We start from the raw sequence: 461,373 nt of genomic DNA, 5'->3' as shown, positions 1-461,373 counted from the left end.
CATGAGAATGAAGTTACAGCCATTATCGGTCCAAGTGGCTGTGGTAAATCAACGTACTTAAAAACGTTAAATCGCATGGTAGAGTTAGTACCGATCGTTCGAACTACAGGTGTAATTGAATATAGAGAACGCAATATATTTGATAAATCATATCCAGTTGAAGAATTAAGAACACATGTAGGAATGGTGTTCCAAAAGCCAAATCCATTTCCAAAATCTATTTATGAGAATGTAGCATACGGTCCAAAAATCCATGGTATTCGTGACAAAAAGACATTAGATGAAATTGTTGAAAAAAGTTTACGTGGAGCAGCGATTTGGGATGAATTAAAAGATCGTTTGCACGATAATGCATACGGTTTATCTGGTGGACAGCAACAGCGTCTATGCATCGCACGCTGCTTAGCTATTGAGCCAGACGTTATTTTAATGGATGAGCCAACATCGGCATTAGATCCAATTTCAACATTAAAAGTAGAAGAATTAATTCAAGAGTTAAAGAAAGACTTTAGTATTGTTATCGTAACGCATAATATGCAACAAGCAGCGCGTATTTCAGACAAAACTGCTTTCTTCTTAAGCGGGGAAGTTGTGGAGTATACAGATACAAACAAATTATTTACGACTCCTTCAGATAAGCGTACAGAAGATTATATTACAGGTCGCTTTGGCTGATATCGTCGCAAAGCTAAGAGAAAATGCCCTCTTAACAGAGGGCATTTCTTATTTTTATCTCACTTTAATAGGGAAGTAATACTTCCCTTATTTTAAGTTTTATTACAAGCGTAAGAGGCTATGTAGGAGATTTATCCCGCTATTTGCGGGCAGTAAGACCGGATTTCAAAATTCAACAAAAGCAAAGAAGTTAGATGGCGGGCCGCCTGTAAAAGCCCGATTGATGAGGGTTGATTAAAGTTTCACTTTATATATAATGGCACATAATATTGAGGGGGAAGAAAAAATGGTAAGAGAACAGTTTCAAGGTGATTTAAAAGTGTTACAGCAAAAGGTAATCGAGCTTGGAGAATTAGCAAATGCGGCTTTATTGATTGCTATGGAAGGTCTGCATACAAGGGATGTAGAGAAAGCGTTAGAGGTCATTGATGGTGATTACCGCATGGATAATTTAGAAGAGGAAATAAACGATCTTGCACTTATGCTTATTACGAAGCAGCAACCTGTAGCAAGTGACTTAAGAAGGATTTTTATTTCAATTAAAACAGCGACAGATTTAGAGCGTATTGCAGATCATGCTGTTAATATTGCAAAGGCTACAATTCGTCTTGGGGAAAAAGAAGTGGCTGTTAGTTTGCACAACCTGGATGAAATGTTTGCGATTGCAAATGAAATGTTGCATTTAGCGTTAGAAGCATATGAACAAGAAAATTTAACTTTTGCGAAACAAATCGCTGAAATGGATGATTCTGTTGATGAAATATATGGAAAATCAATTCGTGAGTTTATATCTTCAGTTCCGGAACAACCAGAAGCAATTACGCAAATTACACAATTATCATTTGTGGCGAGATATATTGAGCGTGTAGCAGATCATATTACAAATATTGCTGAAAATGTCTTTTATTTAGTAAAAGGAAAGCATTATTTATTGAATGAGTAGGAATTAAAGCAGGTGATGAGAAATCACCTGCTTTTTTTAGTCAAAACATGACAAAAAAAGCTCGTTGTTTCCTTTAGTTTATGATGATAAGATGTATCATAATGTAATGGGAAAATTAGTATATATGTTGTTCGTTAATAAGTATTATTTATCAATTAATAGTAAGCGCTTTCTTTGAGTTTGAACCGTACGTTTTTATAGGTGGGACATTTAATTATAGGGTCTTTTAAATGAGGATTCGTTTAACTAATCAAGTTTATGCTGCTAGTTCATGTGGGATAGAGAATATACATATGGTATATGGAGCTACTGAACATTATATAAGTGGAGGCTGAAGTATATGAAGGGGGTTATTTTAGCTGGAGGAAAAGGAAGACGCCTTAGACCATTAACATGTAATACTCCAAAGCCGATGTTACCATTATTAGAAAAACCAGTTTTAGAATACAATATTGAGTTATTACGCCAGCATGGTATTCGTGAAATTGCAATTACTGTTCAATATATGAGTACGACCATTAAGCAATATTTTGGTGATGGTAGTAAATGGGGAGTTAACTTGTATTATTTTGAAGACTCTCCTCCGCTTGGTACAGCAGGGAGTATTAAACAAGCAGAACAATTTTTAGATGAAACATTTGTTGTGATAAGTGGGGATGCATTAACTGACTTTCAATTATCAGAAGGAATTAGGTTTCATGAACAAAAGAAAAGAATAGTAACAATGTTTGTGAAAGAAGTAGAAAATCCACTCTCATTTGGATTGGTTGTAATGAATAAAGACCAGGAGGTTACACGATATATAGAAAAGCCGGGCTGGAATGAGGTAGTCTCTAATGTTGTGAATACAGGCATATATATTATGGAGCCAGAAATCTTTTCTTACATACCGCCTAGGCAATTTTTTGATTTTAGTCATGATGTGTTTCCGTTATTGGCAAATAAAAATGTGTTATTCGCATATTTGTCAGAAGGTTATTGGTTAGATATCGGCACATTTAATCAATATCGACAAGCACAATTTGATTTGTTAACGAAAAAGTTACAAGTACCTATTCCTTATACGGAAGTATTACCGATGGTATGGATGGGAGAAGGGGTGACGATTGGCAAAGGGACGAAAATTCATGGCCCCTCTTTTATTGGAGAAGGAGCAAAGATTGGTACAGGAGCTGTAATTGAGCCATATTCTATTATTGGGAAAAATAGTATCGTTTCAAATTATTCTCATCTTCAAAAAAGTATTGTTTTTGCAAATGCCCACATTGGGAAGTATTGTGAACTATTAGAAACGACAATAGGAGAGCGTACAATAGTTGAAGATGACGTTACACTGTTTCAAAAAAGCGTTGTAGCAGATCACTGTCATATTGGGAGAAGCACGGTAATTAAGCAAAAAGGAAAACTATGGCCTTATAAGGCCATTGATAGTCATTCGATAGTAGGAGCAGCTGGTATTCAAGAGAGTGAAATGAGTGCAGGTTGGTTACAAAAAAGCCGCATTGTAGGAAGAGGGAATGTTGAAATTACTCCCCAGTTTATCGTGAAGATTGCGATGGCGTATGGATCTCTTTTTACAAAAGGAGAGAGTATATTAATTGGAAGTCAAGAAAATATAGAAACAACCTCTTATAAAAATTTATTTTTACATGCTATTCATGGTATAGGGATTCATACGATGGAATGTAAAGAAATGAACGAGTCACTTTTTCAATATAGTGTTCATCATTTGCAATGTGCAGGTGGTGTTTTCATTCAAGTGGAGAATGAGAATGAGATTGTTATAAAGTTATACAGTCAAGCTGGCATGCCGTTAACGTATAAGCAGCAAAAAGAGATAGAACAAGTATATATGTCCGAATTGTTTTATTACGTACATGAGAAAGAAATGGGGCGTAATGAGCTGGTTCATGTTTCTATGAATGAGTATATAGAAGTTATATTGGAGCATATTGATATCGAGAAAATACAGATGCAGAAGTTTCATCTTCTTATTAATAAGAGAAATGATACGTTGCAACATTTACTTATGCTCTTTCTGCAAAGACTTGGTTGTACAGTTACATGGATTTATGCAAGCGAACAAAAAGATCATGTGAAAGCTTTGATGAAATCAAGTAAAGCGAATATGGCTCTTATGTTTTCTGAGCAAGGAAATCATTTCGAGTTATACGATAAACATAGTAATATTTACCAGGGTACAGATTTGGAAGAGGTAGATATTCCGGATTTCTTACTCGAATCGACAGGAAATATTTACCCGATGTCTTTGAAGTTAGGAGAATGTTATCTTCTATTTTATACGCAGGATGAAAGAAAGTCGTTTCAAGTAAGGTGGAAGCGAGATATTTTATATCGAATTGGAAAATTATTCGAGCTAATAGCATTGCAAGGAAAAACGTTTCTCAGCATAGTAGAGCAATCACCGCCGCTCTATTTACTTTATGATGAAGTGGTATGTTCATGGAATGAAAAAGGGGAAATTATGAGGAGATTATTGGATGATATAGAAAGGAAGGGAGAAGGTATATTTGAAGGAGTACAGTTCAAATATACTGAAAAAGAGTGGTCTTATATCGTTTCTGACACAAAACAACCAAAATTTTTAGTGTATTCACATGCTAGAAACCCAGTAATAGCAAGGGAAAACATGAAAAATCTTATAGAAAAAATTAGACAATATCAAAAGGTGTAGAATTTTTATTTTAAAAGTGGTATTATAGTATAGTCTGATTTAAGTTATTAGTACTGGAGGGAAATAAGAATGCGTGTGAATATTACTCTAGCATGTACAGAATGCGGAGATCGTAACTATATCTCAAAGAAAAATAAACGTAACAACGCTGAGCGTATCGAGCTTAAAAAGTATTGCAAGCGTGACAAGAAGTCTACGTTACACCGTGAAACAAAGTAAGCAGTAGGAATATTTTCCTACTGTTTCTTTTTTTATTCGATTCCTATGTTAAAAGTGATACACTATCATCATAGAGAAAAGTGTCACTGTAGGGGGGAAATGTGTGAAAGAAGAGAAAGTGCGTTTGCGTAAACAAATAATAGAACACATGAATTCTTTATCAGAAGAACAGTATACAACTTTATCAGAACAGATTGCATTTTTGCTGTATGCGCAAAAAGAGTGGGTTGAAGCTAAAACAATTGGAATTACTCTTTCAATGGAAAATGAAGTGAATACATATCCTATTATTGAAAAAGCTTGGGAAGAAGGAAAGAAAGTTGTAGTTCCTAAGTGTAATAAAGGAACAAGAACGATGTCCTTCCGGCAAATTAATAATTTTGATCAATTAGAAACGGTGTATATGAATTTACGCGAACCGATTCCCGGGCTTACGGAAGAAGTGAATGTGGATGGAATTGATCTTCAAATTGTGCCGGGCGTAGCTTATACAGAACGAGGAGAGCGAATTGGGTACGGCGGTGGCTATTATGATCGTTATCTCGTGCATTATAAAGGGAAAACGCTATCATTAGCGTATGGTTTTCAAATGGTAAAACACATTCCGGTAGAGCCATTTGATAAAAATATAGAAAAAATTATTACAGAAAAAGGAACAATGCTCATAAATGAGCTTGTCTAGACAAATAAAAATTGACGAGACTTTTTCTTCTTGATTATAATAAAATATGTGAACGTTTTCTTATTATAATTTTTTATAGTAAGCGAGCATAGAGGGTGATGAAATGGTATCTATTTATGATATTCAGCAATTGCTAAAGAAATTTGGTACGATTATTTATACGGGAGATCGAATTGCAGATTTACAATTAATGCAAGATGAATTGCGTGAATTAAATCAATCACAGCTAATCGATCCACAAGACTATCAAACAGCTTTATTTTTATTGAAGCAAGAAATTCAAAAAGAGCTAAATAAGAATTAGATAAAGGTAGGTAAGCAACATGGAAGAGAAATGGTTAGTTGGTGTTGACCTTGGTGGTACAACGATTAAATTAGCATTTATTAATGTATACGGTGAAATTTTACATAAGTGGGAAATCCCTACGAATACAGGTGAGCAAGGAAAACATATTACACTTGATGTTGCGAAAGCAATTGATAAAAAGCTAGAAGAATTAGGCGAATTGAAGAGCAAGTTAATTGGTATTGGTATGGGAGCTCCTGGCCCTGTACATGTGGCATCTGGAATGATTTATGAAGCGGTTAATTTAGGGTGGAAAAACTATCCGCTAAAAGATTTATTAGAAGTAGAAACAGGATTACCTGTTGTTATTGATAATGATGCAAACTTAGCAGCGCTTGGTGAAATGTGGAAAGGTGCTGGTGAAGGTGCAAAAGATTTAATCTGCATGACACTTGGTACGGGCGTTGGTGGTGGTGTAATCGCCAATGGTGAGATTGTACACGGCGTGAGTGGTGCTGCTGGTGAGATTGGACATATTACAGTAGTTACAGAAAATGCTTTCCCATGTAATTGCGGGAAGTCTGGTTGCTTAGAAACAGTAGCATCTGCAACAGGTATTGTACGTGTTGCTATGCAAAAAATACAAGAGACTAATAAAGAAAGCATGTTGCGTTCTATGTTAGCTGAAGAAGGACGTATTACATCAAAAGATGTCTTTGAAGCACTTGGACAAGGTGATGAATTAGCAGGCGAAGTAGTAGAAAAAGTAGCTTCTTATTTAGGATTAGCTGTAGCGAACCTTTCTAGTACGTTGAACCCAGAGAAAATTGTTATTGGTGGAGGCGTGTCTAAAGCTGGAGATGCGCTATTAGAACCAATTCAACGCTATTTCGAGCAATACGCTTTCTCACGTGCTGTAAAGAGCACGAAGTTAGCTATTGCAACACTTGGTAATGATGCAGGTGTTATCGGAGGAGCTTGGCTTGTAAAAAAGCACAAATACGAAGCGAAGATGATATAAGATGTGAAATATGAAAAGAGGAAGGGGGAACCCTTCCTCTTTTTGTGTGAAATCTCGATGAAGAATAAAGTGTAAACGAATTAAGCTGCTGGTGGATACCCGTTATATAGAACAGTCATGATCGTAAACCATCCGAAAACGAGTACAGTTGCAATTGCAAAGCCGCTCGCGAAAAAGTTTTTTTCACGAAGTGTTCTAAGCGTAGCAAATACAGCTAACAGAGTGACAAGTGTAAAAATAATAACAAGGCCCATACAATATCCTCCTCTGTCTACCCATTTCTTATTATGAGTTTTTGGAATATTTACTCTTTTATATTGTACATGTTTTAAAAATGATTGTCGAGATAGCATCCTTTCTTTTCCTCAGAGAAAGAAATGTTGTATCATTAAAAGTAAGTTTAATAACTGGAGGAGATTTCATATGAAATGGATACAAATGCCGTTAGGCCCATTGCAAACCAATGCTTATATTTTAATGAACGATCAAAAAGAGTGCATTATCTTTGACCCTGGTCATGAAGGTGAAAAGCTCGTTACATATTTACAAGAAGAACAATTAAAACCATTGGCGGTTTTATTAACACATGCTCACTTTGATCATATCGGTGCTGTTGATGCGGTAAGAGACGCTTTTTATATTCCTGTATACGTACATAAAGAAGAAGCAGATTGGTTAGGAGATGCAACTGTAAACGGCTCTCAAATTTTTATGATGAACCGCAGTATTACAGCAAAACCAGCGGATCATATTATTGATGCAGAAGGTACATTAACAATTGGATCATTTAATTTTGAAATTTTTGAGACGCCGGGACATTCTCCAGGAAGTATTTCTTATTATAGTAAAGAGGCGAATGCTGTATTCTCAGGAGATGTATTGTTCCAAATGAGCATTGGAAGAACAGATTTGCCTGGTGGAAGTTTTGCTGAATTAATTGGAAGTATTGAAGAGAAATTATTTGTATTACCAGATGAAACAGCGGTGTTATGTGGACATGGTCCAGAAACAAGCATTGGCTTTGAAAAAGAAAATAATCCGTTTTTACAATAAGGAGTCATTATGGGAATGGAGCTCATTTTAAGAGAATGGATGGGGAAAGAAAAGGATTATTCAATTTCATATAGTACGTATATGAACCTTGTATTGTATACAGAAGGTCATGGATATTATATGAAAGAACGTGAAAAGATTGGAAGAAAAGGGGATTTTTTTACAAGTAGCAATGTATCCTCTGTTTTTGCAAAAACTTTTGCTAAACTTTTTATTCGTCTTGTTGAAAATGGTGAAGTTGCTTCGAATATTTGTGAGGTTGGTGGGGGAACTGGAAAGTTTGCCTATGATGTTTTACAAGAATGGAAGCAATTATCTCCGAAAACCTTTATTGATTTAAACTATTCAATGATTGAAGTGAGCCCTTTTCATAGGAAATTACAGCAGGAGCAACTTGGCTCATTTTCTAATGTATCGTACTATACCTCCTATAGTGAAATGGGAGATTCTTTCGAGGGAATTCTTTTTTCGAATGAGTTGTTTGATGCATTTCCTGTTGAAATAATTGAGAAAAGAAATGGTATGTTGTATGAAGTACGTATTACATATACAGAGGAAGGAAACCTTTCAGAAGTATGTAGGCCGTTAGATAAAAGAATTGGTCGATATTTATTGAAATATAATATTCATATTGCTGAAGGGCAACGTTTTGAAGTACCAATTGTGATGGAGGAGTATATAAAAGAAATTGCGAAATGGTTTCAAAAAGGTATATGTATTACAGTTGATTACGGATACACAAAAGAAGAATGGATGCATCCAGCACACCGTGAAGGAAGTTTGCGAGGGTATTATCAGCATAAGCTAATACGAAACCCACTAGCGTATCCAGGTGAAATGGATCTTACTACTCATATTCATTGGGACGAGCTAACTGAGATGTTTAGTCTGCAGGGAATGAGTGCAGTATGGCATAAGAAACAATCTGAGTTCTTGTTAGCTGCAGGAATATTAGAACAGCTTACGAGCCATCAAGATACGAATCCTTTTTCTGAAACGCAAAAAAAAAATCGAGCAGTTCGTTCTATGATTTTGAATGGAGGAGTAGGGAGTGCGTTTGATGTTGTTATACATACAAAAGATATGCAACATTTGCATTTGGAGCAGTATGTAACAATATAAAAAAACAAGACACAGTATATACTGTGTCTTGTTTTTTAATACGACTTATGTAGTATTATATATTTCCTCTCATGATATATATTTATATTAAAGATATGAGATGAAAAATATAGAATACGTTCTTTTTCTTCGATTATTAGTCCCTAACCTAATAATACGCGAACGAGTTGAATTATTGTTTCGTTCTCTACTTTGTAATAAATTTCTAATCCTTTTCTTTCACTAGAAACGATTTTAGCGCTTTTTAATTTTGCTAAATGCTGTGAAATTGTAGATTGTGGCATGTTTAAGCCAGTATACATTGTAGAAACGTTGCTTGGACCGCGCTCAATTAATCCTTTTACGATACATAAACGAACAGGATGAGCTAGTACTTTTAATAATTCTGCATTACTTTCATATAGTTCTAATTCTTTTTGAAAGGTTTCTAACATGTTCTTTTCCACCTCCGTGTGAGCTATTATACCATACTATACATACCAAAAATTTAAAGAAAAGAAAATAGTTGTTGCAGAAAAAAAGTCCTAAAGTAAAGAAATTGTAAGAAAAGAGACCCTGATGTAAATAAAATAGGTAAATTAGCACGTTTTTGTAAAATAAAATTTTTGGGTGAAAATTTCGATGCGTTTTAAAAATTGAAAGATATAGATATATTTGTAACACAATTTTATCATGATTTTCTTATTCTTTCAAATGAATATACAAAATTTTTAAAATAATATGACAAAGGAATTGTAATGATATATATAGAATATAAAACAGTTTAAAAGAAAAGAAGCTGAATGTAATTCGCTTCTTTATGATGATAACGAAATATTTGATTACAGCTGATAAATCTTAGGATAATCAAGTCATTAGTCATTTATTCTAAAATTCATCTTTTAGCAACGTTAAAAACCTGTGATTCCATATGTTCTCGTAAAAATCAATCGTCTCTTTTGCGGACATAAAAGGATTCTTCAACGTAGAGGTTGTTTTCTGTGCCATAAAGTTTTCGTATCCCAGTCCGTGGGCAAACTTAATCGTAGCATCCATACAGTACTCTGTTTGGGCACCACAAAATTCAATGCGCTTTACAGATAATTGATCTAAAATTTCTTTTAAGTTTGTTTTATAAAATGAATTTGCATGTGTTTTTCTTACAAAAAAATCTTGTTCTTGAACATCTAGATCGGTATGAATAGCCCAATTTTCTTTCTCGGGTACTAAATCATCATCACAATGTTGAACAAAAAGGATTGGTTTATTTAATTTTCTGTATGAAGAAATTCTTTGATTTACTTTTGTTAGTAAGTTCTGTAAATCAAATAAATGCTCTCCGCTATAACATACTCCATTTTGTAAATCGATAACGATTAAAATATCTGTACAAGTATCCATTATTTTTGCTCCTTTTTTATTTCTTAATATATCAATTAATAAATTACTTGGAAATAGATAAAAATTTTATTTTTTAATGAACTATATAGACAGAAAAGCACTAAAACGAGTATGGTAGACAGCATAAAAAAAGATATGAAAACTTAATTTCATATCTTCTATTCATTCTATACATTTACAGGTTCTTCTACATAAGAAAGGGCATTTTCAAAATCGGATATTAAATCGTCAACATTTTCAAGGCCAACTGATAACCGAAGTAATGAATTAGAGATCCCTCTTTCATCACGAGCTTCTTGCGACAGTGCTGCATGTGACATTTTTGCTGGGTAAGAAAGAATTGACTCTACCGCTCCTAAACTAACTGCAAAAACGGGTAATTTTACTTTTGACAAAAATTGGCGGAGTGCATCTTCTGACTGCAAAGTAAACGATAAGACCGCTCCAGCTGATGTTGCTTGAGATTGTTGAATATCAAATCCGAGATGCGTTTGTAATCCAGGATAATAGACATTTTGTACTTTAGTGTGCTCTTGTAAATAATGTGCAATTTTATTGGCATTTTTAGCTGAATGCTCGAGGCGTACATGCAATGTTTTTAGGCCACGAAGTACGAGAGAACAATCTTGAGGCCCTAAAATAGCACCGAATGCATTTTGTAAAAATCCAAGCTTTTGAGCGAGTTCTGCATCTTTTACTACTGCTAATCCGGCAGTAACATCACTATGACCAGCAATAAATTTTGTAGCACTATGAAGAACGACATCAGCTCCAAGTTCAAGTGGTTTCTGGAATAGTGGTGTCAAAAAAGTATTATCAACAAAAGTAAGAGCGCCAATAGATTTTGCAAGTTTAGAAACTTCGCGGATATCTGTCACTTTTAAAAGTGGGTTAGAAGGTGTTTCTACATAAAAGAGCTTTGTATTTGGTTTAATGTTTTGTTTTATTTCTTCTAAATTGGTCATATCAACAAATGTATGTGAAACACCGTAACGGGAGAGTACCTCAGTTATCACTCTGTAAGTGCCTCCGTATACATCTTCTGAAATGAGTACGTGATCACCTTGTGAAAGAAGGAGGAATGCAGTGGAAATCGCTGCAATGCCTGATGCAAAGGCGAATCCCTTTGTTCCACCTTCTAATAAAGCAATGATATCTTCAAGAGCTTCACGAGTTGGATTTCCTGACCTGCTATAGTCATATTTTCCGAACGTATCTACATCAAACTGGTGAAAAGTTGATGTGTTATAAATGGGAACGTTCACAGCGCCCGTTTGTGAGTCATGTTTATATTGGTTGTGTAGTAAGAGTGTATCTATAGAATAGCTCATATTTTTACACCTTCTTTTACGAGTTTAATGGCTTGCTTTAAGTCTTGAATTAAATCGTTACTATTTTCAATGCCAACGGAGAATCGAAGAAGACGATTGCATACACCGTTTGCTGTTCTAATATCTTCAGGAATATCAGCATGTGTTTGCGTTGCTGGATAAGTCATTAAACTTTCTACACCACCAAGACTTTCTGCAAATGTAATTAAGGATAAAGATTGTAAGAATGGATTAATCCAAGCTTCATCTTTAAGGCGGAATGAAATCATGCCGCCTCTTCCTGGATAAAATACATCTGTCACCCCGTTTTCATCATTTAAATATGCAACAACTGCTTTCGCATTTTCTTCATGTTGTCTCATGCGAAGCGCTAACGTTTTCATACCGCGAATTAATAACCATGAGTCAAATGGGCTTAAAACCGCGCCTGATGCATTATGATAATGAGCGATTTCCTCGCAAAGTTCCATTCCTTTTGCAACGACAAGTCCGCTTAGTACATCGTTATGTCCCCCTAAATATTTCGTTGCGCTATGGAGTACAATGTCAGCACCTTCTGTTAATGGTTGCTGTATATAAGGTGTGTAGAATGTGTTGTCTACAATAAGAAGTAGTCCGTGCCTTTTCGCTACAGTTGCGACAGCAGCAATATCAGTAACTTGCATTAATGGATTAGTTGGAGTTTCTATGAAAATAGCCTTCGTTTCAGTTGTGATAGCTTGCTCAATTTGTTTAATAGATTGTGTATTTACGTATCTACATCGAACATTCCACTTTTTTTCGTGCTCAGAAAATAATCGATACGTTCCTCCGTATAAATCTTCAGATACAATAAGTTCGTCTCCAGAGTGGAATAGAGAAAGGACGAGGAGAACAGCCGCCATCCCTGAACTACAGGCATAACCTTGTTCGCCATATTCTAAGTCTGCGATCGCCTGTTCTAAAAGACCGCGAGTTGGATTGCCAGTTCGTGAATAGTCAAAGCCAGTAGATTTACCAATTCCTTCGTGACGATAAGCGGTTGAGAAATAAACCGGTGGATTAACCGTTCCTGTTGTAGTTTCACTGCGATTTCCGATTTGTGCTAGTTTCGTTTCGATTGTTGACATGTGAAAATTCCTCCTTTTTAAATTGAAACATTAAGTGAATATAAAATAAAAAAAGCCTTCTAAGAAGAAGGCTTTCGGTTTGAATAGAGTCTTCTTCTCATCTGTCAAATCTTTCACAATTTGCTGGAATTAGCACCTTATTAACAAACTGTTAATGGTTGCTGAGGCGTCATAGGGCCAGTCCCTCTACCTCTCTAGATAAGAATGTTCGTATGAAATTTTTATTATGTTTTTAACTTTACAACAAAAGATAATTGAATTGCAAGTTTATTTTAAATAATTTTTATTTTTCCGCAAGTATCATTGACTTTTACTTTTGTGCATGCTAAATTTATTAAAAAATTAACAAACATTGTTAAAAGGGGAACGCATTTCCTTTTAGCTACATAAATAAAATAATAAAGACAACTCTTATTGAGAGCGGTGGAGGGAAAGGCCCTGTGAAACCCGGCAACCTTCAAACGAAATGTTTGAAACGGTGCTAATACCTGCAAAACGAATGTTTTGCATAATAAGAGGAGGAACGATTATGTCCCCCTCTTCAAAGTGAAGAGGGGGTTTTTATATTGATAGAAATGAGGGAGATTCGTGAAATTACTAGATTTATTATCAAAAGGAATTGTAATAGGTGATGGTGCGGTTGGGACGTTATTGCATTCACATGGTTTGCAAAGTAGCTTTGAAGAATTGAATGTATCTGATCCAGACTTAATTATATCGATTCATAAACAATATGTAGCTGCTGGAGCAGATGTAATTCAAACGAATACGTATGGGGCAAATGAGACGAAATTACGTATGTATGGTTTAGAAAATCAAGTTACAGAAATTAATAGAGCGGCAGTAAAACTGGCGAAAGCATCTGTTACAGACAGAAATGCAATTTTAGGAACAATTGGTGGTATGAAACACATCGGAGCCGTTACAACGACTGATATGGAAAGGGAGTTTATGCTACTTGAACAGGCAGGGGCTTTACTAGAAGAACAGGTTGATGGATTACTATTAGAAACTTTTTACGATGAATTTGAATTACTTCATGCCGTTAAAGTATTGCGTAAGCAAACGAATATTCCAATTGTTGCTCAATTAGCGTTACATGAAGCAGGTACGACTCAAAATGGAAATGATGTCAATGAAATATTAAAGCAACTTATAGATTGCGGTGCAAATGTTGTTGGATTGAATTGTCAACTAGGGCCGCTTCATATGACGGAAGCTTTCAAAATGATATCGATTCCGCAAAATGGCTATTTATCAGCATACCCAAATGCAGGTCTCCCGAATTATGTGGAGGGACGTTATGTATATGAGGGAAGCCCAGCTTATTTTGAAGCGATGACACCGAGATTTATTGAGCAAGGTATTCGATTATTGGGTGGTTGTTGTGGTACGACTCCAGAACATATTCAAAGTATGAAGCGCGCTGTTGCGAATATTACCCCTGTAATAGAAAAAGACACGATTCAAAGGCCGAAAGTCGTTCATACGCATGAGAAACGTTCGAAGGCTCACGTCACTCTAGCAGAGAAAGCGAAAAAACAAACGACAGTTGTAGTGGAATTAGATCCACCGAAAACGTTAGATACACAGCGTTTTTTTGAAGGAGCAAGAGCGTTAAAAAGAGCGGGAGCAGATGCTATTACTCTAGCAGATAATTCATTAGCATCGCCTCGCATCTCGAATATGGCAATGGGTGCGTTATTAACCAAGCATGATATCCCAGTATTGACACATTTAACGTGTAGAGATCATAACGTCATTGGACTACAATCTCATTTGTTAGGTTTATCGGCGTTAGGGATGGAAGAAGTGCTAGCTTTAACTGGTGATCCAGCGCGCGTTGGTGATTTTCCCGGTGCAACTTCTGTATATGATTTATCCTCTATTGAGCTCATTAAAATGATTAAAGAAATGAACGATGGACGTTCAATTTTAGGGAAATCAATTGGACCGGCGACAAGGTTTTCTGTAGGCGGCGCATTTAATCCTCACGTGAGGCACTTAAAAGCAGCGGTTAAGCGAATGGAACGAAAAATAGATGCTGGAGCGGAGTATTTTTTAACTCAGCCAATTTACGATATCGCGCTAATTGAAGAAGTGTATGAAGCGACAAAGCATTTGGAACAACCTATTTTTATTGGAATTATGCCGTTAGTAAGTAAGCGGAATGCAGATTTTCTTCATTTTGAGGTGCCGGGTATTACTCTTCCTGAAGAAATAAGAGAGAGAATGGATGGACACGAAACGAAAGAGGCAGCAATTGAGGAAGGGATTCGCATTTCGCAAGAATTAATCGACATAGCGATGAAATATTTTAATGGTATTTATCTTATTACACCATTTTTAAAGTATGAAATTACAGAACATCTTGTTAAATATGTAAGAGAAAAGCAAGAAGTGAAAGAAGGTATTAATTGATGAAGTGTATAGAAGAAAAATTACAGAATAGCATTTTAATATTAGATGGGGCAATGGGGACAATGATTCAGCAAGAGGATTTAACTGCTGAAGATTTCGGAGGAGAAGAGTACGAGGGCTGTAATGAATATTTAGTAGAAACAAGACCAGACGTTATTTTAAAAATTCATAAAGCTTATATTGAAGCTGGAGCGGATATTATTGAAACAAATACATTTGGGGCAACGAATATTGTACTAAGTGATTATGAGCTGTCTCATTTAGATGAAGAACTAAATGAAAAGGCAGCACTTTTGGCGAAGCAAGCTGTTAAAGAAAGCGGGAAGGAAGTATATGTTGCGGGAGCAATGGGACCAACAACGAAAGCAATTAGTGTTACAGGTGGTGTGACTTTTGAAGAATTGATTGAGGCTTATACAAGGCAGGCACGAGGATTGTTAAAAGGAGAAGTTGATGTATTACTCGTTGAGACGAGTCAAGATATACGTAACGTGAAAGCAGCTTATATTGGAATTCAAGCTGCTTTTGAAGAAATGAAAAAAACGGTTCCTATTATGATTTCAGGAACGATTGAGCCAATGGGAACGACTCTGGCTGGGCAAACAATTGAAGCTTTTTATTTATCAGTAGAACATATGAAACCATTATCTGTTGGATTAAACTGTGCGACTGGTCCGGAGTTTATGAGGGACCATATTCGTTCACTATCTGATTTATCGGAGTGTTACATTTCTTGTTATCCAAATGCAGGTCTTCCTGATGAAGATGGACATTACCATGAATCTCCATCTTCTCTTGCTGAAAAGGTGAAGCGATTTGCTGAAGAAGGATGGGTTAATATTATCGGTGGTTGTTGTGGCACGACACCAGAACATATAAAAGCAATGAAATCCGCGCTAGCATCTCTTAAGCCTCGTGACCATCATGAGAGAGAAGGACATGGAATTAGTGGATTGGAGGCACTGCAATACGATGAGTCTATGAGACCGTTATTTGTAGGTGAAAGAACGAATGTTATTGGATCACGTAAATTTAAACGGTTAGTAGCAGAAGGGAAATTTGAAGAGGCTGCTGAAGTGGCAAGGGCGCAAGTGAAGAAAAATGCTCATATTATTGATATTTGTATGGCAGATCCTGATCGTGATGAAATAGAAGATATGGAGAAATTTTTGACAGAAGTTACGAAAGTGTTAAAAGTACCGATTATGATTGATTCAACGGATGAAAATGTTATGGCAAGAGCACTTACTTATATTCAAGGAAAAGCTGTTATCAACTCTATTAATTTAGAAGATGGAGAAGAGCGTTTTGAAAAGGTAACACCGCTTCTTCGTAAGTATGGTGCTGCAATTGTAGTTGGTACAATCGATGAAGATGGTATGGCAGTAAGTGCTGAAAGAAAATTAGAAATTGCAAAAAGAAGTTACGAATTATTAACGACGAAATATGGAATACGTCCGTCAGATATTATTTTTGATGCACTTGTGTTTCCAGTAGGGACAGGTGATGAAGAATATATTGGTTCAGCGGCAGCGACTATAGAAGGAATTCGTCTTATTAAAGAAGCGTTACCAGAGTGTTTAACGATTTTAGGTGTAAGTAACATATCATTTGGTTTACCACCAGCTGGACGTGAAGTATTGAATTCCGTCTTTTTATATCATGCTACGAAGGCTGGATTAGATTACGCGATTGTTAATACGGAAAAATTAGAACGCTATGCGTCGATTCCAGAGGAAGAAAAACACCTTGCAGATGCATTACTGTTTGAAACGACTAAAGAGACGTTAGAAGAATTTACAAACTTTTACCGAGTCGCTAAAAAGAAAGATGTCGTTGTGCAAGAAACGTTAACGCTTGATGAAAGACTAGCAAATTATATTGTAGAAGGTACGAAACAAGGATTACACGAGGATTTAAGTCTTGCACTTGAAGAAGGAAGAAAACCTCTTGATATTATTAACGGTCCGCTTATGACAGGGATGGACGAGGTAGGACGACTATTTAATAATAATGAACTTATTGTTGCTGAAGTATTGCAAAGTGCCGAAAGTATGAAAGCTGCTGTAAGTTATTTAGAGCCATATATGGAATCTAGTGATAGTGCGAAAAAAGGGAAAGTATTATTAGCAACTGTAAAAGGTGACGTGCATGATATTGGGAAAAATCTCGTTGAAATTATTTTAGCGAATAACGGATATGAGATTATTAATTTAGGAATTAATGTACGTTCAGATCGAATTGTTCAAGAAGTACAAGAAAAGAATCCGGACATTATAGGACTTTCAGGTTTATTAGTAAAATCAGCGCAACAAATGGTAACGACTGCTGAAGATTTAAACGCTGCAAATATTGATGTTCCCATTGTTGTAGGTGGTGCAGCATTAACGAGAAAGTTTACAGATAATCGGATTTCACCATCATATAAAGGGCTCGTTTGTTATGCGAGTGATGCGATGACGGGGCTCGATATTATTAATAAGCTTCAAAAAGAAGAAGAGCGTGAGAAGATGAAACAGGATAAGAAAGAACGGCATCTTCATATCGTAAAAAAAGAGGAGAAGAAAGTAGAAATTCCAGCAGTAATTGAGCCATTACCAAAGGCTGAGGTTATCGTGCCTGATTCAACAAAACGAATTGTATTACGCGATATTCCCGCCCTTCATCTCGCTCCATTTTTAAATAGACAAATGCTACTTGGGCATCACCTTGGATTAAAAGGAAATGTGAAGAAGCTTTTGAAAGAGGGAGATAAGAGAGCGCATGAATTAAATGATTTAATAGATGAATTATTGCAAGAAGGACAATCTTGGTTAAAGCCAAAAGCAGTGTATCAATTTTTCCCAGCGCAAAGCGATGGACAAAACATTGTAATATATGATCCAGAAGATCATACGCGTGTTATAGAGCGTTTCACGTTCCCTAGACAAGGAAAGGCCCCCTATCGTACTTTAGGCGATTATTTGCGCCCAATTGGAGATGAGATGGACTATGTTGCTTTCTTATCTGTTACGGTTGGGGAAGGAGTTCGGGACATTGCTGAAGAGTGGAAGGCGAAAGGTGATTACTTACGTAGTCATGCCATTCAATCGTTAGCGCTTGAATTAGCAGAAGGACTTGCTGAAAAAACACATATGCTCATTCGTGACCGCTGGGGCATTCCAGACTCACCTGAACTGACGATGGAAGAACGTTTCCGTACGAAATATAGAGGAATACGCGTGTCATTTGGTTATCCGGCGTGTCCAGAACTTGCAGATCAAGAAAAGCTATTTCGCTTAATTCATCCAGAGGAAATAGGTATTTCATTAACAGAAGGATTCATGATGGAGCCAGAAGCGTCCGTAACGGCTATGGTATTTTCTCACCCTGAGGCAAGATATTTTAGTGTATTATAGTCTAGAAGGGGGAGACGTATGAAGAAAATAGTCTTTACAGGTGGCGGTTCGGCAGGACATGTAACACCTAATTTAGCCATTATCCCACATTTACAGGAAGACAACTGGGATATCTCTTATATTGGTTCTCATCAAGGTATTGAGAAAACGATTATAGAAAAGGAAGGCATTCCCTACTATAGTATTTCGAGTGGAAAGCTACGTCGTTATTTTGATTTGAAAAATATAAAAGATCCTTTTCTTGTAATGAAGGGTGTTATGGATGCGTATGTAAGGATTCGAAAACTAAAACCAGATGTGATTTTTTCAAAAGGCGGTTTCGTATCTGTACCAGTCGTAATTGGAGGATGGCTAAATAGAGTACCAGTTTTATTACATGAATCTGATATGACGCCAGGACTAGCAAATAAAATTGCGCTTCGTTTTGCTTCGAAAATATTTGTTACATTTGAAGAAGCAGCGAAGCATTTACCGAAAGGAAAAGTAATATATACGGGATCTCCTGTACGTGAAGAAGTGCTGAAGGGAAATCCTGAAACAGGTTTAGCATTTTTAGGTTTTTCACGTAAAAAGCCAGTTATTACGATTATGGGAGGCAGCTTGGGCGCGAAGAAAATTAATGATACGGCTCGAGAAGCATTACCAGAACTTCTTAAAAAGTATCAAATTGTTCACCTTTGCGGAAAAGGTAACCTTGATGAAAGTTTACAAAATAAAGAAGGATATAGACAATTTGAATATGTACATGGAGAACTGCCGGATATATTAGCGGTAACAGATTTTGTTATTTCACGCGCGGGCTCCAACGCAATTTTTGAATTTTTAACATTACAAAAGCCGATGGTTTTAATTCCATTATCGAAATTTGCAAGCCGTGGAGATCAAATATTAAATGCAGAGTCCTTTGAAAGGCAAGGGTATGCCTCCGTATTATATGAAGAAGATGTAACTGTAAAATCTCTGATAAAGTATGTCGAAGAATTGAATCAAAATAATGAGAAGTATAAAACAGCACTAAAAAAATATAATGGAAAAGAAGCAATTCAAACAATCATTCAAAATATTTCAGAGGCATGATGAAACAATCATGCCTCTTTTAGTAGGGTGAAAGATTCCAAGAATTGATATTTTTATGTTACAATAAAGTGAAACTTTAATCAGTTGGGTGCATCCCACATCTAACTTCTTTACTTTTACTGAAATTTGAGGAGGGAGTCTTACTGCCCTCAAATAGCGGGATAATAACTGGGTTAATAGAGAAATTCCAATTAATGAGGCGTGAAAATACGAATGGATTAGGAGTGACTGTGTTGGAGCTAAGTCTCTATGAAAATACTGCACTTATTATATGCTTTGTGTTGTACGTTGGTAGTGTTATTGTTTATATTTCAAGGAAATTTTCGCAAGAAAGAGAGCTTGAAAAGTCAGAGATAACAGCTGAACTAGAAATGTTAGCTGATGAAAGTTATAAAAAACAAAAAATAAAAGAAGACCATGAAGCATCCCATCATTTAAACGCAAATAAGTTTTAAAGATGGGGATTTTTTTTGAAGTTGTTCTTTATTATAGCTATAACAAATAACGCTAAAAAGGAGTTTCCCCATACATAATGAAGGAGTGTATATAAATGAATTTTTATATCGCCTCAGGTTTCCAAAATAAACATCTTGTACGTTCCGTAGCAAATGAACTGAAACATGCAGGATGGCACCATACATATGATTGGGCCAAAAACGAAAGAGCAGCGAATCAAGAACAATTAAGAGAAATTGGTCAGGCAGAACAAAATGCTGTAAAAGAAGCGGATGTGTTTTTACTTATATTAGATGGCGGAAACGGGAGCCATACAGAGTTTGGAATGGCGATTGCGCTAGAGAAAACGATATATGTATATCATGCAGGAAATCCGCTCCAAACAACGTTCTATCACTTGCCAGAAATAAATATTTTTGAAGGAGATGTAGCTGAGTTTGCATCTTATGTTATGAATCATGTGAAATAATGTAACTACCTAAAAGGTTATAAAAGTGATCTTTTGGGTACAGTGATGATAAGAAACGTATATAAAGGAGTACATAATATGAAATTAGAAAATGGATGGGAAACGAGCTTTTTAGAAGTCGTACAAAATAGTGAATTTAAGAAAGAGGCACTTCTTAGTCAATTGCTTTGTCAGGATAGTGAAGAAGTAGAAGAGCTTGTGGATGATTACGGCTACGAAGAACTTGTTGAACGTGAACATGATGATGAGTTAGCTGAAATCTTAGGAGAAGAACTTTTTAGTGAGATGGAACGCCAAGTATTCTTATCTTCAAACCCAGAAGAAAAACTTATTGCATTCGTCAATGGATTAGGTTTTCATGTGTTAGATTGGATCGTTCTTCTTGAAACAGAATTTGGAATTGATAGTGCAAACTTTACATCAGATGCTGTAAAGGTGTTAGAAAAGCGTTTCAGACAGTTTCCGTACATAGAGGACAATACAATTTTTGATATGACATTTGGAGAATCGATGGATGTATTAGAATCTGTTACAGGATTACAACTAAAGGAAAAGATGAACATATAATGAAAAAAGAACGTGATTGGATCACGTTCTTTTTTTACATAATAATAATTTTATCATCTAGTTTTGTCTGCCCGGTAAGAAGTGCGTTTAAATATTCCACTTTTCTTATACAAGCTTGTATATGTCTTTCAACCTCTTGTAACTCTGCTTGGTGATGTGTTTCAATTGGATGAATTTGTACGTTGAATTTTTCAAATTGACTACTATATGTTATTTCTGCATAGCCGCTCATAATATCGGTTTCGTTATGAAATAAAAATTGCCTCGTTTTGTCACAGAATGATACATCCTGAAAGCCATATACTTTTAATGCTTCAATTACTTTTTTTATCATTTTTGTATTCATTTTTTTAACCCTCTTTACGAAGTTCTACTTTTATATTATAACATAAAAAATTACATAGAAAGCGCTTCCAAGTGTATTTTATTATAAACTTTACGTTTCAATCACAAAAATGAAACAAAGAAAAAATAATTGTAAAGAAGGAAGGACTCTTTTATTGTTTCGTCATATATATAGAGAAATAGTGCAATGAAAGGAAATTTTCCGAGGTGGAGATCGTATTTCCAATTTGAGCGCAGTAAAAGAGGTGAAAATCTTGAACTTTGATATTGTAGGACAAAAAGCATATATAAAAGATGGACCGCATCGGAACCGAATTGGAATTGTAAAGAAAAACGAGACAAAATTAGCATCGCAGTTTGCTATTGTAATTGGAGAACAAATCATTGATGTAGAGCTAAAGGATATCGTGTTAGTTGGGGTGGACGTAGGACAATTTCATAAATGGTGCGAACAAAATGGTTATTTGTGAAAAGGACGGGCTGTGAGATAATGAAATATATTTGAGAGAAGAGAATATGTTATTATATTCTCTTTTTCTATGTGTAAGGAGACGAAGATGAAGTATACAGAACGAGATTTTACACTGGAATTGAAAGAGAAAATTCAATGCATGGAGAAGGAAATAGAACGGATATCACTTAAACTTTATAAAGAGTATTCGCATTTATACATAGAAAAAAACATGGAATTAGATATGGGACTTGTTAAAGATAAAGAGCATCCTTTTGAGGTGGGATATGGTTCATCAGTTGCTATAGCTATATTAGATGAAGAAAAAGAGATGATTGGATTTTACAATATACCAATTTGGAAATGCGAAAGAATCTTTTTAGGAATGCCAATTCAATCAAACATTTTGGGTAGTAAGAAAGTAGGGGAACTCGCTGATGAATCTTGTTATGAGATTGAGGAAGAGTTAAAAGAGCAATTAAAAGAATACTTGGAGTGATAATTCTCAAGATAAGATCTATAAAGAGGGAACGGAATAAAAAAGACGCTAACAATTGTATGTTAGCGTCTTTCTTTCATTATGAAGCAATTTCACCAGTTTTTGTATCGTCTTGATTGTACGTATCTTGATCTAATTCACCAAGCCATTTACTTGAAATAAGACCTGCTGTCATAGAACCACTTACGTTAAGAGCTGTACGACCCATATCGATTAATGGCTCAACTGAGATAACTAGAGCAACAATACCGATTGGTAAGTTCATTGTAGATAGTACGATTAAAGCTGCGAATGTTGCACCGCCACCAACTCCGGCAACACCGAATGAGCTAATAGCAACAACAGCGATTAAAGTTAAAATAAATTGTGGTTGTAATGGATCAATTCCTACAGTTGGAGCGACCATCATTGCAAGCATTGCTGGATAAATACCTGCGCAACCGTTTTGTCCGATAGATACCCCAAATGAAGCTGCGAAGTTTGCAATTCCTTCGGAGATACCAAGCTTTTCTTTTTGAGCTTCAATATTTAATGGCATCGCACCAGCACTAGAGCGAGATGTGAATGCAAAAGTTAGTACAGGGAACACTTTTTTCAAATATTGAATTGGATTTAAACCAGACAATGCAATTAATAATAAGTGAATGATAAACATTACGATAAGTGCTACATAAGAGGCTAACACGAAGTTACCAAGCTTTAAAATAGCATTTATATCGCTACCAGCAACTGTTTTTGCCATAAGAGCTAATACGCCGTATGGAGTAAGGCGTAAAATTAATGTTACCATACGCATTACGATTGCATATACAGCATCAAGCATTTTCTTAAATAGCTCTGCTTGTTCTGGATATTTTCGTTTTACACCTATAAAGGCAATGCCGATAAAGGCTGCAAATATTACGACAGAAATTGTTGATGTTGGACGAGCGCCTGTTAAATCAAGAAACGGATTTGTAGGCAATAGCTCTAATAATTTATCTGGAATTGTTGTCTTTTCAATAGAAGTAAATCTTTCTTCAACTAGTTTCAGACGAGCAGATTCTGCATCACCTTGTTGCAAGCCTGTTGCAGATACATCAAATCCTGCACTTGCAGCGATACCGACAGCTGCAGCGATTCCTGTAGTAAGAATTAAAATTCCGATAATAAGACCACTAATTTTACCAAGGTTTTTCGTTAACTGTAATTTTGTAAATGCTGAAATAATAGATACTAAAATAAGTGGCATAACGATCATTTGAAGTAATTTCACATAACCGTTACCAATTAAGCCAAACCAAGTATTTGATTCAATAATTACTTTAGAAGTTGGCTCATAAATGAATTGTAATATAAGACCGAATAAAATTCCGACTCCTAAAGCGGTAAATACACGTTTATTAAAAGATACATGCTTACGTTGCATATAATATAATACGCCAACTAAGATGAGCATGACTGCAACGTTAATTCCGACAAGCAGTGTATTCATGTTGATTCCCCCTAATTCCAATCTGTTATATAGAATATAAGGTAATAAAACCTATAAGTCAACTAGGAAATTCCGGGATTAAAAAAAAGATGGCAAAATGCCATCTTTTAATGTCCAGCCCCAGGGACAAGTAAAAATGTCGTGTAGTATGTAAATCCTATGAAGAAAACAGTTAAATATGCCCCGAATACGTATATATACATACGCTCTGTTAATTTTAAATAGCTTAAAAGTACGAAGAAACCTGTTTGTCCTAAAAATAGTAGTGCAGCCTGTTGCATATCTCCTACGTAAAACATAACCGAGAAAATTCCAGTCCAAAAGCCGAGAACGCGAAACATGCGATCCATGCTATTTCCCTCCTTTTCTAGAAAAAGTAAAACCTCTTTTCATTATAGTTTATTTTTCTTACTATTGTAAATATTCATTCATATAAAAAGAAGCCAATTATTATTGGCTTCTTTTTATATGAGAAATTAAATTGTTAGTTTATAATTACAAGATTTACATCCATCTAATAGACTATCATTTCGAGTTAATTCCATGTTAGGGAATAGGATTTCAAAAATTCCTTTCATCATATCTCCGTGCATGTTACAAATTTCAGTTGGATGATGAACAGCCACTTCTTTAAATGGACAATTGTGTACATCATAGAAAATTTTTGTTCCATCTGCACTTAATTCAAATGCAGGTGATAAGCCGGCTGTTGAGAAAGCTTCTTTTGCAATTTGAACTTTTTGTTCTACTGTTAAAGCACCTTCACTCACATTTAAACGTTGCATATGTTGTTGCATTAATTCGGCCCCCAATTGTTTTCCTGTTTCGTATAGCGCTTTCTCACCAGCAGCGCCAAGGCTAAGTAAAGAATTAAATGCTATTCTTGCTAACAATTGATAATCACGGAATGGAAATTGCAATTGAATAACATCTTCAGATAAGACATATAATCTGCTTGGTCTTCCGCCTTTTCCAGTTTTCTTTGTTTCCGATTTAAGCATATGAACATCTTCTAATTTAGATAAATGTAAACGTGCTACGTTTGGATGAATATCGAATTCATCTGCAATTTCTTGTACAGTTACGTAACTATGTTTTTGCGAAATATATTTATAAATGTAATAACGAGTTGGGTCAGCTAAAACACCTGTAATTTTTAAAGCTTGTTCCATGAGGATCTCCACCTTTATCACTTTATCCAAGATAATAACATTATAATACAGATAAACATGAGTATAGGTAATTTCAGACAATAATTCGGAAATTGTTCATAATTTCACAAACATATTTTTCCTTTTTCCTCTATTGAAAATACAAAAATCCAAATTTTTATTGTGCATGTTTTCATGCTATATACATAGTGAGGAGGGAAAAGTGATGAATGGGATTGAAATTTTTGCGAATACAATTTTAAAAGAAGCGTGTAGGGTACAAGCGTCAGATTTACATATTGTGCCCCGGCAGAAGGATGTAGCGGTGCAACTACGTATAGGAAAAGATTTAATGACGAGACAATGTATTGAAAAGGAGTTTGGAGAAAAACTTGTCTCACATTTTAAATTTTTAGCATCTATGGATATAGGAGAGAAACGGAAGCCACAGAATGGTTCGTTGTATTTGCAAATTGATGGACAAGAAGTGTATTTACGCCTTTCAACACTTCCAACAGTATATCAAGAAAGTCTCGTTATTCGCCTTCATTTACAAGCATCTGTTCAGCCCTTATCACATCTTTCGTTATTTCCAAGTACGGCAGCAAAACTACTCTCGTTTTTACGCTATTCACAGGGGCTACTCGTGTTTACTGGACCGACTGGTTCTGGGAAGACAACGACAATGTATGCATTATTAGAGGTAATTAGAAAAAAGAAAACACGTCGTATCATTACACTTGAAGATCCGGTTGAAAAAAGAAGTGACGATGTATTACAAATTCAAATAAATGAAAAAGCGGGTCTTACATATGAAACAGGATTAAAGGCTATTTTACGTCATGATCCAGATATTATTTTAGTCGGTGAAATCCGTGATGAAGAAACAGCAAAAATAGCTATAAGAGCAAGTTTGACAGGACATTTAGTAATGACAACGCTGCATACGAATGATGCGAAAGGAGCAATCATTCGTTTCATGGATTATGGTATAACGAGGCAAGAGATTGAACAGTCTTTATTGGCTGTAGCTGCACAGCGACTTGTCGAATTGAAATGTCCGTTTTGCAGAGGGAAGTGCTCAACTTTATGTAAATCAATGAGGCAAGTAAGGCAAGCAAGCATTTATGAGCTGCTATATGGGTATGAGTTAAAACAAGCGCTTAAAGAAGCGAATGGTGAATGTGTTACTTACAAACATGAGACTTTAGAATCGTCAATACGAAAAGGATATGCTTTAGGGTTTTTAGAAGATGATGTTTATGTTTAAGAAAACTTGGAGTTTAAGTAATCAAGTAGTATTGTTGAAACGTTTAGGAGAATTATTAGAAAAAGGCTACTCTCTTTTACAAGCATTAGAATTTTTACAGTTTCAATTACCTGTAGAAAAGAAAGTACAATTGCAACGCATGGTTGAGGGATTAAAAGATGGGAAAAGTCTACACGATTCTTTTCATCAGTTAAGGTTTCATCAGGACATGTTAAGTTATTTATTTTATGCCGAGCAACATGGTGATATTTCTTTCGCTTTGCAACAAGGAAGTGCACTTCTTTATAAGAAAGATAAGTATAGGAGAGACATGATGAAAATAATGCAGTATCCTATGTTTTTGGTGTTTTTTCTACTAATCATGCTTTTTATTTTCAACCTCATCTTATTACCTCAGGTTGAAATGGTTTATAGTTCGTTCGGTTCTAATACACCACTACTTACAGAACAAATTTTAAGTGCAATAAAAATGCTACCTTACATTATTTTAACCGCTATTGTAACTGTTATTATTGGATGTAGTTTATATATGTTGTATTTTAGGAAACTTCCACATATTAGACAGGTAAAAATCATGCATCGTATTCCCTTCATCAAAACATTTCTTATTTTAAAGCATTCACATTATTTTGCTACTCAGTTGAGTGGTTTATTAAATGGTGGACTATCAGTATGCGAAGCTTTAACAATAATGATGGAGCAAAGATATCATCCGTTCTTTCAATATGAAGCGAGCCGAATTGAAAGACAATTAATTGGAGGAGAACAGTTACAATCTATCATTGCTAAAAGTGGGTATTACGAGAAAGAACTTTCTTATGTTATTACGCATGGACAAGCAAACGGTAATTTAGCGATTGAATTAGGTGACTATAGCGATCTTATTATGGAAAAGATGGAACGGAAAATTAAACATATGGTAGTTATCATTCAGCCTATTTTATTTACATGTATTGGAGGAATCGTTGTCCTTATGTATTTAGCGATGATTATGCCGATGTTTCAAATGATGAATTCTATTTAGGAGGCATTTGTATGCAGAATGAGGAAGGATTTACTCTGTTAGAGATGCTATTAGTAATGGTTGTCATAACTATATTATTACTATTAATTATTCCGAATGTAGTTACACAGCGCTCATCGATCCAAGGAAAAGGGTGTGCAGCTTACGTGAAATCTATAGAAGCGCAAATACAAGTATATCAATTACAACATAATAAAATTCCATCGTTAAAAGAACTGATAGATGAAAAGTATATTACACTTGATAAGTGTCCGAATGGCGAATCTATTCATATTTCAGATGATGGCACAGTATCAATTAGGACATTGTGAAACAACAGGGGTTTACTTTTTTAGAGATGTTACTCGTTTTATTTGCTATTTCTGTATTGAGTATAGTTACGTATTTTAGTGTTCATTCCTTATACGAGCGACAAAAAGTTGAACAATTTTTGAGACAGTTTTCAAATGATGTTTTGTATATGCAGCAATTAGCGATAAACCGTCAAAAGCACTATACATTACGTTGGTATAAAGATAGAAATTTGTATGCTATAAAAGAGTTAGGTACAAAGTATTATATCGTCAAGCGGGAGTATGAAGAAGATATACAAATTGATTTGCATACGTTTCCAAACCCGATGACATATAATCCAAGTGGAAATATTAATAGAGGTGGTACGATTATAATTTCGTATCGAAATTATAAATATGAAATTGTATTTCAGCTTGGAAGAGGGAGATTTACGTATCGTGAAATGTCAAAAAGGGTCCATAATGGCTGAAATGATTGTGTCGTTAAGTGTTTTAATGATGGCTGTATCGTTACTACTACCGCAAACAGTATTAGTTATGCAAGAAAGAAAAAATATACAAATTCGTTATAAGGCATCTGGGTTATTAAAAAAAGAAGCAGCTATATATATGTATGGAAATGAAGAAAAGCGAATAATAGAAAAGAATATGAATGGAATTGTGTATTACACATATTGGGGAGGCAATGAAGTTTGTACCATGTGGAGAGATGTGAAAGAAAGAATGGTGGAACAATGCTTTTATGTAGGAGAAAAAGTAAATTAGAATTTGGTTTTTCATTAATAGAAATGATTGTATGTCTGTTTCTATTATCAATATTTTTTTTGCTCTTTCCCCGCCTACATTTCATTGAAATGGAAAATAAACAGTCAAAAGGATTAAATGATTGGGAGTGGGATGTGTTTTTAGGTCAAACGCAATTGGAGTTTCGTGAAGTATCATCTGGAGAACAGCTAGCATTTGAAAATGGAGAAAGTATTTTAAGATTCCGATCGCGTAATGGGAGTGAAGTATCATATGAAAAAGAGAATAGTCGTCTTATAAGAAAGGTAAATAGGCGTGGGAGAGAAGTTGTTTTACAAAATATTGGAACGGTTTCTTACAAACTAACACCTCATGTACTCATTATAAATGTGAAAGATACTAGTGGGAAAATATATGAAGGGGTAGTTATGCGATATAGTGAAATGGAAATGAATGTATGAGAGGGCAAAATGGGTTTACAATGCCTGGAACGATCATCTTTCTTATTTTATTAACTTCTTTTTTTATATACGAAACCAATATGCTGCTTACAGATAAAAATTTTTATATGGAAATAGAACAAAAGTTTTTACTGGATGAACTACTTAACCGATCTATTACAGATATAAAAAAAGACTTACAGCAAAAAGAAAAAGAAGGTGCATTTTTCTTTCAGTATGAAAAGGGAGAAGCGAGTGGGAATTATGTTTTTGAAAATGATTCAATTTTCGTTGCGTTGCAGTGCAAACTCAAACAGGAAGCTTTCTATACGGTGAGCTTTCGGTATAGAAAAAAGGATGGAAAAATAGTCGATTGGATAGAAGGATAATATGTGAAATATATGGAGATAAACCAGGGGTTTCTATTATAAATTGAATTGACTTTTTAGAAGAAATAGATAAATATAATGATTAAAAGTTTAAATTTTCTCAAAAAAGAGAAAGGTAGAAAGAATATGATATATTCATGCTATCCAATCATTATTTTTAGGGAGAATAGGGAAATGACAAATAACAATCAAATAGGTGAAAATAAGGAACAAACTATTTTTGATCATAAAGGAAATACGATTATGACAGAAGATAGAGAAATACACATTATTTCAAAATTCGAAGAACCTCTTATTGTCGTATTAGCAAATGTACTAAGTGATGAAGAGTGTGATGAATTGATTGAAATGTCTAAAAATAAAATGAAGCGTTCTAAAGTTGGTTCATCACGTGATGTAAATGATATTCGAACAAGTAGCGGTGCATTTTTGGAAGACAATGAACTTACTTCAAAGATTGAAAAACGAATTTCATCTATCATGAATGTTCCTGCGTCGCATGGAGAAGGGTTGCACATTTTAAATTATGAAGTGGATCAACAATATAAAGCACACTATGATTATTTTGCGGAACATAGTAGATCAGCTGTTAACAATCGTATTAGTACGCTTGTAATGTATTTAAATGATGTAGAAGAAGGCGGGGAAACGTACTTCCCGAAATTAAATCTTTCTGTACATCCTAGAAAGGGAATGGCAGTATACTTTGAGTATTTTTATCAAGATCAATCACTAAATGAGCTTACGTTACATGGAGGGGCACCTGTAACGAAAGGCGAGAAATGGATTGCAACGCAGTGGGTGAGAAGAGGTACTTATAAGTAAAAGCGAGTGTTACGTTTTGTTCTTCATAGTATAAGAACAAAACGTTTTTTTATTAAACAAAGTAGCATCTTTCGTTATAATAACAATTAATAAATGACGATTGAGAGGACAGAAAATGAAATCTATATACATAACCGGCTATATGGGAGCAGGGAAAACAACAATTGGAAAAGCATTAAGTCAAGAACTTCAAATGGATGTTGTAGATACTGATCAAAAAATCGAAGAGAAGCAAAAGAAGGCAATTCGTGATATTTTTGCCGAAGAAGGCGAAATGACTTTTCGGGAATATGAAAGCGAAATGTTACGTTCGCTACCAGTCCATAATGTCATTATTACAACTGGTGGGGGAATTATTGAACGAGCGGAAAATCGCAAGTGGATGAAAGAGAACGGAACTGTCGTGTATTTATATTGTGATCCAAATGTAATTGCAGAAAGGCTTCGTGAAGATACGACACGTCCACTATTTCAAAAGAAAGATATAGATGCATTCGTAAAGAAATTTGAATCACGCCGAACTTATTATGAAGAGGCTCATATTCATATCGATACGACAAATAAGTCTGTAAAGCAAATTATGAATGAATTAAAGGAAAAGATTAATGTATAAAAAAGTGGACATACTAATCAAGTAGAGGTGATGATAATATGTCTACTAATGATTATGTTCGCTTTGTGACGCAGCAGTTTGTGTCGTATATGGATGCTCCAAAAGAAGATCGAAAACAAAAGAAAGAACAACGCCGTGCTGAAAAAGAGCCATTTATGAATAAGTGGTTTGGTGTTATGCCGCTGAGTGCTGCTTTGTTTTATCGAAATGTAAAAAGTAAAAGAAAAAAATCAAGTTAAATTTTAGTCATATGTCTAGCAAAACAAAGATCCCCTAGTGTCGTAATACACTAGGGGATCTTTGTTTACTGCACGGATTCTTGTTCTTCCGTAACGGCATGTATTTTATTGTTCACCCATACGAACCCTATTCCGATACAAATAGAAATGCCCCAGCCGACAGCGGTCATAATCGCTCTCATTTCACCGTAGCCATCTACACCAAAAACAGAGATGAAATAAATTTTTAAAAAGCTTTTTAATATAAATTGCAGCCCGAAAAATAACGTTAAATATTGCAGTGCTGGATATATACGACTATCACGATAAAGCTCACGACTTTTATCGCGGTCATGGCCTTGCAGCGCTGCAATATCTGCTGCGAAATATAACATAAGTGGTTTTTTTATAAAAATTGTACATATGACGATAATACCGAGTACGATGTGATAATACGCATCGTTCCATAACATTCGTTCAGCTGACCCAGATAATAGATCTACCGTTGTATTAGAAATGAGTGTAATTAAAATAAAGAATCCTGTCACGTTAAACTGTTTTTCTTTTTTAAAGGTATACAGTGTATAAATAATCCCCGGAACAGAGGAAAGTAACATCGCGTAATAAGGATCGATATAAGGTTTTGCAAATTTCCAAATGAGGAATGGGATTACGAGATAAAAGACAAGATCTAATATAGCTTTTTTATTTTGATTCATACAAAGCCTCCTTAAGTCATACATATATTTTATAATATAATTTCTGAAAATTGTATAAGGTTTAATGGGAAAAGAAAAAATATATCAATTTTTGAGGGATTAGTAGATTGAAAAAAATTGCCCCTAGCGTAGTAAGTTTTTTTAGTATATAATAAAGGAAACGCTTTCATTTTTAGTTTGTTCACAAAATGGACGGAAAATCACATATTTACTATCGATATGTTGCTTTATAATGAAACTAATTAAATATACATGCATACAATATTGTGAAATAAATAACATAAATAATCTATATAAATGTAAACGTTATCAAAAGAGAGAGGTGGAGACAATGAGTAAATTTTTCTTCAATCATAATCCAGCAACAGTAGAGGATGGAAGGCTTGTTAAATATGCTGAAATTATTTATGGAGAAGGTGGCCGTTCTGTATTAGAAAATTTAATGGTGAAGGCATCTATCAGATTGCGTGATCGTTATCCGAATAAATCTGACGAGCAGATCTCGAACCTAGTAAATAAAGGCATCCATGATATGTTTCAAAAATATGTGAGCGAGTAAGAGTAGCCAATGGCTGCTCTTATTTTTTTGTATAAGGATTGAAACTCTAGCTGAAAATAAACATGTATTTTGAAAAACGCAAAAAGGAGTGGGAAAGATGAGCAATGGAATTGGACGTTCGAAAGAAAATCTTCCAACTGATGCAAATCATGTGAGCGCAAAGGATCGTGCACAGCAGAAACGTATGGCACAGAAAAAACAGCAAGAGCGTAGTGGCGATAGCGAGTAGGGTAGAAAATAGCTCAAAAGAGGCTCCTTCTAAAGCAGAAGGAGCTTCTTCAAGATAGAAAATGATTCGCGGTAACATAAAAAAGGCCACCGTTAATAATTTGCACTGTAATACGTGGTTCATACTGTTCTTGCAGAGCTTGTTTTTCAATTTCATAGCTCTCAGGAAGTTCGTCACTTTCTTCATAAAAACGGTTTAAAAGGTCTAGATCATGATTCCAACGCACTCTTGCTTCTTTTGCCCACGTATGGTCATCTTCTGCAATTATATTTTTTAAAGCGTCTTCTATGCGTTGTAAACCACTTTGAGGTTTAATGATGGGCGAGAGCGTAAAACAAAAATCAGGTATTTTTGGTGTAAGTTTAATGTTTGTTAATGTTTCATGAAAGTTTGCCATCATTGTCCCAGAAATGAGATGAATGCCAATCGAGTGAAGGATGTCTTTTTTTCGATCACATTGATAGGAAACTTTTATATTAATACCGAGCCAAGGGTGGAGCGGTGTATGTGTTGCCCCATTATGTCTTACATCCTCATATAAACGTATGTAAGAGCCTAATTCTTTTGTCGTTTGGAAAATTTGATGTAGACGTGGTGAACCGTAGTGAATAAGCTCACCATCATTTTCTTCATTTTCTTCATTTTCTGGATTTGTAATAAGAGTAAGGCGCATCGGATTCGGTACGCCTCCTGTTTTCTCAAGATAGTGCCAATAAAAAGGGCGATTCATTAATAATTTATCCATCTCAATTGTTAACTGTACATCTAATAAATGAGGAGAACGTTCTAAAATTTCACAGTTATTCGCCTCAAAGAAATTGTATAAGTAATTATGAATTTCATGTTGCTGCATAGCCTTGCACCTCAGCTTCATTTCGTTTCGCAAAGTCGATAATAGATGTTAAGTTTTCCATCTTAATTCTAATTTCACCTTCGCTTTTTGATTGCGCGAAAATTTCTTGAATGTGCGCGTCGATGTTTTTCATATTAATTCTCGTTAAAATTTCATCGAGTTCACCGATAACACGCTCGAATAAGTTGATTTTTTCATATAACAGTTTCAAAATATGTTCTTCAACAGTATGCTTTGTAGCTAAGTTATAAATATGAACATCATTCTTTTGACCGAGACGGTGAATACGTCCGATTCTTTGCTCAAGACGCATTGGATTCCATGGCAAATCATAATTGATCATATGGCTACAAAACTGTAAGTTAATGCCTTCTCCGCCAGCTTCCGTTGCAATTAACACTTGGGCACGATTTTGGAAAAGTTCTTTCATCCAATCTTTCTTCCCGCGTTTAAATCCGCCGCGGAATGGGACAGAAGAAATACCGTGTTGTTGTAAAAACCATTGTAAGTACATCTGTGATGCTCGGTATTCCGTGAAAATGACGACTTTATCGTCAATTTCTTTTATAAGCTCTAGAGCTTTAGTTGCTTTCGAGTTGAAAGGAATATGATTAATTTTGTCCATTAGCACATCGATATGTGGATCTTTTATATAATGTTCATTTTCTTTCTGTCTTTTTTCTACATGCTTTTTCAATGAATAGTAAACAGCCTCACGACTACTACACGCTTCCCGTTTTAAAGTTAACGATGAGAAAGCAGATGTGAAGGCGTCTTGTCCTCGCCAATTTTCGATATCATTATATAGAGCTTGTTCTTGTTCATTAAACTCAACAAAAATTGTACGTACATGTCTCTTCGGCCAATCGATACCGGTATTATGTCGTCTATTTCGCACCATTACTTTGTTAATGAGAGCTTTTAAGTCTTCATCTGATTCGGCTGAGCGATTTTTGGAAGCGTAATATTCTTCAAAGTTGGATTGATTGCCTAAATGTCCTGGCTTTAATAAAGAAACAAGGTTAAAAATTTCATCAATCTTATTTTGAACAGGAGTAGCGGTTAGTAATAAACAAAACTTCTTTTTTAATCGTTGTGCAAATTCATAGTTTTTTGTTTTATTATTTTTCAGTTTATGTGCTTCATCGATAATAATAAGGTCATATTCTAAGTTCAACACGATATCGCGATGTGGTGAACGTTTCGCAGTATCAATTGATGATACGATTACGTCAGCTTGTTCCCACGAGTAGCTTTTCTTTTGTGCTACAGCGGGAATGAAAAACTTTGTATTCAGCTCGTATGCCCATTGTGATACGAGAGAGGCTGGGACAAGTATAAGTACCTTTTTCACAAGCCCGCGGACCATGTATTCTTTCAAAATAAGTCCAGCTTCGATTGTTTTTCCAAGACCTACTTCATCTGCTAGAATCGCTTTACCATTCATTTGTTCAATCACATTTTGAGCGACTTCTAATTGATGCGGAAGCGGCGTGAAATGGGATAAATGTTTCGGTGCTTGTAGTCCATCAAAAGTAGGAACAAGTAACGATTTTTCTGTTTCATAAGCTAAGTGATATAAATCCCAGTTTGTCCAAGGACCATCTTCATCAATTCTATTTAAAAAATTGTTTTGCCACGTCCGATCTACGGAAATATCGACATTCATTACGACTCTCCCACCTTTTATAAACTAAAGTAATTATTTTTTAATGTATGATGATTTGCCTCAAAAGAAGGCATAATTATCGTTATTAAAGGCTATATGATAGACAATAATAAAGTATTAAATCTCAAAAGCTGTATTTATTGTGTTTTAACATAAAAAATTCTAAATTATTTTTTATGCTAGAATATTGATGAAATATAGCGAATGATGTTAGGATAATGGTGTGAAATGTGTGGAATCTTTCGTATTTTATCCAAGAAAGTGATTTTTTATTTACGCTTTCATAAAAAAATATAATGAGATTCCGTATATCCTATCTTTTCAGAATGAAAATGTTTAGAAAAAGGAAGCAACTTTTATTGATTTGTCAAAGCATAAGGGGGAGAGAGCATGATTACATTACAACGTACACCGTTATTTGATGTATACGCGAAGTATGGTGGGAAAACAATCGACTTCGGTGGTTGGGAATTACCAGTTCAATTTTCAAGCATTAAAGAAGAACACGAAGCTGTACGTACAGCTGCAGGTTTGTTCGACGTGTCTCATATGGGAGAAGTTGAAGTAAAAGGTGTAGATAGTTTAGCATTTTTACAACGTGTTGTTACAAATGACGTATCTACCTTAAAGGTAGGGGGCGCACAATATACAGCTATGTGCTACGAAAATGGTGGTACAGTAGATGATTTATTAATCTACAAACGTGGTGAAGAAGACTATTTATTAGTAATCAATGCATCAAATATAGAGAAAGATTACGAATGGTTAGCAAGTCATGTAATTGGCGATGCGACAGTAGTCAATGTTTCTAGTGAAGTTGCACAGCTTGCAATTCAAGGACCAAAAGCAGAAGGCATTTTACAAAAAGTTGTGTCAGAAGATTTGAAAGAAATTAAGTTCTTTAAATTTAAAAACAATATTCTTGTAGATGGAATTCCAGCACTTGTATCTCGTACAGGTTACACAGGTGAAGATGGATTCGAAATTTACTGTAAGAGTGAAGATGCTGCAAAACTTTGGGAGAAACTTCTTGAAGTTGGAGCAGAAGAGGGCTTAAAAGCATGTGGTTTAGGTGCTCGTGATACACTTCGATTCGAAGCAACATTACCACTTTATGGACAAGAATTATCAAAAGATATTACACCGATTGAGGCTGGAATTGGCTTTGCGGTAAAAACAAATAAAGAAGCAGACTTCTTTGGAAAAGCAACGTTAAAAGAGCAAAAAGAAAACGGTGCGCCTCGTAAATTAGTCGGCATCGAAGTAATCGAACGTGGAATTCCTCGTACGCATTACCCTGTATTTATTGGTGAAGAAAAAATTGGGGAAGTAACGAGTGGTACACAATCTCCAACGTTAAAGAAAAGCATTGGTTTAGCACTAATTGATGTAAAATACGCAGCAGTTGATACAGAAGTAGAAATTGAAATTCGTAATAAACGCGTCAAAGCAGTAGTTGTTCCAACACCATTTTACAAACGTTCAAAGTAACGGGGAGAGGGGTAGATTTCATGTTGCATCGTTATCTTCCAATGACAGAAGAAGACAAAAAAGAAATGTTACAAACGATCGGCGTTCAAACGATCGATGAATTATTCTCTGATATTCCAGAGAGTGTTCGTTTTAAAGGGGATTTAAAAATTAAAGAAGCAAAATCAGAGCCAGAACTTTTAAAAGAGCTATCTCAAATGGCTAGTAAAAATGCTAACTTAAAAGAATACGCTTCTTTCTTAGGAGCAGGCGTATACGATCATTATGCTCCAGTAATTGTAGATCATGTTATTTCTCGCTCAGAATTTTATACAGCTTACACACCATACCAACCGGAAATTTCACAAGGGGAATTACAAGCAATCTTTGAATTCCAAACAATGATTTGTGAATTAACAGGAATGGATGTAGCAAACTCTTCTATGTATGACGGGGGTACAGCTTTAGCTGAAGCGGCAATGTTAGCAGCTGGCCATACTCGCAAAAAGAAAATTCTTGTATCTAGCGCGGTTCATCCAGAATCAAGAGCAGTACTTGAAACGTATGCAAAAGGTCAAAATCTTGAAGTTGTTGAAATTAATCATAAAGATGGTGTAACAGATTTAGACGTATTACAAAGTGAAGTAGATGATACAGTTGCTTGTGTAATCGTTCAATATCCAAACTTCTTTGGACAAGTTGAAAAATTAGCTGATATTGAAAAAATCGTTCATCAACAAAAATCATTATTTATCGTTTCTTCAAATCCATTATCATTAGGCGCATTAACACCACCAGGGAAATTTGGTGCTGATATTGTAATCGGTGATGCACAACCATTTGGTATCCCAACGCAGTTTGGTGGACCGCATTGTGGTTACTTTGCAACAACGAAAGCATTTATGCGTAAAATTCCAGGACGTCTTGTTGGACAAACTGTAGATTCAGATGGTAAACGTGGATTTGTATTAACGTTACAAGCACGTGAACAGCATATTCGCCGTGATAAAGCGACATCTAACATTTGTTCAAACCAAGCGTTAAATGCATTAGCAGCTTCTGTTGCAATGACGGCACTTGGCAAACAAGGTGTGAAAGAAATGGCACGTCAAAACATTTCTAAAGCACAATATGCAAAACGTCAATTTGAAGCGAAAGGCTTTACTGTAACATTTGCTGGACCATTCTTCAATGAGTTTGTTGTAGATTGCAAACGTCCAGTGAAAGAAGTAAACGATGCATTATTACAAAAGAATATTATCGGCGGTTACGATCTAGGCCGTGATTATAAAGAGCATGAAAACCATATGCTTGTAGCGGTAACTGAGCTTCGTACGAAAGAGGAAATTGACACACTTGTAAACGAAATGGGGGCTATCCAATGAAGAACCAAGACCAAGCACTTATCTTTGAAGTGACTAAAGAAGGACGCGTAGGATATAGCTTACCCAAATTAGATGTAGAAGAAGTGAAACTAGAAGATGTGTTTGAGAGCGATTATATTCGAGTAGAAGATGCAGAGCTACCAGAAGTATCTGAACTTGATATTATGCGCCACTATACAGCACTTTCAAACCGTAACCACGGTGTTGATTCTGGATTCTATCCACTTGGATCTTGTACGATGAAATATAATCCGAAAATTAATGAGAGTGTAGCTCGTTTCGCAGGATTTGCAAATATTCATCCACTGCAAGATGAAAAGACAGTACAAGGTGCAATGGAATTAATGTACGACTTACAAGAGCATTTAATCGAAATTACAGGTATGGATACTGTTACTTTACAACCAGCAGCTGGTGCACACGGAGAATGGACAGGTTTAATGTTAATTCGTGCATACCATGAAGCAAATGGTGACTTTAACCGTACGAAAGTAATTGTGCCTGACTCTGCTCACGGAACGAATCCAGCATCTGCAACTGTAGCTGGTTTTGAAACAATTACAGTAAAATCAAATGAAAATGGCCTTGTTGATTTAGAAGACTTAAAACGTGTTGTCAATGAAGAAACAGCAGCACTTATGTTAACAAATCCTAATACATTAGGTCTATTTGAAGAAAATATTTTAGAAATGGCAGAAATCGTCCATAATGCAGGCGGTAAATTATACTATGATGGTGCAAACTTAAATGCGGTATTAAGCCAAGCGCGCCCAGGAGATATGGGATTTGACGTTGTGCATTTAAACCTTCATAAAACATTTACAGGTCCTCACGGCGGTGGTGGCCCAGGTTCTGGTCCAGTAGGTGTGAAAGCTGATTTAATTCCGTACTTACCAAAACCGATTTTAGAAAAAACGGAAAATGGTTATCACTTCAACTACGACCGTCCAGAAGCAATTGGTCGTGTGAAGCCATTCTATGGTAACTTCGGAATTAACGTTCGTGCATACACGTATATTCGCTCTATGGGTCCAGATGGCTTGCGTGCAGTAACTGAGTATGCTGTATTAAATGCGAACTATATGATGAGAAGATTAGCGCCATTCTACGATCTTCCATTCGATAGACATTGTAAGCATGAATTTGTATTATCAGGTCGTCGTCAAAAGAAACTTGGCGTACGTACATTAGATATTGCAAAACGTCTGCTTGATTTCGGTTACCATCCACCAACAATTTACTTCCCATTAAATGTGGAAGAATGTATTATGATTGAGCCGACAGAAACAGAATCAAAAGAAACATTAGATGGTTTCATTGATAAGATGATTCAAATCGCTAAAGAAGTAGAAGAAAATCCAGAAGTTGTACAAGAAGCACCGCATACGACAGTCATTAAACGTTTAGACGAAACGATGGCTGCACGTAAACCAGTTTTACGTTATGCAAAGCCAGCTCCTGTACAAGTTTGATTAGAATAACAAAAAAGAACTCGCTGCGGCGGGTTCTTTTTTTGTATGGAGAATTTGTGCAGAAATAGTGAAGAAAATGTTAAAAAATTATATTTTTTGTTTCCTAATGGTGTAAAGGTGTAGTTTTATAGGTAGTTTTGTTGAAAAAGTCGGTTTGATAAAAGTATTTATTTTTGTTAGAATTTTATTGAAATTAAGAAGATGTGATGAGGCAAAAATTACTCATTTTTATGTATATGTGAAAAAACGAGCAAGACGGGGGTGAAAGTGTGGGATATCGATGTTATAGAATGGTATACCATTTAGAAAATGGAGAAACAATTAAAGATGTAAAAGAATTTTGCTATCGAGACCAAGGGAAAGTGTTAGAAAGAGTAGCAAATCGTGTAATGGATAATAGAGAAGTGACGGCAATTGATAAACAAGGAACAATCATTTCAATAGCATGTGAGGACATTGTAAAGGTGGAACTTGATTACATAACAGAAAGTTAACCTTGAGTCATATCGAATTATTCGATAAAATAAACTGTTGAATGGTGAAGTGAGAAGAGAGGAGTTTATCATGGGTAGTACAAGACACTTTTATATGTTTATCTTAGCGTTTGTTCTTGTTGTGGCATTAACGATTTACTTAATCGTTGACAGCAGCTGGTACAACACAGTTCATCCGGCATTTCTTCTGTTTATGTATATAGGAATTGCAGTAGTAAGTTTCGGAATGAGAGACGAGATGTTAGATCGCTTTGAAAAGTGATACATATACGAAAGACCAACAGGGAAATGTTGGTCTTTTTTTCTTGGGGAAATTTCAAAAGGCACGTTCTTCAATAACGACAATACGAGAGCAGTAGTTTATAAAAAGAAACGCTATTTGGCACATCTTTTGGAGTATGTAATATAAAGCTGAAAACGATGATGAGAATAAGAAATAGGAAAAATAAAAATAGGATTTGTTTATGTATGGAATTTGGCATATTATTCACTCCTTTTTTAGGTAGTCTGTCCAAAAGAAAGGAGTGTATGAAAAATTTTAGGAGGGGAGAATGATGAACAAAAGAAAATGGTTATATAGAATAGGGGTACTTTTCGTTTCAATCGGTCTCATATTAGCAAATTTTTATTCAGACATACCATCACCGTTTCCTAATTTGCATAAAGGGATTGGTATAAGTATTGTCATAGTTGGTCTGTTTTGTCTTATTGCATCTAACTTTTATAGAAAATCTGAATGAATACAAAAAAGGACAGTTACTCTTTTTTAGAAGTACTGTCCTTTTTAAATAACTTATTCCATAGCTTGGCGATACTCCATATAATGACGATTGCAATGGAGGCGATAATGGACCAAACAATCGATATAATTTCAAGTGTCATGTTAGGAAGGAATGTGAGAATGGATAATACTTTATGAAACAATGATTCTATTATATGAAAACTTATTTGTAATAGAATGACAATCCCGAGTGTAATCCATGCTAACAGTTGATTCCCTTTTTCTTTCCACATGACATTCACCTCACGTTAGCTTAATAGTTTTAAGCCAACAGCGCCGCATAAAATGCAGCTTAAGAAAGCAAGACGACGCCAATCCGCTGATTCTCGGAAAATGAGAATGCCTAGAAGTGCACTTCCAGCAGTTCCGATTCCAGTCCAAATCGCGTAAGCAGTTCCCATCGGTAACGTGTTCATCGCAAGAGATAAGAAGAAGAAGCTTACGCCGAAGTTAGCGATTAAAATAACTTTTGGTGCCCAGCCTTTCTTTTCAGTGGCTACTTTCATAAAGAGTACACCAATAATTTCACAAATACCAGCTAGAATTAAAAATACCCAAGCCATTTTATGCAGCCTCCTTCGTTTCTTTTTCTTCTGTTACTCGTTTTAGACCAATTACTCCGAAGAAGATTAAACCGATTAATAAAACTTTTACAATAGAGAAAGGTTCTCCGAAGATGAAAATCTCTGTAAGAACGATTCCGCCAGCTCCGATTCCTGTGAAGACTGCATATACAGTGCCGACAGGTAAATCTTTATAAGCTCTAAATAATAAGACGAAACTAATTGTAATTAATAGAGCAACACCAGCCCACTCAAGTGGTGCCTCCGCTTTTTTTAGTCCAATCACCCAAAAGATTTCAATAATACCAGCGATGATTACATAAATCCATGCCATATGTCATTTCTCCTTCCTACCAGTCGTTAGGTAAAGTGCTTAAAAACGACGCATTGCAAAGGAGCAATCCGTCAGTTTGAAAGTCCACGCCAAAATACTTTCCAAGAAGCGTCTAAACGTGTCTCAAAACGATTTAAACCTGCGTATAATAGTTCAACCATAAGACCATCGAGTAAGCATAGAAAAGCCTCTAAGGCGTCTTTTACTTCAATGTTATGCAGCTCATCTTGTTCGCTTGCTCTTTTAAATACAGGGAATAAAAGTTTTCCGATGTTTTCAATGTGTACATTTGCTTTATCAATAATTTGTTCGCGAAATGCATCAGGCGGAAAATAAGAAGTTCGTAACCAAAACATTGATTCTTCACTTTCACCAAATCGTTTTGCATAGCCTTTTAATAATTTTAAAAGCAATTCTTCAGTGGACGAATTGGAAAAGCTTTCGATATCGCCTGTGAAGCTCTGCAAATCTTTTTGAAGAGCAGATTCTAAGCATATGAAATATAGCTCTTCTTTTCCTTTAAAGTGTGCGTAAATCGATGGTTTTTTAATCCCAACTTCTTGAGCAATATTTGCCAATGAAGTTCCTTCATAGCCGTAGCGTGCGAAATGAGAAAGTGCTACAGCTTTAATGCGGTTTGCTGTCATTTTCATCCCCTACCTACCGTTCGTTAGGTTAATTATATGAGATGAAAAATATAATGTCAATAGGTGAAGAGCTGAAAAAGAGCATTATAGGTAACGCTCTTTTTAGACAGTCTCTCGCTTAATTAAATGGAATGAAAGCTCTTTTGCACTGCCGACAATTTGCTCGCTTTGAATCTGCTTATGGAATAAAGAAAAAGCATGTGAGCCCATTGCGAGACCGGGATGTTCAATTGTGGAAATTTCTAATGCCTTTGAAATTTCATGATTATCAAATCCAAGGATAGCAATGTCTTCAGGTACTCGGATGCCATGTTTTCGAGCCTCTGTTAATAAACCAGCTGCAACTTGATCGTTCGCTGTGAAAATAGCAGTTGGACGATTTTTCATATTTAAAATACGATGGAGTATTTGTGCTCCGTCCTGCATTGTATAGCATTGGTGGAAAATCCATTCAGGATGCAACGTCTTCCCTTCGTTACAAAGTGTATCGGCGAACGCCTTTTCACGCTCCATGGAATTTACACTTGTTTTTCTCGCTAAACAAATTCCGATCTTTTCATGGCCTTTACTTAGTAAATAGGTAGTACCGAGACGAAAGCCTTCATAATGATCTACGTAGATGGATGAAATGAGGGGATGGTTCATTTTTTCACATGAAATAATAGGGGCAAATTTTGCGAAAGGTTCGATTTGTTCCCAAGAGCTCGTCCGGGAGCAAATAATCATCCCATCAAATTGTTTCATTTTCATCATTTCAAGAACACGAATTTCTTCAAGGCTATCGTAATTTGTTTGGCATAAATTAATGTGATACCCAGCTAATAATGCTTCGTTACCAATTCCTTCAATAATGGTACTGAAGTAGGGGAGGTTAATGAAAGGGAGCATAACGCCAATTGTATATGTTTTCCCTCTTATTAAATGGACAGCATTTATATTTTTTGCGTAGTTTAATTCTTCAACAGCATCTAGAACACGCTTACGCTTTTCTTCTTTTACGTAAGGGTGATTATTCAGGACACGAGAAACAGTTGATATCGATACACCAGCAGTTTTAGCAATTTGTTTTATATTGGCCATATGTATCACCTCTTTCTCTTATTATAAAGGGAAAATAATAAGAAAGAAAAAATCTTGACCTGAAAAGCTTTTCACAAACTATGGTATTAATAAGACTTCTTTTTATTCGCGTAACCTTTTCACTTGGGCGTAAGAATGATAGGGGTCTTTTTTGTTTGCAAAAAGTGTTGTCAAAATGTGTGAGAATAACGTGGAAAGTTTTCAAAGGTGTAGTTTGGTGACAAAGCGAATATGAAGAGCATATAAAGTGAAACTTTAATCAGTGGGCGCCATCCCCCACTGATTATTAGCCGGCACTAATCGGGCCGTTAGTGCGGGATCAACGCTTCGTTCGTTAAGAGAGCGGTATGAAAGGGCGGAAACAAATTGAAAAAAAGAATCATTTGTTTCGTGTTTTCTAGTTTTGTACTTAGTTCGTGTTCGTTTCAGCAAACGATGCAAGAAGAAAAACACTTTGTGGGAACAACAGGAGGAGCTATGGATCGTGTTACGGATCCTATTCCGCTAAAGGAAATTCCAAAATATTTTCCGGTGAAGTTTAAAGTTCCAACGTTTTTACCGTACGACATTATAAGTGATGTAAAGGGTGAAGTAAGAACGCTTGGGAAAAAGAAGGCTGTCTTAACGATTAAATATAAACAGCAGGAGCAAGGTAGAAATGAGTATATTGAGTTAAATGTCGCGAACTTTCCTTATAGTTTTCCGGATTTCGTGGAAGAGAAGCGATTTCAAGAACAAATGAAACTAAATAATGGAACGTCTGCTTATTTTAAAAATAAAGATGATTATGAACGTGGTGACGAATTTGCTACGCTTCTATGGAAAGAGAAAGGAATTGAATATCAGCTATTGTATCGGAATGTAGAAGAGAGCGATAAAGACACGATTAAGCAAAATTTATTATACATTGCGAATAAGATGAAATGAAAAAACTAGCTGATTTATTCAGCTAGTTTTTTGTATGTTATTATTTCTTTTTAATTTTGCCTGTCCAAGATTTAAATCCACCTTGTAATTGGTAGAAATCTTTGTAGCCTTGTTTTTTTAAGTATTGCGCTGCACGACCTGTACGGAATCCGCTTTGGCAATATAAGTAAACAGGTTGATCTTGACGAAGTTCTTTATGGCGAAGGCGAATTTGTGATAACGGAATGTTACGTGCACCTAAAATGTGCCCTGCGTTATATTCATCTGTTTCACGAATATCGATAAGCTGTGCTTTACGGTAGCCAGCGCGAAATTCTTCTTCTGTAAGAGTTTTAATTAATTTTTTCTGATAGAAGTACATCCATACAGTGTAGCCGATGAATGCTACGATTACGGCTAATAAAATAATCCAAGTTGTTGACACGATTCTATCGCTCCCTTTTTTCTTATCCTACTTTCAATATTATAATGCCCATATGTATTTATGCAACAGATTCATTTGCATATAAGAAGAAATTTCGTATTCTTTCACAAATTTTGTCGAATTTGGTAGACTAGAGAATGTGAAAAATACTTGGTTATATGAGGTGCAGGATGGGAAAAGAAAAATGGTGTTATATTAACTCTGGTCAATGTTCACCGGCATTTAATATGGCGTTAGATGAATGTTTATTAAATTGGCAAAGTGAAAAGAAAATGCCACCAACAATTCGTTTTTATGAATGGGAAGTACCAACATTAACAGTTGGATATTTTCAACGTGTTGAAAAAGATATTAATATGGATGTAGTTAACGAAAAGAAATATGGATTCGTTCGTCGTCAAACAGGCGGCAGGGGTGTACTACATGACAAAGAGTTAACGTATAGTGTTATTGTGTCTGAAGATCATCCGAATATGCCGAAAACAGTTACAGAAGCGTATCGTGTTATTTCGCAAGGCTTATTAGATGGTTTTAAGGCATTAGGGCTAGAAGCATATTATGCAGTTCCAAAAACAGAAGCAGATCGTGAAAATTTAAAAAATCCACGTTCAGGCGTATGTTTTGATGCACCATCTTGGTATGAAATTGTAGTGGAAGGAAGAAAAATTGCTGGTAGTGCTCAAACACGTCAAAAAGGTGTTATTTTACAGCATGGATCGATTCCATTAGAAATTGATTTAGATGAACTATATGATCTATTTTTATTCCCAAATGAACGTGTGAAGGAACGTATGAAAAGTATGTTTTCTTCTAAAGCGGTAGCAATTAATGAATTAACAGACCGTACATTTACGATAGAACAGTTAATTAAAGCGTTTGAAATTGGGTTTGAAAAAGGATTGGATGTAGAACTTGTTCCATATGAATTAACAGAAGAACAGTTACATGAAGTTCAAACGTTAGCGAAAGAGAAGTATGAAAGTAATGAGTGGAATTATAAAAAATAAGAGATGGCAATTGCCACCTCTTATTTTTTTATAGTAAATTAAGTACTTTTTCTACTTTGATTCCTTTATCTTGTAAAGAACGAAGGCGACTTACAACGTCCATAATTTCTTTGTCAAATGTAACGCTAATACCTTGGCTTTGTAGTTCTTCTTTTAAGCTTTCAATAGAATCATCTATGTCGATGCCAAGCTCGTAATCTTGACAAACTTCAATTGTCTTTTTCACGAGTTTAACATAATTTTCTTGTAGTTTTGAATTTGTTTCAGTCAAAGCAGGCTGCTTCGGTTTTGCAGGAGCAACCGGTGCTGTTTCTTGCTTTGTAACTGGAGTAGGGACTACTTTTTTCACAGGTGCTGGAGTAGTTAGTTCTACAGCCGCTTCTACACTTACTGGCTTCGGTGTCGGTACCGGAGTAGGCTTAGGTGCCATAGCAGGTGTTTCCACACGCGTAACAGGCTTAGGAGCGGGTGGAATTGCTTTTGGAGCTTCTACAACTACTTCTTTTTTCGGCGCTGCTTCTACCTGTGTTTCTTCTTGCTCGGCAGCGTCTTTATTTTCTTTACTCCACATAACGCGTTCAATTTCTAGAGAAACATTGTTTTTGTTCATCGCTGTTAATGTAACTTTACCAACTTCAGCGTTTCCAGTGAAATCAACAATTTTATAAATAACACTCTTGTTCCAATCCACGTTTCCGCTCAAAAATAATTCTTCGTTACATTTCGGCGTTAAGCCCTCGATTTTAATTTCTGCGTTTACACCGTTTTCACTATATACCATAATTAGCGAAGCATTTACATCTTCGTCTGCTAACATTAGTTCACGTACCATTTTGCCGGTGCGTACTTGCGTTTTCTTCTTAACTGACATCTAATTTCTCCTCTCAAAAATTCAGTAATAATAAAAAAATCGTATAACGAAAAATAATTGCTCACGAAGATTTATGATACCGATAATAAAAGCATCACGTCAACAATTAACTTTAATTATTTTGCATTTTTCTTATTTTCTTTATGAAATTTTTCAATTTGTAAAATTAGACAGAAGAAAAACAGCCTTTTGAAGGGCTGTTAAAAATTTGATTTTTTGTATAGTAATTTATATAAAATAAAAAATAAGATAGCAATTAAGGCACTTTGCCAAAAGTTTAGATGGTAAATGAGATAAGGTTGCTTTTGGAAATAAATATTTAAGAATACAGCGGAACAAAATGGAGTAGCAAATGCGAATCCAAATAGAATTCTTCTTTTCCAATTCATTTTCTGATCAAAGGAGTAACGCTTTAATAAATATAAAATAAATAGTATACCTAGTATAATTATTGAAACAGACAAAGTAGTTCCAAGGATGCTAAAAGGCGGACTTGATAATGTATTGTTTTTTTCAAAGAGAAACATAAAAAATGAAATAATTGCATTTATGCCAAACTGTATAGCAAGAAGTAAGCTAATAGAAAATCCAATTAAAGAAGTTTTTTCTAACTTTGTTTGAGTTGGTAAAGCTGATATAAGTTCATCGCAATAAGATTGTAAATTATCTCCAAAGATGTCATAAGCGTTTTTATTTTCTGCTTGTGCTTCGATGAGGTGATCTAATATTTCTAGTAACAGTTCCTCCATTTGTTGCTCGGGTACGTTTGATATTCGAAGATATACTAACATATCACCATAAGCAGCCTCGTTTTCGGAAGTTAGAAGCTCACGTTTTTTATTATTCAATTCAATCATGTCTTGTGCATTCATCCCTATCACTCCCCCTGTAATAAGTTATTTACCGTAGTAGAAACCATTCCCCAGCTTTGTTTAAATTCTTCAAGTTGTTCTAACCCTTTATCGGTTACGTGATAATATTTTCGCTTTGGACCGAGTGAGGAAGCTTTTAATGTTCCTTCAATCAATTTTTCTTTTTGCATACGTAACAATAACGGATATATGCTTCCTTCGCTTACGAATGTAAAGCCGTGCTTATTTAATTTTGTACTCAGTTCATATCCGTACACTTCTTCTTGTGAAATAATGTATAGGATGCAACCTTCGAGCACACCTTTTAACATTTGGCTGTGCATGATTTCACCACCTTTTATTTAGGTAACTTGCGTTGCAAGGTAGCTGTTATCCAAATTATAACATTCAGTAACTTGCAAAGCAAGTTACTGAAGTGGAAAACTTTAATGCGTGTTAATTTTTCAATGCTTCCCATACTAACGAGAGGAGGGAAGCATATGAAACCATTTATGCCAAAACTCGTTTACTTTGAACCAAAGGCACTTGAATATCCACTTGGAAAAGAGCTTTATGAGAAGTTTACGAAGATGGGATTAGAAATTCGTGAAACGACATCACATAATCAAATTAGAAATTTGCCAGGAGAAAATGATTTGCAAAAGTATCGTAATGCAAAGGCTACACTTGTCGTTGGAGTGAGGAAGACGCTAAAGTTTGATACGTCAAAACCGTCAGCTGAATATGCAATTCCGCTCGCAACAGGGTGTATGGGACATTGTCATTATTGCTATTTGCAAACGACACTTGGGAGTAAGCCTTACGTTCGTGTGTATGTCAATCTTGATGAAATATTTGAGAAGGCAAAGCAATATATGGATGAAAGGGCACCTGAAATAACAAGATTTGAAGCAGCGTGTACATCAGACATTGTTGGAATTGATCATTTAACACATGCATTAAAGCGGGCGATTGAATTCATTGGAGAAAGTGAATATGGGCGCTTACGTTTCGTCACGAAATATTCGCACGTTGATCATTTATTAGATGCAAAGCATAATGGGAAAACTCGTTTTCGATTTAGTATAAATTCACGATATGTAATTAAAAATTTTGAACCAGGGACATCGCCGTTTGAGGAGCGAATAGAGGCTGCACGTAAAGTAGCAGGTGCGGGTTATCCACTTGGATTTATAGTTGCGCCGCTTTATATGCATGAAGGGTGGGAAGAAGGATACCGTGAACTATTTGAGCGACTGTACAATGCACTAAAAGATTTATCAATACCAAATTTAACATTTGAATTAATTCAACATCGCTTTACAAAACCGGCAAAAAAGGTCATTCAAGAGCGTTATCCGAAGACGAAACTTGAAATGGATGAAGAGAAGCGTAAATATAAATGGGGACGATACGGCATCGGAAAATACGTATATAAAAAAGATGAAGCAGCAGTATTGGAAGAAACGATAAGAGGTTATATAAATGAGTTTTTTCCTAATGCAGAAATACAATACTTTACTTAAGGGGAGTCTGTATGCAAATACAGATTCTTTTTTGTTTTATATATTTAGGCTCGTTTCCACCTTGTCACGTTATTCTTTCTGGTGTATCATTTTATTGATTGCTTCGTACGGAATAAGCAAAATGAACTTGGATGGAGGAAACCGATGCCTACCCCTAGTATGGAAGATTATATTGAACAAATTTATTTGTTGATTGATGAAAAGGGTTATGCCCGCGTATCTGATATTGCTGAAGCGCTTAGTGTACATCCATCCTCTGTAACAAAAATGGTGCAAAAATTAGACAAAGATGAATATCTAATTTATGAAAAATATAGAGGGCTTGTATTAACAACAAAAGGTAAAAAAATCGGAGAACGTCTCGTATATCGTCATGACTTGCTAGAGCAATTTATGCGTATTATCGGTGTGGATGAAGGTAAAATTTACAATGATGTAGAAGGAATTGAGCATCATTTAAGTTGGGAAGCGATTGATCGCATTGGTGATTTAGTGGAATACTTTGAACAAGATGCAGTCCGAGTGGAAACACTTCGCGGTGTTCAAAGAGCAAATGAAGAGAAAAGTAATTAAGGGGAACGTATGGCGTTTCCTTTTTTATTTCAATTCGAAAAGGATGGGAGAATTATGAAAGCAATTATTTTTGATTTTGATGGATTAATTGTGGACACAGAAACGATATGGTTTCACTCTTTCAGAGATGCTGTTCGTGAATACGGCGAAGAACTACCTTTAGAGGAATTTGCGAAATGCATTGGAACAACAGATGAGGTACTTTATGCATATTTAAATGATCAATTAAAAGAGAAGTTTAACAAAAGTGCATTAAAAGAAAAAGTGGCAACTTTACATAAAGAGAAAATGAAAATACCAAAAGCTCGTGACGGGGTAAAAGAATATTTAGAAGAAGCGAAAGAAATGGGATTAAAAATCGCACTAGCTTCTAGTTCGTCTAGAGAATGGGTTATTCATTTTTTAGAAGAGCTACAGATTCGAGATTATTTTGAAGTTATTAAAACGAGAGAAGATGTTGAGAAGGTAAAACCAGATCCAGCTCTTTATCGAATTGCAATAGAAGAATTAGGAATTAAGCCGTCTGAAGCTGTTGTGTTTGAAGATTCATTAAATGGATTGAGAGCAGCAATTGCAGCGGGATTAACGTGCGTTGTGGTACCTAATGATGTGACACGGAATTTACCATTTGAAAATCATCATCTTCGAATTGAAAGTATGGGAGAGAAAAGTTTAAAAGAAGTGCTTCAAAGTATAAAAAAAGACCGTATTTCCTAAAAGGAAGCACGGTCTTTCTTTTTGCTTTTTTTGCCTTCAATGACAGTTAAATGAGACTGTTTTCTTTTTCGTTTCAAAGTGGAAGAATTCCCTTTTTTACTTTTGTCATTAGAAGTATTTGACTTAAAGAAAGAATTGCCTAGGGGTGCTACATTTTGTTTCCCATGTTTGCGGTTCGATTGTTTTGCCGCACGCTTATATGAGCTTTGCGAATTTGCAGAACCACTGGAATTTGTAAACATCTTGTATAGCAAGTAAAAGATACCGACAACAAGTAACATGTACCCGATATTTCTTAATACACCCATGGGATTTGTAATAACAGATGAAACAAGGCCGAATATTGCCAATCCGATAATAAGCACAAATATAGCGAAAGTAAACGAACGACCGTTCATAAGGGACACCTCCTAAAAACGTATATTAAAATTAGTATATTAACGATGAGGAAAGGAGTTGAACACCATTTTTAAATAATTATTGTTTGTTCTCTAAACGTAATAATTCTTCAAACGATGCAATTGCTACTTCCACTTGATCATCTGTTGGTTCTTTCGTTGTTAATAGTTGTAGCCATAATCCAGGATATCCAAGTACGCGTAATACGGGAATATCTCGTAATCGATTTGTAAATTGCAATACTTCAAAAGAAATACCAAGTACAACTGGAATTAATAAAATTCTGTTTATAACTCGTGCCCAAAGAGGATCTGTAGGGACTAGGAAATAAACGAACATTCCAATAATGACTGTAAATATAATAAAGCTACTGCCGCATCTATAATGGAGACGAGTTTGCTTTTGAACGTTTTCTACAGTCAGAGGAAGGTCATTCTCATAAGCATTGATTACCTTATGCTCTGCACCGTGATACTGAAATACCCGCTTAATAAGTGGGGTTAAAGAAATAAAGTATATATAGCTCAATAATAGCATGAGCTTAATGACACTTTCGACAATGATTTGCCCAGTATGAGATGGGAAAATCGGTCTTGTTAATTCAGCTAATAGTGCAGGAACTGCTGTGAAAATGACTTTACCGAATATGAAAGATAAAACGCCAACAGCTGCAACTCCTAATACCATCGTTAATTTTGATTGTTCTTCTTTTTTATTAGCAATTTGTTCATCATCTTCTGGGTGGACGTCAAATCGTTCAGAAGCGAAGTTTAAATGCTTTGCTCCATTCGCACTTGCATCCACAATAGCGGCAATCCCTCGTAAAAATGGAATTTTTTTTAGGATAGATAATACTTTATTACGAACGCGTGGTAATCGATAAAATTCAATCGATTTATCTTTACGACGAACCGCTGTAACAGTATATTCTCTACCGCCAAACATAACTCCTTCTATGACCGCTTGCCCGCCATATATTTGTTTTGACTCTTCTGCCATGTTAACACCAACCTGTATTTGTTTCTCTCTTATGTAGAAAAAGAGGCAATTGTCATACTGGGTTCTGTCGTTTTGAAATAAGACAATCACCGAGTTTCCTTTATTTTATCGGCAAATACAAGTAGATGACAAGGGAAAATATTATGAGAGTCGGACATTTCTTATTCTTTTTATAGACAAATTTCGCAGGATTTAAACATGCTTCAAAATAGTTTCGGGCATACTATTGAGCGGAGGTGTCGATGTGAGTCAAGAACAATTAGGAACAAGGAATTTTGTGCAGATCGGTTTGTTTGGTGGAATCTTTTGGGGCGGGATATGGTATTTCCTTCATATATTTTCATTCACGGAGGCGGGACCGAATTATTTCCTTTTACCATTTGCGTTTGGAAGTTGGAAAGAGGGGGTATGGGGCAATGTGTCCGGAATAGTGTGTATGGGACTTCTTTCAATTTTGATTGCCTTTTTATATAAAGCATTTTTTGCAAAGTTTGAAGGGATTATTGCGGGAATTATTTATGGGCTATTTTGGTGGGCATTACTGTTTTTGGGGATGGGTTTAATGGCTCCTGTTATTAAAAGTGCGCTCCATTTGCCAAAAGAGACAATTGTAACGACAATATGTATTTTTATATTATATGGTGTGTTTATAGCATATTCTGTTTCTTATGCAGTAAATAGCAATAAAGTAGAACAAGAAGGGCAAGAGAAGACGAACTATTCAAATAAGTAACTCCTATGTTAAAATATTGTATAGATATTAATATTAAGGAGTTTTAAGAATATGAAAAAGTTACTCCTCGTAAACGGTCCTAACCTAAATCGCCTCGGTGTTCGTGAGGTAAATGTATATGGAAAGGGCACGCTAGCGACACTTGAAGCAGATATGAAGCAAGAAGCAGAAACAATGGGAGTGGAGTTAGAATGTTTCCAATCGAATCATGAAGGTGCCATTATCGACATTATTCATGAAGCGGAAGATATATATGAAGGGATCATTTTAAATCCGGGAGCATTTACGCATTATAGCTATGCGATTCGTGATGCCATTGCGAGCATTTCGATTCCTGTTATTGAAGTACATATTTCTAACATTCATCAGCGTGAATCATTCCGTCATGAATCTGTGACGGCAGCTGTTTGTGCAGGTCAAATTGTAGGATTTGGTTTTTATGGCTATAAGTTAGCGTTATTTGCATTAATGGAGAAATTGAGGGGGGCATAGAGTAATGGAGAAAATTGAAGGATTACGAAGTGCATTTGATGAGGCTGGCATTGACGGTATTTTGTTAACAAATGAACATAGTCGTAGATATATGGCTAACTTCACAGGAACAGCAGGCGTTGTTCTTATTTCAAAAGATCGTGCTCAATTTATTACAGATTTCCGTTACGTCGAGCAGGCAAGTAAACAAGCGGTTGGATATGAGGTTGTACAGCACGCAGGATTGATCATTGATGAAGTGGCAAAGCAAGTGAAAGAGCTTGGAATTCAAAAACTTGGTTTTGAGCAAGATACTCTTACATATAGTTCTTATTCAGTGCATAAGGAAGCGATTGATGCTGAATTTATCCCGACTTCTGGACTTGTAGAAAAGTTACGCTTGATAAAGACTGATTCAGAGATTAAGATATTAAAGGAAGCTGCACAGATTGCAGATGCTGCCTTTGAGCATATTCTATCATTCATTCGCCCGGGAGTATCTGAAATTGAAGTGTCAAATGAACTTGAATTTTTCATGAGAAAACAAGGAGCAACATCTTCTTCGTTTGATATTATCGTTGCTTCAGGTCTTCGTTCGGCATTACCGCACGGCGTGGCATCTGAAAAAGTGATAGAAACAGGAGATTTCGTTACATTAGACTTCGGCGCTTATTACAAAGGATATTGCTCTGATATTACTCGTACGATTGCAGTCGGTGAACCATCTGATAAATTAAAAGAAATTTATAATATCGTTTTAGAAGCACAACTACGTGGTGTGAACGGTATTAAAGCTGGTTTAACAGGTCGCGAGGCTGATGCGCTAACGCGTGACTACATAACGGAAAAAGGATATGGTGAATACTTTGGACACACTACTGGTCATGGAATAGGTCTTGAACTCCATGAAGCACCAGGTTTAGCGTTCCGTTCTGATACAGTACTTGAACCAGGTATGGCTGTAACAGTAGAGCCAGGTATTTATATTCCAGGTATTGGCGGCGTACGTATTGAAGATGATATCATTGTGACAAGTGAAGGTAATGAAGTAATTACGAAATCACCAAAAGAACTTATTATTTTGTAATACACAGGAGGATTTTTTTACATGATTTCAGTAAACGATTTTCGTACAGGTTTAACAATTTCAGTGGACAATGCCCTTTGGCAAGTACTTGATTTCCAACACGTAAAGCCAGGTAAAGGTGCTGCATTCGTTCGTTCTAAACTACGTAACATTCGCACAGGTTCTGTTCAAGAGAAAACATTCCGTGCAGGTGAGAAAGTAGAAAAAGCACACATCGAAAACCGTCGTATGCAATACTTATACGCAAGCGGTGAGGCTCACGTATTTATGGATAACGGAACTTATGAGCAAATCGAACTTGGTGAAAAACAAATCGAGCGCGAGCTTAAATTCCTAAAAGAAAACATGGAAGTAGCAATTATGACTTACCAAGGCGAAGTACTTGGTGTTGAACTTCCAAACACAGTTGAATTACAAGTTACAGAAACAGAGCCTGGTATTAAAGGTGATACTGCTTCTAACGTAACAAAACCAGCTACATTAGAAACTGGTCTTGTTGTACAAGTACCAATCTTCATTAACGAAGGCGAAATGCTTATCATCAACACTGGTGAAGGTAAATACGTTTCTCGTGCATAGTAAAAAAGCACTCGTGATAATTCACGAGTGCTTTTTTTATAGGAAATAGGGTAGATAGTAAATAACTGTTATTATAAAACTGACTAAAACAAGTGAAAGAGTACCCATAATAGATGGAGTCAAAACAATTTGAAATGGTTTTATTTCGCCAGTCTCAACGCCAGTTAATGTTTTACTTATTGCGTGATCTGTAATGTTATTTCTATGGTTACTCATAATAATTAACCACATAATTGCAAATATTGCCAAACTACCAAGGAAAAAGGTCTCTATAAATGACCAACCGACCAATAATGAAAAAAGATAAATAAGAGCTAATTCTACTACAACGGTTAAACTAACTTTCAATACCTTCATATTTTGCCTCCTCATTCTGTAATTTCAACCAATTTAAAAAATTTTCACGTGACACGACATGCAGAGAGCAAGGTGACTTTACTTCTTTCTCTAGTGCAGCGTGTTCGTCTGGAAACTTGTTTTCCACATGCAATGAAATATAAGGTAGTTTTTCTTGTGCTTTTAAAGAGCGGATATTATTCGTTTTAGCACCAGCAAATACGTAGGAAAGTTGTAAGTCTAAAAAGGCGATTTTAAAGATTTCTTTTTTAGCAGCCTCGTTATAGCCTTTTCCCCAGTACGGATAGCCGAGCCAACTACCAATGTGAGATTGCTTTTTCTCATTATTAATATGTTTAAGTGTGGTGAGGCCAATTATTTCATTTTCTTCATTCACAATCATTCTCGATAAGGATTTCTTTTGACGCTCTTCTTCTATTGCGAAAAGAAGAAATGTTTTCGTGTCTTCGATGTTTTCTACCGTTATCCCCAATGCATTTTTTATATGTGGATCACTTGATAGCTCGAAAATCACATTTGTATAGCATAAATCTAGTGGTAATAAAGTGACGTGCTGCATGGTTTAAACCCCTTTTAAACTAAATATACCATAATATACCATGAAATAATATGAATATTCAGATTGTAATTCAGACTTTAGAGAAAAATTATGTTTTTACTTCTGAAATAGACAACCTCTGCATATGGTTGTACAAATATATTCTTTTTTAGAATACGAAGTTAGTAACTGTTACGGGAGAAGGTGGAAGAATGAAACAGTGGCTAGCGGCAATGGAAACATCCGTGCTTGTTATGGGGGCACTTCGATTATTTTCAGGTAGTGCGGAGATATTTGCTGCTTTGCTTATGCTTTATGTGAATGATGCGAAGAAAGCGTTGTTTATAAATGGTATGTTGGCGTTTGTTGGACCTACCGTATTAATTTTAACAATGACAATTGGGATAGCGAGTGTAGCAAGTGAAATTTCTTTCTTGAAGCTCTTTTTTCTAGCGCTTGGAATTTGCTGTATTTTTATCGCATTACTGAAATAGTAAGTCGAGTATAGTGGGGAGAAGCCGATGAAAGAGGTATTAGAAGTTTTACCAAAAACGATGAAGTACTTAATTGAAGAATGTGAGCAATACGATGCTTTAGAGGAAATTCGTGTTCGAATTGGAAGACCGCTAGAGTGTATTGCACACGGAAAGGTGTTTTTTTATGACTATATCACTACTGCAGAGGATGCTATTTACTTATTGAATAAGTTAAGTCAATTCTCAATTTATACGATGGAAGAGGAATTAAAACGTGGGTATGTGACGCTTCGCGGGGGGCATAGAATCGGGTTAGCGGGAAAAGTCATTACAGAAAAAAGCGCAGTGAAAATGATTCGTGATGTCTCTTCCTTTAATATTCGTATTGCTCGTCAAAAAATAGGGATTGCTGAACCGTTTTTGCCATATTTGTATGAAAAAAGATGGTTAAACACGATGGTAATTGGCCCTCCGCAAACGGGAAAAACGACGCTTTTAAGAGATGTAGCACGTTGCATGAGTCAAGGGGTAAGTGCTTCGGAAATTCCTTCCTGTAAAGTGGGGATCGTTGATGAACGGTCAGAAATTGCCGGCTGTGTGAAAGGGATCCCGCAATATGATTTTGGTACCCGAGTCGATGTGTTAGACGCATGTCCAAAGGCAGAAGGAATGATGATGATGATTCGTTCTATGAGTCCTGATATTTTGATCGTAGATGAAATTGGTCGTAAAGAAGATAGTGAAGCAATTATGGAGGCAGTGCATGCAGGTGTTCAGCTTTTTATAAGCGCACACGGATTTTCCTATGAGGATGTTGTGAGACGTCCATCGCTCAAGGCAGTGCTAGAGCTTCGTATATTTGATAGGTTTGTGGAGTTGTCAAAAGCGAGGGGTCCAGGAACGGTTATGCAGGTGAAAGATAAATATGGAAAACCAGTGTTATCAAATAGAAAGGCTGAGGGCGTATGGTGAAAATATTTGGTGCAGTGTTAATCGTTGCGGTCAGCACCTTTTTCGGGTTTTCATACGCTAAAAGATACAGTGAAAGGCCGAGGCAACTTAGATTATTAAAATCAGCACTTCAATCATTAGAGGCAGAAATTATGTATGGACACACACCTTTATCTGAGGCTGCCGAGCGATTAGTTAAACAAATGCCGAAGCCATTAAATTGGATCTTTCAAAGTTTCGCTAAAAAACTAGAAAGTGGAGAACAAACAGTAAGGGAAGCTTGGATAGATAGTTTGAAAGAGAATTGGAAGTTGACGGCGTTTCAACAAACCGAGTATGAAATACTGCAGCAATTTGGTGAAACGCTCGGGCAACATGATCGTGAATCACAACAAAAACATATTCGCTTATGTATTACACATTTGGAGAGAGAAGAAGAGGAAGCAAAAGCTTTACAACTGCAATACGAGGAAATGATCAAGAGCTTAGGGGTACTAGCAGGGCTACTTATTGTAATTTTACTGCTATAGGGGGGAGAAAGGCGATGTCCATTGATGTTGGATTAATATTTCAAATCGCCGGAATCGGCATTGTTTTAGCTTTCATTCATACTGTACTAAAAGAATTGAAGCGTGAGGATATTGCAAATTGGGTTATCCTTGTCGGTTTTGTCGTCATTTTATTTCATGTCGCATTTTTAATTAATACGCTATTCGACAAGATTAAAAGTGTCTTTCTCTTCCAGTAAAGGAGGCGGTTCGAATCGAAATTATACAAATTGTCGGATTAGGCCTCGTTGCTACGTTTTTAGCTGCTGTTTTGAACCAGCATAAATCTAGCATTACATCTTTATTTATTGTGTTCGTAGGTAGCGTGATGTTTCTTATTTTAATTGATCAAATTCATGCTATTTTACAAATGATTGAGAGAGTAGCGAGTGAAGCGAAAGTTAGTAACGTCTATGTGGAAACGTTACTAAAGATTATTGGAATTGCTTATATTGCTGAGTTTGGAGCCCAAATTACAAAAGATGCTGGTCAAGGTGCCATCGCTTCGAAAATTGAACTTGCTGGGAAAATCCTCATTCTCGTTATGGCAATTCCTATTTTGACGGTTGTAATTGAAACTATTCTCGGATTTTTACCGACGGGATAAGGGGGAGTGAATGTTGAGGAGGTTTGGAGCTAAGCTGCTATTTGCTTGCTTCCTTTTCTTTTCTTTACCGGTTGTTGTACAAGCTTCTCCTGTAGAAACAAACGTCGTTGATCAACAATTGGATAAGCTCGGAATTGAAGATGTGAAGCAATTTTGGGACGGGCTTGTTACAAAATATGGAGGCTATTTGCCAGAGAGTCAAAAAGGGAGCTTTATGGAGTTTGTAAAGGGAGAAAAAGAATTCTCTCTAAAAGAGTGGATGATAGGGTTATTAAAATATTTATTTCATGAGCTTGCAGCTAATGGAAAACTGCTTGGCACACTTATTATGCTCACAATCTTTAGTGCATTGTTGCAATCACTGCAATCCGCTTTTTCAAAAAGTAGCGTAAGTAAAATTGCTGATGCTGTTGTATATATGGTACTTATTATTTTTGCTTTAAATAGTTTTTATGTCGTTATGACATATGCAAGAGAAACGATACAAACAATGGTAGATTTTATATTAGCATTATTGCCAATTTTGCTGGCGCTTATAGCAACTGGCGGGGGGGGTGTATCTGTATCGTTTTTTCATCCGGTTATCATTTTCTTAATGAATACGAGTGGGCTTCTTATGAATTATATCGTTCTACCACTTTTATTACTGGCAACGATATTAAGTATTGTAAGTACAATGAGTGATCAATATAAAGTGACGAAATTGTCCAAGCTTCTGCAAAATGTTAGCGTTGGGATTATCGGTATTTTTTTAACGATTTTTTTAGGAGTATTATCTGTACAAGGAACAGCAACAGCTGTTGCTGATGGAATAGCTGTGAAAACTGCTAAATTTGTAACAGGAAACTTCATTCCAGTAGTTGGAAGGATGTTTACAGAAGCGGCAGATACTGTTATTAGCGCATCAGGATTATTGAAAAACACAGTCGGAATTATTGGGCTCGTCATTTTATGCTTAATTGTTGCCTTTCCAGCGATTCAAATTTTCTGTATCGCATTTATTTATAAATTCGCAGCAGCAGTATTGCAACCGGTTGGCAGCGGAGCAATTATTCAATGCTTAGACATTATTGGACGAAGCATCATTTACGTATTTGCTTGCTTAGCTATCGTATCATTTATGTTCTTTTTAAGTATTACAATTATTATTGCTGCGGGGAATATTACACTTATGATGCGGTAGGAGGTGAAGAGTATGCAATTTGTTACAGAGTGGATTAGAAATATTATCGTTTTTTTGCTCTTAGCGACAATGCTTCATCTTATTCTTCCAAATTCGAATTTGCAAAAATACGTTAAATTTGTTGTAAGTCTTTTGTTAGTTGTATTAATTTTAACGCCTCTTTTTAAATTATTGCAGACAGATGTAAATGAAGTAATTGCAAATTTTAATGAAGAAAAGTACGTAGCAGAAGGATCTGTAAAAAATTCAATAGATTCGAAGAAAAAAGAAATACAAGCTCTAACACGTGCATATAGTTTAGAAGAGATGGCTACCAAAATGAAAAAAGAAGTAGGAAAAGAGTTTGAGAAAAAGTATGGTATGACTGTCTCTGAAATACAAATAGTCGCAGCAGAAAATACAGAAGAAGTAAAGTCGGCGAAAGATATTCAATCTGTTGTTGTGACGTTGAAAGAAAAAGAACGCAGTAAAAATGATGCAATCGAAACAGTAAAGCCAATTGAAATTAATACGAAAGAGCCTCCAAAAAAAGTGGAAGAAACGAATGTGGAAATGAAAGATTTCTTTTCAAGCAGGTGGCAACTAGAGGGTAAACAAATCCAAGTTCAAATGGAAGGGAGGACAGGTAGAGTAAATGGACAATAAAGATAAAAATTCGAAGTTCTCATTTTTTCGAAACTTATTGAATGGGGATCAAAAAGAAAGCAACGAGAAGGGTAAAAAGGTAACACCTAAGTTTTTACTTGTCCTACTCATACTTGGAATTTTGCTTATGTTTTCTAGTAGTCTATTTTCAAGTAAAAAAGAAGAAGTACCTGTATTTAAAGAACAAAAAACTCAAAACCAAGAAAAAGACTTACCAACTTTCGGACAAAAAAATAATGATAGTATGTCAAATGTAGAAAAATATGAAAAAGCGTATGAACAAGAATTAAAAGCTGCTTTAGAAGAAATAGCAGGAGTAAAAGACGTAACGATTAAAGTGAATTTAGATTCATCTGAAGAAAAAATTTTAGAAAAAAATACAGTGAAACGCTCACAAACAACAGGTGAAACAGATAAAACAGGCGGTAAGAGAGAAGTAGAGGACGAGTCTCTTGATGAAAAGACTGTCATTATACGTGAAGGGGATAAAGAAACTCCTGTTGTTTTACGAACAGAGAAGCCGAAAGTACGTGGTGTTCTTGTCGTAGCAAAGGGAGTGGATAATATACAAGTTAAAGCAATGGTAAAAGAAGCTGTGATAAGGCTGCTAGATGTACCAGCCCATCGCGTTTCAGTTTCACCGAAAAATTGATAGGGAGGAAATAAAGTGTTAAAAAAACAAACAGTTTGGCTATTAACGATGTTAAGTTTAGTTGTTGTACTATCTGTGTATTACGTGACAACTCCTGACAAAATGAATACAGCATCGCCGGCAACAGGTGAAAAGATTGGACAAGAAAAACAAGGTACTGATAAAGCAGTAACAAACGAAGCACCTAAAGAAACCCCGAAAAAAGAAAATACAAGCAAGGAAACAACAAATAAAGAAACAGACAAAAAAGAAAATACTAAAAAAGAAACAAGTAAAAAAGAGGGTAATGTATCAGTTCAATCAAGTGATGAGAATTTCACAGCCTTACGTATGCAAATGGAAGATCAACGTAGTGAAGCGAAAGCAAAATTACAAGAAGTGATGAATTCTTCGAAATCTTCAGCAACAGAAAAGAGTAAAGCGAAAGATAACTTTGATGCAATCACTACAATGGAAACGAAGCAAGAATTACTTGAGACAGTAATTAAATCTCAAGGAGGATATCCAGATGCTCTTGTAAGAGCTGATGGTACAGATATTAGAGTAACGGTTAAAGCGGCAAAACATTCACAGAAAGAAGCAAATAAAATTATTCAACTTGTAAGAAGTGAAGGCGGATCAAAAGATGTAGGTGTGAAATTTGATCCACCAGCGAAATAAGTGAAACTTTAATCCGTAGGGGGTTTCCCTGCGGATTATTACCTTTTACTAAGCAAAGGGTATGCAAATAGTGGAATAGAGTATGTAAGTACGTGTGAATAGAAAAAAGCTATCATTTTCGATAGCTTTTTTCTATTTTGTCTTTGTAGTTATTTTTACTATGTTCAACTCGGAATGGAGAAACACGTTGTGAGTAAAAGATTAATGGTTCATGGTACTGATGATTACTTTTTCCGGATTTGACGTGGATGCAAAGAACACATGCCCAAACGATTACGGCAGGTAAAAAGAGGATGAGCCATATCATATTTCCACACCTCAGCACAATATATTTTCTACACTTTGAACATACTATTCTTATATGAAGGAATGATGAACGGCGTGTAAACAAAAATTAATATTTGGTAAAAATATGTTATTGAATATAGATGTGGTGAAGAGTGGAGAGGGAATGGCGTGTTTGCTATGTAACGTTTTGCAAAAGTAGTCAATGTTTTTTTTTGAAGTGGTCTTGCCAATTTCGTGTGAAACTTGGTATTATTACTAGGTAATAATTTTTTATTGGAATAATATTTTTTACAGGAGTTTCGATTTATTATAAAGAAATATAAATTGGAATGTTTAAAAAATTTATCGTAAGATGGAAATAGTAAATATTTCTATTAGTTAATGAAATATATTTTCTAATAGAATACATCGTATTTTTACAGTCAATCTAGTTTTGTGACGAGAATCTGTAAAAACGGGACAAACAAGAGTATGGGAGTGGATTTTACATGTTTAAAATTCAAGAAGTTCGTGAATTAATTAAATTAATTGATAGCTCTAATATTGATGAATTTGAATACAAAAAAGACGGTACAACAATCAAAATGAAAAAGCGTGGTAATGAAGTTGTTGCTGTGCAAGCACCTGCAGCAAAACAAGCTATGCAACCAGTAGCGCCTGTTGAAGTTGAAACGACAGTAGCAGCAGCGCAAGCAGAAGCACCGAAGCAAGAAGAGAAGAAAACTGTTCAAGATGAAAACCTACATAAGATTACCTCACCAATGGTAGGTACATTCTATTCTTCATCTTCACCTGATACACCTCCATATGTAAGTATTGGGGATAGAGTATCGAAAGATTCTATCGTATGTATTGTCGAGGCTATGAAGTTATTTAACGAAATTGATGCTGATGTAGAGGGCGAAATTGTTGAAATTCTTGTTAATAACGGACAGCTTGTTGAGTATGGACAACCGCTATTTCTTGTAAAAGCGTAATAAGGGAGTCTTTGTGATGATAAAAAAAGTATTAATAGCCAATCGTGGGGAAATTGCTGTACGAATTATTCGTGCTTGTAAAGAAATGGACATTGAAACAGTTGCAATTTATTCAGAAGCAGATAAAGAGTCACTTCACGTACAGATTGCAGATGAGGCGTATTGTGTAGGACCAACGATTTCGAAAGAAAGCTATTTAAATTTGACGAATATTATTAGCGTTGCGAAGTTAACAGGCTGCGATGCTATTCATCCGGGATACGGATTTTTAGCAGAGAATGCAGATTTCGCAGAGTTATGCCGTGAATGTAACTTGATTTTTATCGGTCCAAGTCCAGAAGCTATTTCAAAGATGGGCACAAAAGACGTTGCTCGTGATACAATGAAAGAAGCAGGGGTTCCGATTGTACCAGGTTCACAAGGGATTATTAAAAATACCGAAGAAGCGATCGAGCTTGCTAATCAAATTGGATATCCAGTCATTATTAAAGCGACTGCAGGTGGCGGCGGAAAAGGTATTCGTGTTGCACGCCATGAAGAAGAGCTTATAAAAGGAATTCAAATTACACAGCAAGAAGCTAGTACCGCTTTTGGGAACCCTGGTGTATACTTAGAAAAGTACGTTGAAGATTTCCGCCATGTTGAGATTCAAATAATGGCAGATACACACGGAAATGCCATTCATTTAGGAGAGCGTGATTGTACAATTCAGCGCCGTTTGCAAAAACTATTAGAAGAAAGTCCATCACCTGCACTTGATGAAGATATTCGCAAGCAGATGGGTGAAGCGGCAGTTAAAGCGGCGGTAGCGGTTGATTATACAGGTGCTGGTACGGTTGAGTTTATTTATGAATATAAAACGAAAACCTTTTATTTCATGGAGATGAATACGAGAATTCAGGTTGAGCATCCAGTTACTGAAATGGTAACGGGAATCGACTTAATTAAAGAACAAATTCTTGTTGCTTCAGGAGAAAAGTTATCGTTACAGCAAGAAGAAGTACAATTTAATGGTTGGGCAATTGAATGTCGAATTAATGCGGAAAACCCTGCCAAAAAATTCATGCCATCTCCAGGTAAAGTAGAAATGTACTTACCACCAGGAGGATTTGGTATTCGCGTCGATTCAGCTGTATATCCGGGATATTCAATCCCACCTTTCTATGATTCGATGGTTGCTAAATTAATTGTTCACGGAAAAACACGTGAAGAGGCAATTGCAAAAATGAAGCGCGCACTTAGTGAATTTGTCATTGAAGGCGTACATACAACAATCCCGTTCCATTTGCAATTGCTAGATCATCCTGATTTTGTAAAAGGTGAGTTTAATACGAAATTTTTGGAAGAGCATGAACTTGTGACGCAGTGATACATTAAAGGAGGTTTTTTTCATGGCTGAACATATGTTAGATATGGGTCAAGATACAACTCTTGGTAAAGTAGAAATTGCACCAGAAGTAATTGAAGTAATTGCAGGTATTGCAGCTGCTGAAGTAGAAGGTGTAGCGGCAATGCGCGGTAATTTTGCTACAGATGTTGTTGAGAAGTTAGGTAAGAAAAATCATGGTAAAGGTGTAAAGGTTGAATTAGCAAACGAAGATATTATCGTTGACCTTTATGTTGTAATGTATTTTGGTGTAGCAATTCCAGTTGTTGCTCAAAAGATTCAAGACAATATTCGCCAAGCGCTCTTTACAATGACAGGACTTGAGCCAAAAGAAGTGAATGTTCACATCGTTGGCGTAACATTCGAAACACAAAAAACAGAAATCGAACCAGTGTAAGAATGAAAAGGTGCCTAGTAACATAGGCATCTTTTTTATCGTTTCATTTCTTCACAAATTACAATCCTCTAATTATTATACTATTTCAAAAAATAAGAAATAAAAAAGAAAATGTGTCGTTTTTCCAAAAAACGTACATTGTGATAAGATATGGAACTTGAAGTTAATCTTTTTATTATTTTTCAGCCTTGTAACCCGTGTGTGAAACGATAAATTGTGTTATTATCATTGTATTATAAGGTTGGAAAATCAATGAAAACTGTAAGAGTAAGTGAATTGACGGCTTATAAATTATAATAATATAACAAAGTATAAGGAAAGACTTGAAGCATAAAGGAGAGTTACAATGAAACGTAGGACGGCTAGAGAAAGAGCAATGCAAGCATTATACCAAATGGATATTACAGGTGAATTAGAACCGAAAGTAGCAGTGGAAAACACGCTAGATGAAGGCGAAGAAACAAATGAGTTTCTAGAGTCACTTGTAGTGGGTTTTGTAGAAAATAAAGAAGCAATCGATGAAGCGATTCGTCAAAACTTAAAAAAGTGGAAGCTTGAGCGTATTAGTATTGTTGATCGCAGTATTTTACGTGTAGCTGTGTATGAAATGAAATACATGGAAGAAATTCCACACAACGTAACAATTAACGAAGCAATTGAAATTGCTAAAACATTTGGGGATGAGGAATCTCGTCGTTTTATTAACGGCGTTTTATCTAATATAAAAGATACACTGTAAATTCTTTAAGGGGGAATCTTAAAATGGTAGCAGTAATCATCAAAGGAAATGAAGTTGCGGAGAAAAAACGAGCACAATTAACAGAAGAAGTTGTGAAGTTGAAAGAGCAAGGGATTGTACCAGGATTAGCAGTTATTTTAGTTGGAGAAGATCCAGCATCTCGTTCTTATGTAAAAGGAAAAGAAAAAGGCTGTGAACAAGTAGGGATTTACTCAGAGCTAATTGAACTTCCTGAAACAATTACTGAGGAACGCTTGCTTGCTGAAATCGATCGCTTAAATGGCGATGACCGTATTAATGGCATATTAGTGCAATTACCTTTACCGAAACATATTGAAGAAAAAGCTATCATTGAAAGAATTTCACCAGAAAAGGATGTAGATGGATTTCACCCAATTAGCGTGGGACGTATGATGACGGGACAAGATACATTCCTTCCATGTACACCGCACGGTATTGTAGAATTAGTAAAAGAAACGAATCTTGATATTTCTGGAAAACATGTAGTAGTAATTGGAAGAAGTAATATTGTCGGTAAACCAGTGGGACAATTGTTCTTAAATGAAAATGCAACTGTCACATATTGTCATTCTAAGACGCAAAATATGAAAGAGTTATCGAAGTTAGCGGATATTTTAATCGTAGCTGTTGGACGACCTAAAATGATAACAGCGGATTATATTAAAGAAGGAGCGGTTGTAATTGACGTTGGTGTAAACCGTTTAGAAACAGGGAAACTTTGTGGTGATGTTGATTTTGACAACGTGTTAAATGTTGCGGGTTACATTACACCTGTGCCAAAGGGTGTTGGTCCAATGACAATCACAATGCTTCTTCATAATACTGTTGAATCTGCCAAACGTGCAGGTGTCGTTTGTAAATAATTTGAGTCGGCTATGAGGAGAGAGAAATGGAGAAGCAATATTTAACCGTTACAGCGTTAACACGCTATATAAAAACAAAAATAGAATATGATCCGCATTTGCAGTCTGTTTGGTTAAAAGGTGAAATTTCCAACTTTAAAAATCATAGCCGTGGCCACATGTATTTTACATTGAAAGATGAAAATGCAAGAATCGCAGCGGTTATGTTTGCGGGTCATAATCGTAATATTAAATTCAAACCTGAAAATGGGATGAAGGTACTCGTGAAAGGGAAAATCTCTGTTTACGAGGCGAGTGGTTCTTATCAAATTTATATTCAAGACATGCAGCCTGACGGAGTCGGAAATTTACATTTAGCGTACGAACAGTTAAAAGTTCGTTTAGAAGAAGAAGGACTTTTTTCTCAAGTTTATAAAAAAGCAATTCCTCCTTACGCTAAAACAATAGGTGTGATTACGTCGCCAACAGGAGCAGCGATTCGTGATATTATAACAACGATTAAACGTCGTTATCCAATTGGGAATGTTATTGTATTTCCGGTACTTGTACAAGGGGAGTCAGCGGCTCCCTCGATTGTACAAGCGATTCGTACAGCGAATGAAATGGGAGAGATAGATGTACTAATCGTTGGCCGTGGTGGAGGTTCTATTGAGGAATTATGGGCTTTCAATGAGGAAATGGTTGCAAGAGCAATCTTTAAGAGTGAAATTCCTATTATTTCGGCAGTAGGCCATGAAACGGATTTTACAATCGCAGATTTTGTTGCAGATTTACGCGCGCCAACACCGACTGCAGCAGCTGAGCTGGCAGCACCTAACATTATAGAGTTACAAGAAAAGGTATTGCAAAGAACTCTGAGATTGCAAAGAGCGATGAGAGAGTTAGTACATAAAAAAGAAGAAAAACTACAAGTGTTGCAAAAATCGTATGCGTTCCGTTATCCAAGACAAGTATATGAGCAAAAGGAAGAGCAATTAGATAGAGCGCTAGAACAGCTTGTTTTAGCGAAAGAGCGCTATATTGATAAAAAGGTGAATCAGTTAAAGCAACTTTCATTTTATTTAGAGAAGCACCACCCATCTCAAAAAATTATGCAAACAAAGGTAGCTGTTGAAACGTTGCAAAAGCAATTACAACGTGAAATGCAAACGTTACTTCAAACGAAAGAATTTGCCTTTGTAAGAGCTGCTCAAAAACTTGAAGCGTTAAGTCCGCTTAAAGTAATGATGAGAGGGTACGGGCTTGTATATGATGAAGAGAAGCAAGTGTTAAAAAGTGTGAAAGATGTAAGCCTTGGAGATGCTGTTTCAGTTCAATTACAAGATGGAATACTAGATTGTAGCGTATCAGGCATAGAGGAGCGTGAATTGAATAATGGAAAATAAATTAAGCTTTGAAGAGGCAATTTCGCAACTTGAGCATCTTGTTTCTAAGCTAGAACAAGGTGACGTACCGTTAGAAGAAGCGATTTCTTATTTTAAAGAGGGCATGGAATTATCTAAGCTTTGTGATGAGAAGTTGAAGAATGTACAAGAACAAATGGCAGTTATTCTTGGGGAAGATGGAGAGCTTGAACCGTTTACTGCTGTAGGAGATGAAGCATAGTGACGATTGCTTTTGATACTTTTTTGAAAGAAAGTAAAACTTTCGTAGAAGAGAAACTTGTAAGCTATGCAAATGAATTACAATGTCCAAATGTACTTCGTGAAGCGATGGCATATTCTTTGGAAGCGGGTGGAAAACGTCTCCGCCCGTTACTTTTGTTTGCAACATTACAAGCGTTTGGGAAAGAAAGAAATCTTGGAGTAGGTGCAGCTTGTGCTCTTGAAATGATTCATACATATTCTTTAGTTCATGATGATTTACCTTGTATGGATGATGATGATTTAAGAAGAGGAAAACCCACAAATCACAAAGTATTTGGTGAAGCGATGGCAGTTTTAGCAGGAGATGGCTTATTGACGTATGCTTTTCAAGTAATTATGGCATATGAGCAAAAAGAAATTTCTGCCGAAAAAAAAGTAAGACTTGTACTTGAACTTGCAAAAGCAGCAGGACCAGAAGGAATGGTTGGCGGACAAGTGGCAGATATGGAAGCTGAAGGGAAACGCCTTACGATTGATGAATTGGAGTACATCCATAAACATAAGACGGGAAAACTGCTTGAATTTGCTGTGCTTGCGGGTGCGATACTTTCTGATGCGACAGAAGAGCAAGAAGAAAAGTTGCTTACGTTTGCCAAATATATCGGTCTAGCTTTCCAAATTCGAGATGATATTTTAGATGTCGAAGGAACCGAAGAAGAGATTGGGAAACCGATTGGTAGTGATCTTTCTAACGAAAAGAGTACATATACGACGTTGTTTACTGTAGATAGAGCAAAGGATATTTTAGAAGAAACAATTGCAGAAGCAAAAGGTGCGATTAGCTCCTTGCAATTACAAGATGAATATTTACTATCTATTTGCGATTTAATTGCAAAACGTAATAACTAATATAACAGCGTTTTCATTTGTTGAGTCATTTATCATTTTATGATATAACTGTAGGAAAAGGTTTTTCTTTTCTTGTTATTGGCAAAAATATATGTAGATTACATTGCCGTTATCACTTCGTGTTAGCGGCTATTTTTTTCATCGCCTAAAGAAATATGGTTTATAATAGGATTAGGGCGCAATAGACTGGTTAATAGCGGGACAAGACGAAAAATAGAAAAGAGAATTTCTTGTTTTGTGTAAATGTTTTTTATAATATTTGACATGTTGACAGATTATGAAATGAAAGTGAGTGATCCATGTGGATCTAACGCAAATTCAAAACCCTAGTTTTTTGAAAGATATGTCTATCAGTGAACTAGAGGGATTGAGTGAGGATATTCGTAAGTTTTTAATTGAAGAGCTCTCTCAAACAGGTGGACATATTGCGCCTAATTTAGGTGTAGTAGAACTCACAATTGCTCTGCATAAATTATTTGATAGCCCGCAAGATAAATTTTTATGGGATGTAGGACATCAATCCTATGTACATAAAATTTTAACTGGACGCGCGAAAGAGTTTGGTACATTAAGGCAATATCAAGGCCTATGTGGTTTTCCGAAACGTTGTGAGAGTGAGCACGACGTATGGGAAACTGGTCATAGCTCGACATCGTTATCGGCTGCAATGGGAATGGCTCTGGCACGTGATTTAAAGAAAACGAAAGAATATGTTATACCAATTATTGGAGATGGTGCTTTAACAGGCGGAATGGCTTTAGAGGCATTGAACCATATTGGACATGAAAAGACAGATATGATTGTTATTTTGAATGATAATGAAATGTCAATTGCACCAAACGTTGGTGCGCTCCATAATGTACTTGGTCGTTTACGTACCGCAGGAAAATATCACTGGGTAAAAGATGAATTAGAGTATATATTAAAGAAAATCCCAGCAGTTGGCGGGAAAGTGGCTGCGACAGCAGAGAAAATAAAAGATAGTCTTAAATATTTACTAGTATCTGGTGTCTTTTTCGAAGAGTTAGGCTTTACATATTTAGGTCCAGTCGATGGGCATGATTATGAAAAGCTATTCGAAACGTTGCAATATGCAAAGAAAACAAAAGGCCCAGTGCTTGTTCACGTTATTACGAAAAAAGGAAAAGGTTATAAACCGGCCGAGAGTGACGTTATTGGAACTTGGCATGGAACAGGACCTTATAAAATTGAATCAGGTGACTTTGTTAAGCCGAAAGAAGTTGCACCAGCATGGAGTGCTGTTGTTAGTGAAACAGTACTTAAGCTAGCGAGAGCGGATGAGCGTATCGTAGCAATTACACCTGCAATGCCTGTTGGATCAAAACTTGAGAAATTCCAAAAAGAATTCCCAAATCGTATGATTGATGTAGGTATTGCAGAACAGCATGCTACAACGATGGCAGCAGGTATGGCAACGCAAGGAATGAAGCCATTCTTAGCAATTTATTCGACATTTCTACAAAGAGCATATGACCAAGTTGTTCATGATATATGCCGCCAAAATTTAAATGTTTTCATTGGAATAGATCGCTCAGGATTAGTAGGAGCAGATGGTGAAACGCATCAAGGCGTATTTGATATCTCATTCTTACGTCACTTGCCAAATATGGTGCTTATGATGCCGAAAGATGAAAATGAAGGGCAACATTTAGTTTATACGGCGATGCAATATGAAGATGGACCAATCGCATTGCGTTATGCGCGCGGTAATGGACTTGGCGTTCATATGGATGAAGAATTAAAGGCGATTCCGATCGGTACGTGGGAGACGTTAAAAGAGGGTACACAAGCAGCTATTTTAACGTTTGGTACGACAATACCAATGGCGATGGAAGCCGCTGAGCGTCTTGAAAAAGCTGGAGTTTCAGTGAAAGTAGTGAATGCTCGCTTTATTAAACCAATGGATGAAGCATATTTACATGATCTTCTAGGAAAGAATATACCGATTTTAACGATTGAAGAAGCTTGTTTAATTGGTGGTTTTGGAACAGGAGTAGTTGAATTTGCATCTGAAAATGGTTACCATAGTGCATTAGTTGAACGAATGGGTATTCCAGACCGCTTCATAGAGCACGGAAGTGTAACAAAATTATTAGAAGAAATTGGTTTAACGACAGATGCTGTCGTAGACCGTATTCATACAATGATTCCATCAAAACAAAAAAGGGCGTAACAAATGAGCGTAAAAAAAGAAAGAGTAGATGTACTATTAGTAGAGCGAGGACTTATAGAAACGCGTGAGAAAGCAAAGCGCGCCATTATGGCGGGACTCGTATATGCAAATGAAATGAGACTTGATAAGCCAGGAGAGAAAATCTCGCAAGATACTGAGATTACGGTGAAGGGACAAGTTATGCCGTATGTAAGTCGTGGTGGTTATAAACTTGAAAAGGCATTAGAGACATTTCATCTTGATTTACAAGATAAAGTTATGATAGATATTGGTTCATCAACTGGTGGCTTTACAGATTGTGCGCTTCAAAATGGAGCGAAATTATCTTATGCATTAGATGTAGGATACAATCAACTAGCGTGGAAATTACGTCAAGATGAGCGTGTTGTTGTAATGGAACGAACAAATTTCCGTTACGTGACACCAGCAGACTTAGAACGTGGTTTACCTCAATTTGCAAGTATTGATGTTTCATTTATATCATTAAAGCTTATACTGCCAGTTTTAAAAACAATGCTTATGCCTAACGGAGATGTAGCGGCGTTAATTAAACCACAGTTTGAAGCTGGAAGAGAGCAAGTTGGGAAAAAAGGTATCGTTCGTGATAGAAAAGTACATGAAGCTGTTGTAGAAATGATTGTCGAGTTTGCTTTAAAAGAAGGCTATGATGTGGAAGGTTTAACATTTTCACCAATTACGGGTGGAGACGGTAATATTGAATTTTTAATTCATCTGAAATGGCATGGTGAACGTGAGAATGGCGAAAATCATTCTCCGATTTCTATAGAGCAAGTTGTTACAGAAGCGCATGACGTTCTAAAACAAAAAGGGAAAGGGGAATAACATATGTTGTTCCTCTTTTTGCTGTAATTGTATAATGATTGTAAAAACAATTGTGTACAAGAAACGAATTATAAGTTAACATAAATAAGTGAAGTATACCAATGTTTAAACTATGGTAAGAGATAGTGTGAGGTGCAAATGTATGAATAAAGGTCAGCGCCATATTAAAATCAGGGAAATTATTGCAAACAAAGAAATTGAAACACAAGATGAATTAGTTGATATTTTACGTAATGAGGGATTTAATGTAACGCAAGCAACAGTATCGCGCGATATTAAAGAACTGCACTTAGTGAAGGTGCCATTACATGATGGGCGCTATAAATATAGCTTGCCAGCAGATCAACGATTTAACCCGTTACAAAAATTAAAACGAAATCTAGTGGATTCATTTGTAAAATTAGACACGGCAGGACATATGCTTGTGCTAAAAACATTGCCTGGTAACGCTCATTCACTTGGAGCACTTATTGATCGTTTAGAGTGGGATGAGATCATCGGAACCATCTGTGGTGATGATACTTGCTTAATTATTTGCCGTACACCTGACGATACAGGTGTTGTCTCTGATCGTTTCTTAAATATGTTGTAACAAAAAATCTTGTTTGCTTTCCATCGTAAAGTGGAAAGTGAACAAGATATTTTTATTGGTTAAAAATATGAATTTTCAATTGTAATATAATATTTTGTTTGCATAAAGTTAGAAAATAGATGGATTGACCCGTAAAACAAATGTTTGGTACAATGAAGCGGGTTAGAAGAGTATATACATACAAATATATAACATGATTATTTGAATGAAGAACTGAGAAAATCCTTTAGTAAGGGATTATTTTATAACGAGGTGAATGGGGCATTGTTATCGGAATTATCGATTAGAAACTTTGCTATTATTGAAGCATTAAATATTTCTTTTCAAAAAGGTTTAACGGTTTTAAGCGGTGAAACAGGGGCCGGAAAATCGATTATTATTGATGCGATTAGTTTACTTGTAGGTGGCCGTGGATCAGCAGAATTTGTTCGATATGGAACAGAAAAGGCTGAGATTGAAGGGCTATTTTATGTTGAAGATGAGAAGCATCCATGTATTGAAAAGGCAGAAGAGTTAGATATAGAAATAGAAGATGGCATGATTATTTTAAAGCGTGATATTGCTGCGAACGGAAAGAGTGTATGTCGTGTAAATGGGAAGCTTGTTACACTTAGCATATTAAAAGAAATTGGGAAATCACTTGTTGATATTCATGGACAGCACGAAACACAAGATTTAATGAATGAAGAACGACATCTGTTTATGCTTGATCACTTTGATGGGGATCGAATCGTTAAACAATTAGACATATATCAAAATGTATACGCTGACTATGAAAAATTAAAAAAACAATTGAAATCGTTAAGTGAAAATGAACAACAAATGGCACATCGCTTAGATTTAATTCAATTTCAGCATGAAGAAATTCGCAAGGCAGATTTAAAGATGGATGAAGAAAATGAATTAACTGAGGAACGATTGCAAATTTCTAATTTTGAAAAGATTTATAAAGCGTTAGGTGATGCATATCGTTCGTTAAGTGCCGACGGACAAGGGTTAGATAATGTAAGAAGTGCAATGGGACAAATGGAAAGTATTACACATTTAGATGAAATGTATCAAGAGAATTATGATTCAATTGCAAATAGCTATTACTTATTAGAAGAGGTTGCCTATCAACTGAGAGAAAAGCTCGATATGATGGAATATGATCCAAATCGTTTAGATGAAATCGAAACACGTTTGAATGAAATTCGTATGCTAAAGAGAAAATATGGAAATACTGTAGAAGAGATTTTAGCGTATGCAGATAAAATTGAACAGGAAATTTTTACAATTGAAAATAAAGACGTTCATATTGAAACGACGAAGAAACAGTTGAAGGAATTAGAGAGTGTTATTCTGAAAGAAGCAACGTTGTTAAGTAATATGCGTCATGAGCTTGCAGAACATCTTACAAATGCAATTCATCAGGAATTAAAAGAATTATATATGGAAAAAACGAAATTTGAAGTGCGAATTATGAAGAGAGCAGGAAATGCAGAAGAACCCCTTGTGGAAGGTGCACCGGTAAGACTTACGGTGGATGGTTACGATCATGTGGAATTTTATATTTCAACGAACCCAGGAGAGCCGCTAAAACCACTTTCAAAGGTTGCTTCTGGCGGAGAGTTATCTCGTATTATTTTAGCTTTAAAAAGCATTTTTTCTAAGCATCAAGGGGTTGCATCTGTTATTTTTGATGAAGTGGATACGGGTGTAAGTGGCCGAGTCGCACAGGCTATTGCGGAAAAAATTTATCGAGTATCAGTAAACTCGCAAGTACTTTGTATTACGCACTTACCTCAAGTAGCTTCAATGGCGGATTCACATTTATTTATTCGAAAACAAGTAGCGAATGATCGGACAATTACATCAGTTACTGTTTTAACTATGGAGGATAAAGTAACAGAAATAGCTCGAATGATTTCTGGTGTAGAAATCACAGATTTAACGACAGAGCATGCGAAAGAATTACTTACGCAAGCGCATCATTTTAAACAGACAGCAGAGGCTATCCAGTAATGGATAGCTTTTTTTCTCAAATGACGATTTCTTAATTCTTCCGGTTATAAATAATGCACTGCAAGGAGAGATTAAAAAGTGAAGCCAAGAGGCTGAATGTGGGGTAGGAGCGAGGAGAGTGAACAAGTTGAAATTAGAAAAATTTCGAAAAATAATAGGTCTTTGTCTCCTTGTTTCTTTAGTTTTTATTGGATGTTTTAAACCGCTTCGAACGTTTATTTCATCACCGAAACAACTTGTTGTTTTTGAAGGACAACAATCAGAAATATCATCATTACCAGTTTTCAAAGCTTCATCCACAAATCGTCATGTATTTACAGTGAGTTCGAATGAACAAAAACAAGGACTTATGGTAAATTCTCATCAAAATGGTGAAGCTGATATGGTATTTCAGCTTGCTGGTTTTCCAGTGAAAAAAGTAAATGTGAAAGTGTTAAAAGATTTTAAAGTAATTCCAGGTGGACAATCAATTGGTGTGAAATTAAATACAAAAGGTGTACTTGTTGTAGGCCATCATTTAATTCAAACTGAAAAGGGTAAAATATCTCCTGGTGAAACAGCAGGTGTACAAATTGGAGATATGATTACTGAAATTAATGGTAAAACAATTGAAAGAATGAGTGATGTAGCACCGTTTATTCATAATAGTGGAGAAACAGGTGAACCGCTTAATCTTGTATTGTTAAGAGATGGAAAATATATTCGTACGAAGCTAACTCCACAAAAAGACAACGGTGAATCGTCTTATCGAATTGGCTTGTATATCCGTGATTCGGCAGCTGGAATTGGAACGATGACATTTGTTCATCCAGATTCTATGAAATACGGGGCACTTGGTCATGTTATTTCTGATAATGATACGAAAAAGCCGATTCAAGTCGAAGATGGACAAATTATGCGCTCGACAGTCACATCAATTGAAAGAGGTAGTCATGGGAATCCAGGGGAGAAATTAGCAAGATTCTCACCAGATCGTGAAGTGATTGGCAATATTACAATTAATAGTCCATATGGTATTTTTGGCAAATTAAATACGAATATGAAAAACGGTATAATGGATAAAGCGATGCCTATCGCATTATCTCATCAAGTAAAAGAAGGACCGGCAAAAATATTAACAGTTATTGATCAAGATAAAGTAGAAGCGTTTGATATTGAAGTTGTTAGTACAGTGCAACAAAAATTCCCAGCCACAAAGGGTATGGTAATAAAAGTAACAGATAAACGTCTATTAGCGAAAACGGGCGGTATCGTACAAGGGATGAGCGGAAGTCCAATTGTACAAAATGGAAAAGTAATTGGTGCTGTTACGCATGTATTTGTAAATGATCCAACATCAGGATATGGTGTTCATATTGAATGGATGTTACATCAAGCTGGAATTAATATTTATGATCAAGAGAAAAAAGCGAGCTAATATATATATTAGCTCGCTTTTTCTGTTGAAAAATTCGTTGAAATTTTGTAAAAGCTCCGCAAGAGGTGTTTTTTGTTGTAAAATAAAAGAAAAGGGTTGAACGTTTCGTTGTATTTCTATGATGGAATGTGTTGCGAAAGGGAATAAATGAACGATAAACATATTTTTTTGTGATTTTATCGGAAAGTAAGAAACTTTAAAAGGGAATTTTCACACAATTGTCGAACAATTCATGTAGCCTAGAAGGATACACATGTCGGAGAATCGATTCGGTAAGGGAGGAAAAGCTGTGGAGAAAATTAAAGTATGTCTTGTGGATGATAATAAAGAACTAGTATCAATGTTAGAGAGCTATGTAGCTGCTCAAGATGATATGGAAGTAATCGGTACTGCTTATAATGGTCAAGAGTGTTTAAACTTATTAGCAGATAAGCAACCTGATGTACTCGTTTTAGACATTATTATGCCACACTTAGATGGTTTAGCTGTATTGGAAAAAATGCGACATATTGAAAGGTTAAAACAGCCTAGCGTAATTATGTTGACAGCATTCGGGCAAGAAGATGTGACGAAAAAAGCAGTTGACTTAGGTGCCTCATATTTCATATTAAAACCATTTGATATGGAGAATTTAACGAGTCATATTCGTCAAGTGAGTGGTAAAGCAAACGCTATGATTAAACGTCCACTACCATCATTCCGATCAGCAACAACAGTAGATGGAAAACCGAAAAACTTAGATGCGAGTATTACGAGTATCATTCATGAAATTGGTGTACCCGCTCATATTAAAGGATATATGTATTTACGAGAAGCAATCTCCATGGTATACAACGATATCGAATTATTAGGATCGATTACGAAAGTATTGTATCCAGATATCGCAAAGAAATATAATACAACAGCAAGCCGTGTGGAGCGCGCAATTCGTCACGCGATTGAAGTAGCGTGGAGCCGTGGGAATATTGATTCTATTTCGTCCTTATTCGGTTATACAGTGTCCATGTCAAAAGCAAAACCTACGAATTCTGAGTTTATCGCAATGGTTGCGGATAAGCTGAGACTTGAACATAAAGCTAGCTGAGAGTAGAAGTAGAAAAGGGTTTTTGTTTTAGTAAAACCGATGCATGCTGGAACTCTATACTCGACAGTAATTTTAAAACTAATAAACTTTTTAATGAAAGACCAATGAATGTTATAATTCGTTGGTTTTTTTATTTTGTTTAGAAAAAGAGATTATTTGATATTATGGAAAATAAAACCTATTTTTAGTAATATTACATGTAAGTGAGTTTTTTTATAAGACAATTAAATAGATATAGATAGGGGGAAGGGGAATGAAAAATAAAATTTCAACTTGGCTAGGAATAGTAGCAGCTATGGGAGTTCTTGCTATTGCAGTTACATTTGGGATGTTAGAACTTGCCGATAATCCAGTAGATAAAGAAGTGAGCGCTCAAATAGATAAAAAAGAAGACCAAACAATAGTAGGTAGAGAGGTAGATGGGGTCTTTGTTGATGTGTATGTTACTGAAAATTCTACTGAAAGAGAAGTCATTACAGCGATGCATCGCATGACTCATCAAAAAGTGGTGGCAGAACGAAAATCGGGCTCTATCCCAATGATTCAAAATAATGCTAAAAAATTAAAAGAAATCATAAATAAGAGTAGCTTTTCGAAGAAAAATGAGCTATTAGCAATTGCTAATAGATGGGCACAAAAAGATTTTAGTAAAATTGTAGAAGATCACAATTATTTCTCGGATGTTCAAGAAGATAACGTTTGTAAAGCAACTAGAGCGATGGATGCGGTAGAAGAGCAACATTATATTTTAACTACATTCGGGGAGGAAAAAGCGAAAGAACTATACGAATCAGGGGATGCTCCGCACGTTCAATAAAAAATAATATAAAGGGCTTCTAGTTTTTTATGATCGTGTTTAAGGACGCAATGGGGGCTTATAAATAAATAGTCTGCTTTCTTTATGATTTGTAACAAAAATAATAAAGGAACGGCTAAATCGCATCGTAGCACATCTGTTAAAGGATTTTAGCAGGGAAGTCATCCGTGATATAATAGAAAATAATAAAAAGCCCTGCAAAACAGGACTGTATTATTCTTCGTCTTTATTTTGTTTTTCTAATTCAACTAGCTTTTGAATTAAAATGTGTTGCGGCATATGCATGAGTTGTTCAAGTGGAACACCTAGTGCTTTTGATAAGCGGAATGCAGTATCTGGAGAAATTTGCAATGGTCTCATAGAAGTACCTCCTTTTTCGTATAGTATAGCATAAGATTGGGGGAGTGAGGATGACTCTTATATTTGCGCATCGTGGTGCGGCTGGAACGTACCCAGAAAATACAATGCTTTCATTTGAAGCGGCTGAGTCTTTTAGAGCGGATGGAATTGAACTTGATGTTCAATTAACGAAAGATGGAAAAGTTGTCGTCATTCATGATGAAACGGTGGACCGGACTACAAATGGAAAAGGTGCGGTTCGGAATTATGTATATGAGGACTTATGTAAGTTAGATGCAAGTTATAAATTTGGTGATAAAGTAGGTTTTTGTAAAATACCACTTTTAGAAGAGGTATTAGAGTGGCTTGAACAAACGAGTTTGCTACTTAATATTGAACTTAAAAATAATAAAATTCCATATAGAGGTTTAGAGGAAGAAGTTATAACGCTTGTACGGAAATTTAGTTTAGAGGATCGCGTTGTATTTTCTTCGTTTAATCACTACAGTATGAAACGGTGCCATATGATGGCTCCTGATATTCAAACTGCAATTTTATATCGCGAAGGTTTGCATAGTCCGTGGGCATACGCGAAAAAAATGGGGGCTACAGCAGTACATCCGAATTATCGTTACCTTCAAGATGCTATTGCTGAACTAACTATGGAAAGTGGTGTAGAGGTTCGTCCTTATACAATTAATGAAGAAACGCTTATGCGTAAATATTTTGATATGAATATATCGGCGATTATTACTGATTACCCTGAAACGGCAAGAACGTTATTGCCGATAAAAAAATGAGACCGCGTGTAACGGTCTCATTTTTTTATTTATAAATAGTGGGGCATTCCTATCTTCTGAAGCGAGCTTGTACTTTATTTCGTTTACGATCTCGGTGTACGACGAAGCCACCAAAAATATAAAACCCGAGCCCGAAGCAGAGAGCGCCGATTAAAAATTGTAACCACAGTATAGAGATTGGTGGAAATAGAATCCCGAATACAGTATCTCTCATTAACTTTATACCAAACACAGCTAATGAAATAGGGATGAGTGCTAATGATAGAGCAAGGTAACGCTGCATATAAACGCTCCTTTTCAGATTATTTTGTTTATTTTAATGATGTTATATGAAAAGGGGGTTTGTCAAGAGGGGGTTGAACGAGTAAGATAAGGGTGTGAAAAAATTTGCAGAGTTACTTCGAGAGGAAGTGTAATATATGAAACAAAAAGTATTAATTGTTGGTGCAGGTGAAGGCGGGAGCGCACTGCTGAATCTGTTATATAGTTCGAATATATTTCAAATTATAGGGATTATTGATATAAATCCGTTGGCAAAAGGATTACAAATTGCTAAGGAATATGGAATTGCAATTGGAGAAAGTGTAACTCCATTTCTTTCTATGCATATCGATGTAATATTTGATATGACAGGTGAAGATGATGTACATAAAGTTTTATTGGAAAAAAAGAAAAAAGACACTCTTCTTATACCAGGTGATATTGCAAAAATTGTTACAGGATTAGCGCATGAGAAGGAAGGGTTAATTGGGCGGTTAGAGGAACAAACGCAACAAGGAGAATTAATTTTAAATTCTACGCATGACGGCATGATCGTAATTGATCAAGAGGGACAAGTTCGTCTTTTTAATAAAAGTGCAGAGCGTATTATCGGATATAAAAAAGAAGAGGCGATAGGAAAATATATTTTAGAAGTTATTCCGACTAGTAAATTACTTCGCATTATACGTACGAAACAAATAGAAGTAAATTATGAACTAACATTAGAGAATGGAAAGAAAATTATTACAACGCGTATACCGATATTAAAAGAGGGCGGAGAGGTACAAGGGGCATTTGCAATTTTTAAAGATATAACAGAAGTTGTAGATTTAGCGGAAGAAGTTACAGACTTAAAAGAAATTCAAACACTATTAGAGGCGATTATTAACTCATCTGAAGAAGCGATTTCGGTTGTGGATGAAAAAGGAAGAGGTTTAGTCATTAACCCGGCATATACGAAATTAACGGGTTTAACAGAAGAAGATATTATTGGGAAGCCTGCTACAACTGATATTGTAGAAGGCGAAAGTATGCATATGAAAGTACTTCGAACGCGTCGTGCGGTGCGCGGAATACATATGAAGATTGGGCAAAAAAAGCGCGATGTAATTGTAAACGTAGCGCCAGTTATTGTGGATGGAATATTGAAAGGAAGCGTCGGCGTTATCCGTGACGTGTCGGAAATTCAAAAGTTAACAAATGAATTGAATAGAGCGAGGCAAATCATTCGCACATTAGAAGCGAAATATTCTTTTGATGATATTGTCGGAAATTCAGATGAAACAACTGCAGCTATCGAACAGGCGAAGCTAGGAGCGAATACACCGGCAACGGTACTGTTACGCGGTGAATCTGGGACTGGTAAAGAATTGTTTGCCCATGCAATCCATAATGGAAGTAATCGAAAATACAATAAGTTCGTCCGTGTAAACTGTGCGGCCATTTCGGAGACGTTGTTAGAAAGTGAATTATTTGGTTATGAGGAAGGGGCGTTTTCTGGAGCGAAAAGAGGCGGGAAACGTGGGTTCTTTGAGGAAGCGAATAACGGTAGTATTTTTTTAGATGAAATAGGGGAGTTATCTGCAAATACACAAGCGAAACTCCTTCGTGTATTGCAGGAAAAAGAAATTGTAAAAGTTGGTGGAACGAAAGCGATACCTATTAATGTTCGAGTAATTGCAGCGACACATGTGAATTTAGAAAAGGCTATTCTAGAAGGGAAGTTTAGGGAGGATTTATATTATCGATTAAATAAAATTCCAATTCAAATTCCATCTCTTCGTCAACGTAAAGGAGATATACCGAAAATTGCGGACAGGTTGATTCAAAAAATTAATCAAGATTATGGTCGTAATGTAGAAGGGCTCACTGATTCAGCTATTTTATATTTACAATCATACGAATGGCCAGGGAATGTGAGAGAACTTGAAAATATTTTAGGACGAGCGATTATTTTTATGAATTATAACGAGATATATATTGATGTACAACATTTACCACCATTACATAACGAAGAGCAGGTGGAGTCAAAGCAATCTCATTTATTACCTGAATTAGAAGAAAAGCCACTTGAACATTTAGTGACAGAGTTTGAAGGGAATATTATTCATGAATATTTGGAGAGATTTGATGGGAATAAAACACAAACTGCAAAAGCGTTAGGAATTTCCGTACGAAATTTATATTATAAGCTAGAAAAGTATGACCATGCAAAAAATAGCATGCAATAAATTGCGTACTGTGCAATTTATTGCATGGTATACAAAAAGCGACAAAATAAGACAGAATCTTTTGTTATTTTCCAAAGTATTGATTTTACTGCATTTTGAATGCGTTTTCATTATTGGTAAGACCACTTTTAAAAGTTGGCACGGTATTTGCTTTATAAATAGACGAGGGACGACGGAAAGGGTTGATTACAAAATATGAAGTTAGAATACTTAATTGATCAAGCAGCGGGACAGCCTAAAAAAACTGTAGCTGTAGCAGTAGCTGAAGATCATGAAGTAATTGAAGCTGTAGCGAAAGCAATTAAATTACAGCTAGCTCAATTTCGTCTATATGGAAATCAAGAAAAAATAATGGGGATGCTACAAGAACATGGTTTACAAACTTCAGAACATGTTGAAGTGATTGCAGCAATGTCTAATGCAGAGGCTGCAGAACTTTCTGTTAAAGCTGTGAGAAATGGTGAGGCAGACGTGCTTATGAAGGGGAACATCCCAACAGCGAATATTTTGAAGGCTGTGTTAAACAAAGAGTGGGGCCTACGTAAAGGTAGCGTACTTTCACATGTAGCAGCATTTGAAGTTCCAAATTATGATCGTCTTATTTTCGTTACAGATGCAGCGATGAACATCGCACCTGATGTAACACAAAAAGCTGCTATTATACAAAATACTGTAGAAGTTGCCCAGGCAATAGGAATCGACTTGCCAAAAGTGGCACCAATTGCAGCAGTAGAAGTTGTGAATCCAGCGATGCAGGCGACAATTGATGCAGCGATGTTAACACAAATGAATCGCCGCGGACAAATTAAAGATTGTATCGTTGATGGACCACTTGCTTTAGATAATGCAGTATCACAAATTGCAGCAGAGCATAAAGGCATAGTAAGTGATGTAGCAGGTAAGGCAGATATTTTACTCGTCCCAACGATTGAAGCTGGAAATGTGCTATATAAATCACTCGTATACTTTGCGGATGCAAAAGTAGGAGCAATGATTGCTGGCGCAAAAGCACCGATTGTTTTAACATCTCGTGCTGATTCAGCAGAAACAAAAGTATATTCATTAGCATTGGCAGTTGCGACTGCTTCAAAATAAACCAAAAAGGGTAAAACATTAGGGGGAAACGACAATGACATTAGAAATCTTCGAATACTTAGAAAAATATGATTATGAGCAAGTGGTATTTTGTCAAGATAAAGAATCTGGTTTAAAAGCAATTATTGCAATTCATGATACAACACTTGGACCGGCTCTTGGTGGAACAAGAATGTGGACATATGATTCTGAAGAAGCGGCGATTGAAGATGCATTGCGTCTTGCAAAAGGGATGACATACAAAAACGCAGCAGCTGGTTTAAACTTAGGTGGTGCGAAAACAGTAATTATCGGTGATCCTCGTAAAGATAAGAGTGAAGCAATGTTCCGTGCACTAGGACGTTATATCCAAGGACTAAACGGACGATACATTACAGCTGAAGATGTTGGTACAACAGTAGATGATATGGATATTATCCACGAAGAAACTGACTTTGTAACAGGTATCTCACCATCATTCGGTTCTTCTGGTAACCCATCTCCAGTAACTGCATACGGTGTTTATCGTGGTATGAAAGCAGCTGCAAAAGAAGCTTTCGGTACTGACAATTTAGAAGGAAAAGTAATTGCTGTTCAAGGCGTTGGTAACGTAGCATATCATCTATGCAAACATTTACACGCTGAAGGAGCAAAATTAATCGTTACAGATATTAATAAAGAAGCTGTACAACGTGCTGTAGAAGAATTCGGTGCATCAGCAGTTGAACCAAATGAAATTTACGGTGTTGAATGCGATATTTACGCACCATGTGCATTAGGCGCAACAGTTAATGATGAAACTATTCCACAACTTAAAGCAAAAGTAATCGCAGGTTCTGCAAATAACCAATTAAAAGAAGATCGTCACGGTGACATCATTCATGAAATGGGTATTGTATACGCACCAGATTATGTAATTAATGCAGGTGGCGTAATTAACGTAGCAGACGAATTATATGGATACAATAGAGAACGTGCACTAAAACGTGTTGAGTCTATTTATGACACGATTGCAAAAGTAATCGAAATTTCAAAACGCGATGGCATAGCAACTTATGTAGCGGCAGATCGTCTAGCTGAAGAGCGCATTGCAAGCTTGAAAAATTCTCGTAGCACTTACTTACGCAACGGTCACGATATTATTAGCCGTCGCTAATCATTCATATATAACTTTTACAAAAGGTGTGGTTACCTCTTATGAGGTTTCCGCTTCCTTTTGAATTTATTAGTGGAGGTAGCAACATTGTCTGTAAATCGAATTCTTGTTATTAACCCAGGTAGTACATCCACAAAAATTGGTGTTTTTGATAATGAAAGACCCGTTCTAGAAGAAACGATTCGTCATGACGTAGAACAGATTGGAAAATATAAGCGAATTATCGACCAATATGAGTTTCGAAAAGAAACGATTTTAGAAGTTCTACATTCTCATGGTATTAACATTTCAAAATTAAACGCTGTTTGTGGACGTGGTGGATTACTTCGTCCAATCGAAGGCGGTACTTATACAGTAAACGATGCGATGTTAGAAGATTTGAAAAATGGCTTTAGCGGTCATCACGCTTCAAACCTTGGAGGCATTTTGGCATATGAAATTGCTTCTGGATTAAATATCCCTGCATTCATTGTGGATCCTGTCGTTGTAGATGAGATGGAGCCGGTTGCTCGTATAAGTGGCATTGCTGGTATGGAACGCAAAAGTATCTTCCATGCATTAAATCAAAAAGCAGTTGCTCGTAAAGTAGCTGAACAGTTAAATCACAAATACGAGGATTTAAATTTATTAGTTACACATATGGGCGGTGGCATTACAGTTGGTGCTCATAAAAAAGGAAGAGTAGTCGATGTGAATAACGGTTTAAACGGAGAAGGACCATTTAGTCCAGAGCGCGCTGGTACAGTACCAGTAGGGCAACTAGTAGAAATGTGTTTCTCTGGTGAGTATTACCGTGATGAAATGATTAAAAAACTTGTCGGACAAGGTGGACTTGTAAGTTTAATCGGTACAAATGATGCGATTAAAGTAGAGAAAATGGTTGAAAAAGGTGATCCTGAAGCAACTCTTATTTATAAGGCAATGGCATATCAAGTTGCAAAAGAGATTGGCGGAGCTAGCGCTGTACTTCACGGGAAAATCGATGCAATCGTATTAACTGGTGGACTGGCATACAGTAAAATTCTTGTCGATGAAATAAAAGAGCGAGTGGACTGGATTGCAGATGTTATCGTACATCCAGGCGAAGATGAGTTAGAAGCGTTAGCAGAAGGAGCACTTCGTGTGTTACGTGAAGAAGAAGCTCCAAAAGAATACGTTGTACGTGAAAAAGAAACGGTAGCTAGGGGTTGAGATAATGGCAAAAGAATATGATTTAGTCATCGTTGGCGGCGGTACTGGTGGATATGTTGCTGCAATTCGTGCATCACAATTAGGATTAAAAACAGCACTAGTCGAAAAAGAAAATCTTGGTGGTACTTGTTTACACAAAGGATGTATTCCTAGTAAAGCTCTTTTACGTAGTGCGGAAGTATATGCAACTGCTAAAAAAAGCGAAGAGTTCGGAGTTATTGCAAGCAATGTAGAACTAAACTTTGCGAAAGTACAAGAGCGTAAAGAGAAGATTGTAACGCAGCTTCATAAAGGCGTTCAACATTTAATGAAACAAGGTAAAATTGATGTGTTTGAAGGTATTGGTCGTATTCTTGGCCCGTCTATTTTCTCTCCTATGCCAGGGACAATTTCAGTTGAACTTGCAAGTGGAGAAGAGAATGAAATGTTAATTCCAAAAAATGTACTTGTTGCAACAGGTTCTCGTCCAAATTCATTACCAGGTTTAGAATTAGATGGAGAATACGTAATGTCTTCGGATCATGCCCTAAAAATGGAAACGCTTCCTAGTTCGATTATTATCGTTGGTGGCGGTGTAATCGGTATTGAGTGGGCATCTATGCTTGCTGACTTCGGTGTAGAAGTTACAGTATTAGAGTATGCAAAAACGATATTACCACTAGAAGATCAAGACGTTTCAAAAGAAATGCAACGTCTATTCAAGAAAAAAGGTATTAAAGTGGTAACTGGTGCAAAAGTATTACCAGAAACATTGGTAAAAGATAATGGAGTAACAATCCAAGCTGAACATAACGGTGAGAATAAAGAATTTAAAGCTGAAAAAATGCTTGTATCTGTTGGAAGACAAGCGAATACGCAAAATATTGGCTTAGAGAACACAGATATCGTTGTGGAAAAAGGATACATTCAAACAAATGAGTTTTATCAAACGAAAGAATCGCATATTTACGCAATTGGAGATGTAATCGGTGGTTTGCAACTTGCTCACGTTGCTTCTCATGAAGGAATTGCTGCAGTAGAACATATTGCAGGGAAAGAAGTTACACCAATTGATTACTCTATGGTATCAAAATGCGTATATAGCAGTCCAGAAGTTGCTTCTGTTGGCTTAACAGAACAAGAAGCGAAAGAAAAAGGCTATAAGTTAAAAGTAGGTAAGTTCTCATTCCGCGCAATCGGAAAAGCACTTGTATACGGAGAATCAGATGGTTTCGTAAAACTTGTAGTTGATGAAGAGACAAATGACATTCTTGGTGTTCATATGATTGGACCACATGTAACAGATATGATTTCTGAAGCTGGTCTTGCAAGAGTACTTGATGCAACACCTTGGGAAGTAGCACATACAATTCATCCGCATCCATCATTATCTGAGGCGATTGGTGAAGCAGCACTTGCTGTAGATGGAAGAGCGTTACACGCATAAAAATGTGGATTTAGGAGGTTATGAAAAATGGCAGAAGTAAAAGAAAAGCGCCATGAAGAGCTTGGCTTAAGTGATGAGCAAGTATTAGAAATGTTCCGTACGATGTTACTTGCACGTAAAATCGACGAACGTATGTGGTTATTAAACCGCGCTGGTAAAATTCCATTCGTAATTTCTTGTCAAGGACAAGAGGCTGCACAAGTTGGAGCGGCGTTCGCTCTTGATAGAGAGAAAGATTATGCATTACCATACTATCGTGATATGGGTGTTGTACTAGCATTTGGTATGACAGCTAAAGAGCTTATGTTGTCTGCTTTCGCGAAAGCTGGAGATCCAAACTCTGGTGGTCGTCAAATGCCTGGTCACTTCGGTCAAAAGAAAAATCGTATTGTTACAGGTTCATCTCCAGTAACAACGCAAGTACCACATGCAGTTGGTATTGCACTAGCTGGAAAAATGGAGAAGAAAGATTTAGTAACGTTCGTTACATTTGGAGAAGGTTCTTCAAACCAAGGTGACTTCCATGAAGGGGCAAACTTTGCTGGTGTACACAAACTACCTGTTATTTTTATGTGTGAAAATAACAAATATGCAATCTCTATTCCGGTTGAAAAACAATTAGCATGTAAAAACGTATCAGATCGTGCAATTGGTTATGGTATGCCTGGATATACAATAGACGGAAACGATCCGCTTGCAGTATATAAAGCTGTAAAAGAAGCAGCAGATCGCGGTCGTCGTGGTGAAGGCCCAACTTTAATTGAAACAGTATCATATCGTTTAACAGCACATTCTAGTGACGATGATGATCGTGTTTATCGTGATAAAGAAGAAGTAGAAGAAGCAAAGAAAAAAGATTCAATTATAACATTCGCGGCTTATTTAAAAGAAGCTGGTGTGTTAACTGAGGAATCGGAAAAACAAATGTTAGACGAAATTATGCATATCGTAAATGAAGCAACAGAATATGCAGAAAATGCTCCGTATGCAGCACCTGAAGATGCATTGAAGCACGTATACGCAGAATAGGGGGGAACGTTTCATGGCTGTAATGTCTTATATTGATGCTATTACATTAGCAATGCGCGAAGAAATGGAACGCGATGAGAAAGTATTCGTTTTAGGAGAAGATGTTGGTAAAAAAGGTGGCGTGTTTAAAGCGACACACGGTTTGTATGATCAATTTGGTGAAGATCGTGCGCTTGATGCACCGCTTGCAGAATCTGCAATTGCTGGGGTAGCAATTGGTGCAGCAATGTATGGTATGCGTCCAATCGCTGAAATGCAGTTTGCTGATTTCATCATGCCAGCAGTAAACCAAATTGTTTCTGAGGCAGCAAAAATTCGTTATCGTTCTAATAATGATTGGACTTGTCCAGTTACAATCCGTGCACCATTTGGCGGGGGGGTTCACGGTGCATTGTATCATTCACAATCTGTAGAAGCGATGTTTGCAAACCAACCAGGTTTAAAAATCGTTATCCCTTCTACACCATATGATGCAAAAGGCTTATTAAAAGCAGCCATTCGTGATGAAGATCCAGTATTATTCTTCGAACATAAACGTGCATATCGTTTAATTAAAGGTGAAGTGCCGGAGGATGACTACGTATTACCAATCGGAAAAGCAGATGTAAAACGTGAAGGTGATGATATTACAGTTATCACGTACGGATTATGTGTTCATTTTGCTCTTCAAGCAGCTGAAAAGTTAGCACAAGATGGCATCTCTGCACACATTCTTGATTTACGTACTGTATATCCATTAGATAAAGAAGCAATCATTGAAGCAGCTTCTAAAACAGGTAAAGTTCTTCTTGTAACAGAAGACAATAAAGAAGGAAGCATTATGAGTGAAGTGGCAGCAATTATTGCTGAAAACTGTCTATTTGATTTAGATGCGCCAATCGCACGTCTTGCAGGTCCAGACGTTCCAGCAATGCCATATGCACCAACAATGGAAAAATTCTTTATGGTAAATCCAGATAAAGTTGAAAAAGCAATGCGTGAACTTGCGGAATTTTAATCGGGGGGACTATACATGGCTGTAGAAAATATTACAATGCCTCAGCTCGGGGAGAGCGTTACAGAGGGCACAATTAGTAAATGGCTCGTTAATGTTGGCGATCACGTAAACAAGTATGATCCGCTTGCAGAAGTAATGACTGATAAAGTAAATGCTGAAGTACCATCTTCTTTCACTGGTATTGTGAAAGAGTTAATCGCTGGTGAAGGTGATACGTTAGCTGTAGGTGAAGTAGTTTGTGTGATTCAAGTAGAAGGCGCAGACGAAGTAGCAGCAACAGCTGTTGAGGAAAAAACGAAAGAAGAACCAAAGGCAGCAGCAATTACGCCTGAAAAAGCACCGAAAGTAAAACAACCAACTGATGGAAAACCACGTTTTTCACCAGCTGTGTTAAAACTTGCGGGTGAGCATAACGTTGATTTAGATTTAGTAGAGGGTACGGGAGCAAACGGCCGTATCACTCGTAAAGATATTTTAAAGCTAGTGGAATCTGGAAATATTCCACAAGCAGGTGCGAAGAAAGAGGAAGCTGTAGCGGTAGTAGTAGAAGCTCGCCCAGAAGCACCAAAAGCAGCACCAGTAGCGCAAAAAGTAGAAGCTGCGAAACCAGTTTCTGTACCTACAATGCCTGGAGATATTGAAATTCCAGTAACAGGTGTGCGTAAAGCAATCGCAGCAAACATGTTACGCAGTAAACACGAAGCACCACACGCTTGGATGATGATTGAAGTAGATGTGACAAACCTTGTGTCATACCGTAACTCAATTAAAGGTGACTTTAAGAAGCGTGAAGGCTTTAACTTAACGTTCTTTGCTTTCTTCGTAAAAGCAGTGGCACAAGCGTTAAAAGAGTATCCTCAAATTAATTCAATGTGGGCTGGCGATAAAATTGTTCAGAAGAAAGATATTAACCTTTCTATCGCTGTTGCAACAGAGGAAGAATTATTTGTACCAGTAATTAAGCAAGCGGACGAGAAAACAATTAAAGGTATCGCTCGTGAAATTACAGAACTTGCAGGAAAAGTACGCACGAAATCGCTAAAAGCAGACGAAATGCAAGGTGGAACATTTACAATTAATAACACAGGATCATTCGGTTCTGTTCAATCTATGGGTATTATTAATTACCCACAAGCGGCTATTTTACAAGTTGAATCAATTGTAAAACGCCCAGTAATTATGGATAATGGTATGTTCGGTGCTCGTGACATGGTTAACTTATGTTTATCACTTGATCACCGCGTACTTGATGGTTTAATCTGTGGTAAGTTCTTAGGACGTGTTAAAGAAATTTTAGAAAACATGTCAGAAAACAATACATCTGTATATTAATAAAAAGCTCGCTTATGCGAGCTTTTTATCGTCTTATTTCTTCATCTACATCCTACTATATGTATAAATACCTTTCCCAGTAATCTTACAATAAACGATTATGTATTAGGAATTTACGAAAATACATTGCTGATATATGGTATATGGATATAAAATAAGAAAAGAATAATTTTTTTGGCAAATCTTACTGATGAAACTGTAGTATAATATATTGTATTGTATGAAAAAGAGAGTTATTCTATATAAGTGTTTTATAGATAATGTGTAATCAGTCGTCAAAACATGAAGAATGTTGACTCCTGGTTTTTTATTTTGCTGTAACAATGTTTCAGGAGGATGTCATGAAGAGAAGTACCGAGTTTCTAAAAAGTTTAGATGTAAAATTAATTTTAATTTTGTGTGCACTATGTGTGACGAGTATAGCTGCTATATATAGCAGTCAGCAAACGGGACAGTATGGAGCTGCAAACTTTGCTATGAAGCAGGGGATTAACTACATAATTGGGGTTGTATTGTTACTTCTTATTGCTAGCATTGACTTAGATCAGTTGCAAAAATTGTCTTGGCCGCTTTATATTGCTGGGTTTGCTTCACTTATTCTTTTGAAAGTATTACCACCATCAGGTTTTACACCTGAAAAATTAGGTGCAAAAAGATGGTTTGTTTTCCCAGTATTTGGACAAATTCAGCCGTCTGAGTTTTTCAAAATTGCATTGCTTCTTGTAGTAGCGAGTATAGCAGTGAAACATAATGCACAGTATATGGCAAGGACATTCCAAACAGATTTAAAGCTAGTAGGTAAAATTATGCTAGTGTCACTTCCGCCTATGGCGGTTGTATATAGTCAACCGGATACAGGTATGGTGTTCTTATATGCTGCTGCAATTGCATGTATTTTATTTATGTCAGGTATACAAAAGAAATTGATAGCATTATGTACAGTTATTCCGTTGACCATATTATCTGCTTTAATATTTATTTTCTTTAAGTATCAAGATTTTTTCTATAATAATTTAGTTACTTTACTAAAACCTCACCAACAGTCGCGTATTGTAGGTTGGTTAAATCCATTTGAAAATGCAGATCAAGGTTACCAAACGCAACAATCGATTTTAGCTGTAGGTAGTGGAGGAATGGAAGGTAAAGGGTTTGGGGGAGGAAGCGTCTATATCCCAGAGAAGCATACTGACTTTATTTTCGCTACAATTGCCGAAGAAGGTGGGTTTATCGTAGCAGCGTTAGTTGTCTTCTTGTTCCTATTACTACTATATCGAACAATTATTATTGGTTATTCCGCTGATAATTTATTTGGTACATTATTATGCGCTGGATCGATTGGTATATTAACAGTTCAAATATTCCAAAACATCGGTATGATCGTTGGATTAATGCCTGTAAAAGGTATTGCATTACCTTTCTTATCGTATGGGGGAAGTTCCTTATTCTCGAATATGATTATGATGGGGCTCATACTATCGGTACGGAAAACTTATAAAAAATATATGTTTTCAGTTAAGTAAAAAAAGCTGGTTCGTTTTTAAACGAATCAGCTTTTTTACATATATGCTCATAAACGTTGCAAACTAAAACAGGATAGCAGTTTGAGACGGGTAAGGAGTGCAAATTGATGCATATGCATATTTTTGAAGGAGCACGGCATCTTTCTACTAGTGAATGGGTTATTCGGGCTATTATAGCATACATATTTTTAATATTAGTTGCGAAAGCGATGGGGCAAAGGTCTATCGCACAACTTCGTTTTTTAGATGTTGTATTAGTGTTATTGCTTGGTGGGAATATTTCTAACGCATTGTCTGATGAAAAAGTAGGGTTACTGGGCTCGATGATTACAACGTTCATACTCGTTGTACTTCATATTATAAGCTCAGTTTTAATGCTGAAATGGGATAGATGGAGACGCTTTTTAGAGCCAGCACCTATCATTCTTATACACAATGGTTCCATTGATTTTAGCAATTTGAAAAAGGCGAGAATTACGGCGGAATATTTATTTTCGGAACTTCGCATGCGAAATGTGAGCGATATTCAAACGGTTAAATTAGCATTATGGGAAGCGAGTGGCGTTGTTTCTATATTTCAGTATCCAGAATATGAAGCAGCTTCACGGCGGGATCTAAAAGTGGCGGGGAGAAGGTCTCCAGTTTCTTTCATTTTAGTGAAAAATGGAAGGATTCAACAGGACGTTCTCGCTTTAATAGGAAAAACAGAAGAGTGGGCAAAAGAGTTTTTAGAGAAGAGTGCGGAAATTGAATCCATTATGTTAGCTACAGTAGATGAATCACATAAAATAAATATTTTGTTAAAAAAATGAAAAATATACGCATTTTGTCGTTTTGTACATATGATACAATAGTGTGGACAACGAAAAAGGAGGCGATACGGTGGGATATGTAGAAGAATTACGAAAAATAGTTGGTCATCGCCCTTTAATTTTAGTTGGTGCTGTTGTACTCGTTATAAATGAAAATGGTTATGTTTTATTGCAGCAGCGGACAGAGCCGTACGGAAAATGGGGGCTACCTGGCGGGCTAATGGAGCTTAGTGAATCACCAGAAGAAACAGCTTATCGTGAAGTATATGAAGAGACAGGAATAAAAGTGAAGAACTTGCGACTAATCAATGTATTTTCTGGAGCGAACTACTTTACAAAATTAGCAAACGGTGATGAATTTCAATCTGTAACAACCGCCTATTATACGGATGAATACGAGGGGGATTTTGTTATGAATAAAGAAGAAGCAGTTCAGCTTAAATTCTTTTCAGTAACAGAACTACCTGACTATATTGTAGGATCGCATAAAAAAATGATTGCTGAATATATGAAGATTATGGAAAAAAAGATATAATAATAGTGAAAGAAATACAAAAACACAGTTCTGGTTGGTAGTCCAGACGCATGATTTCATGTCAGTAACCTTCCCCTCCGGGATGTCCCGTATTTCTAATTTTTTAAAGGAGGGGCTGTCAATGGAGTTGACAGTATATCACGATGGCCAATTTTTTGTTGGAATCATTACATGTAAAGAACAAGGGAAATTGTATGGAGCGAGGTATATTTTTGGAGCGGAACCGTCAGATGAAGACGTGCTTATGTTTGTGAATAGTTCACTTTTAGAGCATTTTCAGCATTTTGCAAAATGTGGTGTAGAAGTTAAAGAAAAACAGCGTCCTAAAAATATAAAGCGTATCATACGACAAACAGCAAAAGAAACAAATGTTAAACGTTTTACTAAGGCGCAAGAGGCGATTAGTTTATCTTATGAATTGCATAAACAAGAAAAGAAAGTGCAGTCTAAGGAGAAGCGAGAAGCTGAAAAAGAAAGAAGACGTTTAATTAAAGTACAAAAAGCAAAGCAAAAACATCGTGGTCATTAAAGAAAAGGTGTTAGAGCAAGTGCTCTAACACCTTTTCTATACTTAAATACAAGTAAACTTACTTGTATTTCATAAACATTAACTGGTAAGATACAAATAGGTAGTTTTAGAGGAGGGAAAAGAGTGATTAATTTTAACTTTTTTATGAATGATGTTGTCCGCCAAGCGCGTGAAGAGATTGTCTCTGCTGGATATACAGAATTGACGACGCCAGAAGCGGTAGAAGAAGCGTTTAAAAGAAATGGAACAACACTTGTAATGGTAAACTCTGTATGTGGTTGTGCAGGTGGTATCGCTCGTCCTGCTGCTGCGCATTCCGTACATTATGATAAACGTCCTAACCACCTTGTAACGGTGTTTGCAGGTCAAGATAAAGAAGCGACAGCAAGAGCGCGTGAATATTTCGAAGGGTACCCACCTTCTTCTCCATCATTTGCTTTATTAAAAGATGGAAAAATTGTAACGATGGTAGAGCGTCATGAAATTGAAGGTCATGAACCGATGCAAGTTATTGCAAAACTACAATCGTATTTCGAAGAGAATTGTGAAGAACTATAAAAAATAATAAAAAAGGCGGCACGTCCACAATCAAGTGGATGTGCCGCCTTTTTTATTATTTTAATTTCTGAGATATGCATAGTTATGTTATTTTATGCATTATTTTATACACAACAAAAAGCGTTTATATTGTTATTTTATTTATTTTTATTTTATATATTGCATAAAAATAAAAGTGCTGATACAATACAAACATCGAATAAATATTCTATTAAACTTTTAAATATACATTATTAGGGGGAAGAAAGATGAAGAAGTTATTATCAATATCGTTTGCACTTATTTTAATTGTAAGTATATTCAGCGCTTGTAGTAATGGGGAATCGAAAGAAACAAAAGGAAATAAGAAAGTACTCGTAATGGGGACTTCAGCAGATTATAAACCATATGAATACGTGGAAGCTTCAAAAAGTGATGAAATTATTGGTTTTGATGTTGATGTTGCTAAATATATTGGAAAAGAACTTGGGTATGAAGTGAAAGTGAAAGATATGGATTTTGGTGGTTTATTAGCATCTCTTAGTTCAGGAAAAGTTGATTTCGTAATGGCAGGTATGACGCCAACTGCAGAGCGTAAAAATAATGTTGATTTTACAGATATTTATTTTGTTGCGAAAAATATGGTCGTTTCTAAAAAGGATTCTAATATTAAATCTGTAGAGGATTTAAAAGGGAAAAAAGTAGGAGTACAAACAGGATCTATTCAAGAAGAGAAAGCAGCAGAATTTAAAAAACAAGTAGATTTCCAAGTTGAGGGACGTGACCGTATACCAGAAATCGTACAAGAAATTAAAGCTGGTCGTTTTGACGCTGCAATTATAGAAGACACAGTTGCTAAAAATTATTTAGAGAAAATGAAAGATTTAAAAGGAATTGAAATTAAAGAAGCGCCAGAAGAAGTTGGAGCAGCAATTGCCCTTCCGAAAAATAGTGATAAAACAGCTGAATTTAATAAAGTAATTAAAAAAATGCAAGAAAATGGAGAAATGGATAAATTAGTGAAGAAATGGTTTGGCAGCGAAAAATAAGCTGCCTTTCACTTTTCTTTGAGGGGAATGAAAAGGATGAACTTAGATTTTTCGGCGATTACGCCTTCGATACCATATATACTAAAAGGTTTAGAAGTTACTTTGAAAATTGTAGCAGTATCAGCTTTAGCAGGATTTATTTTAGGAACATTATTAGCACTTTGTAAAATTGCTAGAATACGAGCGTTAAATATAGCAGCAGATTTTTATACATCAATTTTTCGTGGTACACCACTTGTATTGCAATTAATGATTATTTATTTCGGCGTCCCGCAAATAATTGGTTATGAAATACCAGCATTCTTAGCAGCTGTACTTGCATTTAGCTTGAATTCAGGTGCATACATGTCAGAAGTGATTCGTGCTGGTATTCAAGCAGTTGATAAAGGACAAACAGAAGCAGCGATGGCTTTAGGGATACCGTACGGAAAAATGATGAGAAATATTATTTTCCCTCAAGCATTAAAAAATATATTACCAGCTCTTGTGAACGAATTTGCGACACTTACGAAAGAATCGGCTGTAGTAACAGTAATAGGCGCGACTGATTTAATGCGTCGTGCTTACATCGTAGGCGGTGAGACATTTAAATATCTTGAACCATTACTTTTTGTTGGACTGATTTATTATATGTTAGTCATTATTCTTACATTAGTCGGGAAGGCAATTGAAGGGAGAATGAAGAAAAGTGATTAAAATTGAAAACCTTCATAAATCATTTGGTAAAAACGAAGTATTAAAAGGAATTACAACAACGATTGAAAAAGGGGAAGTAGTTGCAATTATAGGACCTTCTGGATCAGGAAAATCAACATTTTTACGTTGTATGAATATGTTAGAAGCACCAACGGATGGTCACATTTGGATTGGAACGGAAGAAGTAACGAATCCGAAAACGAATGTTATGCATGTTCGTGAAAATGTCGGTATGGTATTTCAGCATTTTCACTTATTTCCTCATATGACTGTATTAGAAAATATTACGTATGCTCCTATCAATGTAAAAGGGGTAACGAAGCAAGAAGCTGAAAAGAAAGCTGAGAAACTTTTAGAAAAGGTTGGATTAGTAGATAAAAAAAATACGTATCCGAATCGTTTGTCGGGAGGACAAAAGCAACGTGTAGCAATTGCAAGAGCGTTAGCGATGGAACCGGAAGTTATGTTATTTGATGAACCGACATCGGCGCTAGATCCAGAGATGGTGAAAGAAGTGTTAGAAGTTATGAAATCGTTAGTTACGACAGGAATGACGATGGCTATCGTTACACATGAAATGGGCTTTGCAAAAGAAGTGGCAGATCGTGTTCTTTTCTTGGACGGAGGAAAGCTTGTAGAAGATAGTGCGCCAGAAGAATTTTTTGCAGCGCCGAAAAGTGAACGTGCGCAACAATTTTTACAAAAAATATTGTAATATGAAAAGGTTATGTGAATAATAAGTAGAAAAGGATGACATTGTGTCATCCTTTTTTTATACTAGCTGTAAATACGTTTATACATATAGGAGCAATGATATGTTCAAAATTGGATACCGTACAGTAAAAACAGCAATTGGGACAGGCGCGGCAGTTTTTATTGCTCAGTTATTAGGATTAGAATTTTATAGTTCAGCGGGTATTTTAGTTATTTTATGTGTACAAAATACGAAGCGCAAATCGCTTCAAGTGTCGTTACATCGTTTTCTAGCGTGTGTATTATCAATGGTATTCGCGTTTTGTATTTTTGAAACGATCGGCTATACACCACTTGCAATTAGCATATTGTTACTTACATTTATTCCGACTGCAGTTATGCTCAAAATTCAAGAGGGTATTGTCACGAGCTCAGTTATTGTTATGCACCTGTATTCATTGAAGCAAATTACATGGCTTATAGTTGGAAATGAAATTGCTATATTAACGATAGGGATTAGCGTGGCTCTATTAGTGAATATGTATATGCCGAGTAGTGAAAATAAGCTAAAAGAGTATCAAGATAAAATAGAGAGTAATTTTAAAACGATTTTGTTTGAAATGGTTGTGTATTTACGAAATCGAGAAAGTAGTTGGAGTGGAGCAGAACTCATTGAAACCGAGAATATGTTAAATGAGGCAAGAGATTTATCGTTTAAAAAACTTGAGAATGCATTTATGCGAGAAGATGATTATTACTATCGTTATTTTAATATGCGTATGCAACAATTCGAAATTTTAGAGCGAATGATACCACTAGCAGCTTCTTTATCGTGGACATATGAACAAGCTGACATGATTGCAGATGTTGTTGAAAACATTGGTAATGCTATTAGCCCTGAGAGTACTGGCGTTATTTCCTTAAGGCAGCTTCAAGAAATGAGGGAATTATTTAGAGACATGCCATTGCCAGCTACACGCGAAGAATTTGAGATACGTGCGAAACTTGTTCAACTTGTGTATGAAATGGAACAATATTTACTCATTAAAAGTCGCTTTAAGGGAAAGGATAATATAAAAGAACTTATATAGAAGGTAGGAATTATCTATGCCGTATCTTCTCTCTATCATATTATGTCTTTCTTTATCGCCGCTTTGGCCTCTTGGGGATAATCCGCGTGCCGGAGATCCTTTTATTATTGTAAATAAAGCAACGAATAAATTAGCTTACATTGACGATGGAAAGATTCAAAAAGTTTTTCCAGTAGCGACAGGGAAAACGAATGAATTAACTCCAGAAGGAACTTTTGATGTTGTAATGAAAGCGAAGGACCCGTATTACATTGCGAAGAATATTCCGGGTGGATCGCCAAAAAATCCACTTGGGTCAAGGTGGATTGGGTTTAATGCAAGAGGAACTGATGGAAGTAAATATGGAATACATGGAACAAACCAACCGAGTTCAATTGGAAAGTATATTTCACAAGGATGTATAAGAATGAAGAAAAACGATGTGGAATATTTGTTTGATCGTATTCCAATTGGAACGAAAGTATGGATTGTGAAATCGAAAAAATCATTTCAGCAATTGGCAAAAGAAAAAGGAGCCGTTGCATATGAAAAAGCCAACGAAAAGGTTGGCTTTTTCTATTGTAATAAGTTGTCTTGACATGTGTACATAACCATGCGTTAATGAAAGTATAGAAAGATAAAATTAGATAAAGGGGTTGCTCATATGTACTTGAATCCAAAACTTTCGTATATGCAGTTTTTTATGGGATTTCTATTTGTTATTACATTCATATTGGCAACTTTTAATATATGTTCTTATCTTGTAGCGATTGTATGTATGGCATTACTTAATCTCACTTTTGTTATTGGAGCATTTCAGCAGAAACAATATACAAGTTTTGTAATAGCACTTGTAATGTCATTTTCCTTTAGTATTGTAGCGATTGTGTTTTATATAAAATAAACCATCTCGATGTCGAGATGGTTTATTTTTTCATGTGTAAAAAGTAAAAAAAGGACGAACACATCGCCCTTTTTACCAAAACATACTCGCGCCAGCAAGTAATGTTGTTACAAGCATAGAAATTAGCATCACATAAACCATAATTTTTTGAGCTTTTTTATGCATCGTTATACCTCCTTGCAAATCAGTACAATTTCATTGTAACGAGAAATGAAATTATGGACAAGGGGAGAGTGAGGACAAAATTCGGGAGGGGATTGCAAAATATAACAGGAAATTTGAGTGTGTATAGAGAATATAGTTAAAGGATATATTGTTAATTTTTAGTTGGGCAAGCTGAAGAATGGAGATACGATGATGAAAATATACGAAACAGATCGTTTATACTTAAGGGAAATAGATGAGTCGTATGCTGAAACAGTTCTTCAATATTACGACAGAAATCGTGAATTTTTAAAAGCTTGGGAAGAGTATAGACCGGATGATTTTTTTACGCTAGATTATCAAAAGAAAAAGTTGCAAAAGGATAGAAAAGAGTTCGAAGACGGGAAAATCATCAGACTATGGATTTTTAAAAAGGGTGATGATACAAAAATAATTGGGTGTATTTCATTTAATTTAATCGTTCGTGGCATTTATCAATCTTGTGTACTCGGTTATAAATTAGATAAAGCAGAGTTAAACAAAGGGTATACGACAGAAGCACTTAGAAAAGCAATTCAAGTTGCTTTTGAGGAATTTCAGTTACATCGTATAGAAGCTCCGATTATGCCTCGTAATTTAGCATCTATACAAGTGGTGACGAAGATAGGTTTTCAATATGAAGGCGTGTCTAGGAAGATGTTAATGGTAAATGGCGTGTGGGAGGATCATATGCGCTGGGTATTGTTAAATGAGTAATAGAAAGCAGATGGTTATCTAGACATGTAAACCATCTGTTTTTTGTCTTGTATTTCGAAACTTTTGCGAAATTCTGTTATAATTAGTAGTGTTACATACATAATGGTAGTGCAGGAGGCGCAGTCTTATGATTAATCAAGAACGTTTAGTAAATGAATTTATGGAATTAGTACAAGTAGATTCTGAAACGAAATTTGAAGCAGAAATCTGCAAAGTATTAACGAAGAAATTTACAGATTTAGGTGTAGAAGTATTTGAAGATGACACAATGGCTGTAACTGGTCATGGTGCAGGCAACTTAATTTGTACTTTACCAGCAACAAAAGATGGTGTTGATACAATTTACTTTACTTCTCATATGGATACAGTAGTTCCTGGTAATGGAATTAAGCCTTCTATTAAAGATGGATATATCGTATCAGATGGTACAACAATTTTAGGTGCGGATGATAAAGCTGGATTAGCATCAATGTTCGAAGCAATCCGTGTTTTAAAAGAGAAAAATATCCCTCACGGTAAAATTGAATTTATTATTACAGTCGGAGAAGAATCAGGTCTTGTTGGTGCAAAAGCTTTAGATCGTGAGCGTATTACAGCGAAATATGGCTACGCATTAGATAGCGATGGAAAAGTTGGTGAAATCGTTGTTGCAGCTCCAACACAAGCGAAAGTGAACGCAATTATTCGCGGGAAAACAGCTCACGCTGGTGTAGCGCCGGAGAAAGGTGTATCTGCAATTACTATCGCAGCGAAAGCAATTGCGAAGATGCCACTTGGTCGCATTGACTCTGAAACGACTGCAAATATTGGACGTTTTGAAGGTGGTACACAAACGAATATCGTTTGCGATCATGTACAAATCTTTGCAGAAGCTCGTTCGTTAATCAATGAGAAAATGGAAGCACAAGTTGCGAAAATGAAAGAAGCATTTGAAACAACTGCAAAAGAAATGGGCGGTCATGCAGACGTTGAAGTAAACGTTATGTACCCAGGATTTAAATTTGCTGATGGCGATCACGTTGTAGAAGTTGCAAAACGTGCAGCTGAAAAAATTGGTCGTACACCTTCTCTTCACCAAAGTGGTGGCGGAAGTGATGCAAACGTAATTGCAGGACACGGTATTCCAACAGTTAACTTGGCAGTTGGTTATGAAGAAATTCATACAACAAACGAGAAAATTCCTGTTGAAGAGTTAGCAAAAACAGCAGAATTAGTTGTTGCAATTATTGAAGAAGTAGCGAAGTAATGGAATAGAAAAAGCGTGTAAATCAATTGTGATTTACACGCTTTTTATTTTGACTCGATTGCTTTGACAAGACGTATAAGCCAATATAAGAAAAACTATGGAAGTATATACGTTGTTGCTATATGTACTAGACGAGGGAATAATCCTAACGTATTCATATTGAAAATCGGAAGTAGTAAATAATTAATTGCAATGATTAATATAACTACAAGGAATGTATAGTTGAGTTTGGCCCGCCATTTGCCGGGCAGTAAGCCCCCCACCTCAAAATTCAGCGAAAGCAAAGAAGTTAGGTGGGGATCGGGCTGCTTGTAAAAGTCCAATTGGTGAGGGCTAATAATCAGTGGGGGATGAATAACCCCCCACTGATTAAAGTTTCACTTTATTAGTTGATTTCATCATAATCAGCCCCTTTCACATATATATCCTCTTTATATCGATTATAAAAAAGAACAAGTAATTATTATAACTATTGTGCAAAATTTGATATAATAAAAGAACGAACGTTCTGATTAGGGAGTGAGTACTATGCGAGAAATGTATCCGAAAAATGGTCATGTAATTTTACATGTAGATATGAATTGCTTTTTCGCATCTGTTGAAATTGCTCATGATCCATCATTACAAGGAAAGCCATTAGCGGTTGCTGGAAATGAAAAAGAGAGAAAAGGAATTATCATAACATGTAGTTATGAGGCGAGAGAATACGGAATACGTACGACGATGCCCCTTTGGGAAGCGAAAAGGTTATGCCCGCAATTAGTTGTAAGGCGTCCTAATTTCACATTATATCGCGAAGCTTCATTTCAAATGTTTCAAGTCCTTTCCCGTTTTACAGAAAAGATACAACCAGTCTCAATAGATGAAGGATATTTAGATATTACAGATTGCTACGCACTTGGTTCTCCTCTTGAAATAGCAAAGATGATTCAACAAGCACTATTAACAGAGTTGCAGCTTCCGTGTAGTATTGGAATCGCTCCAAATCTTTTCCTAGCAAAGACCGCTTCAGATATGAAAAAACCACTTGGTATTACCGTGCTTCGAAAACGCGATATTCCAGAACTGATTTGGCCACGTCCAGTTGGAGCAATGCATGGAATTGGTGAGAAAACAGCTGAAAAATTAAATGATATTCATATACAGACAATTGAACAGTTGGCAAAGGGAGACGAGCATATCATTCGCGCTAAAATTGGCAAGCACGGTGTTGATTTGCAAAGGCGTGCAAAAGGTATGGATGATAGGGAAGTGGATCCGAGTCAAATGGGACAGCATAAAAGTGTCGGTAACTCGATGACTTTTTCAAAGGATATGGATGAAGAGAAAGAATTACTTGATATGTTAGAACGTTTATCAAAGTCAGTGAGTAAAAGGTTACAAAAGCGAACCCTTGTCAGCTATAATATTCAAATTATGATTAAATACCATGATAGGCGAACAGTAACACGGAGTAAGCAATTGAAAAATGCGATTTGGGAAGAACGCGATATTTTTCAAGCAGCATCCCGTTTATGGAAGCAACATTGGGATGGTGATTCCGTTCGTTTACTAGGTGTTACAGCTACTGAAATAGAGTGGAAGACAGAATCGGTGAAACAATTAGATTTGTTTTCATTTGAAGAGGATGCAAAAAAAGAACCGCTACTTGCTGTCATTGATCAAATTAATGATAAGTATGGAACACTGCTTTTACAACGAGGTAGTCAACTACTACGTAAGCAAGAGAAGTCGTTTCAACAAAAGTTAGAAAATAAATTTATGTAGAAGGTGTCATGAAGTAGTAAAAATCATGACACCTTTCCTATTTAACTCGCTTCTAAATCTAAAGAAGTCTTCCATCCAGCTCCAGTAACGCCAGATTCTAATAGCATTCTACTTACTATTTTTTCAATTAAGATAGCTGCATTTGTCTTGCAATGTAATATAGCCTGTATACAAACTTTTTGATTAGAATCTACATCTTCACTATACAACTCTTTTAAACTGAGCCCTTCTGTACTTACCATATGCATAAGTAAAAAACGAATATGTGCTTCAGTTTCTTCTGAACAAGTAAGGGAAAGTAAGTAGTTCGTTTGTTCAGGTGATTCTTCTTTTGATTTTTTATTCATAAAAAGAGCAATTGGGCGAAGAAGTATATTTGCTAGTAACACGCCGGCTGCACCTAATATAGCTGCAACGAGGAAACCGGCGCCTGTAAGAGTACCGACAGCAGCTGCACACCATAAAGTAGCTGCCGTATTTAGCCCTCTAATACTAAAACCATCGCGGATAATAACGCCACCCCCTAAAAAACTAATGCCACTAACGACTTGAGCAGCAATGCGGGATGGGCTAGCATCATGATCAAGCATGACGGATAATAAAACAAATATACAGGCACCAAGTGATACGAGAGCATTTGTCCGTAACCCAGCCATTCGATGTCTCCATTGTCTTTCCATTCCGATGCAAGCTCCTACAATAATTGCTATAACTAATCTGAATATAATGTCGTACCATACCATCATGGTCACCTCCATATATAAATATGTGTTATGTCTTTTAGAATGAGCGGGGAATACCCACTCATTCTTATTTTTACAACCAGCTATGAAACTTTTTAATATAAAGCTTTTTCAGGAATTGTGTTAAAAAAGCGTAGCCTAATAGTATTCCTACTAACCAAGGGAAGTAGCTAAGTGGCAATGCTTGTAAACCAACGGCTGCACCAAGTGGTGAGAATGGAATATAAATCCCGATTGCCATAATAAGAGCGGTTAATAAAACGACGGGTGTTGATGCAGTGCTTTGAATAAATGGAATCTTCTGTGTTCGTATCATGTGAACAATTAAAGTTTGAGTTAACAATCCAACCACAAACCAACCGGACTGGAATAATGATTGCTCGCTCGGTGTATTTGCGCCAAATACATTCCACATGACTACGTATGTGATAATATCAAATATGGAACTAATTGGGCCGATACAAATAATGAAGTTTCGTAAGTTTGCAGTATCCCATTTTCGGGGTTTTTCTAGAAACTCTTTATCCATTTTGTCCCATGGAATAGAAAGTTGTGAAATATCATAAAGTAAGTTTTGAATTAAAAGGTGAATGGCAAGCATCGGTAAAAAAGGAATGAAAGCACTCGCTACTAACACGCTAAACACATTACCGAAGTTAGAGCTAGCTGTCATCTTAATATATTTTAAAATATTTCCGAATGTAGTACGTCCTTCTACAATCCCGGCTTCTAATATAGTTAAACTTTTTTCGAGTAGAATAATATCAGAAGCTTCTTTCGCAATATCAGTAGCAGTATCAACAGATATTCCGACATCAGCTTCACGTAATGCTACAGCATCGTTAATGCCGTCTCCCATGTAACCTACAGTGTGTCTGTTTCCTTGTAATGCGTGTATAATGCGAGATTTTTGCATTGGATTAAGCTTCGCAAATACAGTCGTTTCTTCAGCAAGTTTTGCTAATGCTTTATCTGGTAAAGAATCAATCTCGTAACCGAGGATTGGTTCGCCGATATCTAATCCAACTTCTTTACAAACTTTTCGTGTAACAATTTCGTTATCGCCAGTTAAAATTTTTACTTGTACACCATGCTTTTGTAATGCTTGAATTGCAGCTGCTGCAGATGGTTTCGGTGGATCTAAAAAGCCGATATATCCAGCGAGAATCATATCAGTTTCGTCTTTTACTGCGTACTCTTTATCATTTATGTTTCTATCTTTTTTATAAGCCACAGCAATAACCCGCATACCTTCACTATTCAATGTCTCGCTTAGTTTTTTGACATTTGAGCGTATTTCCTCAGTGAGTGTAACGATTTTTTTATCCACTTCAGTGTAGTTGCAAATTGATAAAATTTCTTCTACGGCACCTTTACAAACCATTGTATGTTCACCTGAAATATCTTTTACGATGACTGACATACGCCGGCGGGCGAAATCGAATGGAATTTCATCTAGCTTTTGAAAAGCTGATGGGTCAAATGTATTGTTTTCCTCTGTATGCTTAATAACAGCTTTATCTATTAAGTTTTTCAATCCAGTTTGATAGAAACTATTTAAATAGGCAAATTGCAAGACACGATTGCATTTATTTCCATTAGAATCTAAGTGACGAACAAGGACAACTTTATCTTCTGTTAAAGTTCCGGTTTTATCTGTACAAAGAATGTTCATAGCACCTAAGTTTTGAATAGAATTTAGCTGTTTTACAATTACTTTTTGTTTAGACATGTTAACGGCACCTTTAGCTAAATTAGCAGTTACAATCATTGGTAACATTTCAGGTGTAAGACCAACAGCAACGGCAATAGCGAAGAAGAAAGCTTCTTGCCAATCTCCCTTTGTGAATCCGTTAATGAGAAGGACGATAGGCGCCATAATAAGCATGAATGTAATTAAGAGCCAGCTTACTTTGTTTACACCTTTATCAAAGCTTGTTTCTACACGCTTTCCGATTACCTTATTTGCTAAAGAGCCGAAATACGTATCGGTACTTGTTGAGATGACAACAGCTTTTGCGCTACCACTTACAATATTTGTTCCCATGAAGCAAAGGTTTTCCATATCGAGTGGATTGTAATTTTTTTTCATGTTTTTCGGTAAGATATGCTTATTTTCTGTATGGTAGCAGTGTTCGTATTTTTCTATAGGAAGTGCTTCCCCTGTCAAAGAAGATTGATTAACAAATAAATCTTTAGCGGATACAACACGCACATCAGCTGGAACGATATCACCAGCTGAAAGGGAAATAATATCGCCAGGTACAAGCTCTTCAATTGGAATTTCTGTTGTGTAATTTCGATTTAAATTCGTTACATTTTTTGTTTCATGTACAAATCCATTTATTCTAAATACGCTCGCAGTTGTTCGAACCATAGCCTTTAAATTATCGGCAGCTTTTTGAGAACGAAATTCTTGGGAAAACCGAATCGTTGCACTAAGTAGTACCATTGCAGATACGACAATTGTTCCTTGTATGTCATCTGTGAAAAAGGAGAGTGCCCCAAGAGCTAATAAAACGAAAATAAATGGATTTTTAAATGCCAGCAGAAATTGAATGTACCACGGCGCCATTTTATTATGAGCTATTTCGTTCGGACCGTATAAAGAAAGTCTACGAGCCACTTCTTGTTTAGATAATCCATCTTGTGTTGTTTCTAGAAGTTTTAACGCAGAGATTACATCTTGTGTTGCAACCTCCACTAATAATTCGTTATTTGTTTTCATGCTATCTTGCTCATAAGCATGCTTTGTTTCTTGTCTTTGTAAATTAAACATCGGTAGTTCCTCCTCTGTCATGAAGGAGGAAACAATCTGTTACCTAACTAACTATTTGAAATGGTGAGGAACAGTTTCTTTCCTACCTACATGATGAAATATGAATGTAAAACGTATGGGTATCTGGGCCGAATCATCAATTGCCAACTGTTCCTCACCTCCGTACAATTTAGTAGTTTCTGAATATGCTATGTTTGTTTCATAGTAAGGTGCATATAGACGTAAAAAGACCTTTACTCAAAACGAGTAAAGGTCTGAATTCGCAGTTAAAAGAGTCCACAACAAAGACTGCTAGTAGACATAAATAAAAACAGTTTTTGTGTATGACAAAATACATGCACCTCTCCCTCGTTGAGTTTTAGCACTGTATAGCATAGGTACTGAAACCAGCTACGTTAAAAAAGGCCTTCATTCCGACCTTTCCTGTTGACCCATTGGCGTCTCTCGACATTTTTGGGCAGCAGCGTTTCTCTATACAGGAGCCTCACCTAACAGAGACCATATTCAATTACATGTTGAATGTTAGCACTGTAAAATCGTAGTGTCAATATCTTTTTTATCTGTGTTTTTAAAATATTAAATGGATTTATAATAGATATATGGGATGAAATACATGATATTAATTATAAATAATGTGGAAAATAAATATTTTTATAAAAGGGGAATTTGTAATGGTACCACAAAATTTTATTATAAATATTGAGAATCAAAAGTGGTTGTTTAATGAGCAGGAAGATTTATGTTCTCACGGGGAAATTTATTTAAATGTGGATGGAACGATTATTACGCGGACAGGTATGGATGAGGAATGGGGAATAAGTGAATCAGCTTTAGCTCTGTTACGAACTTTAGATAAAGAATATATTTGTGATATTGAAAATGAAGAGGGGCTTATTTTGCACGGATGTGGCACTATGCTCATGTTAGGATGCCCAATTTCAATTCATTGGACTATAAACCATATAGGTGAAAATGTGGTTTTAAAGGATTTTGTCAAAGTTATTTCTACTGATCAAAAGGCTATATACTATGAAGGGCTTCATATAGAATTGAATGAAAATGAATATAGAAAACAAATTGTTTCTTTTGCACTACAAGCAAAAGAATTATTTAATAAATCAAGTGAAAAGATAATTTTAAATGAGCTTGAGCGAAGTATGTATACCGACTTTTGGACGGAATATGATCATTTGTTAAATAAGTATAAATAAAAAAGCACTGTAACCAGTGCTTTTTTATTATAGATTACGAGATTGTAGGGTTTTCAAAAATAACAATCTCTGAACTGTTTGTAGTTGAAACGCGTTGGGCGTAATATGTTAAAGCTGAAGAAATATATGCTGGTAACGTATCATTTGTATGTGATGTTGTATATTCATGGATTAATTCCTTTAAAGTTGTCCATTCTAATTGTGCTGGGTGATCAGACACGAAAGAACTTACCCAGCGATCAAATGAAGATGAAAAATCAGTTTGTAAACGAAATACTTCTTTCATAATAAAACGCTCCCTTAAAATGTAGTATAATTATTTTACCGCAAAACACGAACGATTGGTAAATTTTTTAAGTATAACGTTCGTGTTATATAGTTGTCTAGATGATTGGTTATGTAAATTCGATTTGCCATTTGAAATAACATTCCGTAAGATGAGAGATAGAGTATATTTAGAGCTGGAGGAAAGAAAGTGGAATTTGTATTTTTAGGAACTGGTGCAGGTGTTCCTTCAAAAGGAAGGAACGTTTCAGCAATTGCTTTACAATTGTTAGAAGAACGAGGACAGACTTGGTTATTTGATTGTGGCGAGGCCACGCAACATCAAATATTACATACATCGGTACGTCCGCGCCGCATTGAAAAAATATTTATTACGCATTTACATGGCGATCATATTTTTGGATTGCCTGGTTTATTAGGTAGCCGTTCATTTCAAGGAGGAACTACGCCTTTAACGGTGTATGGACCGAAAGGAATTAAACAATTTATTGAAGTGGCATTATCGGTAAGTACGACACATGTGAAATATCCACTTGAAGTTGTGGAGATAACAGAAGAAGGTACCGTATTTGAAGATAATGAATTTTATGTAGAAACGAAAAGATTGTCACACGGTATAGAATGTTTTGGATATCGTATTGTAGAGAAAGATATACAAGGTGCTCTTTTAGTTGATAAATTGCTTGAGATGGGTGTGAAACCAGGTCCAATCTTTAAACGTTTAAAAGATGGAGAAGTAGTTGAATTAGAGGATGGCACGATATTAAATGGAAATGAGTTTATCGGCCCACCTCAAAAAGGAAGAATTATTACTATCTTAGGTGATACGCGATATTGCGAAGCGAGTAGGGAGCTTGCGCAAGATGCAGATGTACTTGTCCATGAAGCGACTTTCGCAGCAGAAGATGAGCAACAAGCGCATGATTATTTTCATTCCACATCTAAGCAAGCTGCGAGCATTGCACTTCAGGCAAATGCGAAGCGATTAATCTTAACTCACATTAGTTCTCGCTATCAAGGAGATACATATAAGGAATTATTGAAAGAGGCAAGAGAGTTGTTTTCTAATACAGAAATAGCGACAGATTTGAAATCATTCCCAGTAGAAAAATGATAATTTTGTAAAAAATGGTAACGATGGGTTACCATTTTTTTATGTCTAAAAAAATTTAAAAATAAAACTGTTATTATTTTATGCTTATACTTGGATGATACAGAAAATTAGAATGGTTTGAATATATACGATAAAAATACGAAATAATGATTATTTAGAAAAACTGTTATATAAGTCAGATGACATACAAGTGATACAAATAGCAGGAATGGACTTTTATTCAGAACTTTTAAAATTCAACAAAAGTAAGCGTTTTATAAAAAACAAGCTATAATGAGGGCAGATTATAATTTATGATAAGTCACATGCTTTTTAGTTATTATCGTAACAAGTGAAGTTGACTAAACCATGAGAGAGTAACATGAGAATTATAATAGGAAAGATATCACTTGTTTATGCTATGCTTGCAATGGCTTCTGTGTTAAACTTTGGATTGCTACCAGACTTTATTGTGGATTATCTTATATCATTTTTTTAATGAAAATAATACTAAGATTCTTATGTATTATGATAACTGGTATTATTTCAGGTTATATTGGATTACTTTTATTCAAAAATTATCCAATTCATACAGCAGAACAAATTCGTGGTACAACTGGAAAAGCGACAGATGTAGCAGCTTAATAGAATAGTAGAATAAATTTTTTTCATAGAGGTTTAGGGGGAGTTATGATGAAGTATCGCTCAGTATTTGATATTATCGGTCCAGTTATGATTGGACCATCAAGTTCACATACAGCAGGCGCGGCAAGAATGGGGCAAGTTGCTCGCCAGCTGTTTCGTCATGAACCAGAAAGAGTAAGCATTTCGTTATATGGATCATTTGCAAAGACGTATCGAGGGCATGGTACCGATGTAGCACTAATCGGTGGAATATTGGGATTTGAAACAGATGACTTACGTATTCCAGAGGCGCTAGAAATAGCAAAAGAGCGCGGAATTGAAGTGGAATTCATTGAAGAAGATGCCAATGCACCTCACCCAAATACAGCAAGAATTCGTTTGTATAAAGGTGAAGAAGAAATTGAAGTTGTTGCTTGCTCAATTGGTGGCGGTAAAATTGAAGTTGTAGAATTAAACGGATTCGATCTTCAATTATCAGGCACAAGTCCAGCACTACTTATTGTAAATAACGATCGCTTTGGTGCTATTGCAGCGGTGGCTTCAATCCTTGCTACACACGAGATTAACATTAGTACAATGAGTGTTTCTCGTAAAGAAAAAGGAAGAAGAGCGCTTATGGTTATTGAAACAGATGAATTATTAGCAGATGAAGTGATTGAAGAAATAAAAGCGCAACAAAATATTTGTCAAGTAACTATTATGGATTAATTGCAGGGGGGACACACCATGTTTCGGAACGCAGCGGAACTAGTGGCGCAAGCTAAAGAACAAAATGTAAAAATCGCAGAAATTATGATTCAATGTGAAATGGAAACAAGACGTATTTCACGTGAAGAAGTAATTGCTGGTATGGAAAAGAACTTAGTCGTGATGGAACAAGCAGTAGAACGTGGTATTCGCGGCGTGAAATCACCAACTGGTTTAACTGGTGGAGATGCTGTAAAAGTTCAAGCGTATATGAAGAGTGGAAAAGGCTTATCTGGAGATACGATTTTGGATGCAGTAAGCAAAGCTGTTGCAACAAATGAAGTAAACGCAGCGATGGGAATTATTTGTGCAACACCAACAGCAGGGTCTGCTGGAACAGTGCCAGGTGTACTATTTGCACTAAGAGAAAAATTGCAGCCTACACGTGAAGAAATGATTGAGTTCTTATTTACAGCAGGAGCTTTCGGTATGGTTGTTGCGAATAATGCTTGTATTTCTGGTGCGGCAGGAGGATGCCAAGCTGAAGTTGGTTCAGCAAGTGGAATGGCGGCTGCAGCTGCAGTTGAGATGGCTGGTGGAACACAAGATCAAGCAGCTACAGCGATGGCAATTTCATTAAAGAACATGCTTGGTTTAGTGTGCGATCCTGTTGCAGGACTTGTAGAAGTGCCTTGTGTAAAACGTAATGCAGCAGGAGCTGCGAATGCGATGATTTCAGCAGATTTAGCATTAGCTGGTGTAACGAGTACAATTCCATGTGATGAAGTAATTGAGGCAATGTTTAGAATTGGACAAACGATGCCAGTAGCACTTCGTGAAACAGCAGAAGGTGGACTTGCAGCAACGCCGACTGGTCGTCGCCTGCAAGAAGAGATTTTTGGGAAGAACAATAACTAAGTGTAAAAATAGAAAAAGGAGCTCAAGTTTATTTGAGCTCCTTTTTCTATTTTTCTTTTGTTAGTTGTTCTAATGTTTTTCCAAGATTATGTGATCGTTCCGTTGCCTGTGTAATACAAGAAATAAGTGCTTGTTGAAATTCATGTTCTTGTAATACTTCAATACCTGCTTCGGTAGTTCCACCAGGAGAAGTAATTTCCTTTCGCAAAATAGAAGGGTGCTTGTCACTTGCTTTTAGCATTTCAGCAGCACCAATCATCGTTTGAAGAATAAGTGATTTTGCAACATCTTCTTTTAAACCAATTTTTTTTGCAGCTTCTTCCATAGCTTCCACTACGTAATAAATATAAGCAGGTCCACTTCCGGATAATGCAGTGACAGCATGCATATCATCTTCCTCTACAACAGAGACGAGACCGATCGTTTCAAATAAAGATGTTGCAGTGCGAATATGTTCCGCTGTTGCATGTTTTGAAGGGGAGATAGCGGTAGCTGATTTTAGAATGGCTGCGGATGTATTTGGCATTGCACGAATAATTGGAACGTCTTTTTGAAGTAGTTTTCTAATTGAGTGAGTAGAAACACCTGCTAGTAATGAAATAATAAGCACGTTATTATTTATGTATTCTTTAAAAGGGGTAAGCGCCTCTGCAACATCCTTTGGTTTCATTGCTAGAAAAAGAATATTTGCATCAGTAAGTAATTCTTTTTTATTATGAGTACCTTTGACACCGTATTTTTTATGTAGCTCTTGTAATCTCGTCTCGTTAGAACGATTACTTACAGTAATTTGTTCACCTTTAACAACATTTGCATGTAACAAGCCACCAATAATAGCTTCAGCAATAGAGCCTGCACCGAGAAAGGAAATGTTTTGAATAGACATGATGTTCCTCCTTTAATTTTGGTTAGAAATTCTTATAAATGTACATACATTCGTTTTCTTATAGGAAACACCTCTTTTTATCTGAAAATAATGACAAATATATATAGAAGTTGTAAACTGAAGAAGTATTCATTTTTGAACCGGAAAGAGACAGGGGGGCTAAGCATGACGGCGATTCACCGAATGGAGATTCCTGTACCATTTGCAGTGGAAACTGTGAATGTGTTTTTAGTTGAGGGGGAGACATTAACATTAATTGATACAGGGACGAATACAGAAGAGGCAAGGAATGCGTTAGAAAGTCAATTAGGTGCATTAGGATATACGATAGAAGATATTGAAACAGTAGTCATTACGCATCATCATGCAGATCATTGTGGACTTTTAAATATATTTTCTGAGAAGACGAATATTATTGGACATCCTTGGAATGAGCCTTGGATCACACAAAATCCAGAATTTTTAAAGCGGTATCATGAATTTTTTAGAGAGACGGCCTTACAGTTTGGTGTGCCAGCAGCATTTTTGAAAGACGAGTCGTTATTGACGACGAGGACACTTAAATATTCTTGTAATAGATCGTTAACGCATACTGTGAGAGAAGGAGATCGTATTAATTCTTTGCCTGGATTTACAGTGCTTGAAACACCAGGCCATGCTTCTACTCATATTTCTTTATATAGAGAATCTGATGGAATATTAATTGGTGGAGATGCTCTCATTAGTCATATTTCTTCGAATCCAATACTAGAACCACCATATGAAGGGCAAACAGAACGGGCACGCCCATTACTACAATATAATCAAACATTACAGCGTTTAAGCGAAATGAATATTTCACGCATTTTATCAGGGCATGGGGAAGATGTTCTAAATGTGAAACAACTTATTGAAACGAGATTACAAAAGCAAGAAACACGTGCTTTTAAAGTGCTTGAGTTATTAAAGGAAAAACCAATGACAGCATTTGAAGTATGTGTAAAACTATTTCCGGTATTATATAAAGAACAATTACCACTTACTATTTCAGAAACGGTTGGACAATTGGACTATTTAGCATATAATCAACAAGTGATGATTGATGAGTCATCGCAACAATTGATTTATTATGCAAAGTAGGTGACAGCAATGACAGGACGTTTACAAAATAAAGTAATCGTCATTACAGGTGCTTCTAGTGGGATTGGTGAGCAAGTTGCAATGCAAGTTGCAGCAAAGGGAGCGACTCCAGTATTAATGGCTCGAACAGAAGAGAAACTACAAGCGTTAGTAGACAAAATTAAAGAAACTTATAATACGCCTTGCTATTATTATGTATTAGATGTAAGTGAAGAGATGGAAGTACAGTCTGTTTTTTCAAAGGTATTACAAGAAGTGGGACGTATTGATATATTAGTAAACAATGCGGGATTTGGTATTTTTAAAACGTTTGAAGATGCGTCAATGGGTGAAGTAAAAGATATGTTCCAAGTAAATGTATTTGGATTAGTAGCATGTACGAAAGCGGTACTACCTTATATGGTAAACAAGAATGAAGGACATATTATTAATATTGCTTCACTTGCTGGAAAAATTGCAACTCCGAAATCGAGTGCTTATGCAGCAACGAAACATGCCGTATTAGGATTTACGAATAGTTTACGCATGGAATTAGCGAATACAGATATTTATGTTACAGCAATTAATCCAGGTCCGATAGATACAAACTTTTTTGAAATAGCGGATCAATCTGGTACATATGTAAAGAATATGGGACGTTACATGTTAAAACCAACATACGTAGCAGAACAAATCGTAAAGTCGATGCACACGAAAAAACGTGAAGTAAACTTACCGAAGTGGATGGGCATTGGTCCGAAACTTTATGCTTTATTCCCAGGTTTATTTGAGCGTGTTGCAGGTAAATCATTAAGTAAAAAATAGGAGATTTCCATATGGAAATCTCCTATTTTTTATTGTTTTCCAGTTACATAATCATAAACAATATCCTCAATTTCCTCGTATAAATCAATTTCAATATTTGAATGAGTCACCGTTTGAATATGTTTCACTAGCATTTCCTGATCTTCTTTTGATATTGGACTGCATTGATATTGTTGAAAACTTTTTATAATCATTTTCTCAATTAATTTTTCGTTCATATTTTTCCCCGCCTGTATGTACGTATGTATTGTTCTATTGTACTTGAAGTGAAATAAAAAAACTACTATGCACTATTTTTGTATAAAAATCCGGTTGAGTATATTGTTTTTCTAATAAAATTAAGTTTTTTTAGATTTAAAAATTTATAAATATTTAATTGACTCTATAAATATACAATATTATAATCATACTTAATTTAAAGAATCGATATGAGGAGGAACTTATGAAAGTCGCAATTATTGGAGCCACTGGATATGGGGGCATTGAGTTAATTCGTTTATTAGAACAACATCCATATTTTTCGATAGCATCTCTCCATTCTTTTTCACAAGTTGGTGAGTGTATAACAAATGTATATCCGCATCTTCGAAATGTCCTTTTTCATACGTTACAAGAGATTGATGTGGAGACGATAGGAAAAGAAGCAGAAATCGTATTTCTAGCAACCCCAGCAGGAGTATCGGCGGAGTTAACTCCCAAGTTATTAGCAGAAGGTTTAAAAGTAATTGACCTATCTGGAGACTTTCGTATGATAGATCCTTCGTCATATGAACTGTGGTATAAAAGGCCAGCAGCGAAAGAAGAAATTCTTAGAAAAGCAGTGTATGGGTTAAGTGAATGGAAAAGGACTGGGATTCAAAAGGCAAATTTAATTGCAAACCCAGGATGTTTTGCTACAGCCACATTGCTAGCGATAGCGCCGTTAGTACGTAGCGGCATGATTGAAGAAGATTCGATTATTATTGATGCGAAATCAGGGGTATCAGGAGCAGGTAAAACACCAACAACAATGACTCACTTTCCTGAGCTATATGATAACTTGCACATTTATAAAGTGAATGAGCATCAGCACGTTCCAGAGATTGAGCAAATGCTTACAGAATGGAATAGTGGATCACAGCCAATTACATTTAGCACACATTTAATACCGATATCACGAGGAATCATGATTACACTTTATGCAAAAGTAAAACAAAAGATGGAAATAAAGCAACTTCAAAAATTGTATGAAGAAACGTATGAACAATCGCCTTTCATCCGAATTTGTACGCAAGGGAAATTTCCAAGTCCAAAAGAAGTGAGAGGCTCAAATTATTGTGATATTGGCATAGCTTACGATGAAAGAGCTGAAAGAGTTACGGTCGTTTCTGTTATAGACAATATGATGAAAGGCGCGGCTGGGCAAGCGATTCAAAATGCAAACATAATAGCGGGACTAGAAGAGACAACAGGTTTACAACATATGCCGCTTTATGTATAAGGGGGACATGATGATTAAAGTAGCGTCTATTACAAAATTAGAAAATGGTTCAATTGTAACGCCGAAAGGCTTTTCGGCAATTGGTACTGCAAATGGTTTAAAAAAGGAGAAAAAGGATTTAGGTGCCATCGTTTGTGATGTACCAGCATCATGTGCCGCTGTGTATACAACGAATCAAATACAAGCAGCTCCTTTGCAAGTAACGAAGGATAGTATAACGGCAGAAGGGAAGTTACAAGCAATTATCGTTAATAGTGGAAATGCAAATGCTTGTACTGGAATGAAAGGATTACAAGACGCATACGAGATGCGCGCATTAGGGGCGGAACATTTTGGGATGAAAGAAAATTACGTTGCAGTAGCTTCAACAGGTGTAATTGGTGTTCCACTGCCGATGGATATAATCCGAAAGGGAGTTGCAACTCTTATACCGACGAAGGAAGAAAGTGAAGCATATTGTTTTTCTGAAGCAATTTTAACGACGGATCTTATAACGAAAGAAACTTGCTATGAAATGATTATTGATGGGAAGAAAGTGGCGATTGCGGGTGTTGCAAAAGGTTCAGGGATGATTCATCCGAATATGGCAACGATGCTTAGTTTTATTACGACAGATGCTCATATAGAGCATGACGTATTGCAAACAGCGTTATCACAAATAACGAATCATACATTTAATCAAATTACGGTAGATGGAGATACTTCTACGAATGATATGGTCATCGTTATGGCAAGTGGATTATCAGAAACAAGGCCGATAAATATGGAACATACAGATTGGGAAACTTTCGTAGGTGCTTTACAGAAGGTATGTGAAGATTTAGCGAAAAAAATTGCGCAAGATGGTGAAGGCGCTACGAAGTTAATAGAAGTAAATGTGCTAGGAGCTCAAACGAATGAAGAGGCAAAAAAAATTGCAAAGCAAATAGTCGGTTCGAGTCTTGTGAAAACAGCAATACATGGTGAAGACCCAAACTGGGGGCGAATTATTAGCAGTATTGGACAAAGTGAAGTAGTTATTAATCCGAACACAATTGACATTACTCTTCAATCTATATCGGTATTAAAAAATAGTGAGCCTCAAATATTTTCTGAAGAAGAAATGAAAGAGAGATTACAAGAAGATGAAATAGTGATTAATGTGTACTTACATTTAGGTGAAGAGACAGGATCAGCTTGGGGCTGTGACTTAAGCTATGAATATGTGAAAATAAATGCTTGTTATCGTACATAAGGAGAGAGAAGATGAGCGATTATATTGTAGTGAAATGCGGCGGTAGTATGTTGAATCAATTAAATGATGTGTTTTTTGATTGTATAAAGAAATTACAGCAGAAGTATAAAGTAGTGATTGTCCATGGTGGTGGGCCAGAAATTGATGCCAAATTAAAAGATTGTAACATCAACGTAGAAAAAAGAGATGGATTACGCGTAACACCAAAAGAAGTTATGGATGTTGTTCAAATGGTGCTATGCGGAAGTACGAATAAAAAACTCGTAATGAATTTACAAAAGCATAATTTACTTGCTGTAGGTTGTTCAGGGTGTGACGGCAATTTACTTCAAGTTCAACCTGTCAGCGAGGAGATAGGATATGTGGGAGAAGTAAGTTATGTCGAAACGTCCTTATTAAAAGGGCTAATGAATATGAATTATATTCCTGTTATTGTTCCAATCGGGATAAATGGTAATGAAATTTATAACATAAATGCGGACAATGCTGCAGCTGGGATTGCGGCCGCGTTAGGGGCAAAAGAGCTTATTTTTATTACGGATGTAGATGGAATATTACATGAAGGGAATTTGGTAAAGGAAACGGATGAATCTGAAATTGCAACTTTTATAGAAACAGGTGTTATTACAGGTGGGATGATTCCGAAAGTACAGGCGGCACTAGCATCATTAAAAATGGGAGTGCAAAAGATAAGTATTGTGAATGGTACAAAAGATTTTACTGAGGTTACGGGAGAGTGTATTGGAACGACGGTAACGAAAGGTGTGAGTATTGCATGACGAGTCATCTTTTTCAAACGTATGGCAGAAGAACTATTGAGTTTGTAAAGGGAACTGGAACGAAAGTTATTGATAATAAAGGTAAGCAATATTTAGATTTTACATCAGGAATTGGCGTATGTAATTTAGGACATTGTCACCCTACTGTTCTCAAAGGTGTACAAGAGCAACTTGATGATATATGGCATATATCTAACCTGTTTACAAACAGCTTACAAGAAGAAGTTGCGTCATTATTAACAGAAAATAGAGCATTAGATTATGTGTTTTTCTGTAATAGTGGGGCAGAGGCAAATGAAGCGGCTTTAAAGTTAGCACGTAAGCATACTGGAAAATCTCTCGTCGTAACATGCCAGCAGTCTTTTCACGGTAGAACATTTGGAACGATGAGTGCAACAGGCCAAGATAAGGTAAAAGAAGGATTTGGTCCATTACTTCCATCTTTTTTACATATCCCTTTTAACGATATTAAAGCATTAGAGGAAGTAATGAATGAAGAAGTTGCGGCGGTAATGGTAGAAGTAGTTCAAGGAGAGGGAGGAGTAATACCTGCTGATCTATCTTTTTTGAAAGAGATTGAAACATTATGTAATAAGTTCGGTTCCTTATTTATTATAGACGAAGTACAAACGGGGATAGGAAGAACTGGAACACTATTCGCTTATGAACAAGTGCGAATAGAGCCTGATATCGTTACCGTTGCAAAAGCACTTGGGAATGGGATTCCTGTCGGAGCAATGATTGGCCGGAAAGAGCTCGGAACGTCGTTTACTGCAGGATCACACGGTTCAACTTTTGGCGGGAATTACATCGCGATGGCTGCAGCGAAAGAAGTATTGCAAGTAAGTAAAAGACCATTGTTTTTAAAAGAAGTACAAGAAAAAGGCGAGTATGTATTAGAGAAGTTGCAAGAGGAATTACAGCATGTCGAATGTATTCAAAATATACGTGGTAAGGGGCTTATGATTGGGATTGAGTGTAAGCATGAAGTTGCAAGTTTTATAGAACAACTAGAAAACGAAGGACTTCTCGTATTACAAGCAGGCCCTAATGTTATAAGACTATTACCGCCACTCATTGTCACGAATGAAGAGTTAGAACAGGCAGTATATATAATAAAAAAAGTAGTTTGTACAAAAAACGTATCAATCATATAAGGGGGAAGTTTCATGTCAACTTTACAAGTACCGAAATTAAATACGAAAGATCTTTTAACACTAGAAGAATTAACGAAAGAAGAAGTTATTTCTTTAATTGAGTTCGCTATATATTTAAAAAAGAATAAGCAAGAGCCTTTATTACAAGGCAAAATATTAGGGCTTATTTTTGATAAGCATTCAACTCGTACTCGTGTATCTTTTGAAGCGGGAATGGTACAACTCGGGGGACATGGTATGTTTTTAAGTGGGAAAGAGATGCAAATGGGAAGAGGAGAAACCGTTTCAGATACTGCGAAAGTATTATCGCAGTATATTGACGGGATCATGATACGTACATTCTCACACGCGGATGTAGAAGAGCTTGCAAAAGAATCGAGTATTCCTGTTATTAATGGATTAACGGATGACCATCATCCTTGTCAAGCATTGGCAGACCTCATGACGATATATGAAGAAACAAATACATTTAAAGGAATAAAATTAGCTTACGTAGGTGACGGAAATAATGTATGTCATTCATTGTTGTTAGCTAGTGCAAAAGTTGGAATGCATATGACTGTTGCAACGCCTATAGGGTATGAACCGAATGAAGAGATTGTAAAAAAAGCGTTAGCAATTGCCAAGGAAACAGGAGCTGAAATTGAAGTTTTGCATGATCCTGAATTAGCGGTGAATGAAGCAGATTTCATTTATACTGACGTTTGGATGAGCATGGGGCAAGAGGGCGAAGAAGAGAAGTATACTTTATTTCAACCTTACCAAATCAATAACGAACTTGTTAAGCATGCGAAGCAAACATATCGTTTCTTACACTGTTTACCTGCCCATCGTGAAGAAGAAGTAACAGGAGAAATTATAGATGGACCGCAGTCTATCGTCTTTGAGCAAGCTGGTAATCGATTGCATGCTCAAAAAGCGTTATTAGTGAGTTTATTTAGAAATGTAGAAGAGCCTTCCTAAAAGGGAGGTTTTTTTATATTAAAATGTCGGATGTATATTTGGTTAACCATTTCGATATCATTTATAATAAAAGAGAAAACTAAATTTGTTTTTCAGAGTGTGTAAGGACATACTACATATAAAAATATAGTTAAAGAGATGATGAGGGTGAAAACAACTAAGAAAACATATTCGTTTTTTCAGCGGATGTGGAGAATATTAAAGTTTCAATATTATAAGTTGCTTCGATCGCCAGAAGGCGCAAAGAAAGTATCGTTAGGGTTTGCTATAGGATTCGGCTTAGAAATGTTAGTCATTTATACGGCATCGCTCGTATATGTAATATTTTATCCAATCGTCAGGTTAGCAAAGGGATCTTTTCCTGCGGCAGTTATTGGCAATATTATTGGGAAAATATCGTTTCTCCCAGTATTTTTATTTCCGCTTGCGTATGCGCTAGGAAAAATGATTTATCCATTTCATGTACAGAAAATTCATCATGAACCATTTAAGATATCGGACTTGTTTTCAAGTCACATTTTTACGATATTAAAGAGCTTATTACAAAGTGAAGTGTATGTATTAATTGGAATGACGATTTTAGGAGTTGTGTTTGGTCTCATTTCATATTTCGTTGTGCATTATTTATACGAAAAGAACCGTAAGTTACGCTTGAAGAAAAGGAAGAAACGAGTGAGAGAACCACTTGTACAATTATAAACAATGTCACATTCATTTTCTCCTTTGAATATGTTTAAGAAAAAGGAGGATAGGATAATGTATTATTATTACGTACCTCAAGTATATCCATATGTAAATTATTATCCGGTTTATGATACGAGTAGACAATACGAATTATATCGGCAACAACAATTACAGCAATTATCACAAATACCACAATTACCAACACAACAGCCTACACAGGAAAAAAAACCATATTTAACAACATGGCCATATTCCAATGTATACTATGGTAACTATTACGAATCATAAAGCTGCTTCTATTTAGAAGCAGCTTTATACGTTTGTTTTCAAAATTAAATTTTGAATGGTTTGAAGAGAATGAATGAGCTTTTCGCGCTCTTCCTCAGATAATGTTTGGAAATTTTCTTTTAGTTTGTCTAAAATGAATTGCTGATACTGATTTACTAATAATTTCCCTTCAGCTGTTAGGGAAATTAAAATGACCCGTCGATCTTTTTCGCTATAATGACGCTCTATTAGTTCTTCTTGAATAAGTTTGTTTAATAGAGGTGTCATGTTAGGCCGTGAAATCGCTAGCCGCTTGCCGATTTCGGAAACTGCTAATGTGCCGTTTTCATGCAAAAGCAGTAATACTTGTGTATGTGATGGCGGCATATGTCTTTGAGAAGAAAATTCTCCAGGAAGCATAAATTTGCGATAAAAAAGAGGCACTAGCGAAAGAAGATGATCAACAATACGTTCCCACTCGCGTGATTCCATATAAAGGCCCCCTTCCACTATCATTGTAACAAAAAAGACATGTTATAAAAATAGAATTGTTTCATGGTCGCTTTAATATTTGTAGGATAACACTTGCTTTGTAAATGTATTGGCAATAATTGCATAGCCGTTATCATTTGGGTGTACTTGGTCAAATAATAACTCTTTTTTATCATTCGATATTAATTTGCGAATTGGTAAAACGATAGATGGTTGATTTGCTTTGGAAATGGAATAAACAGATTCATTCCAGCCATCTAAAAACATATCTGCATAACTTGCGATGGAGTCATCGAGTTGTAACGGGTTATAGAGTTCTGAGAGAATGAGTAAAGCGTCCGGATTTTGATCTCGAACTGTCTTTACAATACTTTTTATATCCGCTTCAAAATGGGCTTTTTCTTTATTTAACATTTTTATACCATCTATAACACCAACATCACGATTTAAACGAAATAAATTATTTCCTCCAATATTAATTGTAATTATATTTGCTGCTCTAATTTTTTCCTTTACATCTTCTGATTGAACTTTTTTAGCGAGACGATCTGTTGTAAGACCGTTTACCCCAAGGTTTTCTACTGTAATTGGTTTATGAATTTGTGCTTCTATTTGCTTAGAAGCTAATTCGGCAAATCCACCTTGTGTCGATCCATATCCTTTAGCGAGTGAATCACCTAATACAAGATGATAAAAAGATTCGTTTGTTTGCTTATCAATCCAATTTGGGGCAGATGTTTTTTCTGTTTTTTCTTCAGATTCATTTTGTTTTGTCTCGTCGTTCTTTTCAAAATAAGAATAAGAAATGATCAGAAGGAGGAGACAAACAATTGTTAAGATGACTTTTTTCATAAATTCATCCTCCTTGTAATTGGTAATTGTATCATATTCAGCAGTATTAGCAATGTAAGGGCATATTATATGTTTATGAAAAGTTTATAATAACTTTACAGAAAATTTGTTGAAGTTTGTCAAAAAATATTGACGATAGGAAAGAACTTTATATATGATAATGTCAGATAAGGTGAAACTTTAATGAGTGGGAGCTTTATTTCCTATTAATTGTTAGTCTTCATCAATCGGGCGTTTAAGGGGACTACTCGTTAGCGCAGGGTGAAATGAAAATTGTGTCTCTAATAGAAGAAAAAAGGTATGTGGTTAGAGACAGATAGGGATTCATTTCATTATTTCTGGTAATTGTATAAGGGGGATTTTTTGTGAAAAAGTCAAAAAAAATGCTAGCTGGAGCAACTCTTGCGATTGGTGTTATAGCACCGCAAGTAATGCCAGCAACAGCTCATGCAGATGAGAACACTGGGGAGAGTACAGTTAAATTACGAATTCTAGAAACATCAGATATTCACGTTAACTTAATGAATTACGATTATTATCAAACGAAAACAGATAATAAAGTAGGTCTCGTACAAACGGCAACACTCGTTAATAAAGCACGTGAAGAAGTGAAGAACTCTGTCCTATTTGATGATGGGGATGCATTACAAGGGACACCGCTTGGGGATTACGTAGCGAATAAAATAAAAGATAAAGATCCGAAGAATCCTGTTGATCCTAACTATGTCCATCCATTATATCGTGTAATGAATTTAATGAAGTATGACGTCATCTCTCTTGGGAATCATGAATTTAACTATGGTTTAGATTATTTAAAGGAAGTGACTAGTAAAACAAAAATTCCGGTTATTAACTCGAATGTCTACATAGATGACCATGATGGTAATGATGAGAATGACGAGCATTACTTTGATAGACCATATCATATTTTAGAGAAAGAAGTAGTGGATGAAGCAGGCCAAAAACAAATAGTGAAAATTGGTGTAATGGGATTTGTTCCACCACAAATTATGAATTGGGATAAAGCGAATTTAGAAGGACAAGTTAAAGCGAAAGATATAGTTGAAACAGCGAAGAAAATGGTACCAAAAATGAAAGCAGAAGGTGCAGATGTTATCGTTGCACTAGCTCATTCCGGTGTTGATAAAAGTGGATACAACGTTGGTATGGAAAACGCGTCGTATTATTTAACAGAGGTTCCTGACGTAGATGCAGTATTAATGGGACATTCACATACTGAAGTGCAGGATATATTTAATGGTGTTCCAGTTGTAATGCCTGGCGTTTTTGGCAGTAACTTAGGTATTATTGATATGCAATTGAAAAAGGTAAACGGAAAATGGGAAGTACAAAAAAAGAATCAATCTAAGCCAGCACTTCGTAAGATTGCTGATAGTAAAGGTAATCCGTTAGTAGAATCTGATCAAAAATTAGTTAATGAAATTAAAGATGAACATGAAAAGACAATCGAATATGTAAATACACCTGTAGGTGAAACGAAAGCACCAATTAATAGTTATTTTTCATTAGTACAAGATGATCCTTCCGTACAAATTGTGACAAATGCGCAAAAATGGTATGTAGAACAAGAACTTAAAAAACCAGAGTACGAAAAGATTAAAGATATTCCGGTTTTATCTGCAGGTGCACCATTTAAAGCAGGTGGCCGAAACGGTGCTGCATATTATACTGATATTCCAGCTGGAACGTTAGCAATTAAAAACGTTGCAGATTTATACGTATATCCAAATACGTTATATGCTGTAAAAGTAAATGGGGCACAAGTGAAAGAATGGCTTGAAATGTCTGCAGGTCAGTTTAATCAAATTGATCCTAAACCAAAAGAAAAAATTGAACAGCAATTGGTGAATACAGGATATCCTACATATAACTTTGATATTATAGATGGTTTAAAATATGAAATTGATGTAACACAACCGCCGAAATACGATAAAGATGGAAAAGTTGTAAATGCAAATACGAATCGTATTGTAAATATGACATATGAAGGTAAACTAGTAGCTGATGATCAAGAGTTCATCGTCGCTACAAATAATTATCGTGGAAGTAGCCAGACGTTCCCGGGTGTAAGTAAAGGGGAAGTTGTATATCAATCGCAAGATGAAACACGTCAAATTATTGTAAAGTATATGCAAGAAACGCCAGTTATTAACCCGACAGCAGATCAAAATTGGACGTTTAAACCGATTGTTGCAGATAAATTAATTACAACATTTGATTCTTCACCAAAAGCAAAAGAGTATATAAAGAAAGATGGAAAGATTTCATATGTTGGACCATCTGAAAATGAATTTGCTAAATATGCAATTGATATAACGAAGAAGAATGATGATAAAGAAACTGGTGGAGAAAATCCAACGACACCGCCAACAGGTGGTGGAGAAAATCCGACGACACCGCCAACAGGTAATGGAGAAAACCCAACACCACCAACAGAAGAAGGTAATAATGGTAATGAACCAAAGCAAGATGGAAACAATACTGGATCTGGACAAACTACAACAGATGATCAAAATACAAAAGAAACAACAACTGTAAGTGAAAATAAAGAAGCTGAAAAAGATGAACGTGATTTACCGAAAACAGGTGCAAGTATTGCTTCTACAATTGGAGCTGGTCTTGCGTTTGTTGGAGCGGGATTACTTATGTTATTTAGAAGAAAGAAAGCGAATAGATAGTCGAGAAATATAAAAAGGATTACCGATTTGGTAATCCTTTTTGTTATATTATGAAACTGGTACTGCTTTTTCTTTTTTCCATGAAAGACCGAATCCAGTAAAGCCGACGATAATGGTTACGACTGGACACGCTAAACAGAAGATTGCGTATGGCAAGTAATCGAATGTTGGAACGCTAAGAACGTTTGTTAAGAATACGCCACTGACACCCCATGGTACGAGTGGATTAATTACTGTACCAGCATCTTCTAATACTCGTGATAAATTACGACGTTCTAAACCGACTTCATCGTATTTATTAGCGAATGCTTGTCCTGTTAAAACGATGGATAAGTACTGCTCACCAAGTAAGAAGTTTACACCAATTGCAGTTGAAGCAGTAGAAATAATTAAGCGTGTACTAGTTTTTACGAAGCTAGAGATAATATTCATCAGCTGCGCTATAATACCCATTCCTTGTAATAATCCTCCCATACAAAGAGCTAGGAAAATAAGAGCAATTGACATCATCATACTTTGCAGGCCACCGCGAGATAATAAGCTGTCAATGTCTTTGATACCAGTTTTAGAAACGTAACCGTCTTGCATAATTTTTATTAAATCAGCTAAAGAAGTGCTAGGTTTAAAAATAAAGAGAATAATAATCCCTACCACAATTCCTGCAAGTAATGTTGGAACTGCGGGTACCTTTTTAAATGCGAATAGGAACAGTAATAAAATAGGAATCAGTGTAACGATAGAAATCGTTGCATTTTTTTCTAGTGTGTTAATAAATGCTGAGAAATCAACGTTTCCACCAGATCCGCTTCCTAAAATGAAAAATGCGATAAATGCAATAATGAAAGCTGGCACTGTTGTCCAAAGCATGTTACGAATATGTTCAAATAAATCTACACCTGTTACAGCAGGCGCTAAGTTTGTTGTATCAGATAAAGGAGACATTTTATCTCCGAAGAATGCACCAGAAATAATTGCACCAGCAATAAGAGCTGGATCGTATCCAAGGGCAGTACCCATTCCCATAAAAGCAAGTCCTACAGTTGCAGCAGTTGTAAAAGCACTACCGATACTCGTTCCAACAATTGCACAAACAACAAAAACAGTTGGAACGAAAATTTTTGGAGATACAAGTTGGAAGCCGTATACCATTAAAGTAGGAATAGTTCCAGCTGCGATCCAAACGCTAATTAATACGCCTACAAGTAAGAAAATAAATATAGATGGAATACCAGCTGAAATACTACTAATCATCCCTTTCTCCATAGTAGACCAAGAGATTTTCTTCAAGAATCCAAATGCTAATAAAAGAACGATACCAAATAAAATTGGGATGTGTGGTGAAACTTCTAATTGAATAACACTAAAACCAATACAGAAAAAGATAAAAATTGTTAAAAGAACAGACTCAATTTTTGAAACCATTGTTTTCCCCTCCTAAGTAATATGAAATAGCTCTTTTTTATATAAAATTCGCCAATATTGTATATTTCCTTCTAAAATTTAGAATTTTGTGACGAATTACCGGTAATTGTTTGTTCTTCTATATGATACGGAAATGATTGGATAAAAAAACGTCCCTGCATATAATTATGCAGGGACGAAGAAATCGCGGTACCACCCTAGCTTGTGAAATGAATGTATCACAAAATAAAGGATCATATGATATGCGCTTATAAAATAAAAAACGCCCCTGCAATATATGCAGGGACGAAAAATTCGCGGTACCACCCTAAATTGTGAAACAGTGTCGTTTCACCACTCTTTAGACATAACGGTCTATAACCGTCTTTCACTACTCCTCACGTTTCGTAAAAGAAGCTCCAGGGGGTAATTCATAATTCGCTCTGTACTGGTTCGCACCGACCACCAGCTCTCTGAAATCAGAAATCGAAATACTACTAAATCCTATCAACGCCGATTCATATGATGTTAGTTAAATTTTTATCATATTTTCATCTTACATGTCAATAAAAATATTAAATGTTTTTTTAGGGAAATAAAGGATAATTGTTTTTAACGCTGTAAAAATGTACGTTATAATGAATTTGAAAGGGGGAGGAAAGAGTGAAGAAAAAAATAATTCTTTTTACCACTTTATTAGTTATTGGAGGAAGTGCTGGAATTTACACAGCTTTTGCGGCTGAATCAGAGCAGTTGAAACAAAAGCAAATACAACAGTCAGAAGTGAAGAAAGTAAAAGAAATAGAAGAGAAGAAATCAATGGAAAAAGCAGCAGAAAAACTAGGAGTTTCTACTGATGGGAAAACAAAAGAAGAGGTTACGAAAGAAGTAAATACCGCTAGATTTGAGAAGCGTCATGATTTATTAATTGAGCACGCTAAGCAACTTGGAATTGATACAGAGGGGAAAAAAGATGAAGAAATTATTTTAGAAATTGGAAAGATACAGCATGGAAAGTAGAACAACTTATCGTATGATAAGTTGTTCTTTTTTAAGAACTATTTGATTTTAAAATAATTGACAGTCATTCAGATTTAATGTTAACTATATTTATAAATAAGTTAACATTAGGGGTGACAATTGTGACAATAAATAGTAAAACGATTGAAAAATCATCTTATACATATGAAGAATTAGCAGAGAAAAATAAAGCTTACGTATGGCACCCATTTACACAAATGAAAGATTATTTAGAAGAAGATCCTGTCATTATTGAACGTGGAGAGGGAAGAAAGCTATACGATGTAAATGGTAATGAATATTGGGATGGTGTTTCATCTATATGGTTAAATGTTCACGGACATCAAGTACCGGAATTAGATGAAGCAATTCGTGAGCAATTAAATAAAATTGCTCATTCTACTATGTTAGGACTTGCTAACGTTCCATCTATTTTATTAGCAGAAAAAATTATTGAGGTTGTACCAGATGGATTGAAGAAGGTATTCTATTCTGATTCAGGTTCTACCGCTGTTGAAATTGCAATTAAGATGGCTTTCCAATATTGGCAGCATAAAGGGAAACGAAAGAAACAAAGATTCGTTACATTAAAAGAAGCATATCACGGTGATACAATTGGAGCTGTTTCGGTAGGAGCAATAGACTTGTTTCACCAAGTGTATAGTTCGCTCTTATTTGATGCGATTAAAATGCCGTATCCATATACGTATCGTTCTCCTTACGGAAATAATAAGGAGGAAATTGTAAAAAGCCATTTAGAAGAAATGGAAGAATTGTTGAAAGAAAAGCATGAAGAAGTAGCTGCCATCATTGTAGAGCCATTAATGCAAGGTGCTGGCGGGATGATTACAATGCCAAAAGGATATTTAAAAGGACTGCGCGATTTATGTACTAAGTACAATGTATTATTTATTACAGATGAGGTAGCGACTGGATTTGGGCGTACAGGGAAAATGTTTGCTTGTGAACATGAAAATGTGACGCCAGACATTTTAACTGCCGGGAAAGGTTTAACAGGTGGATATTTACCAATTGCAGTTACGGTAACGACAGATGAAATATATAATGCCTTCTTAGGAGAATATGAAGAACAAAAAACATTTTTCCATGGACATAGCTATACAGGCAATCCGTTAGGGTGTGCCGTAGCAATCGCGAATCTAGAACTATATGAAAAAACAAATTTAATAGAAGAAGTGGCACGTAAAACGGATTATGTGGCAGCGCAATTAGAAAAGCTCTTTGCGTATAAACATGTAGGTGATATTCGTCAGTGCGGATTAATGGTTGGTATCGAGCTTGTGAAGAATAAGGAAACGAAAGAAGCTTTTGACTGGACAGAAAGAGTCGGTGTTCAAGTATGTAAACGCTCAAGAGAGCTAGGTATGATTTTACGACCGCTAGGTAACACGATTGTATTTATGCCGCCACTTGCTTCTACTTTTGAAGAGATTGATGATATGTTACGCATCTTATATAAGGCAATCTCGGATGTTACGGAGGGAGAATAATGAGTGGTTTTTTCATAACAGCAACTGATACTGAAGTTGGAAAAACAGTAGTTGCAGGTGCTATAGCAGGTGTATTTAGAGAATTAGGATATAACGTAGGGGTATATAAACCGTTGCAAAGTGGGCATGTTGCATCAAACCCTGAGGGAGATGCGGCAAGGTTAAAAGTATTATCAGGTGTACCGACACAAGAAAATGAAATTTGCCCTTATTCTATTGAAGAACCACTTGCTCCGAGACTTGCCATGAAAAGAGCTGGAAGAGTAGTAAAGTTAAAAGAAATTACTGATTACTATAATGAACTATTAAAAGAGTTTAATAGCTTATTTGTAGAAGGAGCAGGTGGGCTTGCTGTCCCATATACAGAAGATGCTTTAGTAATTGATTTTGCAAAAGAATTACAGTTGCCTCTTATTGTAGTAGCTCGTCCTACATTAGGAACAGTAAATCATACAGTGTTAACGATTGCTTACGCAAAGGCGCATGGCTTAACCGTAGCGGGTGTCATTTTATCAGGTTGCAAAGAATGTGAAATGGAAAGAGTGCAAGAAAATAAAGAGATGATTGAAGAGTTGAGCGGGGTACCAGTTTTAGGATTATTACCATTCTTTGAAGGTGAGTTTACGAAAGAAGAAGTATTGGAATCTGCAAAAGAATATATTATGATTTCAAAATTAGAGGAGTTTATCCAAAATGAATCAAACGTGGCGGGCGCACCTTCAATCTAAATTACAACAATTACATAAGCAAGGGCAGTATCGAAATTTATATGTAACAGAGCAGGCAGAAGAGACTTGGCTTATTCGAGATAAAAAAAGGATGTTAAATTTAGCGTCAAATAATTATTTAGGGTTAGCTGGAGATGAAAGGTTAAAAGAAGCTGCTATTGCCTGTACAAAAAGATATGGAACTGGAGCGACTGCCTCTCGTCTCGTTGTAGGAAATCATCCATTATATGAAGAGGTTGAGAGAAGCATATGTGACTGGAAAGGTACTGAAAGAGCTTTAATTGTAAATAGTGGGTATACGGCAAATATAGGTGCCATATCTTCTTTAGCCTCTCGGCACGATATTGTTTTTAGTGATAAGTTAAATCACGCAAGTATTGTTGATGGAATCATATTAAGCGGGGCAGAGCATAAAAGGTATCGTCATAATGATTTGGATCATTTAGAGAAGCTTTTGAAAATGGCTTCGCCTGAAAAGAGGAAATTAATCGTAACAGATACCGTTTTTAGTATGGATGGTGATACTGCGTATTTGAGAGATTTAGTACAACTGAAAGAGAAATACGGAGCAATCATTATAGTCGATGAAGCACATGCGAGTGGAATATATGGAATCGGCGGAGCTGGATTATCTCACATAGAAAAAAATCTTTCTCAAAAAATTGATATACATATGGGGACGTTTAGCAAGGCTTTAGGGTGTTATGGTGCGTATTTGACAGGTGATGAAATTTATATAGAGTATTTACAAAATATGATGAGAAGCTTTATTTTTACTACAGCTTTACCACCAAGTACGTTAGGAGCGGTGCAAAAAGCAATTGAAATTGTAAAAGAAGATAACGAAAGAAGAGAGAACCTTATAGCAAATGGAGAATACTTCAGAACTAAATTAAGGGATGCTGGTTTTGATATTGGGAATAGTTCAACTCATATTGTACCGATTGTAGTCGGTTCAAATGAACATGCTTTACGGTTTAGTAAAAGGTTGCAAGAGGCAGGGATTGCGGCTATTGCAATTCGTCCGCCAACTGTGCCGGTTCATAGTTCTCGAATTCGCTTTGCAGTTACATCGCAACATACAATAGCTGATTTAAAATGGGCTATTGATCGAATTATTCACATTGCGAAAGAAGAGGAGATTTTCGTATGAACGAGCTAAAGATTATTTTTATTCCCGGATGGGGAATGGAAGAGAATATTTGGGATTTAGTAATTCCGTATTTTAAAGGATATCCTGTTCAATGCATAGATTGGCGTAATGTGAAAGAACGAAGTGAATTTGCGGAACGAATTATAGATGTAGCGCATAATGACAACGTAATTTTAGTTGGATGGTCACTAGGAGCGTTAGCAGCAGTTGAAGCTTATAAAAAGATTAAGGCAAAAGGCATCGTATTAATTGGTGGTACTGCTAAATTTACAAGTACGAGCGATTACAGTAACGGATGGAATGCTTTGCATGTAGAACGGCTGAAAAGAAATTTGGCGAGAAGGAAAGAAGATACGCTCAAGCGGTTTTATGAAAATATGTTTACGAAAGATGAGCTAAAAGAGAATAAAAACTTTGAAGACATTGTAGACCGTTTTAAAGGTGATTCTATTCAGTCTTTACAACTAGGTTTAGATTATTTAATAGAAACAGATATGAGAGAAGAACTAAAAGAAATTAAAGTACCTATACTACTTATTCACGGAGAACAGGATGTAATATGCCCATTGTCTGCGGCACGTAGTATGACGGAGAATAGCAGCAGCGAGCTGAAAGTAGTAAGTGAAGCAGGGCATGCATTATGTGTAACGAATTTTGAATATTGTGCAAATGAGATAATTCAATTTGTAGAGGGGATACGACATGATCAACAAAACGTTACTACAAAAACGGTTTAATGGGGCAGCCGTATCTTACGATCGATATGCAAATGTACAAAAAAAGATGGCACATTCATTACTTTCAATCTTAAAGGAACGATATAGTGAAACGGCATCAATACGTATTTTAGAACTGGGATGCGGGACGGGGTATGTAACAGAACAATTATCAAAGTTATTTCCGAAAGCACATATTACAGCAGTTGATTTTGCTGAAAGTATGATTGCGATTGCGCAAACTAGACAAAATGTAAAAAATGTAACGTTTCACTGTGAAGATATTGAGCGATTACGATTAGAAGAATCATATGATGTCATTATTTCAAATGCTACATTTCAATGGTTAAATAATTTACAACAAGTGTTAAGAAATTTATTTCAACATTTGTCTATAGATGGCATATTACTCTTTTCAACGTTTGGACATGAAACATTTCAAGAATTGCATGCTTCGTTCCAACGTGCGAAAGAAGAAAGAAATATAAAAAATGAAACATCGATTGGTCAACGTTTTTATTCAAAAGATCAGTTGCTTCATATATGTAAGATAGAAACAGGGGATGTGCATGTTTCTGAAACATGTTACATAGAGAGTTTTACAGAAGTTAAGGAGTTTTTGCATTCTATTCGAAAAGTAGGAGCAACTAATAGCAATGAAGGATCATATTGTCAAAGTCCCTCACTCTTTCGTGCGATGCTGCGCATATACGAAAGAGACTTCACGGGAAATGAAGGGATAATGGCAACGTATCATGCTTTATTTATGCATATAACAAAAGAGGGGAAGAGATGAAATGAAACAAGTACAAACAAAAAGGGATTGGAAAAAACTTGCATACGACGTAGTGGAAGAAAAGATGATTACGAAAGAAGATGCAATAGCGATATTAGAAGCTGATGATACAGAAGTTTTAGAAATTATGAATGCAGCTTACATTATTCGCCATCATCACTTTGGTAAGAAAGTAAAATTGAATATGATTATTAATACGAAATCTGGATTATGTCCTGAAGATTGTGGATATTGCTCACAGTCTATTATTTCAGAAGCACCAATTGATAAATATGCATGGTTAACGCAGGAGAAAATTGTAGAAGGGGCACATGAAGCAATACGCCGTAAAGCAGGTACATATTGTATTGTAGCGTCTGGTCGTCGTCCGACGGATAAAGAGGTAAATCACGTAATTGGAGCAGTTAAGGAAATTCGTGAAACGACAGACTTGAAGATTTGTTGTTGTTTAGGTTTCTTAAATGAAGATCAAGCAGGACGTTTAGCGGAAGCAGGCGTGCATCGTTATAACCACAACTTAAATACACATGCAAATAATTACGATAGTATTTGTTCAACGCATACGTATGATGATCGTGTTGATACAGTTCAAAAAGCGAAACAAGCTGGTATTTCACCATGCTCTGGAGCGATTTTTGGCATGGGAGAAACAATTGAAGAGCGTGCTGAAATTGCATTTGAATTACAACGTATAGATGCAGATTCTATCCCTTGTAATTTCCTTGTTGCTGTAAAGGGGACACCTCTTGAAGGGCAAAAAGAGTTAACGCCAGTAGAATGTTTAAAAGTACTGGCAATGATGCGTTTTGTAAACCCAACAAAAGAAATTCGTATTTCAGGAGGACGTGAAATCAATTTACGTTCTGTACAGCCAATCGGTTTATTTGCAGCAAATTCTATTTTTGTCGGGGACTACTTAACGACAGCTGGACAAGAGCCGACTGCGGACTGGGGTATGATTGCAGATTTAGGATTTGAGATTGAAGAATGTGCATTATAAGATAGATGAAAAAGCAAACTTGTAAAAGGGTTTGCTTTTTTTGTAAATAAAATGTAATAAATAGTTGTGAACGCTTGGTATTATTGGTTTTTGAGCGAAAAAAAGAATTTTTGTGGACGAATTTTCCAAGCCCTAGTTGTACATAGTAAATATGTAATTTATATTGGGTTGGAGGATTTTACATGTACAAATACATATTAGCGATTATGACTTGTTTAATTTTAATAAAAGCAATAAGTTCTGATCCAGTTAAGGCTGCTGAAAATCCTGAACAAAAAGAGATGCAACAAAGAATCGAACAACACTTTCGAACGAAAGCTGAACATTTTGGATTGAAAACGGAAGGAAAAGATTTAAAGGAAGTTAGAAAAGAAATTACTATTATAGAAGAAGCGAAAAAAAGAGAGAATGTATGGAGAACAGCACAAGCTCTTCATATAAAAACAGAAGGAAAAACGATGAATGAATTAATAAAAGATGTACAAAAAAAGGTGAAAAAATAAAAAGAGGCCGCCGCCTCTTTTTTTATGCCCATTGTTTTGATAAGTGAGCCATTTCAATTGCAGCAACAGCTGATTCATATCCTTTATTACCAGCTTTCGTACCTGCGCGTTCAATCGCTTGTTCAATTGTTTCTGTCGTTAATACGCCGAAAATAACTGGGATGTCCATTTGTAGTGATAAAGACGCAACACCTTTTGCTACTTCATTACAAACGTAATCGTAGTGAGTTGTAGCACCTCGGATTACAGTACCTAATGTAATAACAGCATCATACTTTCCGCTACTAGCCATCTTTTTAGCGATTAAAGGAATTTCAAATGCACCAGGAACCCAAGCAACATCAATATCATTTTCTTCTACACCGTGACGCTTTAATCCGTCTAAAGCGCCGCCAAGTAACTTACTTGTAATAAATTCATTAAAACGTCCAACAACAACTCCAACTTTTAATCCTGTACCAACCAAATGACCTTCGAATACCATAATAAATCTCTCCTTTAATTATAAGTTTAGTAAGTGTCCTAATTTGTTTACTTTCGTTTGTAAATACGATTTATTCTCTTCTTTTGCTGGCATTTGCAACGGTACACGCTCGACTACTTCTAAATCGTAACCTTGTAAGCCAGCAATTTTTCTTGGGTTATTCGTTAATAATCGTAAACTTTGTAAACCTAAATCTTTTAATATTTGTGCACCGATACCGTAATCACGAAGATCAGCAGGGAAGCCGAGTTTTTCATTTGCTTCTACAGTATCGAATCCTTCTTCTTGTAATTTATAAGCACGAAGCTTATTAAGAAGCCCAATGCCTCTTCCTTCTTGTCTCATATAAAGAAGAACACCTTTTCCTTCACGCTCAATTTGAGCAAGTGCTGCATGGAGTTGTGGTCCGCAATCGCAGCGATGTGAACCGAATACATCTCCTGTTAAGCATTCAGAATGAACACGCACAAGTACCGGTTCACCTATTGAAATATCACCTTTTACAAGTGCGATATGTTCTTTCGTATCTAATGAGTTAGAATAGCCAATTGCGTGGAAAGTACCGAAATCTGTAGGTAATGTAATTTCCACCTCTCTCGTCACAAGTGTTTCATGATGGCGGCGGTAAGCAATTAAATCTTCTATTGTAATCATTTTTATATCAAATTGTTTTGCGCATTCTATTAAATCAGGTACACGTGCCATCGTGCCGTCCTCATTTATAATCTCGCAAATAACTCCAGCTGGTTCGGCACCGCATAGCTTTGCTAAATCAACAGCAGCTTCTGTATGACCTGCACGACGCAGGACACCGCCTTCTTTCGCAATTAATGGAAAGATATGTCCAGGTCGATTGAAATCAGTGCCTTTTGATGCGGGATTTAACAATTCTTGTATCGTAGTTGCACGTTCGTGAGCGCTAATCCCTGTTGTTGTAGAAACATGGTCAATGCTCACTGTAAACGCAGTATGATGTGAATCTGTATTATGAGATACCATTGGTTCTAATTGTAGACGTTCTGCGTATCCTTCCGTAATCGGTACACAAACGAGACCACGACCATGTGTAATCATAAAATTAATTGTTTCCGGTGTAATGTACTCTGCTAAAGCAATAAAGTCGCCTTCATTTTCTCGGTTTTCATCATCACATACGATAACGACTTTACCTTGTTTTAAATCTTCTAGAGCTTCTTCAATACGATGAAACATTGTGCTTCCCCCTTATAGAAATCCGTTTTCTTGTAAAAAACTTTCGGTCATTGAACCTACTCGTTTTGCAGGTTTAGTAATAAAGCGTTCGATATATTTACCAATCATGTCACACTCAATATTTACGATATCTCCGGCATTTTTTTCTCCAATGACAGATTCGCTTACTGTGTGCGGGATGAGTGAAATCGTTATGGAAGCTTCGTCTATATCAAATATCGTTAAACTCGTTCCATCAACAGCAATGGACCCTTTATGCAAACAATAGTGTAGCAATTCATCAGAAATTGCTATTTTATAATAGACGGCATTGTAATGTTGTTTTTTAGTTAAAATCGTTCCGATGCCATCAATGTGTCCTGAAACGAAATGTCCACCGAATCTTCCATTTGCAGACATTGCCCGCTCTAAATTTACTTTAGAGTGGGGTTTAAGCATGCGAAGCGATGTCGACTGCATCGTTTCAGGCATTGCATCAACTGTAAATGAAGTAGTTGTAAAGTTTGTTACAGTTAAGCAAATACCGTTAACTGCGATACTATCACCTAAGTGAACATCTGATAAAATTTTCTTTGCATGAATCGTTAATTTCATCGCTTCTCCGCTTTGTTGCATGTTTGCTATCGTTCCTAATTCTTCTACAATTCCTGTAAACATTCCGTCACCTCGTTTCGGGCATTCGCAACGATTTTTATATCATCACCAATTTGTTTCATCTCTTGAATTTTCAAGGAAAGCGCATCTTGTAATTTTGAAAAACCATTTCCTCCAAATAAAGTAGGAGCATCTTTTCCACCAATTAATTTCGGGCTTATATAGGTTACAATTTCATTGAAATTGTTTGTTTTTAAGAAACTTGCATGAATTGATTGGCCACCTTCAACGAATAGAGAAAGAATTTGTTTCTCTCCAAGAAAGGAAAGAAGGTCCTCGATTTCTATATGCTTCGTTTCCATTTGGAATATAGCTATATTTTTAGAATTATAAGAAGATATCTTCTCTTTCTTTACATCCTTACCGACAATAATCCATGTCGGTGCTAAACCATCTGTTATAACATGAGAAGATGGTGGCGTTCGTAAATGGGTATCTAAAACAACGCGAATAGGATGTTTCCCACCATTTGGAATTCTTGTTGTTAAATGAGGATTATCAGCTATAACTGTATTCACTCCAACAAGAATTGCATCATGTGTATGGCGATATTGGTGAACATCAGCACGTGCTTCTTCACCTGTAATCCACTTACTTTCACCAGTTACAGTTGCTATTTTTCCATCTAAGCTCATCGCTGTTTTGATTGTTACAAAAGGGCGTTTCGTTTTCATGTAGTGAAAAAAGTAGCGATTTAATAAAATTGCTTCTGCTTCAAGAACACCGGTAGTTACTTCAATTCTAGCTTCCTCTAATCTTCTTTTTCCGTTACCAGAAACGAGCGGATTACAATCGAGAGTAGCAATTACCACACGCTTAACTCCTTTTTCGATGAGCAATTCACAACAAGGTGGTGTTTTTCCAAAGTGGCTACACGGTTCCAGTGTTACATAAACGGTAGCGTCTTTGGCGTTCTGACTAGCCATTTGAAGGGCATGAACTTCTGCGTGTTCTTCACCAGCTCGTAAATGAGCCCCCATACCAACGATGTTTCCATCTTTTACAACAACAGCACCAACCATAGGATTTGGACTTGTTTGTCCTGATGTTCCTTCTGCTAACTGCAGGGCAATCCTCATATATTCTTGATCTGTCATTTTCTTCACCTCTCCTAAAAAAATCAAAAAACCCCAAGGATTTAATATCCTTGGGGTTTGGGAGACGTGATTTCTAGAAATATAGTTTGAATACGAAAGCATAGGAAAGAAACCTAACGATAATTGATATTTCTGCATAAGGAAAAAACCTAGCAAAATATCGAATTTTTAAACGCTAGTTGTCTCTTTTTATTTCAGTATAAAAAATAAGTATAGAAAATTAAACATATATAAAGAATCAAAATGAATCTTTAAAAATATGCATACTGAAATAAAAGTGTATTCACTATATAAAAAACTAGAAACATATCCTTCTCCCATCCAGACTATACTGTCGGCCCTAGAGTTTCACTAGATCCACCGTTTTCGAGTTGAAAACGGGTCACGGACTTAGAAGTTTTCACTTCATCACCGCCGGTTGGGAATTTCACCCGACCCCGAAGGATGCTGTTTGCTCAAATTATAGCACAAAAAAAATAAAAGGCTAGTAAAAAATATTCGAATGTGAAGAATTGTGTGAAAATATATGTGGGCTGGAATGGAAATAAAAGTATTAGAAGTGTTGTAAGGAGAAGGGATATAACGGAGTTGCTAAAAAGAAAAAACATGCACAAAAAAATGTGCATGTCACATGTAAAATTATTCTGCCTCTGGTGCTCTAACAACAGACTCGAATTTACCTTTATGCGAAGCGTCGCAATAAGGCATATTTTTTGATAAACCACAACGGCATAAAGAAAATGCCGGTTTTGCTGGGAATACATTCCCTTGTGAGTCGACTAATTCCACGTCCCCTGTAACGCGAAAAGAGCCATTATCATTTACTTTAATTTGTACTTTTGCCAACGTTATCCCTCCTTCCCAAACGCTTAATTTCATCATATAATCAAGGGAAGTGCTTGACAATATAAAAAGAGCACTTTGTTTGAGAAAGAAGAGAGTGTTATAATAGTTTTCATAACTGACTAGAGTAAGGTGACGAGAGATGGATAAACAATTACATACATTACGAAACATTGCAAATGAGCGCACGTGGGCATCATTTTTGAATGATAATCATCCATATAGTTTGTTACATTGGTCCATTGCAGGTGTAGGGCAAGAGGCAAAGGATGTTTGGTTACTTCAAGATGAAGTAACATTTCAAACGACAGAATTCCCAACGTTAGATGATGCAATGCAATGGATTTCTGAAAATATGGAACAAGTTACAGACGTTTTAGCGCAATAAAAAAACAGGCTTATGCAAGCCTGTTTTTTGTTTCTTTCACATATGTGTTTAAAAATTGATCGATGGCTGCTTCGTACTCTTCTTTATTTTCGTTATAAGAGCAAGCGTGTGCACCACGTTCTGCAATATAAAGTTGTTTATTGTTTTCTTTTGCTTCATATAGTGATTTCGTCATATCAGCTAAAATATAATCATCATCTTTACTATGAATAAAGAGGACGGGATTGTTAATATTTTTTATACAATCAATTGGTGAAACTTCGCGAATCGTATAACCGTCACGCACTTTTAAAAAAGCATTTGCTAAAGGTAATAAAGGCCATTTTGGTAAATGGAATTCAACCTTTAAACGGTGCTGTAATTGTCCGTGAAAATCAGAGAAAGGACAATCTGCAATATAGAAATCAGCACCATCTTCTACAAGTCCTGCGTATTGAAGAAGTGTTGCAGCTCCCATAGATTCACCATGAATACCGAGTGTTATATTTGTTCCAAAGCGACTTTTTAGCCAGTCAACTACAGATTTTAAATCATGTTTTTCATAGTATCCATAGCTTGTTGTTTTTCCGCCAGTTTTACCATGACGACGATGATCATAAATAACGACATTATACCCTCTGTTTAAAAATAACCTTGCATATTTTACAGAGTTCATTTTATTTACAGTTACGCCGTGACAAAAAATCATAAACTTATTGGAATGACCAGCAGGAATGTAATAGCCGTGAAGATCATATCCGAATTGTGAAGGAATATGAATTTCTTCTTTATGAAGAGCATCAAAATCTTCTATACGAAAATGTTTTTTCGTTTCTCTTTCGAGTACTTCTTCCTCTGTTTTTTTCTTTAAATACATCACTTTATTTGTAAAGAAAATCCCAAGGGCTGTTATCGCACCTAGTACAGTAAACAATGCTGCAAAAAAACGTTTCATACTTTACCTCATCCTCCAAATACCGTTACATGTGATACACTTATATTGTATCACAATGATATAAAAGGGGAGAAATAGGAAATGGTGCATATACAAAAAATTACGCCAACGATGAAAGAAACAATTCGAATGTTTATGTGTGAGAACTGGGGAAGTTCATTGATGGTTTCACGTGGTAAGGGGCATCAATTAGAAGAGTTGCCAGGATTTGTTGCGTTTTCTAATGACAGAATAATCGGAATTATAACGTATGAAGTGACTGGAAATATGTGTGAAATTATATCGTTAGATAGTATTGAAGAAAGAAAAGGAATAGGGAAGAAGCTTGTGGATTGTGTATTGCAAGTTGCAGAAGAAGAACGGTGCAGGCAGGTTTGTCTTATTACAACAAATGATAATATGAATGCGTTACGATTTTACCAAAAACGTAATTTTGTAATGACTAATTTATATGTGAATGCGGTAGAGGAGGCACGAAAAATAAAGAAAGAAATTCCACGTATTGGATATGATAATATCCCAATTTTACATGAAATTCAGTTGGAGTATCGTTTAGTGAAATGATGTAACAATTTTCAGAAATATGAGTTATTAATCTTGACGGATAGTGTAATTTAGGTTACCGTAAAATTGTAATCTATTACCATATTAAGGGGTGACGATGTGGCAACTATACGTGATGTTGCAAAATTGGCAGGTGTTTCAGTCGCAACCGTTTCACGAGTTATTAATGAAAAAGGATATGTTCATGAGGACACAGTAAAACAAGTAAAGGAAGCAATTGAAGAATTACGTTATAGGCCAAACAGTGCAGCGAAGCCACTATTTAAAGAGAATTCAACGATAATTGCATTACTTGTAGATAATCTATATGACCCATCAAACATCACTTTGCTACATTGTATTGAGGAAATAGCATATAAAGAAGGATATCAAATCATTGTTTGTAATATAGAGAATAAAGATAGATACATATATATGTTGAAGGAGAATAACGTTGCAGGTGTTATTTTAACAAAATCCGTTTTTAAAAGTATAGGAGAAATTCCATTTCCGTTTGTTGTGATTGATGAGCAACAATCACATGGAAATTATTATGAAAGTGGACAGAGGGCTGTTTCTTTATTAAAAGAGAAAGGGTGTCACTTTCTTGCATATTTCGGTGAGGGAGAAGAAAGTGAAGAAATGGAAGATCATATAGCAGGTTTTTTAGATACTGTTTGGGATGAAGGAATCTCTTATCGAGAAGAATGTGTACAAGGGTATACAAATAAACAGTTTATTACATTATTGCGAAACAATCCGTATATAGATGGAATTGTAACCTCAAGTGATCAGATTGCTATTGAGTTAATTCGGTCAGCAAGATTTGTAAATATACATGTACCAGATAAATTAAAAATTGTTGGACCGAATGGGAGCATAGAGTGTGAATGGATAGGTTCATCACTACCGGCAATTGAAAGCTATGTCAAAGATAACGGAAAAGTAGCTTTTCAACAATTAAAAGGAAAAATAAAAAAGTAAAAGGTGCGTTTTATACGCACCTTTTTATAATGTAATTGCGGCAATAAAGCCAAATATAAGTAACGGTATATTGTAATGTAGAAAAGTGGGTACACATGTATCCCATATATGATGGTGCTGACCATCAGCATTTAAACCGGATGTTGGTCCGAGGGTACTATCTGATGCTGGAGATCCTGCGTCACCTAGCGCTCCGGCTGTACCAATAATTGCAATTGTAGCCATCGGACTAAATCCAAGCTGAATGCACAGAGGTACAAAAATTGTTGTTAAGATAGGGATGGTTGAAAAGGATGAACCAATTCCCATCGTAACGAGAAGTCCAATAACAAGCATAAGAAATGCAGCGAGTGGTTTGTTATTTCCGATTATATGTGCACTCGTTTGCACCAGAGATTCAACATGTCCTGTTTTTCGAAGAACAGCGCCGAATCCAGCGGCAGCAATCATAACAAAGCCAATAAAGGACATCATACGCATTCCGCTTGTTAATATCGCATCTGCTTCTTTAAGTGGTAGACTACCACTTACTGATAAGACGATAATACCTGCTAAAGCACCGAAAATCATTGATTCTGTTGTTAATTGAACAGTTAATGTAGCAATGATAGATAATAACCCGAAAGTAATGCTACGTTTTGTATAGGGAACGATCTCATTTTCGGTAGTATGAATTTGTTCTGTTTCATACGTACGAGGTTTTCGGTACGTAATGAATACCGCTACACATAATCCAATAATCATACCGAGTGCTGGAATAGTCATTGCTTTTGGAATAAGTGTGACATCAAATGTAAGACCGCTTTGCGCAGCGTTGGTTTGCAATACGTCATGATAAATTTTTCCGAACCCTGCAGGGATCCACATATAAGGAGTAATTAATCCAAATGTAATAATACACGTGACAAGTCTTCGATCCACTTTCAGCTCATTTAATACTTTTAAAAGTGCTGGAATTAAGATGGGGATGAAAGCAATGTGAACAGGAATCACATTTTGTGAGAAACAAGCCATCGTTAAAATAATGAATAAAATAAGTATTTTAGAATAAACTTGTTTTTTCGTGTCTTGTTCATTGCCAATCCATTTTAATGCAGTTTGAATCATAGCATCTGGAAGTCCTGTTTTGGAAAGGGAAATAGCGAAACCACCAAGCATTGCATAACTTAAAGCGATTGGAGCACTGTTTCCAAGACCAGTTGTAAAAGTGTTAATCGTTTCTGAAATACCGAGTCCGCCGATAATTCCGCCTGTTAAAGCTCCAACAATGATGGCGACAATGACCTGGACACGTAACAAACTAAGCAATAGCATAATTGCTACTGCGACGAGTACAGCGTTCATAATAAATGTAATCTCCCTAAATTTTTATTCTGTTAAGACAAGTAAATATGAAACATTTTGCTATGTTTATACATACTTGCGACATATTATTATAAAATGTTTTCTATGAAATGTAAAAGAGCCTTTTGTTACTAATGCTGAAAAGCTAGCTCTTGTTTAATTGATTGCAAAGAATTGGCGAATAATTCTGGTTCTTCTAGATCAGGAGAATGTGCTGAATTTGGGAACCAAATCATTTTTTTTATAGGCGCTTCAATAATATCGCAATATTCCTGAACGAGTGCATAAGGAGTTTGATAATCATAGCGACCAGAACAAAAATAAACTGGAATAGATAAACTTGAGATAGAAGAAAAGAAATCGATTGTCAGCATTTCTTCCCATAAAACGCCAGATTTTAAATTTCCTGCGAGAAACTTGAACCAATCTAATAGCGTATATTCAGGAGAAAAGAAACCTTTTCGTATGAAAGAAAAGGAAGATCCGTTTTGGATTGCTCCTCCGAATGTGCCAAGCCACTTTCTTTGAATAATAAGACGTCTCATATCTAAAAATGGTGGTTTTCCTAATTTTAAAAGGGAAGCTAATGCTTTTTTATGATCATGTTTTTTTGCAGAACTAATTAAATGTTGATATAGCAATTCTTCATTTTGTTTCATATGTACAATTTGCCCAATACCGATGTAAGCCTCGATATACTTTGGATATTGATGTGCTATGTTAAGCCCAATAATACTTCCCCAAGAATGACCAGCGAGAAATAGTTTTTGTTTGTTGAACCTTTTAAGTGCATATTGAATCACTTCTTTTGCATCGGAAACGAATTGTTCAATTGTAAAATTTGCTCCGAAATCTTTCATTGAAAAAGATTTACCCGCCCCGCGCTGATCCCAATTAATAACAATAAAGTGCTTCTCTAATTCTTTTTGAAAATGACGAATAAATCCGATTTGTGCCATGCCGGGTCCACCATGGCAGCATAATAAAATAGGCTGCTCTACGTTTTGCCCACGCATAAGGAGAGTTTGTTTTCGATTATTAATCATAACGCTTTCTATCGTAGCGATACTATTAGGAATGAGTTGTTTGTTTTCAGTATAGAACTGAGGGGTATAGCTACGCAAAAGCATATTGAAAACCTCCTTTTGTGAAATCGTATGAATCGCACAGGCTATTCATTTTGCATATACTGTTAGAAAATCATTGTAACATACCATACTAGTGTCATTTCAACACGGGAGGAGGGAAATTGTGACGATTGGAGAAATTATAGATGGTTTAAATAGGCGTGAATCCATCGCTATTATAGCAAAACGTCTTGAAATAAGCCCGTATACATTATCGAAGAAATTAAGATTGATTGGATACGAATATGATGGAGAGCAGAAGAAACGTATTTTTGTAGGAGATGGAGAAGAACCACGTCACTTACAACTCCAAGAAGCGACCGCCCTTCAATATGAGAAAACAGATTATCAATTATTAATTTATGAGCAATTACAAAGTATTTATGAATTATTAAGAAGAAGAGAAGAAGTAATTGCACCAATTATGAGTAAAAGTACAGAGAAAAAGAGACGCACCTTTTCTATTAATACAGAAATATTAGCAAGATTGGACCTTATATCAGAATCGAAAGGAATTCAAAAATCTAAAATTGTAGAAGAGGCGTTGCAACAATTTTTACAGCAATATGAATTTAACAAAACATCACATTTTGATAACTAAAGAAAAGGATACTATGTTCATTGGAAGAACGAGTATCCTTTTTATGATGCATATTACGTATAAATACAGGATTAGTGCAAATCTTTTATGGCGTGAAAAATGAAATTTCTTATTAGAGAAACACTTAATTTACTTTTTGGATTCTTCCATCAATAACTGGCTGAATTGGTTCTTTTAATTGTTTTACGTAATCGACTAACGCTTCAAAGTCGTTTGGACCAGTTTCTGCATTTTTACCATTTTTAAATGATACGAATCCGTCACCGCCAGAAGCTAAGAAGGCATTTGCAACTACGCTATACGTTGTAGATGGAGATAATTCTTCTCCGTTTGTTAAACGTATATTTGTAACTTTTTCACCGTTTGGTTTATTTACATCCCACGCATATTGAATACCTGAAATTTGAAGCATTCTTGTTGTTCCTTTTTGCCATTGCTGATTTAAAATATCGCGAATGTCTTGACCTGTTAAATCTACTTTAATCAATTGATTTCCAAAAGGTTGAATACCGTATAACTCACCCCACGTAATATCACCAGCATCTAAGTCATTACGAATGCCACCAGGATTCATGAGGGCGATTTGAGTTTGCATCGTTTGACGCTGAGCATCGGCAACTAAATTTCCAAGAGTGGACTCACCAGCATCATTTTGTTTACGGTCGATAGATGCTGTAGATTTTCCGACCACTTCATTTACAAGTGGTGCGATTTTTTCTTTATATTGATCTAGTTTTTTCTTTACTTGTTTATCAGGTTCTACACCTTCATGATACGTTGTAACAACTTCAGCTTTTTTCTTTATAATATCCTTTGTTTTACGATCAATTGTTACATCCACGTCTGAGAAAGCCGTGCCGTAAGAATTTGCTTGGACAATTAGCTTATTATTTACTGTACCATTTACATACGTATGACTATGTCCACCGAAAATAACATCAACTTCTGGGTCTGTTTCATTTGCAATTCGAGTAAGGTCGCCATTTGTTACCCCAGACTCATCGGTTGTTCCACCGACATGAGCAAGAACGACGATAGATTTAACGCCGAGGCGTTTTAATTGTTGTGTTGATTTATTAATTGCTTCTACTTCATCAGTAATTTGTACATTTTTAAGCATCGTAGGCATAACGACATTTGGTGTATCAGTTGTAACAACACCAATGAATCCTACAGGAACACCATCTACCATTTTTACAGTAAATGGTGGTAAAAATAAGCGGCCAGTTGATTTGTTATAGAAGTTAGCAGCTACATAGGGGAAGTTAGCCCCTTTGAAATTCCCTGTTTTTTCATGATATCCACCGTAAATGAGGCGTTTCATTTCATCAATGCCTTCATCAAATTCATGGTTTCCGATTGTACCAACATCAAATTTTAAATCATTTAAAAATTCAATCGTCGGTTCATCCTGTAATAATGCTGAAACTGGTGGACTAGCTCCGACGATATCACCAGCATGTACGAGAAGTGTATTAGGGTTTTGTTTTTTACGTTCTTTTAAATAAGTAGCTAAGTAATCAGCGCCACCAGCTTCTTTATTATTAATTTTTTTAACAGTATCTAGTTGTCCATGGAAATCATTAATACCAAGCATTTGTACGTCTATGTAGCGGTTTTGTTCAGCTGGATTCTGAGATGGGGGAGCGGCAAATACGCTTGAAAAAGTAATAGTGCTTAAAACAGCAACGGCAGGAATAATTTTTTTCCACATAGTTCATTTCTCCTTTTTTATAATCTGACATCATACGACATAATTTTAATAGATTCATAGGATTATAGCTACATAAAAATTTAGTCTTTTCGAAAAATTAACATATTTACAAAAAGTGGATAATAGAGTAAAGACCCTTTTTTATTGTCGATTGCATCGTGTATCTACTATAATGGAGAAAAAAGTAAAAGGTGAGTAGCATGAAGAAAAAGAAACAAAGACAAATGCAAAGACAATCGCAAGTGAATCCACCAAAGAAAGAAACACTTACATTAGGCGATCAATTAAATGATTCACTCATGCAACAATTAAAGAGTAAGAAGAAAGAGTTGCAAGTGAGAGAAGAGGAAAAAGAGGCAGCTGAACTGGAAAGAAAGCGCAAAGAACAAAAAGAACGTGAAAAGAATAAATCATTTGAAGAACTGCTAAGTGAAAGTAACCTTACTTGGAAAGACTTTAAATAATAAAAAAATGATCAGTGAAATTCACTGATCATTTTTTGACGAGCTTGTAAGAAAAGGGGAGTTATTATGAGGAAAATTGTAGTTGTTCCGCATGAAAATCATTGGAGTGAAAAATTTCAAATGGAGGCTGAAAGATTAAAAACAGCGATGCCAGAAACGGTGAAAATTCATCATATTGGAAGTACGTCAGTGCCAGGACTGGCAGCTAAACCTATTATTGATATGATCATGGAAGTAGAAAGTATTGAAAGGGTAGATAGGTGGAATGAACGATTTATAGAGCTTGGTTACATCGTAAAAGGGGAAAATGGTATTTCAGGACGCCGATTTTTTATCCATGGAACGGAAGAAAAACGTTTGTATCATTTACACGTGTTTGAAAAAGGAAATCCAGAGATAGTAAGGCATTTAGCATTTCGTGATTATATGATGGCTCATTGTGAAGAAGCAGAGGCATATGCAACCTTAAAGAAAGAATTGGCCGAAAAGTATACATATGATGGCACGTTATATACGGAAGGGAAAAATGAGTTTGTGCGCAATGTGGATGAAAAAGCGAAAGAATGGAGAGAAAATAACGTGAATAAATGAGTTCACGTTATTTTTTAGCTATATAAAAGTGTTATGTAAACTGTACGTATGTTTTGACTTTTGGGATGAATCTTGTTGAAATAAAGTTGTGGCTTATAAAAAAATGTAACAATGAAAGGGAGACGACTGTGTATATTCCAACAACTACACTTCATAATGGCGTGAAAATGCCGATGATTGGTCTAGGCGTTTATAAAGCAAAAGAAGGCGACGAAGTAAAACAAGCAGTAAAAACAGCGTTAGAAGTTGGATACCGTTCGATTGATACAGCAACTGTGTATGAAAATGAAAGCGGTGTCGGAGAAGCGATTCGTGAATCAGGAATTCCAAGAGAAGACCTATTTATTACAACAAAAGTTTGGAATGACGATCAAGGATACGAGGAGACACTCGAGGCGTTTGAAAAAAGCTTAAAGAAATTACAAATGGACTATGTAGATTTATATTTAATACATTGGCCAGTAAGAGGGAAGTATGTGGATACGTACCGAGCGTTAGAAAAATTATATGAAGAAGGTAAAGTGCGTGCGATTGGTGTTTCTAATTTTCATAAACATCATTTAGAATTGTTATTACCAAATTGCAAAGTGAAGCCGATGGTGAACCAAGTAGAACTTCATCCGATGTTAACGCAATTTGAATTGCGTAATCATTGTCAAGGTGAGCAAATCCAAATGGAAGCGTGGAGTCCGTTAATGAGGGGCGGAGAAGTATTTCAGCATCCAATCATTCAGGCTATTGCTAACAAATATGAAAAAACACCTGCGCAAGTTATATTAAGATGGGATATTCAAAGCGGGATTGTTACAATTCCTAAATCTGTTACACCATCTCGTATTAAAGAAAACTTTACTATTTTTGATTTCTCACTAACTGAAGAAGAGATAAATCAAATTAACACGTTGAATCGCGATTTACATGTAGGCACAAATCCTGATAAATATGATACGTTATAAAAAAGACTGTCTCCTAATAAAGGAGACAGTCTTCTGTTTATCGGTAATTCGATATTTTTAACGATGCAAAGCATATGTGTCATATTTAACAATTTTTTGAAGTTGTACATATTCTTCTTTAGTTAAAGGTAACTGTTGGCTAGCTCGTATATTTTCCTGCAATTGTTGAAGAGAGCTTGCGCCAGGTATAACAGCTGCAACAGTCTTATTATGTAAGCAATATTGAATAGCTGTTCCTGTTAAAGAGCTTTCTCCAATCGTTTCTTTTACACTCGCTAGAGTTGTATGTAATTCATCGTAAGAATAAGAGAGGTAATCCTTTTCCTTTACTCTTTCTATTTTTCTTGCATTGTTATCAGTTAAAATTCCTTTTGCAAGTGGTCCGCGAGCAATGATGCTAATTTGGTATTCATTCAGAAGCGGGAACCATTCTTCTGGACGACGATTTAAAAGGCTATATTCCATTAGTACACTAACGATGTTTGAGCGTTTTGCATATTCACGGATTACATTTGGACGTATAGAAGAAATACCGTAATGGCGGATAATACCTTCTTTTTTCAATTCTTCAAAAGCTTCAATTGTTTCATCTATTGGATCTTCAATCGTTCCGCCATGAAGTTGGTAAAGGTCAATATAATCAGTTTGAAGTCTACGTAAACTTTCTTTTACTTCAGCCTTTATGTAAGCTTTAGAAGGGTCCCAAGACCAGCCGTTTTTTTCTTCTGTCCAACGATTTCCAACCTTCGTTGTAAGAACAATTTTGTCTCGTTTCCCCTTCAAGGCTTTTCCAACAAATTCTTCATTTAATCCGTAATCATATAAATCTGCTGTATCAAAAAAATTAATTCCTAAATCGATTGCTTCATCGACAATACGCATAGCCTCTGTTTCAGATGTACCGAGAGACATACAGCCAAGGCCCATTTCTGTAACAAATAAATCTGAGTTTCCTAATTGACGTTTTTTCATAGGTCAACCTCCTTACCTTTATTGTACGAGAGGGAAAAGAGGTTGACAAACGTTTCCTTTTCGCTTTGCATTAACTGCCCGTAAAAGCATAATTAATGTGAGCTTAATGGATTAATGTTTCATTTTATTTGCTGTAATCCACTCTTGTACAGTTGTATACTCTTTGCTATATTGTTTTAGCTTATGGCGAATTTGCCATGCTTTTCCGACTAACGTGATGCGATTTGGTAAAATATAAACTTTCATTTCTATCACGCTCCTTTCAATGTGGTAAAATGTATGAAGAAAGAATAGGAAATAGAACAGGGAGATGAAGTAGTATGAGTAATCTTACAGAGAGAACAGTAAAAACTGAGCCGATTTTTGATGGTAGAGTTATAAAAGTTCGTGTTGATGATGTAGTATTACCAAATGGAGAAATGAGTAAACGTGAAATTGTAAATCACCCTGGTGCAGTTGCGATTATTGCTATTACAGATGAGGGGAAAATTGTGCTTGTTGAGCAGTATCGTAAAGCGCTTGAAAAGGCGATTATAGAAATTCCAGCCGGCAAGTTAGAGCCTGGTGAAAAACCAGAGGTAACAGCAGTTCGTGAATTAGAAGAGGAAACAGGATATGTATGTGAAAATATGGAGCTTATTACTTCTTTCTATACATCTCCAGGATTCGCAGATGAAATTTTATATGTATATAAAGCGACAGGTTTGACAAAAAAAGAAAATAAAGCTGAGTTAGATGAAGATGAGTTTGTGGAATTAATGGAAGTATCGTTAGAAGAAGCGATTACTCTTATGAAAAATCTTCGTATTCATGATGCGAAGACGATGTTTGCAGTACAATATTTACAACTACAAAAATAAACACTCGCCAAAGGCGAGTGTTTTTAATTGATTTTTGCATATACACGTGCATCACGTAAGCTACCGTCTGGTGCTAGGAAATCATTTTCCATTGTACCTTCTAGAATGAATTCTAAACGTTCTGCTAAGCTACATGCATTTATATTTGTTGCATCAGTACGAATTTCAATTCTTCTAGCGCCTAGTTTATCAAAGGCGAATTGGATAGCGCCTTTAACAGCTTCAGTCATATAGCCTTGTTTTGTATAATCGCTATGCAACCAGAAGTGAAGTGAAAACTTTGGAATATCCCAGTTTTCAGGTTTTAGTGTAATTGCTCCGATGAATGTACCAGATACTTTATCGTATAAGTGAAAATCAAGTGTTTCACGAAGTAAAAACTGTCCGTGAGCTTCGCGAACAATTTCTTCAGCACTCTCTTCTGTTTCAGCGTTAATTGGTACCCACGGTACTAAGTCTTCTAGAGAAGCTTGGATTGCTTCATATACTTCTGCACCATCACCTGGAAATGGTTTACGAACTTGTAAGCGTTCAGTTTGAAATAATGTTGGAAAATCTAATAATAATGGTTTCAAGAGAAATCCCTCCTATTCTCTACTTTTTAGTTTAGCAAAGTAGAGCGGAATTTCAATGTTAATTCGTCATACTTTTTTCTTTCTTTCATACATTTTTAATAAGAGTGTGAACGGAGGGAAGAAAAATGTGGCGAAAAAATTGGCAAGACCGTGTAATGTCTCACATACAGGAAAACTCTTCATTATATATATTTAACGCTGTTTTATTATTGATGGGAGTAATATTTGGAGCCATTCTTGTGAATAGTTTACAAATCAATCAAAAACAAGATTTATCATTTTATTTACAACGTTTTTTTGGACAAGTCTCTAAAGGAGAATTTGCCATTGCGGGCGAAATGTTTCGAGAAAGTTACTTTTCGCAATTAAAATACATCGGATTTATTTGGATTTTAGGGATTTCAATTATTGGATTACCACTTATTTTTATTTTATTATTTGTAAAAGGAGTTGTTGTTGGATTTACAGTTGGTTTTTTAGTAAGTCAGCATGGATGGAATGGACTATTATTAGCATTTGTATCTGTTTTGCCACAAAATTTAATTATCATTCCAGTCTTTCTCATTATGACAACCATTGCTGCAAGTTTTTCTTTACGGATGATTAGGCATCAATTTATTAGAAAAATAACCGAGCCACTATTACCATTATTAATCCGGTATACATGTTTCTTTCTTGTAATTGGAGCGGTATTAGCAATGGCTTGTAGTGTGGAGGCTTACGCATCACCAGTTTTAATGAAAGAAGTTGTTGAGGCTATTAATAAAAAATAAATATTTTTTGAGAATAATTATCAATTTGTTTTTATTGTTTTTCTTTTGACAGAAGCCCTTCTTCTGATATAATGGTGTAAGAGTGGCGAGGAGGGAGTAGTACCGAATGGAAGAAAGAATTGAACGAATTAAGAAGCAATTACATGCAGCGAGCTATAAATTAACACCGCAACGTGAAGCAACAGTTCGTGTGCTGCTAGAAAATGAAGAAGATCATTTAAGCGCAGAAGATGTTTACCTCCTTGTAAAAGAAAAGTCGCCAGAGATCGGATTAGCAACCGTCTATCGAACTTTAGAACTATTATCTGAGTTAAAAGTTGTCGATAAGATTAACTTCGGAGACGGTGTTTCACGCTATGACTTACGCCAAGAAGGTGCGCAGCGTTTTCACCATCATTTGATTTGTACACAATGTGGTGCTGTACAAGAAATACAAGAAGATTTACTTGGTGAAGTGGAAAGGAAAGTAGAACGAGACTGGAGCTTTAAGGTGAAAGATCATCGTTTAACATTCCATGGGATTTGTAAAAATTGTCAAGAAAATGAAACGGATGAAAAATAACCTTTTCCTATTTATCTAGGAAGAGGTTTTTTATTTGAATAAGGTATAAATTGGTGAAAGCTTGGCATATGTTGTAATAACTTATATTTTGGAGGAATTTACAATGCGCCGAGCTTTAAAATTAACTTTTGATGGAATAAAAGTATTTTTATTATTTACAAGTTGTACGATTTTGTTTTATTTCGCTATACTATGGATAAATGAAGAATATGAAAGCTATCATCGTTATGAAAAACCTAAAGAAGAGACTGTAGAAAAAGTATCAGGGAATGAAGAACCGGCAAAGGATGCTTTCGTAAATAGAATGATGTTTTTCTATGAAAATGGGGAGTAGTGTAGAGTGGAAGATCAATTAAAAGATTTTATTCATTATATGGTTGTCGAAAAAGGATTAGCAAAGAATACAGTAGTATCTTATGAACGGGATTTAAAAAGCTACGTAAAGTATTTGCAAAATGTGGAACAGACGAAAACTTTTCATGAAGTGACCCGTTTACACATTGTTAACTTTTTGCAGTATTTAAAAGAAAACGGAAAATCTTCGAAAACATTGGCGCGTCATATTGCATCAATTCGTTCGTTCCACCAATTTTTACTTCGTGAACGAGCGGTAGAGCACGATCCATCCGTACATATTGAAACGCCGCAAGGGGAACGGAAATTACCAAAAGTATTATCAGTTGATGAAGTAGAGGCGTTACTTCAAACACCAAAAATGACAAGTGCTTTTGGGATACGTGATAAGGCGATGCTAGAGTTACTGTATGCGACAGGACTTCGTGTTTCAGAATTGATTGCACTCAATTTAGAAGATGTACATTTAACGATGGGATTTGTTCGTTGCATAGGGAAAGGGAATAAAGAAAGAATTATTCCACTAGGAAGTTTAGCAACGGAAGCGATTCAAAAGTATATTGAAAAAGGAAGAAGAGAATTAATGGGGAAAAAAGTAGTAGATGCACTCTTTTTAAACCATCATGGTAATCGATTATCAAGACAAGGATTTTGGAAAATATTAAAACGATTAGCGAAAGAAGCAAATATTGAAAAAGAGCTTACACCTCATACGTTGCGTCACTCGTTTGCTACGCACTTATTAGAAAATGGAGCAGATTTACGTGCTGTACAAGAAATGCTTGGTCATGCAGATATTTCAACGACGCAAATCTATACGCACGTTTCAAAAACTAGATTAAAAGATGTATATAAACAGTTTCATCCAAGAGCATAGTTACTATGCTCTTTTTTCATAGATTCAGAAGGGAAGACCGTTTCACAGAAACTTCACAAACATTTCGTATATTGTTTTCAGCAGAAGACTGGAATATTACAATGTATTTCCTCTATACTAAATAAAGTATAAAGGAGGAAATGATGATGAAAAAACTGATTATAACTTTATTTATCGCGATGCTAGCGTTGGCTGGCTGTAATACAAACAAAGAAGAACCGAAAAAAGAACAGAAACTTGAAGCTGTAAAAGTAGCAGTCCAAACAAATCCGAAAGAAATTAAACCAGGTGAAAAAACAGAAGTACAAGCACTTGTTACACAAGGAAAAGAAAAAGTAACGGATGCCGATGATGTAAAGTTTGAAATTTGGAAAGATGGCGACGAAAAGCACGAGATGTTAGATGGTAAGCATAAAGGAAAAGGTGTTTATGCAGTAGAGAAAACATTCGAAACGGATGGAGTATACCATATTATCGCTCACACAAATGCACGTGAAATGCACGTTATGCCGGAAGTGAAAGTTGCTGTAGGAAATGCGAAAGTAGAAGATGCGAAAAAAGAAAATAGTGATCACAGTGCAGGACATGGAGATCATAAAAGTGACACAATGATCCATCTTATGGCTGGAGACATAAAGGCAAATGCTGAATCTACAATGAAAGTTCATTTAAAGCAAAAAGAAGAAGCATTAACTGGTGCTGAAGTACAACTAGAGATTTGGAAAGATGGTGTTGAAAAACACGAATTTATTCCAGCGAAAGAAGGGAATAAAGGAGAGTATGAAACGAAACATACTTTCAAAGAGAACGGTGCTTACAAAGTGAAAGTGCATGTAAGAAAAGGCGAATTGCATGAACATAAAGAAGAAACAATAGAAGTAAAATAAAAAGTAGCTCTTTAGAGCTACTTTTTATTTTTAATATGAAGAAATAAATCATAAAAAAATTAGCACTTCGTTGCAGAATGGATTACAATAGAAGTGTGAAGAAAATGAGAAATTCTACGAAAATGTATTAAAAAGAAAGCGTAAACATGTTATGATATCAGTATCAGATGTCTGACATCTGACTTAGAAAAAACTAGAAATGTTTTTGAGTCGTTTCAAGTAAAACGAAATAGGTTAGAGAATGGTTTAAAGAAGTACTGTTTGACAATGAGAATTCTTATGGATAACAGTTTCACTTTATAGCGTTTTGAACATACTACAAGAAGTAGAACTGAACTTATAGGAGGTCGCAGTTATGAATAAATATAAACGTATATTCCTAGTCGTAATGGACTCTGTGGGAATCGGTGAAGCACCAGATGCTGAGCAATTTGGTGATTTAGGATCTGACACAATTGGTCACATTGCTGAACATATGAATGGTTTACAAATGCCTAACATGGTGAAATTGGGTCTTGGTAACATTCGTGAAATGAAAGGTATCTCTAAAGTAGAGAAACCACTTGGATATTACACAAAAATGCAAGAGAAATCTACTGGTAAAGATACAATGACAGGTCACTGGGAAATCATGGGCCTTTACATTGATACACCATTCCAAGTGTTCCCGGAAGGATTCCCGAAAGAATTACTTGATGAATTAGAAGAAAAAACAGGCCGTAAAATTATCGGTAATAAGCCAGCTTCTGGAACTGAAATTCTTGATGAACTTGGCCAAGAGCAAATGGAAACCGGCTCTTTAATCGTTTATACTTCTGCTGATAGCGTATTGCAAATTGCAGCACACGAAGAAGTAGTGCCACTTGATGAGTTATATAAAATCTGTAAAATTGCACGTGAATTAACATTAGATGAGAAATACATGGTAGGTCGTGTTATTGCTCGTCCATTCGTTGGTGAACCTGGAAACTTTACACGTACACCAAACCGTCATGATTATGCATTAAAACCATTCGGCCGTACAGTAATGAATGAATTAAAAGATAGTGACTACGATGTAATTGCTATCGGTAAAATCTCTGACATCTATGATGGTGAAGGGGTAACGGAATCACTTCGTACGAAGTCTAACATGGATGGAATGGATAAGCTTGTAGATACATTAAATATGGACTTTACAGGTCTTAGCTTCTTAAACTTAGTTGACTTTGATGCATTATTCGGCCACCGCCGTGATCCACAAGGATACGGAGAGGCTCTGCAAGAATATGATGCACGTCTTCCAGAAGTATTCGCAAAACTACAAGAAGATGATCTATTATTAATTACAGCAGACCACGGTAATGATCCAATTCACCCTGGTACTGACCATACACGTGAATATGTACCATTATTAGCATATAGCCCAAGTATGAAAGAAGGCGGACAAGAGTTACCACTTCGTCAAACATTTGCTGATATTGGTGCAACAGTAGCAGAAAACTTCGGTGTGAAAATGCCAGAATACGGAACAAGCTTCTTAAACGAGCTAAAGAAATAGGGGGATAAACAAATGAATCGTGAACTTATTACAAAATCAGCTTCATACTTAAAAGAGAAATTTCAAGAGACACCACAAGTAGGACTAATCCTTGGATCAGGACTTGGTGTATTAGCAGACGAAATTGAGAACGCAGTAACAGTACCTTACAGTGAAATCCCTGAGTTCCCAGTATCAACTGTAGAAGGCCATGCAGGTCAACTAGTATTTGGCACACTTCAAGGTGTAACAGTAGTAGCAATGCAAGGACGTTTCCACTTCTATGAAGGATACGACATGCAAAAAGTAACATTCCCAGTTCGTGTTATGAAAGAACTAGGTGTAGAAACGGTTGTTGTAACAAACGCAGCTGGTGGTGTAAATACATCATTCGAGCCAGGCGATCTTATGTTAATTTCAGACCACATTAACTTCATGGGTACGAATCCATTAATCGGACCAAATGATTCTGAAATGGGCGTACGTTTCCCTGATATGTCTACATCATATACAGTAGAACTTCGTGAAATGGCGAAACAAGTTGCAGCAGACTTAAATATTAAAGTACAAGAAGGTGTATACGTTGGAATGACAGGTCCTGTATATGAAACACCTGCTGAAATTCGTATGCTTCGTACACTTGGCGGAGATGCAGTTGGTATGTCAACAGTACCTGAAGTAATTGTAGCACGTCATGCTGGAATGAAAGTATTAGGTATTTCTTGTATTTCAAATATGGCAGCTGGTATTTTAGATCAGCCACTTCATCACGATGAAGTAATTGAAACGACAGAACGTGTTAAAGCTAACTTCTTAGCATTAGTAAAAGCAATCGTAAAACAAATGAAGGGGTGACTTCACAATGAGAATGGTGGACCTAATTGCAAAAAAACGTGACGGACATGCATTAACGACAGAAGAAATTAACTTTATTGTTGAAGGATATACAAATGGTGATATTCCTGATTATCAAGTAAGTTCACTTGCAATGGCAATTTTCTTCCAAGATATGAACGATCAAGAGCGTGCTGATTTAACGATGGCAATGGTAAATAGCGGCGATACAATTGACTTATCAGCTATTGAAGGTGTAAAAGTAGATAAGCATTCGACAGGTGGTGTTGGTGATACAACGACACTTGTATTAGGTCCATTAGTAGCTGCTTTAGACGTACCAGTAGCGAAAATGTCTGGACGCGGTTTAGGACATACTGGTGGTACAATTGATAAATTAGAAGCAGTTCCAGGATTCCATGTGGAAATTGAAAACGATGAATTCATGCGACTTGTAAATGAAAACAAAATCGCTGTTATCGGCCAAAGTGGTAACTTAACACCTGCTGATAAAAAGTTATATGCACTTCGTGACGTAACAGCAACAGTAAACTCAATTCCGCTTATTGCAAGTTCGATTATGAGTAAAAAAATTGCTGCTGGTGCAGATGCAATTGTTCTTGATGTAAAAACTGGAGCAGGTGCATTTATGAAAACGGATGAAGATGCAAAACGTTTAGCAGAAGCAATGGTACGCATCGGTAATAACGTTGGTCGTAATACGATGGCAGTTATTTCTGATATGAGTCAACCACTCGGTGAAGCTATCGGTAACGCACTAGAAGTACAAGAAGCAATTGATACATTACAAGGTAAAGGGCCAAAAGATTTAGAAGAGCTATGTTTAACACTTGGAAGCCAAATGGTGTACCTTGCTGGACAAGCTTCATCTTTAGAAGATGCACGTGAAAAGCTAATTGAAGTAATGAACAACGGAAAAGCGCTAGAATCATTTAAAACGTTCTTATCAGCGCAAGGCGGCGACGCATCTGTTGTTGATGACCCTTCTAAATTGCCACAAGCACAATTTAAAATTGAAGTGGAAGCGAAAGAAGACGGATATGTATCAGAAATCGTTGCAGACGAAATCGGAACAGCAGCAATGCTTTTAGGAGCAGGACGTGCAACGAAAGAGTCAGAAATTGATTTAGCAGTTGGTCTAATGCTGCGCAAAAAAGTAGGCGATAGCGTGAAGCAAGGTGAATCCCTTGTTACAATTTACGCGAACCGCGAAAATGTTGAAGATGTAAAAGCGAAAATTTATGAGAACATGAAGATCTCTAAAGAACACGTAGATGCACCAACTTTAGTACACGGTATCGTAACGAAGTAATAAAAAAAAGCTGAGGAGATTTCTCCTTGGCTTTTTTTACTATTTTTTGTTTATAATAATAATGGGTGAAATTATGATTAGAATTTGTGCAGTAACAAAAACAGATGAAGTATTATATGATGTTTCTCTAGAAGAAACAAAGAAAGACCATATTGTATGGTATTGGCTAGATTTATATAAGCCAACGAAAGAAGAGTATACATATATTCTGCAAGACCATTTTAAGTTCCATCCCCTTGCAATTGAAGACTGTCTAGAATATGTACAGAGACCAAAAGTTGATTTTTATGATGGATATAACTTTTTAGTTCTTCACGCGTTTGGAGAAGATGGGCTAGAACCACATGAAATTGATTTGTTTGTTAGTGATCGCTATATTGTTTCTTTCCATTTTTCTCATAATAATGCAATTGAAAGAGTATGGAAAACACTTGGTGAGAAGAGGCGGATTAAGAAAGGACCTTTACATGTAGCACATACAATCACTGATCAAATTGTAGATGATTATTTCGCACCTGTATATTACATTGAAGATCATTTAAATGCGATTGATGATAATTTAACAGGTGAGACAGCAGGAGCCGTGCTAGAAGAAGTATTTGATATTAGGGCAGATTTATCTAAGTTAAGACGTACAATTATTCCAATGCGTGATTTATTGTATCGTATTTTGAATTCCACTCGTTTTTACGGTATAAGTGATCATGAGATTTATTTTAAAGATATACATGATCATTTACTTAAACTTACGGAAATGATTGAGGCAAGTCGAGAGTTAACGGCGGATATTCGGGATAGTTATTTTTCATTAAACTCACATCATATGAATAACATTATGAAAACATTAACTGTATTCTCGACTATTTTCATGCCATTAACATTTATTGCGGGAGTATATGGAATGAACTTTACGCATATGCCAGAGCTTGGTGGACAATATAGTTATTTTATTTGTCTTCTTCTAATGGCATTAATTGGCGGCGGAATGATGGCATGGTTTTATAAAAAAGGATGGTTTAAGTAAAAAACACCGAGGATTTCCTCGGTGTTTTTTCTTAACCAATAGCATGTAATACAAACATAGCTAAGAATAAGCATGTAATGATATACATAGATGGTGCGACTTCTTTACGCTTTCCAAGAGCAACTTTTAAGATAGGGTAAGCAATAAATCCGAACGCAATGCCATCAGCGATACTATATGTGAGCGGGATCATAACGATAATTAAGAATGCTGGAAATCCTTCTGAAAAGTCGTTCAGAGGAATTTGTTGAATGCTTGTAATCATCAGACCGCCAATAATAATTAAGATTGGTGCAATGGCACTATCAGGAATTAATTTGACAAATGGAAGAGCAAACAGTGATGCAAAGAATAGCAACCCAGTAACGATAGACGTCAGACCTGTCTTACCACCTGCAGTAATACCTGCGGCACTTTCTACTGTTGAAACGGTAGGGCTTGTGCCAAATAGACCACATGTCATTGCTGAAATTGCATTGGCTTGGTAAGCACGTGGGAATTTACGATCATCTTCTAATAAACCGTGCAGAAGTCCCATGTTCTCAAAAATAAGCACCATGCTTAAAGAGAATGTTGCAATCCAAAATGGTAAGGAAGAAAGTTTCCCAAATGACATAGCTCCAAACACATCACCGTAATTAGCGAATGAGAATGAACTATTTCCCATTTGACTCGTATCCACAAGACCAAATAACCATGAGATACCAGTTCCTATTGCAATCGTCCATAAAAAGTTTCCACGTACGTTACGAATAAATAATACAAGTGCAATGATAAGAGTAAGTAATGTCGCAAGAACGACAGGATTACTTAATTTCCCCATTGCCACAGCAGTATTTGGGTTCGAAACGACTAAACCACCTTTTTGCAATCCGATAAACGCTAAAAATAATCCAATGCCGACAGTAATCGCTTCCTTTAATGACTTTGGAATTGATACTGATAGCACGCGAGCGATTGGTGTAAAAGCGGCAATTGCAAAAATAATACCAGAGATAAAGACAGCAGCTAATGCTTCTTGCCAAGTTAGTCCAAGCGTATGCACAGCTGTGTACGTGAAGAATGCATTTACACCCATACCAGGGACAAGAATAGCAGGTGCATTTGCCCAAAATGCCATGAGTAGACATCCGACAAATGAACTAAAAACAGTTGCTAAAATTCCAGCTTCAAGAGGAATGCCAGCATCTGATAAGATGGACGCATTTACAATCATAATATATACGATTGTGAAAAATGACGTAACTCCAGCTAAAACTTCTTGTTTTGGTGATGTTTCGTGTAAACCTAATTTAAATGTTCTTTCAAGTATTCCTTTCATGTTAAACCTTCTTTTTCATATCCCTCTCCCACCCGTGATATCTCTTTTGTAAGAGCTCACCGTCCTTTATTATATCAGAACATCATGTTTTTACAACAAGTAAAATGATAACGTTTACTTGTAAAGAGAATTCGTTATAAATACGTAAAAATAGCCCGTATGGATGAAATGATTTCTAATTCACCAGATTGAATGGGCGGGGCTGCTTGTGCATGTAAAGTAGCATAAGACGTAACCTCCCGTGGTAATTGGGCAGATTCTTCAACGAATGAGAGGGGAACAGGATTAATATTTAGATTATATGTACTCGCAATAGCACGAGCTTTTTCTACTGCCTGGTGAAGAGCTTGAATGAGAGCCTTCTCATAATATTTATTTGGATGAGATACTCGGAAACGTAAACCTTTTGCTACATTTGCGCCATTTGATACGGCTATATCATATACTTCCCCAGCTTTTTGTACATTTAAAACGGTAATTTCATACAAATGCTCCACACGGTATCCTTGGAGCAATGCTTTATCATTTACATATTCGTATTGAGGAGTGATCGTATAAGAAATCGTTTCTATATCTTTATCGGCAATACCAAGCTGTTTAAGTGCATCCAGTAATTGTTTTGATTGTACTGCATTTTCTTCCTGCGCTTGTTTTACATTTTTACTATCAGTTCGAATGCCAAGCGTTAATATAACAACGTTTGGTTTTGCTTTGACAACGCCTTCGCCTTGTACAGTAATAGTAGCTTCTTTACCAGTATTAGCTGTGCGTACGTTGTGTAAATAAGGATTTATTCCACCCTGCATTTTCCATCACCATCCTTTTTATATGTATATGTGTGAACAAAAAAGAAATTTATATGAAAAAAGTTACATAAATGAGAATGTTGAGGAAAGAAATCATATACAATATAGGTATTTATAGATTATAATATGTGTAAATATGATAAAAAAGGGACGAGGCTATTGAACGAAAAAAGAGAAACGCTGATTTTAGATTTATCTGCATCATTTCGAAAAATGATACGTTTATTACAAAATGATATTAATACACGTTTTGCAGAACATATGCCATATAATGAATTTTCTGTATTACGTGCGTTATTTTTAAACAGTCCACAGATGGCTTCGCAAATTGCGAGTGAAGTAAACGTAACCTCCAGTCATATTACAGCTGTTACAGATCGACTTGTACGAAAAGGATTAGTAGAAAGAAAACGTTCTAATTCAGATCGTCGTATCGTGTACTTAGAAATTACAGAGCACGGAAGAGAAGTAACTGAAAAACTTGAAGCTGTGCGTAAAGAATATTATAAAGAGAGATTTAAAGGTTGGAGCGACCAAGAAATAGAAATGGTCTTAGAACTATTTGGCCGCGTATTATAATAAATGAGGATAGGAAGCGAAAGCATTCCTATCCTTTTTCTTTTGAATAAAAATATTTTGAAACTCCGATACTTTAATTAAAAGATCGGAGGAAAGATTATGAAATATATTGCTGCACTTACCATTTTATTTGGTAGTTTTTTCTATTTTAAAACATTCACGTACGCAGATACGCCTATCCAAGTGGTGCGAAAAGAAGTGAAGTACATTGAAACTGATAATACAGTTTTATATTCGAAATTATGGGTTCGTTCTATGCAAAACGCAGTATTATTTCACCATAGCGATAATATTCGTAATCGGGACACATTACGTAATGTAACAAGTTCATCGTTTGTTAAAGCGAAGCAACTATCTTTTCAGAAAGCAGCACTTTATATACCGAGACTATCGCAATACGTATCAAAAATAGGGAAAGAAAACATTCAAGTGTACTACATTGCGATTCACTATAATGTGAAAAAAGAAAATGCATATCAATTAGATGGTATGAACTATTTTCTACAAGTATTTGTAAAAGAGCGTGGGGAATGGAAAATTGCCGAAAGTGTAGTTGCACCGACAGAGCAAATTGTGCAAAATGGTGATGGATTTGGGATGAAAGAAGAGATGGTGTATGGGGATAGGAGAGAGAATGTGAAATAACCTCCTCTTTAAGAGGAGGTTATTTCACACGCCAAGAAAATTTAAATTTTAATAAGCGAGATAATAGTAGGTAGACTATCGTACTGGTTCCTATAAAACCAATATAATAATTTAAGATAGAATGACTTCCTCCCGTTGCCATTCCTCCAAACATTCCAATAAAGATTACACAACATATCATACATAGTGTTTTGAGTTTCGGATATAATAGAAAATTCCCATTTTGTTCATTAGGTGATCTTGTATATAAGTACATTCCTAAAGGTAATAGAATAAGTACATTTGCGATTGGGCCGATAAGTTTTGTTGCTGAGGGAATATACGTAAAATTAGGTTCATCATGACGTACGCCTTGTTCATCAGTATAAGCACGTTGAGGATCGTAATTAAAATTAATATTGAATCCGCGAACTGGCGCTAAAATACTCACTTTTTCTATTACTGAACCATAACGATCTACATTCTCCTCCGTATAGACGGGATGATTAGAAATAAGTCCAACCGTATGAATAGAAATAGCTCCGGCAATTAGAGTCGGCAAAATAAAAGGGAATCCAAGTATAGCAACACTGAAGAATCCTTGTGAAATCATATTACCAGCAATTGTTCCTATGCATAATGCAAGTGTATATATAGCAATTAAGATGATAACCATGTATAAGAAATAGGTATGAAATGGTGAAAATATTTGATACTTATTATGAAAAGTTGCCTTTTTCATAATAGCAAAAAGTCCCCAATTCAATATAACGATAGCTAAAATATTACACACACCAAAAAGCCATTTCGTCATGAAGAGATGTTTCCGTTTAAATGGCATAGACCATAGAATGTCACTTGATTGATTTTGACGCTCCCATCCAATAAGGATGCAGGCTAATGCAATAAGGAGTCCTCCTTGAACCATGATAGCATCGGGAAGTGAAAGTTGATAATAGTATCGGTATATATATTTCCATTCATTATGTTCATGAAAATATTTTAATTGCTCGGCAGATGCTAAGTAGTATTTATAGGATAGTACATAAAAACTTACTAACCAAAATAGCCAAACAATATATTTACTTTGCTTGTAGGTATGCATCCATAATACTTTTTGAAACATAGGATCTCTCCTTTAAAAAACTTTATAGTTTGTAAGACGTGATAATATAAAATAAGTGACGATTCCAAATAAAAAGAACCCAACATAGTAACTAAATAATAAATCAAAACGCTTCAACATTTGCCCACCTATTAATGCAAAATAAAAGGTAGTACACGACATCCAGAGTGAGTTGTATTTTGGAAAAAGGAAAATTTTCTTATTATGTTCATTAGGTGACCTTGCATAGAGAAACATCCCAATAAGCAAACTGAAAATTGTATAGAAGATAGGAACAAGTATTATTTTTGCAGAGTAATAACTATGAAAAGTAGGTCCCCTTTGTATTACTTTTCCATGATCTTCATCTGATTGGGCAGTAGGGTGGTAATTATAACTAATTGAAAAGTCTAATATAGCGCTTGAAAAGTAGGTCTTTTTATTGAATTCATAAATGTTTTCGAAATTCGTATAACTTTTATTCCCCTGTATTGCCTCAGCATGAGCTGTAAAGAATAGGAGTAAGAGTGAAAAGATTCCCATTCCCATGATGCAAAAAGTAATGCTAAAGATGCTTTGTGAAATAATACTGCCAGTAAATGTACCAATACATAAAGAGACAGTATAGATCGCTATATATGTGAAAATTGCATACAGGAAATATCGATGAAACGGTTCGAAAGATTGATATTCAAAGTGAATCGTAGATTTATAAATAAAATACATAAGACCCCAATTGATTAGAAGTGATAGTACAATGAAAAATCCACCGAAAACCCACTTCGATAAGAACATATCACGTCTTTTAAATGGAAATGTCATAAGTGAATCTCCACTTTGATTACTTCGCTCCCAACCAATCAATATACAGGATAGGATAATTGTAATAATACCTAACCAAAAGCTATTAGAAGAATAAAAAGAATAATGATAGTAGAACTTTTCTTCACCTATTTTTTCTGGATGGAGAAAGAGAGACTGTTGAGTTTCTGCTGCTTGATAGTATTCGAAAGATAAAAAATAAAGCGAACTAAAGAAAAACAGTAACGCAGCATATTTCCCGCGCTTCCAATTCCACATCCACAACGCTTTATGAAACATACCCATCCTCCTCCAGTGTCGTAACGAAGACATCTTCAAGTGACATTGTTAGTTCTTCAATGAGTATAGGTTGCTCTTTATAAAACTTCTCCAGTGTTGTAGCTACATTTCCCTCAATTAAGATTGTATATACTTTTCCCGTTTGGTTTAATATTTTAATATTGCTTAAGTTTTCTAGTTTTTGAGGTAATGAGCGTTCATAGGCTACTTGGATTTTAGCAAATTGTGATTTTGCATCGTCTAGTGATGTAATAGAAGATACAGTATGTCCTTTTAAAATAATGATTGTATCTGCAATTTGTTCAACTTCATCTAAATGATGGGTAGATATGAAAATGGTAATCTCTTTTTCTGCAACTTCTCCAACGAGAAACTGTAAAATCTGTCTTTTAACGATAGGATCAAGTCCGTTTGTTGGTTCATCTAAAATAATATATTCTGCCTGTGCAGCAACAGCTAAAATGATGGCAAGCAGTGCTTTCATTCCTTTTGAATAACTACGAATTCGTTTGTTTGGTAAATTGAAACGTTCTAGTAGTTCGTAGAAATATGGTTCATCAAATGCTGTATAAACTGCTTTATAAAACTTCACGATTTCTTTTACTGTATAACCGTTCAGTATGTTAGTAGAATCCGGAACATATACGATTTTTTGTTTCGTTTCAGGATTTTTATGAATGTCGATATCCTCATATGTAACAGTTCCCTCATCTGGGTCTAAAATACCGACTATCGTTCGTAATAAAGTTGTTTTCCCCGCACCATTTCTTCCAAGTAATCCGACGATACTACCTTTTTGTAATGTGAAAGAAACATCGTCTAAAATTGTTTGATTATCAATTGTTTTCTTCAAGCTTGTCACTTTCAACATCCGTATTTCCTCCAATCTCTTTATAGTATGAATCTATCCAATCATGAATTTTATCTTTCGTAATACCAAGATAAGAGGCTTCTAATAGTAATTGATGAAATTGCTTTTCAACCATAGCGATTTTCCTTTCGTCTAATGTTGGGGTAATCGATTGGGATACAAATGTTCCTTTTCCTCGTAACGTTTCAATAATTCCTTGTCGCTCTAACTCTTGATACGCTTTACTCACTGTATTTGGATTTATAACGAGTAAAGAAGCGAGCTCGCGTACAGAAGGAAGTTTATCACTTGGAGCCAACATGTTTTTCAATACGAGTTCTTTTATATTTTGAACAATTTGTTCCCATATCGGAGTGTTGCTTCTTGGGTCAAGTTGAATATGCAAGAGCAATGTCTCCTTCCTCATATGTATTAAGTGTACTACTGTGTGTAATACACTTAATACAATATAGGGGACGAATGTATTTGTCAAATGAAAATAATAGAAAAAATTGGTATTAAAAAAAGAGAAATTGGAAAAAATAGGTCTGATATAGAATGGAGGGTTAGTCATGAAGCGAGTTTTTGGAATACTTGTTTGTTTCATGTTATTGCTTTCTGGAACTTCAGTGAGTTTTGCGCAATCTGAGAAAACGAAGCAGGAGAAAACAGAAGAAACAACGCCGAAGTTAGCGGAACAAGCGTCGTCAGCAATCGTAATTGAGCAAGATACAGGTAAAGTTTTATTTGATAAAAACCCAAATGAAAAATTACCACCTGCTAGTATGACAAAGATTATGACAATGCTTTTAATTATGGAACAAGTTGAAAAAGGAAAACTAAAACTGACCGATAAAGTTAGAGCGAGCGAACATGCAGCTTCAATGGGTGGATCGCAAATCTTTTTAGAACCTGGGGAAGAGATGACTGTAAATGAGATGTTAAAGGGTATTGCAATTGCATCTGGAAATGACGCATCTGTTGCAGTAGCTGAGCATATCGCAGGTTCAGAAGAAGGATTTGTAAATATGATGAACAAAAAGGCGAAAGATCTAGGGTTGAAAAATACACATTTTCAAAACCCAACAGGTCTTCCGGCCAAAGACCATTATTCGACAGCAAATGATATGGCTATAATGGCGAGAGAATTGATGAAGTATCCACTTATTCGTAAATACACAGGTAAGTACGAAGATTATTTACGTGAAGATACGGATAAAAAGTTTTGGCTCGTTAATACGAATAAGCTAGTACGTTTTTATCCTGGCGTAGATGGAGTAAAAACAGGTTTTACGACAGAAGCGAAATATTGTTTAACAGCATCGGCTCAAAAAAATGGCATGCGTGTCATTTCAGTTGTCATGGGAGCACCAACATCAAAAGAACGGAACAACGAAGTGACGAAGCTTCTTGACTATGCATTTGGACAATATATGACAAAGAAATTGTATACGCGCGGCGAAAAAATTAAGACAGTTCAAGTAGGAAAAGGGAAAAAAGAAAAAATAGATTTAGTTGCGTCAGATAATGTTTCTCTTCTTATGAAGAAGGGCGAGAGTATGGACAAGGTAAAACAAGAAGTAATTGCTGAAAAGAAAGTAAAAGCACCGATTAAAAAAGGTGACGCGCTTGGCACACTTGTTATTAAAAAAGATAAAGATGTTTTATTAAAACAAACAATTGTAGCAAAAGAAGATGTTGCTGCAGCGAGCTGGTGGGAGTTATTTAAAAGAAGTTTTGGGATGTTTTCAACATCAAAATAGCGGCAAATAGTTTGCCGCTTTTCTATTCGTATGCCAGTGAATAATGCTGAAAGGTTTCACTTTATGACGAAATAGTTCTTCTTTTGTCAGCAGGAAGGATTCTTATTTTATATCACGAAAATCTTTATGTATGTGAATAAGTAAAGTTTGAGCATAAGGAGGAAATCGTGTGAGTCTTTCCATGCAATTAGAAGTAAAACGTGACGTCCTATGTGTGAGACTAGAGGGTGAATTAGATCATCATACGGCTGAAGAGTTGCGAACGAAAGTAACAGATATGATTGAGACACATGGTGTTCATCATATTGTTTTGAGCCTAGAGAACTTATCGTTTATGGATAGTTCTGGTCTAGGTGTTATATTAGGCCGATATAAACACGTAAAGGGATTAGGTGGAGAAATGGTTGTTTGTGCAATTTCACCGCCTGTTAAGCGTTTATTTGAAATGTCGGGCTTATTCAAAATCGTTCGCTTAGAAGAAAGTGAAGCGCACGCGCTCGCGACGTTGGGGGTGGCATAGATGAGAAATGAAATGAACCTTCAATTTTCAGCATTAAGTCAAAATGAATCATTCGCTCGCGTTACAGTGGCGGCTTTCATTGCACAACTAGATCCAACGATGGAAGAATTAACGGAGATCAAAACAGTTGTGTCAGAAGCGGTTACAAATGCAATTATTCATGGATACGAAGGAAATGCAGAAGGTATTGTTTATATTTCTGTAATTTTGGAAGAAGCAATGGTGAAACTCACGATTCGAGATGAAGGGATTGGAATCTTTAACTTAGATGAAGCGAGACAACCCCTTTTTACAACTAAACCTGAATTAGAGCGTTCCGGAATGGGATTTACTATCATGGAAAATTTTATGGATGAAGTAGAAGTTATTTCAAACGAATCTTTCGGGACAACAATCCATTTGACAAAATACTTATCAAATAGTAACGCTCTATGCAATTAAGGAGAATAGCCTATGGACATAGAGGTCAAAAATGAGAAGAAGAAACCTCAGTTAAAGGACCACGAGCTAAAAGCGTTAATTCAAAAAAGTCAAGATGGAGATCAACAGGCGAGAGATACAATCGTTCAAAGTAATATGCGTCTCGTTTGGTCGGTTGTACAGCGGTTTCTTAATCGAGGATACGAACCAGACGATCTATTTCAAATTGGATGTATTGGGCTCTTGAAATCGGTAGATAAATTTGATTTATCTTTCGACGTGAAATTTTCAACATATGCAGTTCCAATGATTATTGGAGAAATACAACGTTTTTTACGTGATGATGGATCAGTGAAAGTTAGTAGGTCTTTAAAAGAAACAGGGAACAAAATTCGAAAGATGAGAGATGAGCTTTCGAAAGAGTTCGGAAGGGCTCCAACGATTAATGAGGTGGCAGAGGCGCTAGAACTAACGCCAGAGGAAGTTGTTCTAGCACAAGAAGCGAGCCGGGCGCCTTCATCTATACATGAAACTGTATATGAAAACGACGGTGATCCAATCACTATTTTAGATCAAATTGCAGATCAATCTGAAACGAAATGGTTCGATAAAATTGCTTTAAAAGAAGCGATTAGAGAACTAGATGAACGAGAGCGCTTAATTGTATACTTGCGTTACTATAAAGATCAAACACAGTCAGAAGTAGCAGAGCGCATAGGTATTTCGCAAGTACAAGTTTCAAGACTTGAAAAGAAAATATTAAAACAGATGAAAGATCGAATAGACGAATAATTGTCTATTCGATTTTTTTATGAAGTTAATAGGAGAGAGATGTTAATTTTCGAAAAAATTAACAGAATTTATTGATAATTTAGTTAATTTAAAATATAATCCAAGTATGAACTTGTCATAAAGGGGGGAAGGAAACATGGAAACGAGGCAACAATGGGGAACGAGAGCTGGATTTATTTTCGCAGCGGTCGGATCTGCCGTTGGATTAGGAAACATATGGCGTTTTCCTTATACAGCGTATGAAAATGGCGGCGGGGCATTCTTTTTACCGTACTTATTTGCATTATTAACGACGGGTATTTCATTGTTAGCATTTGAGTTTGCTCTTGGTCATCGTCATCGTGGCTCAGCACCACTTACATTTTTCCGTATTAGCCCGCGTGCCGAATTTATTGGATGGTGGCAAATGTGCGTAACATTTATTGTTTCAACATATTATGCAGTGATTATTGCTTGGTCTATATCGTATACATACTTTGCAATTACTGGAGCATGGGGAAAAGACACGCAATCATTTTTATTTAAAGAGTACTTACATGTTGCAGATAAGCCAGGACAATTTGGAGGACTTGTACCGGAAGTATTAATTCCGTTAGCTCTCGTTTGGATTATTGTGCTTGGCGTTGCATTTAAAGGAGTTAAAAAAGGAATCGAAGTTGTTAACCGTATATTTATTCCTTTATTAGTTGTTATGTTCCTTATTATCGTCGTTCGTGCAGTGACGATGGAAGGTGCTATGCAAGGACTAGATGCATTCTTTAAACCAGATTGGAGTCGTATTTTTGATGGGAAAGTATGGCTTGCTGCTTATGGTCAAATATTCTTTAGTTTATCTTTAGCATTTGGAATTATGATTACGTATTCTAGTTATTTACCGAAAAACTCTGATACAACAAATAATGCCTTTATTACTGGATTCGCAAACTCAGGATTTGAATTATTAGCAGGTATTGGAGTCTTTGCAGCTCTTGGATTTATGGCAAATAATATGGGAGTACCGGTTGATAAAGTAGCAAGTGCTGGCGTTGGACTTGCGTTCGTAGTATTTCCGCAAATTATTAATGAGTTGCCGATGTCACCGTTGTTTGGTGTATTATTTTTCTTATCGTTAACGGTTGCTGGAATCACATCACTTATTTCACTTGCGGAAGTATGCTTTGCCGCTGTATCTGAAAAATTCAGTTTAAGTCGTGAAAAAACCATTGGAATTATGGGAACCCTTCTCGTGTTAGTTTCTCTTGTTTTTGCAACACGTGGTGGACTTATGTTCTTAGATGTTGTCGACTATTTCGCTAATAATTTCGGATTAATTACAATTGCACTTGCGGAAGTAGTTACGATAGGGCTCATTTTACGTCGTTTACCAGTTTATCAAAATCATGCAAACTTTGTATCTGATATTAAATTAGGAACGTTTTGGAGAGTGAGTTTACTCGTTATTACTCCGCTTATGTTAGGGTATATGCTAATTGATGGTACAATCCAAAATATTAAAAAGAACTATGGAGATTATCCGACTGAGTTTGTTGTAACGTATGGTTGGTCGATAGCAGCAGCATTCCTCATAGTTGCAATAATCATTGGTCTGAAAAAATGGGATGCACAAATTCATTCGGACTCTGCCAAACTTGAAAAAGAATGGAAAGATCGAGGTGTTTCATAATGAGTGGATCAGCGATTATGATGATGGTTATTGGAATCGTAGTCATTTGGGGAGGGCTTGCATTAAGTATTGCAAACTTATTTAAGAAAAAGGCATAAGTAAAAAACATCTGCACCAAAATGGTGCAGATGTTTTTTTATGAAAAAATTGTATTAGAAAAAAATTCAATAACCATACTACAACTACGAGGAAGAGTGAAGGGGTGAATGAAAGTTGGAACAAACGATTTATATTAAAATGCGCAATCGTTTAAAAGTTTCTCCTACTTATGAAGTAAAGCTGGGCGATGTTGCTCAACTTGCCGGAGATTCTTCTGTAGTTGAGTTGTTACAAAATGAGATAGTTTACAAAATAACAGCGCATGATAAGACGCATGTTGTAATTGATGTTATGAAAGTAATTGAGATTATTCAACAGAAAGCATCTCATGTACAAATTAATTTACTCGGTTCTGGACAAACTCTTGTTGAAATTATATACGAAAAAAAGAAGGCGCATCCAGTTTTTTTCGGGCTTGTATGGCTGTTACTTTTCATTGGAGCGGCCCTTGCGATCATTTATTTCCATGAAGATGTAAGTATGCAACAAGTACATCAACGGTTATATTACATGATTACTGGAGAATTTAATGCGCAACCACTTTTATTTCAAATTCCTTATTCTTTAGGTCTTGGCTTAGGGATGGTTTTATTCTTTAATCATGTATTTCAAAAGCGAATTAATGAAGAGCCAAGTCCGCTAGAAGTTGAGATGTTTCAATACCAACAGTCGCTTGATCAATATGTAATCGTTAATGAAAACAAGGATAATATGAAACAACTTGCCGATGATTGAGTCTGGATTTGTTATTTTAATTGGTTTAGCTGGAGGGATTGCGGTAGGTAGCGGGTATGTCGCATTTTTAGCTGTACTTGGTATAATCCCCCGTTTAGCTCAATTAACGAGAAGTGGAAAGCATATTCAATATTTTGAGTGGGCAGTCATTGCAGGTACTTTAACAGGGGCTTGGTGTAGTTTGAAAAACATTACATTTCAAACATCGCAATATTGGCTCGTTATATTAGGGATATTTTGTGGCACGTTCATTGGAATGCTTGCTGCGGCATTAACAGAGGTGTTAAATGTTCTACCTATTTTAGCGAAACGAGTAGGGGTAGAGGGGAAGATTGTTGTTTTACTCATTGCTATTGTACTTGGGAAAGTAATAGGATCGTTGTTTCACTGGATTTATTTCGTAAAGTAGGAGGCAGTATATAAATGACAAGTCAGAAATTGAAGGATGATTACATAAATAAAGTGAAGGAGTATCATCCAAAGCCAAACTATTTACTAAATTGTATCAAAGCATTTCTTGTAGGTGGACTCATTTGTACAGTTGGAGAAGTATTGATGAAATTTTATATACATTATTTTCACTTCAGTGAACAAGAGGCAGGAAACCCAACTGTTGCAACGCTTGTTTTATTATCCGCGATTTTAACAGGATGTGGTGTATATGATAAAATCGGTCAATTTGCTGGAGCAGGATCAGCGGTGCCGGTGACAGGATTTGCAAATTCTATGGCGAGCGCTGCCTTAGAGCATAAGAGTGAAGGGATTGTTCTAGGGATTGCTACAAATATGTTTAAACTGGCAGGAAGTGTAATTGTATTTGGGGTTGTTGGTGCATATATCATTGGGTTAATAAGGTATACCTTTAAAGTTTTTATGTCTTAAAGGAGGGGCTAGTATGAGGTTGACCGGAAAACAAACGTGGGTATTTCAAAATGATATATATGTGAATGCAACGGGTACTGCTGTCGGTCCGAAAGAAGCTGAGGGCCCTCTTGGAAAAGATTTTGATATTTCATACGATGACTTGCATTGTGGAGAGGAAAATTGGGAGCTCGCCGAACGAAGATTAATGTCAGACTCAATTCAACAAGCAGTGCAAAAAGGGAATATAAAAACATCGCAAATTGATTTCTTTTTAGCGGGAGATTTATTAAATCAAACAGTGACAGCAAATTATGTTGCGCGTAAGTGGGGCATTCCTTTTTTAGGAATGTTTAGCGCTTGTGCGACGTCTATGGAGACTTTAGCAGTTGGCTCATCTTTTATAGACGGTGGATTTGCAAATCGTGTCTTAGCTACAGTAAGTAGTCATAATGCAACGGCTGAAAGACAATTTCGCTATCCAACAGAGTATGGTGGGCAAAAGCCAGGGACAGCAAATTCAACTGTGACTGGTGCAGGATCTATATTAATTAGCAATGAAAAAAGTGCGATTAAAATTACGGCGGCTACAATCGGAAAAGTGCAAGATTTAGGAATCACAAATCCTTTGGATATGGGGGCAGCGATGGCTCCAGCAGCAGCTCATACAATTCAACAGCATTTTGAAGATTTAAGAAGAAGTGCCGATGATTATGATTTAATTGTTACGGGTGATTTATCAGCTGTTGGGACGCCGATTGCAAAACAACTTTTACTTGAGGAAGGTTACGATCTTGGGCATATATACAATGATTGCGGATTGATGATTTATGAATCAAGTCAAGAAGAAGTGTTTGCAGGTGGTAGTGGTTGCGCTTGTTCAGCAGTTGTCACATATGGCCATTTATTACACGAGATGCAAAAAGGGAATTTACAACGAATTTTTGTCGTTGCCACTGGCGCATTATTAAGCCCGATGATGATGCAACAGAAAGAAACGATTCCAACAATTGCACATGGTGTCGTATTTGAAAGAGTTAAAGGAGAGTGAATTGTGGATTTTATATATGCATTTCTTGTAGGTGGAGCTATTTGTGTAATTGGGCAACTATTGTTAGATTTCGCAAAGTTAACACCAGCTCATTTAATGGCAACTTTTGTAGTCATCGGAGCAATTTTAGATGGATTTGGATTGTACGATAAACTAATAAAGTTTGCAGGTGCTGGAGCAACAGTCCCTATTACAAGTTTTGGACATTCACTATTGCACGGAGCAATGCATGCAGCAGAAAAACATGGATATTTAGGAATTGGTATTGGCATGTTTAGTTTAACGTCTGCGGGCATTTCCGCAGCGATATTGTTTTCGTTTTTTATAGCACTTATATGTAAACCGAAAGGATAAATCAAATGAGACGAAGGGTTGTTTTGGTCACAGATGGAGATGAATATGCAAAGCGGACAATTGAGCTTTTAACAAAGGAATTTGGGGGAAGGTGTATTTCAGCATCACAAAGTAATCCAACCAAATTGACAGGGAAAAAAGTTGTTGAGCTTATTATGCAAACGCCATATGACCCTGTATTTGTCATGTTTGATGACAGTGGATTTATTGGAGAAGGATCTGGTGAGAAGGCTTTAAAATATGTGGCTACCCATAAACAAATTGATGTGCTCGGAATTTTAGCAGTAGCGTCTAATACGCATCATTGGGAATGGGCACGTGTAGATGTAAGTGTAGATCGGAATGGGAATTTAACCGAATACGGTGTTGATAAATTTGGACTTCCAGATGGTGAAATTGGCAGGATTAGTGGAGATACAATATATTGCTTAGACGATTTAAATGTTCCTGTCATTGTTGGAGTTGGTGATATTGGTAAAATGTGCGGGAATGATGAATGGGAGAGAGGGTCACCTATTACTAGAAAAGCGATTCAATTAATTTTGGAAAGGAGTGGTTTTTATGACGAAGCCTAAAAAGGTGGATATCCCTATATCAACTTTCATAAGTGACAATGAAAATTATTTAAAGCAGACAGTTGGACTAGGCGTTACATACGATGTTGGCATTCGTAAATTTCAAATTTTGAATAAAGAAATTGGTGTGTTATTTGTAAACGGACTTTGTGATACAAATTATATTATCCCTATTTTAGAAGAAGCGGTGGATACAAATGAGATAAGGGATGTAGAAGAAGATACAGTGAAGCTTTTAGAGAATCGCTTAATCCATCAACAAGTAAGCAAAGTGAAAACGATGGATGAGGTAATGCTCCAAGTATTATCAGGACTCATTGTGATATTTGTGGAAGGTGAAACGGAAGCGTTCGCGATCGATGTTCGTAGTTATCCAGGGCGAACACCGACAGAACCAGATACCGAAAAGGTAGTACGCGGTGCGAGGGATGGGTTTGTTGAAAATATCGTTGTAAATACAGCATTAATTCGTAGAAGAATTCGAGATCCACGTCTTCGAAATGAAATTATTCGAGTAGGAGATAGATCACAAACGGATATTTGTATTACATACGTTCAAGATGTTGCAAATCCAGACTTAGTAAAGATTATAAAACAAGAATTAAATAACATCGATGTAGATGGAATTACGATGGCGGATAAAACAGTAGAAGAATTTGTTGTAAAGCAAAGCTATAACCCATTCCCACTTATTCGATATACAGAAAGGCCAGATGTAGCAGCAAATCATCTACTAGAAGGGCATGTGTTAGTGCTCGTTGACACATCACCAAGTGCTATGATTACACCGACAACATATTTTCATCATTTACAGCATGCGGAAGAATTTAGACAAAATCCAGCTGTCGGTACATTTTTACGCTGGGTGCGCTTTTTAGGTGTTATATTCTCGTTATTTTTATTACCATTTTGGCTAGTGTTTGTATTTGATCCAACTCTTTTGCCAGCAAATCTTGCTTTTATTGGACCGACTAAGATGACGCATTTACCAATTTTATTACAGGTGTTAATGGCAGAGGTCGGACTTGAGTTTTTAAGGATGGCAGCCATTCATACTCCAACGCCGTTATCGTCTGCAGCAGGGTTGATTTCCGCTATATTAATTGGTCAAATTGCAATTGATGTAGGTTTGTTTGTGCCAGAAGTAATTTTGTATGTAGCGGTTTCGATGATTGGTGCATATGCAACACCGAGTTATGAATTAGGATTAGGGAATAAGGTTGGGAAATTGTTTGTTATTATTTTAACAGGTCTCTTCCATGAGATGGGATTTGTAATTGGTATGACGATATTAATTTTATTTTTAACGTCTATAAAAAGTTTACAAACACCTTATTTATGGCCGTTTTTACCATTTGATTGGGGCGCGTTAACAAAAATTTTACTCCGTCCAACAATGTCTAGTTTAAAAGTACGACCAAGTATTGTAAGACCTCAAAATGTAAAAAGACAAAAATAAACGGGATTATACACCCGTTTATTTTTTTTAGCAAAAATTTATTGTTTTTTAACAAAAATCACACATTTTTTGTGTACACTTAGAGTAGATATTGTGTATGGAAGGGGAAGAGGACATGATTAAATTATTTATAAGTGATTTAGATGACACGCTCGTTTACGATGTGAATCATATGCAAAAAGAAGATGAACGTGCGCTGTGTTGGTTAGCTGAGAAAGGGACAAATATTTGTTTTGCCTCTGGCCGCTTTACACATAGAATTGATGAAGTTGTAAAAAGGTTTTCATTCCCATATTACACAACAGGCTTAAATGGAGCGACAATGTTACTTCCGGATGGGGATTTATTCCATGAATCGAGTTTTGAAAATACGGTTGCCCAGGAAATATATCGATATATACATAAAAAAGGACTAGCGGATATTGTTTGTGCAAATGAGCAGCGATATACAAAAAGGAAAAATGAACAACACCATAATTTTGAAGCGTATATGGGTGTGCATATCGCTGAAATTGAAGCGTTAGAAGAAGAGTTTGGTAAGACTGTGCACCCTGCAAAATTGTTTGTTTTTGGAGAAGAAGAGAAAATTGTGACGTTAGATCAAGAGCTACGAGATACGTTTCAAGGCGAAGCGGAAGTTTTTATATCAGGTAAACGCTATGTTGATATTATGCCAAGAGGCGTGAGTAAGGGTAGTGCTCTAAAGCGACTAATGGACCATTTGCAAATTGAAGCAAATGAAGTTGCTTGTATTGGAGATTCTTTCAATGATATTTCTATGTTTGAAGTAACCCCGCATTCATTTACTCTTCATCATGCCCATCCATATGTAAAGGAGAAAGCAAATCATATAGTGCGTTCGGTTGAAGAGGCTGTTATGAAATTACCGTTACTTGTATAAAAAAGAAGCCCGTCACTGGCGGGCTTCTTTTTTACTTGAATAAAGATTTAACAAAATCAATGATACTTGAGAAGAAATCTTTCACTTTATCTAGAAAACTTTGTCCTTCTTCAGATCCTAAAAAGGCAGAAACGTGTTCTTTTGCTTTGTTTAATTGACTACCAACTTGATTCCAATCGATATTAAGATTTTTCATTTTATCAAATAACGATACTAAGTTATCTAACTGTTCATCTGTTAATGTAATGCCTAATTGATCAGCAATTTTTTTAATTAATGAACGTAAATCTTCTGTTGTTTTTGGCTGTTCTTTTGCAATTTCTTCTTTAATTTTTGCAACAAGTTGAACTGCTTTTTCTTCACCAATTTTATCACCAAGCTGGGCTGTTTGTACCATTTCTTCATTCGCTACTTTTTTAACTTCTTCAGGAATTTGTTTATTGGACGCAGTTTCATATGCTTTCATTAATCCAGTTAAAGCTGCAGTTCCTGAAACTTTAAAAGGTGCGTTAATTTGAATTTCTGCATCTTTTACACCTGCTGTAATCAAAGCGTTAGTGTACATTGCATCTGTTACCCAGTTAATGTTCTTTGATCGTACAATAAGACCAGATCCTGGTTTAGTGTATGTAATCATAGAAGAAGAAATTGCTCTCGTACCAATTTGTGCTTTTGGAACAATGCCTTCTAGAAATTTATGTTCTTCCGCATTAGATACAGTAATAATTGTAGCATCTTTCGGTGCTTTCATTTCTTTTAACAGATCTTGTTTTTGTTGTTCGGATAAGTTCTCTCCTAGTGTAACAATTGATTCTCCCTCGATGATGTCTGCAAATGAAGCTGTTGGCATCATAAATACCGTTACAGCTAATAGCAGAGCTAATAATTTCGTTCTCACGAAAAATCGCTCCCTTTCTCTTTCTAAAATTTTCGGGCAACAAAGTTATTATAGTATATATTTCTTATTTGTCACCTAGCTTTTTCCACATTTCAAAAAAGAAGTATCTAGATTGTCGGATTCTTTTTGTTTCTAGTCATGAATGTGGTAATATAGTGCTGAGATAGTTGAAAGGAGACATATACATATGAAAACTTTAGGATACATATTAATGGAAAACGGTGAAAAAATCGACTTGGAATTTTTCCCAGAAGAAGCACCGAAAACAGTAGAAAACTTTAAAAAATTAGCAGAGCAAGGATTTTATGATGGTGTTACATTCCACCGTGTTATTCCTGGCTTCGTAAGCCAAGGTGGAGACCCAACAGGTACAGGTGCAGGTGGCCCAGGTTACTCTATTCCATGTGAAACTGATGGAAACCCTCATAGACACCTTGTCGGATCACTTTCTATGGCTCATGCTGGCCGTAACACAGGCGGTAGCCAATTCTTTGTTGTTCATGAGCCACAGCCACATTTAGATGGCGTTCATACTGTATTTGGTAAAGCAACAAGCGGTATTGAAACAGTATTAAAAATGCGTCAAGGCGATGTAATGAAAGAAGTTAAAGTTTGGGAAGAATAAGGTAAGGGAAAAGAGAGCTTTTGCTCTCTTTTTTTACTTTTAAATGGGACGGGGTACTTCTTCTGCAGCTCATCATACAAGTAGTATTGTTGCTAAAATATATTGCTTGTGAGAACAAACCTTTAACAAATTACATAGAATACATTACATTATATGTTTCAATAAATATTTTTTGTTATATTAATTTTGCTAGAAGTGTGCTGCTTTAGGGTAACTATTAATGAAGTGATATTGAATGATATGTTTCTTTCCATTCCATATAAAATTTTCTTTTTTTAACTCTATTTATTAAAGGAATAGTGCTGAAACATAGATTTGACTTTCTTCTTTTCGCTTTGTATGATTATCAAGTTGTTTTAGGCTCTTCTCACTCTGTTGAAAATATTGTAAAATGAATATGATATGAAAAGAGTGATTGAGGGGATTACTAGTTTGTAACTTTTGTAAGAAGGGATAAGGGTTATGTTAATTCGTTTTAAAAAAAGTTATGAAAAAATTGCAATGGGGCTTCTTTCGTTTATGCCAACTGAAAAAGATGTGAAAACATTACAATTGACAATGAAAGAATATGAAGCAAAAGATGATTGGCAATTGTATTTGTGGAAAGAGAATGAAGATTTTGTTGGAATAATGGGGATTGTAAAAAAAGAGAATCAAGTATTAGAAATTCAGCATTTGAGTGTCAACCCATCTCACCGTCATGTAGGGATTGGGACAAAGATGGTTCAAGAGTTAAAGAGTAAATTTCTTGAGTTTACAATTTGCGGAAATGAGCAAACAGCAAGTTTTTGCGAAAAATGTAAAGGGCTAGAACAAAATATACATTCGTGAAAGCAGGGATAAGTAGTTTATTATCTCTGCTTTCTTTTTTGTAATTGTTCATTTCGTTCAGTAATGACTTCTGTGCGATCACGCATAGTATGCTTGTTTATAATATATTCACTTGGGATAGCATTCAAATCTTTCCAAGGGAGGTTTTGTTTTTGACATAACTCTGTGCACTGCTTCTCTAACGATGGATCTGATAAGGGTAAAAATAAAGGTACAAAACGTTCTTTTTTATGGATAGATTGCAATCTTTCATTGAGCAAGGAAAGAAGTTGTACTTGATTAATTCCTAAACGTTGTAAAGACACACCGCTTTTTTCTAAAATTGTGATTGCGCTTTTCATCATTTTTGTAGAACCATTCCAGTTATCACGTCTTTGGTGGTATAAAGAAACTGCAATTTGAATGAGACCAACTAAGTAATGATCACGATTTCCTCGTGGTTTTGTCTTCCAGTACTCTTCTAGTATTTCGTGGCATTCAAAATAGTCGTAATCTCCTTGGAAATGAATTAAAAATTGTATGTATTCGGTAGGATACATGTTTTCTCGCCCCTATCTAACGGTTATACATATAAGTGTATCATAGAAATATGAACAATAAACGACTAGGAGATTTCCCCCTAGCCGTTATTGTTCATATTAGCAGAAGCAAGCTGCTCCTACAATAATTAGTAAAATAAACAGTACAACAAGTAATGCGAACCCACCGCTAAAACCACAATCAACGTGACCCATAGTTTTTTGACCTCCTACATTGTTCTTACTACACTGTTATCATATGAAGTGGTGGGCATGATGACATAGGCATCGGTCTATTTTTAATTAAATTTCTTAAAAAGGTTGGATAGAACATGAGTATGCTCTATACTTATGTTGTTATAGAAAAAATGTGGTGGGATGCTTTGTGCAATATAATTTTAAAGTAGAGGCTTTTGAAGGGCCTTTAGATCTATTGTTACATTTAATACATCGTTATGAAATTGATATATATAATATTCCTGTAGCAGATATTACAGAGCAATATTTATCTTATGTGCATACGATGAAAGAACTTCAATTAGATGTTGCAAGTGAGTATTTAGTAATGGCCGCAACGTTATTACAAATTAAAAGTAAAATGTTGTTGCCGAAACATGAAGAAGATGTACTTGATAACGGTGATGATTTTATAGATGATCCTCGTCAAGAATTGATGGAGAGGTTAATTGAATATAAGAAATATAAGCAAGTTGCTACTGAGTTAAAAGAAAGAGAACAAGAAAGAGCACAGCTATATACACGTCCACCAATTGACTTTACATCGTTGCAACAAGAAGAGGAGACAAGCTTGCCTCTTGATGTTACGTTATATGATATGCTAGCGGCATTTCAAAAATTAATGCGCCGTAAAAAGGCAAAAAAACCTGTAACAACACGTATTACTCGTCAAGAAATACCAATTGAACAGCGAATGACTGATATTTTAAAGCAGTTAAAAATAAAGGGTGGTCGCCAAAGTTTTTATGATTTATTTGTTGATGATGAACGTGAAATAATGGTCGTAACATTTTTAGCAGTTCTGGAACTTATGAAAAATCAACAAATCATAATTGAGCAAGAACATAATTTTGATGAAATTTTCGTATCAAGCTCTAATAAATCTGCATAGGGCAAGTATGTAAAATTGGGATAAAAACACTTTATCTCATGCTATGTTTTAATGTATCGTTTGGAACAAGAGAAAAAATATTGAACCGAACGCATTGATTGTGATTCGGTTTTTTGATGTGTATTTTTATGGGAAAATAGAAGGAAGGAGCTCGTGAAATGGATAGGAAAGAACAAAAGTCAATTATTGAAGGCCTTTTATTTGTTTCTGGTGATGAAGGGATTTATCCAGAACAAATAGCGAAAGTTCTTGAAATTGAAATGAATGAAGTAATGAATATTTTAGAAGAAATGCAACAAGAATGTGAAGGTGCAAACCGTGGTTTGCAAATTGTACAGTATGCAAAAGTATATCGTTTTGCTACAAAGAAAGAACATGCTTCATATTATCAAAAACTAATAGATACACCAACAGCTGCTTCGCTCTCACAAGCTGCCCTTGAAACGTTAGCGATTGTTGCATATCGTCAACCAATCACAAGGACTGAAATGGAAGAGATTAGAGGAGTTAAAACCGATAAGGCGTTACAAACGTTGGTTTCCCATTTACTTATAAAAGAAATGGGAAGGGCGGAAGGACCAGGGCGTCCTATTTTATACGGAACAACAAAAGAATTTTTGGACACATTTGGATTGAAAACATTAGATGATTTACCCCCGCTTTCTGAAGAGAATGAACAAATGAATGAAGCAGATTTATTCTTCGGTTCCTTACAAGAGATATCGAAATAAAAGCTTAGCATTTTGCTAAGCTTTTTTTGTATATCAATTATTTACAGTGCCATACTAAATGAAAAAAGGAGACGAGTTATGAGAGGTATGCGGATTATTCTATTATTAGTTTCTGTTTTATTATGTTTTTCTTTAAATAGCGCATCAGCTAAAAGGTATATGATGTCCATTCATACTACGTCTCCTTTACATATGCATCGGCAACATCTTAGTAAAATGAAAGTGAGCTTTTTAAAAGTGGGGCAAGGTGATGCAACACTTATCATAATGCCAAACGGACAAACAATGTTAATTGATGGAGGACCTTATGAAGCAGGAGAGGTTATTATTCAGAAATTAATTGAGAAAGGGATTAATCATTTAGATGTAATTGTCAGTACGCATCCCGATATGGATCATATAGGGGGGCTAATTCCAATTGTAGAGCAAATGCCGGTATCGCTTATATTAGATAGCGGAAAAACATATAGTTCTCTTACTTATCATACATATCGGAATAATATTAAAAAAAGAGGGATACCTTTCGTTTCAGTAAAGGAAGGGCAATATATACCGCTGGATCCACATGTTTCTATACAAGTATTAAACAATGGGAAATCAAAAGATGAAAATAATGAATCCTCAATTGTTTTGAAGGTACGATATGGAAAAGCGGATTTTTTATTAATGGGTGACGCGGATGTACGGACAGAACATGAAATATTAAAACAATTTGATGTACATGCAGATGTTTTAAAAGTGGGGCATCACGGCTCGTATACTTCAACAAGTGAAACGTTTATAAAAAAAGTGGAACCGCAGTTTGCTATTCTGTCTTATGGGAGTAGTAATCCGTATGGACATCCTCACCAAAGTGTAGTAAAACGCTTAAAAAGGCACGGTATAATGGTATATAGAACGAATAAACGTACAGTAGAAATAGAAACAGATGGTGAACATGTTATGTTAGAGTCTAGTGGGTTAATGCCATTGTTGAAGTGACTTCTATATTAGGGGTGGATACTGTCCCTTTTTGGAAAAATGAATACTATATATTATAATTATAATGGACGTAAGAAATTTCCTTTTTTGTTGAATAAAAAGGAAATTTCATTAGAATGTATAGACAACTACTCGTGCATATATTAAGATGGAACTAGGCGAATAAGGTAATAATAACAAGTAGGTATTTCATGGGAAAGGATCGATGAAAATGAAAACGCAAATTGTCATCAATGCCAAAATTTACACAGGTCAAGAAATAGTGGAAAACGGATTTATTCGTTACGCAGAAACCATTAAAGAAATTGGTTTGATGGCTCAATATGTACCACAAGAAAATGAAACTGTTTTTGATGCTACAGGGAAGATTGTAATTCCAGGTATGATCGATGTTCATATTCATGGTGGATACGATATTGATGCGATGGATGCAAATAGCGATGGGTTAGTAACTCTAGGTAAAGAAATGTTAAAAGAAGGGGTTACAACTTACTTCCCAACAACAATGACACAAGCTCCAGAGGCAATTGAAGCAGCGCTAACTGCTGCGAAAGAAGCAAAAGAAAAAGGAGCACATTTCGAATATATTCACTTAGAAGGACCTTATGTTTCAAAGAAACGTGCAGGTGCACAACCACTTGAACATATCGTTCCTGCAAATATTGAGCAATTTAAACAATGGCAAGAAGCAAGTGGGAATTTAATTAAATTAGTAACATATGCACCAGAAGAAGAGGGAGCATTAGAGTTTGAACAATATCTTACTGAAACTGGTGTAGTTGGCACAATGGGGCATACAGATGCAATTGATGCGCAACTAAAAAATAGAAAGATTACACATGCGACACATTTATACAATCAAATGCGTGGATTACATCACCGTGAGCCAGGAGTTGTTGGTCATGTGTTATTAAATCCAGATGTAATGGTTGAAGTAATTACAGATGGTATTCATATTCACCCTGATATGGTGAAATTAGCATATAAGTTAAAAGGACCGAAAAAAGTAAGTGTTATTACTGACGCAATGCGCGCAAAAGGTCTTGAAGATGGATTATATGAGCTTGGCGGACAGCCAGTACATGTAAAAGATGGTAGTGCTCGATTAGAAGATGGAACGTTAGCTGGTAGTATTCTAAAAATGGATCAAGCTTTCCGAAATGTAATTGAATTTACAGGTTGTTCAATCGAAGATGCAGTACTGATGACATCAGTTAACCAAGCAGAAGAGTTTGGATTAAATAATAAAGGTGCATTAGCGGTAGGAAAAGATGCAGACTTTGTTGTGATGAATGAAGATTTACATGTATATGATACGGTTCGTTTAGGAATTCATATGAAGGAAGGGAAGTAATTAAATGAATATTCTTGTTGTAAAAACTCCAGAAGAACTAGCAGAAGTAGGTTATAAATTAATTGAAGAAGTTGTAAAAACAAAAGAAAATCCAACATTAGGAATGGCTACAGGAAGCTCTCCATTAGGTATTTATGCAGAAATGCGAAAAAATAAACTTGATACAAGCCGTGTAACCACTGTAAACTTAGATGAGTACGTAAATTTACCACATGAAGATAAAAACAGCTATCACTATTTCATGCAAGAACAGTTGTTTGATCATCTTCCATTTAAACAAACTTATGTACCAAACGGGATGGCAAGTGATTTAGAGGAAGAATGCAAACGTTACGAGGGCATTCTAGCTGCTAACCCAGTTGACCTACAGATTCTTGGAATCGGTGAAAACGGTCACATCGGATTTAACGAGCCAGGAACACCGTTTAATTCTCCAACGAACATTGTTGAATTAACAGAATCTACACGCCAAGCAAACCTTCGCTTCTTCGAAAAAGAAGAAGATGTGCCAACTCATGCGATTACAATGGGAATTGGAAGCATTATGAAAGCGAAACAAGTTCTACTTGTAGCTATGGGTGCTAAAAAGGCAGAAGCTGTTAAAGAATTATTGCAAGGTGAATATAGTGAAGAGTGTCCGGCTACAGTTTTACAACGTCATCCGAATGTAACCGTAATCGCAGATCAAGAAGCTCTATCTTTATGCAGTGAGGCGATTGCTGATGAACATCGACAAGTATTCACCATTTCCGATCTATTATCAGATTCAAGAGTGGGTGAAACAGCTAATTGAGGACGGCGAATGGAAGCCGGGAGATAAAATCCCATCTGAGAATGAACTTTGTGATAAGTTCGAAGTGAGTCGTATGACAATCAGACAGGCGATTAATAATTTAGTGGAACAAGGCTATTTATATCGGAAGCGTGGAATTGGAACATTTGTCCAACTTCCGAAAGTGGAACAAAAATTGCAAGGAATGACGGGATTCACAGAAGACATGATTTCTCGTGGGATGAACCCAAGTAGTCAATTACTTAGTTTCCGCCTAGTTCCAGCTACTGCTAAAATAGCAGACCGGTTGAGAATACAGGAGGGGGAATCGGTTTATGAAGTGAGGCGTATTCGCTTAGCTGATGATGAACCGATTGCTTTTGAGACGACATATTTGTCGCCAGCTCTTGTAAAAGATATTAACGAAGAGATATTGCAACAATCTTTATATGAACATTTAGAGAAAAAACTGGGCTTTAAACTTGTTAGCGCTACTCAGTCAATTGAAGCTTCTGTTGCAACGGAAAATGAAGCTGAACATCTGCATATTCCTAAAAAGGCGCCTGTACTTGTAATGCGTCAATGGTCATATTCAGAAGGTGAGATACCGCTAGAGTACGTGAAATGTATTTATCGTGGAGATCGTTATAAATTTATTACGAATATTGCACGTAACAAATAGTATATTTCAGTTTGTGAAGTACAGTGGAAATGAAAATGGATAACATGTAAAGAAATAAAAATACGACTCATCCTTATAAGGAATGAGTCGTATTTTTATTATGAGCAATTACGTGGTTAACAGCATCTTTGACGTGATTTACTACATAGTGAGCGTGTTTTTTCACTGCATCATCGGCTTGCGACATAGCAAAACTGTGAGGAGTTAAAGAAAACATAGGAATATCATTGTAAGAATCCCCTATACAAGCAATTTCCTCAGGTTTTATTTGAAACTCATTTAATAAAACAGAAATGGCAGAGCCTTTACTAACATTCGGTGGCATTACATCTAAACATTGTTCTGCTGAGATGAAAGTACTAACTTTCCCGTGGAATTTTTCATCAATTTTTTTCTGAAGGAGTTGTAAGCTCTCCTTTGTTCCACCGACAGAAATTTTATTTGGGAAAATTGTATCATCAATCTTCTGTAGTAAGTTTGGTTCTTCAACAGAAGTCATTGTTACTTGTTGTTCAAGTTCTTGAATAAAAGGTGTTTTCTCTTCAATGTAATAATTATGCTCATCACTTACATAACGGAAATAAGGATTTTCATTCGTCATAGCTAACAAATCGGGAAGTATGCTGGAATCAAAAGTTGCAGATAATAGTTGTTTATTTTCATGTGTATATACAAAAACACCATTTACACTAATACGATGAAAATTTGTATTTACAGCTTTCATTAAGTCTGCAATTTCATTATCAAGTCTTCCGGAAGCGAAGCAAAGAATAACATTTTGCTCGGCGAGGCTGCGTAGTGCCGCAACATCTTGCTCATCAATAAGACCTCCGTGTTGCATCATTGTACCATCGATATCACTTACAAACATTTTAATCATGTTGTTATCTCCTTTCTATGTACAGTTGCTCTTACATTATACGCATCATATATAAACATGTCTAAAAAATGAATTTTTATTAAATGGCAGATGTTTTACATTGACGACAAAGAAGAATATTCTGTAACATAAAAGTAGGCTATTTAAGTACGAGGGTGGTGTTATATGAATAATTATCTAGAAATTAAAAAAGTTTTAAATAATAATGTCATCATTGCTAGCCATCCTGAACACGAGGAAGTAGTAGTGATTGGTAAAGGAATTGGATTTGGGAAAAAAGCGAAAGATGTATTGGAGCAAGAACAAATCGAAAAAATGTTTGTCTTAAAAAATGAACGTGATCGTGAACAATATAAATTATTAGTGCCGCATGTTAGTGAAAAATTAATTGAATTGATGAACGATATTATGCTGTACATTCAAGAAAAAGCAAAATCTCCACTAAATGAACATATTCATATTGCGTTAACAGATCATATTTCATTTGCAATTAAAAGGTTAAAACAAGGACTTACAATTGATAATCCTTTTTTAGTTGAAACAAAAATGCTCTATCCAGAGGAATATGAAATTGCTGAAGGTGTTGTAGAACTTTTAAATTCTCGTTTGCAAATTACATTGCCAGAAGGAGAAATTGGTTTTATTGCACTTCACATTTACAGTTCGCTTACAAATTCTGATTTATCTTCAGTTAATCAAAACTCCCGTCTCATTGCACAACTTGTATCTTTAATTGAGACAAACTTACAAATTACATTAGATCAAGAGAGCATTCATTATTTACGCCTTATTCGTCATCTTCAATATGCTATTGAGAGGGTGAAAAAAGGAGAAAAAGTAGAGGAATCGCAAAGTTTTGCTGATTTATTAAAGGCGGAGTATCCAGTTTGCTATAACGTGGCTTGGAAGCTAGTTAAGGTCATGCAAAAAGAGTTGCAACTACCTGTATATGAAGCTGAAAGTATTTATTTAACGATGCACTTGCAACGCTTAGTAAAGGCAGAGCATGTGTAAAAAGTCATATATTTTTGTCTAAAATGAAAACGTTAAAAAAAATGATTGAATCGCTTACAATAGTTATGTATAATAACTATTGCAAAGTTATACAAATTTCGACAAACAGATTAAGGAGAGTAACGAAAACGTTTGCCTTAATTATAGTGAACTTATACGTAAACCTATTTTTGACACGTGTTACTGATTCGATCAGGCATGAGTGGAGAAAAGTAAGGAATGTAAGCTAGAGAAAGGGATATACTACCCTTTGTATAGCTATCGTTCTATCTTTTTTTCCTCATGTCTTTTTGGCGTTTGTCGGAAGGTATCAATATAGATAAGAGAGGAAGGGTTTCCATGTTTAAGAAGATCTTTGGTGTTCTTCAAAAAGTCGGAAAAGCGTTAATGCTTCCAGTAGCGATTTTACCGGCGGCAGGTATTTTACTTGGATTTGGTAATGCATTTCAAAATCCACAGTTAACAAATGTTATTCCTGCTTTAAAAGCAGATTGGTTCGTAATGGTTGCAAAAATTATGGAACAATCTGGTGATATTATTTTCGCTAACCTTGCATTATTATTCGCAGTTGGGGTAGCAATTGGTTTAGCTGGTGGAGACGGAGTAGCTGGTTTAGCAGCATTCGTCGGCTACTTAATTATGAACAAAACGATGAGTGTGTTCTTAGAAGTAGATAAGCTAGTGAAAGTAACAAGTTCTGGAGCAGACCCAGTAAAAATTGGATTTGCAGATCCAGCGTATGCAAACGTATTAGGTATTCCGACGCTACAAACAGGGGTATTTGGTGGTATTATCGTCGGTATAGTAGCGGCATATTGCTATAATAAATACTTCAACATTGAATTACCATCATACTTAGGTTTCTTTGCAGGTAAGCGTTTCGTACCGATCGCAACTGCAACATTCTCTTTAATAGTAGGTATTATCATGTGCTTCGTTTGGCCATACATTCAAGGTGGCTTAAACACGTTCTCACATCAAATGATTGATGCGAATAGAACAATCGCAGCATTTATATTCGGTTTAATTGAACGTTCATTAATTCCATTTGGACTACACCACATTTTTTATTCACCGTTCTGGTTCGAATTCGGTCAGTATACAAATGCAGCTGGCGAATTAATCCGTGGTGACCAAAAAATCTTTATGGCACAGTTAAAAGACGGTGTAGAATTAACGGCAGGTACATTTACAACTGGTAAGTATCCGTTCATGATGTTCGGTCTTCCAGCAGCAGCTTTAGCAATGTATCATGAAGCACGTCCAGAAAATAAAAAATTAGCAGCAGGTATTTTAGGTTCTGCAGCATTAACATCTTTCTTAACAGGTATTACAGAGCCACTTGAATTTTCATTCTTATTCGTAGCGCCAGTATTATTCGGAATTCATGCTGTATTTGCTGGTCTATCATTTATGACAATGCAAATTTTAGGTGTTAAAATTGGTATGACATTCTCTGGTGGTTTAATTGACTTCCTATTATTCGGTGTATTACCAGGCCGTACAGCATGGTGGTGGGTAATTATTGTTGGTCTTGTACTAGCAGTTATTTACTACTTCGGATTCCGCTTTGCAATCCGTAAATGGAATCTAAAAACACCTGGTCGTGAAGAGGCAAATGCGAATGACGGTGCAGGAAAAGCAGAAGCAGGCGAACTTCCTCGTGAAGTATTAGTAGCACTTGGTGGTAAAGAAAACATTGCTTCTTTAGATGCTTGTATTACTCGTTTACGTGTTCAAGTTAACGAACAAAAGAATGTAAACAAAGACCGCTTAAAAGAACTTGGAGCAGCTGGTGTACTTGAAGTTGGAAATAACATTCAAGCTATTTTCGGACCGAAATCTGACACGTTAAAATCACAAATTCATGATATTATGTCAGGTCGTACACCTCATGTTGAAAAAGAAGAACCTGTAAAAGTGGAAGAAACTCCTCAAAAAGTTGATGAAAATGAAACAATTGTATCACCAATTGAAGGGAAAATATTACCAATTACAGAAGTACCTGACCAAGTATTCTCAGGAAAAATGATGGGAGATGGATTTGCAATTGAGCCAACTGAAGGAACAGTAGTTTCTCCAGTTAACGGTGAGATCGTTAATGTATTCCCTACAAAACATGCGATTGGTATTCAATCTGAAGGCGGAAAAGAAATTTTGATCCACTTCGGTATTGATACTGTAAAATTAAATGGTGAAGGTTTTGAAGCGCTTGTAGCACAAGGCGACAAGGTGAAACAAGGCCAACCATTATTAAAAGTAGATCTTGCATTTGTAAAAGAAAATGCACCATCTATCATTACACCAATTGTCTTTACAAACTTACAACAAGGGCAACAAGTCGAATTGAAAAAAGATGGAAATGTTAAGAAGGGCGAAACCGCTATTATTGACATTCAGTAGGAATTTGACGCAAAATGTTTATAATTATAATAGGCGATGTGGTTGACCGAACATCGCCTATTATATACAATAGATGATGTAGTACTCACGTCTATACAACTAAAAAAATACTGTAATTTAAAGGAGATAAATTATCATGGAAAAAATCTTTAAAGTAACTAGCGACTCAGGAATTCATGCTCGTCCAGCAACTCTACTTGTAAACACTGCAAGCAAATTCGGTTCTGACATTAACTTAGAGTATAACGGAAAGAACGTTAACTTAAAATCAATCATGGGCGTAATGTCTTTAGGTATTCAACAAAACGCAGAAATTAAAATCACTGCAAATGGTGATGATGCAGCTCAAGCACTAGCAGCTATCGAAGAAACTATGAAAAACGAAGGATTAGGAGAATAATGACTCTTAACATTCAAGGGATCGCTGCATCAAGTGGGATTGCTATTGCAAAGGCTTTCAGACTTGAAAATCCTGAATTTAACATCGAAAAGAAATCAATTACAAACGAAGCTGCAGAAATTGCACGCTTAGACGCTGCGCTTGAGAAAGCAAAAACTGAATTAGAAGCTATTAAAGACCACGCATTTGCTGAGCTAGGTGCTGACAAAGCTGCGATCTTTGAAGCACATTTATTAGTGTTAAATGATCCAGAACTAGTAAACCCAGTAAAAGATAAAGTGAATAGCGAAAAAGTAAATGCTGAATTTGCAATGGATGAAGTTGCATCAATGTTTATTTCTATGTTTGAAAACATGGATAACGAATATATGAAAGAACGTGCTGCAGACATTCGTGACGTAACAAAACGCGTTCTTGCACATTTACTAGGAATTAACTTCTCAAATCCTGGTACAATTTCTGAAGAGGTAATCATCATTGCTGAAGATTTAACACCATCTGATACAGCTCAGTTAAACCGTAAGTATGCAAAAGGTTTCACTACTGATATCGGTGGACGTACATCTCACTCTGCAATTATGGCTCGTTCTATGGAAATTCCAGCTGTTGTTGGTACAAAAGTTGTTATGGAGAAAATCCAAAACGGCGATATCGTTATCATTGACGGTTTAGATGGAGAAGTAATTGTAAACCCATCAGAAGAAACTCTTCGTTCGTTTGAAGAAAAGAAAGCGAAATTTGAAGAGCAAAAAACTGAATGGGCAAAATTAAAAGACCAAGCTACTGTAACAAGTGATGGACATCACGTTGAGCTTGTTGCAAATATCGGAACACCAAATGATGTACAAGGTATTATCGATAATGGTGGAGAAGGCGTTGGTTTATACCGTACAGAATTCTTATACATGGGCCGTGACAATCTTCCAACAGAAGAAGAGCAGTTCGAAGCGTATAAAGCAGTTCTTGAAGGTGTAAAAGAAGGTCAACCAGTCGTTGTTCGTACACTTGACATCGGTGGAGATAAAGAGCTTCCATACTTACATTTACCAAAAGAAATGAACCCATTCTTAGGATACCGTGCAATTCGCTTATGTCTTGATGAGCAAGATGTGTTCCGTACACAACTTCGTGCATTACTTCGTGCTAGCGTATACGGCAACTTAAAAATTATGTTCCCAATGATTGCAACTCTTGATGAGTTCCGTCAAGCGAAAGCGATTTTATTAGAAGAGAAAGCGAAACTTGTAGAAGCGGGTACAACTGTTTCTGATTCTATTGAAGTTGGTATGATGGTTGAAATCCCAGCTTCAGCAGTATTAGCAGATCAATTCGCGAAAGAAGTTGATTTCTTCTCTATCGGAACGAATGATTTAATCCAATACACAATGGCTGCAGACCGTATGAACGAACAAGTATCATACTTATACCAACCATATAACCCATCTATTTTACGTCTTGTAAAAATGGTTATCGATGCTGCTCATAAAGAAGGCAAATGGGCTGGCATGTGTGGTGAGATGGCGGGAGATTCACTTGCTATCCCATTATTATTAGGATTAGGTTTAGATGAGTTCAGTATGAGTGCAACATCTATTCTTCCTGCAAGAACACAACTAAGCAAGTTGTCAAAAGCAGAAATGGAAACATTAGCAGAAAAAGCATTATTGATGTCAACTGCTGAAGAAGTTGTTGAACTAGTTAAAAGCATATAATTAATAAAAAAACCTGAGTCGATTTGAAATCGGTCTCAGGTTTTTTCTATGAGAAAAGTAAATCTTGTTTTCTTACTATAGAGGATAAGACACAGAACTAGATAGCGATAGCAACGATATCAGTTGGGCATACACGTAAAATACCATTAAAAGTATTACGTTGACGGTTCTTATCATCTTTGTTGTCGTCTTTATTATCTTTATCATTATTGTTACGAGCTAAAGCGGAGAAAAGAGCAACACCGTTAGCGAAACCTTCAAAAATTACATCGTTGAAAGATCCGATACCTTTAATGCTTAAAAGAGAAAGCTCTGTTCCAACTGAAATGCTAGCAAGTACGTTACATACAGCTGGTTGTTGTGGTTTTACCTCTCTCTCTTTCTCGCGATGGTCACGATGGTCGCACTCTCTTTCACGATGATGACAGTCTCTAAAGTTATCACAGCATCCAAATGATCCAAACATAATCCTCATCACCCCCTTCACACTTATAATCTATGTAAGTTCGGTAGTTAGTGACTGGACAGAGAGTGGAATTTTTTCTAGGGGATTTTCTCATTTTAAATGACTAGCTGGGTGTTTAGTATGGAATGATGTTTAAAATAGGGGTAATATAACAAAAAAATGTAAAAACCACCAAAATAAACGAAATGGGTAGCCTTTACACTTTTTTACTTTTATATAAAACGACGATATATACAGGAAGAGCTAGGAGTAGTGGTACGATGGATCGTGCAGTATGTTTTTCTGATTCTAATTGAAATGCTTCTTCTTTTGGGAATTGTAAAATGGAGATGTTTGCGGCATCACCAATAAAATATAGAAGCAGTACAGTTACTATGTAACATAAAAGTGCGATCAAGCTTCCGTATGAACTCAATGAAAATCCCTCTCTTGTTATCTATTTGTTATCATTGTATCACAATTGTAATAAAAACACACGGGTATATTTCAATACCTTAACAAAATTCGACACAAAACGTCACGTTTATTTATGATAAAGGAATAGAATATACTTTTCTATAAGTATAAATGTCGAATGATTTGTAGTAATATTACAAAAGTATGACAGGAAATAAAAAACGAAGGTAATGTAGTTACCTTCGTTTTTTATTATTTTGCCCACTCACTCACTTGCTCTACGCTCATACGTGGTGCAGGGTGACCTTTTAAAGTTGATTCACCAATTGTAATAAGCATAATTGGAACGTAACGAGATGAAACGTTAAATTCGTCTGTCAGTGCTTGTGGATTGAAGCCACCAATAGCACAAGTATCCCAACCAGTTGCTTTAGCTGCAAGCATAAGTTGCATTGCTGCTAAAGATGCATTTGAAAAGGCAGCATCTCTCGGGAATTGTTCACGAGCATATGCAGATTCAATATTTTTAGCTAAGCGTTCTTTTGCTTCTTCTTTCATAAATCCTTGTTCTACAATTGGACCATATACTGGCTCAACATTTTTATAAGCTTCTAAATCACCTAAAATAGCGACTACTGCAGAAGCATCAAGAATTTGTTGTTGGTTATAAGCTATTGGGTGTAATCGTTTTTGTACATCTTCACCTTGAAAAACAAGGAATTTCCAGTGTTGTAAGTTCCAAGCGGAAGGTGCTTGTGCTGCGGCTTTTAAAATCTCATGCAATTCTGTAGATGAGATTTCTTTATTTGGGTTGAATGCACGTGTAGATGTGCGTTCATATAAAACGTTAAAAAAGTTGTCGTTTGTCATTATATATCCTCCAAATTGTATGTAAAATTATCAAGAAAACGCAATGTATATTACTTACATTTTGTAAGTTGTCGAATTTAAGAATATAATATCTTTATTTTAATTGTCAAGTTTTAAGAAATAAGCTAGGGCATTCATACAAACGATATAATTCCTATAATCATACACTAAAAAAGGAATTTATAGAATGAAAAGGGAAGATAACATTCTCAATTAGCTTGTTAATATGTATCTCTCGCAAATTAAAGTTTATTAGAGAACAGTCTTTTAAAAATGTTTGTGAGGAATTCAGTAGAACAAGATATATGAAGTGAGTGAAGACTAGTGATGAACATACTACATTTTTTATTAGAGAATACGGTTTTCCAAAATGTGTTACAAGATTTGCAGTTAAATGTCCTTTATATAGAAAATGGATGTAAGCATCAACAAACGATAGAAAATATCCATCCAAAATGTATGTTTATAGCAAATAATTTTGAAGAGGGCGAACTATTATTTCAAAGAACGAAACCGCACATTATAATTATGTATGTAACAGATTATTCTCAAATCAAATATATAAAGAATATGTATACCCCGCAAAGTACATTCATTGTCATTTGGGATCAACAAATAACAAAAGAATTTACAGATGTACTTGCATTAGGAATACGTAATATTGTAATAGCCCCTGTAACTCCACAAGCAGTATTAGAAGAAGTGAATAAGAGTTTGTATCAACTTTCTTTAGTAAGGCAAGTTAGTTTGCAACAGGAACTGCTTCAAACGATGTTTGATTTTCAAAATGATTTATTATTTATAGTAGAAGATGATGAAATTGTTGATTGTAATACAAATTTTTTAACTTTTTTCGGATATGAAAATTTGTTTGCCTATCGTGAGCAACATTTAGTATTTGCTGAACATTTTATTAGAGAAAATGGATACTACTCGACGACGCATGATATAACATGGCTAGACGATACTTTATCAAGTGGTAGAAGAATTAAGATGTCAAATTATGAAGGGGAATTATCTACTTTTCTATTACGTGCGACACCATTGCCAGAAGATTTATCAAGATTTATTGTAAAATGTACGGAAATTACAGAATTAGATGAAATCTATCAAGAACAAGAAAGACTTGCTATGGTAGATTCATTGACAGAGATTTATAATCGTTTAAAGTTTCAACAAATACTAGAGGTAGAGTGGGAAAAGGTAATACGTAGTGATGAGAAAATAGCAATCATTTTATTTGATATAGATAATTTTAAAACAGTTAATGACACATATGGTCATGATTTTGGTGATTTGGCATTAATACAACTTGCAGAGCTTATGAAATCTAAAGTGGAGCAGCAACACGTATTTGCAAGATGGGGAGGAGAAGAATTCATTATATTAGTGACAAATACAGTAGAAAAGGAAGCATTTCAAGTTGCGGAGTCATTACGATTCTTCATTGAAACAAAGCAATTCACTGGAATTTCGAAGCTAACAGCTAGCTTTGGAGTTGCGTTATATGAACAAGGAACTACAAGAGAAGAATTAATGCAACGAGCGGACATTGCTTTATATGAAGCGAAAAAAAATGGAAAGAATCAAGTATGTGTGTACAGAAAAGAAAAAATGTAATTTTTCGCAACAAATTGTTGCGATTTTTTTTTATTGTTTGATAATAGAATAGGGGGACAATTTTTAGCGAAGGAATTATGGAGGATCGACATGATAAAAAAAGTAATGATAATGGCTTCACTGTCTGCTATAGTTGGCGGCGGAGTATACTATTTTCTTGTTAGCCCCAATATAAAGGAAAACACAGTATTAACAACTAAGGTGAATCCTACTATTGAACCAGAAGTGCAAGGGAATATAGAAGGAAAAGAAGAGCAACAAATTGATTATGCTAGCATATCTCAAAAATTAGATCAATATTTAGTCGGAAAGCAATTTAATGGAACAGTTTTGGTAACAGATAAAGAGCATGTTATATTGAATAAAGGATATGGGTATGCTGATGTTCAAAATAAAATAGAAAATACGCCTCAAACAAAATATCGTATCGGTTCTATTACGAAAACAGTTGTTGCCACATCTATTTTACAGTTGCAAGAACAAGGTAAATTGAATATTCAAGATAATGTAAATAAATATATTCCTTCATTTCCGGAGAATAAAAATATTACACTATATCATTTGTTAACCCATACCTCTGGTTTACCTGAACACGCAAAAGGCAATGTTAATGCTGCTTCCCGTTTACAGTTAATTAATTGGATCGGACGTCAAAATTTAGAATTTCCTGCAGGAACAGGTTGGAGATATACAGATTATAATTATATGGTTCTTGCTTATATAATAGAACATATCTCGAAAAAACCTTTAGGAGATTACATAAAAGAAAACATATTTGTAAAAGCAGATATGCATGAATCCGGTATGGGAAATATGGTACCTGGCGATAAAAATTTTACAAAGGGTTATGTGAAAAAAAATCAAGAGCTTGTACCAGCGCAGAAGTTAGGCATGGATTGGCTATATGGTTGTGGTGAGATGTATACGACAGTTGGAGATATGAAGAAGTTAGACGAAGCAATTATAAATGGAAAACTTCTTTCTGAACAAAGTATACAAGCAATGTTTTCACCTTCAGCAGAACGGAAATATGCATTTAGTTTTTATATATATGCAGATTATTTTCATAATCATGGTGTATTATCTGGTTGGAACACTTTCAATAATTTTAATAAAGAAAAAGGAATTTTTGTTATGTTATTTTCAAATGTAAAAAATAGTATGGATGATGACTTTAATAAAGAGTTCCGAAAGATGGTAAATGATTTATTAGAACAAAGGGGATGAGAAAATGGAACATAAAACTTTATCAATAGGTTTCATTGGTATTGGCGTAATGGGAAAAAGTATGGTTTATCACTTAATGCAAGATGGTCATAAAGTATATGTATATAATAGAACGAAAGCAAAAACAGATTCTTTAGTGCAAGATGGTGCACAATGGTGTGATACGCCAAAAGAGTTAGTGAAGCAAGTTGATATTGTAATGACAATGGTTGGATATCCACATGATGTAGAAGAAGTGTATTTTGGTATAGAAGGAATTATAGAACATGCAAAAGAAGGTACGATAGCAATTGACTTTACGACATCTACACCTACTTTAGCAAAACGTATTAATGAAGTTGCAAAAAGCAAAAATATATATACGTTAGATGCACCTGTCTCAGGAGGAGATGTTGGTGCGAAAGAAGCAAAACTCGCAATTATGGTAGGTGGAGAGAAAGAAATATATGATAGATGCTTACCTTTACTTGAAAAGTTAGGAACAAACATTCAATTACAAGGACCAGCTGGGAGTGGACAACATACAAAAATGTGCAATCAAATTGCGATTGCTTCCAATATGATTGGAGTATGTGAGGCTGTTGCTTACGCGAAGAAGGCTGGATTGAATCCAGATAAAGTGTTAGAGAGTATTTCAACAGGGGCAGCAGGTAGTTGGTCATTAAGTAATTTAGCTCCTCGAATGTTAAAAGGAGACTTTGAGCCAGGATTTTATGTAAAGCATTTTATGAAAGATATGAAGATTGCTTTAGAGGAAGCAGAAAAATTACAATTACCAGTCCCAGGCTTAAGTTTGGCGAAAGAATTGTATGAAGAGTTAATTAAGGATGGCGAAGAAAATAGTGGAACACAAGTATTATATAAAAAATATATAAGGGGGTAAACGAGGTGGACCTTCAAAAGTTTGATGAGATGATTGATACTGTACAGCGAGCTACTTGTATGCAAATTAATGAAAAACAAAAAGAAGCTTTTAAACAAAAATATGATTTTGAACCAGACTTTGAATATGGAAGAGATGAGAAGGGGCATTATGTAATTCGAACCTCTAAAAAGATGTTAGAAGAAATGGAGTTTTATTTGGCATTGAAATATGATCGTGATGGAGTGGATCTTTATATGCAAGCTGAGATTGACGGTATATTTCATGTATCTGTTAGCTATGGTGAAGATGCCCTACATCTACAAGAATTGTTTCAATTTCTAGAAGAAAATAAATAAAAGTCCTCATTTGAGGACTTTTATTTATTTAGTCATCTTTAATTTTTATAATTATAAGTTAGAAGCGCGGCGGCATCGTTCAACCGGGAATGGGATAATTTGTGCGATGTGATTAGGACCCAATTGTTTTGTACGAGCATGGCGTATTATATAAAAAGCACACAGAATTGAAACAGGAATAGCGCCGAATAAACCAAACAATAAAGCGCTTACACAAGATGCGACAAATCCTAAAACACCAATTTCTAACTCTTCCATAATAGCTCCTAAAATAACTGGAAATGCTCCACATGTAACCCCAAGTATAAGTGCGATAAGTAAGCTCATGATTATCCCCCTCTGTTTGCGATATTATTTTCCTTCTTAATTAATTGTAGTATATCATATATAAAACAGAATTTTCAGAAAAAATTCAATAAATATTCAAAAAATGTTCAAAAAATATACTTGAAAAATCAAGGTGTTAAATTTGTGATGAAGTGGTACTTTTGAGTAAATAAAAAATCAGGCTTATTTCAAAAATGAAATAAGCCTGTTCCATAGGAGGATGTATATATGTAGAGTGAATAAAAGTTTGGAAAAGGGGGTCCAAGTCCTTTTATTCAACTAACTACCTTAATAGATTGGAACCCAGCCTTCAGTTGTCACAAAAATACGAATAGCTACAACTTGACGATCATCTTGCAAGGTAAAATAATGTCTTGCATTTTCAGGAACAGATATGAGATCGCCTGGCTCAAGTTCAACATCAAAGAATTTCCCATCTTTGCCTTCAATAGCGAAAATGCCATGACCACTGACGATAAAGCGAACTTCGTCATCTGTATGATGATGTTCTTTTTGGAAATTAATTAATAATTCGTCAAGGTTAGGTGTGCTATTTGAAAGTGAAATTACATCATGTGCTTTATAACCTCGACTTGCTGAAACATCAGCGATTTCTTTTGAAAAAACAGCTAATATTTCAGCTTTGTTTTCATCTGTTAACGAATAATTTTCATTTAAATGAGTAGGAAGTTTAGAAATGTTCCATTTCTCATATAAAACGCCTTCCTCTTGTAGAAATTTAGATACTTCCACTTCATTTTCAATGCGAGTATTTACTTCATGAATACGAATTTGCGCCATTAGAAACGCCTCCTTGAATTGATAATAGTTTTATATGAAATTGGAATAAAAACTCATAAGCTTCTAATCTTTTCTTTGCATCAAAGCTATCTCGGCCCCATACGGTAATACCGTGGTTACGGATTAATACTGCTCCTGAATCACCTTTTATATGCTTTCGGAAGTTTTCTCCAAGCGTTGGGATATGGGCATGGTTTTCGATAATAGGAATGTGAATTGTTGCACCTTCTTCCCAAATATCGAGAGCTTTAATAATTTCTTGATTTTGAAGGGTAACTGCATCACTATATAAATTTGTGATGACATTATTATCAGTTGTATGAACATGAAGTACGCACCCGGCATTCGTATTGTTATAAATATGTGTATGCAATATTGTTTCTGCTGAAGGGCGTAATTCAGTCTCTAAAACAGGAACTCCTACATGATCTACTAATAGAAAATCATCTGGAGTGGTTTTTGTTTTATCTTTACCGCTTGCTGTAATGAGAAAAGTAAGTGGCTCATGACTAACTTTTATAGAAATATTACCACTTGTTGCTGGGAACCAATTTCGAGTTGTTAATTCTTTTTTTATCTCGCTTAAGTCATACCATTGACGAAAAAGTTGTTTCATGATTTCACCTCCAACAAATGTTTTAATTCATTTTGAATATCATGGAATGTTTCAAACGGTGTATAAGCAATATAATTCTCTGCACACTTTGTAATAAGGAAGTCACGAGCAAATACTTTATCTGCTTGTTTCGCAGCTTGTAAATCAGTAATTGAATCTCCAATCACAATATGGAAGTCATTCGTATCACTCAATTTACGGATGAGAGATGATTTACATAATCCGCAATGATTTTGACAATGATGATCACAAGGATGAGGCCAATTCACCGTAATGTATTCATTTGAAAAATCTGTTTCATTACAGTAAATTTGCTCTTTTGGAATGAGTCCTTGTAAGAGTGGATAGACGAAGAAATCCATTCCACCTGATATAACGTAAAAAGAAATGTTATTTTCATTTACAAATTGTATAAATTCATGAAAACCATTACGAAGTTCAGCAGTTTCTATTAAAAATTGAATAATTTCATCGTGCAGATGAGTAGGTATTAATCGAAATAATTGAGAAACACCTTCTTGAATAGATAGCTCTTGTGATAAAATTCTATTCTTTACTTCTTCAGCTTCTGGTGGTGCGAATTTTTCCATAATGGACATAATGTTATCATTATTTGTAATCGTGCCATCGAAATCACAAAATACTTGAATACTCATAATTTCACCTCATGAGAGGGATTTCCCCATATTTGTAGTGCACTATGCAAATTTATGTCATCTACTTCATGGAGTGGTTTATTTTGCAAAGTAGCCTCAATTGCAGTACGGAATGCTTTACCACCGCCTTGCGCTCCATTTGGATGTCCATGTATCCCGCCGCCAGCATTAATAACAACATCTTTACCGAAATCTCGTACAATAAAGGGAACGAAACCAGGGTGAATACCAGCAGATGGAACAGAAAAGCTCTTCTTGAAAAATGCATCGTCTTCAGTTAAATATTTTGAGATAGCAAGAGCTTCCTCTTTTTCTAGCGCAACACTTCCGTATGGAGATGGGAATAATGAAAAGTCAGCCCCAGCATAGCGTAGTAGCTTTCCGAGTAATAATGGAGATGAAATTCCATATAACTTAGATGCTGAATAAGCACCACTTACAGCAGGGTGTGCCATAATAGGAACTGGGATTTCATCATCTTCTGCAAGTGATTGTAGTACATCTAGTCCGTAAGCAAATACGTTAAATAATAGAATATCAGCTCCAGCTTGCACTGCACGTTTCGCATTTTCTTTTAAATCAAAAGTTCGTCCTGTTAAATTTACGGCATATAACGTTTTATGTCCGTATGTTTCATATACGGATTGTAAAACTTCTTTTCCAGATACAATGCGTTTCGTAAGTGGTGTTAATGCATTTTCAAATAATATTTCATCATCTTTTACTATATCTACACCACCAATTGCTTGATCGCGTAATTGCGTTTTTAAATACCCAATATTTCGTCCAATCATTCCTTTAAAAATACTCATTAAAAGGGGACGATCATGCACTTGTAAAAGATTTCGAATACCATCTATCCCGAATTTTGGCCCAGGAAAATGTTTTTTTAACTCGTCTGAAAAAGTTAAGTCAATTAATTTTACTTCGCCATCAAGGGATAGCTTTCCAAATGTAGTCGTTAAAATTGCTGGTAAATCTGGACTGAAGTTTAATAACGGATATTCGATTTTAATAATTCCGCGTTTTACTTTTTTACGTAAATACGAATTTGTATGTTCATGTTCAGCTAATTCCACAATATGAATGACGTTGCCTTTATGTTGCTTTAATTGTTCTTGCAATAATTGTGGCAAATGAGTCCAAGAGCCAATTGTTAAACCAAGTGCAATTTGCTCAGCCTTTTTTTCTAAGTTATGTGAATCATCATGGATTAAATACGTCGCTATAATTCCGCTCATTGTTATAACCTCCTAGTTAAATAAAAAAACCTCTCAGCTAAGGAGAGGTTTTTTTACAACCAGCTCCTTATCTGTCAGCGTAATGCTGCGAGAATTAGCACCGTGTCTACAATTGTAGATCGGTTGCCGGGTTTCGTCGGGCTCGTCCCTCCACCTGCTCTTGATAAGAAGTATTTAGAAATGTTTAAATTTTTAAGATAACTGAATTTTGTCAGATATTTTTCATGTTGTCAATTACTTTTTGAAAAAATTTAATTTATCAATTCGATTAATGGCTTCCCGTAATCTATCTTCTGTATGCAAGAGACCAACACGGATATACCCTTCGCCATGTTCACCAAATCCAACACCAGGAGCAACTGCAACATGTGCTTTTTCTAGTAAAATATCAGCAAATTGCTCAGAGGTATATCCTTTTGGAACAGGAAGCCATGCAAAGAATGACCCTGTTGGAATGTCTACATTCCAACCAATTGATTGACAAGCCGAAATAAGAGCGTTTCGTCGAGATTCGTAACTATTTACAAGGTCTATTACGCAAGACTGTGAACTTAATAGTGCTTCGCGGGCAGCATCTTGAACTGCACCAAAAATACTAACATACATATGATCTTGTAATAAGTTAATGGTTTCAATGACACTTTCATTCCCTACTGCAAAAGCAATACGCCAGCCAGCCATATTGAAAGTTTTCGATAGAGTGTAAATTTCAATACCTGTATTTTTAGCACCGTCTGCTTGCAAGAAACTAACAGGTTTTTGACCATCGAATCCAATCGCACCGTAAGCAAAATCATGAACCACTAATATATTATGTTTATTAGCAAAATGAATAGTTGCATCAAAAAAATCTTTTGATGCAGTAGCACCTGTAGGATTATTTGGATAGTTTAAAAACATTAATTTTGCACGCTCGGCAATAGAGTTATTAATTTTTGTGTAATCTGGTAAAAAGTTATTTTCTGCAATAAGCGGCATTGTTTCAAATTGTGCTTTTGCTAAAGCAACTCCTGATAAATAATCTGGATAGCCTGGATCTGGAACGAGAATCGAATCACCAGGGTTTGTAAAACAAACTGGTAATTCTACTAATCCAGCCTTTCCACCAAACAATATAGCAACTTCAGTTTTCGGATTTACTACTACATCATATTCACGTTGATAGAATGTTGCCACGGCTTCTTTTAAACTTTCATGTCCGCGAAATGGCGGATATTTATGATGAATGGTCTTTTCTGCAGCATCTTGTAAAGCTTTTACGATATGCTGCGGTGTTGGTTGATCTGGATTACCTTGACCTAGATTAATAACATCGTGACCAGCTGCAACGAATTTGTTAACTTTTGCAACAAGTGAAGCGAAAAATTGTGTTGGCAATGATGTTACTATCTCAGAAGGTTGAAATAATTTCATACTTTCCACCTCTTTTGAAAGTTGTTACAATTCTAGTGACAAATGATATAATCTTTCCAGTATTTTGTAAAGAGAAAAATAAGAATGGGGCTGAAAAAATGAAAGTCGCATGTATTCAAATGGATATTGTTTTTGGAGATGTAGAAAAAAATATTGAGAATGCTAAAAATAAAATAAGCGAAGCGATGAAGGAGAGACCGGATGTTATTGTCTTACCAGAATTATGGACAACAGGATATGATTTAGCAAGACTTTCTGAAATTGCAGATAGGGATGGATTGGAAACGAAAGAAAAGTTGAAAGAATGGTCGAAACAATATGGTGTACATATTGTTGGTGGTTCCATAGCGAAGCAAACAGAGCAAGGTGTTACAAATACAATGTATGTGGTAAACAAGGAAGGAGAACTAGTCAATGAATATAGTAAAGTGCATTTATTTCAGCTTATGGATGAACATAAATATTTAATCGCTGGAAATAGTACAGGTGAATTTAAGTTAGATGATGTAGAGTGCGCCGGCACAATTTGTTATGACATTCGTTTTCCAGAGTGGATGCGCGTTCATACTGCAAAAGGTTCAAAAGTTTTATTTGTTGTAGCAGAATGGCCATTAGTTCGTTTAGCACATTGGCGTTTGCTATTGCAAGCAAGAGCAGTTGAAAATCAATGTTATGTTGTTGCCTGTAATAGGGCAGGAAAGGATCCGAATAATGAGTTTGCCGGTCATTCTTTAATTGTCGATCCTTGGGGCGAGGTTGTTGTAGAAGCAAATGAAGAAGAATCAATTTTATTTGGAGAGCTTGTATTCGAGAAAATTAAAGAAGTACGTAAAGGAATTCCAGTTTTTGCGGATCGTCGTCCAGAATTATACAAATAAAATGTTGACAAGTGATTTTTATTCTTGGTATAGTCTTCAACATAAAGTTAAAAATTCAAAAAATTATACAACTCTTATCAAGAGCAGGTGGAGGGATTTGGCCCGATGAAGCCCAGCAACCGACCGTAATACCATTGTGAAATGGGGCGTTTATTACGCCCAAAGGCACGGTGCTAATTCCAGCAGAAAGTAAAACTTTCTGGCAGATAAGAGGGGAGAAGATAAACTTCAAACCTCTTTCTTAGTGGAAAGAGGTTTTTCTATGTTAGAAAAACCTCTGAATTTAAAAAGGGGGAGAAGACGATGGGATATTATTCATTAACAGAAATAACAGCTGTACAATATGCGAAAGATCATGGCTATTTTGAAGCGAAGGCAAATGTCGTTTGTCATGAAATTGGAGACGGAAACTTAAATTACGTGTTCAAATTAGATGATGAAGAGAAATCAATTATAATAAAACAAGCACTGCCCTATGCGAAAGTAGTTGGTGAAAGCTGGCCATTGTCTATAAAAAGAGCAACGATTGAAAGTAAGGCCTTACAAATTTTTGCGCAGTATGTACCGGATTATGTTCCAGCAGTGTACAGTCATGATGAAGAGTTAGCGATAACGGTAATAGAAGACTTATCAAGACTAACAATTACAAGAAAAGGATTAATAGGCGGAGAAGAATATCCGCTTTTATCCCAGCATATCGGCCGTTTTCTAGCACATGTTTTATTTTACACTTCAGATTTTGGTTTACAATCAGAAGAGAAGAGGGTACTAGAAGGTACCTTTGTAAATCCGGATCTTTGTAAAATTACAGAGGATTTAGTGTTTACAGATCCGTTTGGACATTATGATACAAATGATTATGAGCCAGATTTACAGCTCGTGGTTGATGAACTTTGGAGTGATAAAACTTTAAAACTAAAAGTAGCACAATATAAATATAAGTTCTTAACAAGAAAAGAAACTCTTATTCATGGTGATTTACATACTGGTAGTATTTTTTCGTCACCTTCTGAAACGAAAGTGATTGATCCAGAATTTGCGACCTATGGCCCATTTGGATTTGACATAGGTCAATTTATTGCAAATCTAGTATTAAATGCTTTATTTAGAGAAGAAGAAAAAAGAAGTGTACTATTTTTCCATATAGAAAAGACGTGGAGTTATTTTGTAGAGACTTTTACAAAGTTATGGATTGGAGAAGGTGTAGAAGCATATACGAAAGAAAAACAATGGTTACCAATTATTTTGCAAAATATCTTTACTGATGCTGTTGGATTTGCAGGATGTGAACTGGTTCGTAGAACAATTGGTTTAGCTCATGTAGCAGATTTAGATGAAATAGAAAATAAAGAAACAAGAATTCAAGCTAAGAAACAAGCGCTATCCTTAGGTAAAGAACTAATAAAATATGAATCTAAAAGTGCGGATATTCAACTGTTTCGAACATTATTTCAACAGACAGTTTCAGGGGGCGTAAAAGCGTGAGTACAATTGTTACTGTTCCGAGATCTGTAAGTTGGAAAGGTGATGCAATTGCGGTATTAAATCAAACGAAATTGCCGCATAGCACAGAATATAAAACATTGACGACTATTGAAGAGGTTTGGAAAAGCATCGTAATGTTAGAAGTACGAGGAGCGCCTGCAATTGGAATTGTAGCTGCATTTGGCTTGGCGCTTGCATCAAAAAAATATAACACTGTACATATTGAAGAATTTCAAAAGAAGTTTAATAGAGATTGTAATTATTTGGGGACGTCACGCCCGACAGCGGTCAATTTATTTTGGGCAATTGATCGTATGAGAGAATCTATTCGAGGGATTACTACAATAAAAGGAGCACAAAAAACATTAGAAGAAGAAGCGCTTCGCATTCAGCAGGAAGATGAAGAGGTGTGCCGAAATATTGGGGAATATGCGTTAACATGTTTTAAAGATGGCGATAATATTTTAACAATCTGTAACGCTGGAAGTATCGCAACTGCCAGATATGGAACTGCATTAGCTCCCTTTTATATTGGAAAAGAGAAAGGTGTGCGTTTACATGCATATGCGTGTGAAACGAGACCAGTTTTACAAGGTGGTCGCTTAACGACGTGGGAATTGAAGCAAGCAAATATTAATGTGACCCTTATTACAGATAATACTGCAGCTCATGCTATTCAAACGAAAGAAATAGATGCAATTATTGTAGGGGCGGATCGAATTGTCGCAAATGGAGATACGGCAAATAAAATAGGGACAATGAATTTAGCTATTTTAGCAAAGTACTTTGATATCCCATTTTATGTTGCTGCGCCACTGTCAACATTTGATGTTACGAAAGAAACTGGCACCGAAATAATTATTGAAGAAAGAGATGAAACAGAAGTTACGAAAATCTTTGGAAAACAAGTAGCACCAATCGGAACGAATGTTTATAACCCTGCATTTGACGTAACACCGAACGAATTAATTACAGGAATTATTACTGAGAAAGGTATTATAAGCGGGGATTATAAACGAGAAATTGCATCATTATTTGAAAAACAGGCTAATACATAATAGCTTGTTTTTTTATGCCTAAATGCATTGTTTTCTCTTACTTATATAATGAAAGGAGGGGAAGAGGATGGAAGAGTGGATCAAGATGATAGGTAATGTAGGGTTTCCAATTGTTGTAACATTATATTTACTCCACCGTATTGAAAGTAAATTAGAGGGGGTAATTGTTGCAATTGAGAAGCTCCCGCGGCAATTACTAAAGTACGAAGATCCTCGCGATAAAAAATAAAGTTTGCTCTTCTTGAGCAAACTTTATTTTTTATTGAGCAGTATAGCCACCATCGATAACGACAGCTTGACCAGTTATACCTTTCGCTTTTTCACTCGCTAAAAACATAGCATAATCAGCGATTTCTTGTACTTGTAGCAAACGCTTCTGTGGTACAAGTGGATAAATGACATCTTCTAAAACATTTTCAAGTGGTACATTTCGTGTAGTAGCTAAGTCTTGTAGTTGATTACGTACAAGAGGGGTATCGACATAACCAGGGCAAAGGGCATTAACAGTAATACCATGCGTAGCACCTTCTAAAGCGGCAACTTTTGTTAATCCAATTACGCCATGTTTTGCACTATTATAGGCAGCTTTTCCAGCAAACCCGACCAGGCCGTTAATAGAAGCGACATTAATAATACGACCATATTTTTGTTGTTTCATAATCGGAAAGGCATGCTTAATTGCGATAAACGGAGCAATTTGCATAATTTGAATTAGCAGCTCGAACTTTTCAGTTGGAAAGTCTTCAATGGGTGAAACGTGTTGCATTCCTGCGTTGTTAATTAATATATCTAATGAACCGAAATGATCAACTGTTTGAGAAATTGCTGCTGTAATTTCCTCTTCAGATGTAACGTCACATTTTAAACCGATAGCTTGAAAACCTTCATTTTGTAATTGTTCAGCAGCTTCTTTCGCACGTTCTTCAAGACGATCAGTAATCACAACTTTTGCACCTTCTTTTGCAAAAGTACTTCCCACTTCATATCCAATACCACTCGCAGCACCTGTTAAAAAGACAACTCGATTTGTAACCATGATGAAAAACATCCCTTCATAATAAAGTTTTCATAGTGCTCTATTTAGAGAGGTTATAATGAAATTCCTGCAAACATTTGGAAAAAATATCGTTAGCTATCTTGTTTTGCAAAATAGTCTTTGCTATACTATTTTGTAAAGCAAGATACTTACGCTTATCTATCTTGTAAAACAAGATAGTAGGAGGATTTGAATTATGTCGACAAGTCAAATGCTGAAAGGGATCTTAGAAGGATGCTTACTTGCTATTATTTCTGAAGGCGAAATATACGGTTATGAAATGAGTGAGAAGCTAGCAAAGTATGGTTTTACAATGGCGAGTGAGGGAAGTATTTATCCGTTATTAATACGAATGCAAAAAGAAGGATTAATAACAAGCGTAATGAAGGAATCTCCATCTGGTCCAAAGAGAAAATATTACACATTAACAGAAAAAGGCGAGGAAGCACTTGATGAATTTATGGATCGCTGGGAAGCGATGCAAAGTAGTGTAGAACGTTTACTTGAAGGGAAGGGAAGGAGAAAATAATGTTATCAAGTGAAGCACAAAAGTTTTTGTTAGATATGAGATTATTTTTGACGGCAAAGAGTGTGAAAGAAAGTGATATTGAAAACTTTTTAGAAGACGCAGAACTTCATTTAATAGAAGGTGAGAGTGAGGGGAAGAGTGTGGAAGATATTTTCGGAAGCTCACCGAAAGAATATGCAAATGAACTTGTAAAAGTGATGGAAAGAGATAGACAGGAAACGTGGAAGCAAATTGGTTTTACAGTAATGAATATCGTATCTTTTTGGATTATTGCTTCTATCTTAATAGTGAGTAATGGAATGTTACAGATTTCACTTATTCAGTGTATCGGTTACAGTTTTTCATTGATTTTAGTTGTTATGGGTCCTAATTTTCTACTTCGCAAAATGACTTTCGTCACAAGCTTTACAAAAACATGGTTTTCTATGTGGTCTTTAGTTATGATTGCTCCATTGTTTTTATTAGGAGCTGTTACGATATTAGATGTGATATATCCTACAAAAATGCTCACATTCACCGAAGTCCAAAGTTATATATTAGCTGGTGGGATTTTTATCATCACAGTAGCTATAAATATATATTTTGAAGGGTGGTTTAAAAACTTATATTTAATCATTCCGCTTTCTATTATGTTAATGTTTAAAACATTTACATCTGAAGATCTTATGCCAATGTTATTTCAAATTATATGTTTATACGGAAGTTTGTTTATTTTAATTTTCCTTGAAATTATGATGAAGACGAATAGAAGAGAAATGGTTAAATAAGGGAGTGATAAAAGTGCTATCGAATGAAGGGCAAAAGTTTTTAGATGATACTCAAGGGTATTTACGAACGAAGGGCATTAGAGAAGCTGATATTATTTCCTTTATAGAAGATGCGGAAGTTCATTTAATAGAAGGAGAAAAGAGAGGAAAGAGTGTAAATGATATATTCGGTCATGCTCCAAAAGAGTATGCAAATCAACTTGCCAAAGAGATGGAAGTTGATAAAAAAGGGAATTATAAATTATTGCTTTACTTTATTATAAATTTATTAGCATTCACGATGATGAAGAGTGTATTTTTTAGTGAAGCCGACCATCGTTTGTCTTATTCTTTAATTGAATTAATCGGATATCCGATTATGATTTTTGTAGGAATTAGTGTATTAATATGGGGCATGAAAACAGCCTCATTTAAGCGTAAAAGAACTGAATTTTTAATTATGTATATAACAGGTGCGATATGGTTTTTATCAATTTTCAGTATTGCATTATTAAATAATTTTTATGGTACAACATTTATTAAATTTACTGCGACAGAAAGCTTCATTCTTGTTGGAATAGTAGTTCTATTTGCAGCTATTGTAAATATTAAATTTGGTGGTTGGTTTACTTTGGCGTATTTACTAGTTCCAATTGCATTGGAATATGTATTCGTAATGATAGATTTATCAAGTATTATTGGAATGTATGTACAACAAATAATTCTTTTCATTGTTATTTATATGCTTTTGAAAATTCATATAAAATTAGAAAAAGGAAAGTATACGAATAAAAAGAGAGACAGTATTATTTATAGGTAAATTGAGTAGTAGTTTTCTAAGGTTAACCTAACAATAACTCTTTTATAAAAAGGATATATGTTGACTATTTTATTAATATATTAGATTACACATCAGGATATATTCTGTTTTTCGGTTTAATAGGAAAGCGGCTGCTCTGGATATGCAAAAAATTATTTCCAAAGAAATATTATATAGGGATTTTTAGAGGGATTACATTTAGTTGTCTATTTTTATTTCTAGCAGCCGGGATTTGGTTTGTTGATTGGAACAAGTTGTTTTAAACAGTAACATGAGGGTTACTGTTTTTTTCTTTGTAGTAAAGAGCTTTGTAAAGAGAGCGCTTTTTGTTCTGTTGTTAATAAGGAATGAATATGAACGTTTTCTGGACGAGGGACTATCGGATACATAAGATTTGTTGGAGAAGGGTGGTGCTCCGAGCCGGTTGGAGAATGAGGATCTGCATGAGTAAGTTTTCCATGAATACGTCTTGTAAATAAAATATGACCGATTTCGTGAGCGAGCGTATATATATTTTTCATAGGGGCAGCCGAATTTGTTAAAACGATATAGCCAGTAAGTTGCTGTTGTTTTGCTAAAGAATAAGCGCAGGCAATTACTGCTGTTTCTTTGAAATAATCACTGCCAATATAACAAATATAAAGGTCGCATTCAGGAGCTTCATTTACACATGTTTGGAAAAAGGATGCCAACTTTTCTTGACTTTGAATGGAATTTTTATAACTGATTTCACGGTCAAAAAAACGGAAAAGTTCATTTAATACAATTACTTCTTGAATTTGAAATGTAATGGGGTGCCAAATTGATTCTGCAACAGCTAAGTCTTTTGCGATACGGTCATCAGAAATATCGGCGCCGGGAGTAATGCAAATACATATATTGACGTATGGATCCATAAGGAACACCTCAAATGAAAAAAAGTTCTTCCTATAATATATGTGGGGAAAAGATGTCATGTATGGATAAACGCCTTCTTTATTGAATATATAGATGACAAGTCGAAAAAATTTCATAGTTCTATAACATGGTATGGTCGTCTTTTTGATATAGTAAAGGAAAGGGGGAGAATATATGTATACATTAAAAATCGTTTCAGACAGAGAAGCACTTTATCAATTTGCGAGTTATGTAAGAGTTGTACAAGGGGTTGAAGATGTATATGTAGAGGTGGGAGAACCTTTATATGAACATCCTTTAATGAAGTTTTATGTACATATTAAGCTGAAAGAAACATATGAGCAGCATAAAGCGTTACAGGAAATAGCAAGATTAGTAGAATTGGGTCGTTTTACATATGTCCATTATCGTAATGATGAAATTGAGGAAGCTTTTGAAGCTGTAAAATATGAAAGTTTTAAGAAATAAAGATGAAAAAATGGAGGCGAAAGCTTCCTTTTTTTCTTTAAAATTACATGAACAAAAAGAGAGAAATTTTGTTATGATAAGGGAGGTTAGGGAAAGGGGAATTTACATATGGGGTATATTGAAGAGTTACGAAAAGTCGTTGGTACAAGACCGCTTATTCTCGTAGGATCAGCAATCATTATATTAAATGATAAACAAGAAGTATTGCTTCAATATCGTTCAGATACATATGATTGGGGTGTACCTGGCGGGGCGATGGAACTAGGTGAAACGACAGAAGAAACGGCACGTAGAGAGTTATTTGAGGAAACGGGGTTAACTGCAAAAATAATGCAATTTCTTGGTGTTCTATCAGGAAAAGAAGTATATTTCCGTTATCCGAATGGCGATGAAATTTTCAATGTCATTCATCTGTATCAGGCACATCATGTGAGCGGGGAATTAAAGCTCGATCATGAAGGGTTGAAACTTCAATATTTTCCAGTAGATAAGTTGCCAAAATTGAATGAAACGACAGAGAAAATTTTGCAAAAGTTTTTATATGCACTGACAGAATAGAAGGTTAATTCCTTCTATTTTTATTATATGAAATATTTTGATTTTTTAGTATGTTTATAGTATGATAGTTATAGATATACATCTTATGGAATTTCACCTAAAAACTTACTAGGGTACATAAGAGAGGGGCAAGTACAAAATGCATAATGTTGTTATTACAGCTGCAGTTCGTTCGCCAATTGGAACTTTTGGAGGAGCGCTAAAAAATGTAACGCCAGTAGAATTAGCTGTTCCTGTACTTCAGGAAGCTGTAAAACGAGGCGGGGTAGAACCACATGAAGTTGATGAAGTAATTTTAGGTCATTGTATTCAAAGAACTGATGAAGCAAATACGGCGAGAACAGCTGCATTAGCGGCAGGATTTCCTGACACAGTTACGGGATATACAATCCAACGTCAATGTTCTTCAGGTATGCAAGCAATTATGTCAGCTGCAATGCAAATCCAATTAGGTGTAAGTGATGTTGTTGTTGCAGGTGGAGTAGAAGCGATGAGTTCGAGCCCTTATGCATTGAAACAGCACCGCTGGGGACAACGTCTACAGCACGGAGAAATTCGTGATACGGTGTGGGAAGTGTTAGAAGATCCGATTCACCATATTATGATGGGTGAAACAGCGGAAAATTTAGTTGAACAATATGAAATTACAAGAGAGGAACAAGATGAAGTTGCTCTTCGCAGTCATACATTGGCACTGAAGGCAATCGAGTCTGGACACTTTGACGATCAAATTGTTCCTATTACAATAAAAGAACGTAGAAAAGAAGTAGTATTTTCGAAGGATGAGCATCCACGTGCAGATATTACAGCGGAAAAATTAGCAGGGTTAAAACCAGCATTCCGTAAAGATGGGTCTGTAACTGCAGGTAATGCATCTGGCCTGAATGACGGAAGTGCAGTTCTAGTATTAATGAGCGAAGAAAAAGCAAAAGAAAAAGGCTTACAACCGTTAGCTAGAATTGTTGGATATTCAGTAGCTGGAGTAGACCCGAAAATTATGGGTATTGGACCAGCACCAGCAATCCGAAAAGGATTAGAGAAAGTAGATTGGTCATTAGAAGATGCAGATTTACTGGAAATTAATGAAGCTTTCGCGGCTCAATATTTAGCTGTAGAGAAAGAGTTAGGCTTAGACCGTGAAAAAGTGAACGTAAACGGTAGTGGCGTAGGACTTGGGCATCCAATTGGTTGTACAGGGGCTCGTATTACAGTAAGTTTAATTCACGAATTAAAAAGACGTGGTTTAGAAAAAGGAATTGCCTCTTTATGCGTTGGTGGCGGTATCGGGGTTGCCTTATTTATAGAAGCACTATAAAAAAGAAGCAGCTATTGCTGCTTCTTTTTTTATGACTCAAATAGATGATGGAATAATCGATCGCGATTTTCAAAGAAAAGTTTCGTCGTTTGATAATGCTCGGTTTCTTCTAATGTGGATTCGTGAATCCCCTCTTGTGTTAAAGAGTATATAGTAGATTCAGGGTAAGCCATTAAAATAGGAGAATGCGTCGCAATAACAAATTGTGAACCTTGTTCAGCTAGTTCGTGCATTCGAATGAGCATGGAAAGTTGTCTCATCGGTGATAGAGCTGCCTCAGGCTCATCTAAAATGTATAAACCTTGTCCTGAAAAACGATTCATAAATAAGGAAAAGAATGATTCACCATGTGATTGTTCGTGTAGTGAAACGCCGCCGTAAGATTTTATAGCATCTATTTCATCAATATAAGAAGCAACGTTATAAAATGATTCAGCGCGAAGAAAGAAACCGTCGTTTGGTGTATTGAAACTTTTTGAAATTCGAAGGTATTCATGTAAAGATGAATGTGAATCGTTTGTGCTAAAGCGGAAATTCTTCGTTCCACCTTCTGCATTAAAACCTAACGCAATTGCAATTCCTTCAAGTAATGTTGATTTACCCGTTCCGTTTTCTCCAATAATGAATGTTACATTTGGATGGAAAGCTAGTGATTGTAATGTTCGGATAGCGGGTAAGCAGTAAGGATATGCGGAAAAACTAGGGATATTTTCTTTTTTTAATGTGACATTTTGTAAAAAGGGTACGTCAATCAATATATAAACCTCAATTCATAACGGATTTTGAATCTAAAAAGGCAGCAAATACAAGTGTTAATAACACCTGAATCCCTTCTTGTTTTCTGAATATTTATGTGGATTATATCATTTAAACTATCATATTCCAATGTGAAAATAAATATTGCATGAAGTTCCATTCTCTCGTTATGATATATGGTATTCTACTGAAAATGTGAGAAGGAGTTAAAGTATGCCGTTTACATTTGCACATCCAGCAGCAGTTCTCCCTTTTACGAAAAAGTATTCTAAACATATTTCAGTAACGGCTCTTATATTAGGTAGTATGTCGCCTGACTTTGAATATTTCTTACACTTTAGACCGTATGGTGTAATTGGGCATACGTGGCTGGGGTTCTTATATTTAAATTTACCACTTGTCTTCTTATTAGCATACATATATCATTACATTTTAAAAAAGTCTTTTATAACACATTTACCTAAGCCATTTGCTGGCTACTATACATATGCAGTAGACAAGGGGTGGGGTCTTCATACATGGAAGGATCTTTTTGTATTTTGTTATTCAGCATTATTCGGTATGTTAACGCATGTTGTTTGGGATGCATTCACTCATAAGACAGGCTATTTTGTTATGAAAATACCATTATTGCAAAGAGAATGGTACGGTATCTCTGTTTATAAATATATGCAACATGGAAGTACATGTATTGGTTTTCTATTATTAGCATACGTTTTATGGAAGCATAGAAATGAAATGGGTAAAGACTTTATTTTAGCTTCGGAAAAAAGAAAGTATTGGATTTCAGTAATTGTTGTGGCAACTATTATATTTATCGTGTATGTGTTCCTAGATCCCTATTTTCATATTTTCCAAATTGGAGGTATAATAGTATCTGGACTGACAAGTTCATTTTGTGGACTTTTCATTGTTTCTATAGTTTACAAAGCAAGGGATTAATTTTATATTCATGAATGATAGCGTTAGGAGAAATGAAATGATGAAAGCATGGAAAAGTATTTTTGTTTTATGTAGTTTTCTTCTTATGTTAAGTGGTTGCTTCCATCAAGAAGAAAAGAAAGCTGAACCGAAGAAGAAAGAATCTATTCCTGAAACAAAAGAATATGGTGGGCGTGAGCTGAAAAAAGTAGGACAAAAAGTGAAAGAAACAGGCTGGGGTACTTTCATGTTAGAGCAGATGCATTCTGTGAATCAAACATTTGAAGTAGCGCCAATGAAAATTCACGTACAAGATGTGAAAGTAATCTCTTTATCACAGATGAGTGAAAAGGCAAAAAATACATTGAAAGTATACACGGCACTAACTCCTGAAGAAGTAAAACGTAGATTAGGGGATAAAGTAAGCCAAGAAGATGCAGAATTATATGCATCGCTAAGTGGAACAGAGATTAGTAATACAATTCGTTACGTTGAGATTACATATAAAGTGGAGAATAGCGGAAATAAAAATATGCAATTTTTCTCTATGAATGATGTTATAATTAATGGTAAGCAACATTTTAAAGTAGCGACTCAAAACTTTTTATATGACGAAGATACGTTAGTTGGTACAAAAAATGTATCAAGAGAAGACTATAAGCCTGGTGAAACAAGAGATGGGATTATTGGTTTAATACTTGACGATGGAAAAGACAAGGTAAAGGATATTCAGTTTATAACTGATGATTTACTTGCAGGAGATTCAGAAACACAAGATGTTGTAAAAGAGCCACAAACGTTTAATATCTCACTTTCGGAGTAATGTGTTTTTAAAATAATGTAAGACAAAACAGTCAGCACTCAAAAGATTATGCTGACTGTTTTTTTATTTCTTTTATGTATGAATCTACATTTTGAAAAGGTACCTTAATTTTAAACGCATCTTTTTGTTTATTAAATTGCTTTTCATTATAGGGACCGAAACGTTTATTGTGCTTTACGTCAATAATCCAATAATGTTCACTTTTTTTATTTGCAATTGCTGCGTCAGGGTTATTTGGATCTGATTTTTCCTCAGTTTGTTTTGCAATAATGTATTTATCATCCCAAGCAATGTCTGTAATTTTTGCAGGGATGTATTGTGTGGCATATACAGCATCTTGCGAGGGGAAAAGTTCAAATGCATTTCCAGAAGTACGTATGAGCTCGTATTCATCGTTAACCGTATAAGTTAAGTGACTTGTGTTTCCTGTACAACCAGTTAATAGGAAGGCGACGAATAGGATTATCCATTTTTTCAATATGGGAACCTCCTTTATAATGCTATTGTAACAAATTGTACAAGAAAAGTAAGAGAAACGCTAGTTTACAATGTTTTTTAGAAGTGGTACGATGAGACGGGTAAAGAAGGATATGAAGGAGTCGACATAAAATGAAGTTAAAGATGCATCGTCCAGCGCTTGTAATGAATCGCATAGGTGCTTCCCTAATTGACATGTTTTTAATCTCGGTTATGTATGGTGCAGTAGTAGCTATTATGACCGGAAACTATAGTGCTATGTTTAAGCGCTTTAATATAAGTTTAGGTGATTTTAGATATGATTTCGCAGTAGTTTTCATATTAATGGCGATATATTTTATTGTGTTACCCTTTATTTGGAACGGTGTTACACTTGGCAAAAAGGTAACGAGAATAAAATTAATTTCATTGAAGAGTGAAAAGCTAACGTTGCAAACATTAATTATAAGATTTTTTGTATTGTTATTGCCGAACGTATTGCTATTAGGAATTCCATTAATATGTAACGTATATATGATGTTGTTCCGCAAAGACAATTGCGGTTTTCAGGACTTAATTACAAAGACGAAAGTAATAAGTCTTGTATAATGAAAAAAGACCTTTTTATACATAAAATAAGAAGGTCTTTTTTTGTTATACTACAATTTATGTAATAATATCATTTCGGGTTTTAATAGATTGAAAATTAAGAAAATGTTATAATGATTAAAATAATATCTTTATATAATAAGGGGGAAATTGAAATGACTGGAGGTAGTGTAATCTTTTGGGGGATTTTAATTTTCATCGGTTTAGTTTTCGATCAGCGTAATAGTAGGAAAAAAGAAGGAGTAAAAAAGTAATCGCTTACAAACGAATGAGCAATTTTTCTTGCTTGCAGATTAATCTTATAAAGGAGTATACTGAATGACGGTAAGACTTATAGAAGGGGTAATGAAAATGAAGCTTGCAGGAAAAGTTGCTATCGTAACTGGCGGTGGCATCGGTATTGGACGTAATACAGCTCTTTTGTTGGCTAAACAAGGCGCAAAAGTTATTGTGACGGACATTGATCAAGAGAGTGGACAAGCAACAGTGGAGGAAATTATGAATCTAGGCGGAGAGGCACTTTTTGTATCCTATGATATGGGAAAGCAAGGAGATTGGCAACGCGTTATTAGCATTACTTTGAATGCATTCAGTCGCATTGATATGCTTTTTCAAAATGGTGGTTTATATAAAATAGATTCTATTTTTTCTCGCCAACAAGAGAACGATTCCAATGTACTTTGTATTAATGACGTTTGGATAGAGATAAAACAATTAACGTCATCTTTTATGAAACAGCAAGAAGAAGTGGTGCTTAGTGATTTACCGATTTTCGGTATTATTAGCACGAAAGGACAATCATTTCATACAGTAGAAGCCCTAGTATAATAATGAAAACCGCCCTCAATATATGTGGACGGTTTTTTTGTATGTTATATAGAAGGAAATTTCTTTAGCGAATACGTTGTTCTGTTTGGCTGTCAAAGAAATGCGCTTTATTTAAATCAAATGCCAATTTAATTTGATCTCCAGGTGAGAATATATGTCGTGCATCAACACGTGCTGCAAAATCTTGATTTCCAAGTTTCATATATAAAATAGATTCAGCACCTAACAATTCAGCAACTTCAATTTTTGTTGTGAAAGTAGTAGATTGTGAAGCTTCTAAAAATAGTAGTTCATCATGAATGTCCTCCGGGCGAATACCTAAAACAATTTCCTTATTTACATAGCCTTGTTCACGTAGCATCTTCATTTTTCCTTCAGATACTTTGATTTTTATGGTATTGTCTATAACGAAATCGGTTTCAGTCAATTTACCACGGAAGAAGTTCATCGCTGGTGACCCGATAAATCCACCCACGAAAATGTTTTCTGGTGTTTCATATACTTCTTTTGGAGTTCCAATTTGTTGAATCTTTCCATCCTTCATAACGACAAGACGCGAAGCCATAGTCATTGCTTCTGTTTGGTCATGTGTTACATAAATTGTTGTTGTTCCAAGGCGATGATGTAGCTTAGAAATTTCTGAGCGCATTGCAACACGGAGTTTAGCATCTAAGTTTGATAATGGTTCATCCATTAAGAAAACTTTTGCATCTCGAACGATTGCTCTACCTAACGCAACACGTTGGCGTTGTCCACCTGATAATGCTTTCGGTTTTCTATCTAAATATTGTTCAAGCCCTAAAATTTTTGCTGCATCTTTCACACGACGATCGATTTCATCTTTTGGTATTTTTCGAAGTTTTAATCCAAATGCCATATTATCATATACACTCATATGTGGATAAAGAGCGTAGTTTTGGAAGACCATTGCGATATCTCGATCTTTTGGAGGAACATCATTCATTAGTTTACCATCAATTGAAAACTCGCCTTTTGAAATATCTTCGAGTCCAGCTACCATTCGTAATGTTGTAGATTTTCCGCATCCAGAAGGACCGACAAATACGATAAATTCTTTATCTTGAATGTGTAAATTAAAATCGGTTACAGCTGTTACGTTATTATCATATATCTTATAAATATTTTCTAATTTAAGTTCTGCCATGGTATTTCCCCCTAGAAATAATTATGCAAACGTTTTCTTTGAGTTCATTATAAACGAATAGATTCAAAAAATAAATAAAAAAATAAAACGTTTTCATTTATTGAAGAGTTATTAGTAATTTTCGTATGTTTTCTTAGAAAAAGAACAATAAAAATTGTAAGCGCTATTTTAAATTGAGATAGAATCTGTTATCATTCATTAATGAAAACGTTTGCGCCTTAAAAAAGAGAAAAATGAATTATGAATGAAATGGGGTAGCATAATGGAAAAACAATGGTGGAAAGAAAGCGTAGTATATCAAATTTATCCTCGTAGCTTTATGGATAGTAACGGTGATGGTATAGGAGATCTTCAAGGGATTATTTCAAAGCTAGATTATTTAAAAGAGTTAGGGATTGATGTGATTTGGTTATCACCAGTCTATGAATCTCCAAATGATGATAATGGTTATGATATAAGCGATTATTGTAAGATTATGAACGAGTTCGGAACAATGGAAGATTGGGATGAGCTATTACATGAAATGCATGAACGTAATATGAAATTGATGATGGATTTAGTTGTTAATCATACATCTGATGAACATAAGTGGTTTATTGAATCACGTAAATCAAAAGATAATAAATATAGAGATTACTATATATGGCGTCCTGGAAAAGAAGGGAAAGAACCGAACAACTGGGGAGCTGCTTTTAGTGGGTCTGCATGGAAGTACGATGAAATGACGGATGAATATTATTTACATCTGTTTTCTAAAAAACAGCCGGATTTAAACTGGGATAATGAAAAGGTAAGACAAGATGTTTATGAGATGATGAAGTTTTGGTTAGAAAAAGGAATTGATGGATTCCGCATGGATGTGATCAATTTTATTTCTAAAGAAGAAGGATTACCAACTGTTGAAACAGATGAAGATGGCTATGTTTCAGGTCATAAACATTTTATGAACGGTCCAAACATTCATAAATATTTGCATGAAATGAATGAGGAAGTATTATCGCATTATGATATTATGACGGTTGGTGAGATGCCAGGTGTAACGACAGAAGAAGCCAAATTGTATACTGGAGAAGAACGAAAAGAGTTGCAAATGGTATTCCAATTTGAACATATGGATTTAGATTCAGGAGAAGGTGGAAAGTGGGATGTAAAACCATGCCCACTTCTTACTTTAAAAGAGAATTTGACAAAGTGGCAAAAAGCATTAGAGCATACCGGATGGAATAGCCTTTATTGGAATAACCATGATCAGCCTCGCGTTGTATCTCGTTTTGGTAACGATGGAATGTATCGCATTGAATCAGCAAAAATGTTAGCGACAGTTCTTCATATGATGAAGGGAACGCCATATATTTATCAAGGTGAAGAAATCGGAATGACGAACGTTCGATTCCAATCAATTGATGAATATCGAGATATTGAAACGTTAAATATGTATAAAGAAAAAGTGATAGACCATGGTGAAGATATAGAAAAAGTAATGGAGTCTATTTATATAAAGGGTCGTGATAATGCTAGAACTCCGATGCAGTGGGATGATCAGAATCACGCTGGATTTACAACAGGTGAACCTTGGATTACTGTAAATCCTAACTATAAAGAGATTAATGTGAAACAAGCAATCCAAGATGAAGGTTCAATTTTTTATTACTATAAGAAATTAATTGAGCTACGCAAAAATAATGAAATAGTTGTATATGGATCATATGATTTAATATTAGAGAATAATCCTTCTGTTTTTGCTTATGTAAGAACATATGGAGACGAAAAACTACTTGTTATTGCAAACTTTACTGCGGATGAAAGTGTATTTGAAATGCCTGAGGATATTAGTTATAGTGAATCAGAATTATTTATACACAATTACGATGTAGAAATCGGATCGATAGATAACATTACATTACGTCCGTATGAAGCGATAGTATTCAAATTGAAATAAGAAAAATCCTTATGCCACCTTGGCATAAGGATTTTTTGGATTACCATTTTAATATGGAGAATCCATATGGAGGAAGTGTAACTTGTAATACAATTGCTTCCGCTGAAAATTCTTCATTTGTATAAATGTTAATTATTTTCTTACCAGTAACATGAAGAGGGAGTGAAACTGTAACTTCACTATTAGTAGGGTTTAAAACGAAAAAGATAGTTTCATCCTCATATGTTTTCGTATAAGAAATATAATTATGTTCATCATTTGCTTCGATGAATTGAAAAGTACCATGTCCTCCAAAAGCTTCATGTTGTTTTCGTAATGAAATCAATGTTTGTATATGTGTAAATAATGCATGATCTTGTTCTTTAGTATCCCAAATCATACATTTACGGCAATCGGGGTCCATACCACCATCCATGCCGATTTCATCTCCGTAATAAATGCATGGAGAGCCGATGAAAGAAAGATGGAATACATAGAGCAATTTCAACTTATTTTTATCTCCGTTGCAAGTTGTTAAAATTCTTGGAGTATCATGGCTATCTAATAAATGAAAGGCTGCTTCATTTACATTCATAGAGTAGGAATGTAGAGATTCTGTAATTTGCTTCATGAACTCACTTGCTTTAATGGAATCGTTAGCAAAGTAAGAAAGTAGAGCGTTTGTAACAGGGTAGCTCATGACAGCATCAAATTGATCGCCTTGTAGCCATGGAAGGGCATCGTGCCAAATTTCTCCCAAAATATATACTTCAGGATTTAATGTCTTTATTTCAGTTCGGAATTCTCTCCAAAAATTGTGATCGACTTCATTTGCGACATCAAGGCGCCAGCCATCTATATTAAATTCTCGTACCCAATAACGTCCTACTTCAAGTAAGTATTCTTTTACATCTGGATGAGCTGTATTTAATTTAGGCATATACGGTGTAAAGGCGAAAGTATCATAATTTGGAAGTGGCTCGGTTATAATTGGGAATTCATGAATGTGGAACCACTCTTTATATGCGGACTTCTCACCGTTCTCTAGTACGTCTTGAAATTTCTCGAAAAAGTATCCACTATGATTAAACACAGCATCGAGCATTACTTTTATACCGTGCTTATGACATTCTTCAACGAGCTCTTTGAAAGTTTCTTTCGTCCCAAATTGTGGATCAATTTCCATATAGTCAATTGTGTCATATTTATGGTTTGAATGAGCTTTGAAAATAGGTGTGAAATATATTCCGGAAATGCCAAGCTTAACAAGGTAATCAAGGTTTTGAATAACACCAGCAAAATCTCCACCGAAAAAATTAGTTGGAGTTGGATTCGTACTTCCCCAGGGAAGAGTGTTTTCTGGATTCAGCGTACTATCGCCATTAGCGAATCGTTCAGGGAAAATCTGATACCAAATGGTGTCTTTAATCCAAGATGGTGCTTTGAATACATCATCTGCATGAATAAATGGAAAACAGAAAAAGTTACCAACATCATCATTTGGAATGTTAGAAAAGAATCCTCGCTCTGTATAAATAAGAGTGTCTGTTTCAGATTTTAATTCAAACCCATAACGTAAGCGCTTAAATTTGGGTTCGATTGAAATGGACCAATAATCAAATAATGCAGTAGAACCCGTTTTTTTCATGGGTGTACTTGATGATATCCATTTCCCGTCTTTCCATTCGTAAGGATCACCGTAAATAAGATCGGCGCTTTGAATATCATCTCTCTTAGTACGTACTCGGATGTGAATTGTTTGTTCATCATAAGCGTATGCATAATTATCTTTCGGCCTATGATAAATGGCTTCTTTAAACATATAGAAAATCCCCCTTCAATATCTCTATACATAGTATTCCCTTAAGTGTAATAATAAAGCCTATATTGCAAACGATTGCCTTTCTCGTAGCTTTAATATTGCTTATAAGAGTAGTATTCATTTCATATAAAGTCAATGTATAAAGAGTATAATGACATAATTTTTAAATTAATATTTGCAAAATGAATAAAAGAATGTATAATGATAGACAAATAGCGCAAACGTTTTCATAGACTTGAGATATTGTTTGCGCTTCAATTAAACTATTAAATGCAAACGTTTTCAGTTACTGAGGTACATAGACAATTTAGGGAGGTTTTTGGGATGAAGAAAGCATTATCATTATTAACGGTTTCAGCATTATCTATTGGTATGTTATCTGCATGTGGACCGAAAGATTCAGGGAAAAAAGAGGAAAGTAAAGCGAAAAAAGACTATGACCTTCTTGTTTGGGAAGATGAGAAAAAAGGTGTGGGTCTAGAGCCAGCGGTGAAAAGTTTTGAAAAGAAATATAATGTGAAAGTAAAAGTTGAAGAGGTTCAGATGACGAAACAAATAGAAAAACTTCGTCTCGACGGTCCAGCTGGCACAGGGCCAGATGTTGTAACATTGCCACATGATCATATTGGTAATGCGGTAACAGAAGGGCTACTTTCAGAAGTGAAAGTAGATGATACAGTAAAAAGTAAATTTACAGATTTATCAATAGAAGCACAAACATATAACGGAAAAATATACGGTTTACCAAAAGCGATTGAAACACCAATCTTTATTTATAATAAAAAAATGATGCAAAAAGCACCCGAAACGATGGATGAACTGTTTAACTTCTCAAAAGACTTTACGAAAGATGGAAAATACGGATTTTTAGCACTAGGAGATAACTTCTACTTCGCTAATGCATTTATGGCAGGTATGGGTGGTTATGTATTTGGTGAAAAAGATGGAAAGCCAAATGCAAATGATATTGGATTAAATAATAGCGGTGCGGTACAAGGTGCTGAATATATTCAAAAATGGTACAAAGAAAAGTTATTCCCGAAAGGTATTATCGGTGAATCTGGTGGTTCAGCTGCAGATGGATTGTTTAATGAAGGAAAAGCAGCATCTATTATGAATGGTCCATGGGCATTCCAAGCGATGGAAAAGGCTGGAATAGATTATGGTGTTGCTCCAATGCCGAAATTACCAAATGGTCAACCGATGAAAACGTTCGTTGGTGTAAAAGGATGGCATGTAACAAGCTTCTCTAAACAAAATGATTTAGCTACAAAATTTACTGAGTGGGTTACAAATGAAGAAAATGCTAAAATTCGCTTTGAGAAAACGAAAGAAATTCCACCAGTAAAATCAGTAATGGAAGATCCAATCATTAAAGAAAATGAGGCTGCAAAAGCGGTTGCGACGCAATCGGAAAATGGAATTCCAATGCCGAATATTCCAGAAATGCAGGAAGTTTGGAAACCAGCTGGGGATGCGCTTCAATTAGTTGTATCAGATAAAGAAGCACCAAAATCCGCACTTGATAGTGCAGTGAAACAAATTAAAGGTAATATTGAGGCAAATCATAGTAAGAAAAAATAAGGTGAAATTCGTGCCTCTAATATGAGGGGCACGAATTCTCTCCCTTCCATGTGGGAAGAAAAAAGGGGGAAGGAACATGCAAACATCTATGGAACCTGCAAAGGGGTTAAACCATTCAAAGCATAGGAAAATGGCAACCGTGTTATCAATCATTCCGGGCATGGGCCAAATATATAATAAACAATTTGTAAAAGGTCTTATTTTTCTAGTATTAACAGGTTCATTTATTGTAGCCTTTGCTGATTTATTAAATATGGGATTATGGGGCATTGTAACGCTCGGTACAGAAGTTCCACGTGACCATTCTGTCTTTCTATTAGTAGAAGGGATCTTGGCACTTATCGTTATCGCGTTTGGGCTCGGCATATATGCATTTAACTTATATGATGCATATCAAAATGGAAAGAAACGTGATATAGGAACACCGTTAAATTCTGTAAAAGAGCAATACCGTAATTTGTTAGATCAAGGCTTTCCTTATTTAATGGTTTCACCAGGTTTTCTACTACTTATCTTTGTTGTCGTATTTCCAATCATCTTCGTAATTTTAATTGGATTTACAAACTATGATTTATATCATTCTCCTCCAGCTAAATTAGTAGATTGGGTGGGTTTTAAAAACTTTATTGATATTTTCACATTACCGATGTGGAGAGATACATTTTTAAGTGTATTTTCTTGGACTGTCATTTGGACATTCGTTGCAACAACATTACAAGTTGCACTTGGTATTTTTTTAGCGATTATCGTAAATCAGCCTGGTATTAAAGGTAAGGCAATTATTCGAACAATCTTTATTTTACCGTGGGCTGTTCCAGCATTCGTATCTATTCTTGTATTTGCTGGTATGTTTAATGAAACATTTGGAGCAATTAATAACCAAGTATTAGCTTTATTCGGGATTGAAAAGATTGCTTGGATGACAGACCCGTTTTGGTCAAAGATTGCTTTAATTATGATTCAAACATGGCTTGGTTTCCCGTTCGTCTTTGCAATGACAACAGGTATATTGCAATCGATTCCAGGAGAATTATATGAAGCGGCTACAGTAGATGGAGCAACTGCTTGGCAACAGTTCCGTAAAATTACATTGCCACTTGTGTTATATGCAACAGCGCCAATATTAATTACGCAATATACGTTTAACTTTAATAATTTTAGTATTATTTATCTATTTAATAACGGAGGACCTGCTGTGTCTGGACAAAATGCAGGTGGAACGGATATTTTAATTTCATGGATCTATAAGTTAACGATGACTTCGGCTCAGTACGGAAAAGCAGCAGCTCTTACAATGATTTTATCGTTAATTGTTATTACAGTTGCGTTATGGCAATTTAAGAGAACAAAATCATTCCAAGAAGAGGATATGATGTAAATGAATATTAAACGACAAAAGATGCTACGTCTTTCATTAAGTTATTTAGTTATCTTCATAATGTGTGCGATTATTTTCTATCCATTACTATGGATAATTGGCTCATCGTTTAATCCAGGGGATAGTTTATCTGGGTCAAGTATTATTCCGAAAAATGCCACATTAGATCATTATCGCAAGCTACTTGATCTCGATTCAAGTAATTACTTACTTTGGTATAAAAATACTTTGAAAGTTAGCGTAATGACGATGATTTTCTCTGTACTAGCCATTAGTTTTACTGCTTATGCATTTTCGAGATATCGTTTTGTTGGAAGAAAGAATGGTTTATTAACATTTTTAATTTTGCAAATGATCCCGAATTTTGCAGCGTTAATCGCACTATATATATTAGCTCAGTTAACAGGATTACTTGATACACATCTTGCATTAATTTTAATTTATGTGGGCGGAGCAATTCCGATGAATACATGGCTTATGAAAGGGTATTTTGATACGATTCCGAAAGAGTTGGATGAATCAGCTCGAATGGATGGAGCAGGGCATTTCCGTATTTTCTGGCAAATCATTATGCCACTTGCAAAGCCAATCGTAGCGGTTGTAGCGTTATTTACTTTCATTGGTCCATTTACAGATTTCATTTTAGCGAGTATTATTTTGCGAACACCAGAAAATTATACTTTGGCAGTTGGATTATATGAAATGGTTGCGAAGAAATTCGGTAATGAATTTACAACGTTTGCAGCGGGTTCTGTGTTAATTGCGATCCCGATTTCAATTTTATTCCTATCACTACAAAAATATTTTGTTTCCGGTTTAACAGCTGGAGGTACGAAAGGATGAAAAATGGGACATTACGTCCCATTTTTCTTTTCATCTCCCCATAAATAACTTTATAGGGAGATGAAAAGAGATTTGACATCACATGCGAAAAGATGTCAAATAAATAGTATATTATAGTATAGGAAAAAATAGCTATATCCCTTACAATACATGAAGAGGGAGAATAGGATTAGTTTTGCAAGATATAAGAAATAAAAATTTATGACTTGCAATGAGTGCGAGATAAAATATATGAAAAATGGCAGAGAAATGAGAGGAGGGGGATTTTTATGACAGTTACAATTAAAGATGTGGCGAAGCAAGCGAATGTTGCACCATCAACAGTTTCTCGTGTAATTGCTGATAATCCAAGTATAAGTGAAAAGACAAAGCGCCGTGTTAGGAAAGTAATGAGTGAATTAGGGTATCATCCTAATTTAAATGCGAGAAATCTTGCGAACCAAACGACGAAAACACTTGGTCTTGTTATGCCAAGTTCTGCAAGTAAAGCTTTTCAAAATCCATTTTTCCCAGAAGTTATAAGAGGGATTAGTTCATTTGCACACGTAGAAGGTTATGCGCTTTACATGTCGACAGGTGAAACGGAAGAAGAAATTTTTAATGGTGTCGTAAAGATGGTACAGGGACGCCAAATTGGTGGCATTATTCTTTTATATTCAAGAGAGAATGATCGGATTATTCAATATTTACATGAACAAAATTTCCCGTTTGTTTTAATAGGAAAACCATATGATCGAAAAGATGAAATTACATATGTAGATAATGACAATTATACAGCTGCAAGAGAAGTGGCAGAATATTTAATTTCATTAGGGCATAAGCAAATCGCGTTCATTGGTGGTGGATCAGATTTACTTGTAACGAGAGATCGTTTAGCTGGTATGAGTGATGCCTTGAAATTAGCAGACATTGTATTACCAAAAGAATATATTTTACATTTTGATTTTTCGAGGGAAAGTGGTCAACAAGCGGTTGAGGAATTAATGGGACTGCAGCAACCGCCGACGGCAATTATGGCAACGGATGACTTAATTGGACTTGGTGTGTTAAGTGCTCTTTCTAAAAAAGGATTCGTTGTACCGAAGGATGTTTCTATTGTAAGCTTTAATAATGCTTTATTATCAGAAATTGCGAGCCCTCCACTTTCGACAGTTGATGTGAATATTTATCAGCTGGGATATGAGGGAGCAAAAGCTTTAGTTGATAAAGTAGAGAATGCAGAATCCACTGCAAAGTGTATCATTATTCCTCATAAATTACTAAAACGTCAAACTTGTGATCATTATGCATAAAAAAAAGCTAAGAGTTTAACTCTTAGCTTTTTTCTTTAGAAAGGCTTCTAATCGGTCGCAGCCTTCTTTTAAAGTTTCAATACTATACGCATAGGACAAGCGAAGGTAGCCTTCACCGTATTCAGAGAATGCTGTTCCAGGAACTACAGCTAGTCCAGCTTCTTTGACAAGATCAAGTGCAAAATCAAATGATGAAGATGTCAAATGACCAACATATGGGAATAAGTAAAATGCACCTGTTGGCTTTTCAACTGTTAATCCCATTTGAGTGAGTCTATTATATACGTAATCACGGCGTTTTTTATATTGGTGGCGCATCATTTTGGGTGCGTCTTTAGCTGCTGTTAATGCTTCAATTGCAGCGTATTGAGCGATTGAAGTAGCACACGTTACATTGTATTGATGAACTTTTAATATGTGTCCAGCTAAATAGCTTGGTGCAAATAAAAGTCCAACACGCCAGCCAGTCATAGAATGTGATTTAGATAAACCGTTAATGACAATTGTCTTTTCACGCATTTCTGGGAAATGAGCGATAGATGTGTGCTTTTGTTCATATACCAGCTCGCTATAAATTTCATCTGAAAGGACGAAAATATTTTTGTCTTTTAAAACATCTACAATATCTTTTAGTTCTTCTGTTGATAAAGTTACACCGGTCGGGTTAGAAGGATACGGTAGTACGATACATCTTGTTTTTTCTGTAATAGCATTTTTAAGCGCTTCAGCTGTTAAACGGAATCCAGTTTTACGAACATCTACAAAAATAGGTGTTGCACCGCATAATCGAATAATAGGTTCGTAACCTGGATAAATAGGAGCAGGTAAAATTACTTCTGTTCCTGGCTCTAAAATCGTTCGAAATGTAACATCAATTGCTTCGCTAGCACCGATTGTAACGATGGTTTCGTTTTCAGGTGAGTAATGTAAATCGTAGTTATCTTTTACGAAGTTACAAGCTGCCTTGCGTAATTCTAGTAAACCAGCGTTATGTGTATAGCTTGTATAGTTTTCTGTAATAGCCCGTTTTGCAGCTTCTTTTACGAGAGAAGGTGTAGGGAAATCGGGTTGTCCGATTGTTAAAGAAATCAAATTATCATAGTTTTGAATCATGTTAGAGAATTGACGGATTCCAGAAATTTGGATGTCCTTCACTCTAGGGTTAATGAATTGTTCCATTGTATCTCCCTTTCTTCCGTTTGAAAATTAAGTTCATTTTATCATATTTTCTATGATCGCGCTTTGTATATGTAATTTAGAAAGAGAGAGAAAAGAGAAAAAAGCCGCTATAAGCGACTTTTTAATATCCGTATTCCCAATCTATTTCATCTTCATTCCAGAGTACAGAGGATACCTTGCCAAGGTGAACAACTGATTCGTTCACAGCACATGTGCAATTTTCATCTCCTGCTTTATGCTGTAATTCTTCATATACTGATTTTTCAACATTTTCTAGAACAACCAAATTTTCTTCTTTTAAAACAAGCGTAGTACCCGCCATATTTATCTTCCTCCTACTAAAGTAATGATCACTTATTTGTAAACATAGATAGTATGGATTATATGCTGTATTTTGCTATAGTTGTCCGTCTAAAAAAGTATTTTTATATTTTCTTTGTAATCCGTATTCATTGTATACTGCACGAAGGAAATTTGGTACAGGGTTTACAATCATTTCGAAAATCTGTAACAATTATGATGAGTTGTTAACAAAGAATTAACAAATATGTTAAGAAAAATCAAAATTTTAAAACAAATACACCTATAAAATGATATAATCATATCAAAATACATATAGGGGATGAGAGGTTATGGAGCTTATCCGTGATTTATTGATTCAAATTGCCATCATAATTTTGCCACTATTTTTATATGAAGCGATTCGTTTAAATCGCTATCAAGAAATGCCTCCGAAGCCAAATCGTTACTTTATTATGTTTTTATCTAGCGTTACGCTCGTTCTCTCCATGACATACTCTATTTGTTTTGGCAATGTGTGTGGGTATAACTTTCACCCCATTCCAATTGTCAGTGGTTTTTTATATGGTGGGATTGTTGGTTTAATCCCAGCGGTTATTTTTGTTGCATATGAATGGTTACTAAAGGGAATGAGCTTTCTTCCAGTTTTAGAAGTAATATTTCTATTGATAGTTCCGCTGTTTTTATCAAAGAAATGGTCTCTTTTTTCAAGGGATAAGAAATTAATTTTAGCATTTATGATTTCATCATTTTATGTGCTTGTTTCTTTAGTATTAGGCATGATTAATGTTCTTTTGGAAACAGGATTTACACCGTATATTTCGCAAATATATAGCGGATTTATATTTGCCTCGCTTATCATGGTCATGACAATGGTATTTCAGGTGTATTTAACTGAATATTTAAACGAAAATGCATTGCTACGTACAGAGATGCAAAAATCAGAAAAGCTTAATATTGTAAGTGAGTTAGCAGCAAGTGTGGCACATGAAGTTCGAAATCCACTTACTGTTGTTCGTGGATTTATCCAATTGTTAGAAAGTACGGAAGATGTGAAGAATAAGGATTATATGCGCCTCGTATTAGCTGAATTGGATCGGGCGGAACAAATTATTTCAGATTACTTGAATTTAGCAAGGCCGCAAATTGAGAAAAAAGAACACATTTGTTTATCAGCCCAATTAATAGAAATGACCACTCTCATGTCGTCATTTGCAGCGATGCAAGGTGTATATTTACAAGTTGAAATTTCAGAAAGTCTTTATACGATTGGTGATAAGACAAAGTTGAAGCAAGCTATTATGAATGTTGTTAAAAATGGTATTGAAGCAATTCAAGGAAATAAAGGATATTTAAAAGTAACAGCCATTCAAAAAGACGAAACAATCATAATAAGAGTTAAAGATAGTGGTGTTGGTATGACGAAAGAACAGTTAGCAAGGCTGGGGCAACCATATTATTCTTTAAAAGAAAAAGGGACAGGATTAGGGCTTATGGTAACATTTAGTATTTTGCAAGCGCATAATGGTACATTGGAATATAAGAGTGAAAGTGGAAAAGGCACTGAAGCAATTATTATATTACCAGCTGTACAAAATAAGGAATAAAAGTTACCGATGGAAGGTAACTTTTTATTTTATATTGCTTATTCATTTGTTTTTTCTTGTTTTGCTCGGCTAAATAAACTTTTAAATGTTTGAAAGAAACTTTGCTCTTTTGAGGCAGCAACCATTCTTTTTGTTTCTTGAATTTCTCGAATAACTTGCATAAGCTGTGCATCACGATTACTGTCCTTGTTATAAATTTGACTAACAAGTTTATTCATTTTTTCTTCCTGTTTGGATTCTCGTTTATACATATGATTCATTAATAAGTCCATCTTTTCTTTTTGTAATGCATCTGTTTGAGCGGCGTGCTCGACTAACTCTTGAAGCATTTTTTCTTGAGAGCCTTCTTTTACATAAACTTGTTGCATCAATTCATCTAGTTTCTCATCCTTTAAACGATTTTGTGTAATTAGAGTAGAATTTTGATGAATAATTGCTTCATTTAATTGAGCTAGCATTTCAAGTTTCAACATGAATTCCTCAAAGTTACGTCCATCTTCCTTTTCTTTCGGTTGTATCTCTTGCTTATCTTGTATAACTGGTACAGGTGGGGCCTCTTTTTCTTTTAAAATAATCGGTATCGTTTCTGAAATATCTTCTTGTAATGTAGCAGCTCTTTCATGTATAGATTTCAATAGTTTTAAATCATCAAGTTTATAAATACGAGCATCAGCTGTTTTAGAAATCATATAGCCATGTTCCTCTAACAGTTGACTATATTTGCGGACTATATGTTTTGGGATGCCTGTTTTATTCGTGACATCTTTCGTTTTATAGGTAGCTTCCATGATATTTCCTCCCCAAAAAGTATCGTATATATCATTTCAATCTTTTATGAGGACTTCCTTTGAAAAAGAATGTCGGAAGGCTATTAGTTTTCTACAGCATTAGTGAAAAAATGAAAGTTTTTGGCGGAATGGCAAGGAATAACTAAAATAATGTCTGAAAACATATACAGGAGAAGTTTGTTATAATAACGGAGGAAAAAAGAAACTGGTAGAAACATGGAGGTATACATGAAGCAATTAAAAGGTATTATCATTTCAATTATCGCAATTCTGTCTATTTTAGTAGCAGTTTATGAAGTACTTGTGCCAGAGGAAACAAGTGTAAAGAAAACGAATACGTATGATCAAGTGTTAGAATTTCCGAAAGAACGTTATCCAGAGACAGGAAAACATATTACGGATGCTATAAAAGAAGGGCATTCAGAAGTTTGTACAATCGATCGTGGTGGTGCTGCAGATAGAAGGAAATTGTCGTTAGCACCATATCCTTCAAAAAAAGGGTATGATCGTGATGAATGGCCAATGGCGATGTGCAAGGAAGGCGGAAAAGGAGCACATATTGAATATATAAGTCCGGCGGATAACCGCGGAGCAGGCTCTTGGGTAGGGAATAAGTTAGATAAATATCCAGATGGTACGCGTGTGAAATTTGAAGTGAAGTAGTAGTTGTACATTTCATAATGAAGGAGAACGGGAACTATGGAGTTAACAATTTCTTATTCGCAATTAATGTTGATGAACTATGACGGTGAGCAGCCTTATGTAGACTGGACGGATGAAGATTTTGAAAGAGGTTATGCTGAGGCAGAGGGAACTGTTATTTTTGAAGCACTTTCTGATTATACTTGTGAAGTGAAAGTGACCCCAGGGAAACATATTGAAAAAGAAGAAGTGATTAGAACGATTACGGTTCCTTTTACAGTTGAAAATGAAAGTATCGTTATAACGAGTATTCTTTCAAATAAATTTCAAATACCTATTCCAAATGGTGAGTATACAGTGGTCTTACAAGCAATTCCTCTTGAAGAGCCAACGGATGATGAATTATATAAAATACAATACGAATTCTTTTTTGAAAGTAAAGAATAAAAAATGGGTTATCCTCAATAAGGATAACCCATTTTCGTTATGCGTTTGTTTTTAGCAGGGAGCGAGCATCTTTTGCTGCTTGCACCATGTGCTCTAAAGCTGGAATAACTTCTTCTGTTCTTCTCGTTTTTAAACCACAATCAGGATTAATCCAGAAATATTTAGGATCGCATACTTCTAAAGATTGTTCTACGATTTTATACATTTCATCTTTACTCGGTACACGTGGGCTATGAATATCATATACACCTAGACCGATGCCTTTTTCATATGTTGTATGTTTTAATGTATCAATAAATTCACCGTGACTTCTTGATGTTTCGATAGAAATCACATCTGCATCTAATGCGCGAATCGCATCAACAATATCTTCGAAGTTACTGTAACACATATGAGTATGAATTTGTGTTTCATTTGCTACAGAAGAAGTTGCTAAAAGGAAGGATTGAACTGCCCATGTAATATAAGCGTCCCAATCTTTTTCTTTTAGTGGCATTCCTTCACGAAGTGCTGGCTCATCGACTTGGATTACTCGAATTCCGGAAGATTCAAGTAGTTCAATTTCGTGACGAAGAGCTAATGCAATTTGATACGAAACTTCTTTTCTTGGAATGTCATTTCGAACGAAGGACCAATTTAAAATTGTAACAGGTCCAGTTAACATTCCTTTTACAACTTTCTCTGTTAAGCTTTGTGCATAAACAGTTTCCTTAATAGTCATTCCGTTAATAAAGGCTACATCACCATAAATAACAGGTGGTTTTACGCAGCGGGAACCGTATGATTGTACCCAACCGTTTTTAGTGAATGAGAAACCAGCAAGACGCTCACCGAAATATTCGACCATGTCAGTTCTTTCAAACTCACCATGTACAAGGACATCAAGACCAATTTCTTCTTGGTAACGAATCCATTTTTCTGTCTCTTTTTCAATAAATTTTTCATATTGTTCATTTGAAATAACACCGTTACGCCATTCTTTTCGCGTTTGACGAACTTCAGTTGTTTGCGGGAAGCTACCGATAGTTGTTGTTGGTAACAATGGTAACTCTAGGGCAACTTGTTGTAATTCGTATCGCTTTTCAAATGGAAGAGGACGTGAAAAATCTTCTTCTTTTAGTGCTGTTCGTGCTGCTTTGACATCTTCACGGTTACGTACAGCAGATGAACGAATTGTATGATGTACATTTCGATATGTTTCCAGCTCATTACTAATACTTTCTGTACCTTTAGTGAGAGCAGAATGAATAAGAACTAACTCTTCTAATTTTTGATTTGCAAATGCTAACGCATCAAATAGCTCAGTCGATAAGTGAGTTTCTTCTGTTTTATCGATTGGTGTATGCAATAAGCTACTAGAAGGCTGAACAATGAAGTCTTTCGTTTGGACTTGTTTTTGTAGCGTTGTAAATAACGTAAGAACTTCATCAAGGTCAGCTCTCCAAATGTTACGGCCATCTATACAACCGACAGCTAAAGTTTTATCAGCTGGGAATCCATATTTTGAAATAGCATGTAGATTACCTTCTTTACCATGAACGAAATCTAATCCAATACCGGATACAGGGAATGTAATAATTTCTTCATAGTTTTCTTCTACACTATCAAAATATGTTTGTAAAAGAAGGTTCGCATTTGGAACTTCTTTACGAATAGCTTCATAAATTTCTTTTGCTTGTTGAACTTCTTCTTTCGTTAAAGAAGCGAAAATCGGTTCATCAACTTGAATGACTTGTGCACCAGCTGCATGTAGTTCTGAAAGCAGTTGTACGTATGGTGCAACTAATTGTTTTAAAATCGTAGCGAATTGTTCTTGTGTATAACCTTTAGCTAATTTTAAGAAAGTATATGGTCCTAAAATAACAGGTTTTCCATCTACTCCTAATTCTTGTTTTGCCTCTTCGTATAAGCGAAGTGGACGATTATCTTTTAAAGAGATTTGTAATCCCTCTTCATATTCAGGAACGATATAATGATAGTTTGTGTTAAACCATTTTGTCATTTCAGAAGCTACGTGATCTTTAGAGCCACGCGCCATTGCGAAATATACATCAAGGTAAGATGTAAACTCAGAAAAACGTGATGGGATAAATCCTAGCATATAAGCAGTATCCAAAACGTGATCATAATATGTAAAGTCGCCAATTGGAATGAGTTCAATCCCTTTTTCTTGCTGTACTTTTACGTGTTGAAGGCGAATTTCTTTCATTGTTGTTAAAAATTGTTCTTCATCGATTTTATTGGACCAAAAAGCTTCCAATGTTTTTTTCCACTCTCGTTGTAGTCCGATACGTGGATAACCTAAGTTACTTGTTTGAATTGCCATTTTAAATTCCTCCCTAATTGAAAGTAAGCATTTCCGTTTACTAGGAAATACCTATAACAAAAAGTACAAAGACATAGAAAATAAGCCTTCCTTTTTGTTTTAACACCTCATCATCATCCGTGAATCTATCAGTGTTGTTAAAACAGGCAGGTCTCCTGACTTATGCTTCATATAATTTCTTTCACCTTCCCGTTTTCACAGTGGCACTAAAAAGAAATCTCAGCATTTACAGTGGCGGGACCGTGTTGGAGTTTCACCAAGCTTCCCTTTTAAACACGAAACGAAACTTTCGTGTACCTATTTTCCTTTTGAAAGGAATTTAACAAGCGATATGATATTGAAACAAATTCTAACACAATTTTTGGAATTTTGTCTACTGTTTTAAAATAAGAAAATTCCAAAGTTTTTATTTCTTATTATTCTGACTTTTACATTCTGAAGTAACTAATAATATTACATTATAAAAAGAGAAATTGAGCTATGAAAGAAGTAGGGATGTCTTCTTTCATAGCTCAATTTTCATCTATAGCAACTTCTGAAAGCCGGCCTGCTATAGCATCTTTAAGGAGGGTGTTTAGCCATTGTAGTTCAACTGTAATATGCTCAATTACACTTTGTAAAATATATAGTTGTGCACGTGGAACTTTTCCTTTATTACAATCATATATCGTTTGCATAGTATATAAATATTGAAGAGTATCGTTTTTCTTTTTTTCTAAAATAGGAACTAATTCGTGATCATTGCTAAAGTGAGCGAAAGATAAGGCTGAATAAATAGGTTTATATATTTGGTTTTTTGCTTCGAATTGTTTTAATAGTAAAGTGTGGAATAGTTTTTTGCCTTCTTCTGTTATATGAAAAATCGTTTTGTCAGGTCGATTTGTGTCTCTAATTACATTTGTAATATGAATTGCGCCTTGCTTTTCTAATTGCTCGAAGGCGTAATAAAGTGATCCTTTAGCATATTTAATGTAACAATCCATTTGTCGTTCTTTCATAATATGCTGCACTTCATATGGATGTTTATCTCCTTCGAGTAGCAAGCCGAGAATGACTAATTTCATGCTCATGCTGTCTCAACTCCTGTATATAAAAACTTTATCCGGCATTAACGGGCAGTAAGACACCCATCCAAAAATTCAGCGGAACCAAAGAAGTTAGGTGGGGGGCGGGCTGTCCGTAAAAGCCCGATTGGTTCAATTAATAATCAGTGGGGGATGAACAAAACCGCCACTGATTAAAGATTAACTTTATACATATTATAAACGGCATATCCTTTTTCATAAAGGGATATGCCGCTTCTTTTTTATATTAACTGACTTGCTTTTGTTTTTCTTTCTTTTTAGGGCCTGTAAAGAGGCGTTCATTTCCCATAAGTAAAATACAAATAATACTTAGTACAGCCGGAATAAGTGCCCAGAAGAATGTGTTCGCAATAGATGTAGCGAGAGCTTCTTTAATACCCGCTAATATTTCAGCAGGAATTTTTGCGGTAGCGCCTGGCGATAATAAGAAACTTGTGTCTCCACCTTTTGGAGCTAATTTTGCTAGTTCAGGGGGGAACACAGAGTTTAGTTTATCTGTAAAAATATGATTTTGAATTGTACCGAAAATCGTTACACCAAGAGTCATACCGAGTGATCGGAAGAATGAGTTTGTTGATGTTGCCGAACCACGGTCTCGCATTTCTAATTTGTGAATAGAAGACATACTTAATACTGAGAATGAGAAGCCAACACCAAGCCCAGCGAGAATCATAAATAGTGTTACGAGTAAACGAGGTGTATCCATTGTTAAAGTACTTAATAAATAAATACCAAGAACGAAGAAGACGCCAGATACCATCATAATGTTACGATAGCTTGTTCGAGAAGCTAATTGTCCTCCTGTTTGACTTCCAATTACAGAACCAACCATCATTGGTGTTAAAATTAATCCGGCATTAGAGGCGGAACCTCCAAGAACGCCTTGAATGAAGATTGGAATATAAACTGTACAGATAATAAAAGCGGCACCATAGAAAAAGGCAACTCCTTGACTAGCTGCGAATAAAGGTTTTTTAAATAGATGGAACGAAATAATAGGCTCGGTTGCTTTTCGTTCTACAAAGAAGAAAATAATAAGCGTAATAACTACTGTTGTAAATAAGCCAATAATTACAGTGGAATTCCAGGCATATTCCTTACCACCAAGTTCTAATGCGAACATTAAGCAAACGATACTTATGACAAGTGTAATAGCACCAGCCCAATCAATTTTTTGTTTTCTAAATTCTAGAGACTCACTGTAGTATTTAGTAATGAAGAAAAAGGAGATAAGTCCTAATGGAATATTGATATAGAAGACCCAATGCCAACTTATATAGTCTGTAATATAAGCGCCTAATAAAGGACCGAATACACTAGAGGTCCCGAAAACAGCACCGAATAGTCCTGTCATCTTCCCACGTTTTTCTGGTGGGAAGATATCGTACATAATTGTGAAGGCGATAGGCATAAGGGCACCACCACCGATACCTTGAATAGCTCTATAAATACTTAATTGCTCAATACTTGAAGCTGTTCCGCAGAGCGCAGAACCGAATAAGAAAAGAATGAGGCCACCAATATAAAAACGTTTCCGCCCGTACATATCAGAAAGTTTCCCGAAGATAGGCATCCCTGCCATTGTTGCTACCATATAAGCTGATGTGACCCAAACAAACTTATCAAATCCTCCTAAGTCTCCAACAATTGTTGCCATTGCGGTTGCAACGATTGTATTGTCCATTGCGGCCATTAATATACCAAGCAGTAAACCAGCAACAACAAATTTTGTCTTGTTGGCGTCTTTTTTTAATGGTTGAGTTTCCAAATATAACCCTCCTTTAGAAATAAGTAAACTATATTAAGTTTTGAGTGCAGTGGATAAAAAATTTAAATGTATAGGTGATTTTAATTTCTTTTCCATAAGTGCACTGATATGCCATAAAGAATATTATAGTCAAATTTGACTATAAGGCAAACTTTTTCTTCCGTCAAAATATTCTTTCGTATGAGTAGAGAACGAGTGAGCCATATTGAATATTGCCATAAAGTAAATTGTAAAAAAATTTCATTAAGAACACCTTCTGTTAATAGATGAAAAATGGTTTTTTCTTCATATTGTCGAATAGGATAAAAGGAAGAGAAATATTAAACATTGCTTGTAGTAAGCTTTAGTAATTTGGGGAATTCATTGTGTGTATGATACATCTGAAATGAGGTGAATATATATTATGAAAATATGGGGACGAATTTCGGATACAGGAAAGTATTCAATACCGCTACAACCAGTATTGTGGATTGACGGATCGAAAAAGGAAAATGAATTTCCTCAAGTAGCCGTTACATTAAAAATTGGTAGTATGTATACAGAACAATTTTCGTATGAATTGACCTACGATGTAAACGACATACTTATTATGAGAATTGAAGTGGAAAATAAAGGGGTAGAAATGATTTCGAGAGTTATTGTAAGTCATATGATTCGAGATTACTTTGCTTATATTCCTAATTCTTTAAAAGTTGATAAGGGGATAAGTGAGTTTTTATTCCAGCTTGTAAGGTGGCGAATTGATGATTTGTTACCGAATGAAAAGGTGGAACTACGTTGTAAAATAAAAGCTAATAAAGATAAAGCTCTTAAACAAGCATTCTTTCAGGCTACATATACATTTCAAGATAAAGAGATATCATATGGTCCACTGCAAACAAATGAAGTTGTTGTGCGTCAATAATAAAAAGGAACCTGTACAAAAGGTTCCTTTTTTTAGTGAAGGTTGTGTTTTTTGAGTATTTTCTTTTGCTCTATTCCTTTTTTTCCTACATAGTTATTTTTGTAGCCAAAGTATAGAATAAATAAAAATGAAACAACATTAACAATAGCGTCAATTTGATCGTTTGTAATAAAGTGTATGCCGAAAGAGGTAAATAATAATTTTAATGATAATAGAAAACCAGCTAGTAACCGCATAGCATCTGATAGATTCTCTTTTTGTAGCATATAGATTACTCCTTTCTATAAAAGTTATATATTATATATATGAAATAGAGTAGAAAAGGTATACAAGCTTAAGCAGAAATGTACATTGGATATGTACATTTTTTATTTGGTAGAAAAACATTATTGATATAGAAACATATATTGGTATAAAAGGGGGAGAAGTATGAAACATAAAGGGAAAATTAGTGGATTATTATTTGGAAATACAGTGGCAGTTACAGAATGGATTGCACTTCAGGATGTAATTGCAAAACTGGATTCACGATCATTTTATACCGTCTTTATTATTTATATATTGCAAATGATACTAAGTTATTATTTTGGACATTGGTACGATAAAAGAGCGAACAAGCGTATGAATGAAGAAGTAGGAGGAATGGCAAGCAACGATTTTGTTGTTGATTTTTTTGGGAAAGTAGCCGCTTTATCTGAAAGAGCTTCCCGTAATATTACAGTTTACATTCTTTCTGTAAAAGAATGGGAAGGATTAAAAGACACGTTGCAAGAAAAAAAATTGGGAGTGTTAGTACAAAAATTAGAGAGTACCATTGTAAAGTCAATTCGGAAGGGAGATGTTGTTACAAAGTGGGATGAAAATAAGTATGTTATTGTAGCAATTGATAATGGTCATGAAACATCAACAATAACAAACAGATTAATGAAAAATATTGAAAGTGAAATAGAAGGTGATTTACTCAGTGTCACTCTTTTATTTGGAGCAGCTAGCTATCCAGTAGAAGGAAAAACGTTTGAAGAACTGTTGAGAAAGTCGCAAAATCAATTGTACCAGTATAGAAATTTGCAAGAAAATGAGTGAAGCTTTGATTTGAAGATATTTGATAGGAAGAAGTTTTATTTGTAACATTTTTTTTGACTTTTATTACAAAAAAACGCTGCGTTTGTAATAAAAGTCTTTAAAAATATATGAAATAAGCATATAATTATGATGGTAGTGTCAATGTAATTTGCACAATGTGTTTTATTTTAAAAGTGTAGAGGAAAGCAAGCTCTACACTTTTCCTTTTTAGGAAATGAAAAGAATATTTGTAAGTTGTTGCGAGATATTGATTGTACTGTGTAAAATGAACAAAGAGATTATTTGATAGAAAGCTGGAAAGGGAATGATAGACGTGAGAGCGGAACGATCACCTTTTATCAGGTGAACTATTATAGTCTTATTAAGACTGAGGTGAAATTCTGTGGCCATTAAGGTAATACATAGTGTGAACAGATTTTAAAGAACACGAAGTACTATACTTAAAGATGGATATGGAACTGCTAAATACTTCAAAAAGAATAATGTAATATTAAGTAATAATTTGTACAAACAATATTAATGATCTTCGTAAAAAAGATGCGAGTGTATAGAACAATTACATATTTTATAACTTTTTTATATTACACGATGGTCGTTTATAAGTAGGAGGAAGAGATGTTGAAATATAGTAAATTAGCAATTATAACTGCATTATCAATGACTTTATTAGCCGGTTGTTTTGGACCGAAACCAGAAGAAGAATTATATGTAGCGTTTGAAAACGCTGCTAAACAAGAAAAAACAATGTTTGAAGATGCAAAAAAACTTGAGACTTTAGAGAAAGAAGGACAAGAATTATATAACCAGATTGTGCAAGAAGGAAAAGATAATAATCAAACTGTTAAAGAAAAACTGAATCAAGCAGCAAAGAATACAACTGAACGAGAAAAAGTACTTACAAAAGAAAAAGAGGCCTTAAATAAAGCGCAAGAAGAAGTGAAGTCAGCTGATAAGTATGTGAAGAAAATTGAAGATAATAAGTTGAAAGATCAAGCTGATAAAGTGAAAAGCATGTATGAGAAACGACACGATTCATTTAATAAAATGTATGACAGCTATAATAAATCTTTAAAACAAGAAAAAGAGTTATATACAATGTTACAAGATAAAGGTACTAAATTAAAAGATATTAGTGAAAAAGTAAAAGTAGTAAATCAATCTTATAAGGATATTGAGTCAGAAAAAGATAAATTTAATGAATTCACAAAGTCTTATAATACAGAAAAAGTAGCTTTTTATAAACAAGCAAATATTAAAATTAAAGAAGAGAAAAAATAAAACAGTTTGGCCTACACTTGGCCAAACTGTTTTATTTTTTTGTATAAGTACGACTATACCATGGAACCGGTTCACTTAATTTTTTTTCTTGTTTCAATGCTTCAGGCCCAATATAATCTTGAAGTGTTTTTTTTGCTACTGTTAAAGATAAGGTTGTTTTCGGATTTCGATAGGAGGATTCAAGATGACCAAGATGCGGTAGAATTCGAAAATCTTCTTTCGTAGGAGGGATGTGGAAAAAATAATCGCCTAAACGTATAAGGACATCAGATTGTTGTTGGCTAAAACGTGGGTTTCTAGAAAAATGTAATCCTTCTTTAATTGCTTTTTTTTCAGCAATCAAACGCTCTAAAGCTGTCTTTTTTAACCAGTATAAATATTTAGGATTAGTAGCTGCTTTAGCATGACGATTCACAACGAAAATAGATTGGGCTAGTCGATTAATAGAATGTTGGTTTTGTAATTGAGATTGTGGTTGTGAAGGTTTCATATTGAATCTCCTTTCAATTTTTCATTATTATAGCATAAATAAAATAGGTTTTTATTATATGCAAAAAGTGATTGTATATATTTTCAATATTAAAGCAATATTGTTACAAAAAACAACTATTTTGTATAATAGTAATAGAATATGTTTTTGAAATTTGATAATGAAAGAGTGAGAAGTTTGAAAGAAATATTAAAACAACAGTATGCCATTATAGATATTGGATCTAATACAATGCGTTTAGTTATTTATGAAAAGCAAAATGGAGGTTTTTATAAAGAGATTGAAAATACGAAAGTGGTTGCTAGGTTAAGGAATTACTTAATTGATGGTGTGTTGAATGAAGAGGGAATAGAAGTATTATTACAGACATTATTTCAATTTCAAGAAAGTACAAGGTTCCATCAGTTGCATCATGTACTTTGTGTTGCAACAGCAACAATTAGACAGTCTGAGAATCAAGAGGAAATTAAAAAGCTTATTGAAGGACAAACGGACTTTACTCTTAGAGTATTATCAGAATATGAGGAAGCGCGTTACGGATACTTGGCGGTTATGAATTCTACATCGTTTTCAGAAGGAATAACGGTAGATATTGGTGGGGGAAGTACGGAAGTTACATACTTTAGAAATAGAGAGATTTTAGAGTACCATAGTTTTCCTTTTGGGGCACTTTCTTTAAAGCAACAATTTATTAAAGGTGATATTCCTACTAAAGATGAGTTAGAGGGAATGCAACAGTATTTAGAATTTCAATTTCAAACGTTACCATGGTTCATCAATAAGAAATTGCTTCTTATTGCAATTGGTGGTAGTGCGAGGAACTTAGTAAAAATCCATCAAAATTTAATATGTTATCCTATAGCAGGATTACATTTATACAAGATGAAAGAAGAAGATATTGAAAATGTAAAAGATGAGTTGGAAAAATTGTCGTTCATAGAACTTCAGAAATTGGAAGGATTGGCAAAAGATCGAGCGGATACGATTATTCCAGCGGTTGAAGTATTTCATACACTTGTTAATGTTATAGAGGCACCGGCATTTGTATTAAGTAGAAAAGGATTAAGAGAAGGTGTTTTCTATGAAGAGTTGACAAAAGATTTGGGGATTTCATATTATCCGAACGTAGTTGAAGAAAGTTTGCATTTACTATCACATGAATACGAAATGGACATGGAATTTGTTATTCAACTTATTAAACATGGAAGACTAATTTGCAAACAACTTGAGGAAATAGGGCTTATTTCTATGTCAGTAAAAGACTGGGAAGTATTCCATCAAGCAGCGAAAGTATTTAATATAGGCAAATATATAGACGAAGAAGCGAGCCGTTTACATACGTTTTATTTATTGGCGAATAAGACAATTGATGGCATGATGCATAAAGATAGAGTGAGGTTAGCGCTTATTGCATCTTATAAATCAAAAATGCTATTTAAACAACATTTATCTCCATTTGAAGGTTGGTTTGATAAAAGTGAACAAAAAAAAATCCGTCTATTAGGAGCTGTTTTACAATTTTCAGCTGCTTTAAATGCAAGGCAACGATCGCTTGTTGAAACCATATCTATAACAGAAAGCAAAGAGGCATTAACGTTTAAAGTTTTATGTGAACAGTCTGCATTAGCAGAAAAAGTGCAAGCTGAAAAACAAAAAAAACAGTTAGAAAGAGTATTAAAAACGAATATTAACTTGTTATATGAACTAAAACATTAGGTCGTACGGATGTCTTTACGAAAAATTTACACTTTGTAATATTGTAATTTGATAAAATAAAATTAACTAAATTATAGTAAAAAAGTTTCAAGGGGAAGTGTGAAGAGAATGGAATTATCGAAGGGGAATGCAGTAAATTTAAATGATACAGCTTATTACAATAATCGAGAGTTAAGCTGGCTAGCATTTAATGAACGTGTACTACAAGAAGCGCAAGATGGAAAAAATCCACTTTTGGAAAGATTGAAATTTATTAGTATTTTTAGTTCGAATTTAGATGAATTCTTTATGGTACGTGTAGCGGGATTAAAGGATCAAGTGAGTGCTGGATTTAATCAGCCAGAAAATAAAGCTGGCTTAACACCAAAAAAGCAACTAAATAAAATTGCGATAAAAGCCCATGAACTAATGACAGTACAATATGATACATTTAAAAATTATGTATTGCCAGCGCTTGAGTTAGAGGGAATTGAACGTTTAACATTCCATGATTTGACGAAAGAGCAGCGAGAATTTATAGAAGAGTATTTTGATGAGCAAATTTTTCCGGTGTTAACCCCTGTAGCTATTGATGCATATCGCCCATTTCCAATGTTATTAAATAAAAGTTTGAATTTAGCTACTCTTTTATATGATGAGAAGCAAGCGGAGGAAGAGAATCGGACGAAGCTAGGAATTGTACAAGTTCCTTCATTACTTGAGCGCTTCATATTTTTACCGAGCGAAGGGCAAAAGCATAAATTTATTTTTTTAGAAGACGTAATTAGTAGCTTTACTCATAAATTATTTACGGGATATACAGTATCATCTGTTACTCGTTTCCGTATTACACGCAATGCAGATTTAACGATTCATGAAGAAGGTGCGAGAGATTTATTAAAGGTAATTGAAAAAGAATTAAAAAAACGTAAGTGGGGGGGGGCTGTACGTTTAGAAGTTGGGAAAGAACACATTGATGAAAGAGTATTAGCGTTATTATATGAGGTTCTGGAAGTAAAAGATGAAGATGTATATATAATGGATGGGCCATTAGATTTAACATGTTTGTTTTCTTTATATAAAAAACTAGCTCCTTTATATGAACATCTTGTATATCCGGCTCTTATTCCGCAACCGCCTCAAGATTTAGGTGATGAAGAAGATGTATTTGAAAAAGCAATTGAGCATGATATTTTATTACATCATCCTTTTGAATCATTTCAGCCGGTAGTTGATTTTGTCCGTGATGCGGCAGACGATCCAAATGTACTTGCGATTAAACAAACGTTATATCGAGTAAGTGGTGATTCACCAATTATTCAGGCGTTAAAGATAGCGGCTGAAAAGGGAAAACAAGTGACGGTATTAGTTGAATTAAAGGCAAGATTTGATGAAGAAAACAATGTTCATTGGGCTAAAGAATTGGAACAGGCAGGCTGTCATGTTATTTACGGTGTAAGTCACTTGAAAACACATAGTAAAATTACGTTAGTTGTAAGAAGAAAAAACGGAAAAATCGAAAGGTTCGTACATCTTGGAACTGGAAACTATAATGATGCAACAGCGAAGTTATATACTGATTTTGGATATATTACATCAAGAAAAGACTTTGGGGTTGATGCAACCAATTTCTTTAATTATTTAAGTGGTTATACAACAAAGCCACATTTTCATCATTTATCTGTTGCTCCATTTGATATAAGAGAACAATTTATGGATTTAATAGATGAAGAAATCCGTTATCATAGGCAATATGGAAATGGATATATTATCGCTAAGATGAATTCATTAACAGATAAACCATTAATTAAAAAAATGTACGAAGCATCACAAGCTGGAGTAAAGGTAGAGCTCATTGTTCGAGGAACATGTTGCCTACGACCTGGTATTCCAAATGTAAGTGAAAATATTCGTGTAGTTAGTGTTGTTGGAAGATATTTAGAACATAGCCGTATTTATTATTTCCATCATAATGGGGAGGAGAAAATATATTTATCTTCAGCTGATTGGATGACGCGAAATATGGAGAAGCGAGTGGAAATATCTTTCCCGATATTAGATATTGAAATGAAGGCACGAATTAAGGCGATTTTACAGCTTACATTAGCTGATAATGTGAAAACACGTGAACAAAATAAAGATGGTGATTACTATTATGTTATTAATGGTAGTACAGAAGAAATTGATAGCCAAGTGAAGTTGTTTAAGATGGCGTATCAAAATACAGATGCTGAATAATGAAAAAAGTAAAAACCTCTTATGTCTATAAGAGGTTTTTACTTTTTTCTACTCATATGCTCCCAAAATGGGAGGATGAGTAGAAACAATAGTTTTATTATAAGCGTGTAATAAGGTGGCTCGTTGAGAGAATAACATTTGAAATAATCGTTATTTTAACTTAGTAATAGTATGGTTGTTGACATGGTCCACCGTAACAAGGATAAGGTGCTGGCGGCGGGAAAGGTGGTGGATAAGGTGGGTAAAATGGTCGAGGGCCGAAAGCTAATGCTCCGCCGAGTAATCCACCAGCAATTCCAGCTAGAAAGGGAACGCCAAAAAACGGGAAGAAGCGTGAGTCGCCTACTGGACCAATAGGTGCTGAACGGACTGGGATTGGTTGATAATATGGATACATGAACATACCTCCTTTATTGGACTCACTTTCATCATATGGTAAATGAAACGTGGATGAGCGCGTACAAGAAAGGATATGCAAGAAAATAGGCGAATTATTACGAATGTTGGAGTGTAAAAAGTGTAATTTCAGGTTTTGACATAAAACGGAATGGAACACGCGTTCTTCCTAGGCCTCGATTAACATAGAGAGTTAAATCTTGAATTGTATAGAAGCCTTCAATATAGTCTTTGGCGAGTGATGGTGTAATAATAGCTCCTAAAAAAGGAATTTGTACTTGTCCGCCGTGGCTATGACCAGAAAGTTGCAAGTTGATTGGATATCTGGAAACTTGGGGCGCGATATCTGGTTCGTGAACAAGAACAATGTTATAAGTATTTTGTCGTGCATGCTCTAATGTTTTCTCTATTTTGGGTTTGCCTAGTAGTATATCATCGAGACCGAAAATAGAAATCTCACTATTATCCATTAGACGAATTCTTTTTTCATTATTTAGCAATAGTTCAAATCCAGATTCACGCATGATGTGCTCATAGTATTCAGTTCCATATCCACCGTGATCATGGTTACCATAAATAGCGAATTTACCGAAGGGGGCTTGTATATTTTTTAAAATGGATGCAACGAAAGGAGTGTCAGTATACGTTTGGTAATTATCAATGAGATCTCCAGTAAAAAGGACAATATCTGGATTTACAGCATTAATTTTAGAAACAACTTGAGATAAATGTTGAAGCGAGAAATAGTATCCAAGATGTAAATCGCTGAATTGAAGAATTTTCATACCATGAAAACTTTTTGGGATGAGTTGTGATTTTAATGTGTGCTGTGTAAAAGAAATGAAATGGGGTTCTATATATTTAGCATAGTAGTATCCAATGCCACTGGTTATAAATGAATAGAGACAAGTGCGCATACCAATTTTTAAAAAATTTCTTCTTGTAATGTGCTTCATAAAAATATGAGTATACCTCAATGTTTTTATTCCATTTATAGGCTACTCGAATCTCCTTTCAGTTTATTTAAAATATACTTTACATAATAAAAATTTAGTATAGATTACGAAAAAAAATGAATGAAAAGAAAATTCTTTACATTAAAATATCAGAAAAGTTTAAAAATATAAAGATTTCTATTAAATAAAGTGATAAAATGAATGTGTATTCATTTTTTGGAGGGGATGTATGTGAAAGAGAAGGTAGTTATTATAACAGGTGGATCGAGTGGAATGGGAAAAGGAATGGCGACTCGTTTTGCAAAAGAAGGGGCACGAGTTGTTATTACAGGACGTACAAAGGAAAAACTAGAGGAAACAAAGTTGGAAATTGAACAATTTCCGGGGCAAGTATTACCTGTACAAATGGATGTAAGAAATACGGATGACATTCAGAAAATGATTGAACAGATTGATGAGAAGTTTGGTCGAATTGATGTTTTAATAAATAATGCAGCTGGAAACTTTATTTGTCCAGCAGAAGATTTATCTGTGAATGGTTGGAATTCAGTCATTAATATTGTGTTAAACGGTACATTTTACTGTAGCCATGCTGTCGGAAAATATTGGATTGAAAAAGGTATAAAAGGGAATATCATTAACATGGTAGCAACATATGCATGGGATGCAGGTCCAGGAGTTATTCATTCGGCTGCAGCGAAGGCAGGGGTATTAGCGATGACGAAGACGCTCGCTGTTGAGTGGGGACGTAAATATGGAATACGAGTTAACGCTATCGCGCCAGGACCAATTGAACGTACGGGCGGTGCTGATAAATTATGGATTTCAGAAGAAATGGCTAAGCGTACGATACAAAGTGTTCCGCTTGGAAGGCTGGGTACGCCAGAAGAAATCGCTGGTCTAGCTTATTATTTATGCTCAGATGAAGCTGCGTACATAAATGGAACTTGCATGACAATGGATGGAGGACAACATTTACATCAATATCCATTTTAAAAGGGATAAAAAAATGAATGTTTGATTCATTTTTTTATGGTTAAATGTGACGGAATTGTGACATATGAAAGAAAAGTGTTTACAAGAGGTCATATATACGTTATATTTAAGACCTCTTTTTTCTTCATAGTAGAATTGCTAATTCCCCTTAGCATTTTACCCCTCTAATCCCTTCAGGAAAACTGAAGGGATTTTTTATTATTTTTCCGTAAATATCATGTTATAATTTTTGAAAAGTAAAGGGAGGGAAGCACGTTGATAGATGCATTAGATGTAATGAGTAACTTGGATAAAGTCCTTCCTTATTATCAAGCTATTTTTAGTGCTGATGAGCATACTGTAATTGGATATGAAGTAGTAGGACGTATTCAAACAGAAGAGGGCATACAAAGTTTAGCTTCTTTCTTTCACGATGATTCGATTCCAAGTGAATTTCAACTGGAAGCGGATAATATTATAGTAGAAAAAGCTTTAAATCGTTATTTAGAAAGCGATCAAAAATTATTATTATTTATACATCGGAATGCTAATGTATTAATGAATGATGATGATGAAAGCTTGCTTCAACTTTTATTGAGGTATGAAGAACAAGGTTTAAATTTAAAACAAATTGTTTTAGAGATTACAGAACATGAATGTAAAGAAGATATAGAGCAATTTAATCATTTGCTTATGTATTATCGTACATATGGTATTCAAATTTCGATTAATAAAGTCGGAACGGGCACAAGTAATTTAGAGCGTATTAGCGTGTTAGCACCTGATATTTTAAAAGTAGATTTAACGAATTTAAGGCAAACAGCACTTTTACAATCTTATCAAGATATTTTATATTCTTTATCATTACTTGCTAGAAGAATTGGTGCAACTTTGTTATATGAAGAAATAGATGCTTTTTATCAACTGCAATATGCTTGGAAGAACGGCGGAAGATATTATCAAGGTAATTATTTGAAAGAATGTTTACCTGATTTTATTGAAACGAATGTTTTGAAAGAGCGACTTGGTAATGAATGTCATCAGTTTATTCAGCATGAAAAGAAGAAGTTACAAAAAATTTATAATTTGACAGAGATGTTACGCGATCGCATTGGCGATGTTTTATCAAAACAAAAAAAGAATGAAGATATAAATGATTGGTTATTACAATTTAGTCAAAGTGTATCACAGTGTAGTTTTCGTATATTTATTTGTAATGAAGATGGTTTCCAACAATCAGGAAATGTTATGAAAAAAGATGGAGAATGGATTGTGATGCCGGATTATTATATGAAGAACTGGAGTTGGCGCCCGTATTTTCTCGAGAATATCATGAAAATGCGTTTTGAGAATAAGGCAAGGCTTTCAGATTTATATGCAGATATCGAAACGGGCGAAATGGTACGAACATTTTCTTTCCCAATAGATGATGACAACTTTTTATTTATAGATTTATCTTATGAATATTTATATGAAGAAGATGTTTTATTTTAATGCACGAAGAGATTCGTGCATTTTTTGTTTGTTTTTATCATAAATTGGTAATAGTGAAAATGGTGATGAAAATGCTGTCTATCGTTGTAAAGATTTTACGAACGAAATCTGTCCTTTCTTTGCATAATCATTGTTACAATGAATACTACAAAGACAAGTTCTTTTAAAAGGAAGGTGAAAAAATGAGGAAATATGGAATATGGCTTGTTCTATTTGTATGTGTTGCCTTTCTAGTTGGTTATAGTGTTACGACTGTTTTAGGGAAAGAGGAAGTGAAAGTTGATCGGAAAGAAGTATTTACAACGATACAAAAAGGCTATGAAACCCAGTTTTCAATTCGTGGGAAGCATTTGCCGATGAATAAGATGATAGAGACGTTATCACCGTATTTTACAGATAATTTCCTTCAAGTGTTTACAGATGAAAATAGCAGAAGTGATAAACAAAGTGGTGAATATTTACTTCCGGCAAAAGAAGCACCGTTTTCTTTTAATTCAGAAACGAAAATATCGTATGATGAAGAACATAAAAATTTATATGTATATGAGCGGACAAAAAGTGGACAATATCAAATTGTAACATTGAAAAGGGATCAAGATAAATGGAAGTTAGCAGGATATCATGAAAGTCAGGAACTCTTAACTGAAATAAAAAGGTTGCAACAATTATAAAGTGAAACTTTTAATCAGTGGGAGGGATTACTAGCCCATCTAACTCCTTTGCTTTAGCTAAATTTTTTGGGTTTTACTACCTACAAATAGCGGGATAAGAATAGGAATAGGTATTTACCTATTCCTATTCTATATTGAGTAGTTTTTGTAACTTTTCAATTTGAAAACCTGCAACTACTTCGCCATCAATTACGACTGTTGGAGTTGAATAAGAATCATAGTCGTTTAAAAGACGATTGCGAGCAGCAGCGTCTTTTTTTACGTCAAATTCTTCATATGCAACGTTATTATGCTTCAAAAATTCTTTAACAATAACACATGGCGGACAATCAGGTTGTGTATAAACCTCAATTTTTTTCATTGTAATTCCTCCTTTTTTCTGTTTTTTATTATATTCTTCCAGTATAAAAACCGCAATAAAGAAGGGGAAATATGTTCTTTCTGTTTTTTCCTTCGCATTTCGACAAATTTTTAGTTGAGTTTCTGGCCAATAACCTTTATCCTAGAGTGTGGAACATTTTTTCTGTTATGACGGATAGAATGAGTATAGCTGTAAAACCTATTGGTAGGAAGATCAGAGAAAGGAGAGATTTCATGTCTCTACTCCAAGGAATTTTAACTCGACTTGTTAGTCTACAAGAACAAGCTGAAAGCGGTGAAGTAGCACAACGCTATTTTGAAGTGAACGGTGAGCGCAAATGTAGCGTGAAATTTTTCGATAAAAGTGAAATGTATGAGTTAGAAGTGTATCAACAAGGTGAAAAACCTCAAGTGTACCAATTCGATAATATCGACATGGTTGCAATTGAGATTTACGATATCATTTCTTGATACATATAAAAAAGGTACTGCCATATGGCAGTACCTTTTTTAGTTCTATTACTTTCCAGCGTAATGTATAGAATTTTTTTATTTTTCCTACAATGGTATTAAAATGAAAATTTAATCTGTGTAAGTTTGCCTATCCATGTGGATAAGTAGTCCCGCCAACCGGATGAATATGTGAAGCTAAACTTCTCACAATTGCTGGGTTCTGCAAATAGTGGGAGAAATATAACTAGGAGGTTATCGTATGGAACATTTACCAGTTGTGATTTGTCCTAATTGTCAAAGCTCTGCTGAGATTACTCATGTATTAACGGCTCAATCTAATCAAAATGTAATTTATACGTGCCAAGTTTGTCACTTTGTAATTCGAAATATTGAAACGAATAAAGGATAGGAAGTTATAATTTTAGTTTTTGTCCCATACAATGAGAATACGAAAAGTCTGTCTAATTGAAAGGACGTGACTCTGTGGACGGTGCACATAAATTTTACAATGTTTCAGAGAGACATTTAAATTTTGATATGGTCTTTAGCCGTATTTGTAGTTTCATTGAAAAGGATCCACGAAATTTATATCGATTATCCATTGGGACAGACTCGCAAGCACATCAAAAGGATACGAGGTTTATTACAGCAATCCATATTCATCGTGTTGGAAAAGGTGCCTGGGGTTGTTTACACCATAGATCAGTAAAAGATAAGCCAGCAACCTTACGTGAGAAAATATATTTAGAAACGCAGTTTAGTCAAGAAATCGCATGTCTATTTACACCTACTCATATACAAACAATATGGGAGTTATTGCATCCTTATGCTCAAGATGGGGCTGGATTCATAATGGAAATTCATTTAGACATTGGGAATGATGGTTTAACAAAGGAATTTATTTTAGATATGACAGAAAAAATTCGAGCGATGGGATTAACTGCAAAAATTAAGCCGGATGCTTATGCGGCGTTTAGCTATGCAAATCGATATACGAAATGACTTTTTGTATGTTTACAATTGCTACATATCTTTTGGTAAAAACTGAATATTACATCTATTAAATAGGTTAAATTTTTTATATAATAAGAGTAACGATGCGATTGTAAGGAGAGGGGTATATGCAAAGGGAAGTTGTTTTAACGAAGGAAGAAGAAAGTTTACTACTAGATATTTTATTTCAGCAAAATTATGCAAGTGAAATTTTAGCTGTGGAACTTACAGATATTGAGAATGGTTTGAAACAGACGGATGTGATGCAATATAAAAAAATCACAAGGTTATTTTACAGATTAAAAAATAAAGGGTATTAAGCGCTACCGGAATGGTAGTCTTTTTTTTGTGCTGTATGCTAAAATAGCTGTGTGATTGTATTTTTATTGAAATAAATTTAGGACAAAATAATAATATGAAAACGATGTCATAAAATGTGAATAGAGTTATGAACATAAGCAGGAAAAAGGGAAAATGGGGGATGTAATATGATTAGTATTCCGAAAGACGAATTTCAACAAATTCTTGTGAAGGATTTAATGATTTCATCGGAAAAAGTAGCTCATGTCCAAATTGGAAATGGTTTAGAACATGCTTTACTCGTTCTTGTGAAATCTGGATATTCGGCGATACCTGTCTTAGATCCAATGTATAAATTACATGGTTTGATTAGTACTGCCATGATATTAGATGGTATGTTAGGATTAGAGCGTATTGAGTTTGAAAGACTTGATGATATGAAAGTAGAGCAGGTGATGAAGGAAGATATACCTTTTCTTAAATTAGAAGATTCATTTGCAAAAGCTTTAGAAATGACAATTGATCATCCTTTTATTTGTGCTGTTAATGAAGAAGGCTATTTTGAGGGGATTTTAACACGTCGTGCTATTTTAAAATTGTTGAATAAGAAAGTAAGGCAACATAATCGATAACGTGAGAAAAGTGACTTCATAGAAACGAAGAAGTCACTTTTTTTCGTGCATATCACTTGTGTATGTATTATATTTAAAAAGACATAAAACATAAGGAAAGTTTGCGCTGGAAAATTGTATTTTCTGAATGAAAGCTTGTTGAAATAAGGTGTATGGAAGCTAAGGAAAGAGGGAGAAAGTTGCAAATTGATGATTTTCAAATGATGGTTGTGTTAGCTCAGGAATCAAATATGAGAAAAGCGGCGGAACGTTTATTTGTTTCCCAACCTGCGCTGAGTCAACGATTACAATCTATGGAGAAACAATGGGGAATGAAGTTTTTTATTCGCTCACAAAAAGGATTGACAATTACACCTGAAGGGGAAAAAGTTGCAAATTATGCCAAAGAAATGTTGCAAAAGGAAGAGGATATAAAAAGTGAGCTAGCTGTTTTTAGAACGGAAACTCATGGAACGTTAAAAATAGCTGTTGCATCAGTTATTGGTCAATATTGGCTTCCTCCTGTTTTGAAAAAGTTTGTGCATAAATATCCTTCTGTAAAGATATCGCTGTTTACTGGATGGAGTAGTGAAGTGCAAAAGCAGTTTTATGAAGGAGACGTTCATGTTGCTATACTGAGGGGAACACAAGAATATAAAGGTCAAAAGCAAAAATTATTTGAAGATGAACTGTATTTAGTTGATAAAGAAATAAAAGATATTTCGATGCTAAAAGAAACAAATAGGCCGTTCATTCAATTTAAAAGTGACTCGACTTATTATGGACAAATACAAAATTGGTGGTATGGTTTATTTTCTAATCCGCCTAAGCGAACGATTGTAGTTGACCAAATTGAAACATGCAAACAACTTGTTTTAAATGGTATAGGTTATGCCCTTTTACCTTCTACTGTTTTAAAGGAAGTACAGGAAAATATGTATAAAACACCTGTTCAATTGACGAGAGAAACATGGTTGTTAACAAGTGACTCAGCAAGGCAGTTGAAGCAAGTACAAGCATTTTTAGAAATTATAGAAGAAATTCAAAGGGAAAAATAAGATTATTATCTTGCTACTCGCTCTTTCGTTTGGTAGAGTAACATTATAAATGGATTTAGGAGGCAACAAGAATGAAAATGATGGACGCTAACGAAATTATTTCGTTTATTCAAAAAAGTGAAAAGAAAACTCCTGTAAAGGTATACATAAAAGGGGATTTAAAAGAAGTAACATTCCCTGAAACAGTACAAGCATTTGTGAATAAAAAATCAGGTGTATTATTCGGAGAATGGTCTGAAATTAAGACAATTCTTGATGAGAATAATAAGCACATCGTTGACTACGTTGTAGAAAACGATCGTCGTAATTCTGCAATCCCAATGCTTGATTTAAAAGGTATTAAAGCTCGCATCGAGCCCGGTGCTATTATTCGTGACCATGTTGAAATTGGTGACAACGCTGTAATTATGATGAATGCAACAATTAACATTGGTGCTGTAATTGGTGAAGGTTCTATGATCGACATGAACGCAGTACTTGGTGGACGTGCAACAGTCGGTAAAAACTGTCACGTAGGTGCAGGTGCTGTACTTGCAGGTGTTATTGAGCCACCTTCTGCAAAACCAGTTATCGTTGAAGATGATGTAGTAATCGGTGCAAACGTAGTTGTTTTAGAGGGTGTTACAGTAGGTAAAGGTGCAGTTGTAGCAGCGGGAGCTGTTGTAACAGAAGATGTGCCTCCATACACAGTTGTTGCAGGTACTCCAGCACGTGTAATTAAAGAAATTGATGAGAAGACAAAAGCAAAAACAGAAATTAAACAAGAGCTTCGTCAATTAAACCCAGAGAAATAAAAAGAAAAAAAAGCGTAAGAGCGTAAATGGGCTCTTACGCTTTTTATAGATAGAGGTGCAAAAATGACAGTAAGCAAATTTGTCCAAATTCGTAGAGATCTACATAGAATTCCAGAAATCGGATTTAAGGAATGGAAAACACAACAGTATATTTTAGATTATATAGGAACGCTTTCTCATGAATTTGTGGAAGTGAAGACATGGAAAACGGGTGTAATCGTTAAAGTAAATGGAAAAAATCCAGAAAAAATAATAGGTTATCGTGCAGATATAGACGGTTTACCAATTACAGAGGAAACTGGATATGAGTTTGCTTCTATTCATGAAGGAATGATGCATGCATGTGGCCATGATGTACATACAACAATCGGTTTAGGCCTTCTAACGAAAGCTGTGAGCGAAAGAATAGATGATGACCTTGTATTTCTATTCCAGCCAGCAGAAGAAGGACCAGGCGGTGCTCTTCCTATGTTAGAAAGTGAAGAGTTAAAAGAATGGAAACCAAATATAATTCTTGGTCTTCATATTGCACCAGAATACGCTGTAGGGACAATTGCAACGAAAGAAGGACTGTTATTTGCCAATACTTCAGAATTATATATCGATTTAAAAGGGAAAGGTGGCCATGCTGCCTATCCGCATACTGCAAATGATATGATTGTTGCAGCGAGTCATCTTGTTACACAGCTTCAATCCGTTATTAGTCGCAATGTAAATCCTCTTGATAGTGCAGTAATTACAATCGGAAAAATTACAGGTGGTACGGTTCAAAATATTATTGCAGAAAAATCTCGTTTAGAAGGAACGATTCGAACATTATCAGTAGAATCAATGAAGCGTGTGAAAAGCAGAATTGAGGCAATTGTTGCAGGTATCGAAGCTTCTTTCCAGTGTGAGGCGATTATAGATTACGGAGCAATGTATCATCAAGTATATAACCATGAAGAGTTAACGAGAGAGTTTATGCAATTTGTACATAAACAAACAGATATGAATGTTATTACATGTACTGAGGCAATGACAGGTGAAGATTTTGGTTATATGCTTCGAGAAATCCCTGGATTTATGTTTTGGCTTGGAGTAAATTCAGAATATGGTTTACATCATGCGAAATTAAAGCCAGACGAAGAAGTGATTGAAAAGGCAATTACATTTTTAAGCCAATATGTAAAGTGGAAAGGGAATAGAAAATAAAACTTCCGCTTTCTTGAAGTTTCCAAAAAAAATTTTGTTCTGAGGTGTAAGTAACGCTCGTATAGATTGATTTTAGGCGTTTATATACAAATGAAAGAATAAAGTTAATTGGACTGTTTTAATAATGAGCAGGGGGTTTTTAGCCACTGCTCATTATTAATTATTTGACTAACTTATATATGTTTACTTTTAGTATGAAAAGTGTGTAAAATCAATGTGAAACATAGAAAAAAGGGTGGGGAATTACGTGCAAATTAGCAGTGCGATTTTATGTTTCGTCTTATATGCGTATGTTATTATTGCGGCGGTTTATTTTGGGATAAGTTTTTATGCCTATCGTCTAGTAGATAATAATGAATATGACGAAACATACAAATGGGTGAAGAGATATTTATCACCTGTACTAGAAATTATGAATGGGTTTGTGCTCTTTTTATTTATTGGATTAATTGCTTTCTCAACGAGTTTAGTAGGGAATAAAACTACGTTATTTGTATTGGGTATCATTATTTTTATGCTGTTAGGAATAAGGATTGGTAATACGGTCTTTTGGAATGAAAGAAAAGTAGATGGTTGGACGGGAATGTTAATTCCGTGTATGTTAGCTGCAATCGTGACAAATATAGAACATGAATATTATCAATTACATTTTTGGCTCATTATCGTTTTAACAATTCTTTCTGTTTTGTATATAAGCACAGTAGTACTAACATATATTGCACATGAAAAAGGAGATGTTAAAGGCACTCGTTTCTTTAGAGGACGGGCATTATTTTGGAGTGTGCCGACGATGGCAGTTATCGCGCTTATTGCGATATTAGTAAATGGATATCAATTTTCTAATTGGCAACTATTTTTAGAAAATTGGTGGATCTTTATCTTTTCGTTTATTGCTTTTTTAGGTGCAACGCATTATTTATTTCATCAACATCATTACATATGGGCGTTGTTATTTGCATTCATACAGCTGCTATTTGCCTTTTTTGGTCAAGAAACATTATTATTCGTTTTTGAAACATTTAGTTCGTTTGGAAATATATTTGTATTTGCTATGTTACTTGTTGGTATCGCTTTTTACTTGCAACAATATTTTTATATACAAAAACAAAAATAAGAGCTAATTACAGTTTTTGTGACGCATATAAAGTGTGTTACACTGAAAATAAATAGTACTTGAAGTTATTGGAGGAATTCCTGTGGGTGAGAAAGAAAAAGAGTTTGCTGTCATTGGACTTGGTCGCTTTGGTGGAAGTATTTGCCGAGAACTAGCTCAATTAGGTATGGAAGTAATGGCAATCGATTCAGATGAGGATAAAATTAATGAATTTGCAAATATAGCTTCGCATGCTGTAATTGCAGATTCAACAGATGAGATGGTATTAAAAAGCCTTGGTATTCGAAATTTTGATCACGTAGTCGTTGCTATTGGAGATAATTTAAATTCAAGTATTTTAACTACTTTGATTTTGAAAGAATTGGGTGTAAAAAATATTACTGTAAAAGCTCAAAATGATTATCATGAAAAAGTGTTAAGTAAAATAGGTGCAGATCATATTGTGCATCCAGAACGTGATATGGGAAAAAGGATTGCTAATAATATTGCATCAAGCAATGTGTTAGACTACCTTGAGCTTTCAGATGAGCATAGTATTGTAGAGATTATTGCGAATAAAAAAATTGATGGGCACTCTTTAATTGAATTAGATATTCGTGCGAAGTTTGGATTGAATATTGTAGCAATTAAACGAGGTAAAGAAGTTATCGTATCCCCTCGGGCTACGGAGAATATTCAAGCAGGAGATATATTAATTGTCATTGGTCATGACGATGAAGTGGATCGATTTAAACACTTTTTAAGATAAGAGAAAAGAAAAGGACAATGCCTTCATAGCATTGTCCTTTTTCTTATATTTCCATAATGATTGGTAAAATCATTGGACGGCGTTTCGTTTTCTCATATAGGAATGGAGCTAATGTGTCTGTAATTTCATTTTTAATTTCAGACCATTGTGTTGTTTTACGCTCCATTACTTTTTCTAAATGAGTTGTAATTAATGTTTGTGCATCATTGATTAAATCGCTGCTTTCACGCATGTAAACGAAACCGCGTGAGATGATATCAGGTCCTGCTGCAACTTTAAATTCTTTCATATCAATGCTTACAACTACAATTACAAGTCCTTCTTCAGAAAGGATACGACGATCTCGTAATACGATATTGCCGATATCCCCAATACCGTTTCCATCAATGTAGACCGAACCAGATGGGATTTTTCCAGCTACGCTAGCTTCATCAGAACGTAAAGCAAGAACATCGCCATTATCCATAATGAAGCAATTTTCTTCAGGGATACCACAATCATTTGCTATGTTCATGTGCATACGCTGCATACGATATTCACCATGAATTGGCATGAAGTACTTCGGTTTAATTAGACGTAACATTAACTTTTGTTCTTCTTGTCCACCGTGTCCACTTGTATGGATATTTGAAAGTTTCCCGTGAATTACATCAGCGCCAGCGCGGTACAACATATTAATTGTACGACTTACGCTAATTGTATTTCCTGGAATTGGTGAAGAAGAGAAAACAACTGTATCTCCAGGAATAATTTGAATTTGGCGGTGTGTACCGTTTGCAATACGTGAAAGTGCTGCCATCGGTTCACCTTGACTACCTGTACATAAAATAACAACTTTATTAGCTGGTAAGCGGTTTAGTTGAGATGCATCTATGAATGTATCTTTCGGGCAACGAATATAACCAAGGTTTTGTCCGATTTCAATCGCTGCTTCCATACTTCGACCAAACACAGCTACTTTACGGTTGTTTTCAACAGCAGCTTCAATAACTTGTTGTAAGCGGTGAATATTTGATGCAAAGGTTGCGAATATAATTCGTCCGTCTACTTTACGGAAAATGTCTTGAATGCTATCACCAACGCGACGCTCAGACATAGTAAAGTTTGGAACTTCACTGTTCGTACTATCAGATAATAGACATAGCACGCCATCTTTACCGATTTCAGCCATTTTTGTTAAATCAGCTGGTTCACCAACTGGTGTGAAATCAAATTTGAAATCACCTGTATGAACAACTTGACCTTGAGGTGTTTTCACAACAACGCCGTACGAATCTGGAATACTGTGAGTTGTACGGAAGAAGGATACAGACGTTTTTTTGAATTTAATAACGTCATCTTCTTGAATTTCGTAAAGTTTTGCTTTACGAAGTAAGCCGTGTTCTTCTAATTTGTTTTTGATGAGTGCAATTGCTAATTTTCCGCCGTAAATCGGGATGTTCACTTGACGTAATAGGTAAGGGATTCCGCCGATATGATCTTCGTGACCATGTGTAATGAATAACCCTTTAATTTTATCTTCGTTTCGCACAAAATAAGTGTAGTCTGGTATTACATAATCGATTCCGAGAAGTTCGTCCTCTGGAAATTTAATTCCAGCATCAATTATAATAATTTCATCTTGAAATTGAACAGCGTATGTATTTTTACCGATTTCACCAAGCCCACCGAGAGCAAATACAGCAACTTGGTCGTTTTTTAGAAATTTCATATCGCTATACGATTTCCGCTAATGTTAAATCAGCGTTTTCTTTTTCATATTCAAGATGAGCGCCAGTAACAGACTGAACAAACTCGATATTATATGCGAACTTATTTAATTTTGTACGAACATCCTTTTCAGACGTAGCCTCTAAATATAAAACTTTTGTATTTTCACGTACTGGAACCTCAGTTAATTTTTCTTGATAAAATACTTTAAAAATCATTTGGAAAACCTCTCCTTGTCTATGTTTTGCATTATCTGTTACTTATTATAAAGCAAACAGTCACGATTTTCATGTTTTTTCGAATGAGAATGAAGAAAAAGCCCGAAATGGGCACAATTTAAGCGATTGTCTTTTTACGGACTAGACCGTTTAAATAACGCTTGAGCTTTTTCTTCAGCTTCTTCAGCATGATTACTCCTTCCTTTCCTTATTTTAAACATGCATATTACTAGTGAAAATTCTATCTCTGATATAAGAGATAGGACAAAAGTGAATGGTGAGTCTTGTCCTTTCCCATACAGTGAAAGTTATTCTATAGTAACGATTAGTAGCCGTTAGTTATAGGTATAGTATGAGGAAGAATGGAAAAGAAAATTCATCCGAACAAGTATCCACATGTTTTACTAATATATATATGCAAAGTTTACAAATAAGGTCAGAAAGGGAACGCTTTCTTCACAGATGTTTAATATGTTATACTTTTTTTTAGAATTTGAAAAGTGATATTCAAAATAGGAATATAGAGTGCCAGAAAGGATTTTGACAAATGAATGATAAAATTGTCTTTTTTGATATTGATGGAACATTATTAGATCATGATAAAAAAATTCCACAATCTACACGAGATGCAGTAAAACAGTTACAAGAAAAAGGTGTACATGTAGCAATTGCGACAGGGCGCGCGCCATTTATGTTCGAAGATATTCGTAAGGAACTTGATATACATAATTATGTTAGTTTTAATGGACAATACGTTGTCTTTGAAGATGAGGTAATATTTAATAATCCGTTACATCCAGATTCTTTACATAAGTTTACTCAGTTTGCAAAACAAGAAGGATATCCACTTGTATATCTTGACCATCAAGATATGAGAGCATCAGTGGAATATCATGATTATGTGAAAGAAGGCTTTGGAAGCTTAAACTTTGAGCATCCACCATATGAGCCTAATTTTTATGAGGAACGTAATATTTATCAAACACTACTTTTTTGTGAAGTAAATGAAGAGGAAAAGTTTATTAATCATTATCCAAATTTTCATTTTATTCGTTGGCATGCATATTCAATGGATATCATTCCGAATGGTGGTTCTAAGGCAAAAGGAATTGAGAAATACATTGAAAAGTTAGGTTTTAATCGTGATCAAGTGTATGCATTTGGAGATGGTTTAAATGATTTAGAAATGATCGAAGCCGTTGGCACAGGTATTGTGATGGGAAATGGCCATGAAGACTTGAAAAAACTTGCAAATCATGTGACAAAGGATGTTAGTGAAGACGGTATATATCATGGACTAAAGTGGGCTGGATTGCTATAAGTGAATATGGAACCCATTTCATAATAAAGAGGCGGAAGATTAACTTCCGCCTCTTTATTATTATCGCTCTAGAGGTTTGGAATCATCAGGAGCGGCAAAAGGATTTTCTTTATTGATATGGTCATAGAACATAACGCCATTTAAATGGTCAATCTCGTGTTGGAATACGATTGCTGGTAAACCTTTTAAACGTAATTTTACTTCTTCCCCGTTAATAGAAGTTGCTTTTACTGTAATTCTTGTATAACGAGGAACATAACCAGGTACTTCGCGGTCTACAGATAGACAGCCTTCACCGCCCTGTAAATATGTACGTTCAACAGAATGGCTAATGATTTTTGGATTGAATAATGCATGGCTATATAATGTACCGTCCGCATCGGTTACATGAACTGCAATCATTTTTTTTGAAACACCGATTTGCGGAGCCGCTAATCCGATTCCAGGGCGTAAACTATATTTTTCAGCCATTTCAGGATCTTGGCTATTTATTACAAATTCAATCATTTCTTTTAGGGTAGTTGTATCTTTTTCGCTTGCCGGTAATGAAACATCTTCTGCAACGTTGCGCAAAATAGGATCTCCTTCGCGAATAACATCTTTCATTGTAAGCATATGTAATCTCTCCTTTCCTCTTTAGTCTACCAAAGGAGATGGAAAAAGTCATCGGCAAGAAAGGGAAGGTATTTTGGAAATCGTTCTATTATAGAGTATTTATGTATGTGATAAACAGAAAAAGACGGCAAAGCCGTCTTTTTCTTTCCATAGTTGTTTCGTTTTACATTAGCGAATGCAAGCAGCACCAACGATAATTAAAAGAATAAACAACACAACGATTAAGGCGAAGCCGCGTCCAGACCCGCCACAAGAACCGACATAACCGTAGGAAGGATATGAACAAGTTGGATAGCAATATGAGTATCCGTACATGAGATGACCTCCTTTATCATTTCCCGCTAATACTGCGGTTACTATAATGTATGGAAGAGGGGGTGGAAATGTATAGGTATTTACCTAAAAAAGGAAGAGTAGTTTGTATATTTTTGTTACGAAGAGAGAAAAACTAAAGAGAATTAAATCGTTTACATATTATTCTAAGAGAAAAAATAAGTGAAAAAGGGAATAATATAACAGTAGGTCAATGCTTACTAATACAGATGTAAAAAATAAAAACACGTTTGTGTAGTAGAAACCTGCATATTATTTATAAAAAAACGTATTCAAAGTAATTGACATCGTAATTAGAATAGTTGTAAACTAAAAAACGTGATCAAGATTGTATTAATATGTTTCTGAAAAAACATTAGTACAGATTGTTAGGTACACAAAATTATTCTCAACCGACAGACAAACATGTTGGTTTACATCGTTGCGCTTTTAAAACTGGAAAATAGCCAGTGAAAGCGTTTCAGAATATGGTTCAAGAGAGGAAGAGGTGAACGGAATGGGTACTAAAACAAAAAAGACCCTATTTAATGTTGATGAGCAAATGAAAGCTATCGCAGCTCAATTTGAAACATTACAAATTTTAAATGAAAACGGTGAAGTTGTGAATGAAGCAGCTATGCCTGAATTATCTGATGATCAATTAAAAGAATTAATGCGTCGTATGGTGTATACACGCGTATTAGATCAACGTTCTATTTCTTTAAACCGTCAAGGACGTTTAGGTTTCTACGCACCTACAGCTGGACAAGAAGCTTCTCAATTAGCGAGTCATTTCGCACTTGAAGCAGAAGACTTCATCTTACCAGGATACCGTGATGTACCACAATTAGTATGGCACGGATTACCATTATACCAAGCATTCTTATTCTCTCGTGGACACTTCATGGGTAACCAAATGCCTGAGAATGTAAATGCATTAGCTCCACAAATCATTATCGGTGCGCAAATCATCCAAACTGCTGGTGTTGCGTTAGGTATGAAACTACGTGGTAAAAAATCTGTTGCAATTACTTACACTGGTGACGGTGGTGCTTCACAAGGTGACTTCTACGAAGGTATGAACTTTGCAGGTGCATTCAAAGCTCCAGCAATCTTCGTTGTTCAAAACAACCGTTATGCAATTTCTACTCCAGTAGAAAAGCAATCTGCAGCTAAAACTGTAGCACAAAAAGCAGTAGCAGCAGGTATTTACGGAATTCAAGTAGACGGTATGGATCCATTAGCTGTATACGCAGCAACTGCTTTCGCTCGTGAGCGCGCAGTAAATGGCGAAGGCCCTACTTTAATCGAGACTTTAACATTCCGTTACGGTCCACATACAATGGCTGGTGATGACCCAACTCGTTACCGTACAAAAGATATCGAAAACGAATGGGAACAAAAAGACCCAATCGTACGCTTCCGTAAGTTCTTAGAAGCTAAAGGCCTATGGTCTCAAGAAGTTGAAGAGACAGTAATCGAAGAAGCAAAAGAAGATATCAAACAAGCAATTGCTAAGGCTGACCAAGCTCCAAAACAAAAAGTAACTGATTTAATGGAAATCATGTACGAAAAAATGCCTTACAACTTAGCTGAACAATATGAAATTTACAAAGAAAAGGAGTCGAAGTAAGCCATGGCTCAAATGACAATGATTCAAGCAATCACTGATGCTTTACGCGTTGAAATGAAAAATGATCCTAACGTACTTGTATTTGGTGAAGACGTTGGTGTAAACGGTGGTGTATTCCGTGCTACTGAAGGTTTACAAGCTGAATTTGGTGAAGATCGTGTAATGGATACTCCACTTGCAGAGTCTGGTATTGGTGGACTTGCAGTTGGTCTTGCACTTGAAGGATTCCGTCCAGTTCCAGAAATCCAATTCTTCGGTTTCGTTTTTGAAGTAATGGATTCAATTTCTGGTCAATTGGCTCGTATGCGTTACCGTTCTGGTGGACGTTGGACTGCTCCAGTAACAGTTCGTTCTCCATTCGGTGGTGGTGTTCATACTCCTGAACTACATGCTGATAGCTTAGAAGGATTAGTGGCTCAACAACCTGGTCTAAAAGTTGTTATTCCATCTACTCCATACGATGCTAAAGGTCTTTTAATCTCTGCGATTCGTGACAACGATCCAGTTATCTACTTAGAGCATATGAAATTGTACCGTTCATTCCGTCAAGATGTACCAGAAGGCGAATACACAATTGATTTAGGTAAAGCTGATATCAAACGTGAAGGTACAGATGTATCTGTTATCGCTTACGGTGCTATGGTTCACGCTGCATTAAAAGCTGCTGAAGAACTTGAAAAAGAAGGTATCTCTTTAGAGGTTGTTGACTTACGTACAGTTCAACCATTAGATATCGAAACAATCATCGCTTCTGTTGAAAAAACAGGTCGCGTAGTTGTAGTTCAAGAAGCTCAAAAACAAGCTGGTATTGCAGCTAACGTTGTAGCGGAAATTAACGACCGTGCAATCTTAAACTTAGAAGCTCCAGTTGTACGTGTTGCAGCTGCTGATACAGTATTCCCATTCTCTCAAGCAGAGAGCGTATGGTTACCAAACCACAAGGATATTGTTGAAGCTGTAAACAAAGTAATGAACTTCTAATTTTTAGTTTTTCATGTGCAAAAGAAATCAGCACATGCTGGTTTCTTTTGTACATATTCCATAATAATGAAATGAATCAGGGGGCTGAATTCCGTGGCATTTGAATTTAAACTACCAGATATCGGTGAAGGTATCCACGAAGGTGAAATCGTAAAATGGTTTATTAAACCAGGCGATGAAGTAAATGAAGACGATGTACTTCTTGAAGTACAAAATGATAAAGCAGTAGTAGAAATCCCTTCTCCTGTTAAAGGTAAAGTACTTGAAGTACTTGTAGAAGAAGGAACAGTTGCAATCGTAGGAGATACATTAATTAAATTTGATGCTCCTGGATACGAAAACCTTAAATTTAAAGGTGACGATCATGATGAAGCTCCAAAAGCTGAAGAAGCAGCAGTAGAAGCTCCAGCAGCGGAAGCTACTCCAGCAGCAACTGCAGAAGTAGTAAATGAGCGCGTAATCGCTATGCCATCTGTTCGTAAATACGCTCGTGAAAAAGGTGTAGACATTCATAAAGTAGCTGGTACTGGTAAGAACGGCCGTATCGTAAAAGCTGACATCGATGCATTTGCAAATGGTGGACAAACTGTAGCAGCAACTGAGGCTCCAGCAGCAGTAGAAGCTACTCCAGCAGCAGCGAAAGAAGAAGCACCAAAAGCACAACCAATTCCAGCTGGTGAATATCCAGAAACTCGTGAGAAAATGAGTGGTATCCGTAAAGCGATTGCGAAAGCAATGGTTAACTCTAAACACACAGCTCCTCACGTAACATTAATGGATGAAGTTGATGTAACTGAGCTTGTTGCTCACCGTAAGAAGTTCAAAGCAGTAGCAGCTGACAAAGGTATTAAATTAACTTACCTTCCATACGTTGTTAAAGCTTTAACATCTGCATTACGTGAATACCCAATGTTAAACACTTCTTTAGACGATGCATCTCAAGAAGTAGTTCATAAACATTACTTCAACATCGGTATCGCAGCTGATACAGACAAAGGTCTATTAGTACCAGTTGTTAAAGATACAGATCGTAAGTCTATCTTCACTATTTCTAACGAGATCAACGATCTTGCTGGTAAAGCACGTGAAGGTCGTCTAGCTCCAACTGAAATGAAAGGTGCTTCTTGCACAATTACAAACATTGGTTCTGCAGGTGGACAATGGTTCACTCCAGTTATCAATCACCCAGAAGTAGCAATCCTTGGTATCGGCCGTATCGCTGAAAAACCAGTTGTGAAAAATGGCGAGATCGTTGCAGCTCCAGTATTAGCATTATCTCTAAGCTTTGACCATCGTTTAATTGACGGCGCAACAGCTCAAAAAGCGTTAAACCAAATTAAACGTCTATTGAATGACCCACAATTATTAGTAATGGAGGCGTAATAACAATGGTAGTAGGAGATTTCCCAATTGAATTAGATACAGTCGTTGTTGGTGCAGGTCCTGGTGGATACGTTGCGGCAATTCGTGCAGCACAATTAGGTCAAAAGGTAGCAATTATTGAAAAAGCTAACCTTGGTGGCGTATGCTTAAACGTTGGATGTATTCCTTCAAAAGCGTTAATCAATGCAGGTCATCGTTATGAGAATGCAATGCATTCTGATGACATGGGTATCACTGCAGAGAACGTAAAAGTTGACTTTACAAAAGTTCAAGAATGGAAAAACGGCGTAGTTAAGAAATTAACTGGCGGTGTTGAAGGCCTTCTTAAAGGTAACAAAGTTGAAATCATTCGCGGTGAAGCTTACTTCGTAGATGCTAACACATTACGCGTTATGACTGAAGATGCAGCTCAAACTTATACGTTTAAAAATGCTGTTCTTGCAACTGGTTCTACACCAATCGAAATTCCAGGATTCAAATACTCTAAACGTGTTATCAACTCTACAGGTGCTTTAAGCTTACCTGAAATTCCTAAAAAACTTGTTGTAATCGGCGGCGGTTACATCGGTATGGAATTAGGTACTGCATATGCTAACTTCGGTACAGAAGTTACTGTAGTAGAAGCTGGCGACGAAATCTTAGCTGGTTTCGAAAAAGCTATGAGCTCTGTTGTTAAACGTGCTCTACAGAAAAAAGGTAACGTAAATATCCATACAAAAGCTATGGCTAAAGGCGTTGAAGAAACAGAAACTGGCGTAAAAGTTAGCTTTGAAGTTAAAGGTGAAATCCAAACTGTAGAAGCAGATTACGTATTAGTAACTGTAGGTCGTCGTCCAAACACTCAAGAAATCGGTCTTGAGCAAGTAGGAGTTAAAATGACTGACCGCGGCATCATCGAAATCGATGAGCAATGTCGTACAAATGTACCAAACATCTATGCAATCGGTGATATCGTTCCTGGACCACCATTAGCTCACAAAGCTTCTTACGAAGGTAAAGTAGCTGTAGAAGCAATTAGTGGCCATGCATCAGCTATCGATTACATCGGAATTCCTGCAGTATGCTTCACTGATCCAGAATTAGCATCTGTTGGTTACACTAAAAAACAAGCTGAAGAAGCTGGAATGACTGTAACTGTATCTAAGTTCCCATTCGCTGCTAACGGTCGTGCATTATCATTAAACAGCACTGACGGTTTCCTACAACTTGTAACACGTAAAGAAGATGGTCTTCTTGTAGGTGCTCAAGTTGCAGGTGCAGGTGCTTCTGATATTATCTCTGAGATTGGTTTAGCTATCGAAGCTGGAATGACAGCTGAAGATATCGCTCAAACAATCCATGCTCACCCAACATTAGGTGAAATCACAATGGAAGCAGCTGAAGTTGCTCTTGGAATGCCAATTCACATTGTAAAATAATTTAAGTAATGTAAATAGCCCCTCTCTTATTGTAAGAGAGGGGCTATTTTTATTTTCATCAAATGACTTGCAAGGTCTTTAAACGTACTTGTCGAATGAATATATAATACTTTAACAAATGATTTAGGCGTAACTTACTTCAAAGGTAATATATATCATCCTATAATATGTAATTGATTCAAACTTAACCCCATATATTAATAAAATAGAGCATGTCAAAGGAGAAGGTTCCATGAAAATATTACATGTTATATTTTATCATTTACTACTATGGAGTGGCTTTTCCACTGTATTAACATTATCGAATGGTGATAAGTTTCATTATAAAGTTATTCTTTTTTTCGTATTCCTGTATTTAGCCTATGTAATAGCATATTTTGTATTACACGTAAGAAAGCAAGCTTTATTTCTTACATGTTCGAATTGTATACTATTTTTAATCATATTATCTATTTTTTAAATTAACGTTTATAAAAATACATTGTTCTTCCATTAAATAATTGTAACTCTCCTTCTAATTTCTTCGCTAAAAAACGGCAAAATTCATTCGCTTTCCCTTTGTCACCATATGTTGCATTAGGTGGTAAAGAAACTTGGATGAAAGATTGTTCATTCTCTATACCAACACCAATATAAATTGAGTCATACCGGTCGTGATTGGATTGAAGTTTTAATGTTGTTGTAGATGTATCTAAAATTTCATAAGGAAAAGCAGTATTTGTATACGTGTAATTAATTTGGGCCCCAGTTTTAGAAGTAACTGTTTTATAATAATGAAAAAGTTGTTTTATATCATCTACTGAAACAGATTGTTGATTGGATTTAGGTACAAGCGTAATAAAGGCATGTTGCATATAACTTCCCCCCTAACTTAGTAGAATACTATCATTCTACATCCTACTGAATTTTTTGACAATTAAAAGGAGTATTACATGTTTTGTTTAATATACTAGTAATGAAACGTGATGTAGAAAGGTGGAAACCAATGTTTGAAAAATTGTATGATGAGCATGAAAGTGTGAAGGTACGATTTTTAGGGTTTATGACACATGATACACGTTATGATTTTGGTGTTATTTATACAAATATGTTTTTTGGAAAGCCGCTCATTGTTTGTATGCAAACAGGAAGGTCTACTTTACTCGGACGAGATGATGTAGAGAATGTTCAATATATACAGGAGATTTTTAAATTAGGATCAGAAGAGGAAGCGAAGGAGTTAGCTCAGTTTTTCAAATTTCTTGTTCCGTCAACTTCTTTACATGCGGAATATGAAGAATAATTAGTGTGAAACAGTCGTACTTATAAATATGGCTGTTTTTTTATTTGAATATCGCATACTAATTTAAATTTAAAATATTTAATGTGTTATACTAAAAACCTATTGACGTAAAAAGTATAACATATTAAAATAAAGACAGAAAGTTAAGCGGTTACAAAAAGTTTTTGGGATTATAAACTTAGGGGGAAATGAAAAATGGGAACAATCGTATGTCAAGATTGTGAAGGTACAATTGCACACTTCGAAGATGAGAAAGTAACGGTACTTTACGGGAAATGTGGATCTTGCGGATGTGATCACACAGAGCATACAAAAGCCCAATAATTGATAGGAAATGGACAGCTAAAAGTTTTTAGGACCATAAACTTAGGGGGAAATGAAAAATGGGAACAATCGTATGCCAAGTATGTGAAGGAACAATCGGACATTTTGAAGATGAGAAAACGACGGTACTTTACGGAAAATGTGGAACAAATTGTGACTGTGCTAGAAAAGATAATGCGAAAGCTTAATGATAAATAAATAGATTACTATTAAAACTCAGGGGGAAATGAAAATGGGAACAATCGTATGCCAAGTATGTGAAGGAACAATTGGACATTTTGAAGATGAAAAATCAACAGTACTATACGGGAAATGTGGATCTCATTGCGAATGTGACCATAAAGAACATACAAAAGCTTAATAATAAGAAAAAGCGCCTACATGTGTAGGCGCTTTTTTAATAAATTGTAGTTGTATGGCCAACTGTTGCAACGATTGCATCATCTCTAATTGGAATAAAGCTTATGGATGTCTGTGGTGTACTAGAAGAAGCGTATTGGCTCATTATACGGCTATCGATACGGGTAATAGTATCGGTCAAGAAAGCTGAAATAAAAGCGTAAGGGACTCGTCGTTCATTTAATGAATAAATAATTTCTTCTTTTGTTTTTACACCTACGCCATGTCCGTAAAAAAAGAAATTTCCTAAATAGATTGTGTTTTCTCCTTGCCACTCAATCGTAGCTGGATTCACTTGTGGGTTTTTAAAGTAAACGAGGTCACCTGGAACAAGATCGCCACCGGTTTTTGTTATGAGCCTTAGATCTTGATCGTAGTCCCATGTATAAAGTAAAAGGTTTGCAAATAGACGATTGAAAGTTTCTTCCTCATACAATGATAATAAAGCTTTATAAAAAATAATGATCATAGCGGTTGCACATTCAGTTCCATATAGTTTTCCGTTTTTGAAAATATCTTGTATGGCAATAGAAGGTGGTATGTTTGGAAGAAGCTCGAATCCTCCAAGGGATGTTCTTTTCCAATACTGGGGGTTGCAAAAGGATTGTTGAAATGTGCGAAACTGAAATCCACTTTGAAAAAGTTCTAGTGCAGAGATAATAATATTAACTCGTAAATTGAGATCAAAGCTGAGTTCATCAGCTGTTCGGAAGGAATAAACTTCTTGATTTCCTGCCATTATTGATAAAATTTGTTGTTTCTCTGCTGCAAATGGCTCATATTCATTTGTAATATAAGGATGTACAATAGAACGGCCTATTACAATCATAATAGTATCCCCACCTATACGTTACATTCTTTAGTATCGTATGAAGAATAGGAAAAAAGGTGAAAAAAAAGCCTATCAACTGATAGGCTTGTACTCTTTAATAACACGTAATGTTTGTAATGTCATATCTTCAGGACCTTGTACAGGTAAACCTGCTTCTAAGTTTTTACGAATATACTCTAAGTTTTCTTGTGTAATAATTTCCCCCGGAGTAAAGATTGGAATCCCTGGCGGATAAACCATAACAAAATCAGCTATAATACGACCCGCTGCATTTTCAAATGGAATGACTTCTGTTTCCGAATAAAAAGCATCTCGAGGAGAAAGTGCTAGCACTGGAATTTCTGGAATCTCTACTTGTACTTGAACACCTTTATCTGCCCTATTTCTAAATGTTGCTGCTAAATCTTGTAATGCTGCAATAAGTGTATTTGTATCACTTTCTGTATCTCCCAAAGTGATAAGACATAGTATGTTGTATAAATCTGAGAGTTCTACTTCAATGTTATATTTCTCTCTAAGCCATACTTCAGCTTGGTGGCCGGTAATACCTAAATCTTTTACAGATACAATTATCTTTGTAGGATCATAGTTAAAGGTAGCATCTGTACCTAACATTTCTTTTCCAGGACAGTAAAGATGCTCAATAGAATTTATAGCATCACGAACATGTTCAGCTAATTGTATTGTTTGTTCTATGAGTGCTGTTCCTTCTGTGGCAAGACGTTTTCTGGCAACATCAAGTGATGCTAACAAGATGTAAGAAGTTGATGTAGTCGTAAGCATGCTAATAATAGATTGGACATGCTTTACATTCACCAAGCCTTCTTTCACATTAAGAATAGAACTTTGAGTTAAAGAGCCTCCTAATTTGTGGACACTTGTTGCTGCCATGTCTGCACCAGCTTGCATCGCCGACATCGGCAATTTATCGTGAAAATGAATATGAACACCATGAGCCTCGTCGACTAGTACAGGGATGTCATAAGAATGTGCTAATTGTACAATCTGTTCTAAGTCTGCAGCAAACCCAAAGTACGTTGGATTAATAACAAGTAAGCCCTTTGCATCTGAGTGCTCTTCAAGTGCTTTTTTGACAGATTGAATTGTGATTCCATGAGAAATACCGAGCTTCGGATCGATTTCAGGATGCATGAAAATCGGTTTTGCACCTGAGAAAATAATAGCTGACATTACTGATTTATGCACGTTTCGTGGTACTAGGATTTTGTCACCAGGACCGCAAACGCTCATCACCATTGTCATAATAGCGCCACTTGTACCTTGAATAGAAAAGAAAGTATGATCTGCACCGAATGCAGCGGCTGCTAAATCCTGTGCTTCTTTAATCATACCTTTTGGATGATGTAAATCATCGAGTGGCGCAATATTAATTAAGTCAATTGCTAATGCATTATGCCCAATAAATTCGCGAAATGTAGGATCCATGCCCTGTCCTTTTTTATGACCAGGAATATGGAATTGAATTGGATTTCGCTTACTGTGCTCAACTAAAGCGGTAAACAATGGTGTTTCGTATTGGGACAATCTATACACCCCTTCTTCTTCATAATATTTAGTATAATTTGTTTTATATAATCCTGCTCTAAAAAAGGTAAGTCTTTTTTTAGAATGAGGCTTGTTTTTCTGCCATTCAAAAAATCGTTTTTGAGATGGTAGCTTCACTTTATTTTCTATAAAACAAAAGCATTATATCACCAATAATTATAGATGTATAGAAAAAAATGTTTTTAAGGTGAGTATGTTTAATAGTTAGCCTCAACTAATGAATAGAGGAAGACAATTCCATTAAAATGAATAAATAGTGTATAATGCAGAGTGGCTATAATGAATAATAAAATATTCTCTTTAAGATAGCATAATGAAACAAGAAGAAATGATAAATGAGGTGCGAAATGGAATATCAATATCCGTTAGATTATGATTGGTCAAATGAGGAAATGGTTACAATTGTGAAGTTTTATGAAGCGATTGAGAAAGCTTATGAAAAAGGAATTATAAGAGAAGAATTAATGGGTTTATATCGTCGTTTTAAAGAGATTGTTCCATCGAAAGCAGAAGAAAAGAAAATTGATAAAGAGTTTCAAGAAGTAAGTGGATACTCTATATATCGTGCTATTCAAAGGGCAAAGGAAGTTGAAGAACAAAAGGTTGTAAAAATATAAAAATATTTTGAAAAATAAAAACTGAAGTGATATAATGTGATAACAACTAAAAACGGACAATATAAATTGTCCGTTTTCTACTATCGATTACAAAGTGCATATAAAGGAAGGAGTGGTTGCATCGTAGATTCAATCTTAGCAAGGAATTGTTCGTTGGTCATTGCTGAAAACTCCTCTGGTGATATATGAATACCAACTAATAATTCTGCTTTTTTTACAGTAGCTAGTCGTTCAATCATCTTTTGTAAGTCTTCGGTTTCAAGTGTTTTATGTAATTTCACACTTGGTTTAGTATGGTCAATGGACCAAACGAAGTCATTTGGAATATTTGTTTTTAAATCATTTAAATGTTCTAAGAAGGCATGAGCCGTCTCAACTTTTTGTGGACACTCATAGATTAAACCAAAGTATATGAAGGCATGAGTACCCCATAAGCCGATTTGGAAATGCGGTAGCATTTTATATCCTCGTTTATTTGTTGAAAAAGCAACCCAAGTATCGTTTGGTGGATTGACTTTCCGTCGTGCGTGTTTTGCAACATGATAAAAAAAGTTCTCATCAGTGTGTTTGGATAAGTATTCTGCAAATTGTTCCCCTAAAGCTTCTAGCTTAGGATGAATGTTCGTTTTAATTGCACTCATTCGTTCTTCGAGACCATCAACTGTAAAGACATCAAAATCAGTTGACTTGAATGTTTGTATTGTCATGATTGTTCCTCCAACTCCTATTTTGCTTTTATTTTAGCATAGCTTGTACTATTCATAAAAAAAACAGCACAAAAAAATTAAAATAAAAAATATAATTTTGTTGCATAGATGATTTATCCAACATAGTATAGTATAAAACAAAAAATCAGAAAATTGAATTAATTCTAGTCCGAGGGCAGACGAATATTGGGAGGAGGCAAATAATATGAGACAGGTGATTAATGCGTTAAAGAGAACAGATGCCGAAAAGAGAATACCGGTGCTACGTTTGGAGCTAGATTATGAATTAGCAACTTTATATGATGCGATGATGGAAGATGATAAACAGAAAAAAGAAGAGTGTGTACAAAAGTTAGAAGTGTTAAGACTTGAAATGATTCGTTTAGAAGCGTAATAATAGTATATGTATAAAAAATTAGTTGGTGCGAACCTTATAAAGGGTTCGTTTTTTCTGTGAACAGTATAGATCGGAGTGTTTAAACATGCAAGAAGTATGGAAAGACATCGATGCACACGCCAAACGGTGGATTCGGGATGCAGGAGAGCATTTGATGGCATCAATGAAAAAAGCACTTATTATAGAAACAAAATCAAATGCAGCTGACTTAGTTACAAATATGGACCGAGAGATAGAACGGTTTTTAATTGGGAAAATTAAAGAAACATTCCCGAATCATAATATTTTAGGAGAAGAGGGTTATGGAGACGAGATAACGTCTTCTGGCGGGGTTGTTTGGTTAATTGATCCAATTGACGGTACGATGAACTTTGTTCATCAAAAAAGAAATTTTGCGATTTCAATTGGTATTTATGAGAACGGTATCGGAAAGATTGGACTTATTTATGATCCAGTGCACGATGAACTATATCATGCAGTCAAGGGATCCGGAGCTTTTTGTAATGATATATCAATTCCTCCATTGGAAAAAGGAACTGTAGAGCAAGGTATTGTAGCTTTAAATGCGATATGGCTTACAGATAATCCATTGCTTAATATGGAAAGTATGATGGCACTTGTTAAGAAAGCAAGGGGCACGAGATCATATGGCTGTGCAGCACTAGAGATGATATACGTTGCAACAGGAAGAATAGATGCATATGTAACGCCGAGATTATCACCATGGGATTTTGGCGGAGGACAGATAATTGTAGAAGAAGTTGGAGGTAAGGTGACGACATTCTCTGGAGCGCCACTTTCTATCATAGAGAAGAGCAGTGTGTTAGTTGCAAAACCAGGAGTGTATGAAGAAGTGTTATCGTTTATATTAGAGCAACAAAAAAAGTAAGAGGCTGTGTATAAGCTTCTTACTTTTTAGCGTTATTGTGATTTGCGCATTTTTCTTTTTGTTACAAAACCGTACCCAACTGCAACAAATGTGCCGATAATGCAAATAATAATACCGATTGGACTATTTTCAGCAATCATAATGCCGATACCGATTAAGAAAATAACACCGATAATTGCGGTTAATAAAAAGCGATATTGAATGTGTTCCATTTCTTCACCCTCCAATCTCATTTTACTTTCACAAAAGTAAGAATACAACTATATTTTCATTCTTGCTTTTATTTTAATTGCTATTGTATCCCCTTCGCTCTTATAATAGAGAAGGATTAAAAAGACATTAGGAGTTGGACATGTTGAAAAAACGACAAGATTTACGTAATATAGCAATTATTGCCCACGTTGACCATGGTAAAACAACACTTGTTGACCAGTTATTACGTCAAGCGGGGACTTTCCGTGCGAACGAACACGTTGAAGAACGCGCAATGGATTCAAATGATCTAGAAAGAGAACGCGGTATTACAATTTTAGCGAAAAATACAGCGATTCACTATGAAGATAAAAGAATTAACATTTTAGATACACCAGGTCACGCTGACTTCGGTGGAGAAGTAGAACGTATCATGAAAATGGTTGATGGTGTTTTACTTGTTGTTGATGCATATGAAGGTTGTATGCCACAAACACGATTTGTTTTAAAGAAAGCTCTTGAGCAAAACTTAACTCCAATCGTAGTTGTAAACAAAATTGACCGTGACTTCGCTCGTCCTGATGAAGTAGTTGATGAAGTAATCGACTTATTCATTGAGCTTGGTGCAAACGAAGATCAATTAGAGTTCCCAGTTGTATTTGCATCAGCAATGAACGGAACAGCAAGCTTAGATTCAAACCCAGCAAATCAAGAAGAGAATATGAAATCATTATTCGATACAATTATCGAACATATTCCAGCACCGATTGATAACAGTGAAGAGCCACTTCAATTCCAAGTAGCACTTCTTGATTACAACGACTATGTTGGACGTATTGGAGTTGGACGCGTATTCCGCGGTACAATGAAGGTTGGACAACAAGTTGCTTTAATGAAAGTTGACGGAAGTGTAAAACAATTCCGCGTAACGAAATTATTCGGTTACATTGGATTAAAACGTCAAGAAATCGAAGAAGCAAAAGCTGGGGACTTAGTAGCCGTTTCTGGTATGGAAGACATTAACGTTGGTGAAACGGTATGTCCGGTTGAGCATGAAGATGCGTTACCATTACTACGTATTGATGAGCCAACACTACAAATGACGTTCCTTGTAAATAACAGCCCATTTGCAGGTCGTGAAGGTAAATACATTACATCTCGTAAAATTGAAGAGCGTCTTCGTTCACAATTAGAAACAGATGTAAGTTTACGTGTAGATAATACAGAGTCTCCTGATGCGTGGATCGTATCTGGACGTGGGGAACTACATTTATCTATCTTAATCGAAAACATGCGTCGTGAAGGTTATGAATTACAAGTATCTAAGCCAGAGGTAATCATTAAAGAAGTTGATGGCGTAAGATGTGAACCTGTAGAGCGCGTACAAATCGATGTACCTGAAGAATACACTGGTTCTATTATGGAATCTATGGGTGCACGTAAAGGTGAAATGTTAGATATGGTGAATAACGGAAACGGTCAAGTGCGCCTTACTTTCATGGTTCCAGCACGTGGTTTAATTGGTTACACAACAGAATTCTTAACATTAACTCGTGGTTACGGTATTTTAAACCATACATTCGATTGCTACCAACCAGTACACGCTGGACAAGTTGGTGGACGTCGCCAAGGTGTTCTAGTTTCACTTGAAACAGGAAAAGCATCACAATACGGTATTATGCAAGTTGAAGACCGTGGTGTAATCTTCGTTGAACCAGGTACAGAAGTATATGCTGGTATGATTGTTGGAGAACACACTCGTGAGAACGACTTAACAGTTAACGTTGTGAAAATGAAACAACAAACTAACATTCGTTCTGCGACGAAAGATCAAACTTCAACAATGAAGAAACCACGCCTAATGACTTTAGAAGAATCATTAGAGTACTTAAACGATGATGAGTTCTGTGAAGTAACTCCAGAATCAATTCGTCTGCGTAAAAAGATTCTTGATAAGAGTGAGCGCGAAAGAGCTGCTAAGAAAAAGAAATCGGTTGAAGCGTAAAAACAAAAAAACAACGACCTTTATAAAAGGTCGTTGTTTTTTATTTTGTTTATTTTTTAGAATATTTACTCTTTTTTGTGGACAGTATTTTTTTTGCGAGTTACTCTTGTATTAAGTGTATAAAGAAAATTGTATTTTACTGCTAGGGGGGAAGAGTGTGTTAGAAAGGATGTCTTTTTTTGCAAAATTGTGTAAGGTAGATGAAAATCCAGAGTTAGGAATGTGGTTACTTTATGGGACGATTATTATATTAAGTGCTCTCGTCTATAATTTAGGGTTTGCTAGAAAGTTGTCTGTACTTAAAAATATTGTGATATACATATCATTAGCAATTGGATGTACAGTATTAACCTTTTTTGCTGTATTTTTACCCGTTGGAGAAGGACTTGTTGTAGCAGCAATTGTACTTGGGATTTATAGATTACGTTTGCGTCAAGCGAAACAACAAAAAGCAGGATGAGGAAGGGGGAGTTTTTATGCGTTCAGTACAAGATGCACTATATAATTGGTTAACAATTAAAACAGTTGCTGAAGCACGTCCAGATGATAGTGCTGCAAAAGAAACGTATTTGTTATTTCAAAATATGATATATGAAGAACATAAATTAAAAAATGTGGAAGTCGAAAAGAACGAGGAGATGTATTTAATTACATACGAAATGAATGGGGAAAGGAAATCTGCAAGGTTTCCGCTAGAAGCCATTGATTGTTTTTTGGATCAGATGAATCGTGAACCAGAAAAATATAAATAAGTCCTTATCTATATGAGTAAGGACTTATTTACATTTTACCAATCGTCTTCGATTTTTTTATCACGATATAATCGGAAATTACCACTTGCATGACGTTCCATTGTACGCTCTGCAATTCGTTCCGAACATTCCATGCACATATATGTATGAATAGGGCGATTACGCAGTTTTTTTGCCATAGGATTTTCATCATCTAACATATCTTTTTTATCACAAATCATACATTTGACTCTCATTTCGTCACCTCAATACGAATTCTATCAGTATAAGTATATCATGGAAGTATAATGTTTTTGAATAATAGTGGGAAAAAATAATATTTTCGCAATTCAAAAAATAAGTTATGATAAGGATATACCAAGTATGTTTGGAGGTGAAAATATGGCGAATGTAGTAGAGCCTACCTTAACAGAGGGTTTAGTACAAACGTTGCGTAAAGAGTGTATTGTTATGATAGCAACGACAGATTTCGAAAAACAAGTTCCTAACGTAAGTGCTATTTCTTGGGTGTATGCAGTGAGTAAAACTAGTATTCGATTTGCAGTAGATCAACGTTCACGTATTGTGGAAAATATACGGCATAATACAGGTGTGGTATTGACTATAATGGCGAATGAATCCGTATTTTCCATAAGTGGTGCAGGTGAAATTTTGACAGATAGAATGGAAGGCATTTCTTTAAAATTAACTGTAATAGAAGTAAATGTGCAAGAAGTGCGTGATGTTATGTTTTATGGAGCGAAACTTGCAATTGAACCAACATATGAAAAAACATATGATCTTCGGGCAGCGAAAAAGCTGGATAACGAAGTGCTAGTAGGGATAAGAGAATTATAAAGATGCTAAATAAGAAATTCGTTTATTCACTTTTGTAATCGGTTATTGTGATTTAACGTTAATAATTATAATAAAAGGTAATATATTGAATAGAAATGAATAAAGAATAAATAAAAGGTTTAATGACTATGATTTTCGATTCTACCTCGTTTACACGGTACATATAATTATAACAATGGTTCGTCCATATTTTATGGATGAAACCCTTGTTCTACAAATTTAAAAGTGGAGTCAGGGGGTAACAGGTTGGATAAAATTTATGTGTTAGATACGAATGTACTTTTGCAGGATCCTTTATCTATTTTTTCATTTGAAACCAATGAAGTAGTGATTCCAGCAGTTGTATTAGAAGAGGTTGATTCGAAAAAACGTTATATGGATGAAGTAGGACGAAACGCTCGTTATGTATCTAAGTTAATAGATAAATTTCGTGAAATAGGAAAGCTGCATGAAAGTATCCCGCTAGAAAACGGCGGAACATTTCGTATTGAATTGAACCATCGTTCATTTGTGCAACTACAAGATATTTTTGTAGAAAAAACAAATGATAATCGAATTTTAGCTGTAGCAAAAAATCTATCTTTAGAAGAACAGGAAAAAGAGGACGGGAAGTCTGTTATTTTAGTAAGTAAAGATGTACTCGTAAGGGTAAAAGCTGATGCAATTGGTTTGAAGGCTGAAGATTATTTAAGTGATCGCGTAATTGAAGTAGAAAATATATATTCTGGCTTTTTAGAAGGATATATATCAAAAGAACAATTGGATTATTTTTATGAGAAAGGTGAATTGCCTCTATCTGAAATTGCGAATCACCCTTTTTACCCAAATCAATTTGTAGTAATGAAAGATGCATTGGGGGGCTCTAGTTCTGCGCTTGGCATCGTGGATCACTTAGGTAAGAAGGTAAAGAAACTTATTTTTCACAATGAACAAGTGTGGGGGATACGACCACGAAACGTGCAGCAAATCATGGGATTAGAATTGTTGCTTCGTGAAGATATTCCGCTTGTAACGTTAACAGGGAAAGCCGGCACAGGAAAAACGTTACTTGCATTAGCTTCGGGACTTATGCAAACAGAAGACTTAGGGTTATATAAAAAATTACTCGTTGCAAGACCAATTGTCCCAGTCGGAAAAGATATCGGTTATTTACCAGGAGAAAAAGAAGAAAAGTTAAGACCATGGATGCAGCCAATTTTTGATAACCTAGAGTATTTATTTAATACGAAAAAGCCAGGAGAGTTAGATGCTATTTTAGCTGGAATGGGTTCAATTGAAGTAGAAGCCCTTACTTATATACGCGGGAGAAGTATTCCAGATCAGTTCATTATCATTGACGAAGCACAAAATTTAACAAAGCATGAAGTGAAAACGATACTAACTAGGGTAGGGGAAAAGAGTAAGATTGTATTGATGGGAGATCCTCAGCAAATTGATCACCCATACTTAGATGAATATAATAATGGCTTAACGTATGTTGTAGAGAAGTTTAAAGAACAGCGCATTAGTGGTCATGTGAAGTTTGTTAAAGGGGAGCGATCTAATTTAGCTCAACTAGCAGCAGATTTATTGTAAAAAGGAGTGAGCTTAAGCTCACTCCTTTTCTTTAAATAATTGTAAATTTACGGATGTTCCGGATTGGATTTTGTCGATTAGATCCATCATTGAAATAGAGATGAACAGGTCCGTCTTCTTTTAATGGTTTTCCTTCTTTTGAAAAGCCTAGTATAGCATTTTTGACAGTTTCTAATGGAAGTGTCATTGTATGATCTACCGTTTCAATTTCAACTTGCGTAGTGCCCTCTAAAATTTCAGCGTTAGCAAGGAATGGATGAAATGGTATACCAAATGTTCCAGTAATCAGCTGTTCTTTTTTATATTTCTTCACACTTTGTTGTATTGGAGGAAAAGCGGCACCATCACGAATTTCGCGATCCCAATGTTCTGAAGTGTTTTTTAAATAAGTTTCTAGTTCAGACGTGTTTTCTCTAGTTTCATCAAAGTAAGTTGTCAAATCTACTTTTCGATCATCAAAGATCCAAACAGTTGGATCAATAGTGATTGGAAAACGTACTTTTCCGTTAATAAATAAAATTTCGCTCATTGTTCTTCCCCCATTTGTGTTATACTCCCACTTTTCAGTATAATAGTATTAGACACTGTTGTCACAAAAAATGTTTCTATTGCAATTTATGAAAACTATCGCTAATATTAATAGATAGGATAGAGGAGAGTAGGACGGAAACGGAGGGAATCAATTTGGCGTCTGAGACAGTAGCAAATCATCAGGAAAAGGCACTAGCCCTTCTACAAGCGGATGCAGAGAAGATTTTAAGACTTATTAAGGTGCAAATGGACCATCTTACAATGCCGCAATGTCCATTATATGAAGAAGTGTTAGACACACAAATGTTTGGACTATCCCGCGAGGTCGATTTTGCAGTTCGCCTTGGTCTTATTGCAGAAGAACAAGGGAAAGCAATGTTAGGTGAGCTCGAACGTGAGTTATCTGCACTTCATGAAGCGTTTACAAACAAACAACAATAACGGGTTCAAATAAGGGGGCTCAAACTAAATTAGTTTGAGCTTTTTATTTGTATAATAAAGCAGGAAGAATCAATGTACATATGGAATACAACAATAATTAAATTGAAACAGAAAGAGGAAATGAAATGAAAAAAGTATGGAAATCAATGGATTATTCATTGGTACTTCCTCTTGTTATCTTATGTGTGCTGGGAGTTATAATGGTATATAGTTCGAGTTCCATTGTTGCGATTTCGAGGCATAACTGGCCAGCAAATTACTTTTTTAAAAAACAATTAATAACTTTAGCTATTGGAACGGTATTGTTAGCAATTGTGGCTTCATTACCTTATAAGTTTTGGAGGAAACGAATAATTTTATCGGCAATGGGGCTAGGAAGTATTGCTTTACTAGCAGCAGCCTTGATTTTTGGTAAGGAAATAAATGGTGCAAAAGGTTGGATATTAGGTATACAGCCGGCTGAATTTGTTAAATTATCAATTATTATTATATTAGCTCGCTTTTTTGCAAGAAGACAAGAGACAAATACACCTGTTTTTAAAGGATCGGGACTTACACTTGGTTTTGTTGGAATGGCAATGTTTTTAATTTTAAAGCAAAATGATTTAGGTACCGATTTGTTAATTGCAGGAACAGTCGGGATTATGTTTCTTTGTTCAGGGGTACGGATTAACTTATGGATTAAACGAATTGTTTTAACTTCTATAGTATGGATTCCGGCGCTATATTTTCTGGCTAATTATAAATTAAGTGGTTACCAAAAGGCACGTTTTTCAGTTTTCCTTGATCCATTCAATGATCCTCAGAATGATGGATTCCAATTGGTAAATTCTTTTATTGGAATTGCTTCAGGAGGGCTAAATGGTCGGGGATTAGGAAATAGTGTGCAAAAATATGGATATTTACCAGAACCGCAAACAGATTTTATTATGGCTATTATATCTGAAGAGTTAGGTTTTATTGGTGTAGCTATTATTTTAATTTGCTTGCTACTTATTATTATTCGTTCATTCAGGATTGCTCAAAAATGTAAAGATCCGTTTGGAAGTTTAATTGCAATCGGAATTGCAAGTTTAATGGGAGTGCAAACTTTTGTTAATGTTGGTGGTATGTCTGGATTAATACCGCTTACGGGAGTACCTTTACCGTTTATTAGTTATGGCGGGAGTTCCTTAATAGCTAATCTACTTGCGATGGGAATACTACTTAATATTGCTAGTCATGTAAAACGAGAAGAAAAACAACAGAATAGTGTAATAAAAGAAAAAGAACAAAATGGACCACATCTTGTAGTTGTAAAATAAAAAACACATTGTGCTTTAGAGCATAATGTGTTTTTTATTTTTAAGTAGTTTTAAATGTGATGTATTAATATATATTTCAGTTAAAAGATATATCACATTAAGTTGAATGTGATATACAATTAAGTTGTTAGAAAAGGAAGAGGTATGCTATACTATTTTTGTGAAACAAATTGCACAGAAAACTTATCATTTGTTAAAAAATAAGGTATGATGGATAAAAATAAAGTGAAGCTTTCTAAGTATAATATAATGTGGAAAGTGAAGAACTTCACGCTTTTTAAGGTGTGTATATATTTTATCTCTAGAGTGGTAGGAAAGTAGAGGGGGAAAATCATGACAAAGCTGCAACGTATTCAAAAAGTATTGGTAGCTAACCGTGGAGAGATTGCAATTCGTGTGTTTCGAGCTTGTTCGGAACTAGGATTAAAAACAGTTGCAATCTATTCTAAAGAGGATAGTGGTTCTTATCATCGCTATAAAGCCGATGAGTCCTATTTAGTTGGGGAAGGAAAAAAACCAATTGATGCTTATCTAGATATTGAAGGCATTATTGAGATTGCAAAAAGTAATCATGTAGATGCAATCCACCCTGGATATGGTTTCTTGTCAGAAAATATTCAATTCGCGAAACGTTGCGAAGAAGAAGGAATTATCTTTATCGGTCCGAAAAGTAAACATTTAGATATGTTTGGAGATAAAGTGAAAGCAAGAACACAAGCGCAGCTAGCACAAATTCCAGTTATACCTGGTAGTGATGGTCCAGTAGATTCATTAGAAGAAGTCGAAAAATTTGCTGAAAAGTATGATTACCCGATTATTATTAAAGCGTCCCTTGGTGGTGGCGGTCGTGGTATGCGTATTGTGCGTACTAGTGAGGAATTAGGAGAATCATATAATCGAGCGAAATCAGAAGCGAAAGCAGCCTTTGGTAATGATGAAGTTTACGTCGAAAAATTCGTTGAAAAACCTAAACATATAGAAGTACAAATTTTAGCAGATGAAGAAGGCAATGTTGTTCATTTATACGAGCGTGACTGTTCTGTACAACGTCGTCATCAAAAAGTTGTAGAAATAGCACCGAGTGTATCACTTTCAGATGATTTGCGTCAGCGTATTTGTGATGCTGCTGTGAAGTTAACGAAAAATGTAAACTATTTAAATGCAGGAACAGTAGAATTCCTTGTAAAAGATGATGAGTTTTACTTCATTGAAGTAAATCCACGTGTTCAAGTAGAACATACGATTACAGAAATGATTACAGGAGTAGATATCGTTCAATCACAAATTTTAATAGCTGATGGACATTCATTACATAGCAAAATGGTAGGTGTGCCGAAGCAAGAGGAAGTGGTTGTACACGGATTTGCAATCCAATCTCGTGTAACAACTGAAGACCCACTAAATAATTTTATGCCGGATACAGGAAAAATTATGGCGTATCGATCAGGCGGTGGTTTTGGTGTGCGTCTTGATACAGGAAATAGCTTCCAAGGTGCAGTTATTACACCATACTACGATTCTTTACTTGTAAAAGTTACAACTTGGGCACTTACTTTTGAGCAAGCTGCTGCAAAAATGGAACGTAACTTAAAAGAATTCCGTATTCGTGGTATTAAAACAAATATTCCATTCCTAGAGAATGTAGTAAAACATAAAAACTTCTTATCAGGAGAATATGATACTTCGTTTATTGATGTGTCACCTGAACTATTCTTATTCCCGAAACGTAAAGACCGCGGAACGAAAATGTTAAATTATATTGGTTCAGTAACAGTAAATGGCTTCCCAGGAGTAGGGAAAAAAGAAAAGCCAATATTCCCAGATGCTCGTATTCCATGTTTAAAACATTCAGAGCCAATCCAAAATGGAACGAAACAAATTTTGGACGAGCGTGGAGCAGATGGATTAGTAAAATGGGTACAGGATCAAAACCGTGTACTTTTAACGGATACAACATTCCGTGATGCACATCAGTCATTACTTGCAACTCGTATTCGTACAAAAGATTTACATCAAATTGCAGAGCCAACAGCGAGAATGTTACCAAACCTATTCTCAGCTGAAATGTGGGGCGGTGCAACGTTTGATGTCGCGTATCGTTTCTTAAAAGAAGATCCATGGGAACGATTACTAGATCTTCGTGAAAAAATGCCGAACGTTTTATTTCAAATGTTACTACGTTCGTCAAACGCAGTTGGCTACAAAAACTATCCAGATAATTTAATTCAAAAATTTGTGGAGTGTTCTGCTCAAGCAGGCATTGATGTGTTCCGTATTTTTGATAGTTTAAACTGGGTAGAAGGTATGAGAGTTGCAATTGATGCTGTACGAGATACTGGTAAAATTGCAGAAGCAACAATGTGCTACACAGGAGATATTCATGATCCATTACGTAGTAAATATGATTTGAATTATTATAAAAACTTAGCAAAAGAGTTGGAAGCATCGGGAGCTCACATTTTAGGTATTAAAGATATGGCTGGCTTACTAAAACCAAACGCAGCATATGATTTAGTTTCAGCATTAAAAGAGACGGTATCGATTCCGATTCACCTGCATACGCACGATACGAGTGGAAATGGTATATTAACGTATACGAAGGCAATTGAAGCAGGTGTTGATATTGTCGATGTAGCAGTGAGTTCTATGGCTGGTCAAACGTCACAACCGAGTGCGAACACATTATTCTATGCACTAGGTGGAAATGAAAGACAACCAGATGTTAATATCGATTCTTTAGAAAAGCTATCTCATTATTGGGAAGATGTACGCAAATACTATGCACCGTTTGAAAGTGGTATGAATGCACCTCACACAGAGGTATATATGCATGAAATGCCAGGTGGACAGTATAGTAATCTTCAGCAACAAGCGAAGGCGGTTGGTTTAGGAGATCGCTTTGATGAAGTGAAAGTAATGTACCGTCGTGTGAATGACATGTTTGGAGATATTGTAAAAGTAACACCATCATCAAAAGTTGTTGGCGATATGGCGTTATTTATGGTTCAAAACCACCTGACAGAACAAGATGTTTTAGAGCGTGGACATGCTTTGGACTTCCCTGGATCTGTTGTTGAAATGTTCTCTGGTGATTTAGGTCAACCGTACGGTGGTTTCCCGAAAGAATTGCAAAAGATTATTTTAAAAGGGAAAGAGCCGTTAACAGTAAGACCAGGTGAACTACTAGAGCCAGTAGATTTCGACGCGTTAAAAGAAGAATTATTCCATAAACTTGGACGCGAAGTAACAATTTTTGATGTAGTTGCATATGCATTATATCCAAAAGTATTTATGGACTATGAAAAAGTTGCTGAGCTTTATGGAAATGTATCTGTACTTGATACACCGACATTCTTCTATGGTATGAGACTAGGTGAAGAAATTGATGTGGAAATTGAACAAGGTAAGACATTGATGGTTAAACTTGTATCAATTGGAGAACCACAGCCGGATGGAAATCGTGTCCTTTACTTGGAATTTAATGGTCAACCACGTGAAATTGTCGTGAAAGACGAGAGTGTGAAAGCAACAGTTGCACAACGTGTGAAAGGAAACCGTGAAAATCCAAATCACATTAGTGCAACAATGCCAGGAACGGTAATTAAAGTAGTTGTAAAAGAAGGCGATGAAGTGAAAAAAGGCGATTCTATGGCAATTACAGAAGCGATGAAAATGGAAACGACAGTTCAAGCGCCGTTCAATGGTAAAGTGAAAAAAGTATATGTTAACGATGGTGATGCAATTCAAACGGGTGATTTACTTATTGAATTAGATCACTAAAATAAAGAAAAGAGCTGTGTAAATACAGCTCTTTTCTTTATTGCAAAAAATCCCTTGCCGAATTGGCAAGGGATTTTAGTTTTAAATTATTTTGTTTGTTTAGAAGTTGATCCGGCTTCTTTTGCATTCATTTTACTTCTTGTTCCTAACATAACTAAATAGCATAGTACGGCAAACAAGCAAGAAATGAATAGAGAATGTAACAATGCCATTGCTAAACTAGCGTTTGTAAATACAACTAAAATTCCTACTACAGCTTGAAGTGTAACAAGGATAAATGAAATGATCCATCCCCAATATACTACAGGTTGCTGTTTGTAATGACGAATAGCGAGAATCATCGCGTAAAGTATCCAAGCGAAAATTAACATTGCTGCAACTCTATGGCCCATTTGAACCCATTCATGTAGTTGAGTTGGCATAGGTCTGTTTTTGCTACATAAAGGAAAGTCTGGACAGGCTAAGCTAGCTCGTTCGTGACGTACTAAAGCACCTGTGTAGACGACGATATAACTGTAAATTGTTACACCATAAATATGAAATTTCATTTTTTTGTCCATAATAAGAGAACGTGCATCAAATTTTTGGTCAATTTCAAAGATAAGACACGTTAATAAAATGACAGAAGCAAATGAAATTAAGGAAATACCGAAATGGATAGCAAGTACAGCTGGCATTTGTCCCCAAACAACTGCTGCTGCTCCCATTAATGCTTGTGCAACTAAAAATACGAAGGATAAAATTGCTAACGTTTTTGTTTCACGCACATGTTTATAATATTTCCAGGACAAAATACAAAGGAGAGTGACAAGAATTCCAGCTGATCCTGATGTTAATCGGTGGCTAAGTTCAATAATAGTTTCCATTGATAAATTAGATGGAACAAATTCACCGTTACAAAGTGGCCATGATTTACCACAACCTTGACCAGAACCTGTTTTTGTAACTAAAGCGCCTCCTAATAAAACTATTAATAAATCAAGGCTTGTAATGACTGCTAACCATTTAATAAAGCGTTGCAATCTCTTTCACCATCTTTCTGCTATGAAGTTATTGCGAAATATTTTCATTCCATTATGTATAGAATAAAACGCGCTAGTTCCTATGATATATAAAAAATAATAAAATAGCAAAGAAATGGAGGGGAAAGGAAAGGGGGAGAAAAAAGGTGTAAAAACAGGGTTCGTAAGGAAAAATTTAGGTGAAAAATAGGCTGTTTTGAAAAGAAATGGGGAGAATACGTGTTAAATAGGATAAAATAGTTTATTATAGAAGGTAACATCATGTTATGATAAGGACAAGTCAGAATGAAGTTTTTTATATTCGACACAAAAAGTTCATGTTTTCTTCACAAAATGTTCGGGAAATATGATTTAATATATTGGAGTATGGGCGTAGATTAGTAGTAGAATGGGTTAACAATGTTTCTACTGTAATAATATTGCTATATAGAAGCGAATTATTTCATTTGAAATAGGCGCAAAAAGAAAGATGAAAGTTTTAAGAGGGGGTTAGAGTGATGAACCATGCAACAAGTGAGCTGCATGATGAGTCCGCTGTTACAAGTGTACCGGAAACAACTCGGATACAAGATTTAAAAGCACTCGTTAAAATGGGGATTGTAAACTCAAATACACTTACTGTATTTACAGGATTTTGGTTGGCATTACACTTTAATGGATTAAGTGTAATGGACAATCTGGATAAGTTATTCTTTACAATCGTTGGTTCTGGATTAGTTATGGCAGGGGTATGTTGTTTAAACAACTACATTGATCGAGACATCGATCCATTAATGGAAAGAACAAAGACCCGTCCAACGGTTACTGGAAAGTATAAACCAGGATTTGCACTTACATTTGGACTAGTCATATTACTTCTTGGTTTTGTATTTTTATTATTAACAACACCAATGGCAGTCTTAATGGGATTTATTGGTGCTTTCACATATGTTGTTCTATATAGTTTATGGACAAAGAGAAAGTATACACTAAATACTGTTGTAGGTAGTATATCTGGTGCAGTTCCACCTTTAATTGGATGGGCAGCAATCGATCCATCTTTAGGTCATCCAATTGCTTGGATGTTATTTTTAATTATGTTTATTTGGCAAATCCCACATTTCCTTGCATTAGCGATGAAACGTGTTGATGAATATCGAAATGCAGGAATTCCAATGCTTCCTGTAGTTCATGGATTTGAAATTACGAAACGCCAAATTATGATTTGGACAGTATGTTTATTACCACTACCATTTTATATGAGTGGACTAGGGATAACATTTATGGTAATTGCAACACTGCTTAACATCGGATGGATCGTTTTAGGATTTTATGGATTCCGTAAGAAAGATGACATAAAATGGTCCGTGCAAATGTTTGTTTATTCCCTAAATTATTTAACAATCTTATTTGTATCAATGATTGTAGTTACATTCTTCTAAGACAACGACATAATTGGATTTCTTTACGTTGAGATTTACTTTACTTAACTATAAAGTACAATCTAATTCACAAGGAAAGTGGGGGTTGTTTGTATGAAGAAACAGTGGCGACTGCTTTCGTTCGTTTCACTGCTGGCTTTACTGTTAGGGGGATGCGGTAAAGCCTTTCAATCTACTTTAATTCCGCAAGGAGAAGTAGCAAAAATGCAATATGATTTACTTCTACTGGCGAGTGCAATCATGGTAGGAGTAGTACTAGTAGTTACTATTATTTTCTTGTATGTAATTGTGCGTTTCCGACAAAAGAAAGGTCAGGAAGATTATATTCCAGAGCAAGTTGAAGGAAATCACAAGCTAGAAATTATATGGACAGTTATTCCGATTATTCTTTTACTAATCTTAGCTGTTCCAACGGTTACATATACATTCAAACTTGCTGATGTAAGTGCGATGGAGAAAAAGAATATTGATAAAGATACTATCGTTGTTGATGTAACAGCGAATCTTTATTGGTGGGAATTTTCTTATAAATCAGAAAAGATAGTAACTTCGCAAGATTTAGTCATCCCCACAGGTAAGAAAGTGTATTTAAATTTGAAGGGTGCCGATATTAAACACTCATTTTGGGTTCCATCTTTAGCTGGGAAAATGGATACAAATACAGACAATGTGAACAAAATGTGGTTAAAGGCAGATAAATCGGGCACTTATAATGGTTTTTGTACAGAATTTTGCGGCCCATCACATTCTTTAATGCAATTTAAAGTGAAAGCTTTAGATGAAAGCGAGTACAAAAATTGGCTTGCTGATATGAAGAAGATTGATGGGAAGAAAGAAGTAGCTTCAACAAAGGCGCAAGAGGGCCAAGAAATATTTAATAAAAGCTGTATTGGTTGTCACGCAGTTGGATCTAATGATAGTAGACCACCTTCCGCTCGTATCGCACCAAACTTAGCAAACTTTGCGGATCGCGATATGGTTGCCGGTATTGCCGAAAACAATGAAGAAAACTTAAAAAAATGGCTGAAAGATCCTGAAAATATGAAGCCAGGAAACAAAATGACTGGCAAATATGGCAACTTAACGGATGATCAAATTGATGCATTAAATGCATACTTACAAACGTTAAAAGTTGAAAAGTAAAGAGGGATTATTCGCGAAGGGGAGGTTGAAAACGTGAGTTCTGTAGCAAAAAAACAGGGGATGGGTGCTGTCATATGGGATTATTTAACGACAGTAGACCATAAAAAGATTGCCATTCTCTATTTAATTGCAGGTGGATTGTTTTTTGTAATAGGCGGAATAGAAGCTCTATTTATTCGCCTTCAATTAGCGATTCCTAACAACGCTTTTCTTGTTGGGGATGCTTATAATCAAGTATTGACGATGCACGGTACAACAATGATTTTCCTCGCAGCTATGCCACTCGTGTTTGCATTTATGAACGCCGCTGTACCACTTCAAATTGGTGCACGTGATGTAGCGTTCCCGTTTTTGAATTCACTCGGATTTTGGTTATTTTTCTTTGGTGGAGTATTTTTAAATTTAAGTTGGTTTTTAGGTGGAGCACCTGATGCAGGATGGACATCTTATGCATCTTTAGCTTTAGCTTCTAAAGGTCATGGTGTTGATTTCTATGTACTCGGTTTGCAAATCTCAGGTATTGGTACATTAATTGGAGGGATTAACTTCCTTGTCACCATTATTAATATGCGTGCGCCAGGAATGACGTATATGCGTATGCCGATGTTTACATGGACGACATTTGTAACATCTTCGCTTATATTATTCGCTTTTCCACCGTTAACTGTAGGATTAGGACTTTTAATGTTAGATCGTTTATTTGGAACAAGTTTCTTTAATCCAGCATTGGGTGGGAATACAATTATATGGGAGCATTTATTCTGGATTTTCGGTCATCCAGAAGTATACATTCTTATACTCCCAGCTTTCGGAATATTCTCAGAAATCTTCGCGACATTTTCGAAAAAACGATTGTTTGGTTATTCATCGATGGTGTTTGCGACTGTATTAATTGGATTTTTAGGATTTATGGTATGGGCGCATCATATGTTTACTGTTGGACTTGGTCCAGTTGCTAATGCTATTTTCTCAGTTGCAACAATGGCGATTGCGGTTCCGACTGGTATCAAAATATTCAACTGGCTCTTTACAATGTGGGGCGGAAGTATTCGTTTTACGACACCAATGATGTGGGCAGTAGCTTTCATTCCATCATTCGTAATGGGTGGAGTTACAGGGGTTATGCTAGCATCTGCACCAGCTGATTATCAATTTCATGATAACTATTTCGTAGTAGCACATTTTCATTATGTAATCGTTGGCGGTGTTGTATTTGGTTTACTTGCAGGAGCTCATTATTATTGGCCACTGATGTTTAATAAAGTATTAAATGAAACATTAGGAAAGATAACGTTTTGGCTATTCTTTATTGGTTTCCATTTAACGTTCTTTATTCAGCATTTCCTTGGCTTGATTGGTATGCCACGCCGTTACTACACATATCTTGAAGGGCAAGGGTTGGAAATGGGGAATATGATTAGTTCTATTGGAGCGGTGTTTATGGCTCTTGGGACTATTGTTCTTCTATTCAATGTAATTAAAACGACAGTATCAAAAGAAAAAGCTGGTCGTGATCCGTGGGATGCACGTACATTAGAATGGACAATGCCAGCACCGACACCAGAATATAACTTTAAACAATTACCATTTGTTCGCGGATTAGATCCGTTTTGGATTGAAAAACGTGAAGGTAATAAAGAGATGACAGCAGCGGAACCAGTTGGTGATATTCATATGCCAAATCCTTCGTTTTCACCATTTGTCATTTCTTTTGGATTGTTTATAGCGGCATTTGGTGCAATGTATATGCAGGGTGGAAAAGATAAGTTCTGGTTATTGGTAGCAATTATTGGTTTAATCATTACATTTGGCGCAATGTTCCTACGTTCAGTAATCGATGATCATGGATATCATATTCATAAAGAAGATTTAGATGATAAGGGGGGCAAGGCATAATGCATGTAGATGAAAAATTAACGAATGAAACATTTCCAGCAGAGCCTGAAAAAGCAACCCTTGAAGGGAAAAATAAGTTTGTCGGTTTTTGGTTATTTCTTGGAGGCGAAACAGTATTGTTCGCTTCCTTATTTGGCACATATTTAGCGTTAAAGAATTCTACAAATGGTGGACCAACATCTCAAGAGATGTTCCAAATGCCACTCGTTTTCATTATGACGATGCTTTTATTAACGAGTAGCTTAACGAGTGTATATGCGATGTATCACATGAAAAACTTTAACTTTAAGAAAATGCAACTTTGGTTACTAGTAACTGTATTGCTAGGTTTAGGGTTTTTAGGGTTTGAGATATATGAGTTTTATCATTATACACATGAATTTAAGCATACTATGAGAAGTAGTGCGTTTGGCTCTGCGTTTTATGCTCTTGTTGGTACACATGGACTCCACGTATTGTTTGGGTTATGTTGGATTTTAACATTAATCTTTAGAAATGCGAAGAGAGGTCTAAATTTATACAATGCACCAAAGTTTTATGTTGCATCGATTTATTGGCACTTTATTGACGTAGTTTGGGTGTTTATTTTCACTGTAGTATATTTAATGGGAATGGTGGGATAAACAATGGCGATAAAGCAAACGAATAATCCTAAAGTTGATCTTGTTTATCGGAAGAGAAAAAGTGCGGAGGAAATGAAGCATCAAGTTATTACGTTTGCATTAATGATTTTTTTAACATTAGTTGCATTTGTAGCAGTGGCGTATCCAAAAACTTTTAGTCCGACTTTCTCTGTTCCATTTATTTTACTATTAGCAGTGGTACAAGTAATTTTTCAATTGTATTATTTTATGCATATGAGTCATAAAGGACATGAAGCAGCAAGTTTCTTTCTATACTCTGGTCTGCTAATAGGGTTAATTACAATTTTAGCATTTATGACAATCGTCTGGATTTGAAAAGTGAAAAATAAGGGAGCTTGTGTTGTCACAGCTCCCTCTTCATATTATGGATAACCTTACGAAGGTAGGTGTGAAAATGAGTAACTTGTGGATATTTGGATTTCAGGCTTTATGGAGTCCAATCTTTTTAATATTTATGCTGTCGATTCTTATTGGGTACTTCTTAATTATTGGTCCATATAGAATGCGATTTGAAAATGCGACGAAGGTAAGTAAGAAGCAAATTTTTTATTTTACGACTGGTATTGTTCTTTTGTATTTTGTAAAGGGAGGGCCTATTGATTTAATTGGCCATATTATATTTAGTGCTCATATGTTTGAAATGGCAGTCATGTATATTGCAGTTCCACCGTTACTGTTGCTTGGTATACCGATTTGGTTATATCGTTACATTACTTCTTTTAAGTTCGTTCAAATTATATTAAAGGTATTTGCTAAACCACTTATTGCGTTGTTTGTATTTAACGGCCTGTTTTCTTTTTATCATTTACCAGTTGTTTTTGATACAGTAAAACAAAGTCAAATAGCTCATCCTATTTGTTTAGCTATATTGTTTTTTACAGCAATTATGATGTGGTGGCCGATGTTAAATCCATTACCAGAATATCAAACGTTAAGTGATATAAAGAAACTTGGTTATATGTTTGCTAACGGTATATTATTAACGCCTGCTTGTGCGTTAATCATTTTTGCGACAGCCCCGTTATTTGCAACGTATACGGATCCGGCTGCTTGGATGAAAGCGATGGAACTATGTGTACCAGCGGGCACTTTATCAGATTTAAATATAACGGGACCAGAATTTTTGCACTGGATGCCAGTTGTACAAGACCAGCAAACTGGTGGTATCATAATGAAAATTGTCCAGGAAATAGTGTACGGTACAATTATAGGCTATGTATTCTTTAGGTGGGCACGTAGAGAACGTGAAAAGGATAAGGAGCAGTTGCAACAATTGCCGCCGTATTTACAGACTAAGTGAAAAAGTGTATGGGATTCCATGCGCTTTTTCTTTTTAGTTTTAGCTCCTTTTAAGAAGGTTGAATTTTCTGACTTTTTATGTTAAGTTAGTGTAGGCGTGTACTAAAAGTGGATATAAAATTTACTACTAGCTTTCATGCGTAATAATTCCATATGTAGTGCAAGTTTTTTAGAGAGTTACAAATATATATTGTTATCTTTAATAAACACGAACTATTTTAAGGGGGAATTTTAATGGGTAGTAGTGGAAGTATGGTAAAGCCGATTAGTGGTTTTTTGACAGCACTAATTCAATATCCAGTACCAGTAGTAGAGTCACGTGCGGACATTGATAAACAAATTCAACAAATCATAAAAACAATTCATTCGACCAAATCAGGTTATCCTGGATTAGAATTAATAGTATTTCCTGAATATAGTACACAAGGGCTCAATACAAAAAAATGGACCACAGAAGAATTTTTATGTACAGTGCCTGGGCCAGAAACCGACTTATTTGCTGAGGCATGTAAAGAATCTAAAGTATATGGTGTTTTTTCGATAATGGAAAAAAATCCTGGTGGTGGAGAGCCATATAATACAGCAGTTATTATTGATCCACAAGGTGGTGCGACACGTTCCTAAGTGAAAAGCTTAGGCATTGTCGAACTTACAGTTCAACAGTGAACTGTCATTCCAAGAAGTCAAATGATAGGGTAACGCCTTGAAGGGCTTCCTTTAATACTCCGACATGCAGTGAAGTTAGCAAGAACTGAACTGTATGAAGCTCGGTGAAGTCGGTTGAGAGTTACCGTAATCCTATAGGATACGAAAGTCACTCAGAGGTGGGTGGTGTAACCTATAAACCGGAAGTCTATAAATTACCTATGGTTAGTATGCACTATGAACCAATAGAGTATGGTATGTGCGGACGAATCTCTGATGGTACGGGTCTATATCGGAAGTAAGTCGAAAGGCTTACTGACACAATTAGTGTCGCTACTGTGGATGAGTAAAACTCGCCTTTATGAAAGTCCATATATTGTTACAGGCAATATCAAGGTAGCAGGCTCATAGGAGAAACCTAACGGTATATGCACAGATAGGAATGACGGAACGTGGTAAGCTGTCAACACTGAGGGCTTGCTTCCGATGAAGTGGTTCTAGGGAAAACAATTGTAAATTGTATAACCTAGGTTTATGACAGTGAAAGTGGTGGCACAGTACCTATGAAACGTGTAATGAACGTGGAGGGATAGCCACTAGTCGATTGAAAACTGACTGTTACTTATGGTTGACATGGTTTCGAGTAAGACTAAAGAGATGTAAACCTCCAGTAAATAAGGGGAGGTTACAGCCCATGTTAAAGAAAACTAAACTAAGGCACAGTGAATATTACGACATGCAAAGAAAGTATGATGAGTTATATTCTAATAGCCTTAATGGTAACAATTTCTATAAATTAATTGATATTATCGGTTCGGAAGAAAATATTAGATTAGCATACCGCAACATCAAAACTAATAAGGGGAGTAACACGGCTGGAGTTGACAATTTAACCATTAAAGATATTTGGCACCTAAACGATACAAAGATTATTCATGAAGTTAGAAAACGATTAAATAACTATCAACCACAAGCAGTTAAAAGAGTCCTTATCCCAAAAGAGGGCAGTGATAAGAAGCGACCCCTGGGGATTCCAACAATTTGGGACAGATTAGTACAACAATCTATCCTCCAAGTATTGGAACCTATTTGTGAAGCTAAGTTTCATAACCATAGTTATGGATTTAGACCGAACAGAAGTACACACCATGCACTAAGTAGAGTTGTAAGTCTTATTAACATAGGTCACCAAAACTACTGTGTTGATATTGACATTAAGGGGTTCTTTGATAATGTATGCCACAAAAAGCTATTAAGGCAAATGTGGACTCTGGGAATAAGAGACAAATCACTTCTATGTGTTATTTCAAAAATCCTTAAATCTGAGATAGAAGGAGAGGGTATTCCCAATAAGGGTACTCCGCAAGGAGGAATTATTTCTCCTTTACTTTCCAACATTGTTCTAAATGAACTTGATTGGTGGATAAGTAGCCAATGGGAAACCTACAAACCTCACAGAATCTCTACTCGGCATTTAGGGTTTCGACAATATGCTAGGAAGTACACGAATCTAAAATGTGGTTATGTAGTGAGATACGCGGATGACTTCAAAATAATGTGTCGGACTTATGATGAAGCACAACGCTTTTATCATGCGACAGTTGATTTTCTCAAATCCCGCTTGGGATTAGAAATTAACCCCAAAAAGTCCAAAGTGGTTAATCTCAAGAAAAACTCGTCAGTTTTCCTTGGATTCAAAATCAAAGTGGTTAAACAAGGTAAAGCTAAATTTGGATATATTGCAAAAACCAGTATGTCCGACAAAGCTATTACAAAAGCTAAAAGACAACTAAAAGAACGAATCAAAGGAATTCAAAAGGAGCCGACTTCAGAGAAAGTTACTCAATTTAATTCAACCCTTCTTGGTATACAAAATTACTTTAAATATGCGGTTACAATTTACATGGATTTAACGGAGGTAAATTACTCTCTGCGAAGAGTCATAAGAACCAGACTTAGAAACAATATGAAGCACATGAAGTTCTGTGAAACATCTGTGAATTTTAAAAGGAAGACCAAAGGAATACAACCCAACACTAAGATTTACGCTGTACAGAACACTCCACTCTTACCAGTTACAGGAATACATCATAAAAACCCGTGGAATTTTTCGCAGGTTATCTGTAACTATACGGAAACGGGGCGTAATAAAGTACATAGTAATCTTAAGGCAATACCTAAGGATGTTCTCAACCAAGTTATGAGGACTTATTCGAAGAATAAAAGTATTGAGTACAACGATAATAGGATATCAAAATACGTTGCTCAATATGGTAAGTGTTATGTAACTGGTGAGGAAATTGGTATTGAACGTGTTCATTGTCATCACATTGTTCCCATTAAACAAGGTGGGGATGACAAGTACAACAACTTGGTAATTGTAGATTGGTTTATACACAAACTGATTCACATGACGAATCTTAATAAGATTACACATTACCTTCGGTCTTTTAAACTTAACAAGAAACAAATGGATAAACTGAATGTGCTAAGAACTAAAGCTGGAAATGAACCGATAGTAACATAATTTGATTTTAAAGTCAGTTGGAAACGATGGAACGCCGTATGCTAGGAAACTAGCACGTACGGTGTGAGGTGGGGGAAAAGGTGGAGATTACATCAAAGCCTTACCTATCATCATAAATGATTTTGAAGTATCGTAAGCTAAATCCTTGGGTACCAGTCGAGCCTTGGAAAGCTGGAGATTTAGGCTTACCTGTTTGTGTTGGACCTGGAGGAAGTAAATTAGCTGTTTGTATTTGTCATGATGGCATGTTCCCTGAAGTAGCTCGTGAAGCGGCCTATAAAGGTGCAAATGTCTTGATTCGTATTTCTGGATATAGCACACAAGTTAGTGAACAATGGATGCTAACCAATCGTTCAAATGCATGGCAGAATTTAATGTATACATTGTCGGTAAACTTAGCGGGTTATGATGGTGTATTTTATTACTTTGGTGAAGGACAAGTATGTAATTTTGATGGGACTACTTTAGTACAGGGGCATCGAAATCCTTGGGAGATTGTTACTGCTGAAGTATATCCAGAACTAGCAGATCAGGCTAGATTAGGATGGGGATTAGAAAATAATATATATAATCTAGGTTCAAGAGGATATGTAGCAACTCCTGGTGGGGTGAAAGAAAACCCATATACGTTTATAAAAGATTTAGCTGAAGGTAAATATAAGGTTCCTTGGGAAGATGAGATTAAAGTAAAAGATGGATCTATTTATGGATATCCAGTAAAAAAAACGATTCATTCTTAGGGAAGGGAAATAAAACAAGCGCATCATATTGATGCGCTTGTTTTTGTTAATCAATAATTTGAAGTTCTTTTAACTCTTTTTCGACATTTTGTAGGAGTTGTTCACTTTTTTGAAGTACATTCGTTGGGAAAGTCTCATCATCGCCATATTCAACGCCGTGAGGATAATAATGTTTTCCTAATAAGGGGGGGAGTAGTTTTACTTCAGCGTGTCTACTGCCGATGTCACCTTCAACAGCAACTCCTTGCACTCGTAAATAATAAATATCCTTTAATATTTCAAATTTATAATCGTATGTAACCCGTTCATAATCCCACTGTCCAGCAAGTACGAAGTGGTTGTTTTCCATGATTTCAGTTAAAAGAGTTAATTCAACGACGGCTCCATTAAATTTCGTATTTGTAAATTGCATATAATACCTCCTTTTTTAATGTTACACCATTATTTTTATAATAGTATGAATAATAAGAAAGTGCAATTCATATTGAGAGAAAAGGGATAATCCAGACTTTTTTCACGAAAATATGATATAGTGAAAAGAGTACGGTACACACAAAAAGAAAGAAAAGGATTTGTGTATATCTCAATTTTATGTTTTGTTCAGGAGGTATATCGTTTGAAGAAATTATTGCGTATCGTAATGATTACATTTTTAATTTTAGCTGTTGATTTATACGGAAAATTACTCGTTTCACAATATATATTAACCCCATCTCAATCAAAGCAAGAAAATAAAATTGTGAAAAAGAAAAAGCAAATTAAGGAAGACTCCTCAGACACTGTTTTAAATATGATTGGTGAAGACTCTGAAAATTTATTGGCGAAGTGGGGAGAACCCTCTCGAATAGAGCCGTCTGCATACGGATATGAATGGTGGGTATACAATCAGGATTTAACTCAGTATGCTCAATTTGGAGTTTCTGAACGTAAAGTTGTAACGGCGTATGCTGCTGGTGAACAAGTTAAGGTTCCACCTTATTATATAAATGAAAAATATGAAGAAGTATATAAAAAAAGTCCGCCTTCGCATGAAATTGCGTTAAAAAGAGGGAAAAATAGTTATCAATTTGAACTATCTGATACCGAAGTCATGGAACAACCGTTAATACCTGTAGAAGATGGATGGGCGCAATTGTATTTTGATCAATTTACACATGAGCTTGTGGGTGTTCGTTATATGGATGATGAAACATTATTACGCCAAAGACCGTATCAGCTCGTTTATTCAGGTGAATTAATAGCAGAACAACCATTGACTCCAGAAAAAATAAAACAAGTAGAAAATGGGAATATGCAACAAATTTTTGATTTAACAAATATCATTCGAAGTCGTCATAAATTATCATTATTAACATGGGATCAGGAAACAGCAGATGTTGCTGTTGGTCACAGTAAAGATATGAAAGACAATAATTATTTTTCTCATGACTCACCTACATTAGGTACGCTAGGAGATCGATTGCAGCGCGGGAAAGTAGGATTTCAACTTGCTGGTGAGAACATAGCGGCGCAACATAGTGATGGAATTGCGGCAGTGCAAGGTTGGTTAAATAGTGAGGGGCATAGAAAGAATTTATTAAATGAACAATTTACAGGATTAGGTGTTGGTGTATACGATAAATTTTATACACAAAACTTTATTCGAAAATAAAGCGAAACTGTAAGCGGTGGGGTGTTACATCACCTAATTAGTTACTTCGTATTCACTGAATTGTAGGTGGGAATCTGACCGTATGCAAATAGCAGAAAAAAAGGTGCATGAATCGTCTGAAAATAGGCGAACCATGTGCCTTTTTTTTCTTACTATATAGTAGATATACATGGAGAGGTGAGGATTATGCCAACAACAAAAGGGCCGTTACATCCATCGGTTCAACAGTTTAAAGAATTTGTAAACCATCACCCTAAAATGGTTCATGAGGTTAGAAATGGTCACAAAACTTGGCAACAATTTTATGAAGAATGGTACTTACTTGGTGAAGAAGATCCAATATGGGCAACTTATAGACCGGATGGAGCGCCTGCGTTTTCTTCGGTAAAAGAAAATAAAAAAGAAAAAGATAATCGAACTGAAGAGGAAAAAACTGCTGATGTGATGGGGCAAATGCTTTCTTTTTTTAAAAAGTTGGACGTGGAACAAATGCAGAACCATTTAGCCAATGTGACGAGTGCTATTGGGAGCGTGCAACAAGTTATTCAGCAATTTCAAGGTAACCGTACGCAGCAAGAACAAAGTACTTCAGAAAATAACCCGTTTTTCTTTCAAAAGGATTAGGGGGGAAAGATGATGAGAGCAGAAATTATGGAGTTTATAAAGGCTGATGAGGATTTATCTCGCTATATTAGAGAGCAACCGTACTGGTATAGAAAATTAACACGAAATCCTGAAGAAAAAGAGGCTTTTGAGTTAGCGGCGATGCAACATTTCAAAAAAACAATACCAGATAAAGTGGAAAAATTTCAAAATCAATTGGCTGTTGCTTCGATCATGATTGATATGTTTCAGTATATGAAGCAACAAAATGCAACCTAATTGCAAGTGAAAAATATGTCCGTCATGCAGGACTTTTGTTACAATAGAGATTGATTATTTAAAAAGGAGTTGCAGCATGACGGAAATTTGTTTAGTACGACATGGACAAACTGATTGGAATTTTCAAGAAATTATTCAGGGGCGAGAAGATATTCCGCTTAATGAAGTTGGTAAGAAGCAAGCGAGTCAAAGTGCAGCTGCTTTACAAGAAGAAACGTGGGATATCATTATAAGTAGCCCGTTAATTAGAGCGCAAGAAACGGCTAATGAAATCGCAAAGGCGGCTGGATTACAATCGATTTTATTAGATGATCGATTTGTTGAACGGAATTTTGGAGAAGCTTCAGGGAAGCCAGTTGCGACTGTTAGAGAGTTGATTGCTGAGGGTAAAGTAGAAGGTATGGAGCAAGATGAAGAGATTGTAGCTCGTTGCTTTGCTGCTTTAGAAGATGTTGCAACAACTCATTTTGGCAAACGTATTATTATTGTTGCTCACTCACACGCGATAAAAGCAATTTTACATGCCATTGAACCAGATGAAATTACATTTAAGACACCATTAAAAAATGCGTGTATTAGTTATGTGAAACAAAATAGTGGGAAATGGGATGTTCTTAAATATAATATAGCGGAACATATTAATGTATAAGTGTGTACGGATATAGTGTGAAAATAGTTTCATTATATCTTTCTTTTGAGTAAGTCACTTCAATTAGTAGTTCTAATCTAAATGTGGTATGATGGATACTCGGAGGTGTCTCTCATGATTGTAGCGACGCTAGAAAGCGTATTAATATTAGATAAGGCAGAGCAGCTTGCAAAAGCGATTATCTGTTCAGATATAGCAGAAGATTATCGTAAGTATTATAGAGAATTACATGAAGATATAGAACTTCAGACGTTAATTCAGCAATTTACAGCGATGAAAGAACGGTATGAGGAAGTACAGCGTTTTGGAAAATACCATCCTGACTACACTACCGTATCAATGAAAATGAGAGAATTAAAGCGTTCTGTGGACTTACATGATAAGGTTGCAGCTTTTAAAAGAGCAGAAACTGCTTTGCAGAAGTTATTAGATGAAGTTAGTGTAGCAATCGGTTCGGAAGTGTCTTCTTCCATTAAAGTACCAACAGGAAATCCATTCTTTGATGCTGGTGGCTGTGGTGGAGGTTGTGGTACTGGCGGAGGTTGTGGTTGTAAAAAAACGGGGTGATGTACCCCGTTTTTTAGAAGTTGGAAGAAAACGTATACAGAGTTTGTCCTGTAATGTTATAAATTTCTGATTGGTTTTCATAGAATATAAAATATATGTTTTTAAAAGGAGAAGATGGAGAAGATTATGTTCGGGCAACGACAAAGTATGATTGTTTATTTACATTCATTGAAACATGCCAAGATTTTAAGGAAATATGGTAACATACATTACATATCAAAACGATTAAAATATGCTGTAGTATATTGTGACATGGAACAAATTGAGCATATGATGCATAAGTTGAACAAACTTCCTTTTGTGAAAAAGATAGAACAGTCGTATCGCCCGTATTTAAAAACGGAATTTGAAAATTCCCGTCCTGATCGAGCAAAAGAATACGATTATAGCTAATAGAAAAAATCCCCTGCTAAGTTTAGCGGGGGATTTTTTAATTGAAATAAAGTGTTATTTCATCGGAGGAATGAAATTGTTCATTCGTAAAATGCCAATTAAATGATTAAAAAATAGTTCTTTTTCTGGGAAAGTTGTAGATGGCTTTACAGTAAAAGTAGCCACTTTTTTTCCGAGTTGCTCTGCCGTTTCTTCAAATAAAATGACACGTTTACTTTTTTTATTTTCAAATACAGGAATGCCTTCACGACATATGTATAATGGTTGGAAATCACCAGTAGTAGTTGGTTTTAATATTACAACAAGCGAACACACTTTTTTATCGTTTTTTATCGTTTCAAATTGTAACATATGTGCTATACGTTCTTGATTTGTTTTGGCAATTTCAAGTAATTCATATAAATCAGAGTAGCCTTCTCCGAGTTCTATAAAGCGTTGAATCATATTTTTTCCTCCTCTTTCTTTTACTGTACCATTTCACTTTTTAAATGAAAAGCACACAAAGAAAAAAAACCCTGCATAGCAGGGCCCTTCTTATACTAGCATGTACTAGTAAGAAGGAAAAGGGAGAGGAGAAACCGGAGGAAGAACTTATGGGGAAACGTAAGTCTTCTCCGCGGTTGGCAACAACATCGAAGGTGATGTTGTTATAATTATTTATGTCCAATCTAAATGAAGATATACATAATGAAATTAAATTTTATGTTGGGCTTTTTATTTTTCTTTTTTTTATTTTGTGATAGGATAAAAAAGATAAAGTGGAACTAATATACATATTGGATTCATATTAGTGAATGATGAGATGAATACATAAAAATAATGAGCGGTTATTTGATGGTGAGTTTTCCGATATTTAGGTGAATGTAATTTGTTAACGGTTACCGAAGTGGGAATGGCTTTGTATAATCGCTCGATAGATTGAAATAAAGGTAGTGACAACAGATGAGAGTAGTTTCAGGAAAATGTAAAGGACACCCACTTAAAGCGGTTCCTGGTAATACAACACGTCCAACGACAGATAAAGTAAAAGAATCTATTTTTAATATGATAGGTCCTTATTTTGATGGTGGTATTGCCCTTGATTTATTTGGTGGTAGTGGTGGTCTTGGAATTGAGGCTTTGAGCAGAGGGATCGATAAAGCGATTTTTGTTGATAGGGATAGTAAAGCGATAAAAGTAATTCATCAAAATTTAGAAAGTTGTAGAATACAGGAACAAGCTGAAGTATATCGAAATGATGCGGAACGTGCAGTAAAGGCGCTAATAAAACGTGAAATGTCATTCGATCTTATATTAATAGATCCTCCATATAAAGAGCAAAAAATTGTATCTTTAATTAGTGTAATGGATCAACATGGATTGCTGCATAGTGATGGATTAATTATGGCAGAGCATGGTAATGATGTGGTTTTACCTAATTCAATAGGCAGGCTTGTGAAAGTACGAGCTGAGAATTATGGGATTACTGCAATATCGATTTATAAGTATGAAGGTGAGGGGACAGAATGACAAGTATAGCTATTTCTTCAGGAAGTTTTGATCCAATTACCCTTGGGCATCTGGATATTATTAAAAGGGGAGCAAAAGTATTTGATGAGGTGTACGTAGTCGTTTTAAACAATTCATCAAAAAAACCATTCTTTTCAGTTGAAGAGCGATTAGAACTAATTCGAGAAGCGACAAAGGATATCCCGAATGTAAAAGTAGATTCGCATAGTGGGCTGTTAGTAGAGTATGCAAAAATGCGTAATGCAAATGCAATATTACGTGGTTTACGAGCAGTTTCTGATTTTGAATATGAGATGCAAATTACTTCTATGAATCGAAAATTAGATGAAAATATTGAAACATTTTTTATTATGACAAACAACCAATATTCATTTTTAAGCTCGAGTATTGTGAAAGAAGTTGCGAGGTATGGAGGAAGTGTAGTAGATCTTGTACCTCCTATTGTGGAGCGTGCTTTAAAAGAAAAGTTTCAAACCCCGTTAAAGTGAACGGGGTTTTTCTTTATACGTGCGCAAAAATAATAAAATAATATATAAGTATAGACAAAATAATGTAAAAATTGGTCCGTAATGTATAAAAGATGTCCAAATTTCATGTAGTATAGAAGGATGCTTGGATAAAAATACAGGAATATCTTTTGGTATAGGTGAGAAAGAACTCACTTTCTCATAAAATGGTGTCCAAAATACAAATGTAAAAATAGGGGCAAGAATACTTTGAATAATTCGTGCGAAAAAATAGGGTTTAAATCGGATATCTGTTTCAGCTAATATGCTAGCAACTTGTGCCTGAATAGAAAGACCGCTAAATGCTAAAATGAAGCTTGTTACCATAGCTTGTTGTAAGAGCGGTGTTTCATTTATTTGACTAATCATTTGGCTTCCGAGTGTCATTTCGAAAATACCTGATAATATAGGTATACTAAAATCCGTACTTAGTTGGAAGAATGATAAAATATGTTGCATAATAAAAGAAAGAGCTGCTGTAATGTGGAATACAGTAATCATTTTATTTAACACAGAGAATAAAATAATAAATCCGCCAATCATAAGTAATGTTTGAATAGAAGAAACGATAGCATCCCCAAGTAATTTACCGATTGGCCTTTTTTCTTGTAAGCGCGTCTCGTGAAGAATTAAAAAAGGGTTTTGAAAGCGGCGTTTTTTTGTAGTGTGTGTATTATTTTTGTAAGCGGTATTATGTCCGTAAAAACGCATAATTAATCCGACGGCAAAGTTACTGAAATAATGGGCAGCCGCTAATATAATTCCTAATTTCGGATTATTAAAAAAACCGATAGACACAGCACCGAAAATAAAAAGTGGATTAGAAGAATTTGTGAAAGAAACGAGGCGCTCCGCTTCAATCTGAGTTAAAAGATTGCTTTTTCGTAGTCTAGCGCTTAATTTGGCGCCTGCAGGGAAACCAGAAGCCATTCCCATGGCCCAAACAAATCCACCTATCCCTGGAACGCGAAAAAGTGGGCGCATGAGTGGTTCTAATATAACGCCAATAAATTTTACAACACCGATACTAATTAGAAGTTCTGCAATGATGAAAAACGGTAGTAGTGAAGGGAATACAACTTCCCACCATATATTTAACCCGCGAATAGAAGCTTGCAAAGCGGCTTGGGGGTGGAGTACAAGAGAAAAGGTTAAAAATAGCGTTGATATGGTAAGGAAAGCGGTTTTCCATTTTTCATACATGTAAGTAAATCCCCCTTTGTCCCAAAAAACGTTCATTTCAGTATACGTGGATACGTAGTGAATTTAGACCATAAGTATGAAAAAGGAATGAAAAAAATTAAAGGGTGAGAAAAATGAAAGAACCAAAGATTGGTTTAGCGCTTGGGTCTGGAGGAGCGAAAGGGTTTGCTCATATTGGTGTAATAAAGGTTTTAAGGGAAGCGGATATCCCTATTCATATGATTGCAGGAAGTAGTATGGGGGCGCTAATAGGTACGTTTTATGCGGCAAGTAGTAACGTTGAAAGATTGTATAAATTGGCATCTGTTTTTAAGCGGAAGTATTATTTAGATTTCACGGTACCAAAAATGGGATTTATTGCTGGAAAACGTGTCAAAGATATGATTAAAATGTTTACATATAATAAAAATTTAGAAGAGTTAGATATCCCGACGGCTGTTGTGGCTACTGACATACTGAAGGGGGAAAAAGTGGTTTTTACAAGTGGGCCAGTTGCAGATGCGGTGAGGGCTAGCATATCTGTTCCTGGAGTGTTTGTACCAGAAAAAATAGATGGACGATTATTAGTGGATGGTGGAGTTATTGATCGCATCCCAGTATCGGTTGTGAAAGAGTTAGGGGCCGATATTGTTATCGCTGTTGATGTATCTCCAATTAAGGTGAATGGAGATGTTACGTCCATTTATGACGTAATCATGCAAAGTATTGAAATTATGCAGCATGAGCTTGTAATGAATCGGCAAATTGCATCGGATTTAATGATGCGACCAGCTGTAGAGCAATTTAGTTCACGTGCTTTTACGAACATTGAAGACATTATTCGAGTTGGAGAAGTAGAAGCGGAAAAACATGTTTCAAATATTTATTTATTAATTGAGCAGTGGAAGGAGAAACATAATGTTTAAGCGTTTTCGGTTTATATATGCAATCTTAATAGGGGTTATATTGGCGATGTTACTTGTTTACGTACGTTTACCGTATTATGTAACAAAACCAGGAATGGCTGCCAAATTAGAGCCTTACGTTCAAGTTGAGGGTGGAACGAAAGAATCTGGTGATTTTATGCTTGTTACGGTTTCAATGGGGCCAGCAAATGTGGTGAATTTAATAGCGGCACAGTTTAATAAATATACACATATTTCGAAAGCGGAAGAAATATTGCAAAAAGGTGAGAGTGATGAAGAATATCAATTTCGCCAAAATTATGCGATGAAAGATTCACAAAATGCCGCAATTTATAATGCATATAAACGTGCAAATCGCTCTGTTTCTTTTGAAAATAAAGGTGTATTAGTTGCTGGTGTGGCAAAAGGAATGCCGTCAGAAGGAAAGCTTAAGCTTGGTGATGTTATTATAGCTGTTGACGGAAAAACATTTGAAAAGACGGAGCAATTTATTGAATATATGACTGGGAAAAAAGAAAGCGATGCTGTAAGTATTGAGTACATGAGAAATGGAAAACAATTGAAAGAAAATTTAAATGTAAAGACGATTCCTAATGGAAATGGACGTGTCGGTATAGGTGTTTCTATCGTTACGGAAAGAGAATTAGTGGTCGATCCGAAAGTGAAAATTAATTCTCATGAAATTGGTGGACCATCCGCAGGTTTAATGTTTACATTAGAAATATATAATCAACTTGTGGAAGAAGACTTAACAAAAGGACATGAGATAGCTGGAACAGGTACAATTAATGAAAAAGGAGAAGTGGGCCCAATTGGTGGTATAAATCAAAAAGTGGTGGCTGCTAGCGATGCCGGGGCTGAAGTGTTCTTTGCGCCAAATGAAAAAGGTGCGGAGAAATCGAACTATAAAGATGCACTTGAGACTGCAAAGGATATTAAAACAAAAATGAAAATTATACCAGTGGATACGCTGGATGATGCGTTAACATATTTAGAAAAGATGGATAAGGAAAAAACCTCTCTGAAATAGAGAGGTTTTTTTATAGGAATTTTGTAGTTGTTTCATCATAGCGAATAGGATGGTGTGTTATATCCTGTTTTAATAGTTGCGTGCGTAACGGTTCGTGCATGATGGAGAAATATACAGAGTTTGCTTTTTTCTCTATATCTAAAGCGGCATGGTCAAATGTTTTTGTATGAGTAAGGATTGGAAGTTCGATTTTTTTCTTGTTTTTTGAAAGATAAGTTTGTCCTTTTTGTGACATGCCTAACAGGCGGATATATGGTGCGTGTTGTTCTATATTTGCGCTACGTATTTCCTCTTTTGTTGTGTTTGTTAAAATGTGTGTACAAGCTCTTTGTAATCTAGTCCATGTATAACGTTTTGTTTTTAATGCTTCCATGAATGAATAGAAGGAGGAACTGTTTTGTATTTTTGATAAAATACGATGCTCTAAACCTTCTTCTATTTCATATATATGTCGTAAGTCCCCTGGAGACATCGTCATGAGTTTATATTTAAAAAATGAAAAGTATTGTTCCCAATTATGTAATATCCCGTAGTTTTGTTTGTAATTTGCTAAAAGCGAAGTGGTTGACTGTGGGAGAAAAGGTTCAATTGTTGTAAATGATCCTTCTTCGCTAAAGAGTTGTTTTCGGATGCTTGTCGCGCTTGCAATATATTGGTCATTAAATGTTTCATCATGATAATGAGAGGCAAATCTTTGTATAGTTTGAGCTTGTATAGAACTATTCTGTGACAGAATTGCTTTCATATATTGGAAGCCTAAAATATTATTTGGTTGTGACATATCAATGTTGTTTTCGGATGTTAAAATGTGTGAGAAAGCATCTGATGTTGCTTTTGCATAACTATTACCAGCGTCCATGAATTGTTTTACAAGGCAGTTAAAAGTCTCTTCTTCGTTTTTTTGTACGGAGATGGTATTATAAAAGTTTTTGATTTGTCCATCCTCACTACCGAAACAAATTTCAGAAACACGTAGGGCATTTAAAATGGAAATAGCACCATTTGCGAAGGTTTCAGCCTTTTGTGTTGCAAAGACGTATGGAAGCTCTACAACAAGGTCTACGCCGTTTGCTAAGGCCATTTTAGTGCGATACCATTTGGAAATGAGTGCGGGCTCACCACGCTGTAAAAAAGGACCACTCATAACGGCAATTATTATATCGGATTGTGTTAACTTTTTTGTCTGTTGCACATGATAAAGATGACCGTTATGAAAAGGGTTATATTCAACAACAATACCACCAGCTTTTATGGTAATCTCTCCTTTCGATGTAGCATCTTTTTGAAAAACGTGATACTCTATATATTATTTACTATGATGACTTCATTATAGTGTAAAGAAAAAACATTGACAAATATAAAATGGCTAGCTATAATTTTGTTTGTTGCCTTGAGGTGATATGATATGAAATGGTCCATCCATCAATTGAATAAATTGAGAAATAAAGGATTGACATTGGATGAGATGGTAGATGTAAGTGAGCTAAAAGAGGTCGAGAAAGATATTCGTGAAATTAATCCTGTGCATGTAATGGGAAGAGTTGATTTTGGCTCCGGTAAGTTTACGTTTCATCTACATATAACTGGAAGCATGGTTTTACCATGTTCTCGCTCTTTAGTAGATGTGACATTACCATTTGACATTAAAACAACTGAGGTGTTCCAAACTTCACAAGAAGAATTTGAAACTGAAGCTGAAATTCATTCTTTAGAAGGAGAAGTACTTGACTTACTGCCCGTAATCAAGGAAAATATACTTTTGGAGATTCCAATGCAAATTTTCAGTGATGATGTTTCTGGTGGAGCACCGACGCAAGGTCAAGACTGGCAAGTGATTTCGGAAGAAGACAAAGAAAAGACTGTTGATCCAAGATTGGCAGGACTTGCAAAGTTTTTTGACAAATAATCGGAAGACTGGTTCAGGCCTTCATATGAAAATAACTATTTCTTTTAAGGAGGTGGGAAGAATGGCTGTACCTTTTAGAAGAACTTCTAAAACAGTAAAAAGAAAGCGTCGTACGCATTTCAAATTATCAGTACCTGGTATGGTAGAGTGCCCAAGCTGTGGTGAAGCGAAATTAGCTCACCGTGTATGTAAAGCATGCGGTACTTACAAAGGTAAAGAAGTAATCAGCAAGTAATTGCGGGAAAATAAACGCAGAAGATATCTTCTGCGTTTATTTTTTTTTGTCTTAATCTTTAGTTGTTGTATTCTATCTTTTCTAGTAACTGCATATGCTTAATAAAAAATGCATAGGGAGGACTAGAGAGATGGCGACAACAAGACAAGATGCTTGGACTGATGATGAAGATTTGCTTCTGGCAGAAGTAGTACTCCGGCATATTCGAGAAGGTGGAACACAACTTTCTGCCTTTAAGGAAGTGGGAAAAAATTTATCACGTACACCAGCAGCATGTGGATTTAGATGGAATTCTTACGTAAGAAAGCAATATAAAGAACGTATTGAGGAAGCAAAGCAACTTCGTAAAGTAGAAAATTATGAAGTGAAAGAGACGAAGGTGTTAGAACCTACGTCAATTACGTTGAATGATGTTATTGACTTCTTGCAAAATTATAAAGATGAAAACTCTTTAACGGTGTTGCAACAACAAGTTGAATCATTACAAACAGAAAGAGAGCGTCTTCTGGAGCGATTATCAGTATATGAGGAAGAGTATAGAACATTACTTGATTATATCGATCAAAAAAGAAGTGTAATGGTAGTGGAAAGAAACAACGCTCGCTCGAATGAAAAGTTAGAGAAGCTTAAGAAATAAAAAACAGCTGTTATACAGCTGTTTTTTTTATTTATTTATTAAGCCGATTCTTCGTTTGTAACCGCATTCAAATTTGTTTCTGGATGCCAAATATAAAAATCTCCATCAGTTACTGATACGGGGTTGAAACTTAATTTATCCCAAAAACCAGATGAATGAATACGCGCTATCGTTTTAATAGGAAATTGCATTTGTTTCGCATGATTTACAAGCATTTGCCCGAATCCTTGTTTTTGAAAAGTTGGTAATACTTCAAGTTTATAAAGTTCTAGGTAAGGACCTGTAATTTCGAATGGTTCTCCGCCGTTTCTTTTCATATATAGACTCATACGTGCAATTAGTGATCCGCCATAATAAATACCGTAAAATGGAGATTCACTGTCGTTTTCAATAATGTTTGCTTGCAATTCTTCCAGCATAGATAGTTCTTGGGCTCCGCACCCTTTAAATTTTTTAAATTCATCTAACGTTTTATAATTGATGAGCAAGCGCTCAACTTTTGGGAATCCCATTACATCACATCCTTTTCTTATCTCGTTGAATGCAGAAAAGTAAAAATATTTACAATAATAGTATAACTCATTTTTTTATTTTTATGAAGAAGATAGTATATTTCTTTTATTATTTTTTTGAGGATTTGCTAAACTAAGAGTATAAGTGTATTAATAGGCAGTATATACGTAGTGAAAAATGAGAGTGTATTTGTTTGGCAGAGGACAACGAAATTATAGGGCGTGCTCATGTACTTTAAAAAGATATAAAAAAAGGGGGGCGGCAAGGGCGCTTAATGTGAATCCCTTGTGTGAAAATGAAAATTGGAATTGTCGGACCAGGTGCTATTGGTCTATTGTATACATTTTATTTACAAAAAAGTAACCAAAATGTTACGTTGTTTACAAGAACAGCTAAGCAGGCTGAAGAGTTAAATGAAACAGGTGTAACTTGTATTAGAGATAGAACATGTGAAACAGTATATCCATCTGTTTTACCGATAGAAAGTATGGTAGCGCAAAATTTAGATTATATATTTATTGCTGTGAAGCAATATCATATAGATGACATACTACCGTTTGTGGAAGGGGCAGCATCATTAATCTTTTTGCAAAACGGAATGTCACACCTTCAAAAGATGCTGAACATAGGGTGTGAAAATATAGCTGTTGGTATTGTAGAACATGGTGCGAAAAAAGAGGGAGGGCATATCGTTCATCATACTGGAGTTGGGGTAACGAAATTTGGAGTGGTTTGTGGTCAATCTATACATTTCGAAAGTGTATTCCATTCTTTTCCCGTGTCTTATTTTCCAGTTCAAATAGAAACGGATTGGAAAGAGATTATGCATAAAAAATTAGTGGTAAATGTATGTATCAATCCGTTGACGGCATTATTGGGAGTTAAGAATGGTGAATTAACCAAGAATCGTTTTTTTTATCAAATGATGGAGCAAGTGTTTCAGGAGGTCGCCTTTCTTATTAGAGGAGAAAAAGAGATGGTATGGCAAATGGTACGCAATGTGTGTGAAGGAACGTCTCGTAATACATCCTCTATGCTAGCCGATGTAAGAGCGAATAGACAGACGGAAATTAATGCGATTGTTGGATATGTATTAGAAGAGGCTAAGAAACAGCAACGACCAGTTCCGACACTTCAATTTTTGTTCGATGCAATAAAAGGGTTAGAAACAAGAGTATAAGTGTTATTCTTTGCTTTTACGTGAAACATTGACTACAATGTGGATTGGTGAGAGAACTGGATACGAAAGGAAGAATTATATGGAGATAAAAGAAATCTCTGTTCCGCAACAAGGTGTTGTAGCGGACTATATGAACGGTAAAAAAGAGATACAGTCATGTTTTGATTATATGTTAACAGAAGATGCTTTTAAACAGCGTTTACATGATTTGCGTGAAAGGGAGTTTTTCCGCCAAGATGTAGTAGCGCATTTATTAGAATATAATACAAAATTACAAGCGGGAGAATCTACACTTCAAAATGTAAAAGCGCTTGGAGATGAAAATACATATGTTGTAATAGCTGGACAACAAGCGGGGTTATTAACTGGACCGCTTTATACAATTCATAAAGTTATTTCAATTTTAAAGCTTGCAAAGGAAAAAGAAGAAAGTTTAGGGGTGAAAGTTGTCCCTGTCTTCTGGATTGCGGGTGAAGACCATGATATGGATGAGATTAACCATACTTTTTTAGCGAAAAATAAAAAGATGAAAAAAACTATTTTTTATGATCGTAATCCGAAAAAGGCGAGTGCTTCTGAGTCTGAACTTTCTGTTGAAGATTGTAGAAATTGGATTGAAGAGATTTTTAAAACATATCCAGAAACAAATTTTACAAAGGATGTATTAAAATTTGTTGATGATGCTTTGGAAAAATCGAATACGTATGTAGATTTCTTTGCTCATCTTATTACGAAAATCTTTGCTAATTCTGGTTTAATCCTTGTTGATTCACATCATCCTGAATTAAGAAAGTTAGAAATTCCATTTTTTAAGCGAATTATAAGTAAGTATAAAGAGGTACAAGAGGGCCTTCGTAATCAGCAGGAAGTAATTAAAGAACTAGGATACAAACCGATTATTGAAACGAAGTCTCATGCAGTGCATATATTTATGGAAATAGATAATGAACGAGTATTGCTTGAAGAGCATCAAGGTAAGTTTGTTGGAAAGGATGGGGCGCATTCATTTTCATACGAAGAGTTGATTGAAGAGATGGAGAGAAATCCGGCACGTTTTAGTAATAATGTTGTAACACGTCCTCTTATGCAAGAGTATGTATTTCCTACGCTCGCATTTATTGGAGGTCCAGGGGAATTAGCTTATTGGAGTGAATTACAACAAGTATTCCATACTGTCGGTTTTCAAATGCCACCTGTCGTTCCTCGTCTTACAATTACTTATGTGGAGAGATGTATAGCGACAGATTTATTCGATCTGCAATTGAGAGAAAGTGATCCGTTTTTAAATGATGTCGATAAACTGCGTGAAAACTGGTTGTCTAATCAAATAGAGGAACCGATTGATAATCATTTTGAAAAGGCGAAAAAAGAAATTGCCGATATTCATACATCTTTACAGCAATTTGTAAAGAAAATAGAGCCGGGGTTAAGTGCGTTTGCAGGGAAAAACGAATTGAAAATTAATGAACAAATTGAACTGCTGGAAAGAATGTTGAAAAGAAATGTTGAGAAAAAGTATGAGGTTCAGCTAAATAAATTTCGCCGTATACAATTCGCACTTCGTCCATTAGGTGCGCCGCAAGAACGTGTGTGGAATGTATGTTATTATTTAAATCAGTTTGGTTTGGATTTCGTTGATCGTGTAATGGAAAACCCTTTTTCTTGGGACGGAAAACATCATGTTATAAAACTATAAAATCTTGCTCCTTGGAGCAGGATTTTATTTTTATTCCGTTGAATTTACTGTGAAGTGATTTTTTTCTGAATTATCAATCAAAAAAATAGATGTGATAATTGTGTTGGATACTTAAATATATGACAAAATAGCACAAAATGTAAACGTATTATTCGCTTTTTCGACAGTTTTTTATTTAAATTCCCGCAAAAGATGATAAAATTTAGTATATAATAAAAGAAAATAGCGATTTGTATAGTATGTTGCCTTTATTGGTAAGTTAAATGAGTCGTTCTTTCGTATTATTTCATTCTCTAAGCGTGAAAGATGTGTTTAGAGGAAGGGATACATTCAACATAATTAATTGGAAAAAGAGTAGGTGCAACAATGTTTAAACACGTAACAGTGCTTTTAAAGGAAACAGTAGACGGCTTAGATATAAAGCCAGATGGTACATATGTAGATTGTACACTGGGGGGAGGAGGACATAGTTCTTATTTATTATCCCAATTAACTGAAGGTGGAAAATTAATAGCGTTTGATCAAGATGAGATAGCGATTCAAAACGCGAAAGAAAAGTTCTCTTCATACGGTGAACAGTTTATAACAGTAAAGAGTAACTTCCGCTATTTAGCTGAAAAACTGCAGGAAATAGGTATAACAGAAGTAGACGGTATTTTATTTGATTTAGGTGTTTCATCCCCACAATTAGATACACCAGAGCGAGGCTTTAGTTATCATCATGATGCACCGTTAGATATGCGGATGGATCAAGATGCCCCATTAACAGCATATGATGTTGTAAATAGTTGGTCATATGAACAACTTGTAAGGATTTTCTTCCAATACGGTGAAGAGAAATTTTCAAAACAAATTGCAAGAAAAATTGAAGCTTATCGTGAGAATAAAGCTATTGAAACGACAGGAGAATTAGTAGAGCTAATTAAAGAAGGTATTCCGGCTCCTGCTCGTAGAACTGGTGGGCATCCTGCTAAGCGAGTGTTTCAGGCAATTCGTATAGCTGTAAATGATGAATTAAAAGTATTTGAAGAAGCATTGGAATCTGCTATTGAGATGGTTAAGCCAGGTGGAAGAGTTAGTGTTATAACATTCCATTCATTAGAAGATCGTATTTGTAAAACAACGTTTAAGCGAAATAGTACAACGGCACAATTGCCGCCAGGATTACCGATTATTCCTGATGAATTTAAGCCAAAATTAAAGCTTATTACAAGAAAACCGATTTTACCTTCTGATATAGAGCTAGAAGAAAATAATCGTGCGCGTTCTGCGAAGTTGAGAATCGCTGAAAAACGATAAAAGGGAGAGAGAGGTATGACTAATTTAGCTGTAAAGTACAAACAACAAGCGCAAGAAGAGGTGCAAATTCAAACGCCCCCACAGCAGATGGTTAAGCCGAAAGTTAAAGCGAAAATTACAAGAATCGAAAAACTGTTGTATGTAGCGTTTATTGGCTTTTTATTGTATGCCTGTGTCGCGTTTATTGGAAATAAAGCAGGCCTTTATCAAGTTAATGTAGAAGCAGCGACGATAGAAGAAAAAATTGTACAGCAGCAAAAAGAAAATCAAGAATTACAAGCTGAAGTAGAGAAGTTAAGTCGCTATGAACGAATCGCTGAAGTTGCAAAAAAACACGGGCTAGAAATTAATGCGAATAATGTGAAAGGCCTCAAATAAGGCAATAGGTGTGAAGGAACGATGAAGAAGAATATGACTAAATTTCATACCAATAAGGGAGCAGGTTATTTTATGATATTTTTCCTCCTGCTCTTTTTGCTGTTATTAGCCCGATTTTTTTACATACAATCAACAGGAACAGTTCATAATCAAGATTTAGATGCACTTGCTAAACAAAAGCATAGTAAAACAGGAGTTCTTGAAGCGAACAGAGGAACCATTTATGATCAAAACGGTCATGTGTTAGCGCAAGACGCAAACTCTTATAAAATAGTAGCCGCCCTAAAAGGTGCTAACTCTGTTGAGAATAAAGAAGATACTGCAAAGAAAATTGCAGGAGTACTTGGAAAAGGCGAAGAGGATATTTTAGCTTCTTTAAATAAGGAAGGTAGAAGTCAAGTCGAATTTGGAACGTTAGGTAAGGATTTGACGAAAGAAAAGAAGGAACAAATAGAAGCGTTGAAGTTGCCGGGAATATCTTTTATTACAGAAAATGCAAGGGTGTATCCAAACGGTGATTTCGCATCTTACGTTATAGGTCATGCAAAACCAAATGAGAATGGAACCTCGGTAGGTCAATTTGGCATAGAGAAAAGCTTGGATAAATATTTAAGTGCTTCTAACGGAGAAGTAGCATATACAGGTGACCGTAAAGGTGTGTCTCTTGATGGTGGAAAAGTTAATGTAAAGGCACCTAAAAATGGAGATAACGCGTATTTAACAATTGATCACCGTGTCCAAAGTTATTTAGAAGACGCGATGAAAGCAGCAAGTAAGCAATATGAACCAGAAAGTTTAATAGGGATTGTTGCAGATCCGAAAACTGGAAAAATATTAGCGACGTCTACTAAACCTAGTTATGACCCTAATGATCGTCAAATTAAATATTTCTTCAATGACGCAATTGCCAATGCATTTGAACCTGGATCAACAATGAAAATTTTCACGTTAGCGGCAGCTATTAATGAAGGTGTGTACAAAGGGCAAGATTATTATCAGTCCGGGACATATCAAGTCGGAAATAGGAAAATAAAAGATCATAACGGCGGTGCTGGTTGGGGCTCTATCACGTTTGATGAAGGGGTAGAACGTTCTTCAAACGTAGCGTTTGCAATTTTAGGAGATCAAAAACTTGGTCCAGAACGTTTCCGAAAATATATTCATAGTTTTGGATTAGATGAAAAAACGAACATTGATTTATCAGGTGAAGGATCGAATACAATTTTATTTGATCAGCAAATACAACAAGTGACAACAGCTTTTGGACAAGGTTCCACTGTAACACCAATTCAGCTTGTACAAGCTGCAACAGCTATTGCAAATGATGGGAAAATGATGAAACCTTATGCAATTGATAAAATTGTAGATCCGATAACAGGGAAAGTAAAATTAGAACATAAGCCAGAAGAAGTAGGAAAACCTGTTACAAAGGAAACAGCAGCGCAAGTAAGACAGTTATTAGAACGTGTTGTTACATCTCCGAAAGGTACAGGGACAGCTTATAAAATTGATGGATATTCAGTTGGTGGTAAAACAGGTACAGCGCAAATTCCGGATGGAAAAGGCGGCTATATGACAGGAAGACAGAATTATATATTCTCATTCTTAGGTATGGCACCAATGGACGACCCACAACTTGTTGTTTATGTAGCTGTAAAACAGCCGAAATTAAAAGATGATGAGAACGGTGCACAGCCTTTAGCTGATATTTTTAAATATGTAACAAAAAATAGTTTAGAGTATTTAAAGATTAAGCCAAATGAAGTGAAAGATCCGAAAAAACATCTGAAAGAGCAACAAACTACTGTTCCAGATGTAACTGGTAAAACGATGGCTGAAGCGGGGAAAGCAATTGATAAAGCAAAACTTCGTCCAATCGTATTAGGTGAAGGGAAAGTACAGCAACAAGTACCAAAAGCGACTGAACAAACATTGAAAGGCGACCGAGTCTTCTTGGTAGGAGATAAGCCTACAATGCCAAATATACAAGGATGGGCACTGCGTGATGTTATGAATTTAGCGAAGACATTACAGCTTAACTTGAAGCCTTCTGGTACAGGATACGTAACAGAACAAAGTGTGGCGGAAGGAACATTATTACAACCTGGTACAGAATTAGGTGTCACACTCGTACCGCCACTCGAACCACAACAAGAAGCAGAAAAGCCGTAATGGTAAAAGAGAAGAAGTTCTAATTAAATAAGTACAAGCATATATTGGAACAAGCTAGGCGTAAGGGAGGCTTGTTCCGATATGCGTGTATCAAATGTAACAGTTAGAAAACGACTTATTTTTATACTTATATCAGGTATACTTATCTTCACTATTATCGATATTCGTCTTGGATATGTGCAATTTTTTCTTGGGAATATGTTAACGGATCGTGCGAAAGATTCATGGAGTCGTAATATTACTTTTGAACCCGAACGTGGGAAAATTTTAGACCGAAATGGTGTGGAACTTGCCACGAATAAAAGTGCTCCAACTGTCTTTGTTGTACCGAGGCAAATTGAAAAACCAGCAGAGACTGCAGAGAAGTTAGCTGCAGTATTAGGTGTGGAAAAAGATGAGATTTATAAGAGGATTACAAAAAAAGAATCGATTGTAAGGTTAGATAAAGGCGGAAGGAAAATATCACATGACAAAGCGAAAGAGGTACGAGGCTTAAGTTTGAAGGGCGTGTATATCGCAGAGGATTCTATCCGGTACTACCCATTTGGGAATTTTTTATCACATGTATTAGGTTTTGCAGGTAGCGATAACCAAGGTCTTATGGGACTAGAAAAATATTATGATAAGGAGCTAAATGGGGACAAAGGTCATGTGCGTTTTTTTGCAGATGCGAAAGGACAAAGGATGCCTAATGTTGGTGATGATTTCAAAAAACCAGAAGCTGGTTTAAATTTAGGATTAACAATCGATGCGCGTATTACAAGGATTATGGAAAGAGAAATGAATATTGCGGAGTCAACTTATAATCCAGACGGTATGATTGCGATTGCAATGAATCCTAAAAATGGTGAAATTTTAGGTATGTCTAGTCGGCCGAGTTTTGATCCAGCGGATTTTCAAAGTGTCTCTCCAGAAGTGTATAACAGAAATCTACCTGTGTGGAGTACGTATGAGCCTGGTTCAACATTTAAGATCATTACATTAGCTGCAGCATTGAATGAAAATTTAGTAGACTTAGAGAAGGATACGTTTTATGATGATGGAGCAGCTGAAGTCGGTGGAGCTAGATTGAAATGCTGGAAAGCAGGAGGTCATGGCAGTCAAACGTTTTTAGAAGTCGTTCAAAACTCATGTAACCCGGGATTTATTGAACTTGGTGATCGCCTTGGTAAAGACCGATTATTTAAATACATTCGTAATTTTGGTTTTGGGCAGAAGACTGGAATTGACTTGCAAGGTGAAGGCAGTGGGATTTTATTTAATTTAGATAAAGTTGGTCCAGTAGAGCAAGCAACAACTTCATTCGGCCAAGGGGTTTCTGTTACACCAATTCAACAAGTAGCAGCTGTAGCGGCGGCTGTAAATGGTGGAACATTGTATCAGCCGTATATAGCTAAGGAGTTTATTGATCCAAAAAATAATCAAGTTGTTAGTAAAAAGACACCTGTTGAGAAAAGAAAAGTTATTTCCAAGGAAACTTCAGAAAAAGTTCGTTATGCATTAGAGAATGTTGTAGCGAAAGGTTCTGGTAAAGGAGCTTATATTGATGGATATCGTGTAGGTGGAAAAACGGGTACTGCTCAAAAGGTGAAAGATGGTAAATATTTAGAGAATAATTATATTGTATCTTTTATCGGATTTGCTCCAGCGGATGATCCAGAGATTGTTGTGTATGTTGCTGTGGATAATCCAAAAGGGGTTACACAGTTTGGTGGAGTGGTAGCAGCTCCAATTGTCGGGAATATCCTTCGAGATGCTCTTCCTGTTATGGGAGTGAAACCGAGAAAAGAACAAGTTGAGAAAGAATATAAATGGGGCGATACACCAACTGTGGAAGTTCCGAATTTAATTGGAATGAAAAAGAAAGACTTACAAACACAACTCGTCGATTTGCAGCTTGATATAAGTGGAGATGGAGAGAAAGTAATTAAGCAATCACCAGAAGCGGGAGCTAAAGTAAAAGAAGGCTCAAAAATTAGAATTTACTTCGGGAATTAAAGGTAACATAGTACGTTTTATGGTACAATTGGTGGAAGTGAGTTCTTTATAGAACAGTTACTTAATGTGAGACAATAAGTGTCTCATTCATAAATAGGCCAGTAGCACTTACCTCCTTATATAGGAGGTAATGTGTTGCTTACTGAAAAAAAGATAAATAAACAATGTAGAGAGGGTTTAGTGAAATGAAGTTGCATACACTTTTATCATGTTTGCATGATTTTCCAGTTGTTCCAAAAGAAAATCCAGAAATCACATCTATAGAAGCTGATTCACGTAAAGTGAAAGAAGGAAGCTTATTTGTATGTATGAAAGGATATACGGTTGATAGCCATGATTTTGCTAAGCAAGCAGCGGCACAAGGAGCGGCTGCTATTGTTGCGGAAAGACCAATTGATGTTGACGTTCCAGTTGTACTTGTGAAAAATACTTTTCGTTCGTTAGCGGTTTTAGCTGATTATTTTTATGGTCAACCGACACACAAGTTACATTTAATCGGAATTACAGGTACAAATGGAAAGACAACAACATCGCATATTATGGATGAGATTATGCGAGCACATGGTCATAAAACAGGGCTAATTGGGACGATTAATATGAAAATCGGTGATGAAACATTTGAGGTGAAAAATACAACACCAGATGCACTAACACTTCAACAGACGTTTTCAAAAATGGTTGAACAAGGTGTGGACAGCACGGTAATGGAAGTTTCGTCACATGCGTTAGATCTTGGTCGTGTACACGGATGTGATTACGATGTAGCGGTGTTTACGAATTTAACACAAGATCATTTAGATTATCATAAAACGATGGAAGAATATAAACATGCAAAAGGGTTACTATTTGCACAGCTTGGCAATAGTTATAATCATAATCGTGAAAAGTACGCTGTGCTGAATAGCGATGATAATGTAACAGAAGAGTATATGAGAAGTACTGCAGCAACAGTTGTAACATATGGTATTGATACAACAAGTGACATTATGGCAAAAAATATCGTTATGACGAGTGGCGGGACTACATTTACGCTTGTCACACCGTATGAAAGTGTAAATGTTACGATGAAATTAATAGGTAAATTCAATGTATATAACGTACTTGCAGCAACAGCAGCAGGACTTGTTTCGGGTGTGAAATTACAAACAATCATTGCTGTTATAAAAGAACTAGCTGGGGTTCCAGGACGTTTTGAAGTTGTTGATGGCGGACAAAATTATACAGTTATTGTTGATTACGCGCATACGCCGGATAGTTTAGAAAATGTATTAAAAACTGCAAAACAATTTGCAAAAGGTGATGTGTATTGTATCGTTGGTTGTGGCGGCGATAGGGATCGAACAAAGAGACCGATAATGGCAAGTGTTGCAACAAAATATGCAACTCATGCAATTTATACATCAGATAATCCAAGAAGTGAAGATCCAGCGGCTATTTTAGATGATATGGTACAGGGTGCAAGTGGGAATAATTATGAAGTGATTATTGATAGAAAAGAAGCGATACACCATGCGATCGCTAATGTGAAAGCAGATGATATCATTATTATTGCTGGTAAGGGTCATGAAACGTATCAAATTATTGGTAAAGAAGTTCATTATTTTGATGATCGTGAAGTTGCGAAAGAAGCAATTACAGGGCGTTTAAACAACGAAGAGTAACAACGTGAGAGGAGGACTACATGTGCTTGAGCAAGGTTTATTAGTAACGGCTGGGGTAGCATTCTTAATTTCTGTTGCCCTTTCGCCATTGTTTATTCCATTTTTAAGAAAATTAAAGTTCGGACAGAGTATTCGTGATGAGGGACCAAAGTCACATCAAAAAAAATCAGGGACACCGACAATGGGCGGTATTGTCATATATGTATCTATGATGGTCACTTCACTTATTATGGCGATTAAGTTTAATCATTTAGGTGCAGAGGTTTCGTTATTATTATTAGTGACATTTGGTTATGGATTGATTGGATTTTTAGATGACTACATAAAGGTAGTTAAGAAGAGAAATCTTGGTTTAACATCAAAACAAAAATTAGTAGGTCAGCTTGTTATTGCTATTGCGTTCTTTTTAATTGGAAAAGGGCAAGCATTTCACACATATATCATGATTCCAGGTACGGATGTTAAGTTTGAATTAGGTTGGGCGTATTTTGTACTTGTGCTATTTATGCTAATCGGTGGCTCGAATGCGGTTAACTTAACTGATGGTTTAGATGGTTTATTATCAGGAACAGCGGCTATTGCATTTGGAGCATTTAGTATTATTGCAGTAGCGCAAGAACAATTTGGAGTTGCGATATTCTGTATGGCAGTTGTCGGAGCAGTACTGGGATTTTTAGTATTCAACGCGAATCCAGCAAAAGTATTTATGGGGGATACAGGTTCCTTAGCTTTAGGTGGAGCTATCGCAGCTGTAGCAATTTTATTAAAACAAGAATTACTACTTGTAATTATTGGTGGAGTATTCGTAATGGAAACTTTATCTGTTATTATTCAAGTTATTTCGTTTAAAACAACAGGAAAACGTGTCTTTAAAATGAGTCCATTACACCACCATTATGAATTATGTGGTTGGTCAGAATGGCGCGTTGTTGTAACGTTTTGGTCTGTAGGATTTTTATTAGCTGTGTTAGGAATTTATATCGGGGTGTGGATGTAATTGAAAACTGTAACTGAATTTCAAAATAAAAATATTCTTGTATTAGGCATTGCAAAGAGTGGTTATGCAGCAGCTACTTTGTTGCAAAAATTAGGGGCGAATGTCATTGTAAATGACGGAAAGCCTTTAGCAGACAATGTACTTGCTGCAGAATTACAAGCAAAAGGAATGGACGTTGTATGCGGTGGCCATCCTTTAGAATTATTAGAGAGAAATATTTCTCTTGTCGTTAAAAATCCAGGAATCCCGTATTCTAATCCAATATTAGTTGCTGCGAAAGAAAAAGAAATTCCAATTGTTACGGAAGTTGAATTAGCATATCGTATTTCAAAAGCACCATTTGTTGGAATTACAGGGTCTAATGGTAAAACGACGACAACAATGCTGACATTTGAAATGTTAAAAGAAGGGCAAAAGCATCCTGTTATTGCAGGGAATATAGGAACTGTAGCTTGTGAAGTAGCACAGGATGCAAAAGAAAATGAAGTTGTAGTTACAGAGCTTTCATCGTTCCAATTGATGGGAGTAGAATCGTTCCAACCTAAAATTGCAGCGTTCTTAAACTTATTTGAAGCCCACTTAGATTACCATGGGACGAAGAAGGAATATGGTTTAGCAAAAGCAAATGTTTTTAAAAACCAAACAGAAAACGATTATAGTGTAATAAATGCGGATGATGCAGATGTGATGGAGTTATCTGCGGATACTAAAGGTCAAAAAATCCTGTTTTCGACAACGAAAGAAATTGAAGATGGTGCGTGTATAAAAGATAACGCTCTTTATTTCAAAGGTGAAAAAGTTGTTGAAGTAAGTGATATCGTTTTACCTGGTCAACATAATCTAGAAAATATTTTAGCTGCGATGAGTATTGCGAAATTATTAGGTACTTCTAATGAAGCAATTACGGTCGTGTTAAAACGTTTTACTGGTGTAAAACATCGTTTAGAATATGTAACAACGATTAACAACCGTAAGTTTTATAATGATTCAAAAGCAACGAATATGTTAGCGACTGAGAAAGCACTATCTGCGTTTACACAACCGATTGTGTTACTAGCAGGTGGGCTTGATCGCGGAAATGAATTCGATGATTTAATTCCGTATTTCAAAAATGTAAAAGCGATTGTAACATTTGGACAAACAGCTCCCAAACTAGTAAGAGCGGCAGAAAAAGCGGGATTAGATATAATTGAAAGTGTCGATACTTTAGATGAAGCAGTGGTGAAAGCTTATGCTCATTCTAAAGAAGATGATGTTGTTCTTCTTTCTCCAGCGTGTGCAAGCTGGGATCAATTTAAAACATTTGAAGAAAGAGGAGACATTTTTATACAAGCTGTGCATAAACTTATATAAAGTAAATCAAAACATCAGTAGGCTAACACCTACTGATGTTTTGTTACATAGGGCAAAAGGTTCTGCCTAAAGAGGTGGTGTTTGTGGGTAATGAAGAAAACGCCTGATTTTATTCTCATCATCGTAACACTTTCATTGTTGACAATCGGAATGATTATGGTTTATAGTGCGAGTGCAGTTTGGGCCTCTTATAAAATGGGGGACTCATTCTTTTTTGCCAAAAGACAATTACTGTTTGCGGGTCTTGGTGTAGTAGCTATGTTTTTTATTATGAAAATTGATTATTGGGTGTGGCGTACGTATTCAAAAGTAATTTTGCTAGTTTGCTTCATTCTTCTTATTCTCGTTCTTATTCCTGGAGTAGGTCTTGTTCGAGGAGGAGCACGAAGTTGGATTGGGATCGGAGCATTTTCGATTCAACCGTCAGAATTTATGAAGTTTGCGATGATTATTTTCTTGGCAAAGTTTTTAGCGGAACGGCAAAAATTGATTACATCTTTTAAACGTGGTTTATTACCGGCTCTTAGTTTTGTGTTTCTTGCTTTTGGGATGATTATGTTACAGCCAGACCTTGGGACAGGAACGGTAATGGTTGGGACATGTATCATTATGATATTTATTTCGGGAGCGAGGGTCTTTCACTTTGCGATGTTTGGTTTGCTTGGTGTAGCAGGGTTTGTAGGGTTAATCGCATCAGCACCGTATCGAATGAAGCGCATTACATCATATTTAGACCCGTGGGCAGATCCGCTTGGAAGTGGATTTCAAATTATCCAATCATTACTCGCAATTGGACCCGGTGGATTATTTGGACTTGGGCTTGGACAAAGTAGACAAAAATTTCTTTATTTACCTGAACCACAAACTGACTTTATATTTGCAATCTTATCCGAGGAATTAGGTTTTATTGGTGGTTCATTTGTGTTATTATTATTTAGTCTATTATTATGGCGCGGGATTCGTATCGCATTAGGAGCGCCAGATTTATATGGTACGTTTTTAGCAGTAGGTATTGTGGCGATGATTGCGATTCAAGTAATGATTAATGTTGGTGTTGTAACAGGACTGATGCCCGTTACGGGTATTACCTTGCCGTTTTTAAGTTATGGTGGATCAAGTTTGACATTAATGTTAATGGCAGTAGGTGTATTATTAAATATAAGTCGCCATTCTCGCTACTAAACCCTGTTTATAAGACAGGGTTTTTCGTATGTGTGTAAAAATGCAATATGTATATAGAAATAAATATAATGGAAATAAGAAAAGAGAAGCGGAGGAGTTAGTAGTGCGTGTATTAGTGAGTGGTGGGGGTACTGGTGGTCATATTTATCCAGCTCTTGCTTTAATTAGAGAAATAAAAAAGTTAAATCCAGAAGCAAGATTTTTATATATTGGTACGGAAAATGGACTAGAGAGTACAATCGTTCCAAAAGCAGGTATACCATTTCAATCTATTGTTATAAGCGGATTTAAACGAAAAATATCATTAGATAATGTGAAAACAGTAATGCGTTTTCTAAAAGGTGTACAGGATAGTAAACGATATATTCGTCGTTTTAATCCGGATATCGTAATTGGAACGGGTGGATATGTATGTGGACCAGTTGTATACGCTGCAGCCAAATTAGGTATTCCGACTATTGTACATGAACAAAATAGTGTACCAGGTGTAACGAACAAATTTTTAAGTCGTTATGTTGATAAAGTTGCTGTTTGTTTTGAAGCAGCTACAGAGCATTTTCCAGAGTCAAAAGTGGTAATGACAGGTAATCCGCGAGCATCAGAGGTAATGGATCAAAATGGAATGAAAGGGAAACGTTCAGTTGGGCTTTCTCTTCCTAAAAAGTCTGTACTTATATTTGGTGGAAGTCGTGGGGCTAGACCGATTAACGATGCCTTCGTTGAAGCAATTGAACAGTTTGGGAACAAAAGCTACGAAATACTATATGTAACAGGTGAAGTACATTATGACAAAGTGATGGAAGCCGTGAAGCAAAAAGGGAACCCGAACAATGTTATTATTAAGCCGTTCATTCATAATATGCCAGAGGTACTAACTGGTGTAGACCTTGTTGTTTCAAGGGCTGGGGCAACAACACTTGCAGAATTAACAGCGTTAGGAAAACCAAGTGTGTTAATACCGAGTCCGTACGTAACAAATAATCATCAGGAAAAGAATGCACGTTCAGTTGTTGATAAAGGAGCGGCAAAAATGTTACTTGAAAAAGATTTAACAGCTGAAACACTTATTCGTGATATTGATGAGATTTTATTGGATGCACAAACATTACAAAATATGAAGCTAGCTGCTAAGAAACTAGGTATTCCAGATGCAGCAAATAAGCTGTATGAAGTAATGAATAAGCTTGTAAAAAAATAAAGTGAGGCTTTAATCAGTGGGGAGTGATTCTCTCTCGTTGATTATTACCTTTCACTAATCGGATGTTTACTGGCATCCCGATACCGCCTAACTTCTTTGTTACCGCCGAATTTTGATTTAGGAGCTGTAATGCCCGTAAATAGAGGGATAACGTTAGGTGAACGCCCTGCATATTATTGTCATAAGGAGACTTAATATGGGGGAGATTGTCTATGGAACAATTAGTAAATGAGCTTATAGAAGCAGACGTTGGTCGTGTTTTAGTTAACGAGTCGTTAGCGCGTTATACAACTATGAAAATAGGTGGACCAGCGGATATTTTAATTGTGCCTAAGCATGTAGCCGGTATTGAAAAAACATTACAGTTAGTAAAGCAATACAAAACGAAGTGGACTGTAATTGGGCGCGGTTCAAACCTTCTTGTATCTGATCGAGGCATAGAAGGTGTTGTTATTCGTTTAGGAGAAGGATTAGATCACTTAGAGGTCGAAAAACATAAGGTAAGAGTTGGTAGTGGATATTCTCTTATTAAATTGTCAACTTTACTTAGTCGTCAAGGGTTAGCTGGATTGGAGTTTGCAAGCGGCATTCCAGGAAGTGTCGGTGGTGCAGTATATATGAATGCAGGTGCACATAAATCGGATATATCGAGTGTATTATCGAAGGCTCTCATTCTGTTTGAAGACGGTACAATTGACTGGTTAACGAATAAAGAACTGGAGTTTTCTTATCGGGCATCTGTATTGCAAACGAAACGGCCTGGTATTGTTTTAGAGGCGGAGTTTCAATTACAGGCGGGAAAACGTGAAGAAATTGTACGTAGCATGCAAAATAATAAAGATTACCGCCGTGAAACGCAACCATGGAATCACCCGTGTGCAGGAAGTATATTTCGGAATCCAATCCCACATTTTGCAGGCGATTTAGTAGAAAAAGCAGGGCTTCGTGGTTATAGGATTGGTGGAGCTCAAATTTCTCAAATGCATGGCAATTTTATTGTTAATACCGGGGGAGCTTCAGCGCAAGATGTATTGTCCTTAATTGAATTAATAAAACATACAATTAAGGATAAATTTGATGTAGATATGCACACAGAAGTAGAAATCATTGGAAGATAACGGTTATTCGTTCCGCTCATTATCATTTATGTTATAATAAGAAGATAAGAACGGCATGAGGAACATGCCGTTCTTTATGTTACATAGGGGGATCGTACATGAATAATAGTAAAGTGATTAAACTACAAGATCGTGTACCAAAATTGAAAAATCAAAAGAAAAAAAACAAAAAAAATGTTAATCATCGATTGATTTTATACATATCAATTTTATTTTTATTAGTGCTCTTTTTAATTTATTTTCGGTCTCCGCTTAGTAATATAAAAAAGATTAGTGTGTTTGGAAATCATTATATGGCGGATGAGCAAGTAATGAAGGATTCAGGCGTGACATATGATACAAGTTATTTCCGAGTGACAGCACATAAAGCTGAAGAAAACTTAACGAAGCGAAAAGAAATTAAAGCAGTAAATGTAAAAAAACGTTTTCCAAACAAGATTGATGTTCATATTGAAGAATATTTAACGATTGGTTATATAAATAAAGAGGGAAAATTACAACCGTTATTAGAGAATGGAAAAACACTTGATGTACTACCTAATGGAAAACTTCCTGTTGCAGCACCGATTTTCGAACCTTTTAAAGAAGAGAAAATGAAGGAGTTAATCGCTGAACTAGAAAAATTAACACCAGCTATTTTAAAATCTATTTCGGAGATTCGCTATTCTCCAACGAATGCGAATGAAGATCATCTTACTTTATATATGAATGAAGGTTATGAAGTGAGCACTACGATTCAAAATTTCGCAAAACGTATGGAAGCCTATCCGCTTATTTTAAAAACAATTGAGCCAGGTAAGAAGGTATTAATTGATTTAGAAGTAGGTGCATATACGAAAGAATTAGGTGCGGAAGAAAAAAAAGAATAGAATGGTAGTTTTCGTTGCTTATAGCAGAAAAAACAAAACAAACGTTCTATTATATGCATACGAATTTAGAAGAATGGTTCATTTGATGAAAAATATGTAAAAATTCTTAGATTCATACTAGTATTGGTACAAGTTTCACTTTTCTATGAGTACATCTTAGTGTAGACTTATACTTGGCGGTAAACTTTACACTCGAAATAGAATTATTTCAAGATAAGCAGTTATTCATAGTTTACTGCGATATTCTTAATTGAATGCTAAATAAAAATAAGAAAAATATAGGGTTAAAAAAGGGAAACGTATAAAGACGTTGAATATTTTTCTTATAAATAGTAAAGTTGCGATTGTTGTTCCATATATTGAGTTGTATGGTATAAATAAAGAAGGAGGTGCCAAAGAATGAACAGCAATGAAATATATGTTAGTCTTGACATCGGTACATCCAATGTTAAAGTCATCATTGGTGAAATGGTTAATGACAGCTTAAACATTATTGGTGTTGGAAATGTAAAATCAAATGGTTTAAAGAAGGGATCGATAGTTGATATAGACGAGACTGTTCGATCAATTAAAAAAGCAATTGAACAAGCTGAGCGTATGGTGGGAATCCATATTGAGCAAGTTGTAGTAGGTGTCAATGCAAACCAGGTACAGCTACTTCCTTGTCACGGAGTAGTCGCTGTTTCAAATGAAGATCGTGAAATCGGGAATGAAGATGTCTTACGCGTTCTAGATGCAGCACAAGTTGTGTCAATTGCTCCAGAACGTGAGTTTATTGATGTGGTACCTCGACAGTTCATCGTAGACGGTCTTGACGAGATTAACGATCCACGCGGGATGATCGGTGTAAGATTAGAAATGGAAGGTACACTTATTACAGGCTCGAGAACTTTACTACATAACCTACTTCGTTGTGTAGAAAAAGCAGGTCTTGAAATTGTTGATATTTGTCTTCAACCTTTAGCGGCTGCAACAGTTGCTATATCTTCAGATGAAAAAAATAGAGGAGTAGCCCTTGTTGATATGGGGGGAGGATCTACAACTTTATCTATTTTTAAAGACGGAGAGTTACAAGCGACGAGCGTATTACCATTAGGTGGAGACCATATAACGAAGGATATTGCAATTGGGTTGAAAACTTCAACAGAAAATGCAGATCAAATTAAGTTGAAATATGGACATGCTTTTTATGATACAGCATCTGAAGAAGAGATGTTTACGGTTCCTATTATGGGAAGTGATCAAACAGAACAATATTCTCAGTTGGAATTATCGGATATAATAGAGGCTCGTGTAGAGGAAATTTTAATGTTTGTTCAAGATGAAGTGCGTAAGTTAGGAGTAAAGCAAGTGGCTTCTGGTTATGTACTAACTGGCGGAATTGCTTCTATGCCAGGTGTTCTTGATCTTGCATATGATATTTTACATGAAAATGTTCGTGTAGCAACTCCTGATTATATTGGTGTGCGTGAGCCCCAATATACAAGCGGAGTTGGATTAATTAAACATTCTTATCAAAAAGCTAAATTACGTGGGAAAAATGTGCAGGAAAAGCAAGAGCATTTTGAAACAGTACCAGCACCAGCACCAACGCCGGTACAACAGCAACCTGCGAAACAAAAAACTCGTAATCAAAACAATAATAATCAAAATGATGACCGTATGATGTCAAAAGTAAAACGTGTATTCCGTTATTTATGGGATTAAAATTGGACACGAAAAATGAGGTTCTAGGGGGATTTCGACATGTTAGAGTTTGATACTACTCAAGATCAATTAGCGAATATAAAAGTTATCGGTGTCGGCGGTGGCGGAAACAATGCTGTAAACCGTATGATTGAACACGGTGTACAAGGTGTAGACTTTATCGCTGTGAACACTGATGCACAAGCATTAAATCTATCAAAAGCTGAAACAAAAATGCAAATTGGTGGAAAATTAACGCGTGGACTTGGTGCAGGCGCAAACCCTGAAGTAGGGAAAAAAGCTGCAGAAGAAAGTAAAGAACAGATCCAAGAAGCACTTCGTGGTGCGGATATGGTCTTCGTAACTGCTGGTATGGGCGGTGGAACTGGAACTGGTGCAGCTCCAGTTGTTGCTCAAGTTGCAAAAGAATTAGGTGCTTTAACAGTTGGTGTTGTAACACGTCCATTTACTTTTGAAGGACGTAAACGTGCAACGCAAGCAGCATCTGGTATTGCAGCATTTAAAGAAAATGTAGATACTCTTATTGTAATTCCAAACGATCGCTTATTAGAGATCGTTGATAAAAATACGCCAATGTTAGAAGCATTCCGTGAAGCTGATAACGTATTACGTCAAGGTGTTCAAGGTATTTCGGATTTAATTGCAACGCCAGGTTTAATTAATTTAGACTTTGCAGACGTAAAGACAATTATGTCTAATAGAGGTTCTGCTTTAATGGGTATTGGTTCTGGTAACGGGGAAAATCGTGCTGCAGAAGCTGCGAAAAAAGCGATTTCTAGTCCATTACTAGAAACATCTATTGATGGAGCTCAAGGTGTTATCATGAATATTACGGGTGGCGCTAACTTAAGCTTATATGAAGTACAAGAAGCGGCAGATATCGTAGCCTCAGCTTCAGATCCAGAAGTAAATATGATCTTCGGTTCTGTTATTAACGAAGGATTAAAAGATGATATCGTTGTAACTGTAATTGCAACTGGTTTTGATGATAGCATTGCAACTCAACCACCAAAACCAATTATTCGTCCGAATGCGAACCACACGCAACAACAGCAACAACCAGTAGCTCAACCTTCAAAACAACGTGAAGTAAAACGTGAAATGAAGCGTGAAGAGCCAGTTGTACATGAACGTCATTCAGATTCAGATGATATCGATATTCCAGCATTTTTACGTAACCGTCGTAGACGATAAAAAAAGGAGCTTTCATGCTCCTTTTTTGTTTTTTAAATGGAAAAGACCTGCTAAGCAGGTCTTTTTTTATTTCGTATATTTCAATATATTTTGTTGGTGAAAATAAGAGTATATCATTCTATGAATTTGTACTTTTATTCTTTACCGACAGATTATGTCTAGAAATCACAAAATAACAAAAAAACACCTCCGCAAATTGACACACTTTCCTATTGGATATGCATTATACTAGTCTCAACTTGAAAAAAGAGGTGAATTGTTTGGTTGTTTACGCCGACGTTGTTTGGTTGTTAAACGCCTGCATTGATTTTCTTTTGCTTTTATTAACAGCTACCGTGTTAAAAAAGAAAATCAAAAGATGGAGGCTTGTGTTAGGGGCATTTATAGGTTCAACTATTGTTATTTTTGCCTTTACTCCTTTTGCTTCTATGATGACACATCCAATTATGAAACTACTGTACTCGTTACTTATTGTGTATACAGCATTTGGGTTTACAACATTTAGAAATTATGCACAGACTGTTTTTACTTTTTACTTTGTAACCTTTATGGTTGGCGGAGGATTAATTGGAACTCATTTCTTTTTGCAAACGAATGAAATGGTAAATGGATTGGTTCAATCTCAGTCAATTTCTTACGGCGATCCAATTAGTTGGTTATTTGTTATTTTTGGCTTTCCGGTAATTTATTATTTTTCTAAAAAGCGTATTGAAAGCGTAGAGGTCACGAAAATACACTATGACCAAATTGTGAAAGTAAAAATTCAATTGGCCGAAGAAGAACTAGAACTGGCAGGTCTTATTGACAGTGGGAACCAACTTTACGATCCATTAACAAAAACACCCGTTATGATTATGCATGTTTCATCATTAGAACATTGCTTACCATCTTGGTTAACAGAACAAATTTATTCCAAAACAGAAATTCCTCAAATACCAGAAAATGATTCTGGTTGGGCGACAAAATTACGTTTAATTCCTTTCCGTGCAGTAGGAGTAGAAAGTCAATTTTTGTGGGCAATTAAGCCTGACAGTGTGCAAGTTGATCATGAAGGTAGTTCTATTGTTGTAAACAAAGTATTAATTGGATTAAATACACAACAACTGTCTACAAATGGGGAGTATCAATGTATTGTGCATCCAAAAATGTTGATTTCACAAAAAATGGTGATCGCTTAATAATGAGAGGCGGGATAATATGATGAAATTAAAATTTTATTTAGTATACCTTTGGTATAAAGTATTGCTGAAATTAGGAATTAAGACCGATGAAATTTATTATATTGGTGGAAGTGAAGCGTTGCCACCACCGTTAACGAAAGAAGAAGAGGAAGTTCTTTTGAATAAATTGCCAAAGGGAGATCAGGCAGCAAGGTCATTACTTATTGAACGTAACTTAAGGCTCGTTGTATATATAGCAAGAAAGTTTGAAAATACAGGGATAAATATTGAAGATTTGATTAGTATAGGAACAATCGGCCTTATTAAAGCGGTAAATACATTTAATCCAGAAAAGAAAATAAAATTAGCAACATATGCATCGCGTTGTATAGAAAATGAAATTTTAATGCATTTACGTCGAAATAACAAAAATCGTTCAGAAGTTTCTTTTGATGAACCGCTAAATATTGATTGGGATGGGAATGAACTGTTGTTGTCTGACGTGTTAGGTACAGATGATGATATTATTACAAAAGATTTAGAAGCTACTGTAGATCGTCACCTTTTAATGAAAGCATTACACCAATTAAATGATCGTGAAAAACAAATTATGGAACTTCGGTTTGGTCTTGCCGGAGGAGAGGAAAAGACGCAAAAAGATGTGGCGGATATGCTTGGGATTTCACAGTCATACATTTCGCGTTTAGAAAAAAGAATTATAAAAAGATTACGAAAAGAATTTAATAAAATGGTGTGAAGAATAAGACCAGCCGTTATGTAGGCTGGTCTTATTCTATTTAGTTGTATTAGGAAAGATAATTTAAATAAAAAATCGTGAAAAAACCATATGCATAAAATCCCCTTCAAAGGAAATACTTTACACTGTACAGCAACTCCCGATAGGAGGGAACACTTTGACGAGAAACAAAGTAGAAATTTGCGGTGTTGATACAGCTAAACTTCCAGTATTAAAAAATGAAGAGATGCGTAAATTATTTCGTGAAATGCAAAGTGGAGAGATAAGCGCAAGAGAAAAATTAGTGAATGGAAACTTACGTCTTGTACTGAGCGTCATCCAAAGATTTAATAACAGAGGAGAATATGTTGACGATTTATTTCAAGTTGGTTGCATTGGACTTATGAAATCAATTGATAATTTTGATTTAGGCCAAAATGTAAAATTTTCAACGTATGCTGTGCCGATGATTATTGGGGAAATACGCAGATATTTGCGTGATAATAATCCAATTCGCGTATCGCGCTCATTGCGAGATATTGCGTATAAAGCTTTGCAAGTAAGAGAAAAGTTGATTGCAGAAAATTCAAAAGAACCAACAGCAATGGATATTGCAAAAGTGCTAGAAGTAACTCATGAAGAGATAGTATTTGCTTTAGATGCGATTCAAGACCCAGTTTCATTATTTGAACCGATTTATAATGATGGAGGAGATCCTATCTTTGTTATGGATCAGTTAAGTGATGAAAAACAAAAGGACGAGCAGTGGGTTGAAGAATTAGCATTAAAAGAAGGAATGAAGCGTTTAAATGATCGAGAGAAAATGATTATTAGAAAACGTTTCTTCCAAGGAAAGACACAGATGGAAGTTGCAGAAGAAATTGGGATTTCCCAAGCGCAAGTATCACGTTTAGAGAAGTCAGCCATTAAACAAATGAATAAAACGATTCAAGGATAAGGTCTCACCAATTATGGTGAGACCTTTTTATATGTAATATGGTTTGTGCTCATAGTAGGGGATTAGTGTTCATATAATGAAACTAGCATGGTGTTTCGTATAGGTGGCTTCCTGTAAATATGAGAAACAGTTTCCAATTCGTCATATAAGGGAGAGGATAAAAATGGTGATACGAATTTCAGAGTTACAGATGAAGGATGTTATAAATATTTCAGATGGAAAAAGGATTGGGAATATTGGAGATATTGAAATTGATATGAACACAGGGAAAATTTGTTCTGTTATTATTTCCAAACAGACACGTATGCTAGGTATTTTTGGAAAAGATGTTGAGATTGTAATTCCTTGGAAGGAAATTGTGAAAATTGGGGAAGATGTCATACTTGTAAGAGTAAATCCTGTTAATTCTGTAACAGAATCAATACAAACACCGACAATTTCATAAAGAATATTACAAATTCCTCTTTTTTTTCTGTTAGGATTATGAAAAAATAAAAGTATGGTAAAATAGACAGGAAGTACCATGCTTTTTTCTGTTATTTTAATTAAAAGGAGCCGCTTTATTATGAGAGAACCATTTAAATATGTGCACGGTATACTGTATTTACAAGCGTGGAAAGAACTTGGAAACATTACTGCTGGATTTACGACAAAAGATGGTGGGATAAGTACGGGCTCCTTTCATGCGATGAATTTAGGATTACATGTGAATGATATCGTGGAGAACGTTCATGAAAACAGACGCATTTTAGCAAATAAGTTACAAAAACCATTAGAAAACTGGATTTGCTCTGAACAAGTTCATGCTCATCATGTTGAAAAAGTAGGGCAACAGGAAAAAGGAAGTGGCGTCTATTCATATGAGGACGGCATTTCAAAAACAGATGGCATTTATACGAGTAATGAAGATGTTCTGTTAACGTCTTGTTACGCGGATTGTGTTCCGCTCTATTTTTATGCACCATCACATGGTATGATAGGACTTGCGCATGCTGGATGGAAAGGCACTGTACAAGAGATTGCAAAGGAAATGATTCAAAAGTGGAATGCAGAAGGTATTTCAAGTGATGAAATTCATGTTGCAATTGGGCCGTCGATCGGATCTTGTTGTTATGTTGTGGATGATCGTGTATTAACAGCAGCACAGGAAGTAGTTAGCGGTGCTGTTCCTCATCAAAAAATTTCTGACGGGCAGTACGCAATTAATTTAAAAGAAATTAATCGTATATTATGTGTACAAGCAGGCATAAAAGAAGAGCATATTGTAATGTCATCTCTTTGTACAAGCTGTGAAGAGCAACTATTTTTCTCTCATCGTCGTGATCAAGGTAAGACAGGAAGAATGTTGAGTTTCATAGGTTTTAAGGAGGAAGGAAGCAAGTGACAGTACAAGAAAATTTAGTGATTGTAAACGAAGCTATTAAAGAATCTTGCGCTCGAGCTGGACGTTCGTTGCAAGATATTAAACTTGTTGCAGTGACAAAAACTGTAGGGATTGAAAAAACAAACGAAGTAATTGAAGCTGGAATTATCGATTTAGGTGAAAATAGAAATGAAGGTTTCTTACAGAAATACGAGCATTTCGGTTCAAAAGTTAATTGGCACTTTATTGGCTCATTACAAACGAGAAAAGTAAAAGAAATCATTAATGAAATTGATTATTTACATTCGTTAGATCGTCTTTCCCTGGCGAAAGAAATTCAGAAACGTGCTGATAAGAAAGTGAAATGCTTTATTCAAGTGAAAACCTCATCCGAAGAATCGAAGCAAGGATTGGCAATAGAAGAGGTTGTTTCTTTTATTCAAAGTTTGCAAGAATTCGATAAAATTGAAGTGGTCGGACTAATGACGATGGCTCCATTTACAGAAGAAGAGGAAGAAATCAGACGCTGTTTTAAGGAATTACGTATGCTACAAACAGAGGTGCAGGAGCTAGAGTTATTACATGCGCCATGTAAAGAATTATCAATGGGAATGTCCAACGATTACACGATTGCAATTGAAGAAGGGGCTACATATATTCGTTTGGGAACGATTTTAGTAGGAAAAGCGTAAAAGGAAGGAGAATCTTATTATGAGTTGGTCAAAAGTAAAATACTTCTTTTTTGATACACCGGAAGAAAAAGAAGCAGCTCAATATGGTTATGAAAAGGAGCAAACAGACATGAAAAAGCAGCAAGATCCACCAGAACAACAAGATGTTACGTTTCCGAAAGCGCAACCGAAGCAAAATGTTGTGAGTATTGAAACAGCAAAACAATCTTCAAAAGTTGTTTTATTAGAACCACGCACATATTCGGAAGCGCAAGGGATTGCGGACCACCTAAAAGGTAGACGAGCTGTTGTAATTAATTTGCAGAGAATGTCTACTGATCAAGCGGTACGTATCGTTGACTTTTTAAGTGGTACTGTATACGCTATAGGCGGGGACATTCAAAAAATAGGACCGAAAACATTTATGTGTACACCTGAAAATGTTGATATTGTTGGTGCAATTTCAGAGTTATTCGGTGAAGAAGAAGAAACAAATATAAAGAGGTGGTAATACGCCATGACAACAGTTTTAATGGTGTTAAGTTCTGCTATCGAGATTTACTCGTGGGCACTGATTATTTACATTCTCCTATCATGGTTTCCTGGTGCAAAGGAATCATCTTTTGGAGAGTTCTTGGCGCGAATTTGTGAACCGTATTTAGAACCATTCCGCAGATTTATTCCGCCGCTGGGTATGATTGATATTTCTCCACTCGTTGCGATTTTTGCGTTAAAACTTGCTAAAAGTGGTTTGTTCAGCTTGTTCGGCTATTTCTTATAGTAAGAGGTTAAATACATGAGCATTTACGAACATTTTAGGCCTGATGAAGAGGTCTTTGTAGATAAAGTGCTAGAGTGGAAGCGAACGGCGGAGTACCATCAAGTGAAATTAACAGATTTCCTTGATCCAAGACAGCAACAAATTGTTTCTATGGTAATTGGACAAGGAGATGTTGCTGTGCAATTTGGTGGTGCAACGCCTAATGCAGAGCGTAAAAGAGCACTCATTTATCCAGACTATCTAGAATTAAATGAAGAAGAATTTCAAGTAGAAGTATTAGAAATTGACTATCCTTCCAAGTTTTATACGCTAGAACATAGGCAAATATTAGGTACATTTATGTCTCTTGGTTTAACGAGAGAAAAATGTGGTGATATTTTGCTGCAAGAAAATCGTGCCCAAATTGTAGTTGCGAAAGAAATCGTATCGTACATTGAGATGAACTTACAAGCAATAGGAAAAGTAAAAGTCTCCTTATCAGCAGTACAAGGAGAACAAATTCTACAGATACATGAAACGTGGGGGGAGAAATCTGGAACGGTTTCTTCACTTCGTTTAGATGTTATGTTAGCTGAAATGTTACATTTATCTAGACAGAAAGTACAACCTTTCATTAAAAATGGTTTAGTAAAAGTTAATTGGAAAATAGTGGAACAAACTTCTTATGAATGTTATCCAGGAGACGTTTTCTCTGTTAGAGGATATGGCCGAAGTAAATTATTTTCTGTAGAAGGTAGAACAAAACGCGACAAATGGAGAATTTTGTATGGTATACTAAAATGATTGGTTTTTTAGAAGGAAATCCTCCTATTTTGTCGAAGAAAAGATATAATTGAAAGAGGAAATTTAGATAACTACTTGGAGGTGGCGTTGTGCCGTTAACACCATTAGATATTCATAACAAAGAATTTGGTCGCGGATTCCGTGGCTATGATGAAGATCAAGTAAATGAGTTTCTTGATCAAATTATCAAAGATTATGAATTGGTCATTCGTGAGAAAAAAGCTTTAGAAGAAAAAGTTGCGCAGTTAGAAGGGAAGTTAGATCATTTCTCTAATATTGAAGATACGTTAAACAAATCTATCGTTGTTGCGCAAGAAGCAGCGGAAGAAGTAAAACGTAATGCGCAAAAAGAAGCGAAATTAATTGTGCGTGAAGCTGAAAAGAATGCTGATCGTATTATTAACGAAGCATTAGTAAAATCAAGAAAAGTTGCTTTTGATATTGAAGAGTTAAAGAAACAAGCGAAAGTATTCCGAACTCGTTTCCGTATGTTATTAGAAACACAGCTTGAAATGTTAAACAACGATGATTGGGATAAACTAATTGAGTTAGAAGACGAAGTAGATGAACTGTTGAAAAAAGAAGAAACAGTGTAAGCTTGACGTTTTTCTCATTATTACATATAATTTTAAACAACATATTTATTAAGAAAAACGAAGATAGGGATAAGTACCTTTTCAAACCTTATATAGCGAACTGAGGACGGTGTAAGCTCAGGATAAGGAGATAGTGGGAATATCACCCTGGAGTTCCGCGCTGAACAAATAGAGTAAGCGTAGGCGTGTATTCGCGTTAAGAATATAAGAGGATTCTATACATATGTATATGATCTACTAGGGTGGTACCGCGGGAGACTTTCTCGTCCCTTTTTGGGATGAGAAAGTCTCTTTTTTATTCCGTTTTTTAAGTATTTCTTATATACATGTAAGGAGGAATTGAGCATGGAGTACAAAAATACATTACTGATGCCGAAAACAGAGTTCCCAATGCGTGGGAACTTACCAAAACGTGAGCCTGCAATGCAAGAAAAATGGGCTGAAATGAATATTTACGAAAAAGTACAAGAACATACAAAAGGTCGTCCTTTATTTGTATTGCATGATGGACCTCCATATGCGAATGGTGACATTCATATGGGACATGCATTAAATAAAGTATTAAAAGACTTTATTGTTCGTTATAAATCAATGACTGGTTTTAGTGCGCCATATGTTCCAGGATGGGATACGCACGGTTTACCAATTGAACAAGCTTTAACAAATAAAGGTGTAAAGCGTAAAGAAATGACAGTTGCTGAGTTCCGTAAGTTATGTGCAGAGTATGCATATGAACAAGTAGAACGTCAACGTGAACAATTTAAGCGTTTAGGTGTACGTGCAGATTGGGATAATCCATATATTACTTTAGAGCCAGCTTATGAAGCACAACAAATTAAAGTGTTTGGTGACATGGCGAAAAAAGGTTATATCTATAAAGGTCAAAAACCAGTTTACTGGTCTCCAACGAGTGAATCTGCTTTAGCAGAAGCTGAAATTGAATATCAAGATAAAAAATCAGCATCTATTTACGTAGCATTCCCTGTAACAGATGGAAAGAATGTATTAGAAGGTGATGAAAAGTACATCATTTGGACAACAACACCTTGGACATTACCTGCAAACTTAGGTATTTCTGTTCACCCAGAGCTTGAATATAGTATTGTAAAAGTAAATGATGAGAAATTTATCATTGCTTCTGAGCTGTTTGAGACAGTTGCAAAAACGTTAGAGTGGGAAAATGCTGAAGTTGTGAAAACAGTAAAAGGTAGCGAACTTGAGTACACAGTTGCAAAACATCCATTCTACGATCGTGATTCATTAGTTATGCTAGGAGATCACGTAACAACAGATGCAGGTACAGGTTGTGTTCATACAGCACCAGGACACGGGGAAGATGACTTCGTTGTTGGTAAAAAGTATGGATTAGAAGTACTTTGCCCAGTCGATGATAAAGGTGTATTAACAAATGAAGCACCTGGATTTGAAGGCTTATTCTATGATAAAGCTAACAAGCCAATTACAGAAAAATTAGAAGAAGTAGGCGCGTTACTGAAACTAACATTCATTACACATTCATACCCACATGATTGGAGAACGAAAAAACCAATTATTTTCCGTGCGACAGCACAGTGGTTTGCATCTATTGAAGCATTCCGTAAAGAATTAATAGAAGCTGTAGCGGAAACGAAATGGGTACCAGCATGGGGAGAAACTCGTCTTCATAATATGGTTCGTGACCGTGGTGACTGGTGTATTTCTCGTCAGCGTGCATGGGGTGTGCCAATTCCGGTATTCTATGCTGAGAATGGTGATCCAATTATTACGGATGAAACAATTAACCATGTAGCAGATTTATTCCGTGAACACGGTTCTAACGTATGGTTCGAGCGTGAAGCGAAAGATCTATTACCAGAAGGATTTACACATCCGGGTAGCCCAAATGGCGAATTCCGTAAAGAAACAGACATCATGGATGTATGGTTCGATTCAGGTTCTTCTCACCAAGCGGTATTAGAAGAGCGCGAAGATTTACAGCGTCCAGCTGATTTATATTTAGAAGGATCTGACCAGTATCGTGGTTGGTTTAACTCTTCATTATCAACAGCAGTTGCTGTAACAGGTAAAGCTCCATATAAAGGCGTATTAAGTCACGGTTTCGTATTAGATGGTGAAGGACGTAAAATGAGTAAGTCGATTGGAAACATCGTCGTACCGAAGAAAATTATGGATCAATTAGGCGGAGACATTTTACGCTTATGGGTATCTTCTGTTGACTATCAATCTGACGTACGTATTTCAGATGATATTTTAAAACAAGTAGCAGAAGTGTATCGTAAAATCCGTAACACATTCCGTTTCTTATTAGGAAACTTAGACGACTTTAAGCCAAGTGAAAATGCAGTAGCTGTAGCTGAACTTCGTGAAGTAGATCGTTACATGTTAGTGAAATTAAATGACTTAATTACAAAAGTTAAAGAAGCATATGAGACATACGACTTCGCTGCTGTGTATCATGCAATTCATAACTTCTGTACAATTGATTTAAGTTCATTCTACTTAGACTTTGCAAAAGACATTTTATACATTGAAGGTGCAAATCACGAAGATCGTCGTGCAATTCAAACTGTATTATATGATGTTCTTGTTGCGTTAACAAAACTTGTAACACCAATCTTACCGCATACAGCTGATGAAGTATGGCCATACATTCCAGGCGTAACAGAAGAAAGTGTACAATTAACTGATATGCCAGAAGCTGTACAATTAGATGACGCGGAAGCGTTAAAAACAAAATGGGATGCATTTATGACATTACGTGATGACGTGTTAAAAGCACTAGAAGTAGCTCGTAATGAAAAAGTAATCGGTAAGTCATTAAATGCAAGCATTACGCTATATCCAACTGCAGAAATGAAAGCTATGTTAGAGTCTATTAGCGAAGACTTAAAGCAATTATTCATCGTTTCTGAGTATAAACTTGGTGGTATGATGGATGAAGCGCCAGCAGATGCACCGAAGTATGAACATACAGCGGTTGTTGTTGCGCAAGCAACTGGTGAAACATGTGAACGTTGTTGGGTAGTTTCAGAAACAATTGGTAAAGATGCTGAACATGAAACATTATGTGAGCGTTGTGCAACAGTTGTTAAAGAAAACTATGTAAAATAATAAAAAACTGACTGCTATTCATGCAGTCAGTTTTTTTTGTTGATGGCATATCAAAAAAACTTTTCAGACTCTTTCCTGTGAAGGAAAAATGTGTGTGAGGTAAGCAAATAAATTTCGGACACACTAACTGTACATTACAGCTAGGAGGAATGTACACGTGAATGAAATTTACATGGAAATAAAAGAAGAATTGCAATTGATGAGAAAAGAGTTGCAAGAGAGACTAGCTAAAGAAGTAATGCACAAATATGATGTCGAGTTCAGCCAAGAGCTTGGATATGAAATTAAGGAAGAGATAAAGAAAAAATTGCTATTACATGATATAAAAGAGGATTTAAAGGATGTAGAACGCGCATTATTTAAAATGGAAATAGACATGTACGGTATTTGTGAAGAGACGGGGAGATTAATTTCGACAAAGCAAATGAAGACAATGCCGACTGCTCGTACGATTCATGAATTCTTCTATGAAAAGGTAAATGTATGAATACGCACAACGATATTATATTACCTTTTTTTAATTTATTTTATTCTTCTATAAAGGTTCATTGTGAAAAGGTAGCAGCTATGCTAAAATTTTGAGGTACACTGTCTTTGTGGGGGAAATGAAAATGATATATTATGTAATAGCGTTATTTGTCATTGCTATCGATCAAATATCGAAGTGGTTAATTGTAAAGAACATGGAATTGGGTACGAGTATTCCGATTATCGACAATGTATTATACATAACATCACATCGAAATAGAGGCGCTGCCTGGGGTATTTTAGAAAATAAAATGTGGTTCTTCTACATTATTACAGTTGTTTTTGTAGTGTTTATCGTATTTTATATGAAAAAGTATGCGAAAACAGATAAGCTTCTAGGTATTTCGTTAGGCCTAATTTTAGGCGGGGCAATTGGTAACTTTATTGATCGTGTATTTAGACAAGAAGTAGTGGATTTCATTCACGTGTATATTTTCTCGTACAACTATCCAGTATTCAATATAGCTGATTCAGCGTTATGTATTGGTGTTGTATTAATTATTATTCAAACATTATTAGAAGGCAAGAAAGCGAAGGAGTAATTGAATGAGTGAAGTAGTACAAGTAACAGTTGTAGAAGAGCAAAAAAATGAGCGAATTGATAAATTCGTTGCAGGAATAAATAACGAATGGTCACGTTCACAAGTACAGCAATGGATTAAAGATGATGTTGTGACAGTAAACGGGAAAGCAGTAAAAGTGAATTATAAAGTAAAAGAAGAAGATGAAATTACAGTAACGATTCCTGATCCAGAAGCGTTAGATATTCAACCAGAAGATATGAATTTAGAAATTTATTATGAAGATGCAGATGTGCTTGTTGTAAATAAACCACGTGGTATGGTTGTACATCCAGCGCCAGGACATACAAGTGGTACGCTTGTAAACGGCCTTATGCACCATTGTACAGATTTATCAGGTATCAACGGTGTAATGCGTCCAGGTATTGTGCATCGTATTGATAAAGATACATCTGGATTATTAATGGTTGCTAAGAATGATATGGCGCATGAATCACTTGTAAATCAACTTGTAGCAAAAACAGTAACAAGACGTTACAAAGCAATTGTGCACGGTGTTATCCCGCATGATAAGGGGACTATCGATGCACCAATTGGTCGTGATAAGAAAGAGCGTCAAAGTATGACAGTTGATGAAAATGGTAAAAACGCTGTTACTCACTTCCAAGTGTTAGAACGCTTTAAAGACTTTACACTTGTAGAATGTCGCTTAGAAACGGGACGTACGCACCAAATTCGTGTTCATATGAAATATATTGGCTATCCACTTGCAGGAGATCCGAAGTATGGTCCCAAGAAAACGTTAGATATGAATGGACAAGCACTTCATGCAGGTATTTTAGGCTTTGATCATCCTCGTACTGGTGAATATATTCAGTTTGAGGCACCGATTCCAGAAGTATTTGAAGAAGCATTAAATATTTTACGGAAATAGTATTGACAAATCACAAGAAAACTGAGATACTGACAACAGTTAAATAATGATCCTTTAACACAGCCCCGTGAGGTTGAGAAGGTAACGGTTTGAAATACTTAGGGTATGCTGTACCCTTTTTTCAAAAGTCCTCTCGCACACGCTGAGAGGACTTTTTTTATACCATTACTCTCACGCAAGAAAAAAAGCTTGGAGGTGTAGAGCATGCAAGAGAAAGCTGTCGTTTTAGATGACCAAATGATTCGCCGTGCTTTAACACGAATTAGTCATGAAATCGTGGAACGAAATAAAGGTGTCGATAATTGTGTTCTTGTCGGAATTAAAACTCGTGGAATTTTTATTGCACAACGTTTGGCAGAACGAATTGGTCAAATTGAAGGAAAAGAAATGGAAGTTGGAGAGTTAGACATTACGTTATATCGTGATGATTTAACACTGCAATCCAAAAATAAAGAACCACTTGTAAAAGGTTCTGATATCCCTGTAGATATTACGAAGAAAAAAGTTATCCTTGTGGATGACGTGTTATATACAGGAAGAACAGTTCGAGCAGCAATGGATGCTCTTATGGATTTAGGTAGACCATCTCAAATCCAACTGGCGGTTCTTGTTGATAGAGGTCATCGTGAACTACCAATTCGCGCTGATTATGTAGGAAAGAACATTCCAACATCAAGTGAAGAGCGTATCGAAGTTGATTTGCAAGAGACAGATCAACAAGATCGAGTAAGCATATACGATAAGTAAAGCCCTTTTAAATGTAGTCCTGTGAGGCTGCCAAAGGGTCTTGGCTTTCATATGTCAAATTTGGCATACGAAAGTGTAGGACTCTTTGTGCACAGGCACAAAGAGTTTTTTTATTGCAAAGATTTAAACTGAAGGAGGATGTAACAATGGAACAAAAGCCAGTGTTAGACGTTAATGAAGTACCGAAACCGGGAAAATGGTTATTTTTGAGTATACAACATTTGTTCGCGATGTTTGGATCAACAGTGCTTGTTCCGTTTTTAACAGGATTGAATCCATCAGTAGCATTAATATCAAGTGGATTAGGAACGTTAGCGTTTCTTCTTATAACGAAAGGTCAAGTACCTGCCTATCTAGGATCATCATTCGCCTTTATCGCACCGATTATAACAGCGAAAACGGCAGGTGGACCGGGAGCAGCAATGCTTGGTGGTTTGCTAGCAGGGCTTGTGTACATCTTAATCTCACTCGGAATTAAGAAATCAGGATCAGAGTGGATTATGAAATTACTTCCGCCAATCGTAGTTGGACCGGTAGTAATGGTAATCGGTTTAGCGTTAGCACATACAGCAGTTAATATGGCGATGAACGGTGCGGATGGCAAATATAGCTTTATACACTTTTCAGTAGCATTAGTAACATTAGCAATTACAATTATATGCTCGATATTCGGAAGAGGATTTTTCAGTATCATACCAGTGTTACTTGGCATTATCGGCGGATATATCTTCGCTTACTTCCAAGGGCTAGTAGACTTAAAGCCGGTAGCTGAGGCAAAATGGTTTGTTGTACCAGATTTCACAGTACCATTTGTCACATACACACCAGAGTTTTCATGGAAGATTGTACTCTTGATGGTACCAGTTGCACTAGTAACAATATCAGAACATATCGGACATCAAATTGTACTTGGAAATGTTATTAAAAGAGATTTAATTGAAAAACCAGGTTTACACCGTTCGATCTTCGGTGACGGAGTAGCAACATTAATCGCATCACTAATCGGTGGGCCACCGAATACAACGTATGGTGAAAACATCGGTGTGCTAGCAATTACGAGAGCATACAGTGTATACTTATTCATCGGTTCAGCAGTATTCGCAATCATGTTCGGATTTATTGGTAAGATTTCTGCGCTGATTCATTCGATCCCAACACCAGTTATGGGTGGGGTATCAATCTTACTATTCGGTGTAATTGCATCAAGCGGATTACGCATGATGGTAGATGATAAAACAGATTTAAGTGACAAACGAAACTTAATGATTGCATCAGTAATACTAGTAATCGGTATTGGTGGAGCGGTACTTCACATAGGAGAATCGTTCCAAGTAGAAGGAATGGCACTAGCAGCAATTGTAGGTGTACTGTTAAATCTACTACTACCGGAAACGAAACAAATAAAACAACCTAAGCAGATTGCTTCATAATAATAACCTTTTAATTCAGTCCTGTGAGACAGAAAAGGGTGGCTTCTTCCTTGCACCCTAGTCTTACATGACTAGTGTATTTTTATACAAATGTTGTTATAAAAATACAAAAGTGGTAACATAAAAATCAGAAAGATGAGGGATGACGATGAGCCATTTGTTAACGATGAGTGAATTATCGGAAGTAGAAATTTCAGAAATCCTAAAAGACGCAGAAGATTTCGCGAATGGAAAAGAGAACAAAACGACAGAGCAAACTTTTGTTGCGAACTTGTTCTTTGAGAATAGTACGAGAACGAGATTTAGCTTTGAAGTTGCTGAGAAGAGATTAGGACTAGATGTTTTAAACTTTTCAGCGGATGCATCTAGCGTACAAAAAGGAGAAACTCTATACGATACGATAAGAACACTAGAATCAATCGGAACAAAAGCGGTGATCGTCCGCCATGAGCAAGATCGCTACTTCGATGAACTAAAAGATCAGGTAAATATCCCAATCTTAAACGCTGGAGATGGATGTGGAAACCACCCAACGCAGTGCCTACTCGATCTTCTTACAATTAAACAAGAGTTTGGAAGATTTGAAGGATTAAAGATTGCGATAGTAGGAGATGTTCGTCATAGCCGAGTAGCACGTTCTAATGCAGAAGCATTAACGAAACTGGGTGCAACAATTTACTTTGCAAGTCCAGAAGAGTGGAAAGATGAAGACAGCACATTTGGAACATACAAACCATTGGATGAACTTGTTCCAGAAGTGGATGTAATGATGTTACTTCGTGTACAACATGAGCGTCATGATCATTATGAAACAGACATTATGAAAGAGTATCATGAGAGACACGGATTAACAGTGGAAAGAGAAAAGCGTATGAAAGAAGGAAGCATTATTATGCATCCAGCTCCTGTAAACCGTGATGTTGAAGTTGCAAGTGAACTTGTTGAGTGTGAGCGTTCACGCATATTTAAACAAATGGAAAATGGAGTTTACGTAAGAATGGCTGTACTAAAACGCGCCTTACCAAATGTATTAGGAGGAATGAAACATGAATTACTTGTTTAAAAATGGTCGTTATATGAATGAAGAAGGAAAAATCGTAGCAACAGATCTTCTCGTACAAGACGGTAAAATCGCTAAGGTAGCAGAAAATATTACGGCAGATAATGCTGAAGTAATCGAAGTGAACGGAAATTTAATCGCACCTGGATTAGTAGATGTACACGTACATCTTCGTGAACCAGGTGGTGAACATAAAGAAACAATTGAAACAGGTACACTAGCAGCGGCAAAAGGTGGATTCACTACAATTTGCTCAATGCCAAATACACGCCCAGTACCAGATTGCAGAGAACATATGGAAGACCTGCAAAAACGTATTAAAGAAAAAGCGCATGTCAACGTACTACCATACGGAGCAATTACAGTACGTCAAGCTGGTTCTGAAATGACAGATTTCGAAACATTAAAAGAACTTGGAGCATTTGCTTTCACAGATGACGGCGTAGGCGTACAAGATGCTAGCATGATGTTAGCGGCTATGAAACGTGCAGCGAAATTAAATATGGCAGTAGTTGCGCACTGTGAAGAGAATACGCTTATTAATAAAGGTTGTGTACATGAAGGGAAGTTTTCTGAGAAACACGGATTAAACGGTATCCCATCAGTATGTGAATCTGTACATATTGCAAGGGATATACTGCTTGCTGAAGCAGCAGATTGTCACTATCACGTATGTCACGTAAGTACAAAAGGTTCTGTACGTGTAATCCGTGATGCGAAACGAGCTGGAATTAAAGTAACAGCAGAAGTAACACCACATCACCTAGTGTTATGTGAAGATGATATCCCATCAGTTGATCCTAACTTTAAAATGAACCCACCGCTTCGTGGAAAAGAAGACCATGCAGCATTAATTGAAGGATTACTAGATGGAACGATCGATATGATCGCAACTGACCATGCACCGCATACAGCGGAAGAGAAAGCACAAGGAATTGAAAGAGCGCCATTCGGAATTACTGGTTTTGAAACAGCATTCCCACTTCTATACACAAACCTTGTGAAAAAAGGAATTATTACATTAGAGCAGTTAATTCAATTCTTAACAGAAAAGCCAGCTGATACATTCGGCTTAGAAGCAGGTCGCCTGAAAGAAGGTAGAACAGCTGATATTACAATCATTGATTTAGAACAAGAAGAAGAGATTGACCCAACAACATTCTTATCAAAAGGAAAAAATACACCATTCGCAGGTTGGAAATGCCAAGGATGGCCGGTAATGACAATCGTTGGTGGTAAGATCGCATGGCAAAAGGAGAGTGCATTAGTATGAAAAGACAACTTATCTTAGAAGATGGAACAGTATTAATTGGAAAAGGTTTCGGAGGCGAAATTGAAAAGTCAGGTGAGGTTGTATTTACAACAGGAATGACTGGATATCAAGAAACATTATCTGATCCATCATATTGCGGTCAAATCGTAACATTCACGTACCCATTAATCGGAAACTACGGCATTAACCGTGACGATTTTGAATCGATTCACCCATCTGTAAATGGCTTAATCGTAAACGAAATTTGTGATCACCCATCAAACTTCCGTAATGAAATTTCGTTAAATGATTACTTAAAAGAAAGAAATATCCCAGGGTTAGCAGGAATTGATACAAGAAAATTAACGAGAAAAATTCGTCAATACGGTACATTACGTGGACGTCTATGTAACATGGATGCAGATGTAGAATACATCGTGAGCCAATTAAAAGCGACAGTATTTACAGATCACGTGAAACGCGTATCAACGAAAGATCCATACCCAAGCCCAGGCCGTGGACACCGAGTTGTACTTGTAGACTTCGGAATGAAACATGGTATTTTACGAGAATTAAACAAACGTGACTGTGATGTAATTGTAGTACCTTACAATACAACAGCAGAAGAAATTTTACGCCTTAGCCCAGATGGAATTATGTTAAGTAACGGACCTGGAGATCCGAAAGATGTACCAGAAGCAATTGAAATGTTAAAAGACATTATCGGTAAAGTTCCTTTATTCGGAATTTGCTTAGGACATCAACTATTCGCTCTAGCATCTGGTGCGAATACAAGTAAGTTAAAATTCGGTCACCGTGGTTTAAACCATCCAGTAAAACATCTTGCAACTGGAAAAGTAGCAATTACATCTCAAAATCATGGTTACGCAGTAGAAGAAGAATCAGTTAAAAATACAGAACTTGAAATTACACATGTCGCTTTAAATGATGGAACAGTAGAAGGTCTTCGTCATACGAAGTTCCCAGCATTTACAGTGCAATACCATCCAGAAGCTTCAGCAGGACCAGAAGATGCAAATGATTTATTCGAAGATTTCTTAGAAATGATTGAAAACTTCAAGAAAGAAGGGGAAGAGTTATGCCAAAACGCCTAGACATTAACACAATTTTAGTAATCGGATCAGGACCAATTGTAATTGGGCAAGCAGCAGAGTTTGACTACTCTGGTACACAAGCTTGTCAATCTCTTAGAGAAGAAGGTTACAAAGTAATCCTTGTTAACTCTAACCCAGCAACAATTATGACAGATACTGCAACAGCAGATAAAGTATATATAGAACCATTAACACTAGAATTCGTAAGCCGTATCATTCGTAAAGAACGTCCAGATGCAATCTTACCAACATTAGGTGGTCAAACAGGTTTAAACATGGCTGTTGAACTTGCGAAATCAGGCATACTTGAAGAGTGTGGAGTTGAAATTTTAGGAACGAAATTATCAGCAATTGAGCAAGCGGAGGATCGTGATTTATTCCGTACATTAATGCAGGAATTAAATGAACCAATTCCATCTAGTACCATCATTCATACGCTAGAAGAAGCACATGAATTTGTAAAAGAAATTGGATATCCAGTTATTGTTCGCCCAGCATTTACAATGGGGGGAACAGGTGGCGGAATCTGTAGTAATGAAGAAGAACTAATTGAAATCGTATCAGGTGGATTAAAACATAGTCCAGTAACACAATGTTTATTAGAAAAGAGCATTGCTGGTTGTAAGGAAATTGAATATGAAGTAATGCGTGATTCAAATGATAACGCGATTGTAGTATGTAATATGGAAAATATCGATCCAGTTGGAGTTCACACAGGTGATTCTATCGTAGTAGCACCGAGCCAAACATTAAGTGACCGTGAATATCAAATGTTACGAAACACTTCATTACGAATTATTCGTGCATTAGGAATTGAAGGTGGATGTAACGTTCAGCTTGCACTTGATCCACATAGCTTCCAATACTATGTAATCGAAGTAAACCCGCGTGTAAGTCGTTCATCTGCACTAGCATCTAAAGCAACTGGATATCCAATTGCGAAGCTAGCGGCAAAAATTGCAGTCGGTCTAACATTAGATGAAATTATAAACCCAGTAACGCAAAAAACATACGCTTGCTTCGAGCCAGCATTAGACTATGTCGTTTCAAAAATTCCGCGCTGGCCATTTGATAAGTTTGAATCAGCAAACAGAACACTGGGTACACAAATGAAGGCAACTGGTGAAGTTATGTCAATCGGACGTAACTTAGAGCAATCATTATTAAAAGCGGTTCGTTCTTTAGAACTTGGCGTTTATCACTTAGAGTTAGAGCATTTAAAAGAACTTGATAAAGAAACAATGAAAAAACGCATTATAAAAGCTGATGATGAGCGACTGTTTATTGTAGCAGAAGCAATTCGTCAAGGTGTAACGAAAGAAGAAATCAACGAATGGTGTGAAATGGACTTCTTCTTCTTACAAAAAGTTGAAAACATCGTAAATATGGAACGTGAAGTAAAAGCGAATGTAGGAAATATGGAAGTACTACAAACTGCGAAAGAAATGGGCTTCAGCGATCACTACGTTGCAGCAGCTTGGAATAAAACAGAGCGTGAAATTTACGATATGCGTAAAGAAAGCAATATAACTCCTGTTTATAAAATGGTAGATACTTGTGCGGCAGAGTTTGAATCTGCAACACCATACTACTACAGCACATATGGTGACGAGAATGAATCGGTTAGAACAGATCGTAAGAGTGTAGTAGTTCTAGGATCTGGTCCAATCCGTATCGGTCAAGGTGTTGAGTTTGACTACGCAACTGTTCACTCTGTATGGGCAATTAAAGAAGCTGGATATGAGGCAATCATTGTTAATAACAATCCAGAAACAGTTTCAACAGACTTCAGTATTTCTGACAAATTATATTTTGAACCATTAACAATCGAAGATGTAATGCACATTATCGATTTAGAAAAGCCAGAAGGTGTTATCGTTCAGTTCGGTGGACAAACGGCAATTAACTTAGCGGCGAAATTAGAAGAACACGGTGTGAAAATTTTAGGAACATCACTTGAAGATTTAGACCGCGCAGAAGATCGTGATAAGTTTGAAGCAGCTCTAACACAGCTTGGTATCCCGCAACCAGTTGGTAAAACAGCAACAACTGTAGAACAAGCAGTAGCAATCGCTGAAGAAATTGGATATCCAGTATTAGTAAGACCGTCTTACGTACTAGGTGGACGTGCGATGGAAATCGTATATCGTCAAGAAGAATTACTGCACTACATGAAAAATGCAGTTAAAGTTCATGCAGAGCATCCGGTATTAATTGACCGTTACATGGTTGGTAAAGAAATTGAAGTAGATGCAATTTCAGACGGTGAGAATGTATTTATTCCAGGTATTATGGAACATATTGAACGCGCTGGAGTTCACTCTGGTGACTCAATTGGAGTATACCCACCACAAAGCTTATCTGAAAAACTAAAAGAACAAATCATTGAACATACAATTGCACTTGGAAAAGGTTTAAACATTGTTGGATTACTAAATATCCAGTTCGTAGTATTCAAAGATCAAGTGTACGTAATTGAAGTAAACCCACGTGCGAGTCGTACAGTACCGTTCTTAAGTAAAATTACGGGCGTACCGATGGCGAATGTTGCAACGAAAGTTATTTTAGGTCAAGACTTAGTAGAGCAAGGATACGGAACTGGTTATCACCCAGAAGAGAAAGAAGTATATGTAAAAGCGCCGGTATTCTCGTTTGCGAAACTACGCTCAGTTGATACAACATTAGGACCTGAAATGAAGTCAACAGGGGAAGTAATGGGTAAAGACTTAACGCTTGAAAAAGCATTATACAAAGGATTAGTTGCTTCTGGAATTAACATCCCAACGCACGGATCAGTAATCATCACAGTAGCGGATAAAGATAAAGAAGAGGCAATGGAAATTGCAAAACGTTTCCACGAAATCGGTTATAACTTATTAGCAACAGCTGGAACAGCACAATCGTTAGCAGAGCAAAATATTCCAGTGCAAGTGGTAAACAAAATTGATTCTGAAGACTATAACTTACTTGATATTATCCGTCAAGGAAAAGCACAGTTTGTAATCAATACATTAACAAAAGGCAAACAACCAGCGCGTGATGGTTTCCGCATTCGCCGTGAATCAGTAGAAAATGGTGTGGCTTGCTTAACATCACTTGATACAACGAGAGCAATCTTACGAGTATTGGAATCTATGACATTCTCAGCTCATTCAATGAAAGAAATTACGCAAACAAAGCGTCACGAGGTGGTACATGCATGATGCAAAAGCAAAATATGATTGTCGTTAACCAAAAAGAAATCGCAAAAAACATTTACGAATTAGTGCTTCAAGGAACGTTAGTACAGCAAATGAACGAACCAGGGCAGTTTGTACACATTAAGGTAGCAGAGGGCATTGCGCCCCTTCTGCGCCGCCCAATTAGTATTTGTAATGTAGATCAAGAGAAGAACGAATTTACAATGCTATATCGTGCCGAAGGACAAGGGACAAAAACATTAGCAACTAGAAAACAAGGTGAAATGATAGATGTACTAGGACCATTAGGACACGGTTTTCCTGTAGAAGAAGCAGAAGCTGGTCAAACAGCTTTACTAGTAGGCGGGGGAATTGGTGTACCACCACTTTATGAATTATCACAGCGCCTCGTTGCAAAGGGTGTACGTGTGATTCACATCTTAGGTTTTCAAACGAAAGATGTTGTTTTCTATGAAGAAAAATTTGCAGAACTTGGTGATACGTACGTTGCGACAGTAGACGGTACACACGGTACAAAAGGATTTGTCACAGATGTAATTGATAATTACGGAATCGACTTTGACATTCTTTATTCATGTGGCCCGTTAGCGATGCTTCGTGCATTAGAAGGACGTTACAAAGAGAAAAAAGCATATATTTCATTAGAAGAGCGTATGGGCTGTGGTATTGGAGCTTGTTTCGCATGTGTATGCCACTTACAAGAAGATCCAAGTGGACATTCTTACAAGAAGGTGTGTAGCGACGGACCAGTATTTCCAATCGGGGAGGTTGTACTATGAACAGATTGCAAGTTGAATTACCAGGATTATCATTAAAAAATCCAATTATACCGGCATCTGGATGCTTTGGATTTGGTCGTGAATATGCACAGTTTTACGATTTAAGTGTACTAGGATCAATCATGATTAAAGCGACGACAGAACAACCACGTTATGGAAATCCAACGCCTCGTGTTGCTGAAACACCAGGCGGCATGTTAAATGCAATCGGACTTCAAAACCCGGGATTAGACAAAGTAATGAATTCGGAATTACCATGGTTAGAACAATTTGACCTTCCAATTATTGCGAACGTTGCAGGCTCACAGGCTGAGGATTACGTAGCGGTTGCGAAGGAAATTTCTAAAGCGCCTAATGTCCATGCACTAGAATTAAATATTTCTTGTCCAAACGTAAAAACAGGTGGTATCGCCTTTGGTACAAATCCTGAAATTGCTGCTGATTTAACGAAGCGAGTAAAAGAGGTTTCTGAAGTACCTGTATACGTGAAATTGTCACCGAACGTGGCAAACATAGTGGAAATTGCAAAAGCGATTGAAAATGCAGGTGCAGATGGTTTAACGATGATTAATACATTGCTTGGTATGCGTCTAGATTTAAAAACAGCTAAACCAATTTTAGCAAACCGTACAGGCGGATTATCAGGTCCTGCGATTAAGCCAGTAGCAATTCGCATGGTACATGAAGTAAGCCAAGCGGTTAACATTCCAATTATCGGAATGGGCGGTATTGAAACAGCGGAAGATGTAATTGAATTCTTCTACGCTGGCGCAAGCGCAGTTGCAGTAGGTACAGCGAACTTTATCGATCCGTTCGTATGTCCGACAATTATTGAAGAGTTACCAGCATTACTAGATGAATTAGGATTTGATCATATTTCGGAATGTCAAGGAAGGAGCTGGAAGCAAACATGTCACAGTCGTTAATCGTTGCACTAGATTTTCCAGGGAAACAAGAAGTAGAACAATTCTTACACCACTTTGAAGGGGAAGAGTTATTTGTCAAAGTAGGTATGGAGTTATTTTACAAAGAAGGCCCTGCAATTATTACGTACTTAAAAGAAAAAGGACATAAGATTTTCCTAGATTTAAAACTTCATGATATTCCGAATACAGTAAAAAGCGCTATGCGTAGCCTAGCTAGTCTAGATGTTGATATGGTAAATGTTCATGCTGCTGGGGGAAGTAGCATGATGAAAGCTGCGATTGAGGGATTAGAGGAAGGTAAGCAAGAAGGAAAAGAGAGACCGATTTGTATTGCAGTTACACAACTAACAAGCACTTCGGAAGCTATGATGAAAAAAGAGATTGGCATTGAGAAAACGTTAGAAGAAGCGGTTGCTCATTATGCAAAATTAACGAAAGACAGTGGACTTGATGGCGTTGTTTGTTCAACACTTGAAGTTCCAAAATTACGTGAAGTATGCGGAAATGAATTTGTAACAGTAACACCGGGGATTCGTCTTGCAAGTGATGATGTTAATGACCAAGTGCGCGTAGCAACACCGAAACGTGCGAGGGAACTTGGCTCAAGCTACATTGTAGTTGGACGCAGTATTACGAAAGCAGAAAATCCGCTTGAAGCGTATAAAACAGTAAAACAACAGTGGGAAGGTGTAACAGTATGAAAAAAGAAATCGCATCGCATTTATTAGAAATTGGAGCAGTATTTTTACAACCGAATGATCCATTCACTTGGTCTTCAGGTATGAAATCACCAATTTATTGTGATAACCGTTTAACTTTATCTTATCCAAAAGTACGTCAAGCGATTGCAGCTGGATTAGAAGAGTTAATTAAAGAGCACTTCCCAACTGTAGAAGTTATTGCAGGAACAGCAACTGCTGGTATTGCGCACGCTGCATGGGTAAGCGATCGTATGGATTTACCAATGTGCTACGTACGTAGTAAAGCAAAAGGTCACGGTAAAGGGAACCAAATTGAAGGAAAAGCTGAAAAAGGTCAAAAAGTAGTAGTAGTAGAAGACTTAATTTCAACTGGTGGTAGTGCAATTACGTGTGTAGAAGCACTTCGCGAAGCTGGCTGTGAAGTATTAGGAATCGTATCAATCTTCACATACGAGCTAGAGTCAGGAAAAGAAAAATTAGAAGCAGCTAACGTAGCATCATATTCTTTAAGTGATTACAGTGCATTAACTGAAGTTGCAGCAGAAAAAGGTATGATCGGACAAGCTGAAACGAAAAAATTACAAGAGTGGCGTAAAAATCCAGCTGACGAAGCTTGGATCACAGCGTAACATAAAAAAGACGACTGCGGGGGAACGCAGTCGTCTTTTTTATCATTGTTAAAAATTCAAGTAAAGTCCTATCGATATTAAAGAAAATTCATATTATAATCTTTCTACTAAAAACTACTTAGCGCTTTCTGCAAGCTCATATCCTCTTACAAACAATAGAGTCATATAAGAAACAATAAATGAGAAGATGCTGTACATGCCAACCCAAAAGAAGAATTTTGGAGTGAAGGCGATAACACCTATTATTAAAAAACTAGCAAACGTTACAATCGGCATTACGTAATACGTTTTCGTCTTGCGTGTTCCAATAACAGAAACGATAAAGATAAGTAATGGACAAATTAATAAGACGAAAATCAATTCATTCATAGTTATGTCCCCTTTTCTAATGGAAGTAATCTGTACCTCGTAAACGTTTTTTAAATAAATATTCTCTTAATATAACTTCGCTAACATGTAGATAATCCCTTTAGAAAGTCACTGGATTTCATAATAAAAAGCGTAAGCAAGAGAAAACTTGCTTACACTATAGAATAAACATCGCAACGATCGTGGTGACAATTAAGCCAATCACAACTGGTAAAAAGTTTCGGCGTGCGAGTTCAAATGGATCCACTTTACAAATGGCAGCGGCAGGAATAAGCGCCCAAGGAATTAAAGTCCCGCCCCCGGTCCATATGGCAGCAATTTGCCCGAGTGCTGTTAATGTAGCTGTTCCATGCCCAAGTGCTGTTCCGAAAAGATTGGCAATTGAACCAGCAAGTGATATACCAGAAAAGCCAGATCCATCTAATCCTGTTATGACACCAACGATAGTTAATGTTCCCGCCGATACGTATTGATTTAAAGGAACAGTTTGAGATAAGGCAATCCCTAAGTCGTTAATGATTCCATGTGAACCTTTCGGTAAATAGTCTCCGATAATTTTCACAAAACCGCTATCTCCTAAATAAAAGAGTGCAGCAATTGGAATAACTGGACCAAAGATTTTAAATCCAAATTGGAGCCCTTCTATAAAATAATCGGTTGTTTTATTTAGTCCATTACCTTTGTAGGCGATGAGGGAAATGATGATAATCATAATAACAGTCGTTCCGCCGATAAGTGCTGTTGCATCGCTTCCTTGTAGTTTAAATTGAATCATGCAAAGGATATCGATGATATATACGATAGGGATACATATAGCGAGCCATTTCTTTATGCGAGGAGATAATAAAATAGTAGTTTTAGATGGTTCCGTTGATGCAGGGGAGTTTTGCAAGGATAATCCTGTATCAAATTCTTTTCGTAAGAAGAAAAAAGCGACAGAAGTTGTAACAACGCCCATCACGATAACGAGGGGAACACTGGCAGAAACGACGCTGGAAACAGGAAGACCAGCCGCGTCTGCAGTTAATTTCGGTGCACCTTGAATAACGAAGTCACCAGATAAGGCGATGCCGTGTCCGAATAAGTTCATAGCAATGGCAACCCCAATTGGAGGAAGACCGACGCGTACAGCGACGGGGAATAAAATAGCTCCCATTAAGGCGACAGCTGGAGAAGGCCAAAAAAAGAAAGAAATTGTCATCATTAAAAGGCCGATAATCCAGTAGGCGAGGGTAGGGGTACGAATCATCTTTGTAAATGGTGAAATCATCGTATCATTTATGCCAGTATGAACGAGTAGATTGCTCATTGATACGATAATAGAGATAATTAATATAGTTGGTAATAGCTCAGTAATAGCGTAAATGAAACTTTGAAAAATACCGCTAACGGCAAGAGGGATAGAACTTGTAGCAGTTAATGCTAATAAAAAGATAAAAACGATACAAATAATCGTCGTATCTTTCCGGAGAATAAAAAAGGTAATAATAGTGAGTAAGCAAATAACATAGAGAGCGTGTAATAGCGTTAATTCAACTCCCATAACATTCACATCCTTAGGCATTCGTGTAGTTTATTGTATGAAAGCAGTGAAAGTATGTGAGTATAGAAAAAGAAAAAAAGTGAAATTTCATGTACTGTAATGGTAAGAATAAAAAATGGATGATGCAATACAATTAATCCTAAAAATGGAATTAGAGGAGGGCGTATGTGCAAAAAAATTGGTTTTTGGGGATTTATTATTTCTTGTAGTCCATTAATCATTTTAAATCTATTTACAAACAATGAATGGATAAGTATCACCCCTCTTTTTGGGTTTGTTTTTATACTGTTATACCGATGGGATGACATGAAACAACATAGTAAGAAAAGTATTGGAATTATGATAGGTATCATTGTTGTTTGCTCATTTTTCATAGGGTTTATTTTAATAGAAGGACAGAAACAGATGGAGAAAATGTCTATTTTTCAAGAATAGATGTCTTCTGCAAAAGGTCTTTATATTGTAATTGTAGTTGTTATTTTTCTTAGGTTCACGATAAGAATATGGAGTTACATATTAAAGAGAGGATAGAATGGAGGTAGTAAGAATGAGAGAAAAAATAGGATATTATGGTGTGCTCGTTTGTTTACTATTATCAGTTATTTCAGGGCAATTTTTAAAAAGTGAATGGGTACCAGTTATATTATGTATAGGAGTATTGATTTTTGCACCTATGTATCGCTGGAATAAATGGAAAGCATATAGTCGAAAAAAGAAAATGGTTTTCAGCATCGAATTTGTCATTATAATCAGCACAATTCCGTTTTTGTTATGGAAAGGAAATGAGATAATAGATGGAATTGTAATGTTTCAAGGGTGGTTGTTTATTTCGAAAATGCTATATTTAATATGCATTTTAATGTTGGTAGTGGTAGTCACTAAAATAATAAACGAAAAGCTATTCGTTAATGAATAAAAGAAAATGCCACCTTATTCGGTAGCATTTCCTCATTTTACTGCATGAGCTTTTTGCATCTTTTTAATTAAACGAATTTGTCCACGATGATTGATTTCATCTTCAAAAACGTGAAACCACTTAAAATAGTTATTTGCTGGTTTGTCATACCAAAAGTCTGTCGTTTTAAATAACCATTCATCAGGTAACGATTGAAAAGTCTCGATTGTTTTGGAACGTACTTCTTGTAATGTATTTATGTAAAATTCTATAGCGTTTCCTTTTATTTTCTCACGTCCAAGATCGCCTAATTCAATGCCAGGTAACCAGCGTTCTAATTCAGCCTCCGTTGGTTCACGGTCTTCAAAAGTATGAATCTGGTAGTAAAATTCAATAGCAGCCATATGATACAATAACATGCCAATTGAATTTGCTTCCTTATCATATAAATAATCAAGTTCTTCAATTGTTAAACTTTCCACTGCTTGCATTGTTGTATAGCGAGCGTAATTCATCATGGAAACAAGCTTTGAAAATTCTACATGTAAACCCTCCAATTTATCAATTACAAAATTCAATTAAAATTCCCCCTCTTTAAACGATGACTCCAGAGAAAAAATTCTATGTGCAGAGAAAAACTCCTTTTAAAAAGTTCATGATTTTAACAAGGAATTACAATTAGTTCCCGATTTGATTTTGTAATAACTTCATATCCGTCTTTTGTGATGACAATATCATCTTCAATTCTACAACCGCCCCAGTTTGGTATGTAAATACCAGGTTCAACTGTAACAACCATACCTTCTTCTAAAGTAGCCTGACTTTCTTGGGATAGGCGAAGAGGTTCATGTATTTCTAGCCCAAGACCATGACCAGTAGAGTGTCCAAAGTATTGACCGTATCCATGTTCTGTAATGTAATCTCTCGTTATATCATCGATACTTTTCGCAGTTTCTCCAGGCTTAATTGCTTTAGTTCCACGTTTTAACGCTTCTCGTACAACATTGTATATCTTTTTGAATTCTTCTGATGATTCTCCGATTGCTACAGTACGAGTTATATCGGAACAATATCCATCGTAAAGTGCATCGAAATCTAATGTAACGATGTCGCCTCGCTCGATTATTTTATTTGATGCAACTCCATGAGGAAGTGAAGAACGAACGCCAGAAGCTACAATGATTTGGAATGAAGAGGATGTAGCCCCTTTTTTTCGCATGAAAAATTCCAACTCATCTCGTACATCATTTTCACTTATTCCTGGTTTTAGAAACGTAATGATGTGGTGAAATGCTTCGTCAGCAATATTAGCTGCGATTTTCATTGTTTCTATTTCCGGCATGTCTTTAATAATACGAATATTTTCGATGATTTCGCACACTTGAACCATTTCCACATGTACGCATTTTTGTAAGTTTTTATATTGTTGCAATGTCATGTTGTTCTCTTCAATTCCGAGTTTTTGAATGTTTAATTTTGATACTTGATTTGCAATTTCTTTTTCTAAATTTCCTGTATGCATAATAATTTCAGCATCTTTTATTTGTGATTTCGCTTGATCTACATAGCGAAAATCAGTTATAAAAACAGCTTTATCCGCAGAGATTAAGACGACGCCAGCACTACCTGTAAAGCCTGTTGCATATTGGCGATTTTCTTTTTTGGTAATGAGTAACCCGTCAATTTCATAGTTTTGTAGTTGATTTTGGATTTTATTAATTTTTAAAGTCATGTTAATTCCCCCTATTCACAGTATTTAATAAAGCAAATAGTGTGCCAAAATGTATATTTGAAGAAAGGATAGTAGGGAAAACATATATTTTAAGGGAGATAAGAAAATAGCCCGCCATTTGTGGGAGACGGTTTGTTTATGAAATTCAGATTGCTTCAATAAATAGCAGGGGGATGAAAAAATATTGATTGGAGTTACACTTGTACTTTATTTACATGCTTTAAAAAATTTATACAAATGTAAAATGACACTGTCAATTTTTTTGACAATATTGAATGGATATAGCAACTAAATTGAAAATAAATAAAAAATGCGTTGCTTATAAGCAACGCATTTTTTATTTACGCTTTTAATTTCATTACAATATCAGCATCTGGTGTTACATATACGGTTTGCTGATTGTCGTACGTAACAAAACCAAGTTTTGCACCACTCGGTTTTTTGACATGGCGTATTTTGGTGAAATCAACAGGTACAGAGCTAGACTCTTTCGCTTTACTGTAATACGCAGCAATTTTGGCAGCTTCTAGTAAAGTTTCTTCAGCAGGCTCTAAAGAACGAATGACAACGTGAGAGCCAGGTATGTCTTTCGTATGTAACCAAATTTCATCACGGCGGGCAAACTTCGTTGTTAAATAATCATTTTGTTTATTGTTTTTACCAACGAAAATCTCTGTACCATCACTTGCTAAATATTTATCTAATACTGGTTTAGTAGGTTTTTTCTTTGTGTTTTTCTTTTTGCGATTGCGCACATAACCTTCTTCAGCTAATTCTTCACGAATTTCTTCAATATCTTTTGAAGAAGCAGCTTCCATTTGTTGAAGTAAGCTATCAAAATAAAGAATTTCTTCATTTGTTTTTTCGATTTGTTCTTCTACAATAACAACTGAATTTTTCGCTTTTTGGTACTTTTGGAAATAGCGTTGCGCATTGTCAGATGGTGTTTTTAAAGGATCTAATGTAATTTTTACAGTTCCGCTATTTTCGTCGTAATAGTTAACGACTTCAATATCTTTATCCCCTTTTTTCAAAGCGTACATATTGGCTGTAAGTAGTTCTCCAAATAGTTGATATTTATCTGCCTTTCCGGCATCTTGCAGTGTTTTTTCGAGTTTAATGAGTTTTTTCTCGTTTTTATTTTTTTCGTTTTGCATAAAGCGTTCTAAATCATGAGCTTGTTGTTTTACACGATCACGTTCTGCTTTGCCAAAGAAGAAACGATCTAACAATTCGCTCACTGATGAGAATGTTTTTTCTTCTCCTTGCAAGTGTGTAAGAGGGAAAAGATAAAAGAATTCTTTTCCATTTGCAGTAATCATTGCTGGTGTATATGCATGAGATAGTAATGGTGTTTGTATAGAGAAAAATGCTTCTGATAATGCTTTCTCATTTACCATACCGGCTTTCTTTACTACTTCTTTTGCAAATAATGGGGATATTCCCATGAAAGCCCCGACGAGTTGTTTATCCATATTTCCAGATAGAAAGTCTAGCGGTCTAATAAAATCATCTGCGGTTTCAATTTGCAGAGGATTGATTTTATGTTGGGCTGGTGGCGCGACGTACTCAGCACCAGCATATACAGTTCGGTGACGGTTTACGGCTAATGAAACGTGTTTTAAGCTATCTAAAATCACGTTTGTTTTCGTATCTAATAAGATAATGTTGCTATGTCTTCCCATTATTTCAATTACTAATGTTTTTAATGATTCGTCTCCGATTTCATTACGACTGCGAACTGTAATTTGGATAATCCGTTCTAAGTCGATTTGTTCAATTTTTTCAATAAATCCACCTTCTAAATGTTTACGAAGAAGCATACAAAACATCGGCGGTATTGCTGGCGAATCGTAGTTTTGATTCGTTAAGTGCATACGCGCATATGTAGGATGAGATGAAAGAATTAGTTTTTGGTTCTTTCCATTCGCTCGAATATGTAATAAAATCTCGTATTTTGAAGGTTGATATATTTTGGAAATCCTTCCCGTGTAAAGAGAATTTTCAATTTCATGTGTAATCGCTCTTGTAAATAATCCATCGAATGCCATTAATGAACACTCCTTTCTAACTAAAAGTTAATTATAGCATTTTTTTGGACGAGGCTGAATAAGCTTTCAATAGAGTATGTCTGGAATCAGGAGGTCGATGGCAGGATGAACTGGTATGGAATGCGAGCACATGAAGTGGAAGAAAGAACGAATACGAATGTAAAGGTTGGACTTACGGAGAAAGAAGCAGAAGGGCGAATTAAGAAATTTGGTACAAATGAATTAGAAGAAGCAAAAAGGCCTTCTGCACTAATGGTATTTTTAGCGCAATTTAAAGATTTCATGGTACTCGTTTTGTTTGGAGCAACAATTGTTTCTGCGTTTTTAGGTGAATACATTGATTCTATTGCTATTGTTGCCATTGTTATTATCAATGGTATTCTCGGCTTTTTTCAAGAAAGAAAAGCTGAAAAATCATTGGAAGCTTTAAAGGAACTAGCTGCTCCACAAGTTACTGTAATGCGGAATGGAAAGTGGGTAAAAGCACCATCTAAAGCACTTGTTTTAGGTGATATTATTAAGTTTTCCAGTGGTGATCGTATTGGGGCTGATGTGCGTCTTGTTGAGGCATCAAGTTTATATATTGAAGAGTCTGCTTTGACAGGGGAGTCCGTACCTGTGCAAAAGAAGGTAGAAGCATTGCAAGGGCAAGAGGTTGCAATTGGTGATCAAAAAAATATGGCTTTTATGGGGACAATGATTACGCGAGGATCTGGAACAGGTGTCGTTGTAGCAACTGGTATGAATACAGCGATGGGTCAAATTGCAAATATGTTACAAAATGCAGAGCAAATGGAAACACCACTGCAAAGAAGGTTAGAACAGCTCGGAAAAATATTAATTATTGTAGCTCTTATTTTGACAGCGCTCGTTGTATTGGCTGGTGTGTATCAAGGGAATGAAGTATATCATATGTTTTTAGCTGGCGTATCGCTAGCTGTTGCGGCTATTCCAGAAGGGTTGCCAGCAATTGTTACAGTAGCTTTATCACTTGGTGTACAGCGTATGATAAAAAAGAGAGCAATTGTACGAAAGTTACCAGCCGTAGAAACGTTAGGTTGTGCTTCCGTTATATGTTCTGATAAAACGGGGACAATGACGCAAAACAAAATGATGGTAACACATATGTGGTCAGGCGGAGAATTGTGGAAAGTGACAGGGCAAGGATATGAACCTAATGGCTCTTTTATGAAAGGTGAAATAGAAGTGAATCCAGCTAAGACAAAAGCACTTTATCAGCTACTTACATTTGGTTCACTATGTAACAATGCAAATATTATTCAAAAGAAAAAGGCGTACGTATTAGATGGAGATCCAACAGAGGGAGCGCTTGTAGCTGCAGCAATGAAAGCTGGGATTACACGTGAGGCATTGAAAGGGAAATTTGAAATTATTCGTGAATTTCCATTTGATTCAACTCGAAAAATGATGAGTGTTATTGTACGAGATCGAGAGGGGAAGAAGTTTATTGTTACGAAGGGAGCACCGGACGTTCTTTTGCAAATGAGTCAAACGATTTTATGGGGGGATAAGCAGCAGCCGTTAAGTGAGTTATATAGAAGAGAAGTACAGGCGGCTATTCATAGCTTAGGTAGTCAAGCGCTTCGAACAATTGCAGTTGCGTTTAAACCTTTAAAAGTCACGGATTCTATTGAACATGAAAGAGACGTTGAAAAAGATTTTATGTTGGTTGGGATACAAGGTATGATTGACCCGCCAAGGCCAGAAGTGGCGCAGGCGGTAAAAGAGTGTAAAGAAGCTGGTATTCGAACGGTAATGATTACAGGTGATCATAAAGTGACAGCAATGGCGATTGCTGAACAATTAGGAGTTTTGCCACCAGATGGACGCGTTGTTGAAGGCGTAGAACTCGCGAATATGGATGTGGAGGAATTAGAAAATGTTGTAGAAGATACGTATGTATTCGCTCGTGTATCACCTGAGCATAAATTAAAAATTGTTAAGGCACTGCAAAATCAAGGACATATAGTAGCCATGACAGGCGATGGAGTGAACGATGCTCCAGCTATAAAAACAGCGGATATTGGGATAGCGATGGGAATTACAGGGACAGATGTTGCGAAAGAGGCCTCTTCACTTGTTTTACTAGACGATAATTTTGCTACAATTAAATCAGCAATTAAAGAAGGAAGAAATATATACGAGAACATACGTAAGTTTATTCGCTACTTATTGGCGTCAAACGTTGGAGAAATTTTAGTCATGTTATTTGCGATGTTACTTGCATTACCACTGCCGATGGTTCCTATTCAAATTTTATGGGTGAACTTAGTTACTGATGGTTTACCAGCGATGGCATTAGGTTTGGATAAGGCTGAAGGAGATGTGATGAAGAGAACGCCGCGCCACCCGAAAGAAGGGGTATTCGCTAGAGGGCTTGCGTGGAAAATAATAAGTCGAGGGTTTTTAATTGGGGCAGTGACGTTAGTAGCGTTTATTATTGCGTATAACCAACATCCAAATGAACTGAAATATGCACAAACTGTAGCGTTCGCGACGTTGGTACTTGCTCAGCTTATTCATGTATTTGATTGTCGTAGTGAGCATTCTGTCTTTCACCGCAATCCATTTGGGAACGTGTATTTAGTAGGGGCGGTTATCATTTCGTTACTACTCATGCTAGTGGTTATATATTATCCACCGTTACAACCGATCTTTAGCACAATGCCGATACAAGCAAGAGATTGGTTATTAATTGGAGGTTTGTCATCAATTCCGACTTTCTTACTAGTAGGTTCTTTATTAACAGGGAAAAAGGCGAAAAAGAAAAAGCCAATGTTATATAAGAAGGGATTAAACTTGAAATAGTCAATGTTATGAAAATGTGATATAATTTACAGAAGGTAGTAGAGCCTTGTCTCTATTACCTTTTTCATTGAGTTATTTTATGGCTTGGATGTGATAAAAATGATTTCTAGTATGACAGGGTTTGGAAGATCGAAAGTAGAAAGTGATACTTTTCAAATTACAGTAGAAATGAAATCGGTGAACCACCGTTTTTTAGAGATGAGTATTCGACTTCCTAAGCAAATGATGGTATTTGAGGACAAAATTCGTAAAATAATTGCACAGCAAGTTCGACGTGGACGCATTGAGGTGTCTATTAGTATAGCAGGTGAAGGACTTGTTGAAAGAAAATTAAGTGTGAATTGGTCACTTCTTGAGCAGTACCAATCGATGATGGAAGATATAAAAGGAAAGTTTCAATTACAAGATTCTATTACACTCGAGCAATTAATGGCAATGCCAGAAGTAACAGCAATTGAAGAAATAGAAAATGTAAATGAACATTTTGAGAACAGTTTATATGAGGCTGTTCGTCAAGCTGCTCATATGTTGAAAACGATGAGAGATGGCGAAGGAGAACGATTACATAAAGATATAGCGTATCGTTTACAAGAGATTAGCAATTGTGTAAATGCAATTATTCCACATGCACCAATTGTTACACAAAAATATCGTGAACGATTAGAAAATCGCTTAAAAGAATTACATAATCAAGAGTTAGATGAACAAAGATTGCTAACAGAAGTCGCAATCTTTGCAGAGCGTTGTGATATTCATGAAGAGTTAGTTCGTTTGCAAAGTCATTTAGAGCAATTTCATGAAACATTGCAGATTGAAGAGCCTGTTGGAAGAAAAATGGATTTCATCGTGCAAGAGATGCATAGAGAAATTAATACGATTGGTTCTAAGGCAAATGACTTAACAATTTCAAAATATGTTGTAGAAATGAAAAATAACCTTGAAAAAATTCGTGAACAAGTACAAAATATTGAGTAGCTTTCAAAAAATATATAAAGTTATACGTGGTGGAGAAATCGGATAGACTTACTAGGAGGCGCAAACTATGGCCATGCGGTTTTTAAATATTGGATACGGAAATATTGTATCTGCTCATCGAATTATTGCTATTGTAAGTCCGGAGTCAGCTCCTATTAAACGAACAGTACAGGAAGCACGCGAACATAATGCTTTGCTTGATGCTACGTATGGGAGAAAAACAAGGGCGGTTATTGTTATGGATGATGGGCATGTTGTATTAAGTCCAATTCAACCAGAGACGATTGCACATCGTTTGAATAATAAAGAAGATTTAAGTGAGGAAGGGTAGGTTTTACATATTTATGAGAAGTAGAAGAGGATTGCTCATCGTTCTTTCAGGGCCTTCTGGGGTTGGAAAAGGAACGGTTCGTAAAGAGCTGTTTAGCCATGAGGATACACGTTTTCAGTACTCTATTTCAGTAACGACACGTAAGCCGCGTGAAGGTGAAGTAGATGGTGTGGATTATTTCTTTAAAGAAAGAGAAGAATTCGAGGAAATGATTCGTAATGAAAGATTACTTGAGTGGGCTGAGTTCGTAGGTAATTATTACGGAACACCGATTGACTATGTTGAAAAAACATTACAAGAAGGAAAAGATGTATTCTTAGAAATTGAAGTGCAAGGAGCAATTCAAGTTAAGAAAGCTTTCCCAGAAGGTGTATTTATTTTCTTAGCACCTCCAAGTTTATCTGAACTAAAGAGCCGTATTGTCGGCCGTGGTACAGAGACTGAAGATGTTATTGAAAATCGTTTAACTGTAGCGAAAGAAGAAATCGAGATGATGGACGCTTACGACTATGTAGTAGAAAACGATCAAGTTGAATTAGCTTGTGATAGAATTAAAGCAATTGTGGTTGGCGAACATTGCCGCCGCGAAAGGGTAGCAAAATATTATAAAGAAATGACGGAGGGTCTATAATTATGTTAAATCCATCAATTGACTCATTACTACAAAAAATCGATTCTAAATACACACTAGTAACAGTGGCTGCAAAGCGTGCACGTGAAATGCAACTTGCTAATAACTGTGTTGTAGAGCAACCGGTTTCTCATAAGTGTGTAGGTAAAGCATTAGAAGAAATCGATGCGGAAGTATTAAGCTACGTACCAAGTGAAGATAAAGTTGCTGAATAAGCCTTTGCCTTCGACAAAATAAAACATAGACTTTATAATTTTCTATGTAACGGTAACAACCTATTTACAAGTAGGTTGTTATTTTTTTACGAAAGGAATGAAATATTGGTACTGACGAGCTGGGAATTCTATTTCAGTATTATAAGTTTGAAAAAGAAAGAGGACGAGTCATATGCTAAAAGGGAAAAAGATACTTCTATGTGTAACAGGAGGCATTGCGGTTTTTAAAGCAGCTGCGTTAACGAGTAAATTGACACAATCTGGCGCGATTGTAAAAGTAATGATGAGTGAGTCGGCAATGAAGTTTGTTACGCCTCTTACATTCCAAGCACTTTCTCGCCATGATGTATATACGGATACATTTGATGAGAAAGACTCGGCTGTTATTGCTCATATTGATTTAGCAGATTGGGCGGATGTTGTACTTGTCGCACCTGCTACTGCCAATTGTATTGGAAAGTTAGCTGGTGGTATTGCAGATGATATGATTACAACTACTTTGTTAGCTACTGCAGCTCCGGTATGGATTGCGCCTGCTATGAATGTGCATATGTATGAAAATAAAATTGTTCAAAAAAATATGATGACATTGAAAACGCTAGGATATACGTTTATTGAGCCTGGGGAAGGCTTTTTAGCATGTGGATATGTAGCAAAGGGACGACTAGAAGAACCTGAAGCGATTATCGCACGGTTAGAGGAAGCTTTCTCAGAACACAAACCATTGCAGGGAAAAAGAATATTAATAACTGCTGGCCCAACACGTGAAAAAGTTGATCCAGTTCGTTTTATGACGAATTTTTCTTCTGGAAAAATGGGGTATGCGATTGCAGAAGTGGCGGCGAATTTAGGCGCTGATGTTATACTCGTTTCAGGACCGACAGCATTAAATCCACCGTTACATGTAACGACAGTGCAAGTGGAATCTGCACAAGATATGTTAGAAGCAGTTCTTCAACATTATCAAAACGTAGACGTTGTCATTAAAACAGCAGCAGTTGCAGATTATCGTCCGAAATATGTTCATGATAATAAAATGAAAAAGCAAAATGGTGATGCTGTCATTGAACTCGAAAGAACGGTGGATATTTTAAAAACGTTAGGTCAGAAAAAGGATAAACAGTTACTTATCGGTTTTGCTGCTGAAACGACAAATGTAGAGGAATATGCAACGAAAAAACTACGTGAGAAAAATGCAGATATGATTGTCGCGAATGATGTAAAAGCGCAAGGAGCTGGATTTGGCACGGATACGAATATTGTAACGATGTATAGAAAAGATGGAAAAGTTATTGAGTTGCCACTTTTAATGAAAAAAGAGGTAGCTCGTGAAATATTAAAGCAAATTGAAATGATGTTAGAAGATGATCGTTTATGAAATTTGCAAGTGTAATTGTTGATGTACCTGCCCGTCAGACAGATCGACCATTTGATTACATTATACCTAAAAAATGGGAAGATATTGTACAGACAGGAATGCGGGTAGTAGTTCCGTTTGGGCCAAGAAAATTGCAAGGTTTTATTATTGGGATTAAAGATTCGGTGGATGTAGAAAGTAAGAAGTTAAAGACGATCCATGAAATATTAGATGTAACACCGGTTTTAAATGATGAATTATTAAAACTTGGATATTGGCTTACAAGTGAAACGTTATGCTACATGATTTCAGCTTTTCAAGTGATGCTTCCAACTGCGATAAAAGCAACGTATAAAAAACGTCTACAACTTTGTAAACAGGAAGAAATAGCACCTGAAATACTATATTTATTTCAGGATAAAGAAGCAATTGATTTTGAAGTAATCGAGCAACAGCCACATTTATACCGGACTATTCAACAAGAAATTAAAAATGGTACGGTTGAAGTCGTTTATCAAGTGAAAGATAAAGTACAAAAGAAGAAGCAAAGAGTTGTTCAGCCGGAGTTGCCAGAAGATAAATTAGAATTAGCGGCATTTGAACTGAAAAGTAAAAAACAACAAGATGTACTCTATTATTTTGTGGAAAATTATAAAAGTGTACCGTTGAAAGTAATTACAGAAGAGTTACAAATAACAGATGCTCCAATAAAAGCACTTGTTAAAAAGGGATTCATTTCAGAAAAGTATGTGGAAGTATACCGAAATCCGTATGACGATGATGGTTTTGAACAAACGAAACCATTGCCACTTACGGAGGAACAAAAACAAGTTATTACACCGATTTTATCATCAATTACAAATGAAACTTATAATCCATTTTTACTATATGGTGTTACAGGAAGTGGAAAGACAGAAGTATATTTACAATCTATAGCAGCAGTGCTCGAGAAAGGAAAAGAAGCTATCGTTCTTGTTCCTGAAATTGCACTAACACCCCAAATGGTGGATCGTTTTAAAGGTAGGTTTGGCTCGCAAGTTGCAGTTCTTCATAGTGCGTTGTCTGTTGGAGAAAAGTATGACGAGTGGCGTAAGATTTTAAGAAAAGAAGTGAAAGTTGTAGTTGGTGCGCGTTCAGCCGTTTTTGCGCCTTTTGAGAATTTAGGGATTATTATTATTGATGAAGAGCATGAATCAAGTTACAAACAAGAAGATAATCCAAGGTATCATGCAAGAGATGTGGCTGTCTGGAGAGGGCAATACCATAAATGTCCTATCGTTCTTGGTAGTGCGACACCAACACTTGAATCGTTTGCAAGGGCGAAAAAAGGTGTTTATGAACTACTAACAATGGAAAAACGTATGAATGAACAAGCTTTACCAACGGTAGAGATTGTTGACATGCGAGAAGAACTTCGTGACGGGAATCGATCAATGTTTTCTAAGGCGCTGCATGAAAAAATAGCAGATCGATTAGAAAAGAAAGAACAGATGGTACTCTTCTTAAATAGAAGAGGTCATTCTACATTTGTTATGTGCCGTGATTGTGGGTATGTTGTACAATGTCCGCATTGTGATATTTCATTGACATATCATAAAATGAATCATCGTTTAAAATGTCATTATTGTAGTTACGAAGAAAATATGCCAACTGAGTGTCCAGCTTGTCAAAGTACATACATTCGTTTCTTTGGTACAGGTACACAAAAGGTAGAAGAAGAAATTACAAAACTATTTCCAGAGGCGCGAGTCATTCGAATGGATGTAGATACGACAAGTCGAAAAGGAATGCATGAAAAATTATTAAAGGCGTTTGGGGAAGAAAAAGCAGATATATTACTTGGAACACAAATGATTGCTAAAGGATTAGATTTTCCAAAAGTAACGCTTGTTGGGGTTTTAACTGCAGATACGATGCTTCACTTACCTGATTTTCGTGCAAGTGAAAAGACATATCAGTTATTGACGCAAGTAAGTGGACGAGCGGGTAGACATGAATTGCCAGGGGAAGTTGTGATTCAAACGTATACGCCAGAACATTACAGTATAGAGTTAGCGAAGAACCAACAATATGATGTGTTTTTTGACCAAGAAATGCAAATGAGACGAACAAGACAATATCCTCCATATTACTATGTTGTACTCGTAACCGTATCTCATCCTGAATTATTAAAAGCGGTACAAGTGACGGAAAAAATTGCCTCGTATTTACGAACGCATTGCTCGCAGCAAACAATGGTGTTAGGACCAGTTGCTTCAGCAATTCCAAGGATAAAAGATAGATATCGTTATCAATGCATGATAAAATACAAACGGGAACCAAACTTAAAGAACGTGCTCAAAATGGTAAATGAACATTATCAAGCAGAAATGCAAAAAGAGCTACAAATCTCAATTGATTTTAATCCAACAATGTTAATGTAGCGGAGGGAAATATGGCAGTTTTAGAAATAGTAAAGCATCCAAATGAAGTGTTAGAAACACCATGCGAAAGAGTAATTAACTTTGATAAAAAGTTAGTAAAATTGTTGAAAGATATGCATGAAACAATGTTAATTGCGGACGGAGTCGGTTTAGCTGCGCCTCAAGTAGGTGTAAGCTTGCAAGTAGCGGTTGTTGATGTCGATGATGATACTGGGAAAATCGAGTTAATCAATCCATCAATATTAGAAAAACGTGGTGAACAAGTAGGTCCCGAAGGATGTTTAAGCTTCCCGGGACTTTATGGTGAAGTAGAACGTGCGGATTATATTAAAGTAAGAGCACAAAATCGCCGTGGGAAAGTATTTTTATTAGAAGCGGAAGGATTTTTAGCGCGTGCAATTCAACATGAAATCGATCATTTACACGGTGTTTTATTTACATCGAAAGTGACAAGATATTATGAAGAAAACGAACTAGAATAGGTGTTAAAAGGAGCGGTTTTTAAATGATAAAAGTAGTGTTTATGGGAACACCGGACTTTTCAGTGCCGGTGCTTCGTCGTCTTATTGAAGATGGCTATGAGGTAGTAGGTGTTGTGACGCAACCTGATCGTCCAGTAGGTAGAAAAAAAGTATTAACACCTACACCTGTTAAAGTTGAAGCGGAAAAACATGGTATCCCTGTGTTACAGCCGTTAAAAATTCGTGAAAAAGATGAATATGAAAAAGTATTGGCATTAGAGCCAGATTTAATTGTAACAGCTGCATTTGGTCAGATTGTACCAAATGAAATTTTAGAAGCACCGAAGTATGGATGTATTAATGTCCACGCTTCTTTACTTCCTGAACTTCGTGGTGGTGCACCAATTCATTATGCAATTATGGAAGGTAAAGAAAAAACAGGTATTACAATTATGTATATGGTAGAAAAATTGGATGCTGGTGATATCTTAACGCAAGTGGAAGTGGAAATTGAAGAGCGTGAAACGACAGGCTCATTATTTGATAAATTAAGTGAAGCAGGAGCACATCTTCTATCTAAAACAGTACCTTTATTAATTCAAGGTAAGTTAGAACCGATTAAACAAAACGAAGAAGAAGTAACGTTTGCGTACAATATAAAACGTGAGCAAGAGAAAATTGATTGGACAAAAACAGGTGAAGAAGTATACAATCACATTCGCGGATTGAATCCATGGCCAGTTGCTTATACAACTTTAGCAGGACAAGTTGTTAAAGTATGGTGGGGAGAAAAAGTGCCTGTAACTGAACCGGCTGAAGCAGGTACGATTGTTGCGATCGAAGAAGATGGTTTTGTAGTAGCAACTAGTAATGAAACAGGTGTTAAAATTACTGAATTGCAACCTTCTGGTAAAAAGCGTATGAGTTGTTCACAATTTTTACGTGGAACAAAACCTGAAATTGGAACGAAGTTAGGAGAAAATGCATGAGACAAAATGTTCGTGAATTAGCTCTTGATGGTTTAATTCAAGTGGAAAAAAGTGGTGCATATAGCAACTTACTTTTAAATAATTTAATTGAAAAAAGTGCAATTGATAGAAAAGATATTGGTTTATTAACTGAAATTGTATATGGAACGATTCAACGTCGTGACACATTAGATTATTATTTACAGCCTTTTTTAAAAAAGAAGGTTGAGGCGTGGGTAAGAGTATTGCTTCGCTTATCTTTATATCAAATGATTTATTTAGACCGAGTGCCAGAAAGAGCGGCTATTCATGAAGCGGTTGAGATTGCAAAGCGTCGCGGGCATAAAGGAATTGCTGGTATGGTGAACGGTGTATTACGTTCGATTCAGAGAGAAGGTGTACCTTCTGTAGATGAAATCAAGGATCCAGTAGAACGGCTTGCAATTGCGATGAGTCATCCAGTTTGGCTTGTACAAGAGTGGACTTCTGCATATGGCTTAGAAACTGCAGAGAAAATGTGCGAAGTAAATATGTTACCTCCTGTACCTACAGCGCGTGTGAATGTTGATAAGGTAACGGTAGAAGAAGCGATTGAGTTGTTGGCAAGTGAAGGTATAGAAGCAAAACGTGGTGACTTGTCAGATGATGCAATTCAGATTGAAAGAGGAAATGTAGCGCATACAGAAGCGTTTAAAAAAGGATTTCTTTCTATTCAAGATGAAAGTTCTATGCTTGTAGCACGCGCTTTAGAACCAAATGAGGGAGAGACAGTTCTTGATAGTTGTGCGGCTCCTGGTGGTAAAACTACGCATATAGCTGAGCGTTTAAAGGGAACTGGTAAAGTAATGTCTCTTGATTTACATGCACACAAAGTACGTTTAATTAAACAGCAAGCAGAGCGACTTGGGTTAGAAAATGTCGAAACAAAAGCGCTAGATGCTAGAAAAGTGCAAGAGCACTTTTCAAATGAAACGTTTGATAAAATATTGGTAGATGCACCGTGTTCTGGATTTGGTGTAATTAGACGTAAGCCTGATATTAAGTTAGGAAAAGATAAAGGCGATAGTGAAAGATTATCGACGATTCAACTTGCGATACTAGAAAAAATAGCACCGTTATTAAAACAAGGCGGTCGTCTTGTTTATAGTACGTGCACAATTGAGAAAATAGAAAATGAACAAGTAATAGATAAATTTTTAAAAGAACATCCTGAATTTGAATGGGATACTACGATAAAAGAACGTATGCCAGAAAAATTAAGTCCATATATTAATGAAGGTCAAGTACAAATTTTACCGCATTATTTTGCAACGGATGGCTTTTATATTGCTTGTTTAAGGAAGAAGGTGTAGCATCATGGAAACGACTGTAAGAAAACAAAAGAAAAATGTAGAAACGAAGAAACCATCAATTTACTCTTTACAAATTCATGAAATGCAAGATTGGTTAAAGGAACAAGGAGAACCGAAGTTCCGCGCTGGACAAATTTTTGACTGGCTATATAAAAAACGTGTAAAAAATTATGAGGATATGTCAAACCTTTCTAAAGGATTGCGTGATAAATTGTCGAATTCCTTTGATATTACTACTTTAAACACGTTAGTAAAACAAACGTCTTCGGATGGAACGATTAAATTCTTATTCCAATTATATGACGGGTATTCTATTGAAACGGTATTAATGCGACATGAATATGGAAATTCCATTTGTGTAACAACGCAAGTTGGTTGTCGTATTGGATGTACGTTCTGTGCTTCGACGCTTGGTGGACTAAAACGAAACCTAGAAGCTGGAGAAATCGTAGCGCAAGTAGTAGAAGTTCAGCGTGCGCTTGATGAAACAGAAGAACGTGTAAGTTCTCTTGTTGTTATGGGAATTGGAGAACCATTTGATAATTACGATAATTTAATGGGATTCTTACGCATCACTAACCATGAAAAAGGACTTCATATTGGTGCTAGACATATGACTGTTTCGACGAGTGGAATTATCCCGAAAATTTATAAGTTTGCTGAAGAAGAACTACAAATTAATTTTGCGATTTCATTGCATGCTCCAAACTCAGAATTACGTTCAAAATTAATGCCGATTAACCGTGCTTATAAATTACCGGATTTAATGGAAGCTATTAAATACTATGTAAATAGAACAGGGCGCCGTATTACTTTTGAATATGGATTATTTGGAGGAGAAAATGACCAAGTTGAGCACGCTGAAGAGCTTGCTGCGCTCTTAAAAGGTGTAAAATGTCATGTAAACTTAATCCCGGTAAACTACGTACCTGAACGTGATTATGTACGTACACCACGTGAGCAAATTTTCTTGTTCGAGAAAACGTTAAAAGATCGTGGAGTGAATGTAACGATTCGCCGTGAACAAGGTCATGATATTGACGCAGCCTGCGGTCAGTTGCGTGCGAAGGAGCGCAAAGAAGAGACGAGGTGACGAGATGAAAGCCGTATTTCTATCGGATAAAGGAAAAGTTCGTCAACATAATGAAGATAGTGCAGGAGTTTTTCACAATTTAGATGGAAATGTTTTAGCGGTAGTAGCAGATGGAATGGGAGGTCATCGAGCTGGTGATGTAGCTAGCTCGATGGCCATTCAATTATTCCATGATTATTGGAAGCAAACGCATAATATGAATGAACCGAAAAAAGTAGAACAATGGTTACATACTAGTGTTGGGATTATTAATGAGCGTATATATGAATACGCTCAGCAAAATGTAGAATGTAATGGTATGGGAACAACGCTTATAATAGCTGTTTGTACAACAAGTTTTGTGACGATAGGGCATATAGGAGATAGTCGTTGCTATATGGTATCAGAAGGAGAAATGACGCTTGTAACGGAAGATCATTCGCTTGTAAATGAGCTTGTGAGACATGGTGAAATTTCAAAGGAAGATGCAGAGTATCATCCGAAAAAGAATGTGTTATTAAGAGCGCTAGGAACAGAAGAAAAAGTTGGATTAGATGTTAAAACGTTGGTGCTTGAGGAAGATGATCAATTACTTCTTTGCTCTGATGGGTTATCAAACAAAGTTTCTATTGATGATATGCAACAAATTTTACAGTTAAATGAACAGCTTGAAGGTAAAGGGCAGCGTCTCATTCAATTGGCGAATGATCGCGGTGGAGAAGATAATATCACACTTGTTCTTATTGATTATGCGGGTTCGACAAACGAAAGTAGGTGAAGTGCAACGTGCTGATTGGAAAACGCTTAAATGACCGTTATAAGCTACTGAAAATGATTGGTGGTGGCGGAATGGCCAATGTATATTTAGCTCATGATGATATACTTGGCCGAGATGTAGCGGTAAAAATATTAAGACTCGACTACTCAAATAACGAAGAGTTTATTAAACGTTTCCATCGAGAAGCGCAGTCTGTTACAACGTTGTCGCATCCAAATATTGTGAATATGTATGATGTCGGAGAAGAAGATGGTATATATTATCTTGTCATGGAATATGTACCCGGGCAAACATTGAAGCAATACATAATTGAGCGAGGTATGTTACCTATAGGAGAAGCTCTTGATATTATGGAGCAGTTAACATCCGCCATGGCACACGCCCATCATTTTGAAATTGTGCATCGTGATATAAAGCCGCACAATATTTTAATTCGAGCTGATGGAATAATAAAAGTAACAGATTTTGGAATTGCGACAGCTACAAGTGCAACAACAATTACACATACAAATTCAGTACTGGGTTCAGTCCATTATTTATCACCAGAACAGGCACGTGGCGGGATAGCAAATAAACAATCGGATATTTATTCTCTTGGAATAGTTATGTTTGAATTGTTAACAGGAAGACAACCGTTTTCTGGCGAATCTGCTGTTGCTATAGCTTTAAAACATTTACAAAGTGAAATCCCATCACCAAAAAGATGGAATGAAAATATTCCGCAAAGTGTTGAAAATATTATATTAAAGGCAACTGCAAAAGATCCTTTCCATCGATATCAATCTGCCAATGCGATGAAGCGAGATATTGAAACTGCGCTATATCCAGAGAGGATAAATGAGCAACCATTTTACATACCAGAAGATATGGAAGCGACGAAAGCGATTCCGATTATTCAACAAGAACAATTATTTGAAAATGTAAGTGATGAAACGATTGTTTTAAAAGGGCGTAAGGTGGAAGAACCGATAAGAGCAGAAGCAGCTGAGTTAGATAAGAAGAAAAAACGGAGTAACAAGTGGCTTAAAGTTTTAATTTCAACATTTTTATTTTTAGCAATAGGAATAACATTAGCGCTTACGGTTATTCCAGGATTATTTATTCCGAAAGATGTGAAAGTGCCTGATGTGGCTGGTATGAAATACACGACAGCTGTAAATACGTTAGTAGAAAAGGGCTTTGAGGTGACGGAGCCTAATATTGTATATACAGATGATGTTGAAGTTGGGGATGTAATAAAAACGGAACCTGTAGCAGGAAGAGTCGCAAAAGAAAACGCTAAAATTACTATCTATCAATCAGGTGGAAAAAAGAAAAGTAAGATGGCGAATTTCACAGGGCAAAACTTTGAGAGTGTAAAAGCTGAGTTAGAAGAAAAATATAAACAAGTTACAGTAAATTATATTGAAAATGATAAGCCGAAAGGTGAAATTGTAGAGCAAATTCCGACGCCTGATCAAATGGTTATAGAAGCGGAGCAAGAACTGAAAATCTGGGTAAGTAAAGGTCCTTATCAAATTAGACCAGGTGACTTTTCGGGGTGGACTGAAAATAGTGTAACTGGTTATTTGAATGAGAGAAAACTAACGTCAGATATAAAACGAGAGTACTCAGATTCAGTCGAAAAAGGACTTGTAATTTCGCAATTTCCAAAACCAGGTACACCATTAAAAGAGGGAGATAAAGTAACTATTATTATCTCTGATGGTCAAAAGCCTAAAGTGACTAAAACGGTAAAAGTGGACAATATCTCTATCCCATATGAGCCTGCTGTAACAGGTGAAAAAAAGCCGCAAACAATAGAAATTTATAAAGAAGACATGCAGCAAAAAATGGATAGACCGGTTGAAACGAGAACAATTACTGAATCAGCGACTATTTCTTTAGAATTTGTAATTCAAGAAGGTTCAAAGGGACACTATAAAATTGTACGAGATGGAGTAACGATTATTGATAAAGAAGTACCATATCCAACTCAATAATAGTGAAAGTCTACTTATTATTATTGCCTGTTATGCTGTCTACAAAGTGGACGGTATAGCAGGCAAAAATATATGATTCAAAAAGCTAGTAAAGTGATGCAGCTGTAAATATTTTTTTGCATTTAATGGAAGATTTAATGTATATTAGCGAAAGTATATATGGTAGGTTTTGAAATCGTTATTTGGAAAATTTAAATCCATTCATTTTTAAATTCAGCATCACCTTATACAAAAAAAGGAGAATTCTATGCCAGAAGGAAAAATTATAAAAGCTTTAAGTGGGTTTTATTACGTGCAGCATGAAGAAGGGGTTACGCAATGTCGTGGGCGAGGTGTATTTAGAAAAAATAAAATTACACCACTTGTAGGAGACCAAGTTGTTTTTCAGGCAGATAATCCAACTGAAGGTTATGTGCTTGAAGTGTTTGATCGAAAAAATGAACTTGTTAGACCTCCTATTGCTAATGTCGATCAAGCGATCCTTGTGTTCTCTGCAGTAGAACCAGATTTTAATCCTGGACTGTTAGATCGATTTTTAGTGCTGATTGAATATCATAACATTAAGCCAATTATTTGTATTAGCAAGATGGATTTAGTAGATGAAAAGATGAAAGCAACTGTTGAAGCTTATGCGAATGATTATCGTGAGATGGGTTATGATGTTTTATTTACTTCTATTAATACGTCAGAAAGTATTGATATATTAAAACCATACTTAGAAAATTGTGTTTCTGTTGTTGCGGGTCAATCTGGTGTTGGGAAATCTTCAATGCTTAATGTGCTACGTCCAGAATTAGAGCTGAAAACAAATGATATTTCCTCCCATTTAGGACGCGGGAAGCATACGACAAGACACGTAGAATTAATTGCAATTGGGAGTGGACTAGTAGCAGATACACCGGGTTTTAGTTCACTAGATTTCATTGATATAGAAGTAGAAGATCTTACATATTGTTTTCCAGAGTTGAAAGAAGCGAGCCAATACTGTAAATTTAGAGGGTGTACACATCTTTCTGAACCGAAATGTGCTGTGAAAGCTGCGGTTGAAGAAGGGAAGATTACAGAATATCGCTATAAGAACTATAAACAATTCGTAGAAGAAATTAGAGAGAGAAAGCCGAGGTATTAGTTATGATTAAAATTGCACCATCGATTTTATCAGCAGATTTTTCAAAATTAGGGGAAGAGATTAAAGATGTAGAAAAGGGCGGAGCGGATTACATTCACGTTGACGTAATGGATGGACATTTCGTACCAAATATTACGATTGGACCATTAATTGTAGAAGCTATCCGTCCAATTACATCATTACCATTAGATGTACATTTAATGATTGAAAATCCTGATAACTATATCCCGACTTTCGCACAAGCGGGAGCGGATATTATTACTGTTCACGCAGAGGCGTGTCCACATCTGCATCGTACAATTCAGTTAATTAAATCTCACGGTATTAAAGCGGGCGTTGTATTAAATCCACATACGCCAGTTTCAGTGATTGAGCATGTATTAGAAGATATAGATATGGTATTACTTATGACAGTAAACCCTGGATTTGGTGGACAGAAGTTTATCCATTCTGTATTACCGAAAATTAAACAAGTTGCAGACATGGTGAAAGAGCGCAATCTAGAAGTAGAAATTGAAGTTGATGGTGGTGTAAATGCTGAAACAGCAAGACTTTGTGTGGAAGCAGGAGCAAATGTACTTGTAGCTGGATCAGCAGTATACAATCAAAAAGACCGCGGTGAAGCAATTCGCGTAATTCGTGGGTAGTGATGAACTTTTATCCTAGTAAGGTATTCATAGGATAGGGTAAAAATATGTAAAAAGGCAATCTACCGAATGGCAGATTGCCTTTTTACAATGGAAGGGGAAGAAAAAATGATTATTCATATTTTGGCAGGAGGACCTTCGGAATATTGCGCAGATTTTGCTCGATATGAGAATGAGGAAGTAGTGTGGGCTGCGGTTGATAGGGGAGTATACCGTCTATTAAAGAAAGGGATTACCCCGGCTGTTGCGTTTGGAGATTACGATTCAGTTACTGAAGAAGAATTAGTATGGATGGGACAGCAAACGAACGAATTACATATTGTTCCGCGGGAAAAAGATCAAACGGATTTAGAAATTGCAATCAACTGGGCATTAGGACAGAAGCCGGCACTAATTCGTATTTTTGGTGCTACCGGTGGAAGACTTGATCACGGTTTGGCAAATATACAAATGCTTTTAAAAGGGTTAGAAGTAGAGATAGAAATGTGTATTGTGGACAATAAAAATGAAATAACAGTTAAAAAAGTGGGTACACATATAATTGAAGAAAATAAAAATTTTCCTTATGTATCTTTTGTACCAGTTACTGAAATAGTGGAAGGGATTACATTGTTTGGTTTTAAGTACCCTCTTACTAATAAAACAATAGAGTGGGGATCAACACTTTGTATTAGTAACGAACTCGTTGAGGAAAAAGGTACTTTTTCATTTACTTCTGGCATATTAATGTTGATAAGAAGCACTGATTGAAGAAACAATTTTGCTCCTTACATCATATAGTGACCAAGTGGAGTAATGGGGATTAGGAGGGAAACCATGAGATTTTATACAATTAAGTTACCTAAATTTCTTGGTGGAATTGTTCGTGCAATGTTAAATACCTTCAAAAAAGATTAAAAAAGCACCTATCACCGGTGCTTTTTCCATTGTTATAGTAAAAAAAGAGCCTATCGGCTCTTTTTTTTATTATTAAACACGTTCGATTTTGCCAGATTTTAATGCTCTAGCAGAAACGTAAACACGTTGAACTTTTCCGTCGATGCGTACGCGAACTTTTTGAAGGTTAGCGCCCCACTTACGTTTTGTAGCGTTCATTGCGTGAGAACGAGAGTTACCAGAACGAGCTTTTCTTCCAGTAATAGCACAAACACGAGCCATTTATATTTCCCTCCCTTGATACCTTACCATACGTAATTTTTCAATGTTAGTCTTTTATGCGATGCTAAAAACACTACTATAATTTAACACAACTAAAAAGAGAATGCAACACCGTAGAAAAAAGAAATCAAGAAAATTTACTTGACACTATATGTCAATGAAGAAAAGTTAAAATCCATAAAAATTGCTTGACATATTATAGTGGTACATGTTGTATAATAACAATGGACTATTTTGCTCATCATAAAAAAGTGTAATTTAAAACATAAAATATGAGAGTGAAAAGAAAGAACGATGGAATTTTCTTTAAAAAGATTATATGATAGTAACTAAAGTAGTCTAGCTCACTTTCACCATTTATGAAGGGGGAAACGAGATGTCAATTGAAATTAAAACGAAGTACGGTCAAATTGATATTAGTACAGATGTAATTGCAACAATTGCTGGAGGTGCCGCGGTAGATTGCTACGGTATCGTAGGTATGGCATCAAAAAATCAGTTAAAAGATGGATTAACAGACATTTTACGAAAAGAAAACTTCACTAGAGGTGTTATTGTTCGTAAAGATGAAGATGAAGTACATATTGATATGTATATTATTGTGAGCTATGGTACGAAAATTTCAGAAGTGGCACATAATGTGCAGACGAAAGTGAAATATACACTAGATCAAACTGTAGGACTAGCAGTAGATTCTGTAAACATCTACGTACAAGGAGTTAAAGTAATAAACTTGTAATGTGCATTAAGGAGGAAAATCTGTGTCAATTCAAAAAATTGATGGAAAACGTTTATCACAAATGATCATGCAAGGAGCGAATAATTTAACAAATAATGTTCAGCTTGTTGATGCATTAAACGTATTTCCAGTTCCAGATGGCGATACCGGTACAAACATGAACTTATCTATGACTTCAGGTGCGCGTGAAGTGAAAGCAAATCCTTCACAGCATGCTGGTAAAGTCGGCGTAAGTTTAGCCAAAGGATTATTAATGGGAGCTCGTGGTAACTCTGGAGTTATTCTATCTCAGTTGTTCCGTGGTTTCTCTAAATCCATTGAACAAAAAGAAGAATTAACAACAGTTGATTTTGCTGCAGCACTAGAAGCTGGAGTAGAGGCGGCTTATAAAGCGGTTATGAAACCGATTGAAGGAACGATTTTAACGGTTGCAAGAGAAACGGGTAAATATGCAGTAACAGTTGCGAAAAAACAGCGCGACTTTGTTTTGTTTATGGAAGACGTTGTGAAAGAAGCAAACGCATCGTTAAATCGTACGCCAGATTTATTACCTGTATTAAAACAAGTTGGCGTTGTAGATAGCGGTGGTAAAGGTCTTGTAGTGGTATACGAAGGATTTTTAGCTGACTTAAAAGGAGAAACGATTTCTTCTGATGCACCGACGCAAACATCTATGAATGAGATGGTACGCGCAGAACATCACCGTAGTGTACAAAGCCAATTGAGTACAGAAGATATTAAGTATGGATATTGTACGGAGTTCATGGTGAAATTAGAGGCTGAAAAGGTGAAAGAGCATAATTTCTCTGAACAAAAATTCCGTGAAGATATTAGTGTATATGGTGATTCTCTACTAGTTGTGTCTGATGATGAAATTGTAAAAGTTCATATCCACGCAGAACATCCTGGAGACGCTATGAACTACGGGCAAAAATACGGTAGTTTAATTAAGATTAAAGTAGAAAATATGCGTGAACAGCATACTGCTTTATTAGATGAACCTGCTATGGTTCCTGAACAACCAGCTCAATCGAAAGAAAAACAACCATATGGTATCGTAACTGTGGCAATGGGGTCTGGTATTAAAACTTTATTTGAGAGCATCGGCGCAACGAAAGTTATCGAAGGTGGTCAAACGATGAATCCAAGTACGGAGGATATCGTGAAGGCAATTGAAGAAGCAAATGCTGAAAAAATCATTATTTTACCGAATAACGGAAATATTGTAATGGCAGCAGAACAAGCGGCATCAGTTGTAGATCAAGAAGTTATTGTTGTTCGTTCGAAAACAGTTCCTCAAGGTATGGCAGCAATGTTAGCATTTAACCCAGTTGGAACGTTAGAAGAGAATGAAGAAAACATGCAAGAAGCTTTATCTCATGTGAAAACAGGTCAAATTACGTATGCTGTACGTGATACGGAAATTGATGGTGTAGCAATTCAAAAAGATGACTTCATGTGTATTGCAGATGGAAAAATTGTATCTACAAATGCTGAAAAAGTAGGAGCTGCGAAGCAATTACTAGAAGCGCTTATTGATGAAGATTCTGAAATCGTAACGATTCTACAAGGTGAAGATGCAACTGACGAAGAAGTAGCGGAGTTAGTTGAATTTGTAGAAGAGAAATTTGAAGATGCAGAAGTAGAAGTGCATGCTGGAAACCAACCAGTGTATTCTTTCATCTTCTCTGTAGAATAAGATAAGATTCGTTTTGAAAATAAATGGATTACTTACTTGCTAATGGATAAGGAGTAGTAATATGAAGTTTATTACTAGTTTTTATTCAAAAGGCTAGCATATTGAAGAGAGAAAAGAGCCTTGCTGCTAATAGTGAGGCTCTTTTTTACTTGTTTTATATAAGGGATTTGAGTAGTTTCTCTTAGAATGCCTATGATAGAATATATAAGGTGAAAGAGAGCGATTACAGATGCTAATTGGTACTCAAATAAAATGCAATAAAGAAAATAATGTGACGGGGTGTGAGAATCTTGAATGATGTTGTACAAGTTCCTGTTACGGATGTAAAGGGGATCGGAGGAGAAACATCTGAGTTACTACATGAGATGGGGATTTATACAGTTTCTCATCTATTAGAACATTTTCCGTACCGTTATGAAGATTATGCGATGAAAGATCTTGCTGAAGTAAAGCATGATGAACGTGTAACGGTTGAAGGGAAGGTTCATAGTGCTCCTTTGCTGCAATATTATGGTAAGAAGAAATCGCGTCTAACAGTTCGTGTTCTCGTCGGTCGTTATTTAATTACGGCGGTATGTTTTAATAGGCCTTACTATAAGCAAAAATTAACGTTAGATGAAACGGTAACGATTACTGGTAAATGGGATCAACATCGTCAAACAATTGCTGTATCAGAACTTCATTTTGGGCCAGTTGTACGTCAACAAGAAGTGGAGCCAGTTTACTCAGTAAAGGGGAAACTTACAGTAAAACAGATGCGTCGTTTTATTGCTCAAGCGTTAAAGGAATATGGAGATTCTATAGTCGAAGTGTTACCGGATGGTTTGTTAGGCCGGTATAAATTATTACCAAGATATGAAGCACTTAAGGCTTTGCATTTTCCGGTAGGACAGGAGGATTTAAAGCAAGCGCGTCGCCGTTTTGTATATGAGGAATTTTTCTTATTTCAGCTGAAAATGCAAACGCTGAGGAAAATGGAGAGGGAAAATTCAAAAGGGACGAAGAAAGAGATTCCGTCAGTAGAATTACAAGAATTTATCGATGCACTGCCGTTTCCGTTAACGGGTGCGCAGCGCCGAGTTGTAGATGAAATTTTAAAAGATATGACATCTCCTTATCGGATGAACCGACTATTACAAGGTGACGTTGGTTCTGGGAAAACAGTTGTTGCTGCGATTGGCCTTTATGCATCGAAATTAGCTCATTATCAAGGTGCTTTAATGGTTCCTACAGAAATTTTAGCTGAGCAACATTATCAGTCGCTTGCTGAAACGTTTTCGCATTTTGGTATGAAGGTGGAACTGCTAACAAGTTCTGTTAAAGGTGCGAGACGACGAGACATTTTAGCGAAGTTAGAACAAGGAGAAATAGATATTCTTGTTGGAACGCACGCTTTAATTCAAGATGAAGTTATATTTCATAGGTTGGGTCTCGTTATTACGGATGAACAGCATCGATTTGGTGTAGCGCAGCGCCGAGTTTTACGGGAGAAAGGTGAAAGTCCAGATGTATTATTTATGACAGCGACACCAATTCCGCGTACGCTTGCAATTACTGCATTTGGAGAGATGGATGTTTCAATAATCGATGAGATGCCAGCAGGGAGAAAGGTGATTGAAACATACTGGGCAAAACATGATATGTTAGATCGCGTCCTCGGTTTTGTTGAGAAGGAGATAAAAAAAGGAAGACAGGCATACGTTATTTGTCCTCTAATTGAAGAATCTGAGAAACTTGATGTGCAAAATGCTATCGACTTACATAGTATGCTGACGCATCATTACCAAGGGAAATGCCAAGTTGGATTGATGCATGGGAGATTATCGTCTCAGGAAAAAGAAGAGATAATGGGACAGTTTAGTGAAAATAAAGTGCAAATTCTTGTATCGACAACAGTTGTTGAGGTTGGTGTGAACGTACCGAATGCGACTGTGATGGTTATTTATGATGCAGAACGTTTCGGTTTATCGCAGCTTCATCAGCTTAGAGGGCGTGTCGGGCGTGGTAGTGAACAATCATATTGTTTATTAATAGCAGACCCTAAATCAGAAACAGGAAAAGAAAGAATGCGCATAATGACTGAAACAAATGATGGATTTGTATTGTCAGAAAAAGATTTAGAATTACGAGGTCCTGGAGATTTCTTTGGGAGTAAGCAAAGTGGCTTACCGGAATTTAAGGTTGCTGACATGGTACACGATTATCGAGCGTTAGAAACAGCAAGGCAAGATGCGGCGATACTAGTAGAGTCAGAAGCATTTTGGCACAATGATCAATACGCTGCCTTGCGTACGTATCTTGATGGGACAGGTGTGTTCCAAGGAGAGAAGCTCGATTAAAGGGAGTCAACAAAAAAATTGTTGCATTCTACTTTCAATGATTATATACTACTGTTAGTACCTAGTCATAAAAATGGATGGTGCGGTATGAAGAAAAGAAGAAGTAAAAAAGAAAGACAAGAATTATTACAACAAACAATCGAATCAAATCCTTTTATTACGGATGAAGATTTAGCGGAAAAATTTCAAGTGAGTATACAAACAGTACGACTGGATCGTATGGAATTGTCTATTCCTGAATTAAGAGAGAGAATTAAACATGTAGCTACAAAGCAACATGAAGAAGATGTGAAATCTTTACCGTTAGAAGAGGTTGTCGGAGAAATTATTGATATTGAATTAGATAGACATGCAATCTCTATCTTTGAAGTAAAGGTAGAACATGTATTTAAAAGAAATCAAATTGCCCGTGGGCATCATCTGTTTGCGCAAGCAAACTCACTAGCTGTTGCGGTTATTGATGAAGAATTAGCTTTAACTGCAAAGTCTACCATTCGATATATTCGCCCTGTAAAATTAGGAGAGCGTGTTGTTGCAAAAGCGCGTGTTGAAGACGTAGAGAATGATAAGGGACGGACGGTTGTCAAAGTGCGTAGCTTCGTTGGAGAAGAACTTGTTTTTACAGGCACTTTTGAAATGTATCGATCTAGTAATTATAGTGAGGAAGGTAACAACTTATGAAAATCGCAATAGATGCAATGGGCGGAGATCACGCTCCGAAGGCTGTAGTATTAGGGGCAATGAAAGCTATTAAGGAATATTCTGATTTACATATTACGTTAGTAGGGAAAGAAGAGGAAATTCGTCAATACTTAACGAGTGATGAACGAATTACTATTCTTCATACAGACGAAAAAATAGAATCGACGGAAGAACCAGTAAGAGCGGTTCGTCGAAAAAAACAAGCTTCAATGGTACTTGCGGCACAGCAAGTAAAGGATGGAGAAGCAGACGCTTGTATATCCGCAGGTAGCACAGGAGCTTTAATGGCAGCTGGATTATTTGTTGTCGGTCGTATGGAAGGAATTGAGCGACCAGCTTTATCGCCTACAATGCCAACTGTAGATGGAAAAGGTTTTGTTATGTTAGATGTTGGAGCAAATGTTGATGCAAAACCAATTCATTTATATCAATATGCAGTAATGGGATCTGTTTATGCTGAGAAGGTAAGAGGAATTGAAAATCCTCGTGTTGGACTATTAAACGTTGGAACAGAGGATGGAAAAGGAAACGAGCTTTCAAAGCAAGTATTTGCAATGCTTAAGGATGCGCCAATTAATTTCGTTGGGAACGTTGAATCGAGAGATTTATTGCAAGGTGTAGCAGATGTTGTTGTATGTGATGGTTTTACAGGGAATGTAGCGTTGAAATCATTAGAAGGAACAGCACTTGCGCTATTCTCTATGTTGAAAGAACAACTAATGAGTTCGTTTACGAGCAAATTAGCAGCGGCGGTATTAAAGCCAAAACTTATGGTATTAAAAGATAAAATGGATTATTCGGAGTATGGGGGAGCTGCATTATTTGGATTGAAAGCACCTGTCATTAAGGCTCACGGTTCTTCTAATGACCAGTCGATATTTAGTGCGATTCGTCAAACGAGAGAAATGGTAGCGAAAGAAGTAATTCCTACAATTTCAAGCGTAATGGAGAAAGAGTCACTCCAATAAGAGGAGGATTTGAAATGGGAAAAATAGCATTTCTTTTTCCGGGCCAAGGTTCACAGGCAGTTGGAATGGGTAAACAATTAGCAGAGAATAATAAAGAGGTTGCAAAAGTGTTTGCAAAAGCAGATGAGGTGTTACAAGATTCACTTTCAGAAGTGATTTTTGAAGGACCGCAGGAAAAGCTTACATTAACAACAAATGCTCAGCCTGCATTATTAACAACGAGTTTTGCTATTTTGACAGCTTTGAAAGAGTATGACATTACACCTAACTTTGTCGCTGGTCATAGTTTAGGTGAATATAGCGCTCTTGTAGCAGCTGGTGCATTAACTTTTGAAGATGCTGTATATGCTGTAAGGAAACGTGGCGAATATATGGAAGAAGCTGTTCCAGACGGGGAAGGTGCGATGGCAGCTATATTAGGTGCTGACCTAGATATGCTGAAACAAGTTACAGAAGAAGTAACAAGTGAAGGATATGCAGTGCAAATCGCTAATATGAATAGTACGAAGCAAATTGTGATTTCTGGAACGAAGCAAGGTGTAGAGGTTGCTTCTCAAAGAGCGAAAGAAAATGGTGCAAAGAGAGCAATTCCACTAAAAGTAAGTGGGCCTTTCCATTCTTCACTTATGAAGCCGGCAGCTGAGAAGTTCCAAAGTGTTTTAAATGAAATTACAATTCATGACACGAATATTCCTGTTATTGCAAATGTTACAGCGGATGTTATTACACGTGGTGCAGACATTCAAGAAAAGTTAATCGAACAGCTTTATTCGCCTGTATTATGGTACCCGTCTATTGAATGTATGGTGCAGCAGGGAGTAGATACATTTATTGAAATTGGACCTGGAAAAGTACTTGCTGGACTTATGAAGTCGATTGATTCATCAGTGAAAGCATATGCGATATATGATGAAGAGACATTAAAAGATACCATTTCAAATTTGAGAGGAGAAAACTGATGTTAAAAGGGAAGGTAGCATTAGTAACTGGCGCTTCACGTGGAATTGGTCGCGCGATTGCGATCGATTTAGCGAAACAAGGGGCAAATGTAGTAGTGAATTATGCAGGTAATGAACAAAAAGCAAATGAAGTAGTAGATGAAATTAAGAAATTAGGTTCTGATGCAATTGCGGTAAGAGCAGATGTTGCAAATGCTGATGATGTTACAAATATGGTGAAACAAACAGTAGATACATTTGGACAAGTTGATATTCTTGTAAATAATGCTGGTGTAACAAAAGATAATTTATTAATGCGTATGAAAGAAGAAGAATGGGATACAGTTATTAATACAAACTTAAAAGGTGTATTCTTATGTACAAAAGCAGTATCTCGCTATATGATGCGTCAACGTCACGGTAGAATTATAAATATCGCTTCGGTTGTTGGTGTTATAGGAAACCCAGGGCAAGCTAATTATGTTGCTGCTAAAGCGGGTGTTATTGGATTAACAAAAACATCTGCAAAAGAGTTAGCAAGTCGAAATATTACAGTGAATGCAATTGCGCCGGGCTTTATTGCGACTGATATGACAGATGTACTAGATGAGAATATTAAAGCAGAAATGTTAAAAGTTATTCCAGCTGCTCAATTTGGTGAAGCGCAAGATATCGCGAATGCTGTAACGTTTTTTGCTTCTGATCAAAGCAAATATGTTACAGGTCAAACGTTAAATGTTGATGGCGGTATGGTAATGTAATAAAAGAATCGATTTCACCTAGTTTTTTTGGTCAATATTTAATATAATATTTGAGGGGAGGTGAATGGAATGGCAGATGTTTTAGAGCGCGTAACAAAAATCATCGTTGATCGTTTAGGAGTAGAAGAGACTGAGGTAGTACCAGCTGCAAGCTTCAAGGAAGATTTAGGAGCAGACTCCCTAGATGTAGTAGAACTTGTAATGCAATTAGAAGATGAATTCGAAATGGAAATTTCTGATGAAGATGCTGAAAAGATTGCTACTGTTGGCGATGCTGTGACTTACATAGAGAGTCATCTATAATGCTTAAGTGAAGTCCCGTTTTTTAGCGGGGCTTTCTGGCTTATATCTGGAGGGACCTATGCCGTACCGAAAATATAGAGAAAAAAAATACGAAACAAAATATCGTGAAGCATTTAAAGTGTTTCAAGAAAAGATAGGTATTACGTTTACAGATGAAAAATTATTGATTCAAGCATTTACGCATTCATCGTATGTGAATGAGCATCGAAAAAAACCGCATGAAGATAACGAGCGTCTTGAATTTCTTGGAGATGCAGTATTGGAACTTACTGTATCGCAGTATCTGTTTCAAAAATATCCGACAATGAGCGAAGGAGAGTTAACAAAACTACGTGCAGCTATTGTATGTGAGCCATCTCTTGTTCGTTTTGCGAACGAATTGTCATTTGGTAGCCTTGTTTTATTAGGAAAAGGTGAAGAAATGACAGGTGGACGTGAACGACCGGCTTTATTAGCGGATGTCTTTGAAGCGTTTATTGGTGCCCTTTATCTTGATCAAGGGTTAGAAACAGTTTGGGAATTCTTAAAAGAAATTGTATATCCGAAAATTAATGAGGGTGCTTTTTCTCATGTGATGGATTATAAGAGTCAGTTACAAGAATTGATTCAGCGTGATGGTAGTGGCAATGTTGAGTATCAAATTTTGCAAGAAAAAGGACCAGCTCACAATCGAGAATTTGTGTCACGTGTTACGTTAAATAACGTAGCTTTAGGTCTTGGTAGTGGTAAGTCGAAAAAAGAAGCAGAGCAACAAGCTGCTGCAGAAGCATTGAAAAAATTAAAAGAACAACTATAAGGAATCCCCCTTTGAATGAGGGGGATTCCTTATGCATAGAATGAAACTTTCTTTTTGTTTGTGAATAAAAGGAAGGGAAATCCGTATGATAGCTCGTTTTTGTATAGATAACAGTTATAGCAACGGAGAATAGGAGGAAGGCCTTTCGTGTTTTTAAAAAGATTAGAAATAGCAGGATTTAAGTCTTTTGCTGAGCGTGTATCTGTTGATTTTGTCCCAGGTGTAACTTCTGTAGTAGGCCCTAATGGAAGCGGGAAAAGTAATATTACTGATGCGATTCGCTGGGTACTTGGTGAACAATCTGCAAAATCATTACGTGGTGCAAAGATGGAGGATATTATTTTTGCAGGCAGTGATACGAGGAGAGCGGTTAATGTTGCTGAAGTAACAATAACTTTAAATAATGAAGATCAACGTTTACCAATTGAATACAATGAGGTGTGTGTAACACGTCGTGTATCTCGTTCAGGTGATAGTGATTTTTATATTAATAAACAATCATGTAGATTGAAAGATATTATCGATTTATTTATGGACTCTGGTATGGGAAGAGAAGCTTTTTCAATTATTAGCCAGGGGAAAGTGGAAGAGATTTTAAGTAGTAAGTCAGAAGAGCGTCGAGGTGTATTTGAAGAAGCGGCAGGCGTACTGAAATACAAACTTCGCAAAAAGAAAGCTGAAGGGAAGTTAGCAGAAACACAAGAAAACTTAAATCGTGTACAAGATATAATTCATGAATTAAGTAGTCAAGTAGAACCTTTAGAAAGACAAGCTTCTATTGCGAAAGATTATCTTGAGAATAAAGAAGAATTAGAGAAAGTAGAAGCTGCGCTTATTGTACATGAAATTGAAGAATTGCATGAGAAATGGGAAGCGCTTCGAAATCAGTTTGGGCATAATAAAGACGAAGAAGCTAAAATGTCAACGGATTTACAAAAAAGTGAAGAAGAGCTTGAGGAATTACGAGGACAATTACAAGCGGTAGATGAGTCTGTAGATTCGTTGCAAGAAGTACTTCTTCTTTCTAGTAAAGAGCTAGAAAAACTAGAAGGACAGCGCGAGTTGTTAAAAGAGAGAAAGCAAAATGCTACGACGCATTGTGCGCAACTTGAGCAGTTAATTGTTGAATTAACAGAGAAAGCTAAAAGTTACGATGGTGAAATTGCGTCAAGTACAGAAGCTTTAATGCAATTTGTGAATGAAGTAAAAGAGTTAGAGCAAAAATTGCATGATAATGAGCAACTACTTGCTACTTTTGCTGACAATTTAGAGGAACAGATTGAGAATTTAAAAGGTGACTATATTGAACTTTTAAATCAACAAGCTAGTCATCGCAATGAATTATCTATGATTGAAGAACAATCTAAACAGCAAACGTCTAAAAACGAGCGGCTGGATGAAGAGAATGCGAAATATGTAGAAATGCGTATGGAAATTACAGCGAAAAAGACGAAACTTGTAGAAAATTACGAACAAGTGAAAGAAAAAGTAGCTGGCATCCTCTCAAACATACAGAAGACAGAGGCGGCGCTCGGGAAATGTAAGACGCAGTATAGTGAAAATGAAACAAAACTGTATCAAGCATATCAATTTGTGCAACAGGCACGTTCTCGAAAAGAAATGCTTGAAGAGATGCAAGAAGATTATTCTGGCTTCTATCAAGGTGTACGTGAAGTATTGAAAGCTAGAGAAAATAGGTTGCAAGGTATCGAGGGTGCTGTTGCGGAACTGTTAACGGTACCTAAAGAATACGAAGTTGCAATGGAAATCGCTCTAGGTGCAGCGATGCAGCACATTGTTGTACAAACAGAGGAACATGCTCGTAATGCAATTGCATTTTTAAAGCAAAATAAACATGGGCGTGCAACGTTTTTACCGCAAGCTGTTATTAAAAGTAGGTCGTTATCATTTGAGCAATTACGCATTGTAAATCAACACCCATCGTTTGTAGGTGTGGCGGCAGAACTTGTGCAGTACAATAATAAATATGAAAATGTAGTTTCAAATTTATTAGGTACTGTTATTGTTGCGAAAGATTTACGCGGAGCAAATGAGTTGGCGAAACAACTGCAATACCGTTATCGCATTGTAACAATCGAAGGGGACGTAGTGAATCCTGGCGGTTCTATGACTGGTGGAGCGGTAAAACAAGCGAAATCTTCTTTATTAGGACGCCAACGTGAACTGGAAGAGTGGACTCGCAAGTTAACTGATATGGAAGAAAAAACAACGAAGTTAGAAAACTTTGTTAAAGCAGTAAAACAAGAGATTCAAGAAAAAGAAGTGAAAATACGCGAACTAAGGCAAACTGTAGAAGCAGAGCGTGTAGATGAGCAGAAATTAAGAGAAGAGATTAATCGTTTAGAATTAGAAGAACATCGTATTAATGACCGCTTGTCTATTTATGATTTAGAGATTGAAGGTTTTTTACAAGATCGAGTAAAAACACAAGGGCGTAAAGAGGCGTTAGAAGGGATTTTAACGAATCTTCAAGCTGATATCACAGAGTTAGATAGTAAAATTGTAGCTTTAACAAAACAAAAAAGTGAGCAACATTCTTCAAAAGAAAAAGTTCAAAAAGAAATGACTGAGTTAAAAGTGCTGGTAGCTGAAAAGCAACAACGCTTATCTAATCAAAAAGAAAAAGTTGAACGATTTACGAAGGAAAAAGAAGAAACGGATGCGACACTTGTAAAAACGAAAGAGGATTTAGCTTTCTTAAAACAAGAAATGACATCTAATTCAAGTGGTGAAGAGCAAATTACGAATATGATTGAGAAGAAAGCGTATGATCGTAATCAAACTTCAGAATTAATTCGCTCTCGTCGCGAACAACGTGTCTCGTTGCAAGAGAGAGTAGAACATTTAGAGCGTAATTTGAAAGAAACGACAGGTAAACATAAATATATTATTGAAATGTTGAAAGATCAAGAAGTGAAAATAAACCGACTTGATGTAGAGTTGGAAAATAGATTACAACATTTACGTGAAACATATACGATTTCATTTGAAGCGGCAAAACTAAAATATACAATGACAATGCCTGCAGAAGATGCGCGTAAGAAAGTAAAATTAATCAAATTATCCATAGAAGAGTTAGGTACAGTGAACCTAGGGGCAATTGATGAATATGAACGCGTAGCGGAGCGTCATACATTTTTACTAGAGCAGAGAGACGACCTAGAAGAAGCGAAAACGACATTGCACCAGCTTATTACCGAAATGGATGAAGAAATGAAAAAACGCTTTTTTACTACGTTTGAAGGCATTAGAATGGAGTTTCAATCGGTATTCTCTGAGTTATTTGGAGGCGGAAGAGCGGATTTAGTAATGACTAATCCAGAGGATTTACTAAATACGGGTATTGATATTGTAGCACAACCGCCAGGGAAGAAATTGCAGAACTTAGGTTTACTTTCAGGTGGAGAGCGTGCTTTAACGGCAATTGCGCTTTTATTTGGTATTTTAAAAGTGCGCCCAGTACCGTTCTGTGTACTAGATGAGGTAGAGGCCGCCCTTGATGAAGCGAATGTAGCTCGTTTTGCACAGTATTTAAAGAAATTTAGTGATGAGACGCAGTTTATTGTAATTACACATAGAAAAGGTACAATGGAAGAGTCTGATGTGTTGTACGGTGTAACAATGCAAGAATCAGGGGTATCTAAACTTGTTTCGGTTCGTTTAGATGCCGGAGAAGAACTTATTGCAAGTGAATAGGAAGGATGGGAAAGTATGAGTTTTTTTAAAAAACTAAAAGAAAAAATTTCAAAACAAACGGATACAGTTACAGAGAAATTTAAACACGGATTAGAAAAAACTAGAAATTCATTTGCGGATAAAGTGAATGATTTAGTGTATCGTTACCGTAAAGTGGACGAAGATTTCTTCGAAGAGTTAGAAGAAATCTTAATCGGTGCAGACGTTGGCGTCGCAACGGTAATGGAATTAATTGATCAATTGAAAGAAGAAGTACAACGTCGTAACATTCAAGATCCAAAAGAAGTACAAGCTGTTATTTCAGAAAAACTAGTAGGAATTTACAAAGGTAACAGCGATTTTAGTAACGAAATTAATATGCAAGAAGACCAATTAACGGTTGTTTTATTTGTTGGTGTTAACGGTGTAGGAAAAACGACGACAATTGGTAAACTGGCGCATAAGTTTAAATCAGAAGGTAAGTCAGTCTTATTGGCGGCAGGAGACACATTCCGTGCTGGGGCGATTGAACAATTAGAAGTATGGGGCGATCGCGTTGGTGTAGAAGTGATTAAACAAGGATCTGGATCTGATCCAGCGGCGGTTATGTATGACGCTGTACAAGCTGCAAAAGCACGTAAGGTAGATGTATTGCTATGTGACACAGCAGGACGCTTGCAAAATAAAGTAAACTTAATGAAAGAGTTAGAGAAGGTGAAGCGTGTAATTGAGCGTGAAGTACCAGGTGCTCCTCATGAAGTATTGCTTGTTATTGATGCAACAACAGGACAAAACGGTTTAAGCCAAGCGAAAACATTCCGTGAAGCAACGAATGTAACAGGTATTGTTTTAACGAAGTTAGATGGAACTGCTAAAGGTGGTATTGTATTAGCGATTCGTAACGAAATTGATGTACCGGTGAAGTTTGTTGGATTAGGAGAGCAAATGGATGACTTGCAGCAGTTTGATCCAGAACAATATGTGTATGGTTTATTTGCGAACTTAGTAGAAACAGAAGAAGCGTAAGCGAAAGAAGCGGTATTTCCGCTTCTTTTTCTATAAAAATATATGATGTTAAGAAAAAAACTTGACACTCTTTTGGACTCCATGTAAACTAACTTATGTAAAGGGAAATCACTTAACAAAGGATGATCCAACATGCTCGAAAAAACAACGAGAATGAACTATTTATTTGATTTTTATCAATCGTTGTTAACGCAAAAACAAAGAAGTTATATGTCGCTTTATTATCTAGATGATTTATCTCTTGGTGAAATTGCGGAAGAATTTGATGTAAGTCGCCAAGCCGTGTATGATAACATTAAACGGACTGAAGCGATGCTTGAAGAATATGAAGAAAAATTAGTATTACTTCAAAAGTTTCAAGAGCGACAGCGACTTGTTGCAAAGCTAAAACAGCTAATCAGCGAAGAAGAGCATGTGAATGAAGAAATGAAACAAGTTGTTGAAGCTATCGAAAAATTAGATTAGGAGGGCGGCAATATGGCATTTGAAGGATTAGCCGACCGACTTCAACAGACAATGCAAAAAATCCGCGGCAAAGGAAAAGTTTCTGAAGCCGATGTGAAAGAAATGATGAGAGAAGTTCGTCTAGCTCTTTTAGAAGCAGATGTTAACTTTAAAGTAGTAAAAGATTTTGTGAAGCGTGTGTCTGAACGTGCTGTCGGACAAGATGTAATGAAAAGTTTGACACCTGGACAACAAGTAATTAAAGTTGTACAGGAAGAACTTACAGAACTTATGGGCGGAGAGCAAAGCAAAATTGCTGTTGCTAATAAGCCACCGACTGTTATTATGATGGTTGGTCTGCAAGGTGCGGGTAAAACAACGACGACAGGTAAGCTTGCGAATTTGCTTCGTAAAAAGCATAATCGTAAACCGATGCTTGTTGCAGCGGATATTTACCGTCCAGCAGCGATTAAACAGCTTGAAACATTAGGGAAGCAATTGGACATGCCTGTATTTTCTTTAGGAGATCAAGTAAGTCCTGTTGAAATTGCGAAACAAGCGATTGCAAAAGCAAAAGAAGATCATCATGATTATGTTTTAATCGATACAGCGGGTCGCCTGCATATTGATGAAGAACTAATGGATGAATTAGCGAAAGTTAAAGAAGTTGCGAAACCGGATGAAATTTTCCTTGTTGTCGATGCGATGACGGGACAAGACGCGGTAAATGTTGCACAAAGTTTCCATGAACAGTTAGGTTTAACAGGTGTTGTATTAACGAAATTAGATGGTGATACCCGCGGTGGTGCTGCATTATCTATTAAGGCTGTAACAAACACACCGATTAAATTTGCTGGTATGGGTGAAAAACTAGATGCAATTGAAGCGTTCCATCCAGAGCGTATGGCATCCCGTATTTTAGGGATGGGCGATGTCTTAACATTGATTGAAAAAGCGCAAGCTACAGTTGATGAAGAGAAAGCAAAAGAACTTGAGCAAAAAATGCGTACGCTTTCGTTTACGCTTGACGATTTCCTAGAACAACTTGGACAAGTGCGTCAACTTGGACCGCTTGATGAATTGTTAGGAATGCTTCCTGGTGCAAATAAAATTAAAGGGCTGAAAAATGCGCAAGTTGATGAAAAACAAATTGGGCATATTGAGGCAATTATTCGTTCTATGACTAAATTAGAACGAGAACAACCGGAAATAATCAATGCTAGTCGCAAAAAGCGCATTGCCAAAGGTAGCGGTACAACTGTACAAGAAATCAATCGTCTAATTAAGCAATTCGATGACATGAAAAAAATGATGAAGACGATGACGGGAATGCAAAAAGGCAAGAAAAAAGGACTAGGTGGATTGAAGTTTCCATTCATGTAAGGAAAAAAAGATGGCTCTGTTAAGAAAAAATACTTTACAAAGCAATAGTCTTTTTGCTAATATAATTATCTGTGTGAAATAAATTCGGAGGTGCTTTATAAATGGCAGTTAAAATTCGTTTAAAACGTATGGGAGCTAAAAAAACTCCTTTCTATCGTGTAGTTGTTGCAGATTCTCGTTCTCCTCGTGACGGACGTTTCATTGAGGAAATCGGAACTTACAATCCAGTTGCTCAACCAGCTGAAGTTAAGATCGACGAAGAAGCAGCATTAAAATGGTTAGGAAATGGTGCTAAACCATCTGATACAGTTCGTAACTTATTCTCTAACCAAGGTATCATGGAGAAATTCCACTTATCTAAACAAGGTAAGTAATTGAGGCAATGACTATGAAGAAGTTAGTCGAGACGATTGTCAAGCCTCTTGTCGATCATCCTGAAGATGTAAAAGTTACACAGGAACTTTGCAACGGAGAGATAAAGTATCGATTAACTGTACATCCTGAGGATGTTGGAAAAGTCATTGGAAAGCAAGGGAGAGTTGCGAAAGCGATTCGAATGCTCTTGTATTCAGTGGGACATCATAATGATGAAAAAGTAACACTGGAAATTCAATAAACGTAAAAAGGGCGAGGAGTTATTCCTCTCCCTTTTTTAACATTTAAATAGAGATTGCATGTTCCATCTATGAAATGGAGATGCTTAATTTATATAGAAACCAGGGGTGACATACTATTTATGACAAAGTGGTTTAACGTAGGGAAAATTGTAAATACTCATGGAGTAAGAGGAGAAATCCGTGTGATTTCTCGTACTGATTTTCCAGAAGAGCGATATAAAGTAGGAAACACGCTATACATATCGAATGAGAAAGACACAGACTATCTTCCAGTGAAGGTAACTTCTCATCGCCAACATAAGACATTCGATTTATTAACATTTGAAGGATATAACAATGTAGATGAAGTAGAGAAGTTTAAAGGTTCTTTAATAAAAGTACCGGAAGAGCAGTTAGGTGAACTTGCTGAAGGTGAATACTACTATCACGAAATTATTGGTTGCAGCGTTGTAACGGAAGAAGGAGAAGCGCTAGGGACAATCAAAGAGATTCTCTCTCCTGGTGCAAATGATGTTTGGGTGATTAAACGTCCGAAGGGTCAAGATCTCTTAATTCCTTATATTGATGACGTTGTACTTCAAGTTAATATTGAAAATAAATTAGTAACCATTCATGTAATGGAAGGATTGCTATAATGAAAATTGATATTTTAACGTTGTTCCCAGACATGTTTACCGGTGTATTTGGATCTTCTATATTAAAGAAGGCACAAGAAAAGGAAGCGGTAAACCTTCGTGTTGTTAACTTTCGTGATTATACAACAAGTAAGCATAATAGCGTAGACGATTATCCTTACGGCGGAGGAGCTGGTATGGTGCTTACTCCTCAGCCTATTTTTGACGCTGTAGAAGATTTGACGAAAGAGACAGAGCGTAAGCCGAGAGTTGTCTTAATGTGTCCGCAGGGCGAAAGATTTACGCAGAAGAAAGCGGAAGAGCTTGCAGGGGAAGAACATTTGATCTTTGTATGTGGGCATTATGAAGGGTATGACGAACGAATTCGTGAGCATCTCGTAACGGATGAGATTTCTATTGGTGACTATGTATTAACGGGCGGAGAATTAGCTTCTATGGTTATTACTGATAGTGTTGTACGTCTCTTGCCAGGCGTGCTAGGAAATCATGCTTCACAAGTAGAGGATTCGTTTAGTACAGGTTTATTAGAGCATCCTCATTATACACGTCCGGCTGATTTTCGTGGTATGAAGGTACCGGATGTATTAATGTCAGGGAATCATAAAAATATTGACGAATGGCGACATAAGGAATCTTTGCGCCGTACGTATACGCGTAGACCTGATTTGTTAGATGATAGAGATCTATCTAAACAAGAGAAAAAATGGCTTGAGGAAATAAAGCGAGAGCAGTAATAACTTCATATATTTGCTATTGCAACAGGCCTAGTAATATGCTATTATAACATTTGTGCTACTGAAATCAGTAGCCGTATTAACGATGTTCCGCTGTAATTTATTAAGACTTTATAAGAGCATCTGTTTAAAGGAGAGAATTTAATATGCAACAATTAATCGCAGAAATTACAAAAGGCCAATTAAAAACTGACCTTCCTTCATTCCGTCCTGGTGACACTTTACGTGTACACGTAAAAGTTGTTGAGGGAACTCGTGAAAGAATTCAGCTTTTCGAAGGTGTTGTAATTAAACGTCGTGGTGGCGGAATTAGTGAAACATTCACAGTTCGTAAGATTTCTTACGGTGTAGGTGTTGAGCGTACATTCCCAGTTCACACGCCAAGAATCGCGAAAATCGAAGTACTTCGCCGTGGTAAAGTACGTCGTGCTAAGTTATACTACTTACGTAACCTTCGCGGTAAAAAAGCACGTATTAAAGAAATTCGATAAGACATGTATGGGAGCTTGTAAATGCACAAGCTCCCTTTTTCCAATCTATATGAAATTTTGGTATAATACGAACAGCTTACATAACCGTGGAGGGGAAATGCATGAAAAAAGAGAAGAGTTCACTTTGGGAATGGATTAAAGCAATTTTGATTGCTGTTGTATTAGCTGGTGTTATTAGACAGTTTTTCTTTGCGCCAATTCTCGTAGACGGGGTATCGATGGCACCTACTTTACATGATCGTGATCGAATGATTGTAAATAAAATTGGTTATCACATTGGAGATCCGAAACGATTTGATATTATCGTATTTCGAGCAACAGAAGATAAAGATTACATTAAGCGCATTATAGGCCTACCGGGCGATGAAATAGAGTATCGTAATGATAAGCTGTATGTTAACGGAAAGGCTTATGAGGAGCCGTATTTAGACAAGCAGAAAAAGCAAATTGCTGACGGACCGCTTACATATGATTTTAATCTTGAAGAAATGACAGGCAAGAAAACCGTTCCAAAAGATCAATTATTTGTTTTAGGTGATAATCGTCGTTTTAGTAAAGATAGCCGTTCAATCGGTACGATTTCAATGGATCAAGTAATTGGTAAAGCTAATATGTTATATTGGCCGTTAGAAGACGCACGTATTGTGAAATAAATGAAAAAGAAGGTGGCAACATGGTAATTCAATGGTTTCCAGGGCATATGGCGAAGGCTAGACGCCAAGTAACGGAGAAATTAAAATTAATTGATGTTGTAATTGAACTTGTAGATGCTCGATTACCATTATCATCTCGAAACCCAATGATTGATGAAATCATTACACATAAGCCAAGGCTTGTTGTTTTAAATAAAGCGGATATGGCAGATGACCGTTTAACAAAACAATGGATCGCATATTTTAAAGAAAAAGGTCATATGGCAATTTCGATTAACGCGCAAGCTGGACAAGGTATGAAAGAAATTGCAGCAGCTTGTAAAGTGCTTGTTAAAGAAAAATTTGATAAAATGGTTGCAAAAGGTATTAGACCGAGAGCGATTCGTGCATTAATTGTAGGTATACCAAATGTTGGTAAATCTACATTAATTAATAAATTGGCAAAGAAAAATATTGCTAAAACAGGAGATCGTCCAGGTGTGACAACAGCTCAACAATGGATTAAAGTTGGGAAGGAAATGGAATTGTTAGATACGCCAGGTATTCTGTGGCCTAAATTTGAAGATCAATTAGTGGGTCTTCGCTTAGCGACGACGGGTGCAATTAAAGATTCAATTTTAAATTTACAAGATGTAGCTGTTTACGCATTACGTTTTATGGAGAAACAATATCCAGAACGCTTGAAAGAACGCTATAATTTAAATGAGATTCCAGAAGATATTGTGGAATTATTCGATGCAATTGGAAAAAATAGAGGCTGCTTAATGGGCGGCGGAATGATTGATTATGATAAGACATCTGAGCTTGTACTTCGTGAGCTTCGTGGTGGCAAACTTGGAAAAATGACGTTTGAAACACCGGAAGAGTTTGCAGAGCAAGTAGAAGATGTGGAAAAAATAGAAGAAGTATAAGACGTGCGTTTGTGCGTCTTTTCTTTTTGGATACGTTTAAAAAGGAGTTTGTATAAATGCAAAAAATGACGATAAAAGAAGCGGAAAATGTATTGAAAGAAATTATGAATGAAGAAGATGATCGCTTTCAACTGTTAATGAAAGATGAGCGAAAAGGCGTTCAAAAGCTCGTTTTGAAGTGGTATAAACAAAAAGAGTTAGAACAGAAAGAAAAAGAGAATTTTTTTGAAATGTCCAAGTATGAAAATGCTTTGCGTGAAAAAGGGGTCACATATATCGCGGGTATTGATGAAGTAGGGCGTGGCCCGTTGGCTGGGCCTGTTGTGACGGCAGCTGTCGTCCTTCCAGAGGATTTTTATATTCCAGGGTTAAATGACTCAAAAAAGCTGAGTGAAGCGAAACGTGAGCGTTTTTATGATGAAATAAAAGTACAAGCAATTGCAATTGGAGTAGGAATTGTATCACCGCAAGTTATTGATGACATTAATATTTACCAAGCAACGAAACAAGCAATGTTAGATGCAGTTGCAAATTTATCTTGTACACCCCAACATTTATTAATTGATGCGATGAAGCTTCCTACACCAATTCCGCAAACCTCAATTATTAAAGGTGATGCGAAAAGTATTTCTATTTCAGCTGCATCTATTATTGCGAAAGTAACGAGAGATCGTATGATGAAAGAACTGGGAGAAAAGTATCCTGAATACGGATTTGAGCAACATATGGGATATGGCACAAAGCAACATTTAGAGGCAATTGAAGTGCATGGAGTATTAGATGAACACCGAAAGTCATTCGCGCCAATTAAAGATATGATTCAAAAATAAGCTGTAAATATACAGCTTATTTTTTATTTTGGCATATAAACATTACTATTTTCGAAAAAGAATAAAGCGATTTCAGTTTTCTGACACTTTATTGTAGACAGCGTGCCAATCATCTTATACAATGGCAATGTAATGTTTTTTAAACATTAAAAAACTTTTCGAGTAAAACAGGAAAACAGGGGAGGATGGGACCATGAATATCCATGAGTACCAAGGTAAGGCAGTCCTTAGAAGCTATGGGGTTAGCGTTCCGAACGGGAAGGTTGCATTTACAGTAGAAGAAGCTGTAGAAGCAGCGAAAGAACTAGGAACAGATGTATGTGTAGTGAAAGCACAAATTCACGCTGGTGGACGCGGCAAAGCTGGCGGAGTAAAAGTTGCAAAAAATTTAGATGAAGTTCGTACATATGCAGAAAGCATTTTAGGAACTACACTTGTGACACATCAAACAGGTCCTGAAGGTAAGGAAGTAAAACGCTTACTTATCGAAGAAGGTTGCGATATTAAAAAAGAATATTATGTAGGTCTAGTTTTAGATCGTGCAACTTCTCAAGTTGTTTTAATGGCGTCTGAAGAAGGCGGAACAGAAATTGAAGAAGTAGCAGAAAAAACACCTGAAAAAATCTTTAAAGAATATATTGATCCAGCAGTAGGCTTACAAGGTTTCCAAGCACGCCGAATTGCATTTAACATCAATATTCCAAAAGAGCTTGTAGGACAAGCTGTGAAGTTTATGATGGGCTTATACCGTGCGTTTATCGAAAAAGATTGCTCTATCGCTGAGATTAACCCACTTGTTACAACAGGTGAAGGTAAAGTTATGGCATTAGATGCAAAATTAAACTTTGATTCTAATGCGTTATATCGCCATAAAGACATTTTAGAGCTTCGTGATCTTGATGAAGAGGATTCAAAAGAAATTGAAGCTTCAAAATACGATTTAAACTACATTCCTTTAGATGGAAATATCGGTTGTATGGTTAATGGTGCAGGTTTAGCGATGGCTACAATGGATATCATTAAACATTACCACGGTGACCCAGCTAACTTCTTAGATGTTGGTGGCGGTGCAACTGCTGAAAAAGTTACAGAAGCATTCAAAATTATCCTTTCTGACAAAAATGTAAAAGGTATCTTCGTTAACATTTTTGGTGGTATTATGAAGTGTGATGTTATTGCAGAAGGTGTTATTGAAGCAACGAAACAAGTAGGTCTTGAGTTACCTTTAGTTGTACGTCTTGAAGGTACAAACGTAGAACTAGGTAAGAAAATTTTAAATGAGTCTGGCTTAAATATTGTTGCAGCAGAATCTATGGCAGACGGTGCACAAAAAATTGTTTCACTAGTGGGCTAATAGAAAGCGGGGGAGAAAAATGAGCGTATTAGTTAATAAAGATACAAAAGTTATTGTTCAAGGTATTACAGGTTCTCAAGGTTTATTCCATACAAAACAAATGATTGAATACGGTACGAAAATTGTCGGTGGTGTAACACCAGGTAAAGGCGGCACTGATATTGAAGGTGTACCAGTATTTGATACAGTAGAAGATGCAGTGAAAGCAACAGGCGCAAACGCTTCAGTTGTATACGTTCCACCCGCTTTTGCGGCAGATGCAATTATGGAAGCAGTTGATGCAGAAATTGATTTAGTAGTATGTATTACTGAAGGAATTCCTGTATTAGATATGGTAAACGTAAAGAGATATATGGCTGGTAAACATACACGTTTACTTGGACCAAACTGCCCAGGTGTAATCACACCAGATGAATGTAAGATTGGTATTATGCCAGGATATATTCATAAAAAAGGTCATGTTGGTATCGTATCTCGCTCTGGTACATTAACGTATGAAGCTGTACATCAATTAACACAAGAAGGTATTGGCCAATCTACTGCTGTAGGTATCGGTGGAGACCCTGTTAACGGTACAGACTTTATTGATGCGTTAAAAGCATTTAATGAAGATGAAGAAACACATGCTGTAATTATGATTGGTGAAATCGGCGGTACAGCAGAAGAAGAGGCAGCTGAATGGGTAAAAGCTAATATGACAAAACCTGTTGTAGGCTTCATTGGTGGTCAAACAGCGCCTGCTGGCAAACGTATGGGCCATGCTGGTGCAATCATTTCTGGTGGTAAAGGAACTGCTGCTGAAAAGATTAAAACAATGGAAGCTTGTGGCATTAAAGTAGCTGAAACTCCAGCAGTTATGGGAGAAACGCTAATCTCTGTTTTAAAAGAAAAAGGTCTATTTGAGACTTGCAAAAACTATTAATCTGTTGAAAGACACCTTCTTACTTGAGGGTGTCTTTTTACACTTTTTTCTGTTTACATAATAAAAATTATGGGTAAGGAGAATCAAGATGAAAAGAGAGCGGTTATTACATCTTCATTACTTGCTAGCAGATTATTGGAAAGCGATGGAGAGGCTACTATATGTCGATCCAGAATTAAAGAACATATATAATTTTAACGAAAAACAAATGGAGCACTACACTGGAATATCCTCGAAAAAATCTTCAGAACTAGTGAAATTTCTTCAAAGTTCAAATCTTCCGCAATATATATCTTATTTAGAGAAAAATCGTATCTTTTATATAACGATATGGGATGAAAATTATCCACAATTATTACGTGAAATACAAGACCCTCCCTTCGTTTTATATGGAAAAGGAGAGAAAGATTTTCTAAATAAAGTAAATAAATTAGCAGTTGTTGGAACGAGAGAACCATCATTATATGGTCATGAGAGCTTGAAATTTATTTTACACCCTTTATTAGAAAGAGAGTGGCTTATTGTCAGTGGGTTTGCAAAAGGGATAGATACAATGTCTCATGAGATTACAGTAAGGCATCATTGTCCCACTATTGGGATATTAGGGCATGGATTGTCGTTTATGTATCCGAAAGAAAATAGACATTTATATGAAATGTGGAAGGAATATATATTGTTATTGACAGAGTATCCTCCGCACTATGCACCGAAAAAATGGTATTTTCCAAAAAGAAACCGGATTATTAGTGGTATAAGTAAAGGTGTTTTAGTTGTAGAAGCGAAATCGAGAAGTGGGACACTTATTACTGCAGACCTTGCGTTAGAGCAAAATAGAGAGGTGTTTGCGCTTCCTGGACCTATATTTATAGAGGGGGCATCGGGAACAAATCATCTTATTCAACAAGGCGCAAAATTAGTAAGAAATGCAGAAGATATCTTGGAAGAGATTTTAAATTAACCTTATATTTTTAAATTTTTATTAAACAATTATTGACAAATGGTAGATTGGCACTGTATGGTATATTCATTCTTGATTGACAAAAACAAGAGAAATCAATAAGATTAATGAAGACTTGAATCCACCTCTTAAGGAGGCACTAGCATGTCAGATTACCTCGTGATCGTGGAGTCGCCTTCTAAGGCGAAGACCATTGAGAAATATTTAGGGAAAAAATACAAAGTTGTCGCGTCTATGGGACATGTTCGCGATTTGCCAAAAAGTCAAATGGGGATAGAAGTAAAGAACAACTTCACCCCGAAGTATATTACCATTCGTGGTAAAGGTCCCGTCTTAAAAGATTTAAAATCAGCGGCGAAAAAAGCAAAGAAAGTCTATCTCGCGGCCGATCCAGACCGCGAAGGGGAAGCAATTGCTTGGCATTTAGCGAATACGTTAAATGTGGACGTTGAATCAGATTGTCGGGTTGTGTTTAATGAGATTACGAAAGATGCAATCAAAGAATCATTTAAACATCCTCGTGCAATTAATATGGATTTAGTAGATGCACAACAAGCAAGACGTATACTTGATCGTCTTGTTGGTTACAATATTAGTCCTTTATTATGGAAGAAAGTAAAAAAAGGATTAAGTGCAGGGCGTGTACAATCTGTAGCAGTTCGTTTAATCATCGAACGTGAAAAGGAAATTCAAAGCTTTGAACCTGAAGAATTCTGGACAATTAAAACAGAATTTGTAAAAGGAAAAGACACATTTGAAGCAAGCTTTTACGGTGTAGATGGGGAAAAGGTTCAATTAACGAATGAAACGCAAGTGAATGAAATAATTGAACAGATGAAAGACAATGCGTTTTCAGTTGAAAATGTAACGCGCAAAGAGCGAAAACGTAATCCTGCATTACCGTTTACAACATCTTCCTTGCAACAAGAAGCAGCACGTAAGTTAAACATGCGAGCAAAGAAAACGATGATGCTTGCACAGCAATTGTATGAAGGGATAGATCTTGGAAAACAAGGAACTGTAGGTCTTATTACGTATATGAGAACTGATTCAACACGTATCTCAGAAACAGCTCAAACAGAGGCTCGTACTTACATCACTGAAGCGTATGGTACGGAATACATAGGAACAGAAAAGAAGAAAGAAACGAAAAAGTCAAATGCACAAGATGCACATGAGGCAATTCGTCCTACTTCGGTAATGAGAAAGCCAGAGGAACTAAAAAGTTTCTTAAGTCGTGATCAACTTCGATTATATAAATTGATTTGGGAGCGATTTGTTGCAAGTCAAATGGCGTCTGCTATAATGGATACTGTGACAGCGAGACTCATTAATAACAATGTTCAGTTCCGTGCAAGTGGATCGGTTGTAAAGTTCCCAGGATTTATGAAAGTGTATGTAGAGTCGAAAGATGATGGTGCTGAAGAAAAGGATAAGATGTTGCCGCCTTTAGAAGTAGGGGAAACTGTATTTTCGAAGGATTTAGAACCGAAGCAACATTTTACACAACCTCCTCCGCGCTATACAGAGGCTCGTCTAGTAAGAACACTTGAAGAACTTGGAATTGGAAGACCGTCGACTTATGTACCTACACTTGAAACGATTCAAAAACGTGGATATGTAGGCTTGGATAATAAACGCTTCGTTCCGACTGAACTTGGTGAAATAGTAATTGAACTTATTTTAGAATTTTTCCCGGAAATTATTAACATTGAATTTACTGCCAATATGGAGCAAAGCCTTGATGAAGTGGAAGAAGGAAATGCCAATTGGGTGAAAATTGTTGATGATTTCTACGTAGGATTTGAACCGCGCTTAGAAAAAGCGGAAAAAGAAATGCGTGAAGTGGAAATTAAAGATGAGCCAGCTGGGGAAGACTGTGAATTATGCGGACATCCAATGGTCTTTAAAATGGGTAAATACGGGAAGTTTATGGCTTGTTCGAATTTCCCTGATTGTCGTAATACAAAACCGATTGTGAAAGAAATCGGTGTAACTTGTCCGAAATGTGAAGAAGGACAAATTATTGAGCGTCGTAGTAACAAAAAGAAACGCCTTTTCTATGGATGCGGTACGTATCCAGAATGTGACTTTGTATCTTGGGATAAGCCGATTGGTCGTAAATGTCCGAAGTGTGAAGGCATGCTTGTAGAGAAGAAGTTGAAAAAAGGCGTGCAAGTACAATGTATTTCGTGCGATTATGAAGAAGAACAACAAATGTGAGCGTAACTGCTCACATTTTTTTCGGGAAGAAAAGGAAAGGTGATATATATGACAACACAAGTAGTAAACGTCATTGGCGCAGGTCTTGCAGGAAGTGAAGCGGCTTACCAAATTGCAAAACGTGGTGTCCAAGTTAGATTATATGAAATGAGGCCGGTAAGGCAAACGCCAGCTCATCACACAGATAAATTTGCTGAATTAGTATGTAGTAACTCACTTCGTGCAAACACTTTAACAAATGCAGTTGGAGTTATTAAAGAGGAAATGCGTTTAATGGATTCTGTAATTATTCGTGCGGCAGATGAGTGCTCTGTACCAGCTGGAGGTGCGTTAGCTGTAGACCGTCATGAGTTCGCAGCTAAAGTAACAGAATACGTAAAAAACCATCCGAATGTAACGGTAGTGAACGAAGAGCTTACTGAAATTCCAGAAGGACCAACAATTATTGCAACAGGTCCACTTACATCTCCTGATCTTGCTGCACAATTAAAAGAACTAACAGGTGAAGATTATTTCTATTTCTACGATGCGGCAGCACCAATCGTAGAAAAAGACAGTATTGACATGAATAAAGTATATTTAAAATCGCGTTATGACAAAGGCGAAGCTGCATATTTAAATTGCCCAATGACAGAAGAAGAGTTTGACCGTTTTTATGAGGCTTTAATTGCTGCTGAGACAGTGCCTTTAAAAGAGTTTGAAAAAGAAATTTTCTTTGAAGGTTGTATGCCAGTAGAAGTTATGGCAAGTAGAGGGAGACAGACGCTAGTATTTGGACCTATGAAACCTGTTGGATTGGAAGATCCAAAAACAGGGAAAACGCCATATGCTGTTGTTCAGTTACGTCAAGATGATGCAGCAGGAACTTTATACAATATCGTAGGTTTCCAAACGCATTTAAAGTGGGGACCACAAAAAGAAGTGCTACAGTTAATACCGGGACTGGAAAATGCAGAGATTGTACGTTATGGTGTAATGCATCGTAATACGTTTATTAATTCACCTAATTTGCTTCGTCCAACATATCAATATAAACAACGTGATGATTTATTCTTCGCTGGTCAAATGACTGGAGTAGAGGGATATGTTGAATCAGCAGCATCAGGATTATTAGCAGGAATTAATGCTGCACGTCTTGTGCAAGGTGAAGAGCCAGTTGTATTACCGTCAGTAACTGCGATGGGCAGCATGGCAAATTACATTACGGCAACGAACGCTAAAAACTTCCAACCGATGAATGCGAACTTCGGTCTATTTGCACCGTTAGAGAAGAAGATCAAAAAGAAAGCGGAACGAAATGAAGCATACGCAACACGCGCTTTAGAAACAATTCAAAATTTTGTAAATATTTAGTTAAATTTCTTGCAAAGGCTACTAAGTTGTGATACGATTTAGTAGCCTTTATTGAGGTGAGTTGTGTGAATGTGAAGAAATTGTTACAATTATTCGTTGGATATTTACAAATTGAAAGAAATTATTCAAAATATACAATTGCAAGTTATCAAAATGATTTAGAACATTTTGTGCAATTTATGGAGCGAGAAGGCATATCCTCTTTTTTAGACGTTACATACGCGGATGTTCGTTTGTACTTAACGACGTTGCACGATGAAAAGTTAGCCCGTAAATCTGTCGCAAGAAAAGTATCAAGCTTACGAAGTTTATATCGTTTTTTGATGCGTGAAGGTTATCGGAAAGATAATCCGTTTGCACTTGCGTCACTCCCCAAAAAAGAATTGTCAATCCCAAAGTTTTTATATGCTGAAGAGTTAGAGGAATTATTTGAAGTTTCTGACACGGAAACGCCATTAGGTCAAAGGAATCAAGCTTTATTAGAGTTGATGTATGCGACTGGAATCCGTGTGAGTGAATGTGTCAATTTACAACTTACCGATATTGACTTTGCGGTGGGAACAATTTTAGTAATGGGAAAAGGAAAAAAACAAAGGTATATTCCGTTCGGAAGCTATGCGCAAGATTCTTTAATTACTTATATAGAGAATGGGAGAAAACAGTTAGTTAATAAGACTGACGAAGACTCTCGTATGGTGTTTTTAAATGCGAAAGGTACACCGCTAACAAGTCGTGGAGTGCGTTATGTTTTAAATGAACTCATTAAAAAGGCTTCATTGACAATGCGAATAAGTCCCCATATGTTAAGGCATACATTTGCTACACATATGTTAGATGAAGGGGCGGATTTACGTACTGTACAGGAGCTATTAGGTCATGAGAATTTGTCGACCACACAAATTTATACGCATGTCTCTAAAGAAAGATTGCGTTCTGTTTACATGAAGCATCACCCGCGGGCATAAATTGCTTTAAAAGCTATAAAAACAAATAAAGGAGTTTTTTCTATGGGGAATTTCCACGCTACAACGATATTTGCAGTTCATCATAATGGAGAATGTGCAATGGCTGGAGATGGTCAGGTGACAATGGGAAATGCTGTTGTAATGAAACATACAGCTCGTAAAGTTCGCAGACTTTTCCAAGGTAAAGTTTTAGCTGGTTTTGCAGGTTCAGTTGCTGATGCATTTACTCTTTTTGAAATGTTTGAAGGAAAATTAGAAGAGTATAATGGCAACTTGCAGCGTGCAGCTGTTGAAATGGCAAAACAATGGCGTGGCGATAAAATGTTACGTCAACTAGAAGCGATGCTCATTGTCATGGATAAAACAACTATGCTCCTTGTTTCAGGTACAGGAGAAGTGATTGAACCGGATGATGGTATTTTAGCAATTGGATCTGGTGGGAATTATGCACTTTCTGCAGGTCGTGCTTTAAAGCAATATGCAAGTGAACACTTAACAGCGAAACAAATTGCGAAAGCGAGTTTAGAGATTGCTGGCGATATTTGTGTTTATACGAATCACAACATAATTGTTGAAGAATTGTAGAATCGTAAGGGAGGCATTTTATATGCATTTACATTTTACTCCGCGCCAAATTGTGGAAAAATTAGATCAATACATCATCGGTCAAAAAGACGCAAAGAAAGCGGTTGCTGTAGCGTTGAGAAATCGATACCGTCGCAGTAAATTAGCTGAAAATTTACGTGATGAAATAGCACCTAAAAACATTTTGATGATTGGACCGACAGGTGTTGGGAAAACAGAGGTAGCACGACGAATGGCGAAACTCGTTGGAGCACCTTTTATTAAGGTTGAGGCTACAAAATTTACAGAAGTTGGATATGTGGGTAGAGATGTAGAGTCGATGGTACGTGACCTTGTGGAAACATCCGTTCGTATTGTAAAAGAAGAAATGGTAGTGAAAGTTCAAGATAAAGCAGAAGAGCAAGCGAATCAACGTCTTGTTGAAATTTTAGTGCCGAGTCCGGAGAAGCAATCTGGATTTAAAAATCCATTAGAGATGCTGTTTGGGGGCGCTCAAAATTCGAGTCAAACGTCTGATACACAAGAAGATGGTGAAATTGAAAAGAAACGTCAAGATGTGGAGAGAAAGCTTGCTGCAGGGCTTCTTGAAGACGAAATTGTATCGATTGAAGTGACTGAGCAACAGTCGTCAATGTTTGATATGTTACAAGGAACTGGCATGGAGCAAATGGGAATGAATTTCCAAGATGCGTTAGGGAGTTTTATGCCGAAAAAAACAAAAAAACGTAAACTTTCTGTAAAAGAAGCAAGAAAACTCTTGACAAATGAAGAGGCACAGCGCTTAATTGATATGGATGAAGTTACACAAGAGGCTGTTTATCGTGCTGAACAGCTCGGGATTATTTTTATCGATGAAATTGACAAAATTGCTGGTAAGCAGTCGAATAGCGTAGATGTATCACGTGAAGGTGTGCAACGTGACATTTTGCCAATTGTAGAAGGGTCGAATGTTGCGACAAAATACGGATCAGTAAAAACGGATTATATTTTATTCGTTGCAGCTGGAGCGTTCCATATGTCTAAACCGTCGGATTTAATTCCGGAATTGCAAGGGAGATTTCCGATTCGAGTAGAATTAACGAAATTATCGACAGACGATTTTGTTAAAATATTAATCGAGCCTGACAATGCGTTAATTAAACAATATATGGCATTATTAGCGACTGAAGGTATAGAAATTGAATTTTCAGACGAAGCTATTCGTAAGATTGCTGAGATTGCTTATCAAGTTAATCAGGATACAGATAATATTGGAGCAAGAAGACTTCATACGATTATGGAGAAGCTCCTTGAAGATTTATCGTTTGAAGCATCTGAAATTACGTTAGAGAAAATAACGATAACCCCTCAATACGTTGAGGAGAAATTAGCAACAATTGCTAAAAATAAAGATGTGAGCCAGTTTATTTTGTAATAGTGTCATCAGGTGACTCGCCCTAGTTTCCAAGTGATGAAAAAATATGTGAGTAACATGTAGGAGGAACTTTTGAAATGGAATTATTAGCAAAAACAAGAAAATTAAATGCGTTATTACAGAGCGCAGCAGGGAAGCCTGTAAACTTTAGAGAAATGTCTGACACAATGTGTGAAGTAATCGAAGCAAACGTATTCGTAGTTAGCCGTCGTGGTAAATTACTAGGTTATGCAATTCACCAACAAATCGAAAACGAACGCATGAAGCAAATGCTTGCAGAACGTCAATTCCCAGAAGAATATACACAAAGCTTATTCAACATTACAGAAACATCTTCAAACTTGGATGTGAACAGTGCTTACACAGCATTCCCAGTAGAAAACAGAGAATTATTTGGTCAAGGTTTAACTACAATCGTACCAATCGTTGGTGGTGGTGAGCGTCTAGGTACATTAGTATTAGCTCGTCTAGGTCAAGAGTTCTTAGATGACGATTTAATCCTTGCTGAGTACAGCTCAACTGTTGTAGGTATGGAAATCTTACGTGAAAAAGCAGAAGAAATCGAAGAGGAAGCACGTAGTAAAGCTGTTGTTCAAATGGCGATCAGCTCATTATCTTACAGTGAGTTAGAAGCAATTGAGCACATCTTCGAAGAATTAAATGGAACAGAAGGTTTACTTGTTGCAAGTAAAATTGCTGATCGCGTAGGAATTACTCGCTCTGTAATCGTAAATGCACTACGTAAATTAGAAAGTGCTGGTGTTATTGAGTCTCGCTCTTTAGGTATGAAAGGAACATACATTAAAGTGCTAAACGACAAGTTTCTACAGGAACTTGCTAAATTAAAAACAAACTAATTTATAAAGAACTCTCCTCGATTGAGGAGAGTTTTTTTGTGCAATGATTGATGGTGCTTGTGAAAAGTGGCATAAGCGTGTTTTCTGGGAAAACTATTAATTGTATTTTGCTTTTTTGCTTAAAAGAAATGAAGGTTGGTAATACTAGAATTCGAGTATGAACAAAGAAAGTTTTACATTGTTCGCATTTTCGACTTGATTGTAATATTTCAGTATGATATAGTAAGCAGTGGTGTCAGTACAAAGTACACACGTTTACTGATTTAAGTGTTGGTGCTACGTTTGTAGTTTCGCTTAGAGATGAAGTAAACGGAGGATATCAAAAACCATTTAGGAGGAACTATATTATGTCAGTAATTTCTATGAAGCAATTGCTTGAAGCTGGTGTTCATTTCGGACATCAAACTCGTCGTTGGAACCCAAAAATGAAGCGTTACATTTTCACAGAGCGTAACGGTATCTACATCATCGACTTACAAAAAACTGTGAAAAAAGTTGAGGAAGCTTACAGAACGATGCGTGACATCGCTGCTGAAGGTGGAGACATTTTATTCGTAGGTACTAAAAAACAAGCACAAGAAGCTATTAAAGAAGAAGCAACTCGTGCGGGTATGTACTTCGTTAACCAACGTTGGTTAGGTGGAACTTTAACAAACTTCCAAACAATCCAAAAGCGTATCAAGCGTCTTAAAGACATCGAAAGAATGCAAGAAGATGGTACTTTCGAAGTACTACCTAAGAAAGAAGTTGTTCAACTTAAAAAAGAGTTAGAGCGTCTTGAGAAATTCTTAGGCGGTATTAAAGATATGAAAGGTCTTCCAAGTGCATTATTCGTAGTAGACCCTCGTAAAGAGCGTATTGCAGTTGCTGAAGCACGCAAATTACACATTCCAATCATCGGTATCGTTGATACAAACTGTGATCCAGACGAAATCGATCACGTTATCCCAGCAAACGATGATGCAATTCGTGCTGTAAAACTTCTTACATCTAAAATGGCAGACGCGATCCTTGAAGCAAAACAAGGTGAAGAAACTGTTACTGCGTAACAAAGTTGGAAAGGTGATAAGGGGTTCGGCCTTTTATCACCTTTTTTAAGGTATAAACACCTTTATAAAAAGTATAAATACATATTTTAGGAGGATGAAAAGTATGGCAATCACTGCTCAAATGGTAAAAGAATTACGTGAAAAAACTGGCGCAGGTATGATGGACTGCAAAAAAGCTTTAACAGAAACTAACGGCGACATGGAGAAGGCAATTGACTTCTTACGTGAAAAAGGTATTGCGAAAGCTGCTAAAAAAGCAGACCGCATTGCTGCTGAAGGTTTAACTTTCATCGAAACAAACGGTAACGACGCTTTAATCTTAGAATTAAACTCTGAAACTGATTTCGTTGCGAAAAACGAAGGTTTCCAAGCATTAATTAAAGAACTAGCTGCTCACTTATTAGCTAACAAACCTGCTAACGTTGAAGAAGCTATGACTCAAACAATTGAAGGCGGCAAAACAGTAGAAGAGCACATCAACGAAGCAATCGCTAAAATTGGTGAAAAACTTACACTTCGTCGTTTCGAAATCGTATCAAAAACTGATGCAGATGCATTCGGCGCTTACCTACACATGGGTGGACGTATTGGTGTATTAACAGTTCTTGAAGGTTCTACTGATGAAGCAGCTGCTAAAGATGTAGCAATGCACATTGCAGCAGTTAACCCTAAATACATCGACCGCGATGCTGTAACAGCTGAAGAAGTTGAGCATGAGCGTCAAGTATTAACACAACAAGCATTAAACGAAGGCAAGCCTGAAAAAATCGTTGCAAAAATGGTTGAAGGCCGTCTAGGCAAATTCTTCGAAGAGATTTGCTTACTTGACCAAGCATTCGTTAAAAACCCTGATATGAAAGTTCGTCAGTTCGTTGAGTCTAAAGGCGGAACATTAAAAGGATTCGTTCGCTACGCTGTTGGCGAAGGTATCGAAAAACGTGAAGACAACTTTGCTGAAGAAGTAATGAACCAAGTAAAAGGTAGTAACTAATACAGATTAGGGAACACATTGTGTTCCCTTTTTTAAAATAAAGATGTAAGCAATTGGAGGTTCATTATGAGTAAACCGAAATATAATCGTGTCGTTTTAAAGTTAAGTGGAGAAGCTTTAGCTGGAGAGCAAGGATTTGGAATTAATCCAACTGTTATTAAGTCAGTTGCAGAACAAGTAAAAGAAATTGCAGAACTTGATGTAGAGGTTGCTGTTGTTGTTGGTGGCGGTAACATTTGGCGTGGGAAAATTGGAAGTGAAATGGGCATGGATCGTGCAGGAGCAGATTACATGGGCATGTTAGCTACAGTTATGAATTCATTAGCTCTTCAAGATAGCTTGGAGAATATTGGAATCCAAACTCGTGTACAAACTTCAATTGAGATGCGTCAAGTGGCAGAGCCTTACATTCGCCGTAAAGCAGTTCGTCACTTAGAGAAAAAACGTGTTGTTATCTTTGCAGCAGGTACAGGTAATCCATACTTCTCTACAGATACAACAGCAGCATTACGTGCAGCGGAAATCGAAGCAGACGTTATTTTAATGGCGAAAAATAATGTGGATGGCGTATATAGCGCAGATCCATCTATTGACCCAACGGCTACGAAATACGAAACGCTTACTTACTTAGATGTATTAAAAGAAGGTTTAGGTGTAATGGATTCTACAGCTTCTTCTCTATGTATGGATAATGATATTCCATTAATTGTATTCTCGGTTATGGAAAAAGGTAATATTAAACGTGCCGTTTTAGGCGAAAATATTGGAACAGTTGTAAGGGGGAAATAAATATGGGACAACAAGTATTGAAGTCTTCAAATGAAAAAATGGAAAAAGCAGTTGCTGCTTATTCTCGTGAATTAGCAACAGTTCGCGCTGGTCGTGCAAGCTCGTCTGTATTAGATAAGGTACAAGTTGATTACTATGGTGCACCAACACCAGTTGTGCAATTAGCGAACATTACAGTTCCAGAAGCACGTTTACTTGTAATTCAACCTTATGATAAAACTTCTATCGGTGATATCGAAAAAGCAATTTTAAAAGCAGATTTAGGCTTAAACCCTTCTAATGATGGAACTGTAATTCGTATTGCATTCCCTGCATTAACAGAAGAGCGTCGTCGTGATCTTGTTAAAGTTGTGAAAAAATATGCTGAAGAAGCAAAAGTTGCTGTTCGTAACGTACGTCGTGACGGAAATGATGATCTTAAGAAGCTTGAAAAAGCTGGCGAGATTACAGAAGATGATTTAAGAGGATATACTGAAGATATCCAAAAAGAAACAGATAAATATATTGCAAAAGTTGACGAAATCGCAAAAAACAAAGAAAAAGAAATCATGGAAGTGTAATAGCGATAACTTCGCAAATATGACCCTCTTCTTAAGGGGGTCTTTTTACACTTTTAGGCATACGTCTGCTTGTTGGAGGGTATGAATGATGTTTAAAAACTTTCCTTTTTTTAAAGGTAAAAAGGACACATCGTTTGATCATCTCGTTGAAGAAGTGAAAAAAGGATATATCCCAGAACATATTGCCATCATTATGGATGGGAATGGAAGATGGGCAAAGAGGAGAGCAATGCCTCGTATTGCGGGACATCATGAAGGTATGCAAGTTGTAAAGAAAATTACAAAATTTGCAAGTAAACTTAATGTGAAAGTGTTAACTCTCTATGCTTTTTCAACTGAGAACTGGAAAAGACCGAAAAAGGAAGTTGATTATTTAATGAAGCTTCCAGAAGAATTTCTAGGTACATTTTTACCAGAATTGATTGAAGAAAACGTACAAGTCCGAGTAATAGGGCAAAAAGATCGTCTTCCTACGCATACACGCAGAGCGATGGAGAAAGCCATGGAAGATACGAAAGAGAATACGGGATTAATTCTTAATTTCGCGTTAAACTATGGAAGTCGAGATGAAATCGTTTCTGCTGTGCAACATATGATGAAAGATAACGAGGAAGGAAAAATTCGTTCTGAAGAGGTAAGTGAAGAAATGCTTTCTTCCTACTTAATGACGAGTTCTTTACCTGATCCAGAGTTGTTAATCCGACCAAGCGGAGAGCTACGTATTAGTAATTTCATGTTATGGCAAATTGCGTATTCGGAGTTTTGGTTTACAGACGTGTATTGGCCAGACTTCAAAGAAGAACATTTGCTAAATGCAATTACTGACTTTCAACATAGAGGGCGCAGATTCGGAGGCGTGTAGAAAGAGAGGGTTTGGTAGTGAAACAGAGAATTATTACTGGAGTGGTTGCTGCCGCGCTATTCATTCCCATCGTAATATACGGTGGCGTGCCTTTTACGGTTTTAGTGTATGCACTTGCTTCTATAGGTTTATATGAATTAATTCGTATGAATAAGCTTACGCTTATTTCAGTACCGACAGTTTTAGCTGCAGTATTATTGTGGATTCTTTTAATTCCAAGTAGTGCATCAGAACTGTTTACATGGATTGGATTAGGTAAATTGGAAATCACATTTGTGATTGTTTTATTACTTTTATCATATACAGTCCTTTCTAAGAATACATTTACTTTTGATAATGCTTCATTTTTACTGATGGCAACGACATATGTGGCAATGGGATTCTTATATTTAAATGAAACGAGAATATTAGGAATTAAATATGTGTTTTGCGCATTATTTATTATATGGGCTACTGATTCAGGCGCATATTTCGTAGGAAAAGCATTAGGCAAGAGAAAATTGTGGCCAGAAATTAGTCCAAATAAAACGATTGAAGGTTCATTAGGCGGCATCGTTTGTGGAATTATCGTGGCACTTGTTTACAACGCGTTCTTCCCAGTTGAATCGAATGTAGTAATTTTAATTGTGCTGACAATTATCATTTCTATTTTTGGACAAATTGGTGATTTAGTACAATCTGCTTTTAAACGTCATTATGGCGTAAAGGATTCAGGTACAATTTTACCTGGACATGGTGGTATATTAGATCGAACAGATAGTTGGTTATTCGTTTTACCAATTCTCTACTTCTTATTACAATACAATTAATAAATGAACGAGGGGTTGGAGTCATGAAAAACATTAGTTTATTAGGTGCGAGCGGATCAATTGGTACACAAACTTTAGATGTATTACGCTCGCACCCAGACCAATTCCGTCTCGTTGCTTTTTCTGTAGGGAAAAATATTGACTACGCAGTAAAGGTAATTCAAGAATTTTCTCCGCAAATCGTCTCTGTGCAAAGAGAGGAAGATGTTTTAAAATTACAAGCTGTTTCTGGTAATACAAAAATTGTATATGGTAGTGAAGGGCTTTTAGAAGTAGCATTACATCCAGATACGGAGATTGTAGTAAATGCTGTTGTAGGTAGCGTAGGGTTGTTACCAACACTTCGTGCAATTGAGGCGAAAAAAACAATTGGAATTGCAAATAAAGAAACGTTAGTAACTGCAGGACATCTTGTAATGGAAGCAGCACGAAAACATAATGTTTCGTTACTTCCAGTAGATAGTGAACATTCAGCTATTTTTCAATGCTTGAATGGTGAAAATGAGAAAAGAATTTCTCGTCTTATTATAACGGCTTCTGGTGGAAGTTTCCGTGATAAAACGAGGGATGAATTGCATCATGTGACCGTAGAAGATGCGCTTCGACATCCAAACTGGTCAATGGGTTCGAAAATTACAATTGATTCTGCTACAATGATGAATAAGGGACTAGAAGTAATTGAAGCACATTGGCTTTTTGGTATCCCTTACGAGCAAATCGATGTTGTTTTACATAAAGAAAGTATTATCCATTCTATGGTTGAATTTGAAGATCGTAGTGTAATGGCGCAGCTTGGTTCACCTGATATGCGAGTACCAATTCAATACGCACTTACATATCCTGATAGATTGCCTCTTTCAGACACAAAACAGTTAAACTTATGGGAAATAGGGACGTTGCATTTTGAGAAAATGGACCAAGAAAGATTCCGTTGTCTACGTTTTGCGTATGAAGCTGGAAAAGCAGGTGGAAGTATGCCAGCTGTAATGAACGCAGCGAATGAAGTAGCTGTTGAAGCCTTTTTACAAAAGAGAATTGGTTTCTTAACAGTAGAAGACCTCATTGAAAAAGCAATGAACCATCACAATGTCATTGCACGTCCGAGCTTAGAGGAAATTCTGGAAATTGATGCAGCCACAAGACGGTTTGTGATGGAACAAATTTAGCAAAGGTGGTTATGGAATTGAATACAGCGATTGCCTTTATATTAATTTTCGGTGCACTCGTATTTTTCCATGAGCTAGGACATCTATATTTCGCAAAAAGAGCAGGTATTTTATGCCGCGAGTTTGCGATTGGTTTTGGTCCGAAAATATTCTCATTTGAAAAGAATGAAACGGTGTATACGATTCGATTACTGCCCCTTGGTGGCTATGTAAGAATGGCTGGCGAGGATGCGGACACAGTTGAGTTAAAGCCTGGGAAAAAGGTTGGCCTTGTATTAAATGAAAAAGACGAAGTTGTGAAATTAGTTTTTGATGGATATGAAAAGTATCCCAATGTTCGTGTCATTGAAGTCGAACAAGCTGATTTGGAGCACAATCTAACAATTTCGGGCTATGAGGAGTACGAGGAAGAGCTTCAAACGTTCCGAGTGAATGAAAAAGCTCGTATTATTACTGCGGGGGAAGAAATTCAAATTGCTCCGTATAATAGACAATTTGGTTCAAAAAAATTAGGGCAACGCGCTTTAACAATCTTTGCGGGTCCTGCAATGAACTTCATTTTAGCATTTGTTATTTTTGTGATTCTTGGATTTGTACAAGGGGTTCCTATTGACAAACCAATGGTCGGAAAAGTGATGGATAATAGTGCAGCACAGCAAGCTGGATTGAAAGAGAATGATACAATTCAAGCGATTGATGGAAAAAACACAAGTACATGGAAAGATGTTGTTGACATTGTACGTGAAAATCCGGATAAAGAAATTACGTTACAAGTAAAGCGTGATAATGAACAGTTTAATGTGAAAGTAACGCCAACACTCGATAAAGAAGGAAAAGACGAAGTTGGTAGAATTGGTGTTTATTCCCCTGTAGAGAAAACAGTAATGGGTTCTATTAAATCAGGATTTGAACAAACATACCAATGGACGAAACTAATTTTTGAATCTCTTGTGAAATTAGTAACTGGTCAATTTTCTATTAATGAGTTGTCAGGTCCAGTAGGAATTTATAATCTAACAGATCAAGTTGTAGATTATGGATTTACGCGTGTACTAAGTTTAGCGGCAGTTTTAAGTATTAATCTTGGTTTATTCAATTTATTACCAGTTCCTGCTTTAGACGGTGGCCGTTTATTCTTCTTCTTAATTGAGGCGTTACGAGGAAAACCAATTGACCGTCAAAAAGAAGGAATGGTTCACTTTATTGGTTTTGCATTATTAATGTTATTAATGTTAGTTGTAACATGGAATGACATTCGTAAGTTTTTCTTGTAAAATAGAATGAAACTTATAATGAAATAGAGCCCGTAGAATAAAATCCCTCACCTAATTCGAGGTGAGGGGTTTTACTGCGTGTAAGAGTAAAATGAAGAGGTGCAAATAAATGAAACAAAGTATGGTATTCAGTCCTACATTACGTGAAGTTCCAGCTGATGCTGAAATTAAGAGTCATCAATTATTACTTCGCGCAGGTTTTATGCGTCAAAATGCTTCTGGTATTTATAGTTTTCTACCATTTGGGTTAAAAGTATTACACAAAGTAGAACGTATCGTTCGAGAAGAAATGGAGCGCGCAGGAGCTGTGGAATTATTGATGCCAGCTATGCAAGCTGCAGAATTATGGCAAGAATCAGGTCGTTGGTATTCTTACGGATCTGAATTAATGCGTATGAAAGATCGTAACGCTCGTGAGTTTGCTTTAGGAGCGACGCATGAAGAAGTAATTACTGATCTTGTACGTGATGAAATAAAATCATATAAAAAATTACCGTTAACATTATATCAAATTCAAACGAAATTCCGCGATGAACAAAGACCTCGTTTCGGTTTATTACGTGGAAGAGAGTTTCTAATGAAAGATGCATACTCTTTCCATGCTACACAAGAGAGCTTAGATGAAGTATACGATCGCTTATACAAAGCATATTCTAACATTTTTGCTCGTTGTGGTTTGAACTTCCGTGCAGTTATTGCTGATTCTGGAGCAATGGGCGGAAAAGATACACATGAATTCATGGTATTATCTGATGTTGGTGAAGATACAATTGCATACTCTGATACATCTGATTATGCAGCGAACATTGAAATGGCTCCTGTTGTAGCTACGTATACGAAGAGTGACGAAGCGGAAATGGCACTTGAAAAGGTTGCAACGCCAGATCAAAAAGCGATTGAAGAAGTATCTGCATTCTTAAACATTGAAGCTGACAAGTGTATTAAGTCTATGGTATTTAAAGTAGATGAGAAATTAGTAGTTGTACTTGTTCGTGGTGATCACGAAGTAAACGATGTAAAAGTGAAAAATGTATACGGCGCTTCAGTTGTTGAGCTTGCTTCTCATGAGGAAGTAAAAGAATTATTAAATTGTGAAGTTGGTTCATTAGGACCGATTGGTGTAACAGGTGATATCGAAATTATCGCTGACCATGCTGTAGCATCAATTGTCAACGGATGTTCAGGAGCGAACGAAGAAGGATTCCATTATGTAAATGTAAATCCAGAACGTGACTTTAAAGTAAGTCAGTATACAGATTTACGCTTTATTCAAGAAGGAGACCAATCTCCAGACGGAAACGGAACAATTCTTTTTGCACGTGGAATTGAAGTTGGTCATGTATTCAAATTAGGAACTCGTTATAGTGAAGCAATGAACGCAACATTCCTAGATGAAAATGGGAAAACACAACCACTTATTATGGGTTGTTACGGTATCGGTGTATCTCGTACAGTGGCAGCAATTGCAGAGCAGTTTAATGATGAGAACGGCTTAGTTTGGCCGAAAGCTGTAGCACCGTTCCATGTGCATGTAATTCCAGTAAATATGAAATCTGATGCACAACGTGAAATGGGTGAAAACATCTACAACTCATTACAAGAAAAAGGCTATGAAGTGTTATTAGACGATCGTGCAGAACGTGCAGGTGTTAAATTTGCAGATGCAGATTTATTCGGCCTTCCAGTTCGTGTTACAGTTGGTAAAAAAGCAGACGAAGGTATTGTAGAAGTGAAAGTACGTGCTACAGGTGAGTCTGAAGAAGTAAAAGTAGAAGAACTTCAAACATATATTGCAAATATTTTAAAATAAGAAGAGGTACCTCGTAATGGGGTACCTTCTCTTTCTTTGTAAACGTATTTTGTAAAAGAAGAAGTGAGAAATCTTTCTTTGTAGTACGTTTCAATTTATAATAGCAAATGGAAGGAGAGTGCTTATGTCTTTAACAAATGAACAACAAGAGCGATTTCAAATTTTGCTCCAGCAGTTGCAAATACCAGACGACCTTATAAATCAATATTTACAAGGCGGTGGTATTGAAAGGCTCGTTATTGATAAAGCGAATAAAAGTTGGCATTTTGATTTACAAGTGCCACGTATTTTGCCTACAGAATTATATGAATTGCTAGAAACAAAGCTTAAGCAATCATTTTCTCATATTGCAAGAACAACATTTGCATTAGAAACAGAGAATAAACAATTTACAGAAGAAGAAGTGAGGGCGTATTGGCCGCTTTGTACGGAACGAATTACATTTTCACCTATGTTTGCTTACTTAAAGAAACAGCTTCCGCAGGTGAATGGAGTGAAGTTGCTAATAAATGTGAATAATGAGCTGGAGTCTACTGCTTTAAAGAAAAACGTTGCGAAACCAGTAGGGGATCAATACGAAGCTTTTGGATTTCCACGTTTCCAGTTAGACACACATATACAGCAAAATGCAGAAGAAATGCAAAAGTTTCGTGAGCAAACGCAGCAAGAAGACCGCGAGCGTGTTATACAAGCTATGGAAGAAATGGCGAAGAAGCAAGCTGAAGAAAGTAGCGTTGTGTATGAAGGACCGATTACACTCGGGTATCTTATTAAGCCAGATGAAGAGATTACACCGATGCGAGAAATTCAAGATGAAGAAAGAAGAAAAACGGTTCAAGGATATGTCTTCCATGTAGAGACAAAAGAGCTTCGTAGTGGACGTACGTTATTAACTTTAAAAATAACGGATTATACGGATTCTATTATGATCAAAATGTTCTCGCGTGACAAAGAAGATATTCCAATGCTGCAATCCTTGAAAAAAGGAATGTGGGTGAAAGCCCGTGGTTCAGTTCAAAATGATACATTTGTTCGAGATTTAGTAATGATTGCGAATGATATTAATGAAATAACAGGTCCGTCTCGTAAAGATAAAGCGCCAGAAGGCGAAAAGCGTGTAGAACTTCATCTTCACACTCCCATGAGCCAAATGGATGCTGTTACTCCTGTTTCTAGGCTTGTTGCCCAAGCTGGTAAATGGGGACATGAAGCTATTGCGGTTACAGACCATGCTGTGGCTCAGTCGTTCCCGGAGGCATATTCTGCGGGGAAAAAGGCTGGAGTTAAAGTTATATACGGTGTAGAAGCGAATTTAGTTAATGATGGTGTACCGATAGCGTATAATGAAGCGCATCGTTTACTTGCGGAGGAAACGTATGTTGTTTTCGACGTTGAGACGACAGGTTTATCAGCTGTATACGATACAGTCATTGAGTTGGCTGCCGTAAAAGTAAAGGGTGGCGAAATCATTGATCGTTTTGAATCTTTTGCAAACCCACATCAACCATTATCAGCGACGATTATTGAATTAACAGGTATTACAGATGATATGTTAACTGATGCACCAGAAGTGGACGAAGTGTTTAAAAAGTTTGAGGAATGGATGGGTGACCATACCCTTGTTGCCCATAACGCAAGCTTCGATATGGGATTTATTAACGTAGGTTTTAAAAAGGCTGGGTTAGAAAAAACGAATAACCCTGTTATTGATACGTTAGAACTTGCACGATTCTTATTCCCAGAAATGAAAAATCACCGATTAAATACGATGTGTAAAAAACTTGATATTGAATTAACGCAACATCACCGTGCGATTTATGATACAGAAGCGACGGGATATTTACTTGTGAAAATGTTGAAAGACGTAATTGAAAAGGGATTTGAATATCACGATCAATTAAATGATAGTATGGGGCAAGGGGATGCGTATAAGCGTGGCCGTCCAAGCCATCTGACGTTACTTGCCACATCAGATGTTGGATTGAAAAATTTATATAAACTTGTTTCATATTCTCACCTTAATTACTTTTACCGTGTACCACGAGTACCGAGGTCACTATTAAAAAAATATCGTGAAGGAATTTTAGTAGGAACGGCTTGTGATAAAGGTGAAGTGTTTGAGGCAATGATGCAAAAAGCTCCTGAAGAGGTAGAAGAAATTGCACAGTTTTATGATTACATTGAAGTAATGCCTCCAGAGGTGTTGCGTCATTTAGTAGAGCGTGAACTCGTTCGAGATGAGGGACAATTAAAAACAATTATCTCTAACTTAGTAAAACTAGGCGAGACGTTAGATAAACCAGTTGTTGCTACAGGGAACGTGCATTACTTAGATCCAGAAGATGCAATGTATCGTAAAATTTTAGTCAGTTCGCAGGGTGGAGCCAATCCGTTAAATCGACATTCATTACCGCCAGTACATTTCCGTACAACTGATGAAATGCTAGAGTGTTTTTCATTTTTAGGTGAAGACAAAGCGAAAGAAGTTGTTGTGACGAATACACAAAAGGTTGCGTCATTAATTGGTGATGTTCGTCCAGTAAAAGATGATCTATATACACCGAAAATTGAGGGTGCCGATGATGAAACACGTGATATGAGTTATAAAATGGCACGCAGTATATATGGTGAAGAACTACCAGAAATTGTAGAGGCTCGTTTAGAAAAAGAATTGAAAAGTATTATTGGACATGGATTTGCCGTTATCTATTTAATCTCACATAAGCTTGTGAAAAAATCGTTAGTCGACGGATATCTAGTAGGTTCGCGTGGTTCGGTAGGTTCATCGTTCGTTGCAACGATGATGGAAATTACAGAAGTAAACCCATTACCACCACACTATGTCTGTCCAAAGTGCAAGCAATCTGAATTCTTTAATGATGGTTCCGTAGGCTCTGGTTTCGACTTACCAGATAAAGATTGTCCGACATGTAATGTGGCATATGTGAAAGATGGACATGATATTCCATTCGAAACGTTCCTTGGATTTAAAGGAGATAAGGTACCCGATATCGATTTGAACTTCTCCGGGGAATACCAACCACGTGCCCATAACTATACGAAAGTACTGTTCGGTGAAGACTATGTATACCGTGCTGGAACGATTGGTACAGTTGCGGAAAAAACCGCTTATGGATATGTAAAAGGTTATGCAAATGATCACAATTTAACAATTCGAAATGCAGAGATTGATCGCTTAGTAGCGGGATGTACAGGGGTAAAACGTACAACTGGACAGCATCCAGGTGGTATTATCGTTGTGCCAGATTACATGGATATCTTTGATTTCTCACCAATACAGTTTCCTGCTGATTCAATTGGTGCTGAGTGGAGAACAACGCATTTTGACTTCCACTCGATTCATGATAATTTATTGAAACTTGATATACTAGGACACGATGATCCGACCGTTATTCGTATGTTACAAGATCTAAGTGGTATTGATCCGAAAACAATCCCAACGGATGATCCAGAAGTAATGAAAATTTTCTCTGGTCCAGAAACGTTAGGGGTAACGGAAGAACAAATTAACTGTAAAACAGGTACACTTGGTATCCCGGAATTCGGTACGAAGTTCGTAAGACAGATGTTAGAAGAGACAAAACCAACGACATTTTCAGAATTGGTCCAAATTTCTGGGCTGTCACATGGTACTGACGTATGGCTTGGTAATGCAAATGAGTTAATTTATAACGGTACATGTACGCTGAGTGAAGTTATCGGTTGTCGTGATGACATCATGGTATATTTAATCTATCAAGGTTTAGATCCATCATTAGCCTTCAAAATCATGGAGTCGGTTCGTAAAGGTAAAGGTGTACCAGAAGAATGGGAAGATGACATGAAAGGTAATAATGTGCCAGGTTGGTATATTGATTCATGTAAGAAGATTAAATACATGTTCCCTAAAGCCCATGCGGCTGCTTACGTACTTATGGCTGTGCGTATCGCATACTTTAAAGTACATTTTGCACTTTTATTCTATGCGGCATATTTTACAGTCCGTGCAGATGATTTTGATGTAGAGGCGATGGCGAAAGGTTCAGCATCCATACGTGTAAAAATTGATGAAATTGCTCAAAAAGGATTGGATGCAGCGCCGAAAGAGAAGAGTTTATTAACAGTACTAGAAATGACACTGGAAATGTGTGAGCGTGGATATTCATTCCAAAAGGTCGATTTATACCGCTCGCATGCAACTGAGTTTATTATTGATGGGGATACTTTAATTCCTCCATTTAATGCAGTGCCTGGTCTTGGTACGAACGCAGCCTTAAGTATTGTGGAAGCGCGCAAAAATGGAGACTTCTTATCAAAAGAAGACTTACAGCAGCGAAGTAAGGTTTCGAAAACAATTATTGAGTATTTAGATAGCCAAGGTTGTTTAGGAGATTTGCCAGATCAAAACCAATTATCACTGTTCTAATAGGTAGGAAAAGTCTTTGCAAATCAATATTTGCTATGGTATACTATAAACCGAGATAACCATGTCATGTATATTTTGTGAAAAAGAGAGTGGGGAAACCCACTCTTTCGTGTTACTATCTACATTTTATTCATGTAGATAGTAAAGACATTTCTGTCGTATATACATATTTTGTTACAAGTTTTACTTCTTAAATTTGGTAATACTAAGACAGATATTCCCTGCTTAACGGCAGGGGCTTTTGTTAGCTAACGAGAAAGAATAAGATAGACCGTCTTTGTGAACGGGATCTTTTCTTGTAAATGGTACATGGCGGCAGGAAGGAGGCTGTTTATGGATAAGAAAGTCACAGAAGTTGTAGAAGCATTTGCGCAGCCAATCGTTGAAGAGTTAAATCTTGAACTTGTAGATGTAGAGTATGTGAAAGAAGGACAAGACTGGTTCTTACGCGTATTCATCGATTCTGAAAAGGGAGTCGACATTGAAGAATGCGGTGCGGTAAGTGAACGTTTAAGCGAAGCTTTAGATAAAGAGGATCCAATTCCTCACCTTTACTTTTTGGATGTATCATCTCCTGGAGCAGAACGCCCATTAAAGAAAGAGAAAGACTTCCAGCAAGCGGTAGGAAAACAAGTGGCAATTAAAACATATGAGCCAATTGATGGCGAAAAGATGTTTGAAGGAAAGTTACTTTCCTACGACGGTACTACAATTACACTACTATTAACAATTAAAACACGTAAAAAAGAAATCCAAATTCCAATGGATAAAGTTGCAAATGCGCGACTTGCTGTTACGTTTTAGTAAGAAGGGGGATCTTCATGAGCACTGAGTTGTTAGATGCTTTGCTCGTATTAGAGTCAGAAAAAGGTATTAGTAAAGATATTATTATTGATGCGATTGAAGCAGCATTAATCTCTGCTTATAAACGCAATTTTAACCAAGCACAAAACGTTCGTGTGAGCTTTAACCCAGAAGTGGGAACAATTCAAGTTTTAGCACGTAAGGACGTTGTTGATAATGTGTTTGATCCACGTCTTGAAATCTCTGTAGAAGAGGCAAGACAAATTAATCCAAACTACCAAGATGGCGACGTACTAGAAATTGAAGTAACGCCAAAAGATTTTGGTCGTATTGCAGCGCAAACTGCAAAACAAGTTGTAACACAACGAGTTCGTGAAGCAGAACGTGGTGTTATTTACTCAGAATTTAGTGATCGTGAAGAAGACATTATGGTTGGTATTGTACAACGCCAAGATGCTCGTTTCATCTACGTAAGCTTAGGCAAAGTAGAAGCTTTATTACCTGTAAGTGAGCAAATGCCAAATGAGCAATATAAGCCACATGATCGTATTCGCGTATTTATTACAAAAGTAGAAAAGACAACAAAAGGACCACAAATTTACGTATCACGTACACATCCTGGTCTTTTAAAACGTTTATTCGAAATGGAAGTTCCAGAAATTTATGATGGAACTGTAGAAATTCGCTCTGTAGCGCGCGAAGCAGGAGATCGTTCTAAAATCTCTGTGCATGCAGAAAACATTGATGTTGATCCAGTTGGTTCTTGCGTAGGACCGAAAGGACAACGTGTACAACGTGTTGTAGATGAACTAAAAGGTGAAAAGATTGACATCGTTCGCTGGTCAAATGACCCAGTTGAATATGTTGCAAATGCTTTAAGCCCATCACAAGTTGTTAAAGTACTTGTAGATGAAGATGAAAAAGCAACAACTGTTGTTGTTCCAGACCACCAGCTATCGTTAGCTATCGGTAAGCGTGGACAAAATGCACGTCTTGCAGCTAAATTAACAGGCTGGAAAATTGATATTAAAAGTGAGTCTGATGCGAAACAACTTGGAATTGTTACAGAAGAAGATAGCGTAATCGCATTCGGATTCGATTCAGTTGAAGACGAAATCGAATAGAGGTGATGAGTATGAGCAATCGAAAAGTTCCGTTACGAAAATGTATTGCGACGCAAGAGATGAAATCAAAACGAGAGCTGGTTCGCATTGTTCGTTCCAAAGAGGGCGAAGTGTCTATTGATTTATCTGGAAAAAAATCAGGACGAGGTGCATATTTGTCAAAAGATAAAGAATGCATTATACAAGCCCAAAAGAAAAACATTTTGGAACATCATCTAAAAGCGAAAATCGACAGTTCTCTGTACGAAGAGCTTCTTGAGCTTGTTGAGAAGGAGTCGAAATAAGTGTCCGATTGGAAATCGTTTTTAGGACTAGCAAATCGCGCTCGAAAAATCATTTCGGGTGAAGAACTCGTTTTAAAAGAAGTACGAAGTGGTAAAGCAAAGCTCGTATTGCTTTCTGAAGATGCGTCAGCGAACACTACTAAACGTATCACTGATAAAACGACGTACTACAACGTACCAATGAAAAAAGTCGAAAATCGACAACAATTAGGGCATGCGATTGGGAGAGACGAGCGAGTCGTTGTAGCTGTGTTAGATGAAGGCTTTGCGAAAAAGCTACGTAGCATGCTCGATACAAATTACCGGGGGTGAAGGTATGAGTAAAATTCGAGTACATGAATATGCAAAAAAAAATAATATCTCAAGTAAAGATCTTATGACAAAACTTAAAGAGATGAATATCGAGGTTTCGAATCATATGACAATGTTAGAAGACGAAGTAGTAAATAAATTAGATAATGAATATAACACTGGAGCGGAAAAACCTTCTGTTGCAGATGAGTTTGAAGTAGAAGAGAAAGTTGTTCGCAGTAAAAAGAACAGCAATAAGAAAAAGAAAAAAGGCAAAGGAAATGAAGACAAACGTCAAGATAACTTTGCTGGAAGACAACAAACACAAATAGTAGAAACACCAGATAAAATTACTTTCTCTGGAAGCCTTACAGTAGGTGAACTTGCTAAAAAGTTAAGCAAAGAGCCATCTGAAATTATTAAAAAGCTCTTCATGCTAGGAATTATGGCGACAATTAACCAAGATTTAGATAAAGATACAATTGAGTTAATCGCTACTGATTACGGTATTGAAGTAGAAGAAGAAATAGTGGTAAGTGAAACTGAGTTTGAAACATTCATGGATGAGCAAGATGATGAAGAAAACTTAAAAGAGCGTCCAGCTGTTGTTACGATTATGGGACACGTTGACCATGGTAAAACAACATTACTTGACTCTATTCGTAATTCAAAAGTAACTGCTGGCGAAGCTGGTGGAATTACTCAGCATATTGGTGCATACCAAGTTGAAGTAAATGATAAGAAAATTACATTCTTAGATACGCCTGGTCACGCGGCATTTACAACAATGCGTGCTCGTGGTGCGCAAGTAACTGATATTACAATCCTTGTTGTTGCAGCTGATGACGGTGTTATGCCACAAACAGTTGAAGCGATTAGCCATGCAAAAGCAGCTGGAGTACCAATTATTGTTGCTGTGAATAAAATGGATAAACCAGCGGCGAATCCTGATCGTGTAATGCAAGAATTAACAGAATATGAATTAGTTCCAGAAGCTTGGGGCGGAGACACAATTTTCGTACCAATTTCTGCAATTCAAGGCGAAGGCATTGACAACTTGCTAGAGATGATTCTTCTTGTAAGTGAAGTAGAAGAATATAAAGCAAACCCAAATCGTTATGCAACGGGTACTGTAATTGAAGCACAGCTTGATAAAGGTAAAGGAACTATCGCGACATTATTAGTTCAAAACGGTACGCTTCGAGTTGGAGATCCAATTGTTGTTGGAACTTCATTCGGACGTGTTCGTGCAATGGTAAGTGATATTGGTCGTCGTGTAAAAGTTGCTGGTCCATCAACTCCTGTTGAAATTACAGGTTTAAATGAAGTACCACAGGCTGGAGATCGTTTCATGGCATTCGCTGATGAGAAGAAAGCTCGTCAAATCGGTGAATCACGTGCACAAGAAGCGTTAGTTGCACAACGTGGTGAGAAATCTAAATTAAGCCTTGAAGATTTATTCCAACAAATCCAAGAGAGCGATGTAAAAGAAATCAACTTAATCGTAAAAGCAGACGTACAAGGTTCTGTTGAAGCGATGGCAGCATCACTTCGTAAAATTGATGTTGAAGGCGTAAAAGTTAAAATCATTCACACTGGTGTAGGTGCGATTACAGAATCTGATATTATTTTAGCTTCTGCATCTAATGCAATTGTAATTGGATTTAACGTACGTCCGGATGTGAACGCGAAGCGTACAGCTGAATTAGAGAACGTTGATGTTCGCTTACACCGCATTATCTACAAAGTAATCGAAGAAATTGAATTAGCAATGCAAGGTATGCTTGATCCAGAATTCGAAGAAAAAGTAATCGGTCAAGCGGAAGTTCGTCAAACATTCAAGGTAACAAAAGTTGGAACAATTGCAGGTTGTTACGTAATTGACGGTAAAATTACACGCGATAGTGGCGTTCGTATTATCCGCGATGGTATAGTAATTTTCGAAGGACAACTTGATACGTTAAAACGTTTCAAAGACGACGTAAAAGAAGTTGCACAAAACTATGAGTGTGGTATTACAATTGAGAGATATAATGACCTTAAAGAAGGGGACATCATTGAAGCATACGTTATGGAAGAAGTGAAGCGATGATTGTCGCTTCACTCTCATTCGAGTGTATGATTTACGATGTACATTCTTTAAAAGAGAAACGGGCAATTTTGCAACGAGTGCTAACTCGTGTGAAACAGCGCTATAATGTAGCTGTTTCTGAAGTTGGGCATCAAGATGTATGGCAACGTACAGAAATTGCGATTGTTTCCGTATCCTCAAATCGTGTTATCTGTGAAAAAGAAATGAATCGTGTACTGGAGTACATCGATTCATTTCCTGAAATTGAACGTACGATAACACAATTGGAATGGTATTGAATGAGGTGAAGAGTTATGAAATTACGTGCAAACCGTGTAGGCGAGCAAATGAAAAAAGAATTAGGCGACATCATTAGTCGTAAAATTAAAGACCCACGTATCGGATTTGTTACAGTAACAGATGTACAAGTGAGTGGTGATTTACAAATTGCCAAAGTATATATTTCTGTTTTAGGTGACGAAGAACAGAAAGAAAATACGTTAAAAGGTTTAGCGAAGGCAAAAGGCTTTATTCGTTCAGAAATTGGCCAACGTATTCGTCTTCGTAAAACACCGGAAATTACCTTTGAGTTTGATGAGTCTATCGGATATGGTCATCGAATTGATACACTTTTACATGAAATTAATAAAGACGGTAAACGTGAAGAATAATGGATAGACATTTGTCTATCCATTTTTTCAATGCAAAATAAGTTTTGGATATTTACTACGAAAGAATTATGATGAGGTGAACATATATGGAAGGTGTAGTATTATTACATAAGCCAAAAGGCATGACATCACATGATTGTGTATTTAAATTAAGAAAGGTATTGAGAGAAAAGAGAATTGGTCATACGGGAACATTAGACCCAGATGTAACAGGAGTATTACCAATTTGCGTCGGAAGAGCAACAAAAATTGCACAATTTTTAACAAGTGAAACGAAAACATATGAAGGTGAAGTAACATTAGGATTTTCAACGACAACTGAAGATGCTTCTGGTGAGGTTGTTGAAACGAAAAATATAGATCGTGCTATTACTCGTAAGGAAATAGAAAAAGTTCTTGCTGAATTAATAGGCACGATTGAACAAAAGCCACCAATGTTCTCGGCTGTAAAAGTAAACGGGAAAAAATTATACGAATATGCAAGAGCAGGACAAGAGGTGGAACGTCCAGTTCGTACAATTACGATTCATGAGTTCGTATTACTTGATGATCGTGAAGTTTTTGAAGGAGAAAATATTTCATTCCGTTTCCGTGTAACGTGTAGTAAAGGAACATATGTAAGAACGTTAGCGGTAATGATTGGGGAGAAACTTGGTTTCCCATCACATATGTCTCACCTTGTAAGAACGGCATCTGGTGAATTTTTATTAGAAGATTGCATATCATTTGAAGAAATTGAAGAAAACGTGCAAAATGGAACAGTAGAGTCTATCTTCATTTCAATTGATGAAGCATTAAGTAAGTTTCCAAAAATGGTTGTAGATGAAAAGCAAGCAGAGAAAATTAAGAATGGTATGTTCTTAAAGAATGAATTAGAAATAACGGCACCATTTATTACAGTGTTTGATAAAAATGATCGTTGCTTAGCAATTTATGAACATCATCCGAAACATCCTGGCATGTTAAAGCCGATGAAAGTACTTGTGAATAATCAAGAACTAAAGCTATAATGAATTATTGGAAGGATTATTACAGAAAAAGGTGAATTCAAGCGTGAAACTTATTCATTTAACTCATCCACATGAACAAAATAAATTAGAATTACCACCTACTGTAATGGCATTAGGATTTTTTGATGGCATTCATTTAGGACATCAATGTGTAATTCGAACTGCGAAAAAAATAGCGGACGACAGAGGATATAAAAGTGCAGTTATGACATTTCATCCCCACCCATCTGTTGTTTTAGGGAAAAAGGATGCGCATGTGGAGTATATTACACCAATGCGTGATAAAGAAAAAATAGTCGAAAGCTTAGGAATCGATATATTATATGTGATTAAATTTGATGAATCATTTGCAGGGTTATTACCGCAACAATTTGTAGATGATTATATTATTGGTTTAAATGTAAAGCATGTAGTAGCAGGGTTTGATTATTCATATGGACGTTTAGGAAAAGGAAAGATGGAGACTTTACCATTTCATGCAAGAGGGGAGTTTACACAGACTGTGATTGAAAAAGTTGAATTTCAAGAAGAGAAAGTAAGTTCTACAGCATTACGAAAGTTAATTCGAAATGGCGAAATGGAACAAATTCCATCTATTTTAGGTAGAGCCTATACTGTAGCGGGAACAGTTATACACGGCGACAAACGTGGACGCCAAATTGGTTTTCCAACAGCTAATGTAGGTTTAAGTGATGAGTATTTATTGCCACCTGTAGGTGTTTATGCAGTGAGATTAAAAGTTCACGATGAATGGTACGATGGTGTATGTAATATTGGATATAAACCGACTTTTAAAGAAGATGAGCGTCAATTATCAATTGAAGTGCACTTATTTGAATTTAACAAAGATATATACGACCAAAATGTTACAGTAGAGTGGCATATGCGTATAAGAGAAGAGAAGAAATTCAATGGCATTGATGAGTTAGTTGAACAAATCGCAAAAGATAAGAAAACAGCACAAGAATATTTTGCGAGCGAAAAGAATATACTTGCTTTTTCAAATGAAAAGTAGTATTCTATGTTATGTACTTTATGACAACCATTGCTTGGCATTGCGACTCACCGACGCTTGCTAGGTAATTGGGGGTTTAATTAATAGGAGGTGAAATAGGATGGCTTTAACACAAGAGCGTAAAAACGAAATCATTGCACAATTTAGAACTCATGAGACTGATACTGGTTCTCCAGAGGTTCAAATTGCTGTCCTAACGGAGCAAATTAACACTCTAAACGAGCACTTACGTACTCACAAGAAAGATCATCATTCACGTCGTGGTCTATTAAAGATGGTTGGTAAACGTCGTAACTTACTAACTTACCTTCGTAATAGCGATATCACACGTTACCGTGAATTAATCACAAAGCTTGGCTTACGTCGATAGTCAAAGAAGCGGGAATATTCCCGCTTTTTTGTTAGGTAAAAATATATCTTCTACGCTTTATAGCTTACTTAATTTTAGGCAATACTAGAGGTAGAATATTGTGATATACTATCCATTTACATAGAAGAATTGAATACTTTAAATTGAGAGGGGTACTTAAATGAGTCAAGAAAAGCAAGTCTTCTCGATAGATTTAGCTGGTCGCCAGCTAACAGTTGAAACTGGTCAGCTTGCCAAACAAGCGAACGGAGCAGTATTAGTAAGATATGGCGATACAGCGGTTCTATCTACAGCAACTGCATCAAAAGAAGCTAAAAATGTAGATTTTTTCCCACTTACAGTAAACTATGAAGAGCGTTTATATGCAGTCGGAAAAATTCCTGGCGGTTTTATTAAGCGTGAAGGTCGTCCAAGTGAAAAAGCAATTTTGGCAAGTCGTTTAATCGACCGTCCAATTCGTCCGCTATTCGCAGATGGTTTCCGTAACGAAGTGCAAGTTGTCAGCATTGTAATGAGTGTTGATCAAGATTGTTCTTCTGAAATGGCAGCTATGCTTGGTTCTTCATTAGCGTTATCGATTTCAGATATTCCATTTGAAGGTCCAATCGCTGGTGCGACAGTTGGTCGTATTAATGGCGAATTCGTTATTAATCCAACAGTAGAACAGCAAGAACAAAGTGATATCCACTTAGTTGTAGCTGGTACGAAAGATGCGATTAACATGGTTGAAGCAGGAGCAGATCAAGTGCCTGAAGAAACAATGTTAGAAGCAATTATGTTTGGTCATGACGAAATTAAACGTTTAATTGCATTCCAAGAAGAGATTGTACAAGCTGTAGGTAAAGAGAAATCAGAAGTGAAACTTTATGAAGTTGACGCTGATCTTAATCAAGCTGTACGTGAAATGGCTGAGAAGGATATGCATTCTGCAATTCAAGTACATGAGAAACATGCACGTGAAGATGCAATTAACGAAGTGAAAAAGCGTGTAATTGAGCATTACGAAGCTGAAGAAGCTGACGCTGATACATTAGGACAAGTAAATGAGATTTTATATAAAATTGTAAAAGAAGAAGTACGTCGTCTTATTACAGTTGAAAAAATTCGCCCAGATGGCCGTAAAGGTGACGAAATCCGTCCTTTAGCATCAGAGGTTGGTATTTTATCTCGTACACACGGTTCTGGTTTATTCACACGTGGACAAACACAAGCATTAAGTATTTGTACATTAGGTGCATTAGGCGATGTGCAAATTTTAGATGGTCTTGGTGTAGAAGAATCAAAACGCTTTATGCACCATTACAATTTCCCATCATTTAGTGTTGGTGAAACAAGACCGATGCGTGGACCAGGTCGTCGTGAAATTGGTCACGGGGCACTAGGAGAGCGCGCACTTGAGCCTGTAATTCCATCTGAAAAAGATTTCCCATACACAGTACGCCTTGTATCTGAAGTATTAGAATCAAATGGTTCTACTTCACAAGCAAGTATTTGTGGTAGTACTTTAGCAATGATGGATGCGGGTGTTCCACTTAAAGCTCCAGTTGCAGGTATTGCAATGGGTCTGGTTAAATCTGGTGAGCATTACACAATTTTATCTGATATTCAAGGTATGGAAGATCATTTAGGTGATATGGACTTTAAAGTAGCAGGTACAGCACAAGGTGTAACTGCACTGCAAATGGACATTAAAATCGATGGTTTATCACGTGAGATTTTAGAAGAGGCATTACAACAAGCGAAAATTGGTCGTGTGCACATTCTAAATCATATGTTATCTGTTATTGCAGAGCCACGTACTGAATTATCAGCTTACGCTCCAAAGATTATTACAATGACAATTAACCCAGATAAAATCCGTGACGTTATTGGACCAAGCGGTAAACAAATCAATAAAATTATTGAAGAAACTGGTGTTAAAATTGACATCGAGCAAGATGGTACAGTATTCATTTCATCAATAAATCAAGAAATGAACGACAAAGCTAAGAAGATTATCGAAGATATCGTTCGCGAAGTACAAGTAGGTGAGATCTACGAAGGAAAAGTGAAACGTGTTGAGAAATTCGGTGCTTTCGTTGAATTATTCAGCGGTAAAGATGGATTAGTTCATATTTCTGAACTTGCACTTGAGCGTGTAGGTAAAGTAGAAGACGTTGTGAAAATCGGTGATGTAATTACAGTTAAAGTTATCGAGATTGACAAGCAAGGTCGCGTAAATCTATCTAGAAAAGTATTGCTAAAAGAAGAGCAAGAAAAAGAAGCTGCTAAAGAAGAAGACAAACAAGAGCAGCAATAAGTAAAAGCCAGTTAAACTGGCTTTTTTTGTTATGTAAAAAACATGATGTTCATATATTTTTATGTCGGTATAGGTATAGTTTTCATTATAACGCTCAAATTAACAAAGATAAGAAGAAAATGTTTTTATATAGTTAATTTGGGAGGGTTTATATGAAAGTTCGTATATTGGCATACATATGTATATTTTCTTTATATGTCAGTTTAGGCTCTTATTCTGTTTTTGCACAAGATAACTTGCATGAAGAAATTCAAAAGCATGCAAAACAGTATGAGATTGCACCTCAAAATGCGATGATTGATAAAATATGGAAGGCAACACCTGGATATAATGGAAGACAAGTGGATATTGAAGCATCGTATAATAATATGAAGAAGCTAAAGGAATTTGATCAAAAATATCTTGAATTCAAAGAAGTCTCACCGAGTGTTCATTTGGAAGATTTATCACCAGCTCCAATTTATAGAGGGCATCCAAATAAAAAGATGGTAGGATTAACAATAAATGTGGCATGGGGAAATGAGTATTTGCCTCGCATATTAGAAATCTTGAAAAAGCATGATGTGAAGGCCACTTTCTTTTTAGAAGGACGTTGGGTGAAAGAAAATTTGCGGTTTGCAAAAATGATTGTCGATGCAAAACAAGAAGTTGGAAATCACTCATACACACACCCTAATATGAAAACGTTATCCTCAGATGAAATACGAGATCAGTTACAAAAAACAAATCGAATGATAGAAGTAGCAACGAATCAAAAAGTAAGATGGTTTGCCCCGCCGAGTGGAAGCTTTCGAGATGAAGTCGTAAAGATTGCAGATGATTTTCAAATGGGAACGATTATGTGGACTGTAGATACGATTGATTGGCAGCGACCTGAGCCAGATGTACTATTGCAGAGAGTAATGAGAAAAATACATCCAGGTGCTATCATATTAATGCATCCTACTTCGTCTACAGCAGAGGCTTTAGATATAATGATTACAAAATTGAAGGAACAAGGATATAAAGTGGGGAATATAACTGAATTACTGGATGAAAAACGTGTGGATTAAATACATTTGCATGACATTCATCCTTAAACTTGTTATCATTAAATAATAGCGTTTTATTTAGAGAAACTGGCAGTAGGAGGAAAGTTTTTGATTAAAAAATATACTTGTAAAAATGGTGTAAGAATAGTTATGGAGAATATACCAACTGTAAGATCGGTTGCAATTGGTATTTGGATCCATGCGGGATCAAGAAATGAAAATGAAAAAAATAATGGGATTTCTCACTTTTTAGAGCATATGTTCTTTAAAGGGACAGAGACACGTAGTGCACGAGAGATTGCAGAATCATTTGATAGCATTGGTGGTCAAGTGAATGCATTTACTTCAAAAGAATATACTTGTTACTATGCAAAAGTATTAGATGAGCATGCTAAATATGCTTTAGATGTTTTAGCAGATATGTTCTTTAATTCAACATTTGATGAGGAAGAACTGAAAAAAGAGAAGAATGTCGTATGTGAAGAAATTAAAATGTACGAAGATGCGCCAGATGATATTGTGCATGATATGTTAACGAAAGCAACATATGAAACGCATCCACTTGGATATCCTATTTTAGGAACAGAAGAAACGCTTAATACGTTTACAGGTGATACGTTACGTCAATATATAAAAGATCATTACACACCTGAAAATGTAGTTGTATCAGTTGCAGGAAATATTGATGAAGCATTTTTACAAACAGTGGAGCAATATTTCGGTAGTTATGAAGGAACAACAAACCGTGAACAAGTACATAGCCCAATTTTCCATTTTAATAAGGTAGCCCGTAAAAAGGAAACGGAACAAGCTCATTTATGTCTAGGATATAAAGGTTTACAAATGGGACACGAAGATATTTATAACTTAATTGTATTAAATAATGTTTTAGGCGGTAGCATGAGTAGCCGTTTATTCCAAGAAGTACGTGAGCAACGTGGATTAGCTTACTCGGTATTTTCTTACCACTCTTCTTATGAAGATACAGGTATGTTAACACTTTACGGTGGAACAGGTAGCCAACAATTAGATACACTGTATGAAACAATGCAAGAAACATTAGAGACATTGAAAAATACAGGTATTACAGAAAAAGAGCTTATGAATAGTAAAGAGCAGTTAAAAGGAAACTTAATGTTAAGTTTAGAAAGTACAAATAGCCGTATGAGCCGTAACGGTAAAAATGAATTGCTTCTTCGTAAACATCGTTCACTTGATGAGATTATTGAAAGTGTAAACACTGTAACAAAAGAAAATGTGGACGGATTAATTCGCAACATGTTTACTGATGAATTCTCTGCGGCACTTATTAGTCCAGATGGAAAACTTCCAAAAGGAATAAAACTATAATCGATTTTTATGATGTATCTGATAATAACCTTCTCTCTTTTTAAATGAGAGAAGGTTATTTTTTTTATACATATAGAATAGGTACTAATTATAGACAATGCAAATGAAAAATTCAGTAGTGGGAGTGGAGTATGTATGCGATTAAGTGAATTAAGTGGTAAAGAGGTTGTAGATATAGAAAAAGCGGAAAAAATGGGAGTCTTAGGTTATATGGATTTAGAGATTAATGAGAAAGACGGACAAATACAAACACTTATAATACCTGTAGGGAAGTGGGGAGGTTTTAAAAAGGAACCACAAGAAGTAAGGGTGGCATGGAGTCAAATAAAGAAAGTCGGACATGATATGCTTCTTTGTGATAGTATAGATCGTTCAAATTCGGAGTGAAGGATGGCCATTTTGGTCATCTTTTTTTGTATCTACATAGAAACCTGATAAATCATATGTGCATTTGGATTTTCAATCACCATAAACTCGTACATTACATATGATGTGGAGGAAAAAGAAAAAGTAGGCACTTTTCTTATAAATGACAGAAAAAGAAGGTGAATTAGGGAATGTTGACTGAGATGCATATTGCTGTCATAGGAGGAGATGCAAGGCAGCTAGAAGTAATTCGTAAGCTAGTTGAATTGGATGCGAAACTTTCTTTGATAGGGTTTGATCAGTTAGATCATGGTTTCACAGGGGCAGCAAAAGAAAGTATACAAAATTTAGATTTCACTTCTGTAGACGCAATTATTTTGCCGGTTGCAGGTACAAATGCCAAAGGAGAAGTAGATACTATTTTTTCAAATGAAAAAGTTTCAATAACGAAAGAACAAATTGAAAATACACCAGAACACTTTACTATATATTCGGGTATTGGTACACCTTACTTGGAAAATCTCGTATCTACTACGAACCGAAAACTTGTTAAATTATTTGATCGTGATGATGTGGCAATATACAATTCTATTCCAACTGTAGAAGGTACATTAATGATGGTAATTCAACATACCGACTATACAATTCATGGGTCCAATGTAATGGTTCTAGGATTTGGTAGAACAGGAATGAGTGTTGCGAGAGCATTTCAATCATTAGGAGCCCATGTCAAAGTTGGAGCAAGACGATCTGAACATATTGCACGTATTACAGAAATGATGTTTTCTCCTTTTCATATGCAAGACATAGAGAAAGAAGTAGGAAATATCGATATTGTAATCAATACAATTCCGCACCTCGTTGTAACAGCGAATGTTATTGCAAAAATGCCAGCTCATACGTTAGTGATTGATTTAGCTTCTAAACCAGGCGGTACTGACTTTAGATATGCGGAAAAAAGAGGAGTCAAAGCGTTGCTAGCACCTGGATTACCAGGTATTGTTGCTCCCAAAACGGCTGGGCAAATTTTAGCAAATGTTCTTTCTCAGTTATTAGCAGCAGATGCAATTGCAAAGGAGGAGGAAAAGAAATGAGTTTGAAGGGGAAACGAATTGGTTTCGGATTTACGGGTTCACATTGTACGTATGAGGAAGTTATGCCGCACTTAGAAAAATTAATTGCTGAAGGGGCAGAAGTACGTCCCGTTGTTTCATACACTGTTCAATCAACAAATACTAGATTTGGAGAAGGAGCAGAGTGGATTAAGAAAATTGAAGAAATAACAGGTTTTAAAGCAATTAATTCAATTGTTGGAGCAGAGCCACTTGGACCTAAAATTCCATTAGACTGCATGGTAATCGCTCCTTTAACAGGAAATTCTATGAGTAAATTTGCAAATGCAATGACAGACTCTCCAGTACTAATGGCAGCAAAAGCGACGTTAAGAAATGGCAAGCCTGTCGTATTGGCGGTTTCGACGAATGATGCATTAGGATTAAATGGGGTAAATCTCATGCGCCTAATGGCAACAAAAAACATCTACTTCGTTCCATTCGGTCAAGATGCACCAGAGAAAAAACCGAACTCAATGGTAGCTCGCATGGAGCTGCTGGAAGACACAGTATTAGAAGCACTGCAAGGAAATCAATTGCAACCGGTGGTCGTAGAAAAATTCAGATATATGAATTAAAAAACGAAAAAAAACGGACAATTTTTGATGAAACCATCATTCTTACTGTAGAATATGATAAAATTAACGTTATTAAGATTAGAAGGGGTATTGTATACTCCTTCTGATTCTAAGTTATAGAAGGATTGGTATCTAGAAAGGGGCATAGTGATGGAAAAGCAAAAAACTTTTCATGTCGCTGTAGTTGGAGCAACCGGCGCAGTTGGTGAACAAATGTTAAATACTTTAGAGAAACGAGAATTTCCGATTGGGAAGTTAACGTTACTTTCATCTAAACGATCTGCAGGTAAGAAACTTGTATTTAAAGGCGAAGAATTTACAGTTCAAGAGGCAACTCCTGAAAGCTTTGAAGGAGTAGATATCGCACTATTTAGTGCTGGTGGATCTGTATCGAAACAATTAGCGCCAGAAGCAGCAAAACGCGGTGCGATTGTTGTTGATAATACAAGTGCATTCCGTATGACAGAAAACGTGCCACTTGTTGTACCTGAAGTAAATGAAAATGACTTAAAAGAACATAATGGCATTATTGCAAATCCAAACTGTTCTACAATTCAAATGGTAGTAGCTCTTGAGCCAGTTCGTCAGCAATATGGTTTAAAACGAGTAATCGTTTCCACATATCAAGCTGTATCAGGTGCTGGTGCGGCAGCTATTGAAGAACTTCATGAACAATCACAAGCAATCTTAAATGGCGAAGAAGTTAAGGCAAATGTTCTTCCTGTATCAGGTGATAAGAAGCATTTCCCAATTGCTTTTAATGCGATTCCACAGATTGATAAGTTCCAAGATAATGGATTTACATTTGAAGAAATGAAAATGATTAACGAAACGAAAAAAATTATGCATATGCCTGAATTAGAAGTAGCGGCAACATGTGTACGTTTACCAGTTGTATCAGGACACTCTGAGTCTGTTTACATCGAAGTAGAAAAAGAAGGCGTAACAGTAGCAGAATTAAAGAGCTTACTTGCAAATGCGGAAGGTATTGTTCTGCAAGATAATCCAGAAGAGCAGTTATATCCAATGCCAGCTACTGCAGTAGGTAAAAACGAAGTATTCGTTGGAAGAATCCGTAAAGATTTAAATAACGATAAAGGATTCCATCTTTGGGTCGTATCTGATAACTTATTAAAAGGCGCTGCATGGAATTCTGTTCAAATTGCAGAGCGCTTAGTAAAATTACAATTAGTGTAAACGGCTAAGAGAAGGTGCAAAATATGAAAATAATTGTTCAAAAATTTGGTGGCACATCAGTACGTGATGACAATGGACGTAAGCATGCGCTTCATCATATAAAAAAATCATTAGCTGCTGGTTATAAAGTAGTTACTGTCGTATCTGCTATGGGCCGTAAAGGTGAACCATATGCAACGGATACGTTATTAAGTCTTGTAAATCAAGAGGAATCTACTATTTCTAAACGTGAGCAAGATTTATTATTATCGTGCGGAGAGTTAATCTCTGCAATTGTTTTCTCTAATATGTTGAATGAGAATGGTATAAAAGCAGCAGCATTAAATGGTGCACAAGCTGGTTTTGTAACGAATGATGACTTTACGAATGCAAAGATTATTGAAATGAATTGCGATCGTATACATGAAGAGTTAGAAAATGTAGATGTAATCGTCGTTACAGGATTCCAAGGGCAAACGAAAAAAGGTGATACGACAACACTTGGACGCGGAGGTAGTGATACTTCAGCTTCAGCATTAGGTGTTGCACTTCATGCTGAATACATCGATATATTCACTGATGTAGAAGGTGTTATGACTGCGGATCCTCGTATTGTAAAAGATGCACGTCATCTTCAAACTGTAACGTATAACGAAATTTGTAACATGGCTTATCAAGGTGCGAAAGTCGTTCATCCACGTGCAGTTGAAATTGCGATGCATGCAAAAGTGCCACTTCGTGTACGTTCTACGTATTCTGATAGTGAAGGTACGCTTATTTCAGCATATGACGGTGCTACAAGAGGTCGTGATGTAGAAGAACGTCCTGTTACAGGTATCGCCCACGTATCAAACGTAACGCAAATTAAAGTGCTTGCAAAAGAAACGGCATATGATTTGCAACAACATGTGTTTAAAGAGATGGCGAACGAAGGAATAAGTGTTGATTTAATTAATATTTCACCTACAGGCGTAGCATATACGGTGAGTGATAATGTATCAAGTCATGCAGTTAAATTATTAAAGAACCTTGGATATGAGCCAATTGTGACAGAACATTGTGCGAAAGTATCTATCGTTGGAGCTGGAATGGCAGGATACCCAGGGGTTACTGCGAAAATCGTTACAGCTTTAGCGGAAAAAGGTATTCAAATTCTGCAATCGGCAGATAGTCATACAACAATTTGGGTTCTTGTAAAAGAAACTGATTTAGTGGAGGCTGTAAATGCATTACATAGTGCGTTTGAGCTTTCAAAAGAAAAGCAACTGGAACAATAAGGAGTGAGACCATGATAGATTTTGGGACAATTGCAACCGCGATGGTAACACCGTTTGATATAAACGGTAATATCGATTTTGCAAAGACAACGAAATTGGTAAATTATTTAATTGATAACGGTACAACAGCAATCGTGGTAGGAGGAACGACAGGAGAATCTCCTACATTAACTTCAGAAGAGAAGGTAGCGTTATATCGCCATGTCGTATCTGTTGTCGATAAAAGAGTGCCCGTAATCGCTGGAACAGGTAGCAATAATACGCATGCTTCTATTGATTTAACTAAAAAGGCAACAGAAGTTGGTGTGGATGCAGTAATGCTAGTAGCACCGTATTATAACAAACCGAGTCAAGAAGGAATGTATCAGCATTTTAAAGCAATTGCTGAAAGTACGCCACTTCCGGTTATGCTATATAACGTTCCAGGACGATCTATTGTACAAATCTCCGTTGATACAGTTGTTCGTTTATCAGAAATAGAAAACATTGTTGCTATTAAAGATGCAGGCGGCGATGTGTTAACAATGACAGAAATCATTGAAAAAACAGCGGACGACTTTGCGGTATACAGCGGTGATGACGGTTTAACGTTACCGGCTATGGCAGTTGGAGCGAAAGGTATCGTTTCGGTAGCATCTCATGTTATCGGAAACGAAATGCAAGAAATGATTACAGCATTTCTTGCAGGAGAGTTTAAGAAGGCACAAAAATTACATCAATTACTTGTAAGAGTAACTGATTCATTATTTATGGCGCCAAGTCCAACTCCAGTAAAAACAGCGTTACAAATGGTTGGATTAGATGTAGGTTCTGTACGTTTACCACTTCTTCCATTAACAGAAGAAGAAAGAGTAACGTTACAATCTGTAATGCAATCTATTCCTCGTTAATAAAAATGACCTAGTGTGGAACTAGGTCATTTTTTTATTGATATGAAAATGTTTGAATCTGTTTTAATGTGAATCTTTTGTAAAATGATTTTAGGCTCGCCTTTCTCGTCTGTATATGACCCTATATAGAAAACATTTTATGTTGAAAACGAGTATATTACGCTACGCGTTCTCTACTGGCTAAAGTATGATATGGTCCTTTCGTTAATTTTGTTTCAACCTCTTGTCCTCGATAGTGACTGTCAAATCCCCCTAAAAATTTAACCTTATTAAATTTCTATTAGATTTTGTAATTCATAGCTTTTTGTCATGTAATGCAATGTTTATAAGAAAAGGATCTTACACTTTTAATTTTGTTGAAAAGTAGTTGCTAGTACAGGAAATACTTTCGGTTATGTTTTTAGAGGAATTGCCTCAAATATGACGTAATCTATAAAAAAAGTTTCATTTTATAAGTGTTTTTGTGCAATTCAAGAAAAAAATCTAGGAAATCCATCAAATGAAAGTAATTTAAAGTGTTTAGGGGTTTTTTTTTCAAATAACATGGAGTATAAAAGCAGCGGAAATAAGCCATATACTTTTAGTACTGTTCCTTTCTTTTACTTTTTCTTTCGCACGATTTAACTTGTGTTCTATTTCTTCTATCAGGTATAATATGGCTAAGTAGCTTAGTACGGGTATGCTTAGCAAAATTGGGAAAAATTATAATTTAATTAAATTTTCATATCATATCGAATAAGATATTTGATTTATATAATGAAAGAGAGGTGAAACCTGGTTTAAAAAATAAACAAGGACATGATATCGCATAACGGTAAGGACATTCGTCTTGGACGGTGAATATATGGTGGTTGTAGAGTTTCCCCTGGTGTCTCTGCAATTTTAGTGAAATCAGTGTTTGCAAGATTTTTAAACCAGGCAACAACATGAAGAGAAAAGAGAATGAGTCTGTTAAAGTATTTGCTCTTGGTGGAGTAGGTGAAATCGGGAAAAACATGTACTGTGTTGAAATTGATTCTGAAATCTTTATTGTGGATGCAGGGTTAATGTTCCCGGGAGATGAAATGTTTGGAATTGATATCGTTATTCCTGATATTACATATTTAGTGGAAAACCAAGAGCGAGTAAAGGGTTTATTTATTACTCACGGTCATGAAGATCATATTGGTGGTATTGTTTACGTACTTCGTAAATTATCTATTCCAGTGTATGCAACGAAATTAACAGTAGGACTTATACAAGAAAAACTTGGCGAAGCGGGTATGTTAGGTCGTGTAGACTTAAAAACAATCGATTCAAATTCAACAGTAGAGTTTAATACTACAACGGTGTCATTCTTTGGAACGACACATAGTATTCCAGATTCTGTTGGTGTTTGTTTCCATACATCAAAAGGTGCAATCGTATATACAGGAGACTTTAAATTCGATCAAACTCCAATTGGAAATAGTGGAGCAGACCTTGGGAAAATGGCTCAAATTGGAAATGAAGGCGTACTTTGCTTATTATCTGATAGTACAAACGCAGAGCGCCCAGGTTATACAGGTTCTGAAAAAGAAGTTGGTGTAGAAATTTCTAAAGTGTTCTACGGCGCAGAAGGTCGTATTATCGTTGCTTCATTTGCATCGAATGTACATCGTATTCAACAAGTATTTGATGCAGCTGCCGAAACAGGGCGAAAAGTAGCGGTAGTAGGACGTAGTATGGTGAAAGTAGTAGACATTGCAAGACGTCTTGGTTATTTAGATGTTCCAGAAGGTATGGTTATTTCATTACAAGAAGTAGACAACTTCCCAGAGAAAAAGGTAGCTATTTTAACGACAGGTAGTCAAGGTGAACCGATGGCTGCTCTATCTAGAATGGCAAAACAAGCACATAAACAAATTTCAATTCGTAAAGGTGATACTGTTATCATTGCTGCTTCGCCAATTCCGGGTAATGAAATATCTGTATCAAAAATTATTGATTTGTTATTTAGAGCTGGAGCTGAAGTTGTTTATTACGGCGAAAGAAAAGTTCATGTTTCAGGTCACGGTAGCCAAGAAGAATTAAAATTAATGTTAAATTTAATGAAACCGAAGTACTTTGTACCCGTACATGGTGAGTTCCGTATGCAAAAAGCACATGCGTATTTAGCTGAAGATGTAGGTATTACAAGAGAAAATATCTTTATCGTAGAAAAAGGCGATGTAATTGCTTTTGGTGACGATGAAGCGAACTTAGTCGGTAAAGTACAAGCTGGTAATGTTTTAATTGATGGATTAGGTGTAGGTGACGTTGGTAATATCGTTCTTCGAGATAGAAAGATGTTATCTCAAGATGGAATATTAGTAGTAGTTGTAACGCTTGGTAAAGATGAAAAGAAAATTATCTCTGGTCCAGAAATCATTTCACGTGGTTTCGTATATGTTCGTGAGTCAGAAGCGTTAATTGAACGATCTACAGAGATTGTACGTATGATTGTTGAGCAGTCAATTAAAGAATATTCGATTGAATGGTCAATGTTAAAACAAAATATTCGTGAATTATTAGGACAGTTCTTGTACGAAGAGACAAAGAGAAAACCTATGATTTTACCGATTATTATGGAAGTATAAAAAAGATCACCCTTATGGGTGATCTTTTTTTTCTTTTTAACCCTATCGAATGAAATTTATAACTTAAGAAATAATAGTTATATACGAGTGAAAGGGGATGCGAAATGACAGAACGTGATCGATATACAAATGAAGAAAAAGAAACTGAGCCAAAAGAAGCTGGAAAAGAGGCTTCAATAGTAGAAAAAATTCAACAGCTTGGACAGACAAATGTACCACAGATGAATGAATCACGTATTCATTGTTTAACGATTATCGGACAAGTGGAAGGTCATGTTCAATTACCGCCGCAAAATAAAACAACAAAATACGAGCATATCATTCCGCAAATTGTTGCGATTGAACAAAATCCGAAAATTGAAGGTTTGCTTTTAATATTAAATACGGTTGGAGGTGACGTTGAAGCTGGACTAGCAATTTCAGAAATGGTAGCTTCACTTTCAAAACCAACAGTATCTCTAGTTTTAGGTGGGGGACATTCCATCGGTGTACCGATTGCTGTTTCTACTGACTATTCGTTTATTGCGGAAACTGCGACGATGACAATTCATCCAATTCGTTTAACAGGTCTTGTCATAGGTGTGCCGCAAACATTTGAGTATTTGGATAAGATGCAAGAAAGAGTTATTCGTTTTGTGACGAAGCACTCGAAAGTAACAGAGGATCGTTTTAAAGAGCTTATGTTTGCGAAAGGAAATTTAACGCGAGATATTGGGACGAATGTAATTGGTGGAGATGCAGTAAAGTACGGTCTTATAGATGATGTTGGTGGTATTGGAAATGCGATTCGAAAATTAAACGAATTAATAGATGTTCGCGCGGAAGGTAGTGCAGAAGGGACAATGTTACAATGATTTTATATACAATTATGCCAGAGCAACTTGTGTATCCGGCCGATTATTCACAATGTGAAAGTCAAAAAGTTGTAAATATAAATGGTGTGGAATTAATGGTTTCTGAAGAGGAACATGGGTGTTATTCTATTGTACGTGTGCTAAGTACGGACCCACTTCACTATTTAGAGTTTGAGCCCGGTCAGAAAATAACCTTTTAGCAAAAAGAAGGATTTTGTTTAGAAGCTATGGTATAATATAAAAAACAAGACGGTTGAGCAGCCATGAGTAGGCTGCTTTCTTCTGTTTATTTAGCATTTTACAAGAAGTGTAAAAATAGAAGATATAAAGACCTGAAAAATAGAGAAAACAGACATATAAATAGAGCATTTTTAGGGGAGCTTTACTTATATGTAGAACACGAGGTGAAGAAATGGCAAAACAAAAGCAAAGAGGGACGAAGGCAAAGGCAAGACGTACGATAAAGCCAACTTTGTATTATGAAATCGTCGGTTTAACTCTTTTTGCACTTTCAATCATTACGATTTTACAGCTAGGCGTTGTAGGGAAATCGTTTGTGTTATTTTTTCGCTTCTTCTTTGGTGAGTGGTACATAATTGGTGTGTTAGGTGTAATAGCTTTATCGGTTTCCTTTGTTATAAAACGCGGATGGCCGAACCTTTTAAATAAACGGTTAATTGGATTTTATTTAATTGTATTGGCAATATTAATGTTTAGTCATATTACATTATTTAACCTTCTTACAAAAGATGGAGCAGTGCAAAATACTTCTGTTATTGTGAGTACGAAAGATAACTTCTTTCTTGAAATGAAAAAAGGGCCAGATAGCGTTCATTTAGGCGGTGGTATGTTTGGTGCGCTTATGTTCGCGACATGTTACTTCCTATTCGACGAAGTAGGAGCCTATATCATTGGGATTATTTTAGTTATTCTCGGGGTACTCTGTATAACAAATAAACATATTGGAGAAGTGTTAGCTCCAGTTGGTAGAATTCTTAGAAGTCAATTTCAAGTGATGCAAGTGGATTATAAAGATTGGAGATCCAAAAGAACGGCTGAACAAACAGAAAAGAAAAAAACAACAAGAAGTACAAGAAGCAAACGTGCTGCAGAACAAGAAGAAGTGATTGAGCCGATGGAAGAAATCCAAATTGATCCGCCAATTATTTCAAATTTCACTGAGAATTATCCTGCAAATGAAGAAGAGGATAAACGAATTGAAGTAGAGCAAGAAGATTTGATCACTTCACCGTTTATTGAAGAGACTCCACCAATTGAAGAATCAAAGAAAAAGCGTGGAGAAAAAATCGTTGAATCGTTAGAGAGTGAAGCGCAAGCACCTCCTATGCAATTTTCAAATGTAGAAAATAAAGATTACAAGCTTCCTTCACTTGATATATTAAAATTTCCAAAGAATAAGCAAGTTACAAATGAAAATGCGGAAATTTATGAGAATGCTCGTAAATTAGAACGTACATTCCAAAGTTTCGGAGTGAAAGCGAAAGTAACAAAAGTGCATAGAGGTCCTGCAGTTACAAAATATGAAGTGTATCCTGATATGGGGGTAAAGGTAAGCAAAATTGTCAGTTTAAGTGATGATTTAGCCCTTGCATTAGCTGCAAAGGACATTCGTATTGAGGCGCCAATTCCCGGGAAATCAGCTGTAGGGATCGAAGTTCCGAACTCAGAAGTTTCGATGGTAACGCTGAGGGAAGTTCTTGATTCTAAGGCTAACAATCATCCGGAAGAGAAGTTGTTAATTGGTCTTGGCCGAGATATTACAGGTGAAGCTGTATTAGCCCGTTTAAATAAAATGCCCCATTTACTCGTAGCTGGTGCGACAGGGAGCGGGAAAAGTGTATGTATTAACGGTATTATTGTTAGTATTTTAATGCGTGCAAAACCACATGAAGTAAAATTAATGATGATTGACCCGAAAATGGTAGAGTTAAATGTATATAACGGTGTGCCTCATTTGTTAACACCAGTTGTAACTGATCCGAAAAAAGCATCGCAAGCATTGAAAAAAGTTGTGAGTGAGATGGAACGTCGTTATGAATTGTTTGCTCATAGTGGTACACGTAACATTGAAGGATACAACGATTATATAAAAGAGCATAATAGTCAATCAGAAGCGAAACAACCCGAATTACCGTATATTGTAGTAATTGTGGACGAGTTAGCAGATTTAATGATGGTTGCTTCGTCTGATGTAGAGGATGCGATTATGCGTCTAGCGCAAATGGCTCGTGCTGCTGGTATTCATTTAATTATTGCAACGCAACGTCCGTCAGTTGACGTTATTACGGGTGTTATTAAAGCGAATATTCCATCACGTATTGCATTCGCTGTATCTTCTCAAACAGATTCTCGTACAATTCTTGACGGTGGTGGTGCAGAGAAGCTACTAGGTCGTGGCGACATGCTGTTTATACCAATTGGTGCATCGAAACCTGTACGTGTACAAGGTGCATTTTTATCAGATGATGAAGTTGAGAGAGTTGTAGAATATGTTATTGGACAGCAAAAAGCACAATATCAAGAAGATATGATTCCGCAAGATGTTCCTGATACGAAGCAGGAAGTAGAAGATGAATTATATGATGAAGCGGTTCAACTTGTAGTGGAAATGCAAACAGCATCTGTTTCTATGCTACAACGTAGGTTTAGAGTAGGTTATACGCGAGCTGCTCGTCTAATTGATGCAATGGAAATGAATGGTGTAGTAGGTCCATATGAAGGTAGTAAACCGAGAGAAGTACTCATTAATGATGTACAAGAAAAAAGTTCTTAAAAAAGCCTAATTGTTTTTACAATTAGGCTTTTTTATATAGTGTTTTTGTTATATACTATACTCAGCAATAAAGAAAGGGCTTACATTTAGAGGGTATCTTTAGAATACGAATACTTTGAGTATGTTTTATGTAAATGTTCGATATTTAATGCAGAAAAATGTTGGATTTTGTTGACACGTATGAGAGCAAGTGGTAAGATTACTTCGAAAAGAATCACTGCCTCATATAATCTTGGAGATAAGGTCCATAAGTTTCTACCTGGCAACCATGAATTGCTAGACTATGAGGGGAAAAGTGTGTAACAAAGGATGTAAAGGATCTTTGTGCCGAACTTTTTCTCGAAATGAGGAATGTTTATGGTGCAAAGTTTTTTTTATACAGTAAAGAGTGAAAATTTCATTTTAAAAAATTATTATTATTTATTCGACAATTGCGCTTATTTTTAGTGGTTAGTCATTTGTACTATGTTGTAAGTTGAAAAAAGAGAAAAGAAGTCTTACATCAGAGGTCGAATAATTGAAATGCGGGGGAGTCTTATGTCAGTAAAATCCGATAGTCGTCACCTATATTTACGGGTGATTGATCACATCAAAGAAAAAATTAAAGATGGGGCTTATAAAGAACGACAAAAGTTACCATCAGAGTTTGATTTAGCGAAAGAACTTGGCGTAAGTAGAGCGACTTTAAGGGAAGCGTTACGTATTTTAGAAGAAGAAAATGTTGTCATTCGTAGACATGGTGTAGGGACATTTGTAAATGCAAAGCCATTATTTTCTTCTGGAATAGAACAACTTTCTAGTATTACAGATATGATTTCTAGTGTGGGGAAAACACCAGGAACGATCTTTTTATCATCATCTACTACAACTTTAACAGAAGAGGAAAAAGAGAAGTTTAATAGTGAAGATGGTTTCAATGCAGTGATGATTGAACGCGTGCGTACAGCAGATGGGGAACCTGTTGTTTATTGTATCGATAAACTTGCAAAAGAAATATTGCCAGATTTATCGGGTTACAATGAGGAGTCATTATTAACGGTGATACATAATAACACGCATAAGCGCATAACATATGCGGTTGCTCACATTGAGCCAATTGGCTATCACCCTAAAATCTCACCGATTTTAGAATGTGAGCCTGAAACAGCACTGCTTGTATTAAAACAAATGCACTATGATCAAAATGATGAGCCAATCTTATATTCTATCAATTACTTTAGAGCTGATAAGTTTAGCTTCCACGTATTAAGAAAGCGTATGTAGGTAAGTTCCTTTTTAGGGAGGTGACAGCAAGAAGTAAGGGACAGCAGCGAAAGAATAAAAAAATATATATCATTTTTGGAGGGGTTTCTAGTATGAAGAAAAAAGCAGGTCTTTTATTATCATTAACATTAGCAGCAAGTACAGTTTTAGGTGCATGTGGTAACTCGGATAAGGCAAGCAGTGATAAGAAAGACACGAAAGACTTCAAGGTCGGTATGGTAACGGATGTTGGGGGCGTTGATGACAAATCGTTCAACCAATCGTCTTGGGAAGGACTAAAAAAGTTTGGTAAAGATAACGGATTAAAGGAAAAGACAAATTATCGTTACCTACAGTCTGAAAAAGAAGCGGATTATATTCCAAACTTAAAGAAATTTTCAAAAGATAAGTATGATTTATCTTTCGGAATTGGTTATAAATTAGAAGGTGCAATTAAAGAAGTAGCAAAAGAATCTCCAAAACAACAATTTGCAATCGTTGATACTGTAGTAGATGCACCAAACGTAACGAGCATTACATTTAAAGATCATGAAGGTTCATTCCTTGTAGGTGCGGTAGCAGCTATGTCAACAAAATCGAATAAAGTAGGATTTGTTGGTGGGATGAAGAGTGATTTAATTAGTAAATTCGAAAATGGATTTAAAGCGGGTGCAAAAGCAGTAAATCCAAACATTGAAATCGTATCTGAATATGCAGAAGCATTCGATAAACCTGAAAAAGGTACAGTTCTTGCATCAGCAATGTATGGTCAAGGCGTAGACGTAATTTATCATGCTGCTGGTGGTACAGGTAACGGTGTATTCACTGAAGCGAAAAACCGTAAGAAAAAAGGTGAAAATGTTTGGGTAATCGGTGTTGACCGTGATCAAAACCAAGAAGGTATGCCTGAAAACGTAACATTAACTTCAATGGTAAAACGTGTAGATATCGCTGTTGAAAAAGTAGCGCAAGAAGCGAAAGACGGTAAGTTAAAAGGCGGTAAAGTAGAAGCGTTTGGTTTAAAAGATGACGGTATTGGTATTTCAAAAACAACTGATAACGTGAAAAAAGTTAACCCTGAAATTTTAACAAAAGTAGAAGAATTTGAAAAGAAAATTACAGACGGTGAAATTAAAGTACCGGCTACAGATAAAGAGTATAAAGAATATGAAGCTTCTCTAAAAAAATAAATAGAGAAATAGCAAAGGTTAGTTCATAGAACTAACCTTTGTATGTATAAAACTTCCGAATTGCTTAATAAGTTAATAGTGTAATAGGGAATGTTCCCTGTTAAAAGGAGGAACACAATGGAATACGTAATTGAGATGAATAACATTACGAAAGTATTCCCAGGCATTGTAGCGAATGATGATATTACGCTGCAAGTAAAGCAGGGTGAGATACATGCTTTACTTGGAGAAAATGGTGCAGGGAAATCCACATTGATGAATGTACTATTTGGTTTGTACCAACCAGAACAAGGTGAAATTAAAATTAAAGGAAAGTCTGTAAATATTACCAATCCGAATGTGGCAAATGACCTTGGTATTGGAATGGTTCATCAGCACTTTATGCTTGTTCATAATTTTACAGTTACAGAGAATATTATTCTCGGAAATGAACCGAGGAAAAAAGGGAAAATTGCTGTTGAGGAAGCTGCTAAAGAAATTCAAAAACTGTCTGAACAATACGGTTTAGCTGTAGATCCATATGCGAAAATACAGGATATTTCAGTGGGTATGCAACAGCGTGTTGAGATTTTGAAAACTCTTTACCGCGGTGCAGAAATTTTAATATTTGATGAACCGACAGCTGTGTTAACACCACAAGAAATTCATGAGCTAATTCAAATTATGAAAAAGCTTGTGCAAGAAGGAAAATCTATTGTTCTTATTACACATAAGTTGAAAGAAATTATGGAAGTTTGCGATCGTTGTACGATTATTCGTAAAGGAAAAGGAATTGGAACGGTTGACGTTGCAAATACGGATGAAAATAAACTTGCAGAATTAATGGTCGGACGTCAAGTGAATTTTAAAACAGAAAAAATAGACGCGAAACCAAAAGAAGAGGTACTTTCAATTGCAAATCTTGTTGTTCACGATGCACGTCAACTACCTGCTGTAAAAGGCCTTGACTTAACTGTTCGTGCGGGGGAAATTGTTGGGATTGCAGGGATTGATGGAAATGGACAAAGTGAATTAATAGAAGCAATTACTGGTTTACGAAAAGTTGAGTCAGGTTCTATTGCAATTAAAGGGAAAGAAATAACAAATTGGCCTGTTAGAAGAATAACAGAAGAAGGAATTGGTCATATTCCAGAAGATCGTCATAAACACGGACTCGTCCTTGATTTTTCTGTTAGAGATAATATAGTTCTGCAAACGTACTATAAGAATCCGTTTTCAAAGAAAGGGATTTTAAATTTCAGCAAAATTACAGAAAAAGCAAAGGCTCTTATTGAACAGTTTGATGTACGTACACCTAGTGAGCAAACTTTAGCACGCGCTCTATCTGGGGGAAATCAACAAAAAGCAATTATTGCACGTGAAGTAGACCGTGATCCAGATTTATTAATCGCAGCACAGCCAACACGTGGTTTAGATGTAGGAGCAATTGAATTTATTCATAAGAGATTAATAGAGCAAAGGGATAAAGGGAAAGGTGTATTACTTTTATCACTAGAGTTAGATGAAATCTTAAATGTTAGCGATCGAATTGCTGTTATTTATGAAGGGAAAATTGTAGCAATAGTTGATGCGAAAGAAACGAATGAACAACAGCTTGGATTGTTAATGGCTGGGGGAACAAAGAAGGAGCAGGTGGGTACAAATGGCTAAAAAACTTTTAACAGAACGAACGATAAATATTTTAGTCCCAGTACTATCCGTTATTTTTGGCTTACTTGTCGGAGCGATTGTAATGTTAGTTAGTGGTTATGATCCAATTGTAGGTTATAGTGCACTTTGGACAGGGATGTTCGGTAGCGCAAGTGCGATTGGTGAAACGCTTCGTACAATGATACCGCTTATTCTTGCTGGTTTATCAGTGGCGTTTGCATTTCGTACAGGTTTATTTAATATCGGGGTAGAGGGTCAATTGCTAGTTGGTTGGCTTGCAGCGGTTTGGTTCGGTTATGCAGTTTCACTACCAGCTTTCCTTCATATTCCATTATCTATTTTATTCGCAGCATTGGTAGGAGGAATTTGGGGCTTCATTCCTGGATATTTAAAAGGAAAGTTTCAAGTTAATGAGGTTATTGTAACAATTATGATGAACTATATCGCATTATATGTAACATATGACATCATTAAGCGCTTTTTACATGAAGGTAATGATAAAACGTATGACATTAAAGAGAGTGCATCACTATCTTCAGACTGGCTTGCTAGCATTACTGATGGTTCGCGTCTTCACTGGGGAATTATTGTAGCAATATTAATCGCTATTTTAATGTGGTTCTTATTAGATCGAACAACTTTAGGCTACGAATTAAAGTCGGTAGGATTTAATCAGCATGCTTCTCAATATGCAGGTATGAAAGTTTCTCGTAATGTAGTATTCTCCATGACAATTGCTGGTGCATTTGCGGGGATTGGTGGAGCGATGGAAGGATTAGGAACATTCCAGAGTATGACCGCGATGTCTTCGTTTACAGGAGTAGGATTTGATGGGATTGCCGTAGCATTACTTGGAGGGAATAATCCGTTTGGTATAATCCTTTCAGCTTTATTATTTGGTGGTTTGAAAAGTGCTTCCCCTCAAATGAACTTTGAGGCAGATGTACCATCAGAGCTTATTAATGTAATTATTGCATGTATCATCTTCTTTGTTGCATGTAGTTATGTGTTAAGATGGGCGCTTACACGCATGAGCAAGGAGGGGAAATAAATGAGCTTTTTAGATATATTAGCCATTCTTGTGACAGGTACGTTATATACATCGGCACCTATCATTTTCACAGCACTAGGTGGAGTATTTAGTGAACGATCGGGTGTTGTAAATATCGGATTAGAAGGACTAATGCTATTTGGTGCATTTATTGGAGTTGTTACAAACTTATTAATGGGTGATACTTGGGGAACGATGACCCCGTGGATTGCGTTATTATTTGCGGCAATTGGTAGTGGATTATTTGCATTACTTCATGCGGTAGCTTCTATTACATTCCGAGCAGATCAAGTTGTAAGTGGTGTAGCAATTAACTTCTTATCTCTTGGTTTAACGGTATTTGCAATTAAGAAGATTTTTGATAAAGGGCAGACTGACTTTATTCAGTATCGTATTGAAAAGATTGATATTCCAGGCCTTTCGGATATTCCGGTTTTAGGGAAAATATTTTTCTCGAATGTACCAATAACGTCGTATATTGCCATTATTTTAGCATTCGTTGTTTGGTATGTTATTTATAAAACACCGTTCGGTCTTCGTCTACGTGCTGTTGGTGAACACCCAATGGCAGCGGATACGATGGGGATTAACGTATATAAAATGCGCTATATTGGAGTCTGTATTTCAGGAGTGTTTGCTGGAATTGGTGGAGCGATTTTTGCAATGTCAATTTCTAATAACTTCTCAGGGGCAACTATTACAGGACAAGGTTTCTTAGCTTTAGCTGCTATGATTTTTGGAAAGTGGAATCCACTAGGCGCACTAGGTGCAGCTCTATTCTTTGGTTTTGCGCAATCTCTTAGTGTAACGGGCGGAACAATTCCTGTATTAGATCAAATTCCAAGTGTTTTATTAACGATATTACCATATGTATTCACAATATTAGCGCTTGTTGGTTTTGTAGGTCGTTCTGAAGCTCCGAAAGCATTAGGAACTCCTTATGAAAAAGGAAAACGATAAGTATTTTATAAGTATAAAAAAGCTCGCACATTAGTGTGGGCTTTTTTACATAGAATATATTTAATACGGAATTTTACTATGTTCCTTACATATTAAAGTTTTTAGAAAGAATCATATGTAAGCATAATAAGGGAGAAAAGTTGATTTTTTATTTCTAAAAACTGTATATTGAAGAGGAATATTCCTATATACGTAAAGGAGGGCTATAAATGAAACTAATGGAACAACAACTACATGAGTTAGGTGGTTTGCGCGTACATATTATTCCGACTGATAAATATAAAACGAATACCTTTGTATTTCGTTTTAAAGCGCCTTTAAATGAGGAGACGGTGACAGAGCGTGCCCTATTGCCATACGTATTGCAAAGTGCCACAGAAAAATTACCTTCTGTAATTCGTCTTCGTCAATATTTAGAAGAATTATACGGGTCTTCTTTAGCGGTAGATGTAAGTAAAAAAGGGGAAGACCATATTATCTCCATTTATGTAGACATTGCAAATGAAGTTTATTTACATGATGCACCACCGTTATTTGAAAAAGCGCTTTCTATGTTGTCTGATATTGTGTTACATCCAGCAACCGAGGGGAACGGTTTCCTATCTTCTATCGTAGAAAGTGAAAAAAGAGCACTGTTACAGAGAATTGAAGCTACTTATGATGATAAAATGCGTTATGCAAACGAGCGTTTAATTGAAGAAATGTGCAAAGTAGAACCGTATCGTTTAAGTGCAAATGGAAAAAAAGAGAGTGTTGCTTCTATTACAAATGAAAGTCTGTATCAATATTATCAAAAGGTGTTAGCGGAAGATGAAATGGATCTATATATTATTGGTGATATTTCAGCAAACGCCGTTGATCTTGTAAGTAAGTATTTTTCTATTTCAGCTCGTCCAGTGAGAGAAAGAAATGTACTCCTTCATAGACGAAATAATGAAGAAAAAGAAGTTGTTGAAAAACAAGAATTAAAACAAAGTAAATTACACATCGGTTATCGTACATTTGTCACATATAAAGATGAAGATTATTTTGCATTGCAATTGTTCAATGGATTGTTTGGTGGTTTTTCTCATTCGAAGTTATTCGTAAATGTGCGTGAAAAAAATAGTTTAGCGTACTATGCAGCATCGCGCTTTGAAAGTCATAAAGGTTTATTATTTGTTATGTCAGGAATCGAAGCGAAAAATTATGAAAAAGCAGTTGAGATTATTAAAGAACAAATGCTTGCGATGCAAAACGGAGAGTTTTCTGAAGAAGAAATACATCAAACAAAAAGTGTCATCCAAAATCAAATATTAGAGGCGATTGATACACCGCGTGGATTTGTAGAAATGCTATATCATGGTATTATTTCAGATCGTACACGTCCAGTTGAAGAATGGCTTACAGGTATAGAAAGTGTAACAAAAGAAGAAATTGTAAAAGTAGCTAAAAATATTGAACTAGATACAATTTACTTTTTACAAGGAACGGAGGGAGAGTAAATGGAAAAAATTGTTTATGAGCAATTAAAAGAAACACTCTATTATGAAAAACTTCCTAATGGATTAGATGTATATGTTTTACCGAAACAAGGATTTAATAAAACATTTGCGACGTTTACGACGAAATATGGTTCAGTAGATAATACATTTGTACCATTGGGGAAAGAAGAAATGATTCGTGTGCCTGATGGGATTGCACATTTTCTTGAGCATAAATTATTTGAAAAAGAAGATCACGATGCTTTCCAATTGTTTAGTAAACAAGGAGCATCGGCAAATGCTTTTACATCCTTCACACGAACAGCTTACCTTTTTTCATGTACTTCAAACGTAGAACAAAATTTAAATACATTGCTAAACTTCGTGCAAGAGCCTTATTTCTCTGAAAAAACAGTTGAAAAAGAGAAGGGGATTATTGGGCAAGAAATTCAAATGTATCAAGATAACCCAGATTGGCGTTTGTACTTTGGGTTAATTGATAGCTTGTTTGTAAAACACCCAATTAAAATTGATATTGCAGGCACAATCGAATCTATTAGTAAAATTACGAAAGATTTATTATATGAATGTTATGAAACATTTTATCATCCGAGCAATATGTTATTATTTGTTGTGGGTGCAATTGATCCAGAGAAAACAATGGATTTAGTACGTGAAAATCAAGCGGAAAAAGATTATAAAAACCAGCCAGAAATTGTGCGTTCATTTGAAGAGGAACCAAATGAGGTAAATGAAAAGAAAAAAATTATTTCAATGCCTGTGCAAACACCGAAATGTTTAGTTGGTATTAAAGCGACTAATTTAAAAGAAAAGGGGCAAGCGCTTTTAAAACAAGAAATTGCGCTTACGTTACTCTTAGATTATTTATTTGGAAAAAGTTCTGTTCATTACGAAGCTTTATATAATGAAGGACTTATTGATGATTCATTCTCGTATGACTATACAGAAGAAAATAACTTCGGTTTTGCAATGGTTGGTGGTGATACGAAACAACCTGATGAATTGGCAGATCGTTTAAAAGATATTTTATTAAAAACAGATTATGATCAATTAGATGCGGCGGCATTAGAACGAGTGAAGAAAAAGAAAATTGGTGGTTTTTTACGCTCGTTGAATTCACCAGAATATATTGCAAATCAATTTACACGATATGCGTTTAATGAATCTAGTCTATTTGATGCATTGACTGTATTAGAAGGGCTGACGGTTCAAGACTTACAAGAAGTAGCAAAATTATTGTTATCAGAAGAAAAAATGAGTGTTTGTCAGGTGTTACCGAAAAAATAACATTTTAAAGATACCCTCATCTTATCATTGAAAAATTGTAAGATGAGGGTATTATTTAGTTGTGTGAAAATTGAACTTGTAGAGATAAGAGAGGGAATTTATGAAAAAGTATGCGTTAGTAACTGGAGGGAGCGGAGGGATTGGCTCTGCTATTTCGAAACAATTAATTCAAGATGGATATACAGTTTATGTTCATTACAATAACAGTGAAGGAAAGGTATTGGAATTGCAGAAAGCATGGGGAGAAGTTATCCCTGTTCAAGCGAATTTGGCTTCTAGTGATGGAGCAGAGCAATTGTGGGGACAAATTGAACACCCTATTGATGTTATTGTATACGCAGCTGGGAAGAGTATTTTTGGACTAGTAACAGATGTAACAAACGAAGAATTGGGTTATATGGTAGAACTTCAAGTGAAGAACGTATATAAATTACTTTCAATGGCACTTCCGCCTATGATCGAGAGGAGAAGTGGTAATATTGTAATTATTTCATCTATATGGGGACAAATAGGGGCTTCTTGTGAAGTGCTGTATTCAATGGTAAAAGGGGCGCAAAATTCATATGTGAAAGCTTTAGCGAAAGAAGTTTCTTTAAGTGGATTACGTGTGAATGCAGTAGCACCAGGAGCAATTGAAACGGAAATGTTAAGTGTTTTTTCTGAAGAAGATAAAATGGGAATTGCTGAAGATATACCATTAGGTAGAATAGGATTACCAGAAGAAGTAGCAAAAACAGTTTCATTCCTCGTATCACCAGGAGCATCATACATAACTGGACAAATCATCGGAGTGAATGGCGGTTGGCACTGCTAAAAATTTCTTACATAAAAAATGAACAGTTGCACAAATTAAGGATGATTTTATTACTCAATAGTGAGGTGCTTAATTATGTCAGTATTAGATAATTTTGATCAGTGGAAGAGCTTTTTAGGAGATCGTTTAGAGCAAGCGCAAGGAAAAGGTTTAGACGGCGGTGCGGTATCAGATATGGCATTTCGTGTTGGCGACTACCTTGCTAATGAAGTAGAAGGGCGCAATGACCAAGAGAAATTATTAGCTGAGCTTTGGAAAGTTGCTGATGAACAGGAGCAACATACAATTGCAAACTTAATGGTTAAGTTTGTACAACATAAGTAAAAGTAGAGAGGAGATTCTCCTCTCTACTTTTTTTGTATAATAATTACACAGGATAGATTATACATTTAGCTTCCCTATTAAGGTGAAATCATATAATATAGTACGTAGGTGTAAAGTAAGCAAGGGGAGTGATCTTGGATGATTGAATGGTATTTTGAATATGAAATACATAAAAACCGACCTGGCTTGCTTGGTGACGTTTCTTCGTTAATCGGTATGCTCGGCATTAATATTGTCACAATTAATGGTGTAGATAATGCACGACGTGGGTTACTTCTTATGTGTGATAATCAAGAGCAAATCTCTAGACTTGAATCAATTTTAAATACGATGGATAACATAACGGTAACGAAATATCGTCCGCCCAAGCTAAGAGATAAGCTAGCGGTTAGGCATGGTAGGTACATACAACGAGATGCAGATGATAAGAAAACATTTCGATTTGTGCGTGATGAATTAGGCTTACTTGTAGACTTTATGGCAGAAATTATGAAAAAAGAAGGCCATAAACTAATTGGGATACGCGGAATGCCTCGTGTCGGAAAAACAGAATCCATTGTTGCTGCAAGTGTTTGTGCAAATAAAAGGTGGTTATTTGTATCATCTACTCTTATTAAGCAAACTGTTCGTAGTCAATTAATTGAAGATGAGTATAGCGATGACAATATTTTCATCCTAGATGGAATTGTGTCAACGAAGCGTGCCAACGAAAGACATTGGCAGCTCGTTCGTGAAATTATGAGATTGCCTGCAACGAAAGTTGTGGAACATCCTGATGTATTTGTGAGTCAGTCAGAATACACATTGGATGATTTTGATTATATTATCGAGTTGCGTAACGATTATGATGAAGAAATTCAATATAATTTAGTAGATGAAATTGAGCAAGGTACGCAAAATAATTTCTCTATGTTTGACTTTTAAAGAAATATTGAGGTGTTAGTAGTGACGGAATTGGGACAAAAGCTGAAAGAAGCAAGAGAAGCGAAAGGCTTGTCTATTGATCAGCTGCATGAAATTACAAAAATTCAAAAACGCCATCTAGTGGCAATTGAAGAAGGCAATTATGATGTATTGCCAGGAGCTTTTTATGCGCGTGCATTCATTAAACAATACGCAGATGCTGTTGGATTAAATGGAGAGGAACTGCTTGTAGAACATCAGAGTACGATACCACAATCTGAAAGGCGTGAAGTTCCACAAGTATCAACGGGACAAAAAACACAAGAAACAATGCAAAAATCTTCATCATGGCCAGTTGCAGATCACATGCCGAAAATCTTAGTTGCGCTGTTAGTAATCGCGGTTGGAGTCGTAATCTGGTTTGTGTTTCAAGCGTTAACTGGAAAAGATGATGAAAAAGTTCCGAGTGCTCAAAGTGAGAAAATTGAAGTTCAAAAAGCGAAAGATTCTCCGTTAGATACGAAGAAAGCGGAAGAGCCAAAGAAAGAAGAGCCAAAGAAAGAAGAACCAAAGAAAGAAGAACCAAAGAAAGAAGAACCAAAGAAAGAGGAGCAGCCAGCACCACCAACTGGACAGCAAGAAGTGAAAGTAGTTGGAACAACTGGTAAGGTATCTACTTTGGAAATTCATAATAATAAAACGTTAGAATTGGAAATTTCAGCGAAGGGTGCAAGTTATGTAGATGTTAAGGATGATGCGGGTAACGAAATTCTAAACACTACAGTACAAAGCGGTCAAACAGAGAAACGCGATGTATCAACATTAAAAGAAGTACGACTTAATATTGGAAGTGCACCGAATGTTGAAATTAAACTGAATGGCCAAGTGCTTGCTTTCCCGTTAGATCCACAAAAAGAATATCACCAAAGATTGGTGATTAAAAACCAAGGGATAGAGCAACCTGCACAATAACAGTCATCGCTTCGATGACTTTTTTTTCGATGACTTTTTTTTCGATGAACAAATGTTTTTGATATGATGGAGGAATAGCTGTGAATTTACCAAATAAAATTACAATATCTAGAATCTTCTTAATTCCAATTTTTATGGTAATTATGTTAGCGCCCTTTGATTGGGGTTCATACAAAATTGGTGATGTTGATTTGCCAATTCAACATTTAGTAGGGGCACTTATCTTTATCATTGCTTCAGCTACAGATTGGATTGATGGACATTACGCAAGAAAGTATAATCTTGTAACGAATTTAGGAAAGTTTCTTGACCCATTAGCTGATAAATTACTTGTTTCAGCAGCACTTATTACATTGGTAGAGATGCAATATGTACCGGCTTGGATTGTTATTGTAATTATCAGTCGTGAGTTTGCTGTAACAGGTTTACGTCTTGTACTTGCTGGAACAGGGGAAGTAGTTGCGGCAAATCAGCTAGGGAAAATTAAGACATGGACACAAATTATTGCGATTGCAGCATATTTATTACACGATGTACCTTTAAATTTAATCCATATTCCAGTTGCTGATATCTTCATATGGATTGCATTAATCTTTACTGTTATTTCAGGATGGGATTATTTCTGGAAAAATAGAGCTGCTTTTGTAAACTCAAAATAGAAGTTTATGGGGGAATTAGGATGAATGCTGAGATTATTGCGGTTGGAACTGAATTATTACTTGGACAAATTGCAAATACAAATGCCCAGTTTTTATCTGAAAAGTTAGCTTCAATTGGAATTAACGTGTACTATCATACTGTTGTTGGTGATAATAATAAGCGACTGCAAAAGGCGATTGAAGCTGCGGAAGAACGTGCTGATATACTTATTTTTACAGGTGGATTAGGACCGACAAAAGATGATTTAACGAAAGAAACGATAGCGGCTAGTTTAGATGAAGCGCTTGTGTATGATGAAAAGGCATTAGCCTTAATAAGTAATTACTTTAAGCGTACAGGCCGTGAATTTACGGAGAATAATAAAAAGCAAGCGCTCGTCTTAAATGGAGCAACAGTATTTGCAAATGACCACGGTATGGCGCCTGGTATGGGGGTAAATAAGAACGGAAAAGTTTATATTTTATTACCAGGGCCGCCAAAAGAAATGAAACCAATGTATGTAAGTTACGTGGAGCCTTTTTTACGTAATTTTACAACAGGAGAAAACATTTATTCCCGTGTGCTTCGTTTCTTCGGTATCGGGGAGTCCCAATTAGAGGTGAAAGTTCAAGATTTAATTGATGGACAAACAAACCCAACAATCGCCCCGCTAGCAAATGATGGAGAAGTGACATTACGTTTAACCGCTAAGCATCAAAATGTTAGCGAAGCGGAGAAACTAATTCAACATGTGGAAGATTTGATTTTAGAAAGGGTAGGAGAATTTTTCTACGGATATGACCAAGAATTTTTGCATTATAAGGCAATCGAGTTATTGAAGAGAAAAGGGTTAACTTTAGCATGTGCAGAAAGTTTAACAGGTGGTCTTTTTGGAAATCAAGTAACTGAAAATGCTGGTGTTTCTTCTGTATTTAAAGGCGGTGTCATTTGTTATCATAATGATGTGAAGCAACATGTATTGCGTGTGCCTGAAGAAGTGTTGCATACTGATGGTGCAGTTAGTAAAGAATGTGCTCGTTATCTTGCTGAAAATGTTAAGGATTTATTAAAAGCGGATATCGGAATTAGTTTCACTGGGGTAGCAGGGCCAGATGCTTCAGAACAGAAAGAGCCAGGAACAGTATTTGTTGGATTGGCGATTAAAGGTGAACAAACTGCAGTTTTTCCTCTTAATTTAAGTGGAAGTCGTCAACAAATTAGAGAACGCTCGACAAAATATGGATTTTATCATTTATATAAAAAGCTAGAAGAGATATAAGTTTCTTCTAGCTTTTTTTATAGTTAAATTACGTATTTATGTAATGGAAAATAAAAAAAACGAATAAATGTTCGATTTTTGTTGGCAAATTGAATTGAAAATAGGTATAATAAGATTAGCAATTCAGTTAAGGAGGAATTTTGAATGAGTGATCGTCAAGCGGCATTAGATATGGCGTTAAAACAAATAGAGAAGCAATTTGGTAAAGGTTCAATTATGAAATTAGGAGAACAAGCGGAACGTAGAATTTCTACAATTTCAAGTGGTTCTTTAGCACTTGATGTGGCATTAGGGGTAGGCGGATACCCACGTGGCCGTATTATCGAAATTTACGGACCTGAAAGTTCAGGTAAAACGACAGTTTCATTACATGCAATTGCAGAAGTACAACGTCAAGGTGGACAAGCAGCATTCATCGATGCGGAGCACGCAATGGATCCTGTATATGCACAAAAATTAGGCGTTAACATAGATGAATTACTATTATCACAGCCTGATACAGGGGAGCAAGGATTAGAAATCGCGGAAGCTCTTGTACGAAGTGGTGCGGTTGACATTATCGTAATTGACTCTGTAGCAGCTCTTGTACCGAAAGCAGAGATTGAAGGCGACATGGGTGACTCACACGTAGGTTTACAAGCACGTTTAATGTCACAAGCACTTCGTAAGCTTTCAGGAGCAATCAACAAATCAAAAACAATTGCAATCTTTATTAACCAAATTCGTGAAAAAGTTGGGGTTATGTTCGGAAACCCAGAAACAACTCCAGGTGGTCGTGCGTTGAAATTCTATTCAACTGTCCGTCTTGAAGTGCGTCGTGCGGAGCAATTAAAGCAAGGTAACGACATCGTTGGTAATAAAACAAAAGTAAAAGTAGTGAAAAATAAAGTAGCGCCACCATTCCGTGTTGCTGAAGTTGATATTATGTACGGAGAAGGTATTTCAAGAGAGGGTGAAATCTTGGATATGGCTTCTGAGCTTGATATCGTTCAAAAGAGCGGTGCTTGGTATTCTTATAATGAAGAACGTTTAGGACAAGGTCGTGAAAATTCGAAGCAATTCTTAAAAGAGAATACGGACTTAAGAGAGGAAATTGCCTTCTTTGTTCGTGATCATCACGGAATTGGTGAAGATTCTGGTGTGGAAGACACGGAAGATGCAACTCTTCAAGATTAAAAAATAAAAGACACGGGTCCCGTGTCTTTTATTTTTTTACCTTCTATTAAAGGGGTATCTATCGTAGTGGTTAAAATATTTTTTTGACTCAAATGGGATGTGTAAAGAGGAATATTCATACGTTTTAAGGGAATAAAATGGTATTTACTAAGGTTTTCCAGGATAGTATGCTATCAATTTTTCAAATTCAGATAACATTAAGGACTGAAGGTAAAGAAAGTAAAAGTAGACAACGCTTGACAATGAAAATTACGATAGATACAATGAGAATGTATATTTTTTCTTATATACGATATACTCTTCTCAAGAAGAGAAGTAATATTCGGAGTAAGGTTTAAATCTTACCGAAATAATAATATGACATTTTAATTGTGAAATGAAGAAAGTCCCTTAAAAAAGCGGGACGACGGTCTTTGCTGTATATTGTAATTTAATGTACATGCCGACAGTCTTTTTTCATTCATAGCAAGGGGAGGTGAAATCATGAGTAGTACAGTTTGGATACTCATCTCCATTTTGCTTGCAACAACAGTCGGTGCAGTTGTTGGCTTTTTTGTTCGAAAGTCTATTGCTGAAGCGAAGATTAATGGTGCGGCTAATGAAGCGAAACGTATTTTAGACGAAGCGAATCGTGAGGCTGAAGCACTTAAGAAAGAAGCGCTTTTAGAAGCAAAGGATGAAATTCATACACTTCGTACAGAAGCTGAATTAGAAATTCGTGACCGTAGAAGCGAATTACAAAAACAAGAAAATCGTTTAATGCAAAAAGAAGAGAACCTTGATCGTAAAGACGAAACGCTCGATAAACGCGAGCAGCAGTTAGAGAAGAAAGAGGAATCTCTTGTAGCGAGACAACAACAGATTGAAGAGTTGGAAAGCAAAGTGGGAGAGTTAGTTCAAAAGCAACAAACAGAATTAGAGCGCATTTCCAATCTGACACGCGAACAAGCGAAAGCAATTATTCTTGGTAAAGTAGAAAATGAAGTTTCTCATGAAATCGCTGTTATGGTAAAAGAAAGTGAAGTTCGCGCGAAAGAAGAAGCGGATAAGAAAGCAAAAGAGATTTTATCTCTTGCAATGCAAAGATGTGCAGCTGATCATGTTGCTGAAACAACCGTTTCGGTTGTAAATCTTCCAAATGACGAAATGAAGGGACGTATTATCGGGCGTGAAGGTCGTAATATTCGTACGTTAGAAACGTTAACGGGTATTGACTTAATTATCGATGATACACCAGAGGCGGTAATTCTTTCTGGATTCGATCCAATTCGTCGTGAAACAGCTCGTATCGCTCTTGATAAACTAGTACAGGACGGACGTATTCACCCAGCGCGTATTGAAGAGATGGTCGAAAAATCAAGACGTGAAGTGGACGAGTATATTCGCGAAGTCGGAGAGCAAACAACGTTTGAAGTGGGTGTTCACGGATTACACCCAGATTTAATTAAAATTTTAGGTCGTTTAAAATACCGTACAAGTTATGGACAAAACGTCTTAAAACACTCTATGGAAGTTGCATATTTAACTGGACTTATGGCAGCAGAGCTTGGTGAGGATGAAAAACTAGCAAGACGTGCTGGTCTATTACATGATATCGGAAAAGCGATTGACCATGAAGTAGAAGGTAGCCACGTTGAAATTGGTGTTGAACTCGCAACGAAATATAAAGAGCATCCTGTAGTTATAAACAGTATCGCATCTCACCATGGTGACACAGAACCAACTTCTATCATTGCAGTTTTAGTTGCAGCAGCAGATGCTTTATCAGCTGCAAGACCGGGAGCTCGTAGTGAAACGCTTGAAAACTACATTCGTCGTCTTGAAAAGTTAGAAGAGATTTCAGAGTCTTATGAAGGCGTTGAAAAATCATTTGCAATTCAAGCAGGACGTGAAGTTCGTATTTTGGTAAAACCAGATACAATCGATGACTTAGAAGCTCATCGTTTAGCTCGTGATATCCGAAAACGTATTGAAAATGAACTGGATTACCCAGGACATATTAAAGTAACTGTTATTCGTGAAACACGTGCAGTGGAATACGCAAAATAAAGTGGTGAAACACCACTTTATTTTTTTGTGTTGGAATTGGATAAAATAAAGACAGTTAGTTATATAGCGTAAAAGTGAAACAAACTTATAATAAACATATTATAAGGAATTTCCTTAATGCTATAGCAATAAAAAATGCAGTACATAGAAAGGGTAAGACATATGAGAATATTATTTGTTGGGGATGTAGTAGGATCTCCTGGTAGAGGTATGATTCAACAATACGTACCGGCATTAAAGAAAAAATATACACCTACAGTAACAATCATTAATGGAGAAAACGCAGCAGGTGGCCGTGGGATTACAGAAAAAATATATCGAAACTTTTTAGAGTGTGGGGCACAAGCAGTTACACTTGGAAACCATGCTTGGGATAATCGTGAAGTATTTGAATTCATCGATGATGCAAAATATCTTGCAAGACCAGCTAACTTCCCAGAAGGAACTCCAGGAAAAGGACTTATCTTTGTGAACTGTAATGGAACAGAAGTTGCAGTTATTAACTTACAGGGGCGTACTTTCCTTCCTCCGATTGATTGTCCATTCCGTAAAGTGGATGAATTAATTAATATTGCGAAAAAACGTACGAATATTATCTTTATTGATTTCCATGCGGAGACTACAAGTGAAAAACAAGCGCTAGGTTGGTATGTAGATGGACGTGCTACAGCAGTAGTAGGTACGCATACGCATGTCCCTACAGCGGATAACCGTATTTTACCAAGCGGAACGGCATATATTACAGATGTTGGGATGACAGGGCCATATGATGGAATTTTAGGTATGGACCGAGAAGCAGTATTGAAGAAGTTTTTAACGAACTTACCGGTACGATTTGAAGTAACAAGTGGTAGAACGCAATTAAGTGCAGTGTTAATTGATGTGGATCCAAATACAGGAAAAGCAAAGAAAATTGAGCGCATTTTAATTAATGACGATCAACCATTTTTTGAGTAAATTTCCGTTAAATTTTAGATAAGTTATTATATTTTAATTTTTTAGAAAAATTACGAAAATTTAGCAGGAATACGCGCCATT

Annotated in this window: 489 protein-coding genes, 4 pseudogenes, 8 riboswitches and 2 other annotated features (1 of these 503 running past the window's edge); of the genes and pseudogenes, 384 read left to right on the top strand and 109 right to left on the bottom strand. The window is 36.0% G+C overall.

Features of this window, described 5'->3' with window-relative positions; genetic code table 11:
- From pstB to glcK, 7 genes are all read left to right on the top strand, one after another.
- Nucleotides 1-675 carry the 3' portion of a phosphate ABC transporter ATP-binding protein gene (pstB, locus tag NZ044_RS21025; RefSeq protein ID WP_000226681.1) on the top strand. The gene continues 141 nt to the left of window position 1, outside the view, so 675 of the gene's 816 nt are visible here — the last part of the coding sequence; its start codon lies off the left edge, out of view; its stop codon occupies nucleotides 673-675.
- Between the two features lie 286 nt (nucleotides 676-961).
- Nucleotides 962-1,618 carry a phosphate signaling complex protein PhoU gene (gene phoU / locus NZ044_RS21020; protein WP_000251245.1) on the top strand — a complete coding sequence of 219 codons (657 nt, stop codon included), beginning with the start codon at nucleotides 962-964 and terminating at the stop codon, nucleotides 1,616-1,618.
- Nucleotides 1,619-1,958: 340 nt separating this feature from the next.
- Nucleotides 1,959-4,313 (top strand): sugar phosphate nucleotidyltransferase, encoded by a 2,355-nt coding sequence (locus NZ044_RS21015; RefSeq protein WP_118961578.1) that lies wholly within the window; start codon nucleotides 1,959-1,961, stop codon nucleotides 4,311-4,313.
- Nucleotides 4,314-4,382: 69 nt separating this feature from the next.
- On the top strand, nucleotides 4,383-4,532 hold the full coding sequence (gene rpmG / locus NZ044_RS21010) for a 50S ribosomal protein L33 (RefSeq protein ID WP_001265616.1): 150 nt from the start codon (nucleotides 4,383-4,385) through the stop codon (nucleotides 4,530-4,532).
- A gap of 103 nt (nucleotides 4,533-4,635) precedes the next feature.
- Nucleotides 4,636-5,214 carry a 5-formyltetrahydrofolate cyclo-ligase gene (locus NZ044_RS21005; protein WP_000656859.1) on the top strand — a complete coding sequence of 193 codons (579 nt, stop codon included), beginning with the start codon at nucleotides 4,636-4,638 and terminating at the stop codon, nucleotides 5,212-5,214.
- Nucleotides 5,215-5,317: 103 nt separating this feature from the next.
- Nucleotides 5,318-5,518, top strand: coding sequence for a YqgQ family protein (locus tag NZ044_RS21000; RefSeq protein ID WP_000253699.1), 201 nt, complete (start codon nucleotides 5,318-5,320; stop codon nucleotides 5,516-5,518).
- Between the two features lie 19 nt (nucleotides 5,519-5,537).
- Nucleotides 5,538-6,521 carry a glucokinase gene (gene glcK / locus NZ044_RS20995; protein WP_000391701.1) on the top strand — a complete coding sequence of 328 codons (984 nt, stop codon included), beginning with the start codon at nucleotides 5,538-5,540 and terminating at the stop codon, nucleotides 6,519-6,521.
- Nucleotides 6,522-6,601: 80 nt separating this feature from the next.
- On the opposite strand, the gene NZ044_RS20990 is transcribed toward glcK, so the two are convergent.
- Nucleotides 6,602-6,775 carry a DUF2759 domain-containing protein gene (locus tag NZ044_RS20990; protein WP_000524852.1) on the bottom strand — a complete coding sequence of 58 codons (174 nt, stop codon included), beginning with the start codon at nucleotides 6,773-6,775 and terminating at the stop codon, nucleotides 6,602-6,604.
- A 169-nt stretch (nucleotides 6,776-6,944) separates the two neighbouring features.
- On the opposite strand from NZ044_RS20990, the gene NZ044_RS20985 reads away from it, so the two are divergent.
- The gene (locus NZ044_RS20985; protein ID WP_000871230.1) at nucleotides 6,945-7,574 is read left to right on the top strand and encodes an MBL fold metallo-hydrolase; all 630 of its coding nucleotides are present in this window, start codon (nucleotides 6,945-6,947) and stop codon (nucleotides 7,572-7,574) included.
- A gap of 9 nt (nucleotides 7,575-7,583) precedes the next feature.
- Nucleotides 7,584-8,696 carry a class I SAM-dependent methyltransferase gene (locus tag NZ044_RS20980; RefSeq protein ID WP_000525134.1) on the top strand — a complete coding sequence of 371 codons (1,113 nt, stop codon included), beginning with the start codon at nucleotides 7,584-7,586 and terminating at the stop codon, nucleotides 8,694-8,696.
- A 143-nt stretch (nucleotides 8,697-8,839) separates the two neighbouring features.
- Here NZ044_RS20980 and NZ044_RS20975 read toward each other — a convergent pair whose 3' ends face one another.
- From NZ044_RS20975 to metI, 4 genes are all read right to left on the bottom strand, one after another.
- Nucleotides 8,840-9,130 carry an ArsR/SmtB family transcription factor gene (locus NZ044_RS20975; protein WP_000894377.1) on the bottom strand — a complete coding sequence of 97 codons (291 nt, stop codon included), beginning with the start codon at nucleotides 9,128-9,130 and terminating at the stop codon, nucleotides 8,840-8,842.
- 433 nt (nucleotides 9,131-9,563) lie between these two features.
- The gene (locus NZ044_RS20970; RefSeq protein ID WP_000379186.1) at nucleotides 9,564-10,076 is read right to left on the bottom strand and encodes a cysteine hydrolase family protein; all 513 of its coding nucleotides are present in this window, start codon (nucleotides 10,074-10,076) and stop codon (nucleotides 9,564-9,566) included.
- 167 nt (nucleotides 10,077-10,243) lie between these two features.
- The gene (gene metC / locus NZ044_RS20965) at nucleotides 10,244-11,407 is read right to left on the bottom strand and encodes a cystathionine beta-lyase (RefSeq protein WP_000122298.1); all 1,164 of its coding nucleotides are present in this window, start codon (nucleotides 11,405-11,407) and stop codon (nucleotides 10,244-10,246) included.
- The gene (metI, locus tag NZ044_RS20960; protein WP_000103880.1) at nucleotides 11,404-12,516 is read right to left on the bottom strand and encodes a cystathionine gamma-synthase/O-acetylhomoserine thiolyase; all 1,113 of its coding nucleotides are present in this window, start codon (nucleotides 12,514-12,516) and stop codon (nucleotides 11,404-11,406) included. Before metI ends, metC begins: the two co-directional genes overlap by 4 nt.
- Before the next feature lie 94 nt (nucleotides 12,517-12,610).
- A riboswitch (SAM riboswitch) is annotated at nucleotides 12,611-12,721 on the bottom strand.
- Between the two features lie 203 nt (nucleotides 12,722-12,924).
- Nucleotides 12,925-13,034: riboswitch (SAM riboswitch) on the top strand.
- A gap of 70 nt (nucleotides 13,035-13,104) precedes the next feature.
- On the opposite strand from metI, the gene NZ044_RS20955 reads away from it, so the two are divergent.
- From NZ044_RS20955 to NZ044_RS20930, 6 genes are all read left to right on the top strand, one after another.
- Entirely contained in the window at nucleotides 13,105-14,937 is a 1,833-nt protein-coding gene (locus NZ044_RS20955) for a bifunctional homocysteine S-methyltransferase/methylenetetrahydrofolate reductase (protein WP_000770367.1), read from the top strand.
- Complete coding sequence (gene metH / locus NZ044_RS20950) at nucleotides 14,937-18,335, top strand: methionine synthase (RefSeq protein WP_098505675.1); 3,399 nt, start codon at nucleotides 14,937-14,939, stop codon at nucleotides 18,333-18,335. The genes NZ044_RS20955 and metH overlap by 1 nt, the downstream gene beginning before the upstream one ends.
- Nucleotides 18,336-18,353: 18 nt before the next feature.
- Nucleotides 18,354-19,412, top strand: a complete 1,059-nt coding sequence (locus tag NZ044_RS20945; protein WP_000724743.1) for an undecaprenyldiphospho-muramoylpentapeptide beta-N-acetylglucosaminyltransferase — start codon at nucleotides 18,354-18,356, stop codon at nucleotides 19,410-19,412.
- Nucleotides 19,413-19,606: 194 nt separating this feature from the next.
- Nucleotides 19,607-19,867 (top strand): DUF3966 domain-containing protein, encoded by a 261-nt coding sequence (locus tag NZ044_RS20940; protein ID WP_001250699.1) that lies wholly within the window; start codon nucleotides 19,607-19,609, stop codon nucleotides 19,865-19,867.
- A gap of 95 nt (nucleotides 19,868-19,962) precedes the next feature.
- Nucleotides 19,963-20,337, top strand: coding sequence for a nucleoside 2-deoxyribosyltransferase (locus NZ044_RS20935; RefSeq protein WP_001012339.1), 375 nt, complete (start codon nucleotides 19,963-19,965; stop codon nucleotides 20,335-20,337).
- Nucleotides 20,338-20,415: 78 nt separating this feature from the next.
- Nucleotides 20,416-20,904 (top strand): hypothetical protein, encoded by a 489-nt coding sequence (locus tag NZ044_RS20930; RefSeq protein ID WP_000764263.1) that lies wholly within the window; start codon nucleotides 20,416-20,418, stop codon nucleotides 20,902-20,904.
- Between the two features lie 34 nt (nucleotides 20,905-20,938).
- On the opposite strand, the gene NZ044_RS20925 is transcribed toward NZ044_RS20930, so the two are convergent.
- Nucleotides 20,939-21,250, bottom strand: a complete 312-nt coding sequence (locus tag NZ044_RS20925; protein ID WP_001093240.1) for a hypothetical protein — start codon at nucleotides 21,248-21,250, stop codon at nucleotides 20,939-20,941.
- A 253-nt stretch (nucleotides 21,251-21,503) separates the two neighbouring features.
- Here NZ044_RS20925 and NZ044_RS20920 point away from each other — a divergent pair, with 253 nt between their 5' ends.
- Nucleotides 21,504-21,719 carry a DUF3912 family protein gene (locus NZ044_RS20920; RefSeq protein WP_001008326.1) on the top strand — a complete coding sequence of 72 codons (216 nt, stop codon included), beginning with the start codon at nucleotides 21,504-21,506 and terminating at the stop codon, nucleotides 21,717-21,719.
- 87 nt (nucleotides 21,720-21,806) lie between these two features.
- The gene (locus NZ044_RS20915) at nucleotides 21,807-22,199 is read left to right on the top strand and encodes a hypothetical protein (protein ID WP_000877908.1); all 393 of its coding nucleotides are present in this window, start codon (nucleotides 21,807-21,809) and stop codon (nucleotides 22,197-22,199) included.
- A gap of 79 nt (nucleotides 22,200-22,278) precedes the next feature.
- Here NZ044_RS20915 and NZ044_RS20910 read toward each other — a convergent pair whose 3' ends face one another.
- From NZ044_RS20910 to NZ044_RS20900, 3 genes are all read right to left on the bottom strand, one after another.
- Nucleotides 22,279-23,673: an L-cystine transporter gene (locus NZ044_RS20910; RefSeq protein WP_001094344.1), complete on the bottom strand. Its 1,395-nt coding sequence runs from the start codon at nucleotides 23,671-23,673 to the stop codon at nucleotides 22,279-22,281.
- A 107-nt stretch (nucleotides 23,674-23,780) separates the two neighbouring features.
- Entirely contained in the window at nucleotides 23,781-24,023 is a 243-nt protein-coding gene (locus NZ044_RS20905) for a DUF2626 domain-containing protein (RefSeq protein WP_000375619.1), read from the bottom strand.
- A gap of 126 nt (nucleotides 24,024-24,149) precedes the next feature.
- Nucleotides 24,150-24,845 carry a helix-turn-helix transcriptional regulator gene (locus tag NZ044_RS20900; RefSeq protein WP_098505676.1) on the bottom strand — a complete coding sequence of 232 codons (696 nt, stop codon included), beginning with the start codon at nucleotides 24,843-24,845 and terminating at the stop codon, nucleotides 24,150-24,152.
- Nucleotides 24,846-25,050: 205 nt separating this feature from the next.
- Between NZ044_RS20900 and comGA the strand changes: the two genes are divergently transcribed.
- The 10 genes from comGA (at nucleotide 25,051) to NZ044_RS20850 (ending at nucleotide 30,661) form a co-directional block, all read left to right on the top strand.
- On the top strand, nucleotides 25,051-26,094 hold the full coding sequence (gene comGA / locus NZ044_RS20895; protein WP_001013181.1) for a competence type IV pilus ATPase ComGA: 1,044 nt from the start codon (nucleotides 25,051-25,053) through the stop codon (nucleotides 26,092-26,094).
- The gene (comGB, locus tag NZ044_RS20890) at nucleotides 26,081-27,118 is read left to right on the top strand and encodes a competence type IV pilus assembly protein ComGB (protein ID WP_003257965.1); all 1,038 of its coding nucleotides are present in this window, start codon (nucleotides 26,081-26,083) and stop codon (nucleotides 27,116-27,118) included. Before comGA ends, comGB begins: the two co-directional genes overlap by 14 nt.
- Nucleotides 27,119-27,129: 11 nt before the next feature.
- Complete coding sequence (gene comGC / locus NZ044_RS20885; protein WP_098505677.1) at nucleotides 27,130-27,429, top strand: competence type IV pilus major pilin ComGC; 300 nt, start codon at nucleotides 27,130-27,132, stop codon at nucleotides 27,427-27,429.
- Nucleotides 27,426-27,881, top strand: coding sequence for a competence type IV pilus minor pilin ComGD (comGD, locus tag NZ044_RS20880; protein WP_002082168.1), 456 nt, complete (start codon nucleotides 27,426-27,428; stop codon nucleotides 27,879-27,881). Before comGC ends, comGD begins: the two co-directional genes overlap by 4 nt.
- The gene (locus NZ044_RS20875; protein ID WP_000829465.1) at nucleotides 27,874-28,176 is read left to right on the top strand and encodes a hypothetical protein; all 303 of its coding nucleotides are present in this window, start codon (nucleotides 27,874-27,876) and stop codon (nucleotides 28,174-28,176) included. The genes comGD and NZ044_RS20875 overlap by 8 nt, the downstream gene beginning before the upstream one ends.
- Entirely contained in the window at nucleotides 28,146-28,616 is a 471-nt protein-coding gene (comGF, locus tag NZ044_RS20870) for a competence type IV pilus minor pilin ComGF (protein WP_000923110.1), read from the top strand. Before NZ044_RS20875 ends, comGF begins: the two co-directional genes overlap by 31 nt.
- Nucleotides 28,613-28,984: a competence type IV pilus minor pilin ComGG gene (comGG, locus tag NZ044_RS20865; protein WP_001214886.1), complete on the top strand. Its 372-nt coding sequence runs from the start codon at nucleotides 28,613-28,615 to the stop codon at nucleotides 28,982-28,984. The genes comGF and comGG overlap by 4 nt, the downstream gene beginning before the upstream one ends.
- A 174-nt stretch (nucleotides 28,985-29,158) precedes the next feature.
- Complete coding sequence (locus NZ044_RS20860) at nucleotides 29,159-29,809, top strand: 2OG-Fe(II) oxygenase (RefSeq protein WP_000183864.1); 651 nt, start codon at nucleotides 29,159-29,161, stop codon at nucleotides 29,807-29,809.
- Between the two features lie 115 nt (nucleotides 29,810-29,924).
- Entirely contained in the window at nucleotides 29,925-30,422 is a 498-nt protein-coding gene (locus NZ044_RS20855) for a shikimate kinase (RefSeq protein WP_079245915.1), read from the top strand.
- A gap of 38 nt (nucleotides 30,423-30,460) precedes the next feature.
- Nucleotides 30,461-30,661, top strand: coding sequence for a YqzE family protein (locus NZ044_RS20850; protein WP_000106083.1), 201 nt, complete (start codon nucleotides 30,461-30,463; stop codon nucleotides 30,659-30,661).
- A gap of 65 nt (nucleotides 30,662-30,726) precedes the next feature.
- Here the strand turns inward: NZ044_RS20850 and NZ044_RS20845 are convergent, their stop codons facing one another.
- Both NZ044_RS20845 and NZ044_RS20840 read right to left on the bottom strand, forming a co-directional pair.
- Nucleotides 30,727-31,359, bottom strand: a complete 633-nt coding sequence (locus tag NZ044_RS20845; RefSeq protein WP_001073111.1) for a VC0807 family protein — start codon at nucleotides 31,357-31,359, stop codon at nucleotides 30,727-30,729.
- Between the two features lie 141 nt (nucleotides 31,360-31,500).
- Nucleotides 31,501-31,617, bottom strand: a complete 117-nt coding sequence (locus NZ044_RS20840; protein ID WP_003279814.1) for a hypothetical protein — start codon at nucleotides 31,615-31,617, stop codon at nucleotides 31,501-31,503.
- A 73-nt stretch (nucleotides 31,618-31,690) separates the two neighbouring features.
- Here NZ044_RS20840 and NZ044_RS20835 point away from each other — a divergent pair, with 73 nt between their 5' ends.
- Both NZ044_RS20835 and NZ044_RS20830 read left to right on the top strand, forming a co-directional pair.
- Nucleotides 31,691-31,918: a hypothetical protein gene (locus NZ044_RS20835; protein WP_000032702.1), complete on the top strand. Its 228-nt coding sequence runs from the start codon at nucleotides 31,691-31,693 to the stop codon at nucleotides 31,916-31,918.
- 97 nt (nucleotides 31,919-32,015) lie between these two features.
- Nucleotides 32,016-32,147 (top strand): hypothetical protein, encoded by a 132-nt coding sequence (locus NZ044_RS20830; protein ID WP_000064665.1) that lies wholly within the window; start codon nucleotides 32,016-32,018, stop codon nucleotides 32,145-32,147.
- 49 nt (nucleotides 32,148-32,196) lie between these two features.
- On the opposite strand, the gene NZ044_RS20825 is transcribed toward NZ044_RS20830, so the two are convergent.
- Both NZ044_RS20825 and NZ044_RS20820 read right to left on the bottom strand, forming a co-directional pair.
- Nucleotides 32,197-33,000, bottom strand: coding sequence for a YqhG family protein (locus NZ044_RS20825; protein ID WP_001183974.1), 804 nt, complete (start codon nucleotides 32,998-33,000; stop codon nucleotides 32,197-32,199).
- Complete coding sequence (locus NZ044_RS20820) at nucleotides 32,987-34,669, bottom strand: DEAD/DEAH box helicase (RefSeq protein WP_001100040.1); 1,683 nt, start codon at nucleotides 34,667-34,669, stop codon at nucleotides 32,987-32,989. The genes NZ044_RS20825 and NZ044_RS20820 overlap by 14 nt, the downstream gene beginning before the upstream one ends.
- A gap of 390 nt (nucleotides 34,670-35,059) precedes the next feature.
- Between NZ044_RS20820 and gcvT the strand changes: the two genes are divergently transcribed.
- The 6 genes from gcvT (at nucleotide 35,060) to NZ044_RS20790 (ending at nucleotide 40,230) form a co-directional block, all read left to right on the top strand.
- Complete coding sequence (gene gcvT, locus NZ044_RS20815; RefSeq protein WP_000631776.1) at nucleotides 35,060-36,160, top strand: glycine cleavage system aminomethyltransferase GcvT; 1,101 nt, start codon at nucleotides 35,060-35,062, stop codon at nucleotides 36,158-36,160.
- A 20-nt stretch (nucleotides 36,161-36,180) separates the two neighbouring features.
- Nucleotides 36,181-37,524: an aminomethyl-transferring glycine dehydrogenase subunit 1 gene (gene gcvPA / locus NZ044_RS20810; RefSeq protein ID WP_000903240.1), complete on the top strand. Its 1,344-nt coding sequence runs from the start codon at nucleotides 36,181-36,183 to the stop codon at nucleotides 37,522-37,524.
- Nucleotides 37,521-38,996: an aminomethyl-transferring glycine dehydrogenase subunit 2 gene (gene gcvPB / locus NZ044_RS20805; protein ID WP_000795712.1), complete on the top strand. Its 1,476-nt coding sequence runs from the start codon at nucleotides 37,521-37,523 to the stop codon at nucleotides 38,994-38,996. Before gcvPA ends, gcvPB begins: the two co-directional genes overlap by 4 nt.
- A 290-nt stretch (nucleotides 38,997-39,286) precedes the next feature.
- Complete coding sequence (locus tag NZ044_RS20800) at nucleotides 39,287-39,490, top strand: DUF3929 family protein (RefSeq protein WP_000262496.1); 204 nt, start codon at nucleotides 39,287-39,289, stop codon at nucleotides 39,488-39,490.
- A 70-nt stretch (nucleotides 39,491-39,560) separates the two neighbouring features.
- Nucleotides 39,561-39,752, top strand: a complete 192-nt coding sequence (locus NZ044_RS20795; RefSeq protein WP_000535933.1) for a hypothetical protein — start codon at nucleotides 39,561-39,563, stop codon at nucleotides 39,750-39,752.
- A 289-nt stretch (nucleotides 39,753-40,041) separates the two neighbouring features.
- Nucleotides 40,042-40,230: a hypothetical protein gene (locus NZ044_RS20790; protein ID WP_002082175.1), complete on the top strand. Its 189-nt coding sequence runs from the start codon at nucleotides 40,042-40,044 to the stop codon at nucleotides 40,228-40,230.
- Between the two features lie 16 nt (nucleotides 40,231-40,246).
- Here NZ044_RS20790 and NZ044_RS20785 read toward each other — a convergent pair whose 3' ends face one another.
- From NZ044_RS20785 to NZ044_RS20765, 5 genes are all read right to left on the bottom strand, one after another.
- Nucleotides 40,247-40,504, bottom strand: coding sequence for a DUF3975 family protein (locus tag NZ044_RS20785; protein ID WP_000265402.1), 258 nt, complete (start codon nucleotides 40,502-40,504; stop codon nucleotides 40,247-40,249).
- A gap of 15 nt (nucleotides 40,505-40,519) precedes the next feature.
- Entirely contained in the window at nucleotides 40,520-40,834 is a 315-nt protein-coding gene (locus tag NZ044_RS20780) for a DMT family transporter (RefSeq protein ID WP_000312623.1), read from the bottom strand.
- Nucleotide 40,835: 1 nt separating this feature from the next.
- Nucleotides 40,836-41,168, bottom strand: coding sequence for a DMT family transporter (locus NZ044_RS20775; protein ID WP_000312340.1), 333 nt, complete (start codon nucleotides 41,166-41,168; stop codon nucleotides 40,836-40,838).
- Nucleotides 41,169-41,239: 71 nt separating this feature from the next.
- A complete protein-coding gene (locus tag NZ044_RS20770; RefSeq protein WP_063675674.1) occupies nucleotides 41,240-41,821 on the bottom strand; it encodes a TetR/AcrR family transcriptional regulator in 582 nt (193 codons plus the stop codon).
- Nucleotides 41,822-41,917: 96 nt separating this feature from the next.
- Nucleotides 41,918-42,895 (bottom strand): LacI family DNA-binding transcriptional regulator, encoded by a 978-nt coding sequence (locus tag NZ044_RS20765; protein WP_086402730.1) that lies wholly within the window; start codon nucleotides 42,893-42,895, stop codon nucleotides 41,918-41,920.
- A 390-nt stretch (nucleotides 42,896-43,285) separates the two neighbouring features.
- On the opposite strand from NZ044_RS20765, the gene NZ044_RS20760 reads away from it, so the two are divergent.
- Nucleotides 43,286-43,822 (top strand): hypothetical protein, encoded by a 537-nt coding sequence (locus tag NZ044_RS20760; RefSeq protein WP_033668925.1) that lies wholly within the window; start codon nucleotides 43,286-43,288, stop codon nucleotides 43,820-43,822.
- A 40-nt stretch (nucleotides 43,823-43,862) separates the two neighbouring features.
- Here the strand turns inward: NZ044_RS20760 and NZ044_RS20755 are convergent, their stop codons facing one another.
- The gene (locus tag NZ044_RS20755; RefSeq protein WP_000108654.1) at nucleotides 43,863-44,246 is read right to left on the bottom strand and encodes a rhodanese-like domain-containing protein; all 384 of its coding nucleotides are present in this window, start codon (nucleotides 44,244-44,246) and stop codon (nucleotides 43,863-43,865) included.
- 170 nt (nucleotides 44,247-44,416) lie between these two features.
- Here NZ044_RS20755 and NZ044_RS20750 point away from each other — a divergent pair, with 170 nt between their 5' ends.
- Nucleotides 44,417-45,253: a lipoate--protein ligase family protein gene (locus NZ044_RS20750; protein WP_000514076.1), complete on the top strand. Its 837-nt coding sequence runs from the start codon at nucleotides 44,417-44,419 to the stop codon at nucleotides 45,251-45,253.
- A gap of 28 nt (nucleotides 45,254-45,281) precedes the next feature.
- Here the strand turns inward: NZ044_RS20750 and NZ044_RS20745 are convergent, their stop codons facing one another.
- The 3 genes from NZ044_RS20745 to NZ044_RS20735 all read right to left on the bottom strand — a co-directional run bounded on the left by NZ044_RS20745 (nucleotide 45,282) and on the right by NZ044_RS20735 (nucleotide 47,319).
- Complete coding sequence (locus NZ044_RS20745) at nucleotides 45,282-46,124, bottom strand: hypothetical protein (protein WP_000111891.1); 843 nt, start codon at nucleotides 46,122-46,124, stop codon at nucleotides 45,282-45,284.
- Nucleotides 46,125-46,324: 200 nt separating this feature from the next.
- Entirely contained in the window at nucleotides 46,325-46,996 is a 672-nt protein-coding gene (locus tag NZ044_RS20740) for a DUF1129 family protein (RefSeq protein WP_000993585.1), read from the bottom strand.
- A gap of 5 nt (nucleotides 46,997-47,001) precedes the next feature.
- Nucleotides 47,002-47,319 (bottom strand): PadR family transcriptional regulator, encoded by a 318-nt coding sequence (locus NZ044_RS20735; protein WP_000556083.1) that lies wholly within the window; start codon nucleotides 47,317-47,319, stop codon nucleotides 47,002-47,004.
- Between the two features lie 156 nt (nucleotides 47,320-47,475).
- Between NZ044_RS20735 and splB the strand changes: the two genes are divergently transcribed.
- The 3 genes from splB to NZ044_RS20720 all read left to right on the top strand — a co-directional run bounded on the left by splB (nucleotide 47,476) and on the right by NZ044_RS20720 (nucleotide 49,791).
- Complete coding sequence (splB, locus tag NZ044_RS20730; RefSeq protein ID WP_000802106.1) at nucleotides 47,476-48,501, top strand: spore photoproduct lyase; 1,026 nt, start codon at nucleotides 47,476-47,478, stop codon at nucleotides 48,499-48,501.
- A gap of 144 nt (nucleotides 48,502-48,645) precedes the next feature.
- A complete protein-coding gene (gene mntR / locus NZ044_RS20725; RefSeq protein ID WP_001143081.1) occupies nucleotides 48,646-49,074 on the top strand; it encodes a transcriptional regulator MntR in 429 nt (142 codons plus the stop codon).
- A 54-nt stretch (nucleotides 49,075-49,128) separates the two neighbouring features.
- Complete coding sequence (locus tag NZ044_RS20720; RefSeq protein WP_118961586.1) at nucleotides 49,129-49,791, top strand: HAD family hydrolase; 663 nt, start codon at nucleotides 49,129-49,131, stop codon at nucleotides 49,789-49,791.
- Here NZ044_RS20720 and NZ044_RS20715 read toward each other — a convergent pair.
- Nucleotides 49,788-50,189: an SA1362 family protein gene (locus NZ044_RS20715; protein WP_001014463.1), complete on the bottom strand. Its 402-nt coding sequence runs from the start codon at nucleotides 50,187-50,189 to the stop codon at nucleotides 49,788-49,790. The genes NZ044_RS20720 and NZ044_RS20715 overlap by 4 nt on opposite strands.
- Before the next feature lie 79 nt (nucleotides 50,190-50,268).
- Nucleotides 50,269-51,189, bottom strand: coding sequence for a DUF1385 domain-containing protein (locus NZ044_RS20710; protein WP_000807119.1), 921 nt, complete (start codon nucleotides 51,187-51,189; stop codon nucleotides 50,269-50,271).
- 244 nt (nucleotides 51,190-51,433) lie between these two features.
- Here NZ044_RS20710 and NZ044_RS20705 point away from each other — a divergent pair, with 244 nt between their 5' ends.
- From NZ044_RS20705 to efp, 4 genes are read left to right on the top strand one after another with little or no spacing between them, the layout of a single operon-like run.
- Complete coding sequence (locus NZ044_RS20705; RefSeq protein WP_000076885.1) at nucleotides 51,434-51,922, top strand: YqhR family membrane protein; 489 nt, start codon at nucleotides 51,434-51,436, stop codon at nucleotides 51,920-51,922.
- 51 nt (nucleotides 51,923-51,973) lie between these two features.
- Nucleotides 51,974-52,414, top strand: coding sequence for a type II 3-dehydroquinate dehydratase (aroQ, locus tag NZ044_RS20700; protein WP_000735141.1), 441 nt, complete (start codon nucleotides 51,974-51,976; stop codon nucleotides 52,412-52,414).
- Nucleotides 52,415-52,418: 4 nt separating this feature from the next.
- The gene (pepQ, locus tag NZ044_RS20695) at nucleotides 52,419-53,480 is read left to right on the top strand and encodes a Xaa-Pro dipeptidase (RefSeq protein ID WP_000411021.1); all 1,062 of its coding nucleotides are present in this window, start codon (nucleotides 52,419-52,421) and stop codon (nucleotides 53,478-53,480) included.
- A gap of 21 nt (nucleotides 53,481-53,501) precedes the next feature.
- The gene (efp, locus tag NZ044_RS20690) at nucleotides 53,502-54,059 is read left to right on the top strand and encodes an elongation factor P (RefSeq protein WP_000626513.1); all 558 of its coding nucleotides are present in this window, start codon (nucleotides 53,502-53,504) and stop codon (nucleotides 54,057-54,059) included.
- A gap of 36 nt (nucleotides 54,060-54,095) precedes the next feature.
- Here efp and NZ044_RS20685 read toward each other — a convergent pair whose 3' ends face one another.
- Together NZ044_RS20685 and NZ044_RS20680 are read right to left on the bottom strand one after the other, a co-directional pair.
- The gene (locus tag NZ044_RS20685) at nucleotides 54,096-54,416 is read right to left on the bottom strand and encodes a hypothetical protein (RefSeq protein ID WP_000866225.1); all 321 of its coding nucleotides are present in this window, start codon (nucleotides 54,414-54,416) and stop codon (nucleotides 54,096-54,098) included.
- Entirely contained in the window at nucleotides 54,397-54,975 is a 579-nt protein-coding gene (locus tag NZ044_RS20680) for a GNAT family N-acetyltransferase (RefSeq protein WP_001164990.1), read from the bottom strand. Before NZ044_RS20680 ends, NZ044_RS20685 begins: the two co-directional genes overlap by 20 nt.
- 191 nt (nucleotides 54,976-55,166) lie before the next feature.
- On the opposite strand from NZ044_RS20680, the gene NZ044_RS20675 reads away from it, so the two are divergent.
- Genes NZ044_RS20675 through NZ044_RS20635 form a run of 9 tightly spaced genes read left to right on the top strand, consistent with a single transcriptional unit; the run spans nucleotide 55,167 to nucleotide 60,676 of the window.
- Nucleotides 55,167-55,448: a YqhV family protein gene (locus NZ044_RS20675; protein WP_000816050.1), complete on the top strand. Its 282-nt coding sequence runs from the start codon at nucleotides 55,167-55,169 to the stop codon at nucleotides 55,446-55,448.
- A gap of 27 nt (nucleotides 55,449-55,475) precedes the next feature.
- Nucleotides 55,476-56,402 carry a stage III sporulation protein AA gene (spoIIIAA, locus tag NZ044_RS20670; protein WP_118961571.1) on the top strand — a complete coding sequence of 309 codons (927 nt, stop codon included), beginning with the start codon at nucleotides 55,476-55,478 and terminating at the stop codon, nucleotides 56,400-56,402.
- Entirely contained in the window at nucleotides 56,396-56,911 is a 516-nt protein-coding gene (spoIIIAB, locus tag NZ044_RS20665; protein WP_340949971.1) for a stage III sporulation protein SpoIIIAB, read from the top strand. Before spoIIIAA ends, spoIIIAB begins: the two co-directional genes overlap by 7 nt.
- Nucleotides 56,912-56,925: 14 nt before the next feature.
- On the top strand, nucleotides 56,926-57,129 hold the full coding sequence (spoIIIAC, locus tag NZ044_RS20660) for a stage III sporulation protein AC (RefSeq protein ID WP_000020914.1): 204 nt from the start codon (nucleotides 56,926-56,928) through the stop codon (nucleotides 57,127-57,129).
- Between the two features lie 23 nt (nucleotides 57,130-57,152).
- On the top strand, nucleotides 57,153-57,536 hold the full coding sequence (gene spoIIIAD / locus NZ044_RS20655) for a stage III sporulation protein AD (RefSeq protein ID WP_079245909.1): 384 nt from the start codon (nucleotides 57,153-57,155) through the stop codon (nucleotides 57,534-57,536).
- A 10-nt stretch (nucleotides 57,537-57,546) separates the two neighbouring features.
- On the top strand, nucleotides 57,547-58,719 hold the full coding sequence (spoIIIAE, locus tag NZ044_RS20650) for a stage III sporulation protein AE (protein ID WP_098424592.1): 1,173 nt from the start codon (nucleotides 57,547-57,549) through the stop codon (nucleotides 58,717-58,719).
- A gap of 12 nt (nucleotides 58,720-58,731) precedes the next feature.
- Nucleotides 58,732-59,364, top strand: coding sequence for a stage III sporulation protein AF (gene spoIIIAF, locus NZ044_RS20645; protein ID WP_001161037.1), 633 nt, complete (start codon nucleotides 58,732-58,734; stop codon nucleotides 59,362-59,364).
- Nucleotides 59,354-60,016, top strand: coding sequence for a stage III sporulation protein AG (gene spoIIIAG / locus NZ044_RS20640; protein WP_000368886.1), 663 nt, complete (start codon nucleotides 59,354-59,356; stop codon nucleotides 60,014-60,016). Before spoIIIAF ends, spoIIIAG begins: the two co-directional genes overlap by 11 nt.
- Nucleotides 60,017-60,031: 15 nt before the next feature.
- Entirely contained in the window at nucleotides 60,032-60,676 is a 645-nt protein-coding gene (locus NZ044_RS20635; RefSeq protein WP_000914711.1) for a SpoIIIAH-like family protein, read from the top strand.
- A gap of 112 nt (nucleotides 60,677-60,788) precedes the next feature.
- Here NZ044_RS20635 and NZ044_RS20630 read toward each other — a convergent pair whose 3' ends face one another.
- On the bottom strand, nucleotides 60,789-60,983 hold the full coding sequence (locus NZ044_RS20630; RefSeq protein ID WP_003309905.1) for a hypothetical protein: 195 nt from the start codon (nucleotides 60,981-60,983) through the stop codon (nucleotides 60,789-60,791).
- Nucleotides 60,984-61,452: 469 nt separating this feature from the next.
- Here NZ044_RS20630 and accB point away from each other — a divergent pair, with 469 nt between their 5' ends.
- From accB to NZ044_RS20555, 15 genes are all read left to right on the top strand, one after another.
- Nucleotides 61,453-61,941, top strand: a complete 489-nt coding sequence (gene accB / locus NZ044_RS20625; RefSeq protein ID WP_000472862.1) for an acetyl-CoA carboxylase biotin carboxyl carrier protein — start codon at nucleotides 61,453-61,455, stop codon at nucleotides 61,939-61,941.
- Between the two features lie 16 nt (nucleotides 61,942-61,957).
- Entirely contained in the window at nucleotides 61,958-63,310 is a 1,353-nt protein-coding gene (gene accC / locus NZ044_RS20620) for an acetyl-CoA carboxylase biotin carboxylase subunit (protein WP_081143509.1), read from the top strand.
- A 22-nt stretch (nucleotides 63,311-63,332) separates the two neighbouring features.
- On the top strand, nucleotides 63,333-63,725 hold the full coding sequence (locus NZ044_RS20615) for an Asp23/Gls24 family envelope stress response protein (RefSeq protein ID WP_000807630.1): 393 nt from the start codon (nucleotides 63,333-63,335) through the stop codon (nucleotides 63,723-63,725).
- Nucleotides 63,726-64,071: 346 nt separating this feature from the next.
- The gene (nusB, locus tag NZ044_RS20610; protein ID WP_000830247.1) at nucleotides 64,072-64,464 is read left to right on the top strand and encodes a N utilization substance protein NusB; all 393 of its coding nucleotides are present in this window, start codon (nucleotides 64,072-64,074) and stop codon (nucleotides 64,462-64,464) included.
- A gap of 23 nt (nucleotides 64,465-64,487) precedes the next feature.
- The gene (gene folD / locus NZ044_RS20605) at nucleotides 64,488-65,348 is read left to right on the top strand and encodes a bifunctional methylenetetrahydrofolate dehydrogenase/methenyltetrahydrofolate cyclohydrolase FolD (protein ID WP_000226733.1); all 861 of its coding nucleotides are present in this window, start codon (nucleotides 64,488-64,490) and stop codon (nucleotides 65,346-65,348) included.
- A gap of 26 nt (nucleotides 65,349-65,374) precedes the next feature.
- Nucleotides 65,375-66,733: an exodeoxyribonuclease VII large subunit gene (gene xseA, locus NZ044_RS20600; RefSeq protein ID WP_000415249.1), complete on the top strand. Its 1,359-nt coding sequence runs from the start codon at nucleotides 65,375-65,377 to the stop codon at nucleotides 66,731-66,733.
- A complete protein-coding gene (gene xseB / locus NZ044_RS20595) occupies nucleotides 66,723-66,953 on the top strand; it encodes an exodeoxyribonuclease VII small subunit (RefSeq protein WP_000428424.1) in 231 nt (76 codons plus the stop codon). The genes xseA and xseB overlap by 11 nt, the downstream gene beginning before the upstream one ends.
- Complete coding sequence (gene ispA, locus NZ044_RS20590) at nucleotides 66,953-67,843, top strand: (2E,6E)-farnesyl diphosphate synthase (RefSeq protein WP_000150374.1); 891 nt, start codon at nucleotides 66,953-66,955, stop codon at nucleotides 67,841-67,843. Before xseB ends, ispA begins: the two co-directional genes overlap by 1 nt.
- A gap of 301 nt (nucleotides 67,844-68,144) precedes the next feature.
- A complete protein-coding gene (dxs, locus tag NZ044_RS20585; RefSeq protein ID WP_000366457.1) occupies nucleotides 68,145-70,037 on the top strand; it encodes a 1-deoxy-D-xylulose-5-phosphate synthase in 1,893 nt (630 codons plus the stop codon).
- 3 nt (nucleotides 70,038-70,040) lie between these two features.
- Nucleotides 70,041-70,880: a TlyA family RNA methyltransferase gene (locus tag NZ044_RS20580; RefSeq protein WP_000111874.1), complete on the top strand. Its 840-nt coding sequence runs from the start codon at nucleotides 70,041-70,043 to the stop codon at nucleotides 70,878-70,880.
- Between the two features lie 142 nt (nucleotides 70,881-71,022).
- Nucleotides 71,023-71,472, top strand: a complete 450-nt coding sequence (gene argR, locus NZ044_RS20575; RefSeq protein ID WP_118961570.1) for an arginine repressor ArgR — start codon at nucleotides 71,023-71,025, stop codon at nucleotides 71,470-71,472.
- A gap of 264 nt (nucleotides 71,473-71,736) precedes the next feature.
- On the top strand, nucleotides 71,737-73,476 hold the full coding sequence (recN, locus tag NZ044_RS20570) for a DNA repair protein RecN (protein ID WP_000947759.1): 1,740 nt from the start codon (nucleotides 71,737-71,739) through the stop codon (nucleotides 73,474-73,476).
- A 118-nt stretch (nucleotides 73,477-73,594) separates the two neighbouring features.
- Nucleotides 73,595-74,893 carry a SpoIVB peptidase gene (gene spoIVB, locus NZ044_RS20565; protein ID WP_002000940.1) on the top strand — a complete coding sequence of 433 codons (1,299 nt, stop codon included), beginning with the start codon at nucleotides 73,595-73,597 and terminating at the stop codon, nucleotides 74,891-74,893.
- A gap of 289 nt (nucleotides 74,894-75,182) precedes the next feature.
- Complete coding sequence (spo0A, locus tag NZ044_RS20560; RefSeq protein WP_014894889.1) at nucleotides 75,183-75,977, top strand: sporulation transcription factor Spo0A; 795 nt, start codon at nucleotides 75,183-75,185, stop codon at nucleotides 75,975-75,977.
- 253 nt (nucleotides 75,978-76,230) lie between these two features.
- A complete protein-coding gene (locus NZ044_RS20555) occupies nucleotides 76,231-76,794 on the top strand; it encodes a PRK06770 family protein (protein WP_000791083.1) in 564 nt (187 codons plus the stop codon).
- Between the two features lie 213 nt (nucleotides 76,795-77,007).
- On the opposite strand, the gene NZ044_RS20550 is transcribed toward NZ044_RS20555, so the two are convergent.
- Entirely contained in the window at nucleotides 77,008-77,154 is a 147-nt protein-coding gene (locus tag NZ044_RS20550; RefSeq protein ID WP_001247670.1) for a YycC family protein, read from the bottom strand.
- Nucleotides 77,155-77,204: 50 nt separating this feature from the next.
- Between NZ044_RS20550 and NZ044_RS20545 the strand changes: the two genes are divergently transcribed.
- Nucleotides 77,205-77,933: a glycerophosphodiester phosphodiesterase gene (locus NZ044_RS20545; RefSeq protein WP_000172594.1), complete on the top strand. Its 729-nt coding sequence runs from the start codon at nucleotides 77,205-77,207 to the stop codon at nucleotides 77,931-77,933.
- Nucleotides 77,934-77,982: 49 nt separating this feature from the next.
- Here the strand turns inward: NZ044_RS20545 and NZ044_RS20540 are convergent, their stop codons facing one another.
- Nucleotides 77,983-78,216 carry a DUF2627 domain-containing protein gene (locus NZ044_RS20540; RefSeq protein WP_001190195.1) on the bottom strand — a complete coding sequence of 78 codons (234 nt, stop codon included), beginning with the start codon at nucleotides 78,214-78,216 and terminating at the stop codon, nucleotides 77,983-77,985.
- Between the two features lie 136 nt (nucleotides 78,217-78,352).
- Here NZ044_RS20540 and NZ044_RS20535 point away from each other — a divergent pair, with 136 nt between their 5' ends.
- The 19 genes from NZ044_RS20535 (at nucleotide 78,353) to NZ044_RS20445 (ending at nucleotide 96,975) form a co-directional block, all read left to right on the top strand.
- Nucleotides 78,353-80,425, top strand: coding sequence for a sigma-54 interaction domain-containing protein (locus tag NZ044_RS20535; RefSeq protein WP_000810981.1), 2,073 nt, complete (start codon nucleotides 78,353-78,355; stop codon nucleotides 80,423-80,425).
- Between the two features lie 195 nt (nucleotides 80,426-80,620).
- Nucleotides 80,621-81,520 carry a phosphate butyryltransferase gene (yqiS, locus tag NZ044_RS20530; protein WP_000764673.1) on the top strand — a complete coding sequence of 300 codons (900 nt, stop codon included), beginning with the start codon at nucleotides 80,621-80,623 and terminating at the stop codon, nucleotides 81,518-81,520.
- Between the two features lie 34 nt (nucleotides 81,521-81,554).
- Nucleotides 81,555-82,655: a leucine dehydrogenase gene (locus tag NZ044_RS20525; protein ID WP_000171355.1), complete on the top strand. Its 1,101-nt coding sequence runs from the start codon at nucleotides 81,555-81,557 to the stop codon at nucleotides 82,653-82,655.
- A gap of 87 nt (nucleotides 82,656-82,742) precedes the next feature.
- Nucleotides 82,743-83,846, top strand: a complete 1,104-nt coding sequence (buk, locus tag NZ044_RS20520; protein WP_000115782.1) for a butyrate kinase — start codon at nucleotides 82,743-82,745, stop codon at nucleotides 83,844-83,846.
- A gap of 4 nt (nucleotides 83,847-83,850) precedes the next feature.
- Nucleotides 83,851-85,272, top strand: coding sequence for a dihydrolipoyl dehydrogenase (gene lpdA / locus NZ044_RS20515; RefSeq protein WP_001051295.1), 1,422 nt, complete (start codon nucleotides 83,851-83,853; stop codon nucleotides 85,270-85,272).
- Nucleotides 85,273-85,299: 27 nt separating this feature from the next.
- A complete protein-coding gene (gene bfmBAA, locus NZ044_RS20510) occupies nucleotides 85,300-86,301 on the top strand; it encodes a 3-methyl-2-oxobutanoate dehydrogenase subunit alpha (protein ID WP_000852551.1) in 1,002 nt (333 codons plus the stop codon).
- Between the two features lie 13 nt (nucleotides 86,302-86,314).
- Nucleotides 86,315-87,298: a 3-methyl-2-oxobutanoate dehydrogenase subunit beta gene (gene bfmBAB / locus NZ044_RS20505; RefSeq protein WP_000290071.1), complete on the top strand. Its 984-nt coding sequence runs from the start codon at nucleotides 86,315-86,317 to the stop codon at nucleotides 87,296-87,298.
- 15 nt (nucleotides 87,299-87,313) lie between these two features.
- Entirely contained in the window at nucleotides 87,314-88,630 is a 1,317-nt protein-coding gene (locus NZ044_RS20500; protein WP_000257646.1) for a dihydrolipoamide acetyltransferase family protein, read from the top strand.
- Nucleotides 88,631-88,971: 341 nt separating this feature from the next.
- A complete protein-coding gene (locus NZ044_RS20495; RefSeq protein ID WP_000831177.1) occupies nucleotides 88,972-90,150 on the top strand; it encodes an FtsW/RodA/SpoVE family cell cycle protein in 1,179 nt (392 codons plus the stop codon).
- 107 nt (nucleotides 90,151-90,257) lie between these two features.
- Entirely contained in the window at nucleotides 90,258-90,962 is a 705-nt protein-coding gene (locus tag NZ044_RS20490; RefSeq protein WP_000550977.1) for a DUF421 domain-containing protein, read from the top strand.
- 70 nt (nucleotides 90,963-91,032) lie between these two features.
- Nucleotides 91,033-91,497, top strand: a complete 465-nt coding sequence (locus NZ044_RS20485) for an NUDIX hydrolase (protein WP_000542551.1) — start codon at nucleotides 91,033-91,035, stop codon at nucleotides 91,495-91,497.
- 121 nt (nucleotides 91,498-91,618) lie between these two features.
- A complete protein-coding gene (locus NZ044_RS20480) occupies nucleotides 91,619-92,026 on the top strand; it encodes a YjdF family protein (protein WP_098505678.1) in 408 nt (135 codons plus the stop codon).
- A gap of 144 nt (nucleotides 92,027-92,170) precedes the next feature.
- On the top strand, nucleotides 92,171-92,584 hold the full coding sequence (locus NZ044_RS20475) for a BrxA/BrxB family bacilliredoxin (protein ID WP_001979317.1): 414 nt from the start codon (nucleotides 92,171-92,173) through the stop codon (nucleotides 92,582-92,584).
- Nucleotides 92,585-92,832: 248 nt separating this feature from the next.
- On the top strand, nucleotides 92,833-93,612 hold the full coding sequence (locus NZ044_RS20470) for a transporter substrate-binding domain-containing protein (RefSeq protein WP_000735462.1): 780 nt from the start codon (nucleotides 92,833-92,835) through the stop codon (nucleotides 93,610-93,612).
- Nucleotides 93,613-93,648: 36 nt separating this feature from the next.
- Nucleotides 93,649-94,308, top strand: a complete 660-nt coding sequence (locus NZ044_RS20465) for an amino acid ABC transporter permease (protein ID WP_001046915.1) — start codon at nucleotides 93,649-93,651, stop codon at nucleotides 94,306-94,308.
- Nucleotides 94,301-95,023, top strand: coding sequence for an amino acid ABC transporter ATP-binding protein (locus NZ044_RS20460; protein WP_000590203.1), 723 nt, complete (start codon nucleotides 94,301-94,303; stop codon nucleotides 95,021-95,023). The genes NZ044_RS20465 and NZ044_RS20460 overlap by 8 nt, the downstream gene beginning before the upstream one ends.
- Before the next feature lie 100 nt (nucleotides 95,024-95,123).
- A complete protein-coding gene (locus tag NZ044_RS20455) occupies nucleotides 95,124-96,092 on the top strand; it encodes an aromatic acid exporter family protein (RefSeq protein WP_000472671.1) in 969 nt (322 codons plus the stop codon).
- Nucleotides 96,093-96,108: 16 nt separating this feature from the next.
- Nucleotides 96,109-96,669 (top strand): L,D-transpeptidase, encoded by a 561-nt coding sequence (locus tag NZ044_RS20450; protein WP_001146571.1) that lies wholly within the window; start codon nucleotides 96,109-96,111, stop codon nucleotides 96,667-96,669.
- Nucleotides 96,670-96,735: 66 nt separating this feature from the next.
- Nucleotides 96,736-96,975 (top strand): DUF3894 domain-containing protein, encoded by a 240-nt coding sequence (locus tag NZ044_RS20445; RefSeq protein WP_000281167.1) that lies wholly within the window; start codon nucleotides 96,736-96,738, stop codon nucleotides 96,973-96,975.
- Nucleotides 96,976-97,047: 72 nt separating this feature from the next.
- Here NZ044_RS20445 and prli42 read toward each other — a convergent pair whose 3' ends face one another.
- Nucleotides 97,048-97,140 (bottom strand): stressosome-associated protein Prli42, encoded by a 93-nt coding sequence (prli42, locus tag NZ044_RS20440; RefSeq protein ID WP_000549037.1) that lies wholly within the window; start codon nucleotides 97,138-97,140, stop codon nucleotides 97,048-97,050.
- Between the two features lie 189 nt (nucleotides 97,141-97,329).
- On the opposite strand from prli42, the gene NZ044_RS20435 reads away from it, so the two are divergent.
- The 3 genes from NZ044_RS20435 to NZ044_RS20425 all read left to right on the top strand — a co-directional run bounded on the left by NZ044_RS20435 (nucleotide 97,330) and on the right by NZ044_RS20425 (nucleotide 100,888).
- Nucleotides 97,330-97,875: a GNAT family N-acetyltransferase gene (locus NZ044_RS20435; protein ID WP_014894891.1), complete on the top strand. Its 546-nt coding sequence runs from the start codon at nucleotides 97,330-97,332 to the stop codon at nucleotides 97,873-97,875.
- Nucleotides 97,876-98,002: 127 nt separating this feature from the next.
- The gene (locus NZ044_RS20430) at nucleotides 98,003-99,121 is read left to right on the top strand and encodes a tripeptidase T (protein WP_000609803.1); all 1,119 of its coding nucleotides are present in this window, start codon (nucleotides 98,003-98,005) and stop codon (nucleotides 99,119-99,121) included.
- A 528-nt stretch (nucleotides 99,122-99,649) separates the two neighbouring features.
- Nucleotides 99,650-100,888, top strand: a complete 1,239-nt coding sequence (locus NZ044_RS20425; protein WP_001208844.1) for a DNA polymerase IV — start codon at nucleotides 99,650-99,652, stop codon at nucleotides 100,886-100,888.
- 41 nt (nucleotides 100,889-100,929) lie between these two features.
- Here the strand turns inward: NZ044_RS20425 and NZ044_RS20420 are convergent, their stop codons facing one another.
- Both NZ044_RS20420 and mgtA read right to left on the bottom strand, forming a co-directional pair.
- Nucleotides 100,930-101,631 (bottom strand): MgtC/SapB family protein, encoded by a 702-nt coding sequence (locus NZ044_RS20420; protein WP_000262340.1) that lies wholly within the window; start codon nucleotides 101,629-101,631, stop codon nucleotides 100,930-100,932.
- A gap of 73 nt (nucleotides 101,632-101,704) precedes the next feature.
- Nucleotides 101,705-104,410, bottom strand: coding sequence for a magnesium-translocating P-type ATPase (gene mgtA, locus NZ044_RS20415; protein WP_000482683.1), 2,706 nt, complete (start codon nucleotides 104,408-104,410; stop codon nucleotides 101,705-101,707).
- Nucleotides 104,411-104,745: 335 nt separating this feature from the next.
- A riboswitch (M-box (ykoK) riboswitch) is annotated at nucleotides 104,746-104,913 on the bottom strand.
- Nucleotides 104,914-105,081: 168 nt separating this feature from the next.
- Between mgtA and NZ044_RS20410 the strand changes: the two genes are divergently transcribed.
- A complete protein-coding gene (locus NZ044_RS20410; protein WP_000249065.1) occupies nucleotides 105,082-105,621 on the top strand; it encodes a hypothetical protein in 540 nt (179 codons plus the stop codon).
- Nucleotides 105,622-105,655: 34 nt separating this feature from the next.
- On the opposite strand, the gene NZ044_RS20405 is transcribed toward NZ044_RS20410, so the two are convergent.
- Nucleotides 105,656-105,907 carry a DUF3932 family protein gene (locus tag NZ044_RS20405; RefSeq protein WP_000665709.1) on the bottom strand — a complete coding sequence of 84 codons (252 nt, stop codon included), beginning with the start codon at nucleotides 105,905-105,907 and terminating at the stop codon, nucleotides 105,656-105,658.
- A 189-nt stretch (nucleotides 105,908-106,096) separates the two neighbouring features.
- Here NZ044_RS20405 and rnz point away from each other — a divergent pair, with 189 nt between their 5' ends.
- From rnz to sdaAA, 3 genes are all read left to right on the top strand, one after another.
- Nucleotides 106,097-107,020, top strand: a complete 924-nt coding sequence (gene rnz, locus NZ044_RS20400; RefSeq protein ID WP_000397454.1) for a ribonuclease Z — start codon at nucleotides 106,097-106,099, stop codon at nucleotides 107,018-107,020.
- A gap of 672 nt (nucleotides 107,021-107,692) precedes the next feature.
- Nucleotides 107,693-108,352 carry an L-serine ammonia-lyase, iron-sulfur-dependent subunit beta gene (gene sdaAB / locus NZ044_RS20395; protein ID WP_000877451.1) on the top strand — a complete coding sequence of 220 codons (660 nt, stop codon included), beginning with the start codon at nucleotides 107,693-107,695 and terminating at the stop codon, nucleotides 108,350-108,352.
- Nucleotides 108,353-108,370: 18 nt separating this feature from the next.
- Entirely contained in the window at nucleotides 108,371-109,249 is an 879-nt protein-coding gene (gene sdaAA, locus NZ044_RS20390) for an L-serine ammonia-lyase, iron-sulfur-dependent, subunit alpha (RefSeq protein WP_000489454.1), read from the top strand.
- A 46-nt stretch (nucleotides 109,250-109,295) separates the two neighbouring features.
- Here the strand turns inward: sdaAA and proI are convergent, their stop codons facing one another.
- The gene (proI, locus tag NZ044_RS20385; RefSeq protein WP_000027254.1) at nucleotides 109,296-110,135 is read right to left on the bottom strand and encodes a pyrroline-5-carboxylate reductase ProI; all 840 of its coding nucleotides are present in this window, start codon (nucleotides 110,133-110,135) and stop codon (nucleotides 109,296-109,298) included.
- 165 nt (nucleotides 110,136-110,300) lie between these two features.
- Here proI and NZ044_RS20380 point away from each other — a divergent pair, with 165 nt between their 5' ends.
- Nucleotides 110,301-111,254 carry an MBL fold metallo-hydrolase gene (locus NZ044_RS20380; protein WP_000125124.1) on the top strand — a complete coding sequence of 318 codons (954 nt, stop codon included), beginning with the start codon at nucleotides 110,301-110,303 and terminating at the stop codon, nucleotides 111,252-111,254.
- A gap of 9 nt (nucleotides 111,255-111,263) precedes the next feature.
- Nucleotides 111,264-112,058 carry an SDR family NAD(P)-dependent oxidoreductase gene (locus NZ044_RS20375; RefSeq protein WP_098505680.1) on the top strand — a complete coding sequence of 265 codons (795 nt, stop codon included), beginning with the start codon at nucleotides 111,264-111,266 and terminating at the stop codon, nucleotides 112,056-112,058.
- Nucleotides 112,059-112,087: 29 nt separating this feature from the next.
- Here the strand turns inward: NZ044_RS20375 and NZ044_RS20370 are convergent, their stop codons facing one another.
- On the bottom strand, nucleotides 112,088-112,276 hold the full coding sequence (locus NZ044_RS20370) for a YqzH family protein (RefSeq protein WP_001003222.1): 189 nt from the start codon (nucleotides 112,274-112,276) through the stop codon (nucleotides 112,088-112,090).
- A 224-nt stretch (nucleotides 112,277-112,500) separates the two neighbouring features.
- Here NZ044_RS20370 and argC point away from each other — a divergent pair, with 224 nt between their 5' ends.
- The 7 genes from argC (at nucleotide 112,501) to NZ044_RS20335 (ending at nucleotide 118,643) form a co-directional block, all read left to right on the top strand.
- A complete protein-coding gene (gene argC / locus NZ044_RS20365; protein WP_000861239.1) occupies nucleotides 112,501-113,538 on the top strand; it encodes an N-acetyl-gamma-glutamyl-phosphate reductase in 1,038 nt (345 codons plus the stop codon).
- A gap of 10 nt (nucleotides 113,539-113,548) precedes the next feature.
- Complete coding sequence (gene argJ, locus NZ044_RS20360; RefSeq protein WP_000598386.1) at nucleotides 113,549-114,772, top strand: bifunctional glutamate N-acetyltransferase/amino-acid acetyltransferase ArgJ; 1,224 nt, start codon at nucleotides 113,549-113,551, stop codon at nucleotides 114,770-114,772.
- A gap of 11 nt (nucleotides 114,773-114,783) precedes the next feature.
- A complete protein-coding gene (argB, locus tag NZ044_RS20355; RefSeq protein WP_017763578.1) occupies nucleotides 114,784-115,551 on the top strand; it encodes an acetylglutamate kinase in 768 nt (255 codons plus the stop codon).
- A complete protein-coding gene (locus NZ044_RS20350) occupies nucleotides 115,548-116,708 on the top strand; it encodes an acetylornithine transaminase (RefSeq protein ID WP_000200545.1) in 1,161 nt (386 codons plus the stop codon). Before argB ends, NZ044_RS20350 begins: the two co-directional genes overlap by 4 nt.
- A gap of 12 nt (nucleotides 116,709-116,720) precedes the next feature.
- Nucleotides 116,721-117,671, top strand: coding sequence for an ornithine carbamoyltransferase (argF, locus tag NZ044_RS20345; RefSeq protein ID WP_017763577.1), 951 nt, complete (start codon nucleotides 116,721-116,723; stop codon nucleotides 117,669-117,671).
- Nucleotides 117,672-117,809: 138 nt separating this feature from the next.
- Nucleotides 117,810-118,370, top strand: a complete 561-nt coding sequence (locus tag NZ044_RS20340; RefSeq protein ID WP_002026296.1) for a DUF2062 domain-containing protein — start codon at nucleotides 117,810-117,812, stop codon at nucleotides 118,368-118,370.
- 57 nt (nucleotides 118,371-118,427) lie between these two features.
- Complete coding sequence (locus NZ044_RS20335; protein ID WP_000291957.1) at nucleotides 118,428-118,643, top strand: hypothetical protein; 216 nt, start codon at nucleotides 118,428-118,430, stop codon at nucleotides 118,641-118,643.
- A 24-nt stretch (nucleotides 118,644-118,667) separates the two neighbouring features.
- Here NZ044_RS20335 and NZ044_RS20330 read toward each other — a convergent pair whose 3' ends face one another.
- Together NZ044_RS20330 and NZ044_RS20325 are read right to left on the bottom strand one after the other, a co-directional pair.
- Nucleotides 118,668-119,114, bottom strand: coding sequence for a MarR family winged helix-turn-helix transcriptional regulator (locus tag NZ044_RS20330; protein ID WP_000445819.1), 447 nt, complete (start codon nucleotides 119,112-119,114; stop codon nucleotides 118,668-118,670).
- A gap of 72 nt (nucleotides 119,115-119,186) precedes the next feature.
- Nucleotides 119,187-119,966, bottom strand: coding sequence for a GDSL-type esterase/lipase family protein (locus tag NZ044_RS20325; protein WP_000755850.1), 780 nt, complete (start codon nucleotides 119,964-119,966; stop codon nucleotides 119,187-119,189).
- A 365-nt stretch (nucleotides 119,967-120,331) separates the two neighbouring features.
- On the opposite strand from NZ044_RS20325, the gene cpdB reads away from it, so the two are divergent.
- Nucleotides 120,332-122,665: a bifunctional 2',3'-cyclic-nucleotide 2'-phosphodiesterase/3'-nucleotidase gene (gene cpdB / locus NZ044_RS20320; protein ID WP_017763575.1), complete on the top strand. Its 2,334-nt coding sequence runs from the start codon at nucleotides 120,332-120,334 to the stop codon at nucleotides 122,663-122,665.
- Between the two features lie 48 nt (nucleotides 122,666-122,713).
- On the opposite strand, the gene nhaC is transcribed toward cpdB, so the two are convergent.
- Nucleotides 122,714-124,087, bottom strand: a complete 1,374-nt coding sequence (gene nhaC, locus NZ044_RS20315) for a Na+/H+ antiporter NhaC (RefSeq protein WP_000253730.1) — start codon at nucleotides 124,085-124,087, stop codon at nucleotides 122,714-122,716.
- 278 nt (nucleotides 124,088-124,365) lie between these two features.
- Nucleotides 124,366-124,586, bottom strand: a binding site (T-box leader).
- A 143-nt stretch (nucleotides 124,587-124,729) separates the two neighbouring features.
- Between nhaC and NZ044_RS20310 the strand changes: the two genes are divergently transcribed.
- The 8 genes from NZ044_RS20310 (at nucleotide 124,730) to NZ044_RS20275 (ending at nucleotide 131,493) form a co-directional block, all read left to right on the top strand.
- Complete coding sequence (locus NZ044_RS20310) at nucleotides 124,730-125,086, top strand: hypothetical protein (protein ID WP_017763574.1); 357 nt, start codon at nucleotides 124,730-124,732, stop codon at nucleotides 125,084-125,086.
- 77 nt (nucleotides 125,087-125,163) lie between these two features.
- Entirely contained in the window at nucleotides 125,164-126,597 is a 1,434-nt protein-coding gene (gene bioA / locus NZ044_RS20305) for an adenosylmethionine--8-amino-7-oxononanoate transaminase (RefSeq protein ID WP_044784459.1), read from the top strand.
- Nucleotides 126,597-127,325, top strand: a complete 729-nt coding sequence (bioD, locus tag NZ044_RS20300; protein WP_000012478.1) for a dethiobiotin synthase — start codon at nucleotides 126,597-126,599, stop codon at nucleotides 127,323-127,325. Before bioA ends, bioD begins: the two co-directional genes overlap by 1 nt.
- A complete protein-coding gene (gene bioF, locus NZ044_RS20295; RefSeq protein WP_001077300.1) occupies nucleotides 127,291-128,478 on the top strand; it encodes an 8-amino-7-oxononanoate synthase in 1,188 nt (395 codons plus the stop codon). Before bioD ends, bioF begins: the two co-directional genes overlap by 35 nt.
- On the top strand, nucleotides 128,475-129,215 hold the full coding sequence (locus NZ044_RS20290) for an alpha/beta fold hydrolase (protein ID WP_001004158.1): 741 nt from the start codon (nucleotides 128,475-128,477) through the stop codon (nucleotides 129,213-129,215). The genes bioF and NZ044_RS20290 overlap by 4 nt, the downstream gene beginning before the upstream one ends.
- Entirely contained in the window at nucleotides 129,181-129,990 is an 810-nt protein-coding gene (gene bioC / locus NZ044_RS20285) for a malonyl-ACP O-methyltransferase BioC (RefSeq protein ID WP_000608912.1), read from the top strand. Before NZ044_RS20290 ends, bioC begins: the two co-directional genes overlap by 35 nt.
- 1 nt (nucleotide 129,991) lies before the next feature.
- Nucleotides 129,992-130,990, top strand: a complete 999-nt coding sequence (bioB, locus tag NZ044_RS20280) for a biotin synthase (protein WP_000815856.1) — start codon at nucleotides 129,992-129,994, stop codon at nucleotides 130,988-130,990.
- 182 nt (nucleotides 130,991-131,172) lie between these two features.
- Nucleotides 131,173-131,493, top strand: coding sequence for a hypothetical protein (locus tag NZ044_RS20275; protein ID WP_000280032.1), 321 nt, complete (start codon nucleotides 131,173-131,175; stop codon nucleotides 131,491-131,493).
- A 22-nt stretch (nucleotides 131,494-131,515) separates the two neighbouring features.
- Here NZ044_RS20275 and ribH read toward each other — a convergent pair whose 3' ends face one another.
- The 5 genes from ribH to NZ044_RS20250 all read right to left on the bottom strand — a co-directional run bounded on the left by ribH (nucleotide 131,516) and on the right by NZ044_RS20250 (nucleotide 135,786).
- Nucleotides 131,516-131,977, bottom strand: coding sequence for a 6,7-dimethyl-8-ribityllumazine synthase (gene ribH, locus NZ044_RS20270; protein ID WP_000230895.1), 462 nt, complete (start codon nucleotides 131,975-131,977; stop codon nucleotides 131,516-131,518).
- 18 nt (nucleotides 131,978-131,995) lie between these two features.
- Nucleotides 131,996-133,189 (bottom strand): bifunctional 3,4-dihydroxy-2-butanone 4-phosphate synthase/GTP cyclohydrolase II, encoded by a 1,194-nt coding sequence (gene ribBA / locus NZ044_RS20265; RefSeq protein ID WP_000469006.1) that lies wholly within the window; start codon nucleotides 133,187-133,189, stop codon nucleotides 131,996-131,998.
- A 12-nt stretch (nucleotides 133,190-133,201) separates the two neighbouring features.
- On the bottom strand, nucleotides 133,202-133,846 hold the full coding sequence (ribE, locus tag NZ044_RS20260) for a riboflavin synthase (RefSeq protein WP_000493902.1): 645 nt from the start codon (nucleotides 133,844-133,846) through the stop codon (nucleotides 133,202-133,204).
- On the bottom strand, nucleotides 133,828-134,940 hold the full coding sequence (gene ribD / locus NZ044_RS20255; protein ID WP_098505681.1) for a bifunctional diaminohydroxyphosphoribosylaminopyrimidine deaminase/5-amino-6-(5-phosphoribosylamino)uracil reductase RibD: 1,113 nt from the start codon (nucleotides 134,938-134,940) through the stop codon (nucleotides 133,828-133,830). Before ribD ends, ribE begins: the two co-directional genes overlap by 19 nt.
- A 305-nt stretch (nucleotides 134,941-135,245) precedes the next feature.
- Nucleotides 135,246-135,389, bottom strand: a riboswitch (FMN riboswitch).
- Nucleotides 135,390-135,579: 190 nt separating this feature from the next.
- Nucleotides 135,580-135,786, bottom strand: a complete 207-nt coding sequence (locus NZ044_RS20250) for a CDGSH iron-sulfur domain-containing protein (RefSeq protein ID WP_001151582.1) — start codon at nucleotides 135,784-135,786, stop codon at nucleotides 135,580-135,582.
- A gap of 139 nt (nucleotides 135,787-135,925) precedes the next feature.
- Here NZ044_RS20250 and NZ044_RS20245 point away from each other — a divergent pair, with 139 nt between their 5' ends.
- Nucleotides 135,926-136,171 (top strand): DUF2552 family protein, encoded by a 246-nt coding sequence (locus tag NZ044_RS20245; protein ID WP_000360793.1) that lies wholly within the window; start codon nucleotides 135,926-135,928, stop codon nucleotides 136,169-136,171.
- Nucleotides 136,172-136,181: 10 nt separating this feature from the next.
- On the opposite strand, the gene NZ044_RS20240 is transcribed toward NZ044_RS20245, so the two are convergent.
- Nucleotides 136,182-137,105: an alpha/beta hydrolase gene (locus NZ044_RS20240; protein ID WP_000819241.1), complete on the bottom strand. Its 924-nt coding sequence runs from the start codon at nucleotides 137,103-137,105 to the stop codon at nucleotides 136,182-136,184.
- Between the two features lie 81 nt (nucleotides 137,106-137,186).
- On the opposite strand from NZ044_RS20240, the gene NZ044_RS20235 reads away from it, so the two are divergent.
- Nucleotides 137,187-137,669, top strand: coding sequence for a GNAT family N-acetyltransferase (locus NZ044_RS20235; protein ID WP_000233419.1), 483 nt, complete (start codon nucleotides 137,187-137,189; stop codon nucleotides 137,667-137,669).
- 99 nt (nucleotides 137,670-137,768) lie between these two features.
- Nucleotides 137,769-138,632 (top strand): LacI family DNA-binding transcriptional regulator, encoded by an 864-nt coding sequence (locus NZ044_RS20230; RefSeq protein ID WP_000201358.1) that lies wholly within the window; start codon nucleotides 137,769-137,771, stop codon nucleotides 138,630-138,632.
- A gap of 24 nt (nucleotides 138,633-138,656) precedes the next feature.
- Here the strand turns inward: NZ044_RS20230 and NZ044_RS20225 are convergent, their stop codons facing one another.
- Complete coding sequence (locus tag NZ044_RS20225; protein WP_000994811.1) at nucleotides 138,657-139,976, bottom strand: Na+/H+ antiporter family protein; 1,320 nt, start codon at nucleotides 139,974-139,976, stop codon at nucleotides 138,657-138,659.
- A gap of 131 nt (nucleotides 139,977-140,107) precedes the next feature.
- Complete coding sequence (locus tag NZ044_RS20220) at nucleotides 140,108-141,106, bottom strand: alpha/beta fold hydrolase (RefSeq protein WP_000926820.1); 999 nt, start codon at nucleotides 141,104-141,106, stop codon at nucleotides 140,108-140,110.
- Nucleotides 141,107-141,227: 121 nt separating this feature from the next.
- On the opposite strand from NZ044_RS20220, the gene NZ044_RS20215 reads away from it, so the two are divergent.
- Complete coding sequence (locus NZ044_RS20215; RefSeq protein WP_000151934.1) at nucleotides 141,228-141,704, top strand: ribbon-helix-helix domain-containing protein; 477 nt, start codon at nucleotides 141,228-141,230, stop codon at nucleotides 141,702-141,704.
- A gap of 124 nt (nucleotides 141,705-141,828) precedes the next feature.
- Here the strand turns inward: NZ044_RS20215 and NZ044_RS20210 are convergent, their stop codons facing one another.
- Nucleotides 141,829-143,418 (bottom strand): bifunctional metallophosphatase/5'-nucleotidase, encoded by a 1,590-nt coding sequence (locus NZ044_RS20210; RefSeq protein WP_044784457.1) that lies wholly within the window; start codon nucleotides 143,416-143,418, stop codon nucleotides 141,829-141,831.
- 200 nt (nucleotides 143,419-143,618) lie between these two features.
- Here NZ044_RS20210 and NZ044_RS20205 point away from each other — a divergent pair, with 200 nt between their 5' ends.
- From NZ044_RS20205 to NZ044_RS20195, 3 genes are all read left to right on the top strand, one after another.
- The gene (locus tag NZ044_RS20205; RefSeq protein ID WP_000727553.1) at nucleotides 143,619-143,882 is read left to right on the top strand and encodes a YqkE family protein; all 264 of its coding nucleotides are present in this window, start codon (nucleotides 143,619-143,621) and stop codon (nucleotides 143,880-143,882) included.
- A 66-nt stretch (nucleotides 143,883-143,948) separates the two neighbouring features.
- Nucleotides 143,949-144,473, top strand: a complete 525-nt coding sequence (locus NZ044_RS20200; RefSeq protein ID WP_001227184.1) for a GrpB family protein — start codon at nucleotides 143,949-143,951, stop codon at nucleotides 144,471-144,473.
- Between the two features lie 128 nt (nucleotides 144,474-144,601).
- A complete protein-coding gene (locus tag NZ044_RS20195) occupies nucleotides 144,602-145,429 on the top strand; it encodes an aldo/keto reductase (protein WP_000275862.1) in 828 nt (275 codons plus the stop codon).
- 57 nt (nucleotides 145,430-145,486) lie between these two features.
- Here the strand turns inward: NZ044_RS20195 and NZ044_RS20190 are convergent, their stop codons facing one another.
- Together NZ044_RS20190 and mciZ are read right to left on the bottom strand one after the other, a co-directional pair.
- Complete coding sequence (locus NZ044_RS20190) at nucleotides 145,487-146,401, bottom strand: aldo/keto reductase (RefSeq protein ID WP_000747233.1); 915 nt, start codon at nucleotides 146,399-146,401, stop codon at nucleotides 145,487-145,489.
- 111 nt (nucleotides 146,402-146,512) lie between these two features.
- The gene (mciZ, locus tag NZ044_RS20185) at nucleotides 146,513-146,647 is read right to left on the bottom strand and encodes a Z-ring formation inhibitor MciZ (protein ID WP_000870291.1); all 135 of its coding nucleotides are present in this window, start codon (nucleotides 146,645-146,647) and stop codon (nucleotides 146,513-146,515) included.
- Between the two features lie 74 nt (nucleotides 146,648-146,721).
- Here mciZ and NZ044_RS20180 point away from each other — a divergent pair, with 74 nt between their 5' ends.
- Nucleotides 146,722-147,261 carry an NUDIX domain-containing protein gene (locus NZ044_RS20180; RefSeq protein WP_000067931.1) on the top strand — a complete coding sequence of 180 codons (540 nt, stop codon included), beginning with the start codon at nucleotides 146,722-146,724 and terminating at the stop codon, nucleotides 147,259-147,261.
- Between the two features lie 23 nt (nucleotides 147,262-147,284).
- Here NZ044_RS20180 and NZ044_RS20175 read toward each other — a convergent pair whose 3' ends face one another.
- Nucleotides 147,285-147,836 (bottom strand): GNAT family N-acetyltransferase, encoded by a 552-nt coding sequence (locus NZ044_RS20175; RefSeq protein ID WP_000803497.1) that lies wholly within the window; start codon nucleotides 147,834-147,836, stop codon nucleotides 147,285-147,287.
- A gap of 155 nt (nucleotides 147,837-147,991) precedes the next feature.
- On the opposite strand from NZ044_RS20175, the gene spoIIM reads away from it, so the two are divergent.
- The 9 genes from spoIIM to corA all read left to right on the top strand — a co-directional run bounded on the left by spoIIM (nucleotide 147,992) and on the right by corA (nucleotide 155,999).
- The gene (spoIIM, locus tag NZ044_RS20170; protein ID WP_223308695.1) at nucleotides 147,992-148,609 is read left to right on the top strand and encodes a stage II sporulation protein M; all 618 of its coding nucleotides are present in this window, start codon (nucleotides 147,992-147,994) and stop codon (nucleotides 148,607-148,609) included.
- Between the two features lie 106 nt (nucleotides 148,610-148,715).
- Nucleotides 148,716-149,171, top strand: coding sequence for a ferric iron uptake transcriptional regulator (fur, locus tag NZ044_RS20165; protein WP_000392657.1), 456 nt, complete (start codon nucleotides 148,716-148,718; stop codon nucleotides 149,169-149,171).
- 103 nt (nucleotides 149,172-149,274) lie between these two features.
- Nucleotides 149,275-149,505: a YqzK family protein gene (locus NZ044_RS20160; RefSeq protein WP_001250432.1), complete on the top strand. Its 231-nt coding sequence runs from the start codon at nucleotides 149,275-149,277 to the stop codon at nucleotides 149,503-149,505.
- A 6-nt stretch (nucleotides 149,506-149,511) separates the two neighbouring features.
- The gene (gene xerD, locus NZ044_RS20155; RefSeq protein ID WP_000390088.1) at nucleotides 149,512-150,402 is read left to right on the top strand and encodes a site-specific tyrosine recombinase XerD; all 891 of its coding nucleotides are present in this window, start codon (nucleotides 149,512-149,514) and stop codon (nucleotides 150,400-150,402) included.
- A 146-nt stretch (nucleotides 150,403-150,548) separates the two neighbouring features.
- The gene (locus NZ044_RS20150; protein ID WP_000733456.1) at nucleotides 150,549-151,289 is read left to right on the top strand and encodes a FixH family protein; all 741 of its coding nucleotides are present in this window, start codon (nucleotides 150,549-150,551) and stop codon (nucleotides 151,287-151,289) included.
- A gap of 355 nt (nucleotides 151,290-151,644) precedes the next feature.
- Nucleotides 151,645-152,829, top strand: coding sequence for a phosphopentomutase (gene deoB / locus NZ044_RS20145; protein WP_001046081.1), 1,185 nt, complete (start codon nucleotides 151,645-151,647; stop codon nucleotides 152,827-152,829).
- 12 nt (nucleotides 152,830-152,841) lie between these two features.
- Nucleotides 152,842-153,663 carry a purine-nucleoside phosphorylase gene (locus NZ044_RS20140; RefSeq protein ID WP_001078446.1) on the top strand — a complete coding sequence of 274 codons (822 nt, stop codon included), beginning with the start codon at nucleotides 152,842-152,844 and terminating at the stop codon, nucleotides 153,661-153,663.
- A gap of 7 nt (nucleotides 153,664-153,670) precedes the next feature.
- Nucleotides 153,671-154,975 (top strand): pyrimidine-nucleoside phosphorylase, encoded by a 1,305-nt coding sequence (locus tag NZ044_RS20135; RefSeq protein WP_001243069.1) that lies wholly within the window; start codon nucleotides 153,671-153,673, stop codon nucleotides 154,973-154,975.
- A 61-nt stretch (nucleotides 154,976-155,036) separates the two neighbouring features.
- Nucleotides 155,037-155,999 (top strand): magnesium/cobalt transporter CorA, encoded by a 963-nt coding sequence (corA, locus tag NZ044_RS20130; protein ID WP_002026281.1) that lies wholly within the window; start codon nucleotides 155,037-155,039, stop codon nucleotides 155,997-155,999.
- 31 nt (nucleotides 156,000-156,030) lie between these two features.
- Here the strand turns inward: corA and NZ044_RS20125 are convergent, their stop codons facing one another.
- Nucleotides 156,031-157,320, bottom strand: coding sequence for an NCS2 family permease (locus NZ044_RS20125; RefSeq protein ID WP_000676243.1), 1,290 nt, complete (start codon nucleotides 157,318-157,320; stop codon nucleotides 156,031-156,033).
- Between the two features lie 134 nt (nucleotides 157,321-157,454).
- Entirely contained in the window at nucleotides 157,455-158,126 is a 672-nt protein-coding gene (locus tag NZ044_RS20120) for an SIMPL domain-containing protein (RefSeq protein WP_001161431.1), read from the bottom strand.
- 159 nt (nucleotides 158,127-158,285) lie between these two features.
- Here NZ044_RS20120 and NZ044_RS20115 point away from each other — a divergent pair, with 159 nt between their 5' ends.
- Nucleotides 158,286-158,705: a MarR family winged helix-turn-helix transcriptional regulator gene (locus tag NZ044_RS20115; protein ID WP_001003307.1), complete on the top strand. Its 420-nt coding sequence runs from the start codon at nucleotides 158,286-158,288 to the stop codon at nucleotides 158,703-158,705.
- A 99-nt stretch (nucleotides 158,706-158,804) separates the two neighbouring features.
- A complete protein-coding gene (locus NZ044_RS20110) occupies nucleotides 158,805-159,350 on the top strand; it encodes a hypothetical protein (RefSeq protein WP_000873788.1) in 546 nt (181 codons plus the stop codon).
- Between the two features lie 19 nt (nucleotides 159,351-159,369).
- Here NZ044_RS20110 and NZ044_RS20105 read toward each other — a convergent pair whose 3' ends face one another.
- Genes NZ044_RS20105 through NZ044_RS20090 form a run of 4 tightly spaced genes read right to left on the bottom strand, consistent with a single transcriptional unit; the run spans nucleotide 159,370 to nucleotide 162,791 of the window.
- A complete protein-coding gene (locus tag NZ044_RS20105; protein WP_000487025.1) occupies nucleotides 159,370-160,455 on the bottom strand; it encodes a hypothetical protein in 1,086 nt (361 codons plus the stop codon).
- Nucleotides 160,456-160,467: 12 nt separating this feature from the next.
- Nucleotides 160,468-161,535: an ABC transporter permease gene (locus NZ044_RS20100; protein ID WP_118961568.1), complete on the bottom strand. Its 1,068-nt coding sequence runs from the start codon at nucleotides 161,533-161,535 to the stop codon at nucleotides 160,468-160,470.
- Complete coding sequence (locus NZ044_RS20095; protein ID WP_000922124.1) at nucleotides 161,525-162,406, bottom strand: ABC transporter ATP-binding protein; 882 nt, start codon at nucleotides 162,404-162,406, stop codon at nucleotides 161,525-161,527. Before NZ044_RS20095 ends, NZ044_RS20100 begins: the two co-directional genes overlap by 11 nt.
- Nucleotides 162,372-162,791, bottom strand: a complete 420-nt coding sequence (locus NZ044_RS20090; protein WP_000548027.1) for a GntR family transcriptional regulator — start codon at nucleotides 162,789-162,791, stop codon at nucleotides 162,372-162,374. The genes NZ044_RS20095 and NZ044_RS20090 overlap by 35 nt, the downstream gene beginning before the upstream one ends.
- Before the next feature lie 166 nt (nucleotides 162,792-162,957).
- On the opposite strand from NZ044_RS20090, the gene dacF reads away from it, so the two are divergent.
- From dacF to NZ044_RS20020, 14 genes are all read left to right on the top strand, one after another.
- Nucleotides 162,958-164,148, top strand: coding sequence for a serine-type D-Ala-D-Ala carboxypeptidase DacF (gene dacF, locus NZ044_RS20085; protein ID WP_000832002.1), 1,191 nt, complete (start codon nucleotides 162,958-162,960; stop codon nucleotides 164,146-164,148).
- A 169-nt stretch (nucleotides 164,149-164,317) separates the two neighbouring features.
- Nucleotides 164,318-164,668, top strand: a complete 351-nt coding sequence (gene spoIIAA, locus NZ044_RS20080) for an anti-sigma F factor antagonist (RefSeq protein ID WP_000059135.1) — start codon at nucleotides 164,318-164,320, stop codon at nucleotides 164,666-164,668.
- On the top strand, nucleotides 164,669-165,109 hold the full coding sequence (gene spoIIAB / locus NZ044_RS20075; protein WP_001243398.1) for an anti-sigma F factor: 441 nt from the start codon (nucleotides 164,669-164,671) through the stop codon (nucleotides 165,107-165,109).
- A 12-nt stretch (nucleotides 165,110-165,121) separates the two neighbouring features.
- Nucleotides 165,122-165,880, top strand: coding sequence for an RNA polymerase sporulation sigma factor SigF (gene sigF, locus NZ044_RS20070; protein ID WP_000350729.1), 759 nt, complete (start codon nucleotides 165,122-165,124; stop codon nucleotides 165,878-165,880).
- Nucleotides 165,881-166,016: 136 nt separating this feature from the next.
- Nucleotides 166,017-167,543 carry a sodium-dependent transporter gene (locus NZ044_RS20065; protein WP_000450088.1) on the top strand — a complete coding sequence of 509 codons (1,527 nt, stop codon included), beginning with the start codon at nucleotides 166,017-166,019 and terminating at the stop codon, nucleotides 167,541-167,543.
- Complete coding sequence (locus tag NZ044_RS20060; protein WP_000016826.1) at nucleotides 167,543-167,641, top strand: methionine/alanine import family NSS transporter small subunit; 99 nt, start codon at nucleotides 167,543-167,545, stop codon at nucleotides 167,639-167,641. Before NZ044_RS20065 ends, NZ044_RS20060 begins: the two co-directional genes overlap by 1 nt.
- A 115-nt stretch (nucleotides 167,642-167,756) precedes the next feature.
- The gene (locus tag NZ044_RS20055; RefSeq protein WP_000438368.1) at nucleotides 167,757-168,377 is read left to right on the top strand and encodes a stage V sporulation protein AA; all 621 of its coding nucleotides are present in this window, start codon (nucleotides 167,757-167,759) and stop codon (nucleotides 168,375-168,377) included.
- Entirely contained in the window at nucleotides 168,370-168,786 is a 417-nt protein-coding gene (gene spoVAB / locus NZ044_RS20050) for a stage V sporulation protein SpoVAB (RefSeq protein WP_000572938.1), read from the top strand. Before NZ044_RS20055 ends, spoVAB begins: the two co-directional genes overlap by 8 nt.
- A gap of 14 nt (nucleotides 168,787-168,800) precedes the next feature.
- Nucleotides 168,801-169,259 (top strand): stage V sporulation protein AC, encoded by a 459-nt coding sequence (gene spoVAC, locus NZ044_RS20045; protein WP_000203809.1) that lies wholly within the window; start codon nucleotides 168,801-168,803, stop codon nucleotides 169,257-169,259.
- Nucleotides 169,260-169,272: 13 nt separating this feature from the next.
- On the top strand, nucleotides 169,273-170,289 hold the full coding sequence (spoVAD, locus tag NZ044_RS20040) for a stage V sporulation protein AD (protein WP_118961567.1): 1,017 nt from the start codon (nucleotides 169,273-169,275) through the stop codon (nucleotides 170,287-170,289).
- A gap of 3 nt (nucleotides 170,290-170,292) precedes the next feature.
- Nucleotides 170,293-170,643, top strand: a complete 351-nt coding sequence (spoVAE, locus tag NZ044_RS20035; protein ID WP_000345907.1) for a stage V sporulation protein AE — start codon at nucleotides 170,293-170,295, stop codon at nucleotides 170,641-170,643.
- Nucleotides 170,644-170,648: 5 nt separating this feature from the next.
- A complete protein-coding gene (locus NZ044_RS20030; protein WP_001254416.1) occupies nucleotides 170,649-171,218 on the top strand; it encodes a stage V sporulation protein AE in 570 nt (189 codons plus the stop codon).
- Nucleotides 171,205-172,677 carry a spore germination protein SpoVAF gene (spoVAF, locus tag NZ044_RS20025; protein WP_000165593.1) on the top strand — a complete coding sequence of 491 codons (1,473 nt, stop codon included), beginning with the start codon at nucleotides 171,205-171,207 and terminating at the stop codon, nucleotides 172,675-172,677. Before NZ044_RS20030 ends, spoVAF begins: the two co-directional genes overlap by 14 nt.
- A 97-nt stretch (nucleotides 172,678-172,774) precedes the next feature.
- The gene (locus NZ044_RS20020) at nucleotides 172,775-173,578 is read left to right on the top strand and encodes a Cof-type HAD-IIB family hydrolase (protein ID WP_118961566.1); all 804 of its coding nucleotides are present in this window, start codon (nucleotides 172,775-172,777) and stop codon (nucleotides 173,576-173,578) included.
- 31 nt (nucleotides 173,579-173,609) lie between these two features.
- Here NZ044_RS20020 and NZ044_RS20015 read toward each other — a convergent pair whose 3' ends face one another.
- Nucleotides 173,610-174,476, bottom strand: coding sequence for a DUF1002 domain-containing protein (locus tag NZ044_RS20015; RefSeq protein WP_001259343.1), 867 nt, complete (start codon nucleotides 174,474-174,476; stop codon nucleotides 173,610-173,612).
- Nucleotides 174,477-174,663: 187 nt separating this feature from the next.
- Between NZ044_RS20015 and NZ044_RS20010 the strand changes: the two genes are divergently transcribed.
- A complete protein-coding gene (locus NZ044_RS20010) occupies nucleotides 174,664-175,101 on the top strand; it encodes a peptidylprolyl isomerase (RefSeq protein ID WP_000853784.1) in 438 nt (145 codons plus the stop codon).
- A 462-nt stretch (nucleotides 175,102-175,563) separates the two neighbouring features.
- The gene (gene ribT, locus NZ044_RS20005) at nucleotides 175,564-175,932 is read left to right on the top strand and encodes a GNAT family N-acetyltransferase RibT (protein WP_000908401.1); all 369 of its coding nucleotides are present in this window, start codon (nucleotides 175,564-175,566) and stop codon (nucleotides 175,930-175,932) included.
- 20 nt (nucleotides 175,933-175,952) lie between these two features.
- Here the strand turns inward: ribT and NZ044_RS20000 are convergent, their stop codons facing one another.
- Both NZ044_RS20000 and NZ044_RS19995 read right to left on the bottom strand, forming a co-directional pair.
- A complete protein-coding gene (locus NZ044_RS20000) occupies nucleotides 175,953-176,471 on the bottom strand; it encodes a DUF309 domain-containing protein (RefSeq protein WP_000283612.1) in 519 nt (172 codons plus the stop codon).
- Nucleotides 176,472-176,570: 99 nt separating this feature from the next.
- Nucleotides 176,571-176,666 (bottom strand): YjcZ family sporulation protein, encoded by a 96-nt coding sequence (locus tag NZ044_RS19995; protein WP_000510194.1) that lies wholly within the window; start codon nucleotides 176,664-176,666, stop codon nucleotides 176,571-176,573.
- A gap of 169 nt (nucleotides 176,667-176,835) precedes the next feature.
- Between NZ044_RS19995 and scpA the strand changes: the two genes are divergently transcribed.
- The 6 genes from scpA (at nucleotide 176,836) to NZ044_RS19965 (ending at nucleotide 182,099) form a co-directional block, all read left to right on the top strand.
- Nucleotides 176,836-177,579 (top strand): segregation/condensation protein A, encoded by a 744-nt coding sequence (scpA, locus tag NZ044_RS19990; RefSeq protein WP_001199753.1) that lies wholly within the window; start codon nucleotides 176,836-176,838, stop codon nucleotides 177,577-177,579.
- Between the two features lie 158 nt (nucleotides 177,580-177,737).
- Nucleotides 177,738-178,310 (top strand): segregation/condensation protein ScpB, encoded by a 573-nt coding sequence (gene scpB / locus NZ044_RS19985; protein ID WP_000375173.1) that lies wholly within the window; start codon nucleotides 177,738-177,740, stop codon nucleotides 178,308-178,310.
- A 78-nt stretch (nucleotides 178,311-178,388) separates the two neighbouring features.
- Entirely contained in the window at nucleotides 178,389-179,291 is a 903-nt protein-coding gene (locus NZ044_RS19980) for a ComEC/Rec2 family competence protein (RefSeq protein ID WP_001214828.1), read from the top strand.
- Between the two features lie 211 nt (nucleotides 179,292-179,502).
- Complete coding sequence (nagA, locus tag NZ044_RS19975) at nucleotides 179,503-180,645, top strand: N-acetylglucosamine-6-phosphate deacetylase (protein ID WP_002082222.1); 1,143 nt, start codon at nucleotides 179,503-179,505, stop codon at nucleotides 180,643-180,645.
- 4 nt (nucleotides 180,646-180,649) lie between these two features.
- The gene (gene nagB, locus NZ044_RS19970) at nucleotides 180,650-181,438 is read left to right on the top strand and encodes a glucosamine-6-phosphate deaminase (protein WP_001024215.1); all 789 of its coding nucleotides are present in this window, start codon (nucleotides 180,650-180,652) and stop codon (nucleotides 181,436-181,438) included.
- Nucleotides 181,368-182,099 (top strand): GntR family transcriptional regulator, encoded by a 732-nt coding sequence (locus NZ044_RS19965; RefSeq protein WP_014894892.1) that lies wholly within the window; start codon nucleotides 181,368-181,370, stop codon nucleotides 182,097-182,099. The genes nagB and NZ044_RS19965 overlap by 71 nt, the downstream gene beginning before the upstream one ends.
- A gap of 73 nt (nucleotides 182,100-182,172) precedes the next feature.
- On the opposite strand, the gene NZ044_RS19960 is transcribed toward NZ044_RS19965, so the two are convergent.
- Nucleotides 182,173-182,979 carry a Cof-type HAD-IIB family hydrolase gene (locus NZ044_RS19960; RefSeq protein ID WP_000594250.1) on the bottom strand — a complete coding sequence of 269 codons (807 nt, stop codon included), beginning with the start codon at nucleotides 182,977-182,979 and terminating at the stop codon, nucleotides 182,173-182,175.
- A gap of 165 nt (nucleotides 182,980-183,144) precedes the next feature.
- Here NZ044_RS19960 and glcT point away from each other — a divergent pair, with 165 nt between their 5' ends.
- From glcT to ptsP, 4 genes are all read left to right on the top strand, one after another.
- Nucleotides 183,145-183,993, top strand: a complete 849-nt coding sequence (glcT, locus tag NZ044_RS19955; protein ID WP_001067323.1) for a glucose PTS transporter transcription antiterminator GlcT — start codon at nucleotides 183,145-183,147, stop codon at nucleotides 183,991-183,993.
- A 339-nt stretch (nucleotides 183,994-184,332) separates the two neighbouring features.
- Nucleotides 184,333-186,396: a PTS glucose transporter subunit IIABC gene (gene ptsG, locus NZ044_RS19950; RefSeq protein WP_000473176.1), complete on the top strand. Its 2,064-nt coding sequence runs from the start codon at nucleotides 184,333-184,335 to the stop codon at nucleotides 186,394-186,396.
- Nucleotides 186,397-186,532: 136 nt separating this feature from the next.
- Complete coding sequence (ptsH, locus tag NZ044_RS19945) at nucleotides 186,533-186,796, top strand: phosphocarrier protein HPr (protein WP_000411080.1); 264 nt, start codon at nucleotides 186,533-186,535, stop codon at nucleotides 186,794-186,796.
- Entirely contained in the window at nucleotides 186,796-188,508 is a 1,713-nt protein-coding gene (ptsP, locus tag NZ044_RS19940) for a phosphoenolpyruvate--protein phosphotransferase (RefSeq protein WP_000174215.1), read from the top strand. Before ptsH ends, ptsP begins: the two co-directional genes overlap by 1 nt.
- Before the next feature lie 97 nt (nucleotides 188,509-188,605).
- Here the strand turns inward: ptsP and NZ044_RS19935 are convergent, their stop codons facing one another.
- The 3 genes from NZ044_RS19935 to NZ044_RS19925 all read right to left on the bottom strand — a co-directional run bounded on the left by NZ044_RS19935 (nucleotide 188,606) and on the right by NZ044_RS19925 (nucleotide 190,240).
- Entirely contained in the window at nucleotides 188,606-188,974 is a 369-nt protein-coding gene (locus NZ044_RS19935; RefSeq protein WP_000468031.1) for a DUF3915 domain-containing protein, read from the bottom strand.
- A gap of 196 nt (nucleotides 188,975-189,170) precedes the next feature.
- On the bottom strand, nucleotides 189,171-189,389 hold the full coding sequence (locus NZ044_RS19930) for a hypothetical protein (RefSeq protein WP_000100494.1): 219 nt from the start codon (nucleotides 189,387-189,389) through the stop codon (nucleotides 189,171-189,173).
- A gap of 233 nt (nucleotides 189,390-189,622) precedes the next feature.
- A complete protein-coding gene (locus NZ044_RS19925; RefSeq protein ID WP_000180387.1) occupies nucleotides 189,623-190,240 on the bottom strand; it encodes a nitroreductase family protein in 618 nt (205 codons plus the stop codon).
- 327 nt (nucleotides 190,241-190,567) lie between these two features.
- Between NZ044_RS19925 and NZ044_RS19920 the strand changes: the two genes are divergently transcribed.
- The 4 genes from NZ044_RS19920 to NZ044_RS19905 all read left to right on the top strand — a co-directional run bounded on the left by NZ044_RS19920 (nucleotide 190,568) and on the right by NZ044_RS19905 (nucleotide 194,308).
- On the top strand, nucleotides 190,568-191,860 hold the full coding sequence (locus tag NZ044_RS19920; RefSeq protein WP_001023181.1) for a GGDEF domain-containing protein: 1,293 nt from the start codon (nucleotides 190,568-190,570) through the stop codon (nucleotides 191,858-191,860).
- Between the two features lie 90 nt (nucleotides 191,861-191,950).
- The gene (locus NZ044_RS19915) at nucleotides 191,951-193,087 is read left to right on the top strand and encodes a serine hydrolase domain-containing protein (protein WP_000592893.1); all 1,137 of its coding nucleotides are present in this window, start codon (nucleotides 191,951-191,953) and stop codon (nucleotides 193,085-193,087) included.
- A 4-nt stretch (nucleotides 193,088-193,091) separates the two neighbouring features.
- Nucleotides 193,092-193,970: an NAD(P)-dependent oxidoreductase gene (locus tag NZ044_RS19910; protein ID WP_000400437.1), complete on the top strand. Its 879-nt coding sequence runs from the start codon at nucleotides 193,092-193,094 to the stop codon at nucleotides 193,968-193,970.
- Nucleotides 193,971-193,975: 5 nt separating this feature from the next.
- On the top strand, nucleotides 193,976-194,308 hold the full coding sequence (locus NZ044_RS19905; RefSeq protein WP_000365617.1) for a DUF3909 family protein: 333 nt from the start codon (nucleotides 193,976-193,978) through the stop codon (nucleotides 194,306-194,308).
- A 51-nt stretch (nucleotides 194,309-194,359) separates the two neighbouring features.
- Here NZ044_RS19905 and NZ044_RS19900 read toward each other — a convergent pair whose 3' ends face one another.
- From NZ044_RS19900 to NZ044_RS19875, 6 genes are all read right to left on the bottom strand, one after another.
- Nucleotides 194,360-194,635, bottom strand: coding sequence for a hypothetical protein (locus NZ044_RS19900; protein WP_000054662.1), 276 nt, complete (start codon nucleotides 194,633-194,635; stop codon nucleotides 194,360-194,362).
- Nucleotides 194,636-194,923: 288 nt separating this feature from the next.
- Nucleotides 194,924-195,436, bottom strand: a complete 513-nt coding sequence (locus tag NZ044_RS19895; RefSeq protein WP_000057322.1) for a 1,2-dihydroxy-3-keto-5-methylthiopentene dioxygenase — start codon at nucleotides 195,434-195,436, stop codon at nucleotides 194,924-194,926.
- Nucleotides 195,414-196,052 carry a methylthioribulose 1-phosphate dehydratase gene (locus NZ044_RS19890; RefSeq protein WP_000811340.1) on the bottom strand — a complete coding sequence of 213 codons (639 nt, stop codon included), beginning with the start codon at nucleotides 196,050-196,052 and terminating at the stop codon, nucleotides 195,414-195,416. Before NZ044_RS19890 ends, NZ044_RS19895 begins: the two co-directional genes overlap by 23 nt.
- Nucleotides 196,049-196,708 carry a 2-hydroxy-3-keto-5-methylthiopentenyl-1-phosphate phosphatase gene (gene mtnX / locus NZ044_RS19885; RefSeq protein WP_000027488.1) on the bottom strand — a complete coding sequence of 220 codons (660 nt, stop codon included), beginning with the start codon at nucleotides 196,706-196,708 and terminating at the stop codon, nucleotides 196,049-196,051. The genes NZ044_RS19890 and mtnX overlap by 4 nt, the downstream gene beginning before the upstream one ends.
- Nucleotides 196,705-197,949: a 2,3-diketo-5-methylthiopentyl-1-phosphate enolase gene (gene mtnW, locus NZ044_RS19880; protein ID WP_000014207.1), complete on the bottom strand. Its 1,245-nt coding sequence runs from the start codon at nucleotides 197,947-197,949 to the stop codon at nucleotides 196,705-196,707. Before mtnW ends, mtnX begins: the two co-directional genes overlap by 4 nt.
- A 64-nt stretch (nucleotides 197,950-198,013) precedes the next feature.
- Nucleotides 198,014-198,119: riboswitch (SAM riboswitch) on the bottom strand.
- A 64-nt stretch (nucleotides 198,120-198,183) separates the two neighbouring features.
- Entirely contained in the window at nucleotides 198,184-199,362 is a 1,179-nt protein-coding gene (locus tag NZ044_RS19875; protein ID WP_000765506.1) for a pyridoxal phosphate-dependent aminotransferase, read from the bottom strand.
- Nucleotides 199,363-199,376: 14 nt separating this feature from the next.
- On the opposite strand from NZ044_RS19875, the gene NZ044_RS19870 reads away from it, so the two are divergent.
- The 4 genes from NZ044_RS19870 (at nucleotide 199,377) to NZ044_RS19855 (ending at nucleotide 203,012) form a co-directional block, all read left to right on the top strand.
- On the top strand, nucleotides 199,377-200,240 hold the full coding sequence (locus NZ044_RS19870; protein WP_002162505.1) for a carbon-nitrogen family hydrolase: 864 nt from the start codon (nucleotides 199,377-199,379) through the stop codon (nucleotides 200,238-200,240).
- 71 nt (nucleotides 200,241-200,311) lie between these two features.
- Nucleotides 200,312-200,453, top strand: a riboswitch (SAM riboswitch).
- 90 nt (nucleotides 200,454-200,543) lie between these two features.
- Nucleotides 200,544-201,725, top strand: a complete 1,182-nt coding sequence (gene mtnK / locus NZ044_RS19865; protein WP_098505685.1) for an S-methyl-5-thioribose kinase — start codon at nucleotides 200,544-200,546, stop codon at nucleotides 201,723-201,725.
- Nucleotides 201,722-202,783 (top strand): S-methyl-5-thioribose-1-phosphate isomerase, encoded by a 1,062-nt coding sequence (mtnA, locus tag NZ044_RS19860; RefSeq protein ID WP_098505686.1) that lies wholly within the window; start codon nucleotides 201,722-201,724, stop codon nucleotides 202,781-202,783. Before mtnK ends, mtnA begins: the two co-directional genes overlap by 4 nt.
- A 67-nt stretch (nucleotides 202,784-202,850) precedes the next feature.
- The gene (locus NZ044_RS19855; protein WP_000393336.1) at nucleotides 202,851-203,012 is read left to right on the top strand and encodes a YvrJ family protein; all 162 of its coding nucleotides are present in this window, start codon (nucleotides 202,851-202,853) and stop codon (nucleotides 203,010-203,012) included.
- Nucleotides 203,013-203,042: 30 nt separating this feature from the next.
- On the opposite strand, the gene NZ044_RS19850 is transcribed toward NZ044_RS19855, so the two are convergent.
- Complete coding sequence (locus tag NZ044_RS19850; RefSeq protein ID WP_000258453.1) at nucleotides 203,043-203,819, bottom strand: 3-hydroxybutyrate dehydrogenase; 777 nt, start codon at nucleotides 203,817-203,819, stop codon at nucleotides 203,043-203,045.
- 196 nt (nucleotides 203,820-204,015) lie between these two features.
- Between NZ044_RS19850 and NZ044_RS19845 the strand changes: the two genes are divergently transcribed.
- The 4 genes and pseudogenes from NZ044_RS19845 to NZ044_RS19830 form a co-directional block, all read left to right on the top strand.
- Nucleotides 204,016-204,348: a PadR family transcriptional regulator gene (locus NZ044_RS19845; protein WP_000107977.1), complete on the top strand. Its 333-nt coding sequence runs from the start codon at nucleotides 204,016-204,018 to the stop codon at nucleotides 204,346-204,348.
- A complete protein-coding gene (locus tag NZ044_RS19840) occupies nucleotides 204,348-205,115 on the top strand; it encodes a DUF1129 domain-containing protein (protein ID WP_017763560.1) in 768 nt (255 codons plus the stop codon). Before NZ044_RS19845 ends, NZ044_RS19840 begins: the two co-directional genes overlap by 1 nt.
- A 13-nt stretch (nucleotides 205,116-205,128) precedes the next feature.
- Nucleotides 205,129-205,914 carry a DUF1129 domain-containing protein gene (locus NZ044_RS19835; RefSeq protein ID WP_340949957.1) on the top strand — a complete coding sequence of 262 codons (786 nt, stop codon included), beginning with the start codon at nucleotides 205,129-205,131 and terminating at the stop codon, nucleotides 205,912-205,914.
- A 56-nt stretch (nucleotides 205,915-205,970) separates the two neighbouring features.
- Nucleotides 205,971-206,177, top strand: a pseudogene (locus NZ044_RS19830) (DNA-binding protein); the annotation flags it as partial.
- 15 nt (nucleotides 206,178-206,192) lie between these two features.
- On the opposite strand, the gene NZ044_RS19825 reads toward NZ044_RS19830, so the two are convergent.
- The gene (locus NZ044_RS19825; RefSeq protein ID WP_000371606.1) at nucleotides 206,193-206,810 is read right to left on the bottom strand and encodes an ImmA/IrrE family metallo-endopeptidase; all 618 of its coding nucleotides are present in this window, start codon (nucleotides 206,808-206,810) and stop codon (nucleotides 206,193-206,195) included.
- 175 nt (nucleotides 206,811-206,985) lie between these two features.
- Between NZ044_RS19825 and NZ044_RS19820 the strand changes: the two genes are divergently transcribed.
- From NZ044_RS19820 to NZ044_RS19810, 3 genes are all read left to right on the top strand, one after another.
- On the top strand, nucleotides 206,986-207,279 hold the full coding sequence (locus NZ044_RS19820) for a DUF3928 family protein (RefSeq protein ID WP_000288330.1): 294 nt from the start codon (nucleotides 206,986-206,988) through the stop codon (nucleotides 207,277-207,279).
- Nucleotides 207,280-207,387: 108 nt separating this feature from the next.
- The gene (locus NZ044_RS19815; protein ID WP_002005651.1) at nucleotides 207,388-207,837 is read left to right on the top strand and encodes an NUDIX hydrolase; all 450 of its coding nucleotides are present in this window, start codon (nucleotides 207,388-207,390) and stop codon (nucleotides 207,835-207,837) included.
- A gap of 139 nt (nucleotides 207,838-207,976) precedes the next feature.
- Nucleotides 207,977-209,152 carry an acetyl-CoA C-acetyltransferase gene (locus NZ044_RS19810; RefSeq protein WP_000552075.1) on the top strand — a complete coding sequence of 392 codons (1,176 nt, stop codon included), beginning with the start codon at nucleotides 207,977-207,979 and terminating at the stop codon, nucleotides 209,150-209,152.
- A 29-nt stretch (nucleotides 209,153-209,181) separates the two neighbouring features.
- Here the strand turns inward: NZ044_RS19810 and NZ044_RS19805 are convergent, their stop codons facing one another.
- Nucleotides 209,182-209,907: an AAA family ATPase gene (locus NZ044_RS19805; RefSeq protein WP_000568001.1), complete on the bottom strand. Its 726-nt coding sequence runs from the start codon at nucleotides 209,905-209,907 to the stop codon at nucleotides 209,182-209,184.
- 214 nt (nucleotides 209,908-210,121) lie between these two features.
- On the opposite strand from NZ044_RS19805, the gene NZ044_RS19800 reads away from it, so the two are divergent.
- Together NZ044_RS19800 and NZ044_RS19795 are read left to right on the top strand one after the other, a co-directional pair.
- Nucleotides 210,122-210,850: a DUF4184 family protein gene (locus tag NZ044_RS19800; RefSeq protein ID WP_016077286.1), complete on the top strand. Its 729-nt coding sequence runs from the start codon at nucleotides 210,122-210,124 to the stop codon at nucleotides 210,848-210,850.
- A gap of 37 nt (nucleotides 210,851-210,887) precedes the next feature.
- A complete protein-coding gene (locus tag NZ044_RS19795; RefSeq protein WP_000973902.1) occupies nucleotides 210,888-211,652 on the top strand; it encodes a hypothetical protein in 765 nt (254 codons plus the stop codon).
- Between the two features lie 46 nt (nucleotides 211,653-211,698).
- Here the strand turns inward: NZ044_RS19795 and NZ044_RS19790 are convergent, their stop codons facing one another.
- Nucleotides 211,699-212,130: a DUF3997 domain-containing protein gene (locus NZ044_RS19790; protein WP_000758794.1), complete on the bottom strand. Its 432-nt coding sequence runs from the start codon at nucleotides 212,128-212,130 to the stop codon at nucleotides 211,699-211,701.
- A 131-nt stretch (nucleotides 212,131-212,261) separates the two neighbouring features.
- On the opposite strand from NZ044_RS19790, the gene NZ044_RS19785 reads away from it, so the two are divergent.
- The 3 genes from NZ044_RS19785 to NZ044_RS19775 all read left to right on the top strand — a co-directional run bounded on the left by NZ044_RS19785 (nucleotide 212,262) and on the right by NZ044_RS19775 (nucleotide 213,545).
- Nucleotides 212,262-212,717 carry an RDD family protein gene (locus NZ044_RS19785; RefSeq protein WP_000769078.1) on the top strand — a complete coding sequence of 152 codons (456 nt, stop codon included), beginning with the start codon at nucleotides 212,262-212,264 and terminating at the stop codon, nucleotides 212,715-212,717.
- Nucleotides 212,718-212,872: 155 nt separating this feature from the next.
- A complete protein-coding gene (locus tag NZ044_RS19780; protein WP_000145659.1) occupies nucleotides 212,873-212,971 on the top strand; it encodes a hypothetical protein in 99 nt (32 codons plus the stop codon).
- Nucleotides 212,972-213,035: 64 nt separating this feature from the next.
- Complete coding sequence (locus tag NZ044_RS19775; RefSeq protein ID WP_000218411.1) at nucleotides 213,036-213,545, top strand: SDR family NAD(P)-dependent oxidoreductase; 510 nt, start codon at nucleotides 213,036-213,038, stop codon at nucleotides 213,543-213,545.
- Between the two features lie 64 nt (nucleotides 213,546-213,609).
- Here the strand turns inward: NZ044_RS19775 and NZ044_RS19770 are convergent, their stop codons facing one another.
- A complete protein-coding gene (locus NZ044_RS19770) occupies nucleotides 213,610-214,710 on the bottom strand; it encodes an ABC transporter ATP-binding protein (RefSeq protein ID WP_000818934.1) in 1,101 nt (366 codons plus the stop codon).
- 262 nt (nucleotides 214,711-214,972) lie between these two features.
- On the opposite strand from NZ044_RS19770, the gene malL reads away from it, so the two are divergent.
- On the top strand, nucleotides 214,973-216,649 hold the full coding sequence (gene malL, locus NZ044_RS19765) for an oligo-1,6-glucosidase (RefSeq protein ID WP_086390512.1): 1,677 nt from the start codon (nucleotides 214,973-214,975) through the stop codon (nucleotides 216,647-216,649).
- Nucleotides 216,650-216,689: 40 nt separating this feature from the next.
- Here malL and NZ044_RS19760 read toward each other — a convergent pair whose 3' ends face one another.
- A complete protein-coding gene (locus NZ044_RS19760; protein WP_118961565.1) occupies nucleotides 216,690-218,450 on the bottom strand; it encodes an alpha-glycosidase in 1,761 nt (586 codons plus the stop codon).
- A gap of 324 nt (nucleotides 218,451-218,774) precedes the next feature.
- Between NZ044_RS19760 and NZ044_RS19755 the strand changes: the two genes are divergently transcribed.
- The 4 genes from NZ044_RS19755 to malR all read left to right on the top strand — a co-directional run bounded on the left by NZ044_RS19755 (nucleotide 218,775) and on the right by malR (nucleotide 223,547).
- Nucleotides 218,775-220,034 carry an extracellular solute-binding protein gene (locus NZ044_RS19755; protein WP_000709931.1) on the top strand — a complete coding sequence of 420 codons (1,260 nt, stop codon included), beginning with the start codon at nucleotides 218,775-218,777 and terminating at the stop codon, nucleotides 220,032-220,034.
- Nucleotides 220,035-220,110: 76 nt separating this feature from the next.
- Complete coding sequence (malC, locus tag NZ044_RS19750) at nucleotides 220,111-221,412, top strand: maltosaccharide ABC transporter permease MalC (RefSeq protein ID WP_001194983.1); 1,302 nt, start codon at nucleotides 220,111-220,113, stop codon at nucleotides 221,410-221,412.
- Complete coding sequence (malD, locus tag NZ044_RS19745; protein WP_001022600.1) at nucleotides 221,413-222,255, top strand: maltosaccharide ABC transporter permease MalD; 843 nt, start codon at nucleotides 221,413-221,415, stop codon at nucleotides 222,253-222,255.
- 269 nt (nucleotides 222,256-222,524) lie between these two features.
- On the top strand, nucleotides 222,525-223,547 hold the full coding sequence (malR, locus tag NZ044_RS19740; protein ID WP_000219054.1) for a maltose operon transcriptional repressor MalR: 1,023 nt from the start codon (nucleotides 222,525-222,527) through the stop codon (nucleotides 223,545-223,547).
- 15 nt (nucleotides 223,548-223,562) lie between these two features.
- Here the strand turns inward: malR and NZ044_RS19735 are convergent, their stop codons facing one another.
- Together NZ044_RS19735 and NZ044_RS19730 are read right to left on the bottom strand one after the other, a co-directional pair.
- Nucleotides 223,563-224,726, bottom strand: coding sequence for an aminotransferase A (locus NZ044_RS19735; RefSeq protein ID WP_000434586.1), 1,164 nt, complete (start codon nucleotides 224,724-224,726; stop codon nucleotides 223,563-223,565).
- A gap of 121 nt (nucleotides 224,727-224,847) precedes the next feature.
- Entirely contained in the window at nucleotides 224,848-225,048 is a 201-nt protein-coding gene (locus NZ044_RS19730; RefSeq protein WP_000929277.1) for a hypothetical protein, read from the bottom strand.
- A 310-nt stretch (nucleotides 225,049-225,358) separates the two neighbouring features.
- Between NZ044_RS19730 and kinB the strand changes: the two genes are divergently transcribed.
- Entirely contained in the window at nucleotides 225,359-226,633 is a 1,275-nt protein-coding gene (gene kinB / locus NZ044_RS19725) for a sporulation sensor histidine kinase KinB (protein ID WP_000420369.1), read from the top strand.
- A 38-nt stretch (nucleotides 226,634-226,671) separates the two neighbouring features.
- Here the strand turns inward: kinB and NZ044_RS19720 are convergent, their stop codons facing one another.
- On the bottom strand, nucleotides 226,672-227,421 hold the full coding sequence (locus tag NZ044_RS19720; RefSeq protein ID WP_000388468.1) for a DUF3967 domain-containing protein: 750 nt from the start codon (nucleotides 227,419-227,421) through the stop codon (nucleotides 226,672-226,674).
- Between the two features lie 228 nt (nucleotides 227,422-227,649).
- Between NZ044_RS19720 and nucA the strand changes: the two genes are divergently transcribed.
- On the top strand, nucleotides 227,650-228,084 hold the full coding sequence (gene nucA / locus NZ044_RS19715; RefSeq protein WP_000811494.1) for a DNA-entry nuclease: 435 nt from the start codon (nucleotides 227,650-227,652) through the stop codon (nucleotides 228,082-228,084).
- 36 nt (nucleotides 228,085-228,120) lie between these two features.
- Entirely contained in the window at nucleotides 228,121-228,510 is a 390-nt protein-coding gene (locus NZ044_RS19710; protein WP_000424022.1) for a competence protein ComJ, read from the top strand.
- Nucleotides 228,511-228,547: 37 nt separating this feature from the next.
- On the opposite strand, the gene metE is transcribed toward NZ044_RS19710, so the two are convergent.
- The 3 genes from metE to NZ044_RS19695 all read right to left on the bottom strand — a co-directional run bounded on the left by metE (nucleotide 228,548) and on the right by NZ044_RS19695 (nucleotide 233,689).
- A complete protein-coding gene (gene metE / locus NZ044_RS19705) occupies nucleotides 228,548-230,836 on the bottom strand; it encodes a 5-methyltetrahydropteroyltriglutamate--homocysteine S-methyltransferase (RefSeq protein WP_086390513.1) in 2,289 nt (762 codons plus the stop codon).
- Nucleotides 230,837-230,964: 128 nt separating this feature from the next.
- Nucleotides 230,965-231,152, bottom strand: a riboswitch (cobalamin riboswitch).
- 196 nt (nucleotides 231,153-231,348) lie between these two features.
- Nucleotides 231,349-231,906 carry a PadR family transcriptional regulator gene (locus NZ044_RS19700; protein WP_000062064.1) on the bottom strand — a complete coding sequence of 186 codons (558 nt, stop codon included), beginning with the start codon at nucleotides 231,904-231,906 and terminating at the stop codon, nucleotides 231,349-231,351.
- Between the two features lie 241 nt (nucleotides 231,907-232,147).
- Nucleotides 232,148-233,689 (bottom strand): MDR family MFS transporter, encoded by a 1,542-nt coding sequence (locus NZ044_RS19695; protein WP_000449901.1) that lies wholly within the window; start codon nucleotides 233,687-233,689, stop codon nucleotides 232,148-232,150.
- 403 nt (nucleotides 233,690-234,092) lie between these two features.
- Between NZ044_RS19695 and NZ044_RS19690 the strand changes: the two genes are divergently transcribed.
- Nucleotides 234,093-234,593 carry a hypothetical protein gene (locus NZ044_RS19690; RefSeq protein ID WP_098505687.1) on the top strand — a complete coding sequence of 167 codons (501 nt, stop codon included), beginning with the start codon at nucleotides 234,093-234,095 and terminating at the stop codon, nucleotides 234,591-234,593.
- A 32-nt stretch (nucleotides 234,594-234,625) separates the two neighbouring features.
- On the opposite strand, the gene NZ044_RS19685 is transcribed toward NZ044_RS19690, so the two are convergent.
- Complete coding sequence (locus tag NZ044_RS19685; RefSeq protein ID WP_000939446.1) at nucleotides 234,626-234,859, bottom strand: SPP1 phage holin family protein; 234 nt, start codon at nucleotides 234,857-234,859, stop codon at nucleotides 234,626-234,628.
- Nucleotides 234,860-235,022: 163 nt separating this feature from the next.
- Here NZ044_RS19685 and NZ044_RS19680 point away from each other — a divergent pair, with 163 nt between their 5' ends.
- Nucleotides 235,023-235,676 carry a diguanylate cyclase domain-containing protein gene (locus tag NZ044_RS19680; protein ID WP_098505688.1) on the top strand — a complete coding sequence of 218 codons (654 nt, stop codon included), beginning with the start codon at nucleotides 235,023-235,025 and terminating at the stop codon, nucleotides 235,674-235,676.
- Nucleotides 235,677-236,291: 615 nt separating this feature from the next.
- Nucleotides 236,292-236,954, top strand: a complete 663-nt coding sequence (locus NZ044_RS19675; protein WP_000922470.1) for a YkyA family protein — start codon at nucleotides 236,292-236,294, stop codon at nucleotides 236,952-236,954.
- 31 nt (nucleotides 236,955-236,985) lie between these two features.
- On the opposite strand, the gene NZ044_RS19670 is transcribed toward NZ044_RS19675, so the two are convergent.
- Complete coding sequence (locus NZ044_RS19670) at nucleotides 236,986-237,444, bottom strand: YkyB family protein (protein WP_000804864.1); 459 nt, start codon at nucleotides 237,442-237,444, stop codon at nucleotides 236,986-236,988.
- Between the two features lie 141 nt (nucleotides 237,445-237,585).
- Here NZ044_RS19670 and NZ044_RS19665 point away from each other — a divergent pair, with 141 nt between their 5' ends.
- Nucleotides 237,586-239,160, top strand: a complete 1,575-nt coding sequence (locus NZ044_RS19665; RefSeq protein ID WP_340949950.1) for a Ppx/GppA family phosphatase — start codon at nucleotides 237,586-237,588, stop codon at nucleotides 239,158-239,160.
- 108 nt (nucleotides 239,161-239,268) lie between these two features.
- Entirely contained in the window at nucleotides 239,269-241,377 is a 2,109-nt protein-coding gene (locus NZ044_RS19660; RefSeq protein ID WP_098505689.1) for a polyphosphate kinase, read from the top strand.
- A 160-nt stretch (nucleotides 241,378-241,537) separates the two neighbouring features.
- Here NZ044_RS19660 and NZ044_RS19655 read toward each other — a convergent pair whose 3' ends face one another.
- Nucleotides 241,538-241,774, bottom strand: coding sequence for a hypothetical protein (locus NZ044_RS19655; RefSeq protein WP_000283738.1), 237 nt, complete (start codon nucleotides 241,772-241,774; stop codon nucleotides 241,538-241,540).
- 97 nt (nucleotides 241,775-241,871) lie between these two features.
- Nucleotides 241,872-242,729: a metallophosphoesterase gene (locus tag NZ044_RS19650; RefSeq protein WP_002082238.1), complete on the bottom strand. Its 858-nt coding sequence runs from the start codon at nucleotides 242,727-242,729 to the stop codon at nucleotides 241,872-241,874.
- A 231-nt stretch (nucleotides 242,730-242,960) separates the two neighbouring features.
- Between NZ044_RS19650 and fadH the strand changes: the two genes are divergently transcribed.
- The 3 genes from fadH (at nucleotide 242,961) to NZ044_RS19635 (ending at nucleotide 245,869) form a co-directional block, all read left to right on the top strand.
- Nucleotides 242,961-243,725: a 2,4-dienoyl-CoA reductase gene (gene fadH / locus NZ044_RS19645; protein WP_000660913.1), complete on the top strand. Its 765-nt coding sequence runs from the start codon at nucleotides 242,961-242,963 to the stop codon at nucleotides 243,723-243,725.
- A gap of 255 nt (nucleotides 243,726-243,980) precedes the next feature.
- Nucleotides 243,981-245,198: an EAL domain-containing protein gene (locus NZ044_RS19640; protein WP_000564306.1), complete on the top strand. Its 1,218-nt coding sequence runs from the start codon at nucleotides 243,981-243,983 to the stop codon at nucleotides 245,196-245,198.
- Nucleotides 245,199-245,380: 182 nt separating this feature from the next.
- The gene (locus tag NZ044_RS19635; protein ID WP_001233816.1) at nucleotides 245,381-245,869 is read left to right on the top strand and encodes a DUF3993 domain-containing protein; all 489 of its coding nucleotides are present in this window, start codon (nucleotides 245,381-245,383) and stop codon (nucleotides 245,867-245,869) included.
- 124 nt (nucleotides 245,870-245,993) lie between these two features.
- Here NZ044_RS19635 and NZ044_RS19630 read toward each other — a convergent pair whose 3' ends face one another.
- Nucleotides 245,994-246,230: a glutaredoxin family protein gene (locus NZ044_RS19630; RefSeq protein WP_000717872.1), complete on the bottom strand. Its 237-nt coding sequence runs from the start codon at nucleotides 246,228-246,230 to the stop codon at nucleotides 245,994-245,996.
- 233 nt (nucleotides 246,231-246,463) lie between these two features.
- Between NZ044_RS19630 and NZ044_RS19625 the strand changes: the two genes are divergently transcribed.
- The 10 genes from NZ044_RS19625 (at nucleotide 246,464) to NZ044_RS19580 (ending at nucleotide 253,494) form a co-directional block, all read left to right on the top strand.
- Complete coding sequence (locus NZ044_RS19625) at nucleotides 246,464-246,700, top strand: YkuJ family protein (RefSeq protein ID WP_000055151.1); 237 nt, start codon at nucleotides 246,464-246,466, stop codon at nucleotides 246,698-246,700.
- Between the two features lie 241 nt (nucleotides 246,701-246,941).
- A complete protein-coding gene (locus NZ044_RS19620) occupies nucleotides 246,942-247,091 on the top strand; it encodes a hypothetical protein (protein ID WP_000400650.1) in 150 nt (49 codons plus the stop codon).
- Between the two features lie 74 nt (nucleotides 247,092-247,165).
- Nucleotides 247,166-247,684 carry a ribonuclease H-like YkuK family protein gene (locus NZ044_RS19615; protein ID WP_000348492.1) on the top strand — a complete coding sequence of 173 codons (519 nt, stop codon included), beginning with the start codon at nucleotides 247,166-247,168 and terminating at the stop codon, nucleotides 247,682-247,684.
- A 119-nt stretch (nucleotides 247,685-247,803) separates the two neighbouring features.
- Nucleotides 247,804-247,995: an antirepressor AbbA gene (gene abbA / locus NZ044_RS19610; protein ID WP_001188692.1), complete on the top strand. Its 192-nt coding sequence runs from the start codon at nucleotides 247,804-247,806 to the stop codon at nucleotides 247,993-247,995.
- A gap of 168 nt (nucleotides 247,996-248,163) precedes the next feature.
- A complete protein-coding gene (gene cbpB / locus NZ044_RS19605) occupies nucleotides 248,164-248,607 on the top strand; it encodes a cyclic-di-AMP-binding protein CbpB (RefSeq protein WP_000623573.1) in 444 nt (147 codons plus the stop codon).
- Between the two features lie 152 nt (nucleotides 248,608-248,759).
- The gene (locus NZ044_RS19600; RefSeq protein WP_003261853.1) at nucleotides 248,760-249,644 is read left to right on the top strand and encodes a LysR family transcriptional regulator; all 885 of its coding nucleotides are present in this window, start codon (nucleotides 248,760-248,762) and stop codon (nucleotides 249,642-249,644) included.
- A gap of 71 nt (nucleotides 249,645-249,715) precedes the next feature.
- Nucleotides 249,716-250,438 carry a 2,3,4,5-tetrahydropyridine-2,6-dicarboxylate N-acetyltransferase gene (gene dapD / locus NZ044_RS19595; RefSeq protein ID WP_000783241.1) on the top strand — a complete coding sequence of 241 codons (723 nt, stop codon included), beginning with the start codon at nucleotides 249,716-249,718 and terminating at the stop codon, nucleotides 250,436-250,438.
- A gap of 63 nt (nucleotides 250,439-250,501) precedes the next feature.
- The gene (locus tag NZ044_RS19590) at nucleotides 250,502-251,632 is read left to right on the top strand and encodes an N-acetyldiaminopimelate deacetylase (RefSeq protein WP_000218671.1); all 1,131 of its coding nucleotides are present in this window, start codon (nucleotides 250,502-250,504) and stop codon (nucleotides 251,630-251,632) included.
- Between the two features lie 247 nt (nucleotides 251,633-251,879).
- Entirely contained in the window at nucleotides 251,880-252,746 is an 867-nt protein-coding gene (locus tag NZ044_RS19585; protein WP_001167320.1) for a hypothetical protein, read from the top strand.
- Between the two features lie 82 nt (nucleotides 252,747-252,828).
- Nucleotides 252,829-253,494, top strand: a complete 666-nt coding sequence (locus NZ044_RS19580) for a potassium channel family protein (RefSeq protein ID WP_000504032.1) — start codon at nucleotides 252,829-252,831, stop codon at nucleotides 253,492-253,494.
- A gap of 43 nt (nucleotides 253,495-253,537) precedes the next feature.
- Here the strand turns inward: NZ044_RS19580 and rnjA are convergent, their stop codons facing one another.
- Together rnjA and NZ044_RS19570 are read right to left on the bottom strand one after the other, a co-directional pair.
- Nucleotides 253,538-255,205, bottom strand: coding sequence for a ribonuclease J1 (rnjA, locus tag NZ044_RS19575; RefSeq protein ID WP_000670375.1), 1,668 nt, complete (start codon nucleotides 255,203-255,205; stop codon nucleotides 253,538-253,540).
- A 4-nt stretch (nucleotides 255,206-255,209) separates the two neighbouring features.
- Nucleotides 255,210-255,422 (bottom strand): DNA-dependent RNA polymerase subunit epsilon, encoded by a 213-nt coding sequence (locus NZ044_RS19570; protein ID WP_000576435.1) that lies wholly within the window; start codon nucleotides 255,420-255,422, stop codon nucleotides 255,210-255,212.
- Between the two features lie 547 nt (nucleotides 255,423-255,969).
- On the opposite strand from NZ044_RS19570, the gene NZ044_RS19565 reads away from it, so the two are divergent.
- Nucleotides 255,970-256,743: a Cof-type HAD-IIB family hydrolase gene (locus NZ044_RS19565; protein ID WP_098505690.1), complete on the top strand. Its 774-nt coding sequence runs from the start codon at nucleotides 255,970-255,972 to the stop codon at nucleotides 256,741-256,743.
- Between the two features lie 60 nt (nucleotides 256,744-256,803).
- On the opposite strand, the gene def (NZ044_RS19560) is transcribed toward NZ044_RS19565, so the two are convergent.
- Both def (NZ044_RS19560) and NZ044_RS19555 read right to left on the bottom strand, forming a co-directional pair.
- Complete coding sequence (def, locus tag NZ044_RS19560; protein WP_000957043.1) at nucleotides 256,804-257,358, bottom strand: peptide deformylase; 555 nt, start codon at nucleotides 257,356-257,358, stop codon at nucleotides 256,804-256,806.
- 168 nt (nucleotides 257,359-257,526) lie between these two features.
- The gene (locus NZ044_RS19555; protein WP_098505691.1) at nucleotides 257,527-257,673 is read right to left on the bottom strand and encodes a YjcZ family sporulation protein; all 147 of its coding nucleotides are present in this window, start codon (nucleotides 257,671-257,673) and stop codon (nucleotides 257,527-257,529) included.
- Between the two features lie 514 nt (nucleotides 257,674-258,187).
- Here NZ044_RS19555 and pdhA point away from each other — a divergent pair.
- From pdhA to NZ044_RS19530, 5 genes are all read left to right on the top strand, one after another.
- A complete protein-coding gene (gene pdhA / locus NZ044_RS19550; RefSeq protein WP_000536895.1) occupies nucleotides 258,188-259,303 on the top strand; it encodes a pyruvate dehydrogenase E1 component subunit alpha in 1,116 nt (371 codons plus the stop codon).
- A gap of 3 nt (nucleotides 259,304-259,306) precedes the next feature.
- Nucleotides 259,307-260,284 (top strand): pyruvate dehydrogenase complex E1 component subunit beta, encoded by a 978-nt coding sequence (gene pdhB, locus NZ044_RS19545; RefSeq protein ID WP_000068163.1) that lies wholly within the window; start codon nucleotides 259,307-259,309, stop codon nucleotides 260,282-260,284.
- A 93-nt stretch (nucleotides 260,285-260,377) separates the two neighbouring features.
- Entirely contained in the window at nucleotides 260,378-261,667 is a 1,290-nt protein-coding gene (gene pdhC / locus NZ044_RS19540) for a pyruvate dehydrogenase complex dihydrolipoyllysine-residue acetyltransferase (RefSeq protein WP_000863420.1), read from the top strand.
- Between the two features lie 5 nt (nucleotides 261,668-261,672).
- A complete protein-coding gene (gene lpdA / locus NZ044_RS19535) occupies nucleotides 261,673-263,085 on the top strand; it encodes a dihydrolipoyl dehydrogenase (RefSeq protein ID WP_000260104.1) in 1,413 nt (470 codons plus the stop codon).
- Nucleotides 263,086-263,317: 232 nt separating this feature from the next.
- Nucleotides 263,318-263,545: a hypothetical protein gene (locus NZ044_RS19530; RefSeq protein ID WP_000697469.1), complete on the top strand. Its 228-nt coding sequence runs from the start codon at nucleotides 263,318-263,320 to the stop codon at nucleotides 263,543-263,545.
- Nucleotide 263,546: 1 nt separating this feature from the next.
- On the opposite strand, the gene NZ044_RS19525 is transcribed toward NZ044_RS19530, so the two are convergent.
- Complete coding sequence (locus NZ044_RS19525; RefSeq protein ID WP_001163316.1) at nucleotides 263,547-263,939, bottom strand: DUF1885 family protein; 393 nt, start codon at nucleotides 263,937-263,939, stop codon at nucleotides 263,547-263,549.
- Nucleotides 263,940-264,070: 131 nt separating this feature from the next.
- On the opposite strand from NZ044_RS19525, the gene NZ044_RS19520 reads away from it, so the two are divergent.
- From NZ044_RS19520 to NZ044_RS19505, 4 genes are all read left to right on the top strand, one after another.
- Nucleotides 264,071-264,367: a DUF3055 domain-containing protein gene (locus NZ044_RS19520; protein ID WP_000462038.1), complete on the top strand. Its 297-nt coding sequence runs from the start codon at nucleotides 264,071-264,073 to the stop codon at nucleotides 264,365-264,367.
- Nucleotides 264,368-264,562: 195 nt separating this feature from the next.
- Nucleotides 264,563-264,691, top strand: a complete 129-nt coding sequence (locus NZ044_RS19515) for a GapA-binding peptide SR1P (RefSeq protein ID WP_000536778.1) — start codon at nucleotides 264,563-264,565, stop codon at nucleotides 264,689-264,691.
- Between the two features lie 59 nt (nucleotides 264,692-264,750).
- Complete coding sequence (locus tag NZ044_RS19510; RefSeq protein WP_000536803.1) at nucleotides 264,751-264,879, top strand: GapA-binding peptide SR1P; 129 nt, start codon at nucleotides 264,751-264,753, stop codon at nucleotides 264,877-264,879.
- 44 nt (nucleotides 264,880-264,923) lie between these two features.
- Nucleotides 264,924-265,052, top strand: coding sequence for a GapA-binding peptide SR1P (locus NZ044_RS19505; protein WP_000536796.1), 129 nt, complete (start codon nucleotides 264,924-264,926; stop codon nucleotides 265,050-265,052).
- Nucleotides 265,053-265,088: 36 nt separating this feature from the next.
- Here NZ044_RS19505 and NZ044_RS19500 read toward each other — a convergent pair whose 3' ends face one another.
- Complete coding sequence (locus NZ044_RS19500; RefSeq protein WP_000635339.1) at nucleotides 265,089-265,919, bottom strand: protein-glutamine gamma-glutamyltransferase; 831 nt, start codon at nucleotides 265,917-265,919, stop codon at nucleotides 265,089-265,091.
- Nucleotides 265,920-265,994: 75 nt separating this feature from the next.
- Nucleotides 265,995-267,467, bottom strand: a complete 1,473-nt coding sequence (speA, locus tag NZ044_RS19495; RefSeq protein WP_000084903.1) for an arginine decarboxylase — start codon at nucleotides 267,465-267,467, stop codon at nucleotides 265,995-265,997.
- A gap of 368 nt (nucleotides 267,468-267,835) precedes the next feature.
- Between speA and NZ044_RS19490 the strand changes: the two genes are divergently transcribed.
- Nucleotides 267,836-268,105, top strand: a complete 270-nt coding sequence (locus tag NZ044_RS19490) for a UPF0223 family protein (protein WP_000456553.1) — start codon at nucleotides 267,836-267,838, stop codon at nucleotides 268,103-268,105.
- An 80-nt stretch (nucleotides 268,106-268,185) separates the two neighbouring features.
- On the opposite strand, the gene NZ044_RS19485 is transcribed toward NZ044_RS19490, so the two are convergent.
- Nucleotides 268,186-268,812: a YktB family protein gene (locus NZ044_RS19485; RefSeq protein WP_000155316.1), complete on the bottom strand. Its 627-nt coding sequence runs from the start codon at nucleotides 268,810-268,812 to the stop codon at nucleotides 268,186-268,188.
- A 205-nt stretch (nucleotides 268,813-269,017) separates the two neighbouring features.
- Here NZ044_RS19485 and NZ044_RS19480 point away from each other — a divergent pair, with 205 nt between their 5' ends.
- A complete protein-coding gene (locus NZ044_RS19480; protein WP_001250164.1) occupies nucleotides 269,018-269,206 on the top strand; it encodes a hypothetical protein in 189 nt (62 codons plus the stop codon).
- A gap of 88 nt (nucleotides 269,207-269,294) precedes the next feature.
- Entirely contained in the window at nucleotides 269,295-270,098 is an 804-nt protein-coding gene (locus tag NZ044_RS19475; RefSeq protein ID WP_001158709.1) for an inositol monophosphatase family protein, read from the top strand.
- A gap of 32 nt (nucleotides 270,099-270,130) precedes the next feature.
- On the opposite strand, the gene NZ044_RS19470 is transcribed toward NZ044_RS19475, so the two are convergent.
- Entirely contained in the window at nucleotides 270,131-270,310 is a 180-nt protein-coding gene (locus NZ044_RS19470; protein WP_000400123.1) for a DUF5325 family protein, read from the bottom strand.
- 140 nt (nucleotides 270,311-270,450) lie between these two features.
- Here NZ044_RS19470 and typA point away from each other — a divergent pair, with 140 nt between their 5' ends.
- The 3 genes from typA (at nucleotide 270,451) to NZ044_RS19455 (ending at nucleotide 273,047) form a co-directional block, all read left to right on the top strand.
- A complete protein-coding gene (typA, locus tag NZ044_RS19465; RefSeq protein ID WP_000914761.1) occupies nucleotides 270,451-272,295 on the top strand; it encodes a translational GTPase TypA in 1,845 nt (614 codons plus the stop codon).
- Nucleotides 272,296-272,452: 157 nt separating this feature from the next.
- Complete coding sequence (locus tag NZ044_RS19460) at nucleotides 272,453-272,755, top strand: YlaH-like family protein (RefSeq protein ID WP_000893662.1); 303 nt, start codon at nucleotides 272,453-272,455, stop codon at nucleotides 272,753-272,755.
- A 16-nt stretch (nucleotides 272,756-272,771) separates the two neighbouring features.
- Entirely contained in the window at nucleotides 272,772-273,047 is a 276-nt protein-coding gene (locus tag NZ044_RS19455; RefSeq protein ID WP_001258140.1) for a hypothetical protein, read from the top strand.
- Between the two features lie 35 nt (nucleotides 273,048-273,082).
- On the opposite strand, the gene NZ044_RS19450 is transcribed toward NZ044_RS19455, so the two are convergent.
- Nucleotides 273,083-273,283 carry a YlaI family protein gene (locus NZ044_RS19450; protein ID WP_002082250.1) on the bottom strand — a complete coding sequence of 67 codons (201 nt, stop codon included), beginning with the start codon at nucleotides 273,281-273,283 and terminating at the stop codon, nucleotides 273,083-273,085.
- A 145-nt stretch (nucleotides 273,284-273,428) separates the two neighbouring features.
- Here NZ044_RS19450 and NZ044_RS19445 point away from each other — a divergent pair, with 145 nt between their 5' ends.
- Nucleotides 273,429-273,884 (top strand): pyridoxamine 5'-phosphate oxidase family protein, encoded by a 456-nt coding sequence (locus tag NZ044_RS19445; RefSeq protein ID WP_000024600.1) that lies wholly within the window; start codon nucleotides 273,429-273,431, stop codon nucleotides 273,882-273,884.
- A gap of 246 nt (nucleotides 273,885-274,130) precedes the next feature.
- Complete coding sequence (locus NZ044_RS19440) at nucleotides 274,131-275,459, top strand: PhoH family protein (RefSeq protein WP_000358083.1); 1,329 nt, start codon at nucleotides 274,131-274,133, stop codon at nucleotides 275,457-275,459.
- A 31-nt stretch (nucleotides 275,460-275,490) separates the two neighbouring features.
- Here the strand turns inward: NZ044_RS19440 and NZ044_RS19435 are convergent, their stop codons facing one another.
- A complete protein-coding gene (locus NZ044_RS19435; protein WP_016077289.1) occupies nucleotides 275,491-275,988 on the bottom strand; it encodes a hypothetical protein in 498 nt (165 codons plus the stop codon).
- 155 nt (nucleotides 275,989-276,143) lie between these two features.
- Here NZ044_RS19435 and NZ044_RS19430 point away from each other — a divergent pair, with 155 nt between their 5' ends.
- The 3 genes from NZ044_RS19430 (at nucleotide 276,144) to pyc (ending at nucleotide 281,515) form a co-directional block, all read left to right on the top strand.
- Complete coding sequence (locus NZ044_RS19430) at nucleotides 276,144-276,431, top strand: YlaN family protein (protein WP_000135694.1); 288 nt, start codon at nucleotides 276,144-276,146, stop codon at nucleotides 276,429-276,431.
- 125 nt (nucleotides 276,432-276,556) lie between these two features.
- Entirely contained in the window at nucleotides 276,557-277,735 is a 1,179-nt protein-coding gene (locus tag NZ044_RS19425; protein ID WP_098505692.1) for an FtsW/RodA/SpoVE family cell cycle protein, read from the top strand.
- A 333-nt stretch (nucleotides 277,736-278,068) separates the two neighbouring features.
- Nucleotides 278,069-281,515, top strand: a complete 3,447-nt coding sequence (gene pyc, locus NZ044_RS19420) for a pyruvate carboxylase (protein WP_086390518.1) — start codon at nucleotides 278,069-278,071, stop codon at nucleotides 281,513-281,515.
- Between the two features lie 86 nt (nucleotides 281,516-281,601).
- Here pyc and ctaA read toward each other — a convergent pair whose 3' ends face one another.
- The gene (ctaA, locus tag NZ044_RS19415; protein ID WP_001188739.1) at nucleotides 281,602-282,537 is read right to left on the bottom strand and encodes a heme A synthase; all 936 of its coding nucleotides are present in this window, start codon (nucleotides 282,535-282,537) and stop codon (nucleotides 281,602-281,604) included.
- A 497-nt stretch (nucleotides 282,538-283,034) separates the two neighbouring features.
- Between ctaA and ctaB the strand changes: the two genes are divergently transcribed.
- From ctaB to NZ044_RS19370, 9 genes and pseudogenes are all read left to right on the top strand, one after another.
- Nucleotides 283,035-283,958 carry a protoheme IX farnesyltransferase gene (ctaB, locus tag NZ044_RS19410; RefSeq protein ID WP_001015054.1) on the top strand — a complete coding sequence of 308 codons (924 nt, stop codon included), beginning with the start codon at nucleotides 283,035-283,037 and terminating at the stop codon, nucleotides 283,956-283,958.
- Between the two features lie 93 nt (nucleotides 283,959-284,051).
- Nucleotides 284,052-285,101 (top strand): cytochrome c oxidase subunit II, encoded by a 1,050-nt coding sequence (gene coxB / locus NZ044_RS19405; RefSeq protein ID WP_000745273.1) that lies wholly within the window; start codon nucleotides 284,052-284,054, stop codon nucleotides 285,099-285,101.
- A gap of 60 nt (nucleotides 285,102-285,161) precedes the next feature.
- Nucleotides 285,162-286,997, top strand: a complete 1,836-nt coding sequence (gene ctaD, locus NZ044_RS19400) for a cytochrome c oxidase subunit I (protein ID WP_153577875.1) — start codon at nucleotides 285,162-285,164, stop codon at nucleotides 286,995-286,997.
- The gene (ctaE, locus tag NZ044_RS19395) at nucleotides 286,997-287,620 is read left to right on the top strand and encodes a cytochrome c oxidase subunit III (protein ID WP_000557861.1); all 624 of its coding nucleotides are present in this window, start codon (nucleotides 286,997-286,999) and stop codon (nucleotides 287,618-287,620) included. Before ctaD ends, ctaE begins: the two co-directional genes overlap by 1 nt.
- A gap of 3 nt (nucleotides 287,621-287,623) precedes the next feature.
- Entirely contained in the window at nucleotides 287,624-287,956 is a 333-nt protein-coding gene (gene ctaF / locus NZ044_RS19390) for a cytochrome c oxidase subunit IVB (RefSeq protein WP_000985703.1), read from the top strand.
- Between the two features lie 79 nt (nucleotides 287,957-288,035).
- Nucleotides 288,036-288,941, top strand: a complete 906-nt coding sequence (gene ctaG / locus NZ044_RS19385) for a cytochrome c oxidase assembly factor CtaG (protein WP_041488175.1) — start codon at nucleotides 288,036-288,038, stop codon at nucleotides 288,939-288,941.
- A 233-nt stretch (nucleotides 288,942-289,174) separates the two neighbouring features.
- Nucleotides 289,175-289,546 (top strand): annotated as a pseudogene (locus NZ044_RS19380) (nitrilase-related carbon-nitrogen hydrolase); the annotation flags it as partial.
- Between the two features lie 733 nt (nucleotides 289,547-290,279).
- Entirely contained in the window at nucleotides 290,280-292,112 is a 1,833-nt protein-coding gene (ltrA, locus tag NZ044_RS19375; protein ID WP_252598036.1) for a group II intron reverse transcriptase/maturase, read from the top strand.
- Nucleotides 292,113-292,228: 116 nt separating this feature from the next.
- Nucleotides 292,229-292,852 (top strand): annotated as a pseudogene (locus NZ044_RS19370) (formamidase); the annotation flags it as partial.
- 46 nt (nucleotides 292,853-292,898) lie between these two features.
- Here the strand turns inward: NZ044_RS19370 and NZ044_RS19365 are convergent.
- Nucleotides 292,899-293,264: a YugN family protein gene (locus NZ044_RS19365; protein WP_001160945.1), complete on the bottom strand. Its 366-nt coding sequence runs from the start codon at nucleotides 293,262-293,264 to the stop codon at nucleotides 292,899-292,901.
- A gap of 204 nt (nucleotides 293,265-293,468) precedes the next feature.
- Between NZ044_RS19365 and NZ044_RS19360 the strand changes: the two genes are divergently transcribed.
- From NZ044_RS19360 to NZ044_RS19335, 6 genes are all read left to right on the top strand, one after another.
- The gene (locus NZ044_RS19360) at nucleotides 293,469-294,503 is read left to right on the top strand and encodes a CAP domain-containing protein (protein ID WP_000735371.1); all 1,035 of its coding nucleotides are present in this window, start codon (nucleotides 293,469-293,471) and stop codon (nucleotides 294,501-294,503) included.
- 186 nt (nucleotides 294,504-294,689) lie between these two features.
- A complete protein-coding gene (locus NZ044_RS19355) occupies nucleotides 294,690-295,127 on the top strand; it encodes a YlbD family protein (RefSeq protein ID WP_001143333.1) in 438 nt (145 codons plus the stop codon).
- A 12-nt stretch (nucleotides 295,128-295,139) separates the two neighbouring features.
- Nucleotides 295,140-295,385, top strand: a complete 246-nt coding sequence (locus NZ044_RS19350; RefSeq protein ID WP_001200990.1) for a YlbE-like family protein — start codon at nucleotides 295,140-295,142, stop codon at nucleotides 295,383-295,385.
- A gap of 76 nt (nucleotides 295,386-295,461) precedes the next feature.
- Nucleotides 295,462-296,034, top strand: coding sequence for a histidine phosphatase family protein (locus tag NZ044_RS19345; RefSeq protein WP_000134944.1), 573 nt, complete (start codon nucleotides 295,462-295,464; stop codon nucleotides 296,032-296,034).
- Nucleotides 296,035-296,148: 114 nt separating this feature from the next.
- On the top strand, nucleotides 296,149-296,601 hold the full coding sequence (locus NZ044_RS19340) for a YlbF family regulator (RefSeq protein ID WP_000634361.1): 453 nt from the start codon (nucleotides 296,149-296,151) through the stop codon (nucleotides 296,599-296,601).
- Nucleotides 296,602-296,727: 126 nt separating this feature from the next.
- Nucleotides 296,728-296,994 (top strand): YlbG family protein, encoded by a 267-nt coding sequence (locus NZ044_RS19335; RefSeq protein ID WP_002082261.1) that lies wholly within the window; start codon nucleotides 296,728-296,730, stop codon nucleotides 296,992-296,994.
- A gap of 54 nt (nucleotides 296,995-297,048) precedes the next feature.
- On the opposite strand, the gene NZ044_RS19330 is transcribed toward NZ044_RS19335, so the two are convergent.
- Nucleotides 297,049-297,438 (bottom strand): DUF7147 family protein, encoded by a 390-nt coding sequence (locus NZ044_RS19330; protein WP_000616017.1) that lies wholly within the window; start codon nucleotides 297,436-297,438, stop codon nucleotides 297,049-297,051.
- Nucleotides 297,439-297,936: 498 nt separating this feature from the next.
- On the opposite strand from NZ044_RS19330, the gene rsmD reads away from it, so the two are divergent.
- Together rsmD and coaD are read left to right on the top strand one after the other, a co-directional pair.
- On the top strand, nucleotides 297,937-298,503 hold the full coding sequence (gene rsmD / locus NZ044_RS19325; protein ID WP_001266977.1) for a 16S rRNA (guanine(966)-N(2))-methyltransferase RsmD: 567 nt from the start codon (nucleotides 297,937-297,939) through the stop codon (nucleotides 298,501-298,503).
- Nucleotides 298,500-298,991, top strand: coding sequence for a pantetheine-phosphate adenylyltransferase (gene coaD / locus NZ044_RS19320; protein WP_000200601.1), 492 nt, complete (start codon nucleotides 298,500-298,502; stop codon nucleotides 298,989-298,991). The genes rsmD and coaD overlap by 4 nt, the downstream gene beginning before the upstream one ends.
- Here the strand turns inward: coaD and ylbJ are convergent.
- The gene (ylbJ, locus tag NZ044_RS19315) at nucleotides 298,983-300,212 is read right to left on the bottom strand and encodes a sporulation integral membrane protein YlbJ (protein WP_000273087.1); all 1,230 of its coding nucleotides are present in this window, start codon (nucleotides 300,210-300,212) and stop codon (nucleotides 298,983-298,985) included. The two genes, coaD and ylbJ, sit on opposite strands and share 9 nt — an antisense overlap.
- Before the next feature lie 113 nt (nucleotides 300,213-300,325).
- Here ylbJ and NZ044_RS19310 point away from each other — a divergent pair, with 113 nt between their 5' ends.
- Complete coding sequence (locus NZ044_RS19310; protein WP_000662584.1) at nucleotides 300,326-301,117, top strand: patatin-like phospholipase family protein; 792 nt, start codon at nucleotides 300,326-300,328, stop codon at nucleotides 301,115-301,117.
- Nucleotides 301,110-302,147 (top strand): SepM family pheromone-processing serine protease, encoded by a 1,038-nt coding sequence (locus tag NZ044_RS19305; protein WP_000476296.1) that lies wholly within the window; start codon nucleotides 301,110-301,112, stop codon nucleotides 302,145-302,147. Before NZ044_RS19310 ends, NZ044_RS19305 begins: the two co-directional genes overlap by 8 nt.
- 10 nt (nucleotides 302,148-302,157) lie before the next feature.
- On the opposite strand, the gene NZ044_RS19300 is transcribed toward NZ044_RS19305, so the two are convergent.
- Nucleotides 302,158-303,339, bottom strand: coding sequence for a nucleotidyltransferase (locus NZ044_RS19300; protein ID WP_229144984.1), 1,182 nt, complete (start codon nucleotides 303,337-303,339; stop codon nucleotides 302,158-302,160).
- Nucleotides 303,340-303,552: 213 nt separating this feature from the next.
- On the opposite strand from NZ044_RS19300, the gene NZ044_RS19295 reads away from it, so the two are divergent.
- From NZ044_RS19295 to NZ044_RS19285, 3 genes are all read left to right on the top strand, one after another.
- A complete protein-coding gene (locus NZ044_RS19295) occupies nucleotides 303,553-304,053 on the top strand; it encodes a YceD family protein (protein ID WP_000872137.1) in 501 nt (166 codons plus the stop codon).
- Between the two features lie 61 nt (nucleotides 304,054-304,114).
- Nucleotides 304,115-304,288, top strand: coding sequence for a 50S ribosomal protein L32 (gene rpmF, locus NZ044_RS19290; protein ID WP_001984764.1), 174 nt, complete (start codon nucleotides 304,115-304,117; stop codon nucleotides 304,286-304,288).
- Nucleotides 304,289-304,418: 130 nt separating this feature from the next.
- Nucleotides 304,419-304,925 (top strand): RsfA family transcriptional regulator, encoded by a 507-nt coding sequence (locus tag NZ044_RS19285; RefSeq protein ID WP_000246470.1) that lies wholly within the window; start codon nucleotides 304,419-304,421, stop codon nucleotides 304,923-304,925.
- A 38-nt stretch (nucleotides 304,926-304,963) separates the two neighbouring features.
- Here NZ044_RS19285 and NZ044_RS19280 read toward each other — a convergent pair whose 3' ends face one another.
- Nucleotides 304,964-305,437 (bottom strand): N-acetyltransferase, encoded by a 474-nt coding sequence (locus NZ044_RS19280; protein ID WP_000506698.1) that lies wholly within the window; start codon nucleotides 305,435-305,437, stop codon nucleotides 304,964-304,966.
- A gap of 296 nt (nucleotides 305,438-305,733) precedes the next feature.
- Between NZ044_RS19280 and panE the strand changes: the two genes are divergently transcribed.
- From panE to pyrE, 39 genes are all read left to right on the top strand, one after another.
- Nucleotides 305,734-306,618 (top strand): 2-dehydropantoate 2-reductase, encoded by an 885-nt coding sequence (panE, locus tag NZ044_RS19275; RefSeq protein WP_002082267.1) that lies wholly within the window; start codon nucleotides 305,734-305,736, stop codon nucleotides 306,616-306,618.
- Between the two features lie 79 nt (nucleotides 306,619-306,697).
- Nucleotides 306,698-308,314, top strand: a complete 1,617-nt coding sequence (gene bshC, locus NZ044_RS19270; protein WP_000403044.1) for a bacillithiol biosynthesis cysteine-adding enzyme BshC — start codon at nucleotides 306,698-306,700, stop codon at nucleotides 308,312-308,314.
- A gap of 366 nt (nucleotides 308,315-308,680) precedes the next feature.
- Nucleotides 308,681-309,613: a 16S rRNA (cytosine(1402)-N(4))-methyltransferase RsmH gene (gene rsmH / locus NZ044_RS19265; RefSeq protein ID WP_098505694.1), complete on the top strand. Its 933-nt coding sequence runs from the start codon at nucleotides 308,681-308,683 to the stop codon at nucleotides 309,611-309,613.
- 15 nt (nucleotides 309,614-309,628) lie between these two features.
- A complete protein-coding gene (ftsL, locus tag NZ044_RS19260) occupies nucleotides 309,629-309,991 on the top strand; it encodes a cell division protein FtsL (RefSeq protein ID WP_000182806.1) in 363 nt (120 codons plus the stop codon).
- Between the two features lie 21 nt (nucleotides 309,992-310,012).
- On the top strand, nucleotides 310,013-312,163 hold the full coding sequence (locus NZ044_RS19255; protein ID WP_000739962.1) for a penicillin-binding protein: 2,151 nt from the start codon (nucleotides 310,013-310,015) through the stop codon (nucleotides 312,161-312,163).
- Nucleotides 312,164-312,244: 81 nt separating this feature from the next.
- Nucleotides 312,245-314,161 (top strand): stage V sporulation protein D, encoded by a 1,917-nt coding sequence (locus tag NZ044_RS19250; RefSeq protein ID WP_001266235.1) that lies wholly within the window; start codon nucleotides 312,245-312,247, stop codon nucleotides 314,159-314,161.
- A gap of 185 nt (nucleotides 314,162-314,346) precedes the next feature.
- Nucleotides 314,347-315,822: a UDP-N-acetylmuramoyl-L-alanyl-D-glutamate--2,6-diaminopimelate ligase gene (gene murE / locus NZ044_RS19245; protein ID WP_098505695.1), complete on the top strand. Its 1,476-nt coding sequence runs from the start codon at nucleotides 314,347-314,349 to the stop codon at nucleotides 315,820-315,822.
- Between the two features lie 22 nt (nucleotides 315,823-315,844).
- Complete coding sequence (mraY, locus tag NZ044_RS19240) at nucleotides 315,845-316,819, top strand: phospho-N-acetylmuramoyl-pentapeptide-transferase (RefSeq protein WP_000893058.1); 975 nt, start codon at nucleotides 315,845-315,847, stop codon at nucleotides 316,817-316,819.
- Nucleotides 316,820-318,172 (top strand): UDP-N-acetylmuramoyl-L-alanine--D-glutamate ligase, encoded by a 1,353-nt coding sequence (murD, locus tag NZ044_RS19235; protein ID WP_000860096.1) that lies wholly within the window; start codon nucleotides 316,820-316,822, stop codon nucleotides 318,170-318,172.
- A gap of 90 nt (nucleotides 318,173-318,262) precedes the next feature.
- Nucleotides 318,263-319,354, top strand: a complete 1,092-nt coding sequence (gene spoVE / locus NZ044_RS19230; protein WP_000753521.1) for a stage V sporulation protein E — start codon at nucleotides 318,263-318,265, stop codon at nucleotides 319,352-319,354.
- Nucleotides 319,355-319,457: 103 nt separating this feature from the next.
- Nucleotides 319,458-320,552, top strand: coding sequence for an undecaprenyldiphospho-muramoylpentapeptide beta-N-acetylglucosaminyltransferase (murG, locus tag NZ044_RS19225; RefSeq protein WP_014894899.1), 1,095 nt, complete (start codon nucleotides 319,458-319,460; stop codon nucleotides 320,550-320,552).
- Nucleotides 320,553-320,764: 212 nt separating this feature from the next.
- A complete protein-coding gene (murB, locus tag NZ044_RS19220) occupies nucleotides 320,765-321,670 on the top strand; it encodes a UDP-N-acetylmuramate dehydrogenase (RefSeq protein WP_000437031.1) in 906 nt (301 codons plus the stop codon).
- Nucleotides 321,671-321,768: 98 nt separating this feature from the next.
- A complete protein-coding gene (divIB, locus tag NZ044_RS19215) occupies nucleotides 321,769-322,539 on the top strand; it encodes a cell division protein DivIB (RefSeq protein ID WP_098505696.1) in 771 nt (256 codons plus the stop codon).
- A gap of 399 nt (nucleotides 322,540-322,938) precedes the next feature.
- On the top strand, nucleotides 322,939-324,246 hold the full coding sequence (gene ftsA / locus NZ044_RS19210) for a cell division protein FtsA (protein WP_001087559.1): 1,308 nt from the start codon (nucleotides 322,939-322,941) through the stop codon (nucleotides 324,244-324,246).
- A 39-nt stretch (nucleotides 324,247-324,285) separates the two neighbouring features.
- Nucleotides 324,286-325,440 (top strand): cell division protein FtsZ, encoded by a 1,155-nt coding sequence (ftsZ, locus tag NZ044_RS19205; protein WP_000888984.1) that lies wholly within the window; start codon nucleotides 324,286-324,288, stop codon nucleotides 325,438-325,440.
- Between the two features lie 260 nt (nucleotides 325,441-325,700).
- Nucleotides 325,701-326,618, top strand: coding sequence for a sigma-E processing peptidase SpoIIGA (gene spoIIGA / locus NZ044_RS19200; protein ID WP_000261975.1), 918 nt, complete (start codon nucleotides 325,701-325,703; stop codon nucleotides 326,616-326,618).
- Between the two features lie 19 nt (nucleotides 326,619-326,637).
- Nucleotides 326,638-327,357: an RNA polymerase sporulation sigma factor SigE gene (sigE, locus tag NZ044_RS19195; RefSeq protein ID WP_000976948.1), complete on the top strand. Its 720-nt coding sequence runs from the start codon at nucleotides 326,638-326,640 to the stop codon at nucleotides 327,355-327,357.
- Nucleotides 327,358-327,514: 157 nt separating this feature from the next.
- The gene (sigG, locus tag NZ044_RS19190; RefSeq protein WP_000197755.1) at nucleotides 327,515-328,294 is read left to right on the top strand and encodes an RNA polymerase sporulation sigma factor SigG; all 780 of its coding nucleotides are present in this window, start codon (nucleotides 327,515-327,517) and stop codon (nucleotides 328,292-328,294) included.
- Nucleotides 328,295-328,457: 163 nt separating this feature from the next.
- Complete coding sequence (locus NZ044_RS19185; RefSeq protein WP_000236745.1) at nucleotides 328,458-328,739, top strand: YlmC/YmxH family sporulation protein; 282 nt, start codon at nucleotides 328,458-328,460, stop codon at nucleotides 328,737-328,739.
- A 120-nt stretch (nucleotides 328,740-328,859) separates the two neighbouring features.
- On the top strand, nucleotides 328,860-329,678 hold the full coding sequence (pgeF, locus tag NZ044_RS19180; protein WP_097890983.1) for a peptidoglycan editing factor PgeF: 819 nt from the start codon (nucleotides 328,860-328,862) through the stop codon (nucleotides 329,676-329,678).
- The gene (locus tag NZ044_RS19175; RefSeq protein WP_000218005.1) at nucleotides 329,675-330,349 is read left to right on the top strand and encodes a YggS family pyridoxal phosphate-dependent enzyme; all 675 of its coding nucleotides are present in this window, start codon (nucleotides 329,675-329,677) and stop codon (nucleotides 330,347-330,349) included. Before pgeF ends, NZ044_RS19175 begins: the two co-directional genes overlap by 4 nt.
- A gap of 19 nt (nucleotides 330,350-330,368) precedes the next feature.
- On the top strand, nucleotides 330,369-330,839 hold the full coding sequence (locus NZ044_RS19170) for a cell division protein SepF (RefSeq protein ID WP_000119129.1): 471 nt from the start codon (nucleotides 330,369-330,371) through the stop codon (nucleotides 330,837-330,839).
- Nucleotides 330,840-330,845: 6 nt separating this feature from the next.
- Nucleotides 330,846-331,109 (top strand): YggT family protein, encoded by a 264-nt coding sequence (locus NZ044_RS19165; protein WP_000214323.1) that lies wholly within the window; start codon nucleotides 330,846-330,848, stop codon nucleotides 331,107-331,109.
- A gap of 15 nt (nucleotides 331,110-331,124) precedes the next feature.
- Nucleotides 331,125-331,892, top strand: a complete 768-nt coding sequence (locus tag NZ044_RS19160) for a YlmH family RNA-binding protein (protein ID WP_000029712.1) — start codon at nucleotides 331,125-331,127, stop codon at nucleotides 331,890-331,892.
- 89 nt (nucleotides 331,893-331,981) lie between these two features.
- Nucleotides 331,982-332,488 carry a septum site-determining protein DivIVA gene (gene divIVA, locus NZ044_RS19155; RefSeq protein WP_001131611.1) on the top strand — a complete coding sequence of 169 codons (507 nt, stop codon included), beginning with the start codon at nucleotides 331,982-331,984 and terminating at the stop codon, nucleotides 332,486-332,488.
- Between the two features lie 51 nt (nucleotides 332,489-332,539).
- Nucleotides 332,540-332,762, top strand: a binding site (T-box leader).
- A 71-nt stretch (nucleotides 332,763-332,833) separates the two neighbouring features.
- Complete coding sequence (gene ileS2, locus NZ044_RS19150) at nucleotides 332,834-335,599, top strand: isoleucine--tRNA ligase (protein WP_086390361.1); 2,766 nt, start codon at nucleotides 332,834-332,836, stop codon at nucleotides 335,597-335,599.
- Nucleotides 335,600-335,756: 157 nt separating this feature from the next.
- Nucleotides 335,757-336,086: a molecular chaperone DnaK gene (locus NZ044_RS19145; RefSeq protein WP_001002956.1), complete on the top strand. Its 330-nt coding sequence runs from the start codon at nucleotides 335,757-335,759 to the stop codon at nucleotides 336,084-336,086.
- A gap of 124 nt (nucleotides 336,087-336,210) precedes the next feature.
- Entirely contained in the window at nucleotides 336,211-336,669 is a 459-nt protein-coding gene (gene lspA / locus NZ044_RS19140) for a lipoprotein signal peptidase LspA (protein WP_000642180.1), read from the top strand.
- 4 nt (nucleotides 336,670-336,673) lie between these two features.
- Nucleotides 336,674-337,582 (top strand): RluA family pseudouridine synthase, encoded by a 909-nt coding sequence (locus tag NZ044_RS19135; protein WP_000005854.1) that lies wholly within the window; start codon nucleotides 336,674-336,676, stop codon nucleotides 337,580-337,582.
- Between the two features lie 204 nt (nucleotides 337,583-337,786).
- A complete protein-coding gene (pyrR, locus tag NZ044_RS19130) occupies nucleotides 337,787-338,329 on the top strand; it encodes a bifunctional pyrimidine operon transcriptional regulator/uracil phosphoribosyltransferase (RefSeq protein WP_001156491.1) in 543 nt (180 codons plus the stop codon).
- Between the two features lie 146 nt (nucleotides 338,330-338,475).
- A complete protein-coding gene (gene uraA / locus NZ044_RS19125) occupies nucleotides 338,476-339,759 on the top strand; it encodes a uracil permease (RefSeq protein ID WP_016098906.1) in 1,284 nt (427 codons plus the stop codon).
- A 148-nt stretch (nucleotides 339,760-339,907) separates the two neighbouring features.
- Nucleotides 339,908-340,822: an aspartate carbamoyltransferase gene (gene pyrB, locus NZ044_RS19120; protein WP_097890987.1), complete on the top strand. Its 915-nt coding sequence runs from the start codon at nucleotides 339,908-339,910 to the stop codon at nucleotides 340,820-340,822.
- The gene (pyrC, locus tag NZ044_RS19115; RefSeq protein WP_001108387.1) at nucleotides 340,806-342,092 is read left to right on the top strand and encodes a dihydroorotase; all 1,287 of its coding nucleotides are present in this window, start codon (nucleotides 340,806-340,808) and stop codon (nucleotides 342,090-342,092) included. Before pyrB ends, pyrC begins: the two co-directional genes overlap by 17 nt.
- On the top strand, nucleotides 342,089-343,186 hold the full coding sequence (locus NZ044_RS19110; RefSeq protein ID WP_000828669.1) for a carbamoyl phosphate synthase small subunit: 1,098 nt from the start codon (nucleotides 342,089-342,091) through the stop codon (nucleotides 343,184-343,186). Before pyrC ends, NZ044_RS19110 begins: the two co-directional genes overlap by 4 nt.
- Nucleotides 343,171-346,389: a carbamoyl-phosphate synthase large subunit gene (gene carB / locus NZ044_RS19105; RefSeq protein ID WP_001126139.1), complete on the top strand. Its 3,219-nt coding sequence runs from the start codon at nucleotides 343,171-343,173 to the stop codon at nucleotides 346,387-346,389. Before NZ044_RS19110 ends, carB begins: the two co-directional genes overlap by 16 nt.
- The gene (gene pyrK, locus NZ044_RS19100; RefSeq protein ID WP_000983354.1) at nucleotides 346,386-347,165 is read left to right on the top strand and encodes a dihydroorotate oxidase B electron transfer subunit; all 780 of its coding nucleotides are present in this window, start codon (nucleotides 346,386-346,388) and stop codon (nucleotides 347,163-347,165) included. Before carB ends, pyrK begins: the two co-directional genes overlap by 4 nt.
- Nucleotides 347,162-348,091: a dihydroorotate oxidase B catalytic subunit gene (gene pyrD / locus NZ044_RS19095; protein ID WP_001081049.1), complete on the top strand. Its 930-nt coding sequence runs from the start codon at nucleotides 347,162-347,164 to the stop codon at nucleotides 348,089-348,091. The genes pyrK and pyrD overlap by 4 nt, the downstream gene beginning before the upstream one ends.
- The gene (gene pyrF / locus NZ044_RS19090; RefSeq protein ID WP_000083509.1) at nucleotides 348,076-348,792 is read left to right on the top strand and encodes an orotidine-5'-phosphate decarboxylase; all 717 of its coding nucleotides are present in this window, start codon (nucleotides 348,076-348,078) and stop codon (nucleotides 348,790-348,792) included. Before pyrD ends, pyrF begins: the two co-directional genes overlap by 16 nt.
- Complete coding sequence (gene pyrE, locus NZ044_RS19085; RefSeq protein ID WP_000711454.1) at nucleotides 348,789-349,421, top strand: orotate phosphoribosyltransferase; 633 nt, start codon at nucleotides 348,789-348,791, stop codon at nucleotides 349,419-349,421. The genes pyrF and pyrE overlap by 4 nt, the downstream gene beginning before the upstream one ends.
- 114 nt (nucleotides 349,422-349,535) lie before the next feature.
- Here the strand turns inward: pyrE and NZ044_RS19080 are convergent, their stop codons facing one another.
- The gene (locus NZ044_RS19080; protein ID WP_001003933.1) at nucleotides 349,536-349,790 is read right to left on the bottom strand and encodes a YbeF family protein; all 255 of its coding nucleotides are present in this window, start codon (nucleotides 349,788-349,790) and stop codon (nucleotides 349,536-349,538) included.
- 157 nt (nucleotides 349,791-349,947) lie between these two features.
- Entirely contained in the window at nucleotides 349,948-351,333 is a 1,386-nt protein-coding gene (locus NZ044_RS19075) for a membrane protein (protein ID WP_000537904.1), read from the bottom strand.
- Nucleotides 351,334-351,498: 165 nt separating this feature from the next.
- Between NZ044_RS19075 and NZ044_RS19070 the strand changes: the two are divergent.
- Nucleotides 351,499-351,864 (top strand): annotated as a pseudogene (locus NZ044_RS19070) (YoqO family protein).
- 16 nt (nucleotides 351,865-351,880) lie between these two features.
- The gene (locus tag NZ044_RS19065; RefSeq protein WP_001208268.1) at nucleotides 351,881-352,249 is read left to right on the top strand and encodes a YoqO family protein; all 369 of its coding nucleotides are present in this window, start codon (nucleotides 351,881-351,883) and stop codon (nucleotides 352,247-352,249) included.
- A 32-nt stretch (nucleotides 352,250-352,281) separates the two neighbouring features.
- On the opposite strand, the gene NZ044_RS19060 is transcribed toward NZ044_RS19065, so the two are convergent.
- The 3 genes from NZ044_RS19060 to NZ044_RS19050 all read right to left on the bottom strand — a co-directional run bounded on the left by NZ044_RS19060 (nucleotide 352,282) and on the right by NZ044_RS19050 (nucleotide 356,011).
- Nucleotides 352,282-352,806: a DinB family protein gene (locus NZ044_RS19060; RefSeq protein ID WP_001012056.1), complete on the bottom strand. Its 525-nt coding sequence runs from the start codon at nucleotides 352,804-352,806 to the stop codon at nucleotides 352,282-352,284.
- Nucleotides 352,807-352,889: 83 nt separating this feature from the next.
- Nucleotides 352,890-353,960, bottom strand: coding sequence for a M24 family metallopeptidase (locus NZ044_RS19055; RefSeq protein ID WP_340949937.1), 1,071 nt, complete (start codon nucleotides 353,958-353,960; stop codon nucleotides 352,890-352,892).
- A gap of 341 nt (nucleotides 353,961-354,301) precedes the next feature.
- The gene (locus tag NZ044_RS19050) at nucleotides 354,302-356,011 is read right to left on the bottom strand and encodes an Rqc2 family fibronectin-binding protein (RefSeq protein ID WP_000863281.1); all 1,710 of its coding nucleotides are present in this window, start codon (nucleotides 356,009-356,011) and stop codon (nucleotides 354,302-354,304) included.
- A 105-nt stretch (nucleotides 356,012-356,116) separates the two neighbouring features.
- Between NZ044_RS19050 and NZ044_RS19045 the strand changes: the two genes are divergently transcribed.
- The 17 genes from NZ044_RS19045 (at nucleotide 356,117) to spoVM (ending at nucleotide 374,058) form a co-directional block, all read left to right on the top strand.
- On the top strand, nucleotides 356,117-358,840 hold the full coding sequence (locus NZ044_RS19045; RefSeq protein WP_001104763.1) for a calcium-translocating P-type ATPase, SERCA-type: 2,724 nt from the start codon (nucleotides 356,117-356,119) through the stop codon (nucleotides 358,838-358,840).
- 99 nt (nucleotides 358,841-358,939) lie between these two features.
- Nucleotides 358,940-359,815 (top strand): YicC/YloC family endoribonuclease, encoded by an 876-nt coding sequence (locus NZ044_RS19040; RefSeq protein WP_000625867.1) that lies wholly within the window; start codon nucleotides 358,940-358,942, stop codon nucleotides 359,813-359,815.
- Nucleotides 359,816-359,882: 67 nt separating this feature from the next.
- Entirely contained in the window at nucleotides 359,883-360,146 is a 264-nt protein-coding gene (gene remA / locus NZ044_RS19035) for an extracellular matrix/biofilm regulator RemA (protein WP_001251456.1), read from the top strand.
- A 13-nt stretch (nucleotides 360,147-360,159) separates the two neighbouring features.
- Complete coding sequence (gene gmk / locus NZ044_RS19030; RefSeq protein ID WP_001257742.1) at nucleotides 360,160-360,777, top strand: guanylate kinase; 618 nt, start codon at nucleotides 360,160-360,162, stop codon at nucleotides 360,775-360,777.
- Nucleotides 360,778-360,779: 2 nt separating this feature from the next.
- Nucleotides 360,780-360,992, top strand: coding sequence for a DNA-directed RNA polymerase subunit omega (rpoZ, locus tag NZ044_RS19025; protein ID WP_000933962.1), 213 nt, complete (start codon nucleotides 360,780-360,782; stop codon nucleotides 360,990-360,992).
- Between the two features lie 172 nt (nucleotides 360,993-361,164).
- Nucleotides 361,165-362,370: a bifunctional phosphopantothenoylcysteine decarboxylase/phosphopantothenate--cysteine ligase CoaBC gene (gene coaBC / locus NZ044_RS19020; RefSeq protein WP_000911744.1), complete on the top strand. Its 1,206-nt coding sequence runs from the start codon at nucleotides 361,165-361,167 to the stop codon at nucleotides 362,368-362,370.
- A complete protein-coding gene (priA, locus tag NZ044_RS19015; RefSeq protein WP_000666722.1) occupies nucleotides 362,367-364,772 on the top strand; it encodes a primosomal protein N' in 2,406 nt (801 codons plus the stop codon). The genes coaBC and priA overlap by 4 nt, the downstream gene beginning before the upstream one ends.
- An 11-nt stretch (nucleotides 364,773-364,783) precedes the next feature.
- Nucleotides 364,784-365,254 carry a peptide deformylase gene (def, locus tag NZ044_RS19010; protein WP_000279470.1) on the top strand — a complete coding sequence of 157 codons (471 nt, stop codon included), beginning with the start codon at nucleotides 364,784-364,786 and terminating at the stop codon, nucleotides 365,252-365,254.
- 23 nt (nucleotides 365,255-365,277) lie between these two features.
- The gene (gene fmt, locus NZ044_RS19005; protein WP_000598805.1) at nucleotides 365,278-366,222 is read left to right on the top strand and encodes a methionyl-tRNA formyltransferase; all 945 of its coding nucleotides are present in this window, start codon (nucleotides 365,278-365,280) and stop codon (nucleotides 366,220-366,222) included.
- Nucleotides 366,219-367,553 carry a 16S rRNA (cytosine(967)-C(5))-methyltransferase RsmB gene (gene rsmB, locus NZ044_RS19000; RefSeq protein ID WP_001249661.1) on the top strand — a complete coding sequence of 445 codons (1,335 nt, stop codon included), beginning with the start codon at nucleotides 366,219-366,221 and terminating at the stop codon, nucleotides 367,551-367,553. The genes fmt and rsmB overlap by 4 nt, the downstream gene beginning before the upstream one ends.
- A 4-nt stretch (nucleotides 367,554-367,557) precedes the next feature.
- Nucleotides 367,558-368,646 carry a 23S rRNA (adenine(2503)-C(2))-methyltransferase RlmN gene (rlmN, locus tag NZ044_RS18995; RefSeq protein WP_000450548.1) on the top strand — a complete coding sequence of 363 codons (1,089 nt, stop codon included), beginning with the start codon at nucleotides 367,558-367,560 and terminating at the stop codon, nucleotides 368,644-368,646.
- Nucleotides 368,647-368,650: 4 nt separating this feature from the next.
- Nucleotides 368,651-369,403, top strand: a complete 753-nt coding sequence (locus NZ044_RS18990) for a Stp1/IreP family PP2C-type Ser/Thr phosphatase (RefSeq protein ID WP_000648709.1) — start codon at nucleotides 368,651-368,653, stop codon at nucleotides 369,401-369,403.
- 8 nt (nucleotides 369,404-369,411) lie between these two features.
- Nucleotides 369,412-371,385 (top strand): Stk1 family PASTA domain-containing Ser/Thr kinase, encoded by a 1,974-nt coding sequence (gene pknB / locus NZ044_RS18985; protein ID WP_340949936.1) that lies wholly within the window; start codon nucleotides 369,412-369,414, stop codon nucleotides 371,383-371,385.
- Between the two features lie 247 nt (nucleotides 371,386-371,632).
- Nucleotides 371,633-372,514 carry a ribosome small subunit-dependent GTPase A gene (gene rsgA, locus NZ044_RS18980; RefSeq protein WP_001113932.1) on the top strand — a complete coding sequence of 294 codons (882 nt, stop codon included), beginning with the start codon at nucleotides 371,633-371,635 and terminating at the stop codon, nucleotides 372,512-372,514.
- 2 nt (nucleotides 372,515-372,516) lie between these two features.
- A complete protein-coding gene (gene rpe, locus NZ044_RS18975; RefSeq protein WP_000589970.1) occupies nucleotides 372,517-373,161 on the top strand; it encodes a ribulose-phosphate 3-epimerase in 645 nt (214 codons plus the stop codon).
- A 69-nt stretch (nucleotides 373,162-373,230) separates the two neighbouring features.
- A complete protein-coding gene (locus NZ044_RS18970; RefSeq protein ID WP_000752665.1) occupies nucleotides 373,231-373,911 on the top strand; it encodes a thiamine diphosphokinase in 681 nt (226 codons plus the stop codon).
- Nucleotides 373,912-373,977: 66 nt separating this feature from the next.
- A complete protein-coding gene (gene spoVM, locus NZ044_RS18965; protein ID WP_001213599.1) occupies nucleotides 373,978-374,058 on the top strand; it encodes a stage V sporulation protein SpoVM in 81 nt (26 codons plus the stop codon).
- 72 nt (nucleotides 374,059-374,130) lie between these two features.
- Here the strand turns inward: spoVM and rpmB are convergent, their stop codons facing one another.
- Nucleotides 374,131-374,319, bottom strand: a complete 189-nt coding sequence (gene rpmB, locus NZ044_RS18960; protein WP_000124776.1) for a 50S ribosomal protein L28 — start codon at nucleotides 374,317-374,319, stop codon at nucleotides 374,131-374,133.
- A gap of 376 nt (nucleotides 374,320-374,695) precedes the next feature.
- On the opposite strand from rpmB, the gene NZ044_RS18955 reads away from it, so the two are divergent.
- The 79 genes from NZ044_RS18955 (at nucleotide 374,696) to NZ044_RS18565 (ending at nucleotide 461,292) form a co-directional block, all read left to right on the top strand.
- Nucleotides 374,696-375,058 (top strand): Asp23/Gls24 family envelope stress response protein, encoded by a 363-nt coding sequence (locus tag NZ044_RS18955; protein WP_000021109.1) that lies wholly within the window; start codon nucleotides 374,696-374,698, stop codon nucleotides 375,056-375,058.
- A 22-nt stretch (nucleotides 375,059-375,080) separates the two neighbouring features.
- On the top strand, nucleotides 375,081-376,757 hold the full coding sequence (locus NZ044_RS18950; RefSeq protein ID WP_000027131.1) for a DAK2 domain-containing protein: 1,677 nt from the start codon (nucleotides 375,081-375,083) through the stop codon (nucleotides 376,755-376,757).
- Between the two features lie 290 nt (nucleotides 376,758-377,047).
- A complete protein-coding gene (recG, locus tag NZ044_RS18945) occupies nucleotides 377,048-379,096 on the top strand; it encodes an ATP-dependent DNA helicase RecG (RefSeq protein WP_001000822.1) in 2,049 nt (682 codons plus the stop codon).
- 87 nt (nucleotides 379,097-379,183) lie between these two features.
- Complete coding sequence (gene fapR / locus NZ044_RS18940; protein ID WP_000747349.1) at nucleotides 379,184-379,777, top strand: transcription factor FapR; 594 nt, start codon at nucleotides 379,184-379,186, stop codon at nucleotides 379,775-379,777.
- Entirely contained in the window at nucleotides 379,774-380,766 is a 993-nt protein-coding gene (gene plsX / locus NZ044_RS18935; RefSeq protein WP_000684100.1) for a phosphate acyltransferase PlsX, read from the top strand. Before fapR ends, plsX begins: the two co-directional genes overlap by 4 nt.
- Before the next feature lie 14 nt (nucleotides 380,767-380,780).
- On the top strand, nucleotides 380,781-381,725 hold the full coding sequence (gene fabD, locus NZ044_RS18930; protein WP_000515908.1) for an ACP S-malonyltransferase: 945 nt from the start codon (nucleotides 380,781-380,783) through the stop codon (nucleotides 381,723-381,725).
- On the top strand, nucleotides 381,725-382,465 hold the full coding sequence (fabG, locus tag NZ044_RS18925) for a 3-oxoacyl-[acyl-carrier-protein] reductase (protein WP_000911774.1): 741 nt from the start codon (nucleotides 381,725-381,727) through the stop codon (nucleotides 382,463-382,465). Before fabD ends, fabG begins: the two co-directional genes overlap by 1 nt.
- Before the next feature lie 69 nt (nucleotides 382,466-382,534).
- Nucleotides 382,535-382,768, top strand: coding sequence for an acyl carrier protein (acpP, locus tag NZ044_RS18920; RefSeq protein ID WP_000786062.1), 234 nt, complete (start codon nucleotides 382,535-382,537; stop codon nucleotides 382,766-382,768).
- 58 nt (nucleotides 382,769-382,826) lie between these two features.
- Nucleotides 382,827-383,564 carry a ribonuclease III gene (gene rncS, locus NZ044_RS18915; RefSeq protein WP_001146875.1) on the top strand — a complete coding sequence of 246 codons (738 nt, stop codon included), beginning with the start codon at nucleotides 382,827-382,829 and terminating at the stop codon, nucleotides 383,562-383,564.
- Between the two features lie 147 nt (nucleotides 383,565-383,711).
- The gene (smc, locus tag NZ044_RS18910) at nucleotides 383,712-387,281 is read left to right on the top strand and encodes a chromosome segregation protein SMC (protein WP_081143607.1); all 3,570 of its coding nucleotides are present in this window, start codon (nucleotides 383,712-383,714) and stop codon (nucleotides 387,279-387,281) included.
- Between the two features lie 15 nt (nucleotides 387,282-387,296).
- The gene (ftsY, locus tag NZ044_RS18905) at nucleotides 387,297-388,286 is read left to right on the top strand and encodes a signal recognition particle-docking protein FtsY (RefSeq protein WP_098505697.1); all 990 of its coding nucleotides are present in this window, start codon (nucleotides 387,297-387,299) and stop codon (nucleotides 388,284-388,286) included.
- Between the two features lie 132 nt (nucleotides 388,287-388,418).
- The gene (locus NZ044_RS18900) at nucleotides 388,419-388,751 is read left to right on the top strand and encodes a putative DNA-binding protein (protein ID WP_000891062.1); all 333 of its coding nucleotides are present in this window, start codon (nucleotides 388,419-388,421) and stop codon (nucleotides 388,749-388,751) included.
- A 12-nt stretch (nucleotides 388,752-388,763) separates the two neighbouring features.
- On the top strand, nucleotides 388,764-390,113 hold the full coding sequence (ffh, locus tag NZ044_RS18895) for a signal recognition particle protein (RefSeq protein ID WP_000863460.1): 1,350 nt from the start codon (nucleotides 388,764-388,766) through the stop codon (nucleotides 390,111-390,113).
- A gap of 101 nt (nucleotides 390,114-390,214) precedes the next feature.
- Nucleotides 390,215-390,487: a 30S ribosomal protein S16 gene (gene rpsP / locus NZ044_RS18890; RefSeq protein WP_000268748.1), complete on the top strand. Its 273-nt coding sequence runs from the start codon at nucleotides 390,215-390,217 to the stop codon at nucleotides 390,485-390,487.
- Between the two features lie 14 nt (nucleotides 390,488-390,501).
- On the top strand, nucleotides 390,502-390,729 hold the full coding sequence (locus NZ044_RS18885) for a KH domain-containing protein (protein ID WP_000737393.1): 228 nt from the start codon (nucleotides 390,502-390,504) through the stop codon (nucleotides 390,727-390,729).
- Nucleotides 390,730-390,849: 120 nt separating this feature from the next.
- Complete coding sequence (gene rimM / locus NZ044_RS18880; RefSeq protein ID WP_000170272.1) at nucleotides 390,850-391,365, top strand: ribosome maturation factor RimM; 516 nt, start codon at nucleotides 390,850-390,852, stop codon at nucleotides 391,363-391,365.
- A complete protein-coding gene (gene trmD / locus NZ044_RS18875; RefSeq protein WP_000686901.1) occupies nucleotides 391,365-392,099 on the top strand; it encodes a tRNA (guanosine(37)-N1)-methyltransferase TrmD in 735 nt (244 codons plus the stop codon). The genes rimM and trmD overlap by 1 nt, the downstream gene beginning before the upstream one ends.
- A 146-nt stretch (nucleotides 392,100-392,245) precedes the next feature.
- Nucleotides 392,246-392,590, top strand: a complete 345-nt coding sequence (gene rplS / locus NZ044_RS18870) for a 50S ribosomal protein L19 (protein ID WP_001186516.1) — start codon at nucleotides 392,246-392,248, stop codon at nucleotides 392,588-392,590.
- Nucleotides 392,591-392,691: 101 nt separating this feature from the next.
- Nucleotides 392,692-393,243: a signal peptidase I gene (gene lepB, locus NZ044_RS18865; RefSeq protein ID WP_000711853.1), complete on the top strand. Its 552-nt coding sequence runs from the start codon at nucleotides 392,692-392,694 to the stop codon at nucleotides 393,241-393,243.
- A 20-nt stretch (nucleotides 393,244-393,263) separates the two neighbouring features.
- A complete protein-coding gene (gene ylqF / locus NZ044_RS18860; RefSeq protein WP_000236705.1) occupies nucleotides 393,264-394,154 on the top strand; it encodes a ribosome biogenesis GTPase YlqF in 891 nt (296 codons plus the stop codon).
- A 56-nt stretch (nucleotides 394,155-394,210) separates the two neighbouring features.
- On the top strand, nucleotides 394,211-394,984 hold the full coding sequence (locus tag NZ044_RS18855; protein ID WP_001171121.1) for a ribonuclease HII: 774 nt from the start codon (nucleotides 394,211-394,213) through the stop codon (nucleotides 394,982-394,984).
- A 193-nt stretch (nucleotides 394,985-395,177) separates the two neighbouring features.
- The gene (sucC, locus tag NZ044_RS18850) at nucleotides 395,178-396,338 is read left to right on the top strand and encodes an ADP-forming succinate--CoA ligase subunit beta (RefSeq protein ID WP_001020791.1); all 1,161 of its coding nucleotides are present in this window, start codon (nucleotides 395,178-395,180) and stop codon (nucleotides 396,336-396,338) included.
- A gap of 19 nt (nucleotides 396,339-396,357) precedes the next feature.
- Nucleotides 396,358-397,260: a succinate--CoA ligase subunit alpha gene (gene sucD, locus NZ044_RS18845; protein ID WP_000115178.1), complete on the top strand. Its 903-nt coding sequence runs from the start codon at nucleotides 396,358-396,360 to the stop codon at nucleotides 397,258-397,260.
- A gap of 88 nt (nucleotides 397,261-397,348) precedes the next feature.
- Nucleotides 397,349-398,218 carry a DNA-processing protein DprA gene (gene dprA, locus NZ044_RS18840; protein WP_000818044.1) on the top strand — a complete coding sequence of 290 codons (870 nt, stop codon included), beginning with the start codon at nucleotides 397,349-397,351 and terminating at the stop codon, nucleotides 398,216-398,218.
- 144 nt (nucleotides 398,219-398,362) lie between these two features.
- On the top strand, nucleotides 398,363-400,441 hold the full coding sequence (gene topA / locus NZ044_RS18835) for a type I DNA topoisomerase (protein WP_001286957.1): 2,079 nt from the start codon (nucleotides 398,363-398,365) through the stop codon (nucleotides 400,439-400,441).
- Between the two features lie 48 nt (nucleotides 400,442-400,489).
- Nucleotides 400,490-401,794: an FADH(2)-oxidizing methylenetetrahydrofolate--tRNA-(uracil(54)-C(5))-methyltransferase TrmFO gene (gene trmFO, locus NZ044_RS18830; protein ID WP_000213006.1), complete on the top strand. Its 1,305-nt coding sequence runs from the start codon at nucleotides 400,490-400,492 to the stop codon at nucleotides 401,792-401,794.
- A 65-nt stretch (nucleotides 401,795-401,859) separates the two neighbouring features.
- Complete coding sequence (gene xerC / locus NZ044_RS18825; protein ID WP_001101244.1) at nucleotides 401,860-402,759, top strand: tyrosine recombinase XerC; 900 nt, start codon at nucleotides 401,860-401,862, stop codon at nucleotides 402,757-402,759.
- A gap of 42 nt (nucleotides 402,760-402,801) precedes the next feature.
- Nucleotides 402,802-403,344: an ATP-dependent protease proteolytic subunit HslV gene (gene hslV, locus NZ044_RS18820; RefSeq protein WP_000526274.1), complete on the top strand. Its 543-nt coding sequence runs from the start codon at nucleotides 402,802-402,804 to the stop codon at nucleotides 403,342-403,344.
- A 22-nt stretch (nucleotides 403,345-403,366) separates the two neighbouring features.
- Nucleotides 403,367-404,758, top strand: a complete 1,392-nt coding sequence (gene hslU / locus NZ044_RS18815) for an ATP-dependent protease ATPase subunit HslU (protein WP_000550084.1) — start codon at nucleotides 403,367-403,369, stop codon at nucleotides 404,756-404,758.
- 77 nt (nucleotides 404,759-404,835) lie between these two features.
- Entirely contained in the window at nucleotides 404,836-405,615 is a 780-nt protein-coding gene (gene codY / locus NZ044_RS18810; protein WP_000421290.1) for a GTP-sensing pleiotropic transcriptional regulator CodY, read from the top strand.
- Nucleotides 405,616-405,962: 347 nt separating this feature from the next.
- Nucleotides 405,963-406,664: a 30S ribosomal protein S2 gene (rpsB, locus tag NZ044_RS18805; protein WP_000111485.1), complete on the top strand. Its 702-nt coding sequence runs from the start codon at nucleotides 405,963-405,965 to the stop codon at nucleotides 406,662-406,664.
- 103 nt (nucleotides 406,665-406,767) lie between these two features.
- The gene (tsf, locus tag NZ044_RS18800; RefSeq protein ID WP_001018576.1) at nucleotides 406,768-407,655 is read left to right on the top strand and encodes a translation elongation factor Ts; all 888 of its coding nucleotides are present in this window, start codon (nucleotides 406,768-406,770) and stop codon (nucleotides 407,653-407,655) included.
- A 66-nt stretch (nucleotides 407,656-407,721) separates the two neighbouring features.
- On the top strand, nucleotides 407,722-408,444 hold the full coding sequence (gene pyrH / locus NZ044_RS18795; protein ID WP_000042669.1) for a UMP kinase: 723 nt from the start codon (nucleotides 407,722-407,724) through the stop codon (nucleotides 408,442-408,444).
- A 2-nt stretch (nucleotides 408,445-408,446) separates the two neighbouring features.
- On the top strand, nucleotides 408,447-409,004 hold the full coding sequence (frr, locus tag NZ044_RS18790) for a ribosome recycling factor (RefSeq protein ID WP_000531505.1): 558 nt from the start codon (nucleotides 408,447-408,449) through the stop codon (nucleotides 409,002-409,004).
- An 85-nt stretch (nucleotides 409,005-409,089) separates the two neighbouring features.
- Complete coding sequence (gene uppS, locus NZ044_RS18785) at nucleotides 409,090-409,866, top strand: isoprenyl transferase (protein ID WP_340949932.1); 777 nt, start codon at nucleotides 409,090-409,092, stop codon at nucleotides 409,864-409,866.
- Between the two features lie 17 nt (nucleotides 409,867-409,883).
- On the top strand, nucleotides 409,884-410,675 hold the full coding sequence (gene cdsA, locus NZ044_RS18780; protein ID WP_000813589.1) for a phosphatidate cytidylyltransferase: 792 nt from the start codon (nucleotides 409,884-409,886) through the stop codon (nucleotides 410,673-410,675).
- A gap of 23 nt (nucleotides 410,676-410,698) precedes the next feature.
- The gene (dxr, locus tag NZ044_RS18775) at nucleotides 410,699-411,841 is read left to right on the top strand and encodes a 1-deoxy-D-xylulose-5-phosphate reductoisomerase (protein WP_098505698.1); all 1,143 of its coding nucleotides are present in this window, start codon (nucleotides 410,699-410,701) and stop codon (nucleotides 411,839-411,841) included.
- Nucleotides 411,842-411,858: 17 nt separating this feature from the next.
- On the top strand, nucleotides 411,859-413,115 hold the full coding sequence (rseP, locus tag NZ044_RS18770; RefSeq protein ID WP_001090241.1) for an RIP metalloprotease RseP: 1,257 nt from the start codon (nucleotides 411,859-411,861) through the stop codon (nucleotides 413,113-413,115).
- A 109-nt stretch (nucleotides 413,116-413,224) separates the two neighbouring features.
- Nucleotides 413,225-414,925, top strand: a complete 1,701-nt coding sequence (locus NZ044_RS18765) for a proline--tRNA ligase (RefSeq protein ID WP_000814295.1) — start codon at nucleotides 413,225-413,227, stop codon at nucleotides 414,923-414,925.
- 124 nt (nucleotides 414,926-415,049) lie between these two features.
- Nucleotides 415,050-419,351: a PolC-type DNA polymerase III gene (locus NZ044_RS18760; RefSeq protein ID WP_000059996.1), complete on the top strand. Its 4,302-nt coding sequence runs from the start codon at nucleotides 415,050-415,052 to the stop codon at nucleotides 419,349-419,351.
- Nucleotides 419,352-419,684: 333 nt separating this feature from the next.
- Nucleotides 419,685-420,155 (top strand): ribosome maturation factor RimP, encoded by a 471-nt coding sequence (gene rimP, locus NZ044_RS18755; RefSeq protein WP_000359095.1) that lies wholly within the window; start codon nucleotides 419,685-419,687, stop codon nucleotides 420,153-420,155.
- A 17-nt stretch (nucleotides 420,156-420,172) separates the two neighbouring features.
- Nucleotides 420,173-421,279, top strand: a complete 1,107-nt coding sequence (gene nusA / locus NZ044_RS18750; protein ID WP_000102598.1) for a transcription termination factor NusA — start codon at nucleotides 420,173-420,175, stop codon at nucleotides 421,277-421,279.
- Nucleotides 421,280-421,290: 11 nt separating this feature from the next.
- A complete protein-coding gene (gene rnpM, locus NZ044_RS18745) occupies nucleotides 421,291-421,563 on the top strand; it encodes an RNase P modulator RnpM (RefSeq protein ID WP_000071123.1) in 273 nt (90 codons plus the stop codon).
- On the top strand, nucleotides 421,564-421,875 hold the full coding sequence (locus NZ044_RS18740) for a YlxQ family RNA-binding protein (RefSeq protein ID WP_001286522.1): 312 nt from the start codon (nucleotides 421,564-421,566) through the stop codon (nucleotides 421,873-421,875).
- A gap of 4 nt (nucleotides 421,876-421,879) precedes the next feature.
- Nucleotides 421,880-423,946 (top strand): translation initiation factor IF-2, encoded by a 2,067-nt coding sequence (gene infB / locus NZ044_RS18735; protein ID WP_000036346.1) that lies wholly within the window; start codon nucleotides 421,880-421,882, stop codon nucleotides 423,944-423,946.
- Nucleotides 423,943-424,224, top strand: coding sequence for a DUF503 domain-containing protein (locus tag NZ044_RS18730; RefSeq protein ID WP_000634349.1), 282 nt, complete (start codon nucleotides 423,943-423,945; stop codon nucleotides 424,222-424,224). Before infB ends, NZ044_RS18730 begins: the two co-directional genes overlap by 4 nt.
- Nucleotides 424,225-424,239: 15 nt before the next feature.
- The gene (rbfA, locus tag NZ044_RS18725) at nucleotides 424,240-424,596 is read left to right on the top strand and encodes a 30S ribosome-binding factor RbfA (protein WP_000776437.1); all 357 of its coding nucleotides are present in this window, start codon (nucleotides 424,240-424,242) and stop codon (nucleotides 424,594-424,596) included.
- A gap of 86 nt (nucleotides 424,597-424,682) precedes the next feature.
- Nucleotides 424,683-425,606, top strand: coding sequence for a tRNA pseudouridine(55) synthase TruB (gene truB / locus NZ044_RS18720; RefSeq protein WP_098505699.1), 924 nt, complete (start codon nucleotides 424,683-424,685; stop codon nucleotides 425,604-425,606).
- Nucleotides 425,607-425,649: 43 nt separating this feature from the next.
- Nucleotides 425,650-426,621, top strand: a complete 972-nt coding sequence (gene ribF, locus NZ044_RS18715) for a bifunctional riboflavin kinase/FAD synthetase (protein WP_000766703.1) — start codon at nucleotides 425,650-425,652, stop codon at nucleotides 426,619-426,621.
- 100 nt (nucleotides 426,622-426,721) lie between these two features.
- Nucleotides 426,722-426,991 (top strand): 30S ribosomal protein S15, encoded by a 270-nt coding sequence (rpsO, locus tag NZ044_RS18710; protein WP_001229392.1) that lies wholly within the window; start codon nucleotides 426,722-426,724, stop codon nucleotides 426,989-426,991.
- A 160-nt stretch (nucleotides 426,992-427,151) separates the two neighbouring features.
- Complete coding sequence (gene pnp, locus NZ044_RS18705; protein ID WP_000076744.1) at nucleotides 427,152-429,290, top strand: polyribonucleotide nucleotidyltransferase; 2,139 nt, start codon at nucleotides 427,152-427,154, stop codon at nucleotides 429,288-429,290.
- A 152-nt stretch (nucleotides 429,291-429,442) separates the two neighbouring features.
- A complete protein-coding gene (locus NZ044_RS18700) occupies nucleotides 429,443-430,342 on the top strand; it encodes a polysaccharide deacetylase family protein (RefSeq protein WP_000868223.1) in 900 nt (299 codons plus the stop codon).
- An 87-nt stretch (nucleotides 430,343-430,429) separates the two neighbouring features.
- Nucleotides 430,430-431,671, top strand: coding sequence for a M16 family metallopeptidase (locus NZ044_RS18695; RefSeq protein ID WP_000593001.1), 1,242 nt, complete (start codon nucleotides 430,430-430,432; stop codon nucleotides 431,669-431,671).
- 135 nt (nucleotides 431,672-431,806) lie between these two features.
- Nucleotides 431,807-432,058, top strand: a complete 252-nt coding sequence (locus NZ044_RS18690) for a YlmC/YmxH family sporulation protein (protein WP_001239759.1) — start codon at nucleotides 431,807-431,809, stop codon at nucleotides 432,056-432,058.
- Between the two features lie 170 nt (nucleotides 432,059-432,228).
- Nucleotides 432,229-433,131 (top strand): dipicolinic acid synthetase subunit A, encoded by a 903-nt coding sequence (gene dpaA, locus NZ044_RS18685; protein ID WP_000954735.1) that lies wholly within the window; start codon nucleotides 432,229-432,231, stop codon nucleotides 433,129-433,131.
- On the top strand, nucleotides 433,128-433,727 hold the full coding sequence (gene dpaB / locus NZ044_RS18680; protein WP_098505700.1) for a dipicolinate synthase subunit B: 600 nt from the start codon (nucleotides 433,128-433,130) through the stop codon (nucleotides 433,725-433,727). The genes dpaA and dpaB overlap by 4 nt, the downstream gene beginning before the upstream one ends.
- A gap of 150 nt (nucleotides 433,728-433,877) precedes the next feature.
- Entirely contained in the window at nucleotides 433,878-434,924 is a 1,047-nt protein-coding gene (gene asd / locus NZ044_RS18675; protein ID WP_000414846.1) for an aspartate-semialdehyde dehydrogenase, read from the top strand.
- Between the two features lie 23 nt (nucleotides 434,925-434,947).
- Nucleotides 434,948-436,180: an aspartate kinase gene (gene dapG / locus NZ044_RS18670; protein ID WP_000692450.1), complete on the top strand. Its 1,233-nt coding sequence runs from the start codon at nucleotides 434,948-434,950 to the stop codon at nucleotides 436,178-436,180.
- A gap of 11 nt (nucleotides 436,181-436,191) precedes the next feature.
- On the top strand, nucleotides 436,192-437,070 hold the full coding sequence (gene dapA / locus NZ044_RS18665; protein WP_000564762.1) for a 4-hydroxy-tetrahydrodipicolinate synthase: 879 nt from the start codon (nucleotides 436,192-436,194) through the stop codon (nucleotides 437,068-437,070).
- 926 nt (nucleotides 437,071-437,996) lie between these two features.
- Nucleotides 437,997-439,667, top strand: coding sequence for a ribonuclease J (locus NZ044_RS18660; RefSeq protein ID WP_000823089.1), 1,671 nt, complete (start codon nucleotides 437,997-437,999; stop codon nucleotides 439,665-439,667).
- A gap of 104 nt (nucleotides 439,668-439,771) precedes the next feature.
- Complete coding sequence (gene tepA / locus NZ044_RS18655; protein ID WP_000139825.1) at nucleotides 439,772-440,521, top strand: translocation-enhancing protein TepA; 750 nt, start codon at nucleotides 439,772-439,774, stop codon at nucleotides 440,519-440,521.
- Nucleotides 440,518-440,721, top strand: coding sequence for a YlzJ-like family protein (locus tag NZ044_RS18650; RefSeq protein WP_000605020.1), 204 nt, complete (start codon nucleotides 440,518-440,520; stop codon nucleotides 440,719-440,721). The genes tepA and NZ044_RS18650 overlap by 4 nt, the downstream gene beginning before the upstream one ends.
- Nucleotides 440,722-440,933: 212 nt before the next feature.
- Nucleotides 440,934-443,315, top strand: a complete 2,382-nt coding sequence (locus NZ044_RS18645; RefSeq protein ID WP_001118795.1) for a DNA translocase FtsK — start codon at nucleotides 440,934-440,936, stop codon at nucleotides 443,313-443,315.
- A 202-nt stretch (nucleotides 443,316-443,517) separates the two neighbouring features.
- Nucleotides 443,518-443,619: riboswitch (purine riboswitch) on the top strand.
- Nucleotides 443,620-443,852: 233 nt separating this feature from the next.
- A complete protein-coding gene (locus NZ044_RS18640) occupies nucleotides 443,853-444,578 on the top strand; it encodes a GntR family transcriptional regulator (protein ID WP_000114182.1) in 726 nt (241 codons plus the stop codon).
- A 92-nt stretch (nucleotides 444,579-444,670) separates the two neighbouring features.
- Nucleotides 444,671-445,747 (top strand): BMP family lipoprotein, encoded by a 1,077-nt coding sequence (locus NZ044_RS18635; protein ID WP_000725767.1) that lies wholly within the window; start codon nucleotides 444,671-444,673, stop codon nucleotides 445,745-445,747.
- Between the two features lie 117 nt (nucleotides 445,748-445,864).
- Nucleotides 445,865-447,397 carry an ABC transporter ATP-binding protein gene (locus tag NZ044_RS18630; protein WP_000456928.1) on the top strand — a complete coding sequence of 511 codons (1,533 nt, stop codon included), beginning with the start codon at nucleotides 445,865-445,867 and terminating at the stop codon, nucleotides 447,395-447,397.
- On the top strand, nucleotides 447,390-448,448 hold the full coding sequence (locus NZ044_RS18625) for an ABC transporter permease (protein WP_001085255.1): 1,059 nt from the start codon (nucleotides 447,390-447,392) through the stop codon (nucleotides 448,446-448,448). Before NZ044_RS18630 ends, NZ044_RS18625 begins: the two co-directional genes overlap by 8 nt.
- A complete protein-coding gene (locus NZ044_RS18620; RefSeq protein WP_000008857.1) occupies nucleotides 448,449-449,408 on the top strand; it encodes an ABC transporter permease in 960 nt (319 codons plus the stop codon).
- Nucleotides 449,409-449,617: 209 nt separating this feature from the next.
- Nucleotides 449,618-450,892 (top strand): EF-P 5-aminopentanol modification-associated protein YfmF, encoded by a 1,275-nt coding sequence (yfmF, locus tag NZ044_RS18615; protein WP_098505701.1) that lies wholly within the window; start codon nucleotides 449,618-449,620, stop codon nucleotides 450,890-450,892.
- Nucleotides 450,893-452,179 carry an EF-P 5-aminopentanol modification-associated protein YfmH gene (gene yfmH / locus NZ044_RS18610; protein ID WP_000411972.1) on the top strand — a complete coding sequence of 429 codons (1,287 nt, stop codon included), beginning with the start codon at nucleotides 450,893-450,895 and terminating at the stop codon, nucleotides 452,177-452,179.
- Nucleotides 452,180-452,279: 100 nt separating this feature from the next.
- Nucleotides 452,280-452,993: an elongation factor P 5-aminopentanone reductase gene (gene ymfI / locus NZ044_RS18605; protein WP_086402364.1), complete on the top strand. Its 714-nt coding sequence runs from the start codon at nucleotides 452,280-452,282 to the stop codon at nucleotides 452,991-452,993.
- Nucleotides 452,994-453,068: 75 nt separating this feature from the next.
- A complete protein-coding gene (locus NZ044_RS18600; RefSeq protein WP_000114444.1) occupies nucleotides 453,069-453,317 on the top strand; it encodes a DUF3243 domain-containing protein in 249 nt (82 codons plus the stop codon).
- A gap of 138 nt (nucleotides 453,318-453,455) precedes the next feature.
- The gene (locus NZ044_RS18595; RefSeq protein ID WP_000574107.1) at nucleotides 453,456-454,241 is read left to right on the top strand and encodes a DUF3388 domain-containing protein; all 786 of its coding nucleotides are present in this window, start codon (nucleotides 453,456-453,458) and stop codon (nucleotides 454,239-454,241) included.
- A 21-nt stretch (nucleotides 454,242-454,262) separates the two neighbouring features.
- On the top strand, nucleotides 454,263-455,192 hold the full coding sequence (locus tag NZ044_RS18590) for a helix-turn-helix domain-containing protein (protein ID WP_063675622.1): 930 nt from the start codon (nucleotides 454,263-454,265) through the stop codon (nucleotides 455,190-455,192).
- 80 nt (nucleotides 455,193-455,272) lie between these two features.
- Complete coding sequence (gene pgsA / locus NZ044_RS18585; RefSeq protein WP_001052967.1) at nucleotides 455,273-455,851, top strand: CDP-diacylglycerol--glycerol-3-phosphate 3-phosphatidyltransferase; 579 nt, start codon at nucleotides 455,273-455,275, stop codon at nucleotides 455,849-455,851.
- Nucleotides 455,852-455,871: 20 nt separating this feature from the next.
- Nucleotides 455,872-457,110 (top strand): competence/damage-inducible protein A, encoded by a 1,239-nt coding sequence (locus tag NZ044_RS18580; protein WP_000990684.1) that lies wholly within the window; start codon nucleotides 455,872-455,874, stop codon nucleotides 457,108-457,110.
- 144 nt (nucleotides 457,111-457,254) lie between these two features.
- Nucleotides 457,255-458,286, top strand: a complete 1,032-nt coding sequence (gene recA / locus NZ044_RS18575) for a recombinase RecA (protein ID WP_001283853.1) — start codon at nucleotides 457,255-457,257, stop codon at nucleotides 458,284-458,286.
- A 483-nt stretch (nucleotides 458,287-458,769) separates the two neighbouring features.
- Nucleotides 458,770-460,335 carry a ribonuclease Y gene (gene rny / locus NZ044_RS18570; protein ID WP_000099770.1) on the top strand — a complete coding sequence of 522 codons (1,566 nt, stop codon included), beginning with the start codon at nucleotides 458,770-458,772 and terminating at the stop codon, nucleotides 460,333-460,335.
- Nucleotides 460,336-460,497: 162 nt separating this feature from the next.
- The gene (locus NZ044_RS18565; RefSeq protein ID WP_001221092.1) at nucleotides 460,498-461,292 is read left to right on the top strand and encodes a TIGR00282 family metallophosphoesterase; all 795 of its coding nucleotides are present in this window, start codon (nucleotides 460,498-460,500) and stop codon (nucleotides 461,290-461,292) included.
- Nucleotides 461,293-461,373: the final 81 nt, after the last annotated feature.

It is taken from the genome of Bacillus sp. FSL K6-1338 (assembly GCF_038006965.1).
Taxonomy (GTDB): Bacteria; Bacillota; Bacilli; order Bacillales; family Bacillaceae_G; genus Bacillus_A; species Bacillus_A thuringiensis_S.
This window is presented reverse-complemented; position numbering and strand designations above follow the sequence as displayed.

What these genes read in the sequence shown, in the direction of transcription:
- phoU (WP_000251245.1), top strand. Translation starts at nt 962, where the DNA reads ATGGTAAGAGAACAGTTTCAAGGTGATTTAAAAGTGTTACAGCAAAAG.
- NZ044_RS21015 (WP_118961578.1), top strand. Translation starts at nt 1,959, where the DNA reads ATGAAGGGGGTTATTTTAGCTGGAGGAAAAGGAAGACGCCTTAGACCA.
- rpmG (WP_001265616.1), top strand. Translation starts at nt 4,383, where the DNA reads ATGCGTGTGAATATTACTCTAGCATGTACAGAATGCGGAGATCGTAAC.
- NZ044_RS21000 (WP_000253699.1), top strand. Translation starts at nt 5,318, where the DNA reads ATGGTATCTATTTATGATATTCAGCAATTGCTAAAGAAATTTGGTACG.
- glcK (WP_000391701.1), top strand. Translation starts at nt 5,538, where the DNA reads ATGGAAGAGAAATGGTTAGTTGGTGTTGACCTTGGTGGTACAACGATT.
- NZ044_RS20990 (WP_000524852.1), bottom strand. Translation starts at nt 6,775, where the DNA reads ATGGGCCTTGTTATTATTTTTACACTTGTCACTCTGTTAGCTGTATTT.
- NZ044_RS20985 (WP_000871230.1), top strand. Translation starts at nt 6,945, where the DNA reads ATGAAATGGATACAAATGCCGTTAGGCCCATTGCAAACCAATGCTTAT.
- NZ044_RS20980 (WP_000525134.1), top strand. Translation starts at nt 7,584, where the DNA reads ATGGGAATGGAGCTCATTTTAAGAGAATGGATGGGGAAAGAAAAGGAT.
- NZ044_RS20975 (WP_000894377.1), bottom strand. Translation starts at nt 9,130, where the DNA reads ATGTTAGAAACCTTTCAAAAAGAATTAGAACTATATGAAAGTAATGCA.
- NZ044_RS20970 (WP_000379186.1), bottom strand. Translation starts at nt 10,076, where the DNA reads ATGGATACTTGTACAGATATTTTAATCGTTATCGATTTACAAAATGGA.
- metC (WP_000122298.1), bottom strand. Translation starts at nt 11,407, where the DNA reads ATGAGCTATTCTATAGATACACTCTTACTACACAACCAATATAAACAT.
- metI (WP_000103880.1), bottom strand. Translation starts at nt 12,516, where the DNA reads ATGTCAACAATCGAAACGAAACTAGCACAAATCGGAAATCGCAGTGAA.
- metH (WP_098505675.1), top strand. Translation starts at nt 14,937, where the DNA reads ATGAAGTGTATAGAAGAAAAATTACAGAATAGCATTTTAATATTAGAT.
- NZ044_RS20945 (WP_000724743.1), top strand. Translation starts at nt 18,354, where the DNA reads ATGAAGAAAATAGTCTTTACAGGTGGCGGTTCGGCAGGACATGTAACA.
- NZ044_RS20940 (WP_001250699.1), top strand. Translation starts at nt 19,607, where the DNA reads ATGAGGCGTGAAAATACGAATGGATTAGGAGTGACTGTGTTGGAGCTA.
- NZ044_RS20935 (WP_001012339.1), top strand. Translation starts at nt 19,963, where the DNA reads ATGAATTTTTATATCGCCTCAGGTTTCCAAAATAAACATCTTGTACGT.
- NZ044_RS20930 (WP_000764263.1), top strand. Translation starts at nt 20,416, where the DNA reads ATGAAATTAGAAAATGGATGGGAAACGAGCTTTTTAGAAGTCGTACAA.
- NZ044_RS20925 (WP_001093240.1), bottom strand. Translation starts at nt 21,250, where the DNA reads ATGAATACAAAAATGATAAAAAAAGTAATTGAAGCATTAAAAGTATAT.
- NZ044_RS20915 (WP_000877908.1), top strand. Translation starts at nt 21,807, where the DNA reads ATGAAGTATACAGAACGAGATTTTACACTGGAATTGAAAGAGAAAATT.
- NZ044_RS20910 (WP_001094344.1), bottom strand. Translation starts at nt 23,673, where the DNA reads ATGAATACACTGCTTGTCGGAATTAACGTTGCAGTCATGCTCATCTTA.
- NZ044_RS20905 (WP_000375619.1), bottom strand. Translation starts at nt 24,023, where the DNA reads ATGGATCGCATGTTTCGCGTTCTCGGCTTTTGGACTGGAATTTTCTCG.
- NZ044_RS20900 (WP_098505676.1), bottom strand. Translation starts at nt 24,845, where the DNA reads ATGGAACAAGCTTTAAAAATTACAGGTGTTTTAGCTGACCCAACTCGT.
- comGA (WP_001013181.1), top strand. Translation starts at nt 25,051, where the DNA reads ATGAATGGGATTGAAATTTTTGCGAATACAATTTTAAAAGAAGCGTGT.
- comGB (WP_003257965.1), top strand. Translation starts at nt 26,081, where the DNA reads ATGTTTATGTTTAAGAAAACTTGGAGTTTAAGTAATCAAGTAGTATTG.
- comGC (WP_098505677.1), top strand. Translation starts at nt 27,130, where the DNA reads ATGCAGAATGAGGAAGGATTTACTCTGTTAGAGATGCTATTAGTAATG.
- NZ044_RS20875 (WP_000829465.1), top strand. Translation starts at nt 27,874, where the DNA reads ATGGCTGAAATGATTGTGTCGTTAAGTGTTTTAATGATGGCTGTATCG.
- comGF (WP_000923110.1), top strand. Translation starts at nt 28,146, where the DNA reads ATGCTTTTATGTAGGAGAAAAAGTAAATTAGAATTTGGTTTTTCATTA.
- comGG (WP_001214886.1), top strand. Translation starts at nt 28,613, where the DNA reads ATGAGAGGGCAAAATGGGTTTACAATGCCTGGAACGATCATCTTTCTT.
- NZ044_RS20860 (WP_000183864.1), top strand. Translation starts at nt 29,159, where the DNA reads ATGACAAATAACAATCAAATAGGTGAAAATAAGGAACAAACTATTTTT.
- NZ044_RS20855 (WP_079245915.1), top strand. Translation starts at nt 29,925, where the DNA reads ATGAAATCTATATACATAACCGGCTATATGGGAGCAGGGAAAACAACA.
- NZ044_RS20850 (WP_000106083.1), top strand. Translation starts at nt 30,461, where the DNA reads ATGTCTACTAATGATTATGTTCGCTTTGTGACGCAGCAGTTTGTGTCG.
- NZ044_RS20845 (WP_001073111.1), bottom strand. Translation starts at nt 31,359, where the DNA reads ATGAATCAAAATAAAAAAGCTATATTAGATCTTGTCTTTTATCTCGTA.
- NZ044_RS20840 (WP_003279814.1), bottom strand. Translation starts at nt 31,617, where the DNA reads ATGCATGTATATTTAATTAGTTTCATTATAAAGCAACATATCGATAGT.
- NZ044_RS20835 (WP_000032702.1), top strand. Translation starts at nt 31,691, where the DNA reads ATGAGTAAATTTTTCTTCAATCATAATCCAGCAACAGTAGAGGATGGA.
- NZ044_RS20830 (WP_000064665.1), top strand. Translation starts at nt 32,016, where the DNA reads ATGAGCAATGGAATTGGACGTTCGAAAGAAAATCTTCCAACTGATGCA.
- NZ044_RS20825 (WP_001183974.1), bottom strand. Translation starts at nt 33,000, where the DNA reads ATGCAGCAACATGAAATTCATAATTACTTATACAATTTCTTTGAGGCG.
- NZ044_RS20820 (WP_001100040.1), bottom strand. Translation starts at nt 34,669, where the DNA reads ATGAATGTCGATATTTCCGTAGATCGGACGTGGCAAAACAATTTTTTA.
- gcvT (WP_000631776.1), top strand. Translation starts at nt 35,060, where the DNA reads ATGATTACATTACAACGTACACCGTTATTTGATGTATACGCGAAGTAT.
- gcvPA (WP_000903240.1), top strand. Translation starts at nt 36,181, where the DNA reads ATGTTGCATCGTTATCTTCCAATGACAGAAGAAGACAAAAAAGAAATG.
- gcvPB (WP_000795712.1), top strand. Translation starts at nt 37,521, where the DNA reads ATGAAGAACCAAGACCAAGCACTTATCTTTGAAGTGACTAAAGAAGGA.
- NZ044_RS20800 (WP_000262496.1), top strand. Translation starts at nt 39,287, where the DNA reads ATGGTATACCATTTAGAAAATGGAGAAACAATTAAAGATGTAAAAGAA.
- NZ044_RS20795 (WP_000535933.1), top strand. Translation starts at nt 39,561, where the DNA reads ATGGGTAGTACAAGACACTTTTATATGTTTATCTTAGCGTTTGTTCTT.
- NZ044_RS20790 (WP_002082175.1), top strand. Translation starts at nt 40,042, where the DNA reads ATGATGAACAAAAGAAAATGGTTATATAGAATAGGGGTACTTTTCGTT.
- NZ044_RS20785 (WP_000265402.1), bottom strand. Translation starts at nt 40,504, where the DNA reads ATGTGGAAAGAAAAAGGGAATCAACTGTTAGCATGGATTACACTCGGG.
- NZ044_RS20780 (WP_000312623.1), bottom strand. Translation starts at nt 40,834, where the DNA reads ATGGCTTGGGTATTTTTAATTCTAGCTGGTATTTGTGAAATTATTGGT.
- NZ044_RS20775 (WP_000312340.1), bottom strand. Translation starts at nt 41,168, where the DNA reads ATGGCATGGATTTATGTAATCATCGCTGGTATTATTGAAATCTTTTGG.
- NZ044_RS20770 (WP_063675674.1), bottom strand. Translation starts at nt 41,821, where the DNA reads ATGAAAATGACAGCAAACCGCATTAAAGCTGTAGCACTTTCTCATTTC.
- NZ044_RS20765 (WP_086402730.1), bottom strand. Translation starts at nt 42,895, where the DNA reads ATGGCCAATATAAAACAAATTGCTAAAACTGCTGGTGTATCGATATCA.
- NZ044_RS20750 (WP_000514076.1), top strand. Translation starts at nt 44,417, where the DNA reads ATGGGAAAAGAAAAATGGTGTTATATTAACTCTGGTCAATGTTCACCG.
- NZ044_RS20745 (WP_000111891.1), bottom strand. Translation starts at nt 46,124, where the DNA reads ATGTCAGTTAAGAAGAAAACGCAAGTACGCACCGGCAAAATGGTACGT.
- NZ044_RS20740 (WP_000993585.1), bottom strand. Translation starts at nt 46,996, where the DNA reads ATGAATGCACAAGACATGATTGAATTGAATAATAAAAAACGTGAGCTT.
- NZ044_RS20735 (WP_000556083.1), bottom strand. Translation starts at nt 47,319, where the DNA reads ATGCACAGCCAAATGTTAAAAGGTGTGCTCGAAGGTTGCATCCTATAC.
- splB (WP_000802106.1), top strand. Translation starts at nt 47,476, where the DNA reads ATGAAACCATTTATGCCAAAACTCGTTTACTTTGAACCAAAGGCACTT.
- mntR (WP_001143081.1), top strand. Translation starts at nt 48,646, where the DNA reads ATGCCTACCCCTAGTATGGAAGATTATATTGAACAAATTTATTTGTTG.
- NZ044_RS20720 (WP_118961586.1), top strand. Translation starts at nt 49,129, where the DNA reads ATGAAAGCAATTATTTTTGATTTTGATGGATTAATTGTGGACACAGAA.
- NZ044_RS20715 (WP_001014463.1), bottom strand. Translation starts at nt 50,189, where the DNA reads ATGAACGGTCGTTCGTTTACTTTCGCTATATTTGTGCTTATTATCGGA.
- NZ044_RS20710 (WP_000807119.1), bottom strand. Translation starts at nt 51,189, where the DNA reads ATGGCAGAAGAGTCAAAACAAATATATGGCGGGCAAGCGGTCATAGAA.
- aroQ (WP_000735141.1), top strand. Translation starts at nt 51,974, where the DNA reads ATGAAAAAGTTACTCCTCGTAAACGGTCCTAACCTAAATCGCCTCGGT.
- pepQ (WP_000411021.1), top strand. Translation starts at nt 52,419, where the DNA reads ATGGAGAAAATTGAAGGATTACGAAGTGCATTTGATGAGGCTGGCATT.
- efp (WP_000626513.1), top strand. Translation starts at nt 53,502, where the DNA reads ATGATTTCAGTAAACGATTTTCGTACAGGTTTAACAATTTCAGTGGAC.
- NZ044_RS20685 (WP_000866225.1), bottom strand. Translation starts at nt 54,416, where the DNA reads ATGAAGGTATTGAAAGTTAGTTTAACCGTTGTAGTAGAATTAGCTCTT.
- NZ044_RS20680 (WP_001164990.1), bottom strand. Translation starts at nt 54,975, where the DNA reads ATGCAGCACGTCACTTTATTACCACTAGATTTATGCTATACAAATGTG.
- NZ044_RS20675 (WP_000816050.1), top strand. Translation starts at nt 55,167, where the DNA reads ATGAAACAGTGGCTAGCGGCAATGGAAACATCCGTGCTTGTTATGGGG.
- spoIIIAA (WP_118961571.1), top strand. Translation starts at nt 55,476, where the DNA reads ATGAAAGAGGTATTAGAAGTTTTACCAAAAACGATGAAGTACTTAATT.
- spoIIIAB (WP_340949971.1), top strand. Translation starts at nt 56,396, where the DNA reads ATGGTGAAAATATTTGGTGCAGTGTTAATCGTTGCGGTCAGCACCTTT.
- spoIIIAC (WP_000020914.1), top strand. Translation starts at nt 56,926, where the DNA reads ATGTCCATTGATGTTGGATTAATATTTCAAATCGCCGGAATCGGCATT.
- spoIIIAE (WP_098424592.1), top strand. Translation starts at nt 57,547, where the DNA reads ATGTTGAGGAGGTTTGGAGCTAAGCTGCTATTTGCTTGCTTCCTTTTC.
- spoIIIAF (WP_001161037.1), top strand. Translation starts at nt 58,732, where the DNA reads ATGCAATTTGTTACAGAGTGGATTAGAAATATTATCGTTTTTTTGCTC.
- spoIIIAG (WP_000368886.1), top strand. Translation starts at nt 59,354, where the DNA reads ATGGACAATAAAGATAAAAATTCGAAGTTCTCATTTTTTCGAAACTTA.
- NZ044_RS20630 (WP_003309905.1), bottom strand. Translation starts at nt 60,983, where the DNA reads ATGATATGGCTCATCCTCTTTTTACCTGCCGTAATCGTTTGGGCATGT.
- accB (WP_000472862.1), top strand. Translation starts at nt 61,453, where the DNA reads ATGTTTAAAATTCAAGAAGTTCGTGAATTAATTAAATTAATTGATAGC.
- accC (WP_081143509.1), top strand. Translation starts at nt 61,958, where the DNA reads ATGATAAAAAAAGTATTAATAGCCAATCGTGGGGAAATTGCTGTACGA.
- NZ044_RS20615 (WP_000807630.1), top strand. Translation starts at nt 63,333, where the DNA reads ATGGCTGAACATATGTTAGATATGGGTCAAGATACAACTCTTGGTAAA.
- nusB (WP_000830247.1), top strand. Translation starts at nt 64,072, where the DNA reads ATGAAACGTAGGACGGCTAGAGAAAGAGCAATGCAAGCATTATACCAA.
- folD (WP_000226733.1), top strand. Translation starts at nt 64,488, where the DNA reads ATGGTAGCAGTAATCATCAAAGGAAATGAAGTTGCGGAGAAAAAACGA.
- xseA (WP_000415249.1), top strand. Translation starts at nt 65,375, where the DNA reads ATGGAGAAGCAATATTTAACCGTTACAGCGTTAACACGCTATATAAAA.
- xseB (WP_000428424.1), top strand. Translation starts at nt 66,723, where the DNA reads ATGGAAAATAAATTAAGCTTTGAAGAGGCAATTTCGCAACTTGAGCAT.
- NZ044_RS20580 (WP_000111874.1), top strand. Translation starts at nt 70,041, where the DNA reads ATGAGCGTAAAAAAAGAAAGAGTAGATGTACTATTAGTAGAGCGAGGA.
- argR (WP_118961570.1), top strand. Translation starts at nt 71,023, where the DNA reads ATGAATAAAGGTCAGCGCCATATTAAAATCAGGGAAATTATTGCAAAC.
- NZ044_RS20555 (WP_000791083.1), top strand. Translation starts at nt 76,231, where the DNA reads ATGAAAAATAAAATTTCAACTTGGCTAGGAATAGTAGCAGCTATGGGA.
- NZ044_RS20550 (WP_001247670.1), bottom strand. Translation starts at nt 77,154, where the DNA reads ATGAGACCATTGCAAATTTCTCCAGATACTGCATTCCGCTTATCAAAA.
- NZ044_RS20545 (WP_000172594.1), top strand. Translation starts at nt 77,205, where the DNA reads ATGACTCTTATATTTGCGCATCGTGGTGCGGCTGGAACGTACCCAGAA.
- NZ044_RS20540 (WP_001190195.1), bottom strand. Translation starts at nt 78,216, where the DNA reads ATGCAGCGTTACCTTGCTCTATCATTAGCACTCATCCCTATTTCATTA.
- NZ044_RS20535 (WP_000810981.1), top strand. Translation starts at nt 78,353, where the DNA reads ATGAAACAAAAAGTATTAATTGTTGGTGCAGGTGAAGGCGGGAGCGCA.
- yqiS (WP_000764673.1), top strand. Translation starts at nt 80,621, where the DNA reads ATGAAGTTAGAATACTTAATTGATCAAGCAGCGGGACAGCCTAAAAAA.
- NZ044_RS20525 (WP_000171355.1), top strand. Translation starts at nt 81,555, where the DNA reads ATGACATTAGAAATCTTCGAATACTTAGAAAAATATGATTATGAGCAA.
- lpdA (WP_001051295.1), top strand. Translation starts at nt 83,851, where the DNA reads ATGGCAAAAGAATATGATTTAGTCATCGTTGGCGGCGGTACTGGTGGA.
- bfmBAA (WP_000852551.1), top strand. Translation starts at nt 85,300, where the DNA reads ATGGCAGAAGTAAAAGAAAAGCGCCATGAAGAGCTTGGCTTAAGTGAT.
- bfmBAB (WP_000290071.1), top strand. Translation starts at nt 86,315, where the DNA reads ATGGCTGTAATGTCTTATATTGATGCTATTACATTAGCAATGCGCGAA.
- NZ044_RS20500 (WP_000257646.1), top strand. Translation starts at nt 87,314, where the DNA reads ATGGCTGTAGAAAATATTACAATGCCTCAGCTCGGGGAGAGCGTTACA.
- NZ044_RS20495 (WP_000831177.1), top strand. Translation starts at nt 88,972, where the DNA reads ATGAAGAGAAGTACCGAGTTTCTAAAAAGTTTAGATGTAAAATTAATT.
- NZ044_RS20490 (WP_000550977.1), top strand. Translation starts at nt 90,258, where the DNA reads ATGCATATGCATATTTTTGAAGGAGCACGGCATCTTTCTACTAGTGAA.
- NZ044_RS20480 (WP_098505678.1), top strand. Translation starts at nt 91,619, where the DNA reads ATGGAGTTGACAGTATATCACGATGGCCAATTTTTTGTTGGAATCATT.
- NZ044_RS20475 (WP_001979317.1), top strand. Translation starts at nt 92,171, where the DNA reads ATGAATGATGTTGTCCGCCAAGCGCGTGAAGAGATTGTCTCTGCTGGA.
- NZ044_RS20470 (WP_000735462.1), top strand. Translation starts at nt 92,833, where the DNA reads ATGAAGAAGTTATTATCAATATCGTTTGCACTTATTTTAATTGTAAGT.
- NZ044_RS20465 (WP_001046915.1), top strand. Translation starts at nt 93,649, where the DNA reads ATGAACTTAGATTTTTCGGCGATTACGCCTTCGATACCATATATACTA.
- NZ044_RS20455 (WP_000472671.1), top strand. Translation starts at nt 95,124, where the DNA reads ATGTTCAAAATTGGATACCGTACAGTAAAAACAGCAATTGGGACAGGC.
- NZ044_RS20450 (WP_001146571.1), top strand. Translation starts at nt 96,109, where the DNA reads ATGCCGTATCTTCTCTCTATCATATTATGTCTTTCTTTATCGCCGCTT.
- NZ044_RS20445 (WP_000281167.1), top strand. Translation starts at nt 96,736, where the DNA reads ATGTACTTGAATCCAAAACTTTCGTATATGCAGTTTTTTATGGGATTT.
- prli42 (WP_000549037.1), bottom strand. Translation starts at nt 97,140, where the DNA reads ATGCATAAAAAAGCTCAAAAAATTATGGTTTATGTGATGCTAATTTCT.
- NZ044_RS20435 (WP_014894891.1), top strand. Translation starts at nt 97,330, where the DNA reads ATGATGAAAATATACGAAACAGATCGTTTATACTTAAGGGAAATAGAT.
- NZ044_RS20430 (WP_000609803.1), top strand. Translation starts at nt 98,003, where the DNA reads ATGATTAATCAAGAACGTTTAGTAAATGAATTTATGGAATTAGTACAA.
- NZ044_RS20425 (WP_001208844.1), top strand. Translation starts at nt 99,650, where the DNA reads ATGCGAGAAATGTATCCGAAAAATGGTCATGTAATTTTACATGTAGAT.
- NZ044_RS20420 (WP_000262340.1), bottom strand. Translation starts at nt 101,631, where the DNA reads ATGGTATGGTACGACATTATATTCAGATTAGTTATAGCAATTATTGTA.
- mgtA (WP_000482683.1), bottom strand. Translation starts at nt 104,410, where the DNA reads ATGTTTAATTTACAAAGACAAGAAACAAAGCATGCTTATGAGCAAGAT.
- NZ044_RS20410 (WP_000249065.1), top strand. Translation starts at nt 105,082, where the DNA reads ATGGTACCACAAAATTTTATTATAAATATTGAGAATCAAAAGTGGTTG.
- NZ044_RS20405 (WP_000665709.1), bottom strand. Translation starts at nt 105,907, where the DNA reads ATGAAAGAAGTATTTCGTTTACAAACTGATTTTTCATCTTCATTTGAT.
- sdaAB (WP_000877451.1), top strand. Translation starts at nt 107,693, where the DNA reads ATGAAGTATCGCTCAGTATTTGATATTATCGGTCCAGTTATGATTGGA.
- sdaAA (WP_000489454.1), top strand. Translation starts at nt 108,371, where the DNA reads ATGTTTCGGAACGCAGCGGAACTAGTGGCGCAAGCTAAAGAACAAAAT.
- proI (WP_000027254.1), bottom strand. Translation starts at nt 110,135, where the DNA reads ATGTCTATTCAAAACATTTCCTTTCTCGGTGCAGGCTCTATTGCTGAA.
- NZ044_RS20380 (WP_000125124.1), top strand. Translation starts at nt 110,301, where the DNA reads ATGACGGCGATTCACCGAATGGAGATTCCTGTACCATTTGCAGTGGAA.
- NZ044_RS20375 (WP_098505680.1), top strand. Translation starts at nt 111,264, where the DNA reads ATGACAGGACGTTTACAAAATAAAGTAATCGTCATTACAGGTGCTTCT.
- NZ044_RS20370 (WP_001003222.1), bottom strand. Translation starts at nt 112,276, where the DNA reads ATGAACGAAAAATTAATTGAGAAAATGATTATAAAAAGTTTTCAACAA.
- argC (WP_000861239.1), top strand. Translation starts at nt 112,501, where the DNA reads ATGAAAGTCGCAATTATTGGAGCCACTGGATATGGGGGCATTGAGTTA.
- argJ (WP_000598386.1), top strand. Translation starts at nt 113,549, where the DNA reads ATGATTAAAGTAGCGTCTATTACAAAATTAGAAAATGGTTCAATTGTA.
- argB (WP_017763578.1), top strand. Translation starts at nt 114,784, where the DNA reads ATGAGCGATTATATTGTAGTGAAATGCGGCGGTAGTATGTTGAATCAA.
- NZ044_RS20350 (WP_000200545.1), top strand. Translation starts at nt 115,548, where the DNA reads ATGACGAGTCATCTTTTTCAAACGTATGGCAGAAGAACTATTGAGTTT.
- argF (WP_017763577.1), top strand. Translation starts at nt 116,721, where the DNA reads ATGTCAACTTTACAAGTACCGAAATTAAATACGAAAGATCTTTTAACA.
- NZ044_RS20340 (WP_002026296.1), top strand. Translation starts at nt 117,810, where the DNA reads ATGATGAGGGTGAAAACAACTAAGAAAACATATTCGTTTTTTCAGCGG.
- NZ044_RS20335 (WP_000291957.1), top strand. Translation starts at nt 118,428, where the DNA reads ATGTATTATTATTACGTACCTCAAGTATATCCATATGTAAATTATTAT.
- NZ044_RS20330 (WP_000445819.1), bottom strand. Translation starts at nt 119,114, where the DNA reads ATGGAATCACGCGAGTGGGAACGTATTGTTGATCATCTTCTTTCGCTA.
- NZ044_RS20325 (WP_000755850.1), bottom strand. Translation starts at nt 119,966, where the DNA reads ATGAAAAAAGTCATCTTAACAATTGTTTGTCTCCTCCTTCTGATCATT.
- nhaC (WP_000253730.1), bottom strand. Translation starts at nt 124,087, where the DNA reads ATGGTTTCAAAAATTGAGTCTGTTCTTTTAACAATTTTTATCTTTTTC.
- bioA (WP_044784459.1), top strand. Translation starts at nt 125,164, where the DNA reads ATGTTAACTATATTTATAAATAAGTTAACATTAGGGGTGACAATTGTG.
- bioD (WP_000012478.1), top strand. Translation starts at nt 126,597, where the DNA reads ATGAGTGGTTTTTTCATAACAGCAACTGATACTGAAGTTGGAAAAACA.
- bioF (WP_001077300.1), top strand. Translation starts at nt 127,291, where the DNA reads ATGAATCAAACGTGGCGGGCGCACCTTCAATCTAAATTACAACAATTA.
- NZ044_RS20290 (WP_001004158.1), top strand. Translation starts at nt 128,475, where the DNA reads ATGAACGAGCTAAAGATTATTTTTATTCCCGGATGGGGAATGGAAGAG.
- bioC (WP_000608912.1), top strand. Translation starts at nt 129,181, where the DNA reads ATGATCAACAAAACGTTACTACAAAAACGGTTTAATGGGGCAGCCGTA.
- bioB (WP_000815856.1), top strand. Translation starts at nt 129,992, where the DNA reads ATGAAACAAGTACAAACAAAAAGGGATTGGAAAAAACTTGCATACGAC.
- NZ044_RS20275 (WP_000280032.1), top strand. Translation starts at nt 131,173, where the DNA reads ATGTACAAATACATATTAGCGATTATGACTTGTTTAATTTTAATAAAA.
- ribH (WP_000230895.1), bottom strand. Translation starts at nt 131,977, where the DNA reads ATGGTATTCGAAGGTCATTTGGTTGGTACAGGATTAAAAGTTGGAGTT.
- ribBA (WP_000469006.1), bottom strand. Translation starts at nt 133,189, where the DNA reads ATGTTTCATCGTATTGAAGAAGCTCTAGAAGATTTAAAACAAGGTAAA.
- ribE (WP_000493902.1), bottom strand. Translation starts at nt 133,846, where the DNA reads ATGTTTACAGGAATTGTAGAAGAATTAGGAACGATAGCAAACATGCAA.
- ribD (WP_098505681.1), bottom strand. Translation starts at nt 134,940, where the DNA reads ATGACAGATCAAGAATATATGAGGATTGCCCTGCAGTTAGCAGAAGGA.
- NZ044_RS20245 (WP_000360793.1), top strand. Translation starts at nt 135,926, where the DNA reads ATGGATAAACAATTACATACATTACGAAACATTGCAAATGAGCGCACG.
- NZ044_RS20240 (WP_000819241.1), bottom strand. Translation starts at nt 137,105, where the DNA reads ATGAAACGTTTTTTTGCAGCATTGTTTACTGTACTAGGTGCGATAACA.
- NZ044_RS20235 (WP_000233419.1), top strand. Translation starts at nt 137,187, where the DNA reads ATGGTGCATATACAAAAAATTACGCCAACGATGAAAGAAACAATTCGA.
- NZ044_RS20225 (WP_000994811.1), bottom strand. Translation starts at nt 139,976, where the DNA reads ATGAACGCTGTACTCGTCGCAGTAGCAATTATGCTATTGCTTAGTTTG.
- NZ044_RS20220 (WP_000926820.1), bottom strand. Translation starts at nt 141,106, where the DNA reads ATGCTTTTGCGTAGCTATACCCCTCAGTTCTATACTGAAAACAAACAA.
- NZ044_RS20210 (WP_044784457.1), bottom strand. Translation starts at nt 143,418, where the DNA reads ATGTGGAAAAAAATTATTCCTGCCGTTGCTGTTTTAAGCACTATTACT.
- NZ044_RS20205 (WP_000727553.1), top strand. Translation starts at nt 143,619, where the DNA reads ATGAAGAAAAAGAAACAAAGACAAATGCAAAGACAATCGCAAGTGAAT.
- NZ044_RS20200 (WP_001227184.1), top strand. Translation starts at nt 143,949, where the DNA reads ATGAGGAAAATTGTAGTTGTTCCGCATGAAAATCATTGGAGTGAAAAA.
- NZ044_RS20190 (WP_000747233.1), bottom strand. Translation starts at nt 146,401, where the DNA reads ATGAAAAAACGTCAATTAGGAAACTCAGATTTATTTGTTACAGAAATG.
- mciZ (WP_000870291.1), bottom strand. Translation starts at nt 146,647, where the DNA reads ATGAAAGTTTATATTTTACCAAATCGCATCACGTTAGTCGGAAAAGCA.
- NZ044_RS20180 (WP_000067931.1), top strand. Translation starts at nt 146,722, where the DNA reads ATGAGTAATCTTACAGAGAGAACAGTAAAAACTGAGCCGATTTTTGAT.
- spoIIM (WP_223308695.1), top strand. Translation starts at nt 147,992, where the DNA reads ATGTCTCACATACAGGAAAACTCTTCATTATATATATTTAACGCTGTT.
- fur (WP_000392657.1), top strand. Translation starts at nt 148,716, where the DNA reads ATGGAAGAAAGAATTGAACGAATTAAGAAGCAATTACATGCAGCGAGC.
- NZ044_RS20160 (WP_001250432.1), top strand. Translation starts at nt 149,275, where the DNA reads ATGCGCCGAGCTTTAAAATTAACTTTTGATGGAATAAAAGTATTTTTA.
- NZ044_RS20150 (WP_000733456.1), top strand. Translation starts at nt 150,549, where the DNA reads ATGAAAAAACTGATTATAACTTTATTTATCGCGATGCTAGCGTTGGCT.
- deoB (WP_001046081.1), top strand. Translation starts at nt 151,645, where the DNA reads ATGAATAAATATAAACGTATATTCCTAGTCGTAATGGACTCTGTGGGA.
- NZ044_RS20140 (WP_001078446.1), top strand. Translation starts at nt 152,842, where the DNA reads ATGAATCGTGAACTTATTACAAAATCAGCTTCATACTTAAAAGAGAAA.
- NZ044_RS20135 (WP_001243069.1), top strand. Translation starts at nt 153,671, where the DNA reads ATGAGAATGGTGGACCTAATTGCAAAAAAACGTGACGGACATGCATTA.
- corA (WP_002026281.1), top strand. Translation starts at nt 155,037, where the DNA reads ATGGGTGAAATTATGATTAGAATTTGTGCAGTAACAAAAACAGATGAA.
- NZ044_RS20125 (WP_000676243.1), bottom strand. Translation starts at nt 157,320, where the DNA reads ATGAAAGGAATACTTGAAAGAACATTTAAATTAGGTTTACACGAAACA.
- NZ044_RS20120 (WP_001161431.1), bottom strand. Translation starts at nt 158,126, where the DNA reads ATGCAGGGTGGAATAAATCCTTATTTACACAACGTACGCACAGCTAAT.
- NZ044_RS20110 (WP_000873788.1), top strand. Translation starts at nt 158,805, where the DNA reads ATGAAATATATTGCTGCACTTACCATTTTATTTGGTAGTTTTTTCTAT.
- NZ044_RS20105 (WP_000487025.1), bottom strand. Translation starts at nt 160,455, where the DNA reads ATGTTTCAAAAAGTATTATGGATGCATACCTACAAGCAAAGTAAATAT.
- NZ044_RS20100 (WP_118961568.1), bottom strand. Translation starts at nt 161,535, where the DNA reads ATGTTTCATAAAGCGTTGTGGATGTGGAATTGGAAGCGCGGGAAATAT.
- NZ044_RS20095 (WP_000922124.1), bottom strand. Translation starts at nt 162,406, where the DNA reads ATGTTGAAAGTGACAAGCTTGAAGAAAACAATTGATAATCAAACAATT.
- dacF (WP_000832002.1), top strand. Translation starts at nt 162,958, where the DNA reads ATGAAGCGAGTTTTTGGAATACTTGTTTGTTTCATGTTATTGCTTTCT.
- spoIIAB (WP_001243398.1), top strand. Translation starts at nt 164,669, where the DNA reads ATGAGAAATGAAATGAACCTTCAATTTTCAGCATTAAGTCAAAATGAA.
- sigF (WP_000350729.1), top strand. Translation starts at nt 165,122, where the DNA reads ATGGACATAGAGGTCAAAAATGAGAAGAAGAAACCTCAGTTAAAGGAC.
- NZ044_RS20065 (WP_000450088.1), top strand. Translation starts at nt 166,017, where the DNA reads ATGGAAACGAGGCAACAATGGGGAACGAGAGCTGGATTTATTTTCGCA.
- NZ044_RS20060 (WP_000016826.1), top strand. Translation starts at nt 167,543, where the DNA reads ATGAGTGGATCAGCGATTATGATGATGGTTATTGGAATCGTAGTCATT.
- spoVAB (WP_000572938.1), top strand. Translation starts at nt 168,370, where the DNA reads ATGATTGAGTCTGGATTTGTTATTTTAATTGGTTTAGCTGGAGGGATT.
- spoVAC (WP_000203809.1), top strand. Translation starts at nt 168,801, where the DNA reads ATGACAAGTCAGAAATTGAAGGATGATTACATAAATAAAGTGAAGGAG.
- spoVAD (WP_118961567.1), top strand. Translation starts at nt 169,273, where the DNA reads ATGAGGTTGACCGGAAAACAAACGTGGGTATTTCAAAATGATATATAT.
- NZ044_RS20030 (WP_001254416.1), top strand. Translation starts at nt 170,649, where the DNA reads ATGAGACGAAGGGTTGTTTTGGTCACAGATGGAGATGAATATGCAAAG.
- spoVAF (WP_000165593.1), top strand. Translation starts at nt 171,205, where the DNA reads ATGACGAAGCCTAAAAAGGTGGATATCCCTATATCAACTTTCATAAGT.
- NZ044_RS20020 (WP_118961566.1), top strand. Translation starts at nt 172,775, where the DNA reads ATGGAAGGGGAAGAGGACATGATTAAATTATTTATAAGTGATTTAGAT.
- NZ044_RS20010 (WP_000853784.1), top strand. Translation starts at nt 174,664, where the DNA reads ATGAAAACTTTAGGATACATATTAATGGAAAACGGTGAAAAAATCGAC.
- ribT (WP_000908401.1), top strand. Translation starts at nt 175,564, where the DNA reads ATGTTAATTCGTTTTAAAAAAAGTTATGAAAAAATTGCAATGGGGCTT.
- NZ044_RS20000 (WP_000283612.1), bottom strand. Translation starts at nt 176,471, where the DNA reads ATGTATCCTACCGAATACATACAATTTTTAATTCATTTCCAAGGAGAT.
- NZ044_RS19995 (WP_000510194.1), bottom strand. Translation starts at nt 176,666, where the DNA reads ATGGGTCACGTTGATTGTGGTTTTAGCGGTGGGTTCGCATTACTTGTT.
- scpB (WP_000375173.1), top strand. Translation starts at nt 177,738, where the DNA reads ATGGATAGGAAAGAACAAAAGTCAATTATTGAAGGCCTTTTATTTGTT.
- NZ044_RS19980 (WP_001214828.1), top strand. Translation starts at nt 178,389, where the DNA reads ATGAGAGGTATGCGGATTATTCTATTATTAGTTTCTGTTTTATTATGT.
- nagA (WP_002082222.1), top strand. Translation starts at nt 179,503, where the DNA reads ATGAAAACGCAAATTGTCATCAATGCCAAAATTTACACAGGTCAAGAA.
- nagB (WP_001024215.1), top strand. Translation starts at nt 180,650, where the DNA reads ATGAATATTCTTGTTGTAAAAACTCCAGAAGAACTAGCAGAAGTAGGT.
- NZ044_RS19965 (WP_014894892.1), top strand. Translation starts at nt 181,368, where the DNA reads ATGAACATCGACAAGTATTCACCATTTCCGATCTATTATCAGATTCAA.
- NZ044_RS19960 (WP_000594250.1), bottom strand. Translation starts at nt 182,979, where the DNA reads ATGATTAAAATGTTTGTAAGTGATATCGATGGTACAATGATGCAACAC.
- glcT (WP_001067323.1), top strand. Translation starts at nt 183,145, where the DNA reads ATGAATAATTATCTAGAAATTAAAAAAGTTTTAAATAATAATGTCATC.
- ptsG (WP_000473176.1), top strand. Translation starts at nt 184,333, where the DNA reads ATGTTTAAGAAGATCTTTGGTGTTCTTCAAAAAGTCGGAAAAGCGTTA.
- ptsH (WP_000411080.1), top strand. Translation starts at nt 186,533, where the DNA reads ATGGAAAAAATCTTTAAAGTAACTAGCGACTCAGGAATTCATGCTCGT.
- ptsP (WP_000174215.1), top strand. Translation starts at nt 186,796, where the DNA reads ATGACTCTTAACATTCAAGGGATCGCTGCATCAAGTGGGATTGCTATT.
- NZ044_RS19935 (WP_000468031.1), bottom strand. Translation starts at nt 188,974, where the DNA reads ATGTTTGGATCATTTGGATGCTGTGATAACTTTAGAGACTGTCATCAT.
- NZ044_RS19925 (WP_000180387.1), bottom strand. Translation starts at nt 190,240, where the DNA reads ATGACAAACGACAACTTTTTTAACGTTTTATATGAACGCACATCTACA.
- NZ044_RS19920 (WP_001023181.1), top strand. Translation starts at nt 190,568, where the DNA reads ATGAACATACTACATTTTTTATTAGAGAATACGGTTTTCCAAAATGTG.
- NZ044_RS19915 (WP_000592893.1), top strand. Translation starts at nt 191,951, where the DNA reads ATGATAAAAAAAGTAATGATAATGGCTTCACTGTCTGCTATAGTTGGC.
- NZ044_RS19910 (WP_000400437.1), top strand. Translation starts at nt 193,092, where the DNA reads ATGGAACATAAAACTTTATCAATAGGTTTCATTGGTATTGGCGTAATG.
- NZ044_RS19900 (WP_000054662.1), bottom strand. Translation starts at nt 194,635, where the DNA reads ATGAGCTTACTTATCGCACTTATACTTGGGGTTACATGTGGAGCATTT.
- NZ044_RS19895 (WP_000057322.1), bottom strand. Translation starts at nt 195,436, where the DNA reads ATGGCGCAAATTCGTATTCATGAAGTAAATACTCGCATTGAAAATGAA.
- NZ044_RS19890 (WP_000811340.1), bottom strand. Translation starts at nt 196,052, where the DNA reads ATGAAACAACTTTTTCGTCAATGGTATGACTTAAGCGAGATAAAAAAA.
- mtnX (WP_000027488.1), bottom strand. Translation starts at nt 196,708, where the DNA reads ATGAGTATTCAAGTATTTTGTGATTTCGATGGCACGATTACAAATAAT.
- mtnW (WP_000014207.1), bottom strand. Translation starts at nt 197,949, where the DNA reads ATGAGCGGAATTATAGCGACGTATTTAATCCATGATGATTCACATAAC.
- NZ044_RS19875 (WP_000765506.1), bottom strand. Translation starts at nt 199,362, where the DNA reads ATGAAATTATTTCAACCTTCTGAGATAGTAACATCATTGCCAACACAA.
- mtnK (WP_098505685.1), top strand. Translation starts at nt 200,544, where the DNA reads ATGGGATATTATTCATTAACAGAAATAACAGCTGTACAATATGCGAAA.
- NZ044_RS19855 (WP_000393336.1), top strand. Translation starts at nt 202,851, where the DNA reads ATGGAAGAGTGGATCAAGATGATAGGTAATGTAGGGTTTCCAATTGTT.
- NZ044_RS19850 (WP_000258453.1), bottom strand. Translation starts at nt 203,819, where the DNA reads ATGGTTACAAATCGAGTTGTCTTTTTAACAGGTGCTGCGAGTGGTATT.
- NZ044_RS19845 (WP_000107977.1), top strand. Translation starts at nt 204,016, where the DNA reads ATGTCGACAAGTCAAATGCTGAAAGGGATCTTAGAAGGATGCTTACTT.
- NZ044_RS19840 (WP_017763560.1), top strand. Translation starts at nt 204,348, where the DNA reads ATGTTATCAAGTGAAGCACAAAAGTTTTTGTTAGATATGAGATTATTT.
- NZ044_RS19825 (WP_000371606.1), bottom strand. Translation starts at nt 206,810, where the DNA reads ATGGATCCATACGTCAATATATGTATTTGCATTACTCCCGGCGCCGAT.
- NZ044_RS19820 (WP_000288330.1), top strand. Translation starts at nt 206,986, where the DNA reads ATGTATACATTAAAAATCGTTTCAGACAGAGAAGCACTTTATCAATTT.
- NZ044_RS19815 (WP_002005651.1), top strand. Translation starts at nt 207,388, where the DNA reads ATGGGGTATATTGAAGAGTTACGAAAAGTCGTTGGTACAAGACCGCTT.
- NZ044_RS19810 (WP_000552075.1), top strand. Translation starts at nt 207,977, where the DNA reads ATGCATAATGTTGTTATTACAGCTGCAGTTCGTTCGCCAATTGGAACT.
- NZ044_RS19800 (WP_016077286.1), top strand. Translation starts at nt 210,122, where the DNA reads ATGCCGTTTACATTTGCACATCCAGCAGCAGTTCTCCCTTTTACGAAA.
- NZ044_RS19795 (WP_000973902.1), top strand. Translation starts at nt 210,888, where the DNA reads ATGATGAAAGCATGGAAAAGTATTTTTGTTTTATGTAGTTTTCTTCTT.
- NZ044_RS19785 (WP_000769078.1), top strand. Translation starts at nt 212,262, where the DNA reads ATGAAGTTAAAGATGCATCGTCCAGCGCTTGTAATGAATCGCATAGGT.
- NZ044_RS19780 (WP_000145659.1), top strand. Translation starts at nt 212,873, where the DNA reads ATGACTGGAGGTAGTGTAATCTTTTGGGGGATTTTAATTTTCATCGGT.
- NZ044_RS19775 (WP_000218411.1), top strand. Translation starts at nt 213,036, where the DNA reads ATGACGGTAAGACTTATAGAAGGGGTAATGAAAATGAAGCTTGCAGGA.
- NZ044_RS19770 (WP_000818934.1), bottom strand. Translation starts at nt 214,710, where the DNA reads ATGGCAGAACTTAAATTAGAAAATATTTATAAGATATATGATAATAAC.
- malL (WP_086390512.1), top strand. Translation starts at nt 214,973, where the DNA reads ATGGAAAAACAATGGTGGAAAGAAAGCGTAGTATATCAAATTTATCCT.
- NZ044_RS19760 (WP_118961565.1), bottom strand. Translation starts at nt 218,450, where the DNA reads ATGTTTAAAGAAGCCATTTATCATAGGCCGAAAGATAATTATGCATAC.
- NZ044_RS19755 (WP_000709931.1), top strand. Translation starts at nt 218,775, where the DNA reads ATGAAGAAAGCATTATCATTATTAACGGTTTCAGCATTATCTATTGGT.
- malC (WP_001194983.1), top strand. Translation starts at nt 220,111, where the DNA reads ATGCAAACATCTATGGAACCTGCAAAGGGGTTAAACCATTCAAAGCAT.
- malD (WP_001022600.1), top strand. Translation starts at nt 221,413, where the DNA reads ATGAATATTAAACGACAAAAGATGCTACGTCTTTCATTAAGTTATTTA.
- malR (WP_000219054.1), top strand. Translation starts at nt 222,525, where the DNA reads ATGACAGTTACAATTAAAGATGTGGCGAAGCAAGCGAATGTTGCACCA.
- NZ044_RS19735 (WP_000434586.1), bottom strand. Translation starts at nt 224,726, where the DNA reads ATGGAACAATTCATTAACCCTAGAGTGAAGGACATCCAAATTTCTGGA.
- NZ044_RS19730 (WP_000929277.1), bottom strand. Translation starts at nt 225,048, where the DNA reads ATGGCGGGTACTACGCTTGTTTTAAAAGAAGAAAATTTGGTTGTTCTA.
- kinB (WP_000420369.1), top strand. Translation starts at nt 225,359, where the DNA reads ATGGAGCTTATCCGTGATTTATTGATTCAAATTGCCATCATAATTTTG.
- NZ044_RS19720 (WP_000388468.1), bottom strand. Translation starts at nt 227,421, where the DNA reads ATGGAAGCTACCTATAAAACGAAAGATGTCACGAATAAAACAGGCATC.
- nucA (WP_000811494.1), top strand. Translation starts at nt 227,650, where the DNA reads ATGAAGCAATTAAAAGGTATTATCATTTCAATTATCGCAATTCTGTCT.
- NZ044_RS19710 (WP_000424022.1), top strand. Translation starts at nt 228,121, where the DNA reads ATGGAGTTAACAATTTCTTATTCGCAATTAATGTTGATGAACTATGAC.
- metE (WP_086390513.1), bottom strand. Translation starts at nt 230,836, where the DNA reads ATGGCAATTCAAACAAGTAACTTAGGTTATCCACGTATCGGACTACAA.
- NZ044_RS19700 (WP_000062064.1), bottom strand. Translation starts at nt 231,906, where the DNA reads ATGAGCATGAAATTAGTCATTCTCGGCTTGCTACTCGAAGGAGATAAA.
- NZ044_RS19690 (WP_098505687.1), top strand. Translation starts at nt 234,093, where the DNA reads ATGAAAATATGGGGACGAATTTCGGATACAGGAAAGTATTCAATACCG.
- NZ044_RS19685 (WP_000939446.1), bottom strand. Translation starts at nt 234,859, where the DNA reads ATGCTACAAAAAGAGAATCTATCAGATGCTATGCGGTTACTAGCTGGT.
- NZ044_RS19680 (WP_098505688.1), top strand. Translation starts at nt 235,023, where the DNA reads ATGAAACATAAAGGGAAAATTAGTGGATTATTATTTGGAAATACAGTG.
- NZ044_RS19675 (WP_000922470.1), top strand. Translation starts at nt 236,292, where the DNA reads ATGTTGAAATATAGTAAATTAGCAATTATAACTGCATTATCAATGACT.
- NZ044_RS19670 (WP_000804864.1), bottom strand. Translation starts at nt 237,444, where the DNA reads ATGAAACCTTCACAACCACAATCTCAATTACAAAACCAACATTCTATT.
- NZ044_RS19665 (WP_340949950.1), top strand. Translation starts at nt 237,586, where the DNA reads ATGTTTTTGAAATTTGATAATGAAAGAGTGAGAAGTTTGAAAGAAATA.
- NZ044_RS19660 (WP_098505689.1), top strand. Translation starts at nt 239,269, where the DNA reads ATGGAATTATCGAAGGGGAATGCAGTAAATTTAAATGATACAGCTTAT.
- NZ044_RS19655 (WP_000283738.1), bottom strand. Translation starts at nt 241,774, where the DNA reads ATGTATCCATATTATCAACCAATCCCAGTCCGTTCAGCACCTATTGGT.
- NZ044_RS19650 (WP_002082238.1), bottom strand. Translation starts at nt 242,729, where the DNA reads ATGAAGCACATTACAAGAAGAAATTTTTTAAAAATTGGTATGCGCACT.
- NZ044_RS19635 (WP_001233816.1), top strand. Translation starts at nt 245,381, where the DNA reads ATGAGGAAATATGGAATATGGCTTGTTCTATTTGTATGTGTTGCCTTT.
- NZ044_RS19630 (WP_000717872.1), bottom strand. Translation starts at nt 246,230, where the DNA reads ATGAAAAAAATTGAGGTTTATACACAACCTGATTGTCCGCCATGTGTT.
- NZ044_RS19625 (WP_000055151.1), top strand. Translation starts at nt 246,464, where the DNA reads ATGTCTCTACTCCAAGGAATTTTAACTCGACTTGTTAGTCTACAAGAA.
- NZ044_RS19620 (WP_000400650.1), top strand. Translation starts at nt 246,942, where the DNA reads ATGGAACATTTACCAGTTGTGATTTGTCCTAATTGTCAAAGCTCTGCT.
- abbA (WP_001188692.1), top strand. Translation starts at nt 247,804, where the DNA reads ATGCAAAGGGAAGTTGTTTTAACGAAGGAAGAAGAAAGTTTACTACTA.
- cbpB (WP_000623573.1), top strand. Translation starts at nt 248,164, where the DNA reads ATGATTAGTATTCCGAAAGACGAATTTCAACAAATTCTTGTGAAGGAT.
- NZ044_RS19600 (WP_003261853.1), top strand. Translation starts at nt 248,760, where the DNA reads ATGGAAGCTAAGGAAAGAGGGAGAAAGTTGCAAATTGATGATTTTCAA.
- dapD (WP_000783241.1), top strand. Translation starts at nt 249,716, where the DNA reads ATGAAAATGATGGACGCTAACGAAATTATTTCGTTTATTCAAAAAAGT.
- NZ044_RS19590 (WP_000218671.1), top strand. Translation starts at nt 250,502, where the DNA reads ATGACAGTAAGCAAATTTGTCCAAATTCGTAGAGATCTACATAGAATT.
- rnjA (WP_000670375.1), bottom strand. Translation starts at nt 255,205, where the DNA reads ATGAAATTTCTAAAAAACGACCAAGTTGCTGTATTTGCTCTCGGTGGG.
- NZ044_RS19570 (WP_000576435.1), bottom strand. Translation starts at nt 255,422, where the DNA reads ATGATTTTTAAAGTATTTTATCAAGAAAAATTAACTGAGGTTCCAGTA.
- NZ044_RS19565 (WP_098505690.1), top strand. Translation starts at nt 255,970, where the DNA reads ATGAATGATAAAATTGTCTTTTTTGATATTGATGGAACATTATTAGAT.
- def (WP_000957043.1), bottom strand. Translation starts at nt 257,358, where the DNA reads ATGCTTACAATGAAAGATGTTATTCGCGAAGGAGATCCTATTTTGCGC.
- NZ044_RS19555 (WP_098505691.1), bottom strand. Translation starts at nt 257,673, where the DNA reads ATGTACGGATACTCATATTGCTATCCAACTTGTTCATATCCTTCCTAC.
- pdhA (WP_000536895.1), top strand. Translation starts at nt 258,188, where the DNA reads ATGGGTACTAAAACAAAAAAGACCCTATTTAATGTTGATGAGCAAATG.
- pdhB (WP_000068163.1), top strand. Translation starts at nt 259,307, where the DNA reads ATGGCTCAAATGACAATGATTCAAGCAATCACTGATGCTTTACGCGTT.
- lpdA (WP_000260104.1), top strand. Translation starts at nt 261,673, where the DNA reads ATGGTAGTAGGAGATTTCCCAATTGAATTAGATACAGTCGTTGTTGGT.
- NZ044_RS19530 (WP_000697469.1), top strand. Translation starts at nt 263,318, where the DNA reads ATGAAAATATTACATGTTATATTTTATCATTTACTACTATGGAGTGGC.
- NZ044_RS19525 (WP_001163316.1), bottom strand. Translation starts at nt 263,939, where the DNA reads ATGCAACATGCCTTTATTACGCTTGTACCTAAATCCAATCAACAATCT.
- NZ044_RS19520 (WP_000462038.1), top strand. Translation starts at nt 264,071, where the DNA reads ATGTTTGAAAAATTGTATGATGAGCATGAAAGTGTGAAGGTACGATTT.
- NZ044_RS19515 (WP_000536778.1), top strand. Translation starts at nt 264,563, where the DNA reads ATGGGAACAATCGTATGTCAAGATTGTGAAGGTACAATTGCACACTTC.
- NZ044_RS19510 (WP_000536803.1), top strand. Translation starts at nt 264,751, where the DNA reads ATGGGAACAATCGTATGCCAAGTATGTGAAGGAACAATCGGACATTTT.
- NZ044_RS19505 (WP_000536796.1), top strand. Translation starts at nt 264,924, where the DNA reads ATGGGAACAATCGTATGCCAAGTATGTGAAGGAACAATTGGACATTTT.
- NZ044_RS19500 (WP_000635339.1), bottom strand. Translation starts at nt 265,919, where the DNA reads ATGATTGTAATAGGCCGTTCTATTGTACATCCTTATATTACAAATGAA.
- NZ044_RS19490 (WP_000456553.1), top strand. Translation starts at nt 267,836, where the DNA reads ATGGAATATCAATATCCGTTAGATTATGATTGGTCAAATGAGGAAATG.
- NZ044_RS19485 (WP_000155316.1), bottom strand. Translation starts at nt 268,812, where the DNA reads ATGACAATACAAACATTCAAGTCAACTGATTTTGATGTCTTTACAGTT.
- NZ044_RS19480 (WP_001250164.1), top strand. Translation starts at nt 269,018, where the DNA reads ATGAGACAGGTGATTAATGCGTTAAAGAGAACAGATGCCGAAAAGAGA.
- NZ044_RS19475 (WP_001158709.1), top strand. Translation starts at nt 269,295, where the DNA reads ATGCAAGAAGTATGGAAAGACATCGATGCACACGCCAAACGGTGGATT.
- NZ044_RS19470 (WP_000400123.1), bottom strand. Translation starts at nt 270,310, where the DNA reads ATGGAACACATTCAATATCGCTTTTTATTAACCGCAATTATCGGTGTT.
- typA (WP_000914761.1), top strand. Translation starts at nt 270,451, where the DNA reads ATGTTGAAAAAACGACAAGATTTACGTAATATAGCAATTATTGCCCAC.
- NZ044_RS19455 (WP_001258140.1), top strand. Translation starts at nt 272,772, where the DNA reads ATGCGTTCAGTACAAGATGCACTATATAATTGGTTAACAATTAAAACA.
- NZ044_RS19450 (WP_002082250.1), bottom strand. Translation starts at nt 273,283, where the DNA reads ATGAGAGTCAAATGTATGATTTGTGATAAAAAAGATATGTTAGATGAT.
- NZ044_RS19445 (WP_000024600.1), top strand. Translation starts at nt 273,429, where the DNA reads ATGGCGAATGTAGTAGAGCCTACCTTAACAGAGGGTTTAGTACAAACG.
- NZ044_RS19435 (WP_016077289.1), bottom strand. Translation starts at nt 275,988, where the DNA reads ATGAGCGAAATTTTATTTATTAACGGAAAAGTACGTTTTCCAATCACT.
- NZ044_RS19425 (WP_098505692.1), top strand. Translation starts at nt 276,557, where the DNA reads ATGAAAAAAGTATGGAAATCAATGGATTATTCATTGGTACTTCCTCTT.
- pyc (WP_086390518.1), top strand. Translation starts at nt 278,069, where the DNA reads ATGACAAAGCTGCAACGTATTCAAAAAGTATTGGTAGCTAACCGTGGA.
- ctaB (WP_001015054.1), top strand. Translation starts at nt 283,035, where the DNA reads ATGAACCATGCAACAAGTGAGCTGCATGATGAGTCCGCTGTTACAAGT.
- coxB (WP_000745273.1), top strand. Translation starts at nt 284,052, where the DNA reads ATGAAGAAACAGTGGCGACTGCTTTCGTTCGTTTCACTGCTGGCTTTA.
- ctaD (WP_153577875.1), top strand. Translation starts at nt 285,162, where the DNA reads ATGGGTGCTGTCATATGGGATTATTTAACGACAGTAGACCATAAAAAG.
- ctaE (WP_000557861.1), top strand. Translation starts at nt 286,997, where the DNA reads ATGCATGTAGATGAAAAATTAACGAATGAAACATTTCCAGCAGAGCCT.
- ctaF (WP_000985703.1), top strand. Translation starts at nt 287,624, where the DNA reads ATGGCGATAAAGCAAACGAATAATCCTAAAGTTGATCTTGTTTATCGG.
- ctaG (WP_041488175.1), top strand. Translation starts at nt 288,036, where the DNA reads ATGAGTAACTTGTGGATATTTGGATTTCAGGCTTTATGGAGTCCAATC.
- ltrA (WP_252598036.1), top strand. Translation starts at nt 290,280, where the DNA reads ATGTTAAAGAAAACTAAACTAAGGCACAGTGAATATTACGACATGCAA.
- NZ044_RS19365 (WP_001160945.1), bottom strand. Translation starts at nt 293,264, where the DNA reads ATGCAATTTACAAATACGAAATTTAATGGAGCCGTCGTTGAATTAACT.
- NZ044_RS19355 (WP_001143333.1), top strand. Translation starts at nt 294,690, where the DNA reads ATGCCAACAACAAAAGGGCCGTTACATCCATCGGTTCAACAGTTTAAA.
- NZ044_RS19350 (WP_001200990.1), top strand. Translation starts at nt 295,140, where the DNA reads ATGAGAGCAGAAATTATGGAGTTTATAAAGGCTGATGAGGATTTATCT.
- NZ044_RS19345 (WP_000134944.1), top strand. Translation starts at nt 295,462, where the DNA reads ATGACGGAAATTTGTTTAGTACGACATGGACAAACTGATTGGAATTTT.
- NZ044_RS19340 (WP_000634361.1), top strand. Translation starts at nt 296,149, where the DNA reads ATGATTGTAGCGACGCTAGAAAGCGTATTAATATTAGATAAGGCAGAG.
- NZ044_RS19335 (WP_002082261.1), top strand. Translation starts at nt 296,728, where the DNA reads ATGTTCGGGCAACGACAAAGTATGATTGTTTATTTACATTCATTGAAA.
- NZ044_RS19330 (WP_000616017.1), bottom strand. Translation starts at nt 297,438, where the DNA reads ATGATTCAACGCTTTATAGAACTCGGAGAAGGCTACTCTGATTTATAT.
- rsmD (WP_001266977.1), top strand. Translation starts at nt 297,937, where the DNA reads ATGAGAGTAGTTTCAGGAAAATGTAAAGGACACCCACTTAAAGCGGTT.
- coaD (WP_000200601.1), top strand. Translation starts at nt 298,500, where the DNA reads ATGACAAGTATAGCTATTTCTTCAGGAAGTTTTGATCCAATTACCCTT.
- ylbJ (WP_000273087.1), bottom strand. Translation starts at nt 300,212, where the DNA reads ATGTATGAAAAATGGAAAACCGCTTTCCTTACCATATCAACGCTATTT.
- NZ044_RS19310 (WP_000662584.1), top strand. Translation starts at nt 300,326, where the DNA reads ATGAAAGAACCAAAGATTGGTTTAGCGCTTGGGTCTGGAGGAGCGAAA.
- NZ044_RS19305 (WP_000476296.1), top strand. Translation starts at nt 301,110, where the DNA reads ATGTTTAAGCGTTTTCGGTTTATATATGCAATCTTAATAGGGGTTATA.
- NZ044_RS19295 (WP_000872137.1), top strand. Translation starts at nt 303,553, where the DNA reads ATGAAATGGTCCATCCATCAATTGAATAAATTGAGAAATAAAGGATTG.
- rpmF (WP_001984764.1), top strand. Translation starts at nt 304,115, where the DNA reads ATGGCTGTACCTTTTAGAAGAACTTCTAAAACAGTAAAAAGAAAGCGT.
- NZ044_RS19285 (WP_000246470.1), top strand. Translation starts at nt 304,419, where the DNA reads ATGGCGACAACAAGACAAGATGCTTGGACTGATGATGAAGATTTGCTT.
- NZ044_RS19280 (WP_000506698.1), bottom strand. Translation starts at nt 305,437, where the DNA reads ATGGGATTCCCAAAAGTTGAGCGCTTGCTCATCAATTATAAAACGTTA.
- panE (WP_002082267.1), top strand. Translation starts at nt 305,734, where the DNA reads ATGAAAATTGGAATTGTCGGACCAGGTGCTATTGGTCTATTGTATACA.
- bshC (WP_000403044.1), top strand. Translation starts at nt 306,698, where the DNA reads ATGGAGATAAAAGAAATCTCTGTTCCGCAACAAGGTGTTGTAGCGGAC.
- rsmH (WP_098505694.1), top strand. Translation starts at nt 308,681, where the DNA reads ATGTTTAAACACGTAACAGTGCTTTTAAAGGAAACAGTAGACGGCTTA.
- ftsL (WP_000182806.1), top strand. Translation starts at nt 309,629, where the DNA reads ATGACTAATTTAGCTGTAAAGTACAAACAACAAGCGCAAGAAGAGGTG.
- NZ044_RS19255 (WP_000739962.1), top strand. Translation starts at nt 310,013, where the DNA reads ATGAAGAAGAATATGACTAAATTTCATACCAATAAGGGAGCAGGTTAT.
- NZ044_RS19250 (WP_001266235.1), top strand. Translation starts at nt 312,245, where the DNA reads ATGCGTGTATCAAATGTAACAGTTAGAAAACGACTTATTTTTATACTT.
- murE (WP_098505695.1), top strand. Translation starts at nt 314,347, where the DNA reads ATGAAGTTGCATACACTTTTATCATGTTTGCATGATTTTCCAGTTGTT.
- spoVE (WP_000753521.1), top strand. Translation starts at nt 318,263, where the DNA reads ATGAAGAAAACGCCTGATTTTATTCTCATCATCGTAACACTTTCATTG.
- murB (WP_000437031.1), top strand. Translation starts at nt 320,765, where the DNA reads ATGGAACAATTAGTAAATGAGCTTATAGAAGCAGACGTTGGTCGTGTT.
- divIB (WP_098505696.1), top strand. Translation starts at nt 321,769, where the DNA reads ATGAATAATAGTAAAGTGATTAAACTACAAGATCGTGTACCAAAATTG.
- ftsA (WP_001087559.1), top strand. Translation starts at nt 322,939, where the DNA reads ATGAACAGCAATGAAATATATGTTAGTCTTGACATCGGTACATCCAAT.
- ftsZ (WP_000888984.1), top strand. Translation starts at nt 324,286, where the DNA reads ATGTTAGAGTTTGATACTACTCAAGATCAATTAGCGAATATAAAAGTT.
- sigE (WP_000976948.1), top strand. Translation starts at nt 326,638, where the DNA reads ATGATGAAATTAAAATTTTATTTAGTATACCTTTGGTATAAAGTATTG.
- NZ044_RS19185 (WP_000236745.1), top strand. Translation starts at nt 328,458, where the DNA reads ATGGTGATACGAATTTCAGAGTTACAGATGAAGGATGTTATAAATATT.
- pgeF (WP_097890983.1), top strand. Translation starts at nt 328,860, where the DNA reads ATGAGAGAACCATTTAAATATGTGCACGGTATACTGTATTTACAAGCG.
- NZ044_RS19170 (WP_000119129.1), top strand. Translation starts at nt 330,369, where the DNA reads ATGAGTTGGTCAAAAGTAAAATACTTCTTTTTTGATACACCGGAAGAA.
- NZ044_RS19165 (WP_000214323.1), top strand. Translation starts at nt 330,846, where the DNA reads ATGACAACAGTTTTAATGGTGTTAAGTTCTGCTATCGAGATTTACTCG.
- NZ044_RS19160 (WP_000029712.1), top strand. Translation starts at nt 331,125, where the DNA reads ATGAGCATTTACGAACATTTTAGGCCTGATGAAGAGGTCTTTGTAGAT.
- ileS2 (WP_086390361.1), top strand. Translation starts at nt 332,834, where the DNA reads ATGGAGTACAAAAATACATTACTGATGCCGAAAACAGAGTTCCCAATG.
- lspA (WP_000642180.1), top strand. Translation starts at nt 336,211, where the DNA reads ATGATATATTATGTAATAGCGTTATTTGTCATTGCTATCGATCAAATA.
- NZ044_RS19135 (WP_000005854.1), top strand. Translation starts at nt 336,674, where the DNA reads ATGAGTGAAGTAGTACAAGTAACAGTTGTAGAAGAGCAAAAAAATGAG.
- pyrR (WP_001156491.1), top strand. Translation starts at nt 337,787, where the DNA reads ATGCAAGAGAAAGCTGTCGTTTTAGATGACCAAATGATTCGCCGTGCT.
- uraA (WP_016098906.1), top strand. Translation starts at nt 338,476, where the DNA reads ATGGAACAAAAGCCAGTGTTAGACGTTAATGAAGTACCGAAACCGGGA.
- pyrB (WP_097890987.1), top strand. Translation starts at nt 339,908, where the DNA reads ATGAGCCATTTGTTAACGATGAGTGAATTATCGGAAGTAGAAATTTCA.
- pyrC (WP_001108387.1), top strand. Translation starts at nt 340,806, where the DNA reads ATGAATTACTTGTTTAAAAATGGTCGTTATATGAATGAAGAAGGAAAA.
- NZ044_RS19110 (WP_000828669.1), top strand. Translation starts at nt 342,089, where the DNA reads ATGAAAAGACAACTTATCTTAGAAGATGGAACAGTATTAATTGGAAAA.
- carB (WP_001126139.1), top strand. Translation starts at nt 343,171, where the DNA reads ATGCCAAAACGCCTAGACATTAACACAATTTTAGTAATCGGATCAGGA.
- pyrK (WP_000983354.1), top strand. Translation starts at nt 346,386, where the DNA reads ATGATGCAAAAGCAAAATATGATTGTCGTTAACCAAAAAGAAATCGCA.
- pyrD (WP_001081049.1), top strand. Translation starts at nt 347,162, where the DNA reads ATGAACAGATTGCAAGTTGAATTACCAGGATTATCATTAAAAAATCCA.
- pyrF (WP_000083509.1), top strand. Translation starts at nt 348,076, where the DNA reads ATGTCACAGTCGTTAATCGTTGCACTAGATTTTCCAGGGAAACAAGAA.
- pyrE (WP_000711454.1), top strand. Translation starts at nt 348,789, where the DNA reads ATGAAAAAAGAAATCGCATCGCATTTATTAGAAATTGGAGCAGTATTT.
- NZ044_RS19080 (WP_001003933.1), bottom strand. Translation starts at nt 349,790, where the DNA reads ATGAATGAATTGATTTTCGTCTTATTAATTTGTCCATTACTTATCTTT.
- NZ044_RS19075 (WP_000537904.1), bottom strand. Translation starts at nt 351,333, where the DNA reads ATGGGAGTTGAATTAACGCTATTACACGCTCTCTATGTTATTTGCTTA.
- NZ044_RS19065 (WP_001208268.1), top strand. Translation starts at nt 351,881, where the DNA reads ATGAGAGAAAAAATAGGATATTATGGTGTGCTCGTTTGTTTACTATTA.
- NZ044_RS19055 (WP_340949937.1), bottom strand. Translation starts at nt 353,960, where the DNA reads ATGACTTTAAAAATTAATAAAATCCAAAATCAACTACAAAACTATGAA.
- NZ044_RS19050 (WP_000863281.1), bottom strand. Translation starts at nt 356,011, where the DNA reads ATGGCATTCGATGGATTATTTACAAGAGCGATTACACATGAAATTGAA.
- NZ044_RS19045 (WP_001104763.1), top strand. Translation starts at nt 356,117, where the DNA reads ATGAACTGGTATGGAATGCGAGCACATGAAGTGGAAGAAAGAACGAAT.
- NZ044_RS19040 (WP_000625867.1), top strand. Translation starts at nt 358,940, where the DNA reads ATGATTTCTAGTATGACAGGGTTTGGAAGATCGAAAGTAGAAAGTGAT.
- remA (WP_001251456.1), top strand. Translation starts at nt 359,883, where the DNA reads ATGGCCATGCGGTTTTTAAATATTGGATACGGAAATATTGTATCTGCT.
- gmk (WP_001257742.1), top strand. Translation starts at nt 360,160, where the DNA reads ATGAGAAGTAGAAGAGGATTGCTCATCGTTCTTTCAGGGCCTTCTGGG.
- rpoZ (WP_000933962.1), top strand. Translation starts at nt 360,780, where the DNA reads ATGTTAAATCCATCAATTGACTCATTACTACAAAAAATCGATTCTAAA.
- coaBC (WP_000911744.1), top strand. Translation starts at nt 361,165, where the DNA reads ATGCTAAAAGGGAAAAAGATACTTCTATGTGTAACAGGAGGCATTGCG.
- priA (WP_000666722.1), top strand. Translation starts at nt 362,367, where the DNA reads ATGAAATTTGCAAGTGTAATTGTTGATGTACCTGCCCGTCAGACAGAT.
- def (WP_000279470.1), top strand. Translation starts at nt 364,784, where the DNA reads ATGGCAGTTTTAGAAATAGTAAAGCATCCAAATGAAGTGTTAGAAACA.
- fmt (WP_000598805.1), top strand. Translation starts at nt 365,278, where the DNA reads ATGATAAAAGTAGTGTTTATGGGAACACCGGACTTTTCAGTGCCGGTG.
- rsmB (WP_001249661.1), top strand. Translation starts at nt 366,219, where the DNA reads ATGAGACAAAATGTTCGTGAATTAGCTCTTGATGGTTTAATTCAAGTG.
- rlmN (WP_000450548.1), top strand. Translation starts at nt 367,558, where the DNA reads ATGGAAACGACTGTAAGAAAACAAAAGAAAAATGTAGAAACGAAGAAA.
- NZ044_RS18990 (WP_000648709.1), top strand. Translation starts at nt 368,651, where the DNA reads ATGAAAGCCGTATTTCTATCGGATAAAGGAAAAGTTCGTCAACATAAT.
- rsgA (WP_001113932.1), top strand. Translation starts at nt 371,633, where the DNA reads ATGCCAGAAGGAAAAATTATAAAAGCTTTAAGTGGGTTTTATTACGTG.
- rpe (WP_000589970.1), top strand. Translation starts at nt 372,517, where the DNA reads ATGATTAAAATTGCACCATCGATTTTATCAGCAGATTTTTCAAAATTA.
- NZ044_RS18970 (WP_000752665.1), top strand. Translation starts at nt 373,231, where the DNA reads ATGGCAGATTGCCTTTTTACAATGGAAGGGGAAGAAAAAATGATTATT.
- spoVM (WP_001213599.1), top strand. Translation starts at nt 373,978, where the DNA reads ATGAGATTTTATACAATTAAGTTACCTAAATTTCTTGGTGGAATTGTT.
- rpmB (WP_000124776.1), bottom strand. Translation starts at nt 374,319, where the DNA reads ATGGCTCGTGTTTGTGCTATTACTGGAAGAAAAGCTCGTTCTGGTAAC.
- NZ044_RS18955 (WP_000021109.1), top strand. Translation starts at nt 374,696, where the DNA reads ATGTCAATTGAAATTAAAACGAAGTACGGTCAAATTGATATTAGTACA.
- fapR (WP_000747349.1), top strand. Translation starts at nt 379,184, where the DNA reads ATGAAGAAAAGAAGAAGTAAAAAAGAAAGACAAGAATTATTACAACAA.
- plsX (WP_000684100.1), top strand. Translation starts at nt 379,774, where the DNA reads ATGAAAATCGCAATAGATGCAATGGGCGGAGATCACGCTCCGAAGGCT.
- fabD (WP_000515908.1), top strand. Translation starts at nt 380,781, where the DNA reads ATGGGAAAAATAGCATTTCTTTTTCCGGGCCAAGGTTCACAGGCAGTT.
- fabG (WP_000911774.1), top strand. Translation starts at nt 381,725, where the DNA reads ATGTTAAAAGGGAAGGTAGCATTAGTAACTGGCGCTTCACGTGGAATT.
- acpP (WP_000786062.1), top strand. Translation starts at nt 382,535, where the DNA reads ATGGCAGATGTTTTAGAGCGCGTAACAAAAATCATCGTTGATCGTTTA.
- rncS (WP_001146875.1), top strand. Translation starts at nt 382,827, where the DNA reads ATGCCGTACCGAAAATATAGAGAAAAAAAATACGAAACAAAATATCGT.
- ftsY (WP_098505697.1), top strand. Translation starts at nt 387,297, where the DNA reads ATGAGTTTTTTTAAAAAACTAAAAGAAAAAATTTCAAAACAAACGGAT.
- NZ044_RS18900 (WP_000891062.1), top strand. Translation starts at nt 388,419, where the DNA reads ATGCTCGAAAAAACAACGAGAATGAACTATTTATTTGATTTTTATCAA.
- ffh (WP_000863460.1), top strand. Translation starts at nt 388,764, where the DNA reads ATGGCATTTGAAGGATTAGCCGACCGACTTCAACAGACAATGCAAAAA.
- rpsP (WP_000268748.1), top strand. Translation starts at nt 390,215, where the DNA reads ATGGCAGTTAAAATTCGTTTAAAACGTATGGGAGCTAAAAAAACTCCT.
- NZ044_RS18885 (WP_000737393.1), top strand. Translation starts at nt 390,502, where the DNA reads ATGAAGAAGTTAGTCGAGACGATTGTCAAGCCTCTTGTCGATCATCCT.
- rimM (WP_000170272.1), top strand. Translation starts at nt 390,850, where the DNA reads ATGACAAAGTGGTTTAACGTAGGGAAAATTGTAAATACTCATGGAGTA.
- trmD (WP_000686901.1), top strand. Translation starts at nt 391,365, where the DNA reads ATGAAAATTGATATTTTAACGTTGTTCCCAGACATGTTTACCGGTGTA.
- rplS (WP_001186516.1), top strand. Translation starts at nt 392,246, where the DNA reads ATGCAACAATTAATCGCAGAAATTACAAAAGGCCAATTAAAAACTGAC.
- lepB (WP_000711853.1), top strand. Translation starts at nt 392,692, where the DNA reads ATGAAAAAAGAGAAGAGTTCACTTTGGGAATGGATTAAAGCAATTTTG.
- ylqF (WP_000236705.1), top strand. Translation starts at nt 393,264, where the DNA reads ATGGTAATTCAATGGTTTCCAGGGCATATGGCGAAGGCTAGACGCCAA.
- NZ044_RS18855 (WP_001171121.1), top strand. Translation starts at nt 394,211, where the DNA reads ATGCAAAAAATGACGATAAAAGAAGCGGAAAATGTATTGAAAGAAATT.
- sucC (WP_001020791.1), top strand. Translation starts at nt 395,178, where the DNA reads ATGAATATCCATGAGTACCAAGGTAAGGCAGTCCTTAGAAGCTATGGG.
- sucD (WP_000115178.1), top strand. Translation starts at nt 396,358, where the DNA reads ATGAGCGTATTAGTTAATAAAGATACAAAAGTTATTGTTCAAGGTATT.
- dprA (WP_000818044.1), top strand. Translation starts at nt 397,349, where the DNA reads ATGAAAAGAGAGCGGTTATTACATCTTCATTACTTGCTAGCAGATTAT.
- topA (WP_001286957.1), top strand. Translation starts at nt 398,363, where the DNA reads ATGTCAGATTACCTCGTGATCGTGGAGTCGCCTTCTAAGGCGAAGACC.
- trmFO (WP_000213006.1), top strand. Translation starts at nt 400,490, where the DNA reads ATGACAACACAAGTAGTAAACGTCATTGGCGCAGGTCTTGCAGGAAGT.
- hslV (WP_000526274.1), top strand. Translation starts at nt 402,802, where the DNA reads ATGGGGAATTTCCACGCTACAACGATATTTGCAGTTCATCATAATGGA.
- hslU (WP_000550084.1), top strand. Translation starts at nt 403,367, where the DNA reads ATGCATTTACATTTTACTCCGCGCCAAATTGTGGAAAAATTAGATCAA.
- codY (WP_000421290.1), top strand. Translation starts at nt 404,836, where the DNA reads ATGGAATTATTAGCAAAAACAAGAAAATTAAATGCGTTATTACAGAGC.
- rpsB (WP_000111485.1), top strand. Translation starts at nt 405,963, where the DNA reads ATGTCAGTAATTTCTATGAAGCAATTGCTTGAAGCTGGTGTTCATTTC.
- tsf (WP_001018576.1), top strand. Translation starts at nt 406,768, where the DNA reads ATGGCAATCACTGCTCAAATGGTAAAAGAATTACGTGAAAAAACTGGC.
- pyrH (WP_000042669.1), top strand. Translation starts at nt 407,722, where the DNA reads ATGAGTAAACCGAAATATAATCGTGTCGTTTTAAAGTTAAGTGGAGAA.
- frr (WP_000531505.1), top strand. Translation starts at nt 408,447, where the DNA reads ATGGGACAACAAGTATTGAAGTCTTCAAATGAAAAAATGGAAAAAGCA.
- uppS (WP_340949932.1), top strand. Translation starts at nt 409,090, where the DNA reads ATGATGTTTAAAAACTTTCCTTTTTTTAAAGGTAAAAAGGACACATCG.
- dxr (WP_098505698.1), top strand. Translation starts at nt 410,699, where the DNA reads ATGAAAAACATTAGTTTATTAGGTGCGAGCGGATCAATTGGTACACAA.
- NZ044_RS18765 (WP_000814295.1), top strand. Translation starts at nt 413,225, where the DNA reads ATGAAACAAAGTATGGTATTCAGTCCTACATTACGTGAAGTTCCAGCT.
- NZ044_RS18760 (WP_000059996.1), top strand. Translation starts at nt 415,050, where the DNA reads ATGTCTTTAACAAATGAACAACAAGAGCGATTTCAAATTTTGCTCCAG.
- rimP (WP_000359095.1), top strand. Translation starts at nt 419,685, where the DNA reads ATGGATAAGAAAGTCACAGAAGTTGTAGAAGCATTTGCGCAGCCAATC.
- nusA (WP_000102598.1), top strand. Translation starts at nt 420,173, where the DNA reads ATGAGCACTGAGTTGTTAGATGCTTTGCTCGTATTAGAGTCAGAAAAA.
- rnpM (WP_000071123.1), top strand. Translation starts at nt 421,291, where the DNA reads ATGAGCAATCGAAAAGTTCCGTTACGAAAATGTATTGCGACGCAAGAG.
- infB (WP_000036346.1), top strand. Translation starts at nt 421,880, where the DNA reads ATGAGTAAAATTCGAGTACATGAATATGCAAAAAAAAATAATATCTCA.
- NZ044_RS18730 (WP_000634349.1), top strand. Translation starts at nt 423,943, where the DNA reads ATGATTGTCGCTTCACTCTCATTCGAGTGTATGATTTACGATGTACAT.
- rbfA (WP_000776437.1), top strand. Translation starts at nt 424,240, where the DNA reads ATGAAATTACGTGCAAACCGTGTAGGCGAGCAAATGAAAAAAGAATTA.
- truB (WP_098505699.1), top strand. Translation starts at nt 424,683, where the DNA reads ATGGAAGGTGTAGTATTATTACATAAGCCAAAAGGCATGACATCACAT.
- rpsO (WP_001229392.1), top strand. Translation starts at nt 426,722, where the DNA reads ATGGCTTTAACACAAGAGCGTAAAAACGAAATCATTGCACAATTTAGA.
- pnp (WP_000076744.1), top strand. Translation starts at nt 427,152, where the DNA reads ATGAGTCAAGAAAAGCAAGTCTTCTCGATAGATTTAGCTGGTCGCCAG.
- NZ044_RS18700 (WP_000868223.1), top strand. Translation starts at nt 429,443, where the DNA reads ATGAAAGTTCGTATATTGGCATACATATGTATATTTTCTTTATATGTC.
- NZ044_RS18690 (WP_001239759.1), top strand. Translation starts at nt 431,807, where the DNA reads ATGCGATTAAGTGAATTAAGTGGTAAAGAGGTTGTAGATATAGAAAAA.
- dpaA (WP_000954735.1), top strand. Translation starts at nt 432,229, where the DNA reads ATGTTGACTGAGATGCATATTGCTGTCATAGGAGGAGATGCAAGGCAG.
- dpaB (WP_098505700.1), top strand. Translation starts at nt 433,128, where the DNA reads ATGAGTTTGAAGGGGAAACGAATTGGTTTCGGATTTACGGGTTCACAT.
- asd (WP_000414846.1), top strand. Translation starts at nt 433,878, where the DNA reads ATGGAAAAGCAAAAAACTTTTCATGTCGCTGTAGTTGGAGCAACCGGC.
- dapG (WP_000692450.1), top strand. Translation starts at nt 434,948, where the DNA reads ATGAAAATAATTGTTCAAAAATTTGGTGGCACATCAGTACGTGATGAC.
- dapA (WP_000564762.1), top strand. Translation starts at nt 436,192, where the DNA reads ATGATAGATTTTGGGACAATTGCAACCGCGATGGTAACACCGTTTGAT.
- NZ044_RS18660 (WP_000823089.1), top strand. Translation starts at nt 437,997, where the DNA reads ATGAAGAGAAAAGAGAATGAGTCTGTTAAAGTATTTGCTCTTGGTGGA.
- tepA (WP_000139825.1), top strand. Translation starts at nt 439,772, where the DNA reads ATGACAGAACGTGATCGATATACAAATGAAGAAAAAGAAACTGAGCCA.
- NZ044_RS18650 (WP_000605020.1), top strand. Translation starts at nt 440,518, where the DNA reads ATGATTTTATATACAATTATGCCAGAGCAACTTGTGTATCCGGCCGAT.
- NZ044_RS18645 (WP_001118795.1), top strand. Translation starts at nt 440,934, where the DNA reads ATGGCAAAACAAAAGCAAAGAGGGACGAAGGCAAAGGCAAGACGTACG.
- NZ044_RS18640 (WP_000114182.1), top strand. Translation starts at nt 443,853, where the DNA reads ATGTCAGTAAAATCCGATAGTCGTCACCTATATTTACGGGTGATTGAT.
- NZ044_RS18635 (WP_000725767.1), top strand. Translation starts at nt 444,671, where the DNA reads ATGAAGAAAAAAGCAGGTCTTTTATTATCATTAACATTAGCAGCAAGT.
- NZ044_RS18630 (WP_000456928.1), top strand. Translation starts at nt 445,865, where the DNA reads ATGGAATACGTAATTGAGATGAATAACATTACGAAAGTATTCCCAGGC.
- NZ044_RS18625 (WP_001085255.1), top strand. Translation starts at nt 447,390, where the DNA reads ATGGCTAAAAAACTTTTAACAGAACGAACGATAAATATTTTAGTCCCA.
- NZ044_RS18620 (WP_000008857.1), top strand. Translation starts at nt 448,449, where the DNA reads ATGAGCTTTTTAGATATATTAGCCATTCTTGTGACAGGTACGTTATAT.
- yfmF (WP_098505701.1), top strand. Translation starts at nt 449,618, where the DNA reads ATGAAACTAATGGAACAACAACTACATGAGTTAGGTGGTTTGCGCGTA.
- yfmH (WP_000411972.1), top strand. Translation starts at nt 450,893, where the DNA reads ATGGAAAAAATTGTTTATGAGCAATTAAAAGAAACACTCTATTATGAA.
- ymfI (WP_086402364.1), top strand. Translation starts at nt 452,280, where the DNA reads ATGAAAAAGTATGCGTTAGTAACTGGAGGGAGCGGAGGGATTGGCTCT.
- NZ044_RS18600 (WP_000114444.1), top strand. Translation starts at nt 453,069, where the DNA reads ATGTCAGTATTAGATAATTTTGATCAGTGGAAGAGCTTTTTAGGAGAT.
- NZ044_RS18595 (WP_000574107.1), top strand. Translation starts at nt 453,456, where the DNA reads ATGATTGAATGGTATTTTGAATATGAAATACATAAAAACCGACCTGGC.
- NZ044_RS18580 (WP_000990684.1), top strand. Translation starts at nt 455,872, where the DNA reads ATGAATGCTGAGATTATTGCGGTTGGAACTGAATTATTACTTGGACAA.
- recA (WP_001283853.1), top strand. Translation starts at nt 457,255, where the DNA reads ATGAGTGATCGTCAAGCGGCATTAGATATGGCGTTAAAACAAATAGAG.
- rny (WP_000099770.1), top strand. Translation starts at nt 458,770, where the DNA reads ATGAGTAGTACAGTTTGGATACTCATCTCCATTTTGCTTGCAACAACA.
- NZ044_RS18565 (WP_001221092.1), top strand. Translation starts at nt 460,498, where the DNA reads ATGAGAATATTATTTGTTGGGGATGTAGTAGGATCTCCTGGTAGAGGT.